The 359482-nt window shown below is 65.2% G+C and carries 340 protein-coding genes, 8 tRNA genes, 2 other RNA genes and 5 pseudogenes (1 of these 355 cut by a window edge); 134 read left to right on the top strand and 221 right to left on the bottom strand.

Going from position 1 to position 359482, the window contains the following annotated elements; genetic code table 11:
* Window positions 1-467, top strand: the 3' portion of a protein-coding gene (gene rnd / locus LC060_RS12185) for a ribonuclease D (protein ID WP_226635921.1). Its footprint begins 784 nt before the window's first position; 467 of the gene's 1251 nt are visible here — the last part of the coding sequence; its start codon lies off the left edge, out of view; its stop codon occupies window positions 465-467.
* A complete protein-coding gene (locus LC060_RS12190; RefSeq protein ID WP_039394162.1) occupies window positions 464-1360 on the top strand; it encodes a hydrogen peroxide-inducible genes activator in 897 nt (298 codons plus the stop codon). Before rnd ends, LC060_RS12190 begins: the two co-directional genes overlap by 4 nt.
* 7 nt (window positions 1361-1367) lie before the next feature.
* Here the strand turns inward: LC060_RS12190 and LC060_RS12195 are convergent, their stop codons facing one another.
* Together LC060_RS12195 and pgsA are read right to left on the bottom strand one after the other, a co-directional pair.
* A complete protein-coding gene (locus tag LC060_RS12195) occupies window positions 1368-2516 on the bottom strand; it encodes an MFS transporter (protein WP_226635922.1) in 1149 nt (382 codons plus the stop codon).
* 182 nt (window positions 2517-2698) lie between these two features.
* On the bottom strand, window positions 2699-3292 hold the full coding sequence (gene pgsA / locus LC060_RS12200) for a CDP-diacylglycerol--glycerol-3-phosphate 3-phosphatidyltransferase (protein WP_226635923.1): 594 nt from the start codon (window positions 3290-3292) through the stop codon (window positions 2699-2701).
* A 122-nt stretch (window positions 3293-3414) separates the two neighbouring features.
* On the opposite strand from pgsA, the gene LC060_RS12205 reads away from it, so the two are divergent.
* Window positions 3415-4722, top strand: coding sequence for an MFS transporter (locus LC060_RS12205; protein WP_226635924.1), 1308 nt, complete (start codon window positions 3415-3417; stop codon window positions 4720-4722).
* On the opposite strand, the gene LC060_RS12210 is transcribed toward LC060_RS12205, so the two are convergent.
* The 3 genes from LC060_RS12210 to LC060_RS12220 all read right to left on the bottom strand — a co-directional run bounded on the left by LC060_RS12210 (window position 4719) and on the right by LC060_RS12220 (window position 5862).
* Entirely contained in the window at window positions 4719-4946 is a 228-nt protein-coding gene (locus LC060_RS12210; protein WP_226635925.1) for a hypothetical protein, read from the bottom strand. The two genes, LC060_RS12205 and LC060_RS12210, sit on opposite strands and share 4 nt — an antisense overlap.
* 171 nt (window positions 4947-5117) lie before the next feature.
* Entirely contained in the window at window positions 5118-5300 is a 183-nt protein-coding gene (locus LC060_RS12215; RefSeq protein WP_039394171.1) for a CsbD family protein, read from the bottom strand.
* 148 nt (window positions 5301-5448) lie between these two features.
* A complete protein-coding gene (locus tag LC060_RS12220; protein ID WP_226635926.1) occupies window positions 5449-5862 on the bottom strand; it encodes an EVE domain-containing protein in 414 nt (137 codons plus the stop codon).
* Between the two features lie 82 nt (window positions 5863-5944).
* On the opposite strand from LC060_RS12220, the gene LC060_RS12225 reads away from it, so the two are divergent.
* The 6 genes from LC060_RS12225 (at window position 5945) to LC060_RS12250 (ending at window position 12421) form a co-directional block, all read left to right on the top strand.
* Window positions 5945-6880 carry an isopenicillin N synthase family dioxygenase gene (locus LC060_RS12225; RefSeq protein WP_226635927.1) on the top strand — a complete coding sequence of 312 codons (936 nt, stop codon included), beginning with the start codon at window positions 5945-5947 and terminating at the stop codon, window positions 6878-6880.
* A gap of 111 nt (window positions 6881-6991) precedes the next feature.
* Window positions 6992-8692, top strand: coding sequence for a putative bifunctional diguanylate cyclase/phosphodiesterase (locus LC060_RS12230; protein ID WP_226635928.1), 1701 nt, complete (start codon window positions 6992-6994; stop codon window positions 8690-8692).
* 84 nt (window positions 8693-8776) lie between these two features.
* Entirely contained in the window at window positions 8777-9613 is an 837-nt protein-coding gene (gene dapF, locus LC060_RS12235; RefSeq protein WP_226635930.1) for a diaminopimelate epimerase, read from the top strand.
* On the top strand, window positions 9610-10788 hold the full coding sequence (locus LC060_RS12240) for a MiaB/RimO family radical SAM methylthiotransferase (protein ID WP_226635931.1): 1179 nt from the start codon (window positions 9610-9612) through the stop codon (window positions 10786-10788). Before dapF ends, LC060_RS12240 begins: the two co-directional genes overlap by 4 nt.
* Window positions 10785-11747, top strand: coding sequence for a signal recognition particle-docking protein FtsY (gene ftsY, locus LC060_RS12245; protein WP_226635933.1), 963 nt, complete (start codon window positions 10785-10787; stop codon window positions 11745-11747). The genes LC060_RS12240 and ftsY overlap by 4 nt, the downstream gene beginning before the upstream one ends.
* Entirely contained in the window at window positions 11747-12421 is a 675-nt protein-coding gene (locus LC060_RS12250) for an inner membrane-spanning protein YciB (RefSeq protein WP_226635935.1), read from the top strand. The genes ftsY and LC060_RS12250 overlap by 1 nt, the downstream gene beginning before the upstream one ends.
* 21 nt (window positions 12422-12442) lie before the next feature.
* Here LC060_RS12250 and LC060_RS12255 read toward each other — a convergent pair whose 3' ends face one another.
* The 11 genes from LC060_RS12255 to LC060_RS12305 all read right to left on the bottom strand — a co-directional run bounded on the left by LC060_RS12255 (window position 12443) and on the right by LC060_RS12305 (window position 20518).
* Window positions 12443-12691: a YrhK family protein gene (locus tag LC060_RS12255; protein ID WP_052322575.1), complete on the bottom strand. Its 249-nt coding sequence runs from the start codon at window positions 12689-12691 to the stop codon at window positions 12443-12445.
* Window positions 12692-12739: 48 nt separating this feature from the next.
* Entirely contained in the window at window positions 12740-13234 is a 495-nt protein-coding gene (locus LC060_RS12260) for a DUF2938 family protein (protein ID WP_226635936.1), read from the bottom strand.
* An 8-nt stretch (window positions 13235-13242) separates the two neighbouring features.
* The gene (locus tag LC060_RS12265) at window positions 13243-15213 is read right to left on the bottom strand and encodes a potassium transporter Kup (RefSeq protein ID WP_226635938.1); all 1971 of its coding nucleotides are present in this window, start codon (window positions 15211-15213) and stop codon (window positions 13243-13245) included.
* Window positions 15214-15305: 92 nt separating this feature from the next.
* The gene (locus LC060_RS12270; protein ID WP_226635940.1) at window positions 15306-16016 is read right to left on the bottom strand and encodes a tetratricopeptide repeat protein; all 711 of its coding nucleotides are present in this window, start codon (window positions 16014-16016) and stop codon (window positions 15306-15308) included.
* Complete coding sequence (locus LC060_RS12275) at window positions 16013-16429, bottom strand: cytochrome c-type biogenesis protein (protein ID WP_226636535.1); 417 nt, start codon at window positions 16427-16429, stop codon at window positions 16013-16015. The genes LC060_RS12270 and LC060_RS12275 overlap by 4 nt, the downstream gene beginning before the upstream one ends.
* Before the next feature lie 32 nt (window positions 16430-16461).
* Window positions 16462-17031 carry a DsbE family thiol:disulfide interchange protein gene (locus tag LC060_RS12280; RefSeq protein ID WP_226635941.1) on the bottom strand — a complete coding sequence of 190 codons (570 nt, stop codon included), beginning with the start codon at window positions 17029-17031 and terminating at the stop codon, window positions 16462-16464.
* On the bottom strand, window positions 17028-18995 hold the full coding sequence (locus tag LC060_RS12285) for a heme lyase CcmF/NrfE family subunit (protein ID WP_226635943.1): 1968 nt from the start codon (window positions 18993-18995) through the stop codon (window positions 17028-17030). Before LC060_RS12285 ends, LC060_RS12280 begins: the two co-directional genes overlap by 4 nt.
* Entirely contained in the window at window positions 18992-19444 is a 453-nt protein-coding gene (ccmE, locus tag LC060_RS12290) for a cytochrome c maturation protein CcmE (RefSeq protein ID WP_226635945.1), read from the bottom strand. Before ccmE ends, LC060_RS12285 begins: the two co-directional genes overlap by 4 nt.
* Window positions 19445-19449: 5 nt before the next feature.
* Window positions 19450-19590 carry a hypothetical protein gene (locus LC060_RS12295; RefSeq protein ID WP_199904437.1) on the bottom strand — a complete coding sequence of 47 codons (141 nt, stop codon included), beginning with the start codon at window positions 19588-19590 and terminating at the stop codon, window positions 19450-19452.
* A gap of 16 nt (window positions 19591-19606) precedes the next feature.
* On the bottom strand, window positions 19607-20335 hold the full coding sequence (gene ccmC, locus LC060_RS12300) for a heme ABC transporter permease CcmC (protein ID WP_226635946.1): 729 nt from the start codon (window positions 20333-20335) through the stop codon (window positions 19607-19609).
* Between the two features lie 106 nt (window positions 20336-20441).
* Window positions 20442-20518 (bottom strand) — tRNA-His (locus LC060_RS12305).
* A gap of 183 nt (window positions 20519-20701) precedes the next feature.
* On the opposite strand from LC060_RS12305, the gene LC060_RS12310 reads away from it, so the two are divergent.
* Both LC060_RS12310 and LC060_RS12315 read left to right on the top strand, forming a co-directional pair.
* A complete protein-coding gene (locus LC060_RS12310; protein ID WP_226635948.1) occupies window positions 20702-21334 on the top strand; it encodes a prolyl hydroxylase family protein in 633 nt (210 codons plus the stop codon).
* A 90-nt stretch (window positions 21335-21424) separates the two neighbouring features.
* The gene (locus tag LC060_RS12315; RefSeq protein WP_226635950.1) at window positions 21425-21865 is read left to right on the top strand and encodes a PilZ domain-containing protein; all 441 of its coding nucleotides are present in this window, start codon (window positions 21425-21427) and stop codon (window positions 21863-21865) included.
* A 92-nt stretch (window positions 21866-21957) separates the two neighbouring features.
* Here LC060_RS12315 and rpmE read toward each other — a convergent pair whose 3' ends face one another.
* The 11 genes from rpmE to LC060_RS12370 form a co-directional block, all read right to left on the bottom strand.
* On the bottom strand, window positions 21958-22185 hold the full coding sequence (gene rpmE, locus LC060_RS12320; RefSeq protein WP_039394209.1) for a 50S ribosomal protein L31: 228 nt from the start codon (window positions 22183-22185) through the stop codon (window positions 21958-21960).
* A gap of 133 nt (window positions 22186-22318) precedes the next feature.
* Window positions 22319-22771 (bottom strand): 3-hydroxyacyl-ACP dehydratase FabZ, encoded by a 453-nt coding sequence (fabZ, locus tag LC060_RS12325; protein WP_039394211.1) that lies wholly within the window; start codon window positions 22769-22771, stop codon window positions 22319-22321.
* Window positions 22772-22795: 24 nt separating this feature from the next.
* On the bottom strand, window positions 22796-23482 hold the full coding sequence (locus tag LC060_RS12330; protein WP_226635951.1) for an OmpH family outer membrane protein: 687 nt from the start codon (window positions 23480-23482) through the stop codon (window positions 22796-22798).
* Window positions 23482-26106 (bottom strand): outer membrane protein assembly factor BamA, encoded by a 2625-nt coding sequence (bamA, locus tag LC060_RS12335; protein ID WP_226635953.1) that lies wholly within the window; start codon window positions 26104-26106, stop codon window positions 23482-23484. The genes LC060_RS12330 and bamA overlap by 1 nt, the downstream gene beginning before the upstream one ends.
* Before the next feature lie 171 nt (window positions 26107-26277).
* Window positions 26278-27651, bottom strand: a complete 1374-nt coding sequence (rseP, locus tag LC060_RS12340; protein ID WP_226635954.1) for an RIP metalloprotease RseP — start codon at window positions 27649-27651, stop codon at window positions 26278-26280.
* Window positions 27652-27688: 37 nt separating this feature from the next.
* Window positions 27689-28852: a 1-deoxy-D-xylulose-5-phosphate reductoisomerase gene (locus LC060_RS12345; RefSeq protein WP_226635956.1), complete on the bottom strand. Its 1164-nt coding sequence runs from the start codon at window positions 28850-28852 to the stop codon at window positions 27689-27691.
* A gap of 8 nt (window positions 28853-28860) precedes the next feature.
* Entirely contained in the window at window positions 28861-29637 is a 777-nt protein-coding gene (locus tag LC060_RS12350; protein WP_226635958.1) for a phosphatidate cytidylyltransferase, read from the bottom strand.
* Window positions 29624-30313, bottom strand: coding sequence for a polyprenyl diphosphate synthase (gene uppS, locus LC060_RS12355; protein ID WP_226635960.1), 690 nt, complete (start codon window positions 30311-30313; stop codon window positions 29624-29626). Before uppS ends, LC060_RS12350 begins: the two co-directional genes overlap by 14 nt.
* 31 nt (window positions 30314-30344) lie before the next feature.
* Window positions 30345-30902: a ribosome recycling factor gene (gene frr / locus LC060_RS12360; protein ID WP_226635961.1), complete on the bottom strand. Its 558-nt coding sequence runs from the start codon at window positions 30900-30902 to the stop codon at window positions 30345-30347.
* Window positions 30903-30904: 2 nt separating this feature from the next.
* Window positions 30905-31627 (bottom strand): UMP kinase, encoded by a 723-nt coding sequence (pyrH, locus tag LC060_RS12365; RefSeq protein ID WP_039394228.1) that lies wholly within the window; start codon window positions 31625-31627, stop codon window positions 30905-30907.
* Window positions 31628-31737: 110 nt separating this feature from the next.
* On the bottom strand, window positions 31738-32172 hold the full coding sequence (locus LC060_RS12370) for a winged helix-turn-helix transcriptional regulator (RefSeq protein ID WP_226635963.1): 435 nt from the start codon (window positions 32170-32172) through the stop codon (window positions 31738-31740).
* A 56-nt stretch (window positions 32173-32228) separates the two neighbouring features.
* Between LC060_RS12370 and LC060_RS12375 the strand changes: the two genes are divergently transcribed.
* Entirely contained in the window at window positions 32229-32837 is a 609-nt protein-coding gene (locus LC060_RS12375; protein WP_226635965.1) for an NAD(P)-dependent oxidoreductase, read from the top strand.
* Here LC060_RS12375 and LC060_RS12380 read toward each other — a convergent pair whose 3' ends face one another.
* The 7 genes from LC060_RS12380 to LC060_RS12410 form a co-directional block, all read right to left on the bottom strand.
* Window positions 32838-33446: a hypothetical protein gene (locus LC060_RS12380; RefSeq protein WP_226635966.1), complete on the bottom strand. Its 609-nt coding sequence runs from the start codon at window positions 33444-33446 to the stop codon at window positions 32838-32840.
* A gap of 159 nt (window positions 33447-33605) precedes the next feature.
* The gene (tsf, locus tag LC060_RS12385; protein ID WP_226635968.1) at window positions 33606-34532 is read right to left on the bottom strand and encodes a translation elongation factor Ts; all 927 of its coding nucleotides are present in this window, start codon (window positions 34530-34532) and stop codon (window positions 33606-33608) included.
* 121 nt (window positions 34533-34653) lie between these two features.
* Window positions 34654-35409 carry a 30S ribosomal protein S2 gene (gene rpsB, locus LC060_RS12390; protein ID WP_226635969.1) on the bottom strand — a complete coding sequence of 252 codons (756 nt, stop codon included), beginning with the start codon at window positions 35407-35409 and terminating at the stop codon, window positions 34654-34656.
* A 220-nt stretch (window positions 35410-35629) separates the two neighbouring features.
* Window positions 35630-36088, bottom strand: a complete 459-nt coding sequence (locus tag LC060_RS12395) for a hypothetical protein (protein ID WP_159108111.1) — start codon at window positions 36086-36088, stop codon at window positions 35630-35632.
* A gap of 432 nt (window positions 36089-36520) precedes the next feature.
* Window positions 36521-37309, bottom strand: a complete 789-nt coding sequence (gene pssA, locus LC060_RS12400) for a CDP-diacylglycerol--serine O-phosphatidyltransferase (protein ID WP_226636537.1) — start codon at window positions 37307-37309, stop codon at window positions 36521-36523.
* 83 nt (window positions 37310-37392) lie between these two features.
* Window positions 37393-38142, bottom strand: coding sequence for a phosphatidylserine decarboxylase (locus LC060_RS12405; RefSeq protein ID WP_226635971.1), 750 nt, complete (start codon window positions 38140-38142; stop codon window positions 37393-37395).
* A gap of 240 nt (window positions 38143-38382) precedes the next feature.
* Window positions 38383-38468, bottom strand: a tRNA-Tyr gene (locus LC060_RS12410).
* Window positions 38469-38643: 175 nt separating this feature from the next.
* Here LC060_RS12410 and LC060_RS12415 point away from each other — a divergent pair.
* Together LC060_RS12415 and LC060_RS12420 are read left to right on the top strand one after the other, a co-directional pair.
* Entirely contained in the window at window positions 38644-39432 is a 789-nt protein-coding gene (locus tag LC060_RS12415; RefSeq protein WP_226635973.1) for a TrmH family RNA methyltransferase, read from the top strand.
* Window positions 39433-39466: 34 nt separating this feature from the next.
* The gene (locus LC060_RS12420) at window positions 39467-40300 is read left to right on the top strand and encodes a hypothetical protein (RefSeq protein WP_226635974.1); all 834 of its coding nucleotides are present in this window, start codon (window positions 39467-39469) and stop codon (window positions 40298-40300) included.
* 167 nt (window positions 40301-40467) lie between these two features.
* Here the strand turns inward: LC060_RS12420 and LC060_RS12425 are convergent, their stop codons facing one another.
* From LC060_RS12425 to LC060_RS12460, 8 genes are all read right to left on the bottom strand, one after another.
* Window positions 40468-40740: an HU family DNA-binding protein gene (locus LC060_RS12425; protein WP_039394254.1), complete on the bottom strand. Its 273-nt coding sequence runs from the start codon at window positions 40738-40740 to the stop codon at window positions 40468-40470.
* 357 nt (window positions 40741-41097) lie between these two features.
* Window positions 41098-41466 carry a 50S ribosomal protein L19 gene (gene rplS / locus LC060_RS12430; RefSeq protein WP_226635976.1) on the bottom strand — a complete coding sequence of 123 codons (369 nt, stop codon included), beginning with the start codon at window positions 41464-41466 and terminating at the stop codon, window positions 41098-41100.
* Between the two features lie 4 nt (window positions 41467-41470).
* A complete protein-coding gene (gene trmD / locus LC060_RS12435) occupies window positions 41471-42208 on the bottom strand; it encodes a tRNA (guanosine(37)-N1)-methyltransferase TrmD (protein WP_226635978.1) in 738 nt (245 codons plus the stop codon).
* Between the two features lie 79 nt (window positions 42209-42287).
* The gene (rimM, locus tag LC060_RS12440; protein ID WP_226635980.1) at window positions 42288-42797 is read right to left on the bottom strand and encodes a ribosome maturation factor RimM; all 510 of its coding nucleotides are present in this window, start codon (window positions 42795-42797) and stop codon (window positions 42288-42290) included.
* Window positions 42798-42815: 18 nt separating this feature from the next.
* Entirely contained in the window at window positions 42816-43241 is a 426-nt protein-coding gene (gene rpsP / locus LC060_RS12445; protein ID WP_226635981.1) for a 30S ribosomal protein S16, read from the bottom strand.
* Between the two features lie 38 nt (window positions 43242-43279).
* Window positions 43280-44749, bottom strand: coding sequence for a signal recognition particle protein (ffh, locus tag LC060_RS12450; RefSeq protein WP_226635983.1), 1470 nt, complete (start codon window positions 44747-44749; stop codon window positions 43280-43282).
* A gap of 217 nt (window positions 44750-44966) precedes the next feature.
* Window positions 44967-45042 (bottom strand) — tRNA-Ala (locus LC060_RS12455).
* A 283-nt stretch (window positions 45043-45325) separates the two neighbouring features.
* The gene (locus LC060_RS12460; RefSeq protein ID WP_226635984.1) at window positions 45326-45649 is read right to left on the bottom strand and encodes a TIGR02300 family protein; all 324 of its coding nucleotides are present in this window, start codon (window positions 45647-45649) and stop codon (window positions 45326-45328) included.
* 243 nt (window positions 45650-45892) lie between these two features.
* Between LC060_RS12460 and aroA the strand changes: the two genes are divergently transcribed.
* Together aroA and cmk are read left to right on the top strand one after the other, a co-directional pair.
* Window positions 45893-47245, top strand: coding sequence for a 3-phosphoshikimate 1-carboxyvinyltransferase (gene aroA, locus LC060_RS12465; RefSeq protein WP_226635986.1), 1353 nt, complete (start codon window positions 45893-45895; stop codon window positions 47243-47245).
* Window positions 47242-47865, top strand: a complete 624-nt coding sequence (gene cmk / locus LC060_RS12470) for a (d)CMP kinase (RefSeq protein ID WP_226635987.1) — start codon at window positions 47242-47244, stop codon at window positions 47863-47865. Before aroA ends, cmk begins: the two co-directional genes overlap by 4 nt.
* An 88-nt stretch (window positions 47866-47953) precedes the next feature.
* Here cmk and LC060_RS12475 read toward each other — a convergent pair whose 3' ends face one another.
* Window positions 47954-48982, bottom strand: a complete 1029-nt coding sequence (locus LC060_RS12475) for an NAD(P)-dependent alcohol dehydrogenase (protein WP_226635989.1) — start codon at window positions 48980-48982, stop codon at window positions 47954-47956.
* Between the two features lie 351 nt (window positions 48983-49333).
* Between LC060_RS12475 and rpsA the strand changes: the two genes are divergently transcribed.
* The 3 genes from rpsA (at window position 49334) to gloB (ending at window position 52484) form a co-directional block, all read left to right on the top strand.
* Window positions 49334-51040: a 30S ribosomal protein S1 gene (gene rpsA / locus LC060_RS12480; protein WP_226635991.1), complete on the top strand. Its 1707-nt coding sequence runs from the start codon at window positions 49334-49336 to the stop codon at window positions 51038-51040.
* Window positions 51041-51261: 221 nt separating this feature from the next.
* Window positions 51262-51630: a hypothetical protein gene (locus tag LC060_RS12485; RefSeq protein ID WP_226635992.1), complete on the top strand. Its 369-nt coding sequence runs from the start codon at window positions 51262-51264 to the stop codon at window positions 51628-51630.
* A gap of 83 nt (window positions 51631-51713) precedes the next feature.
* Window positions 51714-52484 carry a hydroxyacylglutathione hydrolase gene (gene gloB / locus LC060_RS12490; RefSeq protein ID WP_226635994.1) on the top strand — a complete coding sequence of 257 codons (771 nt, stop codon included), beginning with the start codon at window positions 51714-51716 and terminating at the stop codon, window positions 52482-52484.
* A 46-nt stretch (window positions 52485-52530) separates the two neighbouring features.
* Here gloB and LC060_RS12495 read toward each other — a convergent pair whose 3' ends face one another.
* Window positions 52531-53349, bottom strand: a complete 819-nt coding sequence (locus tag LC060_RS12495) for a hypothetical protein (protein ID WP_226635996.1) — start codon at window positions 53347-53349, stop codon at window positions 52531-52533.
* Window positions 53350-53753: 404 nt separating this feature from the next.
* On the opposite strand from LC060_RS12495, the gene LC060_RS12500 reads away from it, so the two are divergent.
* Window positions 53754-54848, top strand: coding sequence for a 5-methyltetrahydropteroyltriglutamate--homocysteine S-methyltransferase (locus LC060_RS12500; RefSeq protein WP_226635997.1), 1095 nt, complete (start codon window positions 53754-53756; stop codon window positions 54846-54848).
* 156 nt (window positions 54849-55004) lie between these two features.
* Here the strand turns inward: LC060_RS12500 and LC060_RS12505 are convergent, their stop codons facing one another.
* From LC060_RS12505 to LC060_RS12540, 8 genes are all read right to left on the bottom strand, one after another.
* Entirely contained in the window at window positions 55005-55586 is a 582-nt protein-coding gene (locus LC060_RS12505) for a hypothetical protein (protein WP_226635999.1), read from the bottom strand.
* Window positions 55579-56073, bottom strand: coding sequence for an ATPase (locus LC060_RS12510; protein WP_039394297.1), 495 nt, complete (start codon window positions 56071-56073; stop codon window positions 55579-55581). Before LC060_RS12510 ends, LC060_RS12505 begins: the two co-directional genes overlap by 8 nt.
* A gap of 111 nt (window positions 56074-56184) precedes the next feature.
* Window positions 56185-56412, bottom strand: coding sequence for a F0F1 ATP synthase subunit C (locus tag LC060_RS12515; protein WP_039394300.1), 228 nt, complete (start codon window positions 56410-56412; stop codon window positions 56185-56187).
* 52 nt (window positions 56413-56464) lie between these two features.
* Entirely contained in the window at window positions 56465-57250 is a 786-nt protein-coding gene (locus tag LC060_RS12520; protein ID WP_039394302.1) for a F0F1 ATP synthase subunit A, read from the bottom strand.
* 72 nt (window positions 57251-57322) lie between these two features.
* On the bottom strand, window positions 57323-57643 hold the full coding sequence (locus tag LC060_RS12525) for an AtpZ/AtpI family protein (protein WP_039394305.1): 321 nt from the start codon (window positions 57641-57643) through the stop codon (window positions 57323-57325).
* 328 nt (window positions 57644-57971) lie between these two features.
* The gene (locus LC060_RS12530; RefSeq protein WP_226636001.1) at window positions 57972-58373 is read right to left on the bottom strand and encodes a YdbL family protein; all 402 of its coding nucleotides are present in this window, start codon (window positions 58371-58373) and stop codon (window positions 57972-57974) included.
* A complete protein-coding gene (locus LC060_RS12535; RefSeq protein WP_226636002.1) occupies window positions 58373-58558 on the bottom strand; it encodes a YnbE family lipoprotein in 186 nt (61 codons plus the stop codon). Before LC060_RS12535 ends, LC060_RS12530 begins: the two co-directional genes overlap by 1 nt.
* A 95-nt stretch (window positions 58559-58653) precedes the next feature.
* Window positions 58654-61758, bottom strand: coding sequence for a YdbH domain-containing protein (locus LC060_RS12540; RefSeq protein ID WP_226636005.1), 3105 nt, complete (start codon window positions 61756-61758; stop codon window positions 58654-58656).
* 155 nt (window positions 61759-61913) lie between these two features.
* Between LC060_RS12540 and radC the strand changes: the two genes are divergently transcribed.
* On the top strand, window positions 61914-62684 hold the full coding sequence (gene radC, locus LC060_RS12545) for a RadC family protein (RefSeq protein WP_226636007.1): 771 nt from the start codon (window positions 61914-61916) through the stop codon (window positions 62682-62684).
* Window positions 62685-62945: 261 nt separating this feature from the next.
* Window positions 62946-64742, top strand: a complete 1797-nt coding sequence (locus LC060_RS12550) for an SLC13 family permease (RefSeq protein WP_226636009.1) — start codon at window positions 62946-62948, stop codon at window positions 64740-64742.
* A 15-nt stretch (window positions 64743-64757) separates the two neighbouring features.
* Here the strand turns inward: LC060_RS12550 and LC060_RS12555 are convergent, their stop codons facing one another.
* The gene (locus LC060_RS12555; RefSeq protein WP_226636011.1) at window positions 64758-65729 is read right to left on the bottom strand and encodes an alpha/beta fold hydrolase; all 972 of its coding nucleotides are present in this window, start codon (window positions 65727-65729) and stop codon (window positions 64758-64760) included.
* Between the two features lie 215 nt (window positions 65730-65944).
* Here LC060_RS12555 and purB point away from each other — a divergent pair, with 215 nt between their 5' ends.
* From purB to LC060_RS12575, 4 genes are all read left to right on the top strand, one after another.
* Window positions 65945-67258, top strand: a complete 1314-nt coding sequence (purB, locus tag LC060_RS12560) for an adenylosuccinate lyase (protein ID WP_226636013.1) — start codon at window positions 65945-65947, stop codon at window positions 67256-67258.
* A gap of 140 nt (window positions 67259-67398) precedes the next feature.
* Window positions 67399-67755: a LapA family protein gene (locus LC060_RS12565; protein ID WP_226636015.1), complete on the top strand. Its 357-nt coding sequence runs from the start codon at window positions 67399-67401 to the stop codon at window positions 67753-67755.
* Window positions 67756-67759: 4 nt separating this feature from the next.
* The gene (gene pyrF, locus LC060_RS12570; protein WP_039394324.1) at window positions 67760-68437 is read left to right on the top strand and encodes an orotidine-5'-phosphate decarboxylase; all 678 of its coding nucleotides are present in this window, start codon (window positions 67760-67762) and stop codon (window positions 68435-68437) included.
* Between the two features lie 208 nt (window positions 68438-68645).
* A complete protein-coding gene (locus tag LC060_RS12575; protein ID WP_226636017.1) occupies window positions 68646-69398 on the top strand; it encodes an SIMPL domain-containing protein in 753 nt (250 codons plus the stop codon).
* 13 nt (window positions 69399-69411) lie between these two features.
* Here the strand turns inward: LC060_RS12575 and LC060_RS12580 are convergent, their stop codons facing one another.
* Window positions 69412-69834 (bottom strand): DUF4019 domain-containing protein, encoded by a 423-nt coding sequence (locus LC060_RS12580; protein ID WP_226636019.1) that lies wholly within the window; start codon window positions 69832-69834, stop codon window positions 69412-69414.
* A 69-nt stretch (window positions 69835-69903) separates the two neighbouring features.
* Here LC060_RS12580 and LC060_RS12585 point away from each other — a divergent pair, with 69 nt between their 5' ends.
* The gene (locus LC060_RS12585; RefSeq protein ID WP_226636021.1) at window positions 69904-70542 is read left to right on the top strand and encodes a phosphoribosylanthranilate isomerase; all 639 of its coding nucleotides are present in this window, start codon (window positions 69904-69906) and stop codon (window positions 70540-70542) included.
* A 4-nt stretch (window positions 70543-70546) separates the two neighbouring features.
* Here the strand turns inward: LC060_RS12585 and LC060_RS12590 are convergent, their stop codons facing one another.
* Together LC060_RS12590 and LC060_RS12595 are read right to left on the bottom strand one after the other, a co-directional pair.
* Entirely contained in the window at window positions 70547-71014 is a 468-nt protein-coding gene (locus LC060_RS12590) for a hypothetical protein (protein WP_226636023.1), read from the bottom strand.
* A gap of 217 nt (window positions 71015-71231) precedes the next feature.
* Window positions 71232-71699, bottom strand: a complete 468-nt coding sequence (locus LC060_RS12595) for an outer membrane protein (RefSeq protein WP_226636025.1) — start codon at window positions 71697-71699, stop codon at window positions 71232-71234.
* A 267-nt stretch (window positions 71700-71966) separates the two neighbouring features.
* On the opposite strand from LC060_RS12595, the gene trpB reads away from it, so the two are divergent.
* From trpB to LC060_RS12615, 4 genes are read left to right on the top strand one after another with little or no spacing between them, the layout of a single operon-like run.
* Window positions 71967-73244, top strand: coding sequence for a tryptophan synthase subunit beta (gene trpB, locus LC060_RS12600; protein WP_226636027.1), 1278 nt, complete (start codon window positions 71967-71969; stop codon window positions 73242-73244).
* Window positions 73241-73489 (top strand): hypothetical protein, encoded by a 249-nt coding sequence (locus LC060_RS12605; RefSeq protein WP_039394344.1) that lies wholly within the window; start codon window positions 73241-73243, stop codon window positions 73487-73489. Before trpB ends, LC060_RS12605 begins: the two co-directional genes overlap by 4 nt.
* Window positions 73489-74265, top strand: coding sequence for a tryptophan synthase subunit alpha (gene trpA / locus LC060_RS12610; protein WP_226636030.1), 777 nt, complete (start codon window positions 73489-73491; stop codon window positions 74263-74265). Before LC060_RS12605 ends, trpA begins: the two co-directional genes overlap by 1 nt.
* Before the next feature lie 27 nt (window positions 74266-74292).
* On the top strand, window positions 74293-75630 hold the full coding sequence (locus LC060_RS12615; RefSeq protein WP_226636039.1) for a bifunctional folylpolyglutamate synthase/dihydrofolate synthase: 1338 nt from the start codon (window positions 74293-74295) through the stop codon (window positions 75628-75630).
* Window positions 75631-75652: 22 nt separating this feature from the next.
* On the opposite strand, the gene LC060_RS12620 is transcribed toward LC060_RS12615, so the two are convergent.
* Window positions 75653-76924 (bottom strand): AmpG family muropeptide MFS transporter, encoded by a 1272-nt coding sequence (locus LC060_RS12620; RefSeq protein ID WP_226636041.1) that lies wholly within the window; start codon window positions 76922-76924, stop codon window positions 75653-75655.
* Window positions 76925-77079: 155 nt separating this feature from the next.
* On the opposite strand from LC060_RS12620, the gene LC060_RS12625 reads away from it, so the two are divergent.
* Both LC060_RS12625 and rsmD read left to right on the top strand, forming a co-directional pair.
* A complete protein-coding gene (locus LC060_RS12625; protein ID WP_319005425.1) occupies window positions 77080-78078 on the top strand; it encodes a pseudouridine synthase in 999 nt (332 codons plus the stop codon).
* A 13-nt stretch (window positions 78079-78091) separates the two neighbouring features.
* Complete coding sequence (rsmD, locus tag LC060_RS12630) at window positions 78092-78661, top strand: 16S rRNA (guanine(966)-N(2))-methyltransferase RsmD (protein WP_226636043.1); 570 nt, start codon at window positions 78092-78094, stop codon at window positions 78659-78661.
* Between the two features lie 85 nt (window positions 78662-78746).
* On the opposite strand, the gene LC060_RS12635 is transcribed toward rsmD, so the two are convergent.
* Complete coding sequence (locus tag LC060_RS12635; RefSeq protein WP_226636045.1) at window positions 78747-79016, bottom strand: hypothetical protein; 270 nt, start codon at window positions 79014-79016, stop codon at window positions 78747-78749.
* A gap of 202 nt (window positions 79017-79218) precedes the next feature.
* Here LC060_RS12635 and LC060_RS12640 point away from each other — a divergent pair, with 202 nt between their 5' ends.
* Window positions 79219-81519, top strand: coding sequence for an ATP-dependent helicase (locus LC060_RS12640; RefSeq protein WP_226636541.1), 2301 nt, complete (start codon window positions 79219-79221; stop codon window positions 81517-81519).
* Window positions 81520-81577: 58 nt separating this feature from the next.
* On the opposite strand, the gene LC060_RS12645 is transcribed toward LC060_RS12640, so the two are convergent.
* Entirely contained in the window at window positions 81578-82999 is a 1422-nt protein-coding gene (locus tag LC060_RS12645) for a carboxylesterase/lipase family protein (protein WP_226636047.1), read from the bottom strand.
* A 177-nt stretch (window positions 83000-83176) separates the two neighbouring features.
* Between LC060_RS12645 and LC060_RS12650 the strand changes: the two genes are divergently transcribed.
* A complete protein-coding gene (locus LC060_RS12650) occupies window positions 83177-84718 on the top strand; it encodes a M20/M25/M40 family metallo-hydrolase (protein ID WP_226636049.1) in 1542 nt (513 codons plus the stop codon).
* Window positions 84719-84743: 25 nt separating this feature from the next.
* Here LC060_RS12650 and LC060_RS12655 read toward each other — a convergent pair whose 3' ends face one another.
* On the bottom strand, window positions 84744-86177 hold the full coding sequence (locus tag LC060_RS12655) for a DEAD/DEAH box helicase (RefSeq protein WP_226636051.1): 1434 nt from the start codon (window positions 86175-86177) through the stop codon (window positions 84744-84746).
* Between the two features lie 154 nt (window positions 86178-86331).
* A complete protein-coding gene (locus tag LC060_RS12660) occupies window positions 86332-86922 on the bottom strand; it encodes a hypothetical protein (RefSeq protein ID WP_226636053.1) in 591 nt (196 codons plus the stop codon).
* Window positions 86923-87071: 149 nt separating this feature from the next.
* Here LC060_RS12660 and LC060_RS12665 point away from each other — a divergent pair, with 149 nt between their 5' ends.
* On the top strand, window positions 87072-88508 hold the full coding sequence (locus tag LC060_RS12665) for an FAD-binding oxidoreductase (protein WP_226636054.1): 1437 nt from the start codon (window positions 87072-87074) through the stop codon (window positions 88506-88508).
* A gap of 106 nt (window positions 88509-88614) precedes the next feature.
* Window positions 88615-89400 (top strand): SapC family protein, encoded by a 786-nt coding sequence (locus LC060_RS12670; protein ID WP_226636056.1) that lies wholly within the window; start codon window positions 88615-88617, stop codon window positions 89398-89400.
* Window positions 89401-89802: 402 nt separating this feature from the next.
* Here the strand turns inward: LC060_RS12670 and LC060_RS12675 are convergent, their stop codons facing one another.
* Complete coding sequence (locus LC060_RS12675) at window positions 89803-90669, bottom strand: N-formylglutamate amidohydrolase (RefSeq protein ID WP_226636058.1); 867 nt, start codon at window positions 90667-90669, stop codon at window positions 89803-89805.
* 429 nt (window positions 90670-91098) lie between these two features.
* Between LC060_RS12675 and cpdR the strand changes: the two genes are divergently transcribed.
* Entirely contained in the window at window positions 91099-91473 is a 375-nt protein-coding gene (gene cpdR, locus LC060_RS12680) for a cell cycle two-component system response regulator CpdR (protein WP_039394380.1), read from the top strand.
* Window positions 91474-91571: 98 nt separating this feature from the next.
* Window positions 91572-91646: transfer RNA gene (locus LC060_RS12685), tRNA-Val, on the top strand.
* A gap of 70 nt (window positions 91647-91716) precedes the next feature.
* Here the strand turns inward: LC060_RS12685 and LC060_RS12690 are convergent.
* Window positions 91717-92166: an NUDIX hydrolase gene (locus tag LC060_RS12690; protein WP_226636060.1), complete on the bottom strand. Its 450-nt coding sequence runs from the start codon at window positions 92164-92166 to the stop codon at window positions 91717-91719.
* 279 nt (window positions 92167-92445) lie between these two features.
* On the opposite strand from LC060_RS12690, the gene LC060_RS12695 reads away from it, so the two are divergent.
* The 7 genes from LC060_RS12695 to LC060_RS12725 all read left to right on the top strand — a co-directional run bounded on the left by LC060_RS12695 (window position 92446) and on the right by LC060_RS12725 (window position 99570).
* The gene (locus LC060_RS12695) at window positions 92446-93675 is read left to right on the top strand and encodes an NADP-dependent isocitrate dehydrogenase (protein WP_213501350.1); all 1230 of its coding nucleotides are present in this window, start codon (window positions 92446-92448) and stop codon (window positions 93673-93675) included.
* A 303-nt stretch (window positions 93676-93978) separates the two neighbouring features.
* Window positions 93979-94860, top strand: coding sequence for a PAS domain-containing protein (locus tag LC060_RS12700; RefSeq protein WP_226636062.1), 882 nt, complete (start codon window positions 93979-93981; stop codon window positions 94858-94860).
* A gap of 303 nt (window positions 94861-95163) precedes the next feature.
* Window positions 95164-95655 carry a TadE family protein gene (locus LC060_RS12705; protein ID WP_226636064.1) on the top strand — a complete coding sequence of 164 codons (492 nt, stop codon included), beginning with the start codon at window positions 95164-95166 and terminating at the stop codon, window positions 95653-95655.
* Between the two features lie 11 nt (window positions 95656-95666).
* Window positions 95667-97319 (top strand): pilus assembly protein TadG-related protein, encoded by a 1653-nt coding sequence (locus tag LC060_RS12710; protein ID WP_226636066.1) that lies wholly within the window; start codon window positions 95667-95669, stop codon window positions 97317-97319.
* 140 nt (window positions 97320-97459) lie between these two features.
* The gene (locus LC060_RS12715) at window positions 97460-98530 is read left to right on the top strand and encodes a PA0069 family radical SAM protein (protein WP_226636068.1); all 1071 of its coding nucleotides are present in this window, start codon (window positions 97460-97462) and stop codon (window positions 98528-98530) included.
* Between the two features lie 115 nt (window positions 98531-98645).
* Window positions 98646-99140 carry a hypothetical protein gene (locus LC060_RS12720; RefSeq protein ID WP_226636069.1) on the top strand — a complete coding sequence of 165 codons (495 nt, stop codon included), beginning with the start codon at window positions 98646-98648 and terminating at the stop codon, window positions 99138-99140.
* A gap of 130 nt (window positions 99141-99270) precedes the next feature.
* The gene (locus LC060_RS12725; protein ID WP_226636071.1) at window positions 99271-99570 is read left to right on the top strand and encodes a hypothetical protein; all 300 of its coding nucleotides are present in this window, start codon (window positions 99271-99273) and stop codon (window positions 99568-99570) included.
* 82 nt (window positions 99571-99652) lie between these two features.
* Here LC060_RS12725 and dnaE read toward each other — a convergent pair whose 3' ends face one another.
* Window positions 99653-103255, bottom strand: coding sequence for a DNA polymerase III subunit alpha (dnaE, locus tag LC060_RS12730; RefSeq protein WP_226636073.1), 3603 nt, complete (start codon window positions 103253-103255; stop codon window positions 99653-99655).
* Between the two features lie 466 nt (window positions 103256-103721).
* On the opposite strand from dnaE, the gene LC060_RS12735 reads away from it, so the two are divergent.
* Entirely contained in the window at window positions 103722-104999 is a 1278-nt protein-coding gene (locus LC060_RS12735; RefSeq protein ID WP_226636075.1) for a sensor domain-containing diguanylate cyclase, read from the top strand.
* Window positions 105000-105006: 7 nt separating this feature from the next.
* Here LC060_RS12735 and LC060_RS12740 read toward each other — a convergent pair whose 3' ends face one another.
* The 4 genes from LC060_RS12740 to LC060_RS12755 form a co-directional block, all read right to left on the bottom strand.
* A complete protein-coding gene (locus LC060_RS12740; protein ID WP_226636077.1) occupies window positions 105007-105495 on the bottom strand; it encodes a glutathione peroxidase in 489 nt (162 codons plus the stop codon).
* A complete protein-coding gene (locus tag LC060_RS12745) occupies window positions 105488-105772 on the bottom strand; it encodes a hypothetical protein (protein WP_148625721.1) in 285 nt (94 codons plus the stop codon). The genes LC060_RS12740 and LC060_RS12745 overlap by 8 nt, the downstream gene beginning before the upstream one ends.
* A gap of 140 nt (window positions 105773-105912) precedes the next feature.
* On the bottom strand, window positions 105913-106626 hold the full coding sequence (locus LC060_RS12750) for an ABC transporter ATP-binding protein (RefSeq protein ID WP_226636079.1): 714 nt from the start codon (window positions 106624-106626) through the stop codon (window positions 105913-105915).
* Window positions 106619-107860, bottom strand: a complete 1242-nt coding sequence (locus tag LC060_RS12755) for a lipoprotein-releasing ABC transporter permease subunit (protein ID WP_226636081.1) — start codon at window positions 107858-107860, stop codon at window positions 106619-106621. The genes LC060_RS12750 and LC060_RS12755 overlap by 8 nt, the downstream gene beginning before the upstream one ends.
* Before the next feature lie 315 nt (window positions 107861-108175).
* Between LC060_RS12755 and purF the strand changes: the two genes are divergently transcribed.
* From purF to LC060_RS12770, 3 genes are all read left to right on the top strand, one after another.
* Entirely contained in the window at window positions 108176-109612 is a 1437-nt protein-coding gene (purF, locus tag LC060_RS12760) for an amidophosphoribosyltransferase (protein WP_226636083.1), read from the top strand.
* Window positions 109609-110337, top strand: a complete 729-nt coding sequence (locus LC060_RS12765) for an SDR family NAD(P)-dependent oxidoreductase (RefSeq protein WP_226636084.1) — start codon at window positions 109609-109611, stop codon at window positions 110335-110337. Before purF ends, LC060_RS12765 begins: the two co-directional genes overlap by 4 nt.
* A gap of 95 nt (window positions 110338-110432) precedes the next feature.
* A complete protein-coding gene (locus LC060_RS12770) occupies window positions 110433-110786 on the top strand; it encodes a PilZ domain-containing protein (RefSeq protein ID WP_226636086.1) in 354 nt (117 codons plus the stop codon).
* A gap of 115 nt (window positions 110787-110901) precedes the next feature.
* Here the strand turns inward: LC060_RS12770 and LC060_RS12775 are convergent, their stop codons facing one another.
* Entirely contained in the window at window positions 110902-112278 is a 1377-nt protein-coding gene (locus tag LC060_RS12775) for a cryptochrome/photolyase family protein (RefSeq protein ID WP_226636088.1), read from the bottom strand.
* Between the two features lie 113 nt (window positions 112279-112391).
* Between LC060_RS12775 and LC060_RS12780 the strand changes: the two genes are divergently transcribed.
* Entirely contained in the window at window positions 112392-113051 is a 660-nt protein-coding gene (locus LC060_RS12780) for a phosphatase PAP2 family protein (RefSeq protein WP_226636089.1), read from the top strand.
* On the opposite strand, the gene LC060_RS12785 is transcribed toward LC060_RS12780, so the two are convergent.
* Window positions 113023-114000 (bottom strand): metal-dependent hydrolase, encoded by a 978-nt coding sequence (locus LC060_RS12785; RefSeq protein WP_226636091.1) that lies wholly within the window; start codon window positions 113998-114000, stop codon window positions 113023-113025. The two genes, LC060_RS12780 and LC060_RS12785, sit on opposite strands and share 29 nt — an antisense overlap.
* Before the next feature lie 276 nt (window positions 114001-114276).
* Here LC060_RS12785 and LC060_RS12790 point away from each other — a divergent pair, with 276 nt between their 5' ends.
* Window positions 114277-114759, top strand: a complete 483-nt coding sequence (locus LC060_RS12790; RefSeq protein ID WP_226636092.1) for an RNA pyrophosphohydrolase — start codon at window positions 114277-114279, stop codon at window positions 114757-114759.
* A 91-nt stretch (window positions 114760-114850) separates the two neighbouring features.
* Here LC060_RS12790 and LC060_RS12795 read toward each other — a convergent pair whose 3' ends face one another.
* The 5 genes from LC060_RS12795 to LC060_RS12815 form a co-directional block, all read right to left on the bottom strand.
* Window positions 114851-115375, bottom strand: a complete 525-nt coding sequence (locus LC060_RS12795) for a tetratricopeptide repeat protein (RefSeq protein ID WP_226636095.1) — start codon at window positions 115373-115375, stop codon at window positions 114851-114853.
* 49 nt (window positions 115376-115424) lie between these two features.
* Window positions 115425-116597 carry an RsmB/NOP family class I SAM-dependent RNA methyltransferase gene (locus tag LC060_RS12800; RefSeq protein ID WP_226636097.1) on the bottom strand — a complete coding sequence of 391 codons (1173 nt, stop codon included), beginning with the start codon at window positions 116595-116597 and terminating at the stop codon, window positions 115425-115427.
* Entirely contained in the window at window positions 116594-116821 is a 228-nt protein-coding gene (locus tag LC060_RS12805) for a hypothetical protein (protein ID WP_226636099.1), read from the bottom strand. The genes LC060_RS12800 and LC060_RS12805 overlap by 4 nt, the downstream gene beginning before the upstream one ends.
* 14 nt (window positions 116822-116835) lie before the next feature.
* Window positions 116836-118293: an IMP dehydrogenase gene (guaB, locus tag LC060_RS12810; protein WP_226636101.1), complete on the bottom strand. Its 1458-nt coding sequence runs from the start codon at window positions 118291-118293 to the stop codon at window positions 116836-116838.
* A 176-nt stretch (window positions 118294-118469) separates the two neighbouring features.
* Window positions 118470-120050 (bottom strand): M28 family peptidase, encoded by a 1581-nt coding sequence (locus LC060_RS12815; RefSeq protein ID WP_226636103.1) that lies wholly within the window; start codon window positions 120048-120050, stop codon window positions 118470-118472.
* 281 nt (window positions 120051-120331) lie between these two features.
* On the opposite strand from LC060_RS12815, the gene LC060_RS12820 reads away from it, so the two are divergent.
* Window positions 120332-120994: a hypothetical protein gene (locus LC060_RS12820; protein ID WP_226636105.1), complete on the top strand. Its 663-nt coding sequence runs from the start codon at window positions 120332-120334 to the stop codon at window positions 120992-120994.
* A gap of 73 nt (window positions 120995-121067) precedes the next feature.
* Here the strand turns inward: LC060_RS12820 and LC060_RS12825 are convergent, their stop codons facing one another.
* The 6 genes from LC060_RS12825 to sdhC form a co-directional block, all read right to left on the bottom strand.
* On the bottom strand, window positions 121068-122747 hold the full coding sequence (locus LC060_RS12825) for a M56 family metallopeptidase (RefSeq protein ID WP_226636107.1): 1680 nt from the start codon (window positions 122745-122747) through the stop codon (window positions 121068-121070).
* Entirely contained in the window at window positions 122744-123142 is a 399-nt protein-coding gene (locus LC060_RS12830; protein ID WP_226636109.1) for a BlaI/MecI/CopY family transcriptional regulator, read from the bottom strand. Before LC060_RS12830 ends, LC060_RS12825 begins: the two co-directional genes overlap by 4 nt.
* Before the next feature lie 122 nt (window positions 123143-123264).
* On the bottom strand, window positions 123265-123876 hold the full coding sequence (locus LC060_RS12835) for an HdeD family acid-resistance protein (RefSeq protein WP_226636111.1): 612 nt from the start codon (window positions 123874-123876) through the stop codon (window positions 123265-123267).
* Between the two features lie 242 nt (window positions 123877-124118).
* Entirely contained in the window at window positions 124119-125939 is a 1821-nt protein-coding gene (sdhA, locus tag LC060_RS12840; RefSeq protein WP_226636113.1) for a succinate dehydrogenase flavoprotein subunit, read from the bottom strand.
* Window positions 125940-125943: 4 nt separating this feature from the next.
* Window positions 125944-126324 carry a succinate dehydrogenase, hydrophobic membrane anchor protein gene (gene sdhD, locus LC060_RS12845; protein ID WP_039394432.1) on the bottom strand — a complete coding sequence of 127 codons (381 nt, stop codon included), beginning with the start codon at window positions 126322-126324 and terminating at the stop codon, window positions 125944-125946.
* 16 nt (window positions 126325-126340) lie between these two features.
* Entirely contained in the window at window positions 126341-126733 is a 393-nt protein-coding gene (gene sdhC / locus LC060_RS12850; protein WP_039394434.1) for a succinate dehydrogenase, cytochrome b556 subunit, read from the bottom strand.
* Between the two features lie 158 nt (window positions 126734-126891).
* On the opposite strand from sdhC, the gene bla reads away from it, so the two are divergent.
* Together bla and LC060_RS12860 are read left to right on the top strand one after the other, a co-directional pair.
* Window positions 126892-127860, top strand: a complete 969-nt coding sequence (gene bla / locus LC060_RS12855; RefSeq protein ID WP_226636115.1) for a subclass B3 metallo-beta-lactamase — start codon at window positions 126892-126894, stop codon at window positions 127858-127860.
* Window positions 127857-128771, top strand: a complete 915-nt coding sequence (locus tag LC060_RS12860; protein WP_226636117.1) for a 50S ribosomal protein L11 methyltransferase — start codon at window positions 127857-127859, stop codon at window positions 128769-128771. The genes bla and LC060_RS12860 overlap by 4 nt, the downstream gene beginning before the upstream one ends.
* Window positions 128772-128956: 185 nt before the next feature.
* Here LC060_RS12860 and LC060_RS12865 read toward each other — a convergent pair whose 3' ends face one another.
* Complete coding sequence (locus LC060_RS12865; RefSeq protein ID WP_226636119.1) at window positions 128957-129232, bottom strand: PilZ domain-containing protein; 276 nt, start codon at window positions 129230-129232, stop codon at window positions 128957-128959.
* A 233-nt stretch (window positions 129233-129465) separates the two neighbouring features.
* Here LC060_RS12865 and LC060_RS12870 point away from each other — a divergent pair, with 233 nt between their 5' ends.
* Complete coding sequence (locus LC060_RS12870; RefSeq protein WP_226636121.1) at window positions 129466-129768, top strand: DUF1153 domain-containing protein; 303 nt, start codon at window positions 129466-129468, stop codon at window positions 129766-129768.
* Window positions 129769-129877: 109 nt separating this feature from the next.
* Here LC060_RS12870 and ligA read toward each other — a convergent pair whose 3' ends face one another.
* The 6 genes from ligA to LC060_RS12900 all read right to left on the bottom strand — a co-directional run bounded on the left by ligA (window position 129878) and on the right by LC060_RS12900 (window position 137237).
* Window positions 129878-132025 carry an NAD-dependent DNA ligase LigA gene (gene ligA / locus LC060_RS12875; RefSeq protein WP_226636123.1) on the bottom strand — a complete coding sequence of 716 codons (2148 nt, stop codon included), beginning with the start codon at window positions 132023-132025 and terminating at the stop codon, window positions 129878-129880.
* 76 nt (window positions 132026-132101) lie between these two features.
* A complete protein-coding gene (locus LC060_RS12880) occupies window positions 132102-132971 on the bottom strand; it encodes a hypothetical protein (protein WP_226636125.1) in 870 nt (289 codons plus the stop codon).
* Between the two features lie 11 nt (window positions 132972-132982).
* Window positions 132983-133879, bottom strand: coding sequence for a histone deacetylase (locus LC060_RS12885; RefSeq protein ID WP_226636543.1), 897 nt, complete (start codon window positions 133877-133879; stop codon window positions 132983-132985).
* An 82-nt stretch (window positions 133880-133961) separates the two neighbouring features.
* Window positions 133962-134300: a hypothetical protein gene (locus tag LC060_RS12890; RefSeq protein ID WP_226636127.1), complete on the bottom strand. Its 339-nt coding sequence runs from the start codon at window positions 134298-134300 to the stop codon at window positions 133962-133964.
* Window positions 134300-135964 (bottom strand): DNA repair protein RecN, encoded by a 1665-nt coding sequence (gene recN, locus LC060_RS12895; protein WP_226636128.1) that lies wholly within the window; start codon window positions 135962-135964, stop codon window positions 134300-134302. The genes LC060_RS12890 and recN overlap by 1 nt, the downstream gene beginning before the upstream one ends.
* Window positions 135965-136439: 475 nt before the next feature.
* Entirely contained in the window at window positions 136440-137237 is a 798-nt protein-coding gene (locus LC060_RS12900; protein ID WP_226636130.1) for an outer membrane protein assembly factor BamD, read from the bottom strand.
* A gap of 193 nt (window positions 137238-137430) precedes the next feature.
* Here LC060_RS12900 and LC060_RS12905 point away from each other — a divergent pair, with 193 nt between their 5' ends.
* Both LC060_RS12905 and LC060_RS12910 read left to right on the top strand, forming a co-directional pair.
* Window positions 137431-139227 carry a cation:proton antiporter gene (locus tag LC060_RS12905; RefSeq protein ID WP_226636133.1) on the top strand — a complete coding sequence of 599 codons (1797 nt, stop codon included), beginning with the start codon at window positions 137431-137433 and terminating at the stop codon, window positions 139225-139227.
* The gene (locus LC060_RS12910) at window positions 139224-139661 is read left to right on the top strand and encodes a GNAT family N-acetyltransferase (protein WP_226636135.1); all 438 of its coding nucleotides are present in this window, start codon (window positions 139224-139226) and stop codon (window positions 139659-139661) included. The genes LC060_RS12905 and LC060_RS12910 overlap by 4 nt, the downstream gene beginning before the upstream one ends.
* Window positions 139662-139780: 119 nt before the next feature.
* Here LC060_RS12910 and LC060_RS12915 read toward each other — a convergent pair whose 3' ends face one another.
* The 9 genes from LC060_RS12915 to LC060_RS12955 all read right to left on the bottom strand — a co-directional run bounded on the left by LC060_RS12915 (window position 139781) and on the right by LC060_RS12955 (window position 151022).
* Window positions 139781-139984 (bottom strand): hypothetical protein, encoded by a 204-nt coding sequence (locus LC060_RS12915; protein WP_226636137.1) that lies wholly within the window; start codon window positions 139982-139984, stop codon window positions 139781-139783.
* Window positions 139985-140099: 115 nt separating this feature from the next.
* Window positions 140100-141026 (bottom strand): glutaminase, encoded by a 927-nt coding sequence (locus tag LC060_RS12920; RefSeq protein ID WP_226636139.1) that lies wholly within the window; start codon window positions 141024-141026, stop codon window positions 140100-140102.
* A 70-nt stretch (window positions 141027-141096) separates the two neighbouring features.
* On the bottom strand, window positions 141097-142170 hold the full coding sequence (locus LC060_RS12925; protein ID WP_226636141.1) for an acyltransferase family protein: 1074 nt from the start codon (window positions 142168-142170) through the stop codon (window positions 141097-141099).
* A 371-nt stretch (window positions 142171-142541) separates the two neighbouring features.
* Window positions 142542-145199, bottom strand: coding sequence for an alanine--tRNA ligase (alaS, locus tag LC060_RS12930; protein WP_226636143.1), 2658 nt, complete (start codon window positions 145197-145199; stop codon window positions 142542-142544).
* Window positions 145200-145300: 101 nt separating this feature from the next.
* Window positions 145301-146587 (bottom strand): class I SAM-dependent RNA methyltransferase, encoded by a 1287-nt coding sequence (locus LC060_RS12935; protein ID WP_226636145.1) that lies wholly within the window; start codon window positions 146585-146587, stop codon window positions 145301-145303.
* Window positions 146584-148002 carry an NAD(P)H-hydrate dehydratase gene (locus LC060_RS12940; protein ID WP_226636147.1) on the bottom strand — a complete coding sequence of 473 codons (1419 nt, stop codon included), beginning with the start codon at window positions 148000-148002 and terminating at the stop codon, window positions 146584-146586. Before LC060_RS12940 ends, LC060_RS12935 begins: the two co-directional genes overlap by 4 nt.
* Window positions 147989-148342 carry a hypothetical protein gene (locus tag LC060_RS12945; protein ID WP_052322587.1) on the bottom strand — a complete coding sequence of 118 codons (354 nt, stop codon included), beginning with the start codon at window positions 148340-148342 and terminating at the stop codon, window positions 147989-147991. Before LC060_RS12945 ends, LC060_RS12940 begins: the two co-directional genes overlap by 14 nt.
* A gap of 47 nt (window positions 148343-148389) precedes the next feature.
* Window positions 148390-150246, bottom strand: coding sequence for a dihydroxy-acid dehydratase (gene ilvD, locus LC060_RS12950; protein ID WP_226636149.1), 1857 nt, complete (start codon window positions 150244-150246; stop codon window positions 148390-148392).
* 197 nt (window positions 150247-150443) lie between these two features.
* Window positions 150444-151022 (bottom strand): DUF805 domain-containing protein, encoded by a 579-nt coding sequence (locus LC060_RS12955; RefSeq protein ID WP_226636151.1) that lies wholly within the window; start codon window positions 151020-151022, stop codon window positions 150444-150446.
* Between the two features lie 124 nt (window positions 151023-151146).
* Between LC060_RS12955 and LC060_RS12960 the strand changes: the two genes are divergently transcribed.
* From LC060_RS12960 to LC060_RS12970, 3 genes are all read left to right on the top strand, one after another.
* Window positions 151147-151578 carry a DUF3806 domain-containing protein gene (locus tag LC060_RS12960; protein ID WP_148625794.1) on the top strand — a complete coding sequence of 144 codons (432 nt, stop codon included), beginning with the start codon at window positions 151147-151149 and terminating at the stop codon, window positions 151576-151578.
* Window positions 151579-152034: 456 nt separating this feature from the next.
* Window positions 152035-152187 carry a hypothetical protein gene (locus LC060_RS12965; protein WP_226636153.1) on the top strand — a complete coding sequence of 51 codons (153 nt, stop codon included), beginning with the start codon at window positions 152035-152037 and terminating at the stop codon, window positions 152185-152187.
* A 76-nt stretch (window positions 152188-152263) separates the two neighbouring features.
* A complete protein-coding gene (locus LC060_RS12970; RefSeq protein WP_226636155.1) occupies window positions 152264-152494 on the top strand; it encodes a hypothetical protein in 231 nt (76 codons plus the stop codon).
* A 507-nt stretch (window positions 152495-153001) separates the two neighbouring features.
* On the opposite strand, the gene LC060_RS12975 is transcribed toward LC060_RS12970, so the two are convergent.
* The 3 genes from LC060_RS12975 to LC060_RS12985 form a co-directional block, all read right to left on the bottom strand.
* A complete protein-coding gene (locus LC060_RS12975) occupies window positions 153002-153736 on the bottom strand; it encodes an N-formylglutamate amidohydrolase (RefSeq protein ID WP_226636157.1) in 735 nt (244 codons plus the stop codon).
* A 9-nt stretch (window positions 153737-153745) separates the two neighbouring features.
* A complete protein-coding gene (locus LC060_RS12980) occupies window positions 153746-154570 on the bottom strand; it encodes a 4-(cytidine 5'-diphospho)-2-C-methyl-D-erythritol kinase (RefSeq protein WP_226636158.1) in 825 nt (274 codons plus the stop codon).
* A gap of 80 nt (window positions 154571-154650) precedes the next feature.
* The gene (locus LC060_RS12985; protein WP_226636160.1) at window positions 154651-156309 is read right to left on the bottom strand and encodes an electron transfer flavoprotein-ubiquinone oxidoreductase; all 1659 of its coding nucleotides are present in this window, start codon (window positions 156307-156309) and stop codon (window positions 154651-154653) included.
* 90 nt (window positions 156310-156399) lie between these two features.
* Here LC060_RS12985 and LC060_RS12990 point away from each other — a divergent pair, with 90 nt between their 5' ends.
* The 4 genes from LC060_RS12990 to malQ all read left to right on the top strand — a co-directional run bounded on the left by LC060_RS12990 (window position 156400) and on the right by malQ (window position 162210).
* Window positions 156400-157158: a uracil-DNA glycosylase family protein gene (locus tag LC060_RS12990; protein ID WP_226636162.1), complete on the top strand. Its 759-nt coding sequence runs from the start codon at window positions 156400-156402 to the stop codon at window positions 157156-157158.
* 211 nt (window positions 157159-157369) lie between these two features.
* Window positions 157370-159196: a lytic transglycosylase domain-containing protein gene (locus tag LC060_RS12995; RefSeq protein WP_226636549.1), complete on the top strand. Its 1827-nt coding sequence runs from the start codon at window positions 157370-157372 to the stop codon at window positions 159194-159196.
* A gap of 31 nt (window positions 159197-159227) precedes the next feature.
* On the top strand, window positions 159228-159755 hold the full coding sequence (moaB, locus tag LC060_RS13000) for a molybdenum cofactor biosynthesis protein B (RefSeq protein WP_226636163.1): 528 nt from the start codon (window positions 159228-159230) through the stop codon (window positions 159753-159755).
* 385 nt (window positions 159756-160140) lie between these two features.
* Complete coding sequence (gene malQ, locus LC060_RS13005) at window positions 160141-162210, top strand: 4-alpha-glucanotransferase (RefSeq protein WP_226636165.1); 2070 nt, start codon at window positions 160141-160143, stop codon at window positions 162208-162210.
* A gap of 172 nt (window positions 162211-162382) precedes the next feature.
* Here malQ and LC060_RS13010 read toward each other — a convergent pair whose 3' ends face one another.
* From LC060_RS13010 to dnaN, 7 genes are all read right to left on the bottom strand, one after another.
* Window positions 162383-163669: an OmpP1/FadL family transporter gene (locus LC060_RS13010; protein ID WP_226636167.1), complete on the bottom strand. Its 1287-nt coding sequence runs from the start codon at window positions 163667-163669 to the stop codon at window positions 162383-162385.
* Window positions 163670-163856: 187 nt separating this feature from the next.
* Window positions 163857-165473 carry an alpha-D-glucose phosphate-specific phosphoglucomutase gene (locus tag LC060_RS13015; RefSeq protein ID WP_413465118.1) on the bottom strand — a complete coding sequence of 539 codons (1617 nt, stop codon included), beginning with the start codon at window positions 165471-165473 and terminating at the stop codon, window positions 163857-163859.
* Window positions 165474-165657: 184 nt separating this feature from the next.
* On the bottom strand, window positions 165658-166167 hold the full coding sequence (locus LC060_RS13020) for a hypothetical protein (protein WP_226636171.1): 510 nt from the start codon (window positions 166165-166167) through the stop codon (window positions 165658-165660).
* Between the two features lie 9 nt (window positions 166168-166176).
* Window positions 166177-166824, bottom strand: coding sequence for a helix-turn-helix domain-containing protein (locus LC060_RS13025; protein ID WP_226636172.1), 648 nt, complete (start codon window positions 166822-166824; stop codon window positions 166177-166179).
* Between the two features lie 536 nt (window positions 166825-167360).
* On the bottom strand, window positions 167361-169178 hold the full coding sequence (gene lepA, locus LC060_RS13030; RefSeq protein WP_226636181.1) for a translation elongation factor 4: 1818 nt from the start codon (window positions 169176-169178) through the stop codon (window positions 167361-167363).
* A gap of 32 nt (window positions 169179-169210) precedes the next feature.
* A complete protein-coding gene (locus LC060_RS13035; RefSeq protein ID WP_226636183.1) occupies window positions 169211-171847 on the bottom strand; it encodes an EAL domain-containing protein in 2637 nt (878 codons plus the stop codon).
* A gap of 363 nt (window positions 171848-172210) precedes the next feature.
* Window positions 172211-173329, bottom strand: coding sequence for a DNA polymerase III subunit beta (dnaN, locus tag LC060_RS13040; protein ID WP_226636185.1), 1119 nt, complete (start codon window positions 173327-173329; stop codon window positions 172211-172213).
* A 257-nt stretch (window positions 173330-173586) separates the two neighbouring features.
* On the opposite strand from dnaN, the gene LC060_RS13045 reads away from it, so the two are divergent.
* Entirely contained in the window at window positions 173587-173955 is a 369-nt protein-coding gene (locus LC060_RS13045) for a hypothetical protein (RefSeq protein WP_226636187.1), read from the top strand.
* On the opposite strand, the gene LC060_RS13050 is transcribed toward LC060_RS13045, so the two are convergent.
* The 5 genes from LC060_RS13050 to LC060_RS13070 all read right to left on the bottom strand — a co-directional run bounded on the left by LC060_RS13050 (window position 173952) and on the right by LC060_RS13070 (window position 177756).
* Window positions 173952-174440 (bottom strand): hypothetical protein, encoded by a 489-nt coding sequence (locus LC060_RS13050; protein WP_226636189.1) that lies wholly within the window; start codon window positions 174438-174440, stop codon window positions 173952-173954. The two genes, LC060_RS13045 and LC060_RS13050, sit on opposite strands and share 4 nt — an antisense overlap.
* Window positions 174440-175204, bottom strand: a complete 765-nt coding sequence (gene fabG / locus LC060_RS13055; protein WP_226636191.1) for a 3-oxoacyl-[acyl-carrier-protein] reductase — start codon at window positions 175202-175204, stop codon at window positions 174440-174442. The genes LC060_RS13050 and fabG overlap by 1 nt, the downstream gene beginning before the upstream one ends.
* 18 nt (window positions 175205-175222) lie before the next feature.
* The gene (locus LC060_RS13060) at window positions 175223-175819 is read right to left on the bottom strand and encodes an SAM-dependent methyltransferase (RefSeq protein WP_226636193.1); all 597 of its coding nucleotides are present in this window, start codon (window positions 175817-175819) and stop codon (window positions 175223-175225) included.
* A 55-nt stretch (window positions 175820-175874) separates the two neighbouring features.
* Window positions 175875-176825, bottom strand: a complete 951-nt coding sequence (gene fabD, locus LC060_RS13065; RefSeq protein ID WP_226636194.1) for an ACP S-malonyltransferase — start codon at window positions 176823-176825, stop codon at window positions 175875-175877.
* A 106-nt stretch (window positions 176826-176931) separates the two neighbouring features.
* Complete coding sequence (locus LC060_RS13070) at window positions 176932-177756, bottom strand: LD-carboxypeptidase (protein ID WP_226636196.1); 825 nt, start codon at window positions 177754-177756, stop codon at window positions 176932-176934.
* Window positions 177757-177871: 115 nt separating this feature from the next.
* Between LC060_RS13070 and LC060_RS13075 the strand changes: the two genes are divergently transcribed.
* A complete protein-coding gene (locus tag LC060_RS13075; RefSeq protein WP_226636551.1) occupies window positions 177872-179281 on the top strand; it encodes a glutamate ligase domain-containing protein in 1410 nt (469 codons plus the stop codon).
* A 30-nt stretch (window positions 179282-179311) separates the two neighbouring features.
* Here LC060_RS13075 and LC060_RS13080 read toward each other — a convergent pair whose 3' ends face one another.
* Window positions 179312-179617, bottom strand: a complete 306-nt coding sequence (locus tag LC060_RS13080; protein WP_226636198.1) for a putative quinol monooxygenase — start codon at window positions 179615-179617, stop codon at window positions 179312-179314.
* Between the two features lie 292 nt (window positions 179618-179909).
* On the opposite strand from LC060_RS13080, the gene LC060_RS13085 reads away from it, so the two are divergent.
* The 3 genes from LC060_RS13085 to LC060_RS13095 all read left to right on the top strand — a co-directional run bounded on the left by LC060_RS13085 (window position 179910) and on the right by LC060_RS13095 (window position 182870).
* Window positions 179910-180125, top strand: a complete 216-nt coding sequence (locus LC060_RS13085; RefSeq protein ID WP_039394532.1) for a hypothetical protein — start codon at window positions 179910-179912, stop codon at window positions 180123-180125.
* Window positions 180097-181116 carry a DUF6976 family protein gene (locus tag LC060_RS13090; protein WP_226636200.1) on the top strand — a complete coding sequence of 340 codons (1020 nt, stop codon included), beginning with the start codon at window positions 180097-180099 and terminating at the stop codon, window positions 181114-181116. Before LC060_RS13085 ends, LC060_RS13090 begins: the two co-directional genes overlap by 29 nt.
* Window positions 181117-181310: 194 nt before the next feature.
* Entirely contained in the window at window positions 181311-182870 is a 1560-nt protein-coding gene (locus LC060_RS13095; protein WP_226636202.1) for a methyl-accepting chemotaxis protein, read from the top strand.
* 82 nt (window positions 182871-182952) lie between these two features.
* Here LC060_RS13095 and LC060_RS13100 read toward each other — a convergent pair whose 3' ends face one another.
* Together LC060_RS13100 and LC060_RS13105 are read right to left on the bottom strand one after the other, a co-directional pair.
* The gene (locus LC060_RS13100) at window positions 182953-183402 is read right to left on the bottom strand and encodes a hypothetical protein (RefSeq protein ID WP_226636204.1); all 450 of its coding nucleotides are present in this window, start codon (window positions 183400-183402) and stop codon (window positions 182953-182955) included.
* A gap of 140 nt (window positions 183403-183542) precedes the next feature.
* Window positions 183543-184493 (bottom strand): DUF808 domain-containing protein, encoded by a 951-nt coding sequence (locus tag LC060_RS13105; RefSeq protein WP_226636206.1) that lies wholly within the window; start codon window positions 184491-184493, stop codon window positions 183543-183545.
* A 262-nt stretch (window positions 184494-184755) separates the two neighbouring features.
* Between LC060_RS13105 and LC060_RS13110 the strand changes: the two genes are divergently transcribed.
* On the top strand, window positions 184756-185580 hold the full coding sequence (locus tag LC060_RS13110; protein ID WP_226636208.1) for a flagellin: 825 nt from the start codon (window positions 184756-184758) through the stop codon (window positions 185578-185580).
* A 94-nt stretch (window positions 185581-185674) separates the two neighbouring features.
* Here LC060_RS13110 and LC060_RS13115 read toward each other — a convergent pair whose 3' ends face one another.
* The 3 genes from LC060_RS13115 to LC060_RS13125 all read right to left on the bottom strand — a co-directional run bounded on the left by LC060_RS13115 (window position 185675) and on the right by LC060_RS13125 (window position 188543).
* Window positions 185675-187090, bottom strand: coding sequence for a PQQ-dependent sugar dehydrogenase (locus LC060_RS13115; RefSeq protein WP_226636209.1), 1416 nt, complete (start codon window positions 187088-187090; stop codon window positions 185675-185677).
* Window positions 187087-187512 carry a DUF2231 domain-containing protein gene (locus LC060_RS13120; protein WP_226636211.1) on the bottom strand — a complete coding sequence of 142 codons (426 nt, stop codon included), beginning with the start codon at window positions 187510-187512 and terminating at the stop codon, window positions 187087-187089. Before LC060_RS13120 ends, LC060_RS13115 begins: the two co-directional genes overlap by 4 nt.
* 323 nt (window positions 187513-187835) lie before the next feature.
* Entirely contained in the window at window positions 187836-188543 is a 708-nt protein-coding gene (locus LC060_RS13125) for a glutathione S-transferase (protein WP_084592276.1), read from the bottom strand.
* A 231-nt stretch (window positions 188544-188774) separates the two neighbouring features.
* On the opposite strand from LC060_RS13125, the gene LC060_RS13130 reads away from it, so the two are divergent.
* The 3 genes from LC060_RS13130 to LC060_RS13140 all read left to right on the top strand — a co-directional run bounded on the left by LC060_RS13130 (window position 188775) and on the right by LC060_RS13140 (window position 192776).
* Window positions 188775-190010, top strand: a complete 1236-nt coding sequence (locus LC060_RS13130; protein WP_226636213.1) for a polyhydroxyalkanoate depolymerase — start codon at window positions 188775-188777, stop codon at window positions 190008-190010.
* 91 nt (window positions 190011-190101) lie between these two features.
* The gene (locus LC060_RS13135; RefSeq protein ID WP_226636215.1) at window positions 190102-190521 is read left to right on the top strand and encodes a DUF2946 family protein; all 420 of its coding nucleotides are present in this window, start codon (window positions 190102-190104) and stop codon (window positions 190519-190521) included.
* A gap of 131 nt (window positions 190522-190652) precedes the next feature.
* Window positions 190653-192776, top strand: coding sequence for a TonB-dependent receptor (locus LC060_RS13140; protein ID WP_226636216.1), 2124 nt, complete (start codon window positions 190653-190655; stop codon window positions 192774-192776).
* Between the two features lie 409 nt (window positions 192777-193185).
* Here LC060_RS13140 and LC060_RS13145 read toward each other — a convergent pair whose 3' ends face one another.
* Genes LC060_RS13145 through LC060_RS13155 form a run of 3 tightly spaced genes read right to left on the bottom strand, consistent with a single transcriptional unit; the run spans window position 193186 to window position 194616 of the window.
* The gene (locus LC060_RS13145) at window positions 193186-193509 is read right to left on the bottom strand and encodes a hypothetical protein (RefSeq protein ID WP_226636219.1); all 324 of its coding nucleotides are present in this window, start codon (window positions 193507-193509) and stop codon (window positions 193186-193188) included.
* On the bottom strand, window positions 193506-193916 hold the full coding sequence (locus LC060_RS13150) for a hypothetical protein (protein WP_226636221.1): 411 nt from the start codon (window positions 193914-193916) through the stop codon (window positions 193506-193508). The genes LC060_RS13145 and LC060_RS13150 overlap by 4 nt, the downstream gene beginning before the upstream one ends.
* The gene (locus LC060_RS13155; protein WP_226636223.1) at window positions 193903-194616 is read right to left on the bottom strand and encodes an HNH endonuclease; all 714 of its coding nucleotides are present in this window, start codon (window positions 194614-194616) and stop codon (window positions 193903-193905) included. The genes LC060_RS13150 and LC060_RS13155 overlap by 14 nt, the downstream gene beginning before the upstream one ends.
* 866 nt (window positions 194617-195482) lie before the next feature.
* Here LC060_RS13155 and LC060_RS13160 point away from each other — a divergent pair.
* From LC060_RS13160 to LC060_RS13180, 5 genes are all read left to right on the top strand, one after another.
* Window positions 195483-195722, top strand: a complete 240-nt coding sequence (locus tag LC060_RS13160) for a hypothetical protein (protein ID WP_226636231.1) — start codon at window positions 195483-195485, stop codon at window positions 195720-195722.
* Window positions 195723-195953: 231 nt separating this feature from the next.
* Window positions 195954-196313 (top strand): 30S ribosomal protein S6, encoded by a 360-nt coding sequence (gene rpsF, locus LC060_RS13165; RefSeq protein ID WP_039394560.1) that lies wholly within the window; start codon window positions 195954-195956, stop codon window positions 196311-196313.
* A gap of 3 nt (window positions 196314-196316) precedes the next feature.
* On the top strand, window positions 196317-196541 hold the full coding sequence (rpsR, locus tag LC060_RS13170) for a 30S ribosomal protein S18 (protein ID WP_039284546.1): 225 nt from the start codon (window positions 196317-196319) through the stop codon (window positions 196539-196541).
* 15 nt (window positions 196542-196556) lie between these two features.
* Window positions 196557-197159: a 50S ribosomal protein L9 gene (rplI, locus tag LC060_RS13175; RefSeq protein WP_226636233.1), complete on the top strand. Its 603-nt coding sequence runs from the start codon at window positions 196557-196559 to the stop codon at window positions 197157-197159.
* 170 nt (window positions 197160-197329) lie between these two features.
* Window positions 197330-198763 (top strand): AMP nucleosidase, encoded by a 1434-nt coding sequence (locus tag LC060_RS13180; RefSeq protein ID WP_226636235.1) that lies wholly within the window; start codon window positions 197330-197332, stop codon window positions 198761-198763.
* A gap of 79 nt (window positions 198764-198842) precedes the next feature.
* Here LC060_RS13180 and LC060_RS13185 read toward each other — a convergent pair whose 3' ends face one another.
* The 7 genes from LC060_RS13185 to LC060_RS13215 all read right to left on the bottom strand — a co-directional run bounded on the left by LC060_RS13185 (window position 198843) and on the right by LC060_RS13215 (window position 208502).
* Window positions 198843-200681: a M2 family metallopeptidase gene (locus LC060_RS13185; protein WP_226636237.1), complete on the bottom strand. Its 1839-nt coding sequence runs from the start codon at window positions 200679-200681 to the stop codon at window positions 198843-198845.
* A gap of 107 nt (window positions 200682-200788) precedes the next feature.
* Window positions 200789-201487: an alpha/beta hydrolase gene (locus LC060_RS13190; protein ID WP_264191891.1), complete on the bottom strand. Its 699-nt coding sequence runs from the start codon at window positions 201485-201487 to the stop codon at window positions 200789-200791.
* 167 nt (window positions 201488-201654) lie between these two features.
* On the bottom strand, window positions 201655-202020 hold the full coding sequence (locus LC060_RS13195; RefSeq protein ID WP_226636241.1) for a carboxymuconolactone decarboxylase family protein: 366 nt from the start codon (window positions 202018-202020) through the stop codon (window positions 201655-201657).
* Between the two features lie 242 nt (window positions 202021-202262).
* The gene (locus LC060_RS13200) at window positions 202263-203288 is read right to left on the bottom strand and encodes an aspartate-semialdehyde dehydrogenase (protein ID WP_226636243.1); all 1026 of its coding nucleotides are present in this window, start codon (window positions 203286-203288) and stop codon (window positions 202263-202265) included.
* Window positions 203289-203561: 273 nt separating this feature from the next.
* A complete protein-coding gene (gene lon, locus LC060_RS13205) occupies window positions 203562-205967 on the bottom strand; it encodes an endopeptidase La (RefSeq protein ID WP_226636553.1) in 2406 nt (801 codons plus the stop codon).
* Window positions 205968-206173: 206 nt separating this feature from the next.
* Window positions 206174-206509: a YbaB/EbfC family nucleoid-associated protein gene (locus tag LC060_RS13210; protein ID WP_148626171.1), complete on the bottom strand. Its 336-nt coding sequence runs from the start codon at window positions 206507-206509 to the stop codon at window positions 206174-206176.
* 4 nt (window positions 206510-206513) lie between these two features.
* Window positions 206514-208502: a DNA polymerase III subunit gamma/tau gene (locus LC060_RS13215; RefSeq protein WP_413465119.1), complete on the bottom strand. Its 1989-nt coding sequence runs from the start codon at window positions 208500-208502 to the stop codon at window positions 206514-206516.
* Between the two features lie 272 nt (window positions 208503-208774).
* On the opposite strand from LC060_RS13215, the gene LC060_RS13220 reads away from it, so the two are divergent.
* Complete coding sequence (locus LC060_RS13220) at window positions 208775-209272, top strand: hypothetical protein (protein WP_226636247.1); 498 nt, start codon at window positions 208775-208777, stop codon at window positions 209270-209272.
* Between the two features lie 35 nt (window positions 209273-209307).
* Here LC060_RS13220 and ffs read toward each other — a convergent pair.
* The 3 genes from ffs to hrpB form a co-directional block, all read right to left on the bottom strand.
* Window positions 209308-209402, bottom strand: an RNA gene (gene ffs, locus LC060_RS13225) — signal recognition particle sRNA small type.
* Window positions 209403-209505: 103 nt separating this feature from the next.
* Window positions 209506-209784 (bottom strand): ETC complex I subunit, encoded by a 279-nt coding sequence (locus tag LC060_RS13230; protein WP_039394582.1) that lies wholly within the window; start codon window positions 209782-209784, stop codon window positions 209506-209508.
* A gap of 44 nt (window positions 209785-209828) precedes the next feature.
* Entirely contained in the window at window positions 209829-212285 is a 2457-nt protein-coding gene (hrpB, locus tag LC060_RS13235) for an ATP-dependent helicase HrpB (RefSeq protein ID WP_226636249.1), read from the bottom strand.
* 170 nt (window positions 212286-212455) lie between these two features.
* Between hrpB and LC060_RS13240 the strand changes: the two genes are divergently transcribed.
* Complete coding sequence (locus LC060_RS13240; RefSeq protein ID WP_226636251.1) at window positions 212456-214411, top strand: putative bifunctional diguanylate cyclase/phosphodiesterase; 1956 nt, start codon at window positions 212456-212458, stop codon at window positions 214409-214411.
* A 15-nt stretch (window positions 214412-214426) separates the two neighbouring features.
* Here LC060_RS13240 and LC060_RS13245 read toward each other — a convergent pair whose 3' ends face one another.
* Window positions 214427-215194, bottom strand: coding sequence for an energy transducer TonB (locus tag LC060_RS13245; RefSeq protein ID WP_226636253.1), 768 nt, complete (start codon window positions 215192-215194; stop codon window positions 214427-214429).
* A 123-nt stretch (window positions 215195-215317) separates the two neighbouring features.
* Window positions 215318-216334: a polyprenyl synthetase family protein gene (locus LC060_RS13250; protein WP_226636255.1), complete on the bottom strand. Its 1017-nt coding sequence runs from the start codon at window positions 216332-216334 to the stop codon at window positions 215318-215320.
* Window positions 216335-216443: 109 nt separating this feature from the next.
* On the opposite strand from LC060_RS13250, the gene LC060_RS13255 reads away from it, so the two are divergent.
* Entirely contained in the window at window positions 216444-216743 is a 300-nt protein-coding gene (locus LC060_RS13255) for a chorismate mutase (RefSeq protein ID WP_226636256.1), read from the top strand.
* 109 nt (window positions 216744-216852) lie between these two features.
* Here LC060_RS13255 and LC060_RS13260 read toward each other — a convergent pair whose 3' ends face one another.
* The 4 genes from LC060_RS13260 to LC060_RS13275 all read right to left on the bottom strand — a co-directional run bounded on the left by LC060_RS13260 (window position 216853) and on the right by LC060_RS13275 (window position 219740).
* A complete protein-coding gene (locus LC060_RS13260) occupies window positions 216853-217056 on the bottom strand; it encodes a hypothetical protein (protein ID WP_039394598.1) in 204 nt (67 codons plus the stop codon).
* Between the two features lie 145 nt (window positions 217057-217201).
* Window positions 217202-218527, bottom strand: a complete 1326-nt coding sequence (locus LC060_RS13265) for a sensor histidine kinase (protein WP_226636556.1) — start codon at window positions 218525-218527, stop codon at window positions 217202-217204.
* Window positions 218528-218615: 88 nt separating this feature from the next.
* Window positions 218616-219293 (bottom strand): response regulator transcription factor, encoded by a 678-nt coding sequence (locus LC060_RS13270; RefSeq protein ID WP_226636265.1) that lies wholly within the window; start codon window positions 219291-219293, stop codon window positions 218616-218618.
* A 123-nt stretch (window positions 219294-219416) separates the two neighbouring features.
* The gene (locus LC060_RS13275) at window positions 219417-219740 is read right to left on the bottom strand and encodes a PepSY domain-containing protein (protein ID WP_226636267.1); all 324 of its coding nucleotides are present in this window, start codon (window positions 219738-219740) and stop codon (window positions 219417-219419) included.
* Window positions 219741-219909: 169 nt separating this feature from the next.
* Between LC060_RS13275 and LC060_RS21135 the strand changes: the two are divergent.
* The 5 genes and pseudogenes from LC060_RS21135 to LC060_RS13290 all read left to right on the top strand — a co-directional run.
* Window positions 219910-220293: pseudogene (locus tag LC060_RS21135) on the top strand (ATP-binding cassette domain-containing protein); the annotation flags it as partial.
* A 540-nt stretch (window positions 220294-220833) separates the two neighbouring features.
* A pseudogene (locus LC060_RS21140) lies at window positions 220834-221157 on the top strand (ATP-binding cassette domain-containing protein); the annotation flags it as partial.
* 3 nt (window positions 221158-221160) lie between these two features.
* A complete protein-coding gene (locus LC060_RS21145; protein WP_413465120.1) occupies window positions 221161-221706 on the top strand; it encodes a hypothetical protein in 546 nt (181 codons plus the stop codon).
* 72 nt (window positions 221707-221778) lie between these two features.
* Entirely contained in the window at window positions 221779-222375 is a 597-nt protein-coding gene (locus tag LC060_RS13285; protein ID WP_226636270.1) for a helix-turn-helix domain-containing protein, read from the top strand.
* Window positions 222376-222405: 30 nt separating this feature from the next.
* Window positions 222406-223614, top strand: a complete 1209-nt coding sequence (locus tag LC060_RS13290) for a glycosyltransferase (RefSeq protein WP_226636272.1) — start codon at window positions 222406-222408, stop codon at window positions 223612-223614.
* A gap of 45 nt (window positions 223615-223659) precedes the next feature.
* On the opposite strand, the gene LC060_RS13295 is transcribed toward LC060_RS13290, so the two are convergent.
* From LC060_RS13295 to yajC, 4 genes are all read right to left on the bottom strand, one after another.
* Entirely contained in the window at window positions 223660-224247 is a 588-nt protein-coding gene (locus tag LC060_RS13295; protein ID WP_226636274.1) for a DUF502 domain-containing protein, read from the bottom strand.
* Window positions 224248-224488: 241 nt separating this feature from the next.
* Entirely contained in the window at window positions 224489-225475 is a 987-nt protein-coding gene (secF, locus tag LC060_RS13300) for a protein translocase subunit SecF (protein WP_226636276.1), read from the bottom strand.
* 11 nt (window positions 225476-225486) lie between these two features.
* Window positions 225487-227094 (bottom strand): protein translocase subunit SecD, encoded by a 1608-nt coding sequence (secD, locus tag LC060_RS13305; protein ID WP_226636278.1) that lies wholly within the window; start codon window positions 227092-227094, stop codon window positions 225487-225489.
* A gap of 79 nt (window positions 227095-227173) precedes the next feature.
* Complete coding sequence (gene yajC, locus LC060_RS13310; protein WP_226636280.1) at window positions 227174-227506, bottom strand: preprotein translocase subunit YajC; 333 nt, start codon at window positions 227504-227506, stop codon at window positions 227174-227176.
* Window positions 227507-227816: 310 nt separating this feature from the next.
* Here yajC and LC060_RS13315 point away from each other — a divergent pair.
* Together LC060_RS13315 and aroQ are read left to right on the top strand one after the other, a co-directional pair.
* Window positions 227817-227893, top strand: a tRNA-Pro gene (locus tag LC060_RS13315).
* Window positions 227894-228410: 517 nt separating this feature from the next.
* On the top strand, window positions 228411-228848 hold the full coding sequence (gene aroQ / locus LC060_RS13320) for a type II 3-dehydroquinate dehydratase (RefSeq protein ID WP_226636282.1): 438 nt from the start codon (window positions 228411-228413) through the stop codon (window positions 228846-228848).
* Here the strand turns inward: aroQ and LC060_RS13325 are convergent.
* Together LC060_RS13325 and LC060_RS13330 are read right to left on the bottom strand one after the other, a co-directional pair.
* Window positions 228812-229342: a hypothetical protein gene (locus LC060_RS13325; RefSeq protein ID WP_226636284.1), complete on the bottom strand. Its 531-nt coding sequence runs from the start codon at window positions 229340-229342 to the stop codon at window positions 228812-228814. The two genes, aroQ and LC060_RS13325, sit on opposite strands and share 37 nt — an antisense overlap.
* 10 nt (window positions 229343-229352) lie before the next feature.
* The gene (locus LC060_RS13330; RefSeq protein WP_148625892.1) at window positions 229353-229820 is read right to left on the bottom strand and encodes an Lrp/AsnC family transcriptional regulator; all 468 of its coding nucleotides are present in this window, start codon (window positions 229818-229820) and stop codon (window positions 229353-229355) included.
* 258 nt (window positions 229821-230078) lie between these two features.
* Between LC060_RS13330 and LC060_RS13335 the strand changes: the two genes are divergently transcribed.
* From LC060_RS13335 to LC060_RS13350, 4 genes are all read left to right on the top strand, one after another.
* Window positions 230079-232112, top strand: a complete 2034-nt coding sequence (locus tag LC060_RS13335; protein WP_226636285.1) for a sensor histidine kinase — start codon at window positions 230079-230081, stop codon at window positions 232110-232112.
* A 52-nt stretch (window positions 232113-232164) separates the two neighbouring features.
* Window positions 232165-233172, top strand: a complete 1008-nt coding sequence (locus LC060_RS13340) for a polysaccharide deacetylase family protein (protein ID WP_226636286.1) — start codon at window positions 232165-232167, stop codon at window positions 233170-233172.
* A 111-nt stretch (window positions 233173-233283) separates the two neighbouring features.
* A tRNA-Ile gene (locus LC060_RS13345) sits at window positions 233284-233359 on the top strand.
* Window positions 233360-233411: 52 nt separating this feature from the next.
* Window positions 233412-233488 (top strand) — tRNA-Pro (locus LC060_RS13350).
* 49 nt (window positions 233489-233537) lie between these two features.
* On the opposite strand, the gene LC060_RS13355 is transcribed toward LC060_RS13350, so the two are convergent.
* The 13 genes from LC060_RS13355 to LC060_RS13415 form a co-directional block, all read right to left on the bottom strand.
* Window positions 233538-234674, bottom strand: coding sequence for a P1 family peptidase (locus LC060_RS13355; RefSeq protein WP_413465114.1), 1137 nt, complete (start codon window positions 234672-234674; stop codon window positions 233538-233540).
* A 29-nt stretch (window positions 234675-234703) separates the two neighbouring features.
* Window positions 234704-235789: an amidohydrolase family protein gene (locus tag LC060_RS13360; RefSeq protein ID WP_226636288.1), complete on the bottom strand. Its 1086-nt coding sequence runs from the start codon at window positions 235787-235789 to the stop codon at window positions 234704-234706.
* Between the two features lie 4 nt (window positions 235790-235793).
* A complete protein-coding gene (locus LC060_RS13365) occupies window positions 235794-237782 on the bottom strand; it encodes a prolyl oligopeptidase family serine peptidase (RefSeq protein WP_226636290.1) in 1989 nt (662 codons plus the stop codon).
* Window positions 237783-237956: 174 nt separating this feature from the next.
* On the bottom strand, window positions 237957-240656 hold the full coding sequence (locus tag LC060_RS13370; RefSeq protein ID WP_226636292.1) for a TonB-dependent receptor domain-containing protein: 2700 nt from the start codon (window positions 240654-240656) through the stop codon (window positions 237957-237959).
* Between the two features lie 250 nt (window positions 240657-240906).
* Complete coding sequence (locus LC060_RS13375; protein ID WP_226636293.1) at window positions 240907-241926, bottom strand: dipeptide epimerase; 1020 nt, start codon at window positions 241924-241926, stop codon at window positions 240907-240909.
* On the bottom strand, window positions 241923-242930 hold the full coding sequence (locus tag LC060_RS13380) for a DUF1611 domain-containing protein (protein ID WP_226636295.1): 1008 nt from the start codon (window positions 242928-242930) through the stop codon (window positions 241923-241925). The genes LC060_RS13375 and LC060_RS13380 overlap by 4 nt, the downstream gene beginning before the upstream one ends.
* Window positions 242931-243072: 142 nt before the next feature.
* Window positions 243073-243960, bottom strand: a complete 888-nt coding sequence (locus LC060_RS13385) for a LysR family transcriptional regulator (RefSeq protein ID WP_226636297.1) — start codon at window positions 243958-243960, stop codon at window positions 243073-243075.
* A gap of 117 nt (window positions 243961-244077) precedes the next feature.
* Window positions 244078-245343 carry a purple acid phosphatase family protein gene (locus LC060_RS13390; RefSeq protein ID WP_226636299.1) on the bottom strand — a complete coding sequence of 422 codons (1266 nt, stop codon included), beginning with the start codon at window positions 245341-245343 and terminating at the stop codon, window positions 244078-244080.
* Window positions 245344-245360: 17 nt separating this feature from the next.
* Window positions 245361-248564: a TonB-dependent receptor gene (locus tag LC060_RS13395; RefSeq protein ID WP_226636301.1), complete on the bottom strand. Its 3204-nt coding sequence runs from the start codon at window positions 248562-248564 to the stop codon at window positions 245361-245363.
* 126 nt (window positions 248565-248690) lie between these two features.
* Window positions 248691-249659, bottom strand: a complete 969-nt coding sequence (locus tag LC060_RS13400) for a FecR family protein (RefSeq protein WP_226636303.1) — start codon at window positions 249657-249659, stop codon at window positions 248691-248693.
* On the bottom strand, window positions 249656-250216 hold the full coding sequence (locus LC060_RS13405) for an RNA polymerase sigma factor (RefSeq protein ID WP_226636305.1): 561 nt from the start codon (window positions 250214-250216) through the stop codon (window positions 249656-249658). Before LC060_RS13405 ends, LC060_RS13400 begins: the two co-directional genes overlap by 4 nt.
* Before the next feature lie 78 nt (window positions 250217-250294).
* Window positions 250295-251599 (bottom strand): nicotinate phosphoribosyltransferase, encoded by a 1305-nt coding sequence (gene pncB, locus LC060_RS13410; protein WP_226636307.1) that lies wholly within the window; start codon window positions 251597-251599, stop codon window positions 250295-250297.
* 101 nt (window positions 251600-251700) lie between these two features.
* A complete protein-coding gene (locus tag LC060_RS13415; RefSeq protein ID WP_226636309.1) occupies window positions 251701-252423 on the bottom strand; it encodes an NUDIX hydrolase in 723 nt (240 codons plus the stop codon).
* Between the two features lie 84 nt (window positions 252424-252507).
* Here LC060_RS13415 and LC060_RS13420 point away from each other — a divergent pair, with 84 nt between their 5' ends.
* Window positions 252508-253107, top strand: a complete 600-nt coding sequence (locus tag LC060_RS13420) for a cysteine hydrolase family protein (protein ID WP_226636311.1) — start codon at window positions 252508-252510, stop codon at window positions 253105-253107.
* A gap of 15 nt (window positions 253108-253122) precedes the next feature.
* Here LC060_RS13420 and LC060_RS13425 read toward each other — a convergent pair whose 3' ends face one another.
* Complete coding sequence (locus LC060_RS13425) at window positions 253123-253680, bottom strand: hypothetical protein (protein WP_226636313.1); 558 nt, start codon at window positions 253678-253680, stop codon at window positions 253123-253125.
* Between the two features lie 285 nt (window positions 253681-253965).
* Between LC060_RS13425 and LC060_RS13430 the strand changes: the two genes are divergently transcribed.
* The 4 genes from LC060_RS13430 to LC060_RS13445 all read left to right on the top strand — a co-directional run bounded on the left by LC060_RS13430 (window position 253966) and on the right by LC060_RS13445 (window position 260756).
* Window positions 253966-257094, top strand: coding sequence for a response regulator (locus LC060_RS13430; protein ID WP_226636315.1), 3129 nt, complete (start codon window positions 253966-253968; stop codon window positions 257092-257094).
* 8 nt (window positions 257095-257102) lie between these two features.
* On the top strand, window positions 257103-257969 hold the full coding sequence (locus LC060_RS13435; RefSeq protein ID WP_226636317.1) for a CheR family methyltransferase: 867 nt from the start codon (window positions 257103-257105) through the stop codon (window positions 257967-257969).
* Window positions 257959-259887: a response regulator gene (locus LC060_RS13440; RefSeq protein WP_226636319.1), complete on the top strand. Its 1929-nt coding sequence runs from the start codon at window positions 257959-257961 to the stop codon at window positions 259885-259887. Before LC060_RS13435 ends, LC060_RS13440 begins: the two co-directional genes overlap by 11 nt.
* A gap of 374 nt (window positions 259888-260261) precedes the next feature.
* Window positions 260262-260756, top strand: a complete 495-nt coding sequence (locus LC060_RS13445; RefSeq protein WP_226636321.1) for a low molecular weight protein-tyrosine-phosphatase — start codon at window positions 260262-260264, stop codon at window positions 260754-260756.
* A 4-nt stretch (window positions 260757-260760) separates the two neighbouring features.
* Here LC060_RS13445 and LC060_RS13450 read toward each other — a convergent pair whose 3' ends face one another.
* Complete coding sequence (locus LC060_RS13450; protein ID WP_226636323.1) at window positions 260761-261348, bottom strand: GNAT family N-acetyltransferase; 588 nt, start codon at window positions 261346-261348, stop codon at window positions 260761-260763.
* Between the two features lie 221 nt (window positions 261349-261569).
* Here LC060_RS13450 and purC point away from each other — a divergent pair, with 221 nt between their 5' ends.
* Both purC and LC060_RS13460 read left to right on the top strand, forming a co-directional pair.
* Complete coding sequence (gene purC / locus LC060_RS13455; RefSeq protein ID WP_148625925.1) at window positions 261570-262352, top strand: phosphoribosylaminoimidazolesuccinocarboxamide synthase; 783 nt, start codon at window positions 261570-261572, stop codon at window positions 262350-262352.
* A 117-nt stretch (window positions 262353-262469) separates the two neighbouring features.
* Window positions 262470-265337, top strand: a complete 2868-nt coding sequence (locus LC060_RS13460) for a M16 family metallopeptidase (RefSeq protein WP_226636325.1) — start codon at window positions 262470-262472, stop codon at window positions 265335-265337.
* Window positions 265338-265352: 15 nt separating this feature from the next.
* Here LC060_RS13460 and LC060_RS13465 read toward each other — a convergent pair whose 3' ends face one another.
* Window positions 265353-266030 carry an HAD-IA family hydrolase gene (locus tag LC060_RS13465; protein WP_226636327.1) on the bottom strand — a complete coding sequence of 226 codons (678 nt, stop codon included), beginning with the start codon at window positions 266028-266030 and terminating at the stop codon, window positions 265353-265355.
* 62 nt (window positions 266031-266092) lie between these two features.
* Here LC060_RS13465 and glmU point away from each other — a divergent pair, with 62 nt between their 5' ends.
* On the top strand, window positions 266093-267478 hold the full coding sequence (gene glmU / locus LC060_RS13470; protein ID WP_226636328.1) for a bifunctional UDP-N-acetylglucosamine diphosphorylase/glucosamine-1-phosphate N-acetyltransferase GlmU: 1386 nt from the start codon (window positions 266093-266095) through the stop codon (window positions 267476-267478).
* A gap of 36 nt (window positions 267479-267514) precedes the next feature.
* On the opposite strand, the gene LC060_RS13475 is transcribed toward glmU, so the two are convergent.
* Window positions 267515-268294, bottom strand: a complete 780-nt coding sequence (locus LC060_RS13475) for a diguanylate cyclase (RefSeq protein WP_226636330.1) — start codon at window positions 268292-268294, stop codon at window positions 267515-267517.
* A gap of 192 nt (window positions 268295-268486) precedes the next feature.
* On the opposite strand from LC060_RS13475, the gene LC060_RS13480 reads away from it, so the two are divergent.
* The 4 genes from LC060_RS13480 (at window position 268487) to LC060_RS13495 (ending at window position 274146) form a co-directional block, all read left to right on the top strand.
* Window positions 268487-269317: a TIGR00266 family protein gene (locus LC060_RS13480; protein ID WP_226636332.1), complete on the top strand. Its 831-nt coding sequence runs from the start codon at window positions 268487-268489 to the stop codon at window positions 269315-269317.
* Window positions 269318-269440: 123 nt separating this feature from the next.
* Window positions 269441-269764 (top strand): hypothetical protein, encoded by a 324-nt coding sequence (locus LC060_RS13485; protein ID WP_226636334.1) that lies wholly within the window; start codon window positions 269441-269443, stop codon window positions 269762-269764.
* A 93-nt stretch (window positions 269765-269857) separates the two neighbouring features.
* A complete protein-coding gene (glmS, locus tag LC060_RS13490; protein WP_226636336.1) occupies window positions 269858-271681 on the top strand; it encodes a glutamine--fructose-6-phosphate transaminase (isomerizing) in 1824 nt (607 codons plus the stop codon).
* A gap of 92 nt (window positions 271682-271773) precedes the next feature.
* Complete coding sequence (locus tag LC060_RS13495; protein ID WP_226636338.1) at window positions 271774-274146, top strand: putative bifunctional diguanylate cyclase/phosphodiesterase; 2373 nt, start codon at window positions 271774-271776, stop codon at window positions 274144-274146.
* Between the two features lie 84 nt (window positions 274147-274230).
* Here the strand turns inward: LC060_RS13495 and purQ are convergent, their stop codons facing one another.
* Together purQ and purS are read right to left on the bottom strand one after the other, a co-directional pair.
* A complete protein-coding gene (gene purQ / locus LC060_RS13500) occupies window positions 274231-274908 on the bottom strand; it encodes a phosphoribosylformylglycinamidine synthase subunit PurQ (RefSeq protein ID WP_226636340.1) in 678 nt (225 codons plus the stop codon).
* Window positions 274908-275144 carry a phosphoribosylformylglycinamidine synthase subunit PurS gene (purS, locus tag LC060_RS13505; protein WP_148625940.1) on the bottom strand — a complete coding sequence of 79 codons (237 nt, stop codon included), beginning with the start codon at window positions 275142-275144 and terminating at the stop codon, window positions 274908-274910. Before purS ends, purQ begins: the two co-directional genes overlap by 1 nt.
* Before the next feature lie 165 nt (window positions 275145-275309).
* On the opposite strand from purS, the gene LC060_RS13510 reads away from it, so the two are divergent.
* Window positions 275310-276212 (top strand): SDR family NAD(P)-dependent oxidoreductase, encoded by a 903-nt coding sequence (locus LC060_RS13510; RefSeq protein WP_226636342.1) that lies wholly within the window; start codon window positions 275310-275312, stop codon window positions 276210-276212.
* Here LC060_RS13510 and LC060_RS13515 read toward each other — a convergent pair.
* The 4 genes from LC060_RS13515 to LC060_RS13530 all read right to left on the bottom strand — a co-directional run bounded on the left by LC060_RS13515 (window position 276209) and on the right by LC060_RS13530 (window position 279379).
* Entirely contained in the window at window positions 276209-276577 is a 369-nt protein-coding gene (locus LC060_RS13515) for a DUF2794 domain-containing protein (RefSeq protein WP_226636344.1), read from the bottom strand. The genes LC060_RS13510 and LC060_RS13515 overlap by 4 nt on opposite strands.
* A gap of 8 nt (window positions 276578-276585) precedes the next feature.
* Complete coding sequence (gene epsC / locus LC060_RS13520) at window positions 276586-277314, bottom strand: serine O-acetyltransferase EpsC (RefSeq protein ID WP_226636346.1); 729 nt, start codon at window positions 277312-277314, stop codon at window positions 276586-276588.
* 73 nt (window positions 277315-277387) lie between these two features.
* Window positions 277388-278074 carry an ATPase gene (locus LC060_RS13525; RefSeq protein ID WP_226636348.1) on the bottom strand — a complete coding sequence of 229 codons (687 nt, stop codon included), beginning with the start codon at window positions 278072-278074 and terminating at the stop codon, window positions 277388-277390.
* 9 nt (window positions 278075-278083) lie between these two features.
* Complete coding sequence (locus LC060_RS13530) at window positions 278084-279379, bottom strand: heavy-metal-associated domain-containing protein (protein ID WP_226636350.1); 1296 nt, start codon at window positions 279377-279379, stop codon at window positions 278084-278086.
* 69 nt (window positions 279380-279448) lie between these two features.
* Here LC060_RS13530 and purM point away from each other — a divergent pair, with 69 nt between their 5' ends.
* Both purM and purN read left to right on the top strand, forming a co-directional pair.
* Window positions 279449-280552 (top strand): phosphoribosylformylglycinamidine cyclo-ligase, encoded by a 1104-nt coding sequence (gene purM, locus LC060_RS13535; protein ID WP_226636352.1) that lies wholly within the window; start codon window positions 279449-279451, stop codon window positions 280550-280552.
* Window positions 280545-281534 carry a phosphoribosylglycinamide formyltransferase gene (gene purN / locus LC060_RS13540; protein ID WP_264191863.1) on the top strand — a complete coding sequence of 330 codons (990 nt, stop codon included), beginning with the start codon at window positions 280545-280547 and terminating at the stop codon, window positions 281532-281534. Before purM ends, purN begins: the two co-directional genes overlap by 8 nt.
* A gap of 48 nt (window positions 281535-281582) precedes the next feature.
* On the opposite strand, the gene LC060_RS13545 is transcribed toward purN, so the two are convergent.
* The 6 genes from LC060_RS13545 to LC060_RS13570 form a co-directional block, all read right to left on the bottom strand.
* Window positions 281583-281756: a hypothetical protein gene (locus LC060_RS13545; protein ID WP_226636353.1), complete on the bottom strand. Its 174-nt coding sequence runs from the start codon at window positions 281754-281756 to the stop codon at window positions 281583-281585.
* Window positions 281757-281963: 207 nt separating this feature from the next.
* Window positions 281964-282386: a nucleoside-diphosphate kinase gene (gene ndk, locus LC060_RS13550; protein ID WP_039394692.1), complete on the bottom strand. Its 423-nt coding sequence runs from the start codon at window positions 282384-282386 to the stop codon at window positions 281964-281966.
* 140 nt (window positions 282387-282526) lie between these two features.
* Complete coding sequence (locus LC060_RS13555; protein WP_226636355.1) at window positions 282527-282826, bottom strand: helix-turn-helix domain-containing protein; 300 nt, start codon at window positions 282824-282826, stop codon at window positions 282527-282529.
* Between the two features lie 122 nt (window positions 282827-282948).
* Window positions 282949-283131, bottom strand: coding sequence for a hypothetical protein (locus LC060_RS13560; protein ID WP_226636358.1), 183 nt, complete (start codon window positions 283129-283131; stop codon window positions 282949-282951).
* Between the two features lie 80 nt (window positions 283132-283211).
* The gene (locus tag LC060_RS13565) at window positions 283212-283661 is read right to left on the bottom strand and encodes a DNA polymerase III subunit chi (protein WP_039394698.1); all 450 of its coding nucleotides are present in this window, start codon (window positions 283659-283661) and stop codon (window positions 283212-283214) included.
* A gap of 22 nt (window positions 283662-283683) precedes the next feature.
* Window positions 283684-285147, bottom strand: coding sequence for a leucyl aminopeptidase (locus LC060_RS13570; RefSeq protein ID WP_226636360.1), 1464 nt, complete (start codon window positions 285145-285147; stop codon window positions 283684-283686).
* 128 nt (window positions 285148-285275) lie between these two features.
* Between LC060_RS13570 and LC060_RS13575 the strand changes: the two genes are divergently transcribed.
* From LC060_RS13575 to rsmA, 4 genes are all read left to right on the top strand, one after another.
* Complete coding sequence (locus tag LC060_RS13575; RefSeq protein ID WP_226636363.1) at window positions 285276-287621, top strand: LPS assembly protein LptD; 2346 nt, start codon at window positions 285276-285278, stop codon at window positions 287619-287621.
* Between the two features lie 239 nt (window positions 287622-287860).
* Window positions 287861-289219, top strand: a complete 1359-nt coding sequence (locus tag LC060_RS13580; protein ID WP_226636364.1) for a peptidylprolyl isomerase — start codon at window positions 287861-287863, stop codon at window positions 289217-289219.
* A gap of 23 nt (window positions 289220-289242) precedes the next feature.
* Window positions 289243-290304 (top strand): 4-hydroxythreonine-4-phosphate dehydrogenase PdxA, encoded by a 1062-nt coding sequence (gene pdxA, locus LC060_RS13585; RefSeq protein ID WP_226636366.1) that lies wholly within the window; start codon window positions 289243-289245, stop codon window positions 290302-290304.
* 13 nt (window positions 290305-290317) lie between these two features.
* Window positions 290318-291151, top strand: a complete 834-nt coding sequence (gene rsmA, locus LC060_RS13590; protein ID WP_226636368.1) for a 16S rRNA (adenine(1518)-N(6)/adenine(1519)-N(6))-dimethyltransferase RsmA — start codon at window positions 290318-290320, stop codon at window positions 291149-291151.
* Here rsmA and LC060_RS13595 read toward each other — a convergent pair.
* From LC060_RS13595 to LC060_RS13605, 3 genes are all read right to left on the bottom strand, one after another.
* Window positions 291133-291627: a PilZ domain-containing protein gene (locus tag LC060_RS13595; protein WP_226636370.1), complete on the bottom strand. Its 495-nt coding sequence runs from the start codon at window positions 291625-291627 to the stop codon at window positions 291133-291135. The genes rsmA and LC060_RS13595 overlap by 19 nt on opposite strands.
* 102 nt (window positions 291628-291729) lie before the next feature.
* Window positions 291730-292968, bottom strand: coding sequence for a hypothetical protein (locus LC060_RS13600; protein WP_226636377.1), 1239 nt, complete (start codon window positions 292966-292968; stop codon window positions 291730-291732).
* A 111-nt stretch (window positions 292969-293079) separates the two neighbouring features.
* Entirely contained in the window at window positions 293080-295197 is a 2118-nt protein-coding gene (locus LC060_RS13605; protein ID WP_226636379.1) for a malate synthase G, read from the bottom strand.
* Between the two features lie 285 nt (window positions 295198-295482).
* Between LC060_RS13605 and LC060_RS13610 the strand changes: the two genes are divergently transcribed.
* Window positions 295483-295797, top strand: coding sequence for a hypothetical protein (locus LC060_RS13610; RefSeq protein WP_226636562.1), 315 nt, complete (start codon window positions 295483-295485; stop codon window positions 295795-295797).
* A 48-nt stretch (window positions 295798-295845) separates the two neighbouring features.
* On the opposite strand, the gene ssrA is transcribed toward LC060_RS13610, so the two are convergent.
* Both ssrA and mscL read right to left on the bottom strand, forming a co-directional pair.
* Window positions 295846-296261, bottom strand: a transfer-messenger RNA (tmRNA) gene (gene ssrA, locus LC060_RS13615).
* Between the two features lie 5 nt (window positions 296262-296266).
* Entirely contained in the window at window positions 296267-296752 is a 486-nt protein-coding gene (gene mscL / locus LC060_RS13620) for a large conductance mechanosensitive channel protein MscL (RefSeq protein ID WP_226636381.1), read from the bottom strand.
* A gap of 214 nt (window positions 296753-296966) precedes the next feature.
* Here mscL and LC060_RS13625 point away from each other — a divergent pair, with 214 nt between their 5' ends.
* From LC060_RS13625 to LC060_RS13645, 5 genes are read left to right on the top strand one after another with little or no spacing between them, the layout of a single operon-like run.
* Window positions 296967-297572, top strand: a complete 606-nt coding sequence (locus LC060_RS13625) for a LemA family protein (RefSeq protein WP_226636383.1) — start codon at window positions 296967-296969, stop codon at window positions 297570-297572.
* Between the two features lie 4 nt (window positions 297573-297576).
* Entirely contained in the window at window positions 297577-298395 is an 819-nt protein-coding gene (locus tag LC060_RS13630; RefSeq protein WP_226636391.1) for a TPM domain-containing protein, read from the top strand.
* Between the two features lie 11 nt (window positions 298396-298406).
* Entirely contained in the window at window positions 298407-299093 is a 687-nt protein-coding gene (locus LC060_RS13635) for a TPM domain-containing protein (RefSeq protein WP_226636393.1), read from the top strand.
* Window positions 299090-299632 (top strand): NUDIX hydrolase, encoded by a 543-nt coding sequence (locus tag LC060_RS13640; RefSeq protein WP_226636395.1) that lies wholly within the window; start codon window positions 299090-299092, stop codon window positions 299630-299632. The genes LC060_RS13635 and LC060_RS13640 overlap by 4 nt, the downstream gene beginning before the upstream one ends.
* Complete coding sequence (locus tag LC060_RS13645; protein ID WP_319005428.1) at window positions 299610-299867, top strand: hypothetical protein; 258 nt, start codon at window positions 299610-299612, stop codon at window positions 299865-299867. The genes LC060_RS13640 and LC060_RS13645 overlap by 23 nt, the downstream gene beginning before the upstream one ends.
* Here LC060_RS13645 and mmsB read toward each other — a convergent pair.
* The 6 genes and pseudogenes from mmsB to LC060_RS13675 all read right to left on the bottom strand — a co-directional run.
* A pseudogene (mmsB, locus tag LC060_RS13650) lies at window positions 299864-300754 on the bottom strand (3-hydroxyisobutyrate dehydrogenase); the annotation flags it as partial. The gene LC060_RS13645 and the pseudogene mmsB overlap by 4 nt on opposite strands.
* A 62-nt stretch (window positions 300755-300816) precedes the next feature.
* The gene (locus tag LC060_RS13655; protein ID WP_226636399.1) at window positions 300817-301608 is read right to left on the bottom strand and encodes an enoyl-CoA hydratase-related protein; all 792 of its coding nucleotides are present in this window, start codon (window positions 301606-301608) and stop codon (window positions 300817-300819) included.
* On the bottom strand, window positions 301605-302648 hold the full coding sequence (locus tag LC060_RS13660; RefSeq protein ID WP_226636401.1) for an enoyl-CoA hydratase/isomerase family protein: 1044 nt from the start codon (window positions 302646-302648) through the stop codon (window positions 301605-301607). The genes LC060_RS13655 and LC060_RS13660 overlap by 4 nt, the downstream gene beginning before the upstream one ends.
* A 16-nt stretch (window positions 302649-302664) precedes the next feature.
* Window positions 302665-303807, bottom strand: coding sequence for an acyl-CoA dehydrogenase family protein (locus tag LC060_RS13665; RefSeq protein WP_226636403.1), 1143 nt, complete (start codon window positions 303805-303807; stop codon window positions 302665-302667).
* A gap of 35 nt (window positions 303808-303842) precedes the next feature.
* Complete coding sequence (locus tag LC060_RS13670; RefSeq protein WP_226636404.1) at window positions 303843-304328, bottom strand: hypothetical protein; 486 nt, start codon at window positions 304326-304328, stop codon at window positions 303843-303845.
* A gap of 125 nt (window positions 304329-304453) precedes the next feature.
* Complete coding sequence (locus LC060_RS13675) at window positions 304454-305968, bottom strand: CoA-acylating methylmalonate-semialdehyde dehydrogenase (protein WP_226636406.1); 1515 nt, start codon at window positions 305966-305968, stop codon at window positions 304454-304456.
* A gap of 184 nt (window positions 305969-306152) precedes the next feature.
* Between LC060_RS13675 and LC060_RS13680 the strand changes: the two genes are divergently transcribed.
* Entirely contained in the window at window positions 306153-307106 is a 954-nt protein-coding gene (locus tag LC060_RS13680; RefSeq protein ID WP_226636408.1) for a LysR family transcriptional regulator, read from the top strand.
* Window positions 307103-307594, top strand: a complete 492-nt coding sequence (locus LC060_RS13685) for a flavin reductase family protein (protein ID WP_226636410.1) — start codon at window positions 307103-307105, stop codon at window positions 307592-307594. The genes LC060_RS13680 and LC060_RS13685 overlap by 4 nt, the downstream gene beginning before the upstream one ends.
* An 85-nt stretch (window positions 307595-307679) precedes the next feature.
* Here the strand turns inward: LC060_RS13685 and LC060_RS13690 are convergent, their stop codons facing one another.
* On the bottom strand, window positions 307680-308873 hold the full coding sequence (locus tag LC060_RS13690) for an acyltransferase family protein (protein WP_226636412.1): 1194 nt from the start codon (window positions 308871-308873) through the stop codon (window positions 307680-307682).
* Window positions 308874-309047: 174 nt separating this feature from the next.
* Here LC060_RS13690 and LC060_RS13695 point away from each other — a divergent pair, with 174 nt between their 5' ends.
* The 3 genes from LC060_RS13695 (at window position 309048) to LC060_RS13705 (ending at window position 313801) form a co-directional block, all read left to right on the top strand.
* Window positions 309048-310538: a substrate-binding domain-containing protein gene (locus tag LC060_RS13695; RefSeq protein ID WP_226636414.1), complete on the top strand. Its 1491-nt coding sequence runs from the start codon at window positions 309048-309050 to the stop codon at window positions 310536-310538.
* Between the two features lie 111 nt (window positions 310539-310649).
* Complete coding sequence (htpX, locus tag LC060_RS13700; protein ID WP_226636416.1) at window positions 310650-311633, top strand: zinc metalloprotease HtpX; 984 nt, start codon at window positions 310650-310652, stop codon at window positions 311631-311633.
* A 158-nt stretch (window positions 311634-311791) separates the two neighbouring features.
* On the top strand, window positions 311792-313801 hold the full coding sequence (locus LC060_RS13705) for an alpha/beta hydrolase family protein (RefSeq protein ID WP_226636417.1): 2010 nt from the start codon (window positions 311792-311794) through the stop codon (window positions 313799-313801).
* Window positions 313802-313807: 6 nt separating this feature from the next.
* On the opposite strand, the gene LC060_RS13710 is transcribed toward LC060_RS13705, so the two are convergent.
* The 5 genes from LC060_RS13710 to metZ all read right to left on the bottom strand — a co-directional run bounded on the left by LC060_RS13710 (window position 313808) and on the right by metZ (window position 320049).
* On the bottom strand, window positions 313808-316057 hold the full coding sequence (locus tag LC060_RS13710) for a S9 family peptidase (RefSeq protein ID WP_226636420.1): 2250 nt from the start codon (window positions 316055-316057) through the stop codon (window positions 313808-313810).
* A 70-nt stretch (window positions 316058-316127) separates the two neighbouring features.
* Window positions 316128-316931 (bottom strand): LysR family transcriptional regulator, encoded by an 804-nt coding sequence (locus tag LC060_RS13715; RefSeq protein WP_226636421.1) that lies wholly within the window; start codon window positions 316929-316931, stop codon window positions 316128-316130.
* A gap of 78 nt (window positions 316932-317009) precedes the next feature.
* Window positions 317010-317408 carry a Co2+/Mg2+ efflux protein ApaG gene (gene apaG / locus LC060_RS13720; RefSeq protein WP_213504511.1) on the bottom strand — a complete coding sequence of 133 codons (399 nt, stop codon included), beginning with the start codon at window positions 317406-317408 and terminating at the stop codon, window positions 317010-317012.
* Window positions 317409-317476: 68 nt separating this feature from the next.
* Window positions 317477-318844 carry a PAS domain S-box protein gene (locus tag LC060_RS13725; protein WP_226636566.1) on the bottom strand — a complete coding sequence of 456 codons (1368 nt, stop codon included), beginning with the start codon at window positions 318842-318844 and terminating at the stop codon, window positions 317477-317479.
* Window positions 318841-320049, bottom strand: a complete 1209-nt coding sequence (gene metZ, locus LC060_RS13730) for an O-succinylhomoserine sulfhydrylase (RefSeq protein ID WP_226636423.1) — start codon at window positions 320047-320049, stop codon at window positions 318841-318843. The genes LC060_RS13725 and metZ overlap by 4 nt, the downstream gene beginning before the upstream one ends.
* 101 nt (window positions 320050-320150) lie before the next feature.
* On the opposite strand from metZ, the gene LC060_RS13735 reads away from it, so the two are divergent.
* Complete coding sequence (locus tag LC060_RS13735) at window positions 320151-321437, top strand: phospholipid carrier-dependent glycosyltransferase (protein WP_226636430.1); 1287 nt, start codon at window positions 320151-320153, stop codon at window positions 321435-321437.
* A 39-nt stretch (window positions 321438-321476) separates the two neighbouring features.
* Here the strand turns inward: LC060_RS13735 and LC060_RS13740 are convergent, their stop codons facing one another.
* The 6 genes from LC060_RS13740 to LC060_RS13765 form a co-directional block, all read right to left on the bottom strand.
* A complete protein-coding gene (locus LC060_RS13740) occupies window positions 321477-322658 on the bottom strand; it encodes a glycosyltransferase (protein WP_226636431.1) in 1182 nt (393 codons plus the stop codon).
* A gap of 45 nt (window positions 322659-322703) precedes the next feature.
* Window positions 322704-323747 (bottom strand): 3-isopropylmalate dehydrogenase, encoded by a 1044-nt coding sequence (gene leuB / locus LC060_RS13745; RefSeq protein WP_226636433.1) that lies wholly within the window; start codon window positions 323745-323747, stop codon window positions 322704-322706.
* A 22-nt stretch (window positions 323748-323769) separates the two neighbouring features.
* On the bottom strand, window positions 323770-324375 hold the full coding sequence (gene recO, locus LC060_RS13750; protein WP_226636568.1) for a DNA repair protein RecO: 606 nt from the start codon (window positions 324373-324375) through the stop codon (window positions 323770-323772).
* Window positions 324376-324465: 90 nt separating this feature from the next.
* Window positions 324466-324720: an accessory factor UbiK family protein gene (locus LC060_RS13755; RefSeq protein ID WP_226636435.1), complete on the bottom strand. Its 255-nt coding sequence runs from the start codon at window positions 324718-324720 to the stop codon at window positions 324466-324468.
* A gap of 107 nt (window positions 324721-324827) precedes the next feature.
* Complete coding sequence (locus LC060_RS13760) at window positions 324828-325382, bottom strand: TspO/MBR family protein (protein WP_226636437.1); 555 nt, start codon at window positions 325380-325382, stop codon at window positions 324828-324830.
* A 110-nt stretch (window positions 325383-325492) separates the two neighbouring features.
* Complete coding sequence (locus LC060_RS13765; protein WP_226636439.1) at window positions 325493-326236, bottom strand: TlyA family RNA methyltransferase; 744 nt, start codon at window positions 326234-326236, stop codon at window positions 325493-325495.
* Window positions 326237-326396: 160 nt separating this feature from the next.
* Between LC060_RS13765 and LC060_RS13770 the strand changes: the two genes are divergently transcribed.
* The 3 genes from LC060_RS13770 (at window position 326397) to LC060_RS13780 (ending at window position 329909) form a co-directional block, all read left to right on the top strand.
* Window positions 326397-326987: a hypothetical protein gene (locus tag LC060_RS13770; protein ID WP_226636441.1), complete on the top strand. Its 591-nt coding sequence runs from the start codon at window positions 326397-326399 to the stop codon at window positions 326985-326987.
* 758 nt (window positions 326988-327745) lie between these two features.
* A complete protein-coding gene (locus LC060_RS13775; RefSeq protein ID WP_226636443.1) occupies window positions 327746-328846 on the top strand; it encodes a branched-chain amino acid aminotransferase in 1101 nt (366 codons plus the stop codon).
* A gap of 145 nt (window positions 328847-328991) precedes the next feature.
* The gene (locus LC060_RS13780) at window positions 328992-329909 is read left to right on the top strand and encodes a M14 family metallocarboxypeptidase (protein ID WP_226636445.1); all 918 of its coding nucleotides are present in this window, start codon (window positions 328992-328994) and stop codon (window positions 329907-329909) included.
* A 10-nt stretch (window positions 329910-329919) separates the two neighbouring features.
* On the opposite strand, the gene LC060_RS13785 is transcribed toward LC060_RS13780, so the two are convergent.
* Entirely contained in the window at window positions 329920-330717 is a 798-nt protein-coding gene (locus tag LC060_RS13785; RefSeq protein ID WP_226636447.1) for an acid phosphatase, read from the bottom strand.
* 223 nt (window positions 330718-330940) lie between these two features.
* On the opposite strand from LC060_RS13785, the gene yghU reads away from it, so the two are divergent.
* The 3 genes from yghU to LC060_RS13800 all read left to right on the top strand — a co-directional run bounded on the left by yghU (window position 330941) and on the right by LC060_RS13800 (window position 333507).
* Window positions 330941-331789 (top strand): glutathione-dependent disulfide-bond oxidoreductase, encoded by an 849-nt coding sequence (gene yghU, locus LC060_RS13790; RefSeq protein WP_226636449.1) that lies wholly within the window; start codon window positions 330941-330943, stop codon window positions 331787-331789.
* 115 nt (window positions 331790-331904) lie between these two features.
* Window positions 331905-331979: transfer RNA gene (locus LC060_RS13795), tRNA-Gln, on the top strand.
* 217 nt (window positions 331980-332196) lie between these two features.
* Window positions 332197-333507 carry a tyrosine-type recombinase/integrase gene (locus LC060_RS13800; protein WP_226636456.1) on the top strand — a complete coding sequence of 437 codons (1311 nt, stop codon included), beginning with the start codon at window positions 332197-332199 and terminating at the stop codon, window positions 333505-333507.
* 14 nt (window positions 333508-333521) lie between these two features.
* On the opposite strand, the gene LC060_RS13805 is transcribed toward LC060_RS13800, so the two are convergent.
* From LC060_RS13805 to LC060_RS13920, 24 genes and pseudogenes are all read right to left on the bottom strand, one after another.
* Entirely contained in the window at window positions 333522-333797 is a 276-nt protein-coding gene (locus tag LC060_RS13805) for a helix-turn-helix transcriptional regulator (protein ID WP_319005429.1), read from the bottom strand.
* Window positions 333794-334009: a DUF2274 domain-containing protein gene (locus tag LC060_RS13810; protein ID WP_039394798.1), complete on the bottom strand. Its 216-nt coding sequence runs from the start codon at window positions 334007-334009 to the stop codon at window positions 333794-333796. Before LC060_RS13810 ends, LC060_RS13805 begins: the two co-directional genes overlap by 4 nt.
* Window positions 334006-335325, bottom strand: a complete 1320-nt coding sequence (locus LC060_RS13815) for a TrbI/VirB10 family protein (protein ID WP_226636458.1) — start codon at window positions 335323-335325, stop codon at window positions 334006-334008. The genes LC060_RS13810 and LC060_RS13815 overlap by 4 nt, the downstream gene beginning before the upstream one ends.
* Window positions 335322-336119 (bottom strand): P-type conjugative transfer protein TrbG, encoded by a 798-nt coding sequence (gene trbG / locus LC060_RS13820; RefSeq protein ID WP_226636466.1) that lies wholly within the window; start codon window positions 336117-336119, stop codon window positions 335322-335324. Before trbG ends, LC060_RS13815 begins: the two co-directional genes overlap by 4 nt.
* Complete coding sequence (trbF, locus tag LC060_RS13825; RefSeq protein ID WP_226636468.1) at window positions 336116-336910, bottom strand: conjugal transfer protein TrbF; 795 nt, start codon at window positions 336908-336910, stop codon at window positions 336116-336118. Before trbF ends, trbG begins: the two co-directional genes overlap by 4 nt.
* 3 nt (window positions 336911-336913) lie before the next feature.
* The gene (gene trbL / locus LC060_RS13830) at window positions 336914-338209 is read right to left on the bottom strand and encodes a P-type conjugative transfer protein TrbL (RefSeq protein WP_226636469.1); all 1296 of its coding nucleotides are present in this window, start codon (window positions 338207-338209) and stop codon (window positions 336914-336916) included.
* A 122-nt stretch (window positions 338210-338331) separates the two neighbouring features.
* A complete protein-coding gene (gene trbJ, locus LC060_RS13835) occupies window positions 338332-339072 on the bottom strand; it encodes a P-type conjugative transfer protein TrbJ (RefSeq protein ID WP_226636471.1) in 741 nt (246 codons plus the stop codon).
* A complete protein-coding gene (trbE, locus tag LC060_RS13840; RefSeq protein WP_226636473.1) occupies window positions 339069-341555 on the bottom strand; it encodes a conjugal transfer protein TrbE in 2487 nt (828 codons plus the stop codon). The genes trbJ and trbE overlap by 4 nt, the downstream gene beginning before the upstream one ends.
* Window positions 341549-341818 (bottom strand): VirB3 family type IV secretion system protein, encoded by a 270-nt coding sequence (locus LC060_RS13845; RefSeq protein ID WP_226636474.1) that lies wholly within the window; start codon window positions 341816-341818, stop codon window positions 341549-341551. The genes trbE and LC060_RS13845 overlap by 7 nt, the downstream gene beginning before the upstream one ends.
* Window positions 341815-342156 (bottom strand): TrbC/VirB2 family protein, encoded by a 342-nt coding sequence (locus LC060_RS13850; protein WP_214199535.1) that lies wholly within the window; start codon window positions 342154-342156, stop codon window positions 341815-341817. The genes LC060_RS13845 and LC060_RS13850 overlap by 4 nt, the downstream gene beginning before the upstream one ends.
* A gap of 4 nt (window positions 342157-342160) precedes the next feature.
* The gene (gene trbB, locus LC060_RS13855; protein ID WP_226636572.1) at window positions 342161-343111 is read right to left on the bottom strand and encodes a P-type conjugative transfer ATPase TrbB; all 951 of its coding nucleotides are present in this window, start codon (window positions 343109-343111) and stop codon (window positions 342161-342163) included.
* 32 nt (window positions 343112-343143) lie between these two features.
* Window positions 343144-343542, bottom strand: coding sequence for a CopG family transcriptional regulator (locus LC060_RS13860; RefSeq protein WP_226636476.1), 399 nt, complete (start codon window positions 343540-343542; stop codon window positions 343144-343146).
* 2 nt (window positions 343543-343544) lie between these two features.
* Entirely contained in the window at window positions 343545-345614 is a 2070-nt protein-coding gene (locus LC060_RS13865) for a conjugal transfer protein TraG (RefSeq protein ID WP_226636477.1), read from the bottom strand.
* 331 nt (window positions 345615-345945) lie between these two features.
* Window positions 345946-346668, bottom strand: coding sequence for an RES family NAD+ phosphorylase (locus LC060_RS13870; protein ID WP_226636479.1), 723 nt, complete (start codon window positions 346666-346668; stop codon window positions 345946-345948).
* Window positions 346640-347014 (bottom strand): antitoxin Xre/MbcA/ParS toxin-binding domain-containing protein, encoded by a 375-nt coding sequence (locus LC060_RS13875; RefSeq protein WP_226636481.1) that lies wholly within the window; start codon window positions 347012-347014, stop codon window positions 346640-346642. Before LC060_RS13875 ends, LC060_RS13870 begins: the two co-directional genes overlap by 29 nt.
* 248 nt (window positions 347015-347262) lie before the next feature.
* Window positions 347263-348450: a serine hydrolase domain-containing protein gene (locus tag LC060_RS13880; RefSeq protein ID WP_226636482.1), complete on the bottom strand. Its 1188-nt coding sequence runs from the start codon at window positions 348448-348450 to the stop codon at window positions 347263-347265.
* 85 nt (window positions 348451-348535) lie between these two features.
* The gene (locus tag LC060_RS13885) at window positions 348536-349186 is read right to left on the bottom strand and encodes a helix-turn-helix domain-containing protein (protein WP_226636484.1); all 651 of its coding nucleotides are present in this window, start codon (window positions 349184-349186) and stop codon (window positions 348536-348538) included.
* Between the two features lie 296 nt (window positions 349187-349482).
* Window positions 349483-349727 (bottom strand): annotated as a pseudogene (locus LC060_RS21065) (IS3 family transposase); the annotation flags it as partial.
* A gap of 50 nt (window positions 349728-349777) precedes the next feature.
* The gene (locus tag LC060_RS13895) at window positions 349778-350494 is read right to left on the bottom strand and encodes an energy transducer TonB (RefSeq protein WP_226636485.1); all 717 of its coding nucleotides are present in this window, start codon (window positions 350492-350494) and stop codon (window positions 349778-349780) included.
* Between the two features lie 4 nt (window positions 350495-350498).
* On the bottom strand, window positions 350499-352889 hold the full coding sequence (locus LC060_RS13900) for a TonB-dependent siderophore receptor (RefSeq protein WP_226636487.1): 2391 nt from the start codon (window positions 352887-352889) through the stop codon (window positions 350499-350501).
* A gap of 145 nt (window positions 352890-353034) precedes the next feature.
* A complete protein-coding gene (locus LC060_RS13905; RefSeq protein ID WP_226636489.1) occupies window positions 353035-354051 on the bottom strand; it encodes a FecR family protein in 1017 nt (338 codons plus the stop codon).
* 31 nt (window positions 354052-354082) lie between these two features.
* A complete protein-coding gene (locus tag LC060_RS13910; protein ID WP_264191865.1) occupies window positions 354083-354568 on the bottom strand; it encodes a sigma-70 family RNA polymerase sigma factor in 486 nt (161 codons plus the stop codon).
* 208 nt (window positions 354569-354776) lie between these two features.
* Window positions 354777-355109, bottom strand: coding sequence for a YnfA family protein (locus LC060_RS13915; protein ID WP_226636576.1), 333 nt, complete (start codon window positions 355107-355109; stop codon window positions 354777-354779).
* A 224-nt stretch (window positions 355110-355333) separates the two neighbouring features.
* Window positions 355334-356038, bottom strand: a complete 705-nt coding sequence (locus LC060_RS13920; RefSeq protein ID WP_413465115.1) for a CDP-alcohol phosphatidyltransferase family protein — start codon at window positions 356036-356038, stop codon at window positions 355334-355336.
* 290 nt (window positions 356039-356328) lie between these two features.
* Between LC060_RS13920 and LC060_RS13925 the strand changes: the two genes are divergently transcribed.
* The 3 genes from LC060_RS13925 to LC060_RS13935 all read left to right on the top strand — a co-directional run bounded on the left by LC060_RS13925 (window position 356329) and on the right by LC060_RS13935 (window position 358568).
* The gene (locus LC060_RS13925; protein WP_226636492.1) at window positions 356329-357141 is read left to right on the top strand and encodes a mechanosensitive ion channel domain-containing protein; all 813 of its coding nucleotides are present in this window, start codon (window positions 356329-356331) and stop codon (window positions 357139-357141) included.
* Window positions 357142-357343: 202 nt separating this feature from the next.
* Window positions 357344-358099: an excalibur calcium-binding domain-containing protein gene (locus LC060_RS13930; protein ID WP_226636493.1), complete on the top strand. Its 756-nt coding sequence runs from the start codon at window positions 357344-357346 to the stop codon at window positions 358097-358099.
* Between the two features lie 280 nt (window positions 358100-358379).
* Window positions 358380-358568, top strand: a complete 189-nt coding sequence (locus LC060_RS13935) for a phage integrase N-terminal SAM-like domain-containing protein (RefSeq protein ID WP_413465121.1) — start codon at window positions 358380-358382, stop codon at window positions 358566-358568.
* On the opposite strand, the gene LC060_RS13940 is transcribed toward LC060_RS13935, so the two are convergent.
* Window positions 358531-359291 (bottom strand): IS5 family transposase gene (locus LC060_RS13940; RefSeq protein WP_226636495.1). Its coding sequence is split into 2 segments (ribosomal slippage): window positions 358531-358955 and window positions 358955-359291, totalling 762 coding nucleotides; the frame shifts between segments, so codons are not numbered across the junction. The genes LC060_RS13935 and LC060_RS13940 overlap by 38 nt on opposite strands.
* 66 nt (window positions 359292-359357) lie before the next feature.
* On the opposite strand from LC060_RS13940, the pseudogene LC060_RS13945 reads away from it, so the two are divergent.
* Window positions 359358-359482 (top strand): annotated as a pseudogene (locus tag LC060_RS13945) (integrase); the annotation flags it as partial.

The raw sequence follows: 359482 nt of genomic DNA on the forward strand, positions 1-359482 counted from the left end.
AGGTGCGCGGCCTCTCGCAAGGCTGGCGCGACAACGACATCGGCAAGCGCCTGATGAACACCATCGCCAAGGCCCAGCCGCTCGGCGACGACGAAATGCCCCCGCGCCAGCAGCGCGGCGCGCCGCTCGGCAAGGAAGGCGCGCTGGTCGCCGACCTCCTGAAGCTGCTTCTCAAGATTCGCGCGCGCGAGATCGACGTTGCCGCCCGCCTCCTCACCCGTAGCGACGAACTGGAGATGCTCGCCTCGGGTGTGCGCAAGAACCTGCCGATTCTGGAAGGCTGGCGCTACGAGGTGTTCGGCAAGGACGCGCTCGAACTGGTCGAGGGGCGCCTGGGCTTCGCGGTCGAGAAGGGCCGCCTCAAGATGACCCGGGTCAGCGAGGACGAGGAAATCTTCGCCACCGCCGGCGCGGACGAGGCGGGCGACGATGACACCGATGAGAGCGGGGACGACAGCGAATCATGACGGTCTACCAGCCGACACTGAAGCAGCTTCAGTATCTGGTTGCCCTGCATGAACATGGACATTTCGGCCGTGCGGCCGAAGCCTGCTACGTCTCACAGTCGACGCTCTCGGCGGGGCTGCGGGATCTGGAAACCCTGCTCGACGTGACCCTGGTGGAGCGCACCAAGCGTGCGGTGCGCTTCACGCCGCTGGGCAACACGGTGGTCGAGAAGGCCCACCGCATCCTGCGCGAGACCGAGGAACTGTCCGAACTCGTCCAGTCGAGCGGCAAACCGCTCTCGGGCGAGGTGCGCATGAGCGTGATCCCGACAATCGCGCCGTTCCTGCTCCCGCGCATGTTGCCGCGCCTGCGCCGTGAACGCCCCAATCTCAAGCTCTTCCTGCGCGAGGAACCCAGCCAGGCCGCGATCGAGTCGCTGCACCATGGCCGGGCCGACTGCGTGCTCCTGGCTCTTCCCTACCCCACCGGCGAGGTGGAGCAGGAGACGATCGAGCTCGACGCCTTTTTCGTGGCCTTCCCGGCCGACGATCCGCGCGACCCACCCCAGGAAGTGGGCCCCGACATCATTGATGAAAACCGCCTCCTCCTGCTGGAGGACGGGCACTGCCTCAAAGACCACGCGCTCGCCGCCTGCAACCGGCCCGAGTTGCGCGCCTCTGCCACGATGATCGGCACCTCACTGCACACGCTGGTGCAGATGGTCGACAATGGCCTTGGTCTCACGATGCTACCCGAAATGGCGCTTGATGCCGGGATCCTCAACGGCACCAACGTGGTCGCCCGCCCGCTGATCTCGGCCAACGCCAACCGCGAGATCGCGCTGGTCTGGCGCAAGAATTCGCCGCGCTCGGACGAATTCCGGATGTTGGCGGATGAGCTGCGCGCGGGCTGACCGGGCCTTATTGCTCCGTTGACGGGGCCTTGCCGCTGGTGAACTGAAGCGCGACGCAGCACAGGCTGATCGCCGCGCCAAGCATACACACCCCCGCCCAGCCCAGATGCGTCCAGCACGCCATCGCCGCCGCCGAAGCAAGACCACCGGCCACGAACATCGCGGTCATGTAGATCGTGTTGATGCGTGAGCGCGCTTCGGGCTTCAGTGCGAAGATCACGCTCTGGTTGGAGATCTGGCTCGACTGCACCCCAAAATCGAGCGCGATGACGCCGAGCATCACACCCGCGAGGCCATCCCAGAGCCCGAAGATCGCCCAGGAGGCGAGCGAAATGCAGGCCGCAGCGGCGATCACCTGTCGCGGCCCCCGGCTATCGGCGATGCGCCCCGCGACAGGCGCGGCAAGAACGCCGACCACACCCAGGATGCCGAAAAGACCCGCCACCTGCGGCCCGAACCCGAAGCGCGCCTCCAGCCGGAAGGCCAGGATCGACCAGAAGACCGAGAACACGCCGAACTGGCAGCACTGGATTGCCGTTGCTCGCCGAAGCCCGGGAAATTCGCGCCAGAGCCCGACAAGTGAGCCGAGCGTTGCACGGTAGCTCGTACCTGCCGTTTCGGGCGCGCTGCGTGGCAGGCGCAGCGCCACCATTGCCGCCGTCCCCAGGGCCAGGGGGACCGCAATCCAAAACATCGCGCGCCAGCCCAGATGCTCGGCCACGAACCCGGCCAGCGTGCGGCTGAGCAGGATACCGCAAAGCAGGCCCGCCATGACGACGCCGATCACATGGCCACGCCGCTCGGGAAGCGCGAGGCTGGCGGCCATCGGGATGATCTGCTGCGCCACCGAGGCAAAGATGCCCACGATCAGTGAGGCGATCAGGACAAGCGCCCCACCCTGCGCCAGCGCAACGCCCGCACAGGCCACCGCCAGCCCGAGACACTTCCACAGGACCAGTTGGCGCCGCTCGAACAGATCGCCCAGCGGGACAAGGAAAAGAAGCCCCAGCGCATACCCGATCTGGGTGGCCGTCGGCACATAGGCCACCCGCCAATCGGCAAGATCGCCATGCATCTGCTCGAGCATGGGCTGGTTGTAGTAGAGATTGGCCACGGTTAGGCCCGCAGCCAGCGCCATCACCGCAACGACACTCACCGACAAAGGCGCGTGATGCTCTCGAGCAGAATGGGAAGGCGAGGAAATGGCAGGGCTCCGCGAACGTGCAGGGACCAGTGAGCCCCAGGATCGAGGTCGAGCCCTAGGCCCGCGCCACCTCTCGCCGCGAATGCAACGAACGCACGCCCTTGCGCGTGCGATGCACGTCGCGGATCCGTGCCTCAGTCCATGTGCTTGAGGCCAACGCGCAGGTAATCCCAGCCGGTGACGAGCGTCAGCACGGCCGCGCCCCACAAGGTGGTAAGACCCACGGTGTGCGGAATATTGATCGCCACGCCCGCGAAAGGCGTGTTCCACCAGGGCATCGCCTTGCCCAGGATCAGCGCGCCCAGCGAGATCATCTGGAACGTCGTCTTCCACTTGGCGAGCTTGCTGACCGGGATCGAGACCCGCAGGGGCCCCAAAAACTCGCGCAGGCCCGAGACGGCGATCTCGCGGACCAGGATGACGAGCCCGGCAATCACGTGCATGTCCCCGACGTAAGGCCCGCGCAGGATACCCTGCGCCGTGAGTACGAGGATGACCGCCGCGACCATGATCTTGTCCGCGATCGGATCGAGGAAGACGCCGAGCTTGGACACCGTCCCGCTCGAACGCGCGAGATAACCATCGAAGTAGTCCGTGATCCCCATCAGGCAGTAGAGCGCAAAGGCCAGCGCATAGCCCAGCACCCAGTCCGGCCACCACAGCAGGAAGGCGAGGAGCGGAACCGCGAAGATACGCGAAAGGGTCAGGATGTTCGGAAGCGTCAGCATATGGGCAGCCCCATAGCCGGGAATGCGGGGCGGAATAAAGTGTTGATCGGGGGTTGCGGCCTCGGCCTGCCGCTTTAAGGATCCCGTCAACCCGAACGGTGAGAGACCGGCAAGACCTTTACATGACGCAATCGACCCAACTGCTCCGCGCGCGACGCTTTCTCCCCCTCTTCGTCACGCAGCTTCTGGGCGCGTTCAACGACAACCTGTTCAAGAACGCGATGGTCCTCTTCGTGGTCTACAGCGTCTACAACTCGGAGAGCTCCGAGGCGATCTTCAGCGCGGTGGCCTCGCTGATCTTCGTTGCGCCCTTCTTCCTGTTTTCCGCACTGGCCGGACAGCTGGCCGACATGCGCGACAAGGCCGTAATCATCCGGCTCATCAAGCTGTGCGAGATCTTCATCATGCTGGTGGGCGGGCTTGGCCTTGCTCTCGCGTGGAAAGGCATCGCCCTTCACACCGTCGCAATCCCGCTGCTTCTGGTGGCGGTCTTCGCGATGGGGGTGCACTCCACCTTCTTCGGGCCGATCAAGTACGCAATCCTGCCCCAGCACCTGAAGAGCGAGGAAGTCCTCGCGGGCACCGGCCTCGTCGAAGCGGGCACCTATCTCGCGGTCCTCGCCGGCACCATCGTTGCAGGCTGGATCAGCGTCGATGCGGCGGCCATTGCGGTGATCGCGGTTGCCGTGATCGGCTACGTCTCGGGGCGCAGCGTGCCCCCGGCCCCGCCCATCGGGAAGATCGAGCCCCTCGATTTCCACCTCGTGCGCGCACCTGCCCGCCTGATCCGCGCCACCATGAGCGATCGGCGGGTCTACCTTGCCGTGTGCTCGATCAGCTTCTTCTGGGCGCTCGGCACGATCCTGTTCATCCAGTTCCCGCCGTTAGCCAAGAACATTCTGATGGCTGCCAAGGAAGTGGCGAGCCTTTTCCTGGTCATCTTCTCCATCGGCATCGCCATTGGCTCGGTGACGATCAACGCGCTTCTGAAAGGCACCGTCTCAGCGCGTTGGTCCCCGCTCTCGGTCATCGCGATGGGGGTCTGCCTCATTGGCTTCGAACTCGTGTGCGAGGCCTGGCCCGCCTACGAGGGCCCCGACGCTCTCATGGACGTGGGCACCTTCGTGGTGCAACCGCTCGCCCTCCCCCTGATGCTCGCGCTCCTGGGCGTCGCCATTGCCGGGGGAATGTTCGTCGTGCCGCTCTACGCCTTTCTCACGACATTCGTGGAAAAGTCGCAGACCGCGCGCACGATCGCGGCCAACAACGTGGTCAATTCGGGCGCGATGGTGCTGGGCGCGGGCGTGGCCATGGCGCTCAACTTCTTCGGCATGCCCATCGTCAAGCAGTTGCTGGTCGTCGCGGCCGCCTGCCTCGCCTCGGCCTGGCTGGGCTACCGGCTCTACCGCGCCGAACTCGCCGCGCGTTAGATAATGAAGGTAAAGATCGCGAGGAACGAGGCGCAATAAGCCGCGAGGAATTGCTGCCAGTCGCCGCCTTGCATCTTCCAGCGCCGCGCGGCGAGCGCCTCGTCGTCCACGGCAGGGCGCAGGTGCAACGGCACTTCAAGCACATGGGCAGGAAGAGAGCGGCGAAATGGGTGCCCGGATTGTTCGCTGGAGAGGACCAGCGCGCGACGTTTCTGGGGTCTCATGCCGCGAAGTTAGCTAACGGTTAGTTAACTATCCAGATCAAAATGGCGCACTTCCCACATCGGGACGAAAGTCTCCCACCTGGCCTGCCCACACGAAAAAGGGGCAACCTTTCGGCCGCCCCTCTTCTCATCTGGTCAAAGCCTGGCCCTGGCCAGATCGCGGTTGTTCCGTCAGACGCGGTCGCCCACGGCGCCCTTCACCTTGCCGACGCCCTGCTGGACTTCGCCCTTGCGCTCCTGGGCCTTGCCCTCGGCCTTCTGCTCGGGATCGTTGCGCGCATCGCCTGCGGCCTGCTTGGCGTTACCGGCGATCTCGTTGCCCAGACCCTTGATCGTGTCCTTCAGTTCACCCATGATAACATCTCCTTGTTTCTTCGGCACTTACCTGCCGATCTTACACAAGGACAACAGCTCGGCCGGGCGGTTTGTTCCTGCCCCGCGGACAAGGCGAGCCTTACGTGAGACAACTGGACAACCCGGCTGAACCCACTCCAGTCAAGTGTCAGTCGCCCGCCATTTCCAGGATGTGCGCCCATTCCTCGGGCCGGACCTCGCCGACCGAGAGCCGCGACAGCTTGACCAGTTCCATGTCGGCGAGCGCCGGGTCGGCCTTGATCTGCTTGAGCGTGACGCTGCGCGCCAGCTTGCGCACCGGCTTGACCTTGACCGCGGCCCACTTGCCATCAGGATCGCTCGGATCGGTAAGTCCCGCCGCGCTCACCTCGACGATCCCCACGATCTCGCGCCCCTCGTTCGAATGGTAGAAGAACGCTTCGTCACCGACTTCCATAGCGCGCAGGTTGTTGGCCGCCCGGTGGTTGCGCACCCCGTCCCAGGTCCCCTCGCCCTCGCGCACCAGGTGGCGCCAGCCATAGGCATCGGGTTCGGACTTGAGGAGCCAGTAGCGCTTTGCCATCGTATGCCTTTCCGTTTCGACTAAGGGCTTCAAAACCTTTACAGCGGCGGCATAGACGATTCTTGATGGAAATATGCAAGACATGGACCTCGCCAATATCCCCGTTCTGAGCCTCGAGGCCGACCGCGACGATCTCCCCGCCCGTATCGGCGAATCGTTCCGCACCTTCGGTTTCGCCATGATCCGCGATCACGGCATCGACCAGGACCTGATCGACCGGGCATGGGCCCTGACCCGCGAATTCTTCGCGCTGCCCGAAGAGACCAAGCGCGCCTACCACCTGGCCGGCAAGGCCGGTGCGCGCGGTTACACCCCGTTCCGCACCGAAGTCGCCAAGGGCGCAACCGAGAAGGACCTCAAGGAATTCTGGCACGTCGGGCGCGACCTTCCCGAAGGCTCGCCGCTGGCCGACAGCATGCCGCCCAACATCTGGCCCGGCGAAGTCGAAGGCTTCGAGGACACCTTCAAGACCCTGTTTGCCCGTTTCGACGCCGTGGGCGCAGAGATCCTCTCGGCCATCGCCGTCCACCTCGGCCTCGATCCGCGCTGGTTCGATCCGGCTATCGACGATGGCAATTCGGTGCTGCGCCTGCTGCACTATCCGCCCGTGGCCGAAGGGGCTGGTGGGGCCATCCGCGCCGGAGCACATGAGGACATCAACCTCATCACCCTGCTGCTTGGCGCCGAGGAAGCCGGTCTGGAGCTTCTGAGCAAGGATGGCGAATGGCTCTCGGTCGCACCGCCCGAAGGCGCCATGGTCATCAACATCGGCGACATGCTGCAGCGCCTGACCAACAACGTCCTGCCTTCAACCACGCACCGCGTGCGCAATCCCGAAGGCGAGCGCGCTGGCTACAGCCGCTATTCGATGCCCTTCTTCCTGCACCTGCGCAGCGACTTTCCCTTCGTGACGCTTCCGCAATGCATCAGCGCCGACAATCCCGACCAGTATCCCGACGTCATTACCGCGGACGACTATCTCCAGGAACGCCTCCGCGAAATCGGATTAAAATACTGAAACACCGAACATTTAGCAAAATCCTGAAGTGAACTTCCGAGGCGATTTAACCAAAACTTCAGGGGATATCCCTAGAGCTTCCGCTTCCGACGAATTCAGGGAGCTCTGGCTTTGAACGCCAAGGTCACGACGACCACAGACAACATCGACGACATCCCGGGCAGACGCACCGTGGATGTCGTTGCGTTCGGCATCGTGACGTCCGCGATTCTGCTGTTCACCGCGACCGGCAGCGTGATCGGCCCCGACGTCGTGCGCGCACTGATGGGCCAGAGCCCGGGTCCCGACCAGTTCATCCTCAACGCCTTTCTTCTCAACATCGCCATCATCATCTTCGGGTGGAGCCGTTACCGCGAGCTCAACGCCGAACTCGCCGAACGCACGCGCGAGGAAGCGGCAGCCCGTCGCCTGGCCGAAACCGACCCCCTGACCGGGTTCCTTAACCGCCGCAGCTTCGGCATGCGCGCCGATGCCATGATCGCCAAGGCCCGCGAGAGCGGACGCGCCGTGGCGCTGATGATGATCGATCTCGACAACTTCAAGCAGGTCAACGACTTCAACGGGCACGCCGCGGGCGACCAGTTGCTGCGCCAGTGCGCCGCGCGCATTCGCGAGGTGGTCCCGATCGGCAGCGCCATTGCCCGCATCGGAGGCGATGAGTTCGCCATCGCCATCGAGTACGCACCTGCCCAGAGCGGACACATCGATCGCCTCGCCGAGATCCTTCTCAAGCAGCTTGCCCGCACCATGCGCGTGGGTGACACGACGGCCGATATCACCGGCTCGCTCGGGCTTGCCTCGACCACACGCAGCCACCGCGCCGCAGAGCCTGCCGACGCACAGGCCCTGCTCGAATATGCCGACGTGGCGATGTACCACGCCAAGCACCAGGGCCGGAACTCCTTCTCCTGGTTCGAGCCGCAGATGGCCGAGGAACTGCACCTGCGCACCGAGCTGGAGGACAAGATCCGCCGGGGCATCCCCGCTGGCGAATTCGTTCCCTACTACGAACGGCAGATGGATCTGGGCTCAGGTCGCCTATGCGGCTTTGAAATGCTCGCACGGTGGCAATCCCCTGATCTAGGCCTCGTTTCTCCCGACATCTTCATCCCGATTGCCGAGGATATCGGGGCCATCGCCGAACTCTCCGAAGCGCTCATCCGACAGGCTCTCCAGGATGCAAAGGGATGGCCCCGCGAGCTCACCCTCTCGGTGAACATCTCCCCGCTCCAACTGCGTGATCCGTGGTTCGCCCAGAAGATTCTGAAACTTCTCGTCGAATCAAGCTTCCCGGCCGAGCGCCTGGAAATCGAGATCACTGAAAGCTGTCTGCACCAGAACGTGGGACAGGTCCGCTCGCTCCTGACCAGCCTCAAGAACCAAGGCATCAAGGTCAGCCTCGACGACTTCGGAACCGGTTTCAGTTCGCTCGCCCAACTGCGCAGCCTGCCCTTCGACCACATGAAGATCGACCGCAGTTTCATCGAGCGGATCGATACCGACAGGGACGCCGCCGCCATCGTGCGTGGCATTGCGATGGTGGGCGAAGGCCTGCACCTGCCGATCACGGCCGAAGGCATCGCCAATGTCCACGTCCTCAACGAACTGCGCAAACTTGGCCCGGTAAAGGGCCAGGGACACTATTTTGGTGCGCCGCGCCCCGCTTCCGAGCTCGGCGAGTGGATCAGCGCGGGAACCGCCCCGCGTGGTGAAAGCGCCCCTGTGAGTCCGGCTGCCCCGGACCACCCGCTGCGGACGCTCGACCTCGAGACAACGACCTCCAACGAAAACCGCCGATCCGGCCGCGCCTGAACACCGCATAAGGCCGGGGCGCCATCGCACGCCTCTCGATCTGAGGGCTGGACCAATCCACCCGAAATACCTAGATCGCAGCCCATGCGGATCGACTTCATCAAGATGCATGGCCTGGGCAACGATTTCGTCGTCCTGGACGCGCGCAGCCAGCCCTTGCCCGCCATCGACGGGTCCATCGCCAGTGCGCTTGCGGACCGTCACACCGGCATCGGCTGTGACCAGTTGCTGGTGCTGGAACCGAGCACTTCGGCTGACTTTCGCATGCGCATCTTCAATCCCGACGGCAGCGAAGTGGAAGCCTGCGGCAACGCCACCCGCGCGGTCGGCCTGCTCCATGGGCAAAGCGCCGCGATCGAGACGCTGGGCGGCATTGTCCACGCATCGCCCGCCGAGGCCGGGATCTCGGTCGAGATGGGAACGCCCCGCTTCGACTGGGACGCGATCCCCCTCGCCTACGCCATGGACACCCACGCCATGCCCGTCGCCTGGGAGGAGCTCGTCAACCCGAGCGCCGTCAACGTCGGCAATCCGCACGCCATCTTCTTCGTTCCCGATCCCTACGCCATCGACATGGCGCGCCTCGGCCCACTGATCGAGAACGATCCCATCTTTCCGGAACGGGTCAACGTCAACGTCGCCGGGATCACCGGGCGCGATGCCCTCACCCTGCGCGTATGGGAACGCGGCGCCGGGCTCACCCGCGCCTGCGGCACGGGTGCCTGCGCCACGGCTGTTGCGGCCATGCGGCGCGGCCTCGTCGACCGCTCGGTCAAGGTCTCGCTCCCCGGCGGCACGCTGCGCATCGACTGGCGCGAGGACGGCGTGATCGTGATGACCGGTCCTGCCACTGAAAGCTTCCGGGGCTCGTTCGCCGCCGCCGACTTCGGTCTTGGCCCCGTGGACGGGACGCACGCTTGAGCGCCGAAGTCCATTCGCTGGGCTGCCGGCTGAACCTTTCCGAGAGCGAAGACATGCGCGCGCTGCTGCGCGAGGCCGACGATCTTGTCGTCATCAACTCCTGCGCGGTCACCTCCGAGGCCGTGCGCCAGACGCGCCAGGCCATCCGCCGCGCCCGCCGGGCCCGCCCCGACGCTCGCATCGTGGTGACGGGCTGCGCCGCCGAGGTCGAGCGCGAAGCCCTCGCCGCCATGCCCGAGGTCGACGGCCTTGTCGCCAACACCGCCAAGCTCGACCCACGCGCCTGGAACGTGCCTCCTCCCACCGTGCCCGAGCGCCGCGCGGCCTATACCCGCGCCTTCGTCCAGGTGCAGAACGGTTGCGACCATTCCTGCACTTTCTGCGTGATCCCCCAAGGACGCGGCGCCAGCCGTTCGCGCACGATTGGCGAGGCCCTTGCCGACGTTGCCGTCCACCACGAACGGGGCGTCAAGGAAGTCATCCTGACCGGCGTCGATCTCACCTCCTGGGGGGAAGACCTCGAGGGCGCGCCGCGCCTTGGCGAGCTTTGTGCAGCGATTCTCGACCGCTTCCCCGAGCTGCCGCGCCTGCGCCTGTCTTCCATCGACGGGGCCGAAGTCGATCCCGTCCTGTTCGAACTTCTCGCCAGCGAGCCGCGGGTCATGCCGCACGTTCATCTCTCGCTCCAGCATGGCGATGACCTCATCCTCAAACGCATGAAGCGCCGCCACAGCCGCGCCGATGCGGTGACGCTGGTCGAGAGCCTGCGCGCGCGCCGCCCTGACCTTGCCGTGGGCGCCGATCTCATGGCCGGTTTTCCGACAGAGAACGAGGCCGCGCACGCGGCCAATCTCTCGATCATCGGCGAGCTTGGCATCGTCCATGGCCATGTCTTCCCCTTCTCCCCGCGCCCGGGCACGCCCGCCGCGCGCATGCCGCAGGTCGAGCCTGCGCTCATCAAGCGCCGGGCCCGTGAATTGCGCGAGGCGGTGTCGAAAGAACGTGCGCGCTGGCTTGCCGCGCAGGTCTCTCGCCCGCTATGGGTTCTCGCCGAAAAGGATGGTACCGGCCACGCGGAGAATTTCGCACGGGTCCGGCTGCCAGACGGGACCGTGCCGGGCACCGTGCTGTGCCTCACGCCCGCCAACGTGATCGAAGGAATACTGGAAGCATGAGCGACACCACCCCACCTGCCGGAGGGTCCGCCACGACGCAGGATGGCGACTGGTCCGACCGGCTCTTTGGCGGGTTTCGCAAGACCTCCGAGCGCCTGAGCGGGAACCTCGCCGGGATCGTGGGCGGCAACCGCCTGACCGACGCGCAGCTCGACGACCTGGAAGACGCCCTCATCATCTCGGACCTGGGCCCGCGCGCGGCCGCCCGCATCCGCGAACGCCTTGCCGAGGAGCGCTTCGAACGTGACGCAGACGAGCGCGCGATCATGGAAGTGGTTGCCCGCGAGATCGCCGACATCCTGCGCCCCGTCGCCAAGCCCCTCGACATCGTCGCCTTCCCGCGCCCGCAGGTGATCCTCACCATCGGTGTCAACGGCTCGGGCAAGACCACCACCATCGCCAAGCTTGCCCACCTCTTCCAGGAACAGGACTACGCGGTCATGCTGGCGGCGGGCGACACCTTCCGTGCGGCCGCCATCGGTCAGCTTGCGGTCTGGGCCGACCGGCTCGAGGTCCCCATCGTCAAGGGCCCCGAGGGCGGCGACCCGGCTTCAGTGGTGTTCGATGCGGTCAAGGACGCGACCGAGGACGGCACTGACGTGCTGATCGTCGACACGGCCGGGCGCCTCCAGAACAAGCGCGAGCTGATGGACGAGCTGGCGAAGATCCGCCGCGTTCTGGGCCGCCTCAACCCGGCTGCCCCGCACGATGTCGTGCTCGTGCTTGATGCCACCAACGGCCAGAATGCGCTCGCCCAGATCGAGACCTTCAAGGAAGTGGCGGGCGTCACCGGCCTCGTCATGACCAAGCTCGACGGCACCGCACGCGGCGGCGTCCTCGTGGCCGCGGCCGAGCAGTACGGCCTTCCCATCCACGCCATCGGCGTGGGCGAGAAGATCGACGACCTTCGTCCCTTCGACCCGGACCTCGTCGCCCGCGTCATTGCAGGTATCGCGTAATGGAAAGCCCGAAGGCACAGCAGGACAGCGCCACTACGGCCGAAAAGCCCAAGTCGAGCTGGATCAACCTGGTCGTCGATTTCGGCCCGCTTCTCGTCTTCTTCCTGACCTACCGCCACTTCTCACCCGAAGAGAGCGGCGATGCCATCGGCACGGTTTCGGCCGTCATCAAGGGCACCATCGCCTTCATGGGCGCGACGGTCGTCGCGCTGGGTGTCTCCAAATGGCGCCTGGGCAAGGTCTCGCCCATGCTCTGGCTGACGACGACGCTGATCCTGGGTTTCGGCACCCTCACCGTGATCTTCCGCGAGGCGATCTGGATCCAGCTCAAGCCCACAGCCGTTTACCTGATGTTCTCGGTCGTGCTCTTCATCGGACTGATGAAGGGCAAGCCGATGCTCAAGTACCTTCTCCAGTCCGCCTTCGAGGGGCTGAACGAGGAAGGCTGGATCAAGCTGTCACGCAACTGGGCCTGGTTCTTCCTGGTCCTGGCCATCGCGAATACCGTTCTGGTCTACACCGTCAGCTTCGATGCCTGGCTTCAGGCCAAGCTCTGGGGCTTCACGGTCGCCTCGTTCCTCTTCACCTTCTCGCAGCTCCCCATGGTGCTGAAGCACGGCATGGGCGAAACCGAAGCGCGCGAGGACCTTCTCGACAACCCACCGCACGACTAAGCGCAAGAGGGCATCACCCGGTCAGGGCGCGCTGCTGTCGCGCTCCAGCCGGGTGCCGCGCATGGAAAGCGTCTGCTTGAGCAGTTCGCCCAGCGCGCCGAGGAACATCAGCCCCGAACCGGCAATGAACATCCACACGCCCGCCGTCTGCCAGGCCGCCATGGCGGGCAGGAACAACACGCTCCCCACAACGAAGAGCAGGTTGCCGACAAGGCCCACCGCAATGTGGAACCAGCGAAAATCATGAACGAGCGTGCGTAGGAACTGCATGGCGCGAAACCCTAACGGCCGCCCGCGCCCCTGTCAGCCCGCGCCGTTTCAGGTGGGGCGCGTCACCAGCCCCAGCGCAAGGGCGTACTGCGCGCCCGCAAAGACCGCGTGGTTGAGCAGCATGAGCGCGATCCGGCGTCCCTGGTCGGGCGTGCGCGAGGCGAATAGGCCGCCGCCCATGCCCGGTGTCAGGATGCACAGCCCCGCAAGCGTGCTCAACCCGAAGCCGACGAGAACAAATGGGCCCGGCGACGGCGCCGCCAGGAAATCCGGGCCCCATACCAGCGGATAGGCAGCCGCGTAGACCAGACCGACAAGATAGTGGAAGGTCCAGCCAAGGGCACGTTCGCCTCGGCTTGGTATCTCGAACCCATCGCTCGTGTGGACCAATCGTCCGGCGGGCAGCCCGGAGAGCCATTGCCCGACCAGCCCCCAGTCGGCCCCGGCAATGCCGAACCAGCGCCGCAGCTGCCGCCCCCAGACATCAAGCGCGACAGTTGCGCCGATCCCGACAACGAGCGTAAAGGTCAGCGCTGTTTCCACCGCCCCGGTCAGATTTCCAGCTGGCTGCCGAGTTCGACTACGCGGTTGGTGGGCAGGCGGAAGAACACCATGGCGCTCGCCGCGTTGCGCATCATCCAGGCGAAGAGACGTTCCCGCCAGATCGCCATGCCCGGCTTCTCCGAGGCGACGAGGGTCTGGCGCGAGAGGAAGAAGCTGGTCTTCATCATTTCGAAAGGCTGGCCGCACATCTGGTTATGGGCAAGCGCTGCGGGAATGTCGGTTTCCTCCATGAAACCATAGCGCAGGGTCATGCGGTAGAAGCCCTGCCCCAGGTCCTGCACCGAGTAGCGCTCTCCCGATTCGACATAGGGCACGTCCTGGACCTCGACGGTCAGCACCACCACGCGTTCGTGCAGCACCTTGTTGTGCTTGATGTTGTGGAGGAGCGCCGAGGGCACGCCGACGTTGCTCGAGGCCATGAAGATCGCCGTACCCGGCACGCGCGCGGCGCTGCCATGCGCGCTCTTGGCAAAGACGTTGAGCGGAAGCGCAGCCTCGGTCATGCGATCGCGCATGAGGCGGCGGCCCTTGTTCCAGGTGGTGAGGAGCGTGAAGGCCACCGCACCGATCAGCAGCGGGAACCAGCCTCCATCGGGGATCTTGGTCGCGTTCGCGGCGAAGTAGGCGCCATCGACCACGAAGAAGGTCACCGCGACGGGGATCGCGATCCATAGCTTCCAGCGCCACAGGACGATCAGGAGAACCGTCATCAGGCAGGTGTCGATCAGCATCGCACCGGTCACCGCGATACCGTAGGCCGAGGCCAGGTTCGAGGAATTCTGGAAGACCAGCACCAGCACGATCACGCCGATCATCAGTGCCCAGTTCACGAAGGGAATGTAGATCTGGCCGACCTCGTGCTCGGAGGTATGACGGGTCGAAAGGCGCGGTATGAACCCCAGCTGCATGGCCTGGTGCGTGATCGAGAAGGCGCCCGATATCACCGCCTGGCTGGCAATGAAGGCGGCGCAGCTCACCAGGATCACGAGCGGCAGGCGCAGTGATTCGGGTGCAAGGTTGAAGAACGGGTTCTCCATCGCGAGCGCGGCCTGCGCGTCGTCGAGGCTGAGGATCATCGCAGCCTGCCCGAAGTAGTTGATGAGCAGGCACGGCATCACGAAACCGAACCACGACAGGCGCATAGGTCCGCGACCGAAGTGGCCCATGTCCGAATAGAGCGCCTCGGCGCCAGTCACGGCCAGGACGACCGAGCCCAGCGCCAGGAAGCCCAGCATCTTGTCGGTGAGGAAGAACTGGATCGCGTACCACGGGTTCAGCGCGACGAGCACCTCGGGCATCTGTACGAGATGGTAGATACCCAGGATCGCAAGGATCGAGAAATAGGTCACCATGACCGGCGCAAAGAGCGCACCAACCTTGGCCGTTCCGCTCTTCTGCAGCACGAAAAGGCCGACCAGGAGGATAAGCGCAATCGGCATGACGAACGGCGCGAGGTTCGACTGGACGACGGTCAGCCCCTCGACCGCGGAGAGCACGGAAACGGCGGGCGTAATCATCGAATCGCCGTAGAACAGCGCTGTCGCGAAAACCCCGAGCATGACGATGAGGCCGCCGTAGCGCGACTTCTTGATCGCGCCGGAGATGAGGGCGACGAGCGCGAGACTTCCGCCCTGGCCCTTGTTGTCCGCGCGCATGAGGATGCCCACGTACTGAACCGCCACGACAAGCGTCATCGACCAGAAGATCAGGCTGACCACGCCCAGAATGTGCAGTTCGTCGATGGCCAGCGGGTGCGGGCCCACGAAAGTCTCACGAAACGCGTAGATCGGGCTCGTGCCGATGTCGCCGAAGACGACACCGACCGCGCCGAAGGCGAGCTTCGCGACGTTTCCGGTGGAATGGCCGTGGGAACCGGATTTTCCGGCGTCGGATTGCTTCGCGGCGCCCGACGCGCTCGCCGTTCCACCGCCATTCATATCCGTAGTTGCATCACTCATTCGTGCGCCCCGTCATGGACTAGAGACCCCGTTTCGCACTCGCGGCAAGGTTGAAGGCCGTTAGCAGCATGGCAGGTGCCTAGCAATGATGCTCAATCACGCGAAGGGGCCGTTGGTTCCGCGCCTGTACCGTTGCGGGACTCCGGCTCTGCCTGCGAATCGGGTGCCGAAGCCGGCGCATTGCCCTTGATATAGGCATCGAGCCGCTGAAGTTCGGCGGCGAGTACCGGACGCCATTCGGCCTCCTCGGGCGTGCGCTCCAGGAGGTCCGCCCAGAGCTCACGCGCTTCGCCGAACTGGCCGGACTGCGCCATCGCCAACCCCAGGAAAAACGCGGGTCCCGGCGCTTTCGGGTCGGCCTTTGCGGCCTGGCGAAAGGCGTAGAGCGAAGCGGGAGTCAGGACACCTTCGGAATGGGCGACAAGCGCGTTCGCCATCGCCAGCCAGGCGTCCTCGTCCTTGGGATTTTCTTCGACCGCGCCCAAGAGGACGCGCGCCGCTTCGGCCGTCTGACCGTTGCGTGCAAAGCCATCGGCGATGACGACATAGCGATTGGTCGGCGGGATCGTGCGGTTGGTGACCTTGCCACGTGCAGCGACCAGGAACGCGGCTTCCTCGCCGCCGCCTGGGGTCACGGTGCTCGGGCTCGACGGCTGCGAGGGCGAGCCTTGCGTGACGTAGCCCGCAACACCCAGGAGCAGCGCGGCGGCCACCGCCTCGCGCCCTCCCACCGGCACTTTCAGGACGACCACAGCCAGCACGAACGCAGCCAAAACCAGCAAGGCCAGCAGGAACCAGATCATGCCTCTTCTCCTTCATGGCCCGGGCCATGTTCCTCGGCCTCACGGACCAAGGTGAAACGGCGGCGCAGCAGGAGGACCGCGATCAGCAGGAAAACAAGCGGCACAGCGAAAAGCGGCCAGGTCAGCTCGGTCAGCTGCGGTGCATAGCTCACATAGTCGCCATAGCGCTCGATCAGCCAGGAGCGGATTTCTTCAGGCGCTTCGCCCGCCTTGATCCGCTCGCGCACGAGACTGCGCATCGAGCCCGCGATCGGCGCATCCGAATCGGCGATCGACTGGCCCTGACATTGCAGGCAGCGCAGCGTCTCCATCAGATCCATGGCGGCGCGCTCCTTCGCCGGATCGTCCAGCTGACGGTAGGCGAACGGCGCGGTCGACTGCTCCTGTTGGGCGAGAGCCGGAGCGCCCAGCATGGCAACGGCGGCCAGAGCGGGAAGGACGCGCCTCACTGCCCCGCCTCCTGGATCCGGGCGATGATCACGTCGAGCTGTTCGGGCCGGATCTCACCGACGTGCTGGTAGCGAATCACGCCCTTGCCATCGACGATGTAGGTTTCGGGCACGCCCGACGAGCCCAGCGCAAGTTGCACCTGCCCATCGTCGTCCGCACCGATGCTGTCGAAGGGATCGCCGTTGGTCGCGAGGAAGCCTTCGAGGTTCTCGCGCGAATCGCGCACCGAGATGCCCTCGATCTCGACACCCGCCCGCTGCAGCTGCGCCAGTTGCGGCGCCTCTACCCGGCAGGGGATACACCAGCTGGCGAAGATGTTGACGAGGTGGACCTTGCCGTTGGCCAGCTCAGCGCTGCTGAGGCCAGGCCTTCCAGGCAGCGCGGGAGGCAGATCAAAGCTGGGCATCGGCTTGCCAACGAGCGCGCTGCGCACGGTGCGGTCGGCGGGTTTGAGAAGCCCGGTCATCACCAGAGCGACGAAGCCCACGAAGAGCGCGAGCGGGAGCCAGATCGCCCAGCGCGGCGCCTTGGCGCGGCCTTCGGGAGCCTTGCGATTCGCGCTCATGCCCGGTCCTCCCGCAGCTTCTCTTCACCTTCGCGGCGCTCGGCGATGCGATCACTCTGGACCGAGCGGCGCACATCCGTGGTAACGCGGCCGAGCAGCGCCAGCAGGCCGCCCAAGGCAATCAGGAGGCCACCCAGCCAGATCAGCGGAACCAGCGGCTTCCACCACAGACGCAGCTGCCAGCGGCCGTCCTCGCCCTCGCCGCCCAGAACGGCATAGAGCTGGCCGTTCCAGCGCGTCAGCAGCGCGGATTCGGAGGTGTTCTGCGGCGGCGCCCAGAACGTGCGCGACTGCGGGGTGAGGCGCGTAACCTTGCCGTCCGGCCCGTAGCGCACCAGCAGACGCGCCTCGAGCGCGGTCCAGTTGGGGCCTGCGACCGGCTCGATGCGGTCCAGCTTCACGCCCCACGGCCCTACCTGCGTAATCTCCCCTACCTCGACCGCGACGAGCTTCTCGGTGGAGAACGCGCTCTCGCTGCTCATGCCGACAAGCGCGACGGCGATGCCGAAGTGCGCGACCACCATGCCCCAGACCGCCAGCGGCAGGCGGCGCAAATTGCGTCCGCGCAAGGGAAGTAGGCTCGCCCAGCCAAGACCGACACCCAGCACGAGGCCGAGGAACGGCAGGAGCGCGACATCGGCCACCGCCACCAGAGCACCGCCCATGACCACCACGAGCATGGCCGGGATCACGAGGTTCTTGCCGATCCGCGCAAAGTCGTCACGCCGCCAGCGTAGCATCGGACCGATTGCCAGAACCACCAGCATGGGCACGGCGAACAGCGCACTCATCGGGTTGAAGTAGGGCGGGCCGACCGAGACCTGCGCGCCCAGAGCCTCGGCAACGAGCGGGTAGAGCGTGCCGAACAGGACGATGCCCAGAATTGCGCAGAGCAGGACGTTGTTGATGACGAGCGCGCCCTCGCGGCTCATCGGGGCGAAGCGGGCTCCCTCGCTCACCGTCGCGGCGCGCAGCGCAAAGAGGGTGAGCGCACCGCCGATGTTGATGGCGAGCAGTGCCAGGATGAAGCTGCCGCGCTCGGGATCGACCGCAAAGGCGTGAACACTGGTCAGGATGCCCGAGCGCACGAGGAAGGTGCCCACCATCGACATCGAAAACGCGACAACGCCCAGCATCACCGTCCAGGTGCGCAGCGCATCGCGCGCGGCCAGTACGCTGACCGAATGGAGCAGTGCGGTCGCGGCCAGCCAGGGCATGAGCGAAGCGTTCTCGACCGGGTCCCAGAACCACCAGCCACCCCAGCCCAGCTCATAGTACGCCCAGTAGGACCCCGCCGTGATGCCGACGGTCAGGAAAATCCAGGCCGCCAGCACCCAGGGGCGCATGGCGCGTGCGAAGGCCGGGCCGACCTCGCGGGTGACCAGCGCGCCGATGGCGAAACTGAAAGCCACCGAAAGACCGACATATCCCAGGTACAGCGTGGGCGGGTGGAAGGCGAGGCCCAGGTCCTGCAGCAGCGGGTTGAGCCCCTGCCCCTCCGCCGGGACCGGCGAGAGGCGCTCAAACGGGTTCGAGGAGAGCAGCAGAAAGGCGTAGAACCCGAGGCTCACGAAGGCCTGTCCGGCGAGCGTTGCCAGCATCGTGCGCTCGGGCAGTCGGCGCTCGATCAGCGCGACAAAACCGCCCGCAACTCCCATGACCGTGACCCACAGGAGCATTGAGCCCTCATGGTTGCCCCAGGCGCCCGCAATCTTGAAGACCAACGGCTTTAGCGAATGCGAATTGAGCGCGACCAGCTTTACAGAAAGGTCCGTGATCGCAAAGACATAGATCAGGCAGAAGAAGGCAAAGAGCGCCAGCAGGCCCTGCACCACGGCGACGGGTCGGACGACCCGGCCCAGCGCTTGCCCCTTTGCTGTGAGGCCAAGCGATCCGCCCAGAAGCTGCAATCCTGCCAATGCCGCCGCGAGCCAGAGCGCGGCCAGTCCCAGTTCCGCGATCATTTGCCCTCAGCCATCGCCTGCTGCAGCTCTTCGCCGGTCATGTCCTTCATCTCGCGCGGAACGTAGTTCTCATCATGCTTGGCAAGGAGATTGTCAGCCACGAACGTGCCATCACTCCCCATGTGGCCCTCGGCGACGACGCCCGAGCCTTCCACGAAGAGCGAGGGGACAATGCCGCGAAAAGTGACCGGCACGCGCGCCTCCTTGTCCTCGACAACGAAGGCGATGCTGACCCCGTCAGGCAGCGTGCGGATCGAGCCCTGCTCGACCATACCGCCCAGGCGCACCGCGCGTGAGGCTTCGGGCGGGCTCGCCACAATCTCACGGGGCACGTAGAAGTAACTAGCCTGGTTGCGCAACGCCCAGATCGCGAGGATCGCCGCGCCGATCAGCACGACCATCGCGACGCCGAGCAGCACGAGGCGCTGGTGCTTTGCCTTGATTGCCATCCTTGTCAGCGCTTCCTTGCCTCATCACGCCGTTTTTCAGCGCGTTTCATCGTCACAAGCGACCAGCCGACCATCGCCGCCGTCGCTCCCACGCCGATGGCGTAGGAGGCAAGGACGAAGGTCCAGGGGTCCATAGCTTCGCGCATTCTCTCCCGTCCTCTCTCAACCGGCCTGGGCCAGCGCCTTGCGGCGCAGCCGCGCCTCAGCCTGCTGGTGCGCCAGGATTGCCCGCATGCGTGCCAGCACAACGCCCGCAAAGATCAGCGTGAAGCCTGTCATCGCGATCAGGAGCGGCCACAGGAACGCCCCGGACATGGCCGAACCGCCCGTGGTGATGCTGGGGGGCTGGTGCTGGCTGTTCCACCAGATCACCGAATAGTGAATGATGGGAATGTTCACCGCGCCCACGAGGCCGAAGATGGCCGGCGCGCGGGTTCCTGCTCCGTCGGATGCCTCGCTCGCCTGCGAGAGCGCCATCCAGCCGAAGTAGAGGAACAGCAGAACCAGCATCGAAGTCAGGCGCCCGTCCCAGACCCACCAGGTGCCCCAGGCCGGACGGCCCCAGAGCGAGCCCGTCACCAGGCACACCACAGTAAAGACCGCGCCAGGCACCGCACAGGCGCGCGCGGCAATTCCGGCCAGCGGGTGGCGCCAGACAAGTTCAGTGAAGCTGGCGATCGCAATGCCGCTCCAGCCCGCCATGCCAAGCCACGCGGCGGGCACGTGCAGGTAGACGATGCGGACCGTCTCGCCCTGCAGGCGTTCGGCAGGTGCGAAGAACAGGCCCCATCCCAGGGCGGCGAGGGCGATCACGATACCTGCGCCCAGGCACAGCGGCATGAGCCAGCGTGCGATGCGCAGAAAACGGGCCGGGTTGGCGAAGCCGTGCATAAGCCGCGCTTTCTAAAGACCGTACCGAAAGGAGCAAGTGAATGATGGAAAAGGCTTACGGTTTTTACCCGCCTATTGGGCCAAGGTATCATAAGCTTTGAAGGAATGGGGCGATTGATGGGGTTCGAACCCACGACCTCCGGTACCACAAACCGGCGCTCTGACCAACTGAGCTACAATCGCCACACGTCCCGTTCGACCATCTGCGAACCGGGAGACTTTAGCCGCGAACCGAAGTGCGTTGAAGCGTCCTCGGTGCGGGAGCGCGCCTTTGCACACAGTTGACGCGTTTGCCAAGCAAAAAAGTGATAAAATCGTCTGGAGAGGCAATTTTCTTGGGCGAAGCCAGCGACTATCGTGGCGCACATGGTCACTGCTACCGAATCATACGCCGTTCCGATCCAGGCCCACCCGGCCGCGCGCAAGGTCCCCTCGCCGCGAATCGAGATGTACATCCTGCCCAATTTCCTCTCGGGCGAACAATGCGCGCGCCTGATCGACACGATCGAGGCCCAGCACCGTCCCTCCACGATCACCGGCTACAACGGCGACGATGTCTTCCGCACCAGTTCGACCTGCGACCTCTCGCCGCGCGACCCGGACGCGGCCGACCTGCGCGCACGCCTGTGCGCGCTTTCGGGCATCCCCGAGAGCCACGCCGAGCCGCTCCAGGGGCAGCGCTACGAGGTTGGGCAGGAGTTCAAGGCCCACACCGACTACTTCGAGCCCGACCGGCCCGAATTTGCGCAGTTCTGCTCGGTCGCGGGGCAGCGGACCTGGACCTACATGATGTACCTGAACTCGGTCGATGCAGGCGGTGCAACCCGCTTCAAGGTCGCCGACAAGATCGTCCAGCCCGAAGCGGGCAAGCTCATCTGCTGGAACAACCTGCGCCCCGACGGCTCGCCCAATGCCGCAACGCTTCATCATGCGATGAAAGTTCGCAAGGGCCGCAAGTACGTCCTCACGCAGTGGTTCCGGGAGAAGCCCTGGGGCTGATTCGCAGCCGCGCCCTCGTCGCCTGCCTCGCACGATCCCCTAAGTGGCGGTTAGAGCCCGGCTAGGCGCCCTGCGCGTAGCCTCCAGCACGTGTCCAGCTACGAACCCGCTTCGCCCGCACATGCCGTCCCCACGGCCCTGCCCACGCCTGCCGCCCACGACGAGCGCCGGCGCGAGACGCGCTATCCCATCCGGCAACCGATCTTCCTGCGAACCGACGGTATACCCATCGGGCGGGCCTGGCTGCTCGACCTGTCGGCGAGCGGCTGCTGCGTCCATGCCGAGGGGTTGGACCTGCGCATCGGCCAGTGCCTGAGCCTTCACCGCGGTGCAGGGCTTGCCTTCCTCACCAGCGGCCACGGCGCAGTGGTACGCTGGACCCACGCGGACATGGCCGGCCTTCAGTTCGAACGCGCGATCCCCAGCAGCGACACCTTGTGGCAAGGCCTCATCGCAACGAGCGGGGGCTCCTATTCCGGTGAGAGCCCGGCCCTACCACTCAATCCTGACGACGCCCTGCGCGATTCGTGACCCCACACGAGGCCACGACACAGATGCCCCAACGAAAAAGGGCGGCCTCGCAAGGCCGCCCTCTTCGTTCAAGGTTCGGATGAACCGTCGTCTCACTTCTTGTTGAGCGAGAGACCACCGAAACGCTTGTTGAACTGTGCCACGCGGCCGCCTTCGTTGACGCGCTGCTGACCACCGGTCCAGGCCGGGTGCGTGGTGGGATCGACGTCGAGAACGAGCGTGTCACCTTCCTTGCCCCAGGTCGAGCGGGTCTGGAACGTGGTGCCGTCGGTCATCTGGACGGTGATCATGTGGTAGTCGGGGTGCAGATCGGCCTTCATGTCGTAATCTCTCTTGCATATGGCCGGTTCCGACCGGCCTGCCATGGAAAGCGGCGCGCTTACATCGGAACGGTGCCAATGGCAAGTCCCGGCGCGCCAACTGCGGCGAAAGGGGCCCGAAAGCCCCCTTCCCTCAGGCGTCGGCGATCATCGCTGTGAAGCTGACCTCGCAGGTCGTCTTCCCGTCGATCGAAGCCGTGCCCGTGAACTTGCAGACCCGCGCGCGCTTCTGGACGAAGCTCACCTTGAGGTCGAGCAGGTGCCCGGGCGTGACGGGATTGCGGAACTTCGCGTTCTCGATCGCCATGAAGTAGACAAGCTTGCCCGAGCCCGCGAGACCCAGGGTCTCGATGGCAAGGATACCCGCCGTCTGCGCCAGCGCCTCGATCTGGAGAACGCCGGGCATGATCGGACGGCCGGGGAAATGGCCCTGGAAGAAATCCTCGTTGAAGCTCACCGCCTTGACCGCATGGATCGACTCCTCATCGAAGGAGACCACCCGGTCGACGAGCAGCATCGGATAGCGATGCGGCAGCGCTTCAAGGATTTTCGGGATATCGTAGACCAGTTCGCCCGGTTCGCTCATCGTACAGGTACTTTCGTCTGGAAATTAACGGCCGGCGGGCGCCGCGGTGTTGCCAGCGGCCGGAGCCGGGGCCTGACCGGCCTGCTGCTGACGCGCGCGCGCTTCACGCACCTGACGCGGTTCCCAGCCCTCGGGCGGGACGATCTGTGCGGTCGGGATCGCGGTGTTGAGCTCGGCCAGAATGTCCTGGTTGAGCGAGTAGGCACCATCGGTGATCGCCTGGATCGACTGCGGGTTGAGGAGGATGGTGACCTTCTTCTTGGTCATCGCAGCCTTCACCGCATCGTTCAGCTTTTCCTCGATCTGCTCGTTGACGTAGGCCTCCGAGAGCGAGACCGGCGCGAGGATCTGCTGCAGTTCCTGCTGGCCCTGCTGCTGGATCTGCTGGATCTGCTGGGCCTGCTGCTGAAGCGCGGCCTCGTTCGGGTTCGCGGCGCGGCTGTCGGCCTGGTACTTCTGGATCAGCGGCTGAAGCTGGGCCTGAATCGCAGCGCGACGGCTGTTGGCCTGATCGATCTGCGCCTTGTAGGTCGTCTGGCGCTGTTCACGCGCGGTCTGGTTGGCCGCCGAGCTGAAGACGATGCCTTCAAGGTCGGCCACGCCGATGCCGGGGACCACGGTGCCCGACTGGGCCGAGGCCACGCCCGGAAGCGCAACGGAAGCAAGCGCCAGGGTCGAAGCCAGCGCAGCGGACTTGAGAAGAGTTTTCATCAGAATTGCGTTCCCACGTTGAATGAAAAGACCCGGGTGTCGTCGCCATCGCGCTTCAGGAGCACGTGCGACATGTCGATACGGAAGGGTCCAAAGGGTGAGTTCCAGTTCACGCCGACACCGATGGCCACGCGCGGCAACCAGGTGTCGCCGAGATAACTCTCGGTGAAATAGCTCGTCGAGCCGGCCGGATTGCGTGTCACACCGGTGTCCGGATCGATCTGATCCACGCTCGTACCCACGACATTGCCGTCATCGTCGAGCACATTGTAGAGCTGGTTGCCGTCCTGGTCACGCTGACCGATGAAGCAACCATCTCCGCAGTCGCTGAGTTCGGGACGACGTGTGCCCCAGACCGCGCCGGCATCGACGAAGACCGAGGGACGAAGACCCATTTCGCGCGCGCCCGATCCCAGCGGGATCTCCAGTTCGGCGCGCCCCATGTAGTAGTACTTGCCGCCCAGCGCGTCATCGGAATCGTTGCCCGGCACGGTGTAGTTGCCGTCCTCATCGGGGCCGAAATACTGGCGGATCACGCGCGGGCCGACACCGCGCACGGCGAAGCCGCGCATCTGCGGGTTGCCGAGGTAGAAGCGGTCGGTCAGGCGCACGTAGTCATCGCCGCCGTAGGGCTCGATGATGCCGCCCTCGCCCTGCAGCGAGAAGATGAAGCCACCTCCCAGCGGCCAGTACTTTGCGGCGTTGGCGCGCAGGCGCGCGTACTTCACGTCGCCGCCCAGGCCCGCCACGTCGATGCTGACCTGCGCGGTTTCACCGCGCGAAGGACGCACACGGTTGTCGAGCGTGTCGTAGATGAGCGAGAAGCCGACGATCGAGCTCAGGCGCTTGCCGATGGCATCGCACAGGTAACGGCCCGCCCGCAGCGGATCGCACTCGCCGCCCGAGTAGAACTGGCTCTCCGAGAGCGAAACGTCATCGTAGTTGAGCGTATAGCGCCCGACCGCGGTGATGTACTCGGTCACCGGGACACCGGCACGCACCTGGAAACCGGTCGTGGTCTGCTGGTAGGTGGTGTTGCGGTTCGAGTTCTGGAAGTTGAAGTTGTTGTAGTCGCGGCGGTAGAGGTCGACACCGAGCGAGACGTTCTTGTCAAACAGGTAGGGCTCGACGAAGCTCGCCTGAACCGAGCGCGAATAGCGCGAGTAGCTGCCCGACAGGCCCACCGTCTGGCCGCGGCCACGGAAGTTGCGCTGGCGAATCGAGGCCTGGAAGATGAAGCTTTCCAGGCTCGAGAAACCGGCCGAAAGCTGAAGTTCGCCGGTCGGGCGCTCTTCCACGTTGGCTTCCAGGATGATGCGGTCATCGGCCGCGCCGGGCTTCTGCTCGACCTCGAACTTCTCCTGGAAGTAGCCGAGCGACTTGATGCGGTTGGTCGAACGGCGCACCTGAAGCGAGTTGAAGGCATCGCCCTCGGCGAGACGGAACTCGCGGCGGATGACCTTGTCCTGGGTGAGCGTATTGCCGTTGATGTCGATGCGCTCGACGTAAACGCGCGGCGCCTCGCGGATCACGAAAGTCAGACCCATGGTGAGGTCTTCCTTGTTGCGATCGTACTGCGGGCGCACGTCCGCAAAGGCATAGCCGAAGGCGCCAGCGGTGTTGTTGAGGCTCTCGATCGTGTCCTCGACCTGCTTGGCGTTGTACCAGTCGCCCGCCTTCATCGGCAGGTTCTGGGACATCTTCTCGCTGGAGAAGTCGCGCAGCTGGCTTTCCACCTTCACATCGCCGAACTTGTAGCGCTCGCCTTCCTCCACCACGTAGGTGATGATGAAGTCCTTCTTGTCCGGCGTAAGCTCGGCCACGGCCGAGACAACGCGGAAGTCGGCGTAGCCTTCGGTCAGGTAGAACTGGCGCAGCTTCTGCTGGTCGAAGGCCATGCGGTCGGGGTCATAGCTGGTGCCCGAGGAGAACAGACGCCAGAAGCGGGCCTGCTTGGTCACCATCTGCGAGCGCAGTTCACCGTCCGAGAAGGCCTCGTTACCGATCACGTTGATCTGGCGGACCTTGGACTTGTCGCCCTCGGTGATCTCGAAGACGATGTCGACGCGGTTCTGGTCGAGCATGACCATCTTGGGCTCGACGGTCGCGGCGTAGCGCCCCTGGCGCTTGTAGAGCTCGATAATGCGGGCGACGTCGGCGCGGACCTTGGAACGGGTGAAGATCTGGCGCGGCGAGACCTTGATCTCGGGCAGGATCTTGTCGTTCTTGATGCGCTTGTTGCCTTCAAGAATGATGCGGTTGACGACCGGGTTCTCCTGAACCTCGATCACCACCGCGCCGTTCTCGTTGGTCACCTCGACCGACTTGAAAAGCTCGGTCGCGTAGAGATCCTTGAGCGCGCCGTCGGCGGCCGCCTTGGTGTACGGCTGGCCGATGCGCAGCTTCACGTAGGAAAGAACCGTCTGCTGCTCGAGACGCTCGGAACCGCGCACGGTCAGCGAGGTGATCGTCTCGCCTTCAGGCTGCGCAGCGGGCTCGGTCGGAGCGCTCTGCGCGGCCGCGTCCTGGGCAAAGGCGGCCGAGGGCACACCGGCCAGGATCGTGGTCCCAAGGAGCACGGCCGCGACGTGTGACGAGCGGCGAGCCTCAGTGCTGCGAACCATTTCCACTCCGATCATTCCAAGATAATTCCTGATAAGCGCCTCAGCGAGATCCATGACAGTTGGCAGGCCTGCACTGAAACCTGCGCAAGTCCGCAGCCATCTGCCTGATGGAGCCGCCACGATCAAGCAGCCAAACCGGGCGACATTGTGATCCTCGGTAAAATTCCTGCCCTATCCCCCGAAAATCGGCAGGGAGACGATGTCGTTCACCGTAACGAACACCATGAGCGCAAGAAGAAATACCACTCCCGTGCGGATCGCCCACTCCTGGCTGCGACCATCGAGAGGTTTGCGACGAACCCACTCCGCCGCGTAAAAAGCCAGATGTCCTCCGTCGAGCCCCGGGATTGGCAGGAGGTTGATGAATGCCAAGTTAATCGAGATAAACGCCGCGAAAGCCACGAAATTCTCCCAACCAAGGGAGAATTGCTGGCCCGAGGCCTGCGCGATCTTGATCGGCCCGCCAAGCTCCTTGACCGAACGCTCGCCAAAGATGATCTGGCGAAGCCCGGTCACCATGTCGTCGAGCATGTCGAAGCTGCGCGCAAAGCCAATCCCGACCGCTGCGACAGGCCCGACCGGAACAAGCCGACCGACCCGCGCCTCGACGCCGATCATGCCCACGCTTTCCTCTGCTCCGTCCGCGCCCGGACGCATTGCGGCGCGCACGGTGACGGGCATATCCAGTTCGGCTCCGTCGCGCTCGACGGTGAAGCGAAGCGTCTCCCCTGCGCGCGGCTGCACGAGATCGATGACGTCGTGAAAACTCGTGACGTCCTGCCCCTCGATACCCGAGATCCGATCCCCCACTTCGAAACCAGCGTCCTTGGCCGCGGAATCGGAGGTGAATCCGGCCACGATGGGCTGATCGAACGACACGCCCAGATCGCCGATGCGGGCGGTCTTGCCAAAGCCGTCGTCGATCTCGCGCGCGGCGATCTCGACTGGCAGGGTCATGTCACGCCCTTCGCGCTCGAGCCCTACGGGAACGCGCCCTTCCGGGTGAAGCAGGATGTAGCGTTCCAGATCCTGGACATCGCCGACCGTCTCGCCATCGATGGAGGTAATACGGTCGCCAACCTTGAGGCCGGCTTCCTGCGCGACCGAATTCTCGGCGAAGTCGGCGATCACCGGCTCCACCACGCGGTTGCCGTAAGCCATCGTGAAGGCGGCAAAGATCGCGACGCACAGGAGAAGATTGGTGAGCGGTCCGGCAAAGACGATCAGCGCGCGCTGCCACAGCGGCTTGAACTGGAACATCTGCCCGCGCTGCTCGGCCGGAGCTTCACTGGCGCCTGCATCCGACGCGCTGGCCGGGTTCATGTCGCCTGCGAACTGGACGTAGCCACCCAAGGGGAGCGCGCAGAGCTTCCAGCGGGTACCGCGCCTGTCGGTCCAACCGGCCAGTTCCTTGCCGAAGCCCACCGAGAACGCATCGGCCTTCACGCCGAAGAAACGGCCAACCAGGTAGTGGCCAAGCTCGTGAATGACCACGAGCGGCCCCAGCACGAGCAGAAATGCAAAAACCGTTGTCAGGACGCCCATCAGGCCAGTCCCCTCCCCTCGATCGACTGCCGGGCAGTCATGTACACGGCATCAGGCCCTGCGCGCGCCGACGCGCCTCGGCATCGACGGCGAGCACGTCATCGAGGCTGCCGGGCGGCGGGGGCGCATAGCTTTCCAGCACATGCGCCACATCTGCCGCAATCCGGGTGAACCCAATATGACCGCGCAGGAAGGCGTCGACCGCGACTTCGTTCGCAGCGTTGAGAACCGCCGGAATGGCGCCCCCTGCCTGCGCCGCCTCGCGGGCGAGACGGGTGGCTGGGAAGCGCTCCTCGTCGGGTGCGCGGAACGTCAGTTCGCCGATCGCCGCCAGATCGAGCGGGCCGCACGGTGTCTCCATCCGCTCCGGCCAGGCGAGGACCGAGGCAATGGGCACGCGCATGTCCGAGGGGCCAAGCTGGGCGAGCGTGGAGCCATCGCGGTACTCCACCATGGAATGCACGACCGACTGCGGGTGCACGACGATGCGCAGCTTCTCCAGCCCGACAGGGAAGAGATAGTGCGCCTCGATCAGTTCGAGGCCCTTGTTGAACATGGTCGCCGAATCGACGCTGATCTTGGCGCCCATCGACCAGTTCGGATGCTTGACCGCCTGCGCGGGCGTTGCCGCCTCAAGCTGGGCCTGCGACCATTCGCGGAAAGGCCCACCGCTCGCCGTCAGCGTGATCGCGCGCACGTGGCTGGCCTTGTTGCCCTGAAGGCACTGGAAGATCGCGTTGTGCTCGCTGTCGACCGGGAGGAGCGTCGCGCCATGTTTGGCAACGGCCGCCGTCATGATCGGCCCTGCCGAGACGAGCGCCTCCTTGTTGGCAAGGCCGATGAGGCCGCCCTGCTCGATCGCGGCCATGGTCGGAGCGAGCCCGGCACAGCCCACGATCGCGGCAATCGTCATGTCGGCACCGCGTGCAGCCGCCTCGACCAGCGCGGACGCGCCGCCTGCGGCTTCGATACCCGATCCGGCGAGCGCCTCGCGCAGCGCCGGAAGGCAGGTCTCGTCGGCGACGACAGCGATCTCGGCCGAGAACTCACGCGCCAGCTTTGCCAGCGCCTCGACATTGCCGTTCGCGGTCAGCGCGCGCACTCGCCAGTCCTGCGGATTGCGCCGCACGAGATCGAGCGTGGAACTGCCGATGGAGCCGGTCGCTCCCAGAATGGAGATGGTGCGCGGGTTTTGCGTCATTGCGCCAATCATGGCTGAAAGAGGATCATGAGGGCAAGCACGAAGAGCACGGCCAGAAGGCCGTCGACGCGGTCGAGAAACCCGCCGTGACCCGGAATGAGATTGCCCGAATCCTTGAGCCCTGCCCGGCGCTTCATCCAGCTTTCCAGGAAGTCGCCCGCCTGCGCGCAGACGGCGAGCAGGATGCCGAAAAGGAGGCACTGGGCAAAGACCGCAACGGGGCTCGCCGTCAGGTACCAGCAGTTCCCGCTCGAGCCCAGGCACGCCTGCGCTCCACCAGCCGGACCAACCGGCGTCGTCGTGATGCGCCCGCCCTGCCAGAGCATCACCGCCCCGAACAGCACCAGCGTTGCACCCACGCAGCCACCGATGAGCCCCGACCAGGTCTTGGACGGACTGATGGCCGGCGCGATCTTGGGTCCACCGAAAGTGCGGCCCGCGAAATAGGCCCCGACATCGACCGCGATGACCGAGAGCATCACTGTCAGCAGCGGGGCGAGCGTGAAGGCCGGATTGCGCAGGAACAGCAGCATGGCCGCCCCCACGCCGACATAGAACATGCCTGCGAAATTCCACAGGCCGCGCTGCATCGGGTCTTGCGTGCCCCGGCGCGCCATGCGCACCCATTCGTAGAGCACGCCCACCGCGACCGCGCAGACGAAGGCCATCCACAGCACACCGCCCGCCCATACCGCCGTTCCGGCCACGGCCAGCATGACCACGGCCGAGACCGCCCGGACACCGAGGTCCGAACTGCCCTTCGCCTTGCGATCAGCGCCCGCCATAGCGTCTCTCCCGGCCCGAGAAGCACTGCAGCGCCTCACGCAAGTGGTCCAGCGTGAAATCGGGCCAGAGCACGTCGGTAAAATAGAGTTCCGCGTAGGCACACTGCCACAACAGGAAATTGGAGAGGCGCACCTCCCCCGAGGTCCGGATCATCAGGTCGAGCGGCGGCATGTCGGCCGTATCCAGCTCGGCCGAGATCGTCTCGGGCGTGATCGCCCCCTTGGCGGCGGCTTTGGTCGCGGCGCGCGCAATCTCATCCTGCGCGCCATAATTCAGCGCGACCGCCAGCGTCGTGCCGGTATTGGACGCGGTGCGTGCGATAGCCCCGTCGATCAGTTCCACCACGTCCGGCTTGAAGGCCGAGTAGTCGCCAATGATCTTGAGGCGCACGCCCGCTTGCGCGAACTCGTCGAGGTCGGAGAGGATGAAGCGCTTCATCAACCCCATGAGGTCGGAGACCTCTTCCTCGGGACGGCGCCAGTTCTCGGTCGAGAAGGCATAGAGGGTCAGGGCCTCCAGGCCCAGTTCCCGCGCGCCGCGCACCACGCGGCGCACCGCTTCCACGCCGCGCTGGTGCCCCATCGCGCGCGGAAGCAGCCGCTTCTTCGCCCAGCGCCCGTTGCCATCCATGATGATGGCGACGTGACGCACGCTTACAGGTTCGCCGGCTCCCATCAGGCCCCCTTCCGAACGAACAGGTCTTGCCTCACTTGCCGAGGATTTCCTTTTCCTTGGCACCGAACGCCTCGTCGACGGCCTTGATCTGCTCGTCGGTCAGCTTCTGCACCTCGGTCTCGGCGCGCTTGCGGTCGTCTTCGGAGATTTCCTTCTTGTTCTCGTCGGCCTTGAGCGCTTCCATGCCGTCACGGCGCACGTTGCGGATCGCGACCTTGGCCTTTTCCGCATACTGGCCCGCGATCTTGGCGAGTTCCTTGCGGCGCTCTTCGGTGAGATCGGGGATCGGGAGACGCAGCGTCGCACCGTCGTTGATCGGGTTGAGGCCAAGACCTGCCGAGCGGATCGCCTTCTCTACGGGACCGACATTCGACTTGTCCCAGACCTGCACCGAGATCATGCGCGGCTCGGGAACCGAGACGGTCGCCACCTGCACCAGCGGCATCTTCGAGCCGTAGACTTCGACCACCACGGGATCGAGCAGCTGGGTGCTGGCGCGGCCCGTGCGCAGGCCCGTCAGATCGCCCTTCAGCGATTCCACGGCACCCGCCATGCGGCGTTCGAGATCGTCCTTGTCGTACTTGGCCATTGTCAGGCTCCTTTCTGCACGATCGTCTTGGTGCCCTCTCCCGCCAGAACAGCGGCGAGATTGCCCTGCTCGCGGATCGAGAAGACGACGATCGGAATCGCGTTGTCGCGGCACAGCGCCACGGCGGAAGCGTCCATGACCTTCAGGTTATCGGCCAGAACGGTGTCGAAATCGACGGTCGCATAGCGCGTGGCCGTCGGGTTGGTCTTGGGATCGCTGTCGTAGACGCCATCGACGCTGGTGCCCTTGAGCAGCGCATCGCACTTCATCTCGGCGGCGCGCAGGGCCGCGCCCGAATCGGTGGTGAAATAGGGCGCCCCCACGCCCGCCGCGAAGATCACGACACGGCCCTTTTCCAGGTGGCGTTCGGCGCGGCGGCGGATCACCGGCTCGCAGACCTTGTCCATCTCGATGGCGGACTGCACGCGGGTCGGCACGCCGAGCTGCTCCAGCGCGTTCTGCATCGCAAGCGCGTTCATCACCGTCGCGAGCATGCCCATGTAGTCGGCCTGGGCCCGGTCCATGCCCTTGGCCGCGCCGGCCATGCCGCGGAAGATGTTGCCGCCACCGATCACGAGGCAGATTTCCAGCCCCGTGTCCTTCGCGGCCTTCACTTCCTTGGCCATCTCGGCAACGAACTCGGGGTCGATGCCGAACGGCTGACTTCCCATGAGAACTTCACCCGAAAGCTTGAGCAGAACGCGTTTGTAGGGGGAGGAACTCATCGCCGCACGGTCTCCTGAATTTGGGGGGCCGTTGGGCTTTAGGAGCGCGCACGCGCGTTGCCAAGGGCGCGGCTTTAGATTTCCCGCCGTATACTTCGCGATACGTGACCTTAGCTGACCGCGGCAAGACGCCGGTCGAAAGCGGCCTGCGCGGCCGCCACCGCACCCATGCGCTGCTCGGCCCAATCGATCATCGCCTGCAGCGCGCTCAGCAGTTCCGCGCCGAGCGGTGTAATCACATAGCTGACCCGAACCGGGATGCTGGCCACCACGCGACGCTCCACCAGGCCGTCGCGCTCCAGCGTGCGCAGGGTCTGGCTCAGCATCTTCTGCGAGATCCCCTCGATCCGGCGTCGCAGCGCGTTGAAGCGCATTTCCTCGGCGCCCAGCGTCGTCAGGATAAGCACGCTCCACTTGTCGGCCACGCGGTCGAGCAGTTGGCGAGTGGGGCAGGCCGCCGCGAACACGTCAGGTGCGCGACCGCCTGTCGCAGGCTTGGCGGTTACCTCGGAGTGACCGGGTGCGGAAAAAGTGCCTTCTTGCATAAGCGCTAGGGATATCACACCTAGTCACCACTGGATACCACTTTAGGAGTTAGACCATGAAGATTGCAGTCCTGGGCGCCAGCGGCCACGCCGGTTCGGAGATCGCCAAGGAAGCGGCCGCACGCGGCCACGAGGTCATCGCGATTGCCCGCCACCCCGAAGCCATCCCCGTAGCCACCGGCATCACGCCGACCAAGGGCGATGCGAGCGACGCCGCGCAGCTCGCCAAGCTCATTGCGGGCAGCGATGCGGTCATCAGCGCGCTGCACCACACGATCAAGGCCGAGACCCTGCTTGCAGCGCTGCACGAAGCGGGTATCTCGCGCTTCCTGGTCACGGGTGGCGCAGCCAGCCTCAAGGGGGCAGATGGCGCGCGCCTGATCGACAATCCGGAATTCCCGGCCGACTGGAAGCCTGCAGCCCTTTCGGGGATCGCCTTCCTCGATGACCTCAAGGCCACCGACGATATCGACTGGACCTTCTTCTCGCCCGCGATGATCATCTTCGAAGGGGAGCGTCAGGGCCATTACCGCAAGGGCGGCGACGATCTCGTCGTCGACGCCAACGGCGAGAGCAAGATCAGCTTCGCCGACTTCGCGCTCGCCATGGTCGACGAACTCGAAGCCCATGAGCACAGCCGCGCACGCTTCACCGCCGCGTACTGATCACTCGCCCGCTGGCGCGAAGCTGGCCGAGGCGATCACCTGCACCCGGTCGCGCCGCGCACCGGGTGCATCCGCCCGGCTCAGCACCATCGTGAAATCCGGCTCCTCGCGGCTGACGAACGTAGTCGAGACCATGTCGCCGCGTGTCGCCTCATCGACCTCGCGCCAGACCTCTGCAAATTCCGGCGACGCCAGAACTTCTCCCACGCTGGGCTGCAAGTCCGCATCCCCGCCGCCCGTCACCTGGCAGATCGGCATCCGGTGCGAGACGACCAGAACGTACCCCGCATCGGGCGAGGAGTTGATCCGCCAATAGACATTGCCTTCGCGCCAGGCTGCAGGCGGCTGATTGACCTCGGCGATAGAGCGGACCTGCCCCATCGCATCGCCAAGCCCCACGTCCTTGAGGAACGGTTCCGGCCCCGCCGCCCAGGTGTCCGGGTGCAGCACCCAGAGCCGACAGGCCTTCAAGGCGCCCGCCAGCCCATCCGACAGCGCAGCGCGCACCTCGAGCGCGTCCGCCACCTCGCGGTCCACCGCGACCGCCCGCGTGGGCCCGTGGCCGGCCAGCGCCACAAAGGCCAAACCCATCATCACATTACGTCGCATAAGCTCCAGCCTGCCTCTCTTCGCATCCTTCTCCGGGATGACCAGCCTGCCCCATCCCCGGTACAGATCAAGTCAGCGACACGCCATCTTCGGACATGAAAAAGGCCGCAGAAGCGATTGCTTCTGCGGCCTTTTCAAATGTGCGTGATCGCGAAAGGATCAGACGCCAGCGGCAGCGGCCACTTCGGCGGCGAAGTCCGACTCTTCCTTCTCGATGCCTTCGCCGAGCTGGAAGCGCACGAAGTCCTTGAGCACGATCTTGGCGCCCGCGTCCTTGCCGGCCGCGTCCACGACCTGCTGGATCGGGGTCTTGTTGTCCATCACGAAGACCTGCGAAAGGAGAGCGTTCTCCTTGGCGTACTTCGCGATCGCACCGTCGACCATCTTGGCCTGAACCGCTTCGGGCTTGCCCGATTCGGCGGCCTTTTCCTCGGCGATCTTGCGCTCACGCGCGATCAGCTCGGCGTCGAGGTCGTCGGCGGTCAGCGCGAGCGGGAAAGCGGCTGCAATGTGCATCGCGATCTGCTTGCCCAGGCCTTCCAGAACGTCAGCGGGAGCTTCCGACTCGAGAGCGACGAGAACGCCGATCTTGCCAAGGTTGGGAGCTGCTGCGTTGTGCATGTAGGGAACGACAACGCCCTGCGCGACCGAAACGGTCTTCATGCGGCGAACCTGCTGGTTCTCACCGATAGTGGCGACGTTGTTGGTCAGCGTGTCGGCAACGGTGCCGCCGCCCGGATACGCCGAAGCCTTGAGCGCTTCGACATCGTCGCTATCCGCGCTCAGCGCGACTTCGGTGGTCTTGCGCACGAAGTCCTGGAACTGCTCGTTCTTGGCAACGAAGTCGGTTTCCGAGTTCACTTCGACAGCAACGCCCTTGGTGCCTTCGACGGCAACGCCGACGAGACCTTCGGCGGCCGTGCGGCTCGACTTCTTGGCGGCAGCCGCCAGGCCCTTGGCGCGCAGCGCGTCAACCGCGGCTTCGATGTCGCCGTTGGTTTCGTCGAGGGCCTTCTTGCAATCCATCATGCCGGCGCCCGAGCGCTCGCGCAGGGTCTTCACGTCTGCGGCGGTGTATGCAGCCATCGCTCAAATCCTCTTGTTTGGTACAGACCGGATCACCGGCCTTGAATACAGGTGCGCGCCGAGCCCCATGGACCCGGCGCGCGACAATTCCATGACGAAAGTGTCGTCCGTCGCCGGGCTATCAGGCCTCGACAGCGGCTTCCGCAGCGGGCTCGTCCATGGCGCCCATGTCGACACCGCTGTCGGCCAGAGCGTCCTGGCCGCCCTTGGTCGCGGCCTGCGCCATGGCTTCACAGTACAGGCGCACGGCGCGGCTGGCGTCGTCGTTGCCCGGGATCGGGAAGGCGATGCCCTGCGGGTTGACGTTGGTGTCGAGCACAGCAACGACCGGAATGCCAAGGACGTTGGCTTCCTTGATGGCCAGCTCTTCCTTGTTGGCGTCGATCACGAACATCACGTCCGGGATGCCGCCCATGTCGCGGATACCGCCGAGCGAAAGCTCAAGCTTGTCGCGCTCACGGGTGAGCTGAAGGATTTCCTTCTTGGTGAGGCCGTGGGTGTCGCCAGCAAGCTGCTCTTCGAGCGCCTTGAAGCGCTTGATCGACTGCGAGATGGTCTTCCAGTTGGTGAGCATGCCGCCCAGCCAGCGGTGGTTGACGAAGTGCTGACCGCAGGCGCGTGCGGCCTGAGCGATCGGCTCCTGGGCCTGGCGCTTGGTGCCAACGAAGAGCACCTTGCCGCCGGCCTGCACGGTGGCCGAGACGAAATCGAGAGCGCGGGCCATCAGGGGCACGGTCTGCGACAGGTCGATGATGTGGATGCCATTGCGCGCGCCGAAAATGTACGGCTTCATGCGCGGGTTCCAGCGGTGGGTCTGGTGGCCGAAGTGGGCGCCAGCTTCGATGAGCTGCTGCATCGTGACGGTAGGAGCCGCCATAGAGAAATTCCTTTCCGGTTGTACCTCTGGAAAGCTGGAACCGTGGGGATCAGACCCGCTGCGGCACCGGTATGTGCGCTTTCCATGTGGATTCGCCGCTGATCGGAACCTGCGAATTCAGGAATCCATATCAGTGGACGCGGCGGCCCTTAGACCTATCCGCCCCGTGATGCAAGGCCGGATGCAGAACCTGCATGCGAACGGCGCGCCCAAAGCCCGCTCAGTGAACCCGCAGCGAGCCCGTGACACCGAACGCCCGGTCGATGGCGAACTCGTCGGCCGCCACATCGCTCTCGACGACATCTTCCAGCAACCCCACAGTCTGATCGATGATCGACTGCATCTGCAGCAGCGTCTCTCCAATCGCCTCCATCGACTGCGCTGCGCGGGCAAAATCGGCGACGATCACCACCCCATGCTGCTGATCGATGGAGAAACGGCAGCCCAGCAGCCGGTCGTGCAGACGCGCCAGCGTCAGGCACATCGGCAACTCAGGCTCGACATCCTCGAGAACGAGGCCCTTCAGCTGGAGCCAGTCCTCGACCCGGAACAAGGACCAGGCGCTTCCGGTGGTCTGATCGGTCAGGAACACCTCGTCCGCGCCGATCTCCTCCACGGTGAAGGCGTTGAGCGCACACCACTGCGACAGTCCGTCGAGCGTGATGAGGCGATGAGGCAAACCGTCGGCAACCATGGGAACCCTAACTAAGCGGATGAAGGCGCAGCAGCACGGCACCCTTCAAAATGGCGCCCTGCACGTATCGCGCCCCTCTCGTCAAATTCCCGCTTGACACAACGGGAACAAAACTAGAACAAGAACGCCACTGGAACATTGATAGAACAGATTCGCGTTTTCCACAAGCTATCCACAGCCCCAGCCACAACCGCGGGGCGCGAGAAAAGGAAACGGTCATGACAGCCTTTGCCGCCAGCCTCTTCGCCCTCGCCGGTCTTGTCTCGCTATGGGTGATCGTAAGAACGCTGCTGGAGTACGCGGCTGCCGCGCGCGGCCTGTCACGCCAGCTTCAGACCTGCAGCACCACGCTGACCGTTTCCTGGGCCGTGATCGAACGCCCTTCCCCGCACGGCGACACGCAGCGCGGGAACGTTGTCACGATGGGCCAAGCGGTTCGTCAAGCTCGTCGAGTTCCGGCTCCGGCACGCTCCCTGGACCTTGCCGCCTGACATTGGCGTAGACGAACAGGCCATAGGGCAGCAGCGCCAGGTAGCCAATGGTGAGCACGGCCAACGTGGGCCAGGGCTCGACCAGAAGCGCGGCCATCGCCAGCCCGACCAGGGCCAGGACGAAAAGACGTACGCCGGGCGCTGGACGCAGGCGCGACCAGCTGAGCGTCGGAATATTCGAGATCATCAGGAAGGCGGCCAGCACCATCCACACGCTGACGCCGATGGGATTGGCAAAGTCGCGCTCTCCGCTCGCGATCCACAGGCACAGCGGCAGGAAGCCGAGTACGGCACCAAGCGGCGCCGGGACCCCGGTCAGGAAGCCTGCCGCCTTGTGCGGCTGATCATCGAGATCAAGACGCGCATTGAAACGCGCAAGACGCAGCACACAGCAGATCGCAAAGGCCAGCGCCGCCATCCAGCCCAGGCTGGGCAGCGCGTGGAGCGACCAGAGATAGACGATCAGCGCAGGCGCGACACCAAACGAGATGGCATCGGCCAGGCTGTCGAGCTCCGCACCAAAGCGCGACTGCGCCTTGAGCAGGCGCGCCGCGCGGCCATCGATGCCATCGAGGACACCCGCCAGAAGGACGGCCTGGACCGACTTCTCGAAATCACCAGCAATCGCAAAACGAATGCCCGTGAGCCCTGAGCAGAGTGCGGCAGCGGTAATGGCATTGGGCACAAGCGCGCGCAGCGAAAGGCCGCGCGCCATGCGCCGGGCACGCGATTCCGAAGCCCCATCCGGGCCCGGCGTGTCGTCCGATGGCGCAGAGGTCTGGGGAATCGCGTCCTCGCTCACTGGCAGACACCCTCGATCATGGGGGCGGCACCGATTTCGCCAAGCACGGTTTCACCCGCAACGATGCGCTGGCCCATGAGCACCTTGGGCTCGGTCCCGGCGGGAAGGTAGACATCGACACGGCTGCCGAAGCGAATAAGGCCAATGCGCTGGCCCGCGGCAATGATGTCGCCGGGCTTCACGAACGGCACGATGCGGCGTGCGACGAGCCCTGCAATCTGCGTGAAGCAGACCTGCTGGCCATCGCCGCGCTCGATCAGGATGTGCTGGCGCTCGTTCTCTTCGCTCGCCTTGTCGAGGTCGGCGTTCACGAACTTGCCCGGAATGTAGATCACGCGGCGGACAGTGCCGCCAATCGGCGCGCGGTTGATGTGGACGTCAAAGACACTCATGAAGATCGAGACGCGCGTGAGCGGTGCGTCGGAGAGCGGCGGCATGCCGCTGCCATCGTCAACGGTCAGCTCGCGCGGCGGCGGGACCTTCTGGATCAGCGTTACCAGGCCGTCAGCCGGGGCCACGATCGCCCGCTCATCCTGCGGCGTGACGCGCAGCGGATCGCGGAAGAAGGCGAGCACGCACAAGGTCAGGACGGCGAGCGGCCATCCGAACCAGGGGCCGAACAGGACCCACACGCCCAGCGCAAGGACACCGGCAATGGCGCCGAACTTGCGCCCTTCGGGATGAATGGCCGGCCACTGCCACGAGGCATCGCCACGACCCTGATTATCGAGAATATCTGAGGACATCGGTTTCCTCTAGTGAGTGGCGTTCAAGACCGCAATGCCGCCACGCACGGGAAGTTCCGCAAAGCGTGCGCAAAGCTGTGTCCTGCATGCCAGCGCGAACCGCTGATCGGGCCCTGCCACTCGCCGCTTGTACTCATCTGGAAGAAAGGGCTGATAAAGGCATCCGCGCCATGGGTTCAGCCGCCACCCGATCCGCCTTGGCGGATCCCTTCATCATCGCGATTTCGAGAGAAGGGCTGGTGGTGGACAGGGCTGGATTCGAACCAACGTACGCTTGCGCGGGCAGATTTACAGTCTGCTGCCTTTAACCACTCGGCCACCTGTCCACACCAGTCATCTGGCTGAGATTTTCCTTTCGGATCATCTCGTTGGTCGAGAGCGTTTAGTGCCGCCCCCGTTGCCGAGGACCGGCCCAATGCCGAACTCGGCCTTGCCTGTCAATGGGTCGAATGGCAGGAGCGGCACATAATTTGAATTTTTTTGAAAAAAGGATCACACGAGATGAGCAAGCGCGGACAGGGGAAAGCCCTGCGCGGCCGGGCCGGACGCATGAAAAACGGCCGGGGATCGGGGCGCGCGAGCAGCGGCATGGTCCGCCTGTGGGGTCGCCACGCGGTCGAGGCGGCTCTCAAGAATCCGAATCGCCAGCACCGCAAACTTTGGGCGACTCGCGAAGGCGTCGAATCACTTGATGGCGAATTGCCTGTCGATTTCACCGTCGAATGGGCCGAGGCACCCGACCTTGCCCGACTCGTTGCACGCGATGCCCCACACCAGGGCCTCGTCCTGGAATGCGAGCCGCTCGACGATCTTTTCCTCGCCGACGTCCTCGACAACGATCCCGCACGCCCGGTGCTCGTCCTCGACCAGGTGACCGATCCGCACAACGTCGGCGCGATCCTGCGTTCGGCGGCCGCCTTCAACGCCTGCTGCATCGTCACCCAGGACCGCCACGCGCCGCCCGAATCGGGAACGCTGGCAAAATCGGCCTCGGGTGCGCTCGAAATCGTGCCGTGGATCCGGGTTGTGAACCTCGCGCGCGCGCTCGAAGAGATCGCCGAGGCGGGATACTGGCGCATCGGCCTTGATGGCGAAGCCGAATCGACGCTGGCCGAAGCCCTGCCCGCGGGCCCGGTATGCCTCGTCCTTGGCGCCGAGGGCGATGGCATGCGCCACAACATCGTCCAGCACTGCGATGCGATCGCCAAGCTGCCGATCTCCTCGGACATGGAGAGCCTCAACGTCAGCAACGCGGGCGCGATCGCTCTCTATGCAGCCGCAACGCGCTGAGGCGCCTAGCCAATACGCATCGGAAACGTTCGTCATGCACTTCCCCTTCCCCCGTGCCCATCAGGCACGTCGTGCGCTCGCGGTCCTGACCGCGGGCGCCGCCGCCCTCCTCGTGGCCGCGTGTTTCTTTGCCCCGGGGCGCTTCTCCTCGCGCCTGGACGTCCACGCCGACCACAGCTTCGCCTTCCGCTACACGGGCGAACTTATCATGATCCCGCTGAAGGAAGAGGCCGACAAGGCCGCCCAGCCCTTTGAGGCCGAAGACTGCTACGACGAGGACAGCTTCGAGGAACGCGCCTGCACCAAGGACGAAATCGCCCAGCATAAAGAAGAGTGGGCCGCCAAGAAGGGGTCGAATGCCGATGCGGCGCGTGCGCTTCTGGGCGGTATCGACCCGAGTGATCCCGAAGCGGGCCACGAGCTTGCCCGCAAGCTCAGCCGCCGCCAGGGCTGGAACAAGGTGGCGTACAAGGGCGGCGGCGTGTTCGACGTCGACTACACCGTCTCGGGCCATCTCGACCACGATTTCGTCTTCCCGACCTTCGAGGGCTTCCCGATGGCCAACGCCTTCGTGCAGATCACTCCGCGCAAGGATGGCTCGGTACGCATCAACGCGCCGACCTTCGGCCCCGATGCCACGAGTTCGCCTGCAGCGGGCCTGATCCCGGGCAATCTGTCCGGCCCGTCCAAGGACGGTGGTCCGGCGGAATTGGCCGATGGCACTTTCACCATCCACACCGATGGCACGATCCTCGCCAACAACACCGACGAGGGCCCTTCCACCGACGGCGCGATGCAGGTGCTGACCTGGGCGGTCAATCCGCGCATCCCGGCCGCCCCGACCGCGCTCCTGCAACTGGAGCCCTGAGGGCATCAACTCAGGGCCGGCACCACCGGCGTCGGCCCTGACAACTTCACCTTCCGACCTCCTCACCGCAGACGCCCACAAAAAAAACGCCGCTTTCCACACATGGGGAAAGCGGCGTTTTTGCGTTCACAAGGCCCGTGAGGCGTTACGGGCCCTTGAAGGACGTCTTAGTTGACGGCGTCCTTGAGGCCCTTGCCGGCCTTGAACTTGGGCTGCGACGAAGCCGCGATTTCCATCGGCTCGCCGGTGCGCGGGTTGCGGCCGGTCGAGGCCTTGCGCTTGGCGACCGAGAAGGTGCCGAAGCCGACGAGGCGCACTTCGTCGCCCTTCTTCAGCGCGCCGGTGATGGCGTCGAACACGCCTTCGACGGCCTTGGTCGCATCGTTGCGGGTCAGACCGCTGGTTTCCGCGACAGCGCTGATGAGATCGTTCTTGTTCATTATACCCCCTACCTTTCAGTGGAACAGGATGTGATGGGAAGCTGGATTCGCCTCGTAAGAGGAGACGGAATTGAGCGGTTTTTGGTCACGCTGTCAAAGCCTAAACCGGGCAAAAAAGCGCGGTTTATCGTGTTTTTCCGCCATTTTAGACGCAGAAGCACGTTGTGCAGTGCAGCATGGACTTGCACCACGGCACGGCATGCAAATTCACCGGATTTGCGCGATGAACCCTGCACAGCCGTGACTGCATAGGTTTGCAAGTTGTCCAAGCGCCTGCGCCGGGGACAAAAAAGGCGGCTCGCATGCGAACCGCCTGATTGCCGTCCCAAGCCAAAGCCGTGGACGAATGTGGCCGAATTAACCTTCGGCGCGCACGTCGCGACGCTCGGCGATGCGGGCGCGCTTACCGGTACGACCACGCAGGTAGTACAGCTTGGCACGACGCACGATACCGCGGCGAACGACGGTGATGCTGTCGATGTTGGGCGAGTAGAGCGGGAAAACGCGCTCCACACCTTCACCGAAGCTCATCTTGCGAACGGTGAAGTTCGAACCCATGCCGCGGTTCGAACGCGCGATCACGACGCCTTCGAAGTTCTGGACGCGGGTACGGGTGCCTTCGACAACCTTCACGCCAACCTTGACGGTGTCACCGGCGCGGAAGGTCGGGATTTCCTTGGCGGCCTTGGCAATTTCCTCGGCCTCGATCTGCTGAATCAGGTTCATGAACCTAGTCCTTCGTCTTTTTGCCGCGCATCAGAGGCAGACGGTCCCGAACGTCGACATGACGTTCCCAAAGGTCCGGCCTGCGTGACCGTGTATGATCTTCCGCCTGGGTCTTACGCCAGGCTGCGATCTTCGCATGATCCCCCGATCGCAGCACTTCAGGGATCGTGCGTCCTTCCCATTCAACGGGTCGGGTATAGTGCGGGTACTCGAGAAGGCCGTCCTCGAACGATTCCTCGGTACCGCTGGAAGCCGCGCCCATTACGCCGGGAAGCAGGCGAATGCAAGCGTCCAGTACCATGAGAGCCGCGCATTCGCCGCCCGAAAGGACGATGTCGCCGACCGAGATCTCCTCGACCTCGCGGCCTTCGAAGATGCGCTCGTCAAAGCCCTCAAAACGGCCACACAGGATGATCGCGCCGGGGCCTGCCGCAAGCTCGCGAATGCGCTCCTGCGAGATCGGCGTGCCACGCGGCGTCATCGCCAGCACGGGTGCGCCCGGGTTGGAGGCCCGGGCATGATCGATCGCGCTCGCCAGCACATCGACCTTGAGCACCATGCCCGCGCCGCCGCCTGCGGGCGTATCATCGACCGTGCGATGCCTGTCGGTCGCGAAGTCGCGGATCTGAACCGCATCCATCGACCAGTCCCCGCGCTCGAGCGCACGGCCCGCCAGGCTGATGCCCAGGGGCCCCGGAAACATGTCGGGATAGAGTGTGAGAACGGTCGCCGCGAAGGTCACGAGAGCACGCCTTCCTATTCCAAGATACGCACGTAGCCGCTTACGGCCATGCCCGGCCAGCGGCGGATTGCCGCCGGGGTCAGTCCTCGGCGAACGCGGCCGTTACCACCAGCTTCTCGGCGTCCCACATAGGCACCGCGGCCTCGGTCATGGGCACCATGAAACGCTGGATGCGGCCCTTCTCGTCGCGCTCGGCACGCTCGATCTCGAGCACGTCGCCTGCGCCGAAATTCTCGACCGCAATGACCCGGCCAAGGGCCTCACCCGTGTCGGAGACGGCGGGAAGACCGATCAGGTCGGCGTGGTAATATTCGCCATCCGCCAGCTCGGGCATCTCGGCGCGCGGAACGGTAAGGACAGTGCCGCGCAGCTTTTCAGCGGCGGTACGGTCGGTCACTTCCTCGAAACGGGCGATAGCCCCGCCCTTGCCGTCGTCCTTGAGCTTCTTGAGCGTCAGGGCCGAATCGTTGAAGGCGCGGTAGCGCTTGAGCGCCGCCACGCCTTCTCCGAACAGCTTGAGGCGGACTTCACCCGTCACCCCGTGCGCGCCGGTGACGGCGGCCAGAGTGACGGACGTGTCGTGTGCCATATGCCGTGTCCCGATGGCTTACGCCTCGGTCGATTCCTCGGTGGCTTCGGCAGCCGGAGCTTCCTCGGCGGGCGCGGCCGAAGCGGCAGCAGCAGCCTCAGCGGCTTCGCGAGCCTTCTCGGCCTTTTCCTCGGCGCGTTCCTTGGCCTTGTCGCCCGGCTCACCCTTCTGCGGGTTGTTGGTAGCCTTGCGCTCCTTGATGCCAGCCTTGTCGAACATGCGTGCGACGCGGTCGGTCGGCTGCGCGCCGACGGAGAGCCAGTACGAAGCGCGCTCGCCGTTGATCTTCACGCGGTTTTCATCGTCCTTGGCGAGGAGCGGGTTGTAGGTGCCGATCTGCTCCAGGTACTTGCCGTCGCGCGGTGCGGTCGCGTTGGCGACGACGATCTTGTAGTAGGGACGCTTCTTCGCACCACCGCGCGACAGACGGATCGAAACTGCCATGAGATTACCTTTCTTCTAAATCTTACAAATGTTTGGAATTATTTCTTCAGAAACTTGCTGAGGTCCGGTCCACCGGCGCTGCCCGGTCCGCCGAGCCCGGGCAAACCGCCCTTGGCGCCGCCGCCCAGACCCTGGCCGCCCAGCCCCGGCATCGCGGCATCAAGACCGCCCTTGCCGAACATCGCGGCCAGCCCCTTGAGGCCGCCCATCTTCTTGATCTGCTTCATGGCCTTGGACATCTCCTGGTGCATCTTGAGCACCTTGTTGACGTCCTGGACCTGGGTACCCGAGCCGTTGGCGACGCGGATCTTGCGCTTGGCGTTGAGAAGCGCGGGGTTGGCCCGCTCCTTCTTGGTCATGGAGCCGATGATCGCCTCCATGCGCAGCAGCACCTTGTCGTCCATGTTCGACGCGGCCATCGCGGCCTTGGCCTTCTTCATGCCGGGCATCATGCCCGCCAGCATGCCGAGGCCGCCCATGCTCTGCATCTGGCGAAGCTGGGTGCGCAGGTCGTTGAGGTCGAACTTGCCCTGCTCCATGCGCTTGGCGAGTTCTTCGGCCTCCTCGACCTTGACCGCTTCGGCGGCCTTCTCGACCATCGAGACGATGTCGCCCATGCCGAGGATACGGTTGGCAACGCGGCTCGGGTGGAAGACCTCGATCGCGTCCATCTTCTCGCCGGTACCGGCGAACTTGATGGGCTTGCCGGTGACGGCACGCATCGAAAGCGCCGCACCGCCGCGCGCATCGCCGTCCATGCGGGTCAGCACGACACCGGTGAGATCGACTTCGCCCGCAAAGCTCTGCGCGACGTTGACCGCGTCCTGACCCGTCAGCGAGTCGACGACGAGCAGCGTCTCGCGCGGGGTCGCGATCCCGGCGACCGCCTTCATCTCGTCCATCAGCTGCTGGTCGACGTGGAGACGGCCCGCGGTGTCGAGCATCAGGACGTCCACGGCCTGCAACTTGGCGGCCTGCATCGCGCGGGTGGCGATTTCGGTCGGCTGCTGGCCGGCAATGATGGGAAGCGTGGCAACGCCGGTCTGCTCACCCAGGACCTTGAGCTGTTCCTGGGCGGCCGGACGGTTCACGTCCAGCGAGGCCATCATGACCTTCTTGCCCTGCTTGTCCTTGAGGAGCTTGGAAATCTTCGCCGTGCTGGTGGTCTTGCCCGAGCCCTGCAGACCAACCATCATGATGACGACGGGCGGGCTGGCGGCAAGATCCAGTTCGGGCGTCACATCACCGCCCAGGGTCTCGATCAATTCGTCATTGACGATCTTGACGACCTGCTGGCCGGGCGTAACCGAGCGCAGGACCGACTGGCCAATGGCCTTTTCGGTGACGCGATCGACGAAGCGGCGCACGACGGGAAGAGCAACGTCGGCCTCGAGCAGCGCGATGCGCACCTCGCGCATGGCGTCGCGGACATCCTGCTCCTTGAGCGCGCCGCGGCCACGCAGCTTGTCGAACACACCGCCGAGACGATCGGAAAGGCTGTCGAACATGACCTTGCTCCTCTTTGACAGACCACGCCTTGCAAAGCGACGAGACCCATCGAACGCCAAAAACGCCGGTGGGCGAAACCTCGCCGACCGACGCATGCGGGATAGTACGCGAAAAACGCCGGTGGACGAAACCTCGTCAACCAGCGTGGTACGCACATCGCGCGAAACTGATACAACAGAAGCCGCCCTCTTGCGAGAAGCGGCATCTGGTGGGAAATGGTGGAGCCTAGCGGGATCGAACCGCTGACCTCTACAATGCCATTGTAGCGCTCTCCCAGCTGAGCTAAGGCCCCGTGCCATTTCGAAAAACCGGTCTGGGAAGGCCGGTTTGTGTTACCGTTTGGAGCGTCGCCCCGTCCGGTGAAGCGCCATCTAGGGTAGGTCGGTCGGACTGGCAAGAACTTTTTTCAAAAAAATGAAATTTTTCTGCTCAGGCCAGAATTTGAGCCAATTCCAAGCCCTTGCCTGGCCATTGGCTCCCAACCTTGGCGCGCCGGGTGACCGGCGCCTGCCGGCCGATGCCCCTTGATACGTGGCATCGGCCCAGCTCCCGGGAGGCGCCCCGGGGAACGCGCCTTACTCGTCGCGCTCGTCGTCGTCGTCGCCGCCGCTCGAGATGCCCAGGTCGTCGTCGCCGCCCAGGTCCACATCGTTGTCGGGCGAATCGCCGTCGTCATCGATGTCCAGATCGTCATCGGCCAGGTCGTTATCCTGCTCCTCGACCTTTTCCTTCTTTTCCGTTTCCTCATAGGGGATCGGCTGCTTGGACTTGAGCACCGGCTCGGGCGTCCAGGTGTGGCCGCATTCGATGCAGGTCACCGGGTCGTCCTTGCCCAGGTCGTAGAAACGGGTGCCGCATTTCGGGCAGCCGTGCTTGGCGCCCCATTCAGGTTTGGCCATGAAATGTCCTCGTCTTGGGCGACCCGCGAAGACACGGGCGCTGGAAAAATCCGTTATATGATGGAAAGGCCCCGCTTCAAGATCAAGCACCCACGCACGAACCGGTACGAAGTCTGGCAGGCAGGGCGCACGATCAGGCATTGAAGCCACATCAGGGCGCGCGCCTTGCCATGGGCCGCTGCCGCTGTCAAAAGCCGCCGCGATTTTCCGCCCTTCGCCTAGCCCAGAAAGACGCCCTGCCCCGTGACTTCCTCTGCCCACGACGCCGCCTCTGCCACCCCGCGCCGCTTCACCGCGCAAGGCCCGCTCAAAGGGCGCATTCGCGTGCCCGGCGACAAGTCCATCAGCCACCGCTCGATCATGCTGGGTGCGCTCGCGGTGGGTGAAACCAAGGTCACCGGCCTTCTCGAAGGCGAGGACGTGCTGGCAACGGCCGCGGCGATGCGCGCGATGGGCGCGCGCGTGGAGCGCACGGGCGAAGGCGCCTGGACGGTCAATGGTGTGGGCGTGGGCGCGCTCCTGCAACCTCAGGGCCCGCTCGACATGGGCAATTCGGGAACCTCGACCCGGCTTCTCATGGGGCTTGTCGCCAGCCACCCGATCAACGTCAGCTTCACGGGCGATGATTCGCTCTCCAAGCGCCCGATGAACCGGGTGATCACCCCCCTCTCGCAGATGGGCGCCAGCTTCGAGGCAAGCGAAGGCGGACGGCTCCCCCTCATCGTGCGCGGCGCAAGCCCCTCCGTGCCGATCACCTACACGCTGCCCGTCGCCTCCGCGCAGGTGAAGAGCGCGATCCTGCTGGCGGGCCTCAACACGCCCGGCAAGACCACCGTGATCGAGCCCGTCCCCACCCGCGACCATTCCGAGCGCATGCTCAAGGGCTTCGGCGCCGAACTTGAGGTGGAGACGCAGGCCGACGGCACGCGCATCATCACCCTCACCGGCGAAGCGGAACTGAAGCCCCAGACCATCGAGGTTCCGGGCGACCCGTCCTCGGCGGCCTTCTTCCTTGTCGCCGCGCTCATCACGCCGGGCAGTGATGTCGTGATCGAGAACGTGGGCCTCAACCCCACGCGCGCCGGCCTTGTCGACGTCCTCATCGCGATGGGCGGCCAGATCGAGAAGCTCGACGAACGCGACGTCGGCGGCGAGCCGGTCGCCGACCTTCACGTGCGCCACTCCGCACTCAAGGGCATCGTGGTCGATCCGGCCGTAGCGCCCAGCATGATCGACGAGTTCCCCGCCCTCTTCGTCGCTGCATCGCTGGCGGAGGGCGTAACGACAACGAGCGGGCTCGATGAACTGCGCGTCAAGGAATCGGACCGGCTCGCAGTCATGGCGAGCGCCCTCACCGCCGCTGGCGCCACCCTGGAAGAGCGCGAGGACGGCCTTGTCATCACCGGCACCGGCGGCAAGCCCCTTCCCGGCACCCGCGCGGGCGTCGAGATCGCCACGCACCTTGACCACCGCATTGCCATGTCGATGGCCGTGGCGGGCCTGGCGAGCCAGGAGGGCGTGCTCGTCGACGACACCCGCCCCATCGCCACCAGCTTCCCCGTATTCGAATCGATGCTCGAAGGACTTGTCGCATGATCATCGCCGTCGACGGCCCCACCGCCTCGGGCAAGGGCACCATCGCCAAGGCGCTCGCCGCGCACTACAGCCTGCCGCATCTCGACACGGGCCTGCTCTACCGCGCGGTCGGGCGGCAGTGCGCGAAGAACGGGGGCAATCCCGACAACGCCGAGGACGCGCTGGCCGCCTGTGCGTTTCCCGACGACCTGCTGGCCGACCCGGAACTTCGCTCGGAGGTAACCGGGGGCCTGGCCAGCCGCGTTTCGATTCATCCCTCCGTGCGCCAGGCGCTCTACGAACGCCAGCGCAGCTTTGCCACGCAGCCGGGCGGCGCGGTCCTTGACGGGCGCGACATCGCCAGCGTCATCGCGCCCGAGGCCGAGGCCAAGCTCTTCGTGACCGCCAGCGTCGAGGCCCGCGCACAGCGCCGTTTCCTGGAAATGCAGGAGCAGAACCGCGACGTCGCGCTGAAGGACATCGCCGCCGACCTTGCCGCGCGCGACGAACGCGACCGGAGCCGCAAGGACGCTCCGCTGGTGATTGCCGCGGGCGCCGTCGAGATCGATACCTCGGACCTTCGCCGCGAGGAAGCCATCGCAGCCGCCATTGCCGCGGTCGAGGCCTTCCTCGCCGGATAACGCCAGGCTTGGCACGCACACAATGAAGAAAGGGCCGCAAGCGCTACGCTTGCGGCCCTTTCTTCATGCATCGCCATCAATCGCCGTGTCAGGGCACCAGCACCGCGCGCCCCGGCACCTTGCCCTCGCGCAGACGCTCATAGACCTTGGCGGCCTCATCAAGATCGTGCGTCTCGATATCCGCCTTGATCTGCCCGCTGCGAGCCAGCGCAATCACTTCCATCAGTTCCGCGCGCGTGCCCCAGTAGGGCACCATGACCTGTGTACCGTAGGGCAAGGACGTCGCATTGTAGCGCACCGTGCCCCCCGCCAGGCCAACCACCGTGAGGCGACTGTCGCGCCCGATCAGCGAGCTTGCCAGATCGATCGTCGGCTGCGCCCCGACGAAGTCGAGCGCCACGGTGACGCCCCGACCACCGACAAGATCACGAATTTCCTCCTCGGCGCCTTTCGAACCCGAATTGACGACCACATCCGCGCCCAGCTTGCGCGCCGTCTCCAGCTTGTCCGAGCTGATGTCGGCCGCCACGATGCGCGACGAACAGGTCGCCTTCAGGATCTGGAGAGCCATTTGGCCGAGCCCGCCGATCCCAGTGACCAGCACCGTCGCATCGGGCGTCAATTTCGCCTGTGCAGCCCTGATCGCATGGTAGGGTGTGAGAGCGGCATCGCTGAGCGGCGCGGCCTGCGCCGGATCGAGATCGCCCAGCGGCACCAAGAGGCGCGGATCAGGGACGATCATGTATTCGGCCATGCCCCCGTCGGAACCCAGACCGCCACCGAAGGTCGGCAGGCTCGCGTGGTTCTCACAGTAGTTTTCGGCCGACGTCTGGCAGTGGTGGCACGAACCGCACCCCCAGGGCCCGTAGACGGCAACGGCATCGCCCTCCTTCCAGCCCGTGACGCCCTGCCCCAGGGCCTCGATCCAGCCTGCGTTCTCGTGGCCCAGCGTGAAGGGCCCCTGAAACGGCACCTCGCCATCGAGCACGTGGAGGTCGGAGTGGCAGACACCCGCACCGCCGATCCGCAGGAGGACTTCCCCGGGCCCCGGCTCGGGCTTTGCGATATCGACGATTTCCGGCGGACGGCCGCCTTCGATGAAGCGCACGGCTTTCATGGCAATTCTCCTGCTCGTATCGAGTTCTCAACTATTCAACGACTTAAGCCTGATCGCGTTCCGGTGAATTGACAGCCATCAAGTGAATCCGAGCTGCGAGCCAGCTCGAACAGGAATTTTGCGCCCTCCCCCGTATACCCCGCCATTTCCCTTGCATTTCTCGCGCCACGGGCGTAGGGCGCGCCGGTTCGAGGGGCCGTTCATTCGGCTCCAAGAGCGCTGTGCAGGTATCCGGCCTGCATGGCAGTTCGGCCCTTTTGGCCCGTCGATGCAATGGTGCGGATGGCGGAGAAAGACCGGCGGAAACAACCGCCTGGCCGGAAAAACGTACAATCTGAGGATAACCTCTTAATGGCTACTTCTGCCAATCCGACCCGCGACGATTTCGCGGCGATGCTCGACGAGCAGCTCGGTGGCGTGGCTGACGACGGCTTCGAAGGCCGCGTCGTCAAGGGCACGATCACCGCAATCGAGAACGACAAGGCCGTCATCGACGTAGGCCTCAAGAGCGAAGGCCGCGTGCCGCTGCGCGAATTCGCGCGCGGTGAAGACGAGCACGGCCTCAAGGTCGGCGACGAAGTCGAAGTCTACGTCGACCGCGTCGAGAACGCCGACGGCGAAGCGATGCTGTCGCGCGACCGCGCCCGCCGCGAAGCGGCCTGGGACAAGCTCGAGAACGAATTCGGTGAAGGCAAGCGCGTCGAAGGCGTGATCTTCGGCCGCGTCAAGGGCGGCTTCACCGTCGACCTCGACGGCGCCGTGGCATTCCTTCCCGGCTCGCAGGTCGACATCCGCCCCGTGCGCGACGTCACCCCGCTGATGGACGTGCCCCAGCCCTTCCAGATCCTCAAGATGGACCGTCGCCGTGGCAACATCGTCGTGTCGCGCCGCGCCGTCCTCGAAGAGACCCGCGCCGAACAGCGCAGCGAGCTCATCGACAAGCTGAGCGAAGGCCAGGTCATCGACGGCGTCGTCAAGAACATCACCGACTACGGTGCGTTCGTTGACCTCGGCGGCATCGACGGCCTGCTCCATGTCACCGACATGAGCTACAAGCGCGTCAACCACCCGAGCGAAGTGATCGCCATCGGCGACACCGTCACCGTCCAGATCATCCGCATCAACCAGGACACCCAGCGCATCAGCCTCGGTATGAAGCAGCTGGAAAGCGATCCCTGGGAAGGCGCAGCGGTCAAGTACCCGGTCGGCGCGAAGCTCTCGGGCACGGTCACCAACATCACCGAATACGGCGCCTTCGTGGAGCTGGAGCCGGGCATCGAAGGCCTGGTCCACGTTTCGGAAATGTCCTGGACCAAGAAGAACGTCCACCCGGGCAAGATCGTTTCGACCTCGCAGGAAGTCGAAGTCATGGTTCTCGAGGTCGACTCCGACAAGCGTCGTATCTCGCTCGGCCTCAAGCAGGCTCAGCAGAACCCCTGGGAAGGCTTTGCAGAGCGTCACCCGGTTGGCTCGACCGTCGAAGGCGAAGTCAAGAACGCGACCGAGTTCGGTCTGTTCATCGGCCTCGATGGCGACGTCGACGGCATGGTTCACATGTCCGACATCGCATGGGGCATCTCGGGTGAAGACGCCCTGGCCCTGCACCGCAAGGGTGAGGTCGTCCAGGCCGTGGTTCTCGACGTCGACGTCGACAAGGAACGCATCAGCCTTGGCATGAAGCAGCTTGAGCGTGGCGCTCCGGCCGCTGGCGGCACGGTCACCGGTGGCAGCTCGCTGCGCCGTGGTGAAACCGTCACCGTCACCGTCCTCGAAGTCCGCGACGGCGGTCTCGAAGTCCAGGCTGGCGAAGACGGCGCGACCGGCTTCATCAAGCGTTCGGACCTCGGCCGTGACCGTGACGAGCAGCGCCCCGACCGCTTCCAGGTCGGCCAGAAGCTCGACGCCATGGTCACCGGTTTCGACCGTTCCAAGAAGCCGAACTTCTCGGTCAAGGCCCGTCAGCTGGCCGAAGAGAAGGAAGCGGTGGAGCAGTACGGTTCGTCGGACTCGGGCGCTTCGCTCGGCGACATCCTCGGCGAAGCTCTGAAGGCCCGTTAATCGGACCTTTCAGCCTCACCGAAGCTGAAATCACCAAGAGCCCGTCCGGAGCAATCCGGGCGGGCTTTTGCTTTTCGCATGGGAGGTTAACCTGCCCGGCATGACCCGAGCCGCCACATCCCCGAAGCCTGAGACCGGCTCCGCGAAGCATCCGCAAACACGGTTCACACGTGCGCACCGGCCATTTGCGTTACCGCCCCGGCTAGCCTAACGCAGGCCCCATGAGCCTTTCCCGCAAGAGCCCGCTCGGCACTCTCCTCCAGGCCCGGCGCGACCGCGTTGGCGCCCTCTTCGTCGCCCTCGCCATCATCACCGCTTTCCTGCCGCCAACCGCCTTTGCGCTGGTCGCCGGGCTTGAAGCGCTCGCGCTCGTCCTCGCCTTGCGCACGGCCCGCGCCATGGCGCCCGAGGAGCGCGCGCCCATGTCGATCCTCGGGCACATCTCGGCTGTCGCGGCCGGCTCGCTCGTCTGCGTGTTCTTCATCAGCCGCTACGTGCATTACATCAGCTTCCAGACCCAGGCGGTTGCCTCCGTCCTCCTGATCGGCGCGCTCGCCTTCCTGCTGCTGCTACGCCGCCCGGTGCACTGAGATCAGGCCACCAGCTCCCGACTTCCTTTGACACTTGGGACCCTTTGCCTAGACTCACAGCCACGCAAGGAGAGAGGAGCGCCATGCTCGAAGTTCACCAGTTTCCGTGCCTGAACGACAATTACGGCTACCTGCTGCACGACAGCGCCTACGGCGAAACGGTGTGCATCGACACGCCCGATGCCGAGGAATACTTGAAACAGGCTGGCCAGAAGGGCTGGCAGATCACCCAGATCTGGAACACCCACTGGCACCCCGACCACGCGGGCGGAAACCTAGCGATCAAGGCCGCCACCAATTGCACGATCACCGCGCCCGAAGGCGATGCGGGCAAGATCGAGGGCGTCGACCGAATGGTGAAGCAGGGCGACAACGTCAAGATTGGCGACCGTGAGGGCAAGGTGCTGGACGTGGGCGGCCATACGCTGGGCCACTGCGCTTACTGGCTTGCCGGCGCGCGAATGGCCTTCGTGGGCGACAGCCTCTTCGCGCTGGGCTGCGGGCGTATGTTCGAAGGAACGCCCGAACAGTTCTGGACCAGCCTCAAGCGGATCAAGGCGCTTCCGGACGACACGCTGATCTACTGCGCCCACGAATACACCGAAGCGAATCTCAAGTTCGCGCGTCACGCCGATCCCGACAACGCCGAGCTTGCCGCCTATGGCGAGGACATCGCCCGTTGGCGCGCCGATGGCCTCCCGACCGTGCCGACCAAGCTCCAGCGCGAACTCGCGACCAACCCCTTCCTGCGCGCCGACGATGCCGACCTTTCGGCCCGCTGGGCCCCCGAAGGCCACATGGGCGACCCGGTCGCGACCTTTGCCGCCCTGCGCGCCGCCAAGGACAACTTCTGAGCCCGGGCGGGCGGGCCCTTACGCAGGCCGCCCGCCCAAGCCTGCCTCAGCCGACCGTGAAGTCAAAGATGCGCGCGCTCATCGCGCCGCCCGCACCGGCTCCTGCCAACGCGTAGAGGAAACCGTATTCCCCCTTCTCCAGCGGCTCGGACACATCGATGAGATAGACCCCCGGTCGCACCTGCGAGAAGGTGAAGGCGATCCGGTCCTTGTCCATGACCCCCGTCTTGATCCCGCCGATGTTCTGGCTGCCAACGCGCGCCTCTCGGCGTCCGTCCTTCTGCTTGAGGCGTGTCAGCACGAGCTCGGATGGAGAGGCCACCGCTGTATTGAGACCACTCGACCATGCCGAGGCACCGCCCTGCTGAGGCTCATCGGCAAAGAAGACGAATCGCGGCTGGCGCTCGACCGCGATTCGCGAAGTCTCATTCTGGATCGTCGTCTTGATACTTGCCGAAGCGATGCCACCCGTCAGTGCAAAGCCGATGATCCCGCCGGTTTTGGCCTGGGTCGTAACCGTCGCCTCCATCTTTTCCATCCGGTTGCCGTAATAGGCATAGAGACCGGCCGGGTGCGGAACCTGCGGATCAGGCGAGGTCAGCGAAGGCTTGATCTCGGCAACGTAGCGGTTGCTGATGGCCGCAGCGATAACAGCCGAAGACACCCCTTCCTTCTTGAGTGCCAGCATATCATCGGTCGAGACATCAAAGTCGACCTTGTCCGCTTCGATCTTCGCGACAATCGCCGCATCGCCAAGTCCGACACGGCTCAGTTCAAGAAGCGTGTCGCGGCTGAGCGGATCGGCCAGCACGGGTCCGCACCACAGGATGGCGCACATGGCCGCGCCAACACCAAAAGTCTTCATGTTCCCCCCTTTTGCAGAGCTGCACGATACAGCCATGCCGCTTTAACGGGGCAAGGTGTAAATAAACTGGAAATGGTGCAGTTTCAGTGACCTTCTCTCAGCGTGGCGCAGCACAAATCACATATAAAGAACTCTTTATATCCACCTTGACGGTGCTGCGCCGCTGCGCTCTAAGGCAGGTGTCGCGGTTCGTGGCGCTGCAGTGCAGCATGCCCGGTTCGCGACCACGACACCACGAACCGCGCCGGGACATAAGGAGCCCTGCGGACGCGGAACAAGGCTGGCCTTCCCCTGCGTAGCCCCTTCTTCCGACCCTCCGCACACGCCCCTGCCCGCCGGACCCAGAACAGGCGTGTGGCCCCTCGCCGCACGCACAACGGACCAGCAAGAAGGGTCATACGTCCATGTCCAAACCCCGCTTTCGCGCCGACCACGTCGGTAGCCTGCTTCGCCCCGAGCCCGTCGCCAAGGCCCGTACCGAGGGTGCCGACGCGGCAACCCTGCGCGCCGCCGAAGACGCGACCATCCCCGACCTGATCAAGATGCAGGAAGAGGTCGGCCTCAAGGTTGTCACCGATGGCGAAGCGCGCCGCGCGTTCTGGCACTTCGACTTCATGGGCATGCTCGATGGCCTGGAACTGCGCACGCGCGACGAGGGCGTGCAGTTCCACGGCGTTAAGATCCCGCCGGTCCGCCCGACCATCACCGACACCCTCGGCTTCCCCGCCGACCACCCGATGCTCGAGCACTTCACCTTCGTGAAGGACCACACCACGGTCTGCCCGAAGATCTCGATCCCTGGTCCCTCGGCCGTGCATTTCCGCACCGATCCCTCGGACGTCCTGCCCGAGAAGTACCGCGACCAGAAGGTGCTGATGGCGGACATCGCCGCCACCTACAAGGCCGCGGTCGAGGCCTACTACGCCGCAGGCTGCCGCTACCTGCAGATGGACGACATCTTCTTTGCCTACCTCGGCGACCCCAAGCAGCGCGAACAGCGCCTGGCGATGGGCCAGGATCCCGACCAGCTCATCACCGACTACGCCTGGATGCTGAACGAGGCGATCAAGGACCGTCCCTCCGACATGACCATCGGCATGCACATGTGCCGCGGCAACTTCCGTTCGACCTACGCCGCGACCGGCGGCTACGACGCGGCGGCCGATGCCATCTTCAACGGCACCGATGTCGACATCTACTTCATGGAATACGACACCGACCGTGCCGGTGGCCTGGAGCCGCTCGCGCTCCTGCCCAAGGGCGACAAGCGCATCATGGCCGGTTTCATCACCACCAAGACGCCCGAACTGGAATCGATCGACGACATCAAGCGCCAGTTCGAAGCGGCCAGCAAGTTCGTCGACATCGACCAGCTCGGCATCGCGCCGCAGTGCGGCTTCTCCTCGACCGAGCACGGCAACTCGCTGACCGTCGATGACCAGCGCCGCAAGCTGGAACTCGTAGTCAACGTGGCCCAGGACATCTGGGGCGAAGCCTGATCCAACGCGTACGGTGCGCCGGTCTTCGGACTGGCGCACCGCACATCATCCAGGCGCTCGGGCCTATCTCCCGCGCAACAAAAAAGCCCCCGCCAAACGGCAGGGGCTTTTTTCGTGTTCGGATTGTCGCAGGGTCTACCGGGAGCCCCTGAACAATCAGATCCCGGAGATCGCCTGGTTGACGAGAACCTTGTCGGCATCGGCCGAGTGGTTTCCGGCAATGAGACCACGCGCAGCCGCGGTAGCCGCATCGGCAGCAACAGCGCGAAGGTCAGCAACGGCCGCAAGCTGGGCAGCACCGATCTTGTCTTCGGCCATCTTCTCGCGGCGGGCAATGACGTCCGCCGTGTCGGTTTCGGCCTTGGCAACGATGGCAACCGCTTCCTTGCGGGCATGCTCGAGCATCTCGGCGGCGTCCTTCTCGGCACCGGCGATCTTGTCGGCATACTCCTTGCGCAGGGCTTCCGCCTCGGCGCGCAGGGTCTTGGCTTCCTCGAGCTGGGCCTTGATGTCCGCGATGCGCGAATCAAGACCGCGGCCGATTGCCTTGGGAACGCCCTTCCACAGCGCGATGCCCAGAAGCACCAGCATCGAGGCGCTGACGACCATGGCCGGCGGGGCAACGCCCAGCAGCATCGGCTCGGCGTGGTGCTCGACACCCGCGTGGGTCTCGGCAGCCGCTTCGACGTGCGCGCCTTCGTTTTCCAGGGAGGACTGGACGGCAGGGGTATCAGCCATGGACCAGGTTCTCCTTCACGGCGGCGCGGACCTGGCCCTCGTCGAGCGAGAGACCGGCAACGCGGCCGATGATGTCACGGGCAGCTTCGGCTGCAACCGTTTCGATTTCGTCTGCCGCGGCCTTGCGGGCGGCAGCGATGCCAGCCTCGGCTTCGGCGATCTTGCCGTCGATCGTGACCTGGGCGGCGGCGAGGCGCTGCTCGGTTTCGGTCGCGGCCGTGGCACGGGCCTCGGCGATCAGGGCGTGGGCCTTGGCGCGGTTGGCGTTTTCACGCTCCCGCCAGGATTCCTCTTCGGCATCCGCCTGCTTGCGCGCGCGTTCGGCGGCAAGGAGGTCGTCGGCAATCTGGGTGTCGCGCTTCGCAACCGTGTCCATGACCTTCGGAACCATGCCCCGTCCGATGACGAAGAAGGTGAAACCGAAGAACACCAGCATCCAGAAGATCTGGCTGGAATAGGTTGCGGCAAGCTGTTCGATCTGAGGCATGGGTCAGCCCTGTGGTCGAGGTGGCCGGAAAAAGTGTTCCGCGATCCGGCTGCCCTACCAAAGGGTCAGGGCAGCCGGATGCGGATCAGTGTGGTCTGGATCAGTCCGCGATTACGCGGCGAAGATCAGCAGAGCCGCGATAACGAACGAGAGAAGACCGAGAAGCTCGGCACCGGCGAAGCCGATGAAGAGACGGCCCTGCTGCGCGTCGGCAGCACCCGGGTTGCGCAGCGCGCCTTCGAGGAACTTGGCGAACACGTTGCCCACGCCGATCGAGGCGAGACCAGCACCGATAGCGGCGAAACCTGCACCAAGCAGCTTTGCAGCTTCTGCGTCCATTTCAAAAACTCCCTTTGGTATGCCCGAATGTTTGAGGCGGTAAAACTTGAGATCAGTGAAGATTCTCGGCGTCGTTGAGATAGACGCAGGTGAGAAGAGCGAAAACGTAAGCCTGGATGCCGGCGACGAGCAGCTCGAGAGCGCAGATGCCGATCATCAGGATGAAGCTGGGCAGGCCGGCAATGGCGAAGAGGCCAATGTTGGCGTTGCCCGAGTCGATCACGAAGCTGGAGAGCACTTCGAGCAGAACGTGGCCAGCCATCATCGCAACGAAGAGACGCAGGCCAAGGCTGAACGGACGCACCAGGAACGAGACGAGTTCGACGAAGAAGATCGGAACCACCATCGCAGCAGGCGTACCGTGCGGCACGAACAGCGAGAAGAAGTGCAGCTTGTGCTTCGCAAAGCCAACGATCAGCACGATCGCGAAGGACATGATCGCCAGAACACCGGTCGCCGAGAAGTGGCTGGTGAACGTGAAGGCGTGCAGGCCCAGGACGCCGATCGGAAGAAGACCGAGGACGTTGGCGAACAGAATGAACATGAAGAGCGAGAAGATGTACGGGACATACTTCTTGCCGTTGGGGCCGACATTGGCGGCCAGCATGCCGTCCACGAACCCGGTGAAGGTTTCCACCGCCATCTGCCAGCGACCGGGAACGAGCTGACGCTTCGAGCCCCCCGCCACGAAGATGAGAAGCGCCACGGTGGCGATCGCCATCCAGAGCGCACTGTTCGTAAAGGCGATATTATACCCCGCGATGGACCAGTGACCTGAGCCGAACAACGGCTCGATGGTGAACTGGTGCATCGGATCGACCTTCGCTTCGGCTGCCACGCGAATATCCCTGTCGCCTGTGAACGGCAGCGCCCTTGTCTGACCTCCTTGCCCCATCGAAAAATGGAGAGATCAGTCCGGGCGCCGGTTCGTAATCCGGATAATGTTCCTGAAGGCAATGAATATTCCGAAGAACATCATCCCCAACAGACCCCAGGGGCTTGTACCTGCGAAATGGTCAATGAGCCACCCCAGGAACAGGCCACCTGCAATTCCCCCCAGCAGCTCCGAAAGAACGCGGTTTCCGATGCGGTAATTCTCATCGGCTTCCACGCCTGCTTTCGGCTGGTTGCGCACTTCCTCGCGCTCGCGGAGGTCCTTCAACCTCTCGTCGAGCGCCCGGATGCGCGCATCCTCGCCAACAGGGCCTTGGACGGGGTCCTTATCGCTCATGTCCTTAGCTCCTTTTATCAATCAGGAACGAGTGACGCGTTCGACAGTTGCCCGTCTTGGGCGCCGACCCCTTAGGGTGGGGCTTTTCCCGAGTCAACCATGGCAGCCACATGACGAACCACCGATCTGCACAGGCTGGCCCGTCACGACCCTGCACTGCGAATTGGAAGTTAGCGATAACCTAATTCACCAGCCCCGTAAAAGTGCGGCATCGAGCATCAAAATAGAATTGTCCTACAAAAGCGAAAGGCCCTCTCCCGTTTTTCAGGAGAGAGCCTTTGCATAAGACCTAAGTCGAAGAGAAGAAATTCTATGGGTTCCGCCGTATTCAGGGGCACTTGGGATCGCGTTCGGGCGCACCCGACCCGCGCGTCTTCCAACTTCCGTCCAAACCCTCGTACTTCTCGCCAGGCGAGGTTTCCGCGATAAGGCGGCAAGCCGTGGTGAACGCGTATTCGTCGATCGTGCTCGACAGGCTGGCGGCCTTCGAGGTGTAGATCGCACGGCGCTTGTTGTTGATATCCCGCACCATCGAGCGCACGTCCGCGCTCTGGCTGCCGACCACGCCGAGATAGCCGTTGCGCTGCTCGCCAACCTGGCCTTGCGCCTTGGCCGCGGCATAGGCCTCGCCGCGCGCCTGGGCACCAGCCGGTGCGGCCATGCCCAGACCCGCCAGCATGGCAAGGGCCAGCGTCGCTGCGGCCACGGGTTTCTCGATAAGGCTGCGCATCAGAAGATCTCCGGATTTTCCTCAATGGTGTTCGCGGCATCGGCGGCCAATCGGTAGATAACCTCCTGGCGGATATTGATGTTGAGCTCGATCACGATGGGCTTGTCGGGTGCGGACACATTCACGCAGCCCCCCAGCATCGGTATCACGCCCAGCCCCAGTCCTGCCAGTGCCATCGCCCGCATCACGGACCTCACTCCCTTGCCCTGCTTCAGGTTCGCCCGGCGAACCGTGCGCGTTCCTTTTGCAGCGAAGGGCGGTGTGGTCAAATTACACGTAATCATGGAGTGTCCTCGCTGACTGGAGGCTGAATGGAGATGAACGGAGCGACAGCGCCCTCTTCGGCCTTGGATGTCCCATCCCTGGCGACAAGGCCGAGCTCGCGCGGATCGACCACGTAGTTCGAATCGTAGAGCGAGCGCATGTTGCCGAAGAGCTGGAAGAACGGTGCCTGGATGTTGACGATGAAGCGCACCGGGAGCTTCGCGATCTGGCGGGTCAGGAAATTGCGCTTGGCCCCGGTTCCCTGGCTGATCCCGGCAAAGCGCAACTGGGTGATGATTTCACCGGAAAGCGAGCCGTTGAGCGTCACCTCCATCGTCTTGTAATCAATCGACTTGAGCGCATCGAACGCAAAGTTGCCCATGGTCGAGAGATCTTCGTAACTGAGCGCCCCGACATAGGCGACATTGCCGCCCGGCTCGCGCGCGACGAGGCTACCGTTCTCGATCCGCGCGCCGTTCTGGTCGTAGACGATCGGCAACTGGCCATCGAAGACGCCGCTCGCCGAGATGTTGTCGAGTTCCATGTGCCGCACGAGGCTGGCTGCGTTCAGGCCCTTGACGTTCAGCGTGTAGCGCCGGGTCTCGAGCGCGCCGACCGTCATCGTGGTGGGCGCGAGCGTCAGCTCTCCGTCCATGAACGGCCACTTCGCGCCGTTCACGACAAGGCGATAATCGGGCTGCATCTCGAAGGAAATTGCCCCGTTGGTGACCTCGATACCCGGATTGATCGAGGCGACGGCAAGGCGCTGGTCGGGAGCCGTGACCATGCCGAGCAGGTCGGTGAAGACAACCTCGCCCGACAACCCCTCGACAGGCCCAAAGGGCGCTGCAAAATCAAGGCCGTCGCTGGCAAAGCGACCGCGACTGGTAATGGCATCGCCCTTCCAGTCGATCCGCCCCGTTCCCGTCACCGTGCCTTCGACGAGCGAGACAAGGCCGCGCAGGTTGGTCGACAGCTGTTCGGGCTGAAGATTGTCACCAAAGGTCAGCCCATCAACCGCGAGATCGGCATGCCCGTGCAAGGTGCCCAGATCATGGACGATGTCCACACGGCCCACGGCACGATCCGATTGCGGTTCGCGCAACCGGGCCGAGGCAGAAATCACGTTGTCGGCGAGCTCCAGCGAAGCGCCGCGCGCCACCATCGGCTCGAAGCGGGCGTCCTTCTGCCTGTCGACAAGCACGAACTGCGAATCGTCGAGCCGCAGCACGCCCCCGGCATAGCTCCAGTTCCCGGCGACCTCGTGCAGATCGAGCGGCACGGCCGCGAGCGCGACGTCCGCATTCTCAAAGGTGCCCGCGACATCTCCAGAGAGATCGGCCGTCAGGTTGGCAATGGCAAAACGCGAGGGCGCCGCCTCAGGCCCCAACGCCACGGCGATATCGCTTGCCGCAAGCGTTCCGGGATAGGCGAGACCAACCGGACCGGTCGCCAGCCGCACTTCGGATTCGCCGAGATGACCGGAAAGTTCAAGCCCAGGAGCCCCCGCTGCAAACGTGAAACCGCCACGGTCATAGCGCGCCATCGACCCACCCTTGGGAGGGCATAGCGAAAGGCGGTTCGCATCGAGCGTGAGATTCGCCATGGAGAGTGCGTCGAAAGTGACCGTGGTGCACGAGGACCAGAGCGCAAGATCGCCATTGCCCTTCCAGCGCCCCGAGACCGGCACGCGCAAGTTGCGGACGGCCCCGCCCGGCAGCGCCCCGCCCAGCCGTACTTCGCCCGTCATCTCCAGATCGCCATTGGCGCGCTGGCGCAGGACCATCTCGGGGATCGCGACATGGTCCTCGCCCGCGCGGTAATCGGCCATCTGCACGTGGAAGGCCGTCTCGCCCGAATCGCGCGTTTCCATGCGCCCGTTGAGGCGCGGCAACCCGCGGCCAGATGTCATGAAGTTGCCCGAGACACGCGGCGCACCATCGGCCAACAGCATCTGCATGCGCGAGAGTTCGAGCAGGCTTTCGCCGCTGCGCGCCCGCACCCGTGCCTGGGGCACGACCACGCTGCGTCCGCGTGCATTGCTGCGCGCGATGAGCCGCGCTTCGAGCGTGCTCCCGCGCAGCTGGCGAGCAAGATTGACGCGAATCTGGTCCGCAAGCCCGGCGACCAGGGAACCTTGCGTGCTGCGCGCCAGATCCTGAAGCGCCGACGCCAGACCGGAACCGGGCCGCAGATTCTCACCTGCAAGGTCGGTCTCGAGCGAGAGCGTCTCGAAACCCGCGCTCGCCCGTGCCGTACCGCTGAGTTCAAGCCGGGAAAGATGGAGCGGCGCGCCGCCCGGGTCCTTTGCGGCCAGATCATAGCGCGCATTGAGACTGCCGCCCCGGTAGGTGACCTGCGCCGAACCTTCGAGCGCTGCGGCGCCAGCATCGGCCATGCGCAACCGCTGCGCGGAGAGGTCCAGCGAGGCGCGGCCGCCATCCAGCGTGTCGTCGAGTTCAAGGTCGAGGTCGAGCCCGGCTTTCGCGAGCGATGCCCCCTGCCCTTCACAGGTAAGATCCTCGAGCCGCAAGGGCCCTTTCAGACGCGGTCGCCCCGCCGCCACGGACAGCTTGCCGTAAAGGCTCGCCGAACCGCTGGAGCAGCCCGCATAGGCCAGCGCAGGCGCCTTTGCGGCAAGTTCCCCCTCGAAGCCACCGCGCAACGCGCCCTGGCCTTCGAGGCTGATCCCCACGCGCCCCGCATCGGTCACGAGCAACGCGCCGCCATCCTTCACGGCCAGATCGAAATCGGGAAGCTGCGTCGGCTCCGTGCTTTGCGGATCAGCAAAGAGGACCTTGTCGAGCGAGCCGAAGCTGACGCTGCCGTTCTTCACCCGGCCATAGAGACGCGGGCGCACAAGGGTGATGCGGCCAAGGCCCGGCAATCCGAAGTGCAGCCGCGTGGCCACACGCACCTCTGCGATCGTCAGATCGGGATGCGCTGGATCGCCGATCACGACGTTGCGCACGATCTGCTCGTCGGGCCCGATCTGGACGATGTCGTAAGTGGCTGGGAGCCCCAGCGCGGAAAGTTCGCTCTGGACAAGATTGTCGGCGATATCTTCCCGCGCGGTCCAGACGCCACCAAGCACCATGGCCCCGGCGACACCGACACCCAAAGCGATTCGCCGGCGTCGCCCCCGGCGCGCAGCGACAGGCCGCGCCGCTTCCTCAGCGACGCGCTCTTCTTCGTTACTTTCCAGGGACTCGTCTTGCGCCATGCGCTCCATCACTTGCGCTGTGCGCGCCGGAAAGGCAATTGTCAGAGCCAACGATGGCAGACGATACCCCCCTCTTTCCTGAACGGACCGAAAGCCAGCCCGCGCGCGCCGAGACGAAGGTTGCGCACGACAGAGCGAAGGCGAAAGACGCAGGGAGTGACACCTCGGGCCACCGCACGCGTCTCCGCCAGCGCCTGCTGGGCGGCGGAGACGAGGCGCTGGCCGACCACGAAGTGATTGAATTGCTTCTGATGCAAGCCGTTCCCCGGCGCGACATGAAGCCGCTTGCCCGCAGTCTTCTTGGCCGTTTCGGCACGCTGGCAGGCGTCCTTCAGGCCGACCCTCGCACGCTGGCCCTGCACCCCGGCATGGGCGAGGCAACCGCTGCGGCGCTGCGCATCGTCACCGTCGCGGCAACCCGGCTCGCGCGCCAGAAAGTGCGCGAGACCCCGGTGATAGGCTCCTGGCAGGCGCTGATCGATTACCTCACCATCGACATGGCGCACCTCACGCTGGAGCGCGTGCGCGTGCTTTATCTCAACACCAAGAACATGCTCATCCTCGACGACCTGGTGGGCGAAGGATCGATCGACGAGGCCGCGATCCACCCGCGCGAGGTCATCCGCCGCGCCCTCGACATCGGGGCCAGTGCCCTCATCCTGGTGCATAATCATCCGTCCGGCTCGCCCGAGCCCAGCCGCGCCGACATCGACATCACGACGCGCATTGCCGAGGCCGGACGCCTGCTTGGTATCACCGTCCACGACCATATCGTGATCGGCCGCGAGGGGCATGTATCACTGCGCGCCAAAGGCCTGATCTAGAAGGCGGCTTGCACGCGCCACTGTTCCTGGCAGGTGGGCAAGGCGGCGGACATCCGACAGGCGGAAGGAACTGCAAAATGACTAGGGCACCCGCACATGCGCGGCCACCAGTGCCAGCACGAAACGGGGCCCAACTTTTTCTAATGCCCCCTCAATTAAATCAACTTTTTTAGTAGTAAACAAAGCCTTTGCGCGCTGCACAATTGTCGCTAGACCCTTGCACGAAGCGCTGGGTTCCCAGCGCAATCGATAGGGGAATGGATGCATTTCGGTCTGGATCTGGCTTCACCGCTCGTCATGGCGCCGTTGCTTGTTCTCCTCTTCCTTGCCTTTGCCTTCGAGCTCGCCGCGCCCGAAGTCGTGGCGCTGGGCCTTGTCGCGGTGCTGCTCCTGCTGGGCATCATCGCGACCGATGACGTGCTCGAGGCGATGGGCAACCCCGCCCCGCTGACGATCGTGAGCATGTTCATCATGTCCTCGGCGCTGGTGCGAACAGGTGCGCTCGACTTCTTCTCGTCCTGCATCACGGGCCTTGGCCGCACACACCCCTTCTTGTGCATGTGCGTATTCCTCGGCCTGATCGCCACGATCTCGGCGTTCACCAACAACACGCCGCTGGTGATGATGATGATCCCGGTGGGCATGACGATTGCCCGCGAACTCGACATTCCCGCCTCGCGCGTGCTCATGCCGATTTCCTTTGCGGCCGTTCTGGGCGGCACCGTCACCCTGCTCGGCACCTCGACCAACATCCTGGTCGATGGCGTCGCGCGCCGCGCTGGCATCGAGCCCTTCGGCCTCTTCGAGATCGCGCCGGTCGGCATTATCGTCGCCACCATCGGCGTCATCTGGCTCGCTGTGTCGAACAAGCTGCTCCCCGAACGCCAGACCGTGGCAAGCCTGGGCAATGGCAGCGACAACAAGCGCTTCGTCGTCTCGATCTTCATCGAGGCAGGATCGCCCTATATCGGCCAGCCCCCCAAGACCATCGACCTGCTCTCGCGCAGCGAACGCCGCCTTGTCGACGTGCTGCGCGGCGACCAGTCGCTGCGCCGCAACTTTGCCGCACAGACGTTGGAGGAAGGCGACATTCTGGTCCTGCGCACATCTGCAAGCGACCTCATGTCCCTGAAGGAAGCCGGGCGCATCTCGATGACCGCCGCGTCCACCACCGACCCGCACCTCGTCCAGCTCTCGACGCGCAACTCGGTCATGGCCGAGACGCTCCTGGCTCCAGGCGCCGAGATTATCGGGCATACCCTGTTCGAGCTGCGCCTGCGCCGCCGCTACGGCGTCTACCCGATCGCACTTCACCGCAAGGGCACGAACCTTGAGGACCGCTTCGAGCGCGTCCCTCTCGAAGTGGGCGATACACTCCTGATCGAAGGCGCGCCCGAAGATCTGCGCCGCCTCGTCGAGGACCAGCAGCTCGTCAACATCGCCGAGCCGACCTCGCGCGGCTTTCGCCGCAACAAGGCCTGGATCGCGATTGCGACAATGCTGGGTGTAGTGGTCGGCGCTGCGTTCGACCTCATGCCGCTCGCGGGCCTCGCCGTCATGGGTGTCGCCGTGGTTCTTGCGGGGCGCTGCGTCGAACCCGAGGAAGCCTTCCGCTCGGTCGACTGGCGCATCATCGCGCTGATCGTGGCCATGCTCTCGATCGGCACGGGGCTGGAACGCTCAGGGTTGGTTGAAACCATCGTCGGCTGGGCCACGCCCTGGCTCGGCAGCCTGGGTCCGATTGCCGCTCTTGCTGCAATCTATTTCCTCAGCCTGTTCCTGACCGAACTTGTCACCAACAACGCGGTGGCCGTCGTCGTGACCCCCATCGGGATCACGCTGGCCCAGGCGCTGCATGTCGACCCGCGCCCCTTCGTGGTCGCGGTCATGTTTGCCGCCTCGGCGAGCTTCCTCACGCCCATCGGCTACCAGACCAACACCCTCGTCTACAGCGCGGGCGGGTACAAGTTCACCGACTTCTACAAGTACGGTTTTCCGCTCACGATCCTGGTGTCCATCACGACGCTGATTGTGATCCCGATGATCTGGCCCTTCTGATCCCGAGGAACTGGATCAGGGCGCCGGGCTCTCCAGTGCCTGGATCAGGCGAGGTTCGAACTCGTCCGGCGCCTCGACCTGGGGCGAATGGCCGCGCCCTTCGAACCAGACGATGCGCGCATCGGGCATGCGCGCCGCAGCATCCTCGACCACCTCGGGAATGGGCCTCAGCCGCACCTTCACCGCATCGGGGGCCTGCCCCTTGCCGAAGGTCGTCGTGTCGAGCCGGCCGATCATCAGCGTGACGGGCACCTTCAGGTTGCCGAACTCGTGCGAGACCGGCTGGGTCAGGATCATCTCGGCGGTCTTGGCCTGTGCAATCTCGACTTTGTCGTCGTCTTCGGTCGCATACTGCCCGGCGAGCATGTCTACCCAGCGGTCGTAATCCGCACGCCATTCGCCGTGGTAGTAGGTCCGCAGCTGATAGCCCTTGATCGAGGCACGGTCCTTGGCGCGTTCAGCCGCGATCAGCTTGTCGAGCGGCACATAGGGCACCCCCTGCTCCATCCGGTCGACAAGCCCCAACGGATTGATCAGCAGCAGCCGCGACGTGTCGTCCGGGAACATCAGCGCATAGCGCAAGGCCAGCATCCCGCCTGTCGAATGCGCCAGCATGATCGGCTTCTCCACACCCTGCGCCTCCAGCAGGCGGTGCGTGGCATCGGCCATCAGCGCGAGCGTGTACTGCGCGCTCGCCGGTTTCGAGGACTTGCAGAAGCCCAGCTGGTCGGGAACGATCACCCGGTATCCCGCCGCCAGGAGCGCGCGCGCCGTGCTCTCCCAGGTCGCCGCACAGAAGTTCTTGCCGTGGAGGAGCACCACACTCTGCCCGTTGGGCTGCTTCGGCGCGACGTCCATGAAGGTCATCTGCGCGTCCTCATCCCCCACGCGCACGGCGAAGCGCTTTTCCGGCCAGGGATAGGCGAACCGCTCCAGGTTGCTGCCCAAGGGCGCCACGTCCTGTGCGGCGGCTCCGTTCGCGCTCAAGATACTCAGAGCAAGGGCGGCGGTAGCGGGTACAAGACGGCGTAGGGGCACGAAATTTCTCCAACCGGGGATGCGGGTTCCTAGACCAAGCGCGCAAGGGCACGGAAGGCTCCTGCCAAAAAAGTCACCCCGCTCATCGGGTAGCCTTGCGCCTTGCACTTGCCTTTCGCCCGAAGCGGCCCTAGCGGACGCCGCGTCAGCCAAAGGAGTCTTGCATGGTCCCCCGTTACGCCCGCCCCGCCATGACCGCGATCTGGGAGCCCGAAGCGCGCTACCGCATCTGGTTCGAGATCGAGGCGCACGCCGCCGTCAAGATGGGCGAAATGGGCACCGTCCCCGAAGCCGCCGGCAAGGCCCTGTGGGACTGGTGGGCCACCAACCCCAAGGTCGACGTCGAAGCCATCGACGCCAAGGAAGCCGTCCTCAAGCACGACGTGATCGCGTTCCTCGACTGGGTCGCCGAACAGGTTGGCCCCGAAGCGCGCTTCATGCACCAGGGCATGACCAGCTCGGACGTCCTCGACACCACGCTCAACGTCCAGCTCGTGCGCGCCGCCGACATCCTGCTCGCTGACCTCGACGAGCTTCTCGCTGCAATCAAGCGCCGCGCGATGGAGCACAAGTACACCCCCTCGATCGGCCGCAGCCACGGCATCCACGCCGAGCCGGTCACCTTCGGCCTCAAGCTCGCCGAAGCCTATGCCGAGTTCGCGCGCGCCAAGAAGCGCCTGATCGCGGCGCGTGAGGAAATCGCGACCTGCGCCATCTCGGGCGCGGTCGGCACCTTCGCCAACGTCGATCCGGCCGTGGAAGTCTACGTCGCCGAGCAGATGGGCCTCGAGATCGAGCCCGTCTCGACCCAGGTCATCCCGCGTGACCGCCACGCCATGTTCTTTGCAACGCTCGGCGTCATCGCCAGCTCGATCGAGCGCGTCGCCGTCGAAGTGCGCCACCTCCAGCGCACCGAAGTGCTCGAAGCCGAAGAATACTTCTCGCCGGGCCAGAAGGGCTCGTCGGCCATGCCGCACAAGCGCAACCCTGTTCTCACCGAGAACCTCACCGGCCAGGCCCGCATCATCCGCTCCTACGCGATGCCCGCGATGGAGAACGTGGCGCTGTGGCACGAGCGTGACATCTCGCACTCCTCGGTCGAGCGCTTCATCGGCCCTGACGCCACGATCACGCTCGACTTCGCGCTCGCGCGTCTCACCGGCGTCATCGACAAGCTGCTCGTCTACCCCGAGCGCATGCAGAAGAACCTCGACCGCATGGGCGGCCTCGTCCACTCGCAGCGCGTCCTGCTCGCCCTCACCCAGGCGGGTCTCTCGCGCGACACCTCCTACCGCCTTGTCCAGCGCAACGCGATGAAGGTGTGGGAATCGGACGGCCAGCTTTCCCTCATGGAGCTGCTCAAGGCCGACGAGGAAGTGACCGCCGCACTCACCGAGGCGCAGATCGAAGAGAAGTTCAACCTCGACTACCACTTCAAGCACGTCGACACGATCTTCGATCGCGTCTTCGCCGACTGAGACGCGCAGCACGCAGCGCCGATGCCGCAGGGCCGATGATCCGGGGCCTTCCCTTACCCCGCTTTCGGCCTTAGCATCGGCGCTTCGCCGCGCCCGGGCACCCGCCCGGGCCTGGCACGGCACGAACATCGGGAGCCTGCATGAAAGCCGTCCGCACCATCGCCTGGATCGTGACCACGGCCATCCTGGTCGCCTTCATCGCCATGAACTGGACCAAGGTCCCGGTGAACTTCTGGCCCTTGGACGATGGCAACTACATCCATTTCGACTGGCCGGTTGGCTTTGTTGCGCTGTTCTTCTTCCTGCTCGGCATGGTGCCGGTGTGGCTGTACTTCCGGGCCGTGCGCTGGCGCCTCAACCGCCGCATCGCCAGCCTCGAGAACGCGCTCCACGCCAGTTCGATGCCTTCGCTCGCCGAGGAACCCACGGCCAGCGCCGCCACCTCCCCCCGGCCTGACACGACATCGCAAACGACACCCCTGACCCCGGATACCTGAGCCCATGAGCAACAATCCCGTCTACCTCGCACTCGACGTCCCCCGCCTCGACGCCGCCGAAGCGCTGGCCCGCAAGGTCAAGGACCACGTCGGCGGGATCAAGCTCGGCCTCGAATTCTTCTGCGCCCATGGCCATCACGGCGTGCGCGAGATCCAGAAGGTGGGCCTGCCCATCTTCCTCGACCTCAAGCTCCACGACATCCCCAACACGGTCGCCGCCGCGATGCAGGCGATCAACACGCTGAACCCGGCGGTGGTGACGATCCACGCCGCGGGCGGACGCGCGATGATGGAAGATGCCAAGGCAGCAGCCGGCGAGAACACCAAGGTCGTGGCCGTCACCGTCCTGACCAGCCTCGACAACGACGACCTCTCGGCCATCGGCATCACGGCCGATCCGATGGAACAGGCGCTGCGCCTGGCCGAACTGTCGCAGGCCGCCGGGCTCGATGGCATCGTGTGCTCGGGCCACGAAGTCGGCGCGATCCACAAGCAGTGGAAGGACGGCTACTTCGTCGTCCCTGGCCTGCGCCTGCCCGACAGCAAGCTCGCCGACCAGAAGCGCATCGTCTCCCCGCGCGAGGCGCGCGACAACGGCGCAAGCCTGCTCGTCGTCGGCCGCCCGATCCGCGGCGCGGAAGACCCGCTGGCCGCCGCCAAGGCCATCGAAGAGACGCTGTAATTCCAAGATCGGCGACTTCACCGTTCGCACGTAAAGCAGCGCGCACAAGGTGAGGTCGCCCGTTCCGGGAGCCCGAGGGCAATGGCCCTCGAAACCCTCTTCTTCATCTTTCAAACCAGCGCCGCGCACCTTCCATTCATCGTCACGAAACATCCCCTCGTCCAAGTCGTTGGACAAGCTCTGAGAGGATGATGGAGTGCACACGACGATGAAATCGAAGCTTCTTTGGGCCGCTGCGGCCGCGACACTGGTGACGCTTCCCGCGCTGGCGCAGGCGCAGCAGGCCCAGGCCCCTGCAATCGCGGCGAACCACACGCTCCTGAGTGTAAACGCGGAAGGCTCCTCCAACCGCGAGCCCGACATGGCCAACTTTCGCGCGGGCGTCACCACGCAAGGCGCCAGCGCCAGCACCGCCCTTGCCGAGAACTCGCAGCGCATGACCGCTGTCTTTGCCGCACTCAAGCGCGCAGGGATCGCCGAGAAGGACATCCAGACCAGCAATCTGAACGTGAGCCCGGTCTACTCGCAGCCCGCCCGCCGCCCGGACGGCAGCTATGACGCGAACGAGCGCACAATCACCGGCTACCAGGTCAACAACACCGTCCTGGTGCGCCAGCGCAAGCTCGACAATTACGGCGCAGTGATCGACGCGCTCGTCTCGGCGGGCGCGAACGAGGTCAATGGCCCCGACTTTGGCCTCTCCTCGCCCGAGGCGGCGCAGGACGAAGCGCGCACCGCCGCCATAAAGGCCGCGCGCGAACGCGCCGAACTCTACGCCAGCGCGGCGGGCCTGCGTGTCGTGCGGATCGTCTCGATCAGCGAGGCGGGCGGGTATGCACCCCAGATCCGGGCCAAAAGCGACATGATCCGGGTCTCCGCAGCCCCGCCGCCTGCTCCGGTCGCGGCGGGCGAACTCGACATCACCGCCCAGGTCTCGGTCCAGTTCGAACTGGCCCCGTGAGAGGCCCTGCTGCTCAGTTGAGCATCATGTCCTGCGAATCGATGGCGTAGTTCACCAGGGTAACCGCGTCCTCGTCGCCCTTGCGGTAGGTGAAGCGCTCGGTCCCGGTGCCTTTCTCGAACGTGGTCTGGTAGGTCGCGGTGAGATAGGTGCCGGAGGTCGAGGCGTTGGTGTTCCAGCCCACCTGCTTGGTCTCCTTCACGGCCCCCAGCTTGGTGTGGACCGCGCCGAGCAGCTTCTCGAACGCGGCCTTGTCGCTGGCGCTACGCAGTTCCGGATCGGCGCGCGTCCAGATACGGGCGTAGTTTGCCGCATCGAGATCGCCGTGGAACCGCGCGATGGCCGCGTCCGCCTTCTCGAAGGACTCCTTGATCCCGCAGCCGCCAAGCATTGCAGCGGCGGCAAATGGGACTAGAAGGCGCGCGATACGGTTCATTGCGAAGAGATCCTTGTTGCAACTGGCAGGGGGTAAAGAGCCGAGATCACTCTAGCCAGCGGACAGGCCATGCCAACACCGGCGATCAAGATTTGCGGTATCTCCACAAGCGACGCGCTCGACGCCGCGATCCGTGCGCACGCGGACTACGCCGGCTTCGTGTTCTTCGAAAAGAGCCCGCGCCATGTGACGAGCGCACAGGCCGCCGCGCTCTCGCAGCGGGCACAGGGCCGCATCGCGCGGGTCGGGCTTTTCGTCGATGCCGACGATGCGACCATCGGCGAGGCACTGGCCGCAGCCCAACTCGACGTGCTCCAGCTTCATGGCTCCGAAACGCCCGAGCGCTGCGCGCAGCTGCGTGCGCGCCACGGCGTGGAGGTGTGGAAGGCGCTGCCCGTCGCGACGGCAGAGGACGCGGCAAAGGCGCATGGCTATGCCCAGGCCATCGACCGCGTGCTGTTCGATGCCAAGACGCCCAAGGGGACGCTGCCGGGCGGCATGGGCCTGAAATTCGACTGGCGGCTGGTGGCCAACTGGAAGGGCCCTGTCGCCTGGGGACTTGCCGGAGGCTTGACCCCCGACAACGCCGCCGAGGCTCTTGCCCGTACAGGCGCGCCGCTCCTCGACACCTCCTCGGGCGTCGAGAGCGCACCGGGCATCAAGGATGTCGACAAGATCGCGGCGTTCTGCCGGGCCGCGCGCGCCTGATCGCTCAGAACATGATGCCGAGCCCGGCGATGAGGATTTCCTTGTCACCTTCATGCTCGGTTGCGAGGTGCTTGTACTCCCCCTTGAGGTAGAGCCGCTCGCCGATTTCCTGCTCCCAGCCCCCGCTGAAGCCCCAGGCCGCTTCGCAATGGGGGCAATCCTTGGACTGGTAGTTCAGGCCGACGAAGGCCTTGCCCCGCTCGGTCACCTCCAGACCGGCGCGCACGCCGATGCCCAGCGCCACGTGGCGCTCCCTGACCATCTCCTTGTCGAGGCTGGCCTCGAGCCCCACGAAGATGGTCTCGGTAAGGTCCCAGTCATAGCCCGCCGCGAGGCCAAAGATCGCCGCGTCTTCCTCGGGGCCAAAACTGATACCGCCGATAGCTTCGGCATAGGCCTCATCCGCCCGCGCCGGACTGGCAAGACCCGCCACTGCCAGAGCCAGAAGCCCTCCCCATGCCCTGCGCCGCATCGCCTCTTCCTTTCCCGTCAGGGCCAGGTGCACAGGCGTGCGCCGGGCCCAAGTGAAAGGAGAGGCTATCATCCTGAAGAGCGCCGCGAACTCAGGTATTTCCCGCGCAGATCAAGGGGCAGATGCGGAAGAGCGCACACGAAAAAGGGCGCCCCGCAGACCTGCGAAGCGCCCCTTTCGTGCCCGGGTTGCGACCCTCAGGCTATGGGTATGGCGATCAGAACTTCACGCCAACGCCGACCAGGCCCACGTCTGCGTCGGGGGTGTTGTCGCCGATCAGCATGTGCTTGTACTCGGCCTTCGCGTAGAAGTTCTTGTTGAGCGACTGCTGCACGCCGCCGCCCAGGTTGACCGAGCTGTTGCAGTAGCGGCAGGGCTTCGACTGCCATGCGGCCGAACCGAAGATCTTCGTGCCTTCGAACAGCTTCACACCGGCACGGCCACCGGCGCCCCATGCGACGCGGGTGTGGTCGGTCAGGATCTTGTCGGCCGAACCTTCGACGCCGATGAAGACGTTCTTGGTCAGGTCGTAGTCGTAGCCAGCAGCGACACCGGCGATGGCTTCGTCACCGCTATCGTTCCAGATGATGCCGGTGCGGCCTTCGACGCGGATCTCGTCCGCCATGGCAGGCGTGGCGACGGCAGCAACCGCAGCAGCGGCGAGCGAAACAAGTGCAATACGCATAAAAACAGACTCCAGTTGTACCCCCGACCCTCGGCGGGGGGTGTCCCTCTTGCGGGGCAGGAGCGCCGCTGCGCCTTCCAACCTGTCGGTCAGATGAACGAAATATTCCTTTCTGTCCTCAAGACGTCACAATTCTGCGGCATAGAGACACATTATTGCATTGAATGTGCTGGCAATTGCACTCCTTGCAATTGAAAACGCGGCAGTTCACCCCAGCGCGCGATCCCGCTGGACAGGCCCGCGCGGCTCTGCCAATCCGCCCCCACTATGACTGACCAAACGCCTGTGAACCGCCCCGCGAGCCCTCTGGCAGCCGACCAGGTGAACTCGTGGCGCGCCCTGCCCGATGCCTCCGGCCACTTCGGCCAGTTCGGCGGTCGCTACGTCGCCGAAACGCTCATGCCGCTCATCCTCGATCTCGAGAAGGAGTACCGCAAGGCGCAGGACGATCCCGCGTTCTGGTCGGAATTCGATTCGCTGATGAAGGACTTCGTCGGCCGCCCCAGCCCGCTCTACTACGCACCGCGCATGACCGAGCACTGGCGCGAAAAGGCGCCCGCTGGAAAGGGCCCGAAAATCTACTTCAAGCGCGAGGAGCTGAACCACACCGGCGCGCACAAGATCAACAACTGCATCGGCCAGATCCTGCTCGCAATGCGCATGGGCAAGACCAAGATCATTGCCGAGACCGGCGCGGGCCAGCACGGCGTTGCGACCGCGACCGTGGCGGCGCGCTTCGGCCTGCCCTGCACGATCTTCATGGGCGCGACCGACGTGGAGCGCCAGAAGCCCAACGTCTTCCGCATGAAGCTGCTGGGCGCCGAAGTCGTCCCCGTGACGAGCGGCGCCATGACGCTGAAGGACGCGATGAACGATGCGCTGCGCCACTGGGTCGCAAACGTGCACGACACCTTCTACATCATCGGCACCGCTGCGGGCCCGCACCCCTATCCCGAACTGGTGCGCGACTTCCAGTCGATCATCGGCAAGGAAACCCGCGAGCAGATGCTGGAGAAGGAAGGGCGCCTGCCCGACCGTCTCGTGGCGGCCGTGGGCGGGGGCTCGAACGCGATCGGCCTGTTTCACCCGTTCCTCGATGATCCGGACGTCCAGATGACCGGCATCGAGGCAGGTGGCCACGGTGTTGGCACCGACAAGCACGCCGCTTCGCTGACGGGCGGCAAGCCCGGCATCCTGCACGGCAACAAGACCTATTTGCTCCAGGACGAGGACGGGCAGATCACCGAGGCGCACTCGATCTCGGCCGGTCTCGACTATCCCGGCCTTGGCCCCGAGCATTCCTGGCTGCACGAATCGGGCCGGGTCGACTACGTGCCGATCACCGATGGCGAGGCGCTCGAAGCCTTCCAGCTGTGCTGCGCACTCGAGGGCATCATCCCCGCGCTCGAAAGCGCCCACGCGCTGGCTGCCCTGCCCCAGCTGACCGCTGAGATGGACGAGGACCAGCTCCTTGTCGTCAATGTCTCGGGCCGCGGCGACAAGGACATCTTCACGGTGGCCGAGGCGCTGGACGTCGAACTGTGACCAAGGGTTGGCAGCGGCCTCTGGTCGACGCCCTGATCCTGTGGATGGCGGTCTTTCCCGCCATCTTCGTCTTCGCCGAACTGGTCCAGCGCCGCTCGATCGACCTCTCGTCCTCGCGCTACTACTGGGCCTTCGCCTTCAGGGGCACCTGGCTGAACATCGGCATCAGCCTGGGCTATCTCGGCATTTTCGTATTCCTGACTGCCGGTATCCTTCGCATGACCCGAAAGAGCCTGTTTACCTGATGACCCGCTTCGAAAACGCCTTCGCCAAGGGCCCGGCCCTCGTCACCTTCATCACCGGCGGCGATGGGGACACCGCCGCCAACCTCGACGCGCTCGTTGCGGGCGGCGCCGACGTGATCGAGCTGGGCATGCCCTTCACCGATCCCATGGCCGATGGCGATGCCATCCAGCAGGCCAATATCCGCGCGCTTGGCAAGGGCACGCGGACCAAGGACATCTTCGACTTGGCGACCGGCTTCCGCCAGCGCCACCCGGACGTGCCGCTGGTGCTGATGGGCTATGCCAACCCGATGATCGCACGCGGGGCCGACTGGTTTGCCGCCGAATGCGCCAAGGCGGGCGTTGACGGCGTGATCTGCGTCGACATTCCGCCCGAAGAGGACGCTGAGCTCGGCCCGGCGCTGCGCGCTGCAGGCATCTCGCTGATCCGCCTGGCCACCCCCACCACCGACGCTTCGCGGCTTCCCGCCGTTCTCGAAGGCTCCTCGGGCTTCCTCTACTACGTCTCGGTCGCCGGGATCACCGGCACGCAGACAGCCGCCCAGACCTCGATCGAGGACGCCGTGGGCAGGCTCAAGGCCGCCAGCGACATTCCCGTCGCGGTCGGTTTCGGCGTGCGCACGCCCGAACAGGCGAGCGCCATCGCGAAGGTCGCAGACGGCGTCGTCGTGGGCTCGGCCTTCGTCGATCTCGTCAAGGAGCATGGCGACAAGGCCGCCGGGCCTTTGCGCGAACTCACCTCGGCGCTGGCCGAGGCCGTCCACTCCGCGCGCTGAGCGCCTCGAAGGCACGCCCGAACAGCCATGTCCCGCCCCAACGACTTCGCGGTCTCGGAAGCCCCGGCCGTCCAGACCCAGCTTGATCGTCTTGCCGCGCTGTCGGTCCCGCAGGGCCGTATCGGGCTCGACGTCATCAAGGACCTGTGCGCGCACCTCGGCCATCCCGAGCGCGCGCTGCCGCCGGTCTTCCACGTCGCGGGCACCAACGGCAAGGGGTCGACCTGCGCGTTCCTGCGCGCCGCGCTTGAGGCGGCGGGCAAGACCGTCCACGTCTTCACCAGCCCGCACCTGGTGCGCTTCAACGAGCGCATTCGCGTTGCGGGCACGCTGATCTCGGACGAGCCGCTCGCCGAATTGCTCGCCGAAGTGTTCGACGTGGCCGAGACCCACGGCATCGGTGCCAGCTTCTTCGAGATTTCGACAGCGGCCGCCTTCCTGGCCTTCTCGCGCGTGCCTGCGGACGCCTGCATCTTCGAGGTGGGCCTGGGCGGACGGCTCGATGCCACCAATGTCATTCCCGATCCCCTCGTCTGCGGCATCGCGGCGCTCGGCATCGACCATGAGCAGTTCCTGCTTTCGCCGAGCGAAGGCACCCCGGACGATCCTTTCGCGCGCATTGCCTTCGAGAAAGCAGGCATCGCCAAGGCGGGCGCCGCCCTCGTCACGCTGAGCTACGGCCCTGGCATGAACGAGACCGTGGAGGCCCAGGCCGAGCGCGCCGGGACCTACGTCGTGCGCGCAGGCTCGGACTGGTCGACCGCGCCCGAACCGGACGGCTTCTCCTACCAGGATCACAAGGGCCTGCTGCACCTGCCGCGCCCACGCCTCTCCGGGCCGCACCAGACGATCAATGCAGGCCTTGCCGTTGCCATGCTGCGCCACCAGGACGCGATTGCCATCCCCGACGCCGCGCTCGCCGCCGCGATGGACTGGGCGCGTTGGCCCGCGCGCCTGCAACGGCTCGAGGCAGGCCCCCTGACGCAGCTTCTTCCGGAAAGTACGCCGTGCTGGCTCGATGGCGGTCACAATCCCGATGCGGGCAACGCGCTTGCCCAGCATTTCCGGGAGCCGCGCCCGTACGTGCACCTCGTCATCGGCATGCTCGCGAACAAGGACCCGCACGCGTTGATCCGCCCGCTCGCCGCCCAGCTCGCCAGTGTGACCGTGGTACCGGTTCCCGGCCACGAGTGGCACGCAGCGGGTGATTTCGACTACGCCCTCGCCCCCGAGGCGAAGAGCGCTGAAGGCGTGCGTGCGGCCCTTGAAGGGCTCGACCTGAAGGACGGCGAAGTCGTCCTTATCGGCGGCTCGCTCTACCTTGCAGGCACCGTACTGGCCGCGAACCACCAGCTTCCCGACTGAGCGGCCGGGAAGGCCCGCGCGCTCACTCGCGCGCGTCGCCCTCGCCCACTTCGCCGGCCGTACCCATGGCATCGTCGACAAGACCGGTCGCCATCATCACCGCGAAGATCGCGATGCCAGGAAGGGCTGCGACGGTGGTCGCCAGGTAGAAGTTCACATAACCCATCGCCTCGATCAGCGCACCCGCCGTGGTGCCGGTAAGGAAGCGCCCGACGACGCTCGCCCCGGCCGAGATCAGCGCATACTGCGCTGCCGTGAAGCGCAGGTCGCACAGCGCCGAGAAGTAGGCCACCACGACCACGCCGCCATAGCCGCTCGCAAAGTTCTCGAACCCGATGGCGAGCGCCATGCCCAGGTTCGAGTGGCCCGCGGCGGCCAGCATAGCAAAGCTGAGGTTGGAGACCGCCATCAGCACCAACGCAATCAGCACCGAACGCTTGAGGCCCATGCGCGCGTAGATCACGCCGCCCACGAACACACCTATGATGAGCGCCCAGAACCCGATCCCCACGTCATAGAGTGCGATCTCGTCATTGGAGAAACCAAGATCGTCAAACAGCAGGCGAAAGGTCAGGTTGGCCAGCGTATCACCGATCTTGTGGACGAGAATGAAAGCGAGGACGAGGAATGCGCCCTTACGCTGGAAGAACTCCGCGAACGGACCCGCGATCGAGGCCCAGATCTCGCCCATGCCCTTCTTGTCACGCACGACCTGGTGACGCTGGGGCTCACCCACGATGAGCGCGGTCAGCATCGCGGGCAGCGCGAAGACCGCGCAGACCGCATAGGCCAGGTGCCAGTCCGAACGCGCCGCAACGACCAGCGCCAGCGAGGCGGCGAGCCCCGAACCGATGCGCCAGCCATACTGGCTCATCCCCGAGCCGGTCCCCAGCTGGTAAGGCTTCAAGGTCTCGATACGGTAGGCATCGATCACGATGTCGAAGGTTGCCCCTGCAAGCCCCATGAGGACCGCGGCCAGCGCGGTCGCGGCAATGTCCGCCTTCGGGTCGACCAGCGCGAGGTTGAGGTTAGCCGCCATGACAAGCAGGCCGACGACCAGCATCCAGGAGACGCGCTGGCCCAGACGTCCGATCACGGGCAGCGAAACCCCGTCGATCACCCAGGCCCACAGCGGCTTCAGGTTGTAGACGAAGAAGGCCAGAGCGAAGGTCGTGATCGTCGATTTCTCGATCCCGTCCTGAGCAAGGCGGGTTGTCAGCGTCGCCGCCAGGAGCGCGAAGGGATAGCCCGAGGACACCCCCAGCATGAAGGCCGCGACGGACTCCTTTTCCATGTAGGGCCGGACCGAATTCCATAGGCCGCGTCGTTGGTTAGTCGTCTGCGCGGTCACATTCGATCCTTTTCGTCATGATCATGCGCGCAACTTAACGACGCGCCGCGTGAAGGGAAGGCTGGATGAAGCCGCGATCAACAGGTATGGGGCGGCGGATGTCCAAACCACCTCGCAAATCCGGCGGTTCCTCGTACGGATCCGATTCGCGCGGATCCGATTCGCGCCGCTCCGAAGGCCGCGGCCCTGCGCGCGGCCCATCGCGTGGCCCCCGTTCGGGTGGCCGCTCCTCCGACGAGCCTCGCCGCGACGGCCCTTTCAACGAACGCAAGGGCGGCGCCGGATCGCGCCCGCGCAGCTTCGGCAAGCCCAAGCCCGCTGGCCCCACGCCCAAGGACCCGAACCTGCCCGCCCGCGAAGGCGACCGCATCGCCAAGCTGCTCGCCCGAGCCGGGGTTGCCAGCCGCCGCGAGGCCGAGCGCATGATCGCCGAAGGGCGCGTGAAACTGAACGATGAGCTGGTCGAGACCCCCTCGACCGTGCTGACCTCGCTTGCAGGCGTCACCGTCGATGGCAACCCGGTGAAGGAAGCGGACGCCACGCGCCTCTTCGCTTTCCACAAGCCCGCAGGCCTCATCACCGCCGAGCGCGACCCGGCCGGTCGCCCGACGATCTACGCCGCGCTGCGCAACGCCCTTCCCAAGGATGCGGGCCGCGTGATGCCGGTCGGCCGTCTCGACTTCAACACCGAGGGCCTGCTGCTGCTCACCAACGATGGCGAGTTCAAGCGCGCGCTGGAACTGCCCTCGACCGGCGTTCCGCGCACCTACCGCGCCCGCGCCTTCGGCGACATCACCCAGGAGCAGCTCGAAAGTCTCATCGAGGGCGTCGAGATCGATGGCGTGCGCTACGGCAAGATCGACGCCAACATGGAGCGCGGCGCCGGACGCAACCGCTGGATCGAGATGACGCTCACCGAGGGCAAGAACCGCGAAGTGCGCCGCGTCCTCGAACACTTCGGCCTCAAGGTCAGCCGCCTCATCCGCATCGGCTACGGCCCCTTTGCTCTGGATGAGCTGCCCAAGGGCGCCGCCGTCGAGATCGACGCGAAAGTGCTCGACCGCTTCCGCGGCGATATCGACCGCGCGAAGGGCTGAGGGAGACCACGAGATGAAGGGACCGGCCACCCGGACCGGCCTGCGCATCGTCGCGGGCGAATGGCGCGGGCGCAAGCTCGCCACCCCTGAGGGTGACACCACCCGCCCCACCGCCGACCGCACGCGCGAGACGCTGTTCTCGATGCTGGCGAGCCGCCTTGGCACCTTCGAGGGCCTCAAGGTGGCCGACCTCTTTGCAGGCTCGGGTGCTCTGGGCCTCGAAGCGCTTTCGCGCGGGGCGGCGCATTGCCTTTTCGTGGATCAGGACGCCGCGGCGATCCGCGCGATCCGGCGCAATATCGCAAACCTCAAGGCCCAGGACCGCAGCGACGTGCGCCCGGTCTCCGCGCTTTCGCTCGGAACGGCGAAGGAGGCTCTCGATCTCGTCCTGCTCGACCCGCCCTACGACACCGGCGCGGGAGCGGTGGCAGCCGACAAGCTGGCGCGTCTGGGCTGGATCAACGAGGCGACCTGGGTCTCGATCGAGACCGCCCGGGATGAAAGCGTCTCGGTGCGCGGCTTCGACGTCGAGGCGACCCGCGATGTTGGCAAGGCCCGCCTTCACATCTTGCGCAAGGTCTGAGGAACAGGCTGCAACACACTTGCCTGAAACGAAAAAGGGCGCCGAAAGTCCCGGCGCCCTTTTTGCTGGAGTTACCTTGGAGGGATCAGGAAGCCGGCGTCTCCAACCCCTTGTCCTCGGGATAGTGGTCGAGCGGGCGGTTGCCGAAGTTGAGGCCGGCCTCACGTGGATTAATGCAGCCGTCGGTCGCCTCACCGCGGCATACCTCGTAAACCTTGCCCTCGACCCGGACCTTCGCCGCCATTCCGCGCGCGTCCTTCTCGACGACCTCAGGGGATGCCGAAGCGCTCTGCGCCTGGGCGCAAAGGGGCAGTACCGCAGCCGCAGCTGCGCAAGCAATAAGACCTTTCTTCATAATCTTACTCCCATTACTTAAAGCCCCCTGTGCGCAGCCCGCAGCCGCCTTCCGACGCTGGCGGACCGCCGCACATCCCGGGGCCGATCACTCCATTTCGACGCATTGGCCAGTGGAATTGTTCCAGGACGGCGACGAAGCGACCTTGCACCGGGTTAATCCGTTCCCTAGTTGTTCACGGGTGACCGAGAGCCATTCCCCCCTGCCCGCCGCGCCCGCTCATCCTGCAGGCGCCGACGCGTCCAATCCCCTCATCGCCGGACTGAACGAGCCCCAGCGCGACGCCGTCCTGACGACCGAAGGGCCGGTGCTGATGCTGGCCGGTGCAGGCACGGGCAAGACCTCTGCCCTCACCCGGCGCCTTGCCTATCTCGTTCAGAGCCGCCTCGCCTGGCCGAGCGAGATCCTGTGCGTCACCTTCACCAACAAGGCCGCGCGCGAGATGCGCGAGCGCGTCGGGCAACTCGTCGGACCGGCCGTCGAAGGCATGCCCTGGCTCGGCACCTTCCACGCCATCGCGGCCAAGATGCTGCGCCGCCACGCCGAACTGGTGGGCCTGGAATCGAACTACACGATTATCGACACCGACGACCAGCTGCGCCTCCTCAAGCAGCTGATCCAGGCCGAGGGGATCGACGAGAAGCGCTGGCCCGCCAAGCAACTGGCCGGGTGCATCGACCGCTGGAAGAACCGTGGCCTCAACCCGCGCGACCTCGATGCGCGCGAGAATGAGGCCTACGCCGAGGGCAAGGGCCAGCATTTCTACCATATGTATCAGGAGCGCCTGAAGGCGGTGAACGCCTGCGACTTCGGCGATCTTCTGCTCCACATGCTCAACATCCTGCGCGAGCACCGCGACGTGCTCGAGCAGTACCAGCAGCGCTTCAAGTACGTCATGGTGGACGAGTACCAGGACACCAACCAGGTCCAGTACCTGTGGCTGCGCCTTATCGCCCAGCACCGCCGCAACATCTGCGTGGTGGGTGACGACGACCAGTCGATCTATTCCTGGCGCGGGGCCGAAGTCGCCAATATCCTGCGCTTTGAAAAGGACTTTCCGGGCGCCAAGGTCATCCGGCTCGAACAGAACTACCGCTCCACCCCGCAGATCCTTGCTGCCGCTTCGGGCCTCATCGACGAGAACACGCAGCGCCTCGGCAAGACGCTCTGGACCGAGCGCCATGGCGGCGACAAGCTCCACGTGGTCGGCGTCTGGGACGCGCCGGAGGAAGCACGCCGGGTGGGCGACAAGATCGAGCGCCTCGAACGCGAAGGCGCCCCGCTCGACCAGATCGCGATCCTCGTGCGCGCGCAGTACCAGACCCGCGAGTTTGAGGACCGCTTCATCTCGATTGGGATGAAGTACCGCATAGTCGGGGGCTTCCGCTTCTACGAACGCGCGGAAATCCGCGACGCGCTTGCCTATCTGCGCGTCATTGCCCAGCCCGCCGACGACCTCGCGTTTGAGCGCATCTACAACACGCCCAAGCGAGGACTTGGCGCAAAGGCCCTGGAAAAGCTGCACCTGCTGGCGCGCCGCCGCGGCATCCCGCTCGCCAAGGCCGCGCTTGAAATCTGCGACACCGACGAATTGCCCGCGCGCACGCGCAACACGCTGCTCTCGCTGATGCGCGATTTCGCGCGCTGGCGCGACATGGCGAAGGAAGATGGCCCCGCCGACCTCATCCGCACCGCGCTCGACGAGAGTGGCTACACCGACGCCCTCCAGGCCGAACGCACGCCCGAGGCCAGCGGACGTCTTGAAAACCTGGTCGAACTCGCTCGCGCGATGGAGGAGTACGACAGCCTCGGCGATTTCCTCGAACACGTCAGCCTCGTCATGGACAACGATGCGCGCGACGACGAGGAGAAGGTCACCATCATGACCATGCACGCGGCCAAGGGTCTGGAATTCGACAACGTGTTCCTGCCCGGCTGGGAGGACGGCGTGTTCCCCTCGCAGCGCTCGCTGGACGAAGGCGGGCTGGCCAGTCTCGAGGAAGAGCGCCGCCTCGCCTACGTCGCGATCACCCGCGCGCGCCGCAAGTGCACCATCCTCCACGCAGCGAACCGGCGCATCTACGGCCAATGGACCAGTTCGATCCCCTCGCGCTTCATCGCCGAACTGCCCGAGGACCAGATCGAAAGCGAAACCACGCTCTCGGGCGGCGCCTCGCTCTGGCGCGCGCAGTGGTCCGAACACGCCGATCCCTTCGCCGACGTCGCCCGCTCCCAGCCGGGCCGTACGGTCACGCGCGGGCCAGGCTGGCAGCGCGCCGCCCAGCGCGAGTTCGAGACCGCCCCCAAGCGGGTCAAGGAAACCACCCGCAGCGCGGCGAGCTTCGCCTCCAAGCCGCGCACCGACATCGAAGTGGGCGCGCGCGTGTTTCACGAGAAGTTCGGCTATGGCACCGTCGCTTCGCAGGAAGGCAACAAGCTGGAGATCGAGTTCGAGAAGTCGGGCTCCAAACGGGTCCTCGACAGTTTCGTAAAACCCGCCTGAAAGCTATTCAAAAAGGGCCGGAAGGTATCTCCCTTCCGGCCCTTTCTCTATCTGTTCGTCACATCTCCGTGGCGTCGATCTTGTCCTGCCAGGGGTCCTCGCGGAAGTGGACCTTGCCATCAGTCGCGAAGTCCATGATCTGGCCGTCTGCCTCGGCGTAAGGCTTCCAGGCCGGAAGCCCCCACCCCGTGCTGGGCGCGCCGGTCTTGGCGAAGTTGACGAGATAGCTGCTCATCGCATCACCCATCGCGTTGTCACGCACGCTTGTCTCGTCGCCATACTTGGCCTTCTGCGTGTCGAAGAAAAAGGGGATGTCGGTGGCGTGCTGGGCGCCGGGCGCGGCGACCGAATCGGCGACGTAGGAGAAGCGGTACTCGTAGACCGGCACACCCTGATCGCCGATCGCCTTGGCAAGCTTGCGCGCGCCTGCGACCATCTGCCCCTCGACACCGCCGATGTCGGCGGCCGTCGCGCCGATCATCACCGGGACATGCGCAAAGTCGCCGTTCTCGAAATGGGTACGCTGGGGCGCAGCGGTGACGCCGTCAACGACGGGCAGCGTGTAGGTGACGGGCCCTTCCTGCGGTGCAAAGAGCGCCATGAGGTTGAGGCCATCGACCACTTCCTCGCCCGAGAGCGCGCGCAGTTTATCCAGCGCGGCGGGGCCTGTGCCGGTGATGCCCTTCTTCTTTGCAAAGGCCAGGCCTGCCTCGTGCGCGGTTTCCATGCTCGACTTGGTAAAGCCCTCGCCATTGCCGCCCGACATGACCACCGCCTTGTCGAACAGGCCCTTCGCTGCGGGAAGCGTCAGCAGGTTGTCGACCGAGTTGCCGCCCGCACTTTCGCCCGCAATCGTCACGTTGTCCGGGTCACCGCCGAAGGCCGCGATGTTGCGCTTCACCCATTCGAGCGCGGCGACCTGGTCCATGTAACCGTAATTGACGAGCTTGCCGTCGTCGGGATCGGCCTTGGTCAGCGCGGGGTGTGCGAAGAAGCCGAAGCGCCCGATCCGGTAGTTGAAGCTGAAGACGAGGACGCCCTTCTTCGCGAGTTCCGCCCCCGAATAGGTCGCTGGCGAAGCGCCGCCGTTGATGAAGCCGCCGCCATAGATCCACACCAGGACGGGCAGCTTGCCTTGCGCCTTCTCCGGGCGCCAGACATTGGCGTAGAGACAATCCTCCGCAGGCGGCGTGCCGAGCGGTGCGGCATCGCCACCAAAGGGCTTCTGCATACAATCCGAGGCATAGCTTTTGGCCGCGCGCACGCCCGACCAGGCCTTGGCCGGCTGCGGCGCGCGCCAGCGCAGTTCGCCCGTCGGCGGGGCGGCGAAAGGAATACCCTTCCAGCTCAGGACCCCGTCCTGTGCGACACCCGCCAGAGTACCTGTTTCGACCTTGGCCGTGGGAGCACTGTCCTGCGCGCTGGCTGCAACGCTCAGCCCCGCGAGCACCAGAGCGGACATAACCATCGGAATTTTCATCAGTAACCCTTCCATTCGAACGCACGTCGACGCGTCCGTTCGTTGCTATCGCACCTGCCAGAGTGGAGTTCCCGCGCCAGGAGGCAAGCGCAAAAAAGCGCGCTGTCCATGGACCGACTTGCAAGCCCGCCGTCATCTGCGCATCCTGCTCGCACACGTCCGGAGGGGAGGACCGCCATGAACACCACGACCGCCACCACGCCGTCGCTCGATCGCCGCCGCCTGCTGGGCGCATCGCTGATGCTGCCCGCGCTCGGCGCACTAGGTCTTCCGGCGCGCGCGCTCGCCGCCGACACGCCGCAAGGGGCAATCCTGCGCCAGCTTGAGGCGGGCCGCGAAACCGACATCGCCCGGCTGCGCGAATGGATCGCCCTGCCCTCGATCGCGGCGGAGAACCGCAACATGCCCGAAGGCGCGCAGATGATGGCGCGCCTTGCCCGCGAGGCCGGATTCGAAAGCGTCGAGGTCGTTCCGACCGATGGATTTCCAGGCGTCTTCGGGGTCATGGACAACGGCGCCGAGACAACGCTGGGGCTCTACTTCATGTACGATGTGAAGCAGTTCGACCCGGCCGAGTGGTCCTCGCCGCCGCTTGAGGGGCACATCATCGCCAAGCCCGGGTGGGGCCAGGCGCTGGTCGGGCGCGGAGCGATCAACCAGAAGGGCCCACAGGCAACGCTGCTGGCCGGGCTGCACGCGATGCGCCGGGCCGGGATCACGCCGCCTGTAAACCTCGTCCTCGTCGCGGAAGGGGAAGAGGAAATCGGCTCGCCCCACTTCAAGCAGCTCGCGACCCACCCCAAGGTCCTTCCTGCCCTGAAGAAGTGCGCCGGGATCTTCATTCCCGCCTGCTGGCAGGGGCCCGATGGCGAAGTCTCGATCAACCTCGGCGCCAAGGGCGTGGTCGAACTCGAACTCATCGCAAGCGGCGAGGCCTGGGGCCGTGGCCCGGTCGGCGACATTCATTCCAGCAACAAGGCCAGCGTCGATTCGCCGGTCTGGCGCCTCGTCCAGGCGCTGCAGACGCTCGTGACGCCGGATGGGAATACCGCCGCCATCGACGGCTGGTTCGAAAACGTGCGCCCGCTTACGGCGCGCGAGAAGGAACTGATCGCCATCTCGGCGGCGAACACCGACGAAGCCAAGGTCAAGGCGATGATGGGGGTCACCCACTGGATCGACGACCTGCCCTTCGAGGCCGCAATCGCGCGCCAGGCCAGTCAGCCCACGGTCAACATCGAGGGGCTCGTCGCGGGCTACACCGGCCCGGGCGGCAAGACGATCCTGCCCGGGCGCGCGACCGCCAAGCTGGACCTGCGCCTGGTCCCGAACCAGACCCGCGCCGAAGCCGAGCGCAAGCTGCGCGCGCACCTCGACGCCCATGGTTTTCCCGATGTCGAGATGAAGGTGACCGGGGGCTACGATCCCACCGAAGTCGCCGAAGATGCCCGCCTGATCCGCGCGCAGAAAGAGGTTTATGCGGCGATGGGCGTGAAGGCGAACCTGTTCCCGCGCCTCGCCGGATCCTGGCCGGGCGCCGTGTTTACCGCGCCGCCGGTTTCCATTCCCGCGACACAGTTCGGCATCGGCCATGGCAGCGGTGCACATGCCCCTGACGAATATTTCGTGATCGATTCGACCAACCCCAAGGTCGCCGGGATGTCCCGTGCGAGCCTAGGTTTCATCGAGCTGATGTACCAGCTGGCGCGCACCACGTAAGGCGCGCGCCAGACAGGCGCTCGTTTCAGGAAACCGCGGAAACCGCGAGGAAGTCCGGGATCGGACCGTTCCAGTCGCCCGCCGCTTCGAGCACGGGGGCTGCCACCGCGGGTTCGACCCGGCGACGCGGCGCGCGGCGCTTGGGAGCGGGGGCCGGGCTCTCGGCCTCGACCGTCTCCTCCGCCACGGGGGCCGGAGCGGGCTTCGCCGCTGCCTTAGGAGCAGGCTTCGCCTTGGCCGGAGCCGCAGCGGTCTTGGTGGCCGTCTTCGAGCGGCTGGCGCGCTTGCGCGGCGCGGGAGCAGCTTCGGCCTCTTCAGCGGCAGGAGCCGCCTCTGCGCTGTCCGCAGCCTCACCGAACAGCGGGATCGTCCCACCTGTCAGCTTCTCGACGTTCTCCACCGCTTCGGCATCGTCCGGGGTCACGAGCGTGAAGGCCCGGCCCGAAGCGCCGCCTCGGCCGGTACGGCCAATGCGGTGGACGTAGTCGTCCGGATGCCAGGGCGTGTCGTAGTTGAAGACGTGGCTCACGCCCTTCACGTCGAGACCGCGCGCGGCAACGTCGGAAGCGACGAGAATGTTGATCTCACCCGACTTGAAGCAGTCGAGCTCGGCGATGCGCGAGGACTGGTCCATGTCGCCATGGATCTCGCCAGCGGCAAAACCGTTCTGCTTCAAGTTCTTGGCCAGTTCGCGCACGGTCGTCTTGCGGTTGCAGAAGATGATCGCGGTCGACACGTTGTCGGTGCGCAGGATCTCGCGCAGCGTCTCACGCTTCTTGCGCGCAGTAACCGGCACCTTGAACTGGGCGATGTTGGTGTTGGTCGAAGCCGGACGGGCGACTTCGATGTACTTGGGGTTCTCGAGGAAGCGGTCAGCCAGCTTCTTGATAACCGGCGGCATCGTTGCCGAGAACAGCAGCGTCTGGCGGTTGGTCGGCAGCTTCGAGCAGATCGTCTCGATGTCCGGGATGAAGCCCATGTCGAGCATGCGGTCGGCTTCGTCGATGACCAGCAGTTCACAGCCTGTGAGCAGGATCTTGCCCCGCTCGAACAGGTCCATCAGGCGGCCCGGCGTCGCGATCAGGACGTCCACGCCTTCCTGCAGCGCCTTGACCTGTTCGCCCATCTGGACGCCGCCGATCAGCAGCGCCATGCGCAGGTCGTGGTTCTTGCCGTACTTGACGAAGTTATCCGCCACCTGCGCGGCGAGTTCGCGCGTCGGCTCCAGGATCAGCGAGCGCGGCATCAGCGCACGGCGGCGGCCATGCGCGAGCACGTCGATCATCGGGAGAACGAAACTGGCGGTCTTGCCGGTGCCGGTCTGTGCGATCCCGATGAGATCCTTCATCATGAGGACCGGGGGGATCGCCTGCGCCTGAATTGGGGTCGGTTCGCTGTAGCCCGCGGCTTCCACCGCTTGCAGCAATTCGTCAGACAGGCCGAGGTCGGCAAAGCTCATATACGCTCAGGTTTCCGGATAAGGGGATGCGGGACAACATGTGTTCTTGGCAATGCACCGGCCGCTTGGGACCCGCGCATTACGATTGCGGGCCCCTAGTCCGATTGGTGCACAAAAGTCAAGGAAATCCGCAGAACTCGCGGACGAATAGCCGTCAGTCCCGAATCCGGACAAGTTCACGCATGCGGGTCAGACTGCATTTGGTGCCGCTGCGCGATTGCAGCTTGTCACGCTTGACGCAGACCTTTCCGTCTTCGTTGCCCGCAAGATAGAAGCCCGAATAGAAGTCCATCGCGCGGCACGAATGATCAAGTTCCGCGCTCACCACGCGCCGGTCGCGCATGAAGAAGATCAGGCGGTTGCCGCGTTCGGGCTGAACCCCCGCGATCCCGGCCGCCGCAACGCACTTGCTCATTGGGCGCTCCTCGTAGCGCGGTGCGCCCGGCCCGCCGGGCATGGCGATCCCGCGCATGTCGGGAGGAAGCGGCGCCCGGCCTCGGGGGGAAATGCGGATCGTCATGCGCCGCTCGATGCGCACCTGCCAGGCGGGCTCCGGTTGCGCGCTGCGCATCTGTTCTTCAGGAAAGGCAAGAGCCCCCGGCGCCTCATCCAGAGCCACCGTCTCGGGCCAGAGCTGGTTGCGCGCGGTGTCATGCCCCCACGCCCCACCGTCCCGCGGCTGCAAGGCCGAGGACGCCGGCGCAAGAAACGCCAGCGGTATCAGCAGGACGGATGTGAAACTCATTGCAGACCCATTTCCCCGACGCACGGTGATGCCGCAAGCCGATCCCTAGCGCAACAGCTTGAACGCCTGCTGAACCTTGCGCCCGGGAACCACGCACGCCTGCAAGAAGGGATGAAAGTGCCAGGGGGCTGTGCCATAGACCCGCGCAGATGAGCACCTTCGACACCTTCCTGACCGAGGCTAACGCCCTGCTTGGCCCGCGCGGCCTGACCCGCGATACAGACCTGACCGCGCCCTGGACCACCGACTGGCGCGGCCGCTTTCACGGCGCCTGCCTCGCCCTCGCCTCGCCGGCCGACACCGCGCAGCTGAGCGCGCTCGTGAAGCTGTGCGCGGCGCATGGTGTGGCGCTCGTCCCTCAGGGCGGCAACAGCGGCATGTCGGGAGGCGCCACGCCCTCCCCCGAGGGCAATCAACTCCTTGTCTCGCTGCGCCGGATGAATACGATGGGCGCCATCGATGTAGCCGAGCAGCGGATCACCTGCGGAGCGGGCGTCGTGCTCCAGAGCCTGCACGAGGCGGCCGAGGCGCAAGGCTTGCGCTTTCCCCTGACGCTGGGCGGCAAGGGCTCGGCCACGGTCGGCGGGCTTATCTCGACCAACGCGGGCGGCACGCAGGTGCTGCGCCATGGCTCGATGCGCGCCATGGTGCTGGGCATCGAGGCGGTACTGGCGAGCGGCGAGGTCTATTCGGCGCTGACGCCGCTGCGCAAGGACAACCGGGGCTTCGACCTCAAGCAGCTTTTCATCGGCGCGGAAGGCACGCTGGGCATTGTCACCGCCGCCACGCTCCAGCTTGTGCCTGCCATCGGCGAGCGGGTGGTGATCTGGGCGGCCGCGCCCTCGCTCGGCGCCGCGCGCCAACTGCTCCATCACTGCGAGGACGCGCTCCCGGGCGCGGTCGAGGGCTTCGAGGTGCTGCCCCAGCCCTGCCTCGACCACGTACTCGAATACCTTCCCGAGGCCCGCGCACCGTTGGCGACACGCGCGCCCTGGCATGTGCTCATCGAAGCTGTCGCACCGCGCGATGCGCCCGCAGGATCGGGTGCGGGCTTGCGCGACCAGTGCGAAGCCACGCTGGCCAGCGTGCTCGAGGACGGGGTGATCGCCGATGCCACGATCGCGGCCAACGAGGCTCAGGCCGAGGCATTCTGGACCTTGCGCGAATCCGTCTCGCCCGCCGAGCGCGCGCAAGGGCCCGCCGTCCAGCACGACATCTCGGTGCCCGTGGCGGACATGCCCCGCTTCATCGAGACAGTCAGCCCCCAGCTCGAAGCCGAGTGGCCGGGCACACGCGCGGTGGCCTTCGGGCACCTGGGCGATGGAAATGTCCACTTCCACATGATTGCCCCCAAAGGCGTCGATGCCGCCACCTGGTATGCGGGCGAGGCCAAGGCCATCAGCGCGCGCGTCCATGATCTGGTCACGCAGTGGAACGGCTCGATCTCGGCCGAGCACGGGATCGGCCAGCTCAAGCGCGACGAACTGGCCCGGCTGGCCGACCCGGTGGCACTGGGGCTGCTGCGCGCGGTCAAGTCCGCACTCGATCCGCAAGGTCTCCTCAACCCGGGTAAGTTGATGAACTGAGTAGAAGTCCCCTAGTGGCGGGAACCCTCGGCTTGCACGGCCGCAATCAAGCCACTAAAGCCACGCGCTGATCTTTTTTGAAACCTCGATCGCGGAGAGTATTGCAATGGCCACTGCGCCACAGAATCCATCCCTTCCCTTGTTCTACAAGGATCTGGTGCCGCTCAATTCGCAGCAGCACGCAAGCTGGAAGACGCGTTCGACCGACAAGGCCACCTGGCTGGCCGGGGTGAACTCGATTCCCCTGACCGTCGAAGAGTTCCCGCAGGCGCAGCGCCACTTCCCGATCATCTTCACCGGCACCGACCAGCCGATCCCGCTCGCGCTGATGGGCATGAACGAGGGCGTGAACGTCTTCGTCGAGGACGACGGCACGGTTCCCAACCCGATCTACATCCCGGCCTATGCACGCCGCTACCCCTTCATGCTCGCCCGCCTGCGCCCGGACAGCGAAGAGCTCTCGCTCTGCGTCGATCCCAGCAGCGACCTCATCGGCGAGATCGAGGAAGGCGAGGCTCTGTTCGCCGACGGCGAGCCGACCGACACCACCAAGAACATGCTCAAGTTCTGCGAGAACTTCGAGATGGCGGGTTCGAAGACCGGCAACTTCATGGCCGAGCTCAAGAAGCACGACCTGCTCATGGACGGTGAGCTCAACATCGACATCGGCGGCGGGCAGCCCTTCAACTACCGCGGCTTCAAGATGGTCGACGAGAACAAGCTGCGCGAAGTGCGCGGCGACATCCTGCGCCAGTGGAACCAGAACGGCCTCCTCGCGCTGATCTACGCCCACCTCTTCTCGCTCGATCTGGTGCGCGACATCTTCGGCCGCCAGATGCAGCAGGGCAAGGGCCCGCAGGCACCCGCGCAGGCTCCCGCCGCGAATGCCTGACCGGGGCGCCTGACCAGGTACGCCTGATCTCAGGCACCTGCTTCGGGCCCTCGCCTGACCAGAAATGCCCGCGGCCCGGGTGGACGACGCAGACGCGAAGTCCGCCCGGGCCGCTGCTTTTGAAGGTTACCAGCCGCTTCATGACAAAAATGTCACAATTGGATTTGATAATCCGACCACGTGATTTTTTAACTGGACATGATGCGCAATTTTTGCGTCGAAGAATCGCTTGAACTCGGCACAAGGTTCGCTATGTTGGAGCCAGCCTGATCGGCGCTACCCTCATGGCCCGATCGGCTGGTGCACTCGATGTGCACCTCCTCCCTGAACCTTGGCCACCTCGCGCGTCGCGCGGGGTGGTTTTTTTAGGTCTGCACGCACGAGGCGCCAAACCTCCTGCGCCTACTGTGCGGCGAGCGGCCAGCCCTCGCCGCCGTCCTCGCCCCCACGCGGGTGCGCCAGCTCCATGACCGCCGCGGCCTGGACCCGAACCAGGCCCGCAAGCTCCTCCACCAGAACGTCGACACCCGCGCTCGGCGTGCGCATCTGCGCATCGAGATAGCACGTCCGGTCAATCTCGACCTGGAGCGCGTGGATGCCGCGACGGGGCGCGGCATGACGGTCGAGGACATAGCCCCCGGCATAGGGCCGATTATGCGCTGCAGCGCGCCCGCAACGGGCAAAATGAGCAAAGGTCGCGGCGATGACCGCGCCATGGCAACTCGCCCCGAAGCGATCCCCAATCACGATCTCGGCGCCGGTCTGGCCGGGCCGGACCTGGAGCGGGGGCATCGAATGCAGATCGACCAGCAGCGCCACACCCCAGCGCGCGCGAATTTCCACAAGGCGCTGCGCAAGCGCGGCGTGGTAGGGCGCATGGACCTGCGCGATCCGGGCCTCGACCTCCTCGCGGCGCAGCGAACGGCGCCACAGCTCACCAATACCTGGCAAGCGCCGGGGAATGAGACCAAGGCCGCTGCGCGCCCGCGGCGACAGGCTCCCGCGCGACGCACCCGAGCCCCCTTCGCCCGGCATGCGCTCGACCATGCCCCAGTCGACATCCTCGGGCGCACGGTTGAGGTCGATCATCGCCCGCGGCGCATGCGCCAGAAGCAGGTCGACACCGGTCGCCTCGGCCACCCCGCGCGCAAGGAGATCGACGAAGCGATCTTCCAGCCGCACACTCGCCTGCGCAGCTTCGCGCAGGTCCCCCAGCAGCGCCTCGGGATAGGCTCTCCCCGCGTGCGGCACGGCCAGCAGGATCGGCATCTCCCCTGCGCCTCCTCCATGCAGCGTGTACGCGGGCTGCGGCTGCGCATGCCCCGGCACACTGCCTCCCGAAAGCGCGAGGGACGGCGCGTCCGGGCCGGACAACGAATCTGGTGAATGGGGAGCAGGCGACATGGGGCGAACGCTGCCCCGTTCCCACGCCCCTGTCAAAGCCCCGGCGCACAGCCCACCTCGCGGCCTCGCCCCGACAGGGCCCCAAGCCCATTACGGGCAAGAAATTTAACCCCAACCGCGCTATGACGAGTCGCCCAGAGCACTTTTCCGCGTGATGGATTCACCTGATGATTCCGAATATGCGGAAAAAGCATAATCTGGAGCGGTTGGTCCGATTCCATCGGATCGGGAGGCCGCTTCACAGGACACCGCCTTGCGGTCGCACACGAACACCAGGTTGGAATAAAACAAGAGATGATCCGCATCCTCCTAGCCGAAGACGATCAGGCCATGCGCACCTACCTCGCACGCGCCCTGGAAAATGCCGGGTACGACGTCGTCGCGGTCGACCGAGGCACGCAAGCGCTGCCCCACCTCGAAAGCGACAGCTTCGACCTGCTCCTCTCCGACATCGTCATGCCCGAGATGGACGGCATCGAACTGGCCCAGCGCTGCGCCAAGATCGCGCCCGCCACCAAGGTCATGTTCATTACCGGTTTTGCCGCCGTTTCGCTGCGCGCCAGCCGTGAAGCCCCGCAGGCCAAGGTGCTGTCCAAGCCCTTCCACCTGCGCGATATCGTCTTGGAAGTGCAGCGAATGTTCGGTTTGAGCGAACACGCGCAGATCTGATTACATTTTTCTGAAAAAAGCCCTTGCCAAGAATCGGAAGCCGCTTTAGAGGGCCTCTCCACCGAGGGGGACAACTTCTCGGAACGCTCGAATGGAATGGGCGTATAGCTCAGTGGTAGAGCACTATGTTGACATCGTAGGGGTCGCAAGTTCAATCCTTGCTACGCCCACCATTCCGCAAGACCCCGCCGGCTGAAAAGCCAGGCGGGGTTTTTGTTTGGGGCTTTGCACGCCCTTCCCCGCTCACCACACGCCGGCTTCGACGAGCATGGCCGCAAGGTCCTCGGGCCAGACCTGCTCCTCCAGCCGCTCCAGTTCGGCACGAGGACACCAGCGGTGCCCGGCTATGGCATCCTGCTCCAGGGCTGTGCGATGGAGCGCCGACAGGGCCGTACCGTCGCTGTGCACCAGGAAGTAGCGCTCCTCGCTCTCCACCGGCTCGCCTGTCGGCATGACGAAGTGCACCGTGCGCCGCGCCACCTCGCGCCCGGGATCGGTGATCACAAGGCCGGTCTCCTCGAACAGTTCGCGCGCGGCCGCCTGCGCGAAGTCCTCGCCCGGCTCGAGCCCGCCACCCGGCGTCGCCCAGAAATCGCCTCCGCGCAAAGCGCCTTCACGAAAGACAAAGCGCAGCAGCAAAACGCGCAACTGCGCGTCGAGTACAAGCAAGCGGGCGGCACGGCGGATTCGCATGGTGCGCGCAGCGATGCCCGAAGAGCCGCACCTGCGCAATCGCGCGCCGCGCCCGCCTTCCCGCCACTTCGCTGGCCCGCATCGCGCCCTTGGCAATGCGCACCCGGCCGCGATAGCCCAACGCCCGGTCTTTGCGCAGACCAAATAATGCAAATCATTATCTTCAGCTTGCAAGGCGCTCCGGGACGCCCGGACAGACCCGCCTTGCTATACGGGCGCTCTCTGCCTAAGAGACGGCCCAATTCTCACCCACCTTCACCCCAGGGGAGCTTTTCTCGAATGGCAAAAATCAAGGTAGTTAACCCCATCGTCGAAATGGACGGCGATGAGATGACCAAGATCATCTGGGAGTGGATCCGCGAACGCCTGATCCTTCCCTACCTCGACATCGATCTGAAGTACTACGATCTCTCGGTCACCAAGCGTGACGAGACCGACGACCAGATCACCGTCGACGCCGCCAACGCCACCAAGGAATACGGTGTCGCCGTCAAGTGCGCCACGATCACCCCGGACGAAGCCCGCGTCGAGGAATTCAGCCTCAAGAAGATGTGGCGTTCGCCCAACGGCACGATCCGCAACATTCTGGGCGGTGTTGTCTTCCGCGAGCCGATCGTCATCAGCAACGTCCCCCGCCTGGTTCCGGGCTGGACCGACCCCATCGTGGTCGGCCGTCACGCCTTCGGTGACCAGTACCGCGCCACCGACACGCTGATCCCGGGCCCGGGCAAGCTGCGTCTCGTGTTCGAAGGCGAAGACGGCCAGGTCATCGACAAGGAAGTGTTCGACTTCCCGGCTCCGGGCGTCGCCATGGCGATGTACAACCTCGACGAGTCGATCCGCGACTTCGCACGCGCCTCGTTCAACTACGGCCTCAACCTCAAGTGGCCGGTGTTCCTGTCGACCAAGAACACGATCATGAAGGCCTACGACGGCCGCTTCAAGGATCTGTTCCAGGAAGTGTTCGACACCGAAGGCTTCGCCGAGAAGTTCAAGGAAGCCGGCATCACCTACGAGCACCGCCTGATCGACGACATGGTCGCCTCGGCGCTCAAGTGGTCGGGCAAGTTCGTTTGGGCCTGCAAGAACTACGACGGCGACGTGCAGTCGGACACCGTTGCGCAGGGCTTCGGCTCGCTGGGTCTCATGACCTCGGTTCTCATGGCGCCCGACGGCAAGACCGTTGAAGCCGAAGCTGCCCACGGCACCGTGACCCGTCACTACCGCCAGCACCAGCAGGGCAAGGCCACCTCGACCAACCCGATCGCGTCGATCTTCGCCTGGACCCGTGGCCTTTCCTACCGCGGCAAGTTCGACAACACCCCGGACGTCGTCGCCTTCGCCGAGACCCTTGAGCGCGTCTGCATCGAGACCGTCGAGAGCGGCAAGATGACCAAGGACCTCGCGCTCCTGATCGGTCCGGACCAGAGCTGGATGACCACCGAGCAGTTCTTCGAGGCGATCGTCGAGAACCTCGAGAAGGAAATGAAGGCCCAGGGCCTCGGCTAAGCCGAACCCGGCTTCCTTCATCGGAACCGACACGCGGGGCGGGCTGGACATCCAGCCCGCCCCGTTTGCGTTGGGATGAGGCACATAGGCGGCCAATACGTTCACTATGGATCATAGTGGCTGCCCGATATCTTAAAAAAGTGTTATACACTTGGCTCGTACCCTGCCCTTCGGGATCGCAACGTTCGAATGGCAGCAGGGCGATAGATCCACGAAAACGTGGACAGAGAACAATCCCTGTTGCCCGGATTGGAGACGCCTTGGTGCACGCTGGGGTGGAGAGAGAAAGAGGGCACGCCAGGTATGGGCTACGTCTCAGCGGCCGAATTCGTGCGCAAGTTTGCGCGGTTTCGCGATGAAGCACACGATTCGCCGGTTTTCATCACCCATCACGGGCGCGAGACGCACGTGCTTTGCCCCATTGATCTGTGGAACCGGATCGGCGGCGGCGAACCGGGCGAGAGCCCGAACCAGCGCAACGAATCGGCCAATTTCGCGCTGGCCGACTGGATCGACGACGGCATCATCGCCTGCGACGAGAACATGCGCGTCGTCTACGCCAATCGCAATGCCCACGCCCTGACCAAGTCGCGGCCCGGCACGCTGATCGGCCCCACGCTGATCGAGGCCCTTCCCTGCATCAGCGGCAGCCTGCTCGAAGTCCAGGCCCGCCAGACGTTGGTGCACGGGCACCCGAACATGGCCGACATCCCTTCCCCCTTCGTCGAGAACGCCTGGCTGCGCTTCCAGACCTTCCCGCTCGAGGACCGCCTCGCCATCCGCCTCCACGACATCACCCAGGACGTCGAGCGCCACTTCAAGGCCAACGTCAAGGAAGCCATGATCGAGGCGCTCAACAAGCATGGCGGCGTGGCCTATGCCCGCGTCTCCGTGCGCGGCACCATCGACCGCGTCGATGCCCCTTTCTGCGAAATGCTCGACCTGCCCGAGGAGCGTCTCATCGGCGTCGCCCTCACCGACCTAGTCGATCTGCCCGACAAGGTTGCCTTTCGCGAAACGCTCGAAGGCGTGCTGCGCGGCGGCGAGCCGGTCCGCCTGCACACCCATTTCCTGACCAATCGGGGCGAGACGATCCCGCTGTGCATGGCGCTGGTGAAGCTCGAAGGGGTCTACGGCAGCGAAGGGGCCATCGCCGTCTTGACCGACGAGAGCGACGCCGCCTGAGCCCGGAAGCGTGGAGGAAGAGCAGATAGTTTCAAGGGAGCCCTCCCCTTGCCTCTCAAATCGGCGCCTGCCCCCTTCCCGAGGACACAAAGGTAAACGGAAAATTGCAATAACCACCTGTCCAATACGAATGACGGCGGGCACAAACCTTTTCCTGAAATTAACCAGGCGCGCAAAGATCTGAAAAGCGGAGGAATTTCCCCAAGACCTCTCTGTGTAAAATGCGAAGCCTGGCCTTCCGAACCTTCAAACCCTCCTTTGCATTCCGCGCGCATCCTGAACGTGGAGATAAGGAGAGAGACGATGACCAAGGCTATCGGAGGAGCCATCTACCCACGTTACGCGCGGCCTCGCCGCATTCTGGCTCCCGTCGCGCGGCGCCTGGCGCGGATCCGGCGCCTGCCCACCCACACGGGCGGCGCGGTCCTGGTGGAGGCCGCGCTCGCCCTTCCCGTCCTCATCATGCTGCTTCTGGGCGTTGTGACCTACGGCGGCTGGTTCATGGCCGCCCATTCGCTACAGCAGGTCGCCAACGAGGCGGCCCGCGCTTCAGTCGCCGGGCTCGACGCGCTCGAACGGCGCCAGCTGGTCGACACCAGTGTTGCTGACAGCGTCCTGCACACCGGCACGCTAGACCCGGACCTGGTGACCGTGCAGACCGGTCTCGACGGCCAGTATTACCGCGTCACCCTCGTCTACGATGTCAGCCAGGCCGAAATGTTCAGCAACTCCCTGGTGCCCCTGCCCGGCGACACGATCGCGCGCGCCTCCACCGTCCAGCTTGCCGGGATCTGAGGAGTTGGCCCATGAAAGCATTCACGACACGCCTTCTCCCCCTTCGCCGCGAGAACGAGGGCGCGGTGACCGTCATGCTCGCCGGCTCGCTGCTCATGCTGATGGGGGTGGCAACGGTCGCTGTGGACCTGGGCGCGATCTACCTCGCTGAGCGCCGCCTTCAGGGCCTGGCCGATGCCGCCGCGATGGCCGCCGCACAGGAAAACGTCCTCGAAATGCGCCGCTCGGCGGTCCAGGGCCTCATCGACCAGAGCCGCGAGACCGACATCGAGATCGCCGAACTCGAAAGCGGCACCTATCGTCAGGACAAGATCGTGCCCCTGGACGAACGCTTCCAGCTTGGCGGGGAGGACAGCGCCGCGCGCGTCCACCTTGTCCAGACCGTCCCGCTCTTCTTCGGGCGTGCGCTCGGCTTCGAAACGGCCACGGTGCGCGCGCGCGCCACGGCCGCGCGGATCGACATGGCCGCCTATTCACTGGGCTCGAGCCTTGCCACCGTGTCGGATGGCATTCCCAACGCGCTGCTCTCGGCGCTGATCGGCACCGAGCTCAACCTCTCGGTGCTCGATTCGCAGAACCTTGCCAGCGCCGACGTCGACCTCTTGGGATACGCCGAGGCCCTCAAGCTGCAGGTCAATGCGAACGAGGGCACCTACGCCGAACTGTTCGACACGCCTGTACCGCTGGGCGATGCGCTGCGCGCGATCGGCTCGACCGCGTCCGACAGCGCCACGATCGCCCTCATCGACCGGATCGCAAACGAGGCCCCCTTCGTCGAGGTGCGCCTTGCCGACCTCCTCGATCTGGGCCCCTACGGCGCGCTTGACTACGATCCGGGCACGGCGGGGGTGGAGGTCGATGCCTTCTCGCTGGTGCGCATGCTGCTCGAACTCTCGCACGGCGACACGCTCGACATCGAACTGGACCTGGCCGCCACCGGGCTCTCCAGCGTCCATGTGCGTCTCGTACGCGGCTATGGACTGGCGCATTCCCCCTGGCTGACGATCACCGGCGCGCGCGATTACGTCCTGCGCACGGCCCAGGCCCGGCTGCTCGTGTCCGCGCGCGTGGGCACGGGGAGCCCCTGGCTGCCCTCGGTCGAACTGCCCCTCTATACCGAACTTGCCCAGGCCGAGGCCACCCTCAACGATATCCAGTGCAGCGGCGATCCGGACAGCGACGGCGTGCGGCTCGGCGTGACGCCAGCCATCGGCACCATCGGCATCGGACGGCCCGATGCCCGGGACATGGGCGACCTCTCGAGCGCAGTCACGCTTTCGCGCGCCACGCTTGTCAATGTGCCGCTGATTGCGCGCGTCACCGCGCTTTCGGAAGTGTCGCTGGGCGGCGCGACCGGCCCGCAGGAGGTCCTCTTCACCTTTGCCGACATTCGCGACAAGGTCACCAAGACGGTCTCGACGCAGGATCTCACCCAGTCGCTGGCGACCTCGCTGATCGCGCAGACCGACCTCGAAGCCCAGACCCTGGGCCTCTCGCTCAGCCTGTCCTCTGTCACCAACATCGTCGGCAATAGCCTGGCCACGATTGCCCCGACACTCGATGCGACCGTGTTCTCTCTCACGCAGGCGCTCGGTGTCCGCCTCGGGGCAGCCGATGTCCAGGTCAACAAGGTCCGCTGCGGAGTGCCCACCGTCATCGCCTGACGCATCCGGACCGACCCGCGGGAGAGCCTCCCCCCTTTCTCTCTCCCGACACCTACCGGGCCCGCCGCCAGACCCTCGGCAGCGGGCCCGTTTTCCTGTTTGTCTTGCGCCGCCCACATGTTCACTATATGTTCCAGGCTATGGAACACGTGAAAGGAAGAGGATCGGTCAGCAACCAGGTCAGCGCGCGCTTTGGCCTTGCCCGCCACGAAGCCGATGGCGACTGGTGCGACGCGCGCACCGACATCGACGGCCCGCTGCCCCCGCTGCGCACCACCGTGACCGAGCTTCGCCCCAAGAGCATCGTCTCGTTCAATAAGTCGCCCGACATCCCTTTCGACCGCTCGATCAACGCCTACAATGGATGCGAACATGGCTGCATCTACTGCTTTGCCCGGCCCAGCCATGCCTACCACGACCTCTCACCGGGGCTGGACTTCGAAACCAGGCTCTTCGCCAAGCTCGACGCAGCCCGGTTGCTGCGCGAAACACTGGCTCGCCGGAACTACCGCGTCGCGCCAATTGCCATGGGGACCAACACCGATCCCTACCAGCCGATCGAGCAGCGCTACCGCATTACCCGGGAAATTCTCGAGCTGTGCCTGGAGGTCGGCCACCCGGTCAGCCTTGTCACCAAGTCGGACCGCATCCTTGCCGACAGCGACGTTCTCGCCGAGATGGCGCGGCGCGATCTCGTCAGCGTCGGGATTTCGGTCACCAGCCTAGATCCGCGTCTCTCGCGTCGGCTCGAACCGCGCACGGCCTCCCCCGCCAAGCGCTTTGCTGCGCTCGAGGCCCTGAATGCCCAAGCTATTCCCGCCCACGCGATGATCGCGCCGGTCATCCCCGCGATTACCGACCACGAACTGGAAAGCCTGGTCGAGGCGGCCGCAAAAGCCGGATCGCGCGGGGCCATGTGGATCATGCTGCGCCTGCCGCTTGAGGTTGCCCCGCTCTTTCGCGAATGGCTCGAGACCCATTTCCCCGACCGCGCGGGCAAGGTCATGGCGATTATCCGCGAAATGCGCGGCGGGCGCGACAACGATCCGCGTTTTGGCGAGCGCTTCCGCCCCCAGAGCCCCTGGGCCGACCTCGTGCGCAGCCGCTTTCGCCTGGCCATGAAGCGCCACGGCCTTGGACCTCCCGGCGTCCACCTCGATTGCAGCCAGTTCCGCGCGCCCTCGCCCGACGGGCAACTCAGCTTGCTGTAAAGGCCTGGGCACGATCAGGAAGACACCGCCCATGAAATAATACACTTGCCTAATAGCGAAGGCCGTGCGTTCATAGCGCGCCTGCAATTCCCACCGTGCTCCCGGAGGAGAATTCATGAACGCCGCTCTACTCGCGCTGGCCCTCGCCAGCCTCGCCCCCGCTGCAGGCGCGTCCTCGCCCCCCGTCCGCGACACGACCCTGGATACGACAAGCCGCACGCAGGCCTGCACCCCGGACTACCTCTCCACGACCGAGGCGGTCACCTACGCCTCCTACCTGGGCTCGAAAGCGGGCGTTGCCGGGATCTTCGAGATGCCCGTGCGCGCAGTAGGCGCACAAAGCGGCCACATCTACCTGAACTCCGAGCGCGACTACCGTGACCGCAACTGTCTGACGGTCTCCATTCCCAAGGCAACCGCGCAGCGCATGTTCGGCAGCGATGATCCGGATGAGATTGCCAAACACCTGAAGGGACAGCGCATTTTCGTGAAAGGCATCGCCCGGCAGGTCCGCATCAATTTCATTGCGAACGGCCAGCCGACCGAGAAGTATTACTTCCAGGTCCATGTCTTGGCCGACCAGCCCGAGCAGGTACGCCTGGCGGCCTGAGGCACGGCAGGCTCCGGCCCCAAACCTTCCAACTCCCCGCTGAACGCGCGGTAATCTGCGGTTCATGGAACCGGAGGCGCGTATCCTTGGTTATTCCCGGCAACACGAAACAACAACGGGATGCGAAACCATGGCAGATGAATACGTGACCCAGGAGCGCCGCACGACCACCGACGAACCGGCTGCGGCACAGCCTACCCACACCACCGTCATCCATGAGAGCAAGTCGTCCTCAGGCGGCAGTGGCCTTGTCATCGCGCTGATCCTGCTCGTCGCGGTTGTCGGCGGCTTCTACCTCTTCAGCCAGACCTCCTCGAGCGAGGTTGCGCGCGACAACGCCATTGCCGATGCGGCGCAGGATGTCGGCAATGCGGCCTCGCAGATCGGCGATGCGGCCGAGAGCGCAGCCGAAGGCGCCACCAACAACTAAGGCGCGCCCCTCACATGCAAAAGGCCCGGCATTCCATATGGAGTGCCGGGCCTTTATGCGTGTTTCAAACGAAGCGCGGAAATCAGGCCGCGCGGCGCACGCTCTCGGGGCCCTGACGGGCGATCAGCGAGATGTTCGAGAGCCCCTCGACACTGGCGAGCTGCTCGGCAAATTCGCCATCGAGCGCAAAATCGCGCCCCAGCCGCACCCGCTGGTCACGGCCATCGCCCAGCTTGAGCGTCGCCATAACCTCGCCTGTGCCCTTGCGCCCCGGACGCATGAGGAGCGCGAGTTCCTGCACCGCCTCGACCGTGCTGATGTCGAGGCGCAGGAGCATGCGCGCGCCTGCCGTCACTTCGGCCAGCGGACGACCGCTGCGCACAGTGACGCGCGGCGGCTCGTCCTCGCTCGGGCTGTCGAGTTCGACCTGAAGCAGCAGGCAGGCGTTCTCCTTGCCCCAGCCGACAAAGGCATCGACCATGTTCTCTTCAAAGCAGCAGGCCGAGAAGTTGCCCGAAGCGTCCGAGTAGTCGACCATGACGAAGTCCTTGCCCCGCTTGGTCTTTCGCTTCTGCACGTTCTCGACCATCGCGGCCATGACGGCGCCGGTGCGCCCGCCCTCGCCGCCCCCGGCCATGAGGCTGGCATAAGTGCGCGCGCCGTTCGCCGAGGCGACCGCGCGGTACTGCTCGACCGGATGCGCGGCGAAGTAGAAGCCGAACACCTCGCGCTCCTTGGCCATCTGGTCCATGCGGCTCCAGGGCTTGGCATCGACCAGGCGCAGGCCCTGCACGGCGTGGTCCTCGTCCCCGAAAAGACCGCCTTGCGTTGAATTGCGCTCGCGTGCGGACATATCGGCTTCGGCCAGCAGCGTGTCGGCGTTGGCGATGACCTTGGCGCGGTTGGGTTCGAGCCCGTCCAGGCCGCCCGCCGCGCCCAGACTTTCCAGGAGGCGGCGGTTCATCGAGCCCGCCGGTGCGCGCCGGAACAGGTCGTCCAGGCTGGTGAACTTGCCGTTGGTCTCGCGCTCCTTGACCACCGCGTCCATGGCCTTCTCGCCCACGTTGCGGATGCCCGCGAGCGCATAGCGCACGGCCAGGCTGTCGTGGGTTTCCTCGACGATGAACTCGGCTTCGGACTTGTTGATGTCGGGCGGCGCGACCTCGATGCCGTTGCGGCGCATGTCGTCGACGAAGATCGCCAGCTTTTCGGACTGGTGCATGTCGAAGCACATGGCCGCGGCGTAGAATTCGTGCGGGTAGTGCGCCTTGAACCAGGCGGTGTGGTAGGCAAGCAGCGCGTAGGCAGCCGCGTGCGACTTGTTGAATCCGTAGCCTGCGAACTTGTCGATCAAGTCGAACAGTTCGTTGGCCTTGGGCGCGTCGATGTCGGAGACTTCCTTGCAACCCGCGACGAAGCGCTTGCGCTGCTTGTCCATCTCGGCCTGGACCTTCTTGCCCATGGCGCGGCGCAAAAGGTCTGCATCGCCCAGCGAGTATCCGGCCAGGATCTGCGCGGCCTGCATGACCTGTTCCTGGTAGACGAAAATCCCGTAGGTTTCCTCCAGGATACCCGCCAGCTTCTCGTGCGGGTAGATGATTTTCTCCAGCCCGTTCTTGCGTCGGCCGAAGAGCGGGATGTTGTCCATCGGGCCCGGGCGATAGAGCGACACGAGCGCGATGATGTCGCCGAAGTTGGTCGGCTTCACCGCCGCGAGCGTGCGGCGCATGCCTTCCGATTCCAGCTGGAACACGCCAACCGTGTCGCCGCGCTTCAAAAGCTCGTAGGTGCCCGGATCGTCCCAGCTCAGCGTCGAGAGGTCGATGGTGATGCCCCGCCGCTCCAGAAGATCGCAGGCGCGGCGCAGGACCGAGAGCGTCTTGAGGCCGAGGAAGTCGAACTTGATGAGGCCGGTGTCCTCGACGAACTTCATGTCGAACTGCGTCACCGGCATGTCCGAGCGCGGATCGCGGTAGAGCGGAACCAGCTTTTCCAGCGGTCGGTCGCCGATGACGACACCCGCCGCGTGGGTCGAGGAGTTGCGCGGCATGCCTTCGAGCTGGACGGCAAGATCCACGAGGCGCTTCACTTCGTGGTCGTTGTTGTATTCACGCAGGAATTCTTCCACCGGCGGCGAGGTGGAGCCGTCCTTCTCCTTCTTGCCGTTGAGCGCCTGGTCGAGCGTCCACGGGTCGGTCGGGTGGTTGGGCACCATCTTGCACAGGCTGTCGACGCGGCCATAGCCCATCTGCAGGATGCGCCCGCAGTCGCGCAGCACCGCGCGCGCCTTCATCTTGCCGAAGGTGATGATCTGGGCGACGTGGTCGTGCCCGTACTTCTTCTGCACGTAGCGGATCGTCTCACCGCGCCGGGTTTCGCAAAAGTCGATGTCGAAGTCGGGCATCGAGACGCGTTCCGGGTTGAGGAAGCGTTCGAACAGCAGACCCAGCTTGAGCGGATCGAGGTCGGTGATGGTCAGCGCCCAGGCGACCAGCGAACCGGCACCCGAACCACGGCCCGGACCCACCGGAATCCCGTTGTCCTTGGACCACTTGATGAAGTCGGCAACGATCAGGAAGTAGCCGGGAAAGCCCATGCCCACGATGATGTCGATCTCGAACTTCAAACGCTTGGCGTAGTCGATGAAGTCTTCGGTGACGCCCTTCTCGCGCAAGGCTTCGTAGGCGCGAGCAAGTTCCTCCCCCTCGAAGGCGAGCGCCTCATCGAGCTCGGCCTCGGTGGCCTCGGGCCAGTAGGGGGCAAGACGGCGCGCCAGGCCGCGGCGCGAATCGCGCGCGAGCATGGCTTCCTCGCCCTTCTTGTCGCCGGCAAGGCTGGGCAGCAGTGCAGGACGGCGCGGCGGGACATAGGCGCAGCGCTGCGCGACGACGAGGGTGTTGGCCATCGCCTCGGGCAGGTCGGCGAACATCTCCTCCATCGCCTCGATCGGCTTGACCCAGCGCTCAGGCGAGGAGCGCGGACGCTCGGCCGCATCGACCTGGGTGGAGTTGGCGATGCACAGCATGGCATCGTGCGCATCGTGGAAGGAGCTTTCCGAGTACTGCGCCGGGTTTGAGGCCACGAGCGGGATGTCGCGCGCATAGGCGAGATCGATCAGCGCCTCCTCGCTCGCGTCCTCGACCTCCTCGCCGGTGCGGGTGATCTCGATGTAGAGGCGGCCCGGGAAAAAGCGTTCGAGCGCTTCGCAATAGCCGGTCGCCTCAGCCGTATCGCCCTTGGCGAGGAGCCGCGCGAGCGCGCCCTCATCGCCGCCCGAAAGGCAGATCAAGCCGTCGGTATGGCCTTCGAGCGAATCGAGCTCGACGTGCGGTTCCAGTTCGAGCGGGCGTTCGAGGTGCGCGCGGCTGACGTGGCGGCACAGGTTCTCCCAGCCGGCCTCGTTCTGTGCGAAGAGCGCGAGCCAGTCGATCGGACGATCCTGCCCCTGCGCCACGGCGCCCGGGCGGGCAACGGCAAGGAAGGTCCCGACGATGGGCTGGATGCCCGCCCCCTTGGCCGCCTGCGCATAAGTCGGCGCGGCGTAGAGGCCGTTGCGGTCACAGATCGCCATGGCCGGAAAGCCCCGGGCTTTCGCCAGTTTCGCCATGGCCTTGGGGTCGATCGAGCCATCCAGCATCGTGTAGCTGGAGAAGATGCGCAAGGGTACGAAAGGAGAGAACGCCATATCCGCGATCTAGGCCCCGGGCTGCGGACGGATCAAGACCTTGCGGGCATCGAGTGGGGGATAGCCGCGCACGCGGGCGCGCGCCAGGCGCGCGAGGCGCAGACGCTGGTTAACGCCCAAACACGACAAACCGGCGCCCATCCGGCAAGCGATGATACACTCGCCGCCGCGATAATTACAAAATCTTCGTAATTATAGAAACTTACGTCCTATTTTTCAGGAACCCTCCCTCTTTTCAAGCTACGCACAAAGAGTTAAGGATAGTTTCCTATAGATACATTCTGGAACGAGAGCGTGCATCGGCGCGACGGACAGCAACCAGGGTAAGCCGCAGGCAGCAAGGCATGCGCCTTGACCGCAGGCGGTTGCACCCGCTCAAGATGAGGACGCCAGTTCGCCATGCCCGATATTGCACCTTCGCATCTCGCTCTTCCGGCACGCGCCGCAGCCCGGCGCTGACCACAGAATGGCGGACATCCCCACCATTGCCGTGTGCAGTACGGCGGCTGCGGCGATCCTGTGCATTGCCATGGTCCTGGCTTGGTTCAAGGACGGTCGCCCGCGCCATTCGATCTGGCTGTTCTCGCCTTTTGCGGTGGCCATCCCCGCCGGGATCCTGCTGAGTTACCCGGACGAACTGGGCGGTGCGCCCGCGCTGGCCTTCGGGTGGTTCCTGTTCACGCTGATGTTCGGCGCTGCCTGGCAGTGCGCGCGCTATGCAGCGCGCCGACGCCCACTCCCGATCCCCGCGCTCACCGCCTGCCTTGTCAGCCTCGTCTTCTCGCTGACGCTCGGGAACGATGCCCACTTTCCCGAATGGCGCATGTTGCCGCGTACACTGCTGATGGCCGGGTTCAGCCTGCTGAGCGCGCGCGAGTTCCAGAGCCTGCGCGACCGCCACTTGCCCTCGGCCCAGACGCTGGCCTGGATCTTCTACGCCTTCGGCGGCTACCACGCACTGCGCGTCCCCTTCACGACGCTGCTGCCAGCCCCCTACGGCTCGCTCGAGACGCAGACCTGGGCCATCGCCAGCTTCAACTTCCTACTGGTTCTGCAAGGCCTTCTTCTGGCCGTCTTCATGACGACGCTGGGGCGCGAGCGGATCGCACTGCAGCACTTCCAGCTCGCCATGGTCGATCCGCTGACGGGCGTGGGCAATCGCCGCGCGCTCGACCGGAGGCTCGCGCAGCTGTCCTACGAGCGTGCGGGCAGCGAGGGGCAGGTGCTTGCGCTGGCCGTGCTCGACATCGACAACTTCAAGTCCGTCAACGACCGCTTCGGCCATGGCTTTGGCGACGTGGTGATTGCAGGTGCGGCCAATGTCGCCTGCGAGTTTGTCCATCATCGCAGTGTCTTCCGCCATGGCGGCGAGGAATTCGCCGTGCTCTTCGAAGCCGCATCGCCAGACAGCGCCTACGCCAGGGTCGAGCGCATACGCGCCGCCTTCGAAGCGCGCGCCCACCGTTATGCCGATCATGCGCATCTGGCGACGCTGAGCGCAGGCGTTGCCATCCACACGCCCGGAGTTTCGCCCCAGCAGCTTCTCGATGAGGCAGACCGGGCGCTCTATCTCGCCAAGGCGCTGGGCCGCAATCGCACGGTGCTGGCCGACGAGGCGAGCATGGCACGGCTGATGGAAGAGGCTCTGCAGGCCAAGACCAGCCGCGGATCGCTGCAGGCCACCGCCGATGTACAGGAAACGCAAGCCCTGGCACCCAGCGGGCCGGAGCGCCGCCGCGCCTGAGCCCTGCTCAGAGCAGCTTTTCGATATCGCGGGAAAGTGTGACGGGCTTTTCAGTCGGCCCGTAGCGGCGCACGACCTGGCCATCGCGATCAATCAGGAACTTGGTGAAGTTCCACTTGATCGCCCTGGTGCCCAAAACACCCGGAGCTTCGGCCTTGAGCCACTGGAAAAGAGGATCGGCGTTCGCGCCATTGACCTCGACCTTGCCCATCACGGGGAAGGAGAGGCCGAAATTGATCTCGCAGAACTGGGCAATGTCCTCGGCCGAGCCGGGCTCCTGCCCGCCGAACTGGTTGCACGGAAAGGCCATGACCTCGAACCCGCGCGGACCATAGTTGCGATAGAGGGCTTCGAGGCCCTTGTACTGCGGCGTGAAGCCGCACTTGCTGGCGGTATTGACCACCAGCACCACCCTGCCGAGACGGTCGGCCAGGCCCACCGTCTCGCCAGAAGGCAACCTCGCCGAAAAATCGGCGATAGTGCGTGGATCAGGCATCGCCCTTGGGGAAATCCGAACGGCGGTACAGCGTCACGATCTCGGCGTACTTGAAGGTGCGGTCACCGGCCTTCTGGATTGCGTAGTCCTCACGCTTTTCCTCGGGCAGGTCCATCACGAACTCGATCATCTCGGCCACGGTCCCGCGGCGCAGGACCTTGAAGCGGTGGAACAGGCCGCCGCCGTCCTCGCACTTGTGCAGTTCGGCCGAATCGTTCCAGGCGAAGCCGGAACCGGCGCCTTCACCGCCGTGAATGGTGGAGGGATTGTCGCTCATCGCGCTTGGCCTTTCATGTTCACTCTTATGGGACCGCCCGGTGCTAACGGTAGTTGTACCGAGCTTTTGTTTCCATTTGGCAATGTCGATCGCCAAAATCAACGCGCGCGTGCCCTCGTGCGGACGCGCGCGTGCAATTTTCAGGCTAGCACACCTTCATGCAGGCGAACCACGCGGTCCATGGCCGCCGCCAGACGCTCGTTGTGGGTCGCGACAAGCGCCGCGCTGCCCTGCCCGCGCACGAGTTCGAGGAACTGGGCAAAGACGGTGTCGGCGGTGGCCTCATCCAGGTTGCCGGTCGGCTCGTCCGCCAGCACCAGCCGGGGCGAATTGGCCAGCGCACGGGCCACCGCCACGCGCTGCTGCTCGCCGCCCGAGAGCTTGCTGGGACGATGATCGAGCCGCTTGCCCAGCCCCAGCGCGGTGAGAAGCTGGGTCGCCCGCTCCTCGCAGGCTCCGCGCGCGCGTCCCGTGATGAGCTGGGGCAGGACCACGTTCTCGATCGCGTTGAAATCGGGGAGGAGATGGTGGAACTGGTATACGAAACCGATGTGATCGCGCCGCACCGCCGCGCGCGCGTCCTTGCCCAGGTTACTGGCGTCGATCCCGGCGATCTCGATGCGCCCGCCAAAGCCGCCCTCGAGCAGGCCGATTGCCTGGAGCATGGTCGACTTGCCCGAGCCCGAGGGCCCCAGCAGCGCAACGATTTCGCCCGGCTGGACAGCAAGGTTCACGCCGCGCAGCACGTCGATGCGCACGCCTCCCTGCTCGAAACTGCGGGTCACGCCCTCCAGGCGGACCACCGGGTCAGTGGACGGGTCGGCCGGGGCCGGAACGACGAGGGGATCACTCATAGCGAAGGACCTGGACAGGATCGGTGCTCGCCGCCTTGAACGCGGGGTAGAGCGTGGCGAGGAAGCTGAGGACGAGCGAGAGCACGCAGATGATGGCGATCTCGACCGGATCGGTGCGCGCGGGCAGCTCGGTGAGGAAGCGGATCGAGGGGTCCCACAGGTTCTGCCCCGTCAGCCTCTCGACCAGATGCACGACCGGCTGGCGGAAATAGAGGAAGACCGCGCCCAGCATCAGGCCCGCGACCGTGCCCGCAGCGCCGATGCAGAAGCCCGCAGTCACGAAGACTTTCATCAGCGACCGGCGCGTTGCGCCCATGGTACGCAGGATCGCGATGTCGCGCGTCTTGGCGCGCACCAGCATGATCAGCGAGGAGAGGATGTTGAACACTGCGACAAGGACGATGATCGAAAGCACCACGAACATCGCCACCCGCTCGACCGCCAGCGCCTCGAACAGCGAGGCGTTCATCTGCTTCCAGGTGGTGACGACCGCCTTGCCCTTGAGCTGGCGTTCCAGCGGAGCCAGGAATTCGCTCACCCGGTCAGGATCGGACGTCGTGATCTCGATGGTGCCTATGGTGTCACCCGACAGCAGGAGTTGCTGCGCATTGACCATGGGCATGATCACGTAGCGCTCATCGAGGTCGTAGATCCCGATCTCGAAGATGGCGGTCACCGTGTAGGCAATCTGCCGGGGAACCGTACCGAAGGGCGTCGGGCGTCCCGCCGGGTTGATGATGGTGATGGTATCGCCCACCCGCGCGCCCAGGTTCTGAGCGAGCTGCGAGCCGATGGCGATGTTGCTCACCCCGTCCGCGAGCGATTTAAGACTGCCTTCCTGCACCTTGTCCGCCAGAGCATCGATGTCCCCTTGCGTGTTGCCGCGCACGAGAATGCCTTCGACCCGGCCGTTGAAGGTCGTCATCAGCGGCTGTTCGATCAGCGGCGAGGCATGGGTGACGCCAGGTGTCTTGCGCGCATTTTCCAGCACCTCCTCCCAGTTCTCCAGACGTCCGCCGTAGGCCTGCACGATGGCATGACCGTTGAGGCTGACGATCTTGTCGAAAAGCTCGGCGCGAAAACCGTTCATCACGCTCATCACGATGACGAGCGCGGCAACGCCGAGCATGACCGCAACGAGGCTGATCCCGGCGACGAGCGCAATGAAGCGCTCCCCCTTGCCGGGCAGCATGTAGCGCTTGGCGATGGTCCATTCGAAAGGAGAGAGTAGCAAGCGGGACGCCGCCTTCTATGAAGAGGTGAAAACCGGATAAAGCTGTGCAGGCGCCAAGCCTTAGGGTGAAGGCTTGTGGGAGGCAAGCAAGGAGCGGCCCCGCCCCCGTGCTCGCCGCCCGGACGCGCCCGCCTGAAGCGCACAAGATGCCTCCCGGTTCCCACCCCGAGACGAGAGCCAGTCCGTGTCACATCCGCGTCACCTTTTCGCGTCAAGGGAACAATGGCACCTCTTGCGGGTTCACGCCCTCTTGCAATTGCGGCCGATCCCTGCAAATGCGCCCTCGACCTTGACGCAGGCGCGGGCCCTCATTCCATGAACCTTACACACCCCTTTCGTGACGCCGACGGGGACAAACTGCGCGAAGAGTGCGGTGTCTTTGGCGTAATCGGAGCACAGGACGCGGCGAACATCACCGCCGCCGGTCTCCACTCCCTTCAGCATCGCGGCCAGGAGGCGGTGGGCATCACCTGCTTCTCAGGCAGCGATTTCCGGTCGCATCGCGGACTTGGCCACGTGGCCCAGGTCTTCGACAACGACACTCTTGAAACGCTTCCGGGCGCGATGGCCTCGGGCCACGTGCGCTACTCGACCACCGGCGGTTCGGGCCTGCGCAACGTGCAGCCGCTCTACGCGGATCTGGCCGCAGGCGGCTTCTCGATCGCGCACAACGGCAACATCTCCAACGCGATGACGCTCAAGCGCGACCTCGTGATGAAGGGCTCGATCTTCCAGTCGACCTCCGACACCGAGGTGATCATCCACCTAGTCGCGACGAGCCGCTACCCCACCCTTCTCGACAAGTTCATCGATGCCCTGCGCATGGTCGAAGGCGGCTACGCCCTCATCTGCATGACCAACGAGGGCATGATGGCCTGCCGCGACCCGCTGGGCATCCGCCCGCTGGTGATGGGCCGCATCGGCGATGCCATCGTCTTTGCCTCCGAAACGGTGGCTTTCGACGTGATCGGCGCCGAATTCATCCGCGCGGTCGAGCCGGGCGAGCTGGTCCAGGTGGACTTCAAGGGCACGATCTCGAGCCACCGTCCCTTCGGCAGCCCCTCCCCGCGCCCCTGCATCTTCGAGCACGTCTACTTCAGCCGTCCCGACTCGGTGATGGACGGGATCTCGGTCTACCAGGCGCGCAAGCAGATCGGCATGGAGCTCGCCAAGGAATCGCCCGCCAACGCGGACGTCGTCATTCCCGTGCCCGACAGCGGCGTTCCCGCCGCGATCGGCTACGCGCAGGAATCGGGCATTCCCTTCGAGCTGGGCATCATTCGCTCGCACTACGTCGGGCGCACCTTCATCCAGCCCGGCGACGCGGCACGCCATTCGAGCGTGAAGCGCAAGCACAACGCCAACCGCGCCATCGTGGAAGGCAAGCGCATCATCCTCATCGACGATTCGATCGTGCGCGGCACGACCTCGATGAAGATTGTCGAAATGATGCGCGATGCAGGCGCGGCCGAAGTGCACATGCGCATCGCCAGCCCGCCCACGCAGCACTCGTGCTTCTACGGCGTCGACACGCCCGAGCGTTCGAAGCTGCTCGCCGCCAAGATGGACACCCAGGCCATGGCCGACTTCATCAAGGCCGACAGCCTCGCCTTCGTCACCATCGACGGCCTGTATCGCGCGGTGGGTGAGCCCAAGCGCGCCAAGAAGTGCCCGCAGTTCTGCGATGCCTGCTTCACCGGCGACTACCCGACCCGTCTCACCGACTTCGAGACCGCGGGCAGCCGGGCATGAGCGCGGCCCCGGCGACGACGTTCGAGGGCCAGATCGCCCTGGTGACCGGCGCCAGCCGAGGCATCGGGGCGGCCACCGCCAAGGCGCTCGCGGCCGCGGGCGCCCACGTGGTGCTCACGGGCCGTGACACCAAGGCGCTGGAAACGGTCGAGGAAGCGATCTTCGAGGCTGGCGGGTCGGCGACCATCGCCCCTGTCGACCTCGTCGAGCCCGACGGCATCGCGCGCCTCGCCACGGCCGTTTCGCAGCGCTGGGGCAAGCTCGACATTCTCGTCATCAACGCGGCGATCCTGCCCGAGCTGACGAGCGTCGCCGACATCGACCAGCGCGTCTTCAACAAGGCGCTGACGACCAACGTACTCGCCTCGCAGGCGCTTATCGCCAACTTCGATCCGCTCCTGCGCAAGAGCCCGAACGCGCGCGTCATCGGCATGACGACGACCGTCGCGGGCGCTCCGCGCGCCTTCTGGGGCGCCTATGGAGCCACCAAGGCCGCGCTCGAAGTTCTTCTGGACTGCTACGCCCAGGAAACCGAAAAAACCTCGAAGATCCGCGTCGCCATCGTTAACCCTGGGGCGACCCGCACGGCGATGCGCGCACGCGCCTATCCGGGCGAGGATCCCGCGACAGTCAAGACCCCCGAGACCGTCGCCGAACGCATGGTAGAGCTCCTTACCGAGCCCTTCCCCAGCGGACATCGCGAATTTCTTAACCAATCGAAGTAATCTGCGGTAAACTGCTTTCTGACAGCAAAGGCTCTTTCCACGCGGCCGATTCCGGCCGTGGTCGGCAATGCATTCAGGCGCAGGGACCCCTAATCATGGCCAGCACCGGCAAGCAGTTGTACGAGAACGCGGCGCAGGAAGATCGCAGCGCGCCGCGCGAGCGCATCTCCATTCCCGCCTCTCTGCGCGCATCGGGCGGCAAGGGCTACCAGACCGTCGTGCGCGACCTTTCGATGTCGGGCTTTTCGGCCATGGCGATGAGCCGCATCCACCCCGGCACCTACTGCTGGCTCACCCTGCCCGGCATGGAATCGATGGCCGCCAAGGTCATCTGGTGGGACGAGGGCATGGTCGGCTGCGCCTTTGAAAACCTCATCGCCCCGATCATCTACGAAGACCTCATGGTGCGCTGGCGCCTGAAGGGCTGGCTCGGCAAGAGCGAAGGCTGAACCGGCCAGCCAGAAAAGCGCCACCTCGCCTGTCTTTACAAGCGCCGCACGCTTGGCGCGAGGCAGACAGTTCGGGAGCCCGAGGGCAATGGCCCTCGGAACAATGTTCTTCTTCCTACTCCCCCTTGAACCTCTCCCACGCCCCCAGCGCGCGTTCGCGCCCCGCGCGGTGCTCGATCAGCCTTTGCGGATAGCCTCTGGGGCGCGCCATCGGTGAGGGATCGTGGATATCGCCTGCGGGCAGATCGGCCAGTTCGGGCACCCACTGCCGGATATAGCCCGCGGCATCGAACTTCTCCGACTGGCTGAGCGGCGCCATGATCCGCACGAACATGTTCGAATCGACGCCCGAGCCCGCGTTCCACTGCCAATTGACCGCGTTCGAGGCGTAGTCCGCATCCACCAGCGTGTCCCAGAACCACTTTTCGCCCTCGCGCCAGTCGATCAGCAGGTGCTTGATGAGGAAGCTCGCCGTAATCATGCGCACGCGGTTGTGCATCCAGCCGGTGTGCCACAGCTCGCGCATTCCGGCATCGACGATGGGATAGCCGGTGCGTCCCTGCTGCCAGGCCTCAAGGTCCTCCTCGGCCTGCGCGCCGCTGCGCCAGGGGAAATCGTCGAAGCCCTCGCGCGCGGAGGTCCCGCCATAGTCAGGGAACTGCAGGATCACGTTCTGCGCGTAGTCGCGCCAGCCGATCTCGCTAAGGAACGTCGCCACCGAGCCGCCCGCCGACGACGTCGCGTGCCACACCTGTGCGGGGGATATCTCGCCGAAATGCAGATGGGGGGACAGGAACGAGGTCCCGTTTCGCGCAGGCAGGTTGCGCTGCCCTTCGTAGCGCGAGGCTTTCTCGGCAAAGGTCTTCAAGCGCGCCTTCGCGCCCTCCTCGCCCGGCGTCCAGAAATCGCGCAAGCCCCCCGCCCAGTCGGGCTTCGTCGGCAGCAGGCCCCAGTCGTCCAGCGCCTCGCTTTCAGGCCAGCTTTCGGGCGCGGCGATGGTGTGCGGGCGATAGAGCGGATCGGGCGGCGGCAGGCGTTCGTGCAGCGCGCGCCAGAAAGGTGTGAAAATCTTGTAGGGCTGGCCCGCGCCCGTCGTCACCGATCCGGGCGGCGCCAGGTAGTTGCCGTGATGAAGATGCAACGTCAGCGCCTTGCCCACCGCCTTCTCGGCGTTGCGCCACCAGGGCTCGTAGTGGCGCAGCGCATGGACCTCGCTCGCCCCCACCTCCTTCGCCAGAGCGGGGAGCACCTCCTCGCACCTCCCCCGGCGCAGGATCAGGCGCGAGCCCTTCTCTTCCAGTGCCGCAGACAGGCTTTCCAGCGAATGGTGCAGCCACCAGCGCGAGGCCCCGCCCATGGCGCGGTGCTTTGCCGTCTCGTCGTCCAGGACATAGACGGGGACGACCGGCCCCTTCGCGGCGGCCTCGACCAGCGCGGCCTGGTCGGAAAGACGAAGATCCCGGCGGAACCAAACGATTACAGGTGAACTCATGGCTTGCGCAACGCCTCCCTATGCGCTGCGTTCCCTAGACCATGATTCTTTCCGAGCAAACATCCCGCCCCGCGCTTCACAGCCATCCGATCAGCCGTCGCAAGGCCCTGATCGTGGCCATTTTTGCCTGGACGGGTTTTGCACTTCTGGCCTGGGCGGTGCTGACCGGCCACACCGCCACGATCGACCGTACCGCCCTGCTGTTCTGGCGCGACGGAGACCTGCGCCCGATCGGCCCTGTCCGCCTGCTTGAAGTGGTGCGCGACATCACGGCGCTGGGCGGCGTGCTCTTGCGTAATCTCTTCGCGCTCGCCGCCATCGTCGCGCTCGTCTTCCTGGGGCACCGCCGCGCGGCGAGCCTCCTGGGCCTGACCGTCGTGCTGGGCTGGGTGGTCGAAGTCGCAATCAAGCTGCTTGTCGGACGCCCGCGCCCGGAGATCACGCTGCATCTGACCGAAGCGGGCGGCTCGAGCTTTCCGAGCGGGCACAGCTTCAATTCGGCCGTGGTCTTCCTCGCCATCGCGCTCGCCTTTGCAGGCTTCAGTTCGCGCGAGCGGGTGCGCGTGACGATCCTGGGCGGTGCGCTGGCGACCAGCCTGATGGTGGCCTGGAGCCGCGTCTGGCTGGGTGTTCACTGGCCCGCCGATGCGCTGGCCGGGTGGCTGGGCGGGACGGCCTGGGCCTTCTCGGCCGCCGCCCTCCTCGGCCCGGCCGCGCGCCTCACCGCGGCGAAGAGCGAGCGCTTCAGCGGCCCGAGCAGCGCCCTTCACTGACAGGTAAATCCACCTCGACCCGGAAGCCATCCGCGAACCCACCGCGCGCATAGCGGCCGTCTCCCACCGTGACCGTCTCGATGCAGCCCTCGCGCGATATGCGGGCGAAGGGCATCTGTGACCAGTCGAGAAAATCGCGCAGTTCGGCCGACGCTTCGATGGCCCGGCGAACCTCGGGCCGCGCCATGTTGTCGGGTTCGGGGGCCTGAACCTTGCGGAGCACGCCGGGATCGGCCAGCGGATCGTAGCGGCCATAGCCCAGCGCGCCGTTCTCCCGCCACACCACCTCGCGCTGCCAGAAGGCAAGCGGCCCGGGGCTGGCAAAGACCCGGTCGGGATGGGCATGGGGCGGCGCCTTGCGCAGCGCCGCGCCCGCCATCTGCGAAATCCCGATGTTGGCGCCGATGAACAGGACGACGCCTGCAAGGCCTGCAATGGCCGCCTTGCCCGGGAAGGCCGCGCCTGCCTTCGTCTTGCGCCAGGCAAGGAAAATCCCGCCCCCCAGCATCGCCAGCAGCCAGGGCGAGACGATGAACAGCCCATCGGTGTGGAACCAGCGCGTGCTGGTGGGGGACAGAAGCTGCACCGCGTACGTATTCTGAAGATCGAGCAAGGGATGGGTCAGCGCGCCCAGATAGCACAACGTCAGAAGCCACCAGGGCCGCATCTCCAGTCCGCTGGCAAAAGTTGCGCCGCGCTTCACCTGCCAGCGATCAAGCAGCCACAGGAGCCCTGCGAGCAACGGGGGCATCACCAGCACCCCGCCGACGAGGCCATGGGTGAAACCCCGGTGCATCGCCAGCGGCGCCCAGGGCGCCCAACCGAAGAACACATCGATATCGGGCATGTTTGCCGCCAGCACGCAGGCTGCAAGGCCCTTGCGCGTACGCCGCTTGAGGCCGGTTTCCGCGAGCGCCCAGCCGGTCAGGCTGTGGGTAATGTTATCCATTTTTTCCCGTATCTTGAGCGAGGTTTAGCGCCGTGTATCGCGGCACACAGCCGCGCTGGCAAGGGTCGAGCGAGCAACGCGCAAGAGCCTTGAAGGTGCCTGACCTTCCCGTGTCCGAAGGTCGACTTGCACGAAAGACACGACGGAAATCGGCAAATCAGGCTGGCAAATCGGGGGCGCATGGGCCATCTTGAAATCGATGCCTGCCGCGCTTTCCTTCTCCCGGATTTCCTGCCACGCGGGCTCTCATTCAATTTACCGGAATTTATCCAGGCAATGACCGATTACGCGAATCTTCCTTACCGCCCCTGCGTCGGGGTGATGCTTGTCAATGCCGACGGCAAAGTCTTCGTCGGCAAGCGAATCGACACCAAGGAGGGCAATTTCTGGCAAATGCCGCAGGGCGGCGTGGACGACGGCGAGGACCTCAAGGACGCCGCGCTTCGCGAGCTGTTCGAGGAAACCGGCGTGCCCGCCGACAAGGCGGTCATCCTCACGCGCACCAAGGACGAACTGCTCTACGACCTGCCCGACGAACTGCTGGGCAAGCTGTGGAAGGGCCAGTTCCGTGGGCAGCGCCAGCACTGGTTCCTCGCCCGCTTCGAAGGCTGCGATGAGGACATCGACCTCAACGCACACGAACCGGCCGAATTCTGTGACTGGAAGTGGGTCGACGGCGACGATCTTCCCGAGCTCATCGTGCCCTTCAAGAAGCGCGTCTACCGCTCGGTGCTGGAGGAATTCCGCGCGCTGATCTGAACCGCGTCAGATCTCCAACGACAACGAAAAAGCCCGCTGAACCGCAAGGTTCGGCGGGCTTTTTCGTACGTCCGTTACGGCTTTAAAGCGTTTATTGGTTGGCGCTTTGCGTGCCCGGCGTCGTCTTGACCTCGGGCGCGCTCACGACCTTGGCGGCGTTCTCGGGCGAAGGGCCCCGGGCAATCGCCGCCGAGACGTCACGGGTCTGCGCGCAGTCGGCACCGCACAGGCTTTCCAGCCGCGCGAGACGACGGTTCGCCTTCTCGGTCGCGCCCTTCTCGGCCAGGGCAACGCCTTCACCCGCCAGAGCGGCGAGATTGCGTGGATCGCGTTCCAGCGCAATGCGGTAGTACCGGATCGCCTTGCCAGTAAGGCCCTTGGCGCGTTCTGCCTCCGCGAGGGCAACCAGCACGGCGACACTGCCCGGCTCAACCGCCAGCGCGGCCTCGAAGGCATCGACGGCCTGCCCCGTAGCGCCCGCTTTCAGGCTTGCCTGGCCCTGCTCCATCAACGCGCTCGCACGCGGATCGAGCACTTCGCTCGCCTCCGAATGGAGCACGCTGGAAGAGACGGCAGCAACAAGAGAAAGGGCAACGGCAGCAGGCGTGTAACGCATCAAGAAGTCCTTGGCAGAGATCTGTTTCCGCGACATGAGCGCAAGGCTATCACAGCCGTTTGAAGCGCGCGACGAAAAACCCGTCGGTTCCGTCCTGGCCCGGCGAGAGGCGAAGCCCCGCCCCGCGCGGCGTTCCAGCAGGAAGCGAAATCGCCTCGGCCTGCCAGCCCGGATTGCGAGCAAGGAAGCCTTCGGCCTGGTCCGCGCCCTCGGCGTCGAGCAGCGAGCAGGTCACGAAGACGAGCCGCCCCTCGGGCTTCACCAGGCTTGCCGCGATGTCGAGCAGACGCGCCTGCGTGGTGGCGTAGCGCAGGATCTGCTTGTCGGTGAGGCGCCAGCGGGCCTCGGGATTGCGACGCCAGGTGCCCGTGCCCGAGCACGGTGCGTCCACCAGTACCGCATCGGCGGCCCCGACCAGGCCTGAAAGCCCGGCAGGCTCCTTCCCCGGGTTCAGGAGAAGTGTTTCAATGGGAAGCGTACCTGCCCGCTCTGCGCGCGGGGCAAGGCGCGAGAGGCGCGTGCGGTCGCTGTCACACGCCACCAGTCGTCCGGTGTTGGCCATGCTCGCGGCCAGCGCGAGGGTCTTGCCGCCGGCCCCCGCGCACAAGTCGACGATGGTCTCACCAGGCGCGGCGGCAACCACTTCGCAGGTGAGCTGCGAACCGGTGTCCTGCACCTCGATGGCGCCGCTCGCATACGCCTCGGTCGGCTCGATCCGGGTGTCGGGAGGATAGCGCCATCCGTTGACAGCCTGCGTCTTCTCCGCGCCCTCGGGCAGGTCGTCGGGCGTGCCCTTGAGCGTGTTGAGCCGGATATCGAGCGGCGCGCGGTCGAGCATGTGGGCGGCCGCCTCGGCGTCAATGCCGCTGTTCGCCAGGCGCATCATCAGCCAGTAGGGCGCCGCCCCGCGGGCCGCCACAGTCTCCTCGGGCGAGATCGCGGCCGGTGCATGGCGCGAGCCGTCGAAGAGCTCGGCAATATCAGGATTTTCCTGCGCCACGCGCAGCATCGCGGCGCGGCCCGTTTCAGGCACTTCCCCGCAGGCGCGGATCGCCCGGTAGGTCAACTCGCGCACCGCGCGCCGATCCTTGCTGCCGGCAAAGCGGCGCGCGCGGAACCAGTCGGCGATGATGCGGTCGGCCGGCGCACCGTTGGAGCGCGCGGCCTCGATCACGAGGTCGAGGATCTCGATCGCGGCCTGAACGCGGGCGGAAGGGGTCATCGGGAACTCTCCTGGCCGGCCCGAAACGCCTGCCAGGCGGCCTCCATCTCGGCGCCCGGGGGCACCTGGAGACATGCGTAAGGCGCCGCCGTGCGCTGCGCGGCGGCGGCCTCACATGCCTCGTGCGATACGAACAGGCCGGGGACGCGGCTGACCGGCGGAGCGGCAGATGCCGCTCCGGGATCGGCCAGCACCAGAAGCATCCAGGGAAGGAATTCCTCCATTCCCGGCCTCCGGCTCAGCGCGTCGGGTAGTTGGGCGCCTCGCGGGTGATGGTCACGTCGTGAACGTGGCTTTCGCTGAGGCCCGCATTGGTGATGCGCACGAACTGCGAGTTCTTGCGCAGGTCCTCGATCGTGGCCGAGCCGGTGTAGCCCATCGCGGCCTTGATGCCGCCCACCAGCTGGTGGATGACATCCTTGGCCGGGCCCTTGAAGGCAACCTGGCCTTCGATGCCCTCGGGGACGAGCTTCATCTGGTCCTTGATGTCGCCCTGGAAGTAGCGATCGGCCGAGCCCCGGCCCATCGCGCCCACCGAGCCCATGCCGCGGTACGACTTGTAGGCGCGGCCCTGGTAGAGGAAGGTCTCACCCGGCGCTTCGGCGGTGCCCGCCAGCATCGAGCCAACCATGACGGTCGAGGCCCCGGCGGCGAGCGCCTTGGCGGCATCGCCCGAAGTGCGCAGGCCGCCGTCGGCAATGACGGGAACACCCAGCTTGTCGGCCGCTTCGGCCGCGTCCATGACGGCGGTCAGCTGGGGCACGCCCACGCCCGCGACGATGCGCGTGGTGCAGATCGAGCCCGGGCCGATGCCGACCTTGATGCAGTCCGCACCCGCTTCGGCCAGCGCCTTGGCGGCCTCGGCGGTGGCGACGTTGCCTGCGATCACCTGGACCGAGTTGGAGATCTTCTTGGCGCGTTCGACGGCGCGCGCGACATCGGCGTTGTGCCCGTGCGCGGTGTCGATCACGACCACGTCGCACTCGGCATCGATCAGCGCCTCGGTGCGGGCAAAGCCCTTGTCACCCACGGTCGTCGCGGCCGCGACGCGCAGGCGGCCTGCCGCGTCCTTGGTCGCATCGGGATAGGTGACGGCCTTCTCGATATCCTTGACGGTGATGAGGCCCACGCAGTGGAAGGCATCATCGACGACAAGCAGCTTCTCGATGCGGCGGGCGTGCAGCAGGCGGCGCGCCTCGTCCTGGCTGACGCCGGTGCTGACCGTCGCCAGGTTCTCGTGCGTCATCAGCTCGCGCACGGGCTGCGCGGTGTTGTCGGCAAAGCGCACGTCGCGGTTGGTGAGGATGCCGACCAGCTTGCCCGAGCCTTCGACCACGGGAATGCCGCTGATCTTGTGCATCTGCATGAGCGCCTGGGCCTCGCCCAGCGTCGCGTCGGGAGCGATGGTGATGGGGTTCACCACCATGCCGCTCTCGAAGCGCTTGACCTGGCGGACAGCCGCGCACTGCTCTTCGATGGTCAGGTTGCGGTGGAGCACGCCGATCCCGCCCAGCTGCGCCATGACGATCGCCATGTCGGCTTCGGTCACGGTGTCCATGGCCGAAGAGATAACGGGGATGTTCAGACCGATTTCGCGCGTAAGCTTCGTGCGGGTATCGGCCTGGTTGGGAACGATGTCGGACTTCGCGGGACGAAGCAGAACGTCGTCAAAGGTGAGTCCGAGCTGGATTTCCATGTGTGCCACCATGCCTTTGGGGAGATTCGTGGCGGCCCATGTAACCAAGTGGTGCGCTTTGGGCTAGTGGGCAGATGCGCTTCTTGTGCCTCGCTGGTGCACAAAAACGCGTTTTTCTGACCAAACAGCAATTTGGACACATGTCCTGGCGGGTCAGCGCGGCCTTGCGCCGAGTTTCAGGGCGCCTCGAGGCGGACGAGCGGCGCGTTGCGCGGGTCGGAGAACCAGCGCCCAAGGTCGGTGAGCAGGAGCACGTCCTCAACCTCACCTCCCAGTTCCAGGCCATGGGTCAGGTCGTCACTGGGTCGGTGATAGTCGCTCTCGTAGAAGGCGCGCATGCGGGTGATATCGCCATAGGCCGTCGTGACCATGACAGCCGGGATATCGTGCTGAAGCAGCGCCCAACCATCCTGGCGGCGCACGAATTCGTTGGCATCCTCACTGTCGAGAAGGTCAAAGTGCGCGCGGCGGGCCACTTTCGCGATGTCCTCGTCGAGGCCCGTCATGCCCTTGCCGACGATGGCAAAGGGCGTGCCGGCGGGCGCGATGGCGACCGAGTCGATATTGAACGCCGCCACGATGCCATCGAGCGGGACCGGCGGGTTCTCGGCAAAGGCATGGGCGCCCAATAGCCCCACTTCCTCGCCGGTTGTGGACAGGAAGTAGACGTCGCGCTCCAGCGGCGGGCCCTTGGCGAGCGCGCGCGCCACTTCGGTGAGCGCAGCCACTCCGCTCGCATTGTCGATCGCGCCATTGCAGACGGTATCTTCCGCGGGCGGCTCGGCGCAGGCCCCGAAGTGGTCCCAGTGCGCCACGAACAGGACCGCGCCCGCATCGGGATTGCGCCCGGGCAGCTTGCCGATGAGGTTGTGGGTATGAATGGTCGTGGAGCGGGTGGTCGCCTCGAACGAGGCGGAGAGGCCGAGCGCAAGCGGCGTGAAGTCGGCGCGCGCGGCCTTCGCCTCCAGCGACGGGAGTGTCTGCGAAGTCCCCTCCAGAAGCCCTGCCATTGCCTCGGGGCTGATGAAGGCTTCCAGGTCGCCGCCGGTCGCATCCTGCGCCAGCGCATAGCCCGAACGCCCGCGCCGGGCGACGACCTCCTCGAAGCTGCGCGACCCGTCAAGCACGGTGAGCACAGCGGCCGCGCCCATTTCCAGGAACGCGCTCTGCCGCGTGCCGGACGCCTCTTCGCCCTCGCGCAGGCCGTCGAGCAGGACCACGATACGGCCGGCCAGTTCGTTACGCGTCAGCGCGCCCGCCTCGAGGTTGCCCACAAACAGCAGGGGCGAGCGGCGCGCAAGGCCGCGCTTGCCCGAGGTCAGGACGATCACGTCCTCGGGCCTCAGCGCCTTCGTACCACGTCCCCGGAAGAACTGTGCCGACGACGTCGCAGGCTCACGCGCGACCAGGGTGACGGGCGCGAACCACTCGTTGGCCGGATCGTTGGTGCCCGAGACGAGGCCGATGTCGAACCATTCCCGGCCCAGGTAGCGCAGCGTTTTAGCCTCGCCCTCGGTGCCCGGTTCGCGGCCCGCAAACTCGTCGCTCGCCAACCTCTCGATATGATGGCGAAGGCGCCCTTCGAGCGCACGTTGGGCCCGGCGTGACGCGGCCTCGAGCGGCGCCGCGCCGGTCACTGCCATTACGCCCGCAAGAGCGGCCAGCAAGGTCCGCCTGCCCCACACGCGCCAGTTGGCGCGCGCCACAGGCACGGCAGACGGCAGCCACACGGCGTTCGAGAACGGTCTGACGAACACGGAAGGTATCGACGTTTCCCTTGTGCGGCAGGACGCCGCAGACGCCTCATGGCACAAGCGATCCCGATGCCGCAACGGCGGTTTGCACCGTGCAGGAGATGGATGCCTTCTGGGGCGCTCCACGCCCGGCACCGCCCGTGCATTTTTCGCAACGGGAACGTGAACAAGTGTGATACGTTGAACGCATCAAGCCGGACAGATTGTCCGGATTTCAAGTCGATAGAGAAAAGCGGCCCGGCGCATTCGCGCGCTTCCAAGGCCGCTCCTATGGAGACGTTCGAATGTCCACGCGAACCCGCGCCCTCATTGCCGCCCTTGCCCTTCTCCCGCTTGCCCAGCCCGCGCTCGCACAGGGCGACAGCAAGCCGATCACCAGCAAGGATCCCTCCGCGCTCGACATCGCCAAGACGCCGGTGACAGACCTCAATCTCGACTCCAAGGAAATCCCCGAGGTGCTCACCCGCGCGGTGGAACAGCCCTACGATCTGACCGGCCTCAACAGCTGCGCGGCCATCGGCCAGTCGGTGCAGGAGATTTTCGCGGCAATCGGCCCCGACGTCGACATTCCCAAGGAGGAGCGCGACCGCATCAGCGCCGGGCGCGTCGCCAAGTGGGTGGTCTCCTCGTTCATCCCCTTCCGTGGCCTCATCCGGGAAATCTCGGGCGCAAACGACCGCGAACGTGAAGTGCGCACCGCGATCCAGGCGGGCATGACGCGGCGCGGCTTCCTCAAGGGCGTGGGCGCTTCGCGCGGGTGCGACTATCCCGCAGCGCCTGCCACCGCCGAGGACATCGCGGCCATCGACGCCGAACTGGACCGCCGCGACGCCGAAGAGAAGGACGGCGACAAGGACCCGAAGGACGAGCGCGGCGAGGAACAGGGTGAGCGCACCAGCGAGGGCGTTCCCATCGTCAACCAGCCCGTGGTCCAGGGCCAGAACTAGGCCCCGTCATGTGCGAAGGCGGGAACGGCACTGGAGCGCCCTTCCCACCTTCTCGACAGATACGGATCTATTATCAGATTTCGTCGGCGCGCAGGTCGCGCTCCACTTCGGCCCGTGCTTCGGCCAGTTCGCGCTCGATCTCGGCCAGAGCTGCGGCGCGGCTTGCCGCATCGTAGCCCGCCTGCGCGGCGATCTCGTGCCGGGCGCCTTCCAGCGCGCTGAGCACGATCTGCGCGATGTGCTGCGGAGGCCCTGCGCAAATCACGACGTGCTCGCCGTCCTTGGACTGGCCCGCAGCGTGCGAGCGACCTTGGGTGTCGGCCGGACAGCGCGTATCGATCACCATCTCGCGGCGTGTCTCACCCACACCAGCCTGCGCCGGATGCACGATGCGCACGGTCTTCACCTTGCCATCCTTCGAGACGAATTCCTCGACCTTGGGTGCCTGCGCCAGGGCCTTGGCGACCATCGCCTCGATTTCGACCTCGTTCATTCCCGCATGGCGCGCCTGCTTCTGGGCTTCGCGCACGGCGCGTTCGGTCGAGGCGGCGACCTCAGCGGCCACGGCCGGTGGAGCGGGCGCAGCCGGAGGCGCCGGGGGGACATGCCCCACGCGCGCGGGCGCCTCGGGAGCGGCAGGAGCCTCCGGCGGAAGCGGCGCGGCAACCCTGTCGGGCACGGATGGCGGCGCAGGAGGTGCAGGTGGCGCCGGCACGTCGCGGTCCGTGGCCGCCAAGACATCGTCCTGCCCCCGGGCCGCGTAGCTGACCGTCGCGGTCATCGGCACCGCCACGATGGCGAGCGCGAAGAGACTGCGCGCCGCGAGCTTGCGCCAGGGGCCGGTGTCGGCCTGGTTGAGCGCCCGCAGGCGCTGGATGATCGGCTTGCCACCGCCAAGTCCGCCCGCCATCGGCGCCGCAAGCGCCAGCGGAGCATGCCCGGCAAACGAGGCGATAAGCTGGCCGTAGCGGGCGCGCTCAGCCCGGTCCCGCCCAGCCATGACGCGGGCATCGCAGGCGGCTTCCTGGTCGCCGCGCAGCGCGCGCCACGAGGCCCAGGCCAGCGGATTGAACCAGTGCAGCGCGAAAAGCGGCTGCAGCGCCATGATCGCGATGAGGTCCCCCCCGGCGTGGTGCTCCAGTTCATGGGCAATCGCGAAGTCCGAGGTTTCGGAATCGGCCCCGGCGAGAAACCCGAAGGGCAGCGCGACCACCTTGTCGAAGACCCCGAAGGCCAGCGGCGCAGCCACCAGCGGGCTCTCGACAATGCGCACACGGCCTGCGGTCGCGACAGCGCGCGCATCGGTGAGGACCTGGCGCCGCATCATCTGGTAGTTCCAGGTCCGCCAGACAAGGAATGCCAGCGCCCCTGCCAGCCACACCATGAGGAATGCGCTGGTCCACGGGATCTGCATCCAGGGCTCCGGCTCGGCGGGCACGGGCACAAGATCCGCGACAGGCTCAGCGGCAAGGACGAGCCCCGCCGCCTCGGACGTGGCCGGAAGGGCGGTCGAAGCCTCCCCGGCGCGCGCCGAGGTCTGCGCGACGCCGACTTCCACTCCAGCCAACCAACGCGTCGGCGCCAGGGCGGCGGGCAAGGCCAGCGGTGGCATCACGAAGCGAAGCGCGGGCAGCAGCCACAAGGCATAGGCTGCCTGCGCACCAAAACTGCGCGCCACCGGACGGCGAAGAAGCAGCACCAGCGCCATCAGCGCGCCGGTCATCACCAGCGTATCAAGCAACCATTCGGTCATGATTTCAACTCCTTGAGGAGAGCTTCGATCTCGGCAATGTCGGTATCGCTCAGCGCTTCGGCTTGCGCGAGTTGGGCAAACAGCGGCGCCGCCCTGCCCCCGAACAGACGATCGACAAGGCGGCGGCTCTCGGTCCCGACATAGTCGGACCGGGCCATGGCCGGGCTGTATAGGAAGCGCTTGCCATCGCGCGTGGTGCTGAGCGCCTGCTTGGTGACAAGCCGCGCGAGCAGGGTCTTGACCGTGGGCAGGCTCCACCCGCGCGCGGCGCAGACCTTTGCGCAGACATCCTGCGCACAGAGCGGAGCCTCCTCCCACAGGACTTCCATCACCGCATGTTCGGCTTCGGAAATACGCTCGCCAGGCTGGGCGTTGGCTTGGGGCGTTGCGGCCACGTTTCACTCCATCGTTTACACACGTAATCGACTACGCCTGTAAACAATGAGCGTCAATCGCGCAGATGTCGTTCGCAGATGCCCGAATGCCGTTGGTCGAGCGCCAACGCTCCGCGAGCCCTTTACAGGCGGGAGCGTACCGCGTTGCCGACCTTGCGCATGCCCAGCGCCAGCACGATCAGGAACACGCCGCGCACAGCGAACGAGATCATCAGGATCACCGCCAGGAACGCGAGGCCCGTCGCGGGCGAGGAGAACAGCAGGATGAGGCCGAGCACGAGATCGAGCGCGCCCATGAACAGGCGCCAGCCCTTGTCGTGGCTGGCCTTGAGCGCCCAGGCGATCTGCAGCACACCCGCTATCGCAAGCCACGCACCAATCGCCCAGACGAGCGACAGCGCGCCAACCACGGGATTGAACAGGGCAAAGAGGCCCGCGATAAGGGCCAGGACGCCGAGCGCGATTTCCACCCAGCGCCCGCGATGCGCCATCGAGGTGGAGCCCGCCGCAATCGCGGCGACGCCGTAAAGCAGAAGCGTGATGCCCACGATGATGCCTGTCGCCACCCCCGTCGCGATGGGGTTGGTGAGGATCAGCAGGCCCAGCACGAGCAGGAATATCCCGTAGGCCAGAATCCAGCCCCAGATCTTGCCCGGCGCATGGGCCAGCGCGGCCACGACCGGGTCCTTCTCGACATCGGGGGTGAGAGCGGGGTCGAGTTCTTCGCGCGGCATGGGCGTCTCCTTGGCGGGCTCACTGTTCGAAAATGTGCCCGCACCACAGGAGGCGGGACACTGGGGAAAACACTGAGACCGGCCCGGAAGTTGCCGCCAAGCGCGAGGAAGTTCGGTTAGGCAAACGATTTTCCCAAATCGCCCTATGCCAGCCACCGCCCGTAACGCAAAAAGGCGGCGCTCCCATCCGGGAACGCCGCCTTTTTAGCTTCGGACCTTCGGACCGGCCGAAGGCGCCGGGATCAGTACACGCGCTTCTTGGGCTTGATGTACTCGGCATCGTCGGTGAGCGTGTATTCGTGCACCGGACGGTAGTCGAGGCGAACCTCGCCGCCCTTGCCGCCCCAGCCGTTGAACCAGGCTGCGGTGTGCTTCATCCACTCGGCATCGTTGCGATCGGGGAAGTCCTCGTGCGCGTGGGCGCCGCGGCTTTCCTCGCGCGCGTGGGCGCCGTGGAGGGTGACGGTGGCTGCACCGATCAGGTTGTCCAGCTCCATCGTCTCGACGAGGTCGGAGTTCCAGATCAGGCCGCGGTCCGAAACCTTGATGTCCTGCATCTTCTTGTAGGTCTCGGCCATGGCGGTCTTGCCTTCAGCCATGAGCTGCTCGGTGCGGAACACGGCGGCGTGGGCCGACATGTTCTGCTGCATTTCCTTGCGGATCTCGGCCGTGGGCGTGCTGCCGTCGGCGTAGCGGAAGTGGTCCAGACGGGTAAGCGCCAGGTCCGCGGAGTCCTTGGGAAGCTCGGGCTGCGCCGCGCCGGGCTTGACCATCTCCTTGAGGCGGTGGCCGGTCGCGCGGCCGAAGACCACGAGGTCGGTCAGCGAGTTCGAGCCGAGACGGTTCGCGCCGTGGACCGACACGCAGGCCGCTTCACCCACCGCAAACAGACCCGGGACAACCGTTTCGGGGTTGCCGTCGGCGCCGATCGTCATGACCTCGCCGTGGTAGTTCGTGGGGATGCCGCCCATGTTGTAGTGGACGGTGGGAACGACCGGCAGCGGCTGACGGGTGAGGTCAACGCCTGCGAAGATCTTGCCCGACTCGGTGATACCCGGGAGGCGCTGTGCCAGCACCTTGGGATCGATGTGGTCGAGGTGCAGGTAGATGTGGTCCTTGTTCGGGCCCACGCCGCGACCTTCGCGGATTTCCAGCGCCATCGAACGCGAGACGACGTCGCGCGAGGCGAGGTCCTTCGCGGACGGGGCGTAGCGCTCCATGAAGCGCTCGCCTTCGGAGTTGGTGAGGTAGCCACCCTCGCCGCGCGCACCTTCGGTGATGAGCACGCCCGCACCGTAGATGCCGGTGGGGTGGAACTGCACGAACTCCATGTCCTGGAGCGGCAGGCCTGCGCGCAGGACCATGCCAGCGCCGTCGCCGGTGCAGGTGTGCGCCGAGGTCGCGGTGAAGTAGCTGCGGCCATAGCCGCCGGTCGCCAGCACCACGGCCTGCGAACGGAAACGGTGGATCGAGCCGTCATCGAGGCACAGCGCGATCACGCCGACGCACTTGCCGCCGTCCATGATGAGGTCGATGGCGAAGTATTCGATGAAGAAGTCCGCCGCGTACTTCAGCGACTGCTGGTACAGCGTGTGCAGCATGGCGTGACCGGTACGGTCGGCCGCGGCGCAGGTGCGCTGCACCGGCGGGCCTTCGCCCATGTTCTGCATGTGGCCGCCGAAGGGGCGCTGGTAGATCGTGCCGTCCTCGTTGCGGCTGAAGGGCATGCCGGCATGCTCCAGCTCGAGGATCGCGTCGGGCGCTTCACGCACCATGTACTCGATCGCGTCCTGGTCACCCAGCCAGTCCGACCCCTTGACGGTGTCGTACATGTGCCAGGTCCAGTGGTCGGGCGTGTTGTTCTTGAGGCTTGCTGCGATACCGCCCTGCGCCGCCACGGTGTGCGAACGGGTGGGGAAGACCTTGGTGATGCACGCGGTCTTCAGGCCGGCTTCGGCCGAACCCATCGTGGCGCGCAGACCCGAGCCACCGGCGCCGACGACGACGGTGTCATACATGTGGTCAATGATCTTGTAGGCGGAACCAGTCTTATCCTGGGTCATTCAATCAGGCTCCCAGCGCGAGGCGAAGGACGCACAGGACGCCAAAGGCGGCGCCTGCGAAAACGGCGATGTTGAGTGCGGCAAGGCACGCGAACTTGGTGCCGTGGTCGTGGACGTAGTCTTCCATCATGACCTGGACGCCGAGACGGGCGTGCCAGAAGGTCGAGACGATGAGGAGGCCCATGGCGACCGCGGGGACCGGCGCGGAGATCCAGTCGATGACCGTGACGTAGGACAGGTCGTCGAGCAGGAGGATCGAGGCGGCCAGCCAGATCATCAGGAAGAGATTGCCGACCGCGGTGAAGCGCTGGATCAGCCAGTGATGCGCGCCATGCTTGGCCGAGCCGAGGCCGCGCACGCGGCCGATGGAGGTTCCGTTACCCATGGTGTCTACCCTATCTTCAGCGCAGCAGCAGGATCGCCCAGAAGGCGACGGTGAGAACGACGCCCAGCACGCTGGTCACGAGCGACCAGGTGCGGTTGCCCTTCAGCTCGAAACCGGCACCGATATCGAGGACGAAGTGGCGAAGGCCGCTCATCATGTGATTGAAAAAGGCCCAGCTGATGCCGACCAGGACGATGTAACCGATAGGCGACGTCATGCACTTGGCGAGCAGCGCATAGGCCTCCGGGCCGCTGGCCAGCGCGCCAAGCCACCACAGCAGCAGCGCGAGGCCGACAACCAGACCGTGCCCGCTCACGCGGTGCATGATCGAGACAAACATATGCGGACCCCAGCGCCAGATCTGGAGGTGCGGCGATAACGGACGGTTCTTGCTGCCAGCGGTGGCCATGTCCTTGCGAATCCCCTTGCCTGCGGCAGCCTAGGTACGCTGCCCTCGTGGAAGTCCCCCTTAGTCATTTCGCTGCAACGCGCAAGTTCCACAGTCACATCAGCGGGATTGGCGCGTGCAACTAGCCAAGTGCGGGCGCCGCGATTAAGGCGCGAGAGATGATGTTGCCCGCTCCCCGCGCGCCGTTCCGGCGCCTTCGATGGACGCCGCTTGCCGTGCTGGGCGCTGGCGCACTCGCGCTGGGGGTCCCGCACGCGTTTGCCCGTACGGATGATGCGCCCGGCGCACGACTGGCGCAGGCCTGCGCGGGCCGGGATGGCTGGGCCGAGCCCGCCCCGCCCGCCCGCATCGCCCCGGAAACCGGGATAAAGGCATGGTATGTCGGCACTTGCGGGATTACCGCGCTGCTCCTCGATACAGACGCGGGACTGGTGCTGCTGGATAGCGGCGTCGCCGAGGCGGCCCCGCTTATCCTTGGCAATATTCGCAAGCTCGGTTTCGATCCGCGCGAGGTGCGCTGGCTGCTCGGCTCGCACGAGCACCATGACCACGTCGGCGGCCATGGTGCAGTGCAACGTGCGACGGGCGCAAAGGTCGCCGCGCTCGCTGTCGCTGCGCGCAGTCTGACGCGCGGAAAAATCACTCTCGATGATCCCCAGCGCGGCGCCATCTCCGATTTCGCGCCCGTTCGGGTGGACCGCGTCCTGGCTGACAGCGAGGGACTCGTCGTGGGCTCACTCGTCCTCACGCCCCACGCGACGCCCGCCCATACGCCCGGATCGACAAGCTGGACCATCGCCAGCCGCGTCCCCGGGGCGCCCGCAATGACGCTCGCCTATGTGGACAGCGCCACGACCGTTTCGGCAAAGGGCTATCGCTTCACTGACCATCCCGACCGTGTGACCCAGGCCCGCGCAGGTTTCGCGGCGATCGCGGCCCTGCCCTGCGACGTCCTCGTCACCCCGCATCCTTCGGCCAGCAACCTCTTTGCCCGCCTGTCGGGCAGCGAAGCGCTGAACGACCCGCAGGCCTGCGTGCGCTACGCAGCACGCGCCTCCGAGTACCTCGACACACGCCTCTCCCAAGAGCGCGCGAACGACCACCAAGCAGAAGTACCCAAGTCATGAGCTGGAAGATTACCGCCTACGCCGACCGCGCCACCATCGAGCACGTCCTTGTCGCGCACGAGGACGCCTTCGACTGGGATCCCGAGATCGTCATTTCGGGCAGCGAGATCGCCGAGGACAAGCCCGACGACTGGCAGCTCGAAGCCTGGCTGGGCCACAAGCCCGGCAAGGCCGAGACCGAGGCCCTCGCCGCGCTGTTCCCGGGCGAGGTTCCGGCCTTCGAAATCGAGGAACTGCCCGAGACCGACTGGCTCGTCTCCAGCCAGCAGGACCTGGAGCCGATCCGCGCCGGTGCCTTCCACGTCCACACGCCCGAACACCCCGCCCTGAAGGAAAGCGGCGTCTTCGACTTCACCATCCCCGCCAGCCAGGCCTTCGGCACCGGACAGCACGCGACGACCGCCGGGTGCCTCGCCATGCTCACGCACATGAAGCAGCGCGGCGTCCTCGTGCGCAGCTGCGCGGACATCGGCACGGGCACCGGGCTCCTCGCCTTTGCCGCGCTGCGCCTGTGGCCCAATGCGCTGGCCATCGCGAGCGACATCGACGCGGTCTGCCCGGCCGTCGTGGAAGCCAATGCACGCACCAACGGCATTGCCATGGGCGAAGGCAACGGCGAGCTCATCATGACCGTCGCGGCGGGCATGGACCACCCCCTGCTCCACGCGCGCGGGCCCTACGACCTCGTCCTGGCGAACATCCTCGCCGGACCGCTGGTCGAACTCGCCCCCGACTTCGCGGATGCGCTGGTTCCGGGCGGACACCTTGTCCTCGCAGGCCTTCTGGAAACGCAGGAGCCTGCCGTGCGCCGCGCCTGCCGCCTTGCCGGACTGCGCCTTGCGGGCCGGATGGTGAACGGGGACTGGTCGATCCTCTGGCTGCGCAAGCGCCGTCGCTGGCGGGCAAGCTGAGAATAGGGACGAAAGAGATATATCAAGGGGTCATCACCCCTTGACCCCGAACCGGGCGACCTCACCTTATCTCAGCCAGACTGGCGCAGGGAAGGTGAGGTCTGCAAATTTGGGGAGCCCGAGGGCGATGGCCCTCGGAACCGATATCTTTGAATCTCTTGTCCGACCGGCCGGCTCGCTTCAGCTCAGGCCACAATTTCCAGTTCAAGACGCCGGGCCGCACGGCCATAGCGCGTCAGGATCTTCTCCGCACCGGGATCGAGCACCCGGTCGAACGCCACGCCCACGCGATCGGCCACGCTCCAGCGCACCCGCGCCTTGATCATCCCCACACCATCGAGCGCGAAAGCCAGTTTCTGGCCGCACGCCAGTTCACCGCATTCCACGACGAACTGGCAGCCCGCCGACGAAACATGCCGGGCTACCACGCTGGGATGGTCGCATACGTCCCGCATCTGCATGATGCCCTCCTCCGCTGCGCCGCTTCTCCTGCGCACAAGGCTAATTAATAAATCTTAACGCCCCGTAAACTTTCGTAAACCGCGAATTTATGGGGATATTAGCAAGAGACCGCGATTTCTCGGTAGAATACATAATTTGCAATTAACCTTTGCAAGTTAATTAATGTTAACGCATTCTGGCAAGAATAGACGCTGTCAGGGGGGTTGGTGCTGACAATCGAGAGAGGCCAACCATGGAACATGACGAGAAGCAGCGGCCCGATTCCGTAATTGGGCCCCTAGGGGAAAAACTAGAGAGGGCAACACTACCGCCCGCAAATACTTCGCGATGGGTCGTACGCCGCAAGGCCGAAGTTGTCGCAGCCGTCAATGGCGGTCTGCTTACGATAACAGAAGCTTGCGAACGCTATGGACTTACGCTCGAAGAACTTGCCTCATGGCAACGCTCCGTCGAACGTGAGGGCATGGCGGGCCTTCGAGCCACGCGCGTTCAGCATTACAGGCAAATGCATGAACGACAGGGACGCAAGTCCTGACGGATGACACGCGGCGGTCTGTTCGGCGGTACAGGCCAAGCCTCCTCGGGGAATCCCCTGTGAAAACGGGCTGACGCTTGCGGGCGCCGGCCCGTTTTTACATCCTTAATCAGCCCGCCTCGGCGACGATCCTCGCCCAGGCGGCTTCGTCGATCACCGCGATCCCCAGTTCCGCGGCCTTCTTGAGCTTCGAGCCTGCGCCCGGCCCCGCGACGATGAGATCCGTCTTGGCCGAGACCGAGCCCGCCGCCTTCGCGCCAAGCCGTTCGGCCTGCGCCTTGGCTTCATCGCGGCTCATCGTCTCCAGCTTGCCGGTGAAGACGACAGTCTTGCCCGCCACTTCGCTCTCCACGCTTTCGACCACGAACGGCGGCGGCGTCACTTCGGACAGAAGATCGTCCCAGACCGCACGGTTGTGCTCCTCGTGGAAGAAGTCGCCGAGCGCGCCCACGACCACCGGCCCCACACCGTCGATCGAAATGAGTTCGGCGTAAGCCTCGCTCGCCTCGGCCGCAGCCTCCTCGCCATCCTTGACGTGGGCCTTCTCGGCGATCTCACGAAGCGCAGGAAGTGTCTCGAAACGCTTGAGAAGATCGCGCGCGGTCACAGTGCCGATGTGGCGGATACCCAGCCCGAACAGCAGGCGCGCGGCATCGGGGGCCCGGCGATTTTCCACAGCCGCCAACAGGTTGTCCACAGACTTGTCCTTCCAACCATCGAGCGCAAGGATATCGTCCCGGCGCTGGCGCAGACGGAAAATGTCGGCCGGGCTTTCCAGCCACCCCTTGGCGAAGAACTCGTCGATGGTCTTTTCTCCCAGACCATCGATGTCGAGCGCGCCGCGGCTGACGAAGTGCTTGAGACGCTCGGTGCGCTGGGCCGGGCAGATCAGACCGCCCGTGCAGCGCACGTCGACCTCGCCCTCTTCGGCCACCGCTTCTGAACCGCACTCGGGGCAGTGATCGGGGAACACGAAGGGATCGCGCGCCTCCTCGCGGGTGCGGTTCTCCACCACCTGCGGGATCACGTCGCCCGCGCGCTGGATCACCACCCGGTCGCCCGGGCGCACGCCCAGACGCGCGATCTCGTCGCGGTTGTGGAGGGTGACGTTGGTGACCGTAACACCGCCCACCAGCACCGGCTGCAGGCGCCCGACCGGGGTCAGCTTGCCGGTGCGTCCAACCTGGATCTCGATCTTCTCCAGTGTCGTCTCGGCCTGTTCGGCGGGGAACTTGTGCGCGAGCGCCCAGCGCGGCGCCTTGGCAACGAAGCCGAGGCGCTGCTGCAGGTCGAGCCGATCGATCTTGTAGACCACGCCGTCGATCTCGAAATCGAGGTTCGCACGCCCATCGCGGATCGCGCGGTAAGCTTCGAGCAGCTCCTCCAGGCTCTCGCAGCGGCGGAACTGGGGCGAGACCGGCAGTCCCCAGGATTCGATCCGGCGAATAACCTCGTGCTGGGTCTCCCCCGGCACCGCGCTCGCCGCGCCCCAGCCGTGCGCCCAGAAGCGCAAAGGTCGCTTGGCGGTGACCTTCGCGTCCTTCTGGCGCAGCGAGCCGGCGGCCGCGTTGCGCGGATTGGCAAACTGGCGCACCTTGGCCTCGTCGAGCGGCTCGCCCTTGCGCTCCGCTTCCGCGCGGGCCTCCTCCATCAGCGCTTCATTGAGCGCGAGGAACGCGGCCTTTTCCATGTAGACTTCACCGCGCACCTCGAAGACTTCGGGAATGCCTTCGCCGGCCAGTTCCTGGACGATGTCGGGGATATGCGCGACGTTGGGCGTCACGTCCTCGCCCACCTGCCCGTCGCCCCGGGTTGCCGCGCGCACCAGCTTGCCCTTCTCGTAGCGCAGCGAGCAGGAGAGCCCGTCGATCTTGTCCTCGGCTGTGACCGCCAGCGGTTCCTCGGCCGAGAGCGAGAGGAAGCGGCGCACGCGCGCGAGGAACTCGGCCACTTCCTCATCGGAAAAGGCGTTGTCGAGGCTCATCATGCGCACTTCGTGCGTCACCTTGCCGAGCGGCGAGGCAGCAACCTCGTGGCCAACCGCGCTCGACGGGCTGTCGGGGCGCTTCAGGTGCGGAAACGCCTCTTCCAGCTCGGCGTTGCGGCGCACCAGCGCGTCGTACTCCGCGTCCGAGATCTCGGGCGCGTCCTCGGCGTGGTACTTGCGGTTGGCGCGCTTGATCTGGCGCGCGAGCCGCATCAGTTCATTGGCGGCGTCGGCTTCGGCGAGAAAATCGGGTGCGGATTCGGAACTCATGGCCCCGCTATGGCGCAAAGCGGACCAAAACGGGAGCCTGCATTGCCGCCCTGCCCCCGGCTTTTGCCTCCCGATATCAGTGGTAGATGATCTCCGCCCGGCGCATCACGACATCCGGCAGCGCGCCATCGCCCTGTCTGAGGATGATCCGCCAGGACTTTCCGTCCTCGCCCGTCGCACCGAACATGGCTTCGGCGTCATAGCCGCCTCTCGCCAGGACCTCGTCCGGCACGTGCCGCAAGTGCCAGCCGAAATTCACATCATGCTCGTAGTGCCCCAACTCGATCCGGAACAGCGCATCAAGCGGCACCTGCGCCAGCGCCGCACGCGGCGTCCGGCATACGGCATCCTCCTCCGGCTCGCAGGTAATGCCAAAGGGAAGCTGTCCGGGCGCAGCGGCGGCCCGCATGGCCGTAACGAGCGCCCGATAGCCCGCCAGCGTCTGAGGCTTGCGCAGCGATACATAGCCTGCCTGCGCATTGCAAACCTGCGTATCCGCGCCAGTCTCTGGCAAACGTACCGCCGCGATCTCGAAGGCACGCGGCGCCTTGATCGCAAGCTGGGTCTGCGCTTCGGCCTTGTCCTCCCCGGACTGAGCGCCCTCGAGCCGTACGAGGTAATCGGTGCGCCGGCACACATCGGGCGCCGCCGCGCGCGCGGGAGCCCTATAGACCGCATAGAAGACAACCGTCGGCGAAAACCAGCGCTGCACCGAGCCCTCTACAACTTTGGCGGCGAGATCGGGCGGGAGCAGGCGCGCCTTCAACGCCATTGCATCCTGGCTTTCGATCTCGCCCAAGGTGATCGTGGAAGGCGCACTGGCGGCGACAAGAAAGGTCGCACAGGCCAGTCCGGTCAGCCTTCGCAGCATGGTCTTCTCCTTCTGTCCAATTGGATTGGTAGCAGACGGAAATGGCGACAGCCAAGCAGGATTGCCGGTCTGCAAGGCGCGGCAGTTCAGCCCAGCACGTGGCCCAGCGTCAGGATCGTGCGTGCGTGACGCTGGGCAATCGCCATGCGGTCCGCGCCGTAGCCACCGCCAAGTGTGCTGGCCACAGCGATACCGCGCGCCCGCGCCTCGCCCGCAACCATGCGATCGCGCGCCTCCAGTCCCTCGTCCGACAGCGCGAGGCGTCCGAGCTTGTCGTCCGCGTGGGCATCGACGCCCGCCTGCAGCAGGATGAGTTCGGGCGCGAAGTAATCGAGCACCTGCGGGAACGCACCGGCCAACGCCTCCAGATAGGCCGCATCGCCCAGGCCATCGGCAAGGCCAATATCGAGCGAGGAGCGCGCCTTGCGCGAAGGAAAGTTCTTCTCGGCGTGAAGTGACAAGGTGAAGATATCCCCCCGCCCGGCCGTCAGCGCGGCGGTGCCATCACCCTGATGCACGTCGAGATCGAGGATAAGGACGCGGGAGACCTCGCCCTCCTCGATCAGCCGGTTGGCCGCCAGAGCCAGATCGTTGAACACGCAGTACCCCGCGCCGGTATCGGCCAGCGCATGGTGGCTGCCGCCCGCGCTGTTGGCGGCGTATCCGTGAGCAAGCGCGAGCCGGGCCGCCAGCCATGTGCCTCCCGGCGAAAGCTGCGAGCGGCGCGAGATCCGCGCGTCGATGGCAAAGCCGATCCGGCGCTGCTTGGCCGGCGGCACACGGCAGGTGAGGACCTCCTCGACATAGGCCGGGTCATGGACAGCTTCGAGCCATTCGGGCGGCATGATCTCAGGTTCATGGACCGTCATCGCCGCCCCGCTCTCACCCAGCGCGCGCATGACGAGCGCGTACTTGTCGTGCGGGAAGGTGCCGGACCGGGCGGTTTCCACCGCATAATCGGGGTGATGGACGATGTGCAGCATCCCCCTGCCGTTAACCGGGCGCACCGCTGCGGTCGAGCCCCCGAGGCGCGCAACGCGTCGCATTGTGGCTCGGCTTCAGGCCTTACGCTCCCATCCACACGACAGGGTTGGTGGCGCACAGGAAAACCGAGTTCAGCGCCACGAGTGCCAGATCGCGTGCCCCGCTTTCATCCCCGAACCAGCGCAGGAAGCGGGAGAAATTCCAGGTCCCCAACACGCCCGCCAGGATCGTCCAGGCGAGGATCGCCACCCCGAACGGGGTCATTGCAAAGACACTGAAGCCCGAGAGGGCGAGCCCCACGAGGAGAAGGAGCATCCAGACCGCGCAGCCAAAGGAACTGAGCCCCCAGGCCAGCGCGACAAAGGGAAAGGCAAGTGTTGCCCCAAACGCACCCAGTTCCGCGCGGGTGGGGCGGCGCATCAGGCGCCCTGGAGCAGCCGGTCGGCCTGCGCGCGCGCTTCCTCGGTGACCTGCGCGCCCGAGAGCATGCGCGCGATCTCTTCCTTGCGCTCGGCCTCGCTGAGCGGGGCGACCGAGGTCTTGGTCACCGTCCCGCGCGAGGACTTGGAAATCATGTAGTGGCGGTTGCCGCGCGCGGCGACCTGCGGGCTATGCGTGACGGCCAGGAGCTGCCCATTCGAGGCGAGGCGCGCGAGGCGCTCACCAATGGCATCGGCCACCGCACCGCCCACGCCCCGGTCGATCTCGTCGAAGATCACCGTGGCCGCCCCGCCCTCTTCGGCCAGCGCAACCTTGAGCGAGAGGATGAAGCGCGACAGTTCGCCGCCCGAGGCAATCTTGGCGAGCGGTGCGAACTCGGCGCCCGGGTTGGTCGAGATGAGAAACTCCACCCCGTCCATACCGCTCGCGTTCCAGCGCGCCTCGGGCAGCTTGACGACCGAGGTCTGGAAGCGCGCGGCGTCGAGCTTGAGCGGGGCGAGTTCGGCCGCCACAGCCTTGTCGAGCCGCCGCGCGGCCGAACGGCGCAAGTCATGGCGCTTGCTCGCCTTGTCGCGGTAGTCGAGCGCGGCCTTCTGCGCGGCGGCCTCCAGCCTGGCGATATGCTCGCTCCCCCCCTCGATCGCGTCGAGCGCGGCGCGCATTGTCGCCATCTTTCCAGGCAGGTCATCGACGGCACAGGCATGCTTGCGGGCCTGCGCGCGCAAGTCGAACAGGCGTGTCTCGATCCGGTCTAGCTCGGCCGGATCGAAGGCCAGCGCCTGCGCGGCTTCTTCCAGCTTGGCTTCGCTCTCCCCCGCCTCGATCACCGCGCGGTCGAGCGCGTCGAGCGCTTCGGCGAGCAGCGCATGTTCAGGCGCGATGCGGTCCAGTCGCCGCGCAGCCCCGCGCAGCGCGGCGAGCGGCGAATCGTTGCCGTCCCACAGGAAGCGCAAGCCCTCCAGATCCTCGGACAGACGCTCACCCTTCTGCATGTCCGCGCGGGCCAGCGCGAGGGTTTCCTCCTCGCCTTCTTCGGGTGACAGCGCCTCCAGTTCGGCCAGGTGCGCGGTCAGCAATTCCTCGTCCTCGGCCGCGCGGGCGACTTCCTCGCGCGCGAGATCGAGCGCGTCTTGTGCGCGCCGCCAGGTCTTGAAGGCGGCTTCGAGCCCGGCGAGATCGCCACCGGCAAAACGGTCGAGAAGGTCGCGGTGGCCCTTGGCGTTGACGAGGCCGCGGTCATCGTGCTGGCCGTGGATCTCGACCAGGGCCGGACCGATTTCCCGCAAGAGCGCTACGCTGACGGGCTGGTCGTTGAGCCAGGCGCGCGAGCCGCCGTCGGCCTTGAGCTGGCGGCGCAGGATGAGCGGTTCCCCCGGCTCCACCTCAATGGCAGCGCCCTCAAGAGCCGCTTCCAGGACAGCAGGCAATTGCGCAAACTCGAACGTCGCCGTCACGCTGGCCCGTGCCTCGCCCGCACGGACGAGGCCGGTATCGGCGCGGTTGCCGATGACGAGGCCCAGCGCGTCGAGCAGGATCGACTTGCCGGCACCGGTTTCACCGGTCAGCACACCAAGGCCACGGGCAAAATCGAGGTCGAGTGCCTCGATCAGGACGATGTTGCGGATGGAGAGACGAGTCAGCATGTTCGCGAATCGTTCTACCGTACGAATTCGCTTTCGTCACCCGGCTTTACGCCTGTTAACGTGCTGTCGGTGGGCGCTGGCGCCCCGCCCTGTTGCGTTGCCCTGTTGCGTTGCCCTGTTGCGTTGCCCTGTTCCGGTGCGACCCGAAGGGCGGAGGCGTCAGGCGAGCAGATGGAGCCCGGCGGCGATCCCCAGTGCCCAGACACCAAGGACAAGAGCACACAGGGCCTCGATTTCCCAGCAGCGACCCGGGGCTTCGAAATTGTGCGGAGCAGCCATCTTAGCGAAACTTTCCTGAAGCGATTCGGCGCATCTGTCGCGCCGTTGCTCGCACCTTTTAACTCAACCCATAAAGTAGACAAAGTGAATTTTTGGCAATCGCAATGACCGCGCCACACCGCTGCGTCGCATACGAGAAGCCCCCCGCAGCGCGAAGCTGCGGGGGGCTTGATAACCGTTCGTATGGCCCGTTCGTTCAGGCCGCGATGAAGTCGGGCGCGTTCTTGTCCATGAGCTTGTAGGCGCGCTCGTACCACTTGGAATTGGGGTAATTGTTCTCGAGCACGGCCGCCGCCTTCTGGGCTTCCTCGGGAACGCCGAGCGAGAGGTAGCACTCGACCAGACGAAACAGCGCCTCAGGCGCGTGGCTGGTGGTCTGGAAATTGTCGACCACGGCGCGGAAGCGCAGCGTGGCGGCCAGCCACTTGCCGCGCTGCTGGTAGTTGCGCCCGACGGTCATTTCCTTGCCCGCGAGGTGATCGTTGACCAGGTCGAGCTTGAGGCGCGCGTCGGCCGCGTACTGCGTGGTCGGATAGCGGCGGATGATGTCGGTGAGCGCGGCCTTGGCCTGCTCGGTCGTCTTCTGGTCGCGCGTCACGTCGCTGATCTGCTCATAGTAGCACATCGAGATCAGGTAGTAGGCGTAAGGCGCATCCTTGTTGCCCGGGTGGATCGAGAGGAAGCGCTGCGCCGACTGGATCGCCTTGTTGTAATCGCGCGCGGCGTAATAGCTGAACGCGCTCATCAACTGCGCGCGGCGCGCCCAGGGCGAATAGGGATGCTGGCGCTCGACCTCATCGAACAGCGCTGCGGCCTGCTTGGTGCGGCCGGTATCGAGACGCTCGCGCGCAGCGGCATAAAGCGTGTCGACGTCGCGCGCGACGTAGGCGGTATCCTTGGCGCCGCCCGAGCCGCCACCGCAGCCGGCCGTGAGGACAAGGGCGCCGCATGCAGCGGCCAGGACAACGGGTTTGAGGCGCGAACGTTCGAACATGGCGCGTCTATAACCAGCGCGCGGCTGAACGCCAAGTGAAGTTGCGCACTGTTTTTCCACCCGCCCCTAACCCGCCCTGCCCCGGCCCAGCCCGATCTCAAGGCGATGCAAGCGGGCAACGCCAAGGACTTAGGGTGAAAACTTCGGCAGATGCGCCTTGCCTGCCCCCTCCAGCCTGCCATAGTGGCCAGCAATGGCTGGCAGCAACGAACTCTATTCCCCCGTCATGTCCGACGCCCTCGTCATCCTGGGCGCCGCGGGCATCGTCATCCCCGTCTTCAACCGCTTCAAGATCACGCCCGTGATCGGGTTCATCCTGGTGGGCCTGCTGGTGGGTCCCTTCGGGCTCGGCCGACACGTCTTCGAGCATCCCTGGCTGACCCACATCAGCATCACCGACCCCGGCGGGCTCGACATCTTTGCCGAGTTCGGGATCATCCTCCTCCTGTTCTCGATCGGCCTGGAACTCTCGTTCGGACGCCTGTGGGACATGCGCCGGATGGTCTTTGGCCTGGGCATGATGGAACTGGTCGTGATCGGCAGCGCGCTGACCTTCATCCTCGCCGCCATCGGCCAGGCCTTTGCTGGCGCCGTGGCGCTGGGCCTCGCGCTCTCGCTGTCCTCGACCGCGCTCGTCCTCAAGATCACCAACGCGGCAACGCCCGTGGGCCGCGCGGCGCTGGCCATGCTGCTGTTCGAGGACATCGCGCTTGTTCCCATCATCTTCCTTCTGGGCGCGCTGGCCCCGCACGCATCGGCCGACGGGATGGGCAATCTCATCCACACGCTGCTGTGGGGCGCGGCGGTCATCGCCGGGCTGCTGGTTTTCGGGCGCTACCTCCTGCCCCCGCTCTTCGCGCAGGCCGCGCGCACCAAGAGCCCCGAGCTGTTCCTCGCCGCCTCGATGCTGGTGGTCATTCTCGCCTCGCTGCTGACGGCTGCGGTCGGCCTCTCGCCCATCGTCGGCTCGCTGATCGCGGGTCTCCTCATCGCCGAGACCGAGTACCATTCCGAGGTCGAGCAGATCATGGAGCCCTTCAAGGGCCTCGCGCTCGGTGTCTTCCTCATCACCATCGGCATGAGCATCGACCTATTGGTGGTCTGGGAATACCTCTATTCGATCCTCGTCGCGACGGTCGGCGTGATCCTTCTCAAGGCCGTGGTCACCGGCGTTCTGCTGCGGCTGATGGGCGCGCGGCGCGGCACCGCGACCGAGACCGGCATTCTCATGTCGAGCCCCTCGGAGACCACGCTGATCGTGCTCTCGGCCGCCGCCACCGCGCAGCTCATCCAGCCCGGCACCAACCAGTTCTGGCAGATCGTGACCGCCATCGGCCTTACTGTCACCCCGCTGCTTTCCATGTTCGGCAAGATCGCCGCACGCCGGGTCGATCAGGTCGAGGCCCCGCACCACCCCGCCGAGACCGAGGACAAGCCGAGCACGATCATCATCGGCTTTGGCCGCGTGGGCAAGCTGGTCGCCGACATGCTGACCCGTCACGACCGGCCCTATATCGCGATCGACACCGACACCGACTTTATCGCCGACGGGCGCACGCAAGGCTACAACGTCGCCTTCGGCGATGCCGCGCGCGGCGATGCGATGGAGCGCCTGGGCGCCGAGAACGCAGCCGCGGTCATCCTCACCATGGACGTTCCCGTGACCGCGCAGCGCATCGTGCGCAAGCTGCGCCAGCAGTATCCCGACCTGCCGATCATCGCCCGCGCACGCGATGCCGAGCACGCCGCCCTGCTCTATCGCGCCGGGGCCACCCACGCCGTGCCCGAGACGTTGGAAAGCTCGCTCCAGCTGTCCGAGGCCGTGCTGGTCGAGACCGGGGTGCCAATGGGCCCGGTCATCGCCTCGATCCATGAAAAGCGCGACACCTTGCGCGAACAGATCATGGAACAGGGCGGCCTTGCGGAAAAACCGGCCTTGCGCTCGGGCGTCCTCACCAAGGACCGCGAGACACCGGGAGCCGCGCGATGAGCGTTGAGGTCCGCCCTGCGAGGCGCAGCGATCTCGGCGCGATCCTAGCCCTGGAGGAGGCCACCTTCCCCGAGGAAACCTACGGCGAGATCGCGCTGCGCCAGTTCATCGACCTGTTCCCCACCCGCTTTCTCGTGGCCGAGAGCGCGGGCGCGGTGGCTGGCTATGCGCTGGGCGGCATCGACGATAGAGGCGAAGGCTGGCTGCTCTCGCTGGGCGTCAGTCCGGCCTTTCAGGGCCAGGGTATCGGTACGCGCCTGCTTGGCGCGGTGCTGGCCGCGCTGGACGATGCCCCCGTGATCCGCCTGACAGTCCTGCCGGGCAACGACCACGCTGTCGCGCTCTATGAAAAGAATGGATTTTCGACCGAGGCCTTGCGCCCGGACTACTATGGCCCCGGGCAGGATCGCCTGGTCATGGTGCGCCCCCGCTGACCGCCGGTTGTGCGCTGCGCTCGCTGTCCGAGCGCCCCGGCCCCCTCGCGTCTTGCCGCGCAGATAGGGGCCCGTGCCTGGATCATCAGGCTTGATTCGCGTTAACCAGATGCGCCCCGTCAGTTGGTCTCGATGCGAATGCAGGCATGGAAGGCACCGTCATCCTCGTCCTGCCGGTGCCAGACCTCGACAACTTCGAGATGGAGCAATTCCGCGTCGATCTCGAGCGCAAGGAATTCCCCCTTGTGCGGCAGGAAGTCGAACTCGGTCGCGAACAGCGGCTCCTCGTCATCCTCATCCGCAAAAACATCGACAAACGGCATGCAGAAACCTCCCGAACGTAAAACCTAAGTGAAAGTTCCTATATCATTTTGCATAATGAAATAAATTCCTATTTCGATTTCGAGATTGCCCCGAATAGGTACAAACAACACTTTATTACTTGTGTGACTCAAACACAGACCAGCCCGTCGCCTGGACCAGTTTCTCCAGTGCAACTTGCCCCAGATGCGAATTCCCGCTTGCGTTGAGCCCCGGCGACCAGACCGCGATGCTTGCGCGCCCGGGCGCCACGCACAGGATGCCCCCTCCCACTCCCGACTTGCCCGGAAGGCCAATGCGGTAGGCGAAATCCCCCGAATTGTCGTAGTGCCCACAGGACATCATCAGCGCATTGATACGCCGCGCCCGGCGCGCCGTAACGATCCGGCGCCCTTCCACCTGCCCCGCATCCATCAGGTAGCGCCCGGCCATTGCCAGTTGCCGACAAGACATGGAAAGCGCGCAGAAATGGAAATAGGTACCCAGCACCTTGGCCACCTCGCCGTGGATATTTCCAAAGGCGCGCATATAGTTGCCAAGGGCCATGTTGGTAAAACCGGTTTCTTCCTCGGCCCGCGCCACGGCGCTGTCGATCACGATCGTCTCGTCGCCCGCCAGTTCGCGCACGAAGCGCAGCATCTGCCCGATTGCCTCGCGCGGTTCGAGATGGCCGAGCAGCACGTCGGTCACCACGATGGCGCCCGCGTTGATGAAGGGATTGCGCGGTATTCCCCGCTCGCTCTCCAACTGGACAATGGAGTTGAAGGCCGACCCCGAAGGTTCGCGCCCGACCCGGCTCCAGAGCTGATCGCCCACCGTGCCCAGCGCCAGCGTGAGGGCAAAGACCTTGGATATGGACTGGATCGAGAACGGCTCGTGCGCATCCCCCGCCATGTGCACCGACCCATCTTCCAGAACCACCGCGATCCCGAACTTGCTGTCCGGGACTCCGGCCAGTGGCGGGATATAGTCCGCCACCCGCCCGCGTTCCCGGCGGGTTGCCATGTCGGCGGCAATCTCTTCGACCAGATCCGTGATATCCATGGCAAAAATCGTCGCACAGGCCGCGCCGGGCCGCCAGCGCTAATCGCAAGGCATCCCCTCGGTTGGGAGGCTAGAGCGCCAGTCCCGGGCCTCGCCCGCTAAGCCGCCCTCTCCCGCGCAGGTAGCGCGTGAGAGGCACTTCCACGTGCCGGTGAAAGGCCAGGCTGACAAGCGGCACGAGCACGACCATCAGCGCCACCATCACCACCAGCCCGGCCACGCTCTGGGTCAGACCCGCCGCTTTCCAGGCCTTGCTCACGAACTGGAGAACGAAGACGTGAACGAGGTAGATCGCGTAGGACGCATCGCCCTGGCGATGCAGCCAGACGGCCCGCAGGGTTATCCCGCGCCGCTCAAGCGCCACGGCGCCCAGCACGACGAGCGCGGCGAGCATCGCGCCCCACAGATCGGGATGGGGCAATCCGGACGGAACGTAGAGAACCTCGAGCGCGCAGAGCCCCGCCGCGCCCGCGAACAAGGCGCCACCAGCCAGAGCCGGGGGCAATCCCGAGGAAGGAAGGCTCCGCGCGAGCAGCATCCCGAGAGCAAAGGCCAGCACGCTGTCGGCGCCCCAGTACCCCGCCAAACCTCCAGCCCCGGACACCTGCGCCAGCCACAACAGCCCCAACGCGCCGCACGCAAGCGCCACGCGTCCACGGCGCGGCGCCAGCAGGCAAAGCGCAAAGAGCAGGTAGAAAGCCATTTCATAGTTCAGCGTCCACCCGACCACCAGAATCGGCCGGCGCACGGTGCCCAGTTCGGTAAAATCGGGAAGGAAAAAGAGCGCGGCAAGAAGCGCATCGGGCGTGATAGCGGCCCGGTCAAACAGTCGATACCCCGCTGCAATGCCAAGTACGGCAAGCCCGGTCAGCAGCCAGTAGATCGGCACGATCCGCACGATCCGCTGAACCAGGAACGCTCGCGGAGAAGGTCCCAGCCGGTCACTGCGCATCACGACCAGGAAGGCCGAGAGCACGAAGAAGATATCCACCCCGCGCGCGCCCAGCGCCGGAAGCTCCGGCACCCGTCCCGCAGCCGTGTAATGCGCGAGGTTGTTCGCAATGTGGTGCGCCACGACCATGTAGGCGGCCACGGCGCGCAGCGCCTGTACGTTGACCAGGACAGGTCCCGCAGATCCCGGCATCGATGTCTCGCCTAAAGATGCGGCGAAAATGCCGCGCTCCTAAGCCTACCTCGCCGTGCGGGTATACGGGGAGCGCAACCGGCTCCATAGTGGAGCCAAGACCGGGGGACCGGCCTAAGAATGACAAGAATGAAGTCAAAAAAGAAGTTCCGAGGGCCATCGCCCTCGGGCTCCCCGAACGGGCGACCTCACCTTTCGCGCGCCACCTTGGCTGAGAATGGTGAGGTCGACGGTAATAGGGTCAAGGGGTAATAACCCCTTGAAAAAATACTTCTTCCACCCTGCCCGCTACCCACAACGAAAAACGCCCGAAGGCCGAGCCCCCGGGCGTCTATTCTGGTTCTTCACCACATCGCGTGGCGGAGGAACGATCAGCCGGCGAGCGCGGCCTTTACGGCGGCAATCGCCTCGGCGCCCTTGGAGCCGTCCGGGCCACCGCCCTGCGCCATGTCGGGACGGCCACCGCCGCCCTTGCCGCCCATCGCGGCGACACCGGCGCGCACCAGGTCCACGGCCGAGGCCTTGTCCTTGAGATCGTCGGTGACGGCGACCGCAATCGCGCCCTTGCCCTCGTTCACCGCGACAATCGCCGCAACGCCCGAGCCGATGCGCTGCTTGGCCTGGTCGAGCAGGCCGCGCAGTTCCTTGGGGTCAAGCCCTTCGAGCACCTGGCCCGAGAAGGTGATGCCATTGACGTCCTCGTCGGCCGGGCCCGAAGCCGCACCGCCGCCGCCAAGAGCGAGCGCCTTCTTGGCTTCGGCCAATTCACGCTCCAGCTTCTTGCGCTCGTCAAGCAGAGCAACGACGCGCTCGGTCACTTCGTCGGGCGTCGTGCGCAGCGCCGAGGCCGCGGCCTTGAGCGCGTCCTCGCGGGCGACGAGCCACTGGCGCGCGCCCTCGCCGGTCAGCGCCTCGATACGGCGCACGCCCGAGGAGACGGCGCTTTCCGAAACGATGCGGAAGAGGCCGATATCGCCGGTCGCGTTGACGTGGGTGCCCCCGCACAGCTCGACCGAGTAGGAACGCTTGCCGTCGGTGCGGCCCATCGAGAGGACGCGCACTTCATCGCCGTACTTTTCGCCGAAGAGCGCCATGGCGCCCGCCTCGATGGCATCGTCCGGGGTCATCAGGCGCGTCATCACGCCTTCGTTCGCGCGGATTTCCGCGTTCACTTCGGCCTCGATAGCGGCAATGTCCTCATCGGAGAGCGCCTTGGGGTGGGCAAAGTCGAAGCGCAGGCGGTCGGGCGACACCATCGAGCCCTTCTGGGTGACGTGGTCGCCCAGACGGTCGCGCAGCGCCTGGTGGACAAGGTGCGTGGCCGAGTGGTTGGCGCGGATCGCGTCGCGGCGCGCGACATCGACCGACATCAGCACCGAATCGCCCAGCTTGATCGCGCCGGCCGTAACCGTGCCCGACATCGCGTGGAGGCGGCCCAAGGGCTTTGCCGTATCCTCGATCGTGATCGCAAGATCGCTGCCCGGAACCGCGCCGGTGATCGTGCCCGCATCGCCAACCTGGCCACCCGATTCGCCGTAGAACGGGGTCTGGTTGGTGAGCACGGTGACCTTCTCGCCCGCCTTGGCTTCGCTGACTTCCTTGCCATCGACGAGCAGCGCGACAACGCGACCCTCGCCGGTGGTGGCGGTGTAGCCGGTGAACTCGGTCGCGCCTTCGCGCTCGGCGATGTCGTACCAGATTTCGGCGTCGGCAGCCTGCCCGGAGCCCTTCCACGCGGCGCGCGCGGCGGCCTTCTGCTGCGCCATCGCGGACTGGAAGCCCTCTTCGTCGACCGAAATACCGCGCGGGCGCAGCGCATCGACGGTAAGGTCATAGGGGAAGCCGTAGGTGTCGTAGAGCTTGAAGGCGGTTTCGCCCGCAAGCGTCGCGCCCTCGGCCATGTCGCCGGTCGCCTCGTCGAGCAGCTTCAGACCGTTCGAGAGCGTGCGGCGGAACTGGACTTCCTCGCGCTCCAGCGTTTCCTCGATCAGCGCCTGCGCGCGGCCGAGTTCGGGGAAGGCCTGGCCCATTTCCGCGACAAGCGCGGGCACGAGGCGGTGCATCAGGGGATCCTTGGCGCCCAGCAGGTGCGCGTGGCGCATGGCGCGGCGCATGATGCGGCGAAGGACATAGCCACGGCCCTCGTTCGAGGGCAGCACGCCGTCCGCAAGGAGGAAGCTGGTCGAGCGCAGGTGATCGGCGATCACGCGGTGGCTCGCGGTGCGATCTCCCTCGGCCTTCACCCCCGTCAGGTTCTCCGAGGCGGCAATGAGGTTGCGGAAGGTGTCGATATCGTAGTTGTCGTGGACGCCCTGCATGACGGCCGCAATACGCTCCAGCCCCATGCCGGTGTCGATCGACTGGTTGGGCAGGTTGCCGACGATCTCGCCGCCCGCCTGCTCGAACTGCATGAACACGAGGTTCCAGATCTCGATGAAGCGGTCGCCGTCTTCCTCGGGCGATCCCGGAGGGCCGCCCCAGATGTGATCGCCGTGGTCGAAGAAGACTTCCGAGCACGGACCGCACGGGCCATCATCGCCCATCGTCCAGAAGTTGTCCTTGGTCGGGATGCGGATGATGCGGTCATCGCCCAGCCCGGCGATCTTCTTCCAGAGTTCGGCCGCTTCATCGTCGGTGTGGTAGACGGTGACGAGCAGCTTTTCCTGGGGAAGCGCCCATTCCTTGGTCAGCAACGTCCAGGCGTTGAGGATCGCCTCTTCCTTGAAATAATCGCCGAACGAGAAGTTGCCGAGCATTTCGAAGAAGGTGTGGTGACGCGCGGTGTAGCCCACGTTGTCGAGGTCGTTGTGCTTGCCGCCAGCGCGCACACACTTCTGCGAGGAGGTCGCACGAGTATAGTCGCGCTTCTCCTGGCCCGTGAACACGTTCTTGAACGGCACCATGCCGGCGTTCACGAACATCAGCGTCGGGTCGTTGTACGGGACCAGCGGCGCGGACTGGACCTGTGCGTGGCCCTTGGATGCGAAGTAGTCGAGAAAGGACCGGCGGATATCGTTCGTCGTCTGCATGCAAGCGCCGATAAGCTACCCGGGCGGGGTCGGCAAGACGCTGCGTGCGGTCAGACGGTTCGTTTTGGGCGATGAAACGGGGTTTTGTGCGCTGGGAGCGCTCAATCTTCCCCGTCGCGCACGAAGTAGCTGGCCAGTTCGACGTGGGTGGACCAGCGGAACTGGCCGACGGGGCGCAGTTCAGCGAGGCGGAAGCCCGCTTCGATCAGGCGCGCGCCGTCGCGCGACCAGCTCGACGGGTTGCACGAGATGTAGACCACGCGGTTGACGCTCGAATCCGCGATGCACTCCACCTGCTCGCGCGCACCGGCGCGGGGCGGGTCGAGGAGGACGGCTTCGAACTTGGAAAGTTCATCGGCCATGAGCGGGTTGCGGAAAAGGTCGCGGTGCGCGCTGAAGACCGGGCGCTGGGCGCGGTCGGCGCCGGACTTGCCCGCAAGATGCACGTCGCGCGCGGCTTCGGCGGCAAAGACCTTGCAGGTCGGCCCCGCCAGCGCGAGCGCGAAGGTGCCAAGGCCGGAGAACAGGTCGGCCACGGTGGCGGCATCGCCGATCCATTCGCTCGCCGCAGAGACGAGCGCGTCTTCGCCGTCCTTCGTCGCCTGGAGGAAGGTTCCGGGCGGGAACGGCACCGGCGTCTCGCCCAGCGTCACGGTGACGGGCGCGGGCTCCCACACGGTCTCATAGCCGTAGCCACCGTCCATGGTGAGGCGCGCAAGGCCATGGCTTTGCGCGAAGTCCAGCATCGCCTCGGTCGCGGCAAGGCCCTCGGCGGTGAGGCCCTTGACGCCCAGGTCCACGCCCTGGTCGACGAGCGTCATCTCGATGTCGCAGGCCATGCGCGGCATGGCGTTCTGGGACGACTTGGCGTTCTTGCCCCCCTTCCCGCGCGGGCCCTTCTTGACCGGCGCAGCCTTGCCCATGGTGATGAGCAGCTTGCGGATCGGGCCCAGGAGAGCGGTGATCTCGGGGACGAGGACCGGGCATTCCTCCAGCTCGACCAGCCGGTGCGACTTGGCTTCGCGAAAGCCGATGACGATGCGTCCGCCCGAGCTTTCGGCGCGCAGCGAGGCGCGGCGGCGCGCGCCCGGCGGCGAAAGATAGGGCGCAGCGATCGTCTCGGCGCCCAGTTCCTGCGAGGAGGAGGCATTGGCCACGCGCGCCTCGACAAAGCCCTCCAGCGTCTCGGCATCGAGCTGCTGGAGCTGGCAGCCCCCGCAGCGCCCGAAGTGCTTGCAGGCGGGCTCGATATGGTGCGGGCCCCATTCGAGCGTGCCATCGGCGCGCAGGATATCGCCCGGCGCCGCGCCCCAGGCAAAGCGGCCCGAGGCGGTGACACCGTCGCCCTTGGAGGCGATTCGCAGGATTTCTTCGTTTTGCTCGTTCACAGGCAGGCCGCTAGCGCAGCCGGTATCGTTTCGGCAAGCTGCGATGCGGTGAAAGGCTTGGGCGCCAGCCGCGCGGCCTCGCCGTGGAGCCACACGCCCTCGCACGCCGCCGCGAACGGATCGAGGCCTGTCGCAAGGCGGCTGGCGATGGTGCCCGCGAGCACGTCGCCGGTGCCTGCGGTCGAGAGCCAGGCCGAGGCGCGCGGTGCGCAGGCCAACTCTCCCTCCGGCCCGGCGATCACCGTGTCCGGCCCCTTGGCGACAATCACCATGCCACTCGCGCGGGCCAGCGCCACGGCGCGTTCGATACGCGTGGTGCCCTCCTCGCACGTAAACGCGCGTTCGAGCGCGACCAGTTCGCCCTCGTGCGGGGTGGCAATGACAGGTGCGCTGCGCTCGGCGAGAAGGCGCGGTCCCAGCAGCACCAGCGCATCGGCGTCAAGGACAACGGGCACCGGATCGGCCAGCGCGATGGCCAATCGTTCCCGCGCCGCGCCGTCGCGGCCAAGGCCCGGGCCGACCAGGATCGCGGCGTTGCGGTGGTCGGAGAGAAGCTCCGAAACAGGTCCGGTTTCGACGACGAGGTCGCTCGGGCAGTTGCGCTTGTCGGCGGCGAAGAGCTTGACGTAGCCCGCCCCTGCGCCTTGCGCGGCGGTGCTCGCAAGGATCGCCGCGCCCGGCATCGCGCCGCCCACGACCGCAAGCAGCCCGCGCGTGTACTTGTGCGCGTCGGCCGGGGGCGCAGCAATCTCGGGCCGCGCGATGGCCTGCGCGGCGTCCTCAACAGGCGTCACGCCGATGGGCACGAGGCGCAGGGCCCCCATGCGCGCGCTCGCGGGCATCAGGAAGTGCGCGAACTTCCAGGCGCCAAGCGCGAGGGTCAGGGTGTAGGCGGGCAGGTCCTCGTTCAGGAGCAGGCCGGAATCGGATGCGATACCGCTTGGCATATCGACCGCGACCGCCTTGGCGTGGCGCGCGGCAAGCCGGGTGACGAGATCCCGGTGCGCGTCCTCCAGCGGGCGCGAAAGGCCGCTGCCAAACAGGCAATCAACGAAGACCTCGCCGCGCGGAAGATCGCCCTCACCCTCGTGCACCTCACCCTGGTAGAGCGCGCGGGCGGTCTTCGCCGCCTCGGTTGTGGGCGCCATCGGCGCAATGACCACGACCTTGCCGCCGCGCCGACGCAGGCTTTCAGCGATGACATAGCCGTCCCCGCCGTTGTTGCCCGGCCCGCACAGCACGCTCACCGCATTGCCGCCCGAAACGCGCCAGACCCAGGCGGCCGCGCCCTGCCCGGCCCGCTGCATCAGTTCATCGACCGAAATGCCGTCAGCGATCAGCGCTTCTTCGGCGGCGCGCATCTGCGCAACGGTCAGGATCTGGTCGGAGGAGGCGTAAGTATCAACGTGGGTCATGGCTCTTCATTGTCACCGGAAAGAGATAGCGGTCGGTCCCCAGCGTCACTTCCATCCGGTCCTCGCCCAGCCGCGCGACGATGGCGTCCGCCCCGTCACTGGGGGCAAGGCCCGATCCATCGGTCTGGACATCGAAGCGGCGAAAGCCCCCGTCGGGGTGGCGCACGACGAGGGTCAGCACACCGCCGCGCACCACGCGCTCGACCGCGCAGACGGGTTTGAGCTCTGTCGCCCCCGCCAGCGCGCAGGGGATGTGCTCCTCGCCCTCGGCCACCTCGGGCGGCGTATCGGAGGAGGAACAGGCCGCGAGCCCGCCCACGGCAAGCAGCAGGGCAATCATGCCCCTGCCGCCTGCCCTGGACCGGCTGCGTGCCATGCCCGCCCTGCTCAGCCGCGCTTGAGCTGGGTGACGTCGCGCACCGCGCCCTTGGCGGCGCTGGTGGTCATCGCGGCGTAGGCCTGGAGTGCGGCCGAGACCTTGCGCTTGCGCGGGTGGACCGGCGACCAGGCCTCCGGCCCGCGGGCGTCCTGCGTGGCGCGGCGCGCGGCCATTTCCTCGTCGCTCACCATCAGGTTGATCGTGCGGTTGGGGATGTCGATCTCGATCGTGTCGCCGTTCTCGACAAGGCCGATCTCCCCGCCCTCGGCCGCCTCGGGCGAGACGTGGCCGATGGAGAGGCCCGAAGTGCCGCCCGAGAAGCGCCCATCGGTGAGGAGCGCGCAGGCCTTACCCAGGCCCTTCGACTTGAGGTAGCTCGTCGGGTAGAGCATTTCTTGCATGCCCGGCCCGCCGCGCGGACCTTCATAGCGGATCACGACAACGTCGTTTTCCTTGACCTGGCCGCCCAGGATCCCCGCGACAGCCGCGTCCTGGCTTTCGTAGACGCGCGCGGTGCCCGTGAACTTGAGGATGCTCTCGTCCACGCCCGCCGTCTTCACGATGCAGCCATCGCGCGCGATGTTGCCGAACAGGACCGCAATGCCGCCATCCTGGCTGAAGGCGTGCTCCTTCGAACGGATCACGCCGCCTTCGCGGTCAAGGTCCAGTTCCTTCCAGCGGTTGGCCTGGCTGAACGCGGTCTGCGTCGGCACGCCGCCGGGCGCAGCCTTGTAGAAGTTCTGCACGCTTTCATCATTCGTGCGGCTGATGTCCCAGCGGTTGAGCGCATCGCCCAACGTCCGGGCATGTACGGTCGGGCAATCCGAGTGCAGCAGGCCCGCGCGGTCAAGCTGGCCCAGGATCGCCATGATGCCGCCGGCCCGGTGCACGTCCTCCATGTGGACGTCGGCCTTCGCGGGCGCGACCTTGGAGAGGCAGGGCACCTGGCGCGAGAGACGGTCGATGTCGGCCATGGTAAAGTCGACGCCCGCTTCCACGGCGGCGGCCAGAAGGTGCAGAACGGTGTTGGTCGAACCGCCCATCGCGATATCGAGGCTCATCGCGTTCTCGAAGGCCTTGAAGCTGGCGATGGTGCGCGGCAGGACGCTCTCGTCCTCCTGCTCGTAGTAGCGCTGGCACAGGTCCACGGCGAGACGGCCCGCTTCCTTGAACAGGCGTTCGCGGTCGGCGTGAGTGGCGAGCGTCGAGCCATTGCCCGGCAGCGAAAGGCCCAGCGCCTCGGTCAGGCAGTTCATCGAGTTGGCGGTGAACATGCCCGAGCACGATCCGCAGGTCGGGCAGGCTGAACGCTCGATCGCAGCGACTTCCTCGTCGGAGTAGCTCTCATCGGCCGCCGCGACCATCGCATCGACGAGGTCGAGCGCGGTTTCCTTGCCCTTCAGCGTCACCTTGCCCGCTTCCATCGGGCCGCCCGAGACGAAGACAACGGGGATGTTAATGCGCATTGCGGCCATCAGCATGCCCGGCGTGATCTTGTCGCAGTTGGAGATGCAGACCATGGCATCGGCGCAGTGCGCGTTGACCATGTACTCCACGCTGTCGGCGATGAGGTCGCGGCTGGGCAGCGAATAGAGCATGCCGTCGTGGCCCATGGCGATGCCGTCATCGACCGCGATGGTGTTGAATTCCTTGGCGACGCCGCCCGCATCCTCGATCTCGCGCGCGACCAGCTGGCCCAGGTCCTTGAGGTGAACGTGGCCCGGCACGAACTGCGTGAACGAGTTGACGACAGCGATGATCGGCTTGCCGAAGTCGCCATCCTTCATGCCGGTCGCACGCCACAGGCCACGCGCGCCTGCCATGTTGCGGCCGTGGGTCGACGTGCGGGAACGAAAGGCGGGCATGGGTACACTCCGAAAGGTCTGGCCAGCTGCCTGGCCGTGAGGTCTGGTTTTTGCGCGCCGAGACGTTTTCCCGCGCGCGGATCATGTGGCGCCCCTACGCCAAAAGGTGGAGCGCCGAAAGGCATAAAATTTCACACAAAGGGCCAACGGCTTGCCGGATCGTACCCAAGCCCCCTTACCACCACCGGGCTCCGCGCCTAGTCCTCGGGCGCGTCCCCGAAGCGGTTGGGGCCCTCCGTCCCAGGCAGCGCCAGGAAGATCAGCAGCGTTGCCAACGCGCCCAAGTAGCCCAGGTTCGACAGCATCAGGAGCGCGAAGCTACCAAATCCCGGCACCTCTCCCTGCCGCGCGGCGGAAAACAACGGATAACTGGGAGCAAGGCCCATGACATAGAATGGAACCGGAAGGAGCGCCCAGCGACCCGTGCGGTTGCCGTCATGGAGCCGCCGCACCACCGCCGCGCCGAGCAGGAATACCGCAATCAGCGTCGCGACGGCCCCCAGGGTGAGCACCGCGTCCATGTCGGGCATGAATTCGGGGTGCGCCCCCTCGATCTCGATGCGCACGTGCCCCGGCCCGCGCGAAATCGTCGAGCTTTCGGGATGCTTGAGGGCAAAGCGCTCCATGCGCACGAACGTGGCGGAGAAGATCGGCACGGCCACTGCAGCGCCAAACGCGACAAGGCCCGCAGCGACTAGCGCGAACCACAGCCAGAAGCTGCGCTGCCCCTCACGCCCGGAAAGGCGCGCCAGGTTGCGAATATGATAGGCTATCATGGATCCCCCCCATCTGATGCAAAGCAAGGTTAGCGCCCCCCGGTTGCACCGTCCAACGCATTCGCATTCCTAGGGAATTTCGCGCATTTTGCATCGCAACAGATAGTTCGCTATCCTCTCTTTCATGGAACCTGTCGATCGCCTCGTACTGGAACCGGAAGAGCAGGAGTGGCTGGACCTTGCGCGGGTCTGGATCAAGGGCCACTTCGCCAGCGATCCCGAAGATGCCTATTCTTCGGTCGACGGAAAACTGGCCGTGGTGCGCGCAAACCTCGCGCAAGGCTGGGTCGGCCCTGACGACACCTGGAAACTGCAGTCGCTGGGCATCGCGATGGGCGATGCGCTGGCGCAGGACCTCATGCTCGACTGGGTGACCATCGACGACGAGTTCGGGCGCCAGCCCGCGCTGCACTGGCCGGGCACCTCGATCGTGTGCTTTCCCCTCACCATGATCGCCCAGCGCGTCGAAGAGGGGGAGCATGTCGATATCGACACCATGTACGAGACGACGCGCGTGCAATTGAACGAAATAGCGTTCTCGGGCGATGTCGAATAGGCATTGCGATACACAGGCACTTGTATTTTCGCATGCTTCGTGTATAGATGGGGCCAAGTCGCCAATAATCGCGGTGACGATTGCCGAGACATCTCACGATTTCGGCTTTCCCCTCTCGCCAGTTGAATTTGCCCAGGAGCTTGGCTCCTCGCAGAGTTTTTTATCTGCCACGGCAACCACTTGGCGACAGACGCGTTCACAACACGCCGGAGCCTGATCCACCCGGACGGCTCCACCTTCCAGCGGACGTTCCGACGGTTTGCTCAGCGCCTTGCGCGCCCCGCCTCGCCAGATGGGTCCATCCCGGTCCGGCTCGGGGTTGCCAAGGCCTTGCGAACAGGCTGTCATCCAAACGACCGCAAAGGCCGTTACAACGTCTTTGAAGACACCCGCGCCCGAACCGGCGCACAGACCATTGAAGAAGGAGGCAGGACGAACCTGCCGCACGAAACGAATATGAAGTACAAGAACATGCACCTTGAGAGGAATCCCGCCCTGCCCCACCACCGCGCGATGGTTCGCGCCAGTGCGGCGCAGGACACCAAGGGCAGCCCCGCGCTGATCCCGACATCCGAACTCCAGCGGCTCGTTGCCGGGATGGTGGACTGATCAGGTCCAGCACCTGCCCGACCGGCCCGAACCGCTTCATCCGCCCATCCCGCCCCACCAACCAGGAGAACACGACATGGACCTCAACAAGGCCTACGCCGCGCACCAGCGCGCCCTGATGGCGGCGGGCATGGCCACTGACCCGCAGGCGCGCCGTGAACGCCTCGCCGATGCCGCGCGTATCGCCACGCGCATCGGCAGCTTCCAGCAGGACCTCGGCGCGGCCGCGGCCCAGGCTTGGATGCACACGCCCTGCGCCGCCCCTGCAAAACTCGAAGCCGGTCCGCACAGCGCCGCCGCGCGCTGAGGGCGACAGGCACACCGCCCCGACAATCGAGCTCGGCAGAGAGTTGGCAGGCCCAGACGCCTTGCCTTCTTCCCGAGCGGCATAGCCGAGGCCGTCGAACCCGCCATGAAGTGAGGCGCCGGAAGCTTGGCTTCCCGGCGCCTTTTTCATGCGCGCCTGGCGACCCGTTTCGACCCGCACCTGCCCCGGCTGCCATCATCCCCGCGAAGACGAGGATCGGGAACCTGGCGGCTGCAGGGCGCCCCCAAGGGTTGTCATTCAGAAGGTTATTCCGAGGGCCATCCCCGTCGGGCTTCCGGACTTGTGAACTCAGTCCACGCACGCAATCGCCGCCGGGATACGTAAGTCCGCCGTTCTTCCCACACGAATGGAGGCAGCCTACTTCGGAAAACGGGCGCCCTCGCCTTGTACGGCCAAGGTCGCGCGAACAAAGTGCGCGAGACACTATGGGGAGCCCGAGGGCGATGGCCCTCGGAATCATCCCTTCATTTCCAGCCCCCGCCTCTGTCAGGCAATCTCGAGAGCCACCTGGTTGCACACCCGGATGAGGCGTTCGGCCCATTGTGCCTGCCCCTGCTCGTCCGAAATCAGGTCCTGCCGGATCTCGAGATAGAGGTAGGGGCGCCCTTCGCTTTCGACGTGGCGTTCGATGGCCGCGTTATAGATCTTGCCCGAATAGGGCTCCTGATCGCCGACGATGAGGCCCTCTTCCTCGAACAGGCGCGTGGCGATGCGCGCACCGCGATCGTCCGCATCGTAGAGAACCCCGCAATGCCAGGGGCGGGTCTCGTCGGGCTTCGTCGCCATCTGCGGGGTAAAGCTGTGCAGGATCAGTGTGAGCTGGGGCGGCTGCTCGTTGAGGAGCGCGGTCAGCGCGTCGTGGAAGGGATGGTGGAAGCGCGCGAGGCGCGCCTCGCGGTCGATGCCGACATTGCCCGGAATAGCCGAACCATCGCTCGTCTCGGGGATCGCGGCGGGATCGTCCACGGTGCGGTTGGTGTCGCAGACAAGGCGGCTGACATTGCCCAGCAGCGCAGCCGTGCCAGGCCGTGCGCACATGCGCTCGGCAATCCCTGCAACGCCGATGTCGATGGCGATGTGCTCGTCCATCAGCTCGGGCGCGATGCCCAGGTCAATGTCGCCGGGCACGCGGTTCGAGGCGTGATCGGCAACGACAAGGATGCCCCCGAAGCGGGGCGTGCCGACGATGCGGTAGCTTTCGGTCTCGGTCGTGGTCTGCATGGGACCGTCCTAACGCAGCTTGCCCGCCATTTGCCACCAGCCACGATGTGATTGCGCTAGTTTTTCCGCCGCTTCGTCGCGCGCGTCGACGCTGTCGTAGAGCGCAAAGCAGGTCGCGCCCGAGCCGGACATGCGCGCCAGGAAAGGCGCCGTCGCCTCCAGCGCAGCCAGCACGTCGCCAATCACGGGGCAAATTTCCAAGGCGGGGCCTTCCAGGTCATTACGGCCTGCAAGGGCAATTGCGCGTAAGGAGCCTTCGCTTGGCATGGCGCCCCGGTCCACGCCGTCCCAGGCCTTGAACACAGGCCCTGTCGGCACCGCCTCGCGCGGGTTCACAAGGAGCACCGGACAGCCCGCCAGATCGTTTTCGGCGACTTCGGCAAGATCGGTGCCCGTGCCCGTCCCGATGCAGGCGCGCGAGAGAACGCAGGCGGGTACGTCCGCGCCCAGCTTTGCCGCGCGCGCGTGCCAGTCTTCGGGCAAACCGTGCGCGCGCTCGACCATGCGGAACACCGCGCCTGCATCGGCTGACCCGCCGCCCAGCCCGGCCGCGACCGGCAGGCGCTTTTCCAGCGTCACCGCCCAGCCGCCCTTCCCCCCGGCGCCATGCGGCAAGGCGCCCAGCGCCTGCGCGACGATGTTGTCGAACGGATTGGTGAGACCACCGACGAACTCGCCGCGCACTTCCAGCAGGTCCTCGCCCGCCGGGGTGGCCGCAAGCCGGTCGCCATCGTCGACGAAGGCGAAGAGCGTCTCCAGTTCGTGGTAGCCGTCCTCGCGGCGACGGCGCACGTGGAGGGCAAGGTTGATCTTGGCGTAGGCGGTTTCGTTCATGGCTCCTGTCCCTGAAACGACAGGAGCGCCGGGGCAAGCCCCGACGCTCCACAATCGTCCGTCATCCGGCAAAAGCCCGATCACATATTGGGATAGTTCGGCCCGCCGCCGCCTTCGGGCGTGACCCATTCGATGTTCTGGGTCGGGTCCTTGATGTCGCAGGTCTTGCAGTGGACGCAGTTCTGCGCGTTGATCTGGAGCTTGAGGGCATCGCCGCCCTCGCTCTCATCCGCCACGAACTCGTAGACGCCCGCCGGACAGTAGCGCGCCTCGGGCCCTGCGTAGACCGGCAGGTTGACCTTGGTCGGGATCGCCGGGTCCTTGAGCTGGAGGTGGCAGGGCTGCTCTTCCTCGTGGTTGGTGAACGAGTAGGAGACGCTGGTCAGGCGGTCGAAGCTGATGACACCGTCGGGCTTGGGGTAGTCGATCGGCTTATAAAGGTCCGCGCGCTGCAGGCACGAGGCATCGGTGTGGTGCTTCATCGGCTTGGTGATGCCAAAGCCGAAGAGCGTGCGCAGCCACATGTCCGCACCGGCGAGCACCGTGCCCATCTCGCCACCCCACTTGGCGACGAGCGGCTCGGCGTTCTGGACGAGCTTCAGCTCATCGGCGATCCAGCTGGAGCGCACGGCATCGTCGTAGTCCTGCAGGGTGTCGTGCTCACGCTCGGCCTTCACCGCCGCAGCGATGCTTTCGGCGGCCAGCATGCCCGACTTCATCGCCGTGTGGCTGCCCTTGATGCGCGGCACGTTGACGAAGCCTGCCGAACAGCCCGCCAGCACGCCGCCCGGGAAGGCCAGCTGCGGCACGGACTGCCAGCCACCCTCGTTGATGGCGCGCGCGCCATAGGCCACGCGCTTGCCGCCTTCCAGGATCGCCTTGATCTCGGGGTGCTGCTTCCAGCGCTGGAATTCCTCGAAAGGATAGATGTAGGGGTTCTTGTAGTCGAGCGCGGCGACGAAGCCGAGCGAGACCTGCCCGTTGGCCTGGTGGTAGAGGAAACCACCGCCCCAGGCATCGTTCTCCGACAAGGGCCAGCCCTGCGTGTGGATCACGCGGCCCGGCACGTGCTTGTCGGGATCGATGTCCCACAATTCCTTCATGCCCAGACCATAGATCTGGGGCTCGCAGTTGGCTTCCAGGTCGTACTTGGCCTTGAGGCGCTTGGTCAGGTGCCCGCGCGCGCCCTCGCAGAAGACGGTGTACTTGCCCAGCAGGTTCATGCCCGGCTGGAAATCGCCCTTGGGCTCACCATCGCGGCCCACGCCCATGTCGCCGGTCTGCACGCCGATGACCGCGCCGTTGTCATCGTAGAGGATCTCGGCGGCGGGGAAGCCGGGGAAAATTTCCACTTCCAGCGCCTCGGCCTGTTCGGCCAGCCAGCGGCACAGATTGCCCAGCGAGCCTGTGTAATTGCCGTGGTTCGACATGAACTTGGGCTGGATCGCATGGGGAATGGAGAACTTCTTGCCGCGCGTCAGGTGCCAGTGCCAGTTGTCGGTCACCGGAGTTTCTGCCATCGGGCAGTCCATCTCGCGCCATTCGGGCAGGAGTTCGTCGAGCGCCTTGGGGTCGAAAGTCGCGCCCGAAAGGATGTGGGCGCCAACCTCGGAGCCCTTTTCCAGCACGCAGACCTGAATTTCGGGATCGACCTGCTTCAGCCGGATCGCGGTCGACAGGCCAGCAGGCCCGCCGCCGACAATGACGACGTCATAGGGCATCTCTTCGCGTTCAATCATGGGGTCCCCTGATCCAATACACCGATTTTGTTGCGCGCTTTACTCCCTTTGCCTTGATTGCTCGGTGCCGACAGGTCAATACCCCCCGCAATGGATCACGGGTCAAACCAGCACTTTCTGTCAGATATCACGGGCGCGCTCGACTGGTGGAGACTGGCGGGCGTCGATTGCGATTATGTCGACGATCCGCAGGACTGGCTGGCGCCGCCCGAAGAGGAACTTCCTCCGCCCAGCGAATGGAGCATCGCGCGCGCCGAGAACGAGGCGAAGGCCGCCGCCGCGCCCGAGAACGCCAGGCGCATCGACACCGAGGCACTGCCTGCAACGCTGGAGGCCTTCACGCCCTGGTGGAAGGCCGAGCCGCTGCTCGCCCCCGGCGCGCTCGAAACCCGCATCGCGCCTGTCGGCAAGGCAGGCGCCGAGGTCATGGTCATCGTCGAGGCGCCCGAGCGCGAAGACCGCGAAGGTCTGCTCACAGGCCCCCAGGGCCAGCTGCTCGATGCAATCCTCGCCAGTGTCGGAATTTCGCGCGAAGACGCCTACCTCACCAGCGCCCTGCCCCGCGCGATGCCCGCCCCGGACTGGGCCGAGGCGCGCGCGCTGGGCCTGGGCGATGTGCTGATGCACCACATCGGCCTTGTCGGCCCGAAGCGGCTTTTCGTGCTGGGAGGGAACGTTCCGGCGCTTTTGGGCCACGAATCACCGCAACGGGCTGCCGTTTCGCGAAAATTTAACCATCAAGGAACATCGATACCCTTGCTCGCTTCCTGGGGTCTGGACTCGCTGCTCAACCGGCCGCGAACCAAGCCGGTCCTGTGGAAGGCGATGCTCGACTGGATCGCCACCTGACAGGCCCTCCCCACGACACAGTGGGGCAACCGGCAGGCGGCGGGACAAGGCAAGGCGAAACACGCCGCACGAGGCCCCGCAAGGACCCGGCGGCACATATGCGAAACGGCATTTTTTCGGGGTACGCAACGTGAAACGAGTTTGGGGAACAGCACGCAGCCAGGCACAGGTCCGCAAGGCCGCCGGTACGCGTGATGCGAACGCAGGCACGATGACCAGGACGCTCAACAAGGCTGCGCTGGGCGCCGCAGGGCTCGCCGCGCTGCTGTGCAGCGTGGGCACCGCGCACGCGAACAGCGCCGCGGTCGACTATTTCCGCAGCCGGGGGACCACCAGCGTGGTGCCTTCGCTGCTCAGCCACGACGACCGGGACTACTACCGTGAGTACTTCGCGGCGGTCGAGGCCAAGGACTGGACCAAGGTGCAGCGCATGCTGGCCCAGCGCCCGGACGGCCCGATGCACCAGGAAGCCCGCGCCGAGTACTACCTCGCCGCCGGGTCGCCGAAGATCGAAGGGCCCGACCTTGCCGCCTGGCTCGCCGAAGGCACGCAGCTTCCCGGCGCCGACCAGATTACCCGCCTTGCCCAGCGCCGCGGTGTCTCCTCCACGCCCGCCCTCCCCAGCGAACAGAGCTTCGCGCGCCTGCCCACCCTGCCCAAGCGCGTGCGCCCCTCCTCGATCAACGACGGCACCATGCCCGAGGCGATCTCCACCGCCATTGTCGACCACATCAAGGCCGACGATCCGGCGGGCGCGCGTATGCTGCTCGACGGGGTCGATGCCAGCCTTTCGGGCTCGGCCCGCGCGGAATGGCGTCAGAAGGTCGCGTGGAGCTACTACATCTCCAACCAGGACGCGCCCGCCTATGAAATGGCGCAGTTCGCCACGCAGGGCGTGGGCCCGTGGGTCGGCGAAGCGTGGTGGACCGCCGGGCTCGCGGCCTGGCGCATCGGCGACTTCGACGGCGCGGCCGAGGCCTTTGCCAATTGCGCCAAGTCGGCCGAGAACGATGAACTCAAGAGCGCGGGCTACTACTGGAACGCCCGTGCCCTGACGCGCGCGCGCCGCCCCGAACAGGCCGCCGACGTGCTGCGCATGGCCGCCGCGCGCCACGAAACACTCTACGGCATGCTCGCGGCCGAGCAGCTGGGCATGCAGCTTCCCTCCCAGCACGCGCAGGCCGACTTCTCGCAGTCCGACTGGCAGAAGCTGCGCTCCGTGCCCAACGTGCGCACGGCCGTCTCGCTGGCCGAAATCGGCGAGGATGGCCTTGCCGACGAAGTGCTGCGCCACCAGGCCCGCATTGGCGAGGCCTCGCAGTACGCGCCGCTTTCGCGTCTGGCGCGCGATCTCGGCCTCCCCCAGACCCAGCTGTGGATGGCCTACAACGCGCCGCGCGGCGGCCGTCCGGACCCGGCTTCGCGCTTTCCCACGCCCAAGTGGACGCCAGCCAACGGCTGGCGCGTCGATCCGGCGCTGGTCTATGCCCATGCGCTGCAGGAATCGATCTTCCACACCAGCATCGTCAGCCCGGCGGGCGCGCGCGGCCTGATGCAGATCATGCCCGCCGCCGCGCGCGATCACGCCGCATCGCTGGGCGTCTCGGGTTCGGCGAGCGACCTCAACAAGCCCGACATCAACCTTGCCTTTGGCCAGAACCACCTGCTCATGCTTCAGAACGACAGCGGCACGCAGGGGCTGCTGCCCAAGGTCATGGCGGCCTACAACGCCGGGCCCGTTCCGGTGCGCCGCTGGAACACCGAAGTGCGCGACGGCGGCGATCCGCTGCTGTGGATGGAGTCGCTGCCCTACTGGGAAACGCGCGGCTACGTGAATATCGTCATGCGCAACTACTGGATGTACGAACGCCAGGCGGGCGGCGAATCCGAAAGCCGGATGGCGCTGGCCCAGGGCATGTGGCCCACCTTCCCCGGCCTGTCGGGCTCCAAGGGCGTGCGCATGTCGGCCCACGGCCAGCTCGCCACACCCCAGTCGCTGCACACAGGCGCCGTGCGCTTTGCCGACAGCCGCCGCTGACACCCGCTGAAACACCAGGACCCGTACTGCCTTGGCCATCGACACCGACCGCACGTTCAAGCCCATCAACATCGCGCTCCTGACCGTTTCGGACACGCGTGGCCCCGAGGATGACACCTCGGGTGATATCCTCGCCGAGCGGATCAAGGGCGCCGGGCACAAGCTCGTCGCCCGCGCGATCGAGCGCGACGATGCGCAGCGCCTCGTCAGCCGCCTCAACGACTGGATCGACGACCAGGGCATCGACGCCATCGTCTCGACCGGCGGCACCGGCCTTACCGGGCGCGACGTGACCCCCGAGGCGCTCGACAGGGTGAAGGAAAAGGACATTCCCGGATTTGGCGAGCTGTTCCGCTGGATCAGCTACCAGACCATCGGCACCTCCACCGTGCAGAGCCGGGCCATGGCCGTGCTCAGCCGCGGCACCTACATCTTCGCGCTTCCCGGCTCGAATGGCGCGGTCAAGGACGGCTGGGACGGCATCCTCGCCGAGCAGCTCGACGCGCGCAACCGGCCCTGCAACTTCGTGGAACTGATGCCGCGCCTGCGTGAAGTCTAGGTCAGTCAGGAGATAATCCGAGGGCCATCGCCCTCGGGCTCCCCGAACTGTCCACCTCACCTTCGACGCGCCAGCGTAGCTGAGAAAGGCGAGGTCGCCCATTTTGGGGTCAAGGGGTAATAACCCCTTGGAAAAATTCTTCTCCTGCTCCCTGTTAGCGCACCACACCCTCATGTCAGGCACCTGCGCAAGTGGCCCAACTCCAGGCTCGTGATGTGGATATGGCTGTGGATATCCAGTTCATAGTGTAGGGATATCATGTCGATAGCAGGGGATAACCACGCGCCCCGCACCGCCGCCTGCGCCGATCAAGACGATTGCCGAGCCCCCCTGATTGCAGGTACGCTTGCCCCGGTGCCGCCTGGCGCTGTGGCAGGAGACCGCCTTGGAGCCTTCCCCCGACCCGTGTGCCGCTGCTCCCGATCCGGGCGGTCCGGCCGCATCGCTCCATGAGCTTGCCCACGCGCTTGGCCTTTCGCGGCGCTGGCGCGATGTCGAGGGGCGCGACCAGACGGTCTCGGACACCGCGCTCGCCCGCATCGTCACGGCGCTGGGCTACCCTTGCGACACACCGCAGGCACTCGCTCGCAGCCACGCACGCCTTGCCATCGCGGCGCGCAGCCTGCCCGCCATGCTCGTCACCGAGGTCGGCCGGCCGACACCGCTGCCCGCCAGTCTCACCAACGCGCGCATCACCGCCGAGGATGGCGAGGTGCAGGACGTGGCGCTTGAGGCCGGGGTCCTGCCTGCCATCGACACGCCCGGCTACCACCGCGTCAGCCTCTACGGCCACGAGTTGACACTCGCCGTCGCGCCAGCGCGCAGCCCGACATTGGCCGACGTCCTGCCCCAAGCGCGTCAAGCGGAGCGTCTCTGGGGCCCGGCGGTGCAGATCCCGGCCCTGCGTTCGGCGCGCGCAGGGCAGGCCTACGGCACGCTCGCCGAACTGGCCGAGGCCGTGGACCTCTTCGCCGCGCGCGGGGCCGATGCGCTGGCAATCAACCCGGTCCACGCCCTCTTTGCCGGACTTGGCGAGGGGTACAGTCCCTATTCCCCTTCGAGCCGCCTCCACCTCAACACCGCCCTTGCCGCGCCCGAACTGGCAGGGCTCCCACCTCTTGATACTCCCGGTGACAGCGAGGCTGCGTTCATCGGCTGGGAGGAGGCCCTCCCCCGCCAGCACGCGGCCCTACGCGCACTGTTCGACGGGCTCGATCCCGCCACGCGCGCGCGCATCGCCGCCGAGACCGCAGATAACGAGAGCCTCCAGCGCCAGGCCCTGTTCGACGCGCTCGACACCCACCACCGCGCCAAGGGCCGCACACACTGGCAGAACTGGCCCGCCAAGCACCGCGATCCCCACGGCAAGGGCGCCGCGCACTTTGCTAAAACCCATGCCGAGGACGTCGCCTTCCACGCTTTCACGCAGTGGCTGACGGCCAGGGGGCTGGACGCGGTGCAGGCGCGCGCGAAGGCGGCAGGCATGGCGATCGGGCTCGTCGGCGATCTCGCCGTGGGCGTCCACACCGCAGGCGCCGATGCCTGGGCGCTGCAGGGCGCGATGCTGGAGGGGCTCACCATCGGCGCACCGCCCGATCCGCTGGGTCCGCTCGGCCAGAACTGGACGCTGACGAGCTTCTCGCCGCAGGGCCTGCAGCGCACCGGCTATGCGCCCTGGATTGCGATGCTGCGCGCGGCGCTTTCGCGCACCGGCGCGCTGCGCATCGACCACGCCTTCGGCATGGCCCGGCTCTGGGTGATCCCGGAAGGGCACGGCCCGGAGGACGGCGCCTACCTTTCCTATCCTTTCGAGGACATGCTGCGCCTTGCCGTGCTGGAAGCGCACCGGGCAGGCGCGCTCCTCATCGCCGAGAACCTGGGCACCGCGCCTTTCGGCTTCCTCGGCGCGCTGGAGGAACGCCGCCTCCTCGACATGCGCGTGCTGTGGTTCGAGCGCGCCGCCGATGAAGGCTTCATCGGCGCGGGCGACTACCCCCCCGACAGCGTGGCGATGACCGGCACGCACGACACCGCGACCATCGCGGGCTGGTGGCGCGGGCGCGACCTCGACTGGGCCCACGACCTGGGCCGCCTGCCCGAAGGCACCACCCGCGAGGACGCCGAAGCCAAGCGCGACTGGGATCGGGGGCTCCTGTGGGCGAGCCTCACCCACGACGCCGCGCCGCGCCCGGAGCCCGACAACCCCGCGCCGGTCCTGGAGGCCGCGCTCACGCACATCGGCAAGAGCCCGGCCGGCCTCGCCATCGCGCCGCTTGAGGACATCCTGGGCGAGAGCGAGCAGCCCAACCTGCCCGGCACCGTCACCGAGCACCCCAACTGGCGCCGCCGCCTGGCACGGCCACTGGGGGAATGGCTGGAGGAGGCGCAGGTCAGCGAGAGGATCACGGCATTGGACACGGCGCGCAAGGGACCGGCCGATCCGCCATCCAGTTGAAAAATCAGAAAAGGATGATTCCGAGGGCCATTGCCCTCGGGCTCCCCGAACTGTCTAGCTCACCTTTCGCCGGCCGCCCTGGCTGAAAATGGTGAGGTCGCCGATTCCGGGGTCAAGGGGCGATGGCCCCTTGGAAAATCCTCTTCCTTCTATCTACGAGGCATGGCCCGCCTCAGAGCTTCAGCCCCAGCGAGAACCCGACCGAGGTTTCCGCCAGCGACACGTCCGCCTCGCCGCCCCCGAACGGCGCCGGGATCGAGCCCTCGCCGCGCACCGTCTGGCGCGGGGCTCGCATGGCGTAGCCGGTCACCTCGGTGCGGTCCGAGAGCGCGAATGTTGCCCCCAGCGTGTAGTGGCTGCGCACAACGCCCGGCGCGAAGATGTTGAGGAGCGTCTGCGCGCGCGGCACCGGATTGTCGGAGCGGCCATACCCTGCGCGCAGCGTCAGCCTGTCGGACGCCGTGTAGACGGCGCCCAGCTTCCATACGTCAACATCGCGCCAGCCAAAACCGGGGCCACCTTCGGACCCGAAAGGGCGTCCCTGGAAGAGCACGTCGATGGGGTTTCCGACCGCCGCGACACCGCCATAGTTGATGCGCTTGTAGTCCGCGCCCAGCGTCAGGGCGGGAACCGGCGTCAGCGCGGCGCCCAGCCCCCAGGCCTCGGGCACATCGAAGCTGCCGCCATCCGCGAAGAGCCCGGCGTAGCGATCGAAATCGCCGGTCTTGACCTTGGACTGGTAGAACGCGCCGACCTTCAGGAACCGCGTGACCTGGCCAAGATAGCCGAGGCGAACGCCTACGCCCGCCGACCAGTCGGTGCCCCGGTTGGTGAAGTTCGCAGGGGCCTGCGAATAGCCCGCGAAAGGCTGCGCGCCGGTCATCTCGAAGCCCTGCAGCACAATCACCGGCGACACGCCGAGTGAATGGCCAGGTACGACCTCGACTGCCAGCGTCGGCGAAATCTGGATCTGCTGGAGATTGACGCCGGCTGACCCTTCCGCCCCGAAGCTGGCAAAGGGGTTGGTCTTGTAATGGGTATTCATGCCCCCGTTGCCGTTGATCGCAAGGCCAAGCGCCACGCGATCTGCAAGCGGGCGCACATAGCCGATCTCAGGCAAAACGAAGGGATTGCTGCCGTTGCCCGAATAGCGCCCGTCGAGCCCAGCGCCATTGCCCGCGATCTCCGCGCCCCGGTCAGGCACGAAGAGCTCGACACCGATGTCGAGACGGTGGCCGAGCGAGGTGGCTGCGGCCGGGTTGGCGACGATGGCGAGCGCGTCCTGCGGCATGGCGATGCCGACCCCGCCCGCGCCCTTCGCCTTCGCCCCCGAACCATTGAGGAAGTACCCGTCGGTCGCCTGCGCAGGGCTGGCGAAAAGGACGAGAGTGGCGGCGGAGACGGCAAGGGCCGCGCGCGGCGCGCGGGCACCGGCGGGACGGGTCACGAAAGTAGGCATGGAAGGTACGGCGATCCCTGAAAACGGTAGATAACCGGGATCGAACAGCGCCCCGGTTTGCAGGGAGCCTGCCCTAACGAGTTACGACTTGCAGGAAAGGAAGATTCCCTTGTTGCCCGCAAACCGCAAGATAGCGTGTCCTGCGGGCAACAAGGAGCGGAGCAGGTGCCCTGCCCCGGCCTCTCGATCAGGTAATGACGTCGGGGGCCGTACGTCCGGTGAAGCGGGCGATCCCCGCGACCGCCTCGGCCGCCGCGATCTGGGCTTTGAGCATTTCCCCAGTCTCGGCATCGAGATCGCCCGAGGGCGGCACGTAGTTCTCAAGGTAGACGCGCAAGGTGGCGCCCGCCGTCCCGGTCCCCGAAAGGCGGAAGACCACGCGGCTGCCGCCTACGAAGAGGATGCGGATGCCCTGGTTGGCGCTGACCGAGCCGTCGACCGGATCGGTGTAGGAAAAGCTGTCGGCCTCCTCGACGACGAGATCGCCAAGCTCTTGCCCGGGCAGCGCTTCCAGTTCGTCCATGAGCGCGGCCATGAGCGCGTCGGCGCCCTCCTTCTCGATCCCCTCATAGTCGTGGCGCGCATAGTAGTTGCGGCCGAAGCGGGCCCAGTGGGCCTTCGCCAGGTCATCGACCGAGATGTCGCGCACAGCGAGGATGTTGAGCCAGAGCAGGACCGCCCACAGGCCATCCTTCTCGCGCACGTGGTCCGAGCCGGTGCCAGCGCTTTCCTCGCCGCAGATCGTCGCCATGCCGGCATCGAGGAGGTTACCGAAGAACTTCCAGCCCGTCGGCGTTTCGAAGGCAGGCACGCCCAGCGCCTCGGCGACGCGGTCGGCGGCCGCGCTCGTCGGCATCGAGCGGGCAATGCCGGTGAGGCGCCCCTTGTAGGCGGGCGCGCACTCGATGTTGGCAGCCAGCATCGCGAGCGAATCGGACGGGGTGATGAAGCGCCCGCGCCCGATGATGAGGTTGCGATCGCCATCGCCGTCGGACGCCGCCCCCAGATCAGGCGCGCCCTCGCCCATCATCAGATCGTAGAGGTCCTTGGCGTGAATCAGGTTGGGATCGGGATGGTGGCCGCCGAAGTCTTCCAGCGGCGTGCCGTTGACGACCGTGCCCTCGGCAAAGCCCAAGCGGCCCTCAAGGATCGCCTTGGCATAGGGGCCGGTCACCGCGCTCATCGCGTCGAAGCGCATGGTGAAGCCCGAGGCGACCACCTTGCGGATCGCGGCGAAGTCGAAGAGTTCCTCCATGAGGTCGGCATAGTCCGCGACCGGATCGATGATCTGGACGTTCATTTCGCCCACCTCAACGATGCCCACCGTGTCGAGATCGACATCCTCGGCCTCGATCGTCAGCCAGCGGTCGATCTCCTGCGTGCGGGCATGGATCGCGCCGGTCACGCCTTCAGGTGCAGGGCCGCCGTTGGCAATGTTGTACTTGATGCCGAAGTCCTCGTCCGGTCCGCCGGGGTTGTGGCTGGCCGAGAGGACAAGGCCGCCGCTCGCCTTGTACTTGCGGATCACGTGGCTGGCCGCCGGGGTCGAGAGGATACCGCCCTGCCCCACCAGCACGCGCGCGTAGCCGTTGGCCGCGGCCATGCGGATCGCCTGCTGGATCACGGTGCGGTTGTGGAAACGCCCGTCGCCGCCCAGAACCAGCGTCGCGGCCTCGCCCTTTTCGACCACGTCGAAAACCGACTGGATGAAATTTTCGGCGTAGCCCGGCTGCTGGAAGACCTTCACCTTCTTGCGCAGGCCGGAGGTTCCCGGCTTCTGCCCGTCGAAAGGCGTGGTGGGCATGGACAGGATCTCGGTCAAAACAGTCTCTCCAGACAACAGGAAGGCGTGCGCAACAGGGGAATAAATCGAAAACCCCTGAATGTTCCATCCCGCAGATGGCATTTCTTTTTGTTTTTTCGAAGACTATTTGAAGAATTTATGGACGTCCCACGCATCCCGGCGACGGGATGGGCGCCGTCTGCGATCAGTTGCGGACCGGATCGCCGCTGTGCGGCCCGGCAGCGGCCACACTCCAGGACGGGTAATCGCCGTGGCGCCGCTGGCGCAGGACATGGCGCACGAAGCCTACCCAGGCAAAGAGCACGCACAGATAGAAGGGCAGCGTCGCCATGACGTCATAGGGGCCTCGGCCCAGCTCCCCTTCACCATCGAGATACCGGTAGGCGTAGGAGAACACCGAGATCAGCTGGGCCGCGGTGAGCCAGAGCGGGTAGACCCGGTTTGCGTAGAGCGCCACCACGCCCAGCGCGACGAGCAGCGCCAGGTCGATCACGACATGGCCCACGTCCACTCCGGCCAGCACGATCGCGCCGCCAACCACCAGGTGGTACCCTTGGTGCAGGACGACCATCGCCAACAGAAGGCGGGCAACGATCCGCTCGGGACGCGCGCCCCATCGCATCGCGCATAGGACGAGGATGACGATCGCCAGCGTCTCACCTTGAACGCGCAGCTCCCAGAGAGCTTCAAGCACGGCCCGCGCTCAGAACAGGTCCGCAAGCGAATGCACGACGCCAAGACCCGCGGCGGAGACCAGCAACAGTCCAAACGCGATCACGACAATGGCTGCCACACGCCCAAGGCGTGCATTGCGCCCGTCAAGCAAGGCCGGAACCGGGCCTGGTGTCCGCCCTCGTCCCCCCAGCGCTCCCGGGGGCGCGCTGGCCGCGCGTGCCCCGCCAAGACCGACAGCCACACGTTCGGCTTGCGCCGATGGCGGCTGCACGCTGATGATCTGGAGTCGCCCTGCGCCTTGCCCGATGCTGGAGCTGCGGCTCGGCCAGCGCTCGCAATCGCGGCAGGCGGCGTCGTCATTGCCCGCATCATCCGGCTCCCCCGCAAGCTCGTGCTCTGGCGTAGCGGTCGCCACCGGGCGGTCCTCCCCGGCCTCTTCCCGGTCCTGAAGTTGCTCTTCGTCCTGCTCCTGGCGGTATTCCCGGTAGGCGCGCGCCAACTCCAGGCGCGAAAGCGATCCCGCACGGGCGCGGACGGTTTCGATCCGCTGGTTTACCGCACTGACCGAGATGCCGAGTTCATAGGCGATCTCCTTGCTCGTGAAGTTGTCCCCCACCAGCGCCAGCACTTCATGCTGCTTGTCGGTCAGGTTCTCGAAGACATCATTCAGTTGCAAAGCACTTTCACATGCCGACACAATTTCGCCCACCCAATACAGCCTCTCTCACCTGGCTTGCATAAGAAGCACAATCGCCCCCTCTCTCCAGAAGAGCCGCGTGCTCCAGAGCGCCCCTGCACCCGATGAACAGAACGGTTGTTCCGGCCATCACACTTGGACACCACGATGAATTTCAAGTTAAATTCAGGAAATCCGTGCGACAAAAGCCAGCCTGCAGGTGCGCGCTTGGCCTTAGATGAAACACTTGTCGGCCACTTGTCCAGACCCAAATTTCGATTGCAATGGCGACGAAGTGAAACTTTCTGTGGGTCGAACCGAGTTGTGTAGCCTAATGAGCGGAAACTTTGCGGTAAACGTTCGGCAACATGGCACACCTGGGAACCTACCCCCTGTGCCCCGCAGAACGGTCGCCCGCCACGACGAAGGGCCCGCCTCCTTCTGCGGAGACGGGCCCTTCGTCGAGCCAAGCCATGGATTTGCACGCCCCGTGCCAGCCCCTTCGCCGAAGCCGGACCGGTGCGCCGGTTTAGGGCTTATTCCTCGCCCATGCGCAGCGCGGCGATGAAGGCTTCCTGCGGGATCGAGACGTTGCCGTACTCGCGCATGCGGGCCTTGCCCTTCTTCTGCTTTTCCAGAAGCTTCTTCTTGCGGCTGATGTCACCGCCATAGCACTTGGCGGTCACGTCCTTGCGCATCGCGGCGATGGTCTCGCGCGCGATGACCTTGCCGCCGATCGCAGCCTGAACCGGGATCTTGAAGAGGTGGCGGGGGATGAGGTCCTTCAGGCGCTCGCACATGCCGCGCCCGCGCTCCTCGGCAACCGAGCGGTGGACGATGAGCGAAAGCGCATCGACGGGCTCGGCGTTGACGAGGATGTTCATCTTGACGAGATCGCCCTCACGAAGGCCGATCTGCTCGTAATCGAAGCTGGCATAGCCGCGGCTGATCGACTTCAAACGGTCGTAGAAGTCGAACACGACTTCGTTGAGCGGCAGCTCGTAGGAGACCTGCGCGCGCCCGCCGACGTACGTCAGGTCGGTCTGGATACCGCGGCGGTCCTGGCACAGCTTGAGGATCGCACCGAGGTATTCGTCAGGGGTGTAGATCGTCGCCTTGATCCACGGCTCCTCGATCGTCTCGATCCGGTTGGGATCGGGATAGTCGGCCGGGTTGTGCAGCTCGATGGTCTTGGCATCCTCGTTCTTCGAGTGCGAGAGCTGGATGCGGTAGACCACCGAGGGCGCGGTGGTGATGAGGTCGAGATCGTATTCGCGGCTCAGGCGTTCCTGGATGATCTCGAGGTGCAGGAGCCCCAGGAAGCCGCAGCGGAAGCCGAAGCCGAGCGCCGCGCTGGTTTCCATCTCGTAGGAGAAGGAGGCGTCGTTGAGGCGCAGCTTGCCGATCGAATCGCGCAGCTTTTCAAAGTCGGCCGCATCGACCGGGAACAGGCCGCAGAAGACCACCGGCTGGACTTCCTTGTAGCCCGGCAGCGGCGTGGTCGAACCGTTCTTCACGGTGGTGATGGTGTCACCGACCTTGGCCTGTTCGACTTCCTTGATCTGCGCGGTGATGAAGCCGATCTCGCCCGGGCCCAGTTCGGGCAGGTCGACGCGCTTGGGCGTCATGCAGCCCACGCGGTCGATCAGGTGCTCGGTCCCGCCCTGCATGAACTTGACGCTGAGACCCTTCTTGATGACCCCGTCCATCACACGCACGAGGATGACGACGCCCAGGTACGGATCGTACCAGGAATCGACCAGCATCGCCTTCAAGGGCGCGTCGCGCTCCCCCGTGGGCGCCGGGATCTTGGTGACGATGGCTTCCAGCGTCTCCTCGATGCCGATGCCCGACTTGGCGCTGGCGAGCACCGCTTCGGAGGCATCGATGCCGATGATGTCCTCGATCTCGGCCTTGACCTTGTCGGGCTCGGCGGCGGGAAGATCGATCTTGTTGATAACGGGCACGATCTCGTGGTCGTGCTCGATCGACTGGTAGACGTTGGCAAGCGTCTGGGCTTCCACGCCCTGCGCCGCGTCCACCACCAGCAGCGCGCCCTCACAGGCGGCGAGGCTGCGGCTGACCTCGTAGGCAAAGTCGACGTGGCCCGGCGTGTCCATGAGGTTCAGCTCATAGGTCTTGCCGTCCTTGGCGGTGTAGGCAAGGCGCACGGTCTGCGCCTTGATCGTGATCCCGCGTTCCTTCTCGATGTCCATGTTGTCCAGGACCTGGGCGGACATCTCACGCTCGGTGAGGCCACCGGTGTACTGGATCAGGCGGTCGGCCAGCGTCGACTTGCCATGGTCGATGTGGGCAATGATCGAGAAATTTCGGATCAGGGAAAGGTCTGTCATGGAAACGCCGTTAGCAGCGGTTTGAGGCGCTGTCAGCCTGCCTTGCGCAGCGAGCGTGAAGGATTTTCATCCGATCCGCCCTTCGGGGGCGTAAACAGCACCGCGCCATTGGCATCAAGCGCGAGCGGGACCGCGAATTCCACGCCCATGCGGTCCTCCCGGCTCCAGCGCGCGTGGGCGTCGAGCACGTAGCCCTGCGCCAGATGCACAGCGAACGTCGTGCCCACCGGCACGTTCCACAGCCCCTCGATCAGGGCGCCTGTCTGCGAGATATTGCGGATGGTGCCGCTGTAGGCATGGTCACCATGTTCGAGCACGACCTTGCGCAGCATGGTCTGGCGCGGGGCACGGCTGGAGCGTGGCCCCTGCGCGACCGCCTCCAGGCCGCGGGCCAGGCGGGCATTGGCATCGGTAACGGTCAGCGGCTTCTCGTAGATGTAGCCCTGCACGTGGCTGCAGCCCAACATGCGCACGAGGTCCAGTTCGTCGAGGGTCTCCACCCCTTCCGCCGTCGTCTCCATGCCCAGCGCCTCGGCCAGGCTGACGATGGAGGAGATGATCGCGCCGTTGCGGCTGCCCTTGATGGTCGCGCCGCGCACGAAGCTCTGGTCGATCTTGATCTTGTCGAAGGGCGCCTTCTTCAGATAGCCGAGCGAGGAATAGCCAGTCCCGAAATCGTCGAGCGCCAGGCGCACGCCCACGCCCTTCAGGGCGCTGAACATCGTCTCGGTCGACTTGTCCTCGCCCAGGAACACGCTTTCGGTGATTTCCAGTTCGAGGCGGCCGGGCGCGATGCCCGCTTCGGCAATGGCACTCGTCACGATGGCCGGCAGCGCCGGGTTGGCGAACTGCAGCGGCGAGACGTTGACCGCCACGCGCACGCTCTCGGGCCAGCGGGCAAGGTCGCGGCAGGCGGTGCGCAGCGCCCATTCGCCAATCGGCGCCACGAGCCCGGTATCCTCGGCAATCGGCACGAATTTCGCGGGCGAAATGTAGCCATGGACCGGGTGCTTCCAGCGCAGCAGCGCCTCGAAGCCGGTGATCGTCTCGGTCGTGGTACGGATCTGGGGCTGGTAGTGCAGCTCCAGCGTGCCATGGGTGATGGCATCGCGCAGGTCCTCCTCCATCTGCTGACGCTCTTTGGCGTCGGAATGGAGGTCGTCATCGTAGAAGTGGTGGCGCCCGCGCCCGCCGCCCTTGGCCGCGTAGAGCGCAAGGTCGGCGTTGCGAATGATCTCTTCGGAGCTCGTGCCGTTCTGTGGGCACGAGGCAATCCCCACCGAGGCACCGATGACCACGCGCGCCCCGTCAATGGAATAGGGCTGCGAAAGGTTTTCGATGATCCGGCGGGCCAGGTTGGCAAGACCCTCGGTCACGTGGTGACCGGGCAGGATAACCTCGAACTCGTCACCGCCCAGACGCCCCACGCGGCCATGCTTGCCCACGGTCGCGCGCAAGCGGTCGGCCACCTGACGCAGCAGCGCATCGCCCGCGGGATGGCCCATGGTGTCGTTGACCTGCTTGAAGCGGTCGAGGTCGAGCAGGAACACGGTGCAGGCGCGGCTGTCGAGCCGGGGGGCGGCGAGGATCTTCTCCAGCCACTCGGACATCTGGAAACGGTTGGCGAGCTTGGTGAGCGAATCGAAACGCGCAAGCTGGGTCACGTGCTGCTGCGAGCGGCGGGTCTCGGTGAGGTCCGTACCCGAGCCGCGAAAGCCCATGAAATTGTCGAACTGATCGAGCACCGGACGGCCCGAGATCGACCACCAGCGCTCGTCGCCGGGGGCACCGGCGGTCGCCGCGCGCACCGACAGGTCCTTGAAGGAAGAGCGGGTCGAGAGATGGAAGACGAGCGTGCGTTCGTTCTCGTTCTCATGGCCCTGGAGCAGGAACAGCGCCGAGAGCGGACGCCCGACAAGATCTTCGGGCGTCGTCTTCAGCAGCGCGCAGATATGCGCCGAGACATACGTGAGCTGGCCGCGCCGGTCGGTCTCCCAGAACCAGCCCTGCCCGGTCTCCTCGTATTCGTTGAGCAGTTCCTCGGCGCGGCGCTGCTCGCGCTCGCGCTCGGAGCGCGCCTCGATCTCGGCGCGCACATGCTCGCTGCGCTTCACCGCGAGGTAGAGGCCAATCGCGGTTCCGCCCAGGAGCAGCATGAACGAGGGCACCGAGCCCGAAATGGTCCAGGCCCCGCCCCACAGCGCGACAGTGGCCACGATGATCGAGGTCAGCCGCCCTTCGAGCAGGACATTGGCCATGAGGATGAGGATGACGAAGCAGCTCGCGGTCGTCTCCCAGCCCAGTTCCGGCACGCGCTCGGTCCAGCGCGCGCCGACATGGCCGAACAGCGCCATGGGCACCCCGATCGCGAAGATCAGCAGGAGATAGCGCTTCCAGCCGGTGCGCCCGATGTTCTGCTCCAGCCGGAACAGGCGCGTGCCGGCCAGGCAGATCGCAAAGCTGATCGCCAGAAGACCCGCAGAGAACGGGGTCGGGAAGCTGTGCGAAAGGAGCCCCATCGTCATCAGGATCGAGCCCATGCAGATGACGATCAGGATCCAGTTGGCCGGAAGGAGATAGAGGAGCGGATCGCTGGTCGCGGCCACGCCTTCGGCGGCCACCGCGAAATCGCCCGGCTTGCCGCGCGCAGCAGCGACCTTCCCCGGCATCGCAGGCGTGCGTCGATGTGTGCCGGAATCGCTGCGGGCGGCGGTGTCGCCCGAGCCTTTCCCAGCACCTTCAATCGTTTGCCGTCGCGTTTCCGATTGCATGGCACGCGCACGAGGCGCAGCGCTCCGGCGACCGGGTCCCATTCTGCTCATGCGAGGGTCTTGCCGCAAAGCAATTGCGAAACGGTTAAATGTGAACCACCTGCGCGCACTTCGCAGGCCCTATTCGTACGAAAATTCCCCAAGATGCGCGGGATCAAAGCGTTAACGCGCCAAAATCGGCGGCTCTGCGCCCATGCAGGAAGGGCCGGGAGGACAATGCCCTCCCGGCCCTTCCTGCCGTTCCTGAACGATTGTCTGCGATCAGACGCGCATCGGCATCAGGACGTAGAGCGCGGGGCTCTTGTCGTTCTGGCGGATGAGCGTGGGCGCCCCGGCATCGGCGAGGTGCAGTTCGACCGAATCGCCGTCGATCTGGCCCAGGATGTCCTTGAGATAGTTCGCGTTGAAGCCGATCTCGAAGCTGTCCGCGCCGTAACCGGCGGGCACTTCCTCCGCCGCCGTGCCGTTGTCGGGCGAGGTCACCGAAAGCGTGATGCGGTCAGTGTCGAGCGCCATCTTGACCGCGCGGGTCTTTTCCGTGGCGATCGTCGCGACGCGGTCCACACCTTCGAAGAAGGCGCGCGGATCGAGCGTCAGCAGCTTGTCGTTCCCGGTCGGGATGACGCGGGTGTAATCGGGGAAGGTACCGTCGATCAGCTTGCTGGTCAGCACGACGCCGATCTCACCGCCGAGCGTGAAGCGTACCTTGCTCGCCGACATGTCGATCAGCACGTTGGAATCGAGCGCTTCCTCCAGCAGCTTGCGCAGTTCGGCAACGCATTTGCGCGGCACGATCACGTCGGGCATGCCATCGGCCCCGTCGGGACGCGCGATGGTGAAGCGGGCGAGACGGTGGCCGTCGGTCGCCGCGGCCTTCAGCTCGTCCTCGGTGACGTGGAAGAAGATGCCGTTCAGGTAGTAGCGCGTTTCCTCGGTCGAGATCGCAAAGCGCGTGCGGTCGATCATCTGCGCCAGCGTGGCAGCCGGAATCTCGAAGCTGGTCGGCAGCTCGCCTTCGGCGATCATGGGGAAATCGTCGCGCGGAAGCGTGGGCAGCTGGAAGCGGCTGCGGTCGGCCTTGACGACGAGGCGGTTGTCCGCAGCCGCCAGGCTCACCTCGCTGCCGTCGGGCAACTTGCGGGCAATGTCGAACAGTAGATGTGCCGACACCGTGATCGCGCCGGGCTGCTCAACGTGGTTGGCGTTGAGCGTCTCGACCACCTGGAGGTCGAGGTCGGTCGCCATGATGCGCAGCGACGAGGTGCCCGACGCCTCGATCAGGACGTTCGAGAGGATGGGAATGGTGTTGCGGCGTTCGACAACGGACTGCACGTGGCTCAGGCAACGCAGCAGCGTGGAACGTTCGATGGTGGCCTTCATAACAGCCTCAGGTCCCCTTTGGTCGGCCCGGGAATGTTCATAATCCCCAAAAACAGGACAAATATCTCTAACGCACGCAAGCCTCGCGGCAAGCGGGAACTGGTCCACAGAAGGTGAATCTGGGGATAATTCGGGGGAGTTTCATGCTTTTTTCGCATGAGGGCGCCGGCAAGATTGATCTTGCACTGCAGCAAGGAAGCGCCATGTTCGCTGCAAAGCCCCTGAGATGCCAGCGAAACCACGGGAGTCGAAGCGACGTGTCGAGTACCCTTCACATCCAGCGCAAGGACCACGACGGCGCCCTTGCCACGATCGACCTCGAGGACTGGAAAAAGGCTGTCGCCACCATCGAGGACCTGCGCCTTGCCGATGGCGATGCGCAGCAGATCAATCCGCGCACCCACGAGATCGTCTCGATGCCCAACCGGGGCGGCGACGTCGAGATCTGGCGCCCGGACTGCGAAGACTGGCTGCGCGTGTTCTGGTACTCGCCCGAGGGCTACATCAGCTTCCCCGCCCCCGAACCGGGCGTGCGCGAGGAACTGCACCGCCTCTCGCTGGCGCGCAGCCTTGCCCTCAAGCTCGACGCCAAGATCTACGACGACGAGGGCGTGGAGACCGACTAGCGCGCCGCACTCGCCTGCGCGAGAGGCGCGGAGGCAAACTCCGCGCTGTCGAGGTTTTCGACCTCACCTTGCGCGTCGATCACGAAAAGTCCCGATCCAAAATCCGGCCCCTCGGTGATGATGTGCACCATGTAGGGCTGGCCGGGGACGAGCGGCGGCGGGGTCTCCTCTCCGGGAACGCCCAGCGCCTGCCCGTAGGCAAGCGGGAACGTGGCCGAACAGGCCTCCTGCGAAACGGCCTGCGACCACACCGGCGCGCCTTCCAGCCCCGAACCGTCGACACCCACGCCCAGGACGTCCTCGCCCGAGGCAACCGGGGTCACCGCGACCTGGCGCACGCAGCCCGGATCGCTCCAGCCACCCCAGTTGCCGGGGGTAAAGACGATGGAATCGCCCTCCTTCCCGGCCACGAGGTCGTAGTACTGGGTGCAGCCTGTCAGCAGCAGGACAAGCGCAGCTGCGGCCAGGCGCACCCGGTATCGCATCAGATCATCACCATGCCGCCGTTGACGTGCATGGTCTGGCCGGTGACGTAGCCCGCTTCCTTCGAGGCGAGGAACACGGCCGCCGCGGCGATGTCATCGCCCTCACCCATGCGGCCCATCGGGATCTTGGCGTTGAGCGCCTCCTTCTGGGCGTCGGGCAGGACGTCGGTCATCGCGGTGCGGATGAAGCCGGGCGCGATGCAGTTGACGGTGACGTTACGGCTGGCGAGTTCCTGCGCAAGGCTCTTCGACATCGCGGTGATGCCGCCCTTGGCCGCGCAGTAGTTCATCTGGCCGGGGTTGCCGGTGGTGCCCACGACCGAGGTGACGTTGATGATGCGGCCAAAGCGCGCCTTCATCATCGGCTTGGTCACGCCGCGCATCAGACGGAAGGTCGATTCCAGGTTGATCTTGATGACCTGGTCCCACTCCTCGTCCTTCATGCGCATGGCAAGGTTGTCACGGGTGATGCCCGCGTTGTTGACGAGAATGTCGATCTTGCCGAGCGCCTCGAGCGCGGCAGGGACCAGCTTCTCGACCTGCTCGGCGTCCGAGAGGTTGCAGGGGATGGCGACGTGGTCGACTTCCTGCGGAGCCTGCGGGGTGTGCTCGTCCAGCTCGTCGCGGAAAGCGCGCAGCTTGTCCGCGTTGGAACCCGAGATCGCAAGGCGCGCGCCCTGCGCGGCCAGCTTGCGGGCAATCGCCGAACCGATGCCGCCGCTGGCGCCGGTCACAAGAGCGGTCATTCCGTGAAGGTCAAACATGTCATTCCTCATTGGTTCTCAAGGCTTCCTCGCGAGGAAGCGCACGACGGCGCTTTGCCCGCGATGGTATTCGCCTTCCGTGATCTCGCGCACGACTTCCTCGGCGCAAATGGGTTCGAGCCCCGCGAATTCGGCCAGCAGCCCCTCGCGGGTCATCGTCCAGTCCTTCTGCGAAGGCGGCGGGCCGCCTGTGCCGGGCTGGGTGTACTTGTCAGGAGTATAGGCTTCGAGCAGGACCGTCCCGTCCGGCTTCAGCGCGCGGACGACGCGGGCGTGGACATCGCGGCGCAGGCGCGGGGGCAGGTGCGCGAAGATCGCGACCACGCTGTCCCACACGCCCATGCCCATGTCGTAGTCCGCCAGGTCCACCGCGCGCGTCGCGATCTCCACGCCGCGCGCAGCGGCAAGCTCGCACGCGCGCTCGAGCCCGACCGGCGACTGGTCCACCGCCGTCACGTCAAAGCCCTGCTGCGCCAGCCAGACCGCGTTGCGCCCCTGCCCTTCGGCAAGGCACAGGCAGCACCCCGGCGTCAGGTCTGCGACACGCTCGACCAGGAAGTCGTTGGGCTCGGTGCCATAGGCATAGTCGGCTGCGGCATAGCGTTCATCCCACATCGGGGCACACTCCTTCAGGTATGAGGGTTGCCTTGCGCCGACCAGCTATAGCGCCTCAGAGAGACTTCGCCAGTTCCTCGATCTCAGCCATGCTCGAGGCGGTCAGCACGTTCACATCGCCCGCCGAGCGCTTGATCATGGGGCCCACGACCTTGCCGCCCAGTTCGACGAAATCGGTCACGCCCGCCTCAGCCATCGCCATCGCGCTCTCGCGCCAGCGCACGCGGCCGCAGACCTGCTCGACAAGGAGGTACTGGATCGCGGGCGGATCGGTGACGATGGCGGCGGTCACGTTGGCAAAGAGCGGCACGCTGACCGCTCCGGGACGGGTTTCCTCAAGCGCCTTGGCCATCGCGTCGGCCGCGGGCTGCATCAGCGGGCAGTGGAACGGCGCGGAGACCGGCAGCAGCACGCCGCGCTTGATGCCGTGGTCCTTGACCATGGCGACCGCGCGCTCGATCGCGCCCTTGTGGCCCGAGAGGACGACCTGGCCGGGATCATTGTCGTTGGCAACGGTGCAGACCTCGACCTCACCGTCGGGGCCGGTCGCGGCGGCTTCGGCAAGCGCGGTGGCCTTGGCGATGTCCGCGCCCAGGAGGGCAGCCATGGCGCCCACGCCGACCGGCACGGCGGCCTGCATCGATTCGCCGCGAAGCTTGAGGAGACGCGCGGTGTCGGCAAGGCTGAAGGCCCCTGCCGCGCACAGCGCGGTGTATTCACCCAGCGAGTGCCCGGCAACGAAATCGGCCTTGTCGGCAAGGCTGATGCCGCCGTCCTTTTCCAGCACACGCAGCACGGCGATGGCGTTGGCCATGATCGCGGGCTGGGCGTTGGCGGTCAGCGTCAGTTGGTCCTCGGGGCCTTCGGACATGATCTTGAAGAGGTCCTGGCCGAGCGCGTCGTTGACTTCCTCGAAGACCTCGCGCGCGGCCGCGCTGGCCTCAGCCAACTCGACGCCCATGCCTACCTTCTGGCTGCCCTGACCCGGAAAAACGAACGCACGCATCAGCAAAATCCTTTCATCCCGGCCGTGTCTGTCCATGGTAAGTGCCGGGGAAACTCGCAGCGCTTAGTGCGCTCCGCGCCCAAGGGCAAGCCATCGGCGGCGGCCTTCACCGGGCGCTTCCCCGCCCGAAGGGCACGATCGTGTTGGCCGCATCGTGGCCGATGTCGGCCTCACCCAGATAGGCAATGGCGTGGCGCTGGCACCAGTGGCGCGCGATCTCCTGCGCGCTGGCGCCGAAGGGACGGTCGTTCTCGGGCACCGCGCTCACCCGGCCAAGGCGCAGCCCCGCAATACCGCCCAGGTGTGCGGTAAGGTGGAAGAACAGACGGTCGACGGCGTAGAGATACTCGGACACTTCCTCGACCATGACCACATGGCCCGCAAGCCCCGGCATCAGCGGCGTGCCCGCCAGCATGGCCAGCGTCATCAGGTTGAAAGCGACGACGGGGTGCTTTTCGCGTGCGAGCGTGGGCTCCACGTGCGCCTGCCCCGCCCCGGTCAGCCAGCCGAGCGCGCGGCGGATCGCCTCTTCCCCGCCCTCGCGGCGGATGTCGGCCAGCATGGGGCCGTGAACGGGCCGCCCGACCCTCGCGCGGTAGAGCCCGCCCAGAAGGTAACCCGCGTCCGAATAGCCCAGAAACACCTTGTCCTGCGCGGCATGGTCCATTGCCGCAAGCGCGTCCTCGGCCACACGGCACGCGCCATAGCCGCCGCGTGCGAACCAGACAGCGTCGACGGAAGGATCGTTGGCGCATTCGACAAGGGCCGCGGTGCGCTGCGCATCGCTTCCGGCAAAATGGCCCTCCTCAGCAAAGCATTGCTCGTGGACAAGAAGCTCGACGCCGGGAAACTCGGACGCGGCCAGCGCCTGGACGCGCGCGACATCCTCGCGGGTGATCGGGGTGGACGGTGCACAAACAGCGATACGCATGGTGATGTCCTTCCTATCCATGTTGTCATGCGCTGCAAGGGCGCATACCGATAACCCCATGACCCAAAGCCCCGAGGCCGCCGCCGCCGTTCCCGACAATGCCCCCGTTACCGCCATGACGCCCGCGGACCTCACGGCGCATCCCTGGTTCTTCTGCGGCATTGGCGGGTCGGGGATGCTGCCGCTGGCGCTGATCCTGAAGGGCCTTGGCGCCACTATCGCGGGTTCGGACCGGGGCCGCGATCAGGGCCGCAGCCCGGAAAAGTTCGCCTGGCTCGAAGAGCTGGGCTTCGCGCTCCACCCCCAGGACGGGAGCGGGATCACGCAAGGCGCCCAGACCCTCGTCGCCTCGGCCGCAGTGGAAGATACCGTACCCGAAGTCGTGCGCGCCAAGGAACTGGGCTGTGCGCGCATGAGCCGCGCGCAGCTTCTCGCCACGCTCTTCAACGCGGCCGGAGAAGGCATCGCCATCGGCGGCACCTCGGGCAAGTCGACCGTCACCGGTATGACCGGCTGGATCCTGACGCAAACGGGTGCGGATCCCACGATCATGAACGGCGCGGTGATGAAGAACTTCGTCTCCGAGGACGCCCCCTTCGCCAGTGCGCGCGTGGGCAAGGGCCGCGCGTTCGTCTCCGAGGTGGATGAGAGCGACGGCTCGATTGCGCTCTACCGGCCCAAGGTCGCGGCCCTTCTCAACGTCAGCCTCGACCACAAGTCGATGGAGGAGCTGCGCCGCCTCTTCGGCGATTTCCTCGCCTCGGCCGAGATCGCCGCGATCAACCTCGACGATGCGGAAAGCGCCGCCCTCGCCCACCGCGCGAAGGCCGCGATCACCTTTGGCATCACCAACCCCAACGTGCGCCTGCGCGCCGGGGAGATCGTCGAGGGGCCGACCTCGCTTCAGGCCACCGTCCACGACCGGCTGGAAGGCACGCGCCACGAGCTCACGCTGCAGGTGCCCGGCCGCCACAACCTCTACAACGCGCTCGCCGCGATTGCCGCCAGCCACGCCGCCGGAGTGCCGGTGGCCGACGCGGTAGCCGCGCTTTCCAGCTTTGCAGGGCTCGCCCGGCGCTTCGACATCGTGGGCACCTCGCCTGCGGGGATCACCGTCATCGACGACTTCGGGCACAACCCGGACAAGGTCGCGGCCACGCTCACGACGCTGAAATCGCATCCGGGCCGCGTGATCGCCTTCTTCCAGCCGCACGGCTATGGACCCTTGCGGCAGATGGGTGCCGAACTGGCGCAGGTGATCGGCTGGAAACTGGGCGCCAACGACGTCGCGATCCTGTGCGATCCGGTCTACTTCGGCGGCACGGTCGACCGCAGCGAGGGCAGCGAACGGATCGTGCGCCTGATCGAGGAAGCTGGCGCGCGCGCCGAGTACGTCCCCGAGCGCAGCGCCTGCGCGGACCGGATTGCCGAGATCGCGAAAGCCGGTGACCGCATCGTGGTCATGGGCGCGCGCGACGACACGCTGACGGTCTTTGCCCGCGATCTGCTGGCCCGCCTCGCCTGAGCAGCCGGTCCTTGCGCGGGCCGGACGGCGTCAGGAAATGCGCGCCAGCGGATGGTAGAAGCCGCTCTCGATCCACTCACCCGCCTTGGCTTCGAATGCCTTGACGTGCGGCGCGCGGGTGTGGGCATCGAAGGTCGCGCGGTCACGCCACTGCTCGGTGATCACGAAGCGGCGCGGGTCGTCGAGGTCCTGGTGCAGATCGTAGCGTACGAAGCCCTCCTCCCGATGGACCTGGGGCACGAGCTCCAGCAGCGCGTCGCGCAGCTTGTCCTCGCACCCGGGCTTGGCGATGTTGAAGGCCACGCAATGGACAGGCTGGGTATCAATCGTGCTCATGGGTCATTCCTTTGTGCAGGCAGAGGTGGAGCCGCCCCTTCCGCGTGAAGGAGGGACGCTCTTTCAAGCACCTAGCTGGGTAGCGCGAGGGTAGGCGAACAGCCCTGCCCACCTCCACGGCGCGATGAGAAGTTCTCATCGCGCCCTTTCGGGAACCCCTGCCCGCTTGTTGCGAGCGCGCGGAATAACGCCCCCTCGTCCGCCTGCCCCGCAGATATCCCTAAGGGCCCCCAACCTGGCTTTAGCAGGCCCGCCGCTAGAGGGGCGATGCCACGAACATTCGGGAGCGGATATGTCTTTACCTGCACAAGGTTCGCCGGTGTGGGGGCGACTGGCCAACGGCGGCCTGTCGCGCCTGCAGACGAGCCATCTGGGCACGCAGATGCTCATGAAGCGGCTGGAACTCAGCCCGGCCCCGGCCAGCGCCAAGGCCACCGAGATCTACAACTATTTCGTCAAGTGGGAGAGGTCCCTTGCAAATGAAGTCGCCCAGCTCAATCGTCTCTGAGGGCGGGGCCATCAACGGCCTCCTGCCCGTCGACACCGTCGTCGACCTGATCAAGGCCGGGGCCAGCCTCAGCCTGGCCGGCCGCAAGGCCGCGCTCGACCGGCTGCCCGCGGGCAACTGGATCGCGGGCACCTCGCCCTACTTCATGACCGCGCAAGGGGGGCGGATCGTCGATGACGACGTGCTCTTCGTGACCGACCTCGGCGCGATCGGCACGGTTACCTTTGCCACCTACGAGGCGCATGAACTGGAGCGCATCTCGGGCGAGGCACCGGATAACGGCCTGGCGCTTACCATCATTCCGGGCGGCTCGGCATGCCACACCGAATTTGCCCAGAACGCCGCGAACTACCCGATGGCCTTCATGCGCCCGACCGTCGGCTGGATCTCGGGGCACGACCTGGAAAAGGAAGGCCACACCCCCTGGGTCTACGACGGCCAGGTAGCCAAGGCCTTCCCCGACCGCGTCGCGGTGGCCCAGGTCACCCTGCCCGACGGCGAGAGCCCGGTGATCGAGATCGTCAACATCTTCGCGCCCGATGGCGGCGATGTGATCCACTTCGAGGAGACCGGCTTCACGCCCGAGTGGTGCACCGTCAACGGCACCCGCCAGCGCTTCTGCGACTATGTACTGGCGCGGGGCCGCGAGGGGTGCGACCTGCCACTGGTGGGCAACTACGGCGGCGCGCACGTCAACGCCTCGCTCAAGACCATCGATACCGAGACCGGCACGGTGGAACTGTTCGCGCCCGTCTTCCCCGGTGTCGACTATGCCTTCGCAGCGCCAGTGGCCGACTATGCGGGCGATTTCCGTCAGGCGCTCGCCGAACACCCCACGGCGGGCACGGTTTGGTCGTGCAACTGCATCCTCAACTTCATGTTCGGCAAGCTGGAGGGCGTGGCCATCGGCGGCGCGGCCGGGCCCGTCACCTTCGGCGAAATCGCTTACCAGCTGCTCAACCAGACCATGGTCGTTCTGCGCAAGGAGTGATCCCTTCTCCATCCCCCGCACACGGCCACGGCGCGCCGGGAGACTTCGGTTTCCCGGCGCGCATTGTGTCGTCCACCCGCGACACCTTTACCCTGCGCGGCAGCGCTTCGCGTAAGCCTACCTAAGCCACTGCTTACGCTAAATTCCACAAGCCTCCCTAGGACCAAGGCATCGAAATCCAACGAGGCCATGGCATGTCCGACACGACATCGAAGATGGACATTTCCGAGCGGCTGGAAATGTTCGCACTGACGGAAACCGACAATTCCCGGTTCGGCGGAATCGCCCGGCTCATCTCCCGCGCCGGGCCTGCCGTCCTCGACAAGTTCTATGCGCTCGTCCGGGCCGACCGACGACGCTCCGCCTTCTTCAAGTCGCAGAGCGTCATGGACCACGCACGTGCCAAGCAGCTCGACCACTGGATCGACCTGTTCTCGGGCCGGATCGACAGCAACTACATGGCGCGCGCCGAACGCATCGGGCAGGTCCATGCCCGCATCGGCCTGCCACCCACGTTCTACATCGGTGCCTATGCGCAGATCCTTGCCGAGGTGATCGAGCGCGACATGACCGGCGGGATTGCCGGTCCCTTGATGAAGACCCGCGCCAAGCGCCTGGGCACGCTCATCAAGGTGGCGCTGATGGACATGGACATCGCCACTTCGGCCTATCTCGCCGCGCAGGACCACAGCCGCGAGACCACGCTCTCCTCGCTGTCCACCGCGCTGGAAACGGTCGCGCAGGGGGATCTTACCACCCAGCTGGGCGAACTTCCCGCCGGCTTCGAGCAGATCCAGTCCGACTTTGCCGCGATGTGCGACTGCATCGCCCAGACGCTGGGCGCGGTCGCTGCTTCTTCCGAACAGATCCGCGTCGGCGCCTCCGAAATCCGGGCGGCGAGCGATGACCTCTCGCAACGTACCGAAAGCCAGGCCGCTGCGCTCGAAGAATCGGCCGCCGCGCTCGACCAGCTCACCAACGGCGTGCAGACCTCCGCGCAAGGGGCTGGCGAGGTCAACCGCTCGGTCTCCGAGGCCGAAGCCGAGGCCCGCGAAGGCGGACAAGTCGTCGAGGAAGCGGTCGAGGCGATGGACGGCATCCAGAAGTCCGCCCAGGAAATCGGCGCCTTCGTCAACGTCATCGATTCGATCGCCTTCCAGACCAACCTCCTCGCCCTCAACGCCGGGGTCGAGGCCGCACGCGCTGGCGATGCCGGCAAGGGCTTCGCGGTCGTCGCCAACGAAGTGCGCGCGCTGGCCCAGCGCTCGGCCGAAGCGGCGCAGAACATCAAGGACCTCATCGGCTCGTCCGAACAGCAGGTCGGGCGCGGTGTCGCGCTGGTGGGCCGTACCGGCGAAGTGTTCCGCCGCATCGTCGACAAGGTCTCCGGGATCACCGGCCTCGCCGCGCAGATTTCGGACAACTCGCAGAACCAGGCGGGGCAGCTTGGCCAGGTCAATTCGGCCATTGGCGACATGGACCGCATGACCCAGCAGAACGCAGCCATGGTCGAGGAAACCACCGCGGCGGCGCGCAATCTTGCCCAGCAGGCCGAGGACCTTGCCAAGCTGGTGCGCATGTTCAAGCTGGATATCGGCGCTACCGGCGGAAATCCGTTGAGCGTCGTGCCGCCCTCCCCGGCGCCTGCCCCGCGCGCCCTGCCCGAACCCACGGCCTATTCCGCGCCCCGCACCTCGGGCGCTCTGGCCCTTCAGCCCGAAGAAGCCACCGACGCCGACTGGGCCGAGTTCTGATCACGACGTGCCCGGCGGCGTCGAAACGCGAACAGGGCGCATCTGACCAAGCCAGCCACGATCACTCTTGCAAAGCGCGCGCTCAGATCCGCGCGACAACCTCATCCATCGCGCGAAGCCCCTTCTCGGTCATCTGGACGATCGATCTTCGCCCGTCACGCGGATCGTCCAGCCGCGTCAACAACCCCTTGCCCAATAGCACGTTGAACCAGCGCAGAGCCGTCGTGGGAGCGACCGCCGAGGCGATACAGACAGACTTCACGCTGCACTCGCGGCCCTGCTGGTGCATCGCGTAGAGATCCAGAAGAATGTCCCAGGTCGGCTCCCCGAACAGGTCCTTGCCCAGGATCTCGTCGCGCAGCCGACGCACCCGGTAGAGGTTCGAGACCGCTTCCAGCCGCGACTTCGGCGTCGCTGGTGCATCCGCGCCTGCCGCCTCCTGCACCTCGATAAGCTTCGTCAGTTCGTCGATGGCGGCGCGCGCGCGCATCATCGCAACATACCCGTCTTCATTCCGATTATCCATCGACATGCCCACAACACTCTCTCCGAACTGCAATAATTAATTGCAGTTAAGCACGAATGGGCCGATCCGCTGAATTAAATAAAAACAAGGACAAATACAGACATATGTCCTAATTTCGCGCAGGCATTGTGTACACAATCAAACAATCAGTGCGCCGTTTCGTCGCCCTCATCCTTGGCGAACATGTGCAGGACCAGAGCGATGACCGTGCCCAGCACCAGCCCGAGCATCGCCGAGACCACGGCGTAGGACAGCCAGCCGGTCACGCCGCCCAGCGCGCCCGAAGCCTGCGCCACCGCATGCTCGACACTATGGGCAAAATGCGCCGGGGCTGGCAGGCCCAGTTCCTCCAGGCCGTGCAGGATGATGCCCCCGCCGACCCACAGCATCGCCAGCATGCCCACGAAGCTGAGCACCTTGAGCACGATTGGCATGGCCTTGAGAAGGAAACGCCCGAAGGCCTGCGCGGCCTCGGAAGGCTTGCGCGCCAGGTGCAGCCCGACATCGTCCATCTTCACGATGAGGGCGACCGCGCCGTAGACGCAGAAGGTGATGACAAGACCGACGATGGCCAGCGTCACCGCGCGCGTAAGCAGGCTGGCATCGCTGACTTCCGACAGCGCGATCGCCATGATCTCGGCCGAGAGGATGAGGTCGGTGCGGATCGCCCCCTTGGTGCGCGCCTTCTCGAAGGCGACCGGGTCCTTGATCTCGTCGTCCAGCGTTTCGCCATGCTTGGTGCCCGAGAGCTTCTCGATCACCTTCTCGGCGCCCTCGAAGGAGAGGAACAGACCGCCCGCCATCAGGATCGGGGTGATCGCCTGGGGCAGGAAGGCGCTGAGGATCAGCGCGATGGGGAGGAGGATCACCAGCTTGTTGAAGATCGAGCCCTTGGTGATGCGCCAGATCATCGGCAGTTCGCGGTCGGGCGTGAAGCCGGTGACGTAGCCGGGCGTCACCGCGGCATCGTCGATGACCACGCCTGCGGCCTTGCTCCCCGCCTTGGCCACGCCCGCCCCGACATCGTCGATCGAGGCGGAGGCCGCGCGGGCAATGACCGAAACGTCGTCGAGAAGGGCGACAAGACCGGTGGGCATCGTGACGTAATCCTCATGAAAAACGGGGCAGAAGGCCCCTGCGAGACGACATGCGGGGGATTTTTTCGGCAATCAAGCGAAAGCGGCCATAACCGGCGCCTTTCCGGGGCCTTGGCGCCCATCTCAGCGAGCTTTCGTGCGCCCCCAATCGCGAAAAAACGCAAACGGCGCCTTAAAGCTCCCGCCACCTCACCGTTCTTCCCCATGACCGGAGCGAACAACCAAACGCTCTCACAACTTTCTGAAACTGGGGAATTAAATCATGTCCGTCATCAACACCAACATCTCCGCCATTCGCGCTTCGAACGCCTCGATCGCCGCCAACAAGATGCTCGGCGTGTCGATGGAACGCCTCTCGACCGGCAAGCGCATCAACTCGGCCAAGGACGATGCCGCAGGCCTCGCCATCTCGACCTCGATGACCTCGCAGATCCGCGGCATGAGCCAGGGCATGCGCAACGCCAACGACGGCATCAGCCTGGCCCAGACCGCCGACGGCGCGCTTTCGGAAGTCACCAACATGCTCCAGCGCGTTCGTGAACTGGCCATCCAGTCGGCCTCGGGCACCTACCAGGACAGCGACCGCACCGCGATGCAGCAGGAAGTGACCGCGCTGACCGAGCAGCTCGCCGACGTATTTTCCCAGGCCGAGTTCAACGGCAACACGCTGTTCTCGACCACCTCGGGCACCGACCTCACCTTCGACATCCAGACCGGTGCCAACTCGGGTGAGACGGTCACCCTGACCTCCACCGCGATCAACGGCACGCTGATCGACGCCACCGCGCTCGACGTCTCGACCGCAGCGGCCGCCAGCACCACGCTGGACAACGTCGACACCGCGCTCCAGGAAGTGAACGCCACCCGCGCCTCGCTCGGCGCCGGTCAGAACCGCCTCGAATCGGTGGTCAACAACCTGACCAGCACGGTGACCAACCTTTCCGATGCCCGCAGCCGGATCGAGGATGCCGACTACGCGGTGGAAACGACCGCGATGGCGAAAGCGCAGATCCTCAGCCAGGCGTCGACGGCGATGATCGCCCAGGCCAACCAGGCCCAGCAGAACGTGATGAGCCTCCTGCGCTAAGCGCAGCGAGCCTCAGACCAACCAGGTCCCGAAAGCACCCGGTGGGGAATGGTCCCCACCGGGGCAATCGCGTTTGCAGCTGATGGCTGCACGTTCAGCGTGCCTCGGGCAGATTGTCGGGCGTGGCGACGGCGGAAGCCGGCGCGCGCACGCCGCCCTCCCCCTCTTCCATCACGTCCGCCCGCGTGCGCCCGGCCGGCACGAAATCCTCCGGGTTGCCCGGAGTCTCGGGCACGAGGCGCCAGACGGTGTTGGACAGATCGTCGCAGATGATGAGCGCGCCGCGCGGATCGAAGGTCACGCCCACCGGACGCCCCCGCGTCATCCCGTCCTCGCCGCGAAAGCCGGTGACGACATCGACCGGATCGCCCGCGGGACGCCCGTTGCTGAAGGGTACGAAGACCACCTTGTATCCGACGGGCTCGCTGCGGTTCCAGCTGCCGTGCTCGCCCACGAAGGCGCCTTGGGCAAAGCGCTCACCCATGATCGGGGCGGAGAAAGCGACACCCAGCGCCGCGACATGGGCGCCCAGTGCGTAGTCGGGCTTGATCGCGGAGGCGACGAGGTCGGGCCGCGCGGGCTTCACACGAGTGTCCACGTTCTGCCCCCAGTAGCTGTAGGGCCAGCCGTAGAAAGCCCCGTCACGCACCGAGGTCAGGTAGTCGGGCACGAGGTTCGCGCCCAGTTCGTCGCGCTCGTTGGCGACCGCCCAGAGCTCGTCGCTGCCCGGACGGAAGGCGAGCGCGGTCGGGTTGCGGATGCCGGTGGCAAAGGGGCGGTGCATGCCGGTGCGCGCGTCGATCTGCCAGACCATCGCGCGGTCCTCCTCCACGTCCATCCCCCGGTCGCCGACATTGCTGTTCGAGCCGATGCCGACATAGAGGAAACGCCCATCCGGGCTCGCCGCCAGCGACTTGGTCCAGTGGTGGTTGATCTTCTCGGGCAGCTTGGTGACCCGGATCGGCGGCGCATCGGCCTTGGTCTGCCCGTCGCGGTAGGTGAAGCGCACCAGCTCGCCCTGGTTGGCGACGTAGATCATGCCGTTGGCGAAGGCGAGGCCATAGGGCGCATCGAGCCCCTCGGCAAAGACACTGCGCGCCTCGTACGTGCCATCGCCATCGGCATCGCGCAGCAGTGTCAGGCGGTTGCCCCCTTCCACGGAGGTCTTGCCCTTGGCCTTGATGTAGCCCGCGATGATGTCCTTGGGGCGAAGCTTGGGCGCATGGCCGCCGCTGCCCTCGGCCACCAGGATATCACCGTTGGGCAGCACCAGCGTCTGGCGCGGCACCTTGAGATCGGTGGCAATGGCCGTGATCGCATAGCCTTCGGGCACCTGCGGCCGGGCATCGCCCCAGGACGCGGGATTGGCAATCTCCATGTTGGGCAAAAGCCCGCGCTGCTTTTTGGGAAGCTGCGGGTTCTCGCCATACTCAGGTGCCTCGCTGCCGCCCGAACAGGCCGCGAGCGCCACGCAGGCCGCCAGCGTGCCGAAGACGAAACGCGCCCTCATGCCGCCTCTCCCTTGCGCAGCGAGGCAAAGCCGAACCAGACCGCAACAAGCGCAAGGCCCGTCACGAGGATTGAGAGGACCAGGCCGGTCGGCATCGAGGCCCAGCCGTCCTTGGCGTGAATGAAGGAATTGACGAGACCGATGGCAAAGGTCGCCGCCACCAGCACCAGGTAGACGATGCCCCGGCCAAGGCCGCGAATGGTGTCGACCAGCGCAAACACCAGCGCCAGCCCCAGGAACAGGAGCGCGCCCGCATTGAGCCAGGAGGCAAAGTTGGTCCACTGCACCTCATAGCTGGCGGCATAGGCCCAGTCGCTCAGCAGTGTGCCCGCAAAGAGCGGCAAGGAACCGGCCAGAAGCGCCGCGTGCACCGGGTGCAGCGCGCGCGCCGGAGCGGGGCGAAATCGATGAGAAGGAGGCATGGCGGCGATCCCATGTCAGGAGGAGGAAATGGCCGGGCGGCACCAAGGGCGCCGCACACGGCGATACCTCCCCACAAAGCGGAACTTGCCACCTTGTTCCGAAAAGCGCTTAAAATCGCGGAAATTCAATAGACTTGCGGAGGTTTCCTCGCAGAAACGGCGAGGAAAGAAGTAGGGAGATTCAAGGGGTCATCACCCCTTGACCCCCAAATGGGCGACCTCACCCTTCTCAGCCGAGGTGGCGCGCGGGACGTGAGGTGGACAGTTTGGGGAGCCCGAGGGCGATGGCCCTCGGACCTGATTATTCTTCCTTGAACCGAACCTCAGAACTCGACTTCAAGTTCTTCCATTTCCTCAGGCTCAGCCTTGGCCGCGGCGATCCACTCGGCCATCGGCGCCCACTCGGTGATCGTCTTGCAGTAGGCAAGGCACGGCGCCGAGACGGCGACGGCATAGGTGAGGAAGCGGGTGGCGACAGGCGCGTACATGGCGTCGGCCACGGTGGGGTGCTCGCCGAAGAGGAACGGACCGCCATAGGTTTCCAGGCATTCGGTCCAGACCGCCTCGACCCGCTCGATGTCGGGACGCGCGCCCGAGAAGACGGGGAAACTATCGTGGCGGACCTTGAGATTCATCGGCAGCGCCGAGCGTAGGTTGGTAAAGCCGGAATGGATCTCGCCCGAGACCGAGCGGCAGTGCGCGCGCGCGATACGGTCTTCGGGGAAGAGGTGGGCATCAGGGCATTCCTCGTTCAGGAACTCCGCAATGGCGAGGACGTCCCACACGCTCGCCCCATCGTAGGTAAGGCGCGGCACCAGCACCGAGGGCGAGAGCAGGAGCAGTTCGGCCCGGTTGTTGGCATCGTTGGGTGCGGGCTTCTCGATCACCTCGAGCCCGGCCAGACGGCACATCAGCCAGCCGCGCAGCGACCAGGCCGAATAGGTCTTGCTGGAGATCGTGAGAGTTGCTTTCTCGGGCACCTTGGCCCCTGCCTTCACCTTGCCATCAGGCGTGGACGCCGTCTCAACCATGGCTCGTATCCTTCTTCCTCGTCTGGCCGCTCACCGGAGAGCCTATCACTCCTGCGGGCTTGACGCACTGCGCAAATGCCTCTCTTACGAAAGGCGGTTTCGCTTGCATCCGGCAATGATGCAGCGCAGCATGACGGGTGCATCGTGCCTGCGCAAGGGCGTGGCGCTACCCGGCAACGGAGCGCGGCGCATGACGCGCGAGACACTCGCGGAAGACAAGGGATAAGCCCCATGCTTTACGACGCCTACGAGGCCACCAACGATCTCCTCGCCCCCTCGCGCTTTGCCGCGAAGATGGCGCGGCGCTTCCGCGACGAGGCGCTCGATGGTGCGAAAGACATGCCCTTTGCCCGCCGCCTCTTCGCGCTGGCCGAAGTCTACGAAAAGGCCGCGATCACCCACAAGCGCCCGTCCTACGGCATCGACAGCGTGCCCTGCGGCAACCGCGAGACACAGGTCGTCGAGGAGGTGCTCATGGACCTGCCCTTCGGGGACCTGCTTCATTTCGCCAAGCCCGATGTCGCGGTGCCCCAGCCCAAGGTGCTGATCGTGGCGCCGATCTCGGGCCACTTCTCGACCCTTTTGCGCAACACGGTCGAGACCATGCTGTGCGACCACGACGTCTATATCACCGACTGGAAGAACGCGCGCGACGTGCCGCTGTCGGCCGGCGATTTCGGACTCGACGACTATATCGACTACATCATCACCTTCCTGCAGGAGCTGGGCGATCCGGTCGCGCGCAAGGGCGCCAACGTGCTGGCCGTGTGCCAGCCCTGCGTCCCCGTGCTGGCTGCGGTTGCGATCATGGCGGGCGATGATGACCCCTGCCAGCCGCGCACGATGACGCTGATGGGTGGGCCGATCGACGTTCGCGAATCACCCACGCTGGTGAACGAGCTCGCGACCACCAATTCCTACGACTGGTTCGCCGCGAACATGATCCAGACCGTGCCCTGGCGCCATCCCGGGGCCGGACGGCGGGTCTATCCCGGCTTCCTCCAGCTCACCGCCTTCATGTCGATGAACATGGGCCGCCACATCGACCAGTTCCGCAAGCTCTACCAGGCGCTGGCCGACGAGGAGACGGCCGCCGTCACCAAGATCGAGAGCTTCTACGACGAATATTTCGCGGTGCTCGACCTCACCGAGGAATTCTACCTCGAGACCATCGACAAGGTGTTCCAGCGCGCGCTCCTCGCCAAGGGCGAACTGACCTTCCGGGGTGAGCCGGTGGATTGCGGCGCGATCCGCAAGACCGCCCTCCTCACCGTCGAGGGCGAGCGCGACGATATCTGCGCGGTCGGCCAGACCGCAGCCGCGCACCTCCTGTGCACGAGCCTGCGCCCCCACCTGAAGCAGCACCACCTCCAGCCGGGCGTCGGCCACTACGGCACGTTCTCGGGCTCGAAGTGGGAAAAGCAGGTATACCCCCAGGTCAAGAACCTCATCCTTGCGATGAACTGAGCCCTACGCACGAGCCCGGGGGCTGGGACAATTTGTCCCGGCGATCATCGCCCTGCCCCGCGTGACAGGCCCTGCGTTCCGGGCTAGGCGCATGACCACCATGCACGCCCTTCGCTCCCTCCTTGCGCGCCGCCTGTGGCTCTTCGCGCTCGTGATCGCGATGGCGCTCGCCATGAAGGCGCTGGTCCCGACAGGCTTCATGATCGAGAGCGCGGGCGCGAAGGTCCTCACCGTCGAGATCTGCGACAGCCAGGGCCACACCCGCCTCCAGAAGATCGCGCTTCCGGGCAAGCCCGACACCTCCTCGCAGCAACAGCAGCACGCGAAGGCCGCGAAGGAATGCCCCTTCACTGCGCTCTCCGCGCATGCCCTGGGCCATGCGGACCCCGCGCTGCTGGCGCTGGCGCTGGCCTTCATCCTGGCGCTCGACTTCCTGCCTGCGCCGCCGCTGCGGCTTGTCCGGGCCCGCTACTGGACCCCGCCGCTGCGCGCCCCGCCCCACCTGTCCTGATCCTCTGAGCCCCCGCACCACACGCGGGCCGGGTCTCTTTCCTCGCGAACATCGCCCCCGCGATGCGCCGCCTGCGTGCGGCCGCGCGGCACGCGTTCGCCCGATCATAGCATTCAGGACATCCGATCATCATGCAGACCTCTTTCGTGCGCGCTGCGCGCACCACTCTTTACGCCAGCACCTTCCTCGCCCCCGCCCTTGGTGCCGCCACCGCCGCGAAGGCCGACGAGGCCCCGCCCCCGCTCACCGTGGTCGAGGGCCACATGCCCGATCCCACCGTGGTCGGCTCGCGCGTCTCCGAGCAGGACCTCCACGAAAAGGGCGCCGCGGCCAGCGACACCGCGCAGGTCCTCGCGCGCATTGCCGGGGTCTCGGCCAACACCGGCGGCGGCTTTTCGGCCATGCCCGCGATCCGCGGCCTCTCCGAACAGCGCCTGCGCATCACTGTCGATGGCCAGCCGATCGACATGGCCTGCCCCAACGACATGAATTCGCCGCTCTCCTATACGAACCCGCAGACACTCGCCGCGCTGACCGTGATCCCGGGCGTTTCCCCGGTGAGCCTGGGCGGCGACACCATCGGCGGCGTCATTGCCGCCGAAAGCGCAGCTCCGGTCTTCGCGAAGGATGGATCGCTTCTCGTGACCGGCCGCGCGGCGGGCTACTACCGCTCGAACGGCAACGCCTTTGGCACCTCTCTCTCGCTGACGCTGGCCGGCGAGAACCTCTCGGCCACCTACACCGGCGCCTACACCCAGTCCGACAACTACAAGGCGGGCGGGCACCTGGGCACCGTCCACTCCAGCGAATACGCCAAGACCGACCACGCGCTCGCCCTTGCCCTGCGCACCGAGGCGGGCCTCTTCGAGCTCAAGGGCGGCTACCACTACAGCCCCTACGAGGGCTTCGTGAACCAGTCGATGGACATGACCGACAACCGCTCCTGGTTCGTGCAGGGACGCTTCCGGGGGGAGTACGATTGGGGCAAGGCCGACCTTTCGGCAAGCTACCGCGACACCGATCACACGATGAACTTCCTGGAGGACAAGCTGCCGGGCTCCATGCCGATGGAAACGCGCGTCCACACCTTCACCAGCGCGGTGAAGTTCGAGATCCCGGCGGGCGAGCACCATGTCCTGAAAACAGGGCTGGAATACCACCACCAGTGGCTCAACGACTGGTGGCCGCCGGTCGAAGGCTCGATGATGATGGGGCCCAACGCCTTCGTGAACATCAACGAGGGATCGCGCAACCGCGTGGGCGCTTACGGGGAATGGACCGGCGACTGGACCTCCAATCTCACCACCACGCTGGGCCTGCGCTATGACCGGGTGGAGATGAACACCGGCGATGTCGCGCCCTATGGCACAGGCATGATGCAGGCCGCCGACGTCGCCGCGGCCGCCGCCTTCAACGCCGCCGAGCGCCGCCGCACCGACAACAACTGGTCGGGCTCGGCCCTGGTACGCTGGACACCGAGCGCGGCGCTCTCTCTCGAACTGGGCTATGCCCACAAGGTGCGCTCCCCCAACCTCTACGAGCGCTACACCTGGGGGCGCGGATCAATGGCGAGCCGCATGATCGGCTGGTACGGCGATGGCAACGGCTATGTCGGCGACATCGCGCTCGATCCCGAGCGCGCCGACACCTTCAGCGCCGCTTTCGCCGTCTCCCCGGCAAAGGACGTCCACCTGAAGGTCTCGCCCTACTACACCCATGTGAACGACTATATCGACGCCAACGTGATCGGCACGCTCAATGAACGCGCCGTCCAGCTCCAGTTCGCCAACACCGATGCCGAGTTCTACGGCGTGGACGTTTCCGCCGACGCGGTCCTCCAGGGCAGCGCCGAACAGGGCACCCTCCTCACCGCAACGCTGGCCTATGTGCATGGCGAGAACACCGGGGCCGACACGCCGCTCTACCACCAGATGCCGCTCAACGCCGCGCTTGCCATCACCCACCGGACCGGCGCGCTGGAGCTGACCGGAAGCGTCGAGTGGGTGGACCGCAAGGACCGCGTGGACACCCGCCGCAACGAGCCCGAGACTTCGGCCTACGCCCTCGTCAACCTGGGCGCGGCCTATACCCTGCAAGGCTGGCGCCTCGGGATCGAGGCCACCAACCTCTTCGACAAGGGCTACTACCTGCCGCTCGGCGGCATGGCGCTGGGCGACCTTGCCGCAACCGACACCTGGCGCCCGATCGCCGGACAAGGCCGCAGCGTGAACCTGTCGATCTCGACCGCGTTCTGACCCTCATGCGCAAGGCCCGGCGCGCACGGCCGGGCCTTGCCTGCGCATCAGCTTTCGCGTTGCCCCATCCGCACGCGGGCCCGCCCCTCTCGCAAGCTGCGCCCCATGCCATTCGGGAGTATGAAGAACAAAAAAGCCTTTCGAGGAGCATAGCCCCTCGAGCTCCCCAAACCGTCAGCCCCAGCCAGAGCCAGCCAGCACATGCACCAACGAAAACAGCGACGGCTGCTTTGCGCCCTAGTTGGTCGCTCGAGGGGCGATTTGACGCGCCAGAGAGCGGCCTGTCCGGTTACGATTGTCGCCCCGATCCGGCAGCAGCCGTAAGGGGAGGATAGCGGTCAGACTGGTTGACGACAGTAATCGTGACATTGCTGACACGTGGGGCCGACCCATAATAGATTGCGAGCAGCTAATATTTGCCGAGGATCGGCACTGCAGCGCTTATGGTGCGCAAGTCATCTGTGATATGATCGGCCCGGATCGCCCCAAGACGCACGGCCCGCGCCGTTCGAATAAATTGAAAATGCTGTTCTTCGCCAGCCGATAGCATGGTGATATGCGCGTTGGCGATACAAGCAGCGAGCCGTCGCTTACAGACAATAGCGAATTGGCAGGAAGCGACATGGGTGCTGGGGTGAACGATGAGCAGATCAACATCTTGGGCACTTGTTTCACTTCCGTCGTGTACGACGAAGGCGGAACCAAAACCAAAGACCGTCACGTCGAGCTTCACAGCCAACCTTGTTTTTTGTAGAATTCTTTTTGATCGTTTGTCAGGTAGCGCCAATAGTCGTCGCGGTACAGTGCCCCCATGAATTCACCGATATTGAAAAGACCGACATTGGATTCTCGGCAATGGAACTTGGCATCTGGCGTATAGCCACACCATGCAGAATTAATGACCACCACATCGATGTGACCCAAATTCTTCACCACCTCCATGTATTCCGCGACGCCGAACGCGTAGCACTCACAGATGAAGACGCGTAGCGTATCACCTTGTGTGCGCGTCAAATCATAAAGGCCGCCGCCATGCGCCTTCAGAGATACGACTTTCTGATGCTGTTTCATCCGAGCTTCGAAGAAATCGTAGTGCCCGGAATGGCTGGGCCAGGGAAAGGTCTCGCTATACGCCGGCATCGGCAAGTCCTCTAATCAAGTGATCAAATGCTATCGGGAAACGTTTCACCGCTGCATATGGGATCGCATCCTCAACCCATTGCTCGTAGCTGCGCACATGCAGCAAGAAGGTCGTGATGATCTCCTGTTCGGCTGAGTCAAACAGGCCGCGATGCGCGTCGAGTTCTGCCGCTATCTTGCGGTTGTTCGGCACGATCACTGAGAGCCGTTCCGAAACCCACACCGCATGCACCGCTTCATTGTGCGGCTGAGACCGAGCCAACTCGGACAGCGGGCCATACTGCTCCCAGGACTGCCGGTTCTCTTCCAGCATAGGCAGGATCGCACGAGCTAAGCTATTCTTGCTTGTCATTTCCTCTTGATCGAGGCGCGCCAGCACTCGGGCTTCATGCTCGGCCTTCATCTCATGCAGAGCATCGACCGTGTAGACGCTTTCGTTCTCTTTGCGGTCAATCAGCGTGTGATGAGTCGGACAGAGTAGAATCAAATTCTGATAGTCATCGCGGTCAGCATCAGTCTGCCCCGCATCGTGCCGGTTTGCCCCCGGCTTGTCGCCGCAAATATGTGCCATCTCCCCCAGAGTGAAAGGCGCAGAATCTGCGGCCTCACGGCTGCACAGCCTCTCCCAGCACCCCGGAAACGCGCAGCGACCTCCGGAATTGCCCCAGAGAATCTTAATGGATTTTTGTGTAATACCCACTGAATACCCTTAGCATGGCGGGCCGTGACTACCATCGGTCCAGATAAAGTGCGAGGAGGAAAGGGCGTTTATGCGAGCCCATCAGCTGCAAGCAACGGAACCGCAGTACGTGGGGGCAAATGGCAGATCAATTTGTTCACCCCATAGGCAGCACTCTACGGCACGCTTGGGCCTCGCCGCCGCTCTCTCTCTCCGTCTCTGGCAGCATGGCCGCTTCAAGCCCATACAGCAGTAGCTCGGTTGGTCTGAACATGCTTTGACGTTTGATGAGTAGATCGTCTGCGGTTTGGTTGTTCAAGCTGCCGGTGTGCGACAATAGTCAGGCCGTCAGCCCATTCGACACAGGCCTTAATGCAACGCAAGGATAGTTGGCGCTTTGTCCCGCACTGAGGACCTCGGACCGTTCAAAATGCTGCGGCCTGTATGAATAGCGGCTTCGATGAAGCTGCACTGCACTGCACTGCACTGCACTGCACTGCAGAGATGGCTCTCCCGGCGGAGGTCCGCAATGGGGCCGAAAGTAACTACGCGCATATTCAGCGTGAATGTCTGCTTCGGTGATTTCCTAATCCAAAACCCGCCCTTCTCCTACCGGTCCGACGTTGACACTCTGGATAGGCTGGCCCAACTGCAGCTGCCATCCTTCGTAGATCAAGGTGGGACGGCCAAGCTGCGCTCGACAGTTCGGGGAGCTCGAGGGCGATGGCCCTCGGAATCGATCACTTCCACCTTCTGAAGCCTGGGTTCATGCCCCAGGCCTGCCCCCTGCCGCAGACAGCATTTTCCTACACCCGCCCCCATGGGCTATACGTCCGGCCATGCCCCAAGCCTCTCCCTCCCGCCCAGCGCGCTGGACGCGCACGCGCATGCTCACCTTCCTGCACGGTCTTGTGGCCACCGGTTCGGTGGCGCAGGCGGCGCGGCGGGCGGGGATGAGCCGCCAGTCGGCCTATCGTCTGCGCGCGCGCAGCGGTGAGGGCTTTGCGCAAAGCTGGGACGAGGGGATCGCGCTCGGGCAGCGTATGCGGGCCTGTGGGATGGAGGTGCCTCCGCTTGCCGCGATGTTCGCGCGTGGGCATAACGCCGTGGAACAGGGTGACAGGTGACACCGTTTGCCCTCTGGAGTGTGTCACCTGTGTCACCCTGGGTGTCACCCTTCCGCGCCCCCCTCACCCGTGCGAATGTGCGAAGGCGGCTTGCATTTGGCCCGCAATCGGCTAAAGGCGCCGCTTCCCACGCGTTCGCACACGGATTCGCGGGAAACTTGAAGAAAGCCGGAGGGGCCCCGCAATGGTGCGGCAAGCCAGCGATCGGTTAGACAGATAAAGGAAGCTGCAGTGCCGCTTTACGAGCACGTGTTCCTGGCGCGCCAGGATCTGAGCCAGTCGCAGGTTGATGCGCTGGCCGCCGCCGCCACCGAGATCGTCGAGAGCCACGAGGGCAAGGTCACCAAGACCGAGACCTGGGGCCTCAAGAACCTCGCCTACAAGATCAAGCGTAACCGCAAGGCTCACTTCGTGATGCTGAACATCGAGTGCCCCGGCGACACCATCGCCGAGCTCGAGCGCCAGACGCAGATCAACGAAGACGTCATTCGCTACATGACCATCAAGGTCGAAGAGCACGAAGGCGGCCCTTCGGTCCAGATGCGCAAGAACGACCGCGACAACCGTCGCCGTCGCGACCGGGAGAACTGATCCATGGCACGTGCATTCTTCCGCCGCCGCAAGTCCTGCCCGTTCTCGGGCAAGAACGCGCCCAAGATCGACTACAAGGACGTGCGTCTCCTCCAGGGCTTCATGTCCGAGCGTGGCAAGATCGTTCCCAGCCGCATCACCGCGGTGTCCGCCAAGAAGCAGCGTGAGCTGAGCCAGGCCATCAAGCGCGCCCGGCACATCGGCCTGCTGCCCTTCATCGTCAAGTAAGGGAGGAATTACCTCATGGATATCATCCTCCTCGAACGCGTCGAGAAGCTCGGCAACATCGGCGACGTCGTCACCGTCAAGGACGGTTTCGCGCGCAACTACCTGCTGCCGAACAAGAAGGCCCTTCGCGCCAACGAAGCCAACAAGAAGGTCTTCGAAGCGAACCGCGCCAAGATCGAAGCCGACAACGCTGAGAAGCGTTCGGCTGCCGAGAGCCACTCGACCAACGTCGAAGGCAAGCAGGTCGTCCTGATCCGCGCCTCGTCGAACTCGGGCCAGCTTTACGGTTCGGTCACCGTGCGTGACATCGCGGAAGCCCTGAACGCCGAAGGCGCGCAGGTCACCAAGCAGATGATCGTGCTCGAGCACCCGATCAAGACCCTCGGCGTCTTCGACGTGCGCGTCTCGCTGCACCCCGAAGTGGCCGTCAACGTCCAGGTGAACGTCGCACGTTCGCCCGACGAAGCCGAACTGCAGGCCCAGGGCGTCAACGTCATGGAAGCCATGTTCGAAGAAGACACCAGCGGCTTCACCGAAGCTTACGATCCCAACGCCGAGCCCGGCGAGATCGCAGTCGAGGAAGAAGCTCCTGCCGAGGACGGCGAAGAGCAGGCCTGAGCCTCCTCTTCCTGACCTTCAGGACACGAAAGACCCCCGCACCGGACCGGCTGCGGGGGTTTTTTCGTGCCCCCTCCACCTGTTGCGCCCGCGCAACGCTCATCAGCCTGCACGAACACGATCCCCCCGCCTGCCCTTGCACTGCAACATGGATTGCGTAACTACAGGCGATGCAAAACAGAATAGATCAGATCCACGCGGAATTGGTCCGCGTCTATGAAACCGCCGTCGCCACCCTCAAGGCCGACATCGCCGCCTATGTCGAACACGGCACCCTCCCCCCTCCTGAGCGCCGCAGCCAGCGGGAGTGGACCTACCCCGAACTCACCGTGCGCTACGCCGGGAACGAACGCGAAGCCGTCTACGGCCGCGCCTTTGGCCGCCTCGTCGAGACAGGCACCTACGCGACCACGATCACGAGGCCGCACCTCTTTGCCGATTACCTGAAGGAGCAGCTCACCCTGCTCGATGCCGAATACGAGATCGAGATCGAGGTCGGACGCTCGGACCAGGAGATCCCCTTCCCCTACGTTCTTGACGGCATTGGCGTGGGCACCGCCACCCCGCAGCAGCTTGCCGCCCACTTCCCGAGCACCGAGCTGGCGATGATCGGCGACGAGATCGCCGATGGCCTGATGATCTTTGCCGAGAACGATCCCAAGCCGCTCGCGCTTTTCGACGGCTTGCGCACCGACTTCAGCCTGGCCCGCCTCGCCCATTACACCGGCACCAGCCCGGATCACTGCCAGAAGTTCATCCTCTTCACGAACTACCACCGCTACGTCGACGAGTTCGTGGACTGGGCGGGCACGCAGATCGGACAGGATGGCTTCACCGCTCTGGCCGGTGCGGGCGGACTCTACCTCGACGAACCGACCGACAACGCCCGTGCGCGCCTGTCCGACACCGCCTGGCGCCGCCACCAGATGCCCGCCTATCACCTCGTGCGCGAGGACAAGTCGGGCATCACCCTCGTCAACATCGGCGTTGGCCCCTCGAACGCCAAGACGATCACCGACCACCTCGCGGTGCTGCGCCCCGAAGCCTGGCTGATGATCGGCCACTGCGGAGGCCTGCGCGAAACGCAGCGTATCGGCGACTTCGTACTCGCCCACGCGTACCTGCGCGACGACAAAGTCCTCGATCCCGTACTTCCGCCCGAAATCCCGCTGCCGGCCATCGCCGAGGTCCAGCAGGCACTTGCCGAAGCGGCCGAGATCGTCAGCGGCGACAGCGGTGCCAACCTCAAGAAGCGCATGCGCACCGGCACGGTCGTCACCACCGACGACCGCAACTGGGAGCTGCGCTACACCGCCTCGGCCCACCGCTTCAGCCTCTCGCGCGCCATCGCCATCGAGATGGAAAGCGCGACCATCAGCGCGCAAGGGTACCGCTTCCGCGTCCCCTATGGCACGCTGCTGTGCGTCTCCGACAAGCCGCTCCACGGTGAACTGAAACTTCCGGGACAGGCCAACCGCTTCTACGAGGAAGCCATCGCCGGGCACCTCAAGATCGGCCTCCACGCCTGTGCCCTGCTTCGCGCCGAGGGCGACAGCCTGCACAGCCGCAAGCTGCGCGCCTTCGACGAACCGCCCTTCCGGTAAGTCTCGCAGGAACAGCAACAAAAAAGGCCGGGACGCGTCGTTCGCGTCCCGGCCTTTTTTTTATGGGTAGAGAAATGGCTTACCAGCCGCTCTTCTGCCCCTTGTTCTGCTTGTCGAGCCAGTCCTTGAGCGGCGCGAAGTAGTCGAGCATCGGCTTGGCGCTCATTTTCGAGGAGCCGGTGAACGCCTTGAGCGCTTCAGGCCAGGGCTTGGACATGCCCATGCTCAACATCGCCTCCAGGTTCTTGCCGACGTCCTTGTTGCCGTAGAAGCTGCAGCGGTGCAGCGGCCCGGTCCATCCGGCCTGCTTGCACGCGGCCTGGTAGAACTGGAACTGCAGGATCCGGGCAAGAAAATAGCGCGTATAGGGCGTGTTGCCGGGGATGTGGAACTTGGCGCCCGCATCGAATCCATCGGCCGGACGCTCCACCGGCGGCACGATACCCTGGTAGTCCAGACGCATCTTGGTCCAGGCCGAGTTGTACTGCGCAGGCGTGATCGAACCATCGAAGATGCCCCAGCGATAGCGGTCGATCATCAGGCCAAACGGCAGGAAGGCCACCTTATCCATCGCCTGGCGCAGCAGCAGGCCAATATCCTTGTCCGCGCTTGGCACCTTGGCGGCATCGAGCAGGCCAATCTGGACGAGGTAGCGCGGCGTGATCGAGAGTGCCACGAAGTCGCCAATCGCCTCGTGGAAGCCATCGTTGGCCCCGTTGAGGTACAAGTAGGGCTGCTCGTTGTAGGCGCGCTGGTAGTAGTTGTGGCCCAGCTCATGGTGGATCGTGACGAAGTCCGTCGAATTCACCTTGGTGCACATCTTGATGCGGATGTCGTCCTTGTTGTCGACGTCCCAGGCCGAGGCGTGGCAGATCACCTCCCGGTCGGCGGGCTTGGTGATCATCGAGCGCGTCCAGAACGTACCCGGGAGTGGATCGAAGCCGAGCGAGGAATAGAAGCCCTCGCCGGTCTTCACCATGTCGACAGGCGTCTGGCCCTTCGCCTTTAGCAGATCACCGATATCGTAGCCCAGATCGCCAGCCCCTTCGGGCGCGACGAGCGGGTAGATGCTCCCCCATTCCTGGGCCCACATGTTGCCCAGCAGATCGGCACGGATCGGCCCGGTCTGCGGCTGCACGTCCGAACCGTACTTCGCATTGAGCTTGTTGCGGACATAGGTATGGAGCGCCAGATAGAGCGGCTTGACCTCCTGCCACAGACGCTCGGTCTCGGCGGCGAAAGCTTCGGGCTCCATGTCGTAACCGGAGCGCCACATCGCGCCGACGTCGGCGTAGCCAAGCTCACGCGCACCGGTGTTACCGATCTCGACCATGCGCACATAGTCGTCCTTCATCGGCGCACCGACATTGTCGTGCCAGCTCGCCCACATCTCGGCAAATTCGGCTGGCGTATGATCGAGGTTGCCCATTTCCTCCTCGATGTCCGAGCCGTTGATCTCTTCTCCGTTGAGAGTGCCCCGGCCCTTGCCATAGGTCGCGCTGAGATCAGTCATGATCGTGCCCAGTTCGTCCGCCGCGCCGGACGTCGTCGGCGCGGGCATGACGATGCCCTGGCTCAGGATCCCGAGCTTGCGCACAACGTCCGGATCAAGCCCCGGAATGTCCTTGTAGCGCGCGGCTTCGACCGCGTAGGCGACCTGCTTTTCGGTCAATTCGGCGTTCGACTTGGACGCGAGCGCGTTGGTGTCATCGGTAATGTAGGTGCTGTTGACCCAGTTCACGCGCGCATTGTCGAGCGAGAAATCCGAAAGATCCTGCTCAGCCGCAGCTACGAAATCCGCAGCCCCTTGCACGGTGTGCGGATAGCTCGCCGCGTTTTCCTGGGCCCAGGCGGCGGGGACTGCGGCAAAGGACAAGCTCGCCGCCAGCGCGGCAAGAGCTGTGGTCGCACGTTTCATGGAAAGAAAATCACCCTGTTATGTGTCTGTCGGACCGGGAGACTAGCCAATGGTCCGACAAGATCAACATAAGAGACAGGGCAAACCGCAAGGGCGCGGGGCCAGAATCAGTCGAGAAGGAACTCGGCCATCGCGCGCCCCATCTCCTTGAATGTCACCGAGGACATGTGATTACCCGGCGTTTCGGCGTAATGGCCATCGGGTAAGGCATGGGCCAATTCCTGCGCCTTGCCATTGTCCTCATCATCCGCGCCGCACACGCACAGGGTCGGCATCGTGATGCGCGCCAGCTCCGAAGGCGCGGTATCGTCGACAGACCCCAGAAGGAGCCGCGCGGCTTCACGGTCGATCTTCATCGTCTTCATGAAGGCCTGGGCCACGAAAGCCGGGTCCCCGCGCTCAATGGAACCGAAACGGTCGATCGCATCCACGAAATGTGCCGAACGACGCGCCCAGCCCGAAAGACCGGACAGGCCCATACCCGCCAGGACCAGACGGCGCGGCGCCAGGCCGGCCAGCACACCGCGCGCAGAGGTGCGCGAGCCCAGCGAAAAGCCGCCCAGATCGTAGTCCTTCAGCTCCAGCTCGGCGATGACGCTCTTGAGGTCCTCGACCAGGACATCCTCGGGATAGGCGCGCGGATCGTGCGGCGCCTCGCTTTCACCGTGCGCGCGAAGATCGGGCATGTAGAGACGGAAGCCCGCATCCACGAGGATTTGTGCATTGCCGTACTTGATCCAGTTCACGTGCGCGCTGGAGAACAGGCCATGCAGCAGCACCAGCGGACGCCCGCTCGCCTCCCCCATGCAATGCACCACCAGCTTGGTATCGGCAAAACCCTCGACGATCCGGCTTTCGATCTCACTCACGCGCGCGCCCTTTCTCATAGCACAAGAGGCAGGGACCGGCCCTGCGGGACCGGCATCCTACCTCTCACCAGGGTCTTTGCGCGGCTCGGCGCGATCTTGCAACCTTAGCCGGAGGCTTTCTCATCCCACTGGTCAAAGGCTTCCAGCGCCTGCGCGGCATACATCGCGGAAGGGCCTGCCCCCATGTAGACCGCAAGGCCCATGGCCTCGGCAATTTCCTCACGCGTCGCGCCCGCCCTCTGCGCACCCGAGGAATGATATGTGATGCAGGGCCCGCAGCGCACCGCCACGCCGATAGCCAGCGCGATCAACTCCTTGGTCTTGGTGTCGAGGGCACCGGGCGCGAGGGCTGCCTTACCCATCTCGGAAAACGCCTGCATCGGCCCCGGCGAGCTCTTCTTGAGTTCGCCGATGGCCGGGTTCAGGTCCTTCGCCATCTGCGGCCAATCGTGAAAGTTGCTCTTTGACATACCCTCTATCTCCTTGCTGGGAGCACTGTGCGCCCCGCGATCCGCGTGTCGCCTTGCGCCAGATCAAGAGCTACCCAACGCAGGCCCACCTTTCTTGGCAGCGCCTCCTTCGTCGCACTATCGGGGTATGTCCCGAGGCTTGTAGTGCGAGTGGCGGCTATCGAGAGGTCCAGACAAAGAAGAGCCCCCGCCAGGACACCTGACGGGGGCTCTTCGAAAACCGTTTCGCGAAGGTGCTGATATCAGCCCTTCTTGAGGTGGCGACGGCCGAGCAGTTCAGCGATCTGCACGGCGTTGAGCGCCGCGCCCTTGCGCAGGTTGTCCGAGACGCACCACAGCGCGAGGCCGTTCTCGACCGTGGGGTCTTCGCGCACGCGGCTGATGTAGGTGGCGCTGTCGCCCACGCACTCAACGGGGGTGACGTAACCGCCGTCCTCGCGCTTGTCGACGAGCATCACGCCCGGAGCTTCGCGCAGGATGTTCTGCGCTTCCTCGGCCGAGACTTCCTTTTCAAACTCGATGTTGAGCGCTTCGGAGTGGCCCACAAAGACCGGCACGCGCACGCAGGTAGCATGGAGCTTGATCTTGGGATCCATGATCTTCTTGGTCTCGACGACCATCTTCCACTCTTCCTTGGTGGAACCATCGTCGAGGAAGACGTCGATGTGCGGGATCACGTTGAACGCGATCTGCTTGGTGAACTTCTTGGGTTCAACCTGATCGCCCACGAAGATCGCGCGGCTCTGCTCAAACAGCTCATCCATGCCCTGCTTGCCCGAGCCGGAAACCGACTGGTAGGTCGAGACGACGACGCGCTTGATGCCGAAGGCATCGTGCAGCGGCTTGAGCGCCACAACCATCTGCGCGGTCGAGCAGTTGGGGTTGGCGATGATGTTGCGCTGGGTGTAGCCATCGATCGCGTCCGGGTTCACTTCCGGCACGATCAGCGGCACGTCGGGCTCCATGCGGTAGAGCGACGAGTTGTCGATCACGACGCAGCCCTGCGCAGCCGCCTTGGGCGCGTAGATCTTGGTCGGGCCCGAGCCGGCCGCGAAAAGCGCGATATCCCAGCCCGTGAAATCGAAGTGCTCGATGTTCTTGACCTTGAGTTTCTTGCCGGTCTCGCCGAAATCAATCTCCGTGCCGGTGGAACGCGACGAAGCAACCGCTGCGATCTCGTCGCAGGGGAACTCGCGCTCGGCAAGGATGCTCAGCATTTCGCGGCCGACATTTCCGGTCGCGCCGACAACGGCTACCCGGTAACCCATTTCAAGATCCTTCTTGGCTTAACACGCAAGGGCCCATGCCCAAGCGTGAAGGCGGGCGGTTACAGGGTCCTGCCCCCAATGACAAGCGCCCTTTGCCATTGATTGCGCAAAATGCGCCCGACTGCCGCAAAAGATTACGCAAATAGCGGCAGCGACACGCAAAATCGGTCAATCCTGGCGCCACACAGGCCGCCGATGCGCCAACACCACAAAGCAAAAGGGCGCCACCGAAGCGACGCCCTTTCCCTTTTCTCAATCCGATGATCGGCTCGCTCAGTGCGCTGTCGCCCCGCTCACGCCGCCATGGGCCGGAGGCGCTGCCGCAAGTTCGTCAGCTTCGGTCCACTCGATAGGCTCGAGCGTTTCGGTCAGCGCGCGGGCCAGCACTTCGTCGACATGGCTGACGGGAATGATGTCCAGGCCCTGCTTCGCGTTCTCAGGGATCTCAGCCAGATCCTTACGGTTTTCCTCGGGGATCAGCACCGTGGTGATACCACCGCGCAGAGCCGCCAGGAGCTTTTCCTTGAGACCACCGATGGGAAGGACACGACCACGCAGCGTCACTTCGCCCGTCATTGCAACATCCTTGCGCACCGGCACACCGCTGAGCGTCGAGACGATGGAAGTCACCATGCCGATACCCGCCGAAGGACCGTCCTTGGGCACGGCGCCTTCGGGAAGGTGAATGTGGATGTCGCGCTTGTTGAAGATGCTCGGCTTCACACCATAGGCGGGCGAACGCGCCTTCACGAAGCTCCAGGCGGTCTGGATCGATTCGTTCATGACTTCGCCCAGCTTGCCGGTTGCCTTGATCTGGCCCTTGCCCGGAACGGTCACGCTTTCGATCGTCAGCAGCTCGCCGCCCACCTCGGTCCAGGCGAGGCCCGTCACCGCGCCGACCTGGTTCTCCTCTTCGGAGTTGCCATGGCGGAACTTCTGGACACCGGCGTAGTCGGCCAGGTTCTCGGGCGTGATGGTCACGCTCTTGGTTTTGCCTTCGAGGATCTGGCGCAGCGACTTGCGCGCGAGACGCGCGATCTCACGCTCCAGCGTACGCACGCCCGCCTCGCGGGTGTAATAGCGGATGAGGTCGCGAAGCCCCGCTTCGGTCAGCGTGAATTCGCCGTCCTTGAGACCATGCGCCTCGACTTGCTTGGCCACGAGGTGGCGCTCGGCAATCTCAACCTTCTCGTCCTCGGTGTACCCTTCGAGGCGGATAATCTCCATGCGATCAAGCAGCGCCTGCGGCAGGTTTAGGCTGTTCGCGGTGCACACGAACATCACGTCCGACAGATCGATGTCGAGCTCAAGGTAGTGATCCTGGAACTTGGCATTCTGTTCGGGATCGAGCACTTCGAGAAGAGCCGACGCCGGATCCCCACGGAAGTCCTGGCCCAGCTTGTCGATCTCGTCGAGCAGGAAGAGCGGGTTCGACTTGCCTGCCTTGCGCAGGTTCGAAACGATCTTGCCCGGCAGCGAGCCGATGTAGGTCCGGCGGTGGCCACGGATCTCGGCCTCGTCGCGCACGCCGCCCAGCGACTGGCGAATGAACTCACGGCCCGTAGCCTTGGCAATCGACTTGCCAAGCGAGGTCTTGCCGACGCCCGGAGGTCCGACGAGGCACAGGATCGGCCCCTTGAGCTTGTTGGTGCGTGCCTGGACCGCCAGATACTCGATGATGCGGTCCTTGACCTTGTCGAGCGCGTAATGGTCAGCGTCGAGCACGTCCTGCGCGGTCGAAATGTCGCGCTTGAGCTTGCTCTTCTTGCCCCACGGCAGGCCCAGAAGAATGTCGAGATAGTTGCGCACAACGGTCGCTTCCGCGCTCATCGGCTGCATCGACTTCAGCTTTTTGAGTTCCGCGTTCGCCTTTTCGCGCGCTTCCTTGGAAAGCTTGGTCTTCTCGATCTTGTCCTGCAGCTCCTGCAGTTCGTTGGCCTCTTCGCCTTCGCCGCCGCCGAGCTCGGACTGGATCGCCTTGAGCTGTTCGTTGAGGTAATATTCGCGCTGGGTCTTTTCCATCTGGCGCTTCACGCGCCCCCGGATCTTGCGCTCGACCTGCAGGACGCCGAGCTCGCCTTCCATGAAGGAATAGACCATTTCCAGACGCTTGAGCGGATCATCCTCGGACAGGACGGCCTGCTTGTCGGAAACCTTGGCGGAAAGCTGTGCGGCGACCGTATCCGCGAGCTTGGCCGCGTCCTCGATATCGTCGAGCTGATCGCCCGCATCCTGGCTCAGCTTCTTGTTGAGCTTGGCGTATTCGTTGAACTGGTCGATCACGGAGCGCATCATAGCCGAAACTTCGGTGCCTTCGGCTTCGACGCCCTCGAGCTTCTCCACCTCAGCCAGCAGCATTTCGCCATCGTCGGTCTGCTCGGCGCGCAGGCGTTCGAGCTTGGCGCGCTCCTGTCCTTCCACGAGGACACGCACGGTGCCGTCGGGGAGCTTCAAAAGCTGGAGAACGCTGGCAATCACGCCGGTGTCATAAAGATCATCGCGATCCGGATCGTCGCAGCCCGGATCGAGCTGCGCGAGCAGGAAGATATCCTTGTCGCCTGCCATCGCGGCTTCGAGGGCTGCTACCGATTTTTCACGGCCGACAAACAACGGCACGACCATGCCGGGAAAGACGACGATGTCACGGAGCGGAAGCAGGGGCAACAGGTTCAAGGGCATTTCCATCTGGTCTTGTTCGTGGAGGGCCGTAACGGCCACCCACCTTAGAGTGTTCCACGATATGGGGGCGAATTATCAATCCGCAATGGAGGTAGCGCGCAAAGCCTTGTGGAAGTGCTTCACAGGCCCTGCGGCAGTTCCCCCTGCCCCATGCAATCGCGGTACAGCCGGGTCGCCCAAGGTGCGGGCAACCCGGCACAAATTCATCAGAACGGCATCTTGAAGCCCGGCGGCAGACCCATGCCCTGCTGCGCCTTGCCCATCTCTTCGTTCGCAACCGAATCGGCCTTGACCCGTGCATCGTTGTAGGCCGCGGCGATCAGGTCCTCGAGCATACCCTTCTCGCTCGGCTGCATCAGGCTATCGTCGATGGCAACGCCAATCACGCGGCCCTTGGCCGAGCAGCGGATCTTCACAAGGCCGCCTCCCGAAAGTCCCTCGACTTCCATCGAGTCGAGCTTGCTCTGGGTCTCGGTCATCTGCTTCTGGATCGTCTCGGCAGCCTGCTGGGCCGCCTGGATCATTTCTTCCATGGACTTCATTGCATTATCTCCAGTTGCGGCCACCACCGCCGATGGCGGCGGGCCGTTCATCCTCGATCAGTTCGGCGTCCGGGAAGGCCGCCAGAGTGGCCTCGACCAGCGGGGCCCTGCGCAGAGCCTGCGAGGCTGCCGCCTGGTCGGCCTCGGCCCGCTCGACAATCGTCGGCATCCCGCCACTCTCGACGCGCACGACTTCCCAGCGCTGGCCGGTGGCCTTGGCAAGACCATCGCGCAGGTAGCCGCTGATATCCTCGCGAAAGCTCGGTGCAAGCTCGTATTTCAACGTGCCCGGTGCAAGATGTGCCACCCGCACCTGCATGCGCATGATGTTCGCGACGGTCGGACCGCCTGCGTGCTCGACTTCATCGACCAGACTGTCCCAGCGCGCCGCCAGAAATTCCGGTACGATAGCCTCAGGCGCAGAAGCAGGCGGAGTTGCTGGCGCCGGAGCGGCAGCCTGCTCAGGCGCTGACGTCGCAGGAGCCGAACCTGCAGACGCAGCCGACGCGGGCGCCTCACCCGTTGCGCCCGATGGAGCGGCGTTTGCGGGCGCCGGCGCAGGTGCCTGAGCGGGCGCGGGCCCACGCGCGACGAGGTCTTCCAGTTTCTTCACCAGCGAACCCGGATCGGGCATGTCGCTGGCGTGCATGATCCGCAGCAGCGCCATCTGCGCGGCCACAAGCGGATCGGGCGCGGATTTCACTTCCTCGAAGCCCTTGAGAAGGAGCTGCCACAAGCGGTGTACCTGCCCGGCGGCCAAGGCTGTCGCCCAGCCTCCGATAGCTTCGCGCTCCTCAGCCGAATGCGCTTCCGGCGCGCTCCCGGACACCTGCGCCAGGGCGATTCGGTGCGCCAGGTCCATCTGCCCGCGCATGAGCGCGATCGGCTCAACCCCGAGCGCGAACTGGCGCGCCACGACCTCGAGAACGCCCGCACCGTTGCCTTCCAGGAGGCTGGCGAAAAGCTGGCGCTGCACGGTCTTGTCGGACAGCCCCAGCATGTCGCGCACCTTGTCGGCGCGGACCTGCCCTTCCCCGTCCAGGTCGGCATGGGCGATGGCCTGATCGAGAATCGACAGGCCATCGCGCACCGAACCCTCAGCCGCCGAAGCGACCATAGCCAGTGCCTCACCCTCGGCCTCGACACCCTCCAGCCCACAAACCTTGGCGAAATGCTCGGCCAGCATGGGCGTAGGGATGCGGCGCAGGTCGAAGCGCTGGCACCGCGAGAGCACGGTGACCGGCAGCTTGTCGACTTCGGTCGTCGCGAAAAGGAACTTCACGTGCGCCGGGGGTTCTTCCAGCGTCTTGAGCAACGCGTTGAACGCGTTGCGCGAAAGCATGTGGACCTCGTCGATGATGTAGATCTTATAGCGCGCCGAGACGGCCGCATAGCGCACCGCCTCGATGATCTCGCGCACGTCGTCGACACCGGTGTGGCTGGCCGCGTCCATCTCGATCACGTCGATATGGCGCCCCTCGGCAATCGCCCGGCACGGCTCGCACTGGCCGCACGGATGGATCGTGGGACCGCCCTCGCCATCGGGACCGATGCAGTTGAGCGCCTTGGCGATCAGACGCGCGGTCGAGGTCTTGCCGACCCCGCGCACGCCAGTCATCAGAAAGGCGTGGGCCAGGCGATCGCGTTTGATCGCGTTGGCCAATGTACGAACCATCGCCTCCTGCCCGATCAGCTCATCGAAGGTCTGGGGACGATACTTGCGGGCAAGCACCCGGTAGGGCTGCTGAGCTTCGTCAGACGAGGCAGCCGGAGCGGTCTTTGCCGGCGGTGGAGGCGCCCCATTTGGGGCGGGCGCGGCCGGATCCGGAGATGGTGCCGGTTCGATGGCTGGAGCAGTCTCCTCGGCAGGTGCCGCAGGCTCGCCACCGAACATGGATGCTTGTCCCGCCGCTTCCAGTTCCGCCGCACTCGGCCCGTCGGTAGCCTGGTCGGCCTCGTTCCCGCGGTCCTGCGCCGACGCGTCCCCGAACATTGAGGCCTGTCCGGCATCCTCGAGCTCCTGCGAGGTGGGGCGGGGATCTTCCTGCCCGGCATCATCCCAGGGCGGGAGGTTCTCAGGGTTTTCGCGTGAATCGTCCATCGTGCCTGCAAGACTAGGCGCTTGCGCACGGAATGTCAGGTACGTTGCGCGTTGCTCCACAGACTCGCGCGCCCTCAATGGCGGACCGTCCACCGCACGCAGCTTGCCAAGAACAGTACCAGCGCACATCACCAAGGCGCCCCCATCAAACAACTGGATTTGATATGATTTCTGAAGTTCTTGCGCTGCTTGCCGCCTCCGCGGCTGCGCCCGTCCCCGCAGCGACACCGCTGCCCGAGCTGCCCGTCTTCATGGCAGCCGACTGCGCCAGCGCCGATTCGCGCGCCAAGGTCCTGACCAGCCCCTTCGCCGACGGAAGCTACGAGGAGCGCCTGGAGAACTATGTGAATGCGCGCGCGCAAGGCACGCTAGGGCGGCTCGACCACACGGACATTTCCGCGGAGCAACGCCGCGCGATTCTGGATGCGACGCTCATGAGCCCCGAATTTGCGTCGACAACCGATGAAAATGCCCGGCGCGACGCCGCTCTCGAACCGCATTTCAAGACGCTGGAAAGCGATCCCAGCGACGCCGAGGCCTGCCGCGCCATCGTCCACATCTCGGGCGAGATCCACGCCATGCTGCTTTCGGTCGCAGCCCAGTGGGACAGGCTGGCCCTTACGATCGACCGGGAAATCGCCAAGACCGAAGAGAGCGATTGAGGCCCAAACAAAAACAGCGCCCGGTGGGCGCTGTTTTCGAAGGAGCCGAATGACCCGTCGCAATCCGTTGTGGCTGCTTCCTTCCGGACCTGACCAAGTTGGCGAACGCAAACGTCCATCCGACTCCCGGCGCGCCCTATGGCAATGCTTTGGCAGGAATGCAACCCGGGAATTGCCTGGAGCTCCTGAAGCCGGGCAATTCCTTTCAAATGCTTATCCCCTGTGGGAAAAGCTCAACGAAAGTTGTCGGCGTAAGCCTGGATCTTGAGGCGGCGCGGCGGAGTCGCGTGGACTTCGGCGTCGATACCGTAACGCGTCGCGTAGGCCTTGGCTTCGTCGGCGCTGTTGAAGCGCAGCTGGAGCTGCTGCTTCATGTCGCCCGAACCGGCCCATCCCATGAGGGGATCGGGCTTCTTGGCCTCGGCGGGTTGGAATTCGAGGACCCACTGGTCCAGGAGGGCCTTGCCCGACTGCATGGCATTCTTCGGGCGCTGATAGATGCGTGCACTCATGGGATGTGCATTGCCCCCAAATCGCGCCAGAAATCAAGTTCAAATCACGCCTTTCCGGAGCGTTCGAACGCGTTTTTGGTCTTCAGACTGGGGTTCTCGTTCCAGGGTTCGTCCGGCCAGCGGTGCCGGGGATAGCGCCCCTTCATCTCGCGCTGCACATCCTTCCAGCTTCCCCGCCAGAACCCGGGGAGATCGCGGGTGGTCTGGATCGGTCGGCCTGCAGGCGATGTCAGCTTCAAAAGCAACGGATTTTCGGGTTTCCCGTAGCCAGGGTGCCGGTCGAGCCCGAACAGCGCCTGGACGCGCACCTCCACACTCGGCCCACCTTCATCTTCATAGTCGATGGCGTGACTCGTGCCGGCAGGACTGCGAAATTCTGCCGGTGCCAGATGATCAATTCGCTGCTGGTCATCCCAGGTCAGGCGGCCACGCAGCGCGCCATGCAGCGCCCCCTGATCAATAGCGTCGAGTCGGCGCCCCAGGACCGGGCCCAGCCAGCTCTCAAGATCCTCGAGCAGCACCGCCTCGCCCAGAGCCTCCACCCCGGCATGGCGCGCACGTCGCAGGAGCGCCTGCGAGGCCCTGCCCATCGGCACGATGTCGAGCCCACTGGCGCGCACCCTCTCGAGCAGAAACGCGCGAATCGCATCCGGGTCGGGCGCGGGATCAGGTCCGCTCGCCAGCAAGATCGCACCGACCCGTCTCTCAAGCCGGGCCTCCACACGCGCCTCCGCCTCGTTCCAGCGCAGGATCGAGCGGCGTTCCATTCGATCAGCCAGCCAAGCCTCGACGTCCGCCGCTTCAAGCGGGATACCCGAAAGAATGCGCGCGCCGCGCGCCTGTCCCTGGGCATCGCCGATCACCATCCACTCACGCGCAGCGAGAGGTGAAGCCGGATCGAGAACATAGCCACGCCCTCCTGCAGACAACCAGTGTTCCCCGCTGGCATCACGCCGCCGGGCCAGCATGGCGGGCTGCCCCATGGCAAGGAGGATCGCGAGCGGTACGTCCTGCTCTTCCTTGACAGCTCCTCCCATCAGCGCCTGCGCCTTGCGCGCCCAGCCTGCCGCCAGCTTGCGCGCCGCCTCGGCGCGCGCAGAACGATCCGCGCCCCACCGCGCCAGGCGCTGCGCAAGATCATCCCCGCGCCCACCAAGGCCCCTTTCCTGCAAGAGCAGCGCGAGCCGGGCCGCCGTGCGCGCACAGCCATAGGTGCTGGCCTGTAGGATCATGGTCGCATGGCTCGGGCTCATCGGCAGGCGTGCCACCTTGTCTCCGAAGGGCGTGATCCGTCCCTCGTCATCAAGCGCGCCCAGCCCGCGAAGCTGCGTCCTGGCCGCCGCCAATGCAGCCTCGGGCGGCGGGTCGATCCAGGCCATCTGCGCCGGATCGCCCGTCCCCCACTGCGCGAGCGACAGCGTGAGCGATGCCAGATCACTGACCTTGATCTCAGGAGCTTCGAAGGCGGGCCGCCCGGCGTGCGCCGCCTCTTCCCACAGTCGATAGGCTACGCCCGGCCCCTGACGGCCCGCGCGTCCGGCCCGCTGGGCCGCCGAGGCCTGGCTGGCGGCGTGCGTAACGAGACGTGTCACACCCGCGGCCTTGTCGAACTCGGCGCGCCGCGCGAGCCCGGCATCGACCACGATACGCACGCCATCAAGAGTAAGAGAGGTCTCGGCGATAGCGGTTGCCAGCACGATCCGGCGCCGCCCTTCAGGATCGCGCCGGATCGCCGCGCGCTGGGCTGCGGGATCGCATTGCCCATGCAGCGCATGGATTTGCGCAGACGGCAGGCGCTCACGGAGACGCTCCGAGACGCGTTCGATCTCGCGCACGCCGGGCAGGAAGGCGAGAATATCTCCGTCCTCTTCGCGCCAGGCCTGCAGGACGGCTGATGCCACCGATTCCTCGATACGCTTCTCCGCCGCGCGCCCAAGCCAGCGGATTTCCAGCGGCCAGGCGCGCCCCTCACTCTCGATGACCTGCGTTCCGGGCCCCAGCAGGCTGGCGAAGCGGGCGCCGTCGAGCGTCGCGGACATGACCAGGATGCGCAAGTCCTCGCGCAGCACGTCCTGGCTCTCGCGTGCCAGCGCCAGGCCAAGATCGCTGTCGAGATGACGCTCGTGCGCCTCGTCGAACAGCACGGCACTGACCCCTTCGAGCTCGGGATCGGCCAGGATCGTGGAGACGAAGATCGCCTCGGTCATTACCAGGATCCGCGTGCGCGCCGAGGTCCGGCTATCAAGCCGCGTCAGATAGCCAACCGTATCGCCGGCCTTTTCGCCAAGCTGTTCAGCCATGCGTTCCGCCGCCGCCCGGGCTGCGACGCGGCGCGGTGAAAGGAGGATGATCTTGCCCGTACACCATGGCTCGACGAGCAGCGTGGGCGCAACCGCGGTGGTCTTGCCGGCTCCTGGAGGCGCGATGAGGACCGCGCCTGCATGAGCATCGAGGGCCATGCAAAGCTGAGGAAGAACCTCCGCTACCGGCAGGCGTGTCATCTTCGGCCTCCCGATAGATGAACGCCTCGTTCACGCGATCTGCGCAACAATACGCAAGTTATATGGTTAAATGCATGAAACATCGTAGAAGGAAGGACCTGTCTCATTTTCCGGCACGTGTACATTTCGTCAATCATTGTCCGTTAGCCATGCCTGCGGAGACTTCGGATTTGCAGCAAGAGAATAGCCCTCGCCTGAACACCGCGAAAGCCGGTCAGCATCCGCTGGTTGTCGCGCAGTATCTGCGGCTGCGCCAGCAGATCCCGGCTCTCTACGGGCTTCTGTCCGCCAATACCACGATTCTGGCCTATACCCATCGCCACGTGGCCCCTGCGCTACTCGCAATCGCGATTCCCGCGGTTCTGGTCGGCATTTCGCTCATGCGCATGGTGATCTGGATCCGGCCGGTCAAGGCGGAATCCTTCGTCCCCAGCCTGGTAACGGCCAAGCTCCATGCAACGACGCGCCTGTCCTTTGTGTTCTCGCTCGCCTTCGTATTCTGGGCCTTCACGCTCGACCTCTATGGCGGACCTTATGAACACGGACATGTCACGATCTTCGTGGCCGTGACCCTGCTCGGCTGCGTCTATTGCCTCAGCTTCCTGCCGCAGGCCGCCGAGGCGGTCTGCGTGACGGGCACGTTGTCCTTCCTCGTCCACGCGCTCTACGTCGGAACCGAAGTCTACATCGCAATCGCCATCAATCTGGCGCTCGTGGCCGTCGTCATCCTGAAACTGACCCGCAATTCCTACAACGCCTTCGTGGAGCTGGAAGTCTCGCAGCGTGCGCTCAACAGCGAACGTCGCCAGGCCCAGTCGCTGGGTGAAGAGAACGCCTATCTCGCCCAGACCGACGCTCTGACCGGTCTTCCCAATCGCCGCTACTTCTTCACCGCCCTCGAGAAGCTCCTCGCCGGTTCGCCGCGCGAGCGTCCGTTTTGCGTCGGGCTGCTCGACCTCGACCGCTTCAAGCCGGTCAACGACACCTATGGCCATGCCAACGGCGATCGCCTGCTCTCCATTCTGGGCCAGAGAATGGTCGAGGCCGCGCCCGCCGACACCATCCTTGCCCGGCTCGGCGGTGACGAATTCGGGCTCATCGTCATCGGCGACCTCCAGCAAGCCGAAGCCGTCGCCCAGCGCCTTGCCGAGGAGATCGCCAAGCCCGGACAACTTGGCGACGTGGTCGTGTCTGTCGGCTGCTCTGTCGGCCTTGCCTCCTATCCCGAAGCGGCGACAACGGCCAACCTGCTGTTCGACCGCGCCGACTTCGCGCTCTACCACGCCAAGAACCACAAGCGCGGCCAATGCGTGCGTTTTACCGAGGAACTGGAGGCCCTGATCCGCTCGGAGCAGACGCTCGATACCGCGCTCCAGGCCGCTGATCTCGACGCCGAACTCTCGCTCGCCTTTCAACCGATCGTCGATACGACGAACCTGCGCTTCGTTGGCGTCGAGTGTCTCGCCCGCTGGACCTCCCCGCTCATCGGCGAGGTATCGCCCGAACAGCTCATCGCCACAGGCGAGCGCCTCGGACGCGCGCGCGACGTCACCCTGATCCTGTTCGACAAGGCGTTGCAGGCGATGGGCGCAGTTCCCGAAAACCTGCGCATGTCCTTCAATCTGTCCGGCCACGACTTGTCGGACCCGAGCACGATTGCCGGGCTCCTCGACCGGATCGAGGGAATGACCTGCTCGCCCAAGCGCCTTCTTTTCGAGATCACCGAGACTTCGCTCATCACCGAACTCGAACGCGCCCGCAGCGCGCTTGGCCGTCTTCACGCGACCGGGGCCAAGATCGCGCTCGACGATTTCGGCACGGGTTATTCCAGCTTGTCCTCGCTCCACCAGTTGCCGCTCGATGTGCTCAAGATCGACCGCAGCTTTGCCTCACAGCTCGACGAGGCGGCAGGACGGCGGCTGATCACGGCGATCCGCAACCTTGCCCGCTCCCTCGACCTGGAATGCGTGATCGAGGGTATCGAGACAGACAACCAACTCATCAGCGCGCGCCTCGCCGGATTCCCGCTTGCGCAAGGCTATCTGATTGCGCGCCCCATGCCGCTTGCAGCTCTCTTGCACCGGATGGAATTGGGCAACAGCGTGCACACGCAGCTGGCCCAGTAGCAGGATTTCTTGGGCCTAGAGCCTGCGGATACCGTAGTCGATGCGGATCCGCACCCAGGTGCCCAATTGGGGTTTCCCGTTGATCTGAGGCGGCTTTACACGGAACTGCCAGGCTGCGTTGAGGACCGCGAGCCCGAAGCCCGAGCCCCGCGGCGATTCGCCCAGAATCTGGCAATTCTCGACCCTGTAGTCGGCGATGGTCTGGCAGGCGATGAGACCATATCCCTCATCGGGCCGCTGCGCAGGGAGATAGCTGGCGAGTTCGGCATTGGTCGGCCTTCGGTACCAATCGGCGTTGTAGAGGACGGCACCGCCCGGCCCCTCACCCGGCCCGTAGGTCTTGCCCCCTCCCGCTTCGTTTCCGGTCGTCGGCGCCGGTGCGCTCATCTTGCCGATATCAGCGGCGGCCATGTCCGTGCTCGACATCTTGAGCCAGGAATAGGCAGGCTTGGGCTGCGGTGCAGTCGGAGCCTTTTCCGGCGGCACTTCGACCGGCTCGACGAAGCGCTCGGGCACTTCGCGTTCGGCGGGCTTTTCCTCCTCTTCGGCCTCTTCCTGCTTTTCCTCAGCGGCCTTGTCGCCCTTGTCCTGCTGCTCTCCCTCGACATCGAAGCTCGTCACCGTGGGTGCGGCATCGTCAAGACGCGGCGCAATCTGGGTCTGGTAGATCGCCGCGAGCAGAACGAGCACGACGATACCCGCCGACAGCGACGCCGAAAGGGCGCGCTGGCGCGCGGAACCGGAGCGGTAACCGGTATGGGAAAGTGCCGAGACGTCTCGCATCACGGCCTGCCTTAGCCGTCTGCCAAGACCGCTGCAATTGCCGTGGCCGCGCAAATCGTGCGTTACGCCGCCCTCACCGGGCGAATAACGCTATACATTTGATATCAGGCGACGATCCGCCCCTCAGTAGCGGCGAGCGACCGCGAACTGGACAGCTTCGGCCATGGCGTCGCGCGCCGCGCCCGACGGGAAGATCGACAGCGCATCGATCGCACGCTGCGCGTACATGCGCGCCCGCTCGCGCGTGGCTTCGACACAGCCGTGCTTGTTGATGAGCGTAATCGCATGGGCGAGATCCTCGTCATCGCAGCGGAAGCCCGCGATGGCGTCTTCCCAGAACTTGCGCTCCTCGGCGTTGCCGCGTGCATAGGCCAGGATCACCGGCAGGGTCATCTTGCCCTCACGGAAATCATCGCCCTTGTCCTTGCCCGATTCGGCCGCTTCGGAATCGTAGTCGATGGCATCGTCCACCAGCTGGAACGCGATCCCCAGGTTGCGGCCGTAGGAATCGAGCGCCAGTTCCTCGGCCTCGCCCTTCTCGGCGATCACCGCCGAAATGCGCGTGGCCGCAGCGAAGAGCGCCGCCGTCTTGGAGCCAATGATGTCGAGGTAATGGTCCTCGCTTGTCTCGATCCGGCGCTGGGCTGTCAGCTGGTCGACTTCGCCCTCGGCGATGATCGAACTTGCCGTGGAGAGGATCTTGAGAACCTTGAGGCTGCCGTCCTCAACCATCAGCTCGAACGAGCGGGTGAACAGGAAATCACCCACCAGCACCGTTGCGGGATTGCCAAAGACGATGTTGGCCGCCGCCTTGCCGCGGCGCGTTTCCGAACCGTCAACGACGTCGTCGTGCAGGAGGGTGGCGGTGTGGATGAATTCCACGGCGGCCGCCAGCTTGTGGTGGCGCGTGCCCTGGTAGCCGCACAGCTCGGCCCCTGCGACCGTCAGCATCGGCCGCATGCGCTTGCCGCCGCCGGCAATCAGATGCCCGGCAAGCGCCGGAATCAGGGGGATCTCGCTCTGCATCCGGTCAAGGATGACAGCGTTGACGCTGTTCATGCCCGGCGCCGTCAGCGCCAGCATGGGAGCGAGGGAAGGCTGCGACCCGCGTTCCCGCAAGGATATGACTTCTGCACTCATCGGGGGCGCAATGGGGGCTCGCGCGCTCTGACGCAAGTGCAAAAAGGACGCCTTCGGCTCCATTGCGCGACTGGCCGAGGGGGAAAAGCCATGCTAGCGCGCCCAGACGATGACACAGGATACGCCCGCCTCCGATCCGGTTCTTGCCGGCTTTCGTTCGAGCATCGACAATATCGATGCTGCCCTCATTCACATGCTGGCCGAGCGTTTTCGGATCACGCAGGCGGTCGGCGCCTACAAGGCCGAGCACGACCTGCCCGCCTCCGACCCCGGCCGCGAGCAGATCCAGATCGATCGTCTGCGCAAGCTCGCAGAGGATGCGAACCTGGACCCGGACTTCGGCGAGAAGTTCCTGCGCTTCATCATCCAGGAAGTGATCCGCCATCACGAGCGCGCCAAGAACGCCTGATCTCACGCACACCTTGCCCGCATACGAAAAAAGCCGTCGCATTGCGCGACGGCTTTTTTCGTATGCGAACGGCGCCGCGTCACGCGGCGACCGAACCAAGCCGAAAGGCTTACTCCGGAACGTATTCCTGGAGCTTGGCCATGAGGGTCTGGATGCGCAAGGCCGCATCGTTGAAGGTCTTTACTTCCGAGCGGTTGCCGGTCGATTCGGCTTCCTTGGAGGATTCCAGGTAACCTTCAAGGTCCACTTCCAGGGCGTCGACCAGCATGGCGACTTCGTCCGTGGTCAGCGTCAGGGTGATGTCTTCGTTCATGTCGGCTCCTCGCCTTGTCGCATGAGAAATGGGAATGTCGGTATGGGGGCCGACATAGACCTTCGCGCCCACGCTGCAACCGTTACCGGGCCACCTTTCCCCCAAAGCGCTTGGCCCTGCGAAAGGTTGCTGCTCACACCGTCCCTTACACCGCCGCGCGCGGGAGCCGCAGCTTTACCAGCAGACCGCCCAAGTCTTCGCTTTCGGCCAGTTCGACCGAGCCGCCGTAGATCTCCACGACATCGCGCACGATGGCAAGACCAAGGCCAGTGCCGGGCTTGCCGGTATCCAGACGCGCGCCGCGATCAAAGATGCGCGGACGCTCGGCCTCCGGGATGCCCATGCCATCGTCCTCGATCCAGATTTCGCACAGCCCCGGGCGAGGATCGGCCCCTGGCGGATCGACCGTCACGAAGACGCTACCGCCCCCGTACTTCGCCGCGTTCTCGATAAGATTGCCAAGAAGTTCCTCAAGGTCCTGCTTTTCCAGCGCGACCGTGGCGCCCTTGTCGCCATCGAGATCGAAGCGGGTCGTGTCGTAGAGCCGCTCAACCGCACGGAACACCGCTTCCAGGCTGGGCCACACCTCGGCGCGCGACATGCCCGCCGCGCGCCGTCCCACCGCACGGGCGCGGGCCAGGTGGTGGTCGACGTGACGACGCATGTTGGCCACCTCGCGGATCACCGTCTTGTCGAGATCGGGATCCTGCGCCGAGGCCGCGTTGGTGACCACTGTCAGCGGCGTCTTGAGGGCATGGGCCAGATTGCCCGCATGGGTGCGCGCCTCTTCGGCCTGATTCTCGGTGTGGGCGAGCAGCGCATTGAGCTCTTCGACCAGCGGGGCGACTTCCTTGGGCAGCGGATCGCTCACGCGCGCCACGCCGGTCGTGCGCAGTTTCTGAATGGCGCGGCGCACATGGCGCAAGGGGAACAGACCGTACCAGGTCTGGAGGCCCGCCATGAGCAGGAGGCCAACCCCCAGCACCGCGAAACTGTAGATGAGGATCGAGCGGAAGGTCTTGATCTGCTCGTCCAGTTCCTCGCGGCTCGCGGCCACGGTGAACATCCACTCGGCATCGCTGCCGGGCAGGATGATCGAGCGCTCCATCACCCGCAGCGGTTCGCCCTGGAACTGGTCGGAATTGTAGACGTGGGGCTGCGCGTCATAGTGATCGGCCGGGACATCCAGCGTCAGATCCCACAAGGAGCGCGAGGAAAAGTCCTCATGCCCCTTGGCGCGAATTTGCCAGTACAGGCCCGAATTGGGTTCGAGAAAGCGCTGGTCGCCCAGCGGCCGGTTGAAATAGACCTCGCCATCGGGCGCGATCTCGGCCGAGCCGATCATGCCCAGCAGCATGTAGCTGAGCTGCTCGTCGAAATTGCGCGTGACGAGCCCCGCCAGCGCACTGTCGAGCGCGAAACCACCCAGCAGCAGCAGGATCGAGATCCAGCCTGCCGCGATCAGCATCATGCGCCGCGCGAGCGAGCCGGTATTGGCCGGCGTGTCCTGTGCAGGCACCGGCCCGCGCGCGCTGGTCACCCTCGCGTCTCCCGACGGCTCAGGCCCGGGTCGGCTCTGCGGGATCGTCGAGGCTGTACCCAAGGCCACGGATCGTGGTGATGACGTCGGACCCGAGCTTCTTGCGGATGCGCGTCACGAAGACCTCGATCGTGTTCGAATCGCGGTCGAAATCCTGATCGTAGATATGCTCGATCAGTTCGGTGCGGCTGACCACCTTGCCCTTGTGGTGCATCAGATAGGACAGCAGCTTGTACTCCTGCGCGGTGAGCTTGACCGGCTCGCCGGCCAGCGTCACGCGACCCGAGCGCGTGTCGAGGCGCACGTCCCCTGCGGTCAGTTCGCTGGAGGTATTGCCCGAGGCACGGCGGATCAACGCGCGCAGCCGCGCGATAAGCTCCTCGGTCTGGAACGGCTTGGCGAGGTAGTCGTCCGCGCCCGCGTCGAGCCCGGCGACCTTGTCCGACCACGAATCGCGTGCCGTCAGTACCAGCACCGGGAAGCTGCGCCCTTCCTTGCGCCACATGCCAAGCACGGTCAGCCCGTCGATCTCGGGCAGGCCGAGATCGAGAATGACCGCGTCATAATCCTCGGTCGAGCCGAGGAAATGGCCATCTTCACCGTCGACCGAAAGATCGACGGCATAGCCGTTCTGCTCCAGCGTGGACTTGAGCTGGTTGCCGAGTGTGGGTTCATCCTCGACGATCAGGATGCGCAATTCTGGTCCTCCCTCTAAGGTCCCATGCGAGATGGGTGCAAAGCTGTGCAGCGTCAAGCGACGGGATCGCGGGAGGTTCCCGCGACGCGCGCCCGGCGGGCCGCGATCGCGACGCTGCCGGGCTCAGTTCGACTGGCCGATGATCCGACCCGTACGCGCGTCGACATCGACATAGTAGACTTTGCCGTTCTCGATGAATTTAAGGCGGTACGCCATGGCGGCAGGATCGTATTCCGGGCCGATGTACTGCATCCCGCTCATGCGCGGCAGGACGATTTTCTCGATCTGCCGACTGGACAGGATATTGCCCGCCCGGCGCTCCTTGCGCACCTGGCCCTGCTCACCGTTTTGAGCCTCGGCCCGAGCCGGGAGCGCAGCCGCGGCGCCAACCGAGAGAGTCAGGACCATCGCGGCCACCGCTGTGGAAGAAAAGCTACGATATTTCATTATGGTCTGGTTGCCTAAGCCAGAGGGATTGAACAAGCCCTGAATGCCCGATGTGCCACGCAACGGGCTAAGTGTTGTCCATTCGCGACAGGTCATGCCGCCGCGACCGGGCCTCCCCCTCCAAGGACGCTTGCCAGCCCCTGCCCTGCGCCTGTAGGGCGCTGGCATTATGGCAACTGCACCTATTCTCAGCTGGGAAGGCCTCGGCCTGATCCAGGGCACCGGCTGGCTCTTCCAGGATCTCGACATCAACATCGCCCAGCGCGACCGCCTCGCGCTGATCGGTCGCAACGGCGCGGGCAAGACGACGCTGCTCAAGCTGATCGCAGGGATCGTCGAGGCGGACGCGGGCAAGCGCTCGATCCAGCCCGGCACGCGCGTCGTCACGCTGGAGCAGGATCCCTTCTTCACCGGCTATGCCACGCTACTCGACTTTGCGATCCACGGCGAGGACGGCCCGCAGCCCCACGAGGTGGAAGCGATTGCCGACCAGCTCGGCATCGATCTCTCGCGCGAGGCCAAGAGCGCATCGGGCGGTGAGCGCCGCCGCGCCGCGCTGTGCCGCGCGCTCGCCTCCGAGCCCGACCTGCTGCTGCTCGACGAGCCGACCAACCACCTGGACCTTGCCGCCATCGAATGGCTCGAAGGCTGGCTCCAGCGCTACAAGGGCGCCTTCGTCGTCATCAGCCATGACCGTACGTTCCTCACCCGCCTGACCAAGGCAACGCTGTGGCTCGACCGCGGCTCGATCCGCCGCAAGGAAGTGGGCTTCGGCGGCTTCGAGGCGTGGGAAGAGGAAGTCCAGAAGGAAGAGACCCGCGCGGCCGAAAAGCTCGACGCCAAGCTCAAGATCGAGGCGCACTGGCTGGAGCGCGGCGTCACCGCACGGCGCAAGCGCAACCAGGGCCGTCTTGCCAAACTCTGGGAAATGCGCGCCCAGCGCGCCGCGATGATGGGCCCGCAGGGTACCGCCAAGCTGGGCGTTTCGGGCGATGGTTCCAAGACCAAGTCGGTGATCGTCGCCGAACACGTCACCAAGCGCTTTGGCGAAGGCGAGAATGAACGCACCGTCATCAAGGACTTTTCCCTGCGCATCCAGCGCGGCGACCGCATCGGCATCGTCGGCTCGAACGGATCGGGCAAGTCGACCCTGCTCAAGATCCTGACCGGCGAACTTCAACCCGACGAGGGTACGGTCACGCAGGCCCAGACAATGACATCCATCGTGCTCGACCAGCAGCGCTCGTTCCTCAAGCCCGAGATGCAGCTGCGCGACGTGATCGCCGAGGGCAGCGACTGGGTCGACGTGCGCGGCGTGCGCAAGCACGTGCAGGGCTACCTCAAGGACTTCCTGTTCGATCCCTCGCTGATCGATGCCAAGGTCGGCACCCTTTCGGGCGGCGAGCAATCGCGCCTCCTCATGGCGCGCGAGTTCGCCCGCCCCTCGAACCTCCTCGTGCTCGACGAGCCGACCAACGACCTTGACCTCGAGACCCTCGACCTCCTTCAGGAAGTGATCTCGGACTACGAGGGCACCGTGCTCATCGTGAGCCACGACCGTGACTTCCTCGACCGCACCGTCAACCTGACGCTGGGGCTCGACGGCAGCGGCCACATCGACGTGATCGCGGGCGGTTATGCCGACTGGGAAGCCAAGCGGCGCGAGAGGACCTCGGCCGGCAAGGTAAAGGCCAAGGGAGAGGAGGCCGCGCCCCCTCCCCCGCCCAAGCCCAAGAGCACCAAGCTCTCCTACAAGGACCAGCGCGACTACGACCTGCTGCCCGGGCGGATAGAGGAACTGGAAGCGGCGATCGAACGCGACGAAGCCACGCTCGCCGACCCGGACCTCTATACGAAGAACCCGGACAAGTTCGCCGCGCTGACCAAGGCCATCGAAAAGGCCCAGGCCGAAAAGGAAGCCGCCGAGGAGCGCTGGCTGGAACTCGCCGAACAGGTCGAGGGCTGACAGAACTTGCCAAATCGGTAATTTGCGAGGAAAGTAGCAAGCCAATCCGGTTATCCGCAGGCCCCGCTTTCCATGCTCGATCGAATCCGCGCCATCCGCCAGCAAAAGGGCATGACCTTGGCTGATGTCGCTGCGGCCTGTTCGCCGCCCACCACCGCCCAGACCATCGGGCGCCTTGAGACCGGCGCGCGCACGCTTTCGCTCGACTGGATGAACCGCATCGCCGCGGCGCTCGGGGTCGAAGCCGGCAGTCTCCTGCGCGCAGAGGCAGCAAGCCCTGCCCGCATGGTCGCCAGCCATGGCCCAACGGGCCTGCGCCCGCTGACCGTCCCTCACGACGTCCTTCCCCACAGCGAAATCGATCCGCTTGCCCACTGGGTGGTTCTGGGCATCGAAGTCGCCGCCGGCGACTACCGCGCGGGCGATCAGATATGGATGCGCCATCTCGATGCGGCCGCACTCATCGCGGCCACATCGCATCTCATCAATCGCGAAGCCCTGGTCCCCTTGCCCGGTGGACGCGTTTCCTTCGGGCGAATCGTAAGTATTTCAAAGGATGAGGAACGAAGCCTCGTCACGCTGCTTCCTTCCCTTGCCCGGCGCCCGCCTCTTCGCATCGAGGATCCGGAATGGATCGCGCTGGCCGAAACACTCGTGCGCGCCCTCTGAGCGAGCGCGCACCGCAAACGAGGCAATGACATGCGCGTTCTCTCGATAGCCACGCTGTTCCCCAATGCGGTCAAGCCCGGCTTCGGTATCTTCGTGGCCAACCAGATGCGCGCGGTCGCCGCGCGCGGCGATGTCGACCTCGTCATGGTCAGCCCGCTGGGCATCCCACCCTGGCCTCTATCCACGCGCGCCCCCTACAAGGCCCTGAAGGACCTTCCCGAAGAGAGCGACGCCGCTGGCATCCCGACTTACTACCCACGCTTCACCACGATCCCGAAGCTGGGTGGAGACAGTAACCCTGGCCGAATCGCCAAAGCGATCCTGCCCCTCGTCCGCCGCCTGCACGAAGAAGTCCCTTTCGACCTGGTCGATGCCCAGTTTTTCTTCCCGGACGGCCCGGCTGCCGCCATTGTCGCGCGCGAACTGGGCATCCCGCTCACGATCAAGTCACGCGGCGCGGACATCCACTACTGGGGACGGCGCGATGCACCGCGCGAACAGATGCAGCAGGCGGCCGAGCAGGCCGCCGGGCTCCTCGCTGTCAGCCAGGCCCTGCGCGAGGACATGATCGCGCTCGGCATGCCCAAGGAGCGTATCGGCGTGCACTACACAGGGCTTGATCGCGAGCGCTTCCGTCCCATCGAACGCAGCGCCGCACGGACCCTGGTTTCGGCCATGCCCGGCCTCGAAATCTGGAACATCGGCCCCCTGATCGTGACCCCAGGCGCGCTCATCGCGCGCAAGGGGCAGCGGCTCGTCCTGGAAGCTCTCATCCACTTCCCCGAAGCGCGCCTGGCCTTTGCCGGCTCGGGCGAGGACGAGGCACGCCTGAGAGCCGAAGCAAAGATCCTGGGCGTCGCCGATCGCGTGCACTTCCTCGGCATGGTCAGCCACGACGTGCTGCCCCAGCTTCTGTGTGCGGCCGACGTGATGGTACTGCCCTCTGCAAGCGAGGGCTTGGCCAACGTCTGGATCGAGGCACTGGCCTCGGGCACGCCCATCGTGATCCCCGACATCGGAGGCGCGCGCGAAATCATGAAGGATCCCAGCGCAGGCCGCATCGCCGAGCGCAACCCCGATGCGATTGCCGAGGCCATCCGATCCATCCTCGCCGATCCGCCTTCGCAGGACGAAGTCGCCGCGAACGTCCATCGCTTCAGTTGGGGCAAGAACGCGGAGAACCTCGTCCAGTTCTGGAGCGATGTCCTGGAAGGACGTCCGGTTCACACAGGACGCTAGGTCTCAGGCCCCAATCAAGCGCCCTCGACCCGTCGTAGTGGGGCGTCACTGCGTGTCCGCGGCCAACTTCTTTACCCGGGCTTCGACTGAGCCAAGCCGGCTCTGGTAGGCAATCGCCTGCATCATCGTCATTTCGGCGGGCGTAACCCTCTCCGGATCCGCCAGACCAAGAGCACCTGACCAGGGATTCGGGGCTCCGGGAAAGAAGACCACGACCTGACCGTCCTCCTGCCTCTTGGTTTCGAAGGCCAACTGCGAAAAATCGTCGAGCCGGACCCACACCGGGATCAGGGTATGATCGGCCTCGTGTGAAGGCCCTCCTCCAGCCAACGATTTGAAGAACAGATAGAGCGGGATCTTGTTGAGGAGCCCTTCCTCCAGCCACTGCACCAGGCGGACCGCAGCCCGCGTCCTGGCGACCAGCCCGGCGATATAACACACCAGCACCAGGACGATGACGGAGAGAATGTCGAGGAACAGGACGTCGTTCACCGAGTCGATCTCGAAAATACCGGAAAAGAGCATCGCGAGCTTGCGCATGAAGCCCAGAGCCTTTCCGATAATCACGGCGATCACGACGAGGGGAACGAGGAAGAACGCCCCTCCAATCACAGTAGACTTGAAGAACCCCATGCCAAAATACATGCAAATACCCCCAACTCGAGGCCCGCACGATGGTCGGTTCAATTGGCACTGTCAAAGCAAACTGGCGGACAACGTTCAGTCCCGATAATAAACGCTACAGCTGCCAAACTCCTCCTCCAGCCTGGGGCCCGCGCGCGCAGGCCCAGCTCTCCCGGCCAACCCCGCCCAGAAGCCCAAAAAAAGGGGCGCCCGAAGACGCCCCTTTTCGTGTCCATCGTGACCGCACCCCTTACGGCTTGGCCGCACGCTCGCGCGCGAGACGCTCCTGGCGGTCGATGTCCGATTCGTTGGGAATGAAGCTTTCGCCCGAGACACCCAGCCAGATCAGAATCGGCGCGGCCATGTAGATCGAGCTATAGGTACCCACGAAGATACCCACCGTGATCGCCGCGACGAGACCGAACAGGCTCTCCGGGCCAAAGATCAGGAGCGGGATCAGGGCAACCAGCAGCGTGGCCGAGGTCATCACCGTACGCGCCAGCGTCTCGTTGACCGACATGTCGAGCAGTTCGGGCAGCGGCATCTTGCGGTACTTCTTCAGGTCCTCGCGGATGCGGTCGTAGACGACGATGGTGTCATTCAGCGAGTAGCCGATGATCGCCAGGATTGCCGCGATGATCTGGAGCGAGAACTCCATCTGAAACAACGCGAACATGCCCAGCGTCAGCGAGACGTCGTGGAACAACGCGAAGAGCGCGCCGACGCCGAACTGCCATTCGAAGCGCACCCAGATGTAGAGCGAGATCGCCAGCATCGCCGCGCCCAGCGCCCAGATCGCCATCTCGCGAAACTCACCCGAGACCTTGCCCGAAACGGTGCTCACGCCGTCAATGCGCACGTCGGGATAGGCGGTCGAGATGGCGCTGGTGATCTGCTTGGAGATCTGCGCCGCAGCGCCCGGATTGCCTTCGGCTTCCTCGGGCAGCTTGGAGCGGATCGAAACCTCGTTAGCTTCGCCGAAACGCTGGATCACGGGCTCGCCATAGCCAAGCCCACCGATCAGTTCGCGAAGGCTCGCGATCGGGGCCTCCTCCTGCTTGGTGAAAGTGGCCTGGATTTCCTGCCCCCCTGCGAAGTCGACGCCGTAGTTCAGGCCCTTGGTCAGGACCAGCCCCCAGCTTGCCGCAATCAGCAGGCAGGAGATTATGTAGAACGGCACCCGCCAGCGCAGGAAGTGGATGTTCGTGTTGTCAGGGACAAGTTTGATGAGGCGCATGGGATCAGCCTTCAGATGGTCAGGTCTGCGGGACGCTTCGCGCGCAGCCAACCGGCCACCCACATGCGCGTCATGGCAACGCCGGTGAAGACGCTGGTGAACAGGCCGATGATGAGAACGACCGCGAAGCCGCGCACCGGACCCGAGCCGAACGCGAAGAGCAGGACACCGGCGATGAAGTTGGTGATGTTCGCGTCATAGATCGCGCGGCTGGCTTCCTTGTAGCCATTCTCCACCGAGGTGAAGACCCGCCGCCCCCGCTTACGCTCCTCGCGGATGCGTTCGTAGATCAGCACGTTAGCGTCCACGGCCGCACCAATAGTGAGGACGAAACCGGCAATACCCGGCAGCGTCAGCGTAGTGCCGATCTGCGCCATAATGCCCAGGATCATCAGCACGTTGATGATGAGCGCGGCCGTCGCGTAAATGCCGAATCGGCCATAGGAACCGATCATCAGCACGATCACGAGCAGCGAGCCCACGCCCATGGCGATGAGGCCCTTCTTGATCGAGTCGGCGCCAAGGTCGGGACCGACAGTGCGCTCCTCGACCACGGTCAGGTCAACCGGAAGCGCGCCCGAGCGCAGGGCAATGGCCAGCTGGGTCGCCGATTCGACGCTGAAGCTGCCCGAGATCTGGGCGCTGCCTCCCAGAATCGGTTCGTTGATGCTGGGGGCCGACAGGACCTTGCCGTCAAGAATGATCGCGAAGCGCTTGCCGACGTTCTGCTGGGTCAGTTCGGCGAACTTCGCGCCGCCCTGCTGGTTGAACGTGATCGAGACGACGGGACGGTTGGTCTGCTGCTCGAACGACTGCTGCGCGTTGGTCAACTGGTCGCCCTTGATGCCGCCCAGGCGCTTGACCGCGATGGCCGAGACGCCGCCCACTTCGCTGCCTTCGGCATAGGGTACGATCTCGTCGCCCGGGGGCGCGATGCCGTTCGCCACGTCGTTGGACGCCGCATTTTCGTCGACCATCTTGAATTCAAGCTTGGCGGTCTGGCCGATCAGCTGCTTGAGCGCATCGGGATCATCAAGCCCGGGGACCTGCACGACAATACGCGCATCGCCCTGACGGATGATCGTCGGCTCACGGGTGCCCAGCGCGTCGATACGCTTGCGCACGACCTCGATGGCCGAATCCATGGCGTCCGAGACGGCCTGGTCGAGCCCTTCCTGGGTCGGCGTGAGGATGAAGCGGTTGCCATCTTCGACGCGGATGTCCCAGTCACGCTGGCCGGTCAGGCCCGCACCCGTAGTGAGATTGACCAGCTCGTCGCGCGCGGCGTCGACCTGGCTTGCGTCCTTGAGCATGAACGAGAGGCGGCCATTGGTGCGCGAGATGTCGCCGATGGCGATACGCGGGCTGGCGGCGCGGAAGCGGGCGCGCACGCTCTCTTCCATGTTCTCGATGCGCTGCTGGGCGACCTGGCCCTTCTCGGCCTCGAGGAGAATGTGGCTGCCACCGGCAAGGTCGAGGCCCAGGTTCACCTGCGCATTGGGAAGCGCAGAGGGCCACGGCGCGTTGGCCAGGGAGAACAGCGAAGGCAGGGCAAGGGCCGCGCAGATCAGCGCGACGCCCCAGAACCAGACCTTCTTCCATACGGGAAAATCGAGCATTGCCTTGTGCTTTACTCCAGGAGGACGAGGCTAGACAAAGGTGGCTGGCCCCACACAGGACCGGCCCTTGCCTGAAATATCAGTCGTTCGCAGGCTTCTTGCCGGCGGGCGGGATAACGTCGCTGATGGTGGACTTCACCGCCTTGACAACCATACCCTTGGCGAGCTCGACTTCGACGTAGTTGTCGTCGACCTTGACCACCTTGCCCACGAAGCCGCCGCCGGTGAGAACCTCATCACCGCGCTTGATCGCTTCCAGCTTGGAGCGATGCTCCTTCTGCTGCTTCATCTGCGGACGCAGGATCAGGAACCAGAAGATGAGCGCCATCGCCACAAAAGGCAGGTACTGCAGCCACGCGGGGGCGGCCCCACCCGATGCGGCGGCAAGCTGGTTGAGAATCGAGCTGTTCATGGAACCTAAGAAACCTTCTATGTCGTCGCCTCGATCACCCGCGCGCTTCGCAGGCCAGCCTGTCAGGGCCGACCCGGCGCACCGGACACCGAGGCACTGCCCTTACAGGGCTGTACCGGATGCGGGCGGTTAGCAACAAAGCGCCAAGCTGGCAACGAACCTGCCGACTCTCACCCCAACCCGCCGCGAAAGGTAGGTAGCTGACCACGCAGTTCCAAGGCCGTTTGAAGAGTTTGCGAAGAAACCTTGCCGATCATGTCGATAGAGGGTTGCGCTCCTGAAAAAGCCCGCCTATAGGGCGCCCTCCGGTCGGGACGTAGCGCAGCCTGGTAGCGCATCACACTGGGGGTGTGGGGGTCGGAGGTTCGAATCCTCTCGTCCCGACCAATTATCCAAGTCATCACGGGATGACACGAAACGGGTCGCGAAAGCGGCCCGTTTTCGTATGCGCCCAGCACGTGAGCCCCCACTGAGGGTTTCGCCGTATTCTAGGAGTTCCCGGCCCGCGAGAACGGGCCACAGAGGACAGAGGCGCGGCTACAGATCTCAGTACGAGACCCTGTCCCGCCCAATCGCGGCTCACCTTGCAGCGACTGCAGCTCGAATCACACCCAAGATTCGGACTGCGACGATGCCGAAGCCCGCCAGTCCGCGGCCAACCAGGACACCACCGAGGCCCAAGCGCTCCGTACACCTTGGAAATCCATGACCGGCGAGGCGCCTGACGGGACCCGAAACGGCGATTCGCCCCTTGCTGCAGGCATCTGACCTGACGCCTGCCCCCTGCCCGGGATGAAAGGTCCAGCACGCAATTGCGCGATGCCGACCTTGCCGCCTATGAGAGAGACCACGCGCCAACGCGGCCCACGGGCAAACGGTGCAAGTTCAAGGAAGTGCAGCCCACATGATCCCCAAGCTCATCTATGTCCTCAACGGCCCCAACCTCAACCGGCTGGGTAAGCGCGAACCCGGGATCTACGGCGCGCAGACGCTCGAGGATATCGGCGCCAGCCTGATGGAACGCGCCGAAGCGCTGGGCTGCACCATCGAGATGCGCCAGTCGAATCACGAGGGCCAGCTCGTCGACTGGCTCCACGAGGCCGAAGACAAGGGCGCGCACGCGGTCCTCTTGAACGCAGGCGCCTACACGCACACCTCGATCGCCCTTCTCGACGGCATCCGCGCGATTTCCGCGCCCGTCATCGAGGTGCACCTGTCCAATCCCCATACGCGTGAGGAATTCCGCCATGTCAGTTGGGTAGGCCAGGCCGCGAAGGGAACCATCGCGGGCTTTGGTGCGAACAGCTACCTGCTGGCGCTGGAAGCCGCCGCCGCGCTCTGAGGGCGCGGCACGCACGCCACGCGCGCACCATCGTCGGCGCGTACCGCCACGATATGGTGCACCGGAACGGCCGCATCATCACCTGCAAGGCTCGGATCTCCATCCTGCACGACCGCCACATTGCAGATCCCCGCACGAGCGAGCGCCAGCAACGTGCGCCGCATGTTATCGGGAGAGGCATTCGCCGCCATGGTTATGGCGAGAAAACGAGCCGCATCGCCCGAGGTAGCGGACGATGGCGCAAGAGTTCGGATGCGTCCTGCAAGGTCGGACAGAGGAACACTGCCCACGCGCCAGACAGCACTACCCGGATCGTATCGAGGCAGATCCTCGTCGTCGCGCGATGCAATGCGGGCGTGCCCCAGCGGAACACCCAGTTCGAAGTCCGCAACGGGCGCGGGGTTTTCGCGGGTGAACCACCAGACATTCGCGCCAATGAGAAGCAGCGCCACACTTACGAGCGCGGCGCGGCGAACCTTGCGGGAATTTGGCATGCGAAGGGGCTCAGACTTCGAGCGGAACGCCCGGAATGCTCTTCGACGTGCGGATCGTGAGCGAGGTCTTGACGCTGTCCACGTTGGGTGCGGGCGTCAGCTTGCTGGTCAGGAATTCCTGGAAGCTCTGAAGGTCGCGGCTGACGATCTTCAGTATAAAGTCGATTTCGCCGTTGAGCATGTGGCACTCGCGCACTTCGGCAAGGCCCTTCATGTGGTCCTCGAACGCCCGCAGCGCTTCTTCGGCCTGGCTCTTGAGGCTGACGAGCGCGAAGACCGTGATCGTGAAGCCGAGTTTCGAAGGGTCGAGATCGGCGTGGTAGCCCTGAATGATCCCGGCCTCCTCGAGGCTGCGCACGCGGCGCAGACACGGCGGAGCGGTCAGGCCAACGCGCTGGGCCAACTCGACGTTGGTGATCCGCCCCTCATCCTGCAACTCGGCCAGAAGCCGACGATCGATTTCATCCAGATTGATCATGTCCGAATCCCGAAATTCACCCCAGGCCTTCGCTTCAGGCCACATTGTCGACGAAAACGCACGCAAAACGACGCTTTCCTGAAATAATATTATCCCTTAGCGTAATCGTCCCGCTTTGCAACGCTTTCCCTTGGTCACTTTTGCGAAACGGTTGGTTTGCTAGGGGAAAACGATCCCGCAAATCGCCTTGCGTCGTGCTACGGGATCCGCACTAGCCCGTAACGAGACCCGCTTCCCTCGGCTCTCCCTTGGATTTGAATGCACTTCGACGATCGCCTTTCCACGGTTTTGCGCCATTCCGCGACCAGCGGAACGCTTGCGCGCATCCAGTACAGGCAGCTGATCGACATCCTGGCACAGGCCCCTTCCGGTCTCGTCACGGACCTGACCGAGGCGGGATATGCTCGCCTTGATTCGCTGGGAGCGGCGATTCGCGACACCGATCAGGCCGAACTGATTCGTCAGTCCCTGATGCGCCTTACCAATCCCCGCCTCCTTGCCCTGCTCGCCGAAGCCGGCCCCCAGGTCGCCAGCGCCGCACTCGCCAAGACCCGGTTGAGCGAAGCGTCCTGGCTTGACCTGATCCCGGCCCTGCCCGTCCATGCCCGCGGCATCCTGCGCCACCGCCGTGACCTGCCCCCACGCGTGAACGACATGCTGGAACGGCTGGGTATTGGCGACCGGGCGCTCCCTCCCATCGCGGCCGCATCAGCCACGACCGAGACGCTCGCCCCCAGCGCACAGCGATCTACGGAAGAAGCCCTCGAACCGCCGCCCCCTCAGCAAGCAGATGAACTGGGTCCGAATGCAGGACAGGCGGGCGTTCACGCCCGGGCGCTCGGCGCGGGCCGAGCTCCCTCGACCGAAGCGGAAGTCGAGGAGCTCGTCCTCACGCAATTGCTGGGGGACGAACCTCCCGCAGCGCCCGCGTTCGCTCCCCCCCCACCGGGAGCGGACAAAGGCCGACCTTCGAGCAGCGTCCCTCCGCCGCGTGATCCTGTGCCTCACGCGAACACGCGTGCCGCTGCCCCTTCCACCATCCCGACATCGCTGCGGGAATGGGCGCGCCTGCGCGCCTCAGGCCCCCTCGCCCCACCGCCACCGCCGCTCGCACCGGACGGCCCCGGCGATCCGGGGATCGGCGCAATCGTGCGCCGCATCGAGGAATTCCGTCGAAACCGCCAGAAGACCCATTCCACAGAGCCCCAGGGCGATTCGCCCCGGCTGCCTCTGGGCGATGCCATCAGCGAGACCGCGCAGGGTCCCACCACTCTCGATTTCGCCACTGATGCCCTTGGCCGGATCATCTGGGCCGATGGCCCCTTCGCCAGCGCGGTCACCGGCTTCCTTCTCCCTCTCCACGAAAGCGAACAGGAAACGATCGCAACTGCCGTCCGGCAGGGGCAGCCGATCCGGGGAGCGCGTATCCAGCTATCGGGCCCAGCCGCGATCAGTGGCGCATGGCAGGTCGATGCCGCCGCCTGCTTCGACCAGGGCACAGGACGCTTCACCGGCCATAGCGGTCGCTTGCGCCGCCCCCACCCCTCGGTGCGAGACACCGCAAACGCCAGCGCCAACGCCGAGGCGGACCGTATGCGCCAGGTTCTCCATGAACTGCGTACCCCTGCAAACGCCATTCAGGTGGCCGCCGAAATCATCCAGCAGCAACTCTACGGCCCTGCCCCGCACGAGTACCGGGCGCTCGCAGCCTCCATCGCGGGCGATTGCGCGCATATTCTGGCTGGCTTCGAGGAACTCGATCGACTGGTCAAACTGGAAACAGGCGCCTTGTCGCTCGACCCGGGGCTCTGCAACTTCGCGCTTGTCACCCATCGCACGATCCATCGGCTGGGTAGTTGGACGGGCCCACGCAACAGCGGCTTCCGCCCCTCCCCGGACCTTGCCGACGCCGAATTGCCGATCGCCCTCGAACACGACGAAGCCGAACGCCTCGTGTGGCGCCTGCTCGCCGCGCTCGCCGGCGCCTCGGCCAGCGAGGAGCGTCTCACCCTCCACTGGGCCGAAAACGGCAGCGACCTTCGCATGTGCCTGCAACTGCCCAAGGCTCTCGCCGAGCGCGAAGGCGATGCCCTCTTTGCGATCGGCGACATCGGGCGCGGACAGGCCCTGACAGCAGGCGTGTTCGGGGTCGGCTTCACCTTGCGCCTTGCCGCAGCCGAAGCCCGCAGCGCCGGGGGCGCCCTGCAGCGCATTGCCAACGAACTCGTGCTTACGTTACCCTTGGCACGGGTCAACGACCCTCGCCCCGACGTGGCGGACCTCGCCTCCTGAGAGAGGCAGACGGTCGTGCCGCGCGGCGCCGGAGACAAGGATAGAGGCAGTCGTGGCCCAACCCAACATGCTGCAGCGTCCAAGGCCGGAAAGCCGGGCCCGTTTCCACGACGACTTCGGGCAACGCTTTCTCGTGACGGTCGATACCGAAGAGGAGTTCGACTGGTCCCGCCCCCTGGACCGCGATGGCCATACTCTCCTCAGTGTTCCCGCCCTGCGCAAATTTCAGGAATTCTGCGAGGGATACGGCGTAACTCCGGTCTATCTCGTCGACTTCCCGATCGTGAACACGCCTTTGGCCGTTCAGGCCATCGGAGAGGCGGTCCGCGACGGGCGCGCCGAAATCGGCGTCCAGTTGCACCCCTGGGTCAACCCTCCGTTCGAAGAAGAGATAACCGCGTACAACAGCTTCGCAGGCAACCTCCCGCGCGAACTGGAAGAGGCCAAGCTGCAGCGGCTCAAGGCGAAGATCGAGGACGTCTTTGGCGCCAGCCCCTTGATCTACCGCGCCGGACGCTACGGCCTGGGCCCAAATACGGCCTCGATCCTGCGCGAAAGCGGGATCGCCATCGACAGTTCGGTACGGGCCCGCTTCGATTACAGCGGCGAAGGCGGTCCCAACTATCGCCATCATCCCTGCCATCCCTATTGGGTCGGCACTGATGATCCGCGCATTCTCGAACTTCCGCTGACGAGCCTCTATTGGGGCCCGCTGCGCCAGCTTGGCGACTGGATCTATCCCCGACTCTGGCGCGCACCGCGCCTGCGCGGCATGCTGGCGCGCCTGGGGCTTCTTGAACGCATCGCCCTCACCCCCGAAGGCATCACCGCACACGAGGTCATGCGCGGCATCGACATAGCCCTCGACGAGGGCATGCCCGTTCTTGTCTTTTCCTTCCACAGCCCTTCGCTCGCACCGGGCAATACCCCTTACGTGCGCGATGATGCCGAACTTGACGCCTTCTATGCCTGGTGGCGGAGCGTGTTCGACTACCTTGCCACCCGCGGCGTTTCCTCCACCAGCGTCAAGGACATCATGCGCTGCGTAGAGCTGCCCTGAGCACTTGCGGACAAAGCACGATTTTAAGCGCGCCAACGCTTGCCTAGCAGCAACAGCCAAGCTAACGCGTCTCTCGCCCGGTCACGCCGATAGCGCCGGGCGGCACGGTTGGGGCCTGTAGCTCAGCGGTTAGAGCTGGCCGCTCATAACGGCTAGGTCGCGGGTTCGAATCCTGCCGGGCCCACCACCCTCGCCTTCACGGGCGACAGCACGTGGCCCAACATCGGCACCCGATAGGTCGGGGAGTGGCGCAGTCCGGTAGCGCGCCTGCTTTGGGAGCAGGATGTCGCAGGTTCGAATCCTGTCTCCCCGACCAATTCCCTTGAAAAATTCGGTCGTGAAGCGGCCCGCGTGAGCGTTGCGTGTCAGTTGCGCGGCTGTGCGCGCTTGCGGACAAGGGCGCGTGCTTTTGCGGCCGGGAGAGCCCGCACCGTTCCGCGATGGCCGATGACGTCGTGGGCCGCGAACAGGGCGTTGTAGACGCTTTCCTCGCTGGCTTCAGCGACCGCCTGGAAAAGCGGGGTCATGCGATCGTTCGAGAGTTCGGAGTAGACCGCCTGCTCCTTTCGGCGCGGCGCGGTACGGCGCACGTCCATGGCCGTGGAAAACGCCACCGCATAGTCGCCCGATCCGTTGGAAAAGGCCGAACCGGTCCGCGCTACACCAACGAAGGCGCGCTCGGCGAGGCGGCGCAAGTTGCGGTCCGAGAGCGGAGCATCGGTTGCAATCACGATGACGATGGAGCCATCCGCGCTCTTCTCGGCTACCTTGTCCTTGTAGAGATACTGGCCGAGTTCCTGGCCGACCGGGGTTCCGGCAACGCTCAGGACGCCGCCGTAATTGGCCTGGACCAGTACGCCGACCGTCCAGCCTCCAAGGCTCAAGGGCAACTCGCGCGAGGCCGTGCCGATGCCGCCTTTCCAGCCAAAGGCCACCGTTCCGGTACCGGCTCCGACAGCGCCTTCGGCGACAGGCCCTTCCTCGGCAGTCTCGATGGCGCGGCGGGCATGGGCAATGGAGACGTGACGGCCCCGAATGTCGTTGAGAAAGCCGTCGTTGGTCTCGCCGACGACCGCGTTGACGGTGCGGACCTCCTCGTTGCCCGGCTGATCGAGGGTCCACTCGACGCTGGCCGCCATGGCCTCGGGTACCGAGAGGGTATTGGTGAGGAGAATGGGCGTCTCAATCTCGCCCAGTTCCTCGATCTGGGTCGAGCCTGCAAACTTGCCAAAGCCATTGGCGACGAAGAAACCGGCGGGCACCTTATCCTGCCACAGGTTGCCTCCGTGCGGCAGGATGGCCGTTACGCCGGTGTGGACGTCGCGACCCTGTTCGAGCGTGACGTGCCCCACGCGAACGCCAACCACATCGGTGATCGCATCACGCGGTCCTGCTGGCAGGATACCAATAGGCACGCCCGCTCCGCGCGCGTCCTGCGCCCCCTCTCCGGCACGGCCCGGCGCCGAAATCGCAGCGCCAAGAGCTGCCCCAACGCTCGCCAAGGCGATGAGCGCGCGTGCCGAATGGGAGATCAGGGCCGGATCCTTTCCTTTGCGTAGTCGACGCTATCGTAGCCGGGCGTGTTGGTGCGGATTGTCGTCCACTCCGCGTCCGTCAGCGGAAGCCGCGGATAGACCTTCGCATAGTAGTCGGCAAGGTGCCCGCCGAAGGGGAAATCCGAAGCTGCGACAAAATACTCTGGGCCGATACGTCGGATCAGCGCGGCGAGAGCCTCCAGATCATCGTCTGCAGTGTCCTCGTCCCAGACCGCGGCAAGGTCGAATGTGACGTTGGCGAAACGGCCCCGATCGGCTTCGATGGCCGCGGCGAAGGCCCCGAGCGCCGAAAGCGTGGGCGCATCGATACCGCCCCACCCCGCCGCATGGGCGATCTGCACGGGCGTATCGCCCGCATGGGGCAGGACATCACGCAAGAACGTCTCCACATCGCGCGCGCCGTAGTCCTCGGCGCGCGTGCGCATGTGGATCATCACCGCAAGCCCCGTGCGGTGGGCCATCTCGAAGACGCTCGCGAGCTTCGCGACATTCTGCGGATCGCGCAGGTTCGCGTCGGAATTGGTGATGTGGATCTTGATGCCGGTCACGCGTGGATCACGCGCGAAGTGCGCCATTTCAGGCAATGCGCTGGAGGAGACCGGATTGATCCCGATGTAGATGCCAAAGCGCCCCGGGTAACGGGTCGCCAGCGCGGCCGACCATTCGTTCGCCGCGCGCAGGATCCTGGGCGCCTCGGGAAGCGGGGGCTGCATCATCGGGCTCTCGGCCAGATAGCCGGTCGACATGATGAGACTGCGCGCAACGCCCGCCGCGTCCATCTCCGCGATGAGGTCCTCGGGCGAATAGGCCCGCGTGAAGACTTCGGGGCACGGCCCGATACGACCGTCACTGCCGCAGTATTTGGGCAGAAAGTCGAGAATCGCGGGAGAATGGACGTGGGCATGGTGGTCCACCGTGACGGCAGCGTGCGGGGGAGCATCTGCCGTCACGGTGGAGGGGGTTCGGGTCTCTGCGCCCACAGTCTCGGCGGCAGCTGTGCCTGCAGTCACGAAAAGCGAAGCAATCAGCAGCCCTGCGCGCGCGGAAAACCCGAGGATCATCGTCTTATTCGCCCTCTTCCAGAAGGGTCTGCTTCCAGAATTCGACCGAGGTCTGGAAGTAGTATTCCTCGTTCTCCTTCTTGTGGAAGCCGTGGCCCTCGTTGGTGGCATTGAGGTACCAGGCCGGCTGGCCGCTCTTGTCCATGGCCTCGACGATCTGCTCGCCCTCGGATGCGGGCACGCGCGGATCGTTGCCGCCCACGGCTACGAAGAGCGGGATCGAGATCTTGTCGAGGTGGTTAAGCGGCGAGATTTCCTCAAGCTTCTTGCGCTGCTCGGGAATCGTCTCGTTTCCGTACTCGGGACGGCGCAGATCGCGGCGGTAGTCCTGGGTGTTCTCGAGGAAGGTCACGAAGTTGGTGATGCCGACATAGCAGCTCGCGCTCTTCAGCTTGTCCGAATAGTGGACCGCCGAAGCGTAGCAGACATAGCCGCCGTAGCTCATGCCGTAGAGCGAGATGCGCGAGGCATCGATGGCCGCGTCATCGGCGAAGTGATCGAAGAAGGCGCCGATGTCCTTGACCGAATCCTCACGCTTCCAGGGGCCGTTGTCGAGGTTGACGAAGCGCTTGCCAAAGCCGTCCGAGCCACGCACGTTCGGGAAGAACAGCGCCATGCCCAGTTCGTTCACGTAGTAGTTCTCCGAGCCAAGGAAGCCCGGGCGCGACTGGCCTTCGGGGCCGCCGTGGACGTCGAACAGCAGCGGACGCTTGCCGGGGAACTTGGCCGGATCGGGGCGGTAGAGGAAGCCGGTGATCGGCTCGCCATCGAAGCTCTTGATGGTGACGAGTTCGGGCTCGACGTTCTGGCTGGCGTCAAGACCGCCGGTCTCGCTCTGGGTCCAGCGGGTGACGTCCAGGGTCTCGGGATCGATCGAGAAGGCATCGCCCGGCACCTTGGCCGAGGACAGCGAGAAGCCGATCTCACCCCAGGGAGCGATCTGGATGGCCGGGCCAATCGCCCAGGGAATGACACCCTGCGGAAGCTGGCTCACCTTGCGCACATCCCCCGAGGGCAGATCCATGACGTGCATGACGCTGACGCCAGCCTCGTTGGTGGCGTAGGCGATGAAGCTGCCATCGGGCGCGATGGCGTAGTCGCTGACGTCCCAGTCCTCGGACGTCTTCGCGGTGAAGGCGCCGGTCTTCGCATCGAGCGTGCCCAGCTGCAGGAAGTCGCTGCCGCCTGCATCGCTGACGACCCAGACGGTGCCGTCGGCCGCGACCTTGGGATCGACGAAGGAGGTCTTGGCCTTGGGATCGGTCAGCGCCGTCTTCTTGCCGGTTTCCAGATCGACGGTGTAGATGATCGCCTCGTTGATCGAGAGGCGGTTCACCGCGATGCCCTTGGTGCCATCGGGCGTGAAGCCGACGAACTGCCAGCCGCCGCCCTTGACCTCGGCAACCATGCGGCTGGTCGAGGGGTCGCGCGGATCGACGATGTAAAGGTCCATGTCGGCACCGTTGCGGCGCGAGGAGGTGTAGCCCAGCCACTTGCCGTCCTGGCTCCAGCCACCGATCCAGTTGCGGCTCTTGCCATCGGTGACGAGTTCGAGCTGGCCGTCCTCAAGACGGTAGAGCTGGTAGAATTCATCGCCGCCGGTATCGCGCATGACCACGGTGAGGTTGTCGTCCGAGGGGGCGAGCGAGCCGGTGAGGACGGGCTCCTGCCCGAAGCTGACCTGCTCGCGGCTGGCGCCTGCCGCACGCACGGTGTGCAGCTGGTTGGTCGCGCCAAAGCGCGTCTTGATCAGCATCGAGCGATCGGCCGTGTTCCAGCCCAGGAAATCGGCGCGGCGCGCCTCGAGGTAAGGCTGGGTCGCCTTGACCACGGCATCGGGCACCGCGGGCACGTCCTTGGTGATGATCGCGGCCGGCTTGTCCGCCTCGGCGGCGAGCGGCGCAGCAAGGCCTGCGCACGAAGCGAAGGCAATCGCCAGCGCGCGGCTGCTGACGGTGGAGGGAATGAGACGGCGCAGGAACCGGGTGGTCATGTTGGCTTCCTCGGGAAGTTTCGGGAGAGGATCGAGAGGGGGAATTTGAAGTGGTGCTTGGCTGTAACGGGAGAATTCGCAAGGCGCGAACGCAGCAAAGCGGCCGCCCGGGCTCCGGCTCGCGCACAGGTGCGAGAGCCGGGCCGGACAGCCGCGATGCGACCCCGTGGGGGATTACAGCTTGACGCGTGCGCCGACCGAAACGAAGCGGCCGATCACGTCATAGTACGGGGAGTAGAGCGAACCGTAGGGGGGCTTCTTGTTGAAGAGGTTGCTCGCGTTGATGTACAGTTCCATGTCCGGACCGCTGTCGTTCTTCACGTTGAAGCTCAGCTGTCCATCGAAGTACGTGTACGCCCCGATGTGGTTGTTGGTGATGTCGAGCGAGCTGTTGAACTCACCCGGCGAGATGTAACGTGCACGGATGAGACCCGAGACGCCTTCGCTCTCGTAGCCCGCCGTCGCGTTGACGCGCCACTTGGGAACGCCGTCGCCGAAGGTGTAGCCCTGCGAACGCACGTACTCGATGGTGGATTCGCCATCGTCGATCGTCAGGCTGTTCACCCAGGTGCCCTTCACGTTGAAGTGCAGCTGGCCATTGCCATCGAAGCCCAGCTTGTAGACCGGCAGCTTGTAGTCGATCTGACCATCGATGCCGTCGGTCTTGTAGTTCGCCAGGTTAACGTAAGTCGAAACCGTGCGCTGGATGCTGTTGTCCGGACCGAAGTCGATACGGTCGCACAGCGCCGCGTTGCCGTTGTAGCAGCGCGTGATGACGTCCTGCGAAGCAATCGTGTCGATCACGTCGTCGATGTCGATGTTGTAGTAGTCGAGCGAGAGGTTGAGGCCCGGAACCATCGGCGGAGCGTAGGTCGCACCCACGGTCCAGGTGTTCGCCTTCTCGGGCGTCAGGTTGGGGTTACCACCACCGTTCGACAGGACATACTCGCTGATCGGCGTGCCGTCCGCATTGCGGCGGAACGGGTTCTGGATCGTGTTGTAGCCGGTCGTCTGCGTGTTGTAGAGTTCGGTCAGGTTGGCCGAACGGATGTCACGCGAACGGGTCACGCGGCCCACGAAGCCCGGGAAGAACTCGTTGGTCGCACCGACCTTCCAGGACCAGATGCCGCCCGTGGTGCTGTAGTGCGAGTAACGCGCTGCGGCATTCAGGTTCAGCTGCTGGAGGAGCGGCGTGTTGTAGATCAGCGGAACGGCGACTTCGGCAAAGCCTTCGCTGACGGTGTAGCCACCGCTGAGCGAGGAGAAGCTGAAGGTGCGGAAGGCGTCGGCGGCATCAAGCGCGCCCACGGTCTGGTTCACGGACTCGTGACGGATCTCGCCACCGATCGAGAACGAGACTTCACCGGCGGGAAGCGTGACCGGCTCACCGCGCAGGCTGACGCCGCCAACGTCGAGCTTGGTCTTCGAGCGCTGCGAGGGTGTACCCGTGACGTAGTCGATCGCGTCGGCCGAGGGCGAACCGTAACCGAACAGGTTGACCGGCACACAGCCTTCAGCACCCGAGCGGCACACGATGTTTCCGTTACCATCGAACACCGCGTCGACCGCGTTCGCGAAGTTTTCGCTCAGCAGGAAGCCGGGGGTGTCGATGTTGTTCTGGTACTCGCCGTGGCTGTAGTACGCGCTCCAGCGGAAGCCGTTCGCGAAGGTACCGTCGAATGCGAGGGTGCCCTGCGTCGTCTTGCGCTCGAAATCGATGTACGAGTACGACAGGTCGCGGTTGGCGCGACCAAGGTAGAAGCCGTCTTCACCGGCAGCCGACAGCTCGTCGCGGATGCCCTGCGAGAGGAACGCGTTGTCCGCGTTGATCCACTGACCCGAGGTCTGCGAACCCTGGATGTTGTCGCCGAACCAGATGTAGTCGTTGTACATGCGCGAGTGGCGGACCTGCGCGGTGACCTGGATCGAAGGGGTGATCTCGTAAGTCAGCGAGGCCAGGCCCGAGTAGCGGCGCTGCGGGGTGACGAGCGGGCTGAAATCGTCGTTCGAGGGGCCTTCGCCGCCCGCCGAGAAGTTGCCCGCCTGAGCATAGCCGTAGTCGTAGTCGCGCAGCGAACCGTCGGCGTTGAACGCCTGGCCTGCGAGCACGCCCGAGGTGATGAGGCCGCCATAGGCCATGTTGCCGTAGCCGACGTCGGGGGTGATGGTGCCGTTGAAGTTGGCCCAGCGACCGATGCGCGGACGGTCGACCTTGGGGATCACGCCTTCGCTGTCGTAGTATTCGCCGCCGATCACGAAGTGGCCGCGACCACCGTCGAACGAGGTGCCGTACTTGCCTTCGAAACGGTACTCGAAGTCATCGCCATAGCTGGTCGAAAGACCGGCCGATGCGCCCAGGACCAGGCCTTCGTACTCGTTGTCGATCTGGATGTTGACGACACCTGCAACGGCGCCCGAACCCCAGGCCGCCGAAGCACCGCCGGTCACGACGTCGAGGCCCTTGATCATGATCGAGGGAACAGTGTTGAGGTCGTTCTCGCTCGAGAAGCGACGGCCGTCCATGAGGACGAGCGTGCGGTTGTTGCCAAGGCCGCGCAGGTCGACCGGAGCCTGACCCGCGCTGGTGTTGGTGCCGGTGGTCTGCGGCGAGGTCGAAGCGCGGAACTGCGGCAGGTCGGCAAGCGAGGCTGCGACGTTGGCGCGGCCACCAACGCTCAGCGCACCCTGGTCGAGGTGCACGGTCGGGGTCGGGGCGTCGAAGCCGGCGGCGTCGATGCGCGAGCTGGAGACGATGATGACGTCGCCCTGCTCGTCACCGGACTGGGCGTCCTGGGCGAAGGCGGGCACGGCCATCGAAACGGCAGCAGCGAAGAAACTGGCGGAGCCGGCGAGCCGGCCGCGAACTGAACTCATCTTGAGATCCCTCATGGTGGACCGCGCCCCTGGTGGCCGCGATCGCGGTACTGGAACCTCTCCCGGCGAGATGACGCCCCCGCTCCGGACACAGATGCACGACCACCCCGGTCAGTTGACCGAGGCAAACAATGCATCCGTTTCGAAGGACTGCGACCCTGAAATTTTTTAATCTCTTGTTGCCATGGGCCTGTAACAATTGGTGCGAGAGACACCCAATCAGAAGACTTTGCCCATCCATAAGCAACAGTTATGGAAAACCATAACCCCATTGCAGACCGACCGGCGCGTGCAACATTCCTTCGCGCAGGACGGCCCCTCCTTCGCGGTCCCGGGCAAGCCAGAGCGGACCATCGAGATCCACGAAGCGACTTTGCGCCGCGACATGCCAGCCAGCCGCGACCGAGAGCGAGGAGCACAGCATGCACCCCGTCATCACCCCCATCCCGGCTTCTAGCGCCGCATCGGCAAGCGCCAGCGCCTCGCTCAGCCCTCCGGACTTGTCGAGCTTGATGGTGACGAAGTCGTAGCGCCCGGCCAGGTGCACCACATCGTCCTCGACATGGGCGGACTCGTCGGCAGCCAGTGGGACGGCACAGGCGAAGCCTTCCAGAGCAGCATCGCCGCCTGCGGGCAGCGGCTGCTCCAGCAGCGCAATTCCCGCCTCGGCCAGCCCGCCCATGACACGCTCGAGCAAAGCGATATCCCAGCTCTCGTTGGCATCGGCGATCAACACCGCCCCCGGCGCCGCCGCGCGCACGGCTTTGACCCGCTCCACCACGTCCTCGCGATCGAGCTTGATCTTGAGCAGCGGCGCCGGACCTCCCTCACCACAGTCTGCGACAATGTCGCGAGCCCGCTGCGCCATGGCCACCGGCGTGTCGATACCCACGGTAACTGCGGTCACCAGCGCGTCCGGCACTGGCCCCGTCCGCGCCGTTACCGAAACCCCGCTAAGCTTGGCCTCCAGGTCCCAGAGCGCGCAGTCGAGCGCGTTGCGGGCGGCTCCTGGCGCCATGGCCAGGCGCAGTTCCTCGCGCCCCATGCCATTCTCGATGGCGTCGCGCATGGCCGCGATCTGCGCGAGGACGCCCTCCGCACTTTCCCCGTAGCGGGCCGAGGGTGCGCCCTCCCCGCGACCAATCCGACCTCCCTCCTCGATCTCGACGGTGATGAGATCGATAGCGACGCGGGTGCCGCGAGCTATGGCGAAGGGCCTTGCCAGTGGAAACCGGGCTTCCTCGGCGCGAAGGGCGCGCCGTGCGCTCATGGCAGTTGGGCGATCCGTTCCACGATCGGCTCCATGCCGGTGATCACCGGGTCGACACAGGGCAGACCAAGCTCATCCTCGATCCGCGCGCACAGGTTCGCCACCTCGTCGGGCGCCATCTGCGAGCCGTTGATCGAGACGCCGACCGCCGCGACATCGGGGCTGGTCAGGCGAGCACAGCGCAAGTTTTCCTCAAGGCAAGCCTTGAGGTCGGGCACTGGAAAGTGGGGGAGCCCTCGCATGTGCGGGCGCGAGGGATCGTGGCACAGCACCAGGGCACGCGGCTGCGCACCATGCAGGAGGCCCAGCGAAACGCCGGCAAAGGACGGGTTGAAGAGCGAACCCTGCCCTTCGATCACGTCCCAGACCTCGTCCTCCCGCGCCGGGGAAAGGGCCTCTGCGGCGCCGGAGATGAAGTCGGCAATGACGCTGTCGATGACGACGCCCTCACCCGCGATCATCACACCCGTCTGGCCGGTCGCGCGGAAGCGGGCGGACATGCCCTTCGCGTTCAGTGCCTGGGTGAGATGGAGCGAGGTGAACATCTTGCCCACTGCGCAGTCGGTGCCGACGGTCAGGAGGCGATTGCCCGCGCGCGGCTTCCCATTCCCTACGGCAAGGCCCTTCGCCGCGATACGAATGTCGATCAGGCGGCCACCGGTCACTGCGGCCCGTTCGCGGATGCGCGGATCGTCGGCAAGGTGCTGGTGGAGGCCTGACGCCACATCGAGACCCGCATCGAGCGCAGCCAGGATCGGCGCAATCATGGTCTCCTCCAGCCGCCCGCCGCTGGTCGCAATGCCCAGGACAAGCGTGCGCACCCCGGCCGCGGCGGCCTGCGCGGGGTCCATCCGCGGAAGGCCCAGCGAGAGGCCGCCCCCCAGGCTCAGTTCACCCACGCATTCGCCGGGACGAAAAAGTGCCAGTCCACGCGAGGTCTTGATGTCGAGCGGGTTGGTCTTGTCGCCAAGGTACAAGAGGAACGGGCCTGCAATTGCCTGCATGCCATCATCCTTTCGGCGCGCGGTCTGTTCTTGGGTCATCACGCCGGAATATCACAAACCGTAACAATCCTGTCATTAGGAGACGTGGGCCAGCTATAGCAGAAACTTATAACAACACGCCACGCCGGGGTGGGCGAGCCGATCAGGCTCCCGCCGTCAGGCGCGTGCGCACGTGATCGAGGAAATCGAGCGCGAGGCGCGAAGGTGGGCGCCCTTCAAGGTGCGCAGCCTGGATCATATAGGGCTGGCGCGGCTCCAGCGGGCGAATCGTCAGGCCATGACGCAGTGCGCCCAAGGCCGTATGCTGGTCGACGATGGTTGCCCCCATTCCCGCCCGGACCATCGCGGCCGCCATGGCATAGGAGCGCGAGGACCCCACCGGCTCCAGCTCGATACCACGCGCGGCCATTTCGTTTGCAACGAGGCGCGCCTGTGGCCCGCTGTCCGACGTGGAGACATAGGAAAGCCCGGCCAGCGCCTCCAGCGGCAGGGGATCAGGCGCATCGGGAAAATCGTTCTCGCGAAACAGCGCGACCATCTCGGCCTCGCCAAGCGGAACGCTTGCAACGGGCGTGCCGCGCGGAAGCGAGTAGCAGATGACGAGATCGGTCTCGCGCTTGTAGAGTTTGGCCGCCATCTCGTCGTGGTGCGAGGTGCTCAGATCGACAACGACGCCTGGATGCTCGCGCACGTAATCGGCCACCGCACGAGGCAGGAAATCCACGCCGAGCGCCGGAAGCGTCGCTATTCGCAGGACCTGCCCCCGGCCCCGCCGAAGGTTCTTGGCGATCTCGCGGAAATGGTGGACCTGCGCCTGGATCTCGTCGGCCTGGGCGATCAGCTCATGCGCGTCCGCCGTGGGCACCAGCCGCCCGCGCACGCGGTCGAACAGGGGGAAACCCAGGAGATCCTCGGCATGGCGCAGAAGATTGGTCGCCGCGGGCTGCGAGACGTTGAGCTGGCGCGCCGCCTTACTGACCGAACCGGTCGTATAGACGGCGTGAAAGACCTCGATGTGCCTGAGCTTCATGAACCGCGCCGCTAAGCCGTTTCGCGCCCGAGAGCAACCGGCCATCGCGCACGCCCGATTGTCCGAGATGGCAGACCGGAGAGCCAGGTCGCTCGCTCTCCGGTCCGCGCAGGTGCATCAGGGCTTGTGCACCTTCATCGTGTCGAGGACGTCCCCATTGGCCGTATAGGCAGTGTAAACAAGGTCTGCACCGTCCACATCGATCACCTGATAGGCCTGCGTACGCGCGGCCGATTTGCGCGCCCAGTCGAGCTCGGCGACCTCGTACATCTTGGGTCCAGCAACGGAAACCACGTAGGTAGCCCCCTTCCCGTCCGGCACGGGGCCGGAGGCCGCGATGGCCCCTCGCGCATAACCATGGTCGTGGCCCTGCAGGACCAGATCGACCCCGTACTTGTCGATAAGCGGCTTCAGCGCCGAGCGCACCTTGGGATTGTCCCGGTCGGGATCGCTGGAGAACAGCGGAAAGTGAAGGAAGATGACGGTCCAGTGGTTCGGGTTCTTCGCCAGCAGGTCATCCAGCCAGGCGATGGTCTGCGCCCGGGCTGCTTCGTTGCGATCAAGCTGCGGGGAATCGATCGAAATGAGGCGCAGGCCCTGATAGTCGGTGTACCAGTGCGTCTCGCGCGCTTCGGGAACGCCTTTGGGGCCATTCTCGGGGAGCGTGAACTGGTGGCGCCACTGCCCCGTCACCGACGATCCGGCACGGGCCGCGCCATCCTTGCCGTATTCGTGGTTGCCCGGCGTCGGCATCTGCGGGGTCTGCGCATAGAGGAAGCCCCCGGCCGCAAACCACTCGCCCCATTCCCTGTCGGAGTTGTGGTGGTTGATGAGATCGCCTGCATGGATCGTGAAGGCGACATCGCCTGCCGTGCGAAAGCCCATGCGCAGCGTGCGCGAGGCTTGCGAAAGGACCTGGTTCTGCATGTCGCCCAGGTACAGGAAGCGGAACGGTTTGGCCTCCTGCGCCGCCGTGCGGAACTGGAACCACTCCGACCAGAGCGTGCCGTTGCCCACGCGGTAGGCGTACACGGTATCGGGCTTAAGGTCCTTCATCACGGCGGAATGGTAGGCGGCCCGAAAGGCCGGGTCCTCCTCGGTGGCAACGCTCGCCTCCTCGGTGACCGCCGCCAGGGCCATCGGTGTCTTCACGAAGTCCGGGCCCGGTGTCGCCACCGCGTACTCGACTTGGCCGGGTAGGCCCGGCGCCGTGCGCCAGGTCACGGCCATTTCGTGCGCGGTGTCGGCGGTGAGGTTGAGAATGATCCGCTCAGGCGCCGCGGTTGCCGGAGCAAGCACGGCCACCTGCTCCTGCGCCGCCACGGGGACGACACAGGAACCGGCAAGGAGAGCGGCCAGGAAGGTCTTGGAAAGCATTGTCATGGCAGGTCTCTTTTGCATCAGAAGATCATGTTGAAGCCGAGCGAGATCGAGCGCCCGTTCTTGATGTAGGCGCGGCTCGCCCCCTCGCCCGAGGAGACGGTCTGCCAGTAGGTGTGCGAATCGAAGAGGTTCTGCACCTGGAGCTGGACCGAGGACTTCTCGAGGAAGGTCTTGCGGAAGGTCAGGTCGACGAAACTATACGCCTGCTCGTAAGGATCGTTTCCGAAGTCGTTGATACCGGCCATGAACTTCGACTGGTAGTTCCAGGCGCCGTAGACCTCCCAACCGTCGCGCTCCCAGAAGAGCTGGAGGTTGGCGATGGTCTCGGGCGTCTCCATCAGCGGCAGGGTGTAGCCCTCGGGGTGCCAGGACAGGCCCGTCTCGGCCTTCGAGCGCTGCAACGTCAGGTTGCCGCCCACGCCCAGCGAACCGAGCACGCCCGGCAGCCAGTGCAGGAGCTGCTGCGCGCTGATCTCCATGCCGTAGACATCGGCCCACTTGCCGTTGTTGGGCATCGTCACCGCCACGCCCTCGGGATTGACGTTCACACCGGCGGTGCCGTTGCGGATGTTCGAGGAGGACGAGCGGAACAGGAAGTTGTCGATCTGCTTGTAGAACAGGGCGACCGAGTAGGCCCCGGTGCGGCCCGCATAGTGTTCGAGCGACATGTCGAAGTTGGTCGAGCGCAGAGGCTTCAGGTCCGGGTTGCCCATCTCGATCCCGGTCAGGATCCAGTCCGAGGTGGGGTTGAGGACGCCATCACCATCGGGATCGCGGTCATAGGCGTACTCGCGCGCCGAACTCATGCGGGCGATGTCGGGACGGGCAAAGCTGGTCCAGACCGCGCCGCGCAGCTTGGTCTTGTCGTCAAAGTCGTAGTTGACGTGGATCGAGGGCAGCCAGTTGGTGAAGCTGGTGCGGTCGCGCGTGTAGCGCTCGCCCAGCACCGGGTCCATGTTCCAGGCATCGATCGTGTTGCGCGTGTTTTCCATGCGCACGCCCGCGATGATCTTCGCCTTGCCGATCTGTGCAGTGCCCATGAGGTAGGCGGACAGGACGCGCTCCTCGAACTCGAAGCTGTCCTCGTCCGAGATCTCGGCCTGCGAGGGATCGACCGCAAAGCCATCGAAGTAGCTGCTCTCGCCCGCCTCGGCGCGCTGCAGTTCGGCCAGCATCGCCTCGTTGTCGAGAACGGTGCCGAGGCGATAGTCGCCGGTGTAGGCACCGCTGAACAGGCTGGTGACTTCCTTGCCGTAAAGCCCGGCAAAATCGGCCAGCGTGCCATCGGAATTGAGGTCGAGGAACGAGCCTTCGTACGTGCGGCGGCGCGAGTTGTAGAACTTGCCGCCTGTCTTGATCGCCTTCAGGAAGGGCCCATCCACGTCCCAGCGTGCGTTGAACTGGGCCTGCCAGAGCTTCTCGCTCGAACCGCCCACTTCGCCCTCAAGGCCGTTGAAGTCGTATTCATTGGGGTCCTGCACTCCGGCAAGCCCTGCCGGGTTCAGCAGCCACTTGGGAAAGCGCGAGTCCTCGGCCGCCGAGAAGAGCACGCCGCGGTTGCCCAGCCAGCCGTACTTGTCGCTGCGGAACTCCAGCTCGTAGCCATCGTCGAGGTTGTCCTCCGACTGCGAATAGGAGACGTCGTAGTCGAGCGTCAGCACCCCAAAGCGCGACACGCCGCCAAAGTTGGCCGAAGCCAGATTGCCGGTCTCGGCCGAACCTTCCCAAAAGCGGCGCAGGCGGAAACCTGCCGGGTCCCAGGCACCCGAATTCCCGACCAGGCTGTAGGTCGAGCGCGCCGAACGGTCCGCATCGGTGATGATGCCGTCGCCATCGCGGTCGATAATTTCACCAGGGGTATAGCCATAGATGCGGCCCAGTTCCTCGTCGAAGCCGGTGATCGCATCCTCGGGCTGGGCAAGATCGGCACGCGAACGGTCCACCTGAGAAAGCCGGGTGGAATTGCGCGAGGTGTCGTTGCGGAAGTTCAGGCGGTTGAGAAATTCCTTCTTGCGGTACTTGTTGTACTGCCCGCGAAGGTGGAAGTCGTGGTTGTCCGAGCGGAAGTCGACGCTCGAATTGACGCCCCAGCGCTCCACTTCGGTCTCGCCAAAGCCCAGGTTCATGCCGCGAAGGACAAAGCGATTGGGGTCCCAGCCCAGCGTTTCGCTGTCCGCGTACCAGGTGTCGGGCTGGTTATCGCCATCGACGCCGTTCTGCTCGAACTGGGACTTGCGACGGCTCCAGCTGCCCGAGATGAAGACGCCGAAGTTGTCGGAGAACTGGCGCGAGGCGGCGGTAGAGACCTGCGCGGACTTGCGGTGGTCGAACTTGTCCAGCATCCCGCCCTCGGCGGAGAAGCGGAAGTAGGTCGGGTCCTGGTCGAAGGCGGTCGGGGTGGAGATATCGACCGAACCACCCAGCGCGTCACCATCGCGGTCGGGCGTCAGCGTCTTGTAGACGGTGATTTCCTTGATGCCGTCAGGCGGCAGGACCGAGAGGCGCACGCCGCGGTAGAAGACATCGTCGCGCGAGCCCGCGCCGCCAAGGCGCACACCGTTGATCGAGTAGTTGTTGAGCTCGGTGGAGAGGCCGCGCACGGTGATCCGGTCGCCCTCTCCCGTGGTCGCGCTGCGCACCGCATTGACGCCGGGCATGCGCGCGAGCGCTTCGGACACGTTGTTGGCGGGCAGCTTCCCCATGTCGTCGGCGCTCACCGTGTCCGAGACGACATCCGTGTTGCGCTTCTTGTCGAGCGATTCCTGCACCGCCTCGAAGTAGCCGGTAACCACGATCTCATCGTCGGCCGGGGCCAGCGCCACGCTGGTGGCCGCAGCCGATGTGCGCGCTGGCGCAGCCGCCACGGCCACCTTGGCGGAAGCCTTCGGGGCGGCCAGACGCACGATGATGGTGCGCCCCTGGCGGCGGGTCTCGACGCCCGCCCCGGCCACCAACCGGGACAAGGCGGCCTCGGACGAAAGCGAGCCGGAAACAGCCGAGCTACGGCGCCCGCGCACGACATCGGCCGAGGCCGCGACCTGCAGCCCTGTTACGCGGGAATACTGGCGCAGCGCGCTCCCCAGGTCCTGCGCAGGGATAGCAAACGTAAAGCTCTGTGCCCCGGCGGCATGGGCCGGAGCAAGTGCGGCCGTGAACGATACGCAGGCAAGCGAAAGGGCCAGCGCCGAAACACCGGCGCGGCTGGATCCTGAGCGAAACATGAAATCCCCTGTATGGTAACCAAGTACGCGGGGAAGACGTTCGAGAAATTAAAAACCCGACAAAATAATTTTATGGCACTTTTATTAAATTTCTATGCCATTTTAGAGACATAGAACTTCGCAGAATTACTGGCGGCCAATCCGGTAACGGCCCTCGTCGCGCGACCAGGACAGACCGTGGATGGCCGCCAGGGTCTCGACGATCTCCTGAGGCCTATGCATCTCGAAGCGCCCCGTGACGCGCAGCTCTCCCAGTTGTGGATCGTCGAGTTCGACGGGAATACGCGAGGTCCGGTTGAGCCGCTCGATTAGCCGGTCGAGCCTCGTGTCCTGCGCATCGAACCAGCCATCCAGCCAGCCCGGACGATCTCCGCCGATACCCTCAAGGCTGCGCACATGGGCGCCATCAAGGATGAGCCCGGTGCCGGCAGGCAGCCGCCACGCACCGCTCTCACCCGCGACCTGGACGAGCCCGCGATAGACCCGCACCTCGCGGCGCCCCCCCGCGAGCACGTCGATGTCGAAGGCCGTCCCCAGGACTTCGACCCGCGCGCCCTCGGCCTCGACCGCGAAACCGCGCAGCGCTTCGTGCGCGACGTCGAAGAAGGCCTCGCCCTTCTCCAATTCGGCCTCGCGCGACCAGGGGGTCAGCCGAACCGAGAGACGCGAACCACCGCTGAGCTGGATGTGAGAACCGTCCGCGAGCGTTATCTCGCGCGTCGCACCCCAGGATGCCTCGTAAGTATGGGTCGGTGCGAACAATCCCTGTCCCAACGGCACGGCAACAGCAAGCGCCGCAAGGCCCGCCGCCAGCCCGAACCAGCGGCGACGCCCCCACACCCCGCCATGCCGGGCATCAGCTGCGTCGAGCCCTGCGGCATTGTCATTGCCCGCGCGGGTCGGGCACGCAGCCTGCGCAAGCCCTTCAGACTGCCACAGCGAGGCCATCAGGGCGTAGCTTTCCACGTGACGCGGATCTTCGGCGATCCAGGCATCGAAGCTCGCCGCAACGGCGCTGTCCTGGACGGGGCCGCGCATGCGCTCCAGCCAGAGCGCGGCCGCGCTGTCGATCTCGGCGCGTTCGCTCGCCATCATTCGTTCCATCCCGCCGGATCAATCCCGGCCTTTTCCATCGCGCGGCGAAGGTCAACCAGGCCACGGGTTATGTGCTTCTCGACCGCCTTGCTGCTGAGCGCGAGGTCCTCTCCGATGGCCCGGCAGCTTTCGTTGCGCAGGCGTCGGCGCACCAGCACTTCGCGGCGCAGCGCGGGCATGCGGTTGAGACAGCGCTGGAAGACTTCGATCGCGCGCCGGGAATCGAGCACCCTTTCGAGCGAGGGCGCCGCGTTCTGCCACTGCCCTTCGTGGTCGTCGCCCCCCTGCCCCGCATCGGCGTAGCGGCTCTCGGCGCGGTGCTGATCGACGAGGAGATTGTCGGCGATGCGAAACCCCAGCGCGAAGACGCTCCCGATTTCCTTCGTCCGGCTGATTGCGATCAGACGCAGCACGGTCTCCTGCGCAATGTCTTCGGCCAGATCCGCGCGCGCCCCACGGGCGCGCAGATAGCCGATGAGCCGGGATTGGACCATGGTCCAGTCGGTCCCGGGACTATCGCCGTCACGGGCAAGCAGGAGAGCATCGGGTCGGGGCACGGCGCGGCTTTTTCCGTGAAAAGAATGCGGTAGCCGTGCGCCCTAGCCGCGCTCCATGACGGTTTGGCGACGCTTGCGCTACACCTCGACCGCGCTGGCGACGCGGTCCTGCCCCCCGAAGACGCGCAGGTAGCGGGCAACCTCCTCTGGATCGCCAGTCGACTTGGCCGGATTGTCGGACAGCTTGACCGCCGGGCGCCCATTGGCCTGCGTCACCTTGCAGACCAGCGAGATCGGCTCGAGCCCAGCCTGCCCTTCCGGGTCGCAATCGCGAAAATCGTTGGTGAGGTTGGTGCCCCAACCAAAGCTCATCCGCACCCGACCATGGAAGTGGTGGTAGGTTTCCTCGATGGTGTCGATGTCCATGCCATCGGAAAAGATGATGAGCTTGGTGCGCGGATCGACCCCGCGTTCCTCCCACCAGCGGATGATCTGCTCGCCCCCCTCGATGGGCGGCGCGCTGTCGGGGCGAAAGCCGGTCCAGCGCGTCAGCCAGTCGGGCGCGTTGCGCAGAAAAGCGGTAGAGCCGAAAGCATCGGGCAGCGCGATCAGCAGGTTGCCGTTGTAGTGCTGCTGCCAATCCTCCAGCACCTGGTAGGGGGCGTGGGCGAGCGCGGCGTCATTCCTCGCCAGCGCACCGGCCACCATCGGCAACTCGTGCGCGTTGGTGCCGATGGCCTCAAGGTCGGCGTCCATTGCAAGAAGCACGTTGGAAGTGCCGATGAAACGGTCCCCCAGCCCTTCCTTCAGGGCCTCGACGCACCAGCGTTGCCACAGGAAGCCGTGCCGCCGCCGCGTGCCGAAGTCGGAGATGGCCAGGTCAGGCAATTGCCGCAGCCGCTCCACCTTGTCCCACAGCCGCGCCTTAGCCCTCGCGTAGACGACATCAAGCGCGAACTTGCCGCGCCCGGCAAGCGCGGCGCGCGAGCGCAGTTCGTTGACGATGGCGAGCGCGGGGATCTCCCACATGGTGGTGTGCGTCCAGGGACCCTCGAAGCGTAGCTCGTACTGCCCGTCGACCTTGCGCAGGTCGTACTCGGGAAGCTGGAAGTCCGCGAGCCAGGCCAGGAAGTCCGGCTTGAACATCTGCTGCTTGCCGTAGAAGCTGTTGCCCGCGAGCCAGATCAGCTCCTTCTTGGCAAAGCGCACCGAACGCGCATAGTCGAGCTGGGCGCGCAGTTCGTCCTCGTCGATGATCTCGGCCAGCCGCACCGATTTCGTGCGGTTGATGAGCGAAAAGGTCGCATCGACATCGCCGTGGATGTGATGGATCATCTGCAGCATCAGCAACTTGTAGAAGTCGGTGTCGAGCAGACTGCGCACGATGGGGTCGAGCCGGAAGCCGTGGTCGTAGCTGCGCCGTGCAATGTCGGTTACGGTCATGCCAGGCTCCTTAGCCGATTGCGGGAGGGAAGAAACACAATGCCGGCCCCGCGTGCGCGCAGGCATTGCAACATCAGGTGCGGCCTACGCGCGCCCATCGCTCAGCTCAGCCCCCGGAAACAATAGAGCTCGGCGGGACGATGGGACGTTCCGGTTTCGCGCGTGCCGGTCGGCACAATCCAACCCGTGTCGATCATGCGCCGCCGGAAAGCAGGCTTATTGAGCGTGGTCCCCCGGATCGCCTCGTGCACGTCCTGAAGCTGGCGCAGGGTGAAGAACGGGGGCAGAAGATCGAAGCCGACGGCGGTATAATCGAGCTTGCCGCGCAGACGCTCCAGCGCAAGGGCCAGGATCTGTTCGTGATCGAACGCAAGGGGGAGCCGCGCTCCGGCAGAGTCCAGCACGGCGATATCGCCCGAACCATCACTATCCGGGACGTCCAGCGTCGCGCAGAGCAGTTCTGGATTAGCCTCCAGCGCAGCTTCGATAGCGGCGGGAGCCAGAAGCGCCAGCCAGGCCACAGTCACGATGCGTCGCCGCGGATCGCGCGCGACCTCGCCAAAGGTGTAGAGCTGTTCGCACCGCACATCCGGGAGACCGGCCTTGTCGCGAAGTACACGCTGGGCGGCGTCCTCGAGCGCCTCCTGCGCGCCCACGAAACCGCCCGGAAGCGCAGCGTGCCCTGCAAAGGGCGATACACCGCGTCGCAGCAGCAAGGCGCATGGAGCGCCCTTGCGCACGCCCATGAGTACGATGTCCACGCAGACGGACAGGCGCGCGTAGGCGTCTGGATCCTCTCTTGCCGAAATGTCGTTATCCGCCACAGCGCACCTTATATGCAAGTTGCGCTTTACTTATTTTTAAGGCGCATATAAGTCAAGGCGCAACGCTCCGAGGAGAGATGTCCGATGCCGTTCGTGATTGTCGTGGATACCCAGAGAGATTTCATGGCGCCCGATGGCGCACTCAGTGTCGCAGGTGCGGCTGATCTCGTCACGCCGATGCAGGCCTGGCTCGAGGCGCTCGATCCTGAGACGACCGAGGGCGTTCTCTTCACCTTCGACACTCACGACCCGGCGATCTATCCTGGATCGCCCGAGGCCGAGGCTTTTCCCCTGCACTGCGTGCGCGAAAGCGCAGGCTGGGCAAACATGCTCGATCCCGACCGGATTCCTGCGCAAATCCCGGCCTGGAAACTGGAAAAAGGCGTCTTCGACATGTGGAGCGAAGCCGGCCTCGCGCTCACCAGCGCACGCAGCGACGCCAGGCCCACACCGCCCATTGCACGCGATGCGTTCTTTGCCGACCTAGCCAAGCGCGGGGTTCGCGATGTGAAAGTCATCGGCGTTGCGGCCGACTACTGCGTGCTATGGGCTGTCCAGGGGCTGCTCGAACGTGGTTTTACAGTCCATGTGCCCGAAGCGCTGACCAAGGGCATAGACCGCCAGATCGACGAAGTCCTCGCCAGCGATCTCGCTGGAAAGCCCGTCCATCTTGAGAAGGCCTGAGACGTCCCGCCCCCGCTAGCGGCAGCAAAGCGGGACAAGAAACGGCACGCGCAGTGCCAGGGGACGCAGCGCTGCCGCGACAATCGCCAGCAGCAACATGCCCACGACCGAGGCCAGCACCGCCGAGGACGGCGAAGGCGGCAGCACCCACAAGGCCACCGGCTGCATGACGCTCATGGCCAGCATCATCGCCAGGAAGAAAAGTCCGGTGCGAAGCGCAAAGGCACTCCACCGCCCGACCCGCTCGCGCGGGGTGAACGCGGGACGCGAACCATGCGCCGCGCGGCCCGGCCACTGGCAGGCAATCGCGACCAGGAGCATCAGCGCGCTGGTGGCGGGCAGGATCCGCAGATGAACCGAGACGCTCGCCAGAAGGTTGAAACCATCGCCCGAGCAGATCGACTGCATTGTATAGTAGGCCAGGCGTCCATCCGCCTTTGCGCCCAGGATCGTGCCGCCCGCGCACAGCATCATGTCGCGCAGCAGGCGTACGGCGGCGCTGTCGCTGCCGACACCGCGAAGGTCGTGGGCGATGGAAACCTGTCCGGTCAGCGCGTTGCTCCTGGATATCATGGGTCGCTCCTAGACGAGCGTCTGCACGGTAACTTTGACCCGGCGCAAACGCCAGCAAAAGCGTGCAAGGCCAGCGCAATATCCCGGCAATCGCCAGCATCGCAGGTAACCGGGCCGAATCCCCCCCTGCCCCTTGCCGCACTTGCGAAGCCGCACCTCGGGAAGGCCTTGCGCAAAAATGCCGAGGCGCGTGGAACCTTTTACAACCACTTGCGTTTTCTCGCTCGATCTATTCCGTTTCCAGCAGGCGATCCGGCCCTCGCCCCTGCTTACCAGAAAGACACCATGGCTTTTGCGCGCGCCCTCGATTCCCGTCCTCTTCTCTACACGCTGCTGGCTGCCCTTCTGGTCCTCACCGCGATCGTCGACAGCACGTTTCCGCTCGGCATGGCGTTCTGGGTCATCTACCTCATTCCGACCACCCTGGCCTTCCTGTCACCGCACCGGATCGTCCCTGCCGTGGTCGCGGTGCTGGCCTGTGTCCTGATCGTCGTCGGCTTCGTGCTGGCCCCCGAAAACAGCTCGGACGACTTTGCGCTGGTCAACCGCACGCTCGCCTGCATCACCAACCTGCTGATCGGCGGCATGGGCGTGGCCTTCATCGCCATGCGCAACGCCACCCGCTTCGAACAGCACCTGCGCCAGGCCGAGACCGACCTCGCCCGCGCGCTGCAGGGCAACCTCTCGCTGGAGGATCTGGGCACTCGGGTTCTCAACTTCCTGGGCACCAATTTCGGGGCCACTGCGGGCCTACTCTACGTCAACGACGACGGCATCTACCGCCGTACGGCCAGCTACGCGGTGCCCCAGAATGCGGCGGTTCCCGACGTGATCGAGCGCGGCGACGGCCTGCTTGGCGAGACGATCAACCACGGGAAGGCGCGCGCCATCACCCGCATCCCCGAGGGCTACATCGCCTTCGGTTCGGCGCTGGGCCAGGCCCGCCCGGATCGCCTCGTCATCGGCGCCTCGACCATCGATGGACGGGTCAACGGCCTCATCGAAGTCGCCTTCCTCGACGAACCCGGCACCCTTGCCCACGAAGTGCCCGACTTCCTCGAACGCATTTCCGGCATCCTCGGCGTGGCGCTGCGCGCCGCGAAGTACCGCGCCCGGCTCGAACACCTGCTGTCCGAAACCCAGCAGCAGGCCGAAGAAATGCAGAACCAGAGCGAAGAGCTGCGCGCCACCAACGACGAACTCGAAGCCCAGACCAAGCTACTCCAGTCCTCGCAGGAACAGCTCGAGGCGCAGCAGGCGGACCTGGAACGTTCGAACGCCCAGCTTGAGGAACAGACCGCCTCGCTGGAAGCCCAGCGCGACGAACTGACCCGTGCCCAGACCCGCATGCGCGCGCAGGCCGAGGAACTGGAGCAGGCCAGCCGCTACAAGTCCGAATTCCTCGCCAACATGAGCCACGAACTGCGTACCCCGCTCAATTCGCTGCTGATCATGGCGCGCCTCCTTGCCGACAATCGCGGGGGCAATCTCAACGAGGAACAGGTCCGCTACGCGCAAACGATCGAGACTTCGGGCAACGACCTGCTTACCCTCATCAACGACGTTCTCGACATCTCCAAGATCGAGGCCGGACGCATTGACCTCGAAGCGCGCGAACTGCCCGTCGAGGATCTGCTGGCCAAACTGCGCGACAGCTTCGCGAGCGCCGCGGCCGACAAGCGCCTTGCCCTGCGCATCTCCCAGGATGATGACGCCCCGCGCAATTTCGAGACCGATCCCCTGCGCTTCGAGCAGATCCTCAAGAACTTCCTCTCGAACGCAATCAAGTTCACCGAGAAGGGCGAGGTCGCACTCGAAGTCACGGCGGCCCCGGACGACGCCCTGGCCTTCACCGTGCGCGACACCGGGCCCGGCATCCCCGAGGACCAGCGTGATGCGATCTTCGAGGCGTTCCGCCAGGCGGATGGCGGGATTGCCCGCAAGTACGGCGGAACCGGCCTTGGTCTTTCGATCTCGCGCGAACTCGCGAGCCTGCTGGGCGGTGCGATCACGCTGGAAAGCACGCAGGGCGAAGGCAGCGCCTTCACTCTCACCGTGCCCCGCACCTTCCAGCCCAGCGATGCCGGCCCAGCGTCCCGGCCCACTTCGAGCGCGTCCGAAGAGCGCAGCGCACGAAGTGGATCAAGCGGGGGCGCACCGCACCTTCCTACCCCGTCCACCACGCCCTTCGTCCCCGACGACCGCGAGAGCCTCACCGGCGATTCGCGCACGATCCTCATTGTCGAGGACGACCCCGCCTTTGCCCGCATCCTCCTCGACATCGCGCACGAGACCGGCTTCCAGTGCCTGGTCGCCGGAACCGCGGACGAAGGCGCGCTGCTGGCACGCCAGTACCTGCCTCAGGCAGTCATTCTCGACATGCACCTTCCCGACCACACCGGACTCTCGGTGCTCGACCGGATCAAGCGCGACACCCGTACGCGCCACATTCCGGTGCACATCGTCTCGGCCGATCACGATGACCACGACGCCCTGGCAAGCGGGGCCGTCGGCTACCTCTTCAAGCCGGTCGCACGCGAAACGCTGGTGACCATGCTCGAGGGTCTCGAAGCGCGTATGGCCCAGCGCCTGCGCCGCGTTCTGGTGGTGGAAGACGATTCGACTCAGGCCGACGCCATCCACCAACTGCTTGCCAGCCGCGATGTCGAGACGGTCACCGTCCAGAGCGCCGCAGGATGCCTGGAGCGCCTCGCCAGCGACACCTTCGACTGCATGGTGCTCGACCTCAACCTGCCCGACATGACCGGCCTCGACCTGCTCGACCGCCTCTCCCACGATGAGAGCGTCTCGTTTCCGCCCGTCATCGTCTACACTGGCCGTGATCTCTCCTCCGAAGAGGAGATGCGCCTGCGCCGCTATTCCAAGTCGATCATCATCAAGGGAGCCAAGAGCCCGGAGCGCCTGCTCGACGAGGTCACGCTCTTCCTCCACCAGGTCGTCTCCGACCTTCCGGACGAAAAGCAGCAGCTGCTGGCCCGCTCTCTAGGCCGCGATGCCGCACTGGAAGGCCGCCAGATCCTCGTCGTGGAAGACGACATCCGCAACGTCTACGCGCTGACCTCGGTGCTTGAACCGCATGGCGTCAACGTGCGCATCGCCCGCAATGGCCTGGAAGCGCTTTCCGAGCTGGGGCGCGCGGCGGACAGCGACGGCGCGCCGGTCGATCTCGTCCTCATGGACATCATGATGCCCGAGATGGACGGCCTCACCTGCATGCGCGAAATCCGCAAGCAGGGCGAATGGACCAACCTGCCGATCATCGCTCTCACCGCCAAGGCGATGGAACGCGACCACCGCGAATGCCTGGAAGCGGGCGCCAACGATTACCTGCCCAAACCGCTCGACATCGACAAGCTGCTCAGCCTCGTGCGCGTGTGGATGCCGCGCAGGTAACCGGGGCGATGATGAACATGCGCAGCGAGGACACCCTGGAGGACATCGAACTCGATCTCCTGATCGAGGCGATCTGGCGCCGCTACCAGTATGATTTCCGCGACTATTCCCGCACTTCGGTGCTGCGCCGCCTCCAGCGCGCGCAGGCGCACTTCGGCCATGCCAACCTCTCCGGCCTGCTCGACCGGATCCTGCACGAGCCGGAATGTCTGCCCGAACTGATCGGCTTCCTGACCATCCAGGTCAGCGACATGTTCCGCGACCCGGACTACTTCCGCACGATCCGCGAGAAAGTGGTTCCCCACCTGCGCACCTGGCCCTCGATCAAGGTGTGGATCGCAGGATGCGCGAACGGCGAGGAGTTCTACTCCCTTGCCATTCTCTTTCGCGAAGAGGGGCTGGAAGACCGCACCTTGTTCTACTGCACCGACATCAACACCGCCGCGCTCGAGCGGGCCAAGGCCGGGATTTTCGAGATCGACCGCCTGCCCGGCTTCTCGCGCAACTACCGCGAGGCGGGCGGCAAAGGCTCACTCTCGGACTACTACACCGCGAACTACGGCGTCGCCCGCTTCGACCCGACCTTGCGCAGCCGGGTGGTCTTTGCCGACCACAACCTTGCCAGCGACGCGGTCTTCTCGGAGGTTCATTTCGTGTCGAGCCGCAACGTCCTGATCTACTTCGACCGGACCCTTCAGGACCGCGCCCTGGGCCTGTTCGCCCGCTCGCTCCCACCCGGCGGCTTCCTCGGCCTGGGGTCCAAGGAAACCGTACTCTTCTCCCCCGAGCGCGAGAATTTTGCCGACTTCGCACCCGATGAAAAGGTGTGGCGGCGCCGTTCCCATTCCAGTCAGGAGGCCGTCTATGCCGAATGAGCCCATCAAGATTCTGGCCGTGGACGATATCCAGGAAAACCTGGTGGCGCTCGAAGCCGCGCTCGACCAGCCCGGTGTCGAACTGGTCACGGCAAGTTCCGGGCTCGATGCGCTGGAATACCTGCTCAAGGATGACTTCGCGCTGGCCCTGCTCGACGTGCAGATGCCCGGGATGGACGGCTTCGAGCTCGCTGAACTGATGCGCGGGACCGAGCGTACGCGCGGCATCCCGATCATCTTCCTCACCGCTGTCGCTACCGACGAGCGGCGCAAGTTCCGCGGCTTCGAGGCCGGTGCGGTGGACTATCTGCTCAAGCCGCTCGACATCACGATCCTCAATTCCAAGGTCGCCGTCTTCGTCGAGCTGGCCCGCCAGCGCCGCGAGATCGCCAACCAGCGCGACGAACTGGGCGCCGCGCTTGGCCGTCTGCGCGCCTATGGCGACAATTCGCTGCTCGCCACGCTGGAAGTCGATGCGGACCTGCGCATTCTCAACTGGTTCAAGGGTGCCGAGCGCACCATCGGCTATCACGCCCTGGACATGATCGGCCTGCGCCTGCAGGACGCCCCCTTCCTTCTCGACGAGGATCGCGCCTCGGTTCAGGACGCGATCCGCGCGCTACTTGGCAGCGAAGGCGGCCGCGCCGTCCAGGATCACCGTTTCCGCCGCGCCGATGGGGCCCGGCGCGAGGGCGAATGGTACGCCACCGCACTTCCGCGCAGCAACGGCGCGCATGGCAGTATCATGCTCTCGATGATCGACGTCACCGAGAGGCGCCGGGCTGAACGCACCCAGCGCCTGCTCATCGGCGAACTGAACCACCGGGTGAAGAACACCCTCGCAACCGTGCAGGCGATCTGCTCGCAGGGCTTCCGCCACGCCCGTTCGCCCGAGGACTTCCAGGAAGCCTTCACCGGACGCATCCAGGCGCTCTCGCGCGCGCATTCGCTGCTGAGCGCGACGACCTGGGACAGCGCCAGCCTGCGCCACCTTGTCGCCGACCAGGTCGCCATCGGCGCCATCGGCGAAGATCGCCTGCGCCTTTCCGGGCCCGACATCGACCTCCCGCCTGAACTGGCGCTGCGCTTCTCGCTGATCCTGCACGAACTGGCGACCAACGCGCACAAGTACGGGGCCCTTTCCAACGAGACCGGCACCGTCAGCCTCAGCTGGACCCGTGAGGGCGAATGGATTTCGCTGTGCTGGCAGGAAGCGGGCGGCCCGCCCGTGGTCAAGCCGGAACGCCGCGGCTTCGGCTCCAGCCTGATCGAAGGCAGCCTGGCTTCAGATGGCGCGCGAATCCATGCCGACTATGCCCCCGAAGGCGTGCGCTGGGATCTCATGGTCCCGCTCGTCACCGGCTCGGACTGCGCTCCGTGCGACGAGCCCGAGACCGCTGCCCTTGCCGATGTTCCGGCATCCAACACAAAGGTTTGCGCGCCCGAGGCACCTTCACCCGCACAGGAGCACGCTCCGACACCGCCAGAGCCGCTGCCTGTTCCCGCACCGCAAAGCGAGCCCGCCCAGGTGGCTCCTCTACCCTCGCTCGACAATCTGCGCATCCTCATCGTCGAGGACGAACCGCTTGTCGCCATGGAACTGGCTATGGAGATCGAGGACAACGGCGGCATTGCGATCGGCCCTGCTTCTTCCTGCGAGCAGGCCATCGGCATCATCGAACAGGCCCATCCCGATCTTGCGCTTCTCGACGGCAATCTCAACGGAGAGCGGATCGACCCGGTGGCCGACGCCCTCGCCGCGCAGGACACGCCCTTTGCCTTCGTGAGCGGCTACGACCGGCAGCACCTTCCCGCCAACCACGGCCATCGCCCAATGCTCGCCAAGCCCTTCCTGGGCCGCGAGGTCCATGCCGTGATTGCCGAACTCGCGCACGAGATCCGCAACACGGCGGGCTGACGGGAGTACAGCCCAAAAGGGTTAACACGGGTTACCACGTCCTTCCGGCAAACCTGACGGAGAAGCGCAAGGAAAAGGGTTACCCGTCCTCCTTCACAGTGGCCTCGCCGGGCCGGTCAGACCCGGCCTGCTGCCACTAGTCAGGATACGCCCATGCCCCGCTCCGCTTTTGAATCCACGTCCCGCACCGCCACGCTTCGCACGCCGCTCGACCCCATGCTCCGGCGTCAGATTCACGGCCCCATCCAACCGATGGACGAGCCGGGCCTGCTTACCGAACTGGGCGAGCGCCTGCTCCGATTCCTGCGGACGCTCTAATGCCGCACAGGCCGCGCGCCGGGGGTGACGCAGACCACAAGCTGGCCTAGATCGGCATGATGACCTCCTCCTCCCGGCCCGCACCTGCCGCATCGGTGCTCTTCGTGTGCCTTGGCAACATCTGCCGTTCGCCGCTGGCCGAAGCGGCCTTGCGCGAAGCCGCGACGAAGGCGGACCTCGCGCTGGAAATCGATTCGGCCGGTACTGGCTCCTGGCACATCGGCAAGGCACCCGATCCGCGCTCGCGCGCCGAGGCCCGGCGCCATGGTATCGACATCGGCCACTACCGCGCTCGGCAGGTTTCCCCGGCCGACTTCGCCCGCTTCGACCGCATCATCGCCATGGACGCGCAGAACCTCGCCGATCTGGAAGCCATGGCGCCCGCCGATGCGCGCGCCGGGCTTTCGCTCCTGCTCGATCATGTACCGGGGCTGGAAGGCGAGGACGTCGAAGACCCCTACTTCGGCGGCGAGGAAGGCTTTGCCATCACCTGGGATCAGGTCCGGCGCGCCGCCGAAACCCTCGTGCGCGAGCTTGCGGGACAGGACTGAGCCTTCAGAATCGGCGCAGCCAGTACTGCATAGGCTTGGCGCTTTCCTCCGCCTCGCGGTGATCCTTCCAGGCAAGCTCGGTGACCAGCCCTTCGACCGGCGCATAGCCGCGCGCGCGCCAGAAAGGATCGAGCGGACGGTAGTCGGCCGGACGATCCGGGTGATCCTCGGGCCGCACCACCGCCGCAAAGGTCGCCGCGTGTGCCCCTTGTTCGCGGGCAGCCGCCTCGCGGGCATCGAAGAAGGCATGGCCGATCCCCTGCCCACGGTAGCGCGCCAGAAGCACCGACTCGCCGAAATAGAACAGCTCCTGCGTCGCGATCCCCCGCGCCTCGAAGGGCGCGCGAAATTCCGTCTTCTGCGCGTGCATGGGCGAGGCCGTCGCCGCGCCGACCAGCCGGTCGCCTGCCAGAGCCGCGATGAGGACACTGCCCTTCGCCTCGATGAACTCGCGCAGGTAGACCTCCTCGTAGGCGGCATCGCCGTCATAGAGATAGGGCCAGGCCGCGAAGACCTCCATGCGCAGCTGCGCCAGTTGCCCGGCCATGGCCCGCACCTCGGCGCCTTCAAGTGCCCGTATCGCCACGTCCATTCCGGCCTCTTTCGTCCTCGTCCCTGAGCCCTTGTCGCGAGCCTGGCGTATCCCCCGCCCCTTGCGCAAGTCCCTCTCCCAATCGCGCCGTTTGATTTTGGCCCCGGTTGCTTTATATGCGGGCGCTGAACGACCCCGGCTCCACAGGTCGCCAAAGCGACGCCACAGCCGGGGTTTGCTCTTTTTCAGTTGCTCAATTTCACGTTGCAAGGATCACCCGAATGACCCGTCGCCGCCAGATCTACGAAGGCAAGGCCAAGATCCTGTATGAGGGCCCCGAGCCCGGTACCCTGATCCAGTACTTCAAGGACGATGCGACCGCCTTCAACGCCCAGAAGAAGGGCACGATCCAGGGCAAGGGCGTCATCAACAACCGCATCAGCGAGTACGTCTTCTCGCGCCTCAACCACATCGGCGTGCCCAACCACTTCATTCGCCGCCTCAACATGCGCGAACAGCTGGTCCGCCAGGTCGAGATCATCCCCATCGAAGTGGTCGTGCGCAACGTCGCGGCGGGCTCCATCTCCAAGCGCCTGGGCATTCCCGAGGGCGAGATGCTGCCCCACACGCTGATCGAATACTGCTACAAGGACGACGCGCTGGGCGATCCCCTCGTCGCCGAAGAGCACATCGCGTGCTTTGGCTGGGCCAATAACGAGGAGATGCAGGACATCGCCGCAATGGCGATCCGCGTCAACGACTTCATGGCCGGCATGTTCGCGGCGATCGACATCCGCCTCGTCGACTTCAAGCTCGAGTTCGGCCGCATCTGGGACGGCGACTTCAGCCGCGTCATCCTCGCCGACGAGATCAGCCCCGACGGCTGCCGCCTGTGGGACATGGTCTCGGGCGAGAAGCTCGACAAGGACCGCTTCCGCCGCGACCTCGGCGGTGAGGAAGAGGCCTACCAGGAAGTCGCGCGTCGCCTCGGCCTGCTCCAGGACGACAATGGCCCGAGCGAAGTCCTCGACCTCTCGCAGCACCGCAAGCTGCGCGGCAAGTAAGCGTTACAGCCTCCGCGGCTGACACAAATTGGCAGCCCCCCGGTCATCACCCATGACCGGGGGGCTTTTGCGTGGGGGCGCCTTGGCAAGCCCGGTCCGCTCGGGCACTAGGGGGCGATGCGTTATCCCAAGCTGCTGGCCTGCCTCCTTTTCGCCCTGCCCCTGCCTGTCCTGGCGCAGGCTCCGCAACCCGGCAGTGCAGGCCAACAGAAGGCCGCGCACGACACCGGCTCCGCTTGGGCTTTTGCGACAAGCGACATCCCGGTCGATCCGGACTTCCGCTTCGGCCGCCTCGCCAATGGCATGCGCTATATCCTGCGCCATAACGCCACACCGGCCGAAACCGGCGTCGTGCGGCTCGACATCGAAGCGGGATCGCTCGACGAAGCGCCCGAAGAACGGGGCCTTGCGCATTTCCTCGAACACATGGCCTTCAACGGCTCGCGCCGGGTGCCCGAAGGGCAGATGGTCCCCCTGCTCGAACGCAGCGGCCTCGCCTTTGGTGCCGACACCAACGCCTCGACCAGTTTCAAGCGCACGACCTACAAGCTTGACCTTCCCCGCAATGACATGACGCTGCTCGACACCGCGCTCATGCTCATGCGCGAGACCGCGAGCGAGCTGACCATCGCGCCCGCCGCCGTCGAACGCGAGCGCGGCGTGATCCTCTCGGAAATGCGCGACCGCAACACCTACGAGTTTCGCAACACGCTCGACAACCTGACCTTCCTCTACCCCGAGGCGCGCTTCACCCAGCGCTTTGCCATCGGCACGCGCGAGACCATCGAGGCGGCCACCGTACAACGCCTGCGCGGCCTATACGAACGCACCTATGTGCCCGCCAACACGACCCTGGTCGTCGTCGGCGACTTCGATATCGAGGCGCTCGAGGCTGCGGTAATCCGGCATTTCAACGACTGGTCCGGCCCCGTGCCCATCCCGCAGCCCGATGCAGGACCGGTTTCCCCTGAAGACAGCGGCCGCAGCGACATCCACCTCGATCCATCGCTGTCCGAGCGCGTGACCGTGGCCCGCAATCGCCCCTGGCACAAGGAGCCCGATTCCATCGCCCAGCGCCAGGCCAATCTTCTGCGCCTGGTCGGCTACAACATCGTCAACCGCCGCCTTCAGCGCCTTGCCCGCCAGGCCGAGCCTCCCTTTCGCGGCGCAGGCTACGGCACCGGCGATGCCTTCGAGGCGGCCCGGACCACGCGCCTGATTGTCGACACCGTGGATGGAGGCTGGCGCAAGGGCCTCACCGCCGCCGTCGCCGAGTACCGGCGCGCGCTCGAACAGGGCTTCAGCGAGGCCGAAGTGGCCGAGCAGGTGGCCGACATCCGCGCCGTTCTGACCCAGGGCGCGCGCAGTGCTGGGACACGCAGCAACAAGGCCCTCGCCTCTGCCGCGCTCAACTTGGTGACCGAGGAGACGGTCCCCTCCACCCCGCAATCCGCACTTGAACGCTTTACCGCCTTCGAGGCGCGCATCACGCCCGAGGCCGCGCTCGCCGCGATCCGGCACGAGGCCGCGCCCCTGGTCGATCCCCTTATCCGCTTCGAAGGCCGCAAAGCCCCCGAAGGCGGCGAGGACGCCCTGCGCGCCGCCTTCGAAGCGGCCAACAACGCCCCCATCGCCGCCGCCCGCGAGACAAAGACCGAGCGCTTTGCCTATACCGATTTCGGCACGCCGGGTCGCGTGGTGGAGGACCGGCGCGAGGCGCAGCTGGGCATCCGCGAACTGCGCTTTGCCAACGGCGTGATGCTCAACCTGCACCGCTCCGACCTCGAAAAGGACAAGGTGCGGGTCCAGGTTTCCATCGATGGTGGCACCCGCCTCGACACGCGGGACGATCCGCTTGCCACCGAGCTGGTCTCCTACGTGCCCTGGGGTGGTCTGGGCGCGCACAGCCGCGACGCCCTCGACACGATCCTGGCGGGCAAGACCCTGAGCTTCGAGCTGCGCAATAGCGGCAATGCCTTCGTCTCGCGCGCGCAGACGACCCCGGCTGATCTTGAACTCCAGCTCGAACTCATCGCCGCGCTTGTCACCGATCCGGGCTATCGCCCTGAAGGCGAAGTGCAGTACCGTCAGGCGATTGCCACCTATTTCGCGCAGCTGCGCGCGACCCCGGCCTCCGCGCTCCAGGCGGATCTGGGCCGTATTCTATCGGGCGGTGACCCGCGCTTCAGCCTGCAGCCCCCTGCCCGCTACAGCCAGCTCTCCTACGCCGACCTCAAGGCCGCAATCGAAGACCGGCTCACGCACGGCGCCATCGAAATCGCGCTGGTCGGTGACTTCGACGAGGACGCCGCCATCGCGCTCGTCGCGCGCACGTTCGGGGCCCTACCCGCGCGGGAACAGGCGTTCGGGACGTATGCCGGGAAACCTCTGCGCCCCTTCACGGCGGACCGAACCCCACGCGTCATCCACCATGCTGGCCCTGCCGATCAGGCGCTGCTGCGCCTGACCTGGCCGACACGCGACGATAGCGACCCGGTCGATGTCCAGCGCCTTGAACTGCTGGAGAAGGTCGTGCGCGTCGAGCTGACCGACACCCTGCGCGAGGAACTGGGCAAGACCTATTCCCCCGGTGCCTCGAGCACGCTTTCGCGCTACTGGAAGGGCTATGGCACCTTTGCGATCAGCGCCTCGGTCGATGTGAAGGACGTCGCGGCGACGCGCGCGGCCATCCGCAAGGTGCTCGAGAAGCTGCGTGCCGAGCCCGTGAGCCCCGATATTGTCCAGCGTGCGCGCCAGCCGATGCTCGAAGGGCTCGACAATGCGCTCAAGACCAACACGGGCTGGATGGCGCTGGTCGACCATGCGCAGAGCGAGGCCGAGCGGATTGAGCGCTACCTCAAGGCCCGGGACCGCCTCGCCGCGCTCACCGGCGCCGATGTCCAGGAGATGGCACGGCGCTATCTCGATCCCGCCGCTGCAGTCGACGTGACGGTACTTCCCAAGGACGCAGCACCGCAAGACTGAGCCTTGGTCGCCGTATCAGGCGCCCAGGCGCTCCAGTGTCGGGATCAGTTCGTCGAAATGGTCGATGACCGCACTGCCGCCCAGCAGCTCGGGCGCCGCATCGTTGAAACCGAATCTGACGACGACGCACGGCAGACCTGCCGCCGCCGCCCCGCCGGTGTCGTAGCTCGTATCCCCGACATAGGCCGCCCGGCCCCCACCGGCCCGCTCCAGCATCAGGTGGAGGAGATCGGGCTTGGGCTTGGCGCGGCCAGGTCCCAGCGTATCGCCGCCGATGACCGTCACGAAACGCTCGCTCAGGCCCAGTTCCTCGAACAGGCGCACCGCCAGTTCTTCCAGCTTGTTGGTCACCACCGCGATCTTGACCCCGCGCGCGGCCAGCCCGTCGAGCATGGCCTCGCCGCCCGGGAACAGGTGCGTGTCGCGCGCGATGTTCGCTGTATAGTAGGCCATGAGCTCGCCATGGAACTCCTCGAAGCGGTCCTGCCCGACGGGGCCTCCCGTCACCTCGAAGGCCCGGGCGAGCATCTTGCGCGCGCCCCCTCCGACAAGCGTGCGCACCGTCTCCTTGGCCACGGGCTCGCGCCCGGCCAGCGCCAGCGCGTGGTTCACCGCATGACCGAGGTCTCCATGGGTATCGAGAAGCGTGCCATCGAGGTCGAAGCCGACAATGTCGTAGGGAAATTCCGTCATCGCCCACTACGTGGCGAGTTCAGGTGGAAACTGCAATGAATTGCTGGCAGATGGATTTCACCATGACCGAAACCGCACCACCGCCCGCCGCATCTCCGCTCGCCATCATCGTTCTTGCCGCAGGCAAGGGCACCCGCATGAAGAGTGCGCGCCACAAGGTGCTGCACCCGGTCGCAGGGCAACCCATGCTGGAACACCTGCTGGCGAGCGCGGCCCAGCTTGCGCCCGAGCGCAGTGTCGTCGTCGCCGGACACGGGCGCGAGCAGCTCGAAGCCCAGCTCGGTACGCGCGCGGCCATTGCGGTGCAGGAACCCCAACTCGGCACCGGACACGCCGTCCAGCAGGCCGAGGAAGCCCTTGCCGGGTTCGAAGGCGACGTGCTGATCCTTTATGGCGACGTTCCCTTCGTGCGCCCCGAGACCATGCGCGCCATGATCGCACGCCTGCACGGCGAGGACACACCCGCCGTGGTCGTCCTGGGCTTCGAGCCGGAGGACCCGCTGCGCTATGGCCGCATCCTCGCGCACGATGACGGACGCATCGCGATGATGGTGGAATACAAGGACGCGACCGAGGAACAGCGCGCCTGCACCTTGTGCAATTCCGGTCTCATGGCGGTGAAATCCCAGGACCTCTTCGCCCTTCTCGCCAAGGTCGAGAACGACAACGCGGCGGGCGAATATTACCTCACCGACATCGTCAACGTGGCGTCGCTGGAAGAGCGCACCTGCGCGGTTATCGTCACCGACGATCCCGACGAGGTGGGCGGCATCAACAGCCGCGCCGAACTCGCCGCCGCCGAAGCGCGCTGGCAGACCCGCCGCCGCGAACGCGCGATGGCCGATGGGGCTACGCTGGTCGCGCCCGAAACCGTCTTCTTTGCCTGGGACACGGTGATCGGTCAGGACGTGATGATCGAGCCCAACGTGGTCTTCGGCCCCGGCGTCACCGTGGCGGACGATGTCACCATCCACGCCTTCTCACACCTGGAAGGCGCAACTCTGGAAAGCGGGGTCGCCATCGGCCCCTATGCACGCCTGCGCCCCGGCGCCGTGCTCAAGGCCAATTCCAAGGTCGGAAACTTCGTCGAGATGAAGAAGGCGGTACTGGGCGAAGGTGCCAAGGCCAACCACCTCTCCTACCTTGGCGATGCCGAGATCGGGGCCGGCGCCAACATCGGCGCGGGCACGATCACCTGCAATTACGACGGCTATTTCAAGCACAAGACGGTGATCGGCGAACGCGCCTTCATCGGCTCGAACTCAGCCCTGGTGGCCCCGGTCAAGATCGGGGCCGACGCCATCGTGGCCGCCGGAAGCGCGGTAACGCGCGATGTGGGGGATGGGGAACTGCGCCTCGTGCGCGGCGAACAGTTGGTCAAGCCCGGCTGGGCCGACCGCTTCCACGACACCATGAAGCAGAAGAAGAAGGCCCAGAAGGAGGGCTGATCCGCCCTCCCTCAAGGCTCGAGAGTCTCTACAGGCTCACGAGCCGATCGTGCGCATCCGCTCCACATGGGCAAGCTGGACCTTCCCGGCCTCACTGTCGGGCTCGAATTCGAGCGAGCGCGCGATGAGGGCGTGCGCCTCGTTCAGGTCTCCCAGCTTTTCCTTGGCATAGCCCATGCCACGCAGGGCCCGGGCGGCGAGGTCCGCATCGGGGCCACCCACGGTCTTGTCGGCCATCTCCCAGGCACGCTCGAATTCGACGAGCGCGGCCTGCCATTCGCGGCGCGACTTGAAGAGTTCGGCGTATTCGTTGGCAAAGTGGGCATTTTCCGGCGCCATCCGGGTTGCCGCGCGCAGGTCCGCTTCGGCGAGATCCCCGCGGCCCATGTCGATCAGCGCATAACCGCGCCCGAAATGCGCATCGCACAGCGCATCGTCGATCGTCGCGTGGCCCGCAGCGGGCGTGGACGCGGCGTTCGCATCAATGCACCGACGCGGGCGCGAATCACCCGCCAGCCAATTGTCCGCCGCCGCGATCACCCGGTCGAAGTAGGAAACCGCCTTCTCGTCCTCGCCCTTGCGAAGCATGGCGAAGCCCTTCTTGAGGTCGGTCTTGAGATCGGGAGCGGTAAGCGGTGCCACCACGAGCGCCGTCGGCCCGGACCTGTGCAGCCCTTCCACAAAACTGGCTTCCTCAGCCCCGGCGCTGGATGACAGGCCCGCAATTCCAAGAACCAGGGCGAGCCCTGCTCCGGCAATACGGCGGCGGGTCACATTGGCGGACAAACGGCCTGAAAACGGATTCGTGGCGTGCAAGGCAGCAATCCTTCTCCCGGAACAGTCCCTTCCCGGCGCTCTTTTCGTGCGCCTGTATTTTTCGAGTAAGGAACGGTTCGTTTAAGTGGCCAGAATATCCGATGAACGCGGTTTGACAAGAGAGCAGTCGAAACTCACATCTTGGGCAGGCGCAAGTCGCCGGTTTGCCACCACTTAAATCTGGAGTTTCACATGGCCAACAGCCCCTGGAGCCACACCCGCTCGTCCACCGTGTCGGACGACATCGACTTCGAGATCAAAGGCCAGGAACTCCAGTTTGTCGAGCTCGAACTCGATCCCGGGGAGAGCGCCGTCGCGGAAGCCGGGGCCATGGTCTGGAAGGATGCTCCGATCGAGATGTCGACCGTCTTCGGCGACGGCTCGGGCGGCCAGGGCAGCGGCTTCATGGACAAGCTGCTGGGCGCGGGCAAACGCCTCGTTACCGGGGAAAGCCTGTTCACGACCGTCTTCACCCACCATGGGCGGGGGAAGGCCCGCGTGGCTTTCTCCGCTCCGGTCCCGGGCGCCATCCTCCCGATCAAGCTCGACGAAGTGGGCGGGCGCCTGATCTGCCAGAAGGACGCCTTCCTGTGTGCGGCACGCGGGGTCGAGATCGGGATTCATTTCCAGCGCAAGATCATGACCGGACTGTTCGGCGGCGAAGGCTTCATCATGCAGCGCCTCGACGGCGATGGCTGGGTCTTTGTCCAGATGGGGGGCACCGTGGTCGAACGCGAACTTCACCCCGGCGAGGAACTGCATATCGATACCGGCTGTGTCGCCGCCTTCACCGAGAGTGTCGATTTCGACCTTGTGCGCGCGGGTTCGGTCAAGTCGATGTTCTTCGGCGGTGAAGGCATCTTCTTCGCCCGCCTGCGCGGGCCCGGCAAGGTCTGGATCCAGTCGCTACCCTTCTCCCGCCTCGCCGGACGTATGCTGGCGGCTGCGGGCTCACGGGGCGGGCAGAACCGGGGCGAAGGCTCCCTGCTGGGCGGTCTCGGCGACCTGATCGACGGCGACTGACCTTAAACGTCGCAATAATGTATACAGAACAACAGCTTAAATGACTATTAACTTCTGTGCCGCCATAGCGGCATCATGTTTTGGAGCGAGGGCCCCGGTCGCATACTTCGGATAGGAGCCTGGTTGGCCTTTGGCGCCTGCCTGGCCTTCGGCCTCATCCTGGCCTGGCTTTATGGCCGCCCGTGCCCGTCCGCGTCCACCGCCTCGAGCGGCCAGGGCCTCCTCCTGTGCAGTACCGAACAGATTGCCGCGCTCGGCAACATCAGTTCAGCCACCGGACTGGCCTTCTTTGGCATGGCACTCCTGTGTGGCGCGGCGCGCAGAGCCGAAACCCGCCGCGAGAATGCGATCCGTCTGCGCCAGGTGCGAGCCAGCGAGCGACATCGCGGACTGCTCCGCATCCACACGACGAAGCGCTGGTCCGACAAGACCTCGGACGACAACTGAATCTTTGGGCTGGAAGCCAGCGTCCACGCGCTTTAACGCTGGGTATATCGGTTCTTCGGGATCGAGCCCCGGCAAAGAGGTGACAGGCGCGCAATGTGTGGAATTATCGGCATCGTCGGCAAGGAAGAGGTGGCGGACCGTCTGGTCGATGGTCTGCGCCGTATGGAATACCGCGGCTATGACAGCGCCGGGATCTGCACGGTCGAGGATGGCCAACTGGTAAGGCGCCGTGCCGAGGGCAAGCTGGCCAACCTCGTGCGCGAATTGGCAGGCAATCCCGCTCCGGGCCTCATCGGCATCGCCCACACCCGCTGGGCGACCCACGGCGCGCCCACCGCGGCCAACGCCCATCCCCACGCGACCGATACCCTGGCCCTGGTCCACAACGGGATCATCGAGAACTTCCGTCCTTTGCGCGAATCGCTCGAATCGCGCGGTCGCACCTTCGAAAGCCAGACCGACACCGAAGTCGTCGCCCATCTGGTATCCGAACAGGTCGAAGCCGGTCTCTCGCCGCAGGACGCAGTCAAGGCCGCCCTGCCCCAGTTGCGCGGAGCCTTCGCGCTGGCCATCGCCTTTCGCGAACATCCCGACATGCTGATCGGTGCCCGCCTCGGCTCCCCGCTCGTCGTGGGATACGGTGAGGGAGAGACCTATCTGGGCTCCGACGCGCTTGCCCTTGCTCCCCTGACCCAGCGCATCACCTACCTGGAAGAAGGCGACTGGGTCGTCATCACCCGCGAAGGCGCGCAGATCTTCGATGCGCAGAACAATCCTGTCGAGCGCGCGGTGGTCACCTCGGGCGCATCGGCGGTGGCGATCGAGAAGGGCAACTATCGCCACTTCATGCAGAAGGAGATCTTCGAGCAGCCCACCGTCGTTGCGCAGACGCTGTCGAGCTACATCCGCCAGGTCTCCCAGTCGGTCACCCTGCCCCAGATGGACTTTGACCTCGGCGGCATCAACCGCATCACCATCGTCGCCTGCGGCACGAGCTACTACGCAGGCATGGTCGCCAAGTACTGGATCGAGACCTTCGCGCGTATTCCCGTCGACATCGATGTCGCCTCCGAGTTCCGCTACCGCGATCCGGTACTCGAACCCGGCGGCCTTTCGCTGTTCATCTCGCAATCGGGCGAGACGGCCGACACGCTGGCCGCGCTGCGCCATTGCAAGGCTGAGGGGCAGACCATCGCGGTGGTCGTCAACGTGCCCACCAGCACCATGGCGCGCGAGGCCGATCTGCTGCTGCCGACTTACGCCGGGCCCGAGATCGGTGTGGCCTCGACCAAGGCCTTCACCTGTCAGCTCTCCGTCCTCGCCGCGCTGGCCGCACGCCTTGCCGTCCTGCGCGGGCGCATGGACAGGGACGAGGAAGCCCAGGTCGTCACGCACCTCGTTGAAGCGCCTGCCCGCCTCAACGCCGCGCTCGACCACGACGACGAGATCGCGCAGATGGCCCACCTCATCGCGCCTGCGCGCGATGTCCTCTACCTCGGCCGTGGCCCGGATTTCCCGCTGGCGCTCGAAGGCGCCCTGAAATTGAAGGAAATCAGCTACATTCACGCCGAAGGTTATGCTTCAGGTGAAATGAAGCACGGCCCCATCGCGCTGATCGACGAGGCCGTTCCGGTCATCGTCCTCGCCCCCTCCGGGCCGCTCTTCGAGAAGACGGTCAGCAACATGCAGGAAGTGCGCGCGCGCGGCGGCAAGGTCGTCCTGATTTCGGATGCCGAGGGCATTGCCGAGGCTGGCGAAGGCTGCATTGCCACGATCGAGATGCCCCGCGTCCACCCCCTGATTGCGCCGATCGTCTATGCGGTGCCAGTGCAGTTGCTCGCCTACCATGTGGCCTGCGCGAAGGGCACCGATGTCGACCAGCCCCGCAATCTCGCCAAGAGCGTCACTGTCGAATGATTAGGTCCTGCAGGCGCCTTGGACAATCTGCCCAAGGCAATGGTTTGCAATCCTTTACCGGCTGCTAACCGGTTGTCCCTAGGGACACTTTCGTGACGAAGAAAAATTCCCATCAGACACGCGCACTTCCCAGCCGCCTGCCCACCCTCGCCGTCCTTGGTCTGAACGACCCCAAGGACGGTGACGGCGACTGGGAGAGGCTGCGCGGTCTCCAGTTCCAGGGGCTGCAGCAGGCCTCGACGATCCGGCGTGTCACCCAGATCACCGCGATGCTGGCCATCGTCGTGATCTGCTACGGCAAAGTCCCGCTCCTTCCCCTCGCAGGATGGTTTGCCGTCTCCGGGTTCTCGCTGTGGCACAGCTACACCATGTTCAAGCGCCTGATCGGGTCGGATCGGCGCGGCATTTCGCGCAGTGAGATCAACCGCCTGCTTCACGGCGTGGGCCTCAATGCGCTTGCCTGGACCGTGCCGCTGACGACCTTCGGAGGCCTCGGCGACCTCTCCCTGCGCTTCCAGATATGGGCGATCCTGGCCGTCATGCTGACCGCTTCGGCCCTGCTCATGCCCGCCGTGCCGATGGCGGCCCTGTTTTTCGGCGTCCTGATCGGTGGCTCTTCAGCGGTTTTCTTTCTCATCACCGGCTCCTTCGAGATGGCGCTGATCAGCCTTGCCATGGCCGCCATCACGATCTGGGGCGCGATTGAGAGCGCGACCCGCTATCTCAATGCCAAGGTGGCCGAAGCGGGCATCTCCGAGAAGGACGAAGTGGTCTCGATGCTCCTTCGCGAATACGAGGAGAACGAGGCGGACTGGCTGTGGCAAACCGACACCAAGCGCCGGGTCCGCGCGGTCTCGCCGCGCTTCGCCTTCGCGCTCGGCCGCGAGGCCAGCGAGATCGAGGGCATGCCCTTCGTCGAACTGATCGCAGGTTCCAGCTGGCAGGACGAAGACGTTCACCCCAGCCTTCGCGAGCTCGCCGAACGGATCAAGCGCCGGGAGAGCTTCTCCAACCTGCTTGTGCGCGTCACCATTCAGGGGCGTCCGCGCTGGTGGGAACTGTCCGGAACGCCCAAGCTCGATTCGAACGGGATCTTCACCGGCTTTCGTGGTGTCGGATCGGACGAGACCGAAGCGCGCGAAAGCTCGGACAAGATCGCCTACCTCGCCCGCTACGACGCTCTTACCGGCCTTCCCAACCGGATGATGCTGACCGAGGCTCTGGACGATGCCCTCGCCGACTCGTCCAAATGGCGCACGCGCTGTGCCTTCCTGATGATCGACCTCGATCGCTTCAAGGCGGTCAACGATACGCTGGGGCATCTCGTGGGCGACCAGCTCCTCGCCCGGGTCTCGGATCGCATCCGCGAGCAGATGGGCGAAGCTGAAATGTGCGGACGCCTGGGCGGTGACGAATTCGCCATCGTGATGCGCGATGTATCCGATGCGGGCCGGGTCTCCATCCTCGCGCGCCGCGTGATCGACCGGCTTGCCCAGCCCTACGAGATCGACAACCACACCCTTTACGTCGGCGCCTCGATCGGCTCGGCCTGCGGACCCCAGGACGGCGCGGATGTCGAGACGCTGATGCGCAACGCCGACCTTGCGCTCTACCGCGCCAAGGATCTGGGCGGCAATGTGCACCACCGCTACGAACCCGCGCTCCACGCCCATGCCGAGGAACGCCGCAAGCTCGAATCCGCCTTGCGCCACGCGCTCGAACGCGACGAATTCGTGCTGAACTTCCAGCCCGTCGTCGACGCCGTCGACGAAAGCGTCGTGAGCTTCGAGGCCCTGGTGCGCTGGCACAGCCGCGAGCACGGTTTCGTCAGCCCGGCCAAGTTCATTCCCCTCGCCGAAGACACCCGCCTCATCGTGCCCATCGGCGAATGGGTGCTGCGCGAGGCGTGCCGCCAGGCCGTGAACTGGCCCGAAGACGTGCGCGTCGCCGTCAATGTCTCAGGCGAACAGCTGCTCGATTCGAACTTCGCCACGAGCGTGGTCAACGCGCTGGCCGAAAGCGGCCTCGCGCCGCACCGGCTCGAGATCGAGGTCACCGAAAGCATCTTCCTGCGCGACGGCACGACCGCAAACCACGTCCTCGAACGCATCATGGCGCTGGGCTGTGGGGTCGCGCTCGACGACTTCGGGACCGGCTATTCCTCGCTCGGCTACCTGCGCAAGCTGCGCTTCTCGACCATCAAGGTCGACCGCTCCTTCGTGCAAAGCGCGGCCACCGGCAACGCCGAGAGCATCGCCATCATCCGCGCTGTCGTCGCCATGGCCGAAAGCCTCGACATGTCGACCACCGCCGAAGGTGCCGAGACCGAGCACGAGGTCCAGCTGATCCGTGAACTGGGCTGCCGCAAGATCCAGGGCTACTTCTTCGGGCGCCCGATGAGCGCCGAGGATGCGCGCGGGCTCTTCCAGAACCCCCACTACCTCGAACGCCAGAGCGTCGCCTGACCAGGGGCGGCCTGCCTACAACGAAAAACCGCCCGGAAAGCAGAGCCTTCCGGGCGGTTTTTCGTGTCGTTCAGGAAATACCGATCAGGCGCCGATGAGGCCCTTGATCGCGCTCTCGAACAGCGCGCGGCCATCGCTGCCACCGTGGAGGTCCTCGATCGCGCGCTCGGGGTGCGGCATCATGCCAAGGACATTGCCCTTGGCGTTCAGCACGCCAGCGATCGCGCGGGCCGAACCGTTGATGTCCTCGGCGTAGCGGAAGGCCACCTGGCCCTCGCCCTCGAGACGGTCGAGGGTCGCCTCGTCGGCGAAGTAGTTGCCGTCATGGTGTGCGACAGGGATCGAGATCTCCTGGCCTGCGCTGTAGCCCGAGGTGAACAGCGAGTTCGCGTTCTCGACCTTGAGCGTGACGTCGCGGCACACGAAACGGATCACCGAGTTGCGCAGCAGTGCGCCGGGCAGAAGACCGCTTTCGGTCAGCACCTGAAAGCCATTGCACACGCCCAGCACCGGCACGCCCTTGTCGGCTGCGGCAATGACCGCCTGCATGATCGGCGAACGCGAGGCGATCGCGCCGCAGCGCAGGTAGTCACCGTAAGAAAAGCCACCGGGAAGCGCGATGAAATCGAGCCCTTCCGGCAGATCGGAATCCCCGTGCCACACGCGGGTGCACGCGTCGCCCGAGACCTTCTCCAGAGCCACCGCCATGTCGCGGTCGCAGTTGGAGCCCGGGAACGTGATGACGGCCGAGCGGAACGCCATCAGGCGGCCACCTTCTCGATGCGGTAGTTCTCGATCACCATGTTGGCGAGGAGCTTCTTGCACATGTCGTCAAGCGCTTCGTCGGAGACGCCGTCCTCGACATCGAGCTCGAACAGGCGACCGGCCCGCACGTCGTTGACGCCCGAGAAGCCGAGCCCTTCGAGCGAGTGGTGGATCGCGCGGCCCTGCGGATCGAGGACACCGGGCTTGAGGCTGACGTGGACGCGGACTTTCATCACGGGGGCCTTTCGCTGAATGCGGCAGATTCGGTAAAATGCGCCTATGGCCTCGCTTGCCCCCCGGGGCAAGGGCACTTGCGCGCTTTTGATCGTTGAATGCGCGCGCGGTTGGTGCCATCCGGACCGGGCCCGTGCCGTGCGGGTCCCTTGTGGAGGCCTTCGATGCCCATTTCCTTTGCCGACCAGGTTGCCATCGTCACCGGTGCCGGAACCGGCCTTGGCCGCGCCTACGCGCTGGAACTGGCGCGGCGCGGTGCAAAGGTGCTCGTGAACGACCTTGGCTCCTCGCCCGATGGTCGCGGCGGCTCGGACAGCGCGGCCCGCGTGGTCGAGGAGATCCGCGCGATGGGCGGCGAGGCTTTGGCCGATTCGGGCGATGTCTCCGACTTTGCCCAGATGGAGGCCATGGCCGCACGCGCGCAGGACGCCTGGGGCGCGATCCATATCCTCATCAACAACGCGGGCACCTTGCGCGACCGCACCTTCCACAAGATGGACATGGCGGACTTCGAGGCGGTGGTGCGCGTGAACCTGCTTGGCAGCGCCTATGCCACCAAGGCGGTCTGGGCGATCATGCGCGAGCAGGCCTATGGCCGGGTGCTGATGACAACGTCCTCGACTGGCCTTGGCGGCAATTTCGGCCAGGCCAACTACGGCGCGGCCAAGGCTGGTGTGCTGGGTCTTGCCCGCACCTTGCGCCTTGAGGGTGCCAAGTACGACATCCGGGTCAATTCGATTGCGCCCACAGCCGGAACGCGCCTTACCGCCGACATCTTCCCCGACGAGGCCTACGACGCCTTCAGCCCCGAGACCGTGGTTCCGGCCGCCCTTTTCCTGGTCTCACGCAACGCACCCAGCGACGCGGTCATCGGGGCGAGCGGCGGCGTGTTCCAGGGCGCTTATGTCACCATGAACGAAGGCGTCCTGCTGGCGCCCGAGGACTGCACGCCGGAAGCGATCGAAATGGCCTGGGATGCCATCGACACGCGCCGGGACTTACGCGTCCTGGAGAATGGAATGGAGCAATCGCACCGCGCGCTCTCACGCATCAGCCGCAAGAGCTAGTCGACAACCTTGAGCAACTTGCGTTCCAGTGGACTGAGAACGCCGGACAGTTCGTGCCCGCGCTTCAGGACCTGACCTGATTCGCCAAAGAGCGTCCACATGCCCTGCTTGCCTCGCAGCGCAGGTCGCTTCTCGATCCGCGCCTGGGGCCGTTCGGCCGCGCGGCGGAACGCGGAGAAATGCGCAGCGTCCTTCTCGAAGTTCATCGCGTAGTCGCGCCAGAACCCGGCCGCGACCATGCGGCCATAGAGGTTCAGGATCTTCTGCAATTCAAAGCGGTCGAACGCGATCTGAAGCGGCTTGCGCCCGGGAAACGCGACGATGCTGGCATCTGGAGTGTTTGAATTTCCAACAGGTCCCGACACGCGCGCGCTCAGACTCCCTTGCAGACCGGTTCGTCGGGCGTCCTGGCCGCACGGTCGAGCGCTTCGTGCGCCGCGCCCAGAGCCTGGGTCATCGTCGCCACTTCCTTGCGCAGCGCCTCGATCTGCTCTTCCAGTTCATCCACGCGCTGGTTGGGCGCCGGCTCGCACGGTTCGCGGCAGGGCGTGCCATAGGGCATGAACTTCTTGGAGTAGGTTTCGGCCGTCACCAGCGTGGAGCGAGCCTTGACGCCGATCATCGTCGCGCCTTCAGGCACGCTTTCGGTCACCACCGCGCTCGCACCGATGCGCGCGCGCTTGCCGATGGTGACAGGCCCGATGATCTGCGCGCCCGAACCGACAATGACATTGTCTTCCAGGGTCGGGTGGCGCTTGCCGCCCACGCCGTTGGTCGGGTTCGAGCCCCCCAGCGTCACGCACTGGTAGATCGTGACGTTGTCGCCGATCAACGCGGTCTCGCCGATCACGGTAAAGCCGTGGTCGATGAAGAAATTCTTGCCGATGGTCGCGCCCGGATGGATGTCGATCGCGGTCATGAAGCGCGAAAAGTGGTTCACCGCGCGCGCCAGGAAAAAGAGCCGTGCGTTGAAAAGCCGGTGCGAGATCTTGTGGAAGAACAAGGCCCAGACGCCCGGATAGAGCAGGACTTCCCAACGCGACCGCGGCGCAGGATCGCGCGCGACTACGGAATCGAGGTAACGGACGAGTTTTCCCAACATGGCCCGAATCTCCCATCAATCGGTGTGCGATGCAAGTTCCGGCCACGAAAGCCCCTGCACGCGGGTCTCAGGATCAGGTCTGGGCGCTCTTGCCGAACTCGGCCAGTGCCTCGCGCCAGATCGCCAGAGTGGGCGGTTGCTTGCGCTCGAGACTGAGCCGGTCGATGGCCGCGACCAGACGTTCGGCTCCCAGATGGCTACGCACGGCCCTGGGTACAAGATAGGCGCTTGCCGAAGGGTCGAGAACGAGGTGGCGCATCTGCGCGTGAACGTCGATCAGCTCGGCGAGCATCTCGTCGTCCGGCTCCTCGATTTCCAGCTGGAGCGCCGCGCCCAGGCGCGAGGCGAGATCGGGCAGGCCCACGTGCCACAGCCCGTCGTTTTTCTTGGCCCGAGACTTCGCAGGGGCCTTAGGCTTGGCCGCGGCCTTGCCCTTCCCCTTCTTCTGGGGCGCGCGCTTGCGGTTGGTGATGAGAAGCAGCGCCTGGCCGGTTTCCTGCGCGCGGTTCCAGGCGTGGAACAGCACGTCCTCGTCGACCGTCTCGGCGTTATCGATCACCACGCCGCCCCCGCCATCGGCAAACCAGTTGCCCAGCAGTGACTTGCCCGAACGCGGCGGGCCATAGAGAATCGCGGTGTGGAAGGGCCAGCGGCCCGGATCGGTCAGCGCGTCGATGGCGGCCGCGTTGGCCTCGCCCACCACGATACGCGGCGGGCTGTCGCTCGAGGCGGACAGCGGAAGGGCAATCTGCTTGGGCATATGGTGGACCTACCGCGAAATCCGGATGGTCGCGCCCGAACCGGACACTTGCCAACCCTGCGCCCGCAAAGCGCTGGCGAGGCGTTCCGAACCGCCCCGCATCGAAACCCGCATGACCGAGGTCCCCCCGATCGCGAGGCTGACCGTGGCGGCGCCCTCGACGCCGGGCACACCGCGCACGGCGGCAAGGCCTGCATCGACAGCGGCGGCATCGGGCGTCACGAACTGGACGTTGACCGTCTCGACCGGAGCCCCTGCAGGCTCCTCGGTCACGATGGTCGGGGCCTGCGCCGCCACCGGCTCGGCGACAGGCGCTTCAGGGACACCACCACCGGGCAGAAGCTTCTCGCGCAGCTGTGCGAATGCGCGTTCCAGCGGCGCGTTGCCGCCTGTCAGGGTCGAATCGGGCTTGAGCTCGCCGCGGGCGAGCGCCTCGCGGTAAAGGCCGTCCATCCGCTCAACCGCCTGGTCCATCATCTCGGGCAGAGCCTGCTCGGACGGCGCTTCGAGGGTAAAACTGCCAAGATAGGTATTATCCGGGCCATAGCGCGCCGTGAAGGTGCCCTTGACCGGGCCGCCCGGCCACTGCCGTTCCAGGCGCGCCATGGGCATGAGCACGTCCGAGGCGTCGAACTGGCCCAGGATCGTGCGCCACCACAGGCGGCTGCGCCGACCGGGCTGCCCGGCGGTCAGGATCAGCGATTCGCCGCCCGCGCCCGAGGGGCGGACATAGTCGACCGGAGTCGCGGCGGCCTGGAACTCAGCCCAGGCGCGCTGCCAGGGTCCGCGCACCTCGAAGACCTGCTGCACGCCGCCCGAATAGAGCACAGGGATCACCAGCAAGGGCGCCGAACGGGCGACGCTGCCTGCGCCGCCGACGTACTGGCTGGATTTCGCCTTGTCGAAGATCACGCCCAGCGTCGCAATGTAGCGGTGGGGACCGACCTGTTCCTTCTCGATCACGACCGAGGAGACCATCGCGTCAATCGATTCGCTGGGCATGTCGGGGCCGCCCAGCTTCTTCCAGGCGAGCTTCTGCGCTTCCTTCCAGCCCTTCAGGCGCGCTTCCGCGCCGGTCTTGCCGGTGACGTCCACGGTGATTCCATCGACCTGGATATCCGCGGAATTGGCGAGAGGCGGGATACCGCGATCGCCTTCGACCTGCGCGACGAGGCTGGAAACGCCCAGTCCGCCAAGGCCCAGCACGGCCGTGCCAGCCAGCACATAACCTAGCGTTTTGCGCGAGATAAAGCCCGCGCCCGTGCGGTCGGGCCGCGGTGAGAAGGAGGAAATCGATCGTGTCATTTTCAAAACCGTGGGCCTTTTGCCCAAACGGGAATGGAAATCCAAGTCACAAAGCATTATGCGGCCGCAATGTCCGACGATAACTCTCAGAAGAGCTACTCCTACGAGCAGGCCGGTGTGTCGATCGCCGCCGGCAATGCGCTCGTCAAAGCCATCGCACCGATGGCGCGTGCCACCGCCCGCCCGGGCGCCGATGCCGACCTGGGCGGCTTCGGAGGCTTCTTCGACCCCAAGGCAGCCGGGTACAAGGACCCGCTGCTGGTCGCCGCGAACGACGGCGTGGGCACGAAGGTCAAGCTGGCCATCGACCACGACCGCCACGACCACATCGGCATCGACCTCGTCGCGATGTGCGTGAACGACCTTATCGTCCAGGGCGCCGAGCCCCTCTTCTTCCTTGATTACTTCGCCACCGGAAAACTCGAGAACGGCGTTGCCGAGCGCGTCGTCGCGGGCATTGCCGAAGGCTGCAAGATTTCGGGCTGCGCGCTCATCGGCGGCGAAACCGCCGAGATGCCGGGCATGTATGCGGCCGGTGACTACGACCTTGCAGGCTTCTGCGTCGGCGCCGTCGAGCGCGGCGAACAGCTGACCGGCGACAAGGTCCAGAAAGGCGACGTCCTCCTTGGCCTCGCGTCCTCGGGTGTCCATTCAAACGGCTACTCGCTGGTGCGTCGCCTGGCTGAAGACAAGGGTTGGAAGCTCGACCGTCCGGCGCTCTTCGACCAGGAAACCCTGCTGATCGACGCTTTGATCGCGCCCACGCGCATCTACGTGAAGAGCCTGCTGCCCTTCATCCGTTCGGGCCGCATTCACGCGCTCGCGCACATCACCGGCGGCGGCCTCCTCGAGAATGTCCCGCGCGTCCTCCCCAAGGGTCTTCGTGCCCGCATCGACGCCGACGCCTGGGCGCAGCCGCGCCTGATGGCCTTCCTCCAGGCGCAGGGCAACATCGAGCCCGCCGAGATGGCCCGCACCTTCAACTGCGGCATCGGCATGGTCCTGGCCGTCAGCGCCGACGAGGCCGCTTCGCTCAAGAGTGACCTCGAAGCCGCGGGCGAGACCGTCCACGTCATCGGCGCCATCGAGGCCGGTGAAAAGGGCTGCACCGTGCAAGGATCGGCCGAAGCCTGGTCCGCGCGCGAGCCATGGCAGGCCGTACACCTTGGCTGACACCCCCGGCGTTTCCGGCACGCAGGCAGGCATCGAGAAGGCAAAGGTCGCTGTCCTCATCTCGGGCAGCGGCACCAACATGGCCGCCCTCCTCTATGCCAGCCGCGCGGCGGACTGCCCCTACGAGATCGTACTGGTCGCCTCGAACGACCCGGAGGCCAAGGGCCTTGCCCTGGCCGCCGCCGAGGGCGTGGCGACCTTTGCCCATTCGCACAAGGGCATGAAGCGCGCCGAGCATGATGCCGTCATGGACAAGGCCATCCGCGACAGCGGGGCCGAATGGGTCGCGCTCGCGGGCTACATGCGTATTCTGACGGCCGAATTCGTGTCGGGCTGGGCGGACCGTATGGTCAACATCCACCCCTCGCTCCTGCCCAAGTACACCGGCCTCCACACCCACGAGCGCGCGATCGAGGCGGGCGACAGCCATGGCGGCGTCACCGTCCACCTCGTCACCGCCGAACTCGACGACGGGCCGATCCTGGGCCAGACCCCGGTGGCCATCGTGCCCGGTGATACACCCGACACGCTGGGCGCCCGCGTTCTCATCGCCGAGCACCAGCTCTATTCACGCTGCCTGGCGAGGCTCGTCAGCCGCGAGCGCGATCCTGCCTGGCTGCTCGAACGGGTCCGCGAACTGGCGCTCGCCCTGCCCGAGGCGGAAGAACGCGAATCGCACGGTAGCCCGGGATGGCGCGTGGGCGGCAAGTACTTCGCCCACTTCAACGACCAGCACCACGGCACACCGCACATCGCCCTCCTCGCCCGCACCAGCGGCGTCGACGAGATCGAGACGCTGATGCAGCGCACCCCTGAAGCCTATTTCAAGCCCGCGTACTATGGCGCTTCGGGCTGGGTCGGCATCATCCTCAACCGTCCGGGCGTGGATTGGGACAGCGTGCGCGAATGGCTCGAACGCAGCTGGCGCAGCGCTGCCCCCAAGCGGCTGACGCGCCTCCAGGACGCTGCCGAGGACTTCTAGACACGGGCTTTTGCGGGGGGCACCGGACTGCGTCGCCCCCGCACCCACTCACGGCAGGATCAGGTGGCCTTGGTGGCCTCTGGCGGCCAGTTGCCGCTCTTGTACGGCGGCACTCTGGCGCGCCTCTTCCTCTCCCTTGCCGCCAGCCTGCGCCAGGTGTGAAAAGGCGAACGAGGCCAGGAACGACAGCAAACCCACACTCACAAACGTCTTTACGTGCATCAATGCCCCATCCGGCCTGCACTTCCAGGCCACCTTCTTGTCCCGCGTCCTTGATCTCAGCCCCCGTTCGCGACGCGAAGTGAAAACTTGTTCACCTGCCCGCACGGCCCACACGCACGAAAAAGGGGCCGCCCTTGCGGGCAGCCCCTTTTGCATCCGTCCGGAGACGGGTCGGGACGCTAGCCGCTGGCCTGCGCCCCTGCCGGATCAGCCGACGATTTCTTCGGGCTTGAAGAAGTAGGCGATCTCGATCGCCGCGTTCTCGTCCGAGTCCGAACCGTGGGCCGAGTTGGCTTCGATCGATTCGGCGAAGGTCTTGCGGATGGTGCCTTCGGCAGCGTCGGCCGGGTTGGTGGCGCCCATCACGTCGCGGTTGGCCTTGACGGCGTCCTCGCCTTCGAGAACCTGCACGACCACGGGGCCCGAGATCATGAACGAGACGAGGTCGTTGAAGAACGGACGCTCGGCGTGAACCGCGTAGAAGCCCTCGGCCTGCTCCTTGGTCATCTGGATGCGCTTCGAAGCAACGACGCGCAGGCCGGCATCTTCGAGCATCTTGGTGATCGCGCCGGTGAGGTTGCGGCGGGTAGCGTCGGGCTTGATGATCGAGAACGTGCGGGTAACCGCCATGGGATCTGTCCTTGAAAAGTGAACGGGGGAACTGTTGCGCGCGCCACTAGCCCGCTTCGCGGCGCTTCGCAAGAACAGGTTCACACCCGCGCCCTATTCACGAGCGGTCTACTTGGGCCGCACAGGTCCCATCGCCGGACTCATTCGGCGTCCAGACCACCGTCCTCACGCCGCCCCGAACCGGCGGCCCGCGCCTGGCCGCTGAGGAGATTGGAGGGAAAATCGGGCGAAAGGCTGCGCTCCAGCTTGCGGCACAGCACCGCATGTTCCAGCAGCGCGCTGGATACGCCGCGCAGCCAGCCTTCGTGCAGCGCCATCTCGCCGGTGAGCAGGCGGCCCACGCTGCGCTCCGAGCAGCCCAGCAGCTGCGCCACGGCGCGCACGCCGCCAAGCGCCTCGACCGCGCGGGTGAAGAGGGTAAGCTGTTCCTGGGAAGTCATGAAATTCAGGCCCTTGTCGCCGTGCTGGGATGTCCGCCGCGCTGGGACGTTCACCGCGCGGGGAGTTGGACCCGGAGGCCAGCCAAGCGCGCCAGAGCCTGTGGGCACCGGCTGCGCCAATGTCAATCGGCGGGTGTCCCGCTATCCTGATCGGCGTCGTCCTCGCCCGCCGTGCCAAGCTTTGCCCCGCCTGCCCCGAGCATCAGCCCGAGAACAAGGCCCAGCGCGATATTGTCAATAATCACGCCGACGAGGAGACCGCCCACGACCCCCAGCGAGAAACGTGTCGAAGCCGTCCTGATCATGCCTATTGGTCCCCTGTCTATACAGTCAGCGCACTAGATCGGGACCGTCCGTCCGCGTCAATACCGGGGTCCAGGCCGGACTATTCGGAGGCCTTCTTCGCCCAGCGCCCGTCTTCCTGCGCCCAGTATTCCTTGGTCACGCCGTCACGGCCGCGCAGGTCCTTCCAGACCTGCCGGGCCTCCTGAAGGGTATCGTTGTCGAACAGATAGAAGACCCGCTCGAAAGGAGCCTCCCCTTCGCCTTCGCGCCAGTGCCCATCGGCCAGGAACAGGAAGCGTGCGCCGTTGGCGGGCGCAACCTCCCCCGACAGGAGGATCGGCTGGCGCTCGGCGTGGGGATCGCTTGCCTCGCCATTGGCGAGGAAGCTCTGCGGGGAGAGCGTCCAGAGCCCGCGCGAGATTTCCGCGCGCTGGCGCTCCTCGCCCGAGACGACGAGAACACGCGCCCCCGCCTCCAGCGACTTCTTCGCCAGAAGCGGGACCACGGCGTGGGCGGGGTCACGGCTGAGCTGGTAGAACATCACGCGCATCGGCCGTGCCCCCTGCCCTGTCTCAGCCTTCCGCGGTGTCGCGGATGAGGCGGTCGAGCAGGCGCACGCCGTAGCCGGTCGCGCCCTTGCCCCAGGTGGCGCCGGGCTTGTCAGCCCAGGCCATGCCCGCGATGTCGAGGTGCGCCCAGGGCCGCCCCTTGTCGATGAAGCGCTGCAGGTACTGCGCGGCGGTGATCGAACCGCCAAAGCGGGTGCCCACGTTCTTCATGTCGGCAATCGCGCTGTCGAGCTGCTTGTCGTAGGCCGCGCCCATCGGCATGCGCCACACCTTGTCGCCCGATGCGGTGCCCGCGGCGTCGAGATCGGCGGCGAGATCGTCGTCGTTCGAGAACAGCCCTGCGTATTCGTGCGCCAGCGAGATCAGGATCGCGCCGGTGAGGGTCGCCACGTCGAGAATGCGGACCGGATCGTAAGTCTGCTGCGCGTAGGTCAGGACATCGCACATGACCAGACGGCCTTCGGCGTCGGTGTTGATGACTTCCACGGTCTGACCCGACATCGTGGTGACCACGTCACCGGGACGCTGCGCGTTGCCGTCGGGCATGTTCTCGACAAGGCCGCACAGACCGACCACGTTGGCCTTGGCCTTGCGCTTGGCGAGCGCGAGCATGGTGCCAGCCACCGCACCGGCGCCGCCCATGTCCCACTTCATGTCTTCCATGCCGCCGGGCTGCTTGAGGCTGATGCCGCCGGTGTCGAAGGTCACACCCTTGCCCACGAAGGCCACCGGCTTGTCGCCCTCGGTGCCGCCGTTCCACTCCATGACGAGCAGACGCGCAGGGCGCACCGAACCCTGCGCGACGCCGAGAAGCGCGCCCATGCCCAGTTCGGCCATTTCGGCATCGTCGAGGACGCGAATGACGAGGCCGCTGCCTTCCATGCGCGCCTGGCAACGCTCGACAAAGCTTTCGGGGTAGATCGTGTTGGCCGGTTCGGTCACCAGTTCGCGGGTGAAGGCGACGCCCTCGGCGACACCCTTTTCCACGGCCCAGAGCGCTTCGGCACCCTCGGGCGCGCCGACGAGGTCAAGCGAGGTGAGACTGACCTTCTGCTCATCCTTGAGGGTGGTGCGGTACTTGGTCCAGGTCCACGAACGCAGCTCGGCACCCGTCAGAGCCGCCACGGCATCCTCGGCCGAGAAGCCTGCGCCGGTCAGATCAAAGGCGATCGCCTCCTCGCCCGAGGTCAGGAACCTGGCCGTCACGGCCGCCGCGGCACGCTCGATCGCGGCGCTGCGGTCGGCGGCATCGGGACCACCGATCCCGGCCAGGACCGCGCGCACGGTTGCCCCGCCACGTTCCACGAACCCGTCGAAGACCTGGCCCGGCTTGCCCGCAAAGCGCGAGAGCTTCGCACCTTCGGCCAGCACCGGCTCAAGATCGGCGGGCACTGCGTCCTGGTTTACAAAACGGACGACGAGACGCGCGCTGGAGGGGGACGCCGCGTCAAGAAACTGGATCTTCATGAATTCTCCTGAACTCTCACCTTTTTGCAGGTGTACCACACCGCCCCGGTGCCGGATGAGCGGCAGGGCTGTGCGCTTCACCGCAAGCATGGATTGCAGTTAGGCACAGGCGGTGCGATAGGCAAGCCATGCTCCCAGCCGCATCGTCTCCCCTGCAAGCCATTTTCTCCCGCTTGCGACCTGTTTCGCTGAACGCTCTCACGCTTGCCCTCGCCACGGGGGGGGCCGCTGCGCTTCTGCCTGCAAGCGCCGCAGCGCAGGACTTGACCCGCACGCCGGGAACGGCCCCGATCACCGAAGCGCCGCCCGAACCCGCGCCCGCCACCGAAGAGGCGGTCCCGGTCGCCTTCGAAGCCGATGTTGTGGAATACGACGAGAACGGCGAGAGCGTGACCGCCAGCGGCAACGTCGTGCTGCGCCGCGACGGGCAATCGGTGCGTGCCGATTCGGTCACCTGGAACCGTACCAGCGGCAAAATCCTCGCCACGGGCAACGTGCGCCTTGTCGACGAACGCGGCAACCAGGTCTTCAGCGACGAGGTCGAGCTCACCGACGAATTGAAGACCGGCATGCTGGAAAACCTGCTGCTGGTCCTGCGCGAAGGTGGACGCCTCGCCGCCAAGGACGGCCAGCGTCTGGGCAACGGCGATGTCATCCTGAACCATGCGGCCTACACCGGGTGCTCGGTCGTGGGCCGCGGCGATTGCCCCAAGGAGCCGACCTGGAAGGTCGTTGCCAAGAGCGTGACTTATTCCGAGGCTGAGCAGCGCGTGCGCTTCAGCGATGCACGCCTTGAACTGTTCGGCACGGTGCAATTGCCGCTGCTGGGCCTTACCATCAGCACCGACGGCGATGCGGTCTCGGGCTTCCTCATTCCGGACCTGCGCTCCTCGCCCTCGAACGGCATCGAAGTCGGCATTCCCTATTACTGGAAGATCGACAAGAACCGCGACATTACGGGGACACTGCACCTCTTCACCGAATCCGCCCCGATGGGCTCGGTCGAATACCGCGCGCTGACCGACAAGGGCGCCTACCAGATCACCGGCTATGCAACCTCGAGCGAGCGCATCCCGATCTATGGTTCGAGCGGCAGCCCGACCGGCAGCAGCGCCTTTCGCGGCTATGTCGAGGCCAACGGCAAGTTCCAGCTGAGCGAACACTGGAGCGTGACCGGGTTCCTGCGCCGCGCGACCGACCGCACGTTCCTGCGCCGCTACGACATCAGCCGCGATGACCGTTTGCGCTCGCTCGTCGAGCTCGAACGGATCGACGCGAAAAGCTACCTCTCGATTGCGGGCTATGCCACGCAGACCATGCAGTCGACCCGCGACCAGGGCCAGATCCCGATTGCGCTGCCAGCCATCGACTACCGCCGCCGCTTCAAGGACCCGGTCGCAGGCGGGCGCATCGAGACCCAACTCAACGCCCTCGCACTCACCCGCACCGATGGTCAGGACACCCAGCGCGCCTTTGCCAGCGCGCAGTGGTCGCGCCGCGAAGTCACCGGAATGGGCCAGGTCGTCACCGCGACCGGCCTCGTGCGCGGCGACATCTACCACTCCGACGAGAACTACGGGACGAACACCCTCCTCTACCGTGGCCAGCCGGGATGGCAGACGCGCGGCGTGGCCCTCGCCGCGCTTGATGTGGAATGGCCGATGGTCGGCGAAGTCTTCGGCGGCCACCAGGTCCTCACCCCGCGCGTCCAGTTCGTCGCCGCGCCCGACACGCGCAATCTTTCGATCCCCAACGAGGATGCACGCGCGATCGAGCTGGAAACGAGCAATCTCTTCGCGCTCAACCGCTTCCCCGGCTACGACCGGATCGAGGACGGCACGCGCATGACTTATGGTCTGGACTGGCGCTTCGAGCGTTCGCGCTGGCGTATCACCTCGCAGATCGGCCAGAGCATCCGCATGTCGGGCGATGACAATATCGCCCCCGACGGCACCGGCTTCACCGGCACCTTCTCGGATATCGTGGGCCGCACCGAGCTGCGCTATCGCAATTTCGTACGCCTGATCCACCGCTTCCGCCTCGACAAATCGAGCCTGGCGGTGCGCCGCAACGAGATCGACGCGGTGATCGGCAATTCCAAGACCTATCTTGAAGTCGGCTACACCGACCTCAACCGCAATATCTACACCGTCGACCTGCCTGACGATTCCGAACTGGGCCGCGTGGAAGACCTTCGCGACCGGCAGGAGCTTCGCGCCGCGGGCCGCGTTGCCTTTGCCCGCCACTGGTCGCTGTTCGGCTCGGCGGTCATCAACCTGACCGATGCCAGCGAGGACCCGGTTTCGGGTTCGGACGGCTTCCAGCCGCTGCGCACCCGCTTTGGCGCCTCTTACGAGGACGACTGCCTGCGCGTCGGCTTCACCTGGCGGCGCGATTATGTCTCGAATGGCGACGCGCGGCGTGGCAACTCGTTCCTGATCAGCTTCAGCCTCAAGAACATTGGCCTGCATTGACGGGGCCCGCATCGAACGGTCTTACGCGGACCGCCTGCCACGCCCGGCGTTGGCAGCGGTCCACAAAGCCGCTATCGGGTGAGCGCATTTTCCGATAAGCCCCGCCGCGACAGCTTGCGTTAAGCCGTTTTGCGGCAGGTAGGCGCATCCATGTCCGCACTCAGCAGGCGGGCGACACATTTTTCCGCCTCGGGCGGAGCCACCCTCCTGGGTTGGCCGAATACGGGATTGAAATCACGGTGGTAGCAGTCAATCGCAACAGGTTCCTGAAGCGCACTCTGGCCGGCGTTGCCTCGCTCGCCGTCCTTGCGGGCGTGCTGGGCACGGGCGCTGCGAGCGCGCAGTCCGCCCCCCAGGGCGCGATCGTCATCCCCGACGACGTCAAGATCTTCGGCAACGACAACCCCAACGTGCGCAAGGCAACGGCCGTGGTAAACGGCGATGTCATCACCGGCACCGACGTTGACCAGCGCCTCGCGCTGATCCTCGCGGCCAACCAGAACGAGCTGAGCGAAGAAGACCAGAAGCGCCTGCGCCTCCAGGTCCTGCGCAACCTCATCGACGAAACGCTCCAGATCCAGGAAGCCGAGGCCAACGAGGTCGAGGTCGCCCAGGCCGAGATCGACCAGTCCTACGCCCGCGTCGCGGCGCAGAACTTCGACCAGGACACCTCGGCGATGGACGCCTACCTCAAGCGCATCGGCTCCTCGGCCGAATCGCTCAAGCGCCAGATCCGTGGTGAAATGTCCTGGCAGCGCCTGCTCCAGCGCAACATCGCCCCCTTCATCAACGTCTCCGAGGACGAGGTGAACGAGACGATCCAGCGCCTCGAGGCGTCCAAGGGCACCGAGGAATACCGCATCGGCGAAATCTACCTTGCCGCCCCTGCCGAAGCGCGCGAGCAGGTCTACAACAACGCCTCGCAGATCGTGCAGCAGATCCGCGAGGGCGGCAGCTTCGTCGCCTATGCCCGCCAGTACTCGCAGGCCTCGACCGCCGCAGTCGGCGGTGACCTTGGCTGGATTCGCCTCGCGCAGCTTCCTGCCGAGCTTGCCACGGTCGCGCGCGAAATGCAGCCCGGCCAGCTCGTCGGCCCGGTCGAGGTCCCCGGCGGCTTCGACATCCTCTACCTCATCGACAAGCGCCAGGTCCTGACCGCCGATCCGCGCGATGCGATCCTTTCGCTCAAGCAGATCTCGATCACCTTCCCCCAGGGCACCACCGAGGCCCAGGCCGGCCAGCGCGCCGAGGATTTCGCCAAGACGATCCAGAGCGCCAAGGGCTGCGGCAACGTCGAGGAAGTCGCCGCCACCATCGGCGCGCAGGTCGTCACCAACGACCAGGTCAAGGCGCGCGACCTGCCCGCCCAGATCCAGTCGGCGATCCTCCAGCTCTCGCCGGGTGAAAGCCTGCCCCCGTTTGGCTCGCTCGAAGACGGCGTGCGCATGCTCATGCTGTGCGGCCGCGACGATCCGCAGACCAGCAGCGGCCCCAACTTCGACCAGCTCATGGCGCAGATGGAAGACGAACGCATCAACAAGCGCGCGCAGATGTACCTGCGCGATCTTCGCCGCGATGCCGTCATCGAGTACAACTGACGCAGGGCCGAAGCGCTGAGCCGATGGACAGCCCTGCCCCCGCTCCGCCCGTAGCTCCGACTGGGACCAGGCCTAGCGCCGCGCCTGTCGCGGTCTCGCTCGGCGATCCGGCGGGGATCGCCCCCGAACTGATCGCCGAAGCCTGGCTGCAGCGCCGCGAGGCGGGCCTCTCGCCCTTCTTCGCGGTCGGCGGCGCACTGACGCTGGGTATGGCCGCCGCCTCGCGCGGACACACCCTGCCCGTCCGCCAGATCGAGCGTCCGGCCGAAGCATTCGAGATCTTCGAGGAGGCCCTGCCAGTTCTTGGCGAAGCCGACTGCGCCCCGCAGTTCGGCGAGCCTGACGAGGCTGGCGCGCGCCTTGCCCTTCATTCGCTGACCGAGGCGACCGACCTTGCCCGCACTGGCGCGGCAGGCGCGGTCGTCACCGGCCCGATCGCCAAGGCGCGTCTTGCGACCGTCGGGTTCGCCCATCCCGGGCAGACCGAGTTTCTGGCCGAGGCCTGCGCCCTTGGCCCCGACGATGCCGTCATGATGCTGGCCGGGCCCAACTTGCGCACCGTGCCGCTGACCGTGCACGAGCCGCTTGCCCGCGTCCCCGGACTGATCACGCCCGAACTCATCACCCACAAGGCCCGCATCGTTGCGCGCGCGCTAGTGCGTGACTTTGGCCTTGCGGCTCCGCGTATCGCCATTACCGGGCTCAACCCGCACGCAGGCGAGGACGGGCGCATGGGCGATGAGGAAATCCAGGTCATCGCGCCCGCCATTGCCCAGCTCCAGGCCGAGGGGCTGGCCGTCACCGGCCCGCACCCGGCCGACGCGCTGTTCGCCGCGCACGAGCGTGCGGGCTACGACGTGGCCTTGTGCATGTACCACGACCAGGCGCTGATCCCGATCAAGACGCTCGACTTTGACGCGGGCGTCAACGTGACGCTCGGCCTTCCCATCATCCGCACCTCGCCCGACCACGGCACCGCCTTCGGCATCGCGGGGCGCAACATCGCGAGCCCCGGCGCCATGATCGCGGCGCTGCGCATGGCCGGCGAATGCGCCGCCCGCCGCACGGCGGGCCTTCTTCCATGAACGATCCCCTGCCATGAGCACGCTTCCCCCCTTGCGCGAGGTTATCGCCCGCCACGGCCTCTCCGCCTCGAAGGCACTCGGCCAGAACTTCCTGTTCGACGAGCAGTTGCTGGACCGCATTGCCGCCATCCCCGGATCGCTCGAGGGTGAGAAGGTGCTCGAGGTCGGCCCCGGTCCCGGCGGCCTCACCCGTGCGCTCCTGCGCGCGGGCGCCGAGGTGACCGCGATCGAGATGGACCGGCGCTGCCTCCCTGCCCTCGCCGAAGTGGAAGCCGCTTTTCCGGGCAAGCTCAAGGTGATCGAGGGCGATGCGATGAAAATCGCGCCCGCCACGCTGTTCGAGGGGCCCTACCACATCGTCGCAAACCTGCCCTACAACGTGGGCACCGCGCTGTTCACAGGCTGGCTTTCAGGCGAGGAATGGCCGCCGCAGTGGCGCTCGCTCACGCTCATGTTCCAGGAAGAGGTTGCCCGGCGCATCGTCGCCGAGACGAACACCTCGGCCTATGGCCGCCTCGCCGTACTCGCGCAGTGGCGCGCCAAGGCAAAGCTTGCACTCAAGGTCCACCGCAGCGCCTTCACACCGCCGCCCAAGGTCATGTCCGCCATTGTGCACGTGGTACCCGGCGAAGCCCCCGAGGGGGTCTCGATGCGCCTGCTCGAGCGCGTGACAGAAGCCGCCTTCGGGCAGCGCCGCAAGATGCTGCGCCAGAGCCTGAAGGGCGTGCCCGGCGCGCTCGCCGCACTCGAGGAACTCGGCATCGATCCCCAGCGCCGCGCAGAAACGCTCTCGGTCGCCGAGTTCGTGGCGATTGCCCGCACACTGGGTCAGTCGAAACGCGCGTAAGGAACCGTCTGCAAACCCGTGACGGGCGGCGCACTCAAGCGCGAAATCGCGAGCAGCGTGCACAGCAGTGCCAAAATGAGAAGCGCCAAATTGAGAAGGCGCCCCGATGGTGGGACGTCGTGTATGATCGTGCGCAGAAAACCGCGTGGGCCACGATAGCTGTCGCCGGGATGCGCCATCGGCGGTGGTCCGGCACGCAGCAAGCGCCCCGCCTGCAGGGCCGCGACATCGACCGGCTCGCGAAACGCGATGCCGCAGCGATCTGCCCCGCGCCAGCGAACCTGCCCATCGAGATGCCGCCCGGCCACCCTCAGAGAAACCGCCGTCCCGCGCGGAGGCGGTGTATCGAGGAGAGCCAGGACGCCTCCCGACGCGCCATTCACCAGAGTGACGGGACAGTCGCGATCACCGACCTCGAGAACGGCCTCCAGAGCCAGATCGATCCGCTCTTCGCGACGCTGTTTGTGGAACGGCATGGCAAGACCTTTTTGCGTGACGCGCCCGCTGCGTCTGCCCGCCAATCTACAACAAAATGCTATTTTGCAGATTAAAAAACGTAAACCTACGTAAAACCTGGATTATCGGATCAGGCCAACCGGCACGAATTTCTGGACCCTGCGCCCGGTTCCAACCTCGGTTGTATAGACATTGCCGCGGCTATCGACCGCGACCGAGTGAAGCCAGAAGAACTGGCCCGGATAGCGCCCGACGCGTCCGAAATTCCCGATCACCTCGCCGCTCTCACGCCCCAGGATCCAGACCTTCGCATTGGCCATATCGGCAACGTACATATAGGTCCCATCGGGTGAAAAGGCGACGTCCGAGGCCGAGCGCAGCCCTCCGGTCCGCGGCGCAATAACGATGTCGCGGACAAACTCCAGCCCGCCGGATTCATCCCCCTCACCCGGCGTTTCACGGAAGACCTGAATGCGGTTGTTGCGCCGGTCGCAGACGTAAATGAGCCCTTCCGGCCCCCGCTCCACGCAGTGCACGATATCACCGAAGGAGCGCGAGGCAGGATCGGCACCGCCATCGCCGGTACTGGCCGCCTGGCTCTGGTCGAATGGCTGCGCGCGCGTTCCGCCTCCGGGCTTGGCGCCATACGCCCCCCAGAGCCGCAGGAACGCCAGGTCCTTCTGCCTCAACTGCACGATCCGCTTGTTGATATAGCCATCGGACACCAGCACGCTGTCCCCATCGGCAAAGACATCGGACGGATTGCCGAGATAGCGCGAACTCGCGTTGCCTTCGCTTTTGCCGCGCTGGCCGAACTGGCGCAGAAAGCGGCCATCGGCCGTGAATTGGAGCACGACATGATCGTCCTTCCCATTCCCGCCTATCCAGACCGTGCCGTCGCGCGCGGCAAAGAGACCGTGGACATTGGCCGGCCACTGCGAAGTCCCCCCGATTTCGGGAGCGTGACTTTCCCCGCCCCAGGCGCGGCGAATGGTGCCATCTGGCGCGAAGTTGATGACGTGGGGCGCGGGTCGGCAGCAGCTGAGCGTCGTGGGCGGATCGGCGGCCAGACCCGCCTCGTGCACGTCGAGCGAATTGGGCCGCTGGACGATCCACACGCTGTCATCGGGCCCGACAGACAGCCCGGGGATCTGCCCCAGTATGGTGTCGGCCGGAAGCTTCGGCCAGCTCGCATCCGCCTTGAAGCGCGGCATCGGTACGGAAGGAGCCAGGTGCTCGCTCTCGACCGCGACCAGCGCGACTTCAGGATCGCCCTGCCCTGAAACCGAAGCGCCTGTGCAAAGCGCCACGCTGCCCAGCAGCACGCCGAGCGACAGGCGAAGAGAGCGTCGTAGAGCCATGAAAGATCCTCCCGGCAACAGCCCTTGGCGGGCCTTGTGGACGGGAGGATACCTTTCAGGCGGCGGCGCGCCTAGCCCTGCCCTGCGAGCAGGACCAGGCGCCCGGCAAGATCAGGCCGCGAGGACCAGCGACTTCTTCTTGAGGCGCCAGGCGTGCAGCAGGGGCTCGGTGTACCCGCTCGGCTGCTCGACACCCTTGAAGACGAGGTCGCAGGCCGCCTGGAAGGCGAGACTGCGCTCCCAGTTGCCATCCATCGGCTCATAGAGGGGATCGCCTGCGTTCTGCGCATCGACCTTGGCCGCCATGCGCTGCAGCGAATCCAGGACCTGCTCGCGGGTGCACACCCCATGCAGCAGCCAGTTGGCCATGTGCTGGCTGGAAATGCGCAAGGTCGCGCGGTCTTCCATCAGGCCCACGTCGTTGATGTCGGGAACCTTGGAGCAGCCAACGCCCTGGTCGATCCAGCGCACGACATAGCCGAGCAGCCCTTGCGCGTTGTTGTCCAGCTCCTCGCGAACCTCCTCGGGCGACCAGTTGGCCCCGTTGGCGAGCGGGATCTGGAGCAACTGGTCGAGCCCCGGGATCGCCTCCTGCGCAATCTCTTCGCGCAGGCCGAAGACATCGACCTGGTGGTAGTGCATGGCGTGGAGCGTCGCGGCCGTGGGCGAGGGAACCCACGCGGTGTTCGCACCCGTGCGCGGGTGGCCGATCTTCTGCGCGAGCATGTCGTGCATCCGGTCAGGAGCCGCCCACATGCCCTTGCCGATCTGCGCGATGCCCGACAGGCCATGCTTGAGGCCAATCGCGACGTTGCGCGTCTCGTAAGCTGAAATCCAGGTCGAGCCCTTGATGTCGGCCTTCCGGATCATTGGCCCGGCGCGCATCGAGGTGTGGATCTCGTCGCCTGTGCGGTCGAGGAAGCCGGTGTTGATGAAGACGACACGCTCCTTCACGGCCGCGATGCAGGCGGCCAGATTCGCCGAAGTGCGGCGCTCCTCGTCCATGACGCCAACCTTGATGGTGTGCCGCGCCAGACCGAGAAGATCCTCGACCGCGTTGAACAGATCATCGGTGAAAGCGCATTCCTCGGGCCCATGCATCTTGGGCTTCACGATGTAGATGGAGCCCTGACGGCTGTTGCCGTGCCGCGTCAGCCCCTTCACGTCCTGCGTCGAGATGGCGCTGGTGACGACGGCATCGAGAATGCCCTCGGGAGTCTCGCTTCCATCGGGGAGCAGGACCGACGGGTTGGTCATCAGGTGGCCGACGTTGCGGACGAACAGCAGCGAGCGGCCGGGAAGTGCGGTCCGTTCGCCTTCGCGCGTCACCATTGGCGTGTCGGGCGAGAGCGTGCGGGTCTGGGTCTTTCCGCCCTTCTCGAAGGTGTCGGACAGATCGCCGCGGATCACGCCCAGCCAGTTCGCATAGGCCGCGATCTTGTCCTCGGCATCGACCGCCGCAACCGAATCCTCCAGATCGACGATGGTCGTGAGAGCGGCTTCGAGCACGATATCGGACAAACCCATGCGATCCCCCTGCCCGACCGGGCTTTGGGGATCGAAGACAAGCTCGATGGTGAGGCCGTTGTTGGTGAAGACCAGGCCCTTTTCCGTCTCACCCAGGTACTGGGTATCGTCGGCAAGAACGCGCTGCGCAACATCGCTCAGGTCGGCCCAGGACCCGCGTGCGAGCGGGATCGCGCGGTCCAGGAAATCACGTCCGGCCGCGATGACAGCGCCCCCGCGCTGTGGATCATAGCCCGGGCCCTGCGCGGGCGGCGCGTCGAGCGCATCGGTCCCATAGAAGGCATCGTAGAGGCTGCCCCGGCGCGCATTGGCCGCGTTCAAGAGGAAGCGCGCGTTGAGAACGGGCACGACCAGCTGCGGCCCGGCCATCGTCGCGATCTCGGGATCGACGTTCTTCGTGGCGATGGTGAAGTCCCCCGGCTCGGGGACGAGGTAGCCGATCTCGCGCAGGAAGGCCTCGTAGGCCTGCGCGTCGAGGGGCTGGCCGGCACGCTCTTCATGCCAGGCATCGATCCGCGCTTGCAGATCCTCGCGCGTTTGCAGCAGCGCGCGGTTACGCGGCGCGTATTCGCCCACGATTGCAGCAAAGCCACTCCAGAACGCATCCGCGTCCTGGCCGATCGGGGGCAGAACCTCGTTCTCGATGAACTGCGCGAGAGCCGCATCGACGCGAAGGCCGCAGCGTTCGATCCTCTTGGTCATAAATCCTCACACCATGATGCGCGCGAGCTCAAACCGAGTCGGGCGCACTTCAGACAGTACCATGTATGTCCTGGGGAGGATTGAGGGCCCTATGCCGCAAATTCGCGCGATGCGCAAGTCTCGGCAAGGCGCAAGGCCCGCACGTTCCATCGGAATCGGTGTAGCCTTGTATTACACCGGGCGTCGGCATGCCTTACAAGTAAGGAGCTGTTAGTGATCGAGTCCCCCGGGATCGCGGCACTGGCATGCCCCTTGCTTGACAGGAGGAGCGCCAAGAGGATGGAAATGCTTCGAAAAGTCGCCCGCCTGTTTGTAATCAAGACCCATTGGGAAGCGTACATGATCATCTACGCTCTGGCGACGGGCGCCGTGCAGCGTGGACAGACCTATCTCGTGCAGTTTCCCGGGACCGGGGGCAAGCTCCTCTTTCTCGCCTGTACAGGCGCGGTCTTCATGGCCGGCGCCAAGATCCTCGACTGCATCAAGTATGAGAAGGCTGCCTTTGTCGCGCGGCACGTGCGCGGCACGCCAAATGTCGCGACGATCCGCCACAGTGCACCGCAGGACGATGCCCTCGACGCTGGACGCGAAGCGGCCTGAGACGGCACGCCTGCACGGCCAAACCATTCCACTCGAAATGTCGGAAACGGTGGGGTGATTCTGTTGCCAGGCTCACCCCGGGCCCCTGGAATCCGCTTCTGTTGCCCGGTGGGTCCAACCGCGCTTTAGCTTTGTAACTTCAGGGCGTTAGCCCCTAGAATTACGCGGCGAGAGCGAGTGCTTCGTTGTCGTTGGCACTTATGAGTTTTGAGCCTTTAACGGGTTACTCAGCCCGGACGAAAACACCGCTTTTCAACACACGTCGATCCTAGTTCGGCCCCGTCAACACCCCTGCGACAACAGGGTTGTCCTGACCTTCGCAAGAAGTTCCAGGACGGGTGATGGTGGAGCCGCCGGGTACCGCCCCCGGGTCCGCTGTGCCTATTGCACGGTACACTTTATCGTCATAGTCGGCCGAAACCGACAGGTGCCCATATAGGGCGTTTTCCCGGAATGTGAAGGGCGTGTGTCACGCCATCGGAGGCGCTTTCCCCGACTTGCGCAGTTCCTCGAGAATTTCGCGCAGCGTATCGAGCTGCGGATCGGTGGGAACAGCGGGCGCCTCGGCGGTAACCTCGGCCTCTTTCTTCTTGGCTTCCATCTCGTCGATCACCTTGTTGATCGTACGCACCAGCATGAAGAGCACCGCCGCGATGATGAGGAAGTTGATGATCTGGGTGATGAACACGCCATACCCGATCATCGCGACGCCCGCCGCCTTGAGCGCGGTGTAGTCGGTGAGCGAGCCGGTATAATCCGCCGGGATCTCGCCCAGGAGGACGAAGTACTTGGAGAAGTCGAGATCTCCCATCATGGCGCCGATGACGGGCATGATGACGTTCTCGGTGAGCGAGGTCACGATCTTGCCGAACGCGGCACCGATCATCACGCCGACCGCCAGGTCGAGCACGTTGCCGCGCGAAATGAACTTCTTGAATTCTTCGAAGACTGTCATGCCTTTGCCCCATGATGAACACGATCGCACGACTATGCACAGGGCGCCCCGGCACACAAAGGTTTGTTGACGCCCGCAAACACGCGAGCGTGCTTTTTGTTGCCCACAGCAGGGGCCGCTGCGGTTGAACCGTCATCACCGGACGCTATCTAGGCTATATCGTGGAGAGTTTTCGCCTTCCCGCGCGAGGACTTCAAGTGGAGGACATACCCCAATGACCCTGTCGAACGCGGCCCGCAAGGGACGTATCCTGCTCGTCGGCCTCGCAGCGCTCTCGCTTGCGGCCTGCGGCTTCAACTCGGTGCCCACCAAGCAGGAAGCGGCCAAGGCCAAGTGGGCGGACGTCGAAGCCAACTTCCAGCGCCGCGCGGACCTTATCCCCAACCTCGCCGCCGTTGCCAAGGGCGCGGCCGAGCAGGAGAAGGAAATCCTCACCGGCGTCACCGAGGCCCGCGCCAAGGCGACCTCGATCCAGATCACCGGCGATGACCTGGGCGATCCGGCCAAGATGGATCAGTTCTCGCAGGCGCAGAACCAGCTCACGGCAGGTCTGGGCCGTCTGATGGCCAGTTTCGAGGCCTATCCCAACATCACGTCGAACGAGAATTACCGCATGCTGCAAAGCCAGCTGGAAGGTACCGCAAACCGCATCACGATCTCGATCCGTGACTACAACGCGGCCGTTCAGGACTACAACACCGAGGTGCGCACCTTCCCCTCGATGATCGGCGCGCAGCTGCGCGGTGCGGAGCCGCTGGTCCCCTACAAGGCGACCACGCCCAACGCGGACACCAACCCGTCCCTCGAAGGCAAGCTCTGATCCGGTGACCCGTCTCCGGCAGGTTTTCGCCGCTCTCGCGCTTGCCCTGTGCTCCCTGCTCTTCGTGCAAGGGGCGCAGGCCGCGCCGCAGTTTCCCAAGCTCACGGGCCGGGTAGTCGACCAGGCCGGGATCATTCCCGACGCCGAGGAAGCCCGCCTGACCCAGCAGCTCGCCGCACTGGAAAAGCAGTCTGGCCGCCAGCTGGTCGTTGCCACGATCCCCGATCTGCAAGGCTACGACATTGCCGACTACGGCTACCAGCTGGGCCGTGCCTGGGGGATCGGCCAGAAGGACACGAACAACGGCGCGCTCCTGATCGTCGCGCCCAACGCGCGCAAGGTTCGGATCGAGGTCGGCTATGGGCTCGAACCCATCCTGACCGACGGCATGAGCCGCCTCATCATCGATGAAAACATCCTGCCCGCCTTCAAGAAGGGCGACTATCCCGGCGGCATCGCGGCAGGCACGGCGGCCATCGCCAGGCTGATCATGCTGCCGCCCGAAGAGGCGCGCAAGCTGGCCGAACAGGCCGACCAGCAGGCGCGTGAAGGCGGCAGCGGCATCTCGGCCGGCACGGTTTTCTTCATCCTCCTCGTCCTCTTCTTCGTCGTCGCCCCCATGGTCAACGAGGCCCGGGGCGGGCGCGGACGACGCCGTTCGAGCGGCCCGGGTTTCATCTGGATCCCCGGAGGTGGCTGGGGCGATGATGACGACCACTGGGGCGGTGGTGGCGGCTTTGGTGGCGGGGGCGGTTTTGGCGGCGGCGGATTTTCCGGCGGCGGCGGCAGCTTCGGCGGTGGCGGCGCGAGCGGCAGCTGGTAGGAGACACGACAATGAAACCTGCTCCCACCTATCTCACCGAGGCCGATCACGCGCAGATCAGCGCGGCGGTTGCCAAGGCCGAACTGCAAAGTGCGGGCGAGATCGTCACGATCCTGGCCGACCGTTCGGACGGCTATACCGACGTCGCGCTGACCTGGTGCGCGGGCGTGGCGCTGCTGGCTCTGGCCGCGCTCAGCCTGTTCCCCGAGTTCTACATGGGGCTTTACGACTGGGCGCTCGCCGACTGGGGCCACGAATGGACCCCGCGCGCGATCGTGGGTCTGGCCGCGGGCTTTGCCACGCTCAAGTTCGCGGGCACCTACCTGCTGCAGCTTTGGACGCCGCTCAAGTTCGCCGTGATCCCAGGCCCTGTGAAGACCGCACGCGTCCACGAGCGTGCCGTGCGGGCGTTTCGCATCGGCGCCGAGCAGCGCACCGTGGGGCGCACCGGGGTCCTCATCTACCTCTCCATGCGTGAACACCGCGCCGAAATCGTCGCCGACCAGGCCATCGCCACCAAGGTGGACCCCGAGGTCTGGGGCGAGGCGATGCAGGCGATGCTGGGCCATGTGCGCGAGGGACGCGTCGCGGATGGAATGTGCGCGGCCGTTCTCAAGGTGGGGGCCATCGTTGCCCCGCACTTCCCGCGCGCGGACGATGATATCAACGAACTTCCGGACAGGCTGATCGAAGTATGAACCTTCCCCCCGATGCGAACGCTCCTGAGGAAATCAAGTGGCAGGGTGACTACATCACCGCCAAGACCCGGGGACGCTGGGAATTCGTCGGCCGTGCGCGCGGCATCAAGGCCGCGGTGATCCTCGCCATCGACGAGGAGGACAACGTGATCCTTGTCGACCAGTACCGCGTGCCGCTCCAGCGCCGGTGCCTCGAACTGCCCGCAGGGCTGGTTGGTGATGAAAACGACATGGCGGATGAGGACCCGGCCAACGCCGCCATCCGCGAGTTGGAGGAAGAGACCGGCTACCGCGCCGGGACCATGGAGAACATGGGCGAGTTCTTCTCTTCGCCGGGCATGGTGAGCGAGAGCTTCACGCTCTTTCGCGCCCGCGATCTGGTCAAGGTCGGCGAGGGCGGCGGCGTGGACGATGAAAACATCGTGGTGCACCGCGTGCCCCTCTCCCGAATCGGCGAGGTCATCGCGGATTTTCGCGCCAGGGACTACGCGATGGACGTGAAGATGCTGGCGCTGCTTGGCCCCGCGCTCCTGCGCTGACACGCTCGCCATGCGCACCAAGCCGGGCATCTGCCAGCGCAAGAAGCGCTTTGCGAGCGAGGAAGAGGCGCTGCGCGTGGCCGAAAAAGCGCCCTTCCCCTTGCGCCCTTATCGCTGCGAACTGTGCGGGCACATTCACCTGACCGGGCGGACCAAGGGCATGAAACTGCCAGCTTTCGAGATTGCCCGGCGGCGCGCCGCCAAGGCCGTACGGCGCGAGAATGCCGAGGCCTAGAGCGTCGTCAGGATCGCGCCAAAGTCCTTGGCTCCCCCGCCCCCTTCGACAAAGGCCTCGTAGATCGCCTTGGCATGCTCGCCCATGGGAACCCTGGCCCCGGCCCCTTCGGCTCCCGCCATCGCCAGCTTCAGGTCCTTGAGCATGAGCGCGGCGGCGAAACCGCCCGTGTAGTCATTGTCGGCCGGACTTGCCGCCCCCACCCCCGCCATCGGCGTATAATCATTGAGCGACCAGCAGTAGCCCGTCGATTTCGACGAGATATCGTAGAACGTCTGCGGATCGAGCCCGGCCTTCTCGGCCAGTTTGAGCGCCTCGCAGGTGCCGATCATGTGGACCGCCAGCAGCATGTTGTTGCACATCTTGGCGATCTGCCCGGCCCCACTTTCACCGGCACGGATCACCGCCTTGGCCATGGGCTCAAGGACCGGATCGGCGCGCGCGAAGGCTTCGTCTGAGCCGCCGACCATGAAGGTCAGCGTTCCCGCGCTTGCCGCCGCGATTCCGCCTGAAACGGGCGCGTCGACCATCGGATAGCCTGCCTCCCGCGCCAGCAGGGTGACCTCGCGCGCGGTCTCCAGATCGATGGTCGAACAGTCGATCAGCACGGCGCTTTTGGGCGCCACGCCGAGCACCTCCTGCGTGAGCACCGCCTTCACGATGGCGCCATTGGGCAGCATCGAGAGGACAGCCTCGGCCCCCGCGACAGCCTCTTCCACGCTTGCACATGGCGTGCAGCCCTGCTCGGCGGCGCGGGCCAATGCCTCGGCCGACAGGTCGAAGGCCTGGACCACATGGCCCGCCTTGACCAGGTTCGCGGCCATCCCGCCGCCCATGTTGCCAAGTCCGATGAAGGCGATGTTCATTGCACAACTCTCCCGTCTTCGGGGGCGACGTCTTCGCCGTCCCCCGGTGAACTTCCCTAGCTATCCGGCGCGGTAACCCGCGGTTACTTGCCCTTCCAGACGCCCGGACGCTTCTCGACGAAGGCAGCCATGCCCTCGGCCTTGTCCTCGGTGCCCGCAACGACCTGGAAAATGCGGCGCTCCATCAGGAGCCCGGCATCGAGCGTGGTTTCAAAGGCGACGTTCACCGCTTCCTTGTTCGCCTTGACCGCGAGCGGAGGCAGCGAAGCGATCTTCTCGGCCGCCTTCATCGCCTCGTCGAGAAGCTGCTCAGCGGGAACTATGCGTGCAACGAGGCCCGCGCGCTCGGCTTCCTCGGCATCCATCATGCGGCCCGTCAGGCACAGGTCCATGGCCTTGGACTTGCCCACCGCGCGCGCTAGGCGCTGCGAACCACCCATACCCGGAATGACACCGAGCGTGATCTCGGGCTGGCCGAACTTCGCGTTCTCCGAAGCAATGATGAAGTCGGCCATCATCGCGACCTCGCAGCCTCCGCCCAGCGCAAAGCCGTTGACGGCCGCGATCCAGGGCTTGCGCGTCGCCTTGACGACCTTGCTCGTCCACTCCGAGAAGAAGTCCTCCGAAAAGAATTCCGCGCCCGACTTGGTCGCCATTTCCTTGATGTCCGCGCCTGCGGCGAAGGCCTTTTCGCCCGATCCCGTCACCACCGCGCAGCCTTGCGTGGGGTCCGCCTCGAACGCAGCCATGGCAGCTACCATCTCGGTCATCACGGTCGAATTGAGCGCGTTCAGGGCCTTGGGACGGTTGAGCGTGATCAGCGTGACGGCGCCCCGGGTCTCGACCAGGAGGGTTTCGTAAGTGGGCTCGGTCATAGGGGATTCCATTCCTCGGTTGGGGCAAGCGGCGCGAAGATGGCCGCGATGGCCGCATCTGTCACGCCTTCGGGCGTGGCCGGGTTCCAGGCGGGCGCATTGTCCTTGTCGACGATGACCGCGCGCACGCCCTCGGCAAAATCGGGCAGGACCAGCACGCGTGCCGCGATCCGGTATTCCATCGCCATTTCCTCGGCGAAGCTTTCCAGCGTCAGAGACTGGGCGAGTTCGTGCAGCGCGACCTTGCAGGCCTGCGGGCTCTTGGTGCGCAGCGTAGCCAGTTCCTTTGCCGCCCATTCGCTGTCGTCCGCTTCGAGCGAGGCGAGCACGTCCTCCAGTGTATCGAAGGCGAAGTGCCGCGCAATCAACCCTTCATTGGCGGCTACCTTGGCTTCTGGCGGCACCTCAGCCAGGTCCGACAGGACAGCCTCTATCCCCTCACCCTCGCCGATCCGGTGCTTGGCCTGGTCCTGCGCCGCAACGGGCAGATAGTGCGTGGCAAGGCCGGTGTGGAGGCACTCCGCACCATCAAACCGCGCGCCGGTCAGCGCCAGGAAGTGCCCGATCCGCCCCGGCAGGCGCGAGAGATACCAGCCCCCGCCGACATCCGGGAACAGACCGATGCCAGTCTCGGGCATGGCAAAGCGCGTGTTCTCGGTCGCCACGCGGTAGGTCGCGGGCTGTGCGATGCCAACGCCGCCGCCCATCGTGATCCCGTCCATGAAGGCAACGACCGGCTTGGCGTAGGTGAACAGCAGGTGGTTGAGGCGGTATTCGTGAAGGAAGAAGCGGCGGCCCGAAATGCCGCCGTCTTCCAGCGCGGAGCGGCGCAGGAGATTGATGTCGCCACCGGCGCAGAACCCCCGTCCTTGCGCGTGCTCGATGATGACAACGCCCACGCTGTCGTCCTGGGCAAAGGCCTGGAGGGCCTCGATCATGGTCTCGCACATCGCCGTCGTCAGGGCGTGGATCGCCTTGGGACGGTTGAGCGAGATAATGGCGGCAACACCCTCGCGCCGGGTCAGCACTTCATCAGTCATTTCATCACCCTAACGCCTAGTTCAGGAGGTCGCGACCAATAATCATGCGCATGACCTCGTTCGTGCCCTCAAGGATGCGATGGACGCGAAGGTCCCGCCAGAACCGCTCGATCGGGTAGTCGCGCAAGTAGCCGTAGCCGCCGAAAAGCTGGAGCGCGCGGTCGACCACCGAGGAACCGGTGTCGGTCGCCATCATCTTGGCCATGGCGGCAAAGCGGGTCTTGTCTGGCGCCCCGGACGTGACCTTGGCCGCGGCGAGATAGAGGAGCGCGCGTGCAGCTTCGAGTTCGGTCGCCATATCGGCAAGCTGGAACTGCGTGTTCTGGAATGCGGCGAGTGGCTGGTCGAACTGCTTTCGGTCCTTCACGTAGGCAATCGCCTCGTCGAGACAGCGCTGCGCCCCGCCAAGCGAACAGGCGCCAATGTTGAGACGCCCACCATCGAGCCCGGCCATGGCGAACTTGAAGCCGTCGCCTTCAGCTCCCACGCAGTTGGCCGCAGGCACTCGGCAATCTTCGAGGATCACCTGGGCTGTGGGCGAGGCGTTCCAGCCCAGCTTCTTCTCGGGCGCGCCGAAAGAGAGGCCCTCCATGCCCTTTTCCAGAAGGAAGCAGGATATCCCGCGCGTCTTGTGCTCCCCCGTGCGCGCCATGACGAGGTAGATATCGTTCACCCCGCCGCCCGAAATGAACTGCTTGGTGCCGTTGAGGATATAGTCCTCGCCCTCGCGCCGCGCGGTCGTCTTGAGCGCGGCCGCATCCGAGCCCGAGGAAGGTTCGGTGAGGCAGTAGGACGCAATCGTCTCCATCGCGACGAGGCCGGGAAGGTAGCGCTCTTTCAGTGCCGCATCCCCGAAGCTGTCGAGCATCCAGGTCGCCATGTTGTGGATCGAGATATAGGCGCTCGTTGCCGGGCAGCCGTAAGCCATTGCCTCCATGATGAGGGCCGCCTCCAGACGGCCAAGGCCGATGCCCCCGCCCTCTTCCGAGACGTAGATCGCCCCGAAGCCGAGTTCGCCCGCCGCCTTCCAGACATCGACGGGGTAATGGGCGCTTTCATCCCACTCGGCCGCGAAGGGGGTGATCTTCTCGGCGGTGAACTTCGCGGCCATGTCGCGGATCGCGACCTGGTCCTCGCTGAAGGCAAAGGGATCGGTCATCTTCGTTCAGGGCTCTCTCATGGATCTGGCGCCTCTTACGGGCACTTGGTGTAGGTCAGCGGCTCGGGTGCGGCGTCCGCGCCCTTGTCGGTGCGCACGAGGGTGGCGCCCCCGTCGGGCGAACGCAAGGTGACATCGAGGTCCCAGGTCTGCCCCTCGCCCTCGAAGGCAAAGGCGCCTGTCACCGCGTTTTCGGCGATGGACTCGATCTCGCCCAGTTCCGCCATCGATTCGTAGAATTCCAGATCCTTCGCGCCGACCGTCATCAGCCCCTTGGCCGCCGCCGGATCGCCGGTGCAATCGAGCTTCACCAGCCCCCAACGGCCGCGCAGCATCGGCGGGATCGAGGTGGTGTCGGCGAGGTCGGTGGCCGAGGCCGTGGGTTCGGGCAACGCAGGCTCCGTCATCCCTTCCGCTCCGATCGGTGCGGCATCGCTGGCGGCTCCCTGCGGTTCGGGCTCGGACGAGCAGGCCGCAAGCAGCACCACGAGAGGAAAGGCGAAAGCGAGACCGCGACGCATCAGGGAATACTCCTGCAAGGCTGAACCGGCCGGAGCGGCCGACGAGAAGACATGCGACAAGAACCCCCGTTCCCCCGTTCCTGTTCCTTCTTGCTGCGCGGCCAGCGACTTTCCAAGTCCAGGCCTCAGGCCATCGTCGGGATGATGAAGGCGCTGTCGCCCGCCCCGCCGCCATCGGGCCAGCGCTGGGTGACGAGCTTGGTCTTCGTCCAGAACCGCAGCCCTTCCATCCCGTACTGGTTGTGATCGCCAAAGGCCGAGCGCTTCCAGCCCCCGAAACTGTGGTAGGAAACCGGCACCGGAATGGGCACGTTGATGCCGACCATCCCCACCTCGACGCGGGCGGCAAATTCGCGGGCCGCGTGGCCGTTGCGCGTGAAGATGGCGACGCCGTTGCCGTACTGGTGGCGCGAGGGCAGCGCCAGCGCTTCCTCGAAGCTCTCCGCGCGCACGATCTGAAGCACCGGCCCGAAGATCTCCTCCTTGTAGGCCGACATCTCGGGCGTCACCCGGTCGAACAGCGTGGGACCAAGGAAGTAGCCTTCCTCATATCCCTGGAGCGTGAAGCCGCGTCCGTCCGTGACCAGTTCGGCACCTTCCTTGATGCCGGTTGCAATCCAGTCCTCGATCCGCGCCTTGTGCTGTGCGGTGACGACAGGCCCGTACTGCGCCTCGGGATCGGTCGAGATGCCGACCTTGAGCCCATCGATGGCGCGGACCAGCCGGGCGCGCAGAGCCTCGGCGGTTTCCTCGCCCACAGGCACCACGACGGGAAGCGCCATGCAGCGCTCGCCCGCCGAACCGAAGGCCGCGCCGACAAGGTCCTCGACCGTGCGGTCGAGGTCGGCATCAGGCATGACGATGGCGTGGTTCTTCGCTCCGCCCATCGCCTGCACGCGCTTTCCAGCGGCGCTGCCGCGGCTGTAGACATAGTGCGCGATATCCGAGGACCCGACGAAGCTGACCGCCGCGATATCAGGGTGGTCGAGGATCGCATCGACCATGACCTTGTCGCCGTGGACGACCTGCAGCACGCCTTCGGGCGCGCCCGCCTCGCGGAACAGTTCGCACAGGCGGTTGGGCACGGACGGGTCGCGCTCGGAAGGCTTGAGGATGAAAGCGTTGCCGCAGGCGACGGCGGGCGCGAACATCCACATCGGGATCATCGCGGGAAAGTTGAACGGAGTGATCCCCGCCCCCACGCCGAGCGGCTGGCGCATCGAATAGACATCGATGCCCGGCCCTGCGCCAAGGCTGTAGTCGCCCTTCAGCGCCTGCGGGATGCCGCAGCAGAATTCGACCACTTCAAGCCCGCGCTGGATATCGCCCTTGGCATCCTCGACCACCTTGCCGTGCTCGCTGGAGAGGAGCTCGGCCAGCTCCTGCATGTTCGCCTCGATCAGCTGCTTGAAGGCGAACAGCACGCGCGCCCGCTTTTGCGGGTTGAGCGCGGCCCAGGCGGGCTGGGCTTCCTTCGCGGCCGCGACGGCGCGGTCCAGAACGGCATCCTCTCCCAGGACGACTTCGGCCTGAACCACGCCGCGATTGGGATCGTACACTGGTGCGGTCCGGTGCGCGGTCCGGGGCGCTCCAAAGCCGCCACCCGCACCGCCTGCGATCCTGTGCTCGATCCGTCGCATCCTCTCTCCTGTCGTCGTCGCCATGGGGGACGCTCCAGAACGCCCCCACAGGTGCTGTGCCGGTTCTTCTTACGTTCGGCTGCAGCCGGGATAAGACCCACACTATTTGCAGGCAAGGTGCAGCTTTGTAATACTGTACTGCAAATTTGCAGTCATCATCACATCCGCGAGCTCAAGGTCCCACATGCCCATTCCCGACGCCGACTGGAGCGACTTCCAGGCCTTCCTTGCCATCGCGCGCAGCGGCCAGCTGGCTCGTGCAGCCCGGCGCCTCGGCGTAAACCCGACCACGATGGGCCGCCGCCTGCGCCGTCTCGAAGCGGCGCTGGGCACCACCCTCTTTGAGCAGACCCGCACCGGGCAGGTCCTCACCGAAGCGGGCGAGGCGCTGCTCGCTGCAGTCGAGCAGATGGACCGTGCCGCGGCCGGTATCACGGGGTCGGGCGAAGGCGAGGACGGGCTGACCGGCACCTTGCGGATCGGCACGCCCGAAGGCTTTGCCACCGATTTTCTCAGCCCCCGCCTCGTGCAGTTCCAGTCGCTTCACCCTGGCCTTGCAATCGACCTTGTCTCCGCGCCCGGCGAGGCGCTCAGTCCCGGTCGGCGCGAGGCCGACGTCGCGATCGTCCTCGCCCGGCCACGCAAGGGCCCGCTCGTCGCGCACAAGCTCGCCGACTATGCGCTCGGCCTCTACGCTTCGGCGGACTACCTTGCCGCGCACGGCGTTCCCCGGGCGCCCGCCGATCTCCTCGAAGGGCACCGCCTCGTGGGCTACATACCCGACCGGCTCCACGCCCCCGAACTGCGCTATCTCGACGAGGTCCATCCCGCCCTGAAAGCCAGCCTGCGCGCGCCCAGCATCACCGCGCAGCACAGCTTCATCGCCAACGGGGCCGGTGTTGGCGTGCTCCCCGCCTTCATGGCCCATGCCGATCCGCGCCTTGTCTCGGTGCTGTCCGACGTTCGGTTAGAGCGCGCCTTCTGGTTCGTCACACACGAGGATATCCGCCGTTTGCCGCGCATCCGCGCCTTCCGGCAATGGCTTGACGAAACGGTCCGTGCGGGCGAGGAGGTCCTCATGCCGCGAGGCGCACGCGCCGCGCCCGAAAACGCACGTAAAAAGGAACTCCCATCTTGACGACAACCATGATCGATCCGGCCGAATTCCGCAAGGTCCTCGGCAGCTACCCGACGGGTGTGTGCGTCATCACCGCGCTGGACGGCGAGAAGCCGGCTGGCATGGTCGTCGGCTCGTTCACTTCGGTCTCACTCGATCCCCCGCTTGTCGGCTTCTTCCCCGACAAGTCGTCCTCGTCCTGGCCGCTGATCGAGAAGCACGGCCACTTCTGCGTGAATGTCATGGGCTCGGACCAGCAGGACGTGTGCCGCTCGGTCGCGGCCAAAGGCGCCGAGAAGTTCGTCGGCGTGGACTACGTCCTCTCGGACAACAAGCTGCCGGTCATCGCCAACTCGATCGCCAGCATCGAGTGCGAGCTTTACTCGGTCACCGAGGCGGGCGACCACTGGTTCGTGCTGGGCCAGGTGCTGAAGATGGAGACCGTGCGTAACGACGATCCCATGCTCTTCCACCGCGGCCGTTACGGCGGTTTTGCCGAGCGCATGTAAGCGCTTCGCCCAAGGCGGAACCGAAAAAGGCCGCGCCCCCGGATGGGAGGCGCGGCCTTTTTCATGGGGCCTATGTCCGTCTGCCTCAGCTGTTGGCCGCAGGCCCCGGATCGGCCTTGGGCAAGCGGTGCGTCTTGTGGCGCTTGAGGCCGATCAAGGGGCGCAGCGGCCCGACCTCGCGGCCGATGAGGTAGAACAGCCAGGACCCTACCGCGACCGCGCCGCACAGGATCGCAAACTCGGGAAGCGCGGTCAGCCCCCAGTCGCGGATCGGGTACATGACGAGGACCATGATCGTCTGGTGCGCGATGTAGACCGGGAACACCGCCTCGGACAGCGTCTGGCGCCAGGGGTGGTTGAAGTTCCAGAAGCGGTCCGCGATCCCGAACAGGGCAATGACCGCCGCCCAGCTTTCCACCGACTTGGCCAGGATCAGCGCGTGGCGCCATTCCTGGGGCGTCGCGATCCGGCCCGGGTAGAGCCAGGAATCGCGCGCGACCCAGAAGAACCCAGCCAGCGCGAGCGCAGCGGCGATCGGCCACTGGCGCGCAATCGAAGCGCGAAGCGCCGACGAGCCGCGCAGGAGGAAGCCGAACAGGAACATGCCCCCATAATGGAGGTGTGCCGCGCGGTCATTCAGCAGGTTGTGCATGTCGGTCCAGCCATAGGGCACGTAGTTGCGCACCAGGTAGACCAGCGCGATGCCCGCCGGGATCAGCAGCGGTCCGGCAAACAGCCGCTCGAAACCCAGGCGCAGCGCCGCCTGCCAGGAGGCGGGCAGCACCAGCATGATCCCGCACATCGCCAGCGTGTAGGCCAGCAAGTGGATCACGAACCACAGGTGCATGATGCGCGGCACGTATTCGTAGCGGATCTTCTGGAAGCTGAAGGCGTCGTGCAGGAAGTAGTAGAGGTAGTTGTGTTCGTACCCACTGTTGACGAGGCCCATATAGGGCTGGGGCGGAACCACCACGATCAGCCCAAAGGCCAGCGGAATGCCCAGGCGCTTGATCCGGCTCCAGCCGAACTCCGACACCTGCCCCTTGTCGCGCGCCAGCAGCGCCGCGCTGGCATAGCCCGAGATCGCGAAGAGGAGCGCGAGGCGCCAGGCGCTCATGCCCAGAAGCGGGATCTCGGCCCACCACACCACACCGCGCGTGGGCGTCTGGTACCCCCAGGCGGTGAAGGAATAGCCCACGTGGTAGAAGATCAGGAGGATGAACGCACCGATGCGCAGCCAGTCCATTCCGTAGTGACGCTGTGAAGGAGCGGGAGTCATCCAGGTACCATGTCAAAGCCGATCGGGCGGCAGGAAGGTGGTCCTTTAGGCGGGTTCATCAGGCGGCGCAATTGCCGCCTCGGCGCGCGTGAGGCCGCCGGCGGAGAACGCACCCCTCCGTTTCGGATCGAACACCCTTGGCCAGCGCTGTCAGGACGAGGCACCAGTCCCTGCATGGCCAAGTCCGACCCCACTTCTGCTACGCCGCCATCCGAACACCCGGCATCGCCCGGAGACACGGGTGAGCCCCCCGCGCCCGCCCATCTCACCGTGGCGGAACTGGCCGGTCTCGCGGGCGTCTCGGCCCAGACAATCCGGCGCTTCTTCAAGGACCCGACCTTGCTGGGCACGCGCATGCGCACACGTGTTGCGGCCGTACTGGGCGAAATCGGTCTCGCAGGCCCGCAGCAGGAAGAGAGCGCCGTCCAAGCACCTGAGCCTGAGCCTGAGCCTGAGCCTGCCGAAGTGCCGCCGGACATCGCGCTGAAGGACAACGACGCACCTGCATCGGACGCACCGCCATCCCCACCACCTTCCGCCGAACCGGAAGAACCCACACCGCGTCCCCCGGCTGAAGATCTCGCACCGGATATCCTGCCCGCACCAGACAACATGGCGGACGACGGACGCCTCACCATCAACGACATTGCCCGGCTTGCCAGCGTCTCGACCAAGACGGTCAGCCGCTATCTCAACGACAGCCCACTGCTGAGCGACACGATGCGCGCGCGCGTGCGCCGCGTGATCGAAGAGACAGGCTTCGTACCCAACGCACAGGCCCGCGCGCTGGCGCTGCGGCGCAACTTTCTCCTCGCGCTGGTTCACACCGGGGATGAGCGCGCCCGCGTCGAACAGGTGGAGGAGGGAATGCTCGCCGCCATGGCCGGAGGCGAACTTGCGCTTCTCATCCAGCCGCTCGGAGGCCCCGCCAGCCGCCGCCCGGCACAGCTCCACACATTCCTGACCCGGCACAATCCCAGCGGCGTCGTCCTGCTCCCGCCTCTGGCGGAGGACGAGGGGATAGTAGAGGCCTGCAGGCACACGGGAACACCTTGCATCCGCCTTGGCCCCACGCCCGATGGCGCAGGGCTATGCAGCGCGGACCGGGCCGCGATGGCGCAGGCTGTCGCATGGCTTGTCGGACTTGGTCACAGCCGCATCGGGCTGGTCGCAGGTCCCGAGGGCGCCCGTCTCGCCCAGGCGCGCGAACTAGGCTATCTCGATGCCATGGCCGACCACGGGCTCGACCGGGGCGCGGCCCTGATCGAGCCGGGCGACAACTCCTTCGCCTCGGGGCTCGCGGCAGGCCGGGTGCTCCTCGAAGTCAGCCCGCGCCCCAGCGCCATCATCGCCTGTAACGACGCCATGGCCGCCGGAATTCTTCACGCCGCCGCAGAAGCACGGATCACGGTTCCGGATGACCTCTCCGTAATCGGCTTCGACGACACCTCGCTGGCCGAAATGACCTGCCCGCCGCTCACCTCGATGCAGATCCCGTGGGCCGCGCTCGGCGCAGAGGCTGTTCGCCGCTTGCAGGACGACCCGCGCGAGGTTGCGGACGATACCGCGCCTCCCCATTTCGGGGCCCGCCTCATCGAACGCGGATCGGTGGCCCCACGCAAGGGGATGCACGAGGATGTCCGGGCCTCGCCCTCCGCGACCTGAGTGCGCCTTGCCGTCCAATTTTTACCGTTTGTTGCTGCAATTGAAACGGGCCATTCGCACCCTAGATTCAGAGGCACGAAGTTTCACGAAAGACAAGGAGTTGATGAAGCCGTGAACGGTTTGAAGACAGTCATGCTGCTGTCGGCGCTGACCGCGCTTTTCATGGGGCTGGGCTACCTCTTCGGGGGAGCTGGCGGCGCCATGCTGGCGCTGCTCGTGGCCGCGGGCATGAACCTGTTCACCTTCTGGAACGCGGACCGCATCGTCCTTCGCATGCACAACGCACGCGAAGTCGACGCCAGCAGCGCGCCGCAGTTCTACCGCATGATCGAACGCCTTGCCCGCAATGCCGAGCTGCCGATGCCGCGCGTCTACATCGTGGACACGCCTGCCCCCAACGCCTTTGCCACCGGCCGCAATCCCGACAACGCGGCCGTCGCGGCCACGACGGGCCTGCTCGACATGCTGAACGAAGACGAAGTCGCCGCCGTCATGGCCCATGAACTGGGCCACGTGCGAAACCGTGACACGCTCATCATGACGATGGTTGCGACGATTGCGGGCGCCATCTCGATGCTGGCCAATTTCGGCCTGTTCTTCGGGCATGGCGGAGGCGAGGATAGGCCCAACCCTGTCGCGGCCATTGCCGCCGTGTTCATGGCCCCCTTCGCCGCGATGATCGTGCAGATGGCGATAAGCCGCACGCGCGAGTACGGGGCCGACAAGGCTGGCGCGGATATCTGCGGCGACCCGCAGGCGCTCGCCTCGGCGCTCTCCAAGATCGCCGGGCCCGCCGCGCACACCCGGAACCCGGCCGTGGAGCGCAACCCGGCGACAGCGCAGCTCTATATCGTTCCCTCCAGCGTCTCGGACCTCTTCTCCACCCACCCCGCCACGGAAAAGCGCATCGCCGCACTGATGGCGATGGAAGGCGGGAGCCGGATCGTGCGCCACGATTCCAGCGAACACCTTGAGGCGGCGTCACGGACTACCGCGCCCGCGTCGACGAACGCCGGTGGGAGCCGCCCTTCGGTACCCTCCTCGCGCAAGGATGCCCCCGGGCGCTCCGCGCTCGATCCCAACCGCAGGCGCTGACCGCCTCCCTGCCCCAAGCTTTCAGCCCCTGTTGGTCGATTGCCAAACTTTCACGTTGGCAAGTTCGCCCCGCACGCTAGAAATCGAACGTCCAGCGCCTCTTGCGCCCACCCGTGGAGCTTGATGTGCGTCTGGGCGTTCTTGGGGGGCACGTAAGAATGGAACAATTGCGCACGTGCGGCCTGGCACTTGCCCTGGCCGGGCTCGCCGCAGGCTGGACGCCAAGCAGTCATGCGCAGCCCATGCAGGCACCGTCCGCCGCAACGGCCCCTGCCCCCCTTATCCCTGTCAGCGCCTTTGCCGCGCGCAGCCAGGTTTTCTCGGCCACGCTGGCACCTGATGGCGCGCACATCGCCATGAGCGTACGCGTCAAGGATGAAGTCCGCGTCAGCCTTTACGACGCCGCAACGCTTGCCCCCTTACGCTCCTTCGCGGTGGGCAAGGATCAGGATGTCGACTGGCTGCGCTGGGCCGGAAAGGACCGCCTGCTCATCTCGCTCAGCCAGCCCGTTCCCTTCTACGATACCTTCGTGACGATCTCGCGCGTGCAGAGCATCCATGTGCGCACCGGCAAGGTCCAGCGCGTGGGCTGGGACTACGACACCTACAACGCAAGCGACGTCATCCATGTCGATCCGGACGGCCGGTTCCTGTTGATGAGCCTCCTCGCCACGGCCTACCACGCGCCCCAAGTCCTGCGCTTCGACCTCACCTCGCCCGAACCCGAGGCCCCGAGCCAGATCATCCAGGGCAACTCGCGCGACATCTGGGAATGGCGCGTCGACGATGCCGGAGTGGTCCGCCTGGGCTACCAATGGACGACCAGCAATCGGCGGCGCATGTGGTACCGGGGAACGCCCGGCGAAGACCTGCATATGGTGGACGACCGCAAGGAGGATGAGCGCGTGGAGAAGCCGCGCTCGGTTCTCTGGATAGATCCCCATTCCGACATGGCCGTGGTAGCCGAGCCCCGGGACGGTTTCCTCATCCTGCGCCGCCATGACCTGCGCACCGGACAATCCGGCGAGGTCGTCCAGGCCATCGCGGGGCATGACCTGGACAGGGCCTTTTTCGATCCGGTCACCGGCGCGCTTTCCTTCGTGCGCTATACCGATGACACCACACGCACGGTCTGGCTCGATCCGCAGATGGCCACGCTGCAGGCCAATCTGGAAAAGGCGATGCCGGGCAAGGAGGTCCTCATCACCGACCTTGCACGCGACCACTCGCGCATGCTGGTCCACATTGCTTCGGCCGATGATCCCGGCGCCCTCTATGTCTACACGCCCGCGCGCAAGGAGCTGAGTTTCTTTGCCAACGACCGCCCCGAACTTGTCGACCAGCCACTCGCCCGAACCCGCTCCGTCTCCTATCCCGCGCGGGACGGCACGGCGATCCACGCCTACCTGACGCTCCCCAAAGGACGCGCGGAACGCGATCTACCGCTGATCGTCCTGCCCCACGGCGGGCCCTACGGCGTCCACGACCAGCTGCGCTACGACGATGAGGTCCAGTTCCTCGCGAACCGGGGCTACGCGGTGCTGCAACCCAATTACCGGGGCTCGGACGGCTATGGCGAAATGTTCGAGGAGCTGGGCCGCGGCCAGATCGGGCGCGGCATGCAGGACGATCTCGACGATGGGATGGACTGGCTCGTGGCCCAAGGCATCGCCGATCCGGCGCGCGTGTGCCTCGTGGGCAGCAGCTATGGCGGCTACGCCGCGCTCTGGGGCGTCATCCGCAACCCTGAGCGCTACCGCTGCGCGGCCAGCTTTGCCGGCGTGACCGAATGGGCCAGCCAGTTCCGCCACCAGCGCCAGTATTTCTCCTCACGCGGGAAACGGCGCTGGCGCGAACGGCTGGAGGGAAGCGAGGACGGCTTCCGCTTCGAGGACGTCTCTCCGGCCAACCAGATCGCCCGGCTGACGCGCCCCATCCTCGTTGCCCATGGCAAGAAGGACGGCCGCGTCCCCTACAGCCAGTTCTACCTGCTCGAGAAGGCCACCAAACAGGCGAACGTCGCGATGCAGACGCTGATCTTCGAGGACGAAGGCCACGGTTTCTCGGAACCCGAAAACGAGGCCAGATGGTACGAAACGCTCAGCGCGTTCCTCGCCAGGCACAACCCGGCGGACGAGCCTTCGCAAAGGCTCGCCCGCACGCCTTGAAAAGGCTCAGTCCTCGCCCGTGATGCCGTGGCGCTCGAGGAAATCGAAGATCGTGTCCCAGACATGGACGCTGATCTTCGGGCCACCGACCGAATGGGTGTGGCCGGGGTAGAACATCATCTCGAACGGCTTGGCCTCGTTCTGCAGCTTCGCGGCCAGCGCGGTCGAGTTCTCGAAGACGACGTTGTCATCGGCCATGCCGTGGATCAGCAGCAGCGGATCGGCAATCTTGGGCGCATCCTCGATGGCCGCGGACGCGGCGTAGGCCTCGGGCACCTGGCGCGGATCGCCCATGTAGCGCTCGGTGTAGTGGGTGTCGTAAAGCTCCCACTTGGTCACCGGCGCGCCGGAGATACCGGCCGCGTAGAGCCCCTGATCGGCCTCCAGCATCTTGAGCGTCATGTAGCCGCCATAGGACCAGCCGTAGGTCACGATCTTGTCCGGATCGACGAAATCGAGCGTCTTGAGATACTGCGCGCCTGCCTTCTGGTCGGCCACCTCGACGGTGCCCATGGCCTCGCGGATCTGCTTTTCGAAGTCCACGCCGCGATGCGCGCTACCCCGGTTGTCGAGGCGGAAGTAGATGAAGCCCTTGTCGACGATTGCCTGCGGACGCGCGCCCAGCCAGGCCTTCGACACGGTCTGGACGTGCGGGCCGCCGTAGTGTTCGAAGAAGACGGGATAGGTCTTGCCCGGCTTCAGTTCGGGCGTGATCATCATCCAGTGCAGGTCCGAACCGTCCTCGGCCTGCACCGTACCGAAGCTGGGCGCGCGGTGGCTGGCGAGATAGGGCGTGTAGGGATGCTCGGCGTCGAGCTTGTTCTCTTCCACCCAGGCCAGACGCGCGCCGGTGCCATCCGCAATGTAGCTCTGCGTCGGCTGATCGGGCGAGGAACGCGAGATGACCAGCGTCGAGGCGTCCTGGCTGGCACCTGCCGAATTGGCCCATTCCAGCTCGGTCAGGCGCTCGGGCGTGCCGGGATTTTCAAGGTCAATCGCATAGACTTGGGGCGCCAGCACATCATCGCGCGTGCCGGTAAAGATGACGCGGCCCTTGGCCTCGTCCACGCCGACAAGGCTGGAGACTTCCCAGTTGCCGCTGGTGAGCGCCGTCCAGGCCCCGTCCTTGAAGCGGTAGAGATGGCCAAAGCCACTGCGCTCGGACCACCACACCAGGCTGCCGTCCTTGAGGAAGCGGTAACTGTCGGACAGGTTGGTCCAGCCCCCCTCTGCTGCGGTCTCGGTGAAGAGGACCTGCGAGGTACCGGTCGCGGGATCGACCGCCAGCATGTCGAGCCGGTCCTGCGCGCGGTTCTGGCGCTGGACGTAGAGCGTCTTGCCATCGCGCGACCAGTTGACGCGCGCGATGTAGATATCCGGGTCCTCCCCCAAGTCCACCTCGACGCGGCCCGAACCATCGGGCTTCATCACGTAAAGCGAGACGAGTACGTTCGGGGTACCCGCCGCGGGATAGCGCTGCGCGTAGATCTTGGTGCCCTCCGCGCCGATGGCGGCGCGCTGGACCACGCCCACCGGAGCCTCGTCGTAACGCTCGACCGCAATGTGCGCCTCGTCAGGCGCCCACCAGTAGCCGGTAAGGCGCGCCATTTCCTCCTGCGCCACGAACTCGGCCTCGCCCCAGTGGACCGTCTCGGCCGTTTCCTCAGGGGTTACCGGCTTCTGCCCGCGGCCCGTCTTGCCCACCAGGAGGCGGCCGTCGCGGACATAGGACACATAGGTCCCCGACGGGCTCAGCGCCGGGTTCAGTTCATCGCCTTCATCGTCGGTCAGGCGGGTTACCTTGCCATCGAGCCCGGCGAGAAAGAGATCGCCATCGAGCGGCACGAGCAGCGAGGCCGAATCCTCGTTCCAGGCGTAGTCGACAATCCCCTTGAGGTCGCCGATGCGCTGGCGTTCGCGCTGCATCTTCTCGGCTTCGCTGAGTTCGCGGCCCGTCCCCAGCGACAGCGAATCGACCAGCATGCGCCATTCCCCGCCCTTGCGGTCATAGCCCCACAGGTCATAACGCTCACGGTCGTCCGGGCGGTTGCGCAGCAGCGTCAGGTAACGGCCATCGGGCGAGATGCGCACCTGGCGCGGGCTCGGACCATTGAGCGCGGGGCTGGCAAAGACACGCGTGAAATCGAGCGTGGCAGCGGAAGTCGGATCGGGCATGGACGTCTTTCCGGCGGTATCCGCCTTGGCGAAGGACAGGGTCGGCAGGGCAACCGGCAGGGCGGCGACAAGGCCAGCCATCAGCAGATGTCGTGTTTTCATGGCAAGGGGGATAGCAGACTGGCCGGGCGATGCCAGATGCCCGCGCGGCTCAATCCGCAGCCGTCAGCGCCGCCACCAGGTCCTTGACCTTCTTCTGGCGCCATTGCGGGCGCGGGGCGAGCAGCCAGTAGGCCCGCCTGCAGGGCTTGGCCTTGGCTTCCAGTTCCTGCGCGCTCCAGTTGGCAAGCCCTTGCGCCAGGAGCGCGGGTACGCGCACGCGGCCCATGCCCGCATTCGCCGCAGCAACGGCCTGCCCGGCATCGCTGACGATGATCGGGGGCTTGCTCTCTTCGCTGTCCTCGCCCTGACCGCACGGGTCGGGATCGCCCGGCCAGCCGATCCAATCGCCCTCGCCGATCTCGACCCAATCCGCTGTTCCCAGCTGCACCCCTTCCAGATCGCCGGGGCCATCGGTCCAGCGCACGGCGAGATCGAGATTGGCCTCGGTGAAGTCGGTCATCTCGCCATCGACAAGCGCGTAGCGCACCTGCGGGTTCGCCTTGCGGAACGCGGCAAGGCGCGGCGCCAGCCAAGCGGCGAAGAATTCGCGCGGAGCGGCGATGGTGTAGACAAGGCTCGACTGGCCCGCCTGCATCGACTGCACCGCGTCCTCGAACTGGAGGAAGCCGCTGCGCAGCGCGGCAAGTCCCGCGCCCGCCTCATCGGTAAGCTCGAGGCCCTTGCTGGTGCGGCGAAAGAGGACGACGCCCAGAACATCCTCGAGCGCGCGGATCTGCTGGCCGACGGCTGCAGGCGTCACCGCCAGTTCGTCCGCCGCGCGGGTGAAGGAGAGGTGTCGGGCCGCCGCGTCGAAGACGCGCAGGGCATTCAAGGGCAGATGCGAACGCTTCATGGCGCTTTTCTAGGCCCGAGAGCGGCTACGGGCAAGCCGCTCCGCGCCGCTTCGACCTTCGTGTAACGTGCGGAAAAATCAGCCCGCCGTCGCGGGTGCGGCGAGCGGGAAGAAAGGGATCTGTGTCTGCAGCTCCGAACCGTCGTCGCGGCGGAAGATGTAATGGCCTTCCATGCTGCCCTGGGGCGTCGGCAGAGGGCACCCGGACACGTAATCGTGCGAGGCACCGGGCGCGAGGACCGGCTGTTCGCCCACGACCCCGTCGCCATCGACCACACTGACTTCGCCGTTGCCATCGGTGATGCGCCAGTGGCGGCTCATCAGCTTAATGGTACCTTCCGTCCCGTTCTCGATACGGATGTGGTACACCCAGAACCATTTGCCCGCTTCGATCCGCGATTGCTCAGGAAGGAAGTTCACCGCGACGCGAACCGTCACGCCTTCGGAAATGGCGGCATGCTGAAACAGTTCTTTCATGGGTATAGAGTAGCGACAAAAGCCCGCCGGGACAACCTCGTTGCCCACGTTCCGGTACCTTGTGCACGCTAGTCGAGTTCGGCCGCCCGGCATTCGAGCTGCCAGCAGAAACCGGCGACATCGTAGGTCGTCGTAACGTTTGCACTGAGTTTGACCCGCGGTACGTCCACGATGATGCGCGTGCCAAAGCCCTTGTGCTGCGGCGCCTCTACCGCCGGCCCGCCCCGCTCGCACCAGCGGATGCGGAAGATCGCATCGTCCTCTTCGCCCGTGGGAGCCGGTTCGCGCGCCCAGGAGATGGTCACCCGTCCGCCCGGGTCGGAGAGCGCGCCATACTTGAGCGCGTTCGTGCCCATCTCGTGCAGCGCCATGGCGAGCGCCTCGGCCGCGCCCGGCGAGAGCATCACGTCCGGCCCCTCGCAGGAAACCTGCGCGCGCTGCTCGCCCAGCGAGCGCAGCTGCGCCTCGATCATCTCCATCACCGGAATGTCCGACCAGGCCCGGCGCACCAGCACGTCCTGGTTGGCGGCAAGCCCCCGGATGCGCTGCTCCAGGCGCTCGATGAAATCGGGCCGGCTGGCATCGCTGCGCCGCGCCAGCGACTGGATGATCGCCAGCATGTTCTTGGAACGGTGGTTGACCTCCTGGAGGAGCAGTTCGATGCGCTGCTCGGCATCGCGCATCTCGGTCACATCGGTGTTGGTGCCGAACCAGAAAATGATCGCCCCATCCGCATCGCGGATCGGCTTGGCGCGGGAAAGGAACCAGCGCCATTCGCCCTTCGCCGAACGTAAGGGAAAGGTGTCTTCCCAGTCCGCGCCGGAACGGAAGCAGGCGCTGATCCGCGCGACCACGCCCTCGACGTAGTCCGGGTGATGGACAGACTGCCAGCCCCAGCCCTTCATGTCTTCCAGCGTGGTGCCGGTGTAATCGAACCAGCGCTTGTTGTACCAGAATATCGAGCCCTCGCTGTCCGCGATCCAGGCCAACTGGCTTATGTTGTCAGCAAGGAGCCGAAAGCGCTGTTCGCTCTCGGCAAGCTGACGCTGAGTGGCCTTCTGGCCCGAGATGTCGCGCGCGATCTTGCTGGCCGCGACGACCTTGCCATCGCGGTCGAGCAGCGGTGAGACGGTCACCGCGATGTCGACCAGGCTGCCATCCTTGCGCAGGCGCACGGTCTCGAAGGTCGGCATGCGCAAACCCTGCCGAATCCGCGCGATGATCGCGTCCTCTTCGTCCTGCCGGTCCTCCGGAATCAGCGTGCGAATGTTGCGCCCGACGATCTCGTCGTGCGGCCAGCCGAACACCCGCTCGGCGGCCGCGTTCCAGCTGAGAATCGTGCCGTCGAGCGTCTTGCCGACAATGGCGTCGTCGCTCGACTCCACGATGGCGGCAAGAAGCGCCGCCGGGTCGGTTCCGTGGGCGAGAGTGCTCAGAGCCCCGCCCGGTTCAGCGCCTGGTCGATGTCCTCGATCAGATCGTCGATATCCTCGAGCCCGACGTTGAAGCGCAGCATGCCTTCGGAAATGCCCATCGCCTCACGGCCCTCAGGCCCCATGTTGTGGTGGGTGGTCGAGGCCGGGTGGCACATCAGCGAACGCGCATCACCGATGTTGTTCGAGATGTCGACCAGTTCGAGTGCATCGAGCAGCGCATGCGCCTTCTCGCGCCCACCTTCGACCTCGAAAGCGAAGATCGGACCGCACGCATCCATCTGCTTTTGTGCCAGGTCCTTCTGCGGGTGGCTGTCGAGCCAGGGGTGCAGCACGCGCTTGACGCGGCCTTCGATGAACTGGCCCATCTTGAGCGCGTTCTCGCTCTGACGCTTGGCGCGAAGGTCCAGGGTTTCCAGGCCGTGCATCACCACCCAGGCGTTGAAGGGGGAAAGATTGGGGCCAGTGTTGCGCTGGAAGGGCAACAGCTTGTCGTTGATGAACTCTTCGGTACCACAGACTGCACCGGCAAGGACCCGGCCCTGCCCGTCCATCATCTTGGTTGCCGAATAGGCCACCACGTCGATACCGTATTCGAGCGGACGCTGCAGCACAGGTGTGCAGAAGGCGTTGTCGACGACGGTCGTGATACCATGCGCCTTGGCGATCTCGGCGATGGCGGCGAGGTCAGCCACGTCCATCGTCGGGTTGGCCGGGGTCTCGAAGAAGAAGACCTTGGTGTTGGGGCGGATGGCCTCTTCCCAGGCCTTGGTGTCGCGCGCGTCGACGACGGTCACGTCAATGCCGAAGCGCGGCAGCAGGCTGTCACCCAGCCAGCGGCACGAACCGAAGGCGGCGCGTGCGGACACCATGTGATCGCCGGCGGAAAGCTGGCACAGGAGCGCCGTAGTCATAGCCGACATGCCCGAGGCCTGAGTACGGCACGCCTCGGCCCCTTCCATGAGCGCGATGCGTTCTTCCAGCATCTGCACGGTCGGGTTCTGCAGGCGCGAGTAGGTCATGCCGTCGTCCTCGCCCATGAAGCGGGCGGCGGCGGTACCGGCGTTATCGTAGCTGTACCCCGAGGTCAGGAACATCGCCTCGCTGGTCTCGCCCATTTCGGAGCGCCAGGTGCCTCCGCGAATGGCCTTGGTTGCGGGGCGCCAGAGGCGGGTCTTGCTGCGGTCCTGTCCAGTCGTGCGTTTCATGGTGCAACGCTCTAGGAGGCCCGACGAGTCGGCGCAAGCGACTGCAATGCAACACGCCTGCGCTTGCGCACGCCCCGGCCAGCGCCTATCCCGCTCAACCGATGCCGCTCAACTCCCGTCCCGACCGCGATCCCCTGCTGTGGTGCACCGCGATCGCCTTCGCATTCCTGGCGCTGCTGCTCTGGCGCATCACCTTCCCCGTCGAGTTCTACTTCGACGAGATCCATTACGTGCCCGCCGCCCGTAAGCTGCTGGAGTTGGTGCCCGCAAACCGCGAACACCCCATGTTCGGCAAGGAAGTGATCGCAGGCTTCATCTGGCTGCTGGGCGACACGCCGCTGGCCTGGCGGCTGGGGCCGGTGCTGGCTGGCGCGCTGGGTCTGTTCGGTTTCGGCCGCTTCTTGTGGCATGTCTCGCACAAGCGCCGCGCCACGATTCTGGGCATGGTCCTGCTCGCGACCAATTTCATGTGGTTCGTCCAGAGCCGCATCGCCATGCTCGACATGATCGAGGCGGGGCTGTGCATGGTGGGCCTATGGCAATTCGCCGCCGCGCTCAGGGCCCCAACAACGCGCAGCGCGCGCGGCCACCTGCTCGCGGCCGGGCTGGCGATGGGGCTCTCGCTCGGCGCGAAATGGTCAAGCGCCCCCGCGCTGATGGTGCCCGGCCTTGCCTTTCTCGCGCTGCGCCTTTCCGAAGGCGGGCCCTTCTTCAAGGGGCGCAAGGGCGGTGTGGGGACGATCCCGGGGATCTCGCTCCTTGAGGCCGCCTTCTGGCTCGGCCTCTTCCCCTTGTGCGTCTACTGGCTGACTTACCTGCCTGCGATGTTCTACGCCGACCGGCCCATCTGGTTTACCGGCTTCATCGAACAGCACGAGTACATGATCCGCCTGCAGGACAGCGTGAAGAAGCCCCACCCCTACCGCTCGTACTGGTACATGTGGGTCACCGACTGGCGTGATATCTGGTACCTTTTCAAGGTGATCGACGGTTCGCAGCGCGGCATCGTGATGCTGGGCAACCCGCTTTCGATGCTGGCGGGTCTTGCAGCGCTGGTCTGGGGCCTGTGGGCGATCCTCTTCCGGCGCCGCTGGGACGTGGCGCTGCTCCTGGCGCTCTACACGCTGTGCCTCGGCGTCTGGGCGGTCAACGGCAAGCCCGTGCAGTTCTATTACCACTACCTTCTGCCGGGCGCGTTCCTGATGGGCATTCTGGCCTTTGCGCTGGAACCGCTGCTGGCCCGGCGCGATCGCTGGCGCTGGGTGGGGCTAGGCATTCCCGCGCTCTCGGTGCTGCTGTTTCTGGGCTTCTTCCCGATCCTCTCGGGGCTGCCTCTGCCCACGCGCCAGTTCTACAATGTCTGGATGTGGCTGCCGAGCTGGCGCTGAGGCAGCTGGGGGCTCACGCCGAGCCCCCACGGTCCAGGATCAGTACTTGCCCCAGACGAACTTGGACGACAGCGCGAAGTTCCACACAGCGCCCAGGATAATGCCGACAAGAACGGCCACGAAATCGTGGAAACCGATGGACTTGAGCACGGCGGCCGAGCCCACGTTGGTAAGCAGGCCGAGCGAGCAGGTCAGCGCGAACTGGGCCCAGCCGCGCAGCAGTGCGCTGAAGCCGCGCAAGCGCTTGTCGGAGTAGGTCAGCTCGTTGTTGAGGACGAAGTTGAACGTCATCGCAACGACGGCCGCCAGCGTGTTGGCGGTGTTGAAGACCGCGCTCTCCGACCAGTTGCCGTAGACGAAGCGCTCCCCGAAGACGACGTGAAGGAGCAGCCAGAGCGCCGCGAACTGGACGATGACGCCCAGAGCGCCCACGGTCCCGAACAGCGCGAAACGCGTCGGGATGATCCGGCCGAGCCACTTGTCGTAGAGGCCTACGAGAAATTCGAACACTACGGTCTGGTCCAGTTTGCTTTCGCCCTCGGCGCGGGCCGCGAAGTTGAGCGGAAATTCCTTGACGCGCAAGGGCGTTTCGGAGGTCGCCAGAATGTCGAGCAGGATCTTGAAGCCCACGCCCGAGAGGCGGTGCGCATCGGCGCGCAGGAACGCAGCGGGCAGCATGAAGAAGCCGCTCATCGGGTCGCTCAGCTCAACACCCGTGACCTTGTTGGCGATGCGGTTGGCAAGCCCGGAGACCTTCACGCGGTCAGGGCGCCCCCAGGCCTCGGTGCTCGCCCCTTCGGCGAAGCGCGAGGCGTAGGCCAGGTCGTAGTCGCCGCCCTTGAGCGCGGCGAGCATGCCCACAAGGAGCGCAGGATCGTGCTGGTGATCCGCGTCCATCACCGCGACGTAGGGCGCAGAGGTGGAGCACATGCCCTCGATCGCCGCACTGGCAAGGCCGCGCCGCCCGATGCGCTGGATACAGCGCACCCTTGGATCGGCCTGCGCGATCATGCGGACCTCGTCGGAGGTGCCGTCCGGGCTGTTGTCATCGACGTAGATGACTTCCCAGGCGATGCCCTGAAGCTCGCGATCGATCCGCTCCACCATCGTCGCGATGTTGCGACGCTCGTTATAGGTAGGCAGGACAATCGCGAGTTCGAGCGGCCGCGTGGCCACGGGCGCATCGGATGGGAGGGATGTGTGCGAGACGGTATCGTTCATGGAAACGGGACTGAAGTCGGAGGAAGACAAGGGAAACCCGCAGCCTTACAGGTGCGCGAGGACCGCGTCACCGATTTCCACGGTGCCGGCGGTGCCGCCCAGGTCCCCACCCTTGATGCCCTCGGCAAGCGCAGCGGCGACCGCATCCTCGATGCGCACGGCCTCGGCCTCGAGGCCGAAAGAGTGGCGCAGCATCATCGCGGCGGAAAGGATCGTTGCCATCGGATTGGCCAGGCCCTTGCCCGCGATGTCAGGCGCAGAACCGTGGATCGGCTCGTAAAGGCCGAAGCTGCCCTCCGCGAGGCTCGCCGAAGCCAGCAGACCGATCGACCCCACGCACATGCTGGCCTGGTCGGAGAGGATGTCGCCGAACAGGTTGCCGGTCACGACCACGTCGAACTGGCCGGGGTTCTTCACAAGCTGCATCGCCGCGTTGTCGACGTACATGTGGGTGAGTTCGACTTCGGGGTAGTCCTTGGAGACCTCGATCACGACGTCGCGCCACAGCTGCGAAGTTTCTAGGACGTTGGCCTTGTCGACCGAGCACAGCTTCTTCGCGCGGGTCATCGCCGCCTTGAAACCGGCGTGCGCGATGCGGCGCACCTCGTCCTCGGCGTAGGACATCATGTCCCAGCCCTGACGGCGGCCGTCCTCAAGCGTGCGCATGCCCTTGTCGCCGAAGTAGACGTCGCCGTTGAGCTCACGCACGATCAGGAGGTCGATCTCCTGCGCGACTTCCGCGCGCAGCGAAGTCAGACCCTCGAGCCCCTTGTACACGCGCGCAGGGCGCAGGTTGGCGAACAGGCCCAATTCCTTGCGCAGGCCAAGGACGGCCTGCTCGGGACGCAGGTGGCGTTCAAGATGGTCAAGATCGAAGTCGCCAACCGCGCCGAACAGGATGGCATCGGCCGAACGGGCGATGTCGAGCGTGGCTTCGGGAAGCGGGTGGCCATGCTTGCGGTAGGCCGCGCCGCCAACGTCACCCTCGACCAGTTCGAGGTCCGGCAGGCCCAGCTTCTCCAGAACGCGCACGGCCTCACCCGTGACTTCCGGACCGATCCCGTCGCCTGCAAAAACCGCGATGCGCATGCCTGTTTCCCTAGCTGCTGTCTTAGTCAGAAATTCGCCCCAGCCGCTCGCGCAGCTGGGTGCGGGCCGCCATAACGTCTTTGCGCCGTTCGGCAAGCGGATAGCGGTCCAGTTCGCGCCCGATCCTGTCGAAAGTCCGCAGAATCGCGTCCCAGTCCGCGTCATCTGGACGCGGCACGGGCACGCCATAGCCCAGTTCGCGCAGCAGCAGGACCTCGTAGGAGAGAAGAGGCAGCGCCCATCCGCGTGCGGAAGGTGCCACACAAATCGCCTCGAGCAGCCCGCCAAGCGCCTGGTGGAGCGCAGGATAAGCCTGCCGCTCGGGCAGGCTCGCGGCGGTGAGCGAGGTCAACCAGGAAAAGGCCGCGGACGGAAGGGGCTCGGACAACCAAGGGCCGCGCGAGCGCACGAGCTCGACGCGCGCGAAGGGAAGCTGACCTTCCGAACGCGCACGAATATCGACGGCTACGATGTTCCCGGGAATGAGGACGGGCCGCAAGGTACGGCCCCGCGCGCCAGCAACGTAGGCCGCAACAACGCCTTCCTCGTGGGTCAGGAACCGCACGATAGCCGCAGCCTCGCCGTGCGACCGCACGGCGCAGACGATGGCTTCGGTACGCAGCTCCATCATGACGCACACTCGCACATCATGCGAGAGGCTTCACGCATCCTGGAGCCAGCACCATCTCGATTCCTTCGGGTGTCACCCCGCGAGGGATCAGCCGTTGCGCAGCTGCTTGGCTTCGATCTCGTCAAGACGGGCCTTGAGGGCTTCGGCTTCCGCGCGGGCGGTCGCGGCCATTTCCTTGACCGCCTCGAATTCCTCGCGGCTCACAAAGTCCATGTCGCCCATGAACTCCTTGGCGCGCTCGCGCATGTTGTCACGCGCTTCGCGGGTCATGCCGGCAAACGTGCCGGCAGCGCTGTTCATCATCTTGACGAAATCGGCGACGAAAGGGTTTTCGCTTTGCATGGAAGCCTAAATGGTACAGCCCGCCCCCCTGCGCAAGAGGGTTCGATGGCGTTGGTGGAGGAGAATCGCGCGCTCGCCGAGAAGATCACGGCAAAGGCCCGCCCGGCTCAAATCTCGTAGCGGATCTCCGCTCCCGAGGGCGCCTTGCCGTCAAGGTCGCGATTGATCTGGAGGAAGGCGTAGTTGAGATACGTCGCGAAGAGGATCCAAGCGAGATAGGGCAGGAGCAGCAGCGCCGCCTTCACGCGGATGCGCCAGAACAGCACGATCGTGGCGAGCACGAGGACATCGAGCACGGCGATGACCACAAGCGCGCCGGTGATACGGTGCATCCCGAAGAAGACCGGCGACCAGGCAAGATTTACCAGAAACTGCAGCGCGAAGACGCCGCAAGCCAAGCCACGCCCTGACGCTCCACGCGCGGCCAGGATCAGCGCCAGGGAAAAGCCCATCATGGCATAAAGGATAGTCCAGACGATCCCGAAGGCGGCGGGCGGCGGATAGACGGCGGGCTTGGCCAGCGCAGCGAACCAGACGTTCTGCGGCCCGCTCTGCGCGAGCGCTCCTGATAGAAACCCGCAGAGCACGAGCGCAGGGACACAGACCAGCGACCAGCGCAGGAAACTGGCGCGCAACTGACCGGAAGAGGCAAGCAGATTCATACCCGGATCATCTCTCAAAACGGGGGACCATCACAGCCGCCCAACCCTAACCGATGGTTCGTATTACGTTACTTGCGGGAATCTGGCGTGTAAGGAAAGCCCCGTGCCGTTCAGGCCCCGCTCGCGATCTCGCCTGCGACCTCGCGGCCGCGCGCTGCCGACACGAGGAATTCGACATTGCCTTCCGGCCCCGTGATCGGGCTTTCCACGATCCCCTGGATAGTCCAGCCGCCCTCTTCCAGCCAGACACGCACTTCCTCGCAGACACGCGCGTGGAGCGCGGGATCGCGCACGACGCCGCCCTTGCCCACCTCGCCGCGCCCAACCTCGAACTGCGGCTTGATGAGCGCGACGAGGCGGCAGTCCGGTCCGGCCAGGTTCAGGGGCACTTCCAGCACCTTGGCAAGGCCGATGAAGCTCGCATCGCAGACCACCCAGTTGCAGTCCTGCGTGATGTGCTCGCCCGTCAGGATGCGGGCACTGGTCTGCTCCAGCACCGTGACGCGCGGATCCTGGCGCAGCTTCCAGGCGAGCTGGTTGGTGCCCGAGTCGACCGCGAAGACGTGACTCGCCCCCTTGGTGAGGAGCACGTCTGTAAAGCCCCCGGTCGAGGAGCCGACATCGATCGCCACCGCGCCTGCGGGATCGAGCCCGAAGTGCTCGATCGCATGGGCAAGCTTGATCCCCCCGCGCGAAACCCAGGGGTGGTCGCGTCCGCGCACTTCCAGCGGCGCGTCGGCCTTGAGCGTCTGCCCGGCCTTGGCGATCTTGGTTTCCCCGGAAAAAACGTGCCCCGCCATGATCAGCGCCTGCGCGCGCGTGCGGCTCTCGGCTAGTCCACGGTCGACGAGCATCTGGTCGACGCGCGCCTTCCCTGCGGATTTGCCATGCGGTTTCGCCCCTTTGCCACGGTTTTCAGGGGCGCTGGACTTTTCGGTGGATGGAGACTGGGACGCGTCGGACATGGGGCACTGCACACTTGAGAAGAGGCGCTCGTCATTCCATACCGGACGCATGAAGGCAAATCCGCGCGGTCGCGCTCTCCCCGTCCGTCTCGTTTCGGCACCGGCTCTCGCCCTGACCCTGTTTGCGGCTGGCTGCATCCCCGCACCGCCAGCCTCGACACCCACGCCCAGCGCCACGCGTCCGGCACAGCGCCCCGCGCAGCCGCAGGTTCAACAGCTGGCGACACCCGCTCCGCCACCCTCGCCCCGTTCGCTGCCCGAGCCTGCAAACTGGCGCGACGCGCCCGTGACGCCGGGCACCTGGAGCTGGGCGCAGAGCGGCCCGCGCTCGGTCGCCGATTTCGGAGGCAGTCTGTTCACCATGCGCTGTGACACGCGCAATGCCACGGTGACCCTTGAACGCCGCGCCCAGGGTGCGGCGGGCCGTGTTACCATGGGCATCACCACGATGCAGGAGACGCACACCGTCACAACCGAGGCCCGCCAGGGCTATTACGTCGCGACCCTGCCCGCGCGCAGCCCGATCCTCGACGACATGGCCTTCACCCGCGGCCGCTTTGCGCTTTCCACGCAGGGCCAGCCCACGCTCTACATTCCGAGCTGGACCGAGGTCTCGCGCGTGATCGAGGATTGCCGCTGACAGCACCTGCCTGGCGAGGCTGGCCGCACGCGTGGCACGCCTCGCCGAAACGCCTGTGCGATATGGGCAACAAGAGCACCTTGCAGGAAGGATTCGCGAAGCCGGACACAGACCGGACCACTGCGAAAAACCGGCGGAAACGCGGGCCTTTCAGCTGGGGAAAACTTCAGCGAAGGCATGATAATGCCGCGAAAAAACTTGAATTCAAGTCTTGTGGTGCGCTGCGGAATAAGACACATTTTCTCGCAGGACGACGGAACCCGAGGAAGCCCTCCTCGGAGCTACCGAAGTCCAGTCGCTCTCGGGCGGCGAACCCTATGGCTCAACAGCGCGAAAGGAGGTGATCCGATGTCTCATGGTTCAGCATGGAGGTCGGCAATTTCCGTCGCGAGGCATTATCGCTGATTTCAGATACGCGATAAAGGTACTCGCTGGCGGCACTTCCGGCCGCTGACCATGTGAAAGGCCGTACCGGCGCTCCCGGTGCGGCCTTTCTCATTTTCTGGCCGTCAGGGGCGCGAAAGCGACAAGCCCGCACTCTACACAATCGCGCAAAGCCGCATGCACGCCGCGCAAGAGCATCTCAGCGCCTATCGGCGCAACCTCCCGAATTTGCGCGCTTTCAGCAGGGCACTTGCCTCCATCGCACCGCGTGCTACACCTGAAACCATACGTATCAATATTACTTTACAGTTGCGCGCAGCGTAATTTTCATACACCTGCGCCCTCGCAACCCCAAGACAGAGGACTGAGTTTTCATGGCGAGTCCCGCCGAAGCCGCGCTGACGTTTTCCCTTGAGCCCAACCCCGCCCCTGCCAGCGACGCGACGCGCGCGGCGGTATTGGCCAATCCGGGCTTCGGCACGCACTTCACCGACCACATGGTCACGATCGACTGGACCGAAGGCACTGGCTGGCACGACGCCAAGGTTTCCGCCTACGCGCCGATCCCGCTCGATCCGGCCGCCGCGGTGCTGCACTACGCTCAGGAAATCTTCGAGGGGCTGAAGGCCTACAAGCAGGCCGACGGTGCGATTTCGCTGTTCCGTCCCGACGCCAACGCAGAGCGCTTCAACCAGTCCGCCACGCGCCTTGCCATGCCGACGCTGCCTGAGAACCTCTTCATCGAGGCGATCGAGAAGCTCGTCGAACTCGACAAGGCCTGGATCCCGGACGCCGAGGGCGCCTCGCTCTACCTGCGCCCCTTCATGATCGCGACCGAGGCCTTCCTGGGCGTGCGCCCGGCCAAGACCTACAAGTTCATCCTGATCGCCAGCCCGGCGGGCAACTACTTCAAATCGGGCGCCCCTGCGGTCTCGATCTGGGTCTCGGACTACACCCGCGCAGCGCCCGGCGGCACGGGTGCGGCCAAGTGCGGCGGCAACTACGCGGCCAGCCTTGTCCCCCAGGGCGAAGCCCTTGCACGCGGCCACGACCAGGTCGTCTTCCTCGACGCTGCCGAGCACAAGTGGATCGAGGAACTGGGCGGCATGAACCTGTTCTACGTCTTCGATGACGGCACGATCCTCACCCCCGCGCTGACCGGTACGATCCTGCCCGGCATCACCCGACGCAGCCTCATCGCGCTGCTGCGCGAAGAGGGCCTGACCGTGAACGAGGGCCGCTACAGCCTCGACCAGTGGCGCGCGGACGCGACCAGCGGCAAGCTCGTCGAAACCTTTGCCTGCGGCACGGCGGCTGTCGTTACTGCGGTCGGCAAGGTAGCGGGCAATGACGGCGAATTCACCATCGGTTCGGGCGGCCCCGGCCAGCTGACCGAGAAGGTCAAGGCCCGCCTCGTCGCAATCCAGCGCGGCCAGGCCGAGGACACCCACGGCTGGGTCCGCAAGATCGCCTGATCGCGCCAGCTCCTGACCCAAACGAAGAACCCGGCCAGCCCTGCGCCCGCCGGGTTTTTTCGTGCATAGCGTGCCAGGCCCTCTTGCCCCGCCGCACGCACATGCCATCTCGGGAACGAAAATTCCTCCTGAAGACGAGAGCGCCATGACCGACACCGCCCCCTACCCCATCGGCACCCCCGGCACGCCCTGGGGCGCGCGTGAGGTCGATGCCTGGCGGGCCACGCAGGCCGCCCAGCGCCGCTACGGACAAGACGTCGAGCCGCGCATCCTCGCGCTGGCCGACCGCTTCACGCTTCAGGAGTACGGCACGCTCGACTACGCGGGAGAGCGCTTCACGCTCTACGCGCTCTCGAATGGCCCGATCGACGCGAGCTTGCCCACCGCGCTCGTGACCGGCGGCGTCCATGGCTACGAGACCAGCGGCGTCATGGGCGCGCTCGAGTTCCTCGAAACACGCGCAGCGGACTATGCGGGCCGGGTCAACCTGCTCGTCGCGCCTTGCGTCAGCCCCTGGGCCTATGAGCGAATCAACCGCTGGAATTACGACGCCATCGACCCCAACCGCAATTTCACTGCCGACAGCCCGGCGGGCGAATGCCGTGCGCTTGTCGCCCTCGTCGCCGCGCAGGAGGTTCCCTTCCTGCTCCACATCGACCTCCACGAGACCACCGACAGCGACGAGGAGGAGTTCCGCCCCGCGCTCGCCGCGCGTGATGGCAAGGACTACGATCCCGACACCATCCCCGATGGCTTCTACCTGGTCGACGATGCCGACAACCGCCAGCCCGCTTTCTGCGAAGCCATTATCGAGGCCGTTGAAAAGGTGACCCACATCGCGCCCGCCGACCCGCAGGGCAACATCATCGGCTCACCCGTCGTGCAAAAGGGCGTGATCGAGTACCCGCAAGGCAAGTACGGCATGTGCGCGGCCATCACGGGCGCACGCTTCACGACCACCACCGAGGTCTATCCCGACAGCCCGAGTGCAACACCCGAAGAATGCAACGCCGCACAAGTCGCTGCCGTGTGCGCCGCGCTCGACTACGGGCTCGGCGCCTGACAGGGCGTGCTCACAGGCCCGCCGCCGCCATTTCCCGGCGCGCGGCGGCGAGTTGCGCCTGAAAGACAGGATCGGACTGGACGCGGGCGAATGTCGCGGCTGCCACCACGCGCCCACCTACCGTGTCGCTCATCCAGTGGACGCGGCAGATCACGCGGCTGAAGCCGAAGTCGTACCCGCGCTGGAGCACCGCGTCGGCACGGCTCGGCACCAGTTCGGCCAGCACCAGCGCCATCATCCAGCCCGCCGTGGTGTGGCCGGACGGATAGGACCCGTCGTGGCGCAGGGCCTCCTCCTCCTCGGGCGTACACGATCCGCCACCATTCTCGGCAAAGGGGCGCACGCGCTGGTAGTGGTTCTTCGCCTTGTAACTGGCGAGCCCCGCGTCGGCCATCGCCCGGCGCAGAAGCATCTCGGTATGGGGCTTGCTCCCGTCCGACAGCGAGGTGCCGACAAGCGGCTCGAAGGAACTGACGATGGCCGGCCAGTTGAGGTCGGCATCGGAGGTCGCGAGCGCAAAGCGTTCGGAAGATGCCCCTTTGGCCGCTTCCCAGGCGGCTTCGTCGGCGGCCTTGGCGGCGCTCCCCTCCGCGGGCGGCGGAGGCAGGAGAGCCAGGCTGTCGGGCAGCTGTGACATCTCCAGATAGCCCTTGGGGAGCGGGATCTCGGGCGAGATCACACCGACCTCCGCCACCGTAACCGGGGGCAGCGCGGCGGAACGCGTGTCGCCTGTCGCCGTGGTCGTGCATCCCGCCAGCACAAGCAGGCATCCACCTGCGACAATTCCTAGAGTGCGCGTGCTCTGCATGTGTCCTGTCCCTTCGCAGCATGGTGTTGAAGACGTAAACTAGCCTTGGCCAGGTTGCGTGGGCATCGGGGTTAACCCTCGGACGTTAAAGCACGAAGACAACGCGCTCGGACACAAGTCGCTCCCCGAACATTGGCGGCCGCGCCTCTTGTTGCGCCCCTCGTCGGCACCTACCTAGCGCGTTCTTCTTCTCCCGGCGCCTGCAACAAGGAGCTCAGCGCACATGGCCGACACCACCTACACGCCCCCCAAGGTCTGGACCCACGACGCCGAGAACGGGGGCACCTGGGCCAGCATCAACCGCCCCACCGCCGGTGCGCGCGAACAGAAGGACCTGCCCCGCGGCGAGCATCCCTTCCAGCTCTATTCGCTGGGCACGCCCAACGGCCAGAAGGTCACCATCCTATTCGAGGAACTGCTGGCAGCCGGCGTCAGCGAGGCCGAGTACGACGCCTGGCTCGTCAATATCGGCGAAGGCACGCAGTTCACCTCTGGCTTTGTCGAGATCAACCCCAATTCCAAGATTCCCGCCCTCCTCGATTGCTCGGGCGAGACGCCGGTCCGCGTCTTCGAATCGGGTGCGATCCTGTTCCACCTCGCCGAGAAGTTCGGCATGTTCCTGCCCAAGGACGGCGCGGCCAGGACTGAGTGCATGTCCTGGCTGATGTGGCAGATGTCGACGGCCCCCATCATTGGTGGCGGCTTTGGCCACTTCTACGCCTACGCGCCTGAAAAGTTCGAGTACGCGATCAACCGCTTCGCGATGGAAACCAAGCGCATCATGGACGTCGCCGACAAGCGCCTCGCCGAGACGCGCTACCTGGCGGGCGATGACTACACCATCGCCGACATCGCGACTTACGGTTGGCTTGGCGGCTTCGTGCGCGGCGAATCCTACACCGACGCCGCGACCTTCCTCAGCGTTCACGAATACACCAACCTCATGCGCTGGGGCGAGGAACTGGGCGAGCGCACCGGCGTGAAGCGTGGCCTCGTCGTCAACCGCGATGCGCCAGGCAAGATCAAGGAGCGCCACAGCGCGGCCGATATCGACGCGGTCCTCGGCGCCTGACCGGTTTTCCCCGGCGCGGGGAAGGTCCGATGCGAAAAGGGCCTTTTCAGCGCCGGGATAAGCCGCTAAGCGCGCAGTCCCATCGCGGTGCACGCAGCGTGCCACGCGATCCTGCTGGGGCGTAGCCAAGCGGTAAGGCAGCGGTTTTTGGTACCGCCATGCGCAGGTTCGAATCCTGCCGCCCCAGCCATTCTCGATTCTCACCACCTCTCAAGCCGTCCAAGAGCGGCTCTTGCAAATGGCGGAATTCCGCCATTTACCTAGGCCTTCGCGTCCCTCTACGTCCCGGGAGGGGGCCTTGCAGCTCGGCCCCTAGTTGGTCAATTTGTTGGTACGAAATCACCCATTTCCAACACCGGAACGCGTCTCAGGATTCGAACCTGTGACTTCGGGGGGAGTTGCCAACAATGCTCACCAACATTGCGATCAAGGCCTTCAAGCCAAAGGACAAGACCTACAAGCGCTCCGACGCGGCCGGGCTCTACATCGCGGTCAATCCCACCGGCTCGAAAATCTGGTATCTGGCCTACCGTTTCGGCGACAAGCAGAAGACGATTTCGGCCGGTCCCTATCCGAAGGTTTCGCTTCTGGCCGCCCGTGCCTGGCGCGACGAGATGAAGAAACTGCTGGAGTTGGGCCTTGATCCATCGGAAGAGCGCCGCCACGAGCAGCGGGAAGCCAGGATCAAGGCCCGCGGCGACGTGACGAACACCTTCGAACATGTCGCTCGCGAGTGGCTGGAGACACGCTCCCTCGCCTGGACGCCGCGTTATGCCGATCTCGTCACCGGACGGCTCGAAAGCGACATCTTCCCTGTCATCGGCAAATGCAACATCGCGCACATTCGTCCGCGTGAAATCCTCGAGGCGATCCGCAGGATCGAGGACCGGGGCGCTGTGGAAATGGCCCACAGGGTAAAGAACCACTGCAGCGAAATCTTTCGCTACGCGATACCCGACGGACGCTGTGAAAGCGATCCATGCCGCGACATCGGACCCGCCTTGCGCAAGCCCCAGCCAACACGTCACCGCCCGAAAGTTTCGGCGCGCGACCTGCCTGCCTTCTATGCCCGGCTCAACGGTGATGATGGTGCCAGACTGAGCCACCTGGCCCTTCGCTGGACGATTCTGACGATGGTGCGCACGCAAGAGACCCGATTCGCCCAATGGGCTGAGTTCGAGGATCTCGATGGTCCCGAGCCGCTATGGCGTATCGGTGCCGATCGCATGAAAATGCGCAGCGAGCACCTCATCCCCCTGCCCCGGCAAGCTATTCCGCTCTTGGAAGAAATCCACGAGCTCAACATCTTTCGAAAGGCAGGAAATCCCCGGCACGGCCGCTTCCTGTTCCCGGTTGCAGGGACGCGCAGCATGGTGATCAGCGAGAACCGCATGCTCGACATCATGTACAGGATTGGCCTGCGCGGAAAGGCGACCGTCCACGGCTTTCGGGGCCTTGCCAGCACGGTGCTCAACGAGAGCGGCCGCTTTCAGCCCGACTGGATCGAAATGCAGCTCGCCCATCAGCCGCGCGGGGTTCGCGCAGCCTACAACGCCGCGCAATATCTCACCCATCGCCGTCAGATGATGCAGTGGTGGGCCGACTATCTCGACAAGGCCGAAGCACGAGGAATGGCTGAACGCGAGCACGTATCCAGCCCCTTTGGCTCGACCGCGCTCGAGACATTCCCCCCGCTCAGGACGCGCAGGCGAGCCTGATCTCGCAGGCCGCCTCAAGCATCGTCGTTGGGAGAATTCGCAAAGCCGAAGGGGTCGCGCATCCAGGCCTCGATCTCGGATTCACGCCAGGCCGAGCAACGCGCAGAGATCTTGACCTGAGCCGGGAAGGCGCCGGCCTGGATCCTCCTGTAAAGCGTTGCTCGCGCAAGCCCGGTACGTTCCATGACCGCATCAAGACGCAGGAAACGTTCCGGCTTGGGCGCGGGCGCCGGGCAGAGCTCTTCTTCCTCGATCGGCTCTCGTTCGAATATGCGCCTCTTCGCGATCATTTCGACTTCTGCCCTTGGCGAAAGGCGCGGTCGGCATCGAGATAGCCGGCAAGCATGGCGGGGATGAGTTCGGCAAGCTCGATCGGTTTGCCATAAGCCTGCGCATAGGCTTTCGCGTAGTCTTCCAGGTCGCGATGAAGATCGGGAAGAATGCGGATCACAATCTTGACTGGCGTCGTTTCGGGAAGCTTGGCGAGGCGTATGGCGCTCATTGCGCGTTCTCCTTTATCCAGGGTTCAAGAACGAGGTCCTGGCGCACGAGCAGGCGAACCGGCGCGCCGGGCCGTACTTCGATGGTCGGGGCGACGTCGAGATTGCGCCGAGTAATGCTGTCGCCAGCCCGACTGACACTGCCTTGCGTGCCTTGCCGGATCGCATCGACAAGATCGCTGTCGCCGCTCAGGCTCAATTCGGTTCCAACGCTCAGCAGCGTGGCAATCGCAGCCCCCTTCAACAGCCGGCCGGTATGCGCGTTCAGCTTGTCTTCGAGCCCGGCATAGCCCTGCGGGTCGCTCGCTGGCATGTTGTCAAGGCGCAGAGAACGCCCATCGGGCAAGACCAGACGCTGCCAGACCAGCAGGGCCCGACTTTGCCCATAGGTTACGTGCGAATCGTAGTTGCCAATGAGGCGCGATCCTTGTGGGATGAGCAGGACCCGGCCCGTGATGCTGTCGAAGACATTGCGGGTGACTTGGGCAATCACCATGCCGGGAAGGTCCGAATTTATGCCAGTTACAAGGCTGGCCGCAATGACGCTGCCCGCCATGAGAACATGCGACGAGGTCGCAGGCTCGAGGACGTGGGCATTGCGGGTATTGCGCGTCTCGAGCTGCCTCGCAAAACCTTCCTTGCCGGATGCGACGGCAGGTTCGCTTCCCAGCATCTTCGGGCCCGCAGCTTCATCGGCATGCTGGACATCGGAGGCTGGTACCTCACTAGGGGACGAAGGCGTGGGATTTACGTTCGTCAGCAAGGGCGACTGGCGCGCCTTGCGCAGTTGCTCCTCTTTTTCCTGACGTGCTTGCTCTCGTTCCTGCGCGGCCCGTTCGGCTTCACGCGCCGGCTTGTTTTCCTGCGCGCGCAGGATGGGACGGCCCAGATCTCCGGGCAAGGCCGGACCAAGCTTCGCAGCGTCGCCATAGTTTGACGGCAACGCATCGAGACCATCGTCAGCGGGCTTGCGGTTAGCCTGGGCCAGATTGGCAGGAGGCTCTTTCCTGTCCTTCTCGTGCGAGCTCAGCGCGTATCCTGTAACCCCAGCAAGAACCAGTGCAGCGACCGACGCGCCGCCGATAACAAGCTCCTTCTTGAAGCGTTGAGCCAGAGGCAAGGGTGCCCTGATCGCGAGACTTTCGGGGTCGACCTTGCCCGCCTTGGCCGCGATGTCATTACCCGCCTCTCGATCGCGGACCGACCCATTGTCTGGATCGCCAGTGTCACGTGTTGCAGGCCCCCCGACACCGGCCTCGAGAGAGGATGGCAGCGCAGTTCCTTTTGGCATTTGCGACTGTGAGCCTTCATCCATCATGGGCGCCCTCCCCGCGTGATGCGCACGACCTTCTGGTCCTTGGTCCCCAGGCGCAGTTCGGCAGTCTCGAATATCCTGTCGACGATGTAGAAGCGCCCCTTCATGCGATAGTTGACCAGTTCGGCCTTCCCGTGCCCATCGACCAGGAACAGGGGCGGCGCTTCACCCTGACCGATCGAGGCCGGGAATTCGATGTAGGTCCGCGCGCCATCGTCGAAGGCGCGCACCGGGCGCCACGTCGCATGGTCCCCCGTGATCACATAGCCGAAGTAGAGCTGTTCAACGCCGATGCCCTGCGCGACCGGCGCGCTCGCCTCTGCTGCCTTTTTTGCTCGCGCAACCGCGAGCAAGGCATCGAGCGGATAGGTCCAGGCCAGCGCCGTCATGCCATCCTGATCGGCGCTCGTAAGCTCAAGATGGTAGGTCCGCCTGTTGGTTGTGATCACCAGATTGGTCGACAGACCTTGCGTGAACGGCTTGACCAGCACGTGGGTCTGCTCGGCCTCACCCTCCCCACTTCGCGTGTCGCCAATGATCCAGCGTGCGGTATCGCCCGCAGCAACCGCGATCAGCCCTTCGCCCGGCTGGAGGGCAATATCCGTGATCATCCCGGGCTGGGTAGGTACATGATAGACCGCCCCGTCGGACCACAGAAACATCTGGCGCGCATTCATGTAGTTCGCGAGGACAGGCTCCACCGGCTTGCGTACGCCCACGGCTGAGGGAATGGAAACGGCCTGGGCTGGCGTTACACCGACGACAAGCGACACGATGGCAGCGATACAAGGCTTCATGGCTTCACCTCCGATAATGTAGGGGACAGATCCGGCGTCGCGCCAAGCCGCGAGGTTGGCGATTGTTCGCTCGTCAGCGGGCTTTGCTGTGTTGGTCCATCGCCAGCGGGCTCGAGTTCGCGGCTCCAATCGATCCCGTCGACATAGAGCCCAAGCGGGTTGCGCCTCAGGGTTTCGCGGTCGCGCGGCGCCTTGCGCACAACGGTCACCATGGCCGTCCAATGCTCTTGGCCAGATGGGCTCCCGTGTTCATAGGCCGTTTCGACCCACTTGACCTGGAACGACTGCTGCGAAGCCCTGACGACGCTCGTGATCTGGACAGTGACCGTTCGCTCGCCGATCCGTGTCAGCGCGCCCGACTGGCGGGCATAGGCGCTCAGGAAGGCAGCCCCTCTTTGTGTCGTGAAGTCATAGGCCTCGAGCCACTGACGGCGCATGACGACAGGGTCGAGTGAAAGGCCCCTGACGTGCTCGATGAACTTGCCTAGCGCCCAGGCGATCTGCGGGTCACTCGGCGTGTAGTCAGCTTCGGCTTCGCTGACCGCCCGTGGTTCGCCAAGCCGGTCGACCGCGACCACGTAAGGTACGACCCGGCTTTGCAGCGATTGCCACAGCAGGCCGGCCGTCATCGAGCACGACAGCCCTAGACATCCAAAGGCCATGAGGCGCCAATTTCGGGCCTGAACGCGGGCCGAGCCGATGCGCTCATCCCATAGCTGGCCTGCGCGCTGAAAAGGCGTTTCGGGTTGGGGAGTTCGGCCGTATGCCTGAAGGCTGCGTTTGAAGCGCATGGTTCAATCGTTCCTTTCACTGATATCGGGAGAGAGGCCGCCGCCGCCGCGATCACCTTGTTGAATTGCATGGACAGCCATCTGGCGGCGATGGCGCGACGCCTGCTCGGCGCGAAGGCTCCTCGCCCACTGCGGCGCCGTCTCACCGCCGCCGGAAGCCGGCGACGGTGAGTTCGTATTCTCGTAAGCTGCTGCGCCCGCCGCACGGCCGCGCGAAGCCGCCTCGGAAAGCCCAAGCGTTTGCGAGGCGCGTTGCCGGACGGAATTACCGGCAGCGCGCGCCACACCGCCAAGGCCAGCCTTTACGCTGCCATCCGAGTTTTGTTTGCTCAGCGAATAGGCGCTCGAGGTCGCCGCCCCCATCGACGTCCCGGCGCGAATCGAACCAAGCGCCGCACCTCCCAGTATGCGTGCGCCTGCAAGACCGCCGCCTCCTGCAAGCATACCAACACCGCCGGCGCCAAGCGCCGTCCCAAGGGCCGCTCCGGCTCCCAGTTGCGGCGCACCTGCGGCAAGACCACTTGCGACAGACGGCGCGAAGATGCCCAGACCAAAAAGCGCAAGGCTCGCAAGGACCAGGCTCATGGCCTGGGCGATGTCGGGCTCCTGCCCTTTGAGCGCGCCGGCGTACTGCTCGAAAAAGCTCGAACCGATGCCGACGATCACGGCGAGCACCATAACCTTGATGCCCGAGGAGACGACGTGGCCCAGCACGCGTTCAGCCAGAAAGCTTGTCCGGTTCCACAACGCGAACGGCACGAGAATGAACCCGGCGAGGCTCACCAGCTTGAACTCGATCACGCATACGAACATCTGCACGGCAAGAATGAAGAAGGCGAGGATGACGAGCAGCCAGGCGATGAGGAGCACGGCGATCGTCAGGAAATTGTCGAAGAAGCTCGTGAACCCGAGCAACTTGGCGACCTGATCGAGCATGGGCCATGCGGCGGAAAATCCCGTGCCCGCCAGATGTCCCGGCTTCAGGAGATCCTGCGCCGAAATCGTCCCACCCCCGGCCGTCACCCCGGCTTGCGCGAAAGAGGCGAAGATCACCTCGGAGAGCGACTGGAAATTGTTGATGATATAGGCGAACGCGCCGACAAAGAGGATCTTGCGAACGAAGCGTCCGAGAACGTTGTCATCTCCGCCAAGCGTCCAGAACAGCGCGGCCAGCGTCACGTCGATCCCGACAAGCGTTGCCGTCAGGAACTGGACGTCGCTCCCCAGAAGTCCAAAACCACTGTCGATGTAGCGCGTAAAGGCGCTCAGGAACTGATCGATGATATTGAGATCATCCATGACGTCAGATTCCCTTCGGGTTGATCAATAAGGATGGATCCGCGTGACCCGGACCGGGGAGCAAATCCGGGCCACGCGGCGCGGCGACGGGGAGGACGAACGCCGCCGCTGTCTCGTTGATGTCAGTCCGGCGTGTAGGCGTTGCCTGAACCAAGGAACCGGGACGTCGCCGCCTGGGCCTGAGCCGAAGCCTGGGCGCGATTGGCCTGGGTGATCGCCTCGGCCCGAAACTGCGCCGCCATCATCTGCTGGATCTGGAACTGCTGCTTGGCCGCGATCGCGAGGAGCTGGTTGGTCGCCTGCTGGGCCTGCAACGCCCCTTCCGCGTCTTGGCTACGCTCCGCCACTTTGGCCAGATCCTGCGCGTCATCCTCGATCGTCTCGGCGATCTGCGCCTGGACCCGGGTAGTATGGCGGTAGGCCTGCACTTCAGTCTCAAGCCGGGTGCGCGCCGCAGCCACCTCATCGTCGAGCTTCAACGACTGACTGAACGCATCCGGATAAAGCGCATCGAACTGCGTCTCGACGCGCGCTGTACTGAACTGGATGCCCTGGGCCTCGTTCATGAGTGCCTCGATCTGGCGCAGTGTACGGTAGAGTGCCTCGAGTTCGGGAAAATCGATGCGCGAAAGGTTTTTCGCCTGATTGGTAAGGCTCTGTGCCTCGTTCTGGAGCGATGTGATCTGGTTGTTGATCTGCCGTAGCGCGCGGGCCGCAGAAAGAACGTTCTGGGCATAATTCGAGGGGTCGTAGACGATGATCGCCTGAGCGGACTGGAGCGGGACCGTAAAGCCGGCTGTCACCACAAGCAGTGCAACTGCGCTGCGCAGCGCTCCAAAGGAGCACGAAGAACAACGGTTCATTGGATTTCTCCTGACTGGTTGGGATGTGGTGCGCAGGTGCGCGTTTCCTCTGGCCAGTTCTGGCCAGGGAACGAGGCGAGATAGTCAATTGCCCACTGCGCGCTGGTTCCTTGCAGGAACCGGGTGAGGAACGGCGTGCCTCCCGCCTGGGTAAGCAAAGTGTCGATACGCGCCTGACTGGCCGGATCCGACGCGCCGCAAAGCGCAAGCGCCAGCGGACCAAGCCCGAGTTCGAAGAGACGATTGCCGCGCGCCGATTGGAGATAGTAGTCCCGCTTGGGCGTCGCCCGGGCGAGAAGGTCGATCTGACGTGCATTCAGCCCGAAGCGTTCGTAGATTTCCCGGCTTCCCGGTTCGAGCGCACGGTCATTGGGCAGGAGGATGCGCTGGGGACAGCTTTCAAGGATCGCGGGCGCGATCGGGGAATTGGCGATGTCGGAAAGACTCTGCGTCGCGAAGAGGACCGATACGTTGCGTTTGCGCAGAACCTTGAGCCATTCGCGAATACGCGCAGCGAACAATGGGGAATCGAGGAAGATCCAGGCTTCGTCGAGGACCAGCAGCGTCGGCCGTCCATCGAAGCGTTCCTCGAGGCGATGGAACAGGTAGTTGAGGACGGGCTCCACGGCTCCCGAGCGCCCCATCAATCCGTCGGTCTCGAAGCAATGCAGGTCCGAGAAATGAAGCGCGTCGTCGCTCGCATCGAGCAGCGCGCCATACGGGCCGTCGATCGTATAGGGCGAGAGCGCCATTCGCAGCGACGAGGATTGAAGCAGCAGGCACAAACCCGTGAGTGTTCGTTCAACTGCTGGCGCTTCCGACAGACTGGTAAGCGCCGACCAGATCTGGTCCTTGATCTCCGGCGTGACGCTCACGTTTTCCTGCGCGAGCAGCGCTGCGATCCATTCGGCAGCCCAGCCTCTTGCCGCCGGGTCATCGATCCCGCGCAGCGGTTGAAAAGAAAGGCCATGGCCAGGCCCCTCGCCAGCCCCCAGATCTTGGTGCCTCCCGCCGCAGGCAAGCACCATCGCGCGCGCCGACAGCCCTTTGTCGAAAACATAGATCTGCGCATCTCGATAGCGCCGAAACTGCATCATCATGAAAGCCAGCAACACCGACTTTCCGGCTCCCGTCGGTCCCGCCACGAACATGTGTCCGACATCGCCGACATGGGTGGAAAGCCGAAACGGTGTCGAGCCGGACGTGCGCGCATAAAATAGCGGACTGGCGCGCAGATGCGTATTGCGGGCCGGACCTGCCCAGATGGCCGAGAGAGGCATCAGGTGCGCGAGGTTGAGCGTGTGCATCAACGGCTGGCGAACGTTGGCATAGACATGGCCCGGAATTGACGAGAGCCAGGCCTCGACCGCGTTGACACGTTCGCGCACCGTGGTGAAACCGAGGCCACCAAGGACCCGCTCTATCTGGCGCATACGCTCGTCGACGGTTTCGCTCTTCGAAGCCGTCAGCGTGATCGTCGTTGTCATGTAGCCAAAGGCCACATGATCTCCTCCCAAGGCCTGCAAGGCGAGATCTGCATCGAGGACCTTGTTGTCAGCATCGCTATCGAGCAACTGGCTCGGCGTGTTGTAAAGGACCTCGCGCAGCATCGCGCCAATGGATTTTCGCTTGTTGAACCATTGCCGCCGCAGGCGCGTCAGGGCCCGGGTCGCTTCGTCCTTGTCCATCGCGATGAAGCGGGTGACCCAGCGGTAGGGAAAGTCGAGGCCATTAAGCGCGTCGAGGAGCGCGGGACGGCTGACATTTGGGTAACCAAGGACCGATAGTGTTCGCAAATGCCGACCGCCAAGTTGCGGCTCGAGCCCACCGACCAGCGGCGTATCGACAAGCACGGCGTCGAGATACATCGGCGTTTCGGGGACACGGACCGAATGCTCGCGATCCGAAATGGTCCTGTGGAGAAAGGTCAAAAGCTCGCCGTTTTCGAGCGCCCGGACTTCAGGCATGAACCCTGCGAACAAATCGAGCGCGCGATCCGTCTCGGCGGTGAAATTCGCCTTGGCCGCGCGCCAGTCGCGTGCCTTGCTCCCATCTCCCGTTTCCAGGAAGTGCCGCCCAGCCGCGTCCTCGCTGTCCGCAGGTGGCATCCAGGTCAGACTGAGGTGGAAGCGGCTTTCGAAATGACGTCCTTCGGCCGTGAAGGCCGCGCGCCGCTCCCGATCCACAAGCCAGCTTGCAGGATCGGGGAAGTCATCATCGGGATAGGCTAGGGCTTCATAGCGCTCGGCCTCGAAGAACAGCGCCCAGCCCGAACCAAAACGACGCAGCACGTTATTGGCCCGCGCTGCGACCGCAACCAGGCCAGCTTCGGTCGTCGATTCCAGATCCGGACCGCGAAACGAGAGGACTCGCAGGAAACTGCCATCCTTGTTGAGAACGATGCCGGGGGCAACAAGCGCGGCCCAGGGCAGATGATCGGCCAGACGCCCTGCCCGGCTCGCGTATTCGCGAAGGTTCAGCATGGGAAATACCCCTTCTGGCGAAGGTGGCGCACAAGGACCGGCGCGAAATGCGGGTCGCGGCGCGCGGCAAGGACCGCGAGACTATGCCCGCAAGCCCAGATGACGAGGCCGGCCAGCCACTGCTGCAATCCCAGGCCCATCGCCATTGCCAGCGTTCCGTTGACGATGGCGAGACCTCGCGGCGCCCCCGCCAGCAGGATCGGAACGGAAAGGCTGGCATGGACAGGGACCTCGAAGCCCTCGGGCTGGCCAGCCGCGCTCATGCGATCAGCGCTCCGCCGCCAAAGCTGAAGAAGGAGAGGAAAAAGCTGGATGCCGCAAAGGCGATTGAGAGCCCAAATACGATCTGGATCAGCCGGCGAAAGCCCCCTGCCGTCTCACCAAACGCCAGGGTCAGACCAGTCATGATGATGATAATGACCGCAACGATCTTGGCGACAGGCCCCTGGACCGATTCGAGAATCTGCTCGAGTGGCTCCTCCCAGGGCATGCCCGTCCCCGAAGCCCATGCCGGAACGGCGAGGCTGAGGCCGACTGCCGATGCAAGAAGGGCTCTCGCCGGACTTGGCAAGGTGCGAAGCGTGATTGAACGTGAAATCATGGCGTCATTCTCCTTTTCGTGGGTGGGAATCGTGCATGTCGGTAAGGCTGTATTCGGCCGTGACCGGGTCGAGACCGTCGACCCGCACGACCTCGCCGATCCGCCGGAAGCGGCCGCGCCCGGCGATGAAGACAACTATGTCGATGGCATCGGCGATCAGATGGCGCGGGACCGTCACGACAGCTTCCTGGACCAGCCCTTCAAGCCGTCGCAGGGCAGCGGCCGCGCCATTCGCATGTATCGTCGCAATCCCGCCGGGATGGCCCGTATTCCAGGCCTTGAGCATGTCGAGTGCTTCGCCCCCGCGAACTTCGCCCACCACAATCCGGTCTGGCCGCAGGCGCAGGGTCGAGCGAACTAGATCGGAAATCGAGACCGTTCCGGCCCGCGTGCGCAAGGCAACGGTATCGGGCGCTGGACATTGCAGTTCGCGGGTATCTTCGATCAGGATAATGCGCTCACCAAGCGCCGCCATCTCGGCGAGCAGCGCGTTGGCCAGCGTCGTCTTGCCCGAAGAGGTTCCGCCAACGATCAGGACATTCGAGCGTTCGGCCACGGCGAGGCGTAATATGTCCGCCTCCTTCGTGCCCATGACCGCATCGCGTACGTAGTCTTCAAGAAGATAGACCCGAGAGGCCGGTTTGCGGATGGCGAAGCATGGCGCGTTGGCAACCGGCGGGAGCACCCCTTCAAAGCGCTCACCGCCCCCCTGTTCGCGCAGCGGCAGTTCAGCGGAAACGATCGGCCGGGTGGCATGCGCTTCGCTTTGGATATGGCTTGCAACGAGCCGGACGATCCGCTCTGCCTGCTCGGGATCAATGCGGATGTCTGTATCGACCCTGCCCTCCCCCAGCACGTCGACACGCAGCGCCCCATCAGGATTGACCATGATCTCAATGACGCGCGGATCCCGCAGCGCAGCCACGATCGCAGGCCCCATGGCGCTCTCGAGCATCGCCCGCAGGCGCGCATGGCTCTGACCGGTCCTCACTGCCCTGCTCCGGGGTCGAGCGTTCGTCGCCCCTGCCCGACCTGGCGGGCGACCTGAGCGAGGAAGGCCTCGAAACGCCTTGCAGCTGCCGCGCGGCCGGCCTTGTCATCTTCGGCAAGCGGCGGATGGATCGCGAGCTCGTAGCGAATGAACAGCGCCAGTGTCTCAAGTTCGATCTGGCTGTCGCGCTGCAACCGTTCGAGCAAGGTGGCGATGCGGTCGAGCCGCCGACCGAAGCGCTCGTCGAGTTCAGACCGCGCTTGCCGATCCAGCCAGGCGGTCAACGCCTGGGCGAGAATATCCGACTTCGAGGCACCGGGCTGGCGAGCAAGTTCGACGAGGCGTTCGCTCGTTGATCTGGGCAAGAAAAGCTGGTGGCGGACTTTGGCGGCCATGGTCACAGTTCCAGTTCGAACTGCTGCGCGCGCTCGGCGCCCATCGTATAGGTCGCATTGACCAGGCGCTGCTGGACCATCTTGTCCATCGCATGCTTTTCCGCTGCGAAATTGTCGGCTTCGTCGAGACCGAGAAGGTCATCGGTCACCTGCGGTTCGACACTGGCGTGATCCGGCTCATCATCGGGCTGGCGCTGCTGATCGACGCCGCCATCGTTCTGCTCGCTGACTTTTGCATCATCGGAAATTTCACACGATGAGGCCGAGGCATGGTCGTCCCGCGCCAATCTTTGATCAATCGAGCGCACCTCTTCCTGCCAGTCGGATGAACGGCTTTCGGGGCTGTCCGGATATTTCCCTTCCCCCAAAGCTGGCGGAGCCTGAACGCGCTGCGTAAATGCGCTATCTTGATAGTAGCGCAGCTTCTTGGCCCGGATCGGCGGCATACCCGAAACCAGCACGAGTTCATCGTCAGGATCGAGTTGGAGTATTTCACCGGGCGTCAGGAGCGCCCGCGCGGTTTCCTGTCGACTGACCATGACGTGCGATAGCCATACCGCGAGCCTGTGCCCGGCGTAATTGCGCATCGCGCGCTGCTCGGTTGCCGTGCCCAACGCATCGGAAATACGCTTGGCGGTCCGCTCGTCGTTTGCCGCGAAGGCAACACGGACATGGCAATTGTCGAGGATCGAGTTGTGCTCTCCGTAAGCCTTTTCGATCTGGTTGAGGCTCTGCGCGATGAGGAATGCGCGCACGCCGTACCCTGCTAGAAATGCGAGGCTCGTCTCGAAGAAGTCGAGACGCCCGAGTGCTGGAAATTCGTCAAGCATGAGAAGCAGGCGATGGCGTGCCTTGGCCTTTTCATCAGCCTTGCGATCACCAGGCAGCTGTTCGGTGAGACGGCGTCCGATCTGGTTCAGAACGAGCCGGATGAGCGGCTTTGTGCGGCTGATGTCCGAAGGGGGCACGACGAGGTAGAGCGAAACCGGGTAGCGCGCCTCGACCAGGTCCGCGATGCGCCAATCCGAGGCGGACGTCATCACCGAGACGATGGGGTCGCGGTAGAGCCCCAGGAAGGACATCGCGGTCGAAAGCACGCCCGACTGTTCGTTCACCGACTTGTTGAGGACCTCGCGTGCGGCTGAGGCCACCACCGGATGAACGCGCGGCTTCTCCTCGCTACCTAGATGGTTTGTCGCCATCATCGCGTGCAACGTCGCAACGAAACTGCGCGAAGGATCGGACAAGAACATTGCAACGCCCGAGAGCGTCTTGTCCGCTTCCGCATAAAGAACGTGAAGGATCGCCCCGACCAGCAACGAATGGCTGGTCTTCTCCCAATGCCCGCGCCGCTCCAGTGCCCCTTCGGGATCGACGAGAATGTCGGCGATGTTCTGTACATCGCGCACTTCAAAGAGGCCGCGCCGCACCTCGAGCAAGGGATTGTAGCGCGCCGAGCGAGGATCGGTCGGATTGAACAGCAGGCAATGCGAGAAGCGTGAGCGCCAGCCTGCCGTCAATTGCCAATTCTCACCCTTGATGTCGTGGATGACGGCAGAACCGGTCCAACCCAGCAACGTGGGAATGACAAGCCCGACGCCCTTGCCCGACCGGGTGGGAGCAAAGGCCATGACATGTTCAGCGCCGTCATGGCGCAGATAGTCTTGATCTAACCGCCCGAGGAAAATGCCCTGATCAGCCAAGACACCGGCTGCGCGGATGTCGCGGCGCGTAGCCCAGCGCGCCGAGCCGTAAGTAGTGACGTGGCGGCGCTGGCGGGCGCGCCAAACCGACCCCGCGATAGCCGTCATACACGCCAATAGCCCACTTGCAGCCGCCATTGCGCCAGCCGATTCGAAGACTTCCGGCGCGTAGGCTTCGAACTCAAACCACCACACGAAAAGAGACCACGGGCGGTAGATGGCGACACCACCGATCCGGAAAAGCGGGTCCCCCAATTCAGGCTGATAGGCCAGGGTCGCCGCCGCCCACTGCGTGGCGCACCAGACACCGATGACAATGACGAGAACAACAATGGCCATCTGGCCGATCAGCAGCTTTGTCGGGGTCATGTCCGTCCTCCGGGCCACGTACAGATTGTCTGCACGGGAGGAAGGATGAGAGGTTTACGCTACTTGAGGCAGGCTAAGTCTGGTGCCGGCCCCCTCCTGTCCGGTGACGTTCAGTCCCTGAGTCGAGCGGATCGAACCACGCAGCGATTCACGAACGCATGGAATTTCAGCGAAAGCATCGCGATTCGGGGAATTGAAAACCGCAACAACCACCCCCCTCGATACCTAGGGGCAAATTCAGGGGCGCTTGCAATTCGCATCGCACGACCAACTGGATCGGCGCTCCCTACCTGCTCGTCAAAAGTCAGGTCTGGCGAAGCAGGGGTAAGCTCTAACTAATACCGAAGGTAGTATCGGAAAACACGAACCGCTCGTTGGAAGGAAAAGCCGCAAGCGCAACAAGCTGGCCTGTTTCAAAGCGCAAGTGCCAGGTCTTGCCTCGTCGCGGGGCTCGCTCCGCAAAAGCAGACGGATCCAGCACCACAACGTTGCAGCCGCGTGCCGGATCTCGGACCGACATCGTTCGGATGGTCTGCGTACCTGCTTCGCGCGCGGCTCCAGCCAGTTCCTGACAGGCGCTGTAATCACCAGGATCATTCCAAAGATCTGCCGATGCTGCGAAAGGCTCTCTCGTCAGGTCGATACCACGTTCGGTATCAAGCTTGACCGAGAAGCTCGTATACTCCGTGGTGGTCGAGGGCGGTGTAAAACCTGGCGAGCGGGAAAAGAAGCGCAGCCTCCAGTAAGCGGTTTCCGCGATAGCAGTGCTCTCGCGTTCGCTCGCATAAAAGATCCCTGGCCTTTCGCCGGCCCGGCGAAAACGGCTCGCCTGGCCATGCCCATAGCGAAAGGGCGAAGCGAGAAGGAAATCGAGATGACGCGCGCTTTCGGGAAGCTGCGGCTTTACCTCCTCGGCCAGAAGTTCGAGCATGTGCTGGTCATCAAGATTGGTCGCCAGCCGATTCGTGGAAATCCGGTGCTGAGCCTCAACGACGCGCCAGACCCGTCCGGCATAGGGACTGTGTTCAGACGCGAGCTCGGTAGAAGTCCACATAGTCACAGACCTCGATCAGGCCCCTCATCGTATCGATCTGATCAATTGGCTTGCCGCCGAGATCGAGGTTGTTGGTCTCCAGCCACTGCTTTGCGGCACTGTCGTCACTGCCCAAAAGGGCATCGAGGCTGCGGAACAAGCGCAACAGAAACTGGCCTGCTTCAAAAGACTTACTCGCCGGATCGAGACGTGTCTCACCGCTGCGCAACCTTGAGGCCGTCGCCATCGACACGCCCAAGACCGCACCAAGCTTAGCGTTCTTCAACCCCCAAAGCTCGGCAATCCTGGCGATTGCGTCCGTTAGGACATCGGCCCTGTCACGCGACGGAGCAACAGCTACAACCATAGGGCGCCTCCTTTCACATGAGCATATAGACATGAATCCTCTCAATTGAAAGAACCGTTCGAGCGATGTCGTCGCGACAGATCACCGCGTTAGCGCCGTTTCGAACACCTCCCCCGGCTCCCCGTCCACTCGGTTGCCGATTTCAGCTTCTCAGGAGCGGACGGTCAGCAAGGCTGTCGAATGCGCTCTTTTGAACCAGATCTCAATGCTCCTTTGGAGCACCTTGAGGAGGTCACTTCAGGGGCAGCTCATCCCCCGCCGAACAGTTCCGGATAGGTCCACCACCAAGGGTAACGCGTATCGCCCAGCACCATGGTCACGATTGCGGGGTAGATGAGTTCGGCACGCACGTCATTGCCGAGCAGGACAACACAGCGCTTGTTGACCTCGTCGCACTGGACGATGTTGCCAGTCCAGTCGTTGTGGCCGCCCTTGGCGAAGAACCGACTCGATGGTCCCCTCCAGGTATCAACCCCGAGACCGCCGGCAAGGTGCACCTGTGGACCGCGTGGATCGTAGGTGCCTAGCACCTCGATGGTCGGGAATTTGGACTTTGTGTGGATCGGCACTTCAGGCCGCGTCCATTCGGCGCGCATTTCGGCCGAGAGGCCTTCGCCCATCATCATGCCGCGCCACATTCGCGCCTGATCGGCGATGGTGGAATCCATTGATCCTGACGCGCTGACGTTGTCACGATGATCGTGCGGCACAAAGCTTCCGTCGAACTTATAGCCGTCGGCGAGGTGGCTGGCGAAATCATCGCGCCACTGCATGCTGGTATTGGGCATGCCGAAGCGATCATAGATGCGCCGTTGCATCTCCTTCTTCACATCGAGGCCCAGTCCTTCTTCGAGCACAAACTGGAGCAGATAGAAGCCTTCGCCCGAATAGGCATAGGCGGTGCCCGGCTTGAAATGGAACGACATGTCGTTGTCGGGTTCGAACCAGCGCAGGTTGGCAAGGCCTGAGCTGTGGGTCAGCAGCATGCGCGGCGTGAGCAGCCGCCAGGCATCGTCGCCTTCCAAGGACGACCAGTCCCTCTCTCCACCGCTGTATTCGGGCAGCGGTCTGGCAAGGTATTCGCGGATCGGCCGATCCAGGTCGATCCTGCCTTCATCCACCAGTTGCAGAACCATATAGGCAAAGGCCGCCTTGGTGATCGATGCGGCGTACATGATCGTATCGGTCTTCAGCGGGCGCTGATCTTCGACATTGGCATAGCCGAAAGCGCGGATGTGGCGGATTTCATTGCCCTCGATGATCGCGATTGCCATCCCCTTGACGTCGTTTCGCGCCATCAATTCCTCTATACGCGTATCGAGCGCATCATAGCTGGAAACGGCGGTTGCCACCGGCGGGGGCGTGGCAGGCATTGCGGCTGATCCGTTCAGGCTGTGCGCGATCAGGGCCGCCGCACTGAGGAGTAGGGTCTTCATCGAAGGTCTCCCTGTTTTCAGGACACGTCAAAGGGCGACGACAGGTGCGTCGCGTGGAATAGTCAGGGTGCGAAAAGTCAGATGGTCAGCGCCATCGCCAGGCCACGAAGAAGCAGCCCAATCCGCCGACAATCAGTGCAAAGCCGGGAATCAGAGCCCAGCGATAGCGGGGCGGTTGGTGAATTTCATTGCTGCCGACCAACAACCAGATGCGTTTGCCATCGGGCACTTTTTCGGTGAACATCGGCCCCCGCATCTGGGTGAAAAACCTGGTCTGTTCATCAGCCCCGGGCGCGCCGGGCGGGATTTCGCTATCCGGGGGCGCGTCGGCCGCGATCACGCCTTGCGATCTGTAGGTGTATTCGAGCATCGAGCGCGCGGGCTCAGTCATGGAAAAGCCGACAAAACCTCCCCCCAGCACCAGAGCGGCCAGCCCGGCGATCAGCAGGCGGCGCGGCGTTTCGACGTCACGGCGGGAGCGTTCAAGCAGCAAGTCACGCAGCGTATCGATGTCCCGCAGCCGGTCGAGCTCAGCTGGAAATAGCACCCCGACCATGTCGGTCGGATTGATGCCGTAAACCTGGGCCAGTCGTTGATAGATGTCGCCTGAGGGGATCGATTTCCCGTTCTCCAGTTTGGAGAGGTAACTCTGCTCGATCTTAACTTGGGACGCCGCCTCGGGCTGGGTCCACCCGCGTTCAGCGCGCTTTTGCTTCAGATAGTCGCCGAACTTCATGGCCGATCTTCCCGCTGTGAAGCTCCGTATTCACAGGTAGGAATGATGTGAATTCAAGTGGAATATCACGGAATATCGTGAATTCTCGACCCACAGTACGCGAAACGGCGCGCCGATCGATGTCCAAGAGCAAGATCGCGCGCGTCCCATCGTGTCAGAGGTCCTCCGTCGCCCCTTCCATGTCCGACCCTTTCCCGTCATTCCGTTGCGAATTTTGGATCCTCTGGAGCAGACGGTCAGATCCCCCTAACCCTAAGCGGAAGCCAGACGGATAGGCGCTATGTAGGTCGCGGTCCGCGGACTTCACGCTCCCTGGCCTTGAGCTTCTCCGCGGTCTCTGTCGGCGCGCCACCGCGCTTGCCGCTATCCACCTCGGATCCCCCCCCCCCCCCTCCAGCAGAGTGTTCCCAGAACACCCGATCTTCTGAGCCACAGATGTGATCGCAGCCCGGCGAAAGGGGTCATCGCCCGCGTGATCCAAAACCATGCGAATCGCTTGCTGCCCAACCTCAGGGGCAAACTTGTTCGCCCCATTGCTCACTGTAGCCCTTTCCTCTCAGGCGTCAGGGCCTCCGGCAAACCCGGCGCGGTTCAGAAGTAGAATTCCACAGGTACGGTTAACTCAATTTCGTTGCCGGCCACATCCTCGGGAGGCGGTGGCAATGGCGATGTTCGCTTCGGCAAGGCAAGCCCGGCACGGTCGAGTAGGCCAAAACCGGAGGACTGCGCCAAAGTCGTTTTCAACACCTGCCCCTGCCGATTGACGGTGAAGCGTATGAGCACCGTGCCCTGTTGCCTGCGTGCCCGGGCCGAGGCGGGATAGGTTTTCACGGCATTGAGCCGCGCGAGCACCTGCGCATGCCAGGTATCGGGCCCATCGCCGCCCCCGCTGGACCGCTTCTTCGCGACCGGCGGCGGAGGCAGTTCGGTGGTATCAGCGGCGACAACCTTAACGGGCGGGGCAGAGGCCGGAGCAGATGCAACCGCGCTTCGCGGCAAGACGATCAACGGCGGCGGCAAGGCTGCGGCTTGCGGCACAGGTACAGGAGGCCGCGGCTCTGCGACTTCCTGTTCTTCCGGCGCCGGAGCATCCTGCGGCGGTACCGGCTCGGCGACATCGAAGGTTGAGACCTGCGGCGCAGTACGGTCCTCATGTGTCACCGTGCGCCAACTCAGCAAAGCAATGCACACCAGAGGCAGGCAGAAGACAAGCAAGGTCAGCACAAGCGCGAAGCCGCGCTGCCGGGCCGGGCGATAGCCGCCGCCCGCGATGACCGTTTCTTCGCCTGCCTTGGCGCGCATCAGCATCGTATCAGTACCGCGCCCGGAGCGTGCCGAGCACGCGGCGCGGCGTGCCGGGATAGAGGTTGTTGTCGCCCTGTACCGCCTCGACGAAAAAGCGATCGGCGATGTTCTCGGCATTGACCGATACCTCCCAATGCTCGTCGATGGCATAACGGATGGAGGCATCGAACGTCTCGTATCCCTCGATCGTGAAGCGGTTATCGAGATCGACCTCACGATCGCTCACCACGCGAACGCCGCCGCCCAGCGTCAGGCCCTTCAGCGTGCCTTCGGTAAAGCCGTAGCTGGTCCAGATGCGACCGCTGAAGGCGGGGACACCGTTCAGGCGATTGCCCACTGCGTAAGTGTTGTCTCGCGTGATTTCGGCATCCAGGTGGCTGGCATTGGCCATCACGTTCCAGCCCGGCAGGATCTCGCCAGTCACGTCGATTTCCAGACCGCGCACGCGCTGCTCGCCGGTCAGAATCGAGTAGTCCGGGTGGTCGAGGTCCTCGGCCTCGACGTTCTGCTTGGTGATCTGGAAGGCCGCTGCGGTGATCGAGAGACGATCCAGCAGGTCCAGCTTTACGCCTGCCTCGAACTGCTCACCCTTTTCCGGATCGAGCGGGCTGCCGTCGATGAGCTGGCCCTGCTGTGGCTGGAAGCTCTGCGTGTAGCTGGCATAGAGCGAGACCGAGGTGCTGGGCTGGTAGACAAGTCCTGTGCGGAAGGTCAGTGCATCGTCGCTGGTCGGCGTCTCGCTTTCCTCAAGCCTATCCCAGGTGTTTGAACGGGCCCGGTCATAGCGAAGCCCGGCCAGCGCCTTCCACTTCTCGCCCAGCGCGATCTGGTCCTGAAGATAGAAGCCCCAGGTGCGGGCTTCGTAGTCGTACGTGTTGTTGACCGTTGCCACCGGTACCGGCGTGACGCCATGAACGGGCTCGACCATGTCAACGGCAGCAATGTTGGTGCGCGCAGACCAGAACGCGAAGTCGCCCCGATTGTGCTCTACGCCCGCCATGATGCGATGCTCCAGCGGGCCGGTGAAGGCATCGGCCAGCGCTTCGAAGCGCATGGTCAGGTCCTGCGAATCCTCGGTCCGGTTGGTAATGCGGCGGCGAACGGCTCCATCGGCAAGACCCTGCAGGTCGACCGCGTTGTTGTCGGTGACGAGGGCATCGGTGTGTCGGCCGGTAAAGCGCAGCATGAGCCACGGCGTGACCTGCCGCTGGGCAGCAAGGCCCAGCACCAGCTTCTCGGCACCGGTCTTCGACCAATCCTCGCCGTAATAGGTGCGCGCGCTATGGACGTAGTTGCCGTTCTCGTCCGCGATCAGGCCGCGGTCGAAGGGCACCTGCTGATCGACATAGTCGGCGGTCAGGTCCACCTGAGTCAGCGCATCCGGCTGCCAGCGAAGGGCGGCAGCGCCAAATGCGCGCTCACTCTTGCGCGCGCCGTCACGAAAGCCGTCGCTGGTCTGCATGGCACCCGTCGCGCGGGCGGTAAGCGTGCCCGATGCGTTGAGCGGGCCGGTCACCGACATTTCACCACGATAGAAATCGAAGCTGCCACCCTGGATACTGCCATCGAAATGGAATTGCCTGGCCGGGGCGCGGGTGACGATGTTGATCACGCCGCCCGGTTCGCTCAGGCCGACCATGACCGAGGCGGGCCCCTTCAACACTTCGACCCTCTCGACATTGGCCAGATCGAAAAAGGCTTCGGGCCGGTCCATGCCGCTGGTCAGCGGAAAGCCGTTGATCGCGTATCGGGCGCTCACGAAACCGCGAATGCTGTAGGTCTCCGCCCGATTGCCGCCGGTCCCGTTCAACTGCACGCTCGACACATTCTGGACGACATCGGTGAGGCGTACGGCGGCCTGATCCTCGATCACCACGCGCGGCACGATCTGGATCGACTGCGGCACGTCGCGGATCGCACTATCGGTGCGTGTCGCCGTGGCGGTGAGCGTTGCGCGATAACCGGGAACGGGGCCCGTCGCGGTTTCAATCGCGGCGCCGTGCGCTGCACCGCTATTCTGCCCTTGCACGCGGACCGGACCAAGGGCAGTGCCGCCCTGCGCAGACCGGGATGCACGGAGCAGACGCACCGATCCACTGCCAGTCCGTTGATAGCCAAGCCCGGTGCCCGCCAGCAGTGCCGTGAGGGCATCCTGCGAGGAGTAGAGGCCCGATACCGATGCAGAAGTGCGTCCGGCAACATCGCCCGGCTCGTACCCGACTTGCATGCCGGACTGGCGCATCCATTCCAGCAAGGCAGTTTCAAGCGGCTGCCCTGCGATGTCGAAAGACCGTGCTTGGGCCCCTTGCGCCATCGCCACCTGCGGCGATCCTGCGCCCATCGGCAGTGCGACGCTCGCAAGCAGGCCCAGAACAAGGCGTGTCGAAACCGAATTCATCTATTCCCCCGTCGTGCTAATTCCAGCCCGACCGAGAGGCTGGAGTGATATTGCAAGGCATTCGCAACATCATGTCATAGCTTTGACGTTCGAGCGCGCGCGACACCCAAGCAGGAAAACGAAAAAATCTTCAGCGGCGCGAATTTCAATCGGCGGCGCGGCGCAAAAAGAGCACGCCGCCGGGCAGACTCGCCAACTGCAGCCCGCGCATGGCAGCAAGAGTATCGAGCGCTTCCTCCGGGCGATCGGTTCGAAAACTGGCACTTACCGGCTTCATGTCCGCAAGATCGCTCAAGATGAAAACCGGAGCACGCCGGTATCGGGCAACGGCACGGATAGCCTTCTCCAGCGGCACCTGTCGCAGCAGCAGTTCGCCCTCGCGCCAGTTGCCGATCCGATCAACGGGCAGCGCCACCAATCTTTCGGCCCGTCCGTCTGGCCCGAATTGCGCGCGCTGGCCTGCATGAAGGATAAGTGGGCTCCCGCCCTCCAGCGCCACCGCGCCAGCGGTCACACCGACGCGTGAATTTGCCTCGGTATCGTCGACTTCAAAGGCCGTGCCAATATCGCGCACGGTGCCGCCAGCACTCTCCACAAGGAACGGTCGTGCGTCGCCGTGGCGCACCGAAAACCAGGCACGCCCCTTCAGCAACCGCAGCGTTCGCCCCTTCGCGTCGAAATCGATCGCGATCGCGCTGTCGCTGTCGAGCAAGGCCTGAGACCCGTCCGCCAGCGCGACCCGGCGGATTTCGCCCGGTGCGCTGATGGCATCAGCCCAGAGCCGGACATAGGCTGTCGGACCGGCCAGCCATGCGATGGCCACGGCGGCGGCGACAGGAACCAGCGTGGAAACCCACCGCCGTGCTTGCGATCGCACGCGCCGGATCGGCAAGACATGTGGCGGTGGACCGAAGGCGTCCGCCAACAGATCGAGATCCTGCCAGGATTGCCGCTCATGCAGGAAAGCGGCACGGTTGCGCGGATCGGTAGCGGTCCAGCTTTCCAGTTGATCGAGTTCGTCCGCCGACATCGTGCCCGATGCAAGGCGCACAATCCATGCCCGCGCCTGCTCTGCGCGCTTCCCGGCCATGTCACCGCCACGCATCGTCATGATGATCTTATTCCTCCGCCCCATGATACCGTTAGACGTATGGACGGCCATGCCACCCCACTTCGGCTGCGAATCCGCGCTATCACGCCCCCGGATCGCCTCCATCACGCGCGGCGGCAAGCACCTCCAGCGCGCGCCGTATGTGATTTTCTATAGTCGTCGTGCTAATCGCCAGGCGCGTTGCGATCGCCTTGTGGCTCTCGCCCTCGAAACGGTTGAGGCGAAAAATCGTGCGGGTTGGCTCGGGCAGTGCAAGAGCGGCCTGCCTCACGCGCTCCAGCACCAATACGGAATCGAGAATGCGGTCTTGCCCCGGCGTGTCGTCGTTCTCGCTGAGGAGGTGCTGCACATCATCGGCAAGTCGCCCTCGCCGCTGCTGCGATCGACGCATGTCCAGCGCGAGGTTGCGTGCAAGACGAAACAGATACGCGCGCTTCGACAGAATCGGGGAGGCGTCCGTCAGGCCCTGCACCTTGAGCCACATCGACTGGACGACTTCTTCGGCATCGGCCGGGTCACCGACGACACGCTGTACCCTGCGAAGCAATGCACTGCGCTCGGCGATCATGAGGCGCTCTAGAGCAGTCGAATTTCCCCCCATCCAGACGCAATTAATGCTAATGCGACGAATGCGCAACAGTTGAAGGCATTTCTGTCGTTCACATGATGAGCAGCAAATGCTAAGCTTTTCGGGCCGCCGGGGCTGGCAGTGTCAGTTCCCGACCTTAGTCAGTCGCTCAGCAGCAGATTTTCGTCCCCCAGGAGAAGACTGTCGGCTATCCGATGGTTGCGGCTCGTGGACCGAAGTAGATGATAGCTGCGCCAATGAGGCAAACAGCTGCCCCCAAGAGGTCCCAGCGATCCGGTTTAGCATCTTCGACCAGCCACAGCCAAAGAACGGCGGACGCGATATAGACTCCGCCATAGGCAGCATATGACCGCCCAGCCTGATCCGATGTGGGCAGCGTTAACAAGTAGGCGAACAGACAGAGCGAGAGGATGCCGGGGGCGATCCACACAGGAGATTTTCCCAGTCGGAGCCAGGCCCAGAAGGCGAAGCATCCCGCGATTTCAGCCAGTGCGGCCCCAATAAAAGCAAAGGCGCTCATGTCTTTGACATGGCAGGAGAAGCGGACGGCAGCAATCGCAGACGCGCGAATTACCACTTTCACTTACGAGGATTCAGGAATCGACGGATCGAGATAGGTGCGAGGCCGTCATCTCTGCGGCTGCGCCTTCATGTTGTCGACCAGGCCTCTAATCCCGCTTCCCGGAACCTGGCGGGGGGCTATCTGGAGTTATCAGACCCAACATACCAAAAAAACTGATCTCCTTAGTTCCGTCGAGGCGGCTCCTCGATTGCCAATCGCTTTGCTGTTTTCAACGTCTGGATGACGAAGAACGCTATCAGCAATGCACCGATTGCGCCGACAATTAGGTCAAACCAAGTCAGGATGCCCAGAAGGACCGGCTGTGATCCGGCAGCAATCATCGCCAGCGTGAGCACGATCAGGAGCACCCGGAGTTCGGTAGGCCCTGCATAGGCATAGGACAGCTTCATTTCGCCCAGCACCCGAACGAGCAGGAAGGCGTGGATCGAAAGAAGGAGATAGCCCGCCAGCGCTACCAGCGCGACTTCCAGCTGGACGTAACGACTGAGGCCGATGCCCACGACGACCAGCGTGGTTGAAAGACCATCGCAGCTATGATCGAGGAAATAACCGTAGCGCGGCCTTTCGATCTTCCGATAGCGGGCCAGGCTTCCGTCCATCGAGTCGCCGAACCAATGGATGAAATACCCGGCGATGGAAATCCACAGCCAGCCATCGCCAAGATTGCTCAAGATATATCCGCTGAAGATTACGAATGCCCCGAACATCCCGATCGCGGTCAGGATATCGGGCACCATCCAGCGCGGCATGCACGCGCAAAGCCGATTGAGGAGCCGGCGTTCTGCGCGCGCGAGGAGGTTCTCCTGAATGCGATCGATGGGGCCGGCATTCACACTCTTCGGTTTCGACACAGATTTTCCTGTCATTCTTGGGCACCGTGGCCCGCTGATGCCTAGGCCGAAGTGGGGATCACGACAGGCTTGCGGTCTCGACGCTTCACCTCGGTGCAAGGAGGCAAATACGGCCTGTCAAAAAGTTGAATTGATCAACCATGCGATGTTGCTCCGAATGGCCTTTAGTCTTGGTCGGACAGGGCAGCAACCGGATCGTTGGACCGGCCTCGCCTCGATGTCCGAGCCCGACGCGATTTGCAAGCCGAGCCGACAAGCGCCATTGAGCGCGGATCAAAATAAGCGGAATAGGCATGCCAGTCAGCTTGACCCATCAGATCTACAGCTCCGACGTTCTCGCATCGATCGCTCTGGTCGCCATCCTTTCTCTGCTGCGTCTTGTGTTCACAAGGGGCTTGCGCCGCAGAGAAAATCTGACGCAGCAGGTTATCCGGCGCTGGTCGGCCAATGCACGCAACGTCCTGCTGCTCGTTGGCCTGATCGGCCTTATCATGATCTGGGCTCCGCAATTGAGAACTTTCGCACTCTCCCTGACCGCGTTTGCCGTGGCCATGGTTGTCGCCATGAAGGAGTTGATCCTGTGTCTTTCAGGGGCAGCTCTGCGGACTTTGACACGCGCCTTTTCCGTGGGAGACTACATCGAGCTAGGCGGTATCCGGGGCGAAGTCCTTGACCACAACCTAATCGCTTCCCGTTTGATGGAAATGGACCGGCGTGAAGGCTCCCTCATCCTTACCGGGCGTGAAGTGATTGTCCCGCACAGTCTCCTGTTCGGCGCGCCACTGCGGGTGGACGCGGCGGTCACGGGCAAAGCGTGCCATACGATCCTGTTGACCTTCGAACCCCATAGCAATCTGTTCGCGGCGCGGAGCGAAATCCGGGACTGCGTCATTTCGGCCCTGGCGCCCACCGCCGCGTCCAAGACTAACGGCTTGCACCGCGCTGCAACCAAGACACCAGGCCCCAACGAAATCGAAGTTTCCTTGAGCACCAGCGATATTGGCAAGTATCGCATCGAGGTCCGGTTCCCTATCCGCCCGGAACAGGCGCGCTGCACAGAGCAGGCCGTCATCTGCGCAATCGGCAACCTGGTCCACAATCTGCGAGAGAGCGGCTAGTTCATAGTCCGGGAATGCGCTTATCACTTCCCCATGTCACCTAAACCAAACGCGCCGAGTTCTGGAGCACCCAATCGACTTCCGAGCCTTCGCACTTTCCCAGCGCAAACCATGACAGCCGCCCTCGACCCTTTGTGGTCGTTCAAATGCTTGTTTAGGTTTCTCGGGAGTGGACTGTCTCCTATCCAGCTGGGGCCTCGAAATGGTCACGGTTGCAACGAACCGCACGTTTCGGCATGCATCAGATTATCGTGTTTTCAGTGAGCTGTGTAAGATGTGGCGTTTGCTCTTGGCATTTTTGGTTCTGTCGCCGACCGAAGCGAACGCTCAGACGATCTCAGGCACTGCCAGGGTTATCGATGGCGATACGATCGACATTGGAGGTCAACGCGTTCGACTACATGGCATCGATGCTGTTGAAGCCGAACAAACCTGCAAACGGAACGGTGAGCGTTGGAGTTGCGGGCAAGATGCCAAGGCGCTCCTCTCAAGTTTGGCAGATGGTAAGCCGGTGAAATGCACACAGCACGACGTCGACATCTACAAGCGAATTGTTGCCACCTGTGAGGCTCAATGGACAGATCTCGGGGGCGCAATGATTGATGCAGGGTTAGCTGTCGCACTGCCGCAGTTCAGTCGTGCATACTTGGAAAACGAGGCCCTCGCGAAACGGCGACAAACCGGAATTTGGGGCGCCGAGTTCGATGCGCCGACCGAATATCGTGCCGCTCATCCGACAGCCTATCGACCAGCTGAGCAAATTAAGGCGAGCCCGCAGGCCTCATCGCGGCGACCTGTTTTGCAACGAAATCATTCGAATGGTGTCTACTATAGGAATTGTGCTGCGGCATGGGCAGCAGGCGCTGCGCCGATTTATCGTGGTCAGCCAGGATATCGCCCGGAGATGGACGGCGATGGAGATGGTGTCGCCTGCGAACCGTATCGTAGGCGCCGATGACAGAAGCGACCCTTCTGAGACGCTCACGGGCTGTCTCCGGTGGCCAGATAGCCGACATATCCTAACCGCGCTCAGGTTCACTGATCATGTCGGCTTTGTCGGACATGTACGAACCCGCTGCGCGGGATTGGCCTATGACCTTGATGCCGTGCGGGCCACGCCTGTGATGCGCCTGACTTGAGCGCAGGCGAGCGCAGGCAGACTCTATCGGCTCCTTCAACTGAGGAGTCGAACAATGAACACTACTGTGATGACGCCGCCCCGGCCCCTGCGCGAGCGCATGGCCGAAGATATGGACTTGCGCCACCTGTCGCGTGCCACGCAGCGCAACTACCTGCGAGACGTAGAGCGGTTCGCCACATGGCTGGGCCGTCCTCCCGACACGGCCAGCGGGGAAGATCTGCGCCAGTTTCAGCTAGGGCGTAAACTCATTACGCCCCGCACCAGAGGCGTATGCAGACGAGCTTGATGGCGGCGAGGTAGTTTTCGGGGCACTTGTCGTATCGCGTCGCGATGCCCCGGAATTGCTTGATCCGGTTGAAGAAGCGTTCGACCAGATTGCGCTGCTTGTAGAGCCACGGCGAGAAGCCGAAGCGCTTTTTGCGGTTGGAGCGGTTGGGAATGTTGGCCCATATGTCCCGAGCCGCAGCCGCCTCGCGAATGGCATTGCTGTCATAGCCCTTGTCACCCAGGAGGGTGGCGCCTTCAGGAATGGCTTCGATCAGGGCCTCGGCCTCGCAGGCATCGTGAACCTGCCCGCCGGTCAGTCGCAATCCGATAGGGCGTCCGCGAGCATCGACAAGAGCGTGGAGCTTGCTGGTAAGGCCGCCCCGGGAACGTCCCATGCCACGATCGCAGGATCCCCCTTTTTACCCGTCGCACCATGCTGGTGAACGCGAACGCAGGTGGAATCTATCATGACCAGATCGCCATCGTAATCGGCCGAGACGGCTGACAGAAGCCGGTCCCAGACACCGGCTTTGCGCCAGCGCACGAACCGATTGTAACACGTGGTCGACGGTCCATAGCGTTCGGGCACTTCGGCCCAGGTGGCCCCAGAGCGGAAACGCCACATGATCCCGTTGAGGACCCGGCGATCGTCTACTCGCGCCACGCCGCGCGGCTTGTTGGGGAGCAAAGGCTCGATGATTGCCCACTCCCGATCCGTCAGTTCGTAACGCCGCCGTGCCATCTAACCCTCCGATATGCAGGGCTCTGAATCAGGATGGCCATCAAACCTCAAGCGATTTTATGAGTTTACGCCCTAGATCAGCGGGAGGCAGGGCTTGGTGGGCCAACATTGAACAGCATCGTATCGGCGCTGCGCTTTTTCTACACGCATACGATTGATCGTCCGGACCTGACCCGCAAGCTCTACCGGGT

Source organism: Novosphingobium profundi (genome assembly GCF_020524485.1).
GTDB classification, from domain to species: domain Bacteria; phylum Pseudomonadota; class Alphaproteobacteria; order Sphingomonadales; family Sphingomonadaceae; genus Novosphingobium; species Novosphingobium profundi_A.

Bases quoted from the DNA above. Each gene is read 5' to 3' on its own strand.
- LC060_RS12190 (WP_039394162.1), top strand. From the start codon at position 464: ATGACGGTCTACCAGCCGACACTGAAGCAGCTTCAGTATCTGGTTGCC.
- pgsA (WP_226635923.1), bottom strand. From the start codon at position 3,292: ATGCTGACGCTTCCGAACATCCTGACCCTTTCGCGTATCTTCGCGGTT.
- LC060_RS12205 (WP_226635924.1), top strand. From the start codon at position 3,415: ATGACGCAATCGACCCAACTGCTCCGCGCGCGACGCTTTCTCCCCCTC.
- LC060_RS12210 (WP_226635925.1), bottom strand. From the start codon at position 4,946: ATGAGACCCCAGAAACGTCGCGCGCTGGTCCTCTCCAGCGAACAATCC.
- LC060_RS12215 (WP_039394171.1), bottom strand. From the start codon at position 5,300: ATGGGTGAACTGAAGGACACGATCAAGGGTCTGGGCAACGAGATCGCC.
- LC060_RS12220 (WP_226635926.1), bottom strand. From the start codon at position 5,862: ATGGCAAAGCGCTACTGGCTCCTCAAGTCCGAACCCGATGCCTATGGC.
- LC060_RS12225 (WP_226635927.1), top strand. From the start codon at position 5,945: ATGGACCTCGCCAATATCCCCGTTCTGAGCCTCGAGGCCGACCGCGAC.
- dapF (WP_226635930.1), top strand. From the start codon at position 8,777: ATGCGGATCGACTTCATCAAGATGCATGGCCTGGGCAACGATTTCGTC.
- ftsY (WP_226635933.1), top strand. From the start codon at position 10,785: ATGAGCGACACCACCCCACCTGCCGGAGGGTCCGCCACGACGCAGGAT.
- LC060_RS12250 (WP_226635935.1), top strand. From the start codon at position 11,747: ATGGAAAGCCCGAAGGCACAGCAGGACAGCGCCACTACGGCCGAAAAG.
- LC060_RS12255 (WP_052322575.1), bottom strand. From the start codon at position 12,691: ATGCAGTTCCTACGCACGCTCGTTCATGATTTTCGCTGGTTCCACATT.
- LC060_RS12265 (WP_226635938.1), bottom strand. From the start codon at position 15,213: ATGAGTGATGCAACTACGGATATGAATGGCGGTGGAACGGCGAGCGCG.
- LC060_RS12270 (WP_226635940.1), bottom strand. From the start codon at position 16,016: ATGATCTGGTTCCTGCTGGCCTTGCTGGTTTTGGCTGCGTTCGTGCTG.
- LC060_RS12275 (WP_226636535.1), bottom strand. From the start codon at position 16,429: ATGCTGGGCGCTCCGGCTCTCGCCCAACAGGAGCAGTCGACCGCGCCG.
- LC060_RS12280 (WP_226635941.1), bottom strand. From the start codon at position 17,031: ATGAGCGCGAATCGCAAGGCTCCCGAAGGCCGCGCCAAGGCGCCGCGC.
- LC060_RS12285 (WP_226635943.1), bottom strand. From the start codon at position 18,995: ATGATCGCGGAACTGGGACTGGCCGCGCTCTGGCTCGCGGCGGCATTG.
- ccmE (WP_226635945.1), bottom strand. From the start codon at position 19,444: ATGGCAATCAAGGCAAAGCACCAGCGCCTCGTGCTGCTCGGCGTCGCG.
- LC060_RS12295 (WP_199904437.1), bottom strand. From the start codon at position 19,590: ATGCGCGAAGCTATGGACCCCTGGACCTTCGTCCTTGCCTCCTACGCC.
- ccmC (WP_226635946.1), bottom strand. From the start codon at position 20,335: ATGCACGGCTTCGCCAACCCGGCCCGTTTTCTGCGCATCGCACGCTGG.
- LC060_RS12310 (WP_226635948.1), top strand. From the start codon at position 20,702: ATGGTCACTGCTACCGAATCATACGCCGTTCCGATCCAGGCCCACCCG.
- rpmE (WP_039394209.1), bottom strand. From the start codon at position 22,185: ATGAAGGCCGATCTGCACCCCGACTACCACATGATCACCGTCCAGATG.
- fabZ (WP_039394211.1), bottom strand. From the start codon at position 22,771: ATGAGCGAACCGGGCGAACTGGTCTACGATATCCCGAAAATCCTTGAA.
- LC060_RS12330 (WP_226635951.1), bottom strand. From the start codon at position 23,482: ATGAAAACTCTTCTCAAGTCCGCTGCGCTGGCTTCGACCCTGGCGCTT.
- bamA (WP_226635953.1), bottom strand. From the start codon at position 26,106: ATGGTTCGCAGCACTGAGGCTCGCCGCTCGTCACACGTCGCGGCCGTG.
- rseP (WP_226635954.1), bottom strand. From the start codon at position 27,651: ATGGGCGTCCTGACAACGGTTTTTGCATTTCTGCTCGTGCTGGGGCCG.
- LC060_RS12345 (WP_226635956.1), bottom strand. From the start codon at position 28,852: ATGACGCAAAACCCGCGCACCATCTCCATTCTGGGAGCGACCGGCTCC.
- LC060_RS12350 (WP_226635958.1), bottom strand. From the start codon at position 29,637: ATGGCGGGCGCTGATCGCAAGGCGAAGGGCAGTTCGGACCTCGGTGTC.
- uppS (WP_226635960.1), bottom strand. From the start codon at position 30,313: ATGGGAGCCGGCGAACCTGTAAGCGTGCGTCACGTCGCCATCATCATG.
- frr (WP_226635961.1), bottom strand. From the start codon at position 30,902: ATGGCCAAGTACGACAAGGACGATCTCGAACGCCGCATGGCGGGTGCC.
- pyrH (WP_039394228.1), bottom strand. From the start codon at position 31,627: ATGAGTTCCTCCCCCTACAAACGCGTTCTGCTCAAGCTTTCGGGTGAA.
- LC060_RS12370 (WP_226635963.1), bottom strand. From the start codon at position 32,172: ATGCAAGAAGGCACTTTTTCCGCACCCGGTCACTCCGAGGTAACCGCC.
- LC060_RS12375 (WP_226635965.1), top strand. From the start codon at position 32,229: ATGAAGATTGCAGTCCTGGGCGCCAGCGGCCACGCCGGTTCGGAGATC.
- LC060_RS12380 (WP_226635966.1), bottom strand. From the start codon at position 33,446: ATGCGACGTAATGTGATGATGGGTTTGGCCTTTGTGGCGCTGGCCGGC.
- tsf (WP_226635968.1), bottom strand. From the start codon at position 34,532: ATGGCTGCATACACCGCCGCAGACGTGAAGACCCTGCGCGAGCGCTCG.
- rpsB (WP_226635969.1), bottom strand. From the start codon at position 35,409: ATGGCGGCTCCTACCGTCACGATGCAGCAGCTCATCGAAGCTGGCGCC.
- pssA (WP_226636537.1), bottom strand. From the start codon at position 37,309: ATGGCGCGCGGCCTTTCGCTGCGCGCGCTTGTGCCCAATGCCATTACC.
- LC060_RS12405 (WP_226635971.1), bottom strand. From the start codon at position 38,142: ATGTCCTCAGATATTCTCGATAATCAGGGTCGTGGCGATGCCTCGTGG.
- LC060_RS12415 (WP_226635973.1), top strand. From the start codon at position 38,644: ATGAGCAAGCGCGGACAGGGGAAAGCCCTGCGCGGCCGGGCCGGACGC.
- LC060_RS12420 (WP_226635974.1), top strand. From the start codon at position 39,467: ATGCACTTCCCCTTCCCCCGTGCCCATCAGGCACGTCGTGCGCTCGCG.
- LC060_RS12425 (WP_039394254.1), bottom strand. From the start codon at position 40,740: ATGAACAAGAACGATCTCATCAGCGCTGTCGCGGAAACCAGCGGTCTG.
- rplS (WP_226635976.1), bottom strand. From the start codon at position 41,466: ATGAACCTGATTCAGCAGATCGAGGCCGAGGAAATTGCCAAGGCCGCC.
- rimM (WP_226635980.1), bottom strand. From the start codon at position 42,797: ATGGCACACGACACGTCCGTCACTCTGGCCGCCGTCACCGGCGCGCAC.
- rpsP (WP_226635981.1), bottom strand. From the start codon at position 43,241: ATGGCAGTTTCGATCCGTCTGTCGCGCGGTGGTGCGAAGAAGCGTCCC.
- ffh (WP_226635983.1), bottom strand. From the start codon at position 44,749: ATGTTCGACAGCCTTTCCGATCGTCTCGGCGGTGTGTTCGACAAGCTG.
- LC060_RS12460 (WP_226635984.1), bottom strand. From the start codon at position 45,649: ATGGCCAAACCTGAATGGGGCGCCAAGCACGGCTGCCCGAAATGCGGC.
- cmk (WP_226635987.1), top strand. From the start codon at position 47,242: ATGATCATCGCCGTCGACGGCCCCACCGCCTCGGGCAAGGGCACCATC.
- LC060_RS12475 (WP_226635989.1), bottom strand. From the start codon at position 48,982: ATGAAAGCCGTGCGCTTCATCGAAGGCGGCCGTCCGCCGGAAATCGTC.
- rpsA (WP_226635991.1), top strand. From the start codon at position 49,334: ATGGCTACTTCTGCCAATCCGACCCGCGACGATTTCGCGGCGATGCTC.
- LC060_RS12485 (WP_226635992.1), top strand. From the start codon at position 51,262: ATGAGCCTTTCCCGCAAGAGCCCGCTCGGCACTCTCCTCCAGGCCCGG.
- gloB (WP_226635994.1), top strand. From the start codon at position 51,714: ATGCTCGAAGTTCACCAGTTTCCGTGCCTGAACGACAATTACGGCTAC.
- LC060_RS12495 (WP_226635996.1), bottom strand. From the start codon at position 53,349: ATGAAGACTTTTGGTGTTGGCGCGGCCATGTGCGCCATCCTGTGGTGC.
- LC060_RS12500 (WP_226635997.1), top strand. From the start codon at position 53,754: ATGTCCAAACCCCGCTTTCGCGCCGACCACGTCGGTAGCCTGCTTCGC.
- LC060_RS12505 (WP_226635999.1), bottom strand. From the start codon at position 55,586: ATGGCTGATACCCCTGCCGTCCAGTCCTCCCTGGAAAACGAAGGCGCG.
- LC060_RS12510 (WP_039394297.1), bottom strand. From the start codon at position 56,073: ATGCCTCAGATCGAACAGCTTGCCGCAACCTATTCCAGCCAGATCTTC.
- LC060_RS12515 (WP_039394300.1), bottom strand. From the start codon at position 56,412: ATGGACGCAGAAGCTGCAAAGCTGCTTGGTGCAGGTTTCGCCGCTATC.
- LC060_RS12525 (WP_039394305.1), bottom strand. From the start codon at position 57,643: ATGAGCGATAAGGACCCCGTCCAAGGCCCTGTTGGCGAGGATGCGCGC.
- LC060_RS12530 (WP_226636001.1), bottom strand. From the start codon at position 58,373: ATGCGCAGCCTTATCGAGAAACCCGTGGCCGCAGCGACGCTGGCCCTT.
- LC060_RS12535 (WP_226636002.1), bottom strand. From the start codon at position 58,558: ATGCGGGCGATGGCACTGGCAGGACTGGGGCTGGGCGTGATACCGATG.
- radC (WP_226636007.1), top strand. From the start codon at position 61,914: ATGGCAGACGATACCCCCCTCTTTCCTGAACGGACCGAAAGCCAGCCC.
- LC060_RS12550 (WP_226636009.1), top strand. From the start codon at position 62,946: ATGCATTTCGGTCTGGATCTGGCTTCACCGCTCGTCATGGCGCCGTTG.
- purB (WP_226636013.1), top strand. From the start codon at position 65,945: ATGGTCCCCCGTTACGCCCGCCCCGCCATGACCGCGATCTGGGAGCCC.
- LC060_RS12565 (WP_226636015.1), top strand. From the start codon at position 67,399: ATGAAAGCCGTCCGCACCATCGCCTGGATCGTGACCACGGCCATCCTG.
- pyrF (WP_039394324.1), top strand. From the start codon at position 67,760: ATGAGCAACAATCCCGTCTACCTCGCACTCGACGTCCCCCGCCTCGAC.
- LC060_RS12575 (WP_226636017.1), top strand. From the start codon at position 68,646: ATGAAATCGAAGCTTCTTTGGGCCGCTGCGGCCGCGACACTGGTGACG.
- LC060_RS12580 (WP_226636019.1), bottom strand. From the start codon at position 69,834: ATGAACCGTATCGCGCGCCTTCTAGTCCCATTTGCCGCCGCTGCAATG.
- LC060_RS12585 (WP_226636021.1), top strand. From the start codon at position 69,904: ATGCCAACACCGGCGATCAAGATTTGCGGTATCTCCACAAGCGACGCG.
- LC060_RS12590 (WP_226636023.1), bottom strand. From the start codon at position 71,014: ATGCGGCGCAGGGCATGGGGAGGGCTTCTGGCTCTGGCAGTGGCGGGT.
- LC060_RS12595 (WP_226636025.1), bottom strand. From the start codon at position 71,699: ATGCGTATTGCACTTGTTTCGCTCGCCGCTGCTGCGGTTGCTGCCGTC.
- trpB (WP_226636027.1), top strand. From the start codon at position 71,967: ATGACTGACCAAACGCCTGTGAACCGCCCCGCGAGCCCTCTGGCAGCC.
- trpA (WP_226636030.1), top strand. From the start codon at position 73,489: ATGACCCGCTTCGAAAACGCCTTCGCCAAGGGCCCGGCCCTCGTCACC.
- LC060_RS12615 (WP_226636039.1), top strand. From the start codon at position 74,293: ATGTCCCGCCCCAACGACTTCGCGGTCTCGGAAGCCCCGGCCGTCCAG.
- LC060_RS12620 (WP_226636041.1), bottom strand. From the start codon at position 76,924: ATGGAAAAGGAGTCCGTCGCGGCCTTCATGCTGGGGGTGTCCTCGGGC.
- LC060_RS12625 (WP_319005425.1), top strand. From the start codon at position 77,080: ATGTCCAAACCACCTCGCAAATCCGGCGGTTCCTCGTACGGATCCGAT.
- rsmD (WP_226636043.1), top strand. From the start codon at position 78,092: ATGAAGGGACCGGCCACCCGGACCGGCCTGCGCATCGTCGCGGGCGAA.
- LC060_RS12635 (WP_226636045.1), bottom strand. From the start codon at position 79,016: ATGAAGAAAGGTCTTATTGCTTGCGCAGCTGCGGCTGCGGTACTGCCC.
- LC060_RS12645 (WP_226636047.1), bottom strand. From the start codon at position 82,999: ATGAAAATTCCGATGGTTATGTCCGCTCTGGTGCTCGCGGGGCTGAGC.
- LC060_RS12650 (WP_226636049.1), top strand. From the start codon at position 83,177: ATGAACACCACGACCGCCACCACGCCGTCGCTCGATCGCCGCCGCCTG.
- LC060_RS12655 (WP_226636051.1), bottom strand. From the start codon at position 86,177: ATGAGCTTTGCCGACCTCGGCCTGTCTGACGAATTGCTGCAAGCGGTG.
- LC060_RS12660 (WP_226636053.1), bottom strand. From the start codon at position 86,922: ATGAGTTTCACATCCGTCCTGCTGATACCGCTGGCGTTTCTTGCGCCG.
- LC060_RS12665 (WP_226636054.1), top strand. From the start codon at position 87,072: ATGAGCACCTTCGACACCTTCCTGACCGAGGCTAACGCCCTGCTTGGC.
- LC060_RS12670 (WP_226636056.1), top strand. From the start codon at position 88,615: ATGGCCACTGCGCCACAGAATCCATCCCTTCCCTTGTTCTACAAGGAT.
- LC060_RS12675 (WP_226636058.1), bottom strand. From the start codon at position 90,669: ATGCCGATCCTGCTGGCCGTGCCGCACGCGGGGAGAGCCTATCCCGAG.
- cpdR (WP_039394380.1), top strand. From the start codon at position 91,099: ATGATCCGCATCCTCCTAGCCGAAGACGATCAGGCCATGCGCACCTAC.
- LC060_RS12690 (WP_226636060.1), bottom strand. From the start codon at position 92,166: ATGCGAATCCGCCGTGCCGCCCGCTTGCTTGTACTCGACGCGCAGTTG.
- LC060_RS12695 (WP_213501350.1), top strand. From the start codon at position 92,446: ATGGCAAAAATCAAGGTAGTTAACCCCATCGTCGAAATGGACGGCGAT.
- LC060_RS12700 (WP_226636062.1), top strand. From the start codon at position 93,979: ATGGGCTACGTCTCAGCGGCCGAATTCGTGCGCAAGTTTGCGCGGTTT.
- LC060_RS12705 (WP_226636064.1), top strand. From the start codon at position 95,164: ATGACCAAGGCTATCGGAGGAGCCATCTACCCACGTTACGCGCGGCCT.
- LC060_RS12710 (WP_226636066.1), top strand. From the start codon at position 95,667: ATGAAAGCATTCACGACACGCCTTCTCCCCCTTCGCCGCGAGAACGAG.
- LC060_RS12715 (WP_226636068.1), top strand. From the start codon at position 97,460: ATGGAACACGTGAAAGGAAGAGGATCGGTCAGCAACCAGGTCAGCGCG.
- LC060_RS12720 (WP_226636069.1), top strand. From the start codon at position 98,646: ATGAACGCCGCTCTACTCGCGCTGGCCCTCGCCAGCCTCGCCCCCGCT.
- LC060_RS12725 (WP_226636071.1), top strand. From the start codon at position 99,271: ATGGCAGATGAATACGTGACCCAGGAGCGCCGCACGACCACCGACGAA.
- dnaE (WP_226636073.1), bottom strand. From the start codon at position 103,255: ATGGCGTTCTCTCCTTTCGTACCCTTGCGCATCTTCTCCAGCTACACG.
- LC060_RS12735 (WP_226636075.1), top strand. From the start codon at position 103,722: ATGGCGGACATCCCCACCATTGCCGTGTGCAGTACGGCGGCTGCGGCG.
- LC060_RS12740 (WP_226636077.1), bottom strand. From the start codon at position 105,495: ATGCCTGATCCACGCACTATCGCCGATTTTTCGGCGAGGTTGCCTTCT.
- LC060_RS12745 (WP_148625721.1), bottom strand. From the start codon at position 105,772: ATGAGCGACAATCCCTCCACCATTCACGGCGGTGAAGGCGCCGGTTCC.
- LC060_RS12750 (WP_226636079.1), bottom strand. From the start codon at position 106,626: ATGAGTGATCCCCTCGTCGTTCCGGCCCCGGCCGACCCGTCCACTGAC.
- purF (WP_226636083.1), top strand. From the start codon at position 108,176: ATGAACCTTACACACCCCTTTCGTGACGCCGACGGGGACAAACTGCGC.
- LC060_RS12765 (WP_226636084.1), top strand. From the start codon at position 109,609: ATGAGCGCGGCCCCGGCGACGACGTTCGAGGGCCAGATCGCCCTGGTG.
- LC060_RS12770 (WP_226636086.1), top strand. From the start codon at position 110,433: ATGGCCAGCACCGGCAAGCAGTTGTACGAGAACGCGGCGCAGGAAGAT.
- LC060_RS12775 (WP_226636088.1), bottom strand. From the start codon at position 112,278: ATGAGTTCACCTGTAATCGTTTGGTTCCGCCGGGATCTTCGTCTTTCC.
- LC060_RS12785 (WP_226636091.1), bottom strand. From the start codon at position 114,000: ATGGATAACATTACCCACAGCCTGACCGGCTGGGCGCTCGCGGAAACC.
- LC060_RS12790 (WP_226636092.1), top strand. From the start codon at position 114,277: ATGACCGATTACGCGAATCTTCCTTACCGCCCCTGCGTCGGGGTGATG.
- LC060_RS12795 (WP_226636095.1), bottom strand. From the start codon at position 115,375: ATGCGTTACACGCCTGCTGCCGTTGCCCTTTCTCTTGTTGCTGCCGTC.
- LC060_RS12800 (WP_226636097.1), bottom strand. From the start codon at position 116,597: ATGACCCCTTCCGCCCGCGTTCAGGCCGCGATCGAGATCCTCGACCTC.
- LC060_RS12805 (WP_226636099.1), bottom strand. From the start codon at position 116,821: ATGGAGGAATTCCTTCCCTGGATGCTTCTGGTGCTGGCCGATCCCGGA.
- guaB (WP_226636101.1), bottom strand. From the start codon at position 118,293: ATGGAAATCCAGCTCGGACTCACCTTTGACGACGTTCTGCTTCGTCCC.
- LC060_RS12820 (WP_226636105.1), top strand. From the start codon at position 120,332: ATGTCCACGCGAACCCGCGCCCTCATTGCCGCCCTTGCCCTTCTCCCG.
- LC060_RS12825 (WP_226636107.1), bottom strand. From the start codon at position 122,747: ATGACCGAATGGTTGCTTGATACGCTGGTGATGACCGGCGCGCTGATG.
- LC060_RS12835 (WP_226636111.1), bottom strand. From the start codon at position 123,876: ATGCCGCGCGAAGAACTCGACCCCGCTCTCACCCCCGATGTCGAGAAG.
- sdhA (WP_226636113.1), bottom strand. From the start codon at position 125,939: ATGACCCAGGATAAGACTGGTTCCGCCTACAAGATCATTGACCACATG.
- sdhD (WP_039394432.1), bottom strand. From the start codon at position 126,324: ATGGGTAACGGAACCTCCATCGGCCGCGTGCGCGGCCTCGGCTCGGCC.
- sdhC (WP_039394434.1), bottom strand. From the start codon at position 126,733: ATGGCCACCGCTGGCAGCAAGAACCGTCCGTTATCGCCGCACCTCCAG.
- bla (WP_226636115.1), top strand. From the start codon at position 126,892: ATGATGTTGCCCGCTCCCCGCGCGCCGTTCCGGCGCCTTCGATGGACG.
- LC060_RS12860 (WP_226636117.1), top strand. From the start codon at position 127,857: ATGAGCTGGAAGATTACCGCCTACGCCGACCGCGCCACCATCGAGCAC.
- LC060_RS12865 (WP_226636119.1), bottom strand. From the start codon at position 129,232: ATGCAGATGCGGGACGTATGCGACCATCCCAGCGTGGTAGCCCGGCAT.
- LC060_RS12870 (WP_226636121.1), top strand. From the start codon at position 129,466: ATGGAACATGACGAGAAGCAGCGGCCCGATTCCGTAATTGGGCCCCTA.
- ligA (WP_226636123.1), bottom strand. From the start codon at position 132,025: ATGAGTTCCGAATCCGCACCCGATTTTCTCGCCGAAGCCGACGCCGCC.
- LC060_RS12885 (WP_226636543.1), bottom strand. From the start codon at position 133,879: ATGCTGCACATCGTCCATCACCCCGATTATGCGGTGGAAACCGCCCGG.
- LC060_RS12890 (WP_226636127.1), bottom strand. From the start codon at position 134,300: ATGCGCCGCCCCACCCGCGCGGAACTGGGTGCGTTTGGGGCAACACTT.
- recN (WP_226636128.1), bottom strand. From the start codon at position 135,964: ATGCTGACTCGTCTCTCCATCCGCAACATCGTCCTGATCGAGGCACTC.
- LC060_RS12900 (WP_226636130.1), bottom strand. From the start codon at position 137,237: ATGTTCGAACGTTCGCGCCTCAAACCCGTTGTCCTGGCCGCTGCATGC.
- LC060_RS12905 (WP_226636133.1), top strand. From the start codon at position 137,431: ATGGCTGGCAGCAACGAACTCTATTCCCCCGTCATGTCCGACGCCCTC.
- LC060_RS12910 (WP_226636135.1), top strand. From the start codon at position 139,224: ATGAGCGTTGAGGTCCGCCCTGCGAGGCGCAGCGATCTCGGCGCGATC.
- LC060_RS12915 (WP_226636137.1), bottom strand. From the start codon at position 139,984: ATGCCGTTTGTCGATGTTTTTGCGGATGAGGATGACGAGGAGCCGCTG.
- LC060_RS12920 (WP_226636139.1), bottom strand. From the start codon at position 141,026: ATGGATATCACGGATCTGGTCGAAGAGATTGCCGCCGACATGGCAACC.
- LC060_RS12925 (WP_226636141.1), bottom strand. From the start codon at position 142,170: ATGCCGGGATCTGCGGGACCTGTCCTGGTCAACGTACAGGCGCTGCGC.
- alaS (WP_226636143.1), bottom strand. From the start codon at position 145,199: ATGCAGACGACGAACGATATCCGCCGGTCCTTTCTCGACTACTTCGCA.
- LC060_RS12940 (WP_226636147.1), bottom strand. From the start codon at position 148,002: ATGACCCACGTTGATACTTACGCCTCCTCCGACCAGATCCTGACCGTT.
- LC060_RS12945 (WP_052322587.1), bottom strand. From the start codon at position 148,342: ATGATTGCCCTGCTGCTTGCCGTGGGCGGGCTCGCGGCCTGTTCCTCC.
- ilvD (WP_226636149.1), bottom strand. From the start codon at position 150,246: ATGCCCGCCTTTCGTTCCCGCACGTCGACCCACGGCCGCAACATGGCA.
- LC060_RS12955 (WP_226636151.1), bottom strand. From the start codon at position 151,022: ATGATAGCCTATCATATTCGCAACCTGGCGCGCCTTTCCGGGCGTGAG.
- LC060_RS12960 (WP_148625794.1), top strand. From the start codon at position 151,147: ATGGAACCTGTCGATCGCCTCGTACTGGAACCGGAAGAGCAGGAGTGG.
- LC060_RS12965 (WP_226636153.1), top strand. From the start codon at position 152,035: ATGAAGTACAAGAACATGCACCTTGAGAGGAATCCCGCCCTGCCCCAC.
- LC060_RS12970 (WP_226636155.1), top strand. From the start codon at position 152,264: ATGGACCTCAACAAGGCCTACGCCGCGCACCAGCGCGCCCTGATGGCG.
- LC060_RS12975 (WP_226636157.1), bottom strand. From the start codon at position 153,736: ATGCAGACCACGACCGAGACCGAAAGCTACCGCATCGTCGGCACGCCC.
- LC060_RS12980 (WP_226636158.1), bottom strand. From the start codon at position 154,570: ATGAACGAAACCGCCTACGCCAAGATCAACCTTGCCCTCCACGTGCGC.
- LC060_RS12985 (WP_226636160.1), bottom strand. From the start codon at position 156,309: ATGATTGAACGCGAAGAGATGCCCTATGACGTCGTCATTGTCGGCGGC.
- LC060_RS12990 (WP_226636162.1), top strand. From the start codon at position 156,400: ATGGATCACGGGTCAAACCAGCACTTTCTGTCAGATATCACGGGCGCG.
- LC060_RS12995 (WP_226636549.1), top strand. From the start codon at position 157,370: ATGACCAGGACGCTCAACAAGGCTGCGCTGGGCGCCGCAGGGCTCGCC.
- LC060_RS13010 (WP_226636167.1), bottom strand. From the start codon at position 163,669: ATGCCTACTTTCGTGACCCGTCCCGCCGGTGCCCGCGCGCCGCGCGCG.
- LC060_RS13015 (WP_413465118.1), bottom strand. From the start codon at position 165,473: ATGCCCACCACGCCTTTCGACGGGCAGAAGCCGGGAACCTCCGGCCTG.
- lepA (WP_226636181.1), bottom strand. From the start codon at position 169,178: ATGACAGACCTTTCCCTGATCCGAAATTTCTCGATCATTGCCCACATC.
- LC060_RS13035 (WP_226636183.1), bottom strand. From the start codon at position 171,847: ATGCCGGGGAAGGTCGCTGCTGCGCGCGGCAAGCCGGGCGATTTCGCG.
- dnaN (WP_226636185.1), bottom strand. From the start codon at position 173,329: ATGAAGGCCACCATCGAACGTTCCACGCTGCTGCGTTGCCTGAGCCAC.
- LC060_RS13050 (WP_226636189.1), bottom strand. From the start codon at position 174,440: ATGCGATACCGGGTGCGCCTGGCCGCAGCTGCGCTTGTCCTGCTGCTG.
- fabG (WP_226636191.1), bottom strand. From the start codon at position 175,204: ATGTTTGACCTTCACGGAATGACCGCTCTTGTGACCGGCGCCAGCGGC.
- LC060_RS13060 (WP_226636193.1), bottom strand. From the start codon at position 175,819: ATGTGGGATGAACGCTATGCCGCAGCCGACTATGCCTATGGCACCGAG.
- fabD (WP_226636194.1), bottom strand. From the start codon at position 176,825: ATGCGTGCGTTCGTTTTTCCGGGTCAGGGCAGCCAGAAGGTAGGCATG.
- LC060_RS13070 (WP_226636196.1), bottom strand. From the start codon at position 177,756: ATGCGTATCGCTGTTTGTGCACCGTCCACCCCGATCACCCGCGAGGAT.
- LC060_RS13075 (WP_226636551.1), top strand. From the start codon at position 177,872: ATGACGCCCGCGGACCTCACGGCGCATCCCTGGTTCTTCTGCGGCATT.
- LC060_RS13080 (WP_226636198.1), bottom strand. From the start codon at position 179,617: ATGAGCACGATTGATACCCAGCCTGTCCATTGCGTGGCCTTCAACATC.
- LC060_RS13085 (WP_039394532.1), top strand. From the start codon at position 179,910: ATGTCTTTACCTGCACAAGGTTCGCCGGTGTGGGGGCGACTGGCCAAC.
- LC060_RS13090 (WP_226636200.1), top strand. From the start codon at position 180,097: ATGAAGTCGCCCAGCTCAATCGTCTCTGAGGGCGGGGCCATCAACGGC.
- LC060_RS13095 (WP_226636202.1), top strand. From the start codon at position 181,311: ATGTCCGACACGACATCGAAGATGGACATTTCCGAGCGGCTGGAAATG.
- LC060_RS13100 (WP_226636204.1), bottom strand. From the start codon at position 183,402: ATGTCGATGGATAATCGGAATGAAGACGGGTATGTTGCGATGATGCGC.
- LC060_RS13105 (WP_226636206.1), bottom strand. From the start codon at position 184,493: ATGCCCACCGGTCTTGTCGCCCTTCTCGACGACGTTTCGGTCATTGCC.
- LC060_RS13110 (WP_226636208.1), top strand. From the start codon at position 184,756: ATGTCCGTCATCAACACCAACATCTCCGCCATTCGCGCTTCGAACGCC.
- LC060_RS13115 (WP_226636209.1), bottom strand. From the start codon at position 187,090: ATGAGGGCGCGTTTCGTCTTCGGCACGCTGGCGGCCTGCGTGGCGCTC.
- LC060_RS13120 (WP_226636211.1), bottom strand. From the start codon at position 187,512: ATGCCTCCTTCTCATCGATTTCGCCCCGCTCCGGCGCGCGCGCTGCAC.
- LC060_RS13125 (WP_084592276.1), bottom strand. From the start codon at position 188,543: ATGGTTGAGACGGCGTCCACGCCTGATGGCAAGGTGAAGGCAGGGGCC.
- LC060_RS13130 (WP_226636213.1), top strand. From the start codon at position 188,775: ATGCTTTACGACGCCTACGAGGCCACCAACGATCTCCTCGCCCCCTCG.
- LC060_RS13135 (WP_226636215.1), top strand. From the start codon at position 190,102: ATGACCACCATGCACGCCCTTCGCTCCCTCCTTGCGCGCCGCCTGTGG.
- LC060_RS13140 (WP_226636216.1), top strand. From the start codon at position 190,653: ATGCAGACCTCTTTCGTGCGCGCTGCGCGCACCACTCTTTACGCCAGC.
- LC060_RS13150 (WP_226636221.1), bottom strand. From the start codon at position 193,916: ATGCCGGCGTATAGCGAGACCTTTCCCTGGCCCAGCCATTCCGGGCAC.
- LC060_RS13160 (WP_226636231.1), top strand. From the start codon at position 195,483: ATGCTCACCTTCCTGCACGGTCTTGTGGCCACCGGTTCGGTGGCGCAG.
- rpsR (WP_039284546.1), top strand. From the start codon at position 196,317: ATGGCACGTGCATTCTTCCGCCGCCGCAAGTCCTGCCCGTTCTCGGGC.
- rplI (WP_226636233.1), top strand. From the start codon at position 196,557: ATGGATATCATCCTCCTCGAACGCGTCGAGAAGCTCGGCAACATCGGC.
- LC060_RS13180 (WP_226636235.1), top strand. From the start codon at position 197,330: ATGCAAAACAGAATAGATCAGATCCACGCGGAATTGGTCCGCGTCTAT.
- LC060_RS13185 (WP_226636237.1), bottom strand. From the start codon at position 200,681: ATGAAACGTGCGACCACAGCTCTTGCCGCGCTGGCGGCGAGCTTGTCC.
- LC060_RS13190 (WP_264191891.1), bottom strand. From the start codon at position 201,487: ATGGGGGAGGCGAGCGGGCGTCCGCTGGTGCTGCTGCATGGCCTGTTC.
- LC060_RS13195 (WP_226636241.1), bottom strand. From the start codon at position 202,020: ATGTCAAAGAGCAACTTTCACGATTGGCCGCAGATGGCGAAGGACCTG.
- LC060_RS13200 (WP_226636243.1), bottom strand. From the start codon at position 203,288: ATGGGTTACCGGGTAGCCGTTGTCGGCGCGACCGGAAATGTCGGCCGC.
- lon (WP_226636553.1), bottom strand. From the start codon at position 205,967: ATGCCCTTGAACCTGTTGCCCCTGCTTCCGCTCCGTGACATCGTCGTC.
- LC060_RS13210 (WP_148626171.1), bottom strand. From the start codon at position 206,509: ATGAAGTCCATGGAAGAAATGATCCAGGCGGCCCAGCAGGCTGCCGAG.
- LC060_RS13215 (WP_413465119.1), bottom strand. From the start codon at position 208,502: ATGTTCGGGGACGCGTCGGCGCAGGACCGCGGGAACGAGGCCGACCAG.
- LC060_RS13220 (WP_226636247.1), top strand. From the start codon at position 208,775: ATGATTTCTGAAGTTCTTGCGCTGCTTGCCGCCTCCGCGGCTGCGCCC.
- LC060_RS13230 (WP_039394582.1), bottom strand. From the start codon at position 209,784: ATGAGTGCACGCATCTATCAGCGCCCGAAGAATGCCATGCAGTCGGGC.
- hrpB (WP_226636249.1), bottom strand. From the start codon at position 212,285: ATGACACGCCTGCCGGTAGCGGAGGTTCTTCCTCAGCTTTGCATGGCC.
- LC060_RS13245 (WP_226636253.1), bottom strand. From the start codon at position 215,194: ATGCGAGACGTCTCGGCACTTTCCCATACCGGTTACCGCTCCGGTTCC.
- LC060_RS13250 (WP_226636255.1), bottom strand. From the start codon at position 216,334: ATGAGTGCAGAAGTCATATCCTTGCGGGAACGCGGGTCGCAGCCTTCC.
- LC060_RS13255 (WP_226636256.1), top strand. From the start codon at position 216,444: ATGACACAGGATACGCCCGCCTCCGATCCGGTTCTTGCCGGCTTTCGT.
- LC060_RS13260 (WP_039394598.1), bottom strand. From the start codon at position 217,056: ATGAACGAAGACATCACCCTGACGCTGACCACGGACGAAGTCGCCATG.
- LC060_RS13265 (WP_226636556.1), bottom strand. From the start codon at position 218,527: ATGATGCTGATCGCGGCAGGCTGGATCTCGATCCTGCTGCTGCTGGGT.
- LC060_RS13275 (WP_226636267.1), bottom strand. From the start codon at position 219,740: ATGAAATATCGTAGCTTTTCTTCCACAGCGGTGGCCGCGATGGTCCTG.
- LC060_RS21145 (WP_413465120.1), top strand. From the start codon at position 221,161: ATGGCGCGCGAGTTCGCCCGCCCCTCGAACCTCCTCGTGCTCGACGAG.
- LC060_RS13285 (WP_226636270.1), top strand. From the start codon at position 221,779: ATGCTCGATCGAATCCGCGCCATCCGCCAGCAAAAGGGCATGACCTTG.
- LC060_RS13290 (WP_226636272.1), top strand. From the start codon at position 222,406: ATGCGCGTTCTCTCGATAGCCACGCTGTTCCCCAATGCGGTCAAGCCC.
- LC060_RS13295 (WP_226636274.1), bottom strand. From the start codon at position 224,247: ATGGGGTTCTTCAAGTCTACTGTGATTGGAGGGGCGTTCTTCCTCGTT.
- secF (WP_226636276.1), bottom strand. From the start codon at position 225,475: ATGCGCCTCATCAAACTTGTCCCTGACAACACGAACATCCACTTCCTG.
- secD (WP_226636278.1), bottom strand. From the start codon at position 227,094: ATGCTCGATTTTCCCGTATGGAAGAAGGTCTGGTTCTGGGGCGTCGCG.
- yajC (WP_226636280.1), bottom strand. From the start codon at position 227,506: ATGAACAGCTCGATTCTCAACCAGCTTGCCGCCGCATCGGGTGGGGCC.
- aroQ (WP_226636282.1), top strand. From the start codon at position 228,411: ATGATCCCCAAGCTCATCTATGTCCTCAACGGCCCCAACCTCAACCGG.
- LC060_RS13325 (WP_226636284.1), bottom strand. From the start codon at position 229,342: ATGCCAAATTCCCGCAAGGTTCGCCGCGCCGCGCTCGTAAGTGTGGCG.
- LC060_RS13330 (WP_148625892.1), bottom strand. From the start codon at position 229,820: ATGATCAATCTGGATGAAATCGATCGTCGGCTTCTGGCCGAGTTGCAG.
- LC060_RS13335 (WP_226636285.1), top strand. From the start codon at position 230,079: ATGCACTTCGACGATCGCCTTTCCACGGTTTTGCGCCATTCCGCGACC.
- LC060_RS13360 (WP_226636288.1), bottom strand. From the start codon at position 235,789: ATGATCCTCGGGTTTTCCGCGCGCGCAGGGCTGCTGATTGCTTCGCTT.
- LC060_RS13365 (WP_226636290.1), bottom strand. From the start codon at position 237,782: ATGACCACCCGGTTCCTGCGCCGTCTCATTCCCTCCACCGTCAGCAGC.
- LC060_RS13370 (WP_226636292.1), bottom strand. From the start codon at position 240,656: ATGAGTTCAGTTCGCGGCCGGCTCGCCGGCTCCGCCAGTTTCTTCGCT.
- LC060_RS13375 (WP_226636293.1), bottom strand. From the start codon at position 241,926: ATGAGCGCACGGCGCGCCCTTCGCGCCGAGGAAGCCCGGTTTCCACTG.
- LC060_RS13380 (WP_226636295.1), bottom strand. From the start codon at position 242,930: ATGCAGGCAATTGCAGGCCCGTTCCTCTTGTACCTTGGCGACAAGACC.
- LC060_RS13385 (WP_226636297.1), bottom strand. From the start codon at position 243,960: ATGAAGCTCAGGCACATCGAGGTCTTTCACGCCGTCTATACGACCGGT.
- LC060_RS13390 (WP_226636299.1), bottom strand. From the start codon at position 245,343: ATGACAATGCTTTCCAAGACCTTCCTGGCCGCTCTCCTTGCCGGTTCC.
- LC060_RS13395 (WP_226636301.1), bottom strand. From the start codon at position 248,564: ATGTTTCGCTCAGGATCCAGCCGCGCCGGTGTTTCGGCGCTGGCCCTT.
- LC060_RS13400 (WP_226636303.1), bottom strand. From the start codon at position 249,659: ATGATGGCGAGCGAACGCGCCGAGATCGACAGCGCGGCCGCGCTCTGG.
- pncB (WP_226636307.1), bottom strand. From the start codon at position 251,599: ATGACCGTAACCGACATTGCACGGCGCAGCTACGACCACGGCTTCCGG.
- LC060_RS13420 (WP_226636311.1), top strand. From the start codon at position 252,508: ATGCCGTTCGTGATTGTCGTGGATACCCAGAGAGATTTCATGGCGCCC.
- LC060_RS13425 (WP_226636313.1), bottom strand. From the start codon at position 253,680: ATGATATCCAGGAGCAACGCGCTGACCGGACAGGTTTCCATCGCCCAC.
- LC060_RS13430 (WP_226636315.1), top strand. From the start codon at position 253,966: ATGGCTTTTGCGCGCGCCCTCGATTCCCGTCCTCTTCTCTACACGCTG.
- LC060_RS13435 (WP_226636317.1), top strand. From the start codon at position 257,103: ATGATGAACATGCGCAGCGAGGACACCCTGGAGGACATCGAACTCGAT.
- LC060_RS13440 (WP_226636319.1), top strand. From the start codon at position 257,959: ATGCCGAATGAGCCCATCAAGATTCTGGCCGTGGACGATATCCAGGAA.
- LC060_RS13445 (WP_226636321.1), top strand. From the start codon at position 260,262: ATGATGACCTCCTCCTCCCGGCCCGCACCTGCCGCATCGGTGCTCTTC.
- LC060_RS13450 (WP_226636323.1), bottom strand. From the start codon at position 261,348: ATGGACGTGGCGATACGGGCACTTGAAGGCGCCGAGGTGCGGGCCATG.
- purC (WP_148625925.1), top strand. From the start codon at position 261,570: ATGACCCGTCGCCGCCAGATCTACGAAGGCAAGGCCAAGATCCTGTAT.
- LC060_RS13460 (WP_226636325.1), top strand. From the start codon at position 262,470: ATGCGTTATCCCAAGCTGCTGGCCTGCCTCCTTTTCGCCCTGCCCCTG.
- LC060_RS13465 (WP_226636327.1), bottom strand. From the start codon at position 266,030: ATGACGGAATTTCCCTACGACATTGTCGGCTTCGACCTCGATGGCACG.
- glmU (WP_226636328.1), top strand. From the start codon at position 266,093: ATGACCGAAACCGCACCACCGCCCGCCGCATCTCCGCTCGCCATCATC.
- LC060_RS13480 (WP_226636332.1), top strand. From the start codon at position 268,487: ATGGCCAACAGCCCCTGGAGCCACACCCGCTCGTCCACCGTGTCGGAC.
- glmS (WP_226636336.1), top strand. From the start codon at position 269,858: ATGTGTGGAATTATCGGCATCGTCGGCAAGGAAGAGGTGGCGGACCGT.
- purQ (WP_226636340.1), bottom strand. From the start codon at position 274,908: ATGGCGTTCCGCTCGGCCGTCATCACGTTCCCGGGCTCCAACTGCGAC.
- purS (WP_148625940.1), bottom strand. From the start codon at position 275,144: ATGAAAGTCCGCGTCCACGTCAGCCTCAAGCCCGGTGTCCTCGATCCG.
- LC060_RS13510 (WP_226636342.1), top strand. From the start codon at position 275,310: ATGCCCATTTCCTTTGCCGACCAGGTTGCCATCGTCACCGGTGCCGGA.
- epsC (WP_226636346.1), bottom strand. From the start codon at position 277,314: ATGTTGGGAAAACTCGTCCGTTACCTCGATTCCGTAGTCGCGCGCGAT.
- LC060_RS13525 (WP_226636348.1), bottom strand. From the start codon at position 278,074: ATGCCCAAGCAGATTGCCCTTCCGCTGTCCGCCTCGAGCGACAGCCCG.
- LC060_RS13530 (WP_226636350.1), bottom strand. From the start codon at position 279,379: ATGACACGATCGATTTCCTCCTTCTCACCGCGGCCCGACCGCACGGGC.
- purM (WP_226636352.1), top strand. From the start codon at position 279,449: ATGTCCGACGATAACTCTCAGAAGAGCTACTCCTACGAGCAGGCCGGT.
- LC060_RS13545 (WP_226636353.1), bottom strand. From the start codon at position 281,756: ATGCACGTAAAGACGTTTGTGAGTGTGGGTTTGCTGTCGTTCCTGGCC.
- ndk (WP_039394692.1), bottom strand. From the start codon at position 282,386: ATGGCGGTTACCCGCACGTTCTCGATCATCAAGCCCGACGCTACCCGC.
- LC060_RS13555 (WP_226636355.1), bottom strand. From the start codon at position 282,826: ATGACTTCCCAGGAACAGCTTACCCTCTTCACCCGCGCGGTCGAGGCG.
- LC060_RS13560 (WP_226636358.1), bottom strand. From the start codon at position 283,131: ATGATCAGGACGGCTTCGACACGTTTCTCGCTGGGGGTCGTGGGCGGT.
- LC060_RS13565 (WP_039394698.1), bottom strand. From the start codon at position 283,661: ATGCGCGTGATGTTCTACCAGCTCAGCCGTGACCCCGCCCACGCCGTG.
- LC060_RS13570 (WP_226636360.1), bottom strand. From the start codon at position 285,147: ATGAAGATCCAGTTTCTTGACGCGGCGTCCCCCTCCAGCGCGCGTCTC.
- LC060_RS13575 (WP_226636363.1), top strand. From the start codon at position 285,276: ATGCTCCCAGCCGCATCGTCTCCCCTGCAAGCCATTTTCTCCCGCTTG.
- pdxA (WP_226636366.1), top strand. From the start codon at position 289,243: ATGGACAGCCCTGCCCCCGCTCCGCCCGTAGCTCCGACTGGGACCAGG.
- rsmA (WP_226636368.1), top strand. From the start codon at position 290,318: ATGAGCACGCTTCCCCCCTTGCGCGAGGTTATCGCCCGCCACGGCCTC.
- LC060_RS13595 (WP_226636370.1), bottom strand. From the start codon at position 291,627: ATGCCGTTCCACAAACAGCGTCGCGAAGAGCGGATCGATCTGGCTCTG.
- LC060_RS13600 (WP_226636377.1), bottom strand. From the start codon at position 292,968: ATGGCTCTACGACGCTCTCTTCGCCTGTCGCTCGGCGTGCTGCTGGGC.
- LC060_RS13605 (WP_226636379.1), bottom strand. From the start codon at position 295,197: ATGACCAAGAGGATCGAACGCTGCGGCCTTCGCGTCGATGCGGCTCTC.
- LC060_RS13610 (WP_226636562.1), top strand. From the start codon at position 295,483: ATGCTTCGAAAAGTCGCCCGCCTGTTTGTAATCAAGACCCATTGGGAA.
- mscL (WP_226636381.1), bottom strand. From the start codon at position 296,752: ATGACAGTCTTCGAAGAATTCAAGAAGTTCATTTCGCGCGGCAACGTG.
- LC060_RS13625 (WP_226636383.1), top strand. From the start codon at position 296,967: ATGACCCTGTCGAACGCGGCCCGCAAGGGACGTATCCTGCTCGTCGGC.
- LC060_RS13635 (WP_226636393.1), top strand. From the start codon at position 298,407: ATGAAACCTGCTCCCACCTATCTCACCGAGGCCGATCACGCGCAGATC.
- LC060_RS13640 (WP_226636395.1), top strand. From the start codon at position 299,090: ATGAACCTTCCCCCCGATGCGAACGCTCCTGAGGAAATCAAGTGGCAG.
- LC060_RS13655 (WP_226636399.1), bottom strand. From the start codon at position 301,608: ATGACCGAGCCCACTTACGAAACCCTCCTGGTCGAGACCCGGGGCGCC.
- LC060_RS13660 (WP_226636401.1), bottom strand. From the start codon at position 302,648: ATGACTGATGAAGTGCTGACCCGGCGCGAGGGTGTTGCCGCCATTATC.
- LC060_RS13665 (WP_226636403.1), bottom strand. From the start codon at position 303,807: ATGACCGATCCCTTTGCCTTCAGCGAGGACCAGGTCGCGATCCGCGAC.
- LC060_RS13670 (WP_226636404.1), bottom strand. From the start codon at position 304,328: ATGCGTCGCGGTCTCGCTTTCGCCTTTCCTCTCGTGGTGCTGCTTGCG.
- LC060_RS13675 (WP_226636406.1), bottom strand. From the start codon at position 305,968: ATGCGACGGATCGAGCACAGGATCGCAGGCGGTGCGGGTGGCGGCTTT.
- LC060_RS13680 (WP_226636408.1), top strand. From the start codon at position 306,153: ATGCCCATTCCCGACGCCGACTGGAGCGACTTCCAGGCCTTCCTTGCC.
- LC060_RS13690 (WP_226636412.1), bottom strand. From the start codon at position 308,873: ATGACTCCCGCTCCTTCACAGCGTCACTACGGAATGGACTGGCTGCGC.
- LC060_RS13695 (WP_226636414.1), top strand. From the start codon at position 309,048: ATGGCCAAGTCCGACCCCACTTCTGCTACGCCGCCATCCGAACACCCG.
- LC060_RS13705 (WP_226636417.1), top strand. From the start codon at position 311,792: ATGGAACAATTGCGCACGTGCGGCCTGGCACTTGCCCTGGCCGGGCTC.
- LC060_RS13710 (WP_226636420.1), bottom strand. From the start codon at position 316,057: ATGGCTGGCCTTGTCGCCGCCCTGCCGGTTGCCCTGCCGACCCTGTCC.
- LC060_RS13715 (WP_226636421.1), bottom strand. From the start codon at position 316,931: ATGAAGCGTTCGCATCTGCCCTTGAATGCCCTGCGCGTCTTCGACGCG.
- apaG (WP_213504511.1), bottom strand. From the start codon at position 317,408: ATGAAAGAACTGTTTCAGCATGCCGCCATTTCCGAAGGCGTGACGGTT.
- metZ (WP_226636423.1), bottom strand. From the start codon at position 320,049: ATGAAACGCACGACTGGACAGGACCGCAGCAAGACCCGCCTCTGGCGC.
- LC060_RS13735 (WP_226636430.1), top strand. From the start codon at position 320,151: ATGCCGCTCAACTCCCGTCCCGACCGCGATCCCCTGCTGTGGTGCACC.
- LC060_RS13740 (WP_226636431.1), bottom strand. From the start codon at position 322,658: ATGAACGATACCGTCTCGCACACATCCCTCCCATCCGATGCGCCCGTG.
- leuB (WP_226636433.1), bottom strand. From the start codon at position 323,747: ATGCGCATCGCGGTTTTTGCAGGCGACGGGATCGGTCCGGAAGTCACG.
- recO (WP_226636568.1), bottom strand. From the start codon at position 324,375: ATGGAGCTGCGTACCGAAGCCATCGTCTGCGCCGTGCGGTCGCACGGC.
- LC060_RS13755 (WP_226636435.1), bottom strand. From the start codon at position 324,720: ATGCAAAGCGAAAACCCTTTCGTCGCCGATTTCGTCAAGATGATGAAC.
- LC060_RS13760 (WP_226636437.1), bottom strand. From the start codon at position 325,382: ATGAATCTGCTTGCCTCTTCCGGTCAGTTGCGCGCCAGTTTCCTGCGC.
- LC060_RS13765 (WP_226636439.1), bottom strand. From the start codon at position 326,236: ATGCTCGTCGACCGTGGACTAGCCGAGAGCCGCACGCGCGCGCAGGCG.
- LC060_RS13770 (WP_226636441.1), top strand. From the start codon at position 326,397: ATGAAGGCAAATCCGCGCGGTCGCGCTCTCCCCGTCCGTCTCGTTTCG.
- LC060_RS13775 (WP_226636443.1), top strand. From the start codon at position 327,746: ATGGCGAGTCCCGCCGAAGCCGCGCTGACGTTTTCCCTTGAGCCCAAC.
- LC060_RS13780 (WP_226636445.1), top strand. From the start codon at position 328,992: ATGACCGACACCGCCCCCTACCCCATCGGCACCCCCGGCACGCCCTGG.
- LC060_RS13785 (WP_226636447.1), bottom strand. From the start codon at position 330,717: ATGCAGAGCACGCGCACTCTAGGAATTGTCGCAGGTGGATGCCTGCTT.
- yghU (WP_226636449.1), top strand. From the start codon at position 330,941: ATGGCCGACACCACCTACACGCCCCCCAAGGTCTGGACCCACGACGCC.
- LC060_RS13800 (WP_226636456.1), top strand. From the start codon at position 332,197: ATGCTCACCAACATTGCGATCAAGGCCTTCAAGCCAAAGGACAAGACC.
- LC060_RS13805 (WP_319005429.1), bottom strand. From the start codon at position 333,797: ATGATCGCGAAGAGGCGCATATTCGAACGAGAGCCGATCGAGGAAGAA.
- LC060_RS13810 (WP_039394798.1), bottom strand. From the start codon at position 334,009: ATGAGCGCCATACGCCTCGCCAAGCTTCCCGAAACGACGCCAGTCAAG.
- LC060_RS13815 (WP_226636458.1), bottom strand. From the start codon at position 335,325: ATGATGGATGAAGGCTCACAGTCGCAAATGCCAAAAGGAACTGCGCTG.
- trbG (WP_226636466.1), bottom strand. From the start codon at position 336,119: ATGAAGCCTTGTATCGCTGCCATCGTGTCGCTTGTCGTCGGTGTAACG.
- trbF (WP_226636468.1), bottom strand. From the start codon at position 336,910: ATGCGCTTCAAACGCAGCCTTCAGGCATACGGCCGAACTCCCCAACCC.
- trbL (WP_226636469.1), bottom strand. From the start codon at position 338,209: ATGGATGATCTCAATATCATCGATCAGTTCCTGAGCGCCTTTACGCGC.
- trbJ (WP_226636471.1), bottom strand. From the start codon at position 339,072: ATGAACCGTTGTTCTTCGTGCTCCTTTGGAGCGCTGCGCAGCGCAGTT.
- trbE (WP_226636473.1), bottom strand. From the start codon at position 341,555: ATGCTGAACCTTCGCGAATACGCGAGCCGGGCAGGGCGTCTGGCCGAT.
- LC060_RS13845 (WP_226636474.1), bottom strand. From the start codon at position 341,818: ATGAGCGCGGCTGGCCAGCCCGAGGGCTTCGAGGTCCCTGTCCATGCC.
- LC060_RS13850 (WP_214199535.1), bottom strand. From the start codon at position 342,156: ATGATTTCACGTTCAATCACGCTTCGCACCTTGCCAAGTCCGGCGAGA.
- trbB (WP_226636572.1), bottom strand. From the start codon at position 343,111: ATGCTCGAGAGCGCCATGGGGCCTGCGATCGTGGCTGCGCTGCGGGAT.
- LC060_RS13860 (WP_226636476.1), bottom strand. From the start codon at position 343,542: ATGGCCGCCAAAGTCCGCCACCAGCTTTTCTTGCCCAGATCAACGAGC.
- LC060_RS13865 (WP_226636477.1), bottom strand. From the start codon at position 345,614: ATGACCCCGACAAAGCTGCTGATCGGCCAGATGGCCATTGTTGTTCTC.
- LC060_RS13870 (WP_226636479.1), bottom strand. From the start codon at position 346,668: ATGTGGACTTCTACCGAGCTCGCGTCTGAACACAGTCCCTATGCCGGA.
- LC060_RS13875 (WP_226636481.1), bottom strand. From the start codon at position 347,014: ATGGTTGTAGCTGTTGCTCCGTCGCGTGACAGGGCCGATGTCCTAACG.
- LC060_RS13880 (WP_226636482.1), bottom strand. From the start codon at position 348,450: ATGAAGACCCTACTCCTCAGTGCGGCGGCCCTGATCGCGCACAGCCTG.
- LC060_RS13885 (WP_226636484.1), bottom strand. From the start codon at position 349,186: ATGAAGTTCGGCGACTATCTGAAGCAAAAGCGCGCTGAACGCGGGTGG.
- LC060_RS13895 (WP_226636485.1), bottom strand. From the start codon at position 350,494: ATGCTGATGCGCGCCAAGGCAGGCGAAGAAACGGTCATCGCGGGCGGC.
- LC060_RS13900 (WP_226636487.1), bottom strand. From the start codon at position 352,889: ATGAATTCGGTTTCGACACGCCTTGTTCTGGGCCTGCTTGCGAGCGTC.
- LC060_RS13905 (WP_226636489.1), bottom strand. From the start codon at position 354,051: ATGGCCGTCCATACGTCTAACGGTATCATGGGGCGGAGGAATAAGATC.
- LC060_RS13910 (WP_264191865.1), bottom strand. From the start codon at position 354,568: ATGATCGCCGAGCGCAGTGCATTGCTTCGCAGGGTACAGCGTGTCGTC.
- LC060_RS13915 (WP_226636576.1), bottom strand. From the start codon at position 355,109: ATGAGCGCCTTTGCTTTTATTGGGGCCGCACTGGCTGAAATCGCGGGA.
- LC060_RS13920 (WP_413465115.1), bottom strand. From the start codon at position 356,038: ATGACAGGAAAATCTGTGTCGAAACCGAAGAGTGTGAATGCCGGCCCC.
- LC060_RS13930 (WP_226636493.1), top strand. From the start codon at position 357,344: ATGGTCACGGTTGCAACGAACCGCACGTTTCGGCATGCATCAGATTAT.
- LC060_RS13935 (WP_413465121.1), top strand. From the start codon at position 358,380: ATGGCCGAAGATATGGACTTGCGCCACCTGTCGCGTGCCACGCAGCGC.